The organism is Rhodoferax potami (assembly GCF_032193765.1).
Lineage (GTDB): Bacteria > Pseudomonadota > Gammaproteobacteria > Burkholderiales > Burkholderiaceae_C > Allorhodoferax > Allorhodoferax potami.
In genome coordinates this window covers 510,603-969,741 of sequence record NZ_JAVBIJ010000001.1, presented here as the reverse complement: position 1 = coordinate 969,741, position 459,139 = coordinate 510,603, and the positions used below count along the sequence as shown (strand labels likewise).

Here is a 459,139-nt window from a genome sequence, read left to right as displayed (position 1 = left end):
CTGCTCACAATCTTCTCGGTAGTCCCGGGCCTCGACAGATCAACAACCTCTGGCAGGATGCGCATTTGGGACTTGGTTGAGTAGAAAACCTTCACGCAAGGGGTTGTCAACGATTTGGCTGTTTGCTCGACCACCACCCCTAAGCGCCCGGAGCTAAGCCTTACCAGGGAGCCGATCGGATAGATACCAAGGCTCTTCACAAACGCTTGAAACACTTTGCCGTCAAAGTGCCCACTCGCCCACTCCGCCATTTTTCGAAGTGACTCAGCGGGATCCCACCCCGCTTTGTAGGGACGGTTGGAAGTAATGGCGTCGTACACATCACACACGGCTCCCATTTTTGCAAAAAGGCTGATTTCATCGCCTTTGAGACCATGCGGATAACCAGATCCATCCATTTTTTCGTGATGGTGAAGACATACATCCATCACCACCGGATCGGCCCCGCCACCATTTTGCAGTAAGCGATAGCCCTCTTCGGGATGCGTTTTGATGATAGAAAACTCTGCCTCAGTCAGCTTGCCCGGCTTGTTCAACACGCTCATGGGCATGGCTGCCTTGCCAAGGTCGTGCATCAGGCCGGCAAGGCCAGCGGAGCGGGTTTCCTCTTCATTCAAGCCGAGCTGTTTGGCCAAAGCCACCATCATTGCGCAAACCGCCACCGAGTGCATGTAGGTGTAGTCATCGGCGGTCTTAAGGCGAGCCAAGCTGATCAAGGCACCCGGATTGCGCGACACCGAATCAGCAATCTCTTGTACGAGCTGCTTTGCACCGCCACTGTCCACCGTCTTGCCCATGCGGGCTTCTTCGAACATCGACAGGACAGCAGCGCGCGACTGGTTGCATATCTTCGCGGCCCGGGCTAGCTCCTGTTGAGCAGACACCGGTGCAATGTCCCTGTGCACGGCGACTTCCTCTTGGAGCTCAGCATCTACTGCTTCTTCAGTCTCGACTTCAGAGACGACCGACTCTCCGGCCGGAACATCCAGTCCTTTGCTGCAGTCAATCCATACTTCCCGGATGGCACTCGCGCGGATCGTGGCCAAGTCCTTGGGATCGGTAATAACAAACCCGGTGCGCCAAAAGGGATGATCCATCCAAGAGCCGCAAAACTCTTTCAGATGCATGCCAATAACCAACTGATCGACTGTAATTTTTTTTAGCATAGGAACCCATAGCCTACCGCTTTCCAGCGAATTCAGTTGGGGAATTTAGGTACCAAATACAGTCTCACTGCTGTGTGGATGTACCGCACCCAGAGCCTGTAGCGTGGCCTGTTAATGCAGGTGCCGTGGTTTTCTGCCGCCACCATGACCAGAGGACGAGCCTCCCGAGCCGCGGGGCGGTTTCCCGATTTCCAAAGAATTCACGAGGTCATCGAACCGCTGGGCAAACAACTTGTCGATTTCAGAAACGACACCGCCCAATTCAGCGCCATCAAAATGACGCTCCATCAAATTGACCATGTCCTGCACGAGAATGTCACGCTGAACTTGCATGATGGCCGCAGGGTCCGGCCCCACAAATAGCATCACAAAATCATCTCTCGACTCGGAGCCGGGCGCGCCCTCTTCCTCGTCGAACTCCGCATCATAAAAAGTAACCTCGATGGCCGCGCCGGCCGAGGCGAGGTCATTCAGATTCATGCACACCTCGTCCAGCGTCTGCCGAAAATCATCCTCGCCAGGGACCGTCCAGCACATTTGCAAAATATGTTCGTGCGGATTGAGATGAATGCCGGGCTCGTCCTCGTAGCTGCTCTTCGCAGCATCGGCGAGTGACTTCGAACCCGCGTAACGCCAAAGTGGCTTGAGAGCATCTTGGAGTTGGAGGTAGGTGACCTCCGGCCGCAACACGACTTGGCCGTGGACGTGAATTTCGAACGAGGCGTTGAATCGTGACATAAGACTTGAATGAAATGGTGCCTGAGACCGGAATCGAACCGGTACGCCCGTTATTCACGAAGCGGCGGATTTTAAGTCCGATGTGTCTACCTATTTCACCACTCAGGCACGGGTGTCTATTGTCAAACAAAAATGCCCTACCAACCGGGGCTGACAGGGCATTTTGACCAGATAAATCTGGAGGCGCGGTCCGGAGTCGAACCGGACTAACCGGATTTGCAATCCGGGGCATAACCGCTTTGCTACCGCGCCACTAACCGAATCTGCTGGCTAGCAACAGAATAAAAAAGGGAAGCTTGTGCTTCCCTTTTTCGGAATTGGAGCGGGAAAAGAGTCTCGAACTCTCGACCTCAACCTTGGCAAGGTTGCGCTCTACCAACTGAGCTATTCCCGCGTTTCAAGCCTCAAATTATAGCGTGATTTTTTACGCCAAGTTCAAAACTGAAAACTTTTTAAAGACGAATTGCCTTCAATGCTTCACCGGAGTTGCCAGGACATCCTTTGACACTTCCGCAACCGCAGGGGGCACAGGCTCTTCATCCGGAAGTGGCACCGGTTGAGACACCAAGGCCAACTCAAGGACCTTATCAATCCACCGCACGGGCACGATCTCCAAACCGTCTTTGACATTCGCGGGAATATCCTGCAAATCTTTGGCGTTCTGCTCTGGAATCAGGACGGTCTTGATGCCGCCGCGCAGTGCAGCGAGCAGCTTTTCTTTTAAGCCGCCGATCTCCGTCACCTCGCCGCGAAGCGTGATCTCGCCTGTCATGGCAACATCACCGCGGACGGGAATACCGGTCAACGCAGAAACAAAGGCAGTCGCCATGGCAGCTCCGGCGCTCGGCCCGTCCTTGGGGGTTGCTCCATCCGGCACATGAATGTGAATGTCTTTTTTCTCAAACGTTTCATCCTTGATGCCCAACCTGCGCGCCCGGCTGCGAACCACCGTGCGAGCGGCTTCCACAGACTCCTTCATAACGTCACCCAGTGAACCTGTCCTGGTGATGATGCCCTTCCCAGGTGTCAGTGCAGCCTCGATCGTCAACAAATCGCCACCGACCTCCGTCCAGGCAAGACCGACCACTTGACCCACTTGGTCTTGCTCTTCGGCTCGACCGTAGGTGTAACGTCGGACACCTAGAAAATCGTTCAAGTTGTCAGCGGTTACGACGACTTGTGCTTCCATCTTCTTCAGCAGAAGACCCTTTACCACCTTGCGGCAAATCTTGGAGAGTTCGCGTTCCAAAGAGCGCACCCCGGCTTCACGGGTGTAATACCGGACGATGTCGCGTACCGCACTCTCGGCCACCGAAAGCTCGGCGTCTTTGACACCATTGTTCTTCATCTGCTTTGGCAGCAGATAAGTGATGGCAATGTTGGTCTTTTCGTCTTCGGTATAGCCCGACAGTCGGATAACTTCCATTCGGTCCAGCAGAGCCGGAGGAATGTTCATGGAGTTTGACGTCGCGACAAACATCACGTCACTCAAGTCGTAGTCCACTTCGACATAGTGATCGCCAAATTTGCTGTTTTGCTCAGGATCCAGCACCTCCAGCAACGCGCTACTCGGGTCACCGCGGAAGTCCGTGCCCAACTTGTCAATCTCGTCCAGCAAGAACAAGGGATTGCGGGTTCCGACTTTGGACAGGCTTTGCAGGACTTTCCCGGGCATCGCACCGATATATGTCCGACGGTGACCGCGGATTTCAGCTTCGTCACGCATGCCACCCAAGGCCATACGAACGTACTTACGCCCTGTTGCTTTCGCAATACTCTGCCCCAGCGAGGTTTTACCGACGCCGGGAGGGCCTACCAAGCACAAAATGGGCGCCTTGACCTTGTCGACCCGTTGCTGAACTGCGAGATATTCCAGAATGCGGTCCTTGACCTTGTCGAGACCATAGTGGTCTTCGTTCAGCACATTCTCTGCATTGAGCAGGTTGTGCTTGATCTTTGTCTTTGCAGACCAAGGCAAACCTGTCAAGACCTCGATGTAGTTCCGGACTACCGTGGCCTCTGCAGACATAGGCGACATCAGCTTGAGCTTTTTGAGCTCAGCCTCTGCTTTCTTCAGGGCTTCTTTCGGCATCTTTGCCGATTTGATCTTCTTCTCGATCTCTTCGATATCCGCACCGTCTTCGCCTTCTCCCAGCTCCTTTTGGATGGCTTTGACCTGCTCGTTCAGGTAGAAATCCCGCTGGTTTTTCTCCATTTGCCGCTTGACCCGGCCGCGGATCTTCTTGTCCACATTCAAGATGTCGACCTCATGCTCGATTTGCTCGAACAAACTCTCCAAACGATCCTTGACCTCCGGCAAACCCAAAATGGCTTGCTTGCTATCGAGCTTTAACGGGAGATGAGCCGCAATCGTGTCAGCCAGACGCCCCGGGTCATCGATGCTGGAAATCGACGTGAGTATTTCGGGCGGAATTTTTTTGTTGAGCTTGACGTATTGGTCAAACTGCTGCATCACCGCGCGGCGCAGTGCCTCTACCTCACTGCCGGCTTTGCGGCTGGCGTCTGTCACTGCCGCAGGCATCTCTATGGGGGTGATGTTGGCGGTGAAGTGGGACTCACCTTCGGCAATGCTGTTTACCGTAGCGCGTTGATGGCCTTCCACCAGCACTTTGACGGTGCCGTCGGGCAGCTTCAGCATCTGCAAAATAGTGGACACACAGCCCACATCGAACATATCCGACACTAACGGATCGTCTTTGGCAGCCGCTTTCTGGGCCACCAGCATGATGCGGCGCTCTGCCTCCATCGCAGCCTCGAGTGCTTTGATGCTTTTCGGGCGCCCTACAAACAAAGGGATCACCATGTGCGGGAACACCACGACATCCCGCAAAGGCAGCAGGGGAAGTTCTAGGGGGGTAGCAGGCAAGGGAATATGGCCAGACATAGGAAAACCTTTACGTTACCTGTTGAATATGGACCGGATTGCCCGGATTACAAGTACGAGCCCATTATGAAAACGCATTGCTCACACCGAGCGGTCTTGAATGCCCCCAAACACCTCGCTTATCGGATGAATGGGGACAGATTCCGGTTTATGCCTTTTTGGCAGTTTCGCGGTAGACCATCAGCGGAGGTTTATTCTCTTCAATGGTCGATTCATCGACTACGACGCGCTCTACGTTACCGGCATTAGGCAGTTCGTACATGGTGTTGATCAACGATTGCTCCAGAATAGAGCGCAGACCACGGGCACCGGTTTTACGCACCAATGCACGCTTGGCAATCGCTTTCAATGCCGCAGGACGGATTTCCAACTCAGCACCTTCCATGGCTAGGAGCTTGGCATATTGCTTGACCAGCGCATTTTTAGGCTCAGTCAAAATCTGAACCAAGGCATCTTCCGTCAGTTCCGCGAGCGTCGCCACCACGGGCATGCGCCCCACCAACTCTGGAATCAAACCAAACTTGATCAGATCTTCAGGCTCAACTTCCTTGAACACCTCAGTCAAAGAACGCTGCTGCTTGCTCTTCACTGATGCTCCGAAGCCGATACCCGAAGACTCTGTCCGGTTACCGATCACTTTTTCCAGCCCTGCAAACGCGCCGCCACAAATGAACAGGATGTTGGTCGTGTCAATTTGCACAAAATCCTGGTTCGGATGCTTGCGCCCGCCCTGAGGAGGGACACTCGCCATGGTGCCTTCAATCAGCTTCAGCAGCGCTTGCTGGACGCCTTCACCCGACACATCTCGCGTAATCGAAGGGTTGTCCGACTTGCGGGAAATCTTGTCGATTTCATCGATGTATACGATGCCACGCTGTGCCCGTTCGACGTCGTAATTGCAGCTTTGCAGCAACTTCAACACGATGTTTTCAACGTCCTCACCGACATAGCCGGCTTCGGTGAGCGTGGTAGCGTCAGCCATTACAAAAGGCACATCCAACATACGAGCGAGCGTTTGCGCCAGCAACGTCTTGCCTGACCCCGTAGGTCCAATCAACAAGATATTGCTTTTGGCAAGTTCGACGTCGTCTTTCTTTGCCTTCTCTTTGTGCTTCAGACGTTTGTAGTGGTTGTAAACCGCCACTGCCAAGGTGCGCTTTGCCGGCTCTTGACCAATGACATAGTTGTCGAGGTTGGCTTTGATATCTGCTGGAGTGGGCAGATCAGACTTCGACTCTTTGTTCTCGGTCGTAGCTGGCAACTCATCACGGATGATTTCATTGCAAAGGTCAATGCATTCGTCGCACACAAAGACAGACGGTCCAGCAATGAGTTTCTTCACCTCATGCTGACTCTTCCCGCAAAAAGAGCAGTACAGGGTTTTTTCGCTGGTTGAGCCTTTTTTCTCGGCCATGGATGTGTGCCTTTTTTCGCTAAGTTAAGCAATGATAACCAAATGAAAACGGTGCATCTCCGCAGGAGAGGCACCGTCTTGGAGGGAACTGCGCCGGCCGTATCAGGGGCGCTTGGCGATCACTTGATCGACCAGGCCGTATTCCTTGGCCTCGTCTGCCGACAGGTAGTAGTCACGCTCTGTATCACGCTCAATCTTCTCCAAGGGCTGACCGGTACGCTCGGCCAAAATCTTGTTCAACTGCTCGCGGGTCTTCAAAATCTCGCGGGCGTGAATCTCGATTTCAGTGGCTTGGCCCTGGGTTCCACCCAAAGGCTGATGGATCATGACCTTGGAATTGGGCAAAGAGAAGCGCTTGCCTTTGGCACCAGCGGCCAACAGGAAGGCACCCATGCTCGCCGCCATGCCGGTGCACAAGGTGGACACGTCAGGCTTGATGAAATTCATGGTGTCATAGATCGCCATACCGGCGCTCACCGAGCCGCCCGGGGAGTTGATGTAGAAAGAAATATCCTTGTCTGGATTCTCGCTTTCCAGGAACAGCAACTGCGCCACTACCAAGTTGGCAGTCTGGTCATTGACCGGTCCGACCAGAAAAATAACGCGCTCTTTGAGCAGACGGGAATAGATGTCGTATGAACGCTCGCCACGTCCCGATTGCTCGATGACCATGGGCACCATACCCAAAGCCTGGGTTTCCATTGCGCCGGACATTCCGTATTTGACGTTCATAAGCTCTCCAAAATATAGGGGGTAACTGTACCGAAAAAGACAAGCCCAAAAAGCAAATGGGGCTTAGCCGCAGGACTGCAAGTCCCGCGCAAGCCCCATTTCGCTGCGACGCACAGAATGCGCCTGCGCCTGACCTTAGTTCTGGCCCATCAATTCGTCGAAGGACACAGCCTTGTCAGTCACTTTGGCCTTGGCCAAGATGTACTCAGTCACGTTGTTTTCAATCACAACTGCCTCGACTTCTGCCATGCGACGGTTGTCGCCGTAGTACCAACGGATCACGTCGGCTGGCTTCTCGTAGCTGGCTGCCAGTTCTTCGACGTGGGCCTTGATTTGCTCAGGCTTGGCGGCCAGGTCATTGGAGCGAACCAATTCAGCGACTACCAGACCCAAACGCACGCGACGCTCGGCTTGGGGACGGAAGATCTCGTCAGGAATTGGAGCCTTGTCCGCATCCTTGATACCACGCTGCTTGAGGTCTGCACGGGCACTTTCGACCATGCGGTCCAACTCGGCTTGCACGCTGGACTTGGGCAAATCGAGCTCGGCCTTGGCGACCAATGCGTCCATCGCAGCTTGCTTGTTACGAGCCAGCAAGCGGTGCTTGACTTCACGCTCCAGGTTCTTGCGGATGTCAGCGCGCAGCGCCTCCACGGTGCCTTCTGCGATACCCAAGGACTTGGCCAAGTCTGCATTGACTTCAGGCAGATTGGCGGCTTCGAGCTTCTTCAGGGTGACCAGGAAGTCGGCTGTCTTGCCAGCCACGTCTTTACCGTGGTAGTCCGCAGGGAAAGCCAAGGGGAAAGTCTTGCTTTCGCCGGACTTCATGCCACGGGTTGCGTCTTCAAATTCCTTCAGCATCTGGCCATCGCCCAGAATGAACTGGAAGTCAGAAGCCTTGCCGCCGGCGAAAGGTTCGCCGTCGATCTTGCCTTCAAAATCCACCGTCACGCGGTCTGTGTCTTGAGCTGCGGTGTCCTGTGCGCGCTGCGCAAAGGTACGACGCTGCTTGCGCAAAATTTCGATGGTCTTGTCGATGGCTTCGTCGGTCACATCGGCAGTCAGCTTTTCAACTTCGGCACCCGCCAAGTCAGCAATTTTGACTTCTGGAAAAACTTCGAAAATCGCATCAAAAGCCATTTGGCCTTCGGGCGAAGTTTCGCTTTCAGAAATCTTGGGCTGGCCAGCAACGCGCAGCTTGGCTTCGTTAGCGGCAGTGGCAAATGCCTCGCCCACTTTGTCGTTCATCACTTCGTAGTGAACCGAGTAGCCGTAACGCTGAGAAACCACGTTCATCGGCACCTTGCCTGGACGGAAACCGTCCATCTTGACGGTGCGCGCCAACTTGCGCAGACGGCTGTCAACTTCGGTCTGGATCACGCCCACAGGCAGTGTCAGCGTGATCTTGCGCTCCAGCTTCTCCAGAGTCTCTACAGTAACGGCCATCGTCTACTCCTAATGTTTGATTGGCAGGACTTTCACCTGCGGGCATCGCATCGATGCATTTCTAAGTTGGTGCGCGGGGGGACTCGAACCCCCACAGTGTTGCCACCGTCAGGACCTAAACCTGGTGCGTCTACCAATTTCGCCACCCGCGCAAAAAACAAAACTCGGGAGCCGGACTCATTTGTGAACATTGCTCACAACACCCCGGCCACCCGTTTGAAATCGGTAAGCCCGCTATTTTAACCTGCAAGCGGGCCCCACTTTCAGGTCAGCGCAGGATTCTCGCGTTTTACCCGGAACCACGCGGCATACATGGCGGGCAAAGCCAGCAATGTCAGGACCGTAGCCACGATAAGGCCGCCCATGATCGCCACGGCCATCGGCCCCCAGAAAACCGAGCGAGACAGCGGAATCATGGCCAGCACAGCCGCCGCAGCGGTGAGCACAATGGGACGTAACCGTCGCACTGCAGACTCGACAATCGCATCCCACGCCGGAATGCCCGCCGCCCTGTCCTGCTCAATCTGGTCGATCAGGATCACCGAGTTGCGCTGGATCATTCCCATCAGGGCAATCACGCCCAGCAACGCAACAAAACCAAAGGGCCGCCCCATAACAATGAGGGCGCCGGCCACACCGGCAATACCCAAGGGACCGGTAATGAACACCAGCAACGACCGGCTAAAGCTCTGCAATTGCAGCATCAACAAGGTGAACGTCAAGAACAACATCACAGGCACACCGGCCACGATGGACGCCGAACCTTTGGAACTCTCCTCAACAGCACCAGCCACTTCAATACGATAGCCATTGATGCCCTTGGCGGCCCATTGCGCTTCCAGCTCTTTCATCTTGGGCTGCAGTTCGGCAGTCACAGTGGCGCCTTGCAGGCCTTCGACCATATCGCTTTGCACGGTGATGGCGTAGTCGCGGTTTTCGCGCCACATCACGCCGGGCTCCCAAGTGAATACCGGCTTGGCAATTTGGGTAATCGGGATCGACTTGCCGCTGCTCGTCGGCAGATACGCGTTGGCAATATCGGTGATGGCATTGCGCTCGTCCAAAGGCTGGCGCAACACAATGTCTATCAGCTTGTCGCCTTCGCGGTACTGCCCGACTGTGGTGCCCGTGGACAGGGTTTTGGCTGCTTGCGCAATGCTCTGGCTGCTAACGCCCAAGGCGCGTGCTTTGTCCTGATCCACCTCCAGGCGGAGCACTTTGACCGACTCATTCCAGTTGTCGTTCACACCGCGGGTATTGCTGCTTTGGCGCATGACGGCCTTTACTTCGTCTGCGCGATCGCGCAAAACCAAAGGATCCGAGCCCACCACGCGGAATTGCACCGGGTAAGGCACCGGTGGCCCGTTCGGCAGAAGCTTGACGCGGCCCCGCACCTCGGGAAACTCTGCTGCCAGCAAGGCCGGAAGCTTCACACGCAAAGACTCACGCACCTTCAAGTCCACCGGCATGATGATGAGCTGAGACACGTTGGTCTGCGGAAACACCTGGTCCAGTGGCAAGTAGAACCGGGGCACGCCGGACCCGATCCAGGTGCTTACCGCCGACACGCCGGGCTCTTGCATCAGGCGGGCTTCCACCCGTTGGGTCACAGCCTGGTTATTGGCAAAGGAGGTCCCTTCCGGGAACCAGATATCCACCAAGACCTCGGGACGGCTTGAATCCGGGAAGAACTGCTGCTGCACCTTGCCCATGCCCACAATACCGAGTGCGAACACCAGAATCGTCCCGCCAATCGTCATCCACCGGTGCTGTACACACCCGTTCACCGTGCGGCGGAAGGTGTTGTAGAACGGCGTGTCAAAGTGCTCTTGGTGTGCCGATTCACCACCGTGTTGGTCGTGACTCTTGAGTAGCAGGGTTCCCAGATAGGGCACAAAGTACACCGACACAAACCAGCTCAAAATCAAGGCCAGCACTGTCACCGCAAAAATCGCGTAGGTGTACTCGCCGGTCACTGACTTGGCCATACCGATAGGCAGAAAGCCCACGGCGGTGATCAGCGTACCGGTCAGCATCGGCATGGCGGTGACTTCGTAGGCAAAGGTCGCGGCCCGCACCTTGTCGTAGCCCTCTTCCATCTTGCGGACCATCATTTCCACCGCAATGATCGCGTCATCTACCAGCAGGCCCAGCGCAATGATGAGCGAGCCCAGCGAAATCTTGTGCAAGCCGATGCCCCAGTAGTACATGCCCAAAAAGGTCACGGCCAAGACGAGTGGAATGGTGATGCCCACCACCAGGCCGGGGCGCACATCCAGCGTCCAGCGCTTCCAGAAAGGCTGTCCGGCCTTGGTGTGCAGACCCAGCGCAATAAAGCTCACCGCCAGCACAATCACCACCGCTTCGATCAGCACCTTGACGAACTCGTTCACCGAGCTCGATACCGATTTAGGCTGGTCTTGCAACTGCACCAGCTTGATACCCGCCGGGAGCGTTTTCTCGATACCGACAAACGTCTTCTCCAGCGCATGGCCCAGCGCAATGATGTCGCCGCCCTTGGCCATGGACACCCCGAGCGCAATCACCTCTTTGCCCTGGTGGTGCACTTTCACGGACGGCGGATCCACATAGCCTTTGCCGATCGTGGCAATGTCTTTGAGGCGGAACTGGTTGCCGCTGGCGCCGCGAATCGGCATGTCTGCCAATTGCTGCACCGCATTGAACTGGCCACCCACCCGCACTTGCACCACATCCAAGGGGGTTTGCACCGCACCTGCAGACTCCACCGCGTTCTGCTGGCCGAGCTGGGCCAGCACCTGGTTGAAGTCCAGGCCTAACTGGGCCAAGCGCTTTTGCGAGATCTCGATGTACAGCTTTTCGTCTTGCGCGCCGAACAACTCCACTTTGGCCACGTCCGGCACCCGCAACAGGCGCTGGCGCACATCGTCGGCCAGCGTTTTGAGTTCCGCGTAGTTAAAGCCTTCGCCTTCCAGCGCGTAGATCACGCCATACACATCGCCGAAGTCGTCGTTAAAGAATGGGCCCACCACGCCTTGGGGCAGGGTGCCACGCATGTCGCCGATCTTTTTGCGCACGCTGTACCAGACGTTGGGCACCTCGCTGCCCTTGCTGGAGTCTTTGATCTGGAAAATGATCTGCGACTCGCCGGGCTTGGAGTAGCTGCGGATTTTGTCGGCGTACTGCACCTCTTGCAGGGTGCGCTCCAGCTTATCGGTGACCTGCTCGGCCACCTGCTGGGCCGTTGCCCCCGGCCAATAGGTGCGGACCACCATGGCGCGGAAAGTAAAGGGCGGGTCTTCATCCTGCCCGAGCTGAAAGTAGGCCGCAGCCCCCAAGAGCATGAGCACGATCATGAGGTAGCGGGTCAGCGCCGAATGCTCCAGCGCCCATTTGGAGAGGTTAAACCCCTTGCTAGGTTCTTGCATCATGGACGCCTCACTTGGCCACAGCTGCACTGGCGGCAGCAGCAGCGGGCGCTACAGAATCCATAGCTGCTGGCGTAGACACTACGGGCGCTACAGCACCTTTTGGCTGATAAATAGTGACCTTCTGGCCGGGCGACAGCACATGCACACCTGCAACCACCACTTGCATGCCCGGGGTCAGGCCCTGGGTAATGACCGCATCGTTCCCGTCGGCCGTGGCTACCACCACCGGCTGGGACTTCACCGTCATGCTGGCGGTATCCAGCACCCAAACACTGCTGCCTGAACCGGACTTCAGCAAGGCGGTGGTTGGCAGCTTGATGACCTGCACCGCGCCACGATCGAGCGACTTGGGCACGACCGACACCGTAGTCCCCAGGGGCAAAGCGTCTTTTCCATCCAGCGCCACCTTGACCGTGAAGGTGCGGGTCACCGGGTCGGCGCTGGCCGCGACTTCGCGCACCGTGCCCTCCACCACCGTTTTGCTGGCCCAGACACGGACCTCCACCTTGGAGCCGGTCTTGATCATGGCCACCTTGTCTTCCGGCACCGAGAACACCACATCGCGCGGGCCGTCTTGGGCAATCTGCACCACCGGCGTGCCGGCCGCCACCACCTGGCCGACCTCGGCAGTCACTGCGGTCACGACACCGGACACATCTGCCACCAGCGTGGTGTAGCCGGCTTGATTGCCCTGGCTATTGAGCTGGGCTTGCGCTTGTTCCAGCTGGGCTTGGGCTGCTTTGAGCGCGGTATCGCGGCGCTCTAGCTCCGCACCACTGATGAAGTTCTGGTCGCGCAACTCCTTGTAGCGCTTGTAGTCGGCAGCCGCGAGGTCGCGGTTGGTTTGTGCCGCAGCCACTTGCGCGCGGGCGGCATCCGCTGCGAGTTTGTAATCTTGGGGATCGAGCTGGGCGATCACTTGACCCGCTTTGACCGTTTGGCCGAGATCGACCGCACGGCGCACCACCTTGCCACCCACCCGGAAGCCCAGGCGCGATTCCACGCGGGCGCGCACATCGGCAGAAAACTCCAAGCTTGACTGAATGCTGCCCGCCCCTACCGTCATCAACTTGACGGCGCGAACGGGTTCCTCAGGAGGCGCAGGTTTGGAACACGCGGCCAGCAACAGGGCACTGAGCAAAACCGGCGTCGCTTTCAGGATGAATCGTGGAGACATGGTGACAGGGTGGGGTAAGGTTGAAACGGAGAGGCCCCAACCCCGCGCACGAAGTTAATGACCAGTTGGTTAGTAATTTAAGCGGCACATGGACCTTTGTCAAGCCGTTAGCGAAGAAGCCAGCACCGCCGCCGCGCCGTGCGGAAGGCACAATGCCGCCCATGTCTTCCCTGCCAGACCCCGCCACTGCACCGCCCGCGGCCGCCCAGCCCATCACCCACTACGAAAATTTCCCGGTGGCCTCGGTGCTGTGCCCCCCTCACCTGCGCCCGCCGATCGCGGCCATCTACCACTTTGCCCGGACCGCAGACGACATCGCCGATGAGGGCCATGCCACACCCGATGAGCGCCTGGCGGAGTTGGCGCTGTTTCGCACCGGCCTGAGCGAATCCCCGCAAGCCTCCGCCCGCTGGCCCCAGGTCTTCGGCCCCTTGCTTGTGCAGCGCCGGGCGCATGCCTTGCCCGATCCGCTCTTGCACGCGCTGTTAGACGCGTTTGTCCAAGACATCGAGAAAACCCGTGCAGGCACCGGCTACCGCAGCCACACCGAGCTGCTGAACTACTGCAGCCGCTCTGCCAACCCGGTAGGCCGCCTTTTGCTACACCTCTATGGCGTGCAAGACGCCCACTCGCTGGCCATGAGCGACGACATCTGCTCGGCCCTGCAACTGATCAACTTCTGGCAAGACCTGAGCACCGACATTCCGCGGGGCCGCTTTTACCTTCCCCACGACGAATGTGTGCGCTTCGGCGTCAAGCAAGCCGACATCTTGGCGCAAAAAGACAGCGAAAACACTCGCAAATTGATAGCAGCATGCGCAAGCACTGCAAGGGCTCATATGCAAAATGGCATGGAATTGGTGCACCGCCTGCCCGGACGTGCCGGCTGGGAGCTCAGGCTCGTAGTCCAAGGCGGACTCCGGATTCTGGACAAGATTGCTGCACTAGACCACGCCACCCTCCAGCGCCGCCCCAAACTCCATGCGTGGGACTATGGCGTCATGCTGTGGCGCGCGGTGTGGATGTAGCGACAATACCGCCCATGACACCAGAGCAATACGTCCAGGAAAAAGCCGCCGCCTCCGGCAGCAGCTTTTACTACGCCTTTCTTTTTCTGCCCGCCCCGCGCCGTGCCGCCATTACCGCCTTTTATGCCTTCTGCCGCGAGGTGGACGATGTGGTGGACGACATGGTCGATGCCGGTGTGGCTGCCACCAAACTCGCCTGGTGGCGCAATGAGGTGCAGCAATCCTTCAAGGGCAGCCCCACCCATCCGGTGATGAAGGCGCTGATGCCCCACGCCACCACCTACACCATCGAAGCCCGGCACCTGCTGGCGGTGATTGACGGCTGCCAGATGGACCTGGAGCAAACCCGCTACCTCGACTACCCCGGCCTGCAGCGCTACTGCCACTTGGTGGCCGGCGTGGTGGGCGAAGTGGCGGCCGGCATCTTCGGCCAGACCGATCCGCAAACCACCTCATATGCCCACAAGCTGGGCCAAGCCCTGCAGCTCACCAACATCCTGCGCGATGTGGGCGAAGACGCGATGCGCGGCCGCATCTACCTGCCGGTCAACGAACTGCAGCAGTTCGATGTGAAGGCGCACGAAATCCTGAAACGCACCTACTCCGACCGCTTTGTGGCGCTGATGAAGTTTCAAGCCCAGCGCGCCCAAGGCCTGTACGACGAGGCACTGGCCCTGCTGCCCGCTGCCGACCGCCGTGCCCAAAAGCCCGGCCTGATGATGGCCAGCATCTACCGCGCCCTGCTCACCGAGATTGAGCGTGACAACTTCCAGGTGCTGCACCAACGCGTCAGCCTCACCCCGCTGCGCAAGTTCTGGCTCGCTTGGAAGGTGCAGGCCCTCGGCCGCCTATGAGGGTAGCCATCGTCGGCGCCGGCTGGGCCGGGATGGCGGCTGCGGTCACGGCGATACGTGCCGGACACCATGCTATTGTTTTTGAAGCATCTCGCGCAGTCGGTGGGAGGGCTAGGGCACTCCAGGGCACCTTGCCAGACGGCACGCCGGTGGTGCTGGACAACGGCCAACACATCCTGATCGGCGCTTATACCCGCACACTGGAGTTGATGCGCTCCGTGGGCGCCGACCCCGCGACCTGCCTCAAGCGCCTGCCGCTAGACCTGCGCCATCCTGATGGTGCGGGCATCGCGCTGCCCCTGTGGCCCAGCCCCTGGGATGCAGTGGCCGGTATTGCCACCGCGCAGGGCTGGACCTGGGCGGATCGCTGGAGTCTGGTGCGGGCGTCCATCGGCTGGCAGATAAGTCGCTTTCGCTGCGCGCCCGGCACCACGGTGGCCGACTTGTGCCGCCAAGTCAGCCCCACCGTCCAGTCCACCTTGATTGACCCCTTGTGCGTCTCGGCGCTCAATACGCCTGCGGACCGAGCCTGCGGCCAAGTGTTCCTGACAGTACTGCGCGACTCCTTATTCGGCGGGCGCGGCAGTTCCAACCTGCTGCTGCCCACCACCGACATGGCGCGCCTGTTCCCGGCCACCGCATCCACTTGGCTGCAGGCCAACGGCGGAGAGGTCCGCACTGGCGTGCGCGTCACGCGCTTGGAGGCCACCGCCCCGGGTACTGCCGGCCGCTGGCAGCTCAACGGGGAAGTGTTTGACGCAGTGATCTGGGCCACTTCATCATCAAATGCGGCCTCAGCCCTCATGGAATCTGCGCAAGATGCTACCGAAACCATAGCAAACTATCTGCGCACCTGGGCGGCTACCGCGGGTGCACTGCAGTTTGAATCGATTGCCACCGTCTACGCCCATGGCGAAACAGCCCGCCTGGCGCGCCCCATGGTCGCTTTGCGCAGCGATGCCGCCTGCCCTGCCCAGTTTGTGTTTGACCGCGGCCAGCTCGACGGCACCCACGGCCTCTTGGCGTTTGTGGTCAGCGCCAGCAGCGGCGACAAAGACACCATCGAACAACAAGTGCTGGCCCAAGCCCGCGCCCAACTGGGCTTGGAATTGGTAGCGGTGCAAACCGTGATCGAAAAGCGCGCTACCTTTGCCTGCACCCCCGCGCTCAAGCGCCCGCCAGCGACGATTGCACCCGGCTTGTGGGCTTGCGGCGACTATGTGGCTGGGCCTTACCCGGCCACACTGGAAGGTGCGGTGCGTAGCGGCACAGAGGCCGCGGGCCTGCTGGCAGCGATAGACTGATATCCACGGTATTTGGAGACGAATTTGAAATTCATGGTCAAACTCATGGCGGGCCTGCTTGCTCTGGTTTTACTGGCGGTCGCCGGCGTGGGCGGCTGGTACCTGTACAAAAAGCAACCGGTCCGCAGCGGCGTGGTGGAGCTGCAAAATCTGCAAGGAAACGTCACCGTCCGGTATGACGAGCGCGGCGTTCCGCACATCACCGCAGACAACGAGGCTGACCTATACCGCGCCCTGGGCTATGTGCACGCGCAAGACCGGCTATTTCAACTGGAGATGGTGAGGCGCCTAGCCAACGGCGAGTTGGCCGAAGTGCTGGGCCCCAAACTGCTGGACGTCGACAAACTCTTCCGCACCCTGGGCCTGCGCGAACACGCCAAAAAAGTGGTGGCGGCCATGGACCGCAACGCGCCCGAAAGCCGGGCCCTGCTGAGCTACATCGACGGGATCAACCAGTGGCAAGACAGCCACCGCGCCCCGCTGGAGTTTGACATTCTGGGTATCCCGCAACAGCCATTCACCCCCGAAGACACTTATGCCGTGGGCGGGTACCTCGCCTACAGCTTTGCCGCCGCCTTCCGGACCGAACCGCTCATGACCTTCATCCGAGATAAGCTCGGGCCCGACTATTTGCGGGCATTTGATGTCGATTGGCACCCCGAGGGCGTATTGACCCCGATCGCCGGCATGACGCCCGACGCATGGAACAGCCTCCAACGCGTGGCCGGTGTGAGCCTGCAGGCCAGCGAGCTGGGCGGCATACCGCTGCTCGAAGGGAGTAACGCCTGGGCCGTCTCGGGCAGGCGCACCGCATCGGGCAGCCCGATGCTGGCCGGTGACCCGCACATCTCATTTTCTGCACCGTCCGTGTGGTACGAGGCGCACCTGAGCACGCCGGAGTTTGAGCTTTTCGGGCACTTTCAGGCCCTGAACCCGATGGCGCTACTGGGTCACAACCACGACTTCGGCTGGAGTTTGACGATGTTCCAGAACGACGACGTCGACTTCATTGCCGAGCAGGTCAACCCCGACAACCCCCAACAAGTGTGGCACCAGGGCAACTGGGTCGACATGGTGAGCCGGACCGAGCTGATCCAGGTCAAGGGCGCGCCACCGGAGCGCATGGTGGTGCGAACCACGCCACAGGGGCCGGTGATCAACGATGCGTTCAAAGAAAGCCTGGGAACACGACCCATCTCCATGTGGTGGGCGTTTTACGCCACCGAGAATCCGGCCATCCGGGGCTTTTACGAGCTCAACCGTGCAGACACCTTGGACAAGGCCCGAGAGGCCTCCAGCAAACTCCACGCGCCCGGCCTGAACATTGTGTGGGCCAACGCAGAGGGCGACATCGGGTGGTGGGCCGCGGCCAAGCTGCCCTTGCGCCCGCAAGGCGTGAACCCGACATTTATCCTGGATGCGGCCAAAGGCGAGGCGGACAAACCCGGTTTTTACGCCTTCCGCTTCAACCCGCAGGAAGAGAACCCGGCGCGCGGCTACATTGTTTCGGCCAACCACCAACCCCTGCCCAAAAGCGGTGTACCGGTGCCCGGCTACTACAACTTGCCGGACCGGGCGCAACGGCTCGATACCCTGCTCAACACCCCCAACATGAAGTGGACCAGTGTCGAGACGCGCAAGCTGATGCTGGATGTCAACAACAACTACGGCCCCCGCATTTTGCGCAACCTCCTGCCGGCCATGAATGCGGTCGTCACCGACCCCAACGAAAAAGCCTTTATGGAGCCCCTCACCAACTGGGACGGCACCTATGACGAGGGCAGTATTGCGGCCACTCTATTTACCCAAATGATGTACGAGTTGGCCAAAGCTGCATTTGCCGACGAACTGGGCCCCGTGCAGTTTGCGAACCTGCTGGAAACTCGCGCTCTGGACTTCGCCCTGCCACTATTGGTCGCGGACAACAATTCGCCCTGGTGGGACGATGTCAGCACGCCGGCCAAAGAAAGCCACTTTGAGACGACCCGTATCGCCTGGTCCAACACCCTCAAGCACCTGCAAGGTCTCTATGGCACCAGCCTCCTGGACTGGCGCTGGGGTGTGGCCCACACCTTGACCCACGGGCACCCGCTGGGCCGGCAAAAGCCACTGGACAAGATTTTTAACGTGGGGCCCTTTCAAGTACCTGGCGGCCGCGAAACGCCAAACAACCTGTCAGGCTCGCTGGGTCCCGCCCCTTGGGCAGTCACCTCCGGCCCGTCGACGCGACGGGTGATTGATTTTGCGGACGCAGGCAAAGCCGTGGGCATCAACCCGCTCGGCCAAAGCGGCGTGTGGCCCGACAAGCATTACGCCGATCAGGCTGAAAAATACGCCAAGGGCGAGTTCGTGCGCATGTGGCTGGACGAAGCCGACGTAATCGCCCGCACCGCAAGCACTCTTACGTTGAGGCCGGCCCGCTAAGCAAGTCTTGCAGCTCCCGCAGGCTGCCCACGGTGGCGTGCGGGTGTTGGGCGAAAGACCAAAGGTGCTCCTCCCGGTTCACCCACACGGTTTGCATGCCCACACCCAAAGCGCCCAAAACGTCCAGTGCTGCGTCATCCCCGATGTGTAATACCTCTTCGGCTTTGACGCCCACCGATGCGCAGGCCGCTGCAAAAATACGCGGGTCCGGCTTGCCCACGCCTGCATCCCGCGCGCTCACACTGGCCGCAAAGTAGCGGCCAATGCCCACGCGGTGCACATCCGCATTGCCATTGCTCACAGCAACGATCGGCCAACGGGCCGCCATGGCGTCGAGCAAAGGAATCGCATCCTCAAACAGCTCTACCTGCATGCGGGCATCAAAAAACACCTCAAACGCAGGCTCTGCCAAGGCCGGGTCATCGCCACTGCGTTGCAGGGCCAGCCGGATGGATTCACGCCGCAGCACGCTCAAGTCATGGGCCTGGTCTGCCCATTGCGCTTCGGTATCCGCGCGCAACAACTGACGCTGATGAGGATCGGCATACATGACGGCGGTGCGGGGCGCGTGTGCTGTGAGCCATTCGCGCAACAGGTCTTCGGCCCGGTGAATCGCGGGCCACACGGGCCACAAAGTGTCGTCCAGATCAAGGGTGATGGCGCGGATACGGCTCAAATTCAGCATGGGGCAGTGCGCGACTCGCGGGAGCCGCCAAAACAACGGAGGAAGCTGTGAGGGTACACACAAACGGCACCGCACCGGGCCGCACAGAGCGCTACCATCAAGCCTGTTGCTTTAACGACCCACTCACCCATGCCCGCCATCACGCTTGATATGCCCAGCCCGACGGGCGAACAACTCAAAGCCGCCCGCTTAGCAGCCGGCCTGAATCAGGCCCAGGCCGCTGAACTGCTGGGCTACTCCTTGCAAACCGGAAGCCGCGGCGGCCTGCAGTCCCGCACCTGGCAAGCACTGGAAAGCCCGACCGATGACCGCAACATGCAGGGCCCGGTATTTGCCATGTTTTTGCTGCTCACCGGGCAACACCCCACACTCCAATTGGTAGACAAAGAGCTCGGCGATACGCCCCCGCCCTCCAGCACCGAAGCCGACTGACACTCACCGCGACCGAATATTTCTCTCATGGCACTCCCCTCCCCCTTTGCTCCCGAGCCCTCGTACACCCACGGTCAACCCGCACGCAACGCCGTGCTGTTGTGTAACCTGGGTACGCCGGATGAACCCACCACCCCGGCTGTGCGCCGCTATCTCGCCGAGTTTTTGAGTGACCACCGCGTAGTCGAGATTCCACGGCTGCTGTGGCTGTTGATCCTGCACGGCATCATCCTGCGCTTCCGGCCGGCCAAGTCGGCCGCCAAGTACGCCAGCATTTGGACGCCTGAGGGCTCGCCGCTCAAGGTCTGGACCGAGCGGCAGGCCAAAATGCTGCAGGGCTGGCTGGGCCAGCGCAACCACCACGTCAAGGTGGCGTGGGCCATGCGCTACGGCAGTACCAATATTGCCTCCCAGCTAACCGCCCTCAAGGCAGACGGGGTCACCCGCGTCCTGATCGTGCCCGCCTACCCGCAATACAGTGCCACCACGACAGCCAGTGTGTTTGATGCGGTCTACGCCTGGGCCTCGAAAACCCGCTCGATTCCTGAGCTGCGTTTTGTCAACCACTACCACGACCACAGTGGCTATATCGCCGCGCTGGCTGCCAGCGTGCAGCGCTACTGGCGTGCCAATGGCCGGCCTGACAAGCTGGTGATGAGTTTTCATGGCGTGCCTGAGCGCACCCTGCACCTGGGCGACATCTACCACTGCGAGTGCTTCAAGACCGCACGGCTGCTGTCCGAAGCTTTGGGCCTGTCCAAAGACCAGTTCAAAGTGACTTTCCAGTCCCGGCTGGGCCGTGCCAAATGGCTGGAGCCCTACACCGAGCCTACCTTGATTGAAATGGGCAAGGCCGGTGTGGAGCGGGTAGATGTGATCTGCCCCGGGTTCACCAGCGATTGCCTGGAAACCCTCGAGGAAATCAACATGGAAGCCCGCGAAGCGTTTTTGCATGCAGGCGGCAAAGAGTTTCACTACATCCCCTGCCTGAACGACGACCCCGAGTGGATCACCGCACTCTGCCAGCTTACCGAAACCCACCTCAGCGGCTGGCGCACCCAAGAAGCCCCCGACACCGCGGCCCAACAGGTCTCGCGCGCCGCTGCGCTGGCATTGGGCGCCAAACAATGAGGGTTCAGCCGTGGTAAGCGACGCCGCATGGTGTCCAATACAGCAATGGAAATGAACGCCCTTAATGAACAACGCCTCCATGATCTGGAGATCAAGGCCAGCTACCTCGAAGACACGGTGGACCAGCTCGACAGCATCATCATCCGCCAACAAGCGCAAATTGAGCTGTTGATCCGGGAGGTGACCCATCTCAAGCAGCAGACGCCGGATGCCGGTGTTGCGCGGAATCTGCGTGACGATCTGCCCCCCCACTATTGACTCTGGAAACTGATATGTCGCTTCACACTTGGTGGTTGTTTGTCATGATGACGTTTGTGGTGTCGGGCACGCCCGGCCCAAATATGCTGTTGGTCATGAGCACCAGCGCCCGTGAAGGCATGCGCGCAGCCATTGTCAACATGGCAGGATGCATGACCTCTTTGATGTTGATGCTGGGGCTCTCTGCCGCAGGTTTAGGTGCGCTGTTGCAGGCATTCCCGGCCGTGTTTGACACGCTGCGTTTGGCAGGCGCGGCTTATCTGGCCTACCTGGGCGTGCAATGCTGGCGCTCGCCGGTAGAGGATGCGGAAGACACCGCAAATGACTCCAAAACCCCGGCAGTCAGCGCAGGCACCAGCCTCTGGAGCCATTACCGCCAGGGCGCCCTAGTGGCGGCCAGCAACCCCAAAGCCATTTTGTTTGCGGCTGCTTTCTTCCCCCAATTTCTGAACCCTGAAGCGGCGCAACTCACCCAGTTCGCGATTCTGTTGGGGACTTTTGCTGTCGTCGAAGTCGCGTGGTACTTTGTGTATGCAGCCAGTGGAAAGCAGCTCTCGACCTACCTGCGCCGCGCCACTGTGATGCGCGCTTTTAACCGCCTGACCGGCGGCGTTTTCGTGGGCTTCGCAGCACTGATGGCGGCGGCCAAAAGCTAGATCAACGCGCGCTGCCGCACCTCAAGCGAGGTCTTGGTAGCGCGAGTCTTTCTCCACATACATCTGCAGATCGCAGCGGTGGAGCCAACTGGCAAGGGTGTCTTGGCTATCGGCCAGTGCAAGCCCAGCGCTGGCTGAGACGCTCAGCCCCGGGTGCACACTGTGCCAGTCAAATTCGTTCACCGCTTTGTGGATACGCGCGACCACCGAGGTGGTGCTCTGCGCCTCCACGTGGCTGAAGAGGACCACGAACTCATCGCCCCCGAGCCGGACGGACACATCGCCTTCCCGCACAAAGCCACCCAGAATCCGCCCCACGGTCCTGAGCACTTCGTCACCTACCAAATGGGAAAAGCGATCGTTGATTTGCTTGAAGTGGTCGATATCGACAAACACCAAGGCTGGGGCACGCTGGCGCTCAGTGGCATCGCTGAGCAAAGCCGGCACGATTTGCTCTAAATACCGGCGGTTGTACAGGCCAGTCAGGGCATCTTGCATGGCCAGCCGCTCCAAATGGCGCGTTTTTTCTTCCAAGTGGCGGCTGGCTTGGCGGTCTGCCCGCACCCGCATTTGCCATTCCACACGCTCTTCGCGGCTGTGCAAGGCCTCTTTGCGAAGGTGCATTTCCTGCATTTTCCAGAGCCGTTGCTGCGCTTGTGCCTGGAGGTCTTTGCCCTGGGCAGAGTAGATCTGAATCAACAGCAAATACGCAGTGGCCCGCAGGTGCTCGTTTTCAGCCCGCGCCGCAGATTGCAGCAAGCGCTGGGCATGGGCCTCGGCCGACATCCAATCCTCGGCGGCCCATGCAATTTCGGTCCTCAGCCACATCTCAAGCAAGATCACCGCCGGTTGGCGCATGCCCTTGGCCACGCTGGCCGAAATCGTGTCAGCCCGGCGGCTGGCCTCGTCCAGATCGCCCTGCCAGCACAGCTCAAATGCATGTGTCAGGTCCAGCAGCGCGCGGGTTTTGCGATAGGGGCACAGCAAGGAACGCACACTCCCGGGTTGCGAGGTGACTTGTTCGGGCAGCGCGGCAATCTGCGTCAACCGGTCCAGCGACAAAAAAGTGCCGTGGTAATACCGGTCCAGAAAACAGCGGTGCATTTCGGCATACCGCTGGTGGTAGCGCGGCAAGCAGGATTCAGCCCACAGGCCCTGGGCTTCAAACATCCGGACCGAGCGCTCCAGCAAATCGGCCGCATTGTCAAAACTCTGGCTGCAGGCATAGGCAACGCCGAGGTAGTTGCAGGCCATAGCTTCTGCAAGCGGATGGCTGGCTGGGCTGGACTGGCTGAGCTTCAAGGCCAGCATGGCGGCCTCCAAGCCATCAGCGCTGTGGCCCATCAGGCTCAGCACATTGGCTAAAGTGGTCAGGGCCTCAGCCTCGCCAGCGGCGTCCCCGTGGGTTTGGAACATCTGGGCGGCGCGCTCCGCCGTCTCACGGGCACGGCGCAGGTGCGAGAGCTGACGGTCTCCCTGCGCAAGGTACAAAAGGGCGCGGGCCTGGCCCGCGGCGTCGTTCTGCCGCTGGGCGTGCAGCAGTGCGCTTTTGGAAAGCGTCTGGCTGAAGTCCACGTCGCCGCGCGTCAAGGCAGCCTGTGCTTGGAAAAGCAGGGTGACGTGGGTCGGCTCAGAGGACAAAAGCGGCGCGTCGGGCATGGGGGAGAGACAAGTAATCAACCCCACAGGTTAGGCGGACGCACCGGCGCTGTCATCACCCGAACGGGTGAAATTTGCAAGTATTTGCAACCCGTTTGCGTTACTGCGTGAGCGCCATGGCTTTCACTTGCGCCCAGACGTGCATGCCCGGCTGGAGTTGCAGCTGTTGCACTGCGCGCCGTGTCAGGCGGGCCCAAAGCGCTGTACCGCTCACATCCAAGCGCACCAGGGCCTGGGCGGGTTGCTGGTCCGGCAGAATTTGCGCCACGGTGCACGCCACGGTGTTTTGAATGCTGCTTCCCGATGGGGCTTGGGTTGCAATGCTGACATCGCGAGCCAGCACCCGCAAACGCACCAGCTGCCCAGTTTGCAGCTTGGCATCAGGCACCCAGAAGGTGCCGCCATCAAACGCAATTTCGCTCAAATGCCACTGTGGGTCGTGGGATATCACACGCCCCGTCACCAAGCTCGCCGTCTCTCCACCGAGGCGGATCACAGGCTCCACCTGAGACAGCACGGTATCTACTGGGCCTATGGCCATGACACGCCCTTGCTCCAGAACCACCAAGGTGTCGGCCAGACGGGTGACCTCCTCGGTCGCGTGCGACACATACACCATCGGAATTTGGAGCTCGCTGCCGAGTTGCTCCAGCCACGGCAAAACCTCGCGCCGGCGGGCCTCGTCCAGAGACGCAAGGGGCTCGTCCAAAAGCAAAATCTGCGGGTTGGTTGCCAGCGCCCGTGCGATCGCCACACGCTGTCGCTCGCCACCGGAGAGGTCGGTCGTCCGCCGGTGTAAAAGCTTGGACAAGCCCAAGGTCTGAATCGCGAACTCAAGCGTCAGCAAGGGGCTGCCATCCACTCTGGGCGTAGCGCGCCGACGGGCGAACTCCAAGTTACCCGCCACGTCCAAATGGGCGAAGAGGCTGGCCTCTTGAAACACATAACCCTGGGAGCGCCGGTAGGTCGGCAAAAAAACACCTGCGGACTCGTCTTGCCAGGTATGCCCGCCCACCTGCACCAGCGCTTGCGGCGAGCGCTCGAGACCAGCGATGCACCTCAGAACTGTCGTTTTGCCTGAGCCCGACGGCCCATACAAAACCGTGATGCCCTTTGACGGCAGCTCCATATCCACCACCAGGCTGAAGCCGGGTTTGGAGACATTCAATTGGATGCGGTTGACCATGGCGCTCAAGTCCGCAAACGGCTGCCACTCGGGTTGAGCCACCCCAGCGCTAGCAACACCACAAAAGAAAACAGCACCATGCCACCCGACAACCAGTGCGCCTGGGTGTATTCAAGTGCCTCCACATGGCCATAGATTTGGGTGGACACCACCCGGGTGCTCTCGGGGATATTGCCCCCCAGCATCAGCACCACACCAAACTCGCCGACCGTGTGGGCAAAGCTCAGCACAGCAGCACTCACCACACCGGGGCGGCACAGCGGCAGGACCACATGCCAGAAGGTATCCCAAGGAGAGGCCCGCAGTGTGGCGGCGACCTCCAGAGGGCGCGGCCCCAAGCTTTCAAACGCATTCTGCAATGGCTGCACCGCAAACGGCAGGGAGTAAATCACCGAGCCCAGCACCAGTCCCGCAAAAGTGAATGGCAGCAAACCGATACCCAACCACTGGGTGAACTGACCGCCCCACCCCTGTGGCCCCAAGCTCACCAACAGGTAAAAACCCAATACCGTCGGTGGCAACACCAAAGGCATGGCCACCAGGGCACCCACAGCGCGACTCCACCAAGAGCCGGACCGGGCCAGCCACCAGGCCAACGGGGTAGCCAAACACAGCAACACAAGCGTGGTGACACTGGCCAACTCCAAAGTGAGCCGGATGGCCGAAAAATCGTCCGAAGACAGCGGAAACGCAGCCACGGACAAGCTGCTACTCATAGCCCACCGCGCGCATCACCCGGCGGGCAGGCTCAGTGCGCAGATAGGCCAAAAAAGCCAGGGCCGCTACTTGGCCTTGCCCGGGATTGAGAAGCACCGCATCCTGCCGCAAAGCCTGGTGCAAGTGGGCGGGCACCTGCCACGCGGAGCCATCCACCAAACGCCCATCCCGCATCACTTGAGACAGCGCGACAAACCCCACGGGCGCGTTACCACTTGCGACAAATTGATAGGTCTGGGCGATGCTTTCACCCTGAATCAGCCGTCCTTGCAGGCCTTGCCACACACCCCGCTGCTGGATCACCTGCATGGCGGCAGCGCCATAGGGCGCAGTTTTGGGATCGGCCATGGCCACCCGCAAACCAGCAGCGCCCAGCACCGCGCCCTGCGCATCCACAACACCGGGCTGCGGACTCCATAAAACCAATCGGCCGGTGGCATAGGTGAATTGGCTCGCCGCTACTGCCGCACCCTCCTGCACCAGGCGCGAGGGTGTCTCGTCGTCGGCGGATAAAAGCACTTGGTACGGCGCACCGTTCTTGATCTGGGCGTATAGCTTGCCGGTGGCACCTGGCACCAGGGTCACAGTGTGCCCGCTCACCCGCTTGAAGTCGCTGGCAATGGTTTGCGCCGTTCCGGAAAAATTGGCGGCCACGGCCACCAACGCAGTGTCCGCCCGCACCGATGTGAGCACCCCGAGGCTTAGCAGACCCACGCCTAATCCCTGCCGCAGCACCCATGAAATCACTGAATTAGCCATACGAGAAGATTAGCATCCGCCGCAACAAAAAAGGGGCGCCGAAGCGCCCCTTTTTTGCTACTAAAGGTATAGCTACACCCGCAGACTAAATGGGGGCTAGCACCCTTTTTTATGCCGAAGCCAAGCGCTGCGCCTTGCCTTGAAAGTGCTTGAGCACCCGTGGCAAGACCAACACACTCAGCACCACCACCAGCAATGTCACCGACATGGGGCGCTGAAGGAAGATCATGGCACTGCCTTCACCAATGGACATGGCATTGCGCAGCTGTGCCTCTGCCAAAGGCCCGAGGATCATGCCCACAATCACCGGTGCCGTCGGGATATTGAACCGGCGCATCACCAAGCCCATGACCCCCACCACGTAAAGCAGCACTAGGTCAAAGGCGCTCTGGCGCATACCGTAAGTGCCCACGGTGGCAAAAATCAGAATACCGGCGTACAGCTGGGCCTTGGGCACCTTCAGCAGCTTGACCCACAAACCCACCATCGGCAAATTCAGCACCAGCAACATGACGTTGCCAATGAAAAGCGAGGCGATCAACGCCCACACCAGCGCAGACGAGGTGGTGAACAGTTGTGGCCCGGGTTGGATACCGTAGTTCTGGAAAGCGCCCAACAACACGGCCGTCGTGTTGGACACGGGAATGCCCAGCGTGAGCAACGGAATCAAGGCAGTGGTCACCGTCGCGTTATTGGCGGCTTCGGGGCCGGCCACCCCTTCGATGGCACCTTTGGTACCGAACTCCGCCAGGTCGTCGCCTTTGGCGAGTTTCTTTTCTGTGGCGTAACTCAAGAAAGTAGGAATCTCTGTGCCGCCGGCAGGAATGCAACCAAAAGGCGCACCAATTGCAGCGCCACGGATCCAGGCGGGGATCGAACGCTTCCAATCCCGCGCGGTCATGGTGACGCGGCTGAGCTTGTTTTCGGTCTCAACCACCTTGCCCTCAAAGAGTACAAAGTGCAGGGCCTCAGCCACCGCAAACAAACCAACCGCTACCAACACAATTTCAATACCGTCCAGCAGCTCGGGCATGTTGCCGGTGTAGCGGGTTTGGCCGGTGATCTGGTCCATGCCAATCAAGCCAATGGCTAAGCCCACAAACAGCGCGGTCAAACCGCGCAATGTGCTCTGCCCCAACACCGCACTGACGGTGGTGAACGCCAATAGCATCAAGCAAAAATATTCTGGCGGGCCGAGCTTGACGGCGTATTCCGCCACCAGCGGCGCAAACAGGGTCACGACCACCGTGGCGATACTGCCAGCCACAAACGAGCCGATAGCTGCTGTTGCCAGCGCAGCACCCGCACGGCCGCTCTTGGCCATCTTGTTGCCCTCCATGGCGGTCACCATACTGGAGGTCTCACCCGGCGTGTTGAGCAAAATGGATGTGGTGGAGCCACCATACATCGCGCCGTAGTAAATGCCGGCAAAAAAGATCATGGAGGCAGTGGCCTCCACTTGGGTGGTAATAGGCAGCAACATCGCCACCGCGGTAGCAGGCCCGATGCCGGGCAACACGCCAACGGCTGTGCCCAGCGCACACCCCACAAATGCCCACAACAGGTTGACGGGGGTACCCGCCGTCGCAAACCCTTGAAGAAGTTGATTCCAGATTTCCATTACAACCATCCGCTTTGCGTCAAACCTGGCAAGCTGATGGCCAGAAACTTGGTAAACATCCAGTACACGGGTGCCGAGATCAGCAGACCGACCACGATATCCGTGATCCAGGTACGGGCGCCGCCCAAGACCTGTCCTTGGGCCAAGCGCGCACCCCGCGATGCCAACACAAAACACAGGGCGCAACTAAAGATGAACCCTATGGTGGTGATCAACGCTGCATTCACCAGCAAGCCCACCGACATCCAGATAAATCCGGGCCAGAAGGCGGGCTCGCTGTCTTCGTCATCTTCCATGTCGAGAAAGCCGCCCTTACGGACTTCCCACAGCAAGAAACCACTGCACAGCAGCAAAGCCACGGATACCACCCACGGAAGAAAGTCAGGGCCGATACCGGCGTAACCCGCTTCTGAGGGAATGACCCATGCGCCAGCACCGAGCCCGAGGGCCAGGAGCAGCACGCCCACTGCTACGGCGGCTTCTTGCCGCGCTTTCACGACCTGGCTCATCACAGCATTCCGGAGAGGTGCATCACGCCGCGCAGGCTGGAAAACTCGTTGTCCACAAATTCGTCAAACGCTTTGCCGGTCAACACCGCAGGGGTCCACTGGTTTTTCTCCAGCGCGTCAGCCCAGCCCTTGGTCTTGGTGACTTTCACGATCAGGTCGGTCAGTGCAGCACGCTGCTCTGCGGTGATGCCAGGCGCGCCATACACACCGCGCCAGTTGCCCAACACCACGTCATAGCCTTGCTCGCGCATGGTCGGCACATTGATGCCGGGCAGGCGCTTCTCGGAAGTCACCCCGATGGCGCGCATCTTGCCCGCGGCAATGTACTCAGCGAACTCGCTGTAACCGCTGCCGCCAATCGTCACGTTACCGCCCAAAATCGCCGCAGTAGCTTCGCCGCCGCCACGGAACGCAACGTAGTTGACCTTTTTGGGGTCTACGTTGACCTTGGTCGCCAGCATGGAGGCACAAATGTGCTCAGTGGATCCACGCGAACCGCCGCCCCACTTGACACTGCCGGGGTCTTTTTGCATCTGGGTGACTACGTCTTTCATGGTCTTGAGCGGGGAGTCGGCCGGCACCACGAACACGTTGTATTCGCTGGTAATACGGGCGATCGGTGTTACCTTGTCCAGGCCAACAGCAGGCTTGCTGGTGATGATCCCACCCAGCATCACCGCACCCATCACCATCATGGCGTTGGGATCGCCCTTGGCGGAGTTCACAAACTGGGCCAGTCCGATCACACCGGCCGCGCCACCCTTGTTTTCATATTGCACAGTATCCACCAGCTTGGCGTCGATCAGTGCTTTGCCCAAGGCGCGGCCTGTGCCGTCCCAACCGCCGCCGGGGTTGGCGGGGAGCATCATTTTCAGATTGGTGGCTGCACGTGCCGACAAAGGCAGAGCACCGGCAGCAGCCATCACGGCCATGGATTTGAGGAAAGTATCGCGACGCATGGAAGTCTCCTGTGGTTATTGGTAGGGCCTATGATGCGGGCCGTGGCTGTCAAACGGCTGTCCAAATTCCCTAGGGGAAACCCGTAATTCGCACCCTGCTCTGGCCATGCATTTACTCTTGATCGAAGACGATCCCGCCCTGTTCACCACCCTGCAACGCAGCCTGGTACGTGCACAAATGCGGGTCGATGTCTGCAGCGATGGTGCACAAGCGCTCACCCACTGGAACACGCTCCAGCCCGATGTGGTGGTGCTCGACCTGAGCCTACCGGGAGTAGACGGGCTCGACGTACTCAAGCAGGCGCGCCGCAGCGGCCTGCGCACGCCGGTTCTGATATTGACCGCTCGCGGAACGGTCGGCGACAAAGTGCTGGGCCTGAATGCCGGTGCCGACGATTACCTGCCCAAGCCGTTTGATCTCGACGAGCTGGAAGCCCGCATACGCGCCCTGCATCGCCGCAATGCCGACAACCCGACACCGCAGAGCAGCGACCTGCTGGTCGGAGAGTTGCGGCTCGACCGCAACAGCGGCGCCATCTATCACCGCCACGAGGTCTTGGACTTGACCCCTCGGGAGCTCGCCCTGATGACGGCCCTGATGTTGCGCCCGGGCCATGCGGTCAGCAAAGAACGCTTATTTGAAGTGGTGTTTCCCGGCCAAGTGGATGTGCAGTTTGAAGCGATCGAGGTGGTGGTGTACCGCCTGCGCAAGAAGCTCACCGCCATGCGGGTCAGCCTGGTGACCCTGCGCGGGCTTGGCTATTTGCTCAAGGCCGACTGAGATGGCGAGCCGCCGCCCTGCGCCCTCATTACGCAAGAGCCTGTTACTGGGTATCTTGATTCCGATTTTGTTGTTTGTATTGGTAGACACCTACAGCCTTTACCAGCAGGCGCTGGCCGCGGTCAACACGGCCTATGACAGGACGCTGCTCGCCTCCGCCAAAGCCATTGGCGAACTATTGGACATTGAAGGGCGAGGTGCGGATGCTCGGCTCAGGGCGCAAGTACCCTACTCTGCCCTTGAAGCGTTTGAGGCAGACAACCGCAGCCGCATGAGCTACCGGGTGTCTGACGCCAAAGGCCAATGGGTCGATGGCGAGCAAGACATCAAGGTCTGGACGGGTCAGCTGCCCCAGCAGGGCCCCTATGCCGCGCTGGTAGATTTTTACGACGACACCTTCCGGGGCGATGCGGTGCGGGTAGCCGTACTGCTGCAGCCGGTGGCCAGTGGGCGGGAGCGCACCATGGCCATGGTGCAGGTGGCAGAAACGCTGGAGCTGCGCCACACCCTGGCGCGACAAATTTTGCTGGACACACTCCAGCGGCAGCTGATTCTGATCACCGTCATTACCGCGGTGGTGATGCTGGTGGTAGACCGTGCCACCCGCCCGGTGCGGCAGCTGAGCGAAGAGCTAGAGCAGCGCAGCGAGGACGACCTGACCGCCTTGCCTGCCGGCGAATTGCCGCTGGAAATTCAGCCGCTGGCGGTGGCCACCAACCATGTGATGCACAAGCTGCAACACCTGCTGGACCACCAGAAGCGCTTTGTACGTGATGCGGCACACCAACTCCGGACCCCATTGGCGGTGCTCAAGGTGCAGGTGCAATCGGCACTGCGGGGCGACATAGCCGCTCAGGACGGCCTGAAAGAAATTGCCTCCACGGTCGACCGGGCCACCCAACTGGCCAACCAAATGCTCTCACTGGCCAAAGTGGAACAAGTGCGCCAACAGCAAGACTTTGCGGCTATGGACTGGGCAGAGCCGGTCCGGACCATTGCGCTGGATCTGTCGGCCTTGGTGGGCGAAAAAGACCTCGACTTCGAACTCGTGACCGAGCCTTGTCCGGTGATGGCCCACGAATGGATGCTGCGGGAAACCATCCGTAACCTGCTGCACAACGCTGTGCGCCTATCACCGCAGGGCGGCGACTTGATGATCCGTTTGCAGCGAGATGGCGACTGGGCACAGCTCACAATTTCGGACAGCGGGCCCGGCATCAGTGATGCCTTGCGTATGCGGTTGTTTCAGCCATTTGCGGCCGGAAGCACCCACTCGGGGTCAGGCCTTGGGCTCACGATCACCCGGGAAATGGTGCTCGCACTGGGGGGAACCATCCAGCTGAACAACCGGTATTCAGGGGACGCCTGCACCGGACTGGATGCTTGTGTACGATTACCGCTCTATCTCAGCTGAAGTTTTCGCATGCAAAGCACCCGGATCGACAAGTGGCTGTGGGCCGCACGTTTTTTCAAAACCCGCTCGCTGGCCACGGATGAAGTCCAACTCGGCCGGGTGCAGTGGGAAGGCCGAGACGTCAAACCCGCCAAAGAGGTCAAGGCCGGAGACACCCTGACGATCTGGCAAGGCAAGGTCAAAAAGGTCGTACAAGTGCTGCTCATCAGTGAGCAACGCGGCCCGGCACCTGTGGCGCAACTGATGTACGCAGAAACCCCGGACAGCGTGCGCGACCGTCTAGCGGCCGCCGAGCAACAACGCCTAAGCCCGGAGCCCGCCCACACAATTGCGGGTGGTCGACCTACCAAACGCGACCGGCGCGCCCTGCAAACCGGCTGGAACGAGCGCTGGAGCGCCTCGCTGGACTGAAGCCCCTACTGTGCTCAGCCCCTGCGCCTGACCCGCAACCATCCGTTCGAAAGCGGCGATAATCGGGGGTTACTACTGAGGCACCGAGCATCCGGCAGGAGCGCCGCACCCCTCAGGGCCCCCGCCATAGAACGACATTTGGAAAGCCCTTCTGCATGACCGCCCTCACCCCCGTATCCATTTCCCCCGTTGAAGACATCGTGGCCGACATGCGCGCCGGCCGCATCGTGATTCTGGTGGACGAAGAGGACCGTGAAAACGAAGGCGATCTGGTTCTCGCCTCGGACCACGTCACGCCCGAAGCGATCAACTTCATGGCCCGTTTTGGCCGTGGGCTGATCTGCCTGACCCTGACCCGCGAACGCTGCGAGCACCTGAAGCTGCCCCCGATGGCAGCACGCAACGGCACCGTGTACAGCACCGCGTTTACCGTCTCTATTGAAGCCGCCGAAGGCGTGACCACCGGCATTTCTGCCGCAGACCGCGCAACAACCGTGCAAGCCGCGGTGGCGAAAAACGCGGTGGCGACCGATCTGGTGCAACCCGGCCACATTTTCCCACTGCAGGCAGTGGACGGTGGCGTGCTCATGCGCGCAGGCCACACCGAAGCCGGTTGCGATCTGGCGGCCATGGCCGGCTGCAGCCCCTCGGCCGTGATCTGCGAGATCATGAAAGACGACGGCACTATGGCCCGTCTGCCCGACTTGCAGCTGTTCGCAGCCGAACACGGCCTGAAAATCGGCACGATCGCCGACCTGATTGAACACCGCAGCCGTGTCGAATCCCTGATCGAGCCCGTGGGCAGCCGTACCATGAAAACGGCGTACGGTGAATTCACCGCCCACGCCTTCAAAGACAGCACCGGACAAGGCGTGCACCTAGCGCTCGTCAAGGGCGAGTGGGACGCCGGCACTGTGGTCCCTGCGCGTGTGCATGAGCCGCTCTCGGTGCTGGACGCATTGGAAGTCAACCGCAGCATGCACTCCTGGAGCCTGGATGCTGCTCTGGCTTATATCGCCGCTGAAGGCAAAGGCGTGGTGGTGCTCCTCAATTGCGGCGAAAGCGGCGAGCAGTTGCTGTGCCAGTTTGAAGGCACCGCGCGCGCGTCGCAAGCGCCTGAGCGGGGCCGCATGGACCTGCGCACTTACGGCATCGGCGCCCAGATTCTGCTCAAGTGCGGTGTGCAGAAAATGCAACTCATGGGAAGCCCGCGCCGCATGCCGAGCATGACCGGTTACGGCCTCGAAATCACCGGCTACATCAGCAAATAACTCGAATAAAGGAATCACCCATGTTTGGCGCAGACAAAGGCACCGCAGCCTCCGACCGTTTGAACGGCAAGAAACTCAACATCGGCATCGTGCAGGCCCGCTTCAATGCGGACATCACCAATGCACTCGCCAACGCCTGTAAGACCGAATTGCTGGCTCTGGGCGTATCTGAAAAAGACATTGACCATGTCACCGTACCGGGTGCCCTGGAAGTGCCGGTAGCGCTGCAAGCCATGGCGGAAAAAGGCACATACGATGCGCTGATCGCGCTGGGCTGCATCATCCGCGGCGAAACCTACCACTTTGAGCTGGTGGCGAACGAATCCGGTTCTGCCGTGACCCGCGTATCTCTGGACTACCAGATTCCCGTGGCCAATGCGATTCTCACCACTGAGAACCTCGAACAAGCCGTAGCCCGCCAGACCGACAAGGGGCGCGATGCTGCCCAAGTCGCCGTCGAAATGGCCAACCTGTTGGAGAGCATCTAATGAGCGATACCCCCAGCACCTCCGCGGCCAAGCGCCCTCCCCGTCAGAGCCGCACCGGCCTTACCACCACCGGCGCCCGCAAAGCAGGCAGCAAATCCAACCGCACCCGCGCCCGCGAATTCGCGCTGCAAGGCCTTTACCAAAGCCTGGTGGGCCGCAATGCGGTGGACGACATTGACCCGTTCACCCGTGACCTGGCCGGTTTTGCCAAAGCGGACGCCGTGCATTTCGATGCCTTGCTGCACGGCTGCGTTGCCCAAGCGGAAGAGCTTGACGCCCTGATCATTCCGGCATTGGACCGTCCGATGGCCGAGATTTCGCCGGTCGAACACGCCATCATGTGGATCGGTGCTTACGAGTTGAAGCACTGCCTCGATGTGCCATGGCGCGTGGTGCTCAATGAGTGCATCGAACTCGCCAAAGAATTCGGCGGCACCGATGGCCACAAATACGTCAATGGCGTGCTCAACGGCATTGCCCCTCAGCTGCGCGCCGTAGAAATCGACGCCGAACGCAACAAAAAACCCGCTGCCTGACCCCACGACCGCCACGATGCACATTTCCTCACGCGCACAGAACATTGAGCCGTTTTATGTGATGGAGGTTGCCAAGGCAGCTTCTGCCCTTGCTGCACAAGTGGCGCACAGCGATGCGCCTATGGTGTTCCTCAATATCGGGGAACCCGATTTCACTGCACCTCCCCTGGTGCAAGCGGCCGCCGAACAGGCGATTCGCGATGGTGTCACCCAATACACCGCGGCCACCGGTCTGCCTGCGCTACGCGAACGCATCAGCGCCTGGTACGCCAGCCGCTTTGGCGTGCAAGTGGCGCCGGAGCGCATCGTGGTCACGGCAGGAGCCTCCGCAGCGCTGCACCTGGCCTGTCTGGCCCTGATTGAGCCGGGCGACGAAGTCTTGATGCCGGACCCCAGCTACCCGTGCAACCGCCATTTTGTGAGCGCCGCCGAGGGCAAGGCTGTGCTGCTGGAAACCTCAGCAGACGAGCGCTACCAGCTCAGCGCCGCCAAAGTGGAGGCTGCTTGGGGCCCGCGCACACGCGGTGTACTGCTGGCTTCGCCATCGAACCCCACAGGCACCTCGATTCACCCTGACGAACTGCGCCGCATCCATGCAGTGGTGCAGGCCAAGGGTGGTATCACTTTGATTGACGAGATCTATCTGGCACTCAGCCACGACGACCAGTTCGGTCACACTGCGCTGGCGCTGGATGACCAGGTGATCAGCATCAACAGCTTCAGCAAGTACTTCAACATGACGGGTTGGCGCTTGGGCTGGATGGTGGTTCCGCAAGACCTGGTGCCGGTGATTGAGCGCCTAGCCCAAAACCTGTTCATTTGCCCCAGCACCATCGCCCAGCATGCGGCACTGGCCTGCTTCGAGCCGGAGAGCATTGCGCTCTACGAGGCCCGTCGCGCCGAGTTCAAAGCGCGTCGCGACTATTTCATTCCGGCCCTGCGTGATCTGGGTTTCAGCATTCCGGTGGAGCCCGACGGAGCCTTTTATGTGTGGGCTGATTGCTCGGAACTTTGCGCGCGACTCGGGCTCCAAAGTAGCTGGGAGTTTGCCTTTGAAGTCATGAACCGTGCCCATGTAGCGATCACGCCCGGTCGGGACTTCGGCACCGCGCAGACGGCCCAGTTTGTCCGCTTTTCGACCGCAAGCTCGATGCAACAATTAGAAACAGCCATCCAGCGTTTGCGTGCGATGCTCACATCCGTTTAAGCCCTCACACCATGAACCAAGACCTTTCCATCCTGCACCTGATCCTGAACGCGAGCATCGTGGTCCAGGCCGTCATGGCCTTGTTGATGCTGGTATCGATTGCCAGCTGGGCCGCCATCTTCCGCAAGCTGTTTTCGCTCAAACGCATCAAAACCCAAAACGAAGCTTTTGAACGCGATTTTTGGTCAGGCTCCAGCCTCAATGATCTGTTCAACGCAGCGAGTCGCAATGCCCAGACTTGTGGCCCGATGGAGCGTATTTTTGCCAGCGGCATGCGCGAATTTCAAAAGCTGCGCGAGCGCCGTGTGAGCGACGTGGGCACCTTGATGGACGGCGCGCGCCGTGCGATGCGCGCCAGCTTCCAGCGTGAGATGGACGAGGTCGAGAGCAACCTGTCCTTTCTGGCATCAGTCGGGTCGGTGTCGCCGTATGTGGGTCTGTTCGGCACCGTCTGGGGCATCATGCACGCCTTCACCGGCTTGGCCTCTTTGCAACAAGTGACCTTGTCGACCGTGGCGCCGGGTATTGCAGAGGCCTTGGTGGCGACCGCCATCGGCCTGTTTGCAGCGATTCCGGCGGTGGTGGCGTACAACCGCTTCGCACGCGACCTGGACCGCATCGCCATCCAGCAAGAAACCTTCATTGAAGAGTTTTCGAACATCCTGCAACGCAACGTGAGCGCCCAGCCTGCGCCGGCAGCCCGCTAAGCCGCACAAGGAATCAACATGCCTGCTGTCGCCGGACGTGGCCGTGGTCGCCGCACCATCAACGAGATCAACATGGTGCCCTTCATCGATGTGATGTTGGTGCTCTTGATCATCTTCATGGTGACCGCACCCTTGATTACCCCCAGCGTGATTGACTTGCCCAGCGTGGGCAAAGCATCGCGTCAGCCTGACCAGATCATCCAGGTGACTCTGACCAAGACCGAGTCGCTCGAGGTCAAAGTAAAAGAGAAAACCTCGTCTGTGGCACTCAAAGACCTGGCCGCCACCGTCAAGCAGGCACAAGGCACGGGCGACGGGGCTGCGCCAGCCAACTCGGCAGTGGTGATCAGTGCCGACAAGAACGTGAAATACGAGAGCGTGGTCAAAGTCATGGACACCTTGCAGCGTGCCGGCATTCAGCGGGTCGGCTTGTCCGTCCAGCTGGCCAACTGAGTCTCCGATTTGCACCATGCCCGCTGCTGATACCCGACAGGAATTTGCGCCGCCCCACACACCGGGCATGTTGCGCGCGCTGGTCATGGCCTTGGTGGCGCATGCGGCGCTGGTGGCGGTGCTGGCAATTGGCGTGGCCTGGAAACGCGAACTCCCGCCCGCCACGGTAGAGGCTGAGCTGTGGTCTGCGATTCCGCAAGAGGCGGCGCCCCCGCCGCCGCCTGAAGAGCCGCCAGAGCCTGAAGTCGAGCCTGAGCCAGCCCCCAAGCCAACGCCGACTCCCCCGCCCCCCGTGGTCAAGCCCGCAGAGCCGGAAGCCCCGAGTAAGGCAGACATCGCGTTGGCCAAAGAAAAAGAGCGCCGTATCGCCGAAGAAAAGCAAAAGGAATTGCAAGCGCAAAAGGCAGAAGCGCGCAAGGCCCAAGAAAAACGTGAGCTCGAAAAGCAGGCTCAGGAAAAAGCGGCCAAAGACAAGCAAGACAAAGCCCGTGCCCAGTTGCGCGAAAAAGAACAGCTGGAAAAAGAAAAGCTCGCCAAAGAGAAAGCGGCACGCGAGGCGAAAGAGAAAGCAGACAAAGCCAAACTGGCCGACGCCGCCAAACTCAAGGCGCAAAAAGCGGCCAAAGAAGATGCCAAGCGCACAGAAGAGCTGCGCCAGCAGCAAATCGCCCGCATGACTGGTCTGGCGGGAGCCAGCGGCAGTGGTGCGCCAGGCTCCACCGGTACCGCCGCGAAGAGCTCAGGCCCTGGGGCGAACTACAGTGGGCGCATCCAGGCGGCGGTCAAACCCAACATCACGTTCACCGACACGATTGTCGGCAACCCCAAAACTGAGATTGAAGTGAGCCTGAGCGCAAGCGGCGAAATCTTGAGCAAGCGCGTTATCAAACGCAGCGGTAACAAGGCCTGGGATGACGCGGCCGAAAATGCGATCGACAAAACCCGCAAGTTGCCGCTGGACGATGGCAAGGTTTGGTCGCCGATGATCATCGTGATCTCGCCGCAGACCTTGGTCGGCCCCTAATCCGCTCAGTTCTGCTCTGTTTTTGATAGCTACTGGCGCAGATATCTAGAGCGCCAGCAGCCTTTTTTATCAAAAATCAGTCGTAGGCAATCGCGGCCACTCCCCCATTGGCCTGTGCACGCCAGCTCGCAAGGGCTGCGTCGGTGGGGTAAAACTTGGCGGCTTCGCCCAGATGCAAATCAGCCGCTGCCTGCTCTACCGGATGGGCGCCTGCCGCACTACACACCAACTGCAGACGGACTGACAGGCCGCGCACCGTTTCCCCATGTTCGGTTGCTTCGCGCACGGCAGGAAATTCGCGCACCAGGGCCGCCACATCGGGCGCACGCCCCTGGGCATCGAGCTTCACCGGTACACGCAGGTACTTGCCAAACTTGCAGCGTGCCTGCTCCAGGCTCCAGATGTGCTGCACCGTCAATTGCATACCGCCCGAGAAGCGGTCCGGCATGGCCTTGCCTTCCACGATGATGAGCTCATCGTCCTTCAACAAGTCTTTGTAGGTATTGAGCAGTGCCTCGCTGGCGCGCGCCTCGATCATGGCGGACTTGTCGTCGAGCTTGAACAGGGCCAGTTTGCCGCGCTGCCCGTTGATCACCCGCAACTCGGTCACGATGCCGGCCAGCAACTGGGGCTCGCGGGAGTCTTTGAGCTCTTCAATCGGTCGACGGGCGAATTTGCGGACCTCGGTGGCGACTTCGTCAAACAAGTGGCCGGACAAGTAGAAACCGACTGCCGTTTTCTCTTGGGTCAGGCGCTCTTTCACCCCCCAAGGCGTGACCTCCACCAGGTCGGGCTCTTGCGTGCTGGACCCATGGTCGTCGTCACCGCCCATGTCAAACAGCCCCACCTGGTTGGCGTTGGCGGCCGACGCAGCGGCAAACTCAAACGCCCGGTCCATGGAAGCCACCAACTCTGCCCGGTTCAGGTGCAGCGAGTCAAACGCTCCGGCCTTGATCAGCGCTTCCACGCATCGCTTGTTCATGCGGCTGCGGTCGACGCGGCGGGCAAAGTCAAACAGGCTCTTGAACGGGCCAGCTTCTTCCGTCGGGCCCCTGCCCTCGCGGGCAGCCACGATGGCCAGAATCGCCTGCTCGCCGGTGCCCTTGATGGCACCCAGCCCGTAGCGAATCTCTTTGTTCGAAATCGGCTCGAAGCGATAAAAGCCGCGGTTGATGTTGGGCGGCTCAAAGCTCAGGCCCATCTTCTCGGCGTCTTCAAACAACACCTTGAGCTTGTCGGTGTCGTCCATTTCGACTGTCATGTTGGCGCAGAAGAACTCGGCGGTGTAGTGCACCTTGATCCAGCCGGTGTGGTACGCCAGCAAAGAGTAGGCAGCCGCGTGTGACTTGTTGAAGCCGTAGCCTGCGAACTTCTCCATCAAGTCAAAAACCTCATCGGCCTTCGCTTCAGGGATGCCGTGGGTCTTGAACGCACCGGCCCGGAAAATACCCCGGTGCTCGTCCATCTCTTCTTTCTTCTTCTTGCCCATGGCGCGGCGCAGCAAGTCGGCGCCGCCGAGTGAGTAGCCGCCCAGAATCTGGGCGGTCTGCATCACCTGCTCCTGGTACACCATGATGCCGTAGGTCTCGGAGAGCATCTCGGCCACGGCCGGGTGCGGATACTCCACCACTTCGCGCCCGTGCTTGCGCGCCACGAAACTCGGAATCAGGTCCATAGGCCCCGGGCGGTACAGCGCGTTCAGGGCAATCAGGTCTTCCAGGCGGCTGGGCTTGGCGTCGCGCAACATGCCCTGCATGCCGCGGCTTTCAAACTGGAACACCGCCTCCGTTTTACCTTCGCTGAACAGCTTATAGACCTTGGCATCGTCGAGCGGCAGGTTCTCGTAGGCGAACTTTTCCTGACCCGGATGCCGCTTGCGGATGAACTCGGCCGCAATTTCCAGAATGGTGAGCGTGGCCAAGCCCAAAAAGTCGAACTTCACGAGGCCGATGGCTTCCACATCGTCCTTGTCGTACTGGCTCACTGCGGATTCGCTGCCGGGCTGCTGGTAGAGCGGGCAGAAGTCGGTGAGCTTGCCCGGGGCGATCAACACGCCCCCGGCGTGCATGCCGATGTTACGGGTCATGCCCTCCAGCTTGCGGGCCATCTCCAGCAGGGTTTTGACGTCTTCTTCTTTGGCCTCGCGCTCCGCCAGAATCGGCTCTGCCTCGGTGGCGTAGACGTATTTGTCGCTCTTCTTGCCATCGGTCGGCGGCAACTGCAGCGTGACGTTGGTGCCCGGCTTGTTCGGGATGAGCTTGCTGATGCCATCGCAAAAGGTGTAGCTCATGTCCAGCACCCGGCCTACATCGCGCACCACGCCGCGGGCGGCCATGGTACCGAAGGTGGCAATCTGGCTCACGGCGTCTTTGCCGTATTTGTCCTTCACATAGTCGATCACCAGGTTGCGGTTGGTCTGGCAAAAGTCGATGTCGAAGTCGGGCATGGAGACCCGCTCCGGGTTCAAAAACCGCTCAAACAGCAGGTTGTAGCGCAGAGGGTCCAAGTCGGTAATCTTGAGCGCATACGCCACCAGCGAGCCGGCACCGGAGCCGCGCCCCGGGCCTACCGGGCAGCCGTTGTTCTTGGCCCAGTTGATGAAGTCGCCCACGATCAAAAAATAACCCGGGAAACCCATTTTCAAAATGGTGCCCAGCTCAAACTCCAAGCGCTCCACATAGCGTGGCATCTCTGCGGCCCGCTCTTGTTCGTTGGGGTAGAGATGCACCATGCGCTCGTTCAACCCTTCAAACGAGGCGTAGCGGAAATACTCTTCGGGCGTCATGCGCTGCCCGTTGACTTCGGGGGTTGGGAAGGCGGGCAACTGCGGCTTGCCCAGCACCAGCGTCAGGCTGCAGCGTTTGGCAATTTCAATCGTGTTGGCGATTGCCGAGGGAATATCGGCAAACAGCTCCTCCATCTGGGCTGCGCTTTTGAAATACTGCTCGCGGGTGAAGCGGCGCACGCGCTTGGGGTTGCTCAGGATCTCGCCATCGGCAATACAGATGCGGGCTTCATGCGCCTCAAAGTCGTCCTGCTCCGCAAACTGGATGGGGTGGGTCGCCACCACCGGCAGCTTCATGCGGGCAGCCAACTTCACCGCAGCGACCACATGCGCCTCATCGTCGGCGCGGCCTGCGCGCTGCAGCTCAATGTAAAAGCGGTGGGGAAAAACACCCGCCAACTGCAGCGCCACATCGTGCGCACGGGCAGTGTCGCCCTGCACCAGCGCTTGGCCCACCGGCCCGGCTTGTGCGCCTGAAAGCGCAATCAGGCCTTCGTTGAGCTCTTTGAGCCAAGCCATCTTGATGACGGCCTGGTTCTTCACCACGTTTTGCGTGAATGCGCGGGCAATCAGCTCCGAGATGTTCAGGTAGCCCTGCTTGTTTTGCACCAGCAGGATGATGCGTGTGACGGCTGTGGCGTCGCCACCCAGGCCTTCGAGAATGATTTCTGCGCCTATGACCGGCTTCACACCTTTGCCACGGCCACCTTTGTAAAACTTGATCGCTCCGAACAGATTGTTCAGGTCGGTGATGGCCAGCGCCGGCTGCCCGTCTTTGGCCGCCATTTTGATGACATCGTCGATACGGGTGGTTCCGTCGACGACAGAAAACTCAGTGTGAAGGCGCAGGTGTACAAACATCCGGTCATTGTAGTTTTCGATTGGCGGCAGACCTTGGAGAAGGGTTTGCATCTGCGCCACAATGCGGGCTACGCATTGCCAACCCGGAAAAAGTCCCTCAAACCCCGTGACCCGCCGTTTATTCAGTCCCCATGGATCCGCTTTGGTGGAGATCGCCCCTGGCATGCTGATTGCCCACATGCACGGCGACTGGAACGCCGAAATGCGGGCCCTGATAGCTGCCCAAATGAAGGCGCAAGTCCCCACGCTGAACGCGGCGGGCCCTTGGGGCATCATCAATCACATGCATGACACACTGGTCTACGGGCCGGACATCTATGCCCAAACCCGCGCGGACTACGCCAACCGCCCGGCAGGCTCCCGTCTCCAAGCGGTGGCCTTTGTGATTGCTCCGCACGTGGAAGGCGCCTCATTGCTGCGCAGCCGGTTTGAAAGCTTGCTGGACGGTGTGATCGCCTCCCGCGTTTTTGCCGACAGCCAGAGCGCCAAAGAGTGGATCAAAGCCCAGCTCCAACTGCCGGATGCGTCTGGCCTGAACCCGGGCAATTAAAATCAACCGGTGAACACCGTACTGAACATCTCCACCTACAAATTCGTCCCGCTGCCCGACGCAGCCGCTTTACGCGAGGTATTGCTAGGCCGCGCCCAGGCCCTGCAGCTCAAAGGCACCATTCTCTTGGCCGAAGAAGGCATCAATATGTTCCTCGCCGGTCCGGCAGACGATGTGCGCAGTTTTGTCACCCAGCTCCAACAAGACCCGCGGTTTGCAGATATTGCGCCCAAGGAAAGTTGGTCGGACACCCAGCCGTTCAAGAAAATGCTGGTGAAGGTGAAGGGCGAAATCATCCGCATGAACCACCCCACCATCAAGCCCGCTGACGGGCGCGCGCCCGCGGTGGCACCTGCTACTGTCAAGCGCTGGCTGGATCAAGGCCATGACGACAACGGCCGCCCGGTGGTCACCCTGGATACGCGCAACGACTTTGAAGTCGATGAAGGCACTTTTGAGGGTGCGATCGACTGGCGTATCACCAAGTTCACCGAATTTCCGGACGCCTTCCGCGCCCATCTGGACGAACTCAAGGACAAAACCGTGGTGAGCTTTTGCACCGGGGGCATACGCTGCGAAAAGGCGGCCATCCTGATGCGCGAAGAAGGTCTGGAACACGTCTACCAGCTCGAAGGCGGCATCCTCAAGTACTTTGAAGAGACCGACGGCAGCCACTACCACGGCGGCTGCTTTGTGTTTGACGAGCGCCGAGCCCTTAGCGCAGATCTGCAGGCCACCGGCCTGCAAAGCAGCAGCGAAGCCTGAGCAGTTAGCGCTGCACCTGGGGGGCGCCAGCAGACAGATTGGCGCGCTTGAGCCACGTAAACACCGAGTCCACCGTGATGGTTTCGATGCGGTCGGCGTAGCGCTTCTCATCCGGATGATCGTCAAACGCCACATTGGCTTTCGTCATGCGGGCTCCAAGCCGAACCAGCGGCGTGATGGTCAGGGTCGTCGGCTGATAGGCGGTGCGCTGCAGCCAAGTCTGCGCCTGCGTGCGACTGGTCACCGGCTCAGTGCTAGCCGCCGTCATCGCAAAGGCCAGTGTTTCAATGGCCCACTGGTTGCTCTGCTGGTACTTCTGAGACCACGGGTAGCTGACCATGTTGTAGCGCGGCTCGTGCAGCACCAAGGACCGCGGCCCGTCCAGCAACACTTTCAGCAACGCCGCCTCTGCTTGCGGATTGAGCGCGACCCAGGCTGCTTCGTATTGCCAGAGGTCGTCCAGGAAGAATTCCCCGAGCCCTTGCCGGTAAATGGCCGACTCCGCCGTCCCGCACACATTGAGTTTGTGCAGCACCCGCCACACATGCCCGCCATCGGGGGTGTCTTGCCGGTACACAAACCCGAGGTGCGAGTAGCGCACACCGTATTTGCTCAGGTCCTGCCCGGCTCGCGCCATGACCACCACCTTGGCACCGCTGGCATCCAGCGCCTGCAGCGTTTTCCAGGCCAAGGTCATCGACTTGTCCACCTTGGCGGGCGTCAGGTCCTGGGGCTCATCACAAGTCCGGCCTGCCTGCGCTTGGCCGGCACACGCCAGGGCGACCACTCCTGCCGCCATCCATCGCTGCAGGTAAATAATGCGGCTCACTGGCTCACGCGTTCGTTGTGCAACAAAGCTTTACCGATTTCGTTAGGCACAAACGCAATCACCTTACCCGCCACCGACAACACCACGCCGGTGCTGATCACGCTGACAAAGACCACGGTGCCTAAAGCCGCAGAGGCACCGGAGGCAGCTTTGCCCGACACCTCCACGCTGGCGCGTGCGCCGTCCGACATGCGCTCCAGCAGATAGACCGTGCCTTTGGCCGAGGCCTCTACGCCCTTCACCACCAACACCGCGCCTGCGGTGGAAAAAGCCACAGGAATGGCGATCACCGCACCCGCGCTCGCACCGACGACCGAGGCCACTGGCATGGCGCTGATGGCGCTGAACGCGGAAGCGTCAGTCTGCGAATAAGCATGAAAAGGCGCCATAGCTCCCGCGGATATTGCGCAAGCAGCTATGAATTTAGTAGCAAAACGGATCGTCAAAATAGAACTCCGATAGTCTGAGAGCCCACAGCTTACGCATTATTCAAGCGTGCACAAAAAAGCCCGCCGAAGCGGGCTCAAGCATTTCAGACCGAAGAGGCCTGAAGAAAGCTTATGCCTTCAGTTTGGCGGCAATGGATGCCACGCGTGCGCCATAGGCTTTGGCGGTGTCCAGGTCGCCTTGGGGGATGTCTTCCGCCGGGCTGGTGGGGCCGACTTGGGCCATCACGCCGGAGTTGGAACCGATGCGGTTGATGGTGCCGTCGTTCATGGCAGGCTGGCCCACCCAGATCATGCCGTGCTGCTGAGACAGGGTGATGAAGTACTGGATAGTGGACAGCTTGTCGCCGCTAGGGCTGGCAGAAATCGTGAAGCCGCCAGCCACCTTGTCTTTCCAGGCGGTGGTGAACCAACGCTTGCTAGATGCATCGGCAAACTTCTTGAACTGCCAGGAGGCCATACCCATGTAAGTGGGGGAACCGAAGATCACCGCGTCTGCCGCATCCAGAGTGGCCCACTGGGCATCGGTGATGTCGCCATTGGCGTCGATGGTGATCAGCTCGGCGCTCGCGCCTTCAGCCACGAATTGCGCTACGCGCTGGGTGTGACCGTAACCGGAATGGAATACAACTGCTACTTTTGCCATTTTGTTAACTCCTAGGTAAAAAGACTCAAAGAAAGGCATCCGCACCCTGCGGACACCCGAAAAAATCAGGCTTCCAGATCGAAAACTAGCACTTCTGCATCCTGCGCCGCATCCAGCACCAAGGTGCTTTCAGCACTCAGCAAGGCGGCATCACCCGTCTGCAAGGGCGTGCCATTCACCGACACCGAACCGCGCAGCACCTGCACATAGCCTTTGCGGGCAGGGTCCAGCGCCAAGGTTGCAGTTTCTGCCCCGTCCAGCAAACCGCTATACAACTTGGCGTCCGCATGGATCAGCACACTGCCTTCTGCGCCGTCAGGCGAGGCCACCAACTTGAGCAGGCCTTGCTTGTCCGCTGCAGCAAAGGTTTTTTGCTCGTAGCTCGGGGGAATACCGGTCACATTGGGCTCGATCCAGATCTGGAAGAAATGGGTGGTGTCATTCGGCGCGTGGTTGAACTCGCTGTGCGTCACACCGGTACCGGCACTCATGCGCTGCACATCACCGGGCGGAATGCCCTTGATGTTGCCCATGCTGTCTTTGTGCGCCAGGTTGCCCGACATGACATAGCTGATGATCTCCATATCACGGTGACCATGAGTGCCGAAGCCGGTGCCGGGTGCGATGCGGTCTTCATTGATCACCCGCAGATTGCCCCACCCCATGTGCGCGGGGTCGTAGTACCCGGCGAACGAAAAGCTGTGGAAAGACTTGAGCCAGCCGTGGTCAGCGTAGCCTCTGTCCTGCGATTTGCGTACGGTCAACATGTGAAGTGCCTCTGGTTTCGTATGGGTTGAACTTTAGGCCTCGACCAGGCCTTTTCCATCCATACCGTTTGATGGCATCATTCAAAAAAACTCAACTTAAGGGTATCGATCATGCAAACGGCACGCGACTTCCTCACCCCTGATGCCCTCTCCATGCTGCAGACCATTGCCGAGGCCGGCAGCTTCGCCGCCGCCGCGCGGGACATGGGCATGGTGCCCAGCGCCTTGACCTACCGGGTGCGCCAAATCGAGGACGCGTTGGACGTGCTGCTATACGACCGCAGCTCCCGCCAAGCCAAGCTCACCGCTGCCGGAGCGGAGTTGTTGCGGGAAGGTGCACGCCTACTGGAAGAAATTGACGCCGTGGCCAACCGTGTCAAACGCGTGGCCACCGGCTGGGAGCCGCAACTCACGATTGCGATCGACACCGTGATCTCCAAGCCGGTCATGATGGAGATGTGCGACAACTTTTTCAGCCAATCCCCGCCCACCCGTATCCGCCTGCGGGAAGAGACCCTCTCCGGCACGCTGGAGGCCCTCACTACCGGCCAGGCAGACCTGGCCATCGGCGTCGGGGCGGACTCGGCGCGCACCGCCGGTGTGCACAGCAAGCCCATGGGGTCGATCAGCTTTGTCTACGCCGTCGCCCCGCACCACCCGCTCGCACAAGCCCCGGAGCCGCTGAGTGACGAGCTGATTCAAAAACACCGGGCGGTCGCCGTAGCCGACTCGGTGCAACGCGGCGCGGGCCAAACCTTTGGCCTGCTTAGCGGGCAGGATGTGTTCACCGTACCCACCATGCACGCCAAGCTCGACGCCCAATTGCGCGGTCTGGGTGGCGGCAACCTGCCCCGCTGCATGGCAGACGCCTACATACAAACCGGCCGCTTGGTCGTGAAGAAAACCGAGCGCCCCCAACGCAACGTGCCGCTGCACTACGCCTGGCGGCAAACCAAAACCATCAACCAAGGCAGGGCCTTGCAATGGTGGCTCAGCCAACTCGAAAGTGAGACCACCCGCAGTGCCTTGCTGGACGAGCATCGCAGCAGCTAAACGATTTACGCCCCGTGGCCAGCGTGTATAAAGAGGCTATTACAACCAACGGAGACTGTGCCCATGACAACATCCCGACACATTGCCATCGTGGGGGGCGGCATGGCCGCCATCACCTGCGCACGCACCCTGGTACAGGCCGGCCACAAGGTCACCGTTTTTGAAAAAAGCCGCGGGCCCGGTGGCCGCATGTCCACCCGCGAAAGCGCCTTCGGCACGTTTGACCACGGGGCTCAGTACTTCACGGTGCGCGACCCCCGTTTCACCCAGGCCCTGCAGACCACGCCCGGCCTGTGCCGCCCCTGGAGCGCGAACGCAGTCCGCGTGCTCGACTCCCATGGCCGTGTGGCCGCCGCCGCCCTGCCCGGGCGCGATGCGCACTGGGTGCCCGTCCCCGGCATGAACGCGCTGGTGCGCGCTTGGGCACAGCCCCTGGCGGATGCCGGGCAGTTGCTCGTCAACACCCGCGTGACCGCGCTCGAACAAGACGCCCTGCACAAAAAGAAATGGCAGCTGCGCACCTCGGGTGACGCGGGCAGCAGCCACGTCTATGGCGGGTTTGACGAGGTAGTGCTCGCCATCCCCCATCCCCAAGCCCAAGAACTGCTGGCCACCACCCCCAAGGGCGCAGCGCTGGCCAAGAAAACCTCCAAAGTCTCTGTGGCGCCTTGCTGGACCCTGATGCTGGCCTACCCCCAAGCGGTGCAACCCGGCCTCACCACCCTGGGCCCGCAGTGGAACGCCGCCCGCAGCACCCACCACCGTGTGGCCTGGTTGTCGCGCGAATCGAGCAAACCCGGCCGCGGCAAGGTCGAACGCTGGACAGTGCAAGCCAGTGCAGCCTGGTCGCAGGAGCATTTGAACGACACGCCTGACCGTATTCAGGCCAAATTGATCAAGGCTTTTGCCGAGATCACCGGCATTCGCGCAGAGCCGGCCCACGCCCAAGTACACCGCTGGCTGTATGCCAAAACCGAGGCCCCATTGGGCGAACACTTTTTGTGGGACAGCAAAGCGGGCATCGGCCTGTGCGGCGACTGGTGCATCGGCCACCGCGTGGAAGATGCCTTTGTCTCCGGCCTGGAACTCGCGCTGAAAGTTGCTTAACTCCCGCACATTGAATTTGAATTACAGGGGCCGCTTTGCCCCCTCCCCCACGGGCCCGCTGCATGCGGGCTCTTTGCTTGCTGCGCTGGCCAGCTGGCTGGACGCCCGTGCCCACGGCGGGCAGTGGTTGGTGCGGATTGAAGACGTCGACACCCCGCGCTGCGTAGCAGGAGGTGGTGAGTTTATCCTGCATCAACTCGCCAGCGTGGGCCTGGTGCCCGACGAGCCTCCGGTCTGGCAAAGCCAACGAAGCGCCCTCTACCGGCAGGCGCTCGACACACTGATCGCTGCCGGAAGTGCCTACCCCTGCGCCTGCTCCCGCAAAGACACTGCACAAGCACTGGCGCAAATGGGCGCGGGCAAGGCGCGTAACGGCGAGCTGATCTACCCCGGCACCTGCCGCCACGGATTACAAGGGCGCGAGGGCCGTGCGTGGCGCCTGCGCACCGACGCTCATAGTTGTGAGCCAAAAAGCCCTCTAGCGCTCATATCAACTGCGCCACTAGCTCCTGATTTCATAGCAAATGTGAATGATGACGGTATATGGACATGGCATGACCGACGCCTCGGTGTGCAGCAGCAAGACCTTGCCCGCGAGGTGGGCGACTTCGTGCTGTTACGGGCAGACGGTTTGTGGGCCTACCAATTGGCGGTGGTGGTTGACGATGCCGACCAGGGCATCACCCACATCGTGCGGGGCGAAGACCTGGCGGACAACACCGTGCGCCAGATCGCACTGCAAATGGCCTTAGGGCTGCCTGCGGTGCGCTACCTGCACACCCCCTTGGTGCTAGGCCCCAATGGGGAAAAACTCAGCAAACAAAACGGCGCTGCAGCCCTAGACCTGAGCGACCCGGATACGACCTTGGCCAGTGCCGCTGCTGCGCTGGGCTTGTCTGCGGCAGTGGGTGACAGAGCCAGTGCGCTCAGCGCCTGGACCGCTGAGTGGCGCAGCCGTTACAACACGTGACACTGGTTTGCAGCAACCCGGGCTGCACAGGCCGTCAGCTCAGGCGCGGTACCTCGTGCCCGCCTTCTACCGTGAACTGCGACATCTGCCGCACCAGCTCTGCCGCCTGGACCTTGAGGCTGCTGGCAGCTGCGGCAATTTCTTCCACCAGCGCAGCGTTTTGTTGGGTGACTTGGTCCATCTGACTGACGGCTTCCCCGATTTGCGAGATCCCGCTGGACTGCTCGCGGCTCGCCGCGCTGATTTCTGTCAGCAAGGTGCTGACCTGTTGGGTCGAACGCAACATTTCGTCCATCGTGGCACCGGCTTGGTCGGCCAGTGTGGAGCCATGGGACACACGGTCTACGCTGGCATCGATCAGGGCCTTGATTTCTTTGGCCGCTACTGCACTGCGGCCCGCCAGCGATCGCACCTCAGAAGCCACCACTGCAAAGCCGCGGCCTTGCTCGCCGGCCCGGGCCGCTTCGACGGCGGCATTCAAGGCCAAGATATTGGTTTGAAACGCGATGGCTTCAATCACGCTCACAATGCCTGCGATTTCGCGGGACGAGTCGTTGATGCCCTTCATGGTCTCCACCACCTGCCCCACGGCGGCACCGCCGCGTTCGGCAACCTCGGCGGCTTGCTGGGCGAGCCGCTCAGCCTGCTGGGCCGCTTGGGCATTTTGGTTCACCACGGACGTCAGCTCTTCCATGGAGGCGGCGGTCTCCTCCAAGGCACTGGCCTGGCTCTCAGTCCGGGCGGACAAGTCGTGGTTGCCTTGCGCAATTTCAGCGCTGGCATTGGACACGTTGTCTGCCACCAAACGCACCGACGATACGGTGCTGTTGAGGCCTTCGCGCATGGTTTGCAGCGCCTCTTGCAGCGCTCCCAAGCTGTCTGTGCGCCCCGGGTCCAAGGCCACATGGGTGGCCAAATCGCCCGCAGCGATCAACTTGGCTGCCTGGGTGCTGCCGCGCACCGGTTTTTGGATACTGGCCAGCACCAACCGGTACACCACAAACACCACCGCCGCAGCCACCAGTGCGGTCACCACCATGGCGGTCACGCTGAAGGCGTGCGTGGCGTCAAACTCTTGCATGGAGCTGGCTGCGAACGCATTGGCGTCGACCACCGTGGCGTCCACACCGGCCCGATGCTGCTGGTACAACGTATGGACTGCGGGCAAATTAGTGCGGGCCACATCGGCTTTGCCTGCGGCGAAAGGCTCAACCACTTGGCTGCGGGCGGCCGCCAAGAAAGCCTGCGCCGCTCTGTGTTGCTCACCCAAGAGTTTGGTCTCCAGGCCGAAGGGCGGGTTCTTTTTCCAGAACTCCACCCGCTGGTCGTATTCGGTGGTCAGCTCGTCAAAGCGCTTCTTACCGTCTGCTGCGGACACGCTTCCGTCCAGCATGAGCGACAAAACCAGCCGGGTCTCGATCAGGTACATCGGGGGTGGCAGGATGTCGGCCACCACATCTTTCCCCGCATAGACCTTCAGCGCAGAGGCATCCAGCTTCTGAATGAAGAAGTAACCCTGTGCGGCAACCGCTATCGCGGCGGCAACGCCGATAGCCCCCAAAAGCGACATTACCCAGCGCAAAGACTTGAACATCTCGTTTCCCTCTTGAGTACCACGCCGCGCGGACAGCCCGCGACTGAGCGGAGATGGTGACTTTCGTCAGATCATTTGTTTAATTATATGTATATTTATCAAATTTGTTTAAAAAGATTTTTACAATGAATTTGATATTGCGCAAATTACCGATGTCGCGCCTGACTGCCTACAATGCAGGCCCTGCTTACGTGCTCTTGCCGCCATGACGAACCCTCAATCCCACCAGCCCGAATCGGCCGAAACCCTTACCCGCACTGACGACGCTGCCAAGCCCTTCATGCGCACCATCAAGAGCTTTGTAAAGCGCGCAGGCCGCATGGGCAGCGGGCAAGAGCGCGCCATGGCGGAACTGGGCCCGCAGTTTCTGGTTCCCTACCAGCCTTCTGCTCTCAATTTCGGAGCAACTTTTGAAGGTGCAGCGGGCGCTGGAGCCCCATCAGACGCCCAACGCCCGGTCGTGCTGGAAATTGGCTTCGGCATGGGCGAGGCCACCGCACAAATTGCACTCACCCTGCCGGGTACCAACTTCTTGTGCTGCGAAGTGCATGAGCCCGGGGTCGGCGCTTTGCTCAAGCGCATCGGTGAAAACAACATCCCCAACATCCGCATCTGCAACCACGATGCGGTGGAGGTGATTGACCATATGCTGCCGCTGGCCTGCCTCGATGGCGTGCACATCTTCTTCCCCGACCCTTGGCACAAAACCAAGCACAACAAGCGCCGCTTGATCCAAAGCCCACTGATCGCCAAGCTGGCGGCCCGCCTGAAGCCCGGCGGTTACCTGCACGCGGCCACCGACTGGGAGCCCTATGCCCAGCAGATTCTGGAAGTGTTGAGCGCTGAGCCCAAACTCAAAAACCGCGCCCTGCCCGCGCACCCTGAGTTGGCGGGCTACTCGCCCAAGCCGCACTACCGCCCCCTCACCAAGTTTGAGAACCGCGGCATCAAGCTCGGCCACGGCGTGTGGGACGTCGTGTTCGAGCGTATCTAAGCCCGATCCGCCCCATGGCCCGCGCACGGCCTTTGGCTCCTGCGGCCCGGCATGGTGTTCGGCCGAGCAGCGTGGTGGTGCCTGGTGGCCCCTGGCCCAGCCTACTGGCTTTCTTGACCCACCGCCTTCCGGCTGTGCCGGAAGCGGTGTGGCGTCAGCGACTGGATGCGGGCGATATCACCGACGGAGACGGTCGCACCGCCTCTGCCAGCGATGCCGCCACCCCGGGCCGCCGCCTTTACTACTACCGCGAGGTGCCGGACGAGCGCGTCATCCCGTTTCAGGAAGAGGTGATCTGGCAGGACGCGCATTTGCTGGTGGTCGACAAGCCGCACTTTCTCCCGGTGGTCCCCAGCGGCAAACATGTGCGTGAAACCCTGTTGGCCCGTTTGCAGCAACGTCTAGACCTGCCCGAACTCTCACCCATCCACCGGATCGACAAAGACACGGCCGGGCTGGTGATGTTTTCGGTCCAGGCGGCCAGCCGCAATGCCTACCAGGCCCTGTTCCGCGACCGGCTGGTGCACAAGACCTACGAATGCGTCGCCCCCTGGAACCCTGACCTGCCCTGGCCGCTGCACCGCGAAAGCCGTATCGGTGACGCCGTTCACTTCATGCAGCAGGCCGAGGTGCTGGGGGAAGTTAACGCCATCACCGACATTGCGCCGCTGGAAGTGGCAGGTGCCTGGGCCCGTTACCAATTGCAGCCGCTGACCGGGCAGCGCCACCAGCTGCGGGTGCATATGCACGCCTTGGGTTTGCCCCTGCTATTTGATGGCATCTACCCCGTCCTCACGCCCGAGGGCGCCAACGATTTCCGGCGCCCCTTGCAGTTACTGGCCCGTACCCTGGAGTTCACAGATCCGCTGAGCGGCGCAAAGCGCACATTTGACAGCCGGCGCACCCTGATGCCTTTGGCAGAAGCGCCTCCAGCGCATTGAGATTTAACGTGTCTCGCTGGGGGGCACTGTAGCCGGCAGCTCCGGCTTGTTGCCCTGGCGCAGGGCATCGACCTGCTTCTGGGCCTGGGAGGCTTTTTGGGCGGCATAGGCCTGCAAATTGGCCAGCGTAGCGGCTGAGGGCGCGGCACTCTCTGGGGATGCGCGCATCAAATCTTCAAAGCTTTGGCGATAGGGTTGCACCACTTCCGCATCCATCCGTCCGGCGATGGACTCAAACGACGCGCTGTTTTTCTGCACATCATTCAATATCGAATTCCAATGCTCATGGATGCGTTCATCGTCAGACATGAAGCGTTGAATGCTCTGGCGCGCTTTGACCTCTTCACCAAAACGGTAGGCAGGCTCTGGCAACACCAAGCCCAACAAGACGACCGCAACCACGAGCAGTGTGGCCGAAAGCCCCGGGCGCAATCCGGCTGCGGGACTACTCGCCGTCCACGGCCGCAGCAACAGCCCTGCCCACAACATGCCCGCCAGCAGGCCGCCACCATGCGCCGCGTTGTCGATGCCCGGCATGAACCAACCCAAGCCCAGCATCAGCGCCGAGAAGCCCAGCGCCCCGCCGAAAAGCCAGCGGAATTCCCCGGCCTCCACTTGTTTTCGCTCCACCCACAAAAAAACCAGCAAGGCGCCATACAGGCCGAACACGGCACCCGATGCCCCACCAGACACCGCCCGGTTGCCCTGCACCACCAAAGACACCAGATTCCCGCAGACCCCAGCCCCGAGGTAGAGCAAGGCAAACCGCCAGCGCCCGAGCAAACCCTCCAACAAGCGGCCGATATCCCACAAGGCCCACATGTTGAGCAACAGATGCCAAATGCCAAAGTGAATAAACATGGCGCTGCCCAGTCGCCACCACTGGCCGTCTTGGGTGGCCGGGGCGAAGTTGGCCCCCCAATCGAGCTGCACGCCCCGCCCCGCATGCCACCAACCGCCGCCGGCGGCGGCCAATGCCACAAACACCAGCAGGTTCAACACGATCAGCCCCACGGTGACCGGAACCTGTGCCGCAGGCGCACGCATCAACTCGGTCAGTGCCGGAGGCTGTAGGCCAGTGGTTTTGGCAGAAGGTTGTGCGGGTGTATGCATTAGGTTTATCGACCGAACGGTGCGGCCAAAGGTTCCCCGACAAACACACCTTGGGCGGGCCATGCCACGCTGCGCCAATAGGCCTCTAGCGCGGTCGCACCTTGCACATAGTGCAGCAAGAGCACCTGCGGGTGCGGGAACTTCTGCCAATGGTTGCAGGGTTCACTCACACTGCCGTAGCTCGCGGTGGCGCCGGCCTCCAGCCATTCGAGCGCGGTCATTTGGCCGCTGGTGTTGAGCAATTGCCCGCCATACGAGGTCAGATGGTCCGCCAGCGCACCGGGCACCCAGTCAATAGCCGCCGGGTTGTCAACCCGGACTGCACCGGTCTGGAGCAGCACCACGCGCTCGGGGCTTTCTGCTGTGCTGTCTTGCACCCGGAGCTGCGCGCCCAGGGGCACCAGCGGATCGGGCTGGCCCATCGCCGGCATCGGCGGGTACCAAGCGGCACGCACGTTGCGCGCCGCATCCGTAGTCCGCAGCAGTACCACGCTGGCGGGCGCTACCCCTCGTTTGCCCAACTGGCGATCGGCGGCCACACCGCGATCAATCAGCGCGGTGGCCTGGGCCACAGTGCGCCCGGCCAGCAACATACTGGGGCGCACCCCGAGGTCCGTATAGGGCCGGACCGTGGGATGGTTGAACAGCACTGAGGGGCGGCTCGTGGCACATGTCTGGCTGCACAACTCGGGCTGGTACCCCACAGTCAGGGCAGCCGTGATCGCGTTGCACTCCACCGCATAGGGTTGGGCCCATGCCAAGGCCAAGGCTTGCACCTGAGACCCCATAGTGGCTTTTATCTGAGCATTGAACGACTCGAACTCTGCCGCAGTCAGGGTCGGGCGAACCGGCAGCGCCACACGCAGCACTTGCTCGGGTGGGATGCCGCGCTGCCGGGCGTAATACTCGCCCACCGCGACTGAATTCGGGTCGTTGCTATTGATCACCAGCCCCACATCGGCTGCTACCAAATGCCCCTGAATCCGTGGCACGTTGACCCAGGCCGGTTTGGCAGGTGCCATCACCGCCGCACCGGGCTGCGCTGCTGCGTATCCAGCCCATAAACAAACAAACCCAGCTAGCGCAGCACCGCTGCGCCTGAGCCAGCTGCCAGGGAACCGCAAAGGGCTAGACCAGCTCGGCATCCAGCCAGCCTCGCAGGCTGTTGATGAAAGCCACGCCCTGGGCCTCTGCGAGTTGGGCGGTGTGCACCACTTGCTCCACCAAGCGGCCCTCAGCCAGCCAGACCTGCCGGCCGATGCCGGGCAGCAAACCGCAGGCCAGCGGCGGGGTGACCCAACGGCCGCCCAGCTTGATGGCGATGTTGCCCCGGGTGCACTCGGTCACCTCGCCGGCGCTGTTGAACAACACCGTGTCGAACACGGACGGGTCTGCGGGAGTGAACACGTCATAGTGCGCGCGGCGCGTCGTTTTGAAACGCACAAACTCGCCTTGCGCATCGGCCATGGGCCTATCGGCCAGTTGCAAGCGGACCGGCTGTGGGGAATCAGGCAGCGCAAACGCCTCGGCAGTGCACCGCCCACTGGGCTGCAGCAGCAAGCGCACCCGCCAAGCACCGGCCGGGCGGGTTTGCGCCAATGCGGCCAGGGCCTCCCGGGCCAGGGCCTCGTCCCACAAATAGCCGAAATGCGCAGCCGCCTGCGCCATGCGCTGCAAATGCAAGGGCAAGTGCTGGAAAACGCCATCCCGCAGGGCCAAGGTCTCCAACACCTCGAAGGGCTGGCTGGCGCGCTCCAAAAACATGCGCTTGCTGCGCCACTCCTGCCACTCGCCCTCGGCTTGCGCATCGAAAGTAATACCGCTACCGATGCCACAGCGCGCAGTCCCGCCACGCAGCGTGACGGTGCGGATAGGCACATTGAAAGTGGCATGTCCACCCGGCCGCACCACCCCGACAGCGCCGCAATACACGCCGCGGGCATCCGGCTCAAGCGCCTTGATCTGGCGCATGGCCTGCACTTTGGGTGCACCGGTGACCGAGCCGCAGGGGAATAAGGCCTCAAACACATCCCACAAGCGCGTGCCTTGCCGGGTGGTGGCCACCACGTCTGAAGTCATTTGCCACACGGTGGGCAGTGCCTCCAGATGAAACAGCCGCGGCACTTTGACGCTGAATGGCTCTGCCACGCGAGAGAGGTCGTTGCGGATCAAATCCACAATCATCACATTCTCGGCCTGCTCTTTCGGGGTGCTGCGCAAGCGCTCGGCATTGGCTGCGTCTTCTTGCGGGTTAGCGCCCCGGGCGGCTGTACCCTTCATCGGGCGACCCAAGATTCGGGTGCCGTCCCAGTCAAAAAACAGCTCTGGCGAGACCGAGAGCACTTGCTCTTCACCGGCGTCAATGAACGCGCCGTAGCCCCGCGGTTGCGAGCGGCGCAGGGCGGCAAAATACGCCAAAGCACTGCCCTCTAAGGACGCAAATGGCGCTTCGAGCTGAGCCGTGTAGTTCAGCTGGTAGAAGTCCCCGGCGGCAATGGCTGCGTGGATGTGCGTCATGTTGGCATCAAAGACCTCACGGCTGATACGCGGAGTCCATTGCACGTGCGGCTCGGGCGCGGTGGGCAGCGCCACCTCAGCGTCAGCCAAGGGCTGCGCATGGACACCAAACCACACCAAAGGCCCCTCGGCTGCGTGCACCTGCAGCGCCACATCAAAAGCCGGCGCGGCCTCATAACGCACATAGCCCACACACCACTGGCCCTCACGGCTCAGCGCATCCACCTGTTCCAGCACCGGCCGCACATCATCCAGGGTGTGGGCCACCAGCACCTGCTGCGGCTCGCCAAAAGCCAATCTGGTGGCGGGCTGGCCACTGTGATGCGGATCACCGAACTCCAACAGTGCGCGGGGTATGGTCATAGGCAATGCTGCGAAACGAGAGGGTCAAGGTACCTGTTACGCCGCCAACTCTTTGGCGCTGATCTGGTACTGAAAGTCGTCCGGCGCGTACGAGTCGAGGCGGCCGGCTGCAGTTTCGGCAGTGGGGTACATCAAAAAGCCCAGCTTAGAGCCGCTGGACTGGGGCAACGCCACGTCATGGGCCATGTTGTAGGCCATCCAGTTGCCTTCCCAGCCGCCGAACAAGCCCTTGTTGACGGGCGCGACCAGCGGGTTGCTGGCGGACTTGATCCACTCCGGGGTTTCCTGGCGCATGACCTTGGCCACGTCGGCCGGGTCCATGCCCACCCAGCCGTAGCCTTTGAGGTAGACCTCGGCACGGCAGTGCTGCGCACCCTTGAGGCTGGCAGAGTTGCCACCCAACTCGCGGTAGCCGAACGCACTGGGCGCCAGGCGCAGGCCATACACATCGCGTGCAGGCACGCCGGCAGCGCGGCACAAGCCCACAAACAAGGCATTCAGATCAGCGCACTTGCCGCCCAGGTTGTTGGTTTCCAGCATGGTTTTGATGTCGCCTTCACCACAGCCGCGCACCTTGGGTTCGCGGTAGGTGTTAGTGACGATCCAGTCGTAAATCTTTTGCACCTTTTCCACATCGGTTTTGGCGCCGCGGGTGGCTTCTTGTGCGGTGGTGCGCACGATGCCGTCCAAGGGCAACAAATCGGTGGGCTGGGTCCAGTACTTCAGGGTGGCGGTGTCTTCTGCCACGGCGGTTTTCTGGCCCCAGTCTTGGGCGCGGCTGCGGGTGCGGATGCGGCTGGTCAGCTCCACAAAGGGCTTTGCTTGGTCGGCCGCAAAGTCCACAAACAGCATGCGGGCGCCGGTGGCGTTGTCGTCTTCCATGCGGGCGCTACCGTTGCTGGAGTAGCTGCTCTCCAGGGACTGCTGCCACTCGCTATTGATAGAGGGCACTGGCAACCACAAACGGGTAGCGCCTTGGGGCTTGGCAATGTCGACGCGGGTAGTCACCTCAAAGGTGCGCCAAGCAGCGGGCTTGGGGCTGAATTGGCGCTCGGCCACCGCAGCCGTTTGTGCAAAATTGATAGCAGGCAGCGCAGCGGTGGCGAGGGCTACCGCCGAATTCTTCATAAATTGGCGGCGTGCAGCCTGGGGCTTTTTGCCGTCGGCAAGGGTGCTTTGATCGGACATGTTGAATTCTCCCGTTGGATGATCGGGCCGCATTCTTGGCACAACAGCGGTGGCTGTGCGGCGGCAAGCGGTCGATTATCCCCTGCTGCCTGTATATTCAGCCCTCCTCTGCCGCAACGGCCCCACGCCTCTATCCCCTTGAGCTCCGATTTCTCTTCCCTGCCCCCTGCCAGCGCCGCCCTGGCCCAGCACGCCCTGCGCGCATTTGAGCAAGTAGTGGGCAGCACCAGCGGATTCAGGAGCCGCCCCGGCCAGCACCAGATGGCCGAAACCGTGGCCGCCACGCTGGCGCAAGCCGACATCGGCGAGCACCCCAACCCCACAAAAGCAATCGCGGTCATCCAGGCCGGTACCGGCGTGGGCAAGAGCGCGGCCTATGCCAGCACCGCGATTGCTATGGCGCTGGAGCGCAAAACTCGCGTCATCATCAGCACCGCCACCGTGGCCTTGCAAGAGCAGCTGATGACCAAGGACCTGCCGGCCCTGGCCCGCAGCATGGACCAGCCTTTTGCCTACGCCCTGGCCAAGGGCCGTGGGCGCTATGCCTGCAAGGTCAAGCTGGAGCGACTGGTGGGCAGTGGCGCGAGTGAGGACGATTTGTTTGACGACGACCTGCCGCAGCCCAAGGTGAGCGCCCTGTCGCAAGAGGCGATTGAAGAACGCCGCCAAGCCCTGTTTGAGGCCATGGCCCACAAGCTGGCCGTGGCCAGCTGGGATGGCGACCGCGACAACCTGGCCGACACCCCCGACCCGCGCGACTGGTCAGCCGTGGCCGCAGAGCGCCACACCTGTACCGCGCGCCATTGCCCGCGCTACAAAGAGTGCAGCTACTACAACGCGCGCACCAAACTGGCGGAGGCCAATGTCATCGTGGCCAACCACGACCTGGTGTTGGCGTCTTTAGGCATGAAGACCCTGCCCGACCTGGACAACTGCCTGGTGGTGTTTGACGAAGGCCACCACCTGCCGGCCGTCGCGCTCGACCAGTTCTCGAACAGCATGGACCTGTCCAACCTGCGTTGGCTCGACAAGCTGCCCAAAACCATGACCGAAGTGGCCGGCAAACTGGCCCTGCACTTGGGCGAAGACGTGCAGACAGTAACCAGCCAGCTCAAGGGCGCCCTCACCTCGGTAGCCCGCATGGCTATGGACTTGGTGTGGGCCCATACCGGCCAGGACGCCCACGGTGGCGGCAAAGACGGCACCTTGCGCTTCGCCCATGGGGTGCTGCCCGAAGCACTGCATGAGCCGGTGCGCCAGATTCAATCGCAGGCCACAGGCCTTTCCAAAGCGCTGGAAGCACTGGGCGTGGACGTGAAAGCCATCGCCAAAGACGACCCCAGCCAGGCGGTACTGTGCGCGCAGCTCTATGCCCAGTTGGGCGGCATTGCGCCGCGCTTGGGCAGCCTGGTGAGCACCGCCAATTTGCTGCTCGAGCATGGCGACCAGCCCTTGGCTAAGTGGTTGCAGGCTGAGAGCGCCAACGGCTACCTGACCATGACCGCGCACGCCTGCCCCATCGTGCCGGGCGATTTGTTACGCCAGTTTTTGTGGAGCCAGGTGCGAGGCGCGATCGTCACCAGCGCCTCGCTCACCAGCTGTGGCAGCTTTGACTACTTTTTGAAAGAAGCGGGTCTGGCCAACAAGCCCTATGTGACTGCGCTGGAAGTGGCCAGCCCCTTCAACTACGCCAAGCAAGGCAGCCTCACGGTGGTGCACACCCAGGCAGACCCCAAGCACGCAGACGCCTACACCGCCGAGGTGGTGCGCGCGCTGATGGAAGACATGGAGCAGGTCAAGCGCGGCGCGCTGGTGCTCTTCACCAGCCGGGCCCAGATGCGCACCGCTTCTGAGGCTGTGCCCGGTCACATGATGGACATGGTGCTGGTGCAAGGCACCCAGTCCCGCACCCGCCTGCTGGCCGCCCACGCCGAACGGGTGGAGAGCGGGTTGCCCTCGGTGCTGTTTGGCCTGCAGAGCTTTGGCGAAGGCTTGGACTTGCCCGGTGCCTTGTGCGAAACCGTGTTCATCGCCAAGCTGCCTTTCGCACCGCCCAGTGACCCGGTGGACGAAGCCCGGGCTGAATGGCTGCGCAGCGTGGGCCGCGACCCATTCAACGAACTGGTGATCCCCGCCACCGGGGTGAAACTGCTCCAATGGACCGGCCGCGCCATACGCACCGAAGAAGACCGCGCGCAGGTCATCTGCTACGACAAACGGCTTACCCAAACCAGCTACGGCAAGCGGATGCTGGCCGGATTACCGGCGTACAAGCTGGCAACGAGGGCGCTGGGCTAAGGAGCCCAAACCGGGAAGGCGCTTCACGCCCACCCATCACTTACCAACCGTTGCTGCCGGGTTCTCCTTTGAAGGGCCCGGTCAACTCTGGCGTGATCCACCCGCCATAAAAACCGCCCGGCTGCGCCAGCACCTTGGCGCCACCCACGGTGCAGCTGAGGTCGTGCGCGTAAAAGGCGATGCACTCAGCCAAGGGCTCGGCACCCTCCAGGGGCTGCGGGTAGCTCCACGCGACCCGCTCCAGGCGGCGCGCACCATCGACCAGGTCCCAATACTGCGCTGGCCCCTTCCACTCGCAGAACGAGCCACCGCCTGCCGGACGCAACAACGACCGCTGCACATCCGCCAGTGGCAGGTAAAAAGTCGGCGGGTGGGCGGTCTCTCTGACGGCCCATGCGGCGCGGGTTCGAGCGACCTCCAGACCACCCCAAACCACCAGAACCTCGCGCGTTTTACGCACCAGCTCCGGTGGCCGAGGAAAGTCCCATACCGAGGTTTGCCCCTGTGAAGGAATGTCGGCAAACGGTGGTCGGTCTGCGCCTCGCCAGCGCCATTGCGCGCGGGCTCGCGCGAGGGTGTCGAGTTCTTTGTCGGTCATCGGGGAATCTTAAATGGCATGGTGCACCTCAGCAGTAGGGCATCGCAAAGCCCTGCCCCCTAGCACGCCCCCGAATTGACCTTTGTCACCGTTATTGAATAGCCATGTGCTCTACTCGCCCGCACCATGATCACTGTTGTTATCGCCTCTTTCAGGTACGGCCACCTTGCAGCGCACTGCATTGAGTCGCTGTTGTCCCAAACCCGCGCTCCGGCGCGGATTTTGTTTGTCGATGATGGCGCGATGGACTGCGACCATCTCCCTGCGCTCTACCCCAGTGTCGAATATGTCTTGCGGCCGGCCAACCTCGGTACGGTCGACAACTTCCAGGACATGCTGTCGCGTGTGACAACAGAATATGTGCTGTTCATAGGCGCTGACAACTGGCTTCGTTCGGATGCGATTGAACTGCTCTCTGACGCCACGACCGATATCGTGACCTATGACATCGTGGTGACCGGCGAGCTCAAACACGAAATCCTGACCCGGGTGCCCGGTCAGACGACCCCACATTGGGGCGACTTGTATTGGGATCGCCAGGCACAACACCACGGCTCCATGCTGTATCGCACTGCGTTTGGCCAGCGGATTGGCTACCAAAGAAGGTTCGAGGACGGTGAACACCCGCAGGAAGACTGGAATCTGTGGGACAAGATGCTGGAGCAACAAGCCACGGTGGCCAGCCTCAAAGAAGGCTTATTGTTTTACCGGCGACACCGGGAAAACCATCTGAAATACCCCTGCAGCGAACGGCCTGGCCAAAAAACCAGCCACGCGCAGCAGGATGCCCAGAGCGCCATGCTGGTTTGAGTTTGGATCCACAGACACCAAAGACCCCATGGGCCGTATCAGGCGCCTTCTCCAGCAAGAGCATGTTCGGGTTCTGCCCGCGGACCTGGTATGCCCGCTGTGTGAGCGCAAAATTCCACCCAGTCAGCGCGATGCACATCATTTGGTTCCCAAGTCCAAAGGGGGCAGGCACACGGAATACCTGCACCGGATATGCCATCGACAGATTCACGCTCTTTTGACTGAGACCGAGTTGGCTCGGCAGTTCAACTCGGTAGACGCGTTACTGACGCACCCCGATGTGGCCTTGTTTGTAGCCTGGGTGAAAACCAAGCCCGACGACTTCATGGAGCGAACCCGCAAGAGTCAGCGCATTCGCCCGAAGTGATCCGCATCCATCGGGTACCGCGGGTATTACCGCGCGTCTTTCCCCTGCTCTGCCAACGTTTGCTGCTTGCGTGCTGCGTGATAGGCCGTCAGCACCTGCGTGGCCACCATATCGAGCGCAGGGCGGGTGTTGCCTTGCTTGTCGGTCCATACCTTGGGGGTGAGCGCACCGGCCAGGGCAATGGCATCGCCATCGTCCAGGGCCATCAGGGCGGCGCTGGCCTCGGTGGCAAAAGCAATCACGTTGACGATCAGGCTCTCGCCGTCGCCTGAAGTGGCTTTGACCTTGGCCAATGCAAAGCGGGTGCCGTTTTTCCCCTCACGGGTCTCTGCCAGGCCTACGAGGTGGCCGGCAATCAGTCCGTCAATCATGCTCACTCCTGGGGGCTCAGTTCCAAACGTTTCAGATCAAACCCCTGCTGACCCAACCGGGTCAGCAAGGCCTGGTATGCCGCCGACTCTACCTTGGGGCTGCGGGACAGCACCCACAAGTATTCGCGCTTGGGCTCGCTCACGGCCACCAACTGATACTGCGGATCCAGATCAATCACCCAGTAGTCACCCCAGACCATGGGCAGGAAAGACAACCACGCCGGCGCAAAGCGCACTTGCAGCTTGGGCGAGTTGGAAGGGCCCACTTGGCGGGCGGCCCCCAAAGCCTCGGTCGTCTGGCCATCCGCGGTAACACATCGGTTCAGCACCTGCACAGAGCCGTCCGGCTGGGCTTGGTAGTCGGCGCGGGTATTGCGCACGCACTTTTTCTGAAAGCTGTTGGGGTACTTGGCAATCTCGTACCAAGTGCCCATGTAGCGAGGCACATCGAGCGACGCAATCGGCTGCAAGGCCGTTGGCTGGGCGTGGGCCATGGCAGTCCCCATGGCCAGGATTGCAGCACCACACCAATTAAGCAATAGGTTTTTCATGGGGGCAGTATGCACGGGTGCGCGGCCCGCATCTGGGCTGCAGCGAACAGTTTTACAAGGCGTATTCCCGAAGTTGCTCCAGACTGACCCGCTCCAGCGCTTTGGCGTGGGTCGCCTCGAGGTGCACGGGTGGCGCTACTCCGGCCTGGAGCGCTTCCAGCCAGCGGTTCACGCACAAGCACCAGCGGTCCCCGGGGCGCAGCCCCACGAAGCGGTATTCCGGGCGCGGCGTGCTCAGGTCATTGCCGCGCTGCAGCGAATAGGCCAAAAAGTCTGCAGTGACCTTGGCACACACCACATGGGTGCCATGGTCGTGCGCATCCGTATTACAGCAGCCATCGCGGAAGAAACCGGTCAGCGGGTCAAACGAGCAGGCTTGCAGGGCAGTACCCAAAACATTCAGGGCGGACATTCTCGACTCGCTTTCAGACAACAAACAATGGCCCCCGAGGACACGGGGGGGCGCCGATTCCCACAAAATACAGGGCATCGAATGCTGCCACAGTGGCAAGCAACTTTTGTACTCACGGCTATTCAGGACGCGACCATGGACAACGACGACGAACGCTGCTGCGGAACCGGCACCTGCATCATCAATGACGAGGGCCTCTGCTGGTGCGGCCAGCAATGGAATGGCACCGTAATGTGCCGCCCCGGGTCTGCAGAACAGGCAACCCCTGCCAGCCAACCGATCGAACCAGACGCAGAGGACGGCGGACCATGACAGTGGCAACCCCCTTGGCTCCCCTGCCCTTGCCACGGTGGGCCGCCCGCTTGGGCTATGCCGGTGCATTGCCTTTTGTAGCGCTCGCCGCTGCGACATGGCTGGCGCCCACCGCCTACCGCGGCCACGCCGCTTCAGCCTTGCTAGCCTACGGCGCCACCATCGCGAGTTTCATGGGGGCCATCCATTGGGGGTTGGCCATGCGCGGGGCGCTGACGCCTCAACCGGGCCCGTTTGTGTGGGGGGTGTTCCCCAGCCTGGTGGCATGGGTAGCCCTGCTGCTGCCGGCAGCGCAGGGCTTGGTCACACTGGCTCTGTTGTTGGGCATGTGTTTGGCAGTGGACCGCCGCAGCTACCCTACCTATGGCTTGTCACCCTGGCTACCGATGCGCCTCCACTTGACCTTGGCTGCGGCTTTTAGCCTGCTGGCAGGGAGCTTGGCGGTATGAGCCGGGTCCAAGTGGCTTTGAGCGAGTCTGACATTTCACGCATCGTGGAAATGGCGTGGGAGGACCGCACCGCGTTCGAGGCGATTGAAGCGCAGTTTGGCCTGAATGAGTCGGCGGTGGTGGACCTGATGCGCAAGCACATGAAAGCCAGCTCTTTCCGGATGTGGCGCAAGCGCATGGCAGGCCGCACCACCAAACACCTGGCTTTGCGATCACCGGCTGTGCAACGGCATCGCGCCAGCCACACCCGGCAGGCATAAAAAAAGGCCTGCAAGCAGGCCTTTTTTACTAGAGCGGGGGTCTTTGAGTCACCTGCGCTTATTGCTCGACGAACGCGCGCTCCACCACATAGTCGCCTGGGGTGGTGGTGTTGCCTTCCTTGAAGCCTTTGGCATCCAGAATCTCGCGCATGTCTTTGTTCAAGCCGGGGCTGCCGCAGATCATGATGCGGTCTGTCGCGGGGTCCAGCGGTGGCAAGCCCAGGTCGGCCGGCAACTGATTGGATTCGATCAGCGTGGTGATACGGCCCTGGTGCTCAAAGGCCTCACGGGTCACCGTGGGGTAATAGAGCATTTGCTTGCTGACCATTTCACCCAAGAACTCGTGCTTGGGCAGCTCGTTCTTGAAATAGTCGTAATAGGCCAACTCTTTGACTTCGCGCACGCCATGCACCACGATCACTTTTTCAAACTTTTCGTAGGTCTCAGGGTCACGGGCCACGCTCAAAAATGGAGCAAGTCCGGTACCGCTGCCCAGCAGGTAAAGGTTTTTGCCGGGCAAGAGGTAATCAATCAACAAAGTACCGGTGGGCTTGCGGCCGATCACGATCTTGTCGCCGACCTTGATGTGCTGGAGCTTGGAGGTCAGCGGGCCATCTTGCACCTTGATGCTCAGAAACTCGAGGTGCTCTTCATAGTTGGCACTCACGATGGAATACGCGCGCAGCAGCGGTTTGCCGTTGTCTTGCATCAGCCCGATCATGGTGAAATGACCATTCGAGAAGCGCAGCGCAGGGTCACGCGTGGTGGTAAAGCTGAACAGGCGGTCTGTCCAGTGGTGTACGCTTAAAACTGTTTCTTCCAGAAATGCACTCATGGGGGCCTTGCTTCAGGGTCGGAATGGGGAACACCGGTTCGGCCACAATGGCCTAGGGCGAAACCCTATATTGTAAAACTTCATACCCCTGCAGCCTGTTATATCGATATTGATTTGAGTCATTAGCCAGCGCATGTCATTTCCCACCGATCTCCCTACCCCCGACCTGCTGGTCGTTTGCCTGTGCGCCCAGTGGTGCGGCACCTGTACTGAATACCAACCGCTGTTCACCGCCTTGCAGTCCGAGTTTGCCGGGGCCCGGTTTGTGTGGGTGGATGTCGAAGACCAGTCCGACTTGGTCGACCCGATCGAGGTCGAAAACTTCCCGACGCTTTTGGTGGCCCAGGGACAGAGCGCCCGCTTTTTCGGAACCGTGACGCCCCACCTCGACACCTTGCGCAGACTCATCAGCTCGAGTGCCAGCGTCGATGCTGCCGCGGTGAAGGACGCTGAAGTGCAGGCTTTGGTTCAGCGTTTGCGCGCTGGCTGAAGCAAGGGGCGCCAGAGCGCCTCGCCCTCTGCACCTGACCAGTCCAGGGCTCCACGCACCGTGGCACGCGGGACACCATCACGGTCGATCAGCACGGTTGAAGGATAGATGCGCACGCCCCAGGCGCGGGCCGTATCGCCTTGTGGGTCGCGCAACACAGGCAAGCTCAAACCACTGATTTGCACGAAGCGTGCAATCGCCTCCGGGCTCTCTTTGAGATTGATCGTCAACACCGCGAGCTGCGCCTGTTCACGCGCCGCAAGCGCTTGCAAAGCCGGCATTTCGGCGCGGCATGGCTCACACCAACTGGCCCAGAAATTCAGCAACACGGCTTTGCCGCGCAGTGGCGGCAGGCTCCAGAGCTGCCCTGTCTGATCAGCCGCGGGGATGGCTGGCACACCACTTTTTGCGGGCCAGGCCTGCACATCGAACCCGGGGCCTGTACCCGGCGCACCGGCCGCCCAAGCCGGTGAGACACAAACACTCGCCCCCAGAATGAACAGTTGACGACGACGCATCGGTGTTTTCATAGAAAAGAGCTGCTAGCGCCCATAAAGTGTGCGCGAGCAGCTCTTATTTTGATAGCGTTTTAAACTGTGCTAGCCCAAAGTCGTTATAGCTTGGCGCTCACCCAGGCTTGCACGCTGGCCAGCGCGCCGGCCAGCTTGGCCGGCTCGGTACCACCCGCCATGGCCATGTCGGCCTTGCCACCACCCTTGCCACCCACTTGGCCAGCCACAAAGTTCGCCAGTTCACCGGCCTTAACTTTGCCTGTGGTGTCGTTGGTCACGCCGGCTGCGATCTGCACCTTGTCGCCATCCACCGCGCCGAGCACGATGACCGCGGTCTTGAGCTTGTCCTTGAGCTTGTCCATGGTGTCGCGCAAGGTCTTGGCGTCAGCGCCTTCGAGCTTGGCTGCCAGCACCTTGACGCCGTTCACCTCTACCGCACTGCTCACCAGCTCGTCGCCCTGAGCGGAAGCCAGCTTGCCCTTGAGGGCGGCGATTTCTTTTTCCAGCGCCTTGACCTGGTCCACCATCTGGCCCAAGCGGTTGCCCAACTCAGCCACCGGCGTTTTGAGCGTCGCAGCGGCAGCGCTCACGGTGTCTTCCAAGTCCTGCAAGTAGTTCAGCGCGTTGGTGCCGGTCACCGCTTCGATACGGCGAACACCAGCGGCCACGCCGCTCTCGCCTACCACCTTGAACAGGCCGATATCACCAGTGGCATGGACGTGCGTGCCACCGCAGAGTTCGCGGCTGGAGCCGATGTCCAGCACCCGCACGGTCTCACCGTACTTTTCGCCGAACAGCATCATGGCGCCGGTTTTCTGGGCCGACTCGATATCCATCACGCGCGCTTGGGCAGCAGCGTTGGCAAGCACTTCCGCGTTCACGATAGCTTCAATCTGGCGGACCTGTTCGTCAGTGACTGCCGCGTTGTGCGCGAAGTCAAAACGGGTGCGCTCGGCATTCACCAGCGAGCCCTTTTGCTGCACATGCTCGCCCAGCACTTCGCGCAGGGCTTTGTGCATCAAGTGGGTCGCGCTGTGGTTGCGCACCGTGGCGGCGCGCTTGGCGGCGTCGACATGGGCCGTCACGGCATCGCCCACGCGCAAAACGCCGGTTTTGAGCGTGCCGTGGTGGCCGAATACATCGGCCTTGATCTTCTGGGTGTCGCCCACTTCAAACAGACCGGCATCCGAGAACACTGCGCCCTCGTCTCCCACCTGGCCACCGCTCTCGGCGTAGAACGGGGTGGTGTCCAGCACCAGCACGCCGTCTTGACCTGCCTTTAGCTCGCTAACCGGCGTGCCGTCTGCGTAGAGTGCTACGATTTTTGCAGCTTGAGTCAGGTGCTCATAGCCCACGAAGGTGTTGCCGGCGCCGGTGTACTCTAGCGCCTTGTCCATCTTGAACTTACCCGCTGCACGGCCCTTGGCCTTTTGCGCTTCCATGGCGGCGGTAAAACCGGCGCTGTCCACTTCCACGCCGTTTTCGCGGCACACGTCGGCCGACAAATCGAGCGGAAAGCCGTAGGTGTCGTGCAACTTGAAGGCCACTTCGCCGGGCAGCACTTTAACGCCGCCAGCCAAGGCTTCGTCCAGGATCTGCATGCCGGTGGCCAGGGTTTCGAAGAATCGCTCTTCCTCGACGCGCAGCACTTCGGTGATGCGGGCCTCTTGCGACGCCATGTGGGGGTAGGCCGCGCCCATGACCTGCACCAAGTCCTTGACCAACTTGTGGAAAAACGGCGTCTTCTGGCCCAGCTTGTAGCCGTGGCGGATGGCGCGGCGCACGATGCGGCGCTGCACATAGCCGCGGCCTTCGTTGCTCGGGATCACGCCGTCGCTCACCAGGAAGGCGGTCGCGCGGATGTGGTCGGCAATGACGCGCAAGCTCTTGTTGTTCAGGTCGGTGCAGCCGGTTTCGCGGGATGCTGCCTTGATCAATGCGTCGAACAGGTCGATCTCGTAGTTGCTGTGCACGTGCTGCAGGATGGCAGCCAGGCGCTCCAAGCCCATGCCGGTGTCCACGCAAGGTGCGGGCAGCGGGGTCACGGCACCGGTCTCGTCCATGTTGAACTGCATGAACACGTTGTTCCAGATTTCGATGAAGCGGTCGCCGTCTTCATCAGGGCTGCCGGGCGGGCCGCCGGGAATGTGGGCGCCGTGGTCGTAGAAGATCTCCGAGCAAGGGCCGCAGGGGCCGGTGTCTGCCATCATCCAGAAGTTGTCGCTCTTGTAGCGGCCACCCTTGTTGTCGCCAATGCGGATGATCCGTCCCTCTTGCTTTACGCGCTCTGGCGTCCAGCCGGCCTTGACGAAAATGTCTTCCCAAATGGCGTGGGCCTCGTCGTCTTCCTGATAGACCGTTGCGTACAGCTTGTCGGCAGGCAGCTTGTAGACCTGCGTCAGCAGCTCCCACGCCCACTGCAAAGATTCGCGCTTGAAGTAGTCGCCAAAGCTCCAGTTGCCCAGCATCTCGAAGAAGGTGTGGTGACGGGCGGTGTAGCCCACGTTCTCCAGATCGTTGTGTTTGCCGCCGGCGCGCAGGCAGGCTTGCACCGAGGCCGCACGCACGTAACTGCGCTTGTCGGAGCCCAAAAACACATCCTTAAACTGCACCATGCCCGAGTTGGTGAACATCAGGGTGGGGTCGTTACCCGGTACCAGCGGGCTGGACGCCACGACGGTGTGCCCCTTGGAGGCAAAGAAGTCGAGGAAGGTTTTGCGAATGTCGGCAACACTCATTACGGGCTGGGTCATGACGGAATTTCTTCGAGTGGTGGATCAATAGAACTCACTATTATCGCCGCCCGCGATGCGCTTAGGCGCGCCGGAATCCGCCCTCAGGCGTGTTCGGCGCTTTGCCCCACCAGAATCCGCTGGTCCAGAAAGCGCCACAAACGCTCGTCCGCACAAAACGCCACATTAAAGCGCAGCCAGCCGGTGGGCCGGGGCTCCACCAGAAACAACTGGCCGGGCCCCAACATGATGCCTTCCTGGGTCGCTGACTGCGACAGCACGGCGCTGTCCGCGATATCGGGGTGCCGGGCCCACAGGTACATGCCGGCCTCGGGCTCATGGAATATTTCAAAGCCCAGGCCCAGCAGCCTGCGGCTGACCTGGCGATGCGCTTCACCTAAGCGGTCCCGCAGCGACTTCAGGTGCTTGCGCCAACGGCCATCGGTAATTGCGCCAAAGGTGATGCGCTCGGCAATGTCGGAAGACGTAAGCCCTGCAATCATCTTGAGCTGCACAAACTGGGCGGACAAATCCGGCCGGGCCAACAAGTAGCCCACGCGAAGATTAGGCGAAATGGTTTTGGAATAGCTGCCCACGTACACCACGCGCCGTAGCTGGTCCAAACTGGCCAGTGTGGTGCGCGAGGTGGCATCCATGTCTGCATAAATGTCGTTTTCGACCAGCACGAAATCGTGCATCTCAGCCAGTTGCAACAGACGGTGCAGCTGGGCAACTGAAGCCACCGAGCAGGTGGGGCTCTGTAAACGCGGCTGTGTGAAAAAAGCCTTGGGCTTGCGCGTGGTCAGGATGGACTCCAGCGCGGCGAGGTCGTAACCCGTGCCGGTACGCGGAACCCCCACCACGTCCACGCCCCAGACACGCAGCATGAACAAAAGATTGGGGTAACCGGGGTCATCCACCAACACGGTGTCACCGGGCTTGAGCAGGCAGCGCGCCACCAGATCCAGCCCCTGGCTGGAGCCATGCGTCAGCAGCACCTGGCCGGCGTCTGCCGAGATTTGGTGTTCGGCCAACGACTCCGCAATGATCATGCGCAAGGCCATGTGGCCATAAGGCAAGCCATAACCATCCATTTCGGAGCCATCGCTGGAGAGCTGGCGCATGCTGCGGCGCACCGCATCGCCAAACAACCAGTCGTGCGGTAACCAGCCGCAACCAGGTTTGAGCGGCAGATTGCGGTTCTCGAAAATCTGCTTGAGGTACCAGCTTGCATCAAAACGGGGCGTTTCTGCCTCGCGAGCCGGTACACCCATGCTACCGCCCTCTTCCCGGCGCTTCACAAAAAAGCCGGAGTGTGCCCGCGAAACCAGCCACCCTTGGGCGACCAAACGGTCATAGGCCTCGACCACGGTGAACACACTGACGTTGTGAGCGACCGCGAATGCGCGAATAGAGGGAAGCTTGCTCCCGGGCTTGAGCACTTGGCCCGCAATCAGCCCACGCAGTCCGTCCACGATCTGGCTAACCAGGGGGGTTGCAATGTCGGGGCTGAGTGTAAGCATGGCGCGATCGTAAGGCAGGCGAGAGGGGCAGTAGAAATGCACCAATCTAGGGAAACTCTGTACAGGATTTTAGACCTGCACAGTGTCTCGAAACTTTCATCATTGTGTACATGGTTGTTTGTGTGAACGGTTCCTATAGTTCTGCCACCCGTTCAACTACACCGGACCCCATTTATGCAAGCTGATCGCCAAGTTCTCAATGCCGCCCTTTATGCCCGCCGTCAATCTGCCGTTGCACGCGGCGTCGGTCAGGCCCACGAGATTTTCATCAAGAACGCCCGCAACTCCGAGTTCTGGGATGTGGAAGGTCGCCGCTTCATCGACTTCGCAGGTGGTATTGCGGTGCTCAACACGGGCCACCTGCACCCCCAGGTGATTGAGGCCGTCAAGGCCCAGCTCGACCTGTACACCCACACCTGCTTTCAGGTGATTGCCTACGAACCCTATGTGGAAGTGTGCGAGCGCTTGAACGCCATGGCCCCCGGCAACTTTGCCAAGAAGAGCCTGCTGCTGACCACCGGCGCCGAGGCCGTAGAAAACGCCATCAAAATTGCCCGCGCTTACACCAAACGCCCCGGCGTGATCGCATTCACCGGCGGCTACCACGGCCGCACCAACTTCACGCTGGGTCTGACCGGCAAAGTGGCGCCCTACAAGCTGGGCTTCGGCCCCTTCCCCGGTGAAGTGTTCCATGCCCTGTTCCCCAACGAACTGCATGGCGTGAGCGTGGCGGATGCCCTGCACTCGGTGGAGCTGATCTTTAAGAATGACATCGAAGCAGAACGCGTCGCGGCCTTCATCGTCGAACCCGTGCAAGGCGAAGGCGGCTTCTACGTGGCGCCTCCCGAGTTCATTTCCGGGCTCAAGGCGCTCGCTGACAAGTACGGCATTTTGTTGATTGCCGACGAAGTGCAAACTGGCGCGGGTCGCACCGGCACCTGGTTTGCCTGCGAGCAGTGGCCTGTGGCTCCTGATTTGATTACCACTGCCAAATCGTTGGCGGGTGGATTCCCCTTGTCCGGCGTGGTTGGCCGTGCAGATGTGATCGATGCACCGGCCGCAGGCGGCTTGGGCGGCACCTATGCCGGCAGCCCGGTGGCCTGCGCCGCCGCTCTGGCGGTGATGAAGGCCTTTGAAGAAGAAAAACTCCTGCAGCGCAGCCAAGACATGGGCGCTTTCCTGGTCGAAAAGCTCAAGGCCATTGCCACCAAGGTACCAGCCATCGGTGATGTGCGCGGCATGGGCGCCATGGTCGCCATCGAGTTGTTTGAAGGTGGCGATGTGCATCGCCCAGACGCGGTGTTGACCAAGAAGGTGGTGACCGAGGCTGCACGCCGCGGACTCATCCTCTTGTCTTGCGGTACCTACGGCAACGTCATCCGCATCTTGGTGCCCTTGACCGCTCCCGACGCGCTGCTCGAAGAAGGCTTGGCCATTCTGGCCGACAGCTTTGCTGCCGTGGCCTGATCGCCTCTTTTGAATCTGCTTCTCGAAGAACACATGTCCTCTACTGAACCCTTGGTGCGCTTTAGCGGCGTACAAAAAACGTACGACGGCGAACAGCTGGTGGTGCGGGAGCTGAACCTCGATATCCAGCGCGGTGAATTCCTGAGCCTGCTCGGACCCTCGGGCTCGGGCAAAACCACCACTCTGATGATGCTGGCCGGGTTCGAGTCCCCCACCGCAGGTGACATCCTGCTCGACGGCAAGCTGATCACCCGCACCCCGCCGCACAAGCGCAACTTCGGCATGGTGTTCCAGAACTACGCGCTGTTCCCTCACATGACCGTGGCACAGAACGTGGCCTACCCGCTCACCGTGCGCAAAGTACCCAAAGACGAGCAAGAAAAGCGCGTACAAAAGGCCTTGGACATGGTGCGCCTGACCGGCATGGGCGAGCGGCTGCCCACCCGCCTCTCGGGCGGCCAGCAACAGCGCGTAGCGTTGGCGCGCGCGCTGGTGTTCGAGCCCCAACTGGTGCTGATGGACGAGCCCTTGGGCGCGCTGGACAAGCAGTTGCGCGAACATATGCAGCTAGAACTCAAAGAGTTGCACCGCCAGCTGGGTGTGACCTTTGTGTACGTGACCCACGACCAGGGCGAAGCCCTCACCATGAGCGACCGTGTGGCGGTGTTCAACGAAGGCGTGATTCAGCAACTGGCCGATGCCCAAAGCCTCTACGAGGCCCCCAGCAACCGTTTTGTGGCCGGCTTTGTGGGCGACAGCACAGTGCTGCGCGGCACATTGGGTGGTAATGCGGATGCACCTTGCATTGAACTCGGCCAAGGCCAAAAGCTGGCGGGCATCAATGTCAACAATGCAGCTACCGGCGCCATGGTCGAGGCCTGTGTGCGGCCCGAGCGGATTGCGCTGCACTTACAGACGCAGGCCGGACTGAACACGGTATCCGCCCAAGTGGCCGGCATTGTGTATTACGGTGACCATGTGCGCCTGCAATGCGCACTGGGTGCCGGCCAGGCGCAAGCCACGGTGAAACTGCCGCTCACCCACGCGTGTGCCCTCACGCCGCCCGCCATGGGCAGCACGGTGCACCTCGAGTTTCCAACCCCGTTTACGCGCATTTACGCGCTCTGAAGTTTTCCCCCTGTCCCTTCCTCAACTTATCTAGGAAATTTCTCCATGAAAAAAAGCCTGATCGCTGCTGCCTCTGTGGCTGCCTGCTTCGCGATGAATGTTCAAGCCCAAGACGCCATCACCGTGGTGAACTTCGGCGGCGCCAACGCCAATGCCCAAAAGGCCGCTTACTACGAGCCGGTTGCCAAAGAAGGCATCAAGGTCACTGCTGTTGAGTACAACGGCGAGCAAGCCAAGATCAAGGCCATGGTGGAAACCAAAAACGTGACCTGGGACTTGGTGGAAGTAGAGTCTCCTGACGTGGCCCGCGGCTGCGACGAAGGTCTGTTTGAAAAGCTCGACTACAGCAAAATCGCGCCCAAGGCCGACCTGTTGCCTTCTGCAGTCACTGAGTGCGGTGTCGGCCTGTTTGTGTGGTCTACCGTGATGGCCTACAACGGCGACAAGCTCAAAAAAGCCCCCACCAGCTGGGCCGACTTCTTTGACACCACCAAGATCCCCGGCAAGCGCGGCATGCGCAAAGGCGCCCGCTACAACCTCGAATTCGCCTTGCTGGCCGATGGCGTAAAGCCCGCTGACATCTACAAGGTACTGGCTACCAAAGACGGCGCAGAGCGCGCCTTCAAGAAGCTGACCGCTCTCAAGCCCAACATCCAGTGGTGGGAAGCCGGTGCCCAGGCGCCCCAGTTCCTGGTGGCTGGCGATGTGGTCTTGTCCACCGTGTACAACGGCCGTATTGATGCCGCCAACCGCGAAGGCCGCAACCTGCAGATCTACTGGCCCGGTGGCATTTATGACCTGGACTACTGGGTCATCCCCAAGGGCACTGCCAAGAAGGACGCTGTCTACAAGTTCTTGAACTTCGCCATGAAGCCCGAGAACCAAGCGGTTTACGCCCAAAACATCGCATACGGCCCGACCAACAAGAAGGCTCTGGCCAAGCTGAACGCCAAGGTACTCGCCGACTTGCCCACCTCGGACAAAAACGCCAAGGAAGCCTTGCAGTTCAACACCACCTTCTGGGCTGACCAGGGCGAAGCTCTGGAAAAGCGTTTTGCTGCCTGGGCCACCCAGTAATCTGTAGACCGTCAGGAGCCTGAACCCATGACCATGCAAGCCAGTGCCATCCAGCCCCCGGGCGATCTCCGTGCGGCACTCTCCCGTGCGGAGTCCCGCCGCAAATGGCGGGCCTTCAGCCTGACACTGCCCTTGCTGGTGTTTTTGCTCCTGACCCTGCTGGTTCCTATCGCCGCGCTCTTGATGCGCGCGGTGGAGAACCCCGAAGTCGCCAAGGCCCTGCCCACGACAGTGGAGGCCTTGGCCGACTGGGACCGCGTGTCCCAACCCCAAGCGGCTGCATACGCGGCCTTGGTCAAAGATTTATCGCAACTGCCCGACACGGCAGATGCCGGCGCCTTGGCACGCCGATTGAACTCTGAGGTGCCCGGCGCCCGCTCGCTGATCATGGGCGCCTACAAGGCCCTGCCCATCGAGGGTGATGCCGATACCGTGCGCCAACAACTGCTCGATAAAGACGCACGCTGGGCCGAACCTGAGTTCTGGCAGGCCATTGCCAAAAACGGCTCCCGCTGGACGCCGGACTACCTGCTGGCGTCGGTGGACCTGAAACGCGATGCGAAGGGGCACATCGAGCGCATGCCCGAAGACCAGCGCGCCTATGGCGGCATACTGGCGCGCACCTTCCAGATCAGTTTTGTGGTCACCTTGCTGTGCCTGCTGCTGGCCTACCCGCTGGCCTATTGGCTCTCCACCCTGCCGGAGCGCAAAGCCAACGTGCTGATGATTCTGGTGCTGGTGCCTTTCTGGACTTCCATCCTGGTGCGGGTGGCAGCGTGGATCGTGTTGCTGCAGTCCGAAGGCCTGGTCAACGGTGCGCTGCTGGGCATCGGTGTCATCAGTGAGCCATTGGCGCTGCTGTTCAACCGCACCGGCGTGATCATCTCCATGGTGCACATCCTGCTGCCCTTCATGATCCTGCCGCTGTACAGCGTGATGAAGAGCGTTCCACCCACCTATGTGCGTGCGGCCGTGTCGTTGGGCAGCGCACCGCTGGCTGCCTTCATGCGGGTCTATGTGCCGCAAACATTCCCTGGGGTGGGCGCTGGTGCTCTACTGGTGTTCATCTTGTCCATCGGCTACTACATCACCCCCGCCCTGCTGGGTGGCGCGGATGACCAGATGCTGAGCTACTACATCGCCCGCTACACCAACGTTGAAGTCAACTGGGGCATGGCCTGCGCTTTGGGTGCTCTGCTACTGGCCACCACGCTGGTGCTCTATGGCGTGTACCGCCGCATCGGCAAAGCCGACCTGGCCTTGGCATAAGAAAGACATCCATGTTCAAACTGCCTGAATTCCCCCTCTACTTCACGCTAGCCGACAAGGCCGGTTGGTGGCTGCTGCGTATCGCGTGTGTGCTGGTGCTGGGCTATTTGCTCGCGCCCATCCTGGCGATCATTCCGCTGTCGTTTTCCAGCAGCTCGTTTTTGACATACCCGATCCCCGGTTGGTCGACCAAGTGGTACAGCCACCTGTTTACCGCGCCTGAATGGTCTAACGCCATGCGCAACAGCTTCATCGTGGCGCCTGCCGCCACCGTGATTGCCACCGTGCTGGGCACGCTGGCCGCCGTGGGCTTGAGCCGCACCGAGTTCCGCTTCAAGGGCCTGCTCATGGCCTTCTTGATCGCGCCGATGGTGGTGCCGGTGATCGTGATCGGCGTAGCTACCTACCTGTATTTCGCGCCCCTGGGTCTGAGCGACAGTTATGTAGGCCTGATTGCGGTGCACGCCGCCATGGGTGCGCCTTTTGTGCTGACCACCGTGCTGGCCACACTGGCCAACTTCAACCACAACCTGGTGCGTGCCTCTCTCAGCTTGGGTGAAACACCATTCAACACCTTCATGCGCGTCACCCTGCCGGTGATTGCCCCGGGCGTGATTTCGGGCGCGCTGTTCGCCTTTGCGACCTCGTTTGACGAAGTGGTGGTCACTCTGTTCCTGGCCGGCGCCGAGCAAACCACCCTGCCGCGCCAGATGTTCACCGGCATCCGCGAAAACATCTCGCCCACGATTGCAGCGGTGGCCACCTTGCTGATCCTGTTCACAACCGCCATGCTGCTGGTGCTCGAATGGCTGCGCGGCCGCAAAGCCTAACCCTGAGCCCTGCCCCTATGGAACTGAACCAACCTCTTTCCGGCAACGCCATGCCGCGCTTCGGCGGCATTGCCAGCATGATGCGCCTGCCGGTCGCCACGTCCGCCCAAGGGCTGAATGCTGCGTTCATCGGTGTGCCGCTGGACATCGGCACCAGCCACCGGCCGGGGGCACGTTTCGGCCCGCGCCAAATCCGCGCGGAATCCTGCCTGCTGCGCCCCTACAACATGGCCACCGGTGCTGCGCCGTTTGATGCCCTGCAAGTGGCGGATCTGGGCGATGTGCCCATCAACACCTACTCGTTGTTGAAGTCTGTCGACATCATCACCGCCTACTACGCCGAGGTGCTGGGCCACGGCTGCATACCGCTCACGCTGGGCGGTGACCACACCATTGCGCTACCCATTCTGCGGGCTATGGCCGCCCAACACGGCCCGGTGGCGATGGTGCATGTGGATGCGCATGCCGATGTGAATGAAGACATGTTCGGCGAGCGGATTGCGCACGGTACCCCCTTCCGCCGCGCAGTGGAAGAAGGCCTGCTGGACTGCAACAAGGTCACCCAGATAGGCTTGCGCGGCACCGGCTATGCAGCCGATGATTTCGATTGGCCGCGCAGGCAAGGCTTTACGCTGGTACCCGCCCACGAGGTGTGGCACCAGTCCCTGGCCCCCGTGATGGAGCAGGTGCGCCAGCGCGTGGGCAACACCCCCTGCTACCTGAGCTTTGACATTGACGGTATTGACCCTGCCTACGCCGGCGGCACCGGAACGCCTGAAATCGGTGGGCTCACAGTGCCCCAGGCACTCGAGATCATCCGGGGTTGCCGTGGGCTTAATATCGTTGGGGCAGACTTGGTGGAGGTATCTCCACCCTACGATACGACGGGCAACACGGCCCTGCTGGGGGCCAACCTGTTGTACGAGATGCTGTGTGTGCTGCCCGGGGTGCCGGTGCGCTGACCGCCGGCTACACACCTGAATTTGCTACGTTTTTCATAGCTACTCGCGCAGGTTTTATGTGCGCTAGCAGCCCATTTTTTTAAATTTTGAGGAGACACCATGTCCACATCGCCGCTTTCCCTGCTGAAAGACCCCAGCCTGCTCAAAACCAATGCGCTGATCAACGGCCAATGGGTCACGGGAGCCAGTCGCTTTGCGGTGACTGATCCGTCCAACGGCCAGCACTTGGCCGATGTGGCCAACCTCGGTGCCGCAGACGCGGAAGCCGCCATCGCCGCCGCCAACGCCGCCTGGCCCGCCTGGAAAAGCAAGACTGCCAAAGAGCGCAGCATCATCCTGCGCAAGTGGTTTGATTTGCTGATGGCCAACCAGGAAGACTTGGCCCGCATCATGACCGCCGAGCAAGGCAAGCCCTTTGCCGAGGCCAAGGGCGAGATTGCCTATGGCGCCAGCTTTGTGGAATGGTTCGCCGAAGAAGCCAAGCGCGTCAACGGCGAGACCCTGCCCCAGTTCGACAACAACCGCCGCCTCATGGTCATCAAGCAGCCCATCGGCGTGTGCGCAGCCATCACTCCGTGGAACTTCCCGCTGGCCATGATCACCCGCAAGGTGGCGCCTGCCTTGGCTGCCGGTTGCCCGGTCATCATCAAGCCCGCGGAACTCACCCCGCTGACTGCGCTGGCAGCTGCCGAGCTGGCCATCCGCGCCGGCATTCCGGCCGGTGTGCTCAACATGATCACCGCCGACAGCGATCAGTCCATTGCCGTGGGTAAGGTCATTTGCGCCAGCGATGTGGTGCGCCACTTGAGCTTCACCGGCTCCACCGAAGTGGGCCGCATTCTGATGGCGCAAAGCGCGCCAACGGTTAAAAAGTTGTCGCTCGAACTGGGTGGCAATGCCCCCTTCATCGTGTTTGACGACGCCGACATCGACTCCGCTGTGGAAGGCGCTCTGGCCAGCAAATACCGCAACGCCGGCCAGACCTGCGTGTGCGCCAACCGCTTCTATGTGCAGGCCGGCGTGTACGACCAGTTCGTGGCCAAGTTCAGCGCCAAAGTAAAGGCGATGAAGGTCGGCAACGGCTTTGAAGACGGCGTGGTGCAAGGCCCGCTGATCGAAGATGCCGCCATTGAAAAGGTCAAACGCCACGTGGCAGACGCAGTTGCCAAGGGCGGCAAAGTGGAAACCGGCGGCAACGCGCTGCAAGGCCAGTTCTTCGAGCCGACCGTGGTCTCCGGCGCTACTGCTGACATGCTGTGCGCCCGCGAAGAAACCTTCGGCCCCTTTGCCCCAGTGTTCAAGTTCACCTCCGAGCAAGAAGCCATTGACGCGGCCAACAACACCGAATTCGGCCTCGCCAGCTATTTCTACAGCCGCGACATCGGCCGCATCTACCGCGTGGGCGAAGCACTGGAGTACGGCATGGTGGGCGTGAACGTGGGCATTCTGGCCACCGAACACGTGCCTTTCGGCGGCGTCAAGCAATCCGGCCTCGGCCGCGAGGGCTCGCACTTCGGCATGGACGACTACATCGAGGTCAAGTACCTCTGCCTGGGCGACATCCTCAAATAAGCCTGCACCCCCATGCTTAAAAAGCCGGCATCTGCCGGCTTTTTTTCGCCCATTCCATTGCCCATGCAATATCAGCCTTGACAATATTTGCTTAGGCAAATAATATTTGGGCCATGCATCACATCGCCCCTTCGTTTTACAGCCCCGAAAGCTATCGGCCGGAAGACAGCATCGGTTACCTGATGCGCAGCATCCTTTCGCACGTGGCCCAGTCGGTCGAGCACCAGCTCGCCCACACCGACCTGACCAACGCGCAGTGGATTCCGCTCTTCAAGCTCTACAACAAGCAGGCCTCCACCGTGGCCGAGCTGGCCCGCGCCTGCGAGCTCGACAACGGCGCCACCACCCGCCTGCTGGACCGTATGGAGGCCAAAGGCCTGGTTCAGCGGGTGCGCTCCGAGCAAGATCGCCGGGTGGTCAACATCCAGCTCACCCCTGCCGGCACGCAAGCCGCCGCCGACATTCCGCAGGTACTGTGCGAAGTGCAAAACACCCACCTCGAGGGGTTCAGCGCTGAAGAGTTCGAGAACCTCAAGGGCTACCTGCGCCGCATTCTGGACAACGCCCAACGCATCAAGGCAGCCAACGCCGCTGCCGACACCCCCTCTACCGACCGCTAAGCACCCCATGCAAGACACCATCTTCTCCACTTCACAAGCACTGCGCTGGAGCCGGTTTGCGCTTAGCGCGGTGGCCATTGCGTCTTTGAGCGCGTGTGCCAACTTCTCGGGTATCTTTTCGCAGGCCAAGCCGGTTGCTGCGCAGCAAGCCGGCTTGTCTGCCCAAACCATTCCGGCGGACAGCGTCGCGCTGGACAGCCAGTGGTGGAAAGCCTACGGCGATGAGCAACTCAACCAGCTGGTCGCCCAAGCCCTGGCCAACAACCCCAACCTGCGCGTGGCCCAGGCCCGTGTGCAGCGCGTGCAAGCAGGAATCGATAACGCAAATGCCGCCAGCGCACCGCAATTGAACGCAGGGCTGGATGCCACACGCCAGCTCTACACCCGCAACGGCTTGGTGCCCGCACCGATTGCTGGCAGCGAGCGCGAAATTGCCACCCTGCAGTTGAGCGGCAGTTGGGAGCTGGACTTGTTTGGCAAAAATCGGGCTGCGCTAGACGCCGCCATCGGCCAAAGCCGCGCCGCCCAAGCGGACGCCCAGGCCGCCCGCATGCTGCTGGCCAGCAATGTGGCACGCAGCTACTTCCAGTGGATGCGGGTGCAAGGTCAACTCGAAGTGGCCCAGCGCACCCTGGCCCAGCGCCAGCAAACCCAACAACTCGTGAAAGACCGCCTGCAAGCCGGCCTGGACACCCAGCTCGAACTCCAGCAAAGCGAAAGCGGACTGCCTGATGCCCGCTTCCAGATCGAGACCCTGAAAGAGCAGGAAGCCCTGCTCCTCAATGCCCTCGCTGCCTTAACTGGGCAACAAAATACGCCTCTAGCGCTCACCAAATATGCGCCAGCAGCTATCAATTCCATAGCATCCGCACAAACCAAAGTGCAATCGGTGCCGATGGACCTGCTGGGCCGGCGCGCCGATGTGGTCGCCGCTCGCTGGCGGGTAGAGGCTGCCACCCGCGATGTGGATAACGCCAAAACCCTGTTCTACCCCAACATCAACCTGACCGCGTTTGCCGGCTTCTCGAGCATCGGTTTTGACAAGCTGGTGCAAAGCAGCAGCGCCCAATGGGGTGTGGGCCCAGCGATACGCCTGCCCCTGTTTGAGGGCGGCCGCCTGCGCGCCAACCTCAAAGGAAAAGCAGCCGACCTTGACGCCGCCATTGAGACCTATAACGCCGCAGTCGTCGACGCAGTGCACGATGTGGCCGACCAGCTCACCTCCACCAAAGCCATTGAGCGCCAGCAGGCCGAGCAACAAGCCGCCCAGCGATCTGCCGAAGCCGCCTACGCCATTGCCGTGCAACGGTACGAAGCGGGCTTGGGCAACTACCTGAACGTGCTCAACGCCGAAACCGGCGTGCTGGCCCAGCGCAAGCTGGCCGTGGACCTGGCCGCCCGCAGCGTGGACACACAGATCCAGCTGATCCGCGCACTGGGTGGCGGCTTCACCGACACCGACAACACCTCAGCCACCGCACTGACAAGCGAGACCGTAGTCCGCTAAGCACTGACCACGGCCCCACCCAACACGCACTGAACCTGATTGAAAGAGACACCATGAGCACTTCTTCCACCCCCACCGTCGCACCGGCCGCCACTCCCGCCGGCAACCCTGCACGCAAAAAAGCGCTGACCGCCCTCAGCATCGTGGTGCTGCTGGGTCTGGCCTATGGCGGCTTCGGCTACTTTGGTGCGCGTCACTCCGAAGAAACCGACAACGCCTATGTGCAAGGCAACGTGATCCAAATCACCCCCCAGGTGGGCGGCACCGTCACCGCCATCATGGCGGACGACACCGACTTCGTGAAAGCCGGCCAGGCCCTGGTGAAGCTGGACCCGGCCGATGCCAAAGTGGCACTTGACCACGCCGAGGCCAACCTGGCCCAAGCGGCGCGCCAGGTGCGCACCCTGTACGCCAACAACGGCACCTTGTCCGCCCAGGTGACGCTGCGTGAGTCCGACATTGCCCGCGCGCAAACCGACATTGCCCGCGCCACCGACGACCTGAACCGCCGCCAGGCACTGGCCGGCAACGGCGCGGTGTCCAAAGAAGAACTCAACCACGCCAAGTCGCAACTCACTACCGCCCAGAACGCCCTGTCCGCTGCCCAAGCTGGCGTGGCCGCTGCGCGTGAGCAGCTCTCCAGCAACCAGACCCTGACCGAAGGCACCAATGTGGAAAGCCACCCCAGCGTGGTGGCTGCATCCGCCAAAGTGCGCGAGGCCTTCTTGGCGCTGCACCGCGCTGAGCTGCCCGCGCCCGTGGACGGCTATGTGGCCAAGCGCACCGTGCAGCTAGGCCAGCGCGTGGCGGCCGGTGCTCCTTTGATGGCCATCATCCCGCTGAATCAGTTGTGGGTGGATGCCAACTTCAAGGAAGTGCAGTTGCGAAACATCCGCATCGGCCAGCCAGTCAAGCTCACCGCCGACCTGTATGGCAAGAAGATGGAATACAAAGGCACGGTCGCCGGTTTGGGTGCCGGCACCGGTGCCGCCTTCTCGCTGCTGCCTGCACAAAACGCCACCGGCAACTGGATCAAGGTGGTGCAGCGCGTGCCAGTACGGGTGGCGCTGGATGCTGAGCAACTCGCCCAGAACCCGCTGCGCGTAGGCCTCTCCATGGAAGCCACGGTGGACGTGACCGACCAAAGCGGCAAGTCCTTGGCCGATGCGCCCCGCGCCGCATCGGTGACCCAAACCGATGTGTACACCGTGCTGGACCAGCAAGCCAACGACGAAGTGCGCAAAGTGATTGCCGCCAACCTCGGCCGTGGTGCCAAGGCCAACGTCCATGCCGTCGCCAAGGCCGGCCAAGGCGTGTGAGTCATCCATGAGCTCACCCGCCGCTTACTCAGCGCCACCACCCCTGGAAGGGTCGGCGCGCCTGTGGGGCACGATTGCGCTGTCGGCCGCCACGTTCATGAACGTGCTGGACTCGTCCATTGCCAACGTGTCTTTGCCGGCCATTGCCGGTGACCTCGGGGTCAGCTCCAGCCAGGGCACTTGGGTCATCACCAGCTTTGGCGTGGCCAACGCGATTGCCTTGCCACTGACCGGCTGGTTGTCCCAGCGATTCGGGCAAGTGAGGCTGTTTATCACCAGCGTGTTGTTGTTTGTGCTGTCCAGCTGGCTGTGCGGCATTGCGCCCAACATGCCCTTCCTGATTGGTGCCCGCGCCCTGCAAGGCTTTGTGGCCGGCCCGATGATGCCGCTGGCGCAAACGCTGTTGCTCTCCAGCTATCCACCGGCCCTTGCGGGCTTGGCGATGGCGCTCTGGGCCATGACCACGCTGGTCGCCCCCGTGATGGGCCCGCTCCTGGGCGGCTGGATTACCGACAACGCGCACTGGGGATGGATCTTCTTCATCAACGTGCCGATCGGCATCGTGGCGGGGTTCATCACTTGGAGCATCTTCCACAAGCGCGAAACGCAAACGCGCAAGCTGCCTATCGACACCGTGGGCCTGGCCTTGCTGGTGATTGCGGTTACTGCGATTCAGATGATGTTGGACCTGGGCAAAGAGCTCGATTGGTTCCACTCCAACGAGATCATTGCGCTGACCGTGCTATCGGTGGTGGCCTTCGCGTTTTTGATCGTGTGGGAGCTGACCGATGACCATCCGGTGGTCGACTTGAAGCTTTTCAAGGTCCGCAACTTCTTGACCGGCACCATCGCCATGTCGATTGCCTACGGCCTCTTCATGGGCAACATCGTGCTGCTGCCGCTGTGGCTGCAAAGCTTTATGGGGTACACCGCCACCCAGGCCGGCATGTTGATGGCACCGGTGGGCTTGTTTGCGATCATCCTGTCGCCCATCATCGGCAAGAACATCACCAAGTTCGACACACGCCGCTTGGCGACGCTGGCTTTCCTGGTGTTTGCGCTGGTGCTCTGGATGCGTTCGCACTTCAGCACCCTGTCGGACTTCAACACCATGATGATCCCGACGCTGATTCAGGGCATTGCGCTCGCGCTGTTTTTTATCCCGCTAACCAGCATCATTCTGGGTGGTTTGCCGGGCGACAAGATTGCGTCTGCCTCGGGCCTGAGCAGCTTCTGCCGGGTGCTGTTCGGCTCGTTTGGCACCTCGATCTCGGTCACGGTGTGGCAAGACCGCACCACCCTGCACCACGCCCAGCTCACCGAGATGATCAACCGTGGCAGCACGGCCTCCAACAGCGCCTTGGCGGGATTGAACGCATCCGGCTTGAGCACCGAGCAGGCCCTGAGCCAGATCAACCGCATGATCGACCAGCAAGCCGCCACCCTGGCGGCCAATGATGTGTTCTACGCCTCGGCCGTCATCTTTGTGCTGTTAATTCCGCTGGTGTGGCTGTCCCGACCGGCCAAGGGGGGCGCAGGCGCCTCGGAAGCAGCGGCCGGTGCACACTGAACACGCGCAATCTGCAGACGAAAAAAACGGGGCCTTGGCCCCGTTTTTATTGCAGCGCTCTGATCAGCTCAGCTCGGGCCCTTGCGGGTTGGTGGCGCGTGAATTGCGGTTCACACCGTTGTTCACCGACCAGGGAATAGACGCAGCCCGGTCCAGGGGCGCCACTTTAGTCAGCAAAGCCTGCCAAAAGAAACCGCTCTGGATCGCGATCACCGCAAACAGCATGTAGCTTTGTGAGCTGGAAGCCAACCACAGGTTGTACACCGGCATAAACACAAAAGGCGACACCAGCAAGGGCAGGCCAATGCGCAAGGCCTGCATCGACTCCAGCCCCTTGCCGAGGTTGAAGAGGTCCCAGTAGTAATTGGTAAACATGCCCAGCACCATCCAGCAGCCCAAGTGCCATGCGTACACGATGGCGTGGTTACGCGCCAGCATCAGCACCCAGGGCTGGGAGCCCTCGTCGGCATTCATAACGAACACAATCAACACCCCGGTCGCAGCAAAGACCACGGCGTAAATGAACATCATCAACTTGAGCGCTCTGGACATAGTTTCCCTAGGGTGAAATGGTGCGCGCCATCTTACCCGCAGGCCCTCCCGCCTTAGAGCAGGGTCACGCCGGTTTTGGCCTGCACTGCCTCACGGGTGACGCCCGGAGCCAACTCCACCAGCTTCAGGCCTTCGGGGGTGACGTCCATCACCGCCAGGTCGGTGATGATGCGGTCCACCACGCCCACGCCGGTCAATGGCAAGGTGCAGCTGGGCAGGATCTTCAGGTCTTCGGTGCCGTCTTTCTTCTTGGCCACATGCTCCATGAGCACGATCACGCGCTTCACGCCGGCCACCAAGTCCATGGCGCCGCCCATACCCTTGACCATCTTGCCGGGGATCATCCAGTTGGCCAGATCGCCTTTCTCGGACACTTGCATGGCACCCAGGATGGACAGGTTGATCTTGCCGCCGCGGATCATGGCAAAGCTCTGGTCCGAGCCGAAAATGCTGCTGCCCTTGATGGTGGTCACGGTTTGTTTGCCGGCGTTGATCAGGTCGGCATCCACCTCATCTTCAGTCGGAAAGGGGCCGATGCCCAGCATACCGTTCTCGCTTTGCAGCCACACCTCTTTGTCGGCGGGCACGTGGTTGGCCACCAGGGTGGGAATGCCGATCCCCAGGTTCACATAAAAACCGTCTTCGAGTTCGTGGGCTGCACGGGCAGCCATTTGGTCTTGGTTCCAGCTCATGGTCAGACTCCTGCTTTTTCAGTGATGGTGCGTTTTTCGATCCGTTTTTCGGGCCGGGTGTTCAGCACGATGCGGTGCACATAAATACCGGGCAAGTGGACCTGATCGGGAGCGATGTCGCCGGTCTCCACAATCTCTTCCACTTCCACCACCGTGATCTTGCCGGCCATGGCCACAGCCGGGTTGAAGTTGCGGGCAGTAAAGCGGAACTGCAAGTTGCCCGACTTGTCGGCGCGGTGGGCTTTGACCAAAGACACATCTGGCACCAACGAGCGCTCCATCACATAGGTCTCGCCATCAAACTCGCGCAGCTCTTTGCCCTCGGCCACCATGGTGCCCACACCGGTTTTGGTGAAGAAGGCAGGAATACCGGCGCCACCGGCGCGCAGCTTCTCGGCCAGGGTGCCTTGGGGGGTGAACTCCAGCTCCAGCTCGCCGGCCAGGTATTGGCGCTCGAACTCTTTGTTTTCGCCCACATAGGAGCTGATCATTTTTTTGATCTGACGCGTCTCGAGCAACTTGCCGAGGCCAAAGCCGTCCACGCCCGCGTTGTTGGAGATAGCGGTCAGGTTTTTGGCACCCGAATCGCGCAAGGCATCAATCAGCGCCTCGGGGATGCCGCACAAACCAAAGCCACCAACGGCCAGTAACTGTCCGTCCTGAATAATGCCTTCAAGCGCCTGCGCGGCGCTGGGGTAAATCTTGTTCACTGCGCGTATCTCCTATGTAGATAGAAACAACATGGCCGCTACGATACTACGTAACCACATACGTAGTTCCCCGTAAAGCCTTTCCCTCACCGCAATCCGCATGGACATTGACTACCGCCAAGCTTTTGACCTTGCGCCCGTCGGGCTGGCGCTTTCGCGCAACCGCACCATGATCGATTGCAACCAGCAACTGTGCGACATGTTCGGGGCCACCAAAGACCAACTGGTGGGCCAGTCCTTCCAAGTGCTGTACCCCAGCGCCGATGAGTTTGAACGCCTCGGCGCGCGCATGGCCCCCTTGCTCAACCGCAATGGAACCTATGCAGATGACCGCATCATGAAACGACTGGACGGCCGCTTCAAAGGCGAAACCTTCTGGTGCCATGTGAGCGGCCGCGCCCTGAACCCCAGCGCCCCGCACGAGGCCGGCATCTGGACCTTTGAAGACCTGAGCGCCCTGCGCCCGGTGCGCGCAGAACTCACCCCGCGCGAGCGCGAGGTCGCGGCCTACCTGATGCAGGGCCAGACCTCCAAACAGATCGGCAAAACGCTGGAGATCAGCCACCGCACTGTCGAAATCTACCGCGCACGCCTGATGCGCAAGTACAAGGCATCGACCACCGCCGACCTGGTGCACAAGTTGATGGCCGGCTAAAAACCTGAAAAGACCCTAAATTTGTATCGGTTTGGTGCACTTTTCATATCAATGCACCAAAATGCAGCACACATGCAGCTCATAGACCACCAAGGCGGAGCTGTACACCTATTGCTGACGGGAGGCGGCGACCGGCGGACATCCGTTGGACCATCGGGCGCGCCACTCCTTTGTTTGTAGGGAGAACGTGCGTATGAAAGCCTGGAAGATCTCAACCCGCCTGCAGTGGATCATCGGCCTCTTGGGCGCCCTGTTGGTCGGCATCGGTGCCTTGGGCCTGCAAGGCCTGGCGGCATCCAATGCCTCTTTAAAAACCGTCTACGAAGACCGCGTGATTGCCTTGGGCCAACTCGGCGAGGTGTCCCGTCTGCTCCAGCGCAACCGCATTGTTTTACAAGACAGCCTGATCAACCGGGACGCCCATCACGTGCGGCAAATGGTCGAAGAATTCGACCGGAATTCGGACCAAATCACCAAGACCTGGCAAGCCTACGAGGCGACCTACCTCACCCCGGAAGAGTCTTTGCTGGCCAAAGGTTTTGCGACGGCTTACCGCGATTTGTCGACCATGGGCCTGAAACCCTTGCGCGAAGCCTGCGCACGTGGCGACATGGAACAAGCCGCGAAGATTTACAACGACCAGGTGGTGGGACTCATGCGCCCCGCCATGGACACCTTGGAACGTTTGGACCAGATTCAATATGACGTTTCCAAGACCGAATACACCACCGGCGTGGCGTATTTCGAATGGATCCGTGCGATTTGCATCTCCGCCATCGTTGCCGGCCTGGTCGTCGCCATCGCACTGGGCTTTTTCATGATCCGGTCTCTGTACCGGCAACTGGGCGGCGAACCGGCAGAGGTGCTGGCCATCACCAACTCGATCGCACAGGGTGACCTCACCACTGCCATCCAGGTACCGCACTTTGCGCCGCAGAGTGTGATGGCGGGCATGGCCCATATGCAGCGCGCCTTGCAAGTGATGGTGGGCATGGTGCGAGACGGCTCTGAGAGCGTCGCCAGCGGCAGCACACAAATTGCCAGTGGCAGCGGCGACCTGTCGTCGCGCACCGAGCGCCAGGCCAGCGCCCTGGAGCAAACAGCCGCCTCGATGGAGCAACTCAGCGCAACCGTACGGCAGAACGCGGACAGTGCGCGTGAGGCCTATCGGCTGGCTCATGTGGCCTCCGGCGTGGCCCGCAAAGGTGGCGACGTGGTGGCACAAGTGGTGCAAACCATGCAAGGCATCGATCAATCCTCTAAGCGCATCGCCGACATCATCGGGGTGATTGACGGTATCGCCTTCCAGACCAACATACTCGCCCTGAATGCCGCCGTAGAAGCCGCACGCGCCGGCGAACAGGGGCGCGGCTTTGCCGTGGTCGCCAGCGAAGTCCGCTCCTTGGCGGGGCGCAGCGCGGAGGCGGCCAAAGAAATCAAATCCCTGATTTCGGCCAGCGTAGAGCGGGTCGCCCTCGGAAGCGACCAAGTGTCCGAGGCGGGCGGCACCATGCAAGAGGTCGTAGAGGCGATTCAGCAGGTCGCAGACCTGATGGACTCGATCAGCGCCGCCAGCTCAGAACAAGCGTCAGGAGTGTCCCAGATCGGTGAGGCGGTAGGCCACATGGACCAGACCACCCAACAAAACGCGGCATTGGTGGAAGAAATGTCAGCGGCGGCCGCCAGCCTGCGGGCCCGGGCGCATGAGCTCGTTCAATGCGTTGCCGCATTCCGGCTGCAAAAAACCTCGGGGTCAAGCATCGGGCAGGCGCGGCTGGAAAACGCTGCGTGAGCTGAGCGCCCTTACTGGGGCAACGCGGCGAGTGGCAGGCGCTTTGCGAGCTCACCCTCCAACGCCGCAATCCGCTGCTCGGCCAGCCCCAGGCTTAGCAGCGCCGCCTGCAGCTCGGCCTCCAGGCGGGCTACTTCCTCCGTCAGGGTGTCCGCCACTGCGGTCACTTTTTCGCGGGTGGCATCGCGTGTGATGGTCAGGCCGGCAGTCACCGTGTCAAGCCACGCGAGGATCTGCACCCGGGTGGTGTCTTTGTGCAGCGGGGTTTGCAGAGTCGCTTTTTTCACATCGGCCCGACGGCACAACTCGGATTGGGTCACCCGCCCGTGGTTAAAGGGGTAGACCCCGTGGTGCGCTGCAATGTCTGCTTCGATCTCCGCCATGGCTTTGCGCAGGCGCGCCAGTGCGGCTTCAGTACGAGGGTTGGCGTTTTCAGTGACAGGAAGGATAGGACGTTCGGACATGAAAGGATCTCTCGAGAGGCAGCCGGCGCAGTGTACTGAAGCTAGACTCACCATCCTCCCAAAGGACAACCATGACAACCCCATTCACCCCCGCCCCCCATGAAATCGAAGCCTGGGCTGCCCTCAAACAACTGGGCGATACCGCGGTATCTACCGGCGGCTTGCAGGCTCTGCTGCACATGTTCATCAGCGTGGTGACCTCGGCTGAAGAGGTGGCACGGGTGAGCGAAGAAGCCGGCCACCCGGACTCCATGACCACCCAAGTCATTTCCGAATGGGTCAGCACCCAGTACGTGCCTGACATGCAGGCCCAGTTGCAAGGAACAGGCGAGGCTTAAGGGCGAGGCCTAAATCAGGTTGCGCATGGCGCGTGCGGTTTCCTGCAACACCGGCAGCACGCGGCGCACTGCATCATCGGTGCTCTCGTTGCCCATGGGCATGGTGACGTTGAGCGCGCCCATCAGCGCCCCGTGGCGATCAATCAGGGGCACCGCAACGCCGCGGTAGTTCATTTCCAACTGCTGCTCCGAGACGGCCCAGCCTTGCTGGCGAATGCGGGCCAGCTCGACCCGCATCCGGTCTTTGCTGGCAATCGTATGCGAGGTATAGGCCTTGAAGGTTTGCTGCTGCAGCCAGTCTTCGAGCCACGCAGGGTCGCGCATAGCCAAGATCAACATGCCCGCTGACGTCACCTGCGCCTGCACCCGCGAGCCCAGCACATAGCCGGTACTCATGGGCCGGTTGCTGCCATTGCGGGCGATGTAGACGATCTCGTCGCCGTCCAACACACTCACATAGGCAATCTCTTGGGTGCCGGCAGTCACCCGCTGCAAAAACGGCTGCACCACCCGGGGCAAGCGCGCTGACTCGAGGTACGACTGCCCGATGCGCAGCACACGCGGCGTGAGCCAAAACAGCTTGCCATCGCTCGCCACATAGCCCAGGTACTGCAAGGTCAGCAGGTAGCGGCGGGCGGCGGTGCGCGTCATGCCACAACGCTCGCCCGCCTGGCTGGCCGTCATGCGCTGGTGCGCGTCGTCAAAAGCCTCGATCAGCCCCAAGCCCTTTTCCAGACCGGCAATCCAGTCTTTCTTTTCCAGAGCGGGCGCGTCAATGCCGGCAATGGGCGGGCGCATGGCAAGTTCAGTAGTCATGGGCGCTGATTTTGGCGGGCCGGAAAACCGGGAAAGCCTAGTGCTTACCCGCAATATGAACGATCATCGATCATTCAAGTTCAATAAACGCTCTTTTTAACCAATATTCACTTTCATTCACACAAGTGAGTCGCTAAAGTTCGCACCGAACCGTGCCATTCGTACGACTAACGAACACACGGTCACACCCCACCCGAACGCCACACCAGGAGACAAACAATATGCAAAAACGGAACACTCTCAAATTGATAGCGGCTTGCGCAATGTTGATGGGCGCTAGCAGCGCTTTTAGCCAGGAAGTTATCAAGATCGCCAATATTGTGGAGCTCTCCGGTGGTGGCGCCTCGGCCGGTACCAACTTCAAAAACGGGGTGGAATTGGCAGTCAAGGAAATCAACGCCGCAGGCGGTGTGCTGGGCAAAAAGATCCAGACCATCACCTCCGACACTCAGTCCAACCCCGGCGTGGCCAAGGGTCTGACCCAAAAAGCGGTAGACGACGAGGTGTTTGCCATCTTCGGCCCGGTGTTTTCGGGTTCCATCATGGTGTCGATGGCCGAGAGCCGCAAAGCCGAGATCCCCAACTTCACCGGCGGTGAGGCAGCCAGCATCACCATGCAGGGTAACCCCTACATCTTCCGCACCAGCTTTACCCAAGCGACCGCTATGCCCAAAGTGGCCCGCTACATGAGCGAGCAGGCAAAGCTCAAGAACATCGCCATCATTTACGTGAACAACGATTTCGGCAAAGGCGGCCTGGACATGATCAAGAAGGCGCTGGCCACCTCCAGCACCAAGATCGCCGCTGAAATCTCGACCGATGCCGGCCAGGTGGACTTCTCCGCCGCCGTGCTCAAGGCCAAGCAAAGCAACGCCGACGGCGTGTTTGTCTACACCAACGAAGAAGAGTCCGCCCGCGCCCTGCGCGAACTGCGCAAGCAAGGCTGGAACAAGCCCATCGTCGGCGAGACCACCCTCACCGGCCAAAAGGTGATCGAGCTGGCTGGTGAAGCCGCCAACGGTGCTGTCGCCCACGTGGGCCTGACGGTGGATGCCCCCATCCCCGCCGTGCGCGCCTTCCGCGCCAAGTTCGAGCGTGAGTACAAATACATCTCCGACCACAACGGCATGAAGGGCTACTCCGGCATTTACACCCTGAAGGCCGCCATTGAAAAGGTGGGCAAGCTCGACCGCAAGGCAGTAGCCAACGCAATGCACAGCCTGGTGGTCACCACCGACAAAGAGCCCGGCATTCTGATGAACGTGGCCTTTGACAAAAATGGCGACCTGGACCGCGAAAGCTTCCTGGTCGAAGTGAAAAACGGCAAACAGGAAGTGGTGGCCACCCTGCCCCCGTTGAACCCTATCGCGGTCAACAAGCCGGCCGCAGCGCCGGCAGCCAAGCCTGCTGCACCCGCCAAGAAGTAATGGCGTGAGCCACTCCGGCCCGCGGCCAGGCGGCTGCGCCCGGAGTGGCATTGTTAGGCGCAGCCCCCAGCGGGCTCCGTGCCCCCGCATTCCGTAGTGCCCCCAAGGGACCCCCATGACCGATTTCCTCCAACTCTTTTTCAGCGGACTGGCCACCGGCGCCATCTACTCGCTGGCAGCCCTCGGCTTTACGCTGTTGTGGCAGGCCAGCGGCACCATCAACTTCGCCCAAGGCGAGTTTGTGATGCTGCCCGCCTTCATGATGCTGGGCTTCATGAGCATCGGTGCGCCGCTGGCGGTGAGCTTCACCATGACGGTGGTGTTGGCGGTGTTTGTGCTGGGTTGGGTATTCAAGCGGGGTCTGGTGGACCCCTTGTTCAAGTTCGGCATGATGCCCATCGTGGTGGCCACCATCGGCCTGTCGATTGCCATGCGCAACGGCTTGCGCGCCGGCTACAGCGCCGAAGCCCACCCCTTCCCCAGCTTGTTTGCAGACAAGCTTTTCAATATCGCGGGTGTGACCATCACGCTGGCGGATGTGGGTACCTTTGCGGTGGCGCTGATTCTGGTGTTTGTGGTGCAGGCTTTCATGACCAAAACCGTGACCGGCCGCGCCATGCAGGCGGTGGCGCAAAACACCGAGAGCGCCTCGGTGCTGGGCATCAATGTACCCCGCATGATCTTTTATGCATTCGCGATCAACGCGGTGCTGGCAGTGGCGGCTGCACTGCTGGTCACGCCCACCTATCTGGCCAAGTTCGACATGGGCGAGAGCTTGGGCACCAAGGCCTTTTTCGCGGCCATCATCGGTGGCTTCAACAACTCGCGCGGCGCACTCTTGGGCGGGCTGATTGTGGGTGTGTGCGAGAACCTGGCCGCCGCCTACATCTCCCCCGCTTACAAAGATGCGGTGGCACTGGTGATCTTCATGGTCGTGATTTTGTTCAAGCCGCAGGGGCTGCTGGGCAAAAAAGTGGAACGCAAAGTCTGAGTACCACCGGAACACCCTCATGAAAAAAATTACTCTCCTTTTGATAGCAGCTTGCGCAATCCTGCTGCTGGCTGCACCGCCTTTTCTTAAAAATTACGGCGTCTACCTGCTGTCTTACTGGCTGGTGTTTGTTATCGCCACCATGGGCCTGAACCTCACCGTGGGTTACGCCGGCCAAAAGTCTTTGGGGCACGCGGCCTTCTTCGGCATTGGTGCCTACACCGTTGCCATTTTGATGAAGGCCGGTTTCAGTTTCTGGCTGGGTTTGCCGGTGGCGGCACTGATTTGCTTTTTCATTGGCATTGCGCTCGGCTTTCCGGCCCTGCGGGTGCAAACCATCTACCTCGCATTTGCCACCCTGGGCTTCAATACCGCGGTCTGGCTGGTCATGCGCAATGAAGAGTGGCTGACCGGCGGCACCTTCGGCATCAACAACATCGCCCGCCCTTCCCTTTTCGGCTATTCGCTGGAAGGCAACCTGGCGTATTACTATTTTGTACTGGTGACCACCGTGCTGCTGGGCGCGCTGCAATGGGGCCTGTTGCGCAGCCCCTGGGGCAAGGCATTCACTGCCCTGCGCGACAACCCGATCCGGGCCGAAAGCCTGGGTATCGATACCCGCTCTTACACCCTGCTCAGCTTTGCCATCGGTGCCGCCTATGCCGGTGTGGCAGGTGCGCTGTTTGCATCTTTGGTGCAGTTCATTGAGCCGGCGCCCTTCACCGTGGGTGCCTCCATCATGATGTACCTGATGGTGGTGGTAGGTGGACCTGGCTACTTTTTGGGCCCGTTGCTGGGCTCTGCGGTCGGCGTGATCCTGCCGGAGTGGCTGCGCTTTGCGCAGGCCTGGTACCTGTTTGTCTTCGGGGCTGCGGTGGTCGTGCTGATGATCTGGCTGCCGGATGGGCTGCTGAGCATTCCTGACCGTATCAAGGCCAAACGCCAGGCCCGTGAAGCCAGCGCCGCCCGCGCGGCTGCCGCCCAACAACAGGGAGCCCAATGATGAGCCAGCCTGCTAAACAACAACCCGTTCTCAAAGTCACCAACATCAAAAAGGCCTACGGCGCCATTCAGGCCGTCGGCGGTGTTTCCTTCGAAGTCATGCCCGGAGAAATCTTCGGCGTCATCGGGCCCAACGGCTCGGGTAAGACCACCCTGTTCAACAGCATGCTGGGCCAGATCACCCCCGATGAGGGCAAGATCGAACTCAACGGCCAGGACGTCACGCAAGCCGGTCCGCTGGAGTTGAGCCGCCGCGGTGTGGGCCGCACGTTTCAGACGCTGCAGGTCTTCGGCAAGATGACGGTGCGCGACAACCTGATCGTCGCCGCCCAGGAGCACCAAGGCTCCATGCTGAGCCGCATGTTCGCCCCGTCCGACTCCGGTTTGGGAGCCAAGGCCGATGCGCTGATCGACCAGTTCCGCATCCGCCATGTGGCCGACAAAAAGGCGGGCGAACTGTCCTACGGCCAGCAGAAGCTAGTGGACATTGCCATGGCCTTCATGAGCGAGCCCGATCTGGTGCTGCTCGACGAACCCTGCGCCGGGGTGAACCCCAGCCTGGTCGGTGGCATCAGCACCTTGCTGAAAGAGCTCAACCAGAACCCCAAGTTCGGCAAGAAGAGCTCTTTTGTAGTGATCGAGCACAACATGGATTTTGTGATGGACCTGTGCCACCGCATCATGGTGATGGTGGAGGGCCAGGTGCTGGCCATCGGCACCCCCGAAGAAATCCGCAACAACAAACAAGTCCTTGACGCTTACCTCGGGAGCTGACGCATGACCACAGACACCTGCATTGAATTCAAAGACGTGGTGGCCGGCTACAAGGATTTCATGATCCTGAACAACCTGTCGTTCAAGGCCAAGCGCGGCACCATCACTCTGCTACTCGGGCCCAATGGCGCGGGCAAATCCACGGTACTCAAGGCGCTGTTTGGCTTGCTCAAGCCGCGCCAGGGCGACATCCTGCTCGACGGCGTGAGCGTGGCGGGCTCCACCCAAAAAGCACTGTTGGCCCAAGGCATTGCCTTTGTGCCCCAGGGCCGCAACCTGTTCGGCCAGCTCAGCGTGTTTGAGAACCTGGAGCTGGGCGGCATCACCCTGGGCATGAAGACGACCCACGAGCGCATTCCGGAAGTGCTTGAGTTCTTCCCCCGCGTGAGCCAGCGATTGCACTCGCCAGCGTCTGCTCTCTCAGGCGGGGAGCAAAAGCAGCTGGAAATCGGCCGCGCCCTGCTCTTGCGGCCCAAGGTGATTTTGATTGACGAGCCCTCCATCGGCCTTTCGCCCATCGTGGTGGCAGACGTGTTCAAACTTTTGCGCAAGCTCGCCGACCAGGGCACCACAGTGCTGATGGTGGAGCAAAACGTGAAGAGCGCGCTAAAGATTTCGGACGAAGCCATTGCCCTCGAATCCGGCCGCCTGGTGCTGCAAAAGCCAGCATCGGAGTTGCTGGCGGACCCGAACATTGAGCGCCTGTTTTTGGGTGGTGCGCACACTGGCGCAGCCCCTGCAGCTGCGACAGCCACCACCGCGTGACCCTCTTTTTTACTGTTTGACGACCCGGAGAATCCATGGCCAATACCCCACGCCCGAGCGGTGCAGACCGCGAACACATTGACGAAGGCCCCAACCCCTTGGGCCTGGAAGGCATTGAGTTCATCGAGTACGCCACCTCCAAGCCACAGGCCCTGGGCCAGGTGCTGGAAGCCATGGGCTTTCGCCCCATCGCCCGCCACCGCTCGCGCGAAGTGCTGCTCTACCGCCAGGGAGATATCAACGTCATCGTCAACGCCCACGGCCGGGGCGCCGCGCTGACCGAAAAGCCGGTGATCGCCGCCATCGCCCTGCGGGTGCAGGACGCCTCTGCCGCCTACAAGCGCGCGTTGGCCCGCGGCGCTTGGGCTGTGCCGGTGCAGGTCGAAGTGATGGAGCTGCACATTCCCGCCGTGCATGGCGTGGGCAACAGCCGCATCTACTTTGTAGACCGCCACCGCGAGTTCTCGATTTACGACGTGGACTTCACGCCCGTACCCGCGGTCAACAAGAACCCGCCGGCCATCACCGGCCTGCACTTCTTTGGTGTGGTGCAGTACATCGGCAACGACCGCAGCGACGACTGGACCGAGTTTTACAGCGCCCTCTTCGGCTTTACCGCCCTGGAGCCGGAGACCCGCTTCGGCATCCTGCCCAAGGGGCGCATTTTGCAAAGCCCGTGCAAAACCTTTTACCTGCAACTCATCGAGCCCGAGCCCGGTGTGTTGGATGTGGAAGACGACGAATGCTTCCAGCGCGTGGGCCTGGGTACCCCGGATGTGCAAGCCACCGTGGCGGCCTTGCGCCAGCGCGGTGTGGACTTTGTGCCCAGCAAAGACCCGGCGCAAGACAGCAAGGGCGCGCTCACCCGCCCCACCATGGGTAACGCCATGTTTGAGCTGGTTCACCACGTCCGGGGCTGAACACCATGAGCCAATTTGAAGGCAAATTCGACGACTTCGGGATGGACACCATCACGCTGGCCGGCCCCCTGAAGGCCAAGCTGGATGCCATGAAGGCGGCCGGCTTCACCCAGGTGATGCTGCTGGCCCGTGATCTGGTGAGCCACCCCGAGGGCTGGCGCGCCGCGGTGCAAGAGGTCAAAGACAGTGGCCTGCGCGTGACCGGCTTTCAGGTGCTGCGTGATTTTGAAGGCCTGTCCGGCCACCTGCACGACTACAAGGTCGACATCGCCAAAAGCATGATGGAGATGTGCGCGGCCCTCGACTGCCGCGTCATGCTGGCCTGCTCCAGCACCTCGACGCATGCCACCGGCGATACCGACAAGCTGGTGCAGGACCTGCGCAAGCTGGCCATGCTGGCAATTCCGATGAACATCAAAATCGCGTTCGAGGCCCTGTCCTGGGGCCGCAACGTGAACGAGTTCCCCCAAGCGTGGGACCTGATCACCCAAGCCGACATGCCCAATTTGGGCCTGGGCTTTGACTCCTTCCACCTGTTTGCCACCAAGACCCCGTTGGACGAGCTGGAGATCCTGGACCCCAGCAAAATCTTTCTGGTGCAGCTGGCCGACTTCATGTGGAACGAAATCAAAACCGTTGAGGAGCGCATCACCACGGCGCGCACCTTCCGCGTGTTTCCCGGTGAAGGCGTGCACAGCGAGGCACTGGCCGAGCTGGTGCTCAAGCTGCACCAACTGGGATACCGCGGTGACTACAGCTTTGAGGTGTTCAACGACGATTACCAGCAAATGCCGCTGGAAACCGTGGCTGCCCGCGCGCGCCGCGCTGCGCTCTGGCTGGGTGAAGACGTGCTGCGCCGCTCGGTGCCGCTGCCCAACCAGATGCGCCTGCGCCAGGCGCTGGCCTGACCCACCCGACCTGACCTCAACCAAACAATTGCCATGAGCAGTGTGCTGGACGATTTTTTGTATGCGCCCGAGGTGCTGGAGTCCTTCGGGGCCCAGCGTTTTGTGGCCGCCATGCTGCGGGTGGAAGCCGCACTCGCGCAAGCCCAAGCCGAGCACGGCGTGATACCTGCGGATGCGGCGGTATCCATCGTCGACACCTGCAAGGTCGAGCTGTTTGACGCCGCCCGCATCGTGCGCGACAGCGCCAGCTGCGGCAGTTTGGCGGTTCCTTTGATCAAAAGCCTGCGCGATACGGTGGGGCTCTTCAACCCGGCAGCGGTTCCGTTTGTGCACTACGGGTGCACCAAGCAAGACCTGATTGACACCACCATGGCGCTGATCACACAGCAGGTGTTGGCAGTCACCCGTGGCTATGTGGAAACCTGCATGGCGGCGCTGGCGCAACAGCCCGAACTGGCCGTCACAGTAGCGCCCTTGCGCCGCGCACTCCAACGCCTAGATGCCAGCTCAGCCGCGGCGCTGGCGGTACAGCTGGGCGGCACCCTGAGCGCCCGGCCCGCGCACGGCCCCACGGTACAAGCGGCATTGGCCCGGCACCTCAAATTGTCTATCCCCGATGCACCGTGGGATACCCAGCGTGACGCCTGGGTAGCGTTGGGGTGCGATGTGGCCCTGCTGATCGGCAGCTTGGGCACCTTGGCCAGCGCCCTGGTGCAGCGCGCGCCCGGCACAGAGCCCTGCGCCGGAAGCTTGACCGCTCTGGCCATGGCGCGCCGCAGCCCGCAGCGGGTGGCGGGCTTGCTGAGCTCCATGCCCCATGCGTTCGAGCGCACTCTGGGTTTCTGGCAATCCGATCAGAGCGACTGGACCCAGTTGCTGATGTCAGCGCACGCCAGCGCCTGGGGCTTGGCCAAATCGCTACAAAAAACATAGCATCCTGCGCAAATGGATCGTGGGCAAACGACCCACCCAGCAACAAAAGACCTCCAGGCACTCACGGTGCATGAAAGCCCTTGTTGTGTGAATGAGTGTGTTCTGCTGAGGCCGCTGCCTTCTTACAGTCGCGGCTCACAGTTTTTCACTACGCGCACAAGGTTCTCGGAATGGCATACACCCGCTGGGTTTTGAAGGGTACTTTGGTCGACGCTTACGGAAAAGCACTTCCCCCGGTTCTGCGAGCCGCTTATGGCTCGGTGGTCGGGCGCAGCCTCTATGGGATCACCCTTTTTTCTAATGGCCATGTAATGCAGCTGCTCGAGGGCGAAGTTGCTGCCTTGCAATCTGCCGTGCGCAACTTGCAAGACCAAAGCAAAATTTTTGGTATCGAGCGCTTGTTGCAAGAGCCCACGGATGGGCCGAGTCTCGAGAGCGTATCGGTCGGACTGCACCGCTTCAAGGACGAAATTGCCAAACACCTGCCCGGCCATGTGCAAGTGTTCAGCTTGTGTGCCGACGAGATTTGCCAACGCACGCCCCCCGGCAAAGCGCGCGATCTTTTGCTTGGATTTGCTTAGACCACACCACCCGGCGCGTCAGCGCACAGACCCGCCCGCCAAAGGCCCGCAGCATCGGATTTTTGGGGGCTCACGCTCAATTCCATGCCACGCAGCACGCGCTCAACAGCTTGTACGAATGAATGTGTTTTAAAAAAAACACATTCGCCGGACACTGCGCCGGTGGAAATGAACAAGATCAATTACAAACAAATCGTCGGGAAGCGCGTCAGGGGATTACGGCAAAACGCCGAACTGTCTCAGGAAGTTTTGTCGGAACGATGCGGAATATTCCGCACCTACCTGAGCCGGATCGAGTCCGGCTCTGCCAATCCCACCTTGCTGGTATTGGTCGCCCTCGCAGACTCTTTGGGTGTACCGCCCTCAGAGCTGTTAACCAAAGATTGAACAGGGCTCAGGCCCTAGCAGGCGGAGCCCGAAGCAGCCGGCAGTGGCGGCATCGCGGCACAAGCGGTGGCCACAAACTCCCTTAACAATCGCAAACCCGGGGTGAGCTGACGCCGGTCGGGCAGCACCATGTAGACCGGCACCGGCTCGGTGTCCCATTCGGTGCACAGCATCACCAAACGGCCTTCGGTCACATCATGGGCCACATCCAGCCAGGCTTTGTAGGCCACGCCCCGGCCGGCCACCGCCCAGCGGCGCACCACATCCCCATCGTTGCCGACATGCCCACCTTGCACCCGCACGGTCAGTGCCTCACCCGCCCGGCGAAAAGTCCAACGGTCATTCACATCCTCCCCCAACATGAAACACAGGCAGTCGTGCCCGGCCAGGTCGTGCGGCGTAAGGGGCGTGGGGTGCTGCGCCAGATACGCAGGGGAAGCCACCAGCACCCGCCGGTTGTGGGGCGCCACAGGCAGGGCCACCAGATTCGAGTCTTGCGGCTTGCCGTAGCGGAAAGCGGCGTCCACCGGCTCGCTGAACATATTGGCCATGCGGTCTGACAGAGTGAGCCGGTAGCGCAGCTGGGGGTGCAGCGACTGAAAGTCATCCAGCCACGGCAGCAGCAGGTTGCGCCCCATGTCGGACGAAGCCGCCAGGCGCAAAACGCCTTGCACCTCGTGGCGGCCGGTGCCCAGTGCGCGCACCCCTTCGCTCAGGGTGCTGAGGGCCAGCCGCGCATGTTCAAGAAAAGCCGCGCCCTCCGGGGTCAGCCGCAGGCTGCGGGTCGAGCGCACCAAGAGCGGCACCTGCAGCTCGGCCTCCAGCCGCTTGAGGGCGGCACTGGCTGCCGCCGGGGTCATGTCCAGCGCCCGGGCGGCGGCAGAGAGGCTGCCGGCATCTACCGTGCGCACAAAGATTGCTAGGTCTTGCAGGGCTTTCATTTTCAAATTTTATTTGAAGCTGAATTCAATCCAAGGCCTATTTTTCTTTTCAAGCAATAGAAAGATGATGCAGGCCTTGCAGCTATTTCTTTGAGAGCCCGCCATGAAAGCCATCGGTTACACCCAGCCCCACCCTATTGCCGCCACCCCGGGGCTACAAGACATCACCCTGCCGGACCCGGTTGCACTGGGCCACGACCTGCTGGTGGAGGTGCAGGCGGTGTCCGTCAACCCGGTCGACACCAAGCTGCGCAAAAGCGCCCGCCCTGCTGAGGGAGACACCTACAAAGTGTTGGGTTTTGATGCCAGTGGCATCGTGCGTGCGGTGGGCCCGGAGGTGAGCCTGTTCAAACCAGGTGACCGGGTGTTTTACGCAGGCGCCATCCAGCGGCCCGGCACCAACAGTGCGCTCCACCTAGTGGATGAGCGCATCGTGGGCCACATGCCCACAAGCCTGAACTTTGGCCAGGCCGCCGCACTGCCACTCACCAGCATTACCGCCTGGGAGCTGTTGTTCGACCGCATTGGTGTGCAGCCCGGCAAAAAGCCCACCGGCAAAACCCTGCTGGTGATCGGCGCGGCCGGCGGGGTGGGCTCGGTGCTGGTGCAGCTGGCACGCCGCTTGACCAGCCTGACCATCATCGGCACCGCATCGCGCCCTGCAACTCGCGAGTGGGTGCAGTCTTTGGGCGCCCACCATGTGATCGACCACAGCCAGCCGATCGCACCGCAGTTGGCAGCCATCGGGCTGCCGCAAGTAGATATTGTGCTGAGCCTGACCCACACCGAGCAGCATTTGCCAGAGATTTTGGAGGTCATCGCACCCCAGGGTCAGTTCGGCCTGATTGACGATTTGCCGGTTCTGGACGTGATGCCTTTCAAGCGCAAAGCCATCTCCGTGCACTGGGAGCTGATGTTCACCCGCCCCTTGTTTGCCACGCCCGATATGGTGGCCCAGCACCACTTGCTCAATGAAGTGGCCCAATTGGTCGATGCCGGCTTGCTGCGCACCACCTTAGCCGAGCACTACGGCACTATCAACGCCGCCAACCTGCAGCGCGCACATGCATTCGTAGAGTCGGGCACCGCCCGGGGTAAAGTGGTGCTCGAAGGCTGGGCCTGATCACCCTGCTGATTGCTATTAAATGAAGAGCAGCTAGCCACATTGAAATAGGGGCTAGCTGCTTTTTTGACGTTCAATCGCGGCTGCTGACTACCTCATCGGCACTGCGAAACGCCTCCACCGCGGTGGGCACCCCGCAGTACACCGCGGCGTGCAACAGTACCTCCTGGATTTCTTCGGCAGTCGCGCCATTGTTCAGGGCGCCCCGCACATGGCCTTTGAGTTCGTTTTGCTTGCCCAAGGCGGTGAGCATGGCCACCGTGATCAAACTGCGGGTTTTCAAATCAAGGCCCGGGCGCTGCCACACATCGCCCCACGCTGCACGGCTGATGTGTGCCTGCATCGGCGCGGTAAACGGCGTGGTTTTGGTCAGCGCCGCGTCCACAAATGCATCTCCCATCACCTGACGGCGGGTCGCCAAGCCTTGGGTATAGGCATCCGGGTCCGGACGGGCGGGCAAGGGGGGCTTGGAGTCTGTCATCAGAGGCCTTCAGGGCAAAACCGCCATGTTAGCCCGCGTGCCATTGCCCGAGCTGGGACAACAAGGCCACCAGACCCATGCCATTGATGACGATGCCGAGGGTGGTTTTGATTTCTTTCATGGTGCAAGTCTCCGGGTAATGGGCTGCGACGGGGTTCGCAGTAGGATGAATACTAAAAAGCACCGACGTTTATGTAAATTCAATTAACTGAATCACATCGATAGTTTTTAAAAATACCCCAATAAGCGACCCGACGGAGACCCCATGAACCACACCCCGCGCTACCCCCTGCCCGACCTCAACACCCTGCCCGATGACCTGAAGGCCAAGATCCTCGAGGTCCAGGAAAAGTCCGGCTTTGTGCCGAATGTGTTTCTGGCCTTCGCCCGCCGGCCTGCCGAATGGCGCGCTTTTTTCGCCTACCACGATGCACTCATGCTGCGCGAGGGCTCCAGCCTGACCAAGGGCGAGCGCGAGATGATCATCACCACCACCAGTGCCGCCAACCAGTGCCTGTACTGCGTGGTGGCCCACGGCGCCATTCTGCGGATTTACGAGAAAAAGTCGCTGGTGGCAGACCAGGTAGCCGTCAACTACCGCAAGGCCGACATCACACCGCGCCAGCGCGCCATGCTCGACTTTGCGATGCAGGTCTGCCTGCAGAGCCACACCGTAGAAGACGCCGACTTTGCCACCCTGCACGCCCACGGTTTTGACGACGAAGACATCTGGGACATTGCCGGCATTACCGCTTTCTTCGGCCTCTCCAACCGCATGGCCAATGTGACCGGCATGCTGCCCAACCCCGAGTTCTACCTGCTGGGCCGGATCCCCAAAACCAAATAGCCACTCGCCACACCCGCCATGACATTCCACCCCCACCGCACTCTCAGCCTTGCCGTGACGGCGCTTTGTGCAGCGCTGCTGTCGGCGTGTGCCGTGTCGCCACCACCACCGGCACCGTCCGCGCCACCACCTCAGCCCGAAGCTGCAAGCGGCAGCACCGCCAAACCCGGTTGGGCGACCCGCCGCTATGCGGTGGCCGCGGCCAACCCGCTAGCCACCGATGCCGGGCGCCAGGTGTTGGCGGCGGGCGGTAGCGCCGTCGATGCAGCGATTGCGGTGCAAATGGTGCTGAGCCTGGTAGAGCCGCAGAGCAGCGGCATTGGCGGGGGTGCTTTTCTGTTGCACTTCAATGGCACGACCACGCAAGCGTTTGACGGCCGCGAAACCGCGCCCGCCGCTGCCACGCCGGCCCTGTTTCTGGATGCATCAGGCCAAGCCATGAAGTTTGCCGATGCGGTAGTGGGCGGCCGCTCGGTGGGTGTGCCAGGCGCGGTCGCCATGTTGGCGCAGGCACATGCCTTGCACGGCAAACTGCCGTGGGCTCAGTTGTTTCAACCGGCGATTACCCTTGCCAACCAGGGTTTTACCATCAGCCCGCGCATGGCCGCACTGCTGGCGGCAGACCCGCACCTGAAAAAAGACCCGGTAGCCGCAGCTTACTTTTACGACGCTGCAGGCAAGCCATGGCCAGCCGGCCATGTGCTGCGCAACCCCGAATTGGCAGCGGTGTTGCAAGGCATAGCCACCCGCGGTCCCTCTGCCCTGCTGCGGGGGGAGGTCGGTGAAGCCATCGCCCGCAAAGTGCAAGGCCACCCCACCAACCCGGGCAGCCTGAGCACCCGCGACCTAGCAACTTACCGCCCGCTGGTGCGCGAACCGCTGTGTTTTGACTACGACACGGCACCCCGCCCGGTGCGCATTTGCGGCATGCCGCCGCCAAGCTCAGGGGCGATTGCCATTGGTCAAATTCTGCGCATGCTGGACCACACCCCCGCCCGCAGCCTGCCCCTGGTGCAAGGCCAACCCGGTGCCGACTGGTTGCATCTGTATACCGAGGCTTCGCGCCTGGCGTTTGCCGACCGGGGCCAGTACCTCGGTGATCCGGCTTTTGTGCAAGCTCCAGCGGGCAACTGGGCCAGCTTGTTGGCACCGGGCTACTTGCGCAGCCGCGCCGCGCAGATCGACAGTAGCCCCACCGGGCAGAGCATTCAGTTTGCCTTGCCGGGGCAGCCCGGCGGCACGCCACTGAGCTACGCGCCCATGCCTGACCAGTTGGAGTACGGCACCTCGCACATCTCGGTGGTCGATCCCTATGGCAATGCGGTTGCCATGACCACCACGATTGAAGATGCCTGGGGCTCACGCCAGATGGTGAACCGGGGGGCCGGTCTCGCTGGCGGCTTTTTGCTCAATAACCAGCTCACCGATTTCAGCTTCAGCCCCACGGGGGGCGACGGCAGGCCGGTGGCCAACCGCGTAGAGCCGGGCAAGCGACCGCGCTCCAGCATGTCGCCCACGCTAGTCTTTGACAAGGCTACCGGCCAGCTGCTCATCAGTGGCGGCAGCCCGGGCGGCGCGCTCATCATTCACTTCACCGCCAAAACCCTCTACGGCATGTTGCACTGGGGCCTGAACGCACAGCAAGCGATCGACCTGCCCAACTTCGGCTCCCTGAATGGCCCTACCCTGTTGGAGGCGGGGCGCTTCAGCCCAGCGGTGGTGCAGTCACTGAAAAGCAGGGGCCACACCGTCGTGGAGGTTCCGATGGCGAGCGGCCTGCAAGCCATCGCGCGCACCCCCACAGGTTTCTTCGGGGGTGCGGATCCGCGGCGAGAAGGTGTGGTGCTGGGTGATTGAATTTTTATTCAGGCATCAAATCGGCCTCCAGCCCTCTTAGAACCTGCGCATGCAGCTCCTTATTTGATAGCAAATACCTTGCGCTAGCACAGCCGGGCTGCTCCGGCGATCGGTGCAGGCTGCCTACAATCGACCCATGGCCATCCCCCAAAGCTTCATCCAGGAACTCATCGCGCGCACAGATGTGGTGGAGATCGTGGGCCGCTATGTGCAGCTCAAAAAGGGTGGCGCCAACTTCATGGGCTTGTGCCCGTTTCACGGGGAAAAGTCGCCCTCGTTCTCGGTGAGCCCCGCCAAACAGTTCTACCACTGCTTCGGCTGCGGCAAAAACGGCAATGCCATCAGCTTCTTGATGGACCACGCCGGCATGACATTCATCGAGGCCGTCAAAGACCTCGCCGGCCAATATGGCATGGTCATCCCCGAGGAGGAAGGCAGCCCCCAGGACAAAGCGCGCGCCCAAGCCCAGCGCGAGAAGCAAAACACCCTCACCAGCGTGCTGGAAAAAGCCGGCGAGGCTTACAAGCGCGGACTCAAGGAGTCGCAACGCGCCATTCAGTATTTCAAAGGCCGCGGTCTGTCGGGCGAGATTGCCAAGCAATTCGGCCTGGGCTATGCCCCGGAGGGTTGGCGGAGTCTCGCCAGCATCTTCCCGCAGTACGACGACCCTTTGCTCGTCGAGAGCGGCTTGGTCATCCTGCACGAGGCCGAAAACGGGGGCGAAGAAAAGCGCTACGACCGGTTCCGCGACCGGGTGATGTTTCCGATTCGCAATATCAAGGGCGAGTGCATCGGCTTTGGCGGGCGGGTGCTGGGCGATGAAAAGCCCAAATACCTCAACTCGCCGGAAACCCCGGTATTCAGCAAGGGGCGTGAGCTCTATGGCCTGTTTGAAGCCCGCAGCTCCCTGCGTGAGCATGGCTATGCGCTGGTCACCGAGGGCTATATGGACGTGGTGGCGCTGGCCCAGTTGGGCTTCCCCAACGCGGTAGCCACGCTGGGCACGGCCTGCACCAACGAGCATGTGCAAAAGCTGTTCCGCTTTACCGATGCGGTGGTCTTCAGCTTTGATGGCGATGCCGCCGGCCGCCGCGCCGCCCGCAAGGCGCTGGATGGCGCCCTGCCCTTTGCCACCGACGTACGCAGCATCAAGTTTTTGTTCCTGCCCGCTGAGCACGACCCCGACAGCTTTATCCGCGCCTATGGCAAAGACGCCTTTGCCGATTACGTCAGCAAGGCCACACCACTCAGTCGTTTTTTGATCGAAGCGGCGCAAGACGGCTGCGACCTCAGCTCCGCCGAGGGTCGGGCCCGCATGTCCAGCCAAGCCAAGCCCTTGTGGAGCCAGTTGCCTGACGGTGCGCTCAAGCTGCAACTGCTGAGCGAAATCGCCCAGCTGGTGCAGCTCCCCTCAGCGGAACTCGGCAGCCTGTGGTCAGGCGCCGGCACCAAACCGGCTGCCGAAGCACCGCGCCGCAAGCGCGAGTCGGCGCCGGCCTCTGCGCCGAGCTTCGACGATGGCATGGGCGACATTCCTTACTTTGATGACGACGAGCCTGCCGGATTCTCGGAGCCGTGGTTGCCGCAAGAAGAGTGGAAAAAGAAGACCGAATGGAAGAAAGAGGGCTGGACGCCGCGCGGCAAAGGCGACGGCAAATGGGAGGGTAAATGGCCGGGCAAAGGCGGCAAGTTCGGCAACCGTGAGGCTCGCCCCAGCGGCCCGCTGGCCAAACTCGATAGCCGTCCGGACCTTGCCGCCCGCATTTTGCTCAACCACAGTGAGCTCTGGGACATCCTTTCCAGCGAAGACCACGGCTTGCTGTGCGAACTGCCTGCCCCCCACGGCGAGCTGTTTACCTGGCTGGAAAGCCAGTTGCATGAGCACGGCCCGGTCTCCCGGGGCACCTTGAAAGAAGAAATTGTGGGCCACCCGGCAGAGGACTTGGTGCAGCGACTGACCGCCGGCCCGGTGCTGGCGAGCGAGCCATTGCGTGAATCCGGCCCCGAGTTGCGCGATTTGCTCAACCGGATGCTGCTGGACCGTATCGACGCGCAGATGCGCGTGCTGGCGACCGACTCTGCCAACCTGGCCGAACTGCGGGTGCTGATGGACCGCAAAAAAGAACTGGGCAAACTGCTGGCGGCCAGCTCCATTGACGCCTGAAGCCTGCCCCCGGACCGCGGTGGCACGCCGGCCTGCGCAACCCCCTGCTGTTTTCAGGCTAAGTTCATCCGACAACTCTTGGGCTTGTCAATAGCAACTATAATGTCCGATCAGTTCGGCAAGAGCGACAGCAGCACCTCCGGGTCAGGCCACCGTGAATAGTTCATCACAACAGGCCACCTTACCGCAAGGACTGCATTCCAAATGATCGCCCTCCCATCTTGCCAATGGGGAATCTGATTCCCTGCCTAGCCACTACATGGCGTTTTGAGCGCAGCGTAGCCGGCATCTGTTCTGTCGTTTGTTAGTTTTTTGTTGTCCCGAGGTTTCTGCATGCCCGCTTCAAAATCCGCCAAGCCTGTTCAGCCTGCCAGCAAGGCCGTCGCCAAAACCGAAAAGAAAGCACCCTCCGTGTCCGCACCCAAATCCAAAGCCACCCTGTTGAAAGAAGCCGCTGACGCGCTTTTGGCCGCTGCTGAAGCTCCTGCGAAAAAGAAAGCGGGTCGCCCCGCCAAGGCCGCAGCTGACGAATCTGCTGCTCCCGCCAAAGCCACCACCGGCGCCAAGCGCGGTCGCAAGCCCAAGGCTGCAGCTGCCGAGTCCAGCGGTGATGACATGGACATGTCGGATATTGAAGCGGACTTGGTTGGCGAGCCCGAAGCCGCGGCCACCACGACGGCTACCGGTGAAAAGGTCAAGCCCCTGCGCATGAAGATCAGCAAGGCGAAAGAACGCGCCTTGATGAAAGAGTTCGGCCTCGACGAAACTGTCCTGTCCGAAGAAGACATGGCCAAGCGCCGCGCGCGCCTCAAGGCCCTGATCACCCTGGGCAAGACCCGCGGCTACCTGACCCACGGCGAAATTTCCGACCACTTGCCCGACAAGCTGGTCGACGCGGAAACGCTGGAAGTCGTGATCTCCATGTTGAACGACATGGGCGTAGCGGTTTACGAGCAAACCCCTGACGCGGAAACCCTGCTGCTGAACAACAACGTGTCCACTGCGGCCACCGTTGAAGAAGCAGAAGAAGAAGCCGAAGCTGCTTTGTCCACCGTGGACTCGGAATTCGGCCGCACCACCGACCCGGTCCGCATGTACATGCGCGAAATGGGCACGGTCGAGTTGCTGACCCGTGAAGGCGAAATCGAAATTGCCAAGCGCATCGAAGGCGGCTTGATGGACATGATGGAGGCGATCTCTGCATCGCCCGCCACCATCGCCGAAATTCTGCGCCTGGGTGAAGATATCCGCGAAGGCAAAGTCGTCATCACCACCATCGTGGACGGCTTTTCCAACCCCAACGAGGCCGACGACTATGTGGCCGAAGAAGACTTCGACGAATTCGACGAAGCCGACGATGACGACGGCAAAGGCGGCTCCAAGGCGCTGACCAAGAAGCTGGAAGAACTCAAGAAGCAAGCACTCGAGCGCTTCGACAAAATGCGCGAGCTGTTCGAGAAGGTGCACAAGGTCTACGACAAGGAAGGCTACGGCACTCCCGCGTATGTGAAAGCACAGAAGGCCCTCAGCGACGAGCTGATGACCATCCGCTTCACCGCCAAGGCGATTGAAAAGCTGTGCGACATGGTGCGCGCCCAGGTGGATGACGTGCGCAAGAAGGAACGCGAACTGCGCCGCATCATCGTGGACAAGTGCGGCTACCCGCAAGAACAATTCATCGCGGAATTCAGCGGTCGCGACAAGGCCGGCAACAAGGCGGTCTCTAACCTGCTGAACCTGAAGTGGATTGAAAAGCAAGCCGCCTCCGGCAAGAGCTGGGCCGCTGTCATGGGCCGCAACATTCCGCCGGTGCAGGATTTGCAGCAAAAGCTGATCGACCTGCAAGCACAGGTGGTGGTGCCTTTGGAGCAACTCAAAGACATCAACAAGCGCATGAATGCCGGCGAGTACGCCTCCCGCGCCGCCAAGAAAGAAATGATCGAGGCCAACTTGCGCCTGGTGATTTCGATCGCCAAGAAGTACACCAACCGCGGCCTGCAGTTCCTGGACCTGATCCAGGAAGGCAACATCGGTTTGATGAAAGCGGTGGACAAGTTTGAATACCGCCGCGGCTACAAGTTCTCGACCTACGCCACCTGGTGGATCCGTCAGGCGATTACCCGCTCGATCGCGGACCAGGCCCGCACCATCCGTATCCCGGTGCACATGATCGAAACCATCAACAAGATGAACCGTATCAGCCGCCAACACTTGCAAGAGTTTGGTTTTGAGCCTGATGCGTCTGTCTTGGCTGAGAAGATGGAGATCCCGGAAGACAAGATCCGCAAGATCATGAAGATCGCGAAAGAGCCGATCTCCATGGAAACACCGATCGGCGACGACGACGACAGCCACTTGGGCGACTTCATCGAAGACGGCGCCAACACTGCCCCGATGGAAGCGGCGATGCAAGCCGGTCTGCGCGATGTGGTCAAGGACATCCTCGACAGCCTCACCCCGCGCGAAGCCAAGGTGCTGCGTATGCGTTTCGGTATCGAAATGACATCCGACCACACCCTGGAAGAAGTGGGCAAGCAGTTCGACGTGACCCGCGAGCGCATCCGCCAGATCGAAGCCAAGGCCCTGCGCAAGCTCAAGCACCCCAGCCGCTCGGACAAACTGCGCAGCTTCACCGACACGCTGTAAAGCCCGCCGGCTTCACTTCAAGCCATTTAGCGCCCCAGCCCACATGCAATGTGCGCAGGGCGCTATTTTTTTGATAACACCCATTCCCACCAACCGATCGAAAAGATCGCTTTGTCATTCGTATGGCTCACGACACTCCTTACCAACTCGCCGGCGTGATGGGCTGGCCCGTCGCGCACTCGCGCTCCCCGGTCATCCACAACCACTGGATTGCCGAACATGGCCTGCGCGGCGCCTATGTGTTGCTGCCGGTGCAGCCAGTACGCCTGGAGCAAGCGTTGCGCGCCCTGCCCGTTCTCGGAATTGCCGGCTGCAATCTGACCATTCCTCACAAAGTCGATGCGATGTCCATCGTGGACCATGTGGATGCACTCGGTCAGCGTATCGGTGCGGTGAACACGATTGTGGTGAATGCCGATGGCACCTTAAGCGGTCGCAACACCGATGCCTTCGGCTTTATCCAGAGTCTTTACGAAGCGGGCAGCCAGTGGATACCTGCTAACGGGCCGGTTTGCGTGGTCGGGGCAGGCGGTGCGGCGCGCGCCGTTGTGGTGGGCCTGCTGGATGCAGGAGTACCGGAAATACGACTCACCAACCGCAGCGATGGCAAAGCCATCGAGATGGCCGGTGAATTCGGTGACAAGGTCAAGGCAGTCGCCTGGTCAGAAAGGCACCCCTGCCTGGAGGGCTGTGCGCTACTGGTCAACACCACCAACCAAGGCATGCACGGCCAGCCGGCACTCGACCTGCGGCTGGACGCACTCCCCGTCACAGCACTGGTGTCGGACATTGTGTATGTCCCGATGGAAACGCCCTTGCTGACCGCCGCGGCGGCACGGGGGAACCCCACCGTCAATGGGCTCGGCATGCTGCTGCATCAGGCCCGCCCGGCGTTTGAGGCATGGTTTGGAACCATGCCCTCCATCAATCCGGAACTGCTGCAAAAGATCAAAGCGACCTTCTGAAGGTTGCAGGCGTCCGAACGAAGGGCGGCTTTTAGCCGCCTGCCTTGGCGCTACGTTCGCCCACGAAACGGAACGCAAACAGCAAGGCCTCTTCAAGAGACAAGTCAATCGCCTGGCGCTCTTGTTCCGTCAAATAAAACATCAAATCCACGTCGTGGCGGACATAGCGCGCCGGCAAGCGGTTCAGCGCGACACACGCCACATCGCCCAACATATCGTTGTTGAAAGCCGGAAACTCGGCAGCCCGGCGGACGACCTCCTCAAAAACCAGGCGCTCGTAGTAGTTGTGGACCAGCTCAAAGTTGAAAGCCATGTGAAAAAACCTCCGGATCATGAATCACCGCACCTTAGCATCGCGGGCACGCAGTGGCAAGCCGGACACATAGGTATGCGTTTGTAAGTCTGGCGCCCTGTTTACCTGCGCCAACAGCTATGAAACTTGTAGCAAGCAGAAAACTGCGCTATAGTTTCCGCTCGTTTTAGGAATCCGGCCGCATGGCCGGCCCACCATCAAGATACATAAAAAGGGCAAGGTAATGAGTGCAAAAGAAACGGTCGCAGTGGGCCAATTGTTGGAACTCTTGGAATCCCGTTATGCGATACGCGTTTTGTGGGCCCTTCGCGACGGCCACGCACAAACCTTCCGCTTGCTGCAAGACAGCGTCGGTGGAATTACCCCCAACACCCTGAATACCCGGATCAAAGAATTGCGCGAAGCCGGCCTCCTGACCCACGGTACCGACGGCTATGTAGTGACATCCGCAGGTGCAGATTTGCTCAAGCGCTTGGGTGACTTGCAGGCGTTTGCCGTGAAGTGGTCTACCGCTCAGGCAAAAAAGGCGAAGTAAATCGCTGCCGGCCGTTTATCGGCTTGAACCCTGCAGACAGGCCTTGGCCTGTCTTTTTTTTGGGTGGGGCATAATTTATGGTTTTTCCGGCCGCCAACACCCAGTGCGTTTGCGCGACCCGCTCCTGTTTTTATAGCAAAAGGATTTGAATATGCCTACTACCGCCAGCGGACTCCAGTTTGAAGACACGATTGAAGGCACCGGCGACGAAGCCAAAAAAGGCCAAAGCGTCACCGTGCATTACACAGGCTGGCTCTACAACGATGGCGTGCAAGGCGCCAAGTTCGACTCCAGCAAAGACCGCAACGATCCGTTTGTGTTCCATCTGGGTGCCGGCATGGTGATCCGCGGTTGGGACGAAGGTGTGGCCGGCATGAAGGTCGGCGGTGCCCGCACCCTGATCATCCCTGCAGCGCTGGGCTACGGCTCCCGCGGTGCGGGTGGCGTGATCCCCCCCAATGCGACCCTGAAGTTCGACGTGGAATTGCTGGGTGTGCGCGGCTAATTCCGCAGCCTCTGCGTGACACAACTTCCGGATGACCGCACGGCATCCGGAAACTCCCTCTTGAAACAAGGTTATGCGTCGCCATGTAAGGCGCAATCGCATTCAACCGGATAGAACAGCATGTCTGATACCCCAAGCCCATCCAGCCCCAACCCGGCCGCTGACGCGGCACAAAGCCCCGAAGAAATTCTCGCAGCGGCAGCTGCGAACGAGGGCGACGCCTTGGCCCAAGCCCAAGCAGAGCTTGCCACGCTGAAAGCCAAAAGCAGTGAATTGGCTGACCAGTTCTTGCGCGCCAAAGCCGAAGCCGAAAACGCCCGCCGCCGCGCGGAGGACGACGTCTCCAAAGCGCGCAAGTTCGCCGTAGAAAGCTTTGCCGAGAGCATGTTGCCCGTGGCAGACAGCCTGGAAGCCGGTCTGGTGATCAAAGACGCCACCCCCGAACAAATCCGCGAAGGCGCCCAAGCCACCCTGCGCCAATTGACAGCTGCACTGGAGCGCAACAAGGTCATCGCCATCGCACCGGCTGCCGGCACCAAATTCGATCCGCACCATCACCAAGCCATCAGCGTGGTGCCTTCCGAGCAGGAAGCCAACACCGTGGTCAATGTGCTGCAAAAGGGCTACTCCATTGCTGATCGCGTGCTGCGCCCGGCCTTGGTCACCGTGTCAGCCCCCAAGTAAGTGCGACAGCGCACAACCAGCCGAACGGATTAATCGTATTTTTTGAGCGGTTGGGCACTTGAAACGTTTTGAGTAGCCCACACCTTATCCACATCTGAATTTTTAGAGTTTTAGGAGTACACCATGGGAAGAATCATTGGCATTGACTTGGGAACCACCAACAGCTGCGTTGCTGTGATGGAAGGCAACACGCCCAAAGTGATCGAAAACGCAGAAGGCGCGCGCACTACCCCGTCCATCATTGCGTACCAGGAAGATGGCGAAGTGTTGGTGGGCGCATCCGCCAAGCGCCAATCGGTGACCAACCCCAAGAACACGCTGTACGCGGTGAAGCGCCTGATCGGCCGCAAGTTCACTGAAAAAGAAGTCCAGAAAGACATCGACCTGATGCCCTACACCATTGCTGCTGCCGACAACGGCGACGCTTGGGTGGAAGTGCGTGGTAACCGCATGGCTCCGCAGCAGGTCAGCGCCGACATTCTGCGCAAGATGAAGAAGACCGCCGAAGACTACCTCGGCGAAGAAGTAACCGAGGCCGTGATCACCGTGCCCGCCTACTTCAACGACGCACAGCGCCAAGCCACCAAAGACGCTGGCCGCATTGCCGGTCTGGATGTCAAGCGCATCATCAACGAACCGACCGCGGCTGCTCTGGCATTCGGTATGGACAAGAACGAAAAGGGCGACCGCAAGATTGCCGTGTACGACTTGGGTGGCGGCACCTTTGATGTGTCCATCATCGAAATCGCTGACGTCGACGGCGAAAAGCAATTCGAAGTGTTGTCCACCAACGGCGACACTTTCTTGGGCGGTGAAGACTTCGACCAACGCGTAATAGATTTCATCATCACCGAGTTCAAGAAAGAACAAGGCGTCGACCTGTCCAAGGACGTGCTGGCGCTGCAACGCTTGAAGGAAGCTGCTGAAAAGGCCAAGATCGAACTCTCCAGCAGCTCGCAAACCGACATCAACCTGCCTTACATCACCGCAGATGCGTCCGGCCCCAAGCACTTGAACATCAAGTTGACCCGCGCCAAGCTGGAGTCGCTGGTGGATGAGTTGATTGAGCGCACCATTGCGCCTATCCGCACCGCCCTGAAAGATGCCGGCGTGTCGGCCTCCGACATCCATGACGTGATTCTGGTTGGCGGTATGACCCGCATGCCCAAGGTGCAAGAGAAGGTCAAGGAATTGTTCGGCAAGGAGCCACGCAAGGACGTGAACCCTGACGAAGCCGTGGCCGTGGGCGCAGCGATTCAAGGTCAAGTGTTGTCGGGCGACCGCAAAGACGTGTTGCTGTTGGACGTGACCCCCTTGTCCCTGGGTATTGAAACCCTGGGTGGCGTCATGACCAAGATGATCACCAAGAACACCACCATCCCAACCAAGTTCGCGCAGACCTTCTCGACCGCAGAAGACAACCAGCCTGCCGTGACCATCAAGGTGTTCCAAGGTGAACGCGAAATCGCAGCCGTAAACAAGATGCTGGGCGAATTCAACCTCGAAGGCATCCCACCCGCAGCGCGCGGCACACCCCAGATCGAAGTGTCTTTTGACATTGACGCCAACGGCATCTTGCATGTGGGCGCAAAAGACAAGGGCACCGGCAAGGAAAACAAGATCACCATCAAGGCCAACTCCGGCTTGTCGGAAGACGAAATCCAGCAAATGGTGAAAGACGCCGAGCTGAACGCCGCTGACGACAAGAAGAAGCTGGAACTGGTGCAGGCCCGCAACGAAGCTGAAGCTAACGCCCACAGCGTCAAGAAGAGCCTCACCGAGTACGGCGATAAGCTGGACGCTGGCGAGAAGGAAAAGATCGAAGCGGCCATCAAGGACGTGGAAGACAGCCTGAAGTCTGACGACAAAGACGCGATCAAGGCCAAGAGCGAAGCACTGATGGCTGCCAGCCAGAAGCTGGGTGAGAAGATGTACGCTGACATGCAAGCCAAGCAAGCCGCTGAAGGCGGCGAGCAGCCTGCTGGTGCAGAGCAAAGCGCACAGGGCACCAAGCCAGCGGACGATGACAACATCGTGGACGCTGAAGTCAAAGAAGTCAAAAAAGGCTAAGCTGGCACACTAGCGCAGCACAAAGATGCCGCGTTGAACGCCACTTGGGGTTCAACGCGGCTTTTCTGTTGTTTACAGGCAAAAGAGACACATGGCCAAACGCGACTATTACGAAGTTCTGGGCGTCAGCAAGACCGCTACGGAAGAAGAGATCAAAAAGGCCTATCGCAAATTGGCGATGAAGCACCACCCTGACCGCAATCAGGGTGATGCCGCCAAAGCGGCAGAAGAAAAGTTCAAAGAAGGCAAAGAAGCCTACGAGATGCTTTCCGATGCCCAGAAGCGTGCGGCCTATGACCAGTACGGTCACGCCGGCGTGGACCCCAACCGGGGTGGCGGCGGTGGCGAGGGCTATGGCGGCTTTGCCGAAGCCTTCGGCGATATCTTTGGCGACATGTTCGGCCAGCAGCGCGGCGGTGCACGGGGTGGACGTCAGGTCTACCGCGGCAGCGATTTGAGCTACGCCATGGAAGTCACCCTGGAAGAAGCGGCACGCGGCAAAGACGCGCAGATCCGCATCCCCAGCTGGGACAACTGCGACACCTGCAAAGGCAGCGGCGCCAAACCCGGCACCCAAGTCAAAACCTGCGGCACCTGTAATGGAGCGGGTACGGTGCAGATGCGCCAGGGCTTCTTCAGCGTCCAGCAGACCTGCCCCACCTGCCGCGGCAATGGCAAGGTCATCCCCGACCCCTGCAATGCCTGCAGCGGCCAAGGCAAGATCAAGCGCCAGAAAACCCTGGAAGTCAAAATCCCGGCGGGGATCGACGGCGGCATGCGCATTCGCAGCGCAGGTAACGGCGAGCCCGGCACCAATGGCGGCCCACCCGGCGACCTGTACATCGAAATCCGCCTCAAGAAGCACGACATCTTTGAGCGTGATGGCGATGACATCCATTGCTCGGTACCCATCAGCTTCATCACTGCGGCACTGGGTGGCGAGATTGATGTTCCTACGCTGGCTGGCAAAGCGGCGATCGACATTCCCGAAGGTACCCAGACCGGCAAGCAATTCCGCCTGCGCGGCAAGGGCATCAAGGGCGTGCGCTCCAGCTACCCCGGCGACTTGTATTGCCACATCACGGTGGAAACACCGGTCAAGCTCACCGAGCACCAGCGCAAGCTGCTCAAGGAGCTGGATGAGTCGTTCAAAAAAGGCGGCAGCAAACATTCGCCGACTGGCGACAGTTGGACAGATCGCTTGAAGAGCTTCTTTAGCTGATCGGCCACGCCCTAAGGGGCTGCCACCAGCCCGACCAAGCCGCCACGATTGCCCCGCGATCCGGCGGCTTTTTTACGCATGTTGGTGCCATGCCGGCACCGCCGTATCCTGCCAAACCGCCGACAACCGCGGCTGAGCAGGCACAATCGGGGGATGTCGAATCCTGTATATCTGACCGCTGCTTTTTACAAGTTTGTTGAACTGCCCGACTACGCCGAGCGTAAGGCCCCTCTGCTGGCATTTTGCGAAAGTCGCCGGGTCAAAGGCATGATCTTGCTGGCCGAAGAAGGCATCAACAGCACGATTGCCGGCTTGCCGGATGATGTGCATGCGGTACTGGCCTATTTGCGTGCGGACCCTTTGCTGGCGGACTTGCAGCACAAAGAATCTTTCTCGGAAAAAGCCCCCTTCTATCGCATGAAGGTGCGCCTGAAAAAAGAGATCGTGACCATGCAAGTGCCGGGCATCAGCCCCACCAAAATGGCGGGAACCTACGTCAAACCGCAAGACTGGAACGCCCTGATTTCCGACCCTGATGTGGTGGTTGTCGATACCCGCAACGACTACGAAGTGGAAATCGGCACCTTCGCCGGTGCCATCGACCCGCGCATCAAAAGTTTTGCCGAGTTGCCCGCATGGGTCGCGCAAGCCCCAGTGTTGGCAGGATCGGGGAAAAAGCCCAAAGTCGCCATGTTCTGTACCGGTGGCATCCGGTGCGAAAAGTCGACGGCTTATATGCGTGAGCAAGGCTTTGATGAGGTCTACCACCTCGAAGGCGGCATTCTCAAGTACCTCGAAACGGTCCCCCCCGAAGAAAGCCTGTGGCAAGGCGAATGCTTTGTCTTTGATGAGCGCGTCTCCGTGGGCCATGGCCTGAAGCCGGGGAATCACGGGCTGTGCCGTGCCTGCCGTCACCCTTTGGAGGCAGGCGCCACCGAGTCGCCGCTCTTTGAAGCGGGCGTGAGCTGCCCCCGCTGCCACGCACACACCAGCGATACCCAAAAAGCCAGCGCTCGCGAACGCCAGCGCCAATGGGAGCTGGCCAAACAGCGCCAGCAGGTGCACATAGGGGCCACCCTGCCCAAGCCCGAACACCTCTGAAGAACCCTGCTTTTTGCGCCATGAGCCTGCCTATCCTGTACTCCTTCCGCCGGTGCCCCTATGCCATGCGCGCCCGCATGGCGATTGGGGCCAGTGGGATGCGGGTGCAATTGCGGGAAGTCGTGCTGCGCTGCAAGCCGGTAGCCCTGTTGGAGGCATCGCCCAAAGGGACTGTTCCGGTTTTGGTGCTGCCGGATGGCCTTGTGATCGAGCAAAGCCTGGACATCATGCAATGGGCGCTGCAACAGCACGACCCCATGGGCTGGCTGCCCACCTCCGGTAGCGCGGAATCAGAAGCAAAGGCGCTGGTTCACCGGTGTGATGAGGAGTTCAAACCGCATCTTGATCGCTACAAATACCCCAACCGCTACCACCTGGCTGACGGGCAAGCCAACCGCGCAGAGGGGGCCACCTTTCTGAGAGCGCTTGACCACCGCTTGCAAGCTCAACCCTTCTTGCAGGGGCCTGCCTGGGGTTGGGCTGATGCGGCGATTGCACCGTTTGTCCGGCAGTTTGCCCACACAGACCCCACCTGGTTCGCAGCGCAAGACTGGCAGGCCCTAGTGCACTGGCTGACGTCTTTTGAGGGGTCGGATTTCTTCAAGGTTTGCATGGCCGTTTTCCCGCCCTGGCAGCCGGGGGACACTGCGGTTTTTTACCCCGACGTCTGAGCGTTTTCCGCCTGATGGCACGGGGTTACAACTCCTTACCAGAAACCCGCTGATCCCAAGCGTTCAGAGGGGCAAAGTGCCCTTTACCCCCTGCAACAAGTCGCCCGTCCGTGCGATCATTCCGCCTTGGTTACAACCTTATAAAAGTGCATGCGGGCAAACTGCCAGCCCCGTGCCACCGTTGGCTCATGAGCGCTTTTCAGTCATTAACTGCCGGCAACAGCACGCCTGAATCACGGGCCAGGGCTCAGCGCCTGGTGCGTGCCATGGTGGGAAGAACCTTAGGGTTTTTCGAAGAGCGCGATACCGCCAACCTGAAGCACCTGCGCGGCCATCTGCTGGACCTCGCAGATGGAAAGCTACCGGTGATACAAGGGCAGAACCTGCGGGCCGCCTCGGTCTTGCTGGACCGGCAGCCAGAGCGATTCTTGAAGTCTTACCGACACCAACTCCAGTTGGCACTGCAGGAAGAAGTAGCTGCCGTGTGGCCCGCCATGACCCAGCTGTCCGCCCCGTTAAAGCCCGCAGCAGACACCCTCGAAGGCATGTCGTTCAGCCTGATTGACCTGGATGAGGTGCACCGCATCTTGTTGCTGGACCGGGTGGCTCAACGGTTCAATCTGCATTTCGAGCCTTTACTGACCACCTTGTCGACCCAACTGGCCGCCTTGATGGGGGACGAAACTGCGTCGTTGTCGCAAAACCCCTTCCGCCCGCTCGTGTTGCTCAAAGGTTTCATGCTGGGTTGGGAAAAAGGCGAACTTGACCCACAGGTCACGGAGCACCTGGTGGATGCGCTGGAGCCTGCGCACTTTGTGGATTTGGGCCCGCTGTACATCGAGCTGATTGCCACGCTCACGCAGGCGGGAGTGCATGCCACCACCGTGCATCGCATCCGGAAATCCCCCAATGGATCGTCGCAGTTTGCGCCGCTGACCGGCGCCGCCGACCTGGGTCCGCGCAGCGCCGGCGCACCACTTGCCGCAACTAACGAAAGCAGCAGCCTCACTCACCGGGACACGCCACCGGCGGCACCCGAGGCGGCCCCCTCTGTGTGGTCCCAGTGGGGGCCTGCGCGTCAGGAGTGGGTGCAACAGGCCCGTCACTTCTTGCGTCGCTTGGGTGTCGGACGCCCCTCTGTCGAGCAGGCCGGTGGCTTTGAACTCTCGGATGCCGACTCCGGCGGTACTCCGGGAGCGCACAACAGCCTGTCCATTCCCGCGGACCCCGCCTTGTTGCAGTACCTGAGTGCGATGCAAGCCGGCACCGGACGCGGCTCCCGCTACCAGTTCCTGGAGTCTGACGACGCCATGGAAACTGCCGGGTCCCCGCACAATGTGTTGCGCAGATTGGGGGATCAGCCGGCGTTCCAACAGGCCCAAGACCTGGACCGCGGCACGGTCAACGCACTGGCCGAAGTGTTCGACTACGTGTTCACCGATGGCGCGATCCCGGCCGAGCTGAAGGTGGTCATCGGGCGATTGCAAATTCCTGTTTTGCGCGCAGCCATGGTGGACCGCGATTTCTTCTTGAGTGCGGAGCATCCTGCCCGCAAACTGGTGGACACCCTGGCATCCGCCTCGGTCGCTTGGACGCCAGACAAAGGCGAACAAGACCCCCTGTACCAACGGATCGAATCCACCGTCCAGCGGGTGTTGCACGAGTTCAATGACGACCTCACGCTGTTTGCGGCGCTCCTGGCCGACTTTACCGAATTCTTGTTTGAGTCCGAGCGGCAGGCTGACCAACACATCGAGCCATTTGCCTCCCGGGAGAACGACGAGGAGCAGTTGGCGGCCGCGCTGGCACAGGCCGACGAGGCTGTGCACGCGCGCATCAGCGCGTTGCCCGAGCACCTGCCGCTGGCTCCGTTTCTCAAACCCTTCCTCACCACCCAATGGCGGCAGGTGATTGCGTTGGCCTGGATGACCGAAGACACCCATGCAGGCCATTGGAACCGCACACTGGGCACGATGGATCAGCTCATCTGGAGCACACAGCCCAAGACAAAGCCAGAAGAGCGCCAAGAATTGGTCGGCGTGCTGCCCGAGCTGGTTCGCACACTCAATGCCGAGCTCGACAGCATTGGCTGGGACGGCGAAGACAGGGCGAACTTCACCCGCCGGCTGATTGCCACCCATATGCTGGCGATACGGATGAAGGCCGCGCCCCCGCTCGACACCCAAGGTGCTGCCCTCGAGGCACATGCCGCCGATGAGGCGATGCAGGCACTAGACGAGCGTCGGGCCGGCAAACTGGCCGAGCAAGATGCTGGGCAGATGGATGACTTTGATGCCAGTGCGCAGTTGCTGACCCGCGGTGTCTGGTTTGAAAAGGTGTCACCGGAGACACCACCCTTCCGCTGCCGCCTGAGCTGGGTCAGCCCAATGCGCACCCGCTTTTTATTCACCAACCGCGAGGGCTTTGACGCCTTCGTGCTCTCTGAGCGGGAGGTTGCCGCCATGCTGCGCCGCCACGAGCTGCAAATGCTGGATCAGGCACCTATCGTGGAACGCGCCTTGAACCGCCTGATGGCTGACAACGCACCCGAGCTGCGCCTGCACGCCTGAGCTGTACGGGGTATTGGTAACGCCCCACCGCCTTTACTATCAAAAAAATAGCGCCTTGCGCAGAGAGCGCGGGCGCTAGCAGCCTAAATGCTTAAAAAATCAGGCGTAATTGCGCGCCAGTAGTTCGGCCTTAGCAGCGGCGTATTCCCGCTTGAGCTGGGCCACAAACTCGCCGGCGGGCTGAATCTTGTCGACAGCACCAATGCCCTGTCCGCAGCCCCAGATGTCTTTCCAGGCTTTGGCAGACGCGCCGCCAAAGTTCATCTTGCTCGGGTCGCTCTCCGGCAGGTTAGCCGGATCCAAGCCGGACGCGCGGATGCTGGGCGCCAGGTAGTTGCCGTGCACACCGGTGAAAAGGTTGCTGTAAACAATCTCGTCCGAGTTGTTGTCTACGATGGCCTGTTTGTATTCTTGCGCGGCGCGGGCTTCTTCGGTCGCAATAAAGGCCGAGCCGATGTAAGCGAAGTCTGCACCCATGGCCTGTGCCGCCAGCACCGAGGCACCCGTAGCAATGGAGCCAGACAAAGCCAATGGGCCATCGAACCACTGGCGGATTTCCTGCACCAAGGCAAACGGACTTTTCACGCCCGCGTGGCCGCCGGCACCTGCAGCCACAGCGATCAGGCCGTCCGCGCCTTTTTCAATGGCTTTGTGGGCGTGCTTGTTGTTGATGATGTCGTGCAACACCACACCGCCATACGAGTGAGCGGCAGCATTGATGTCTTCGCGCGCGCCCAGAGAGGTGATGATGATGGGCACCTTGTACTTCACGCACAACGCCATGTCGTGCTCCAAGCGGTCATTGCTTTTGTGCACGATCTGGTTGATCGCAAAAGGCGCGGCAGGCTTGTCGGGGTGCGCCGCGTTGTGAGCCGCCAAAGCCTCGGTGATCTCCTTCAGCCAGTCCTCCAGCAGCTCGGCCGGGCGGGCATTAAGCGCCGGCATAGAACCCACCACACCCGCAATGCACTGGGCAATCACCAGCTTCGGGTTGCTGATGATGAACAGCGGCGAGCCGATCACCGGAAATGGCAGCGTATCCAGGGGCGCAGGCAGTTTGGACATGGGGTCTCCTCGGGTACTTTTATGGAAGAAATCGACCGATAGCGCCCGCTGCATATGCGCGAGCAGCTACCAAATCTATAGCATCAACGTCACCAGCATCGCCGGCAAGCCCATCAGAATGCGTCGAGCGGCAAGGCGGTGACGCTGTCGGCACCTTCCACAATGCTGTCGCGCAGGCCACCGGCCTTGCTCAACAAGTGGTCGGCATAAAAGCGTGCGGTAGTGATCTTGGCCTGCATAAACGCTACATCGTCACCAGCAGCAATCGCCTTTTCGGCGACCAGCAGCGAGCGGGCCAGTTGCCAGCCGGCCATCAAGTTACCTGCAAGCATGAGGTACGGCACGCTGCCGGCGAACACGGCATTGGGGCTGGCCTTGGTGTTACCAGCCACGAATTCGACCACGTCGATGAACGCCAAACGCGCTGCCTTCAGGCGCTTGGCAACCGCCAACGCATGCGCCGAGCCACTGGCCAGCAAATCCGCTTCGGTCGCTTCCACCTGGCCGGCGATGCCTTTGGCAATCTGGCCACCATCGCGGGCAGTCTTGCGCCCCACGAGGTCATTGGCCTGGATGGCGGTGGTGCCCTCGTAAATGGTGAGGATCTTGGCATCGCGGTAGTACTGGGCCGCGCCGGTTTCTTCGATGAAACCCATGCCGCCGTGCACCTGCACGCCCAGCGAAGTGACTTCCAGACTCATTTCGGTGCTGTAGCCTTTGACCAGCGGCACCATGAACTCGTAGAAGGCCTGGTTCTGCTTGCGGGCCTCACTGTCTGTGTGGTGGTGCGCTGCGTCGTAGGCGCTGGCAGCTACGCTGGCCAACGCACGGCAACCTTCGGTGTAAGCGCGCATCGTCATCAACATGCGGCGCACATCGGGGTGATGAATGATGGGGGCGCTGCCGGGCATGGAGCCATCCACAGGGCGGCTTTGCACACGGTCTTTGGAGAACTGCACCGCCTTTTGGTACGCGCGCTCGGCAATCGCAATGCCCTGCACACCCACGCCATAGCGGGCCGCGTTCATCATGATGAACATGTACTCGAGGCCACGGTTTTCCTGGCCCACGAGGTAGCCAATCGCACCGCCCTTGTCACCGTACTGCAGCACCGCTGTCGGGCTGGCCTTGATGCCCATCTTGTGCTCGATGGACACGCAATGCACATCGTTGCGGGCGCCCAGAGAACCGTCTTTGTTCACCATAAATTTCGGCACCACAAACAAACTGATGCCCTTCACACCTTCAGGCGCGCCGCTCACGCGGGCCAGTACCAAATGGACGATGTTCTCGGCCATATCGTGCTCACCCCAAGTGATGTAAATCTTGGTACCGAACACCTTGTAAGTGCCGTCCGCCTGGGGCTCAGCGCGGCTGCGCACCAAGGCCAGGTCGGAGCCTGCCTGGGGCTCGGTCAGGTTCATGGTGCCGGTCCATTTGCCGCTCACCAGGTTCTCCAGGTAGGTGGCCCTGAGTTCGTCAGAGCCGGCGGTCAGCAGGGCCTCAATGGCACCGTCCGACAGCAAGGGGCACAGGGCAAAGCTCATGTTCGCACTGTTGACCATTTCGCCGCAGGCCGCGCCGATCGTCTTGGGCAGACCTTGGCCGCCGAAATCGGTGGGGTGCTGCAGACCTTGCCAGCCACCATCGGTGAACTGCTTGAACGCTTCTTTGAAACCGGGAGTGGCAGTAACCACGCCGTCTTTTAGGCTGGAGGGGTTTTTGTCGCCTTCCCAGTTGAGGGGGGCCAGAACGCCTTCGGTGAACTTGGCGGACTCTTCCAGCACCGCTTGGGCCGTATCGAGGCCGGCGTCTTCAAAGCCGGGCAGTTGGGCGATCTGTTCGATGTTGGCCAGGTGCTGAATATTGAACAGCATGTCCTTGAGGGGGGCGACGTAACTCATGGTGAGTCTCCAGTTATTGTGGGGTTACAGACAAGGTAGGTAACAGGCAAGACCAAAAAAAAGGGCACCGCAAGCGATGCCCCTTTTTCAGACCGGCATCAGAGTGCCGCGATCAGTTCCGGCACAGCGGCGAAGAGGTCGGCCTCCAAGCCGAAATCTGCCACGCTGAAAATGGGGGCTTCCGGATCCTTGTTGATGGCCACGATGACCTTGGAATCCTTCATGCCGGCCAAGTGCTGGATGGCGCCGCTGATGCCGCAAGCGACATACAGCTGGGGTGCCACGATCTTGCCGGTCTGGCCCACTTGCCAGTCATTGGGCGCGTAACCCGCGTCCACCGCAGCACGGGATGCACCCAATGCAGCGCCGAGCTTGTCGGCCAGCGGGGTCATGACTTCGGAGAACTTCTCGGAAGAACCCAGAGCGCGTCCGCCGGAAACGATGATCTTGGCAGCTGTCAGTTCAGGGCGGTCGTTTTTAGCAATCTCGGACCCCACAAAAGTCACGGCAGCGCTAGTGGCTGCGGCTGTCACGGTCTCTACGGCTGCACTGCCGCCCGTAGCCGCTGCAGGATCGAAACCGGTGGTGCGCACGGTCAGCACTTTCACGGCGTCCGTGGCTTGCACGGTAGCGATGGCATTGCCGGCATAAATGGGGCGCTCGAAGGTGTCAGCGCTCACCACTTTGGTGATGTCAGACACTTGGCCCACGTCCAGCTTGGCCGCCACACGGGGGGCGATGTTCTTGCCGGAGGCAGTCGCGGGGAAAACGATGTGGCTATAGGCACCGGCGATAGCCAACACTTGGGCTGCTACGTTTTCAGCCAAGCCATGCTCGAAAGCAGCGCTGTCGGCATGGATCACTTTGGACACACCGGCGATTTGCGCAGCAGCGGCAGCGGCGGCACCCGCATTGCTGCCGGCCACCAATACGTGCACATCGCCACCCGCTTGGGCGGCAGCAGTCACGGTGTTCAGGGTGGCACCCTTGATGGATGCGTTGTCGTGTTCGGCGATAACAAGAGCGGTCATGATCAGATTACCTTTGCAACGTTCTTCAGTTTGTCCACCAGGGTCGCCACATCGGGCACCTTGATACCGGCGCTGCGCTTGGCAGGTTCAGCCACGCTCAGGGTCTTGATGCGGGGAGCCACATTCACGCCGAGGTCTTCAGGCTTGAAAGTGTCGAGCTGCTTCTTCTTGGCCTTCATGATGTTGGGCAAGGTGACGTAGCGGGGCTCGTTCAGGCGCAAGTCGGTGGTGATGATGGCCGGCAGGGTGACCGCCAGAGTTTCCAGGCCGCCGTCCACCTCACGGGTCACGTGGGCTTTGCCGTCCACCACTTCCACCTTGGAAGCAAACGTCGCTTGAGGCAAGTCCGCCAAGGCTGCCAGCATTTGGCCGGTTTGGTTGCAATCATCGTCAATGGCTTGCTTGCCCAGAATCACGAGGCCGGGCTGCTCTTTGTCGACTAGCGCCTTGAGCAACTTGGCCACAGCCAAGGGTTGCAGCTCCTCAGACGTTTCCACCAGAATGCCGCGGTCGGCACCAATGGCCATGGCAGTACGCAGGGTTTCCTGGCACTGGGCCACGCCGCAGGACACCGCGATCACTTCAGTGACCACGCCCTTTTCCTTGAGGCGCACGGCTTCTTCCACGGCGATCTCGTCAAAGGGGTTCATGCTCATCTTGACGTTGGCGATGTCTACACCCGTGTTGTCCGACTTGACGCGAACCTTCACGTTGTAGTCCACCACACGTTTGACGGGTACCAGGACTTTCATTGCTGCGACTCCAGATAGTTAGAAATTTGGTCGTTTTAGTTGACGTGCACGTCAATCATCTGATTCTATGCCGTGCCAAGCTCCCCAAGAATTTTCTCAAGGATTCCAGACAGGTTATCACAAAATAGAACGATCGTGCTTTTTTGGAATTATAGCGGGGCTGAACTGGGGTGTACCCGCTCGATGCCCCCTCTTTTAGGGGGGTGTATCAGAAATGGCCGCCTAGCGGCTATGGACCACCCGCTGGGGGTACGGAATATCGATCCCGTTATCGCGCAAAGCTTTGAGGATCGCTAAGTTGATCTCCGACCGGAGATTGCCCTGGCCATTCTCAATGTCATTAATCCAATAGGTGAGCGTGAACTCGAGCCCGTCCGCCCCGAAGTTCGCCAACTGCGCCGCCGGGCCGGGCTCATGCAACACACGGGGCTGTGTGAGGGCGGCATTCGTCAAGAGTTGCATGACCTGATCGACATCGCTCTCGTAGCCCACAGACACCGTCAAGGTTTGGTTGACCCGGGGATCCGCCAGCGACAGGTTTTCAACCCGTTGGGTGATCAACATCTCGTTGGGAACAATCGACTCGCGCCCGGACAAACTCCGTACCACGGTGTAGCGGGCATTGATCTGGGTGATCAGCCCCTCAAAGCCATCCACCCGGACCACATCGCCAATCCGCATGCTGCGCTCGGTGAGGATCACAAACCCCGAGACGTAATTGGCCGCCAGTTTCTGCAAACCCAAGCCAATACCCACGCCCACCGCACCGCCCAACACCGACAGGGCCGTCAAATCAATGCCCACCGCCGACAAGGCCATCATCAAGCCGACAAACATCAACAAAGCACGCACGGCGTTGCTGGCCGCTTTGCGCAGAGACAACTCGCCTCCAGTTGCCGAGCGCAACAAGCGCGACTCAATGCCGGCAGAGATCCACAGCGTAATGATCAGCACGCCACCCGCCGTGACCATGCCTTCCAAGATGTTGCGGACCGATAGCGTGGTGCCACCGACTTTCCAGGTAATCTGGTCCAGCTCATTCAAGATGACCGGCAACAAGCCGCTCACCCACAACACCATGGCCATCCATGCCACCCAGGAGATGGTCTGCTCCAAGGGCTTGATCCAGCGCGCCTCGGCAAAAGTCGCCTGCAACACTTTGACTCCCACGCGGATCACCACCAAAGACATCAGCACCGGAATCACCAAGCGGAACACCGCAATGTTCACAAAATGACTCAGCAGCTCCAGCATGGCGTAACCCAGCACGAGCAGCGCCAGCGGAAAGAATACGCCGTCCACCACCTTTTTGCCAAACCAGATCGATTTGCCGCTGTCATCCCCCAAGGCCCGGCGCAATGCAGCCACCAAGCCCCACGCAAAGGCCACACTGAGGCCCAAGGCGGCCAGCTCCAGAAGCACTGTAGGCTGGGTGAATGCCTGGAGCCAGCCGGCAAAGTCATCAATAGGCTGGGGCGCTGGGGTCTGTTTCATAAAGTCGTCCATCCAAAAAAATACCGCGGCCCTCATCGGGCAGGGCTGTGGAGGATACAAAAGAATCGTTACGCGTCAGAAAGTGCCCGCAGATGGGCCTCGACGCTGCGGGCCAAAGCGCCCAGGTCGTAGCCCCCCTCGAGGCAGGAAACGATCCGGCCCTGCGCATATTGGTCCGCCACGGAACGAATTTTTCCGGTCAACCAGTGGTAGTCGTCTTCCAGCAAGCCCAACTGCCCGAGTTCATCGTCGCGGTGCGCATCAAAGCCGGCGCTGATAAACACCATCTCCGGCCGGTAGGCATGCAGCCTAGGCAACCAATGCTGCATCACCAATTCCCGGACCACGCCACCCCGGGTATGGGCCGGAACCGGCAGATTGAGCAAGTTACTGGCGCTGGAGCGGGCTCCGCCCTCGGGGTAAAAAGGGTGCTGGTAAAAGCCCAGCATGAGGATGCGTTGGTCCCCGTCGATGATGTCTTCAGTGCCGTTTCCGTGGTGCACATCGAAATCCACAATCGCCACCCTGCGCAAACCATGCCGCTCCAGCGCATGTCGGGCCGCCAGTGCCACGCTATTGAAAAAACAAAAGCCCATGCCTTCATTTTTGCCGGCATGGTGTCCGGGCGGGCGCACTGCGCAAAAAGCGTTGTCCATGTCACCGGCCATCACCGCATCCGTAGCCGCCAACGCGGCCCCGGCCGCACGCAGCGCGGCATTCCATGTGTGCGCATTGAGGGAAGTGTCGGGGTCCAGCCAGGCGTGCGTCGCACCAGCGCCTGCCGGTTTGCTGCGCAGACCGTCTGCCAAAGCTTGAAGCCGGGCAATGTAACGCGGGGTGTGTGCCAGGGTCAGGTCGCTGAGTTGGGCTTGCGGCGCCTCCCGCGCATCCAGGGTGCGGGCCAGTCCGGAGTGCAGCAACTGCTCATGGATGGCACTCAGCCTTTCGGGGCATTCCGGGTGCCCTGCACCCATCTCATGCAAGTGGCAATCTGGGTGGGTAAAGTATCCGGTCTTCTTCACCTGCGTTCTCGTCTCTTTGTATTTTCGGGTAACGTCTTGCCATGGACATCCAAGACAAACTCAGATCCCTGCTCAATCAGCTTAACACGGTGATTGTGGGCAAACCCGACCAGATCCGTGACTGCGTAGCCTGCCTTTTGGCTGGTGGCCACCTGCTGATTGATGATGTGCCCGGCGTCGGCAAAACCACCCTTGCGCACGCACTGTCACGCACTTTCGGCTTGCAGTTCTCCCGGGTGCAATTCACCTCGGACCTCATGCCCAGCGACCTGAGTGGCGTCTCGGTCTACGAGCGCGCCAAGGAGGCCTTTGTTTTTCATCCGGGCCCCTTGTTTGCCCAAGTGCTGTTGGCTGACGAAATCAACCGTGCCAGCCCCAAAACCCAAAGCGCCTTGCTCGAGGCCATGGAAGAAAAACAGGTCACGATCGAAGGAGAAACCCGGGCCCTGCCCCGCCCCTTCTTCGTAATCGCCACCCAAAACCCTTTGGATCAGCTGGGTACCTATGCCCTGCCCGAGTCACAGCTGGACCGGTTTTTGATGCGGATTTCCCTGGGCTACCCCGACAGGGCCGCCGAGCGCGCGCTGCTGGCGGGCTCAGACCGCCGCAACATGGTCGACCATTTGCCCAGCTTGCTGGCAGGCGATGAACTGGCCACGCTGCAACAAGCCGTGATGGCGGTGCACACCGCAGACCCGCTCCTGGACTATGTGCAAGACCTGATCACCGCCACCCGCAGCGGGCGTTGGTTTTTGCAAGGCCTGTCACCACGCGCAGGTATTGCCTTGCTGCGCGCAGCCAAAGCGCAGGCCCTCCTTAGTGGGCGCGACTATGTGGCGCCGGACGACGTGCAGGCCGTGCTGCCTCAAACCGTTGCACACCGCATGGTCCCGGTGGGCGATGCCGGCCGGGGCGCCGAAGAGCAGGTGCGCGCCATGATGCAAGCAGTGCCGCTGCCCTGATGACCCCCACCCGGAACCCGATAACGCGCCTGCGGCGGCGCTTTCAGGCGTGGTTCGAGTCGCGCATGCCGCGCCAAGACAGCGCAGTGCTGACGCAACGTAACGTCTACATCCTGCCCACCCGCCCGGGGCTGATGCTGGGGCTGACGCTGCTGGTGCTGCTCATTGCCAGCATCAACTACCAGCTCAATCTGGGCTATTTATTGACCTTCATGTTGACGGGGGCAGCCATCATCGGCATCCACGTGTGCCACGGGACGCTGACAGGTCTTACTATGCATTTGATAGCGCCAGACGCATGTTTTGCGGGGACTAGCGTGCCATTGGGCATTCAACTTAACAACCCGTCCAAGCGCACCCGCTATGGCATTGGCTTGGCGGCCTTGGGCAGCGGGCACTGGAGCTGGGCCGATGTCGGCCCCCAGGGCAGCAGCAAAGTGCACATCAGTTTTGTCGCCAACACCCGGGGTCTGCAGCCGATCCCGACACTCACGGCCGAAACCCGTTTTCCGCTGGGCACCTTCCGGGTCTGGACGGTTTGGCGCCCGGCCGCCCAAGTGCTGATTTACCCGGCGCCGGAGCCCCATCCGCCACCCCTGCCCCCCGGGGAGCCCCGCACCGGAGGCGCCCCCACCGCCCAGCGCCACACTACCGGCGAATTTGACGGGGTTCGCGCCTACCGCCGGGGCGACCCGCTGAAATTGATCGTCTGGAAAAAAGCCGCCAAAAGCGATGACTTGGTCAGCCGCGATGCTCAGCAGGCCCAGCGCCTCGAGCTGTGGCTGGACCTTGCCAGCGTTGAGCAAAGCTTGCGCAGCCGTGCAGCCGGCGCAGCCCGCGAACAAGCCCTGTCCCGCCTGTGTGCCTGGGTGCTGCAAGCAGAGAGCCGCGGTTTGCGCTACGGCATGCGCCTGGCCGGCCGCGAGCTGCAGCCTGACAGCGGCCCTGCCCACCAGAAAAACTGCCTGCAAGCGCTGGCACTCGCCTGAGCCCGACATGCTGCAACGTTTGAACCACCTGCCCCGCGACGCGCGCGACACCCTGTTTCTGTTGGGGGTGATTGCCTGGGTCATCCTGCCGCAAATCGATCGCCTGCCGCTTTGGTGCAGCCTGATGGCCGGCGCGGTGTTGCTGTGGCGCGGGGTGCTGGCGTGGGGGAGCCGCCCCCTGCCTTCGCGCTGGTGGCTGTTAGCGCTGTTGGCGCTGGCGACTGCCGGCACCTGGATGAGCTATCGCACCCTGCTGGGGCGGGATGCCGGGGTGACCTTTATCGTCGTGTTACTGGCCTTGAAAACTCTGGAAATGCGTGCCCGCAGAGATGCGTTTGTCATCTTCTTTCTGGGCTTTTTCACCATGCTCAGCAACTTCTTCTTTTCACAAAGCCTGTTGACAGCAGCAGCCATGGTCGTGGCACTCCTGGGCCTGCTCACTGCGCTTGTCAACAGCCACATGCCCGTGGGGCGGCCGCCCTTGATGCAAGCAGCGCGCACCGCAGCCTGGATGGCGCTCGCCGGCGCGCCCATCATGGCGACACTCTTCATGCTGTTTCCGCGGATTGCCCCGCTGTGGGGCTTGCCGGGCGATGCCATGAGCGGGCGCAGCGGCCTGTCGGGGCAGATGCAGGTCGGCACGATTGCCAGCCTCGCCCTGGACGACAGCATTGCCATGCGCATCCGCTTTGAGGGCGACACACCGCCCCAGCGCGACATGTATTTCCGCGGGCCGGTGTTCTCCAGCTTTGACGGCAAGGAGTGGCGCCCCCTTCGCTCGGCATTCCCCCAGCCCATGCAACTGCAGCCGGATTTGGCGGTGCAGGGCCCCGCCTACAGCTACCAAGTCACGCTGGCCGCCAACAACCGGCCCTGGCTGATGGTGCTGGACGCCACACCCCAAGCGCCGGAAATACGGGGCTACAGCGCAAGCATGGGCCCCGATCTGCAATGGCAGGCCAACCAGCCGATTGCCGACCTAGTGCGCTACCGCGCCACCAGCTACCTCGAGTACCGCCATGGGCCCAACCGCCTGGCGGTAGGCCTGCAGGACTACCTGGATCTGCCGCCCGGCTTCAATCCCCGCACCCTGCAGCTCGCCGCCGACCTGCGCCGCCAGCCAGGTCTGGCCACCGCAGGTGCCCAGACTTTGGTCGATACGGTGATGGACAAACTGCGAACCGGAGGCTATGAGTACACGCTGGAGCCCGGGGTCTATGGCACCCACACGGCTGATGAGTTCTGGTTTGACCGCAAGGCCGGCTTTTGCGAGCACATTGCGTCCAGCTTTGTATTGCTGATGCGCGCACTCGATGTACCGGCCCGCATCGTCACCGGCTACCAAGGCGGCCAGGTCAACAACGTCGACAGCTTCTGGACCGTGCGACAAAGCGATGCCCACGCATGGGCGGAGGTCTGGATGGCTGGCCGCGGCTGGGTGCGGGTGGACCCCACCTCTGCCGTATCGCCCGGCCGCACCGGGACCTTCCAGCGACTGGCACCCCAGCCCGGGGTATTGGCCCAAGCCTTGAACGCGGTGAGCCCCGGCTTTACCCTCAACCTCCGGGCCCTGTGGGAAGCCACCAATAACCGCTGGAACCAGTGGGTGCTCAACTACAGCCAAGCCAAGCAAATGGATTTGCTGCGCAACCTCGGCTTCAGCGCTCCGGACTGGCAAGACTTGAGCACCGTGTTGATCGGCCTGATCGTGGCGGCCAGTCTCACGGGCGCCGGCTGGAACTGGTGGAATCGCCTGCGCCGGGACCCGTGGTTGCAAGCGCTGGAGACCGCACGCCAGCAGATCAAGGCTACGGGCTTGCCGGTGGCGCCCGGGTGTACACCCCGCGCATTGGCCCTGTTGCTGCAAACGGACCCAAGGGCGAACCCGCTGGCCGTGCAGTGGTTGCTGCAACTCGAAGCGCTCCGCTATGGCAAAACCGATGCAGCGGGCGCGCTGCGCGCCGCACGCCTGCAATTGCGCACCATGCGCTGGCTCTCTCCCTGATGGCTAGACAGCGGGGGCCGGAATCGGCAACTCCGAGGGGGCGACCGCAGGCTCTTCCTCTTGCGGCAACTCCAGGTTCTGGCCCGAGAAAAATGCATTCAGCCACCTATCGAGGCGCTGCAGGCCCATGTTCAGTAGCGCGCTGTCCGCCGTCTTTTGGTTGAATTTGAGTACGCCGTCACGGTAGTCGAAGCCCGCTTTGACGCCATCGGGCAGTGCCGTCGCATAGCCCGAGGACACGGCAAACTCTTTCTGGTCCGGTGGCATCAGCCCACCCCGGATTTGAATACTCCCCCGGGAGGACAGCTGCTCAGTGAGCTGGAGTTCGCGGGCCTTGGCAGGCGCCACCGTGAGCGCTACATCAGCGTCCAGGCTGCCGTCCCGGGTGCGGGCTTGGAGCTTGGTGATACCGACACTGACGCCAGACACCAGCAAGGCTTGCACAGCATCCCGCATCTTTTCACGTTGACCGGGCGTCAGGCTGCGCAAGCCGCAGGTCGCAGACAACACTTCTCCGGCCGAATTGACACTCGGCGCATGCAAGTTCGTTACATCCGCTTGCAATACCACGTCTTCCACCGCCATGTCGGCGGCCTTCAGCTCTTTCACCGATTGGGTAAGCCGCATATCCAGGCGGTCTGCGCGCTGCCGGGTCTCGGTGCTGAGGTGCAAGCCCCGGGCGTTGAAGCTCCCGCCTTTGAGAGTCGCCACATCCAGCGCAAGCGCGCCCATACCGGTTGCGTGGTTCTGCACATCGAAATGCAAGTTCAGCTGCTCCGCCTGCAAGACCTCGCCGCTGCCACGCAAGACCATGCGCGGCATGCTCCACCCCAGCTTCACCGCAGAACCACCTACCACCAGCGTACCGCTGGAGGCTGCGGCCACCAGGCTTTGGCCTTTTCCTTTGAATTGCATTTCCGGCAAGCGCATATCCGAACGCAACACTCCGTCGTAACCCGCACTGCCGGTGCCACTCAACCGGCCCGCGCGCAAGCCTTCACCCGAGGGGCCGAGATCCGAGACGACGGCCGCCGACCAATCAATCCGCGTCAGGCTCGCGCGGTCCGGCACATGCCGGGCGGTGTACTCCACATGCACCACCGCGGGCTGGTCGGGGTCAGCTGCACAGTCGCTGCGCCACTCCAGATCCAGGCTACCCCGCGAATTCAACCAGCCGGCCTCGTGCTCCAGCCGCGCAACCCGGAAATTGCCCTCCGCATGGGCAGCCGCCAGGCTGCGCAATTCCGCGCGGAGGGTCAGGCCCGCATACCACGGCACGGCCAACGCAGCCGTTGCGGCCAACGCCACCGCGCCCACCCCCAATTGAACTTTAGAAAACGAACGCATCAGTCAAGCAGCTCCAAACCCCTGGTTTACCCGCAGCAGGGCCTCGGTGAGACCCGCAAAAGCATTTGATTGTCGCCGTGCCACGCAGGGCCTGCCTGCCACTCGCTACACTGACCCCAACCTCTTACCTCCAAGTTCCCACGTGTTCCTCCAAAAGTCTCTGTTTACTCTTGTTTTGATAGCGGCATGCGCAAGCGCCATGGCCGCATCCAACCCAAAACACACCAAAAGCAAGCCTGCTCGCAATGCCGTGAAGCCGGCTCTGCCCGAAGGCACCGCCTACGGTGATCGCGCCGACGTCATGCGGCTGGCCGATGACATTGCACAGCGCCGCAACCTGGATGCAGAGTGGGTCCGCAGCACCCTGTCCAAGGCGCGCATGTTGCCCTCGGTGGTCCGGGCTATTACCCCACCGGCCGTGGGCACTCCGAAAAACTGGGCGCTCTACCGCAGCCGCTTTGTCGAGCCGATCCGTATCCGTGCAGGCGTCAAGTTCTGGCTCGCTAACCAAGAAACATTGGCACGCGCTGAGGCGCAAACCGGTGTGCCCGCCAGCATCATCGTGGGCATCATCGGGGTGGAAACCATTTATGGTCAGCAGCTGGGCAACTACCGGGTGATCGATGCGCTCACTACCCTGGCACTGGACTTTCCAGACGCACACCCCCGCAAAACAGACCGGCAAGCGTATTTTTTGAGTGAGCTGGAGGCCTACCTCAGCCTCACCCAACGCACCGGCACTGACCCCACGGCCTTGCGTGGCAGCTATGCAGGCGCCATGGGCTGGCCCCAGTTCATGCCCTCGAGCTGGGTGAAATACGGTATCGACTTTGACAACGACAGCCGGGTCGACCTGTTTCACAGCCAGGCGGACGTCATAGGCTCGGTGGCCAATTATTTCCAGGCGTTCAAATGGAAGCCGGGAATGCCCACCCATTACCCCGTGCAATTTGAGGTGGCCCGCCTCGATATGCCCACCCTCATGGCGCCCGACATATTGCCCACCTTCAGCCCTGCCGCCATGCAGGAAAAAGGAGTCATCCTCCCGGCCGCAGCCCTCAGCCACCCTGGCCCTCTGGCGCTGGTCGAACTGCAAAATGGCGCAGACGCCCCCACCTATGTGGCCGGCACCGAAAACTTTTACGCCATCACCCGCTACAACTGGAGCAGCTATTACGCGATGGCGGTGATTGACCTCGGACAGGCCGTGGCCCAAGCCTTGCAGGCGCAGACAGGCGTGCCAAAATAAGCCATGGCCACTGCCCCGACCACTGAACTGGACAACACGGACGAACACTCGACCACTGCGCTGTTCCGCGCGGCCATCGGGGATATCAGCAATGGCTACTACCTGCCCCGCTTCACCCGCTATGAGGCAGCCGACCGACCTGGCCTGAGCTGGAACTGGGCCGCCGCGCTCAACACCCTGAACTGGCTTCTGTTCCGCCGACTGTGGCAAGCAGCCTTGGTCTACAGCGGCAGCATCGTCGCGCTGGCCTTGCTGCTGTTCGGTATCGGCAAGCTGGTGTTCCAGTTTTCTGAAGGCACGCAGTGGGGCCTGCTCGCCGCGTTGGGGGCCTTGGCCTTTGTGGTGCCCGGGCTCGGGGGCAATGCGCTCTATTACCTGGCAACGCGCCAGCGGGTGCAGGCCGCCCTCACCAAAAACCAGTCGGTATCCGAAGCTTGTGAGCAGCTCAGTAAGGAGGCCAGTACCCGCAAAGGGCTGATCATCATCGCAGCCTGCAACTTGGTAGTTGCCGCCATCGCAGCCCAGTCGTATGCCATGTTCACCGGGTTTGAGCCCCTGCCTGCCGGAACACCCGTAGCCGTAGGGGTGGTGTCTGAAGGCCGCAATTTCGTCAGCGGTCGGGCCATCGATGCCACGGCCGCGGACAGTGTCAAAGCTGCTGCCTCGGCACCCTTGGCGGCGTTTGCGGCATCTGCCCCATCGGCCCCCGCGTCTGCATTGGCATCTACATCAGCATCGACTGCTGCCGCAGCCTCGGCATCCTTGCCCGCATCTGCTCCAGCCCCTGCCCCGACCGTCAGCGCTGCTGCACTCGCAGCTCCGCCCCTTGTGACCGCAAGCGCTGCGGCCAGCAAGCCGGTTTCGACAAGCGCGAGCGCGCCGGTGCCGGCCGCATCGTCGCCCGCCAAACCGCCACTCGCCCCCGCATCAGCGCCACGGGTGTTACCTGCTGCGTCTGCTGCATTGCCGGCCATTGCCAAACCTGCTGCTGCCGCCAGTGCCGCCAGCCCTCCTAGGCCCGCCCCGGTGGCCTTGCGCTCGGCGGCTGCGGACTTGGCTGCGCGCGAAGTGGCCGCATCGCTAGGGCAGTCTGCGCCGGTACGGCCGCCAACTCAGGTCACTTCACGCCCTGCTGCCGATGCCGCTGCACCTGCAGAAGTACCCGAGGCCAACCGTTTCGTGGTGAATGTGGGTCTGTTCGCCGATGCGAACAACGCACGCAATGCGCTGGTCAAACTAATGGACGCTGAGCTGCCCGTGGTGAGCAAGGAAATCCGCTTCCCCAAAGGCAATCGCACCCGTGTGCAAGTCGGCCCCTTCGATACTCTGGCCGAAGCCGATGCCGCGGCCGACAAAGTCCGCGCCCTGGAACTCGAAGCCCGCGTCGCCCCCGTACCCTAGCCCGCCGGGCTGGGACGGGGTGGTTTAGAAGCCGGCCGGGCCGGTGAACTGCTCGTGCAGCGCGTCTTGCCAGTGCTCGATTTCTTCTTCGCTCACATGCAAATGGGCCAAGCATTCCGCGCCGTGTAAGTCCCACTCACGGTGCTGCTGCACTCCTTCATGCAAAGCCACCAGGTGTTCAGCCAACAAGGCCATGGCCACCAAAGTGCGCACCTTGGCGGGAATATTGTGGTCTTTGAGCACCGTGAAATCGTGGTGGAGGCGCACAGCGTGGGCCACATCGGGCGAGAGGCGCCAGGTTTTGGCAACGATGGCGCCCACTACCGCATGGTCGGTGCGGTGGGCTTCGTTCTCTACCTCCGTCACCGTTTTGTCCGTTTGGGCCAATGCGTGGGATAAGGTGGCCTCGTAGCCCTTGATGCCTTGCAACATGACAGGAATACCTACATTACAGAACAGCCCGCAGGTGTGCGCTATGTCCGCATTCACGCCATACATCTGCCGGGCGATATAGCCCATGGCATAGGCCCGGCGGGTGGAGGTTTCCCAAAAATGCTCCAAAAGTGGTGACTTGACCTGAATCGTCTCGCGCAACAAAAAGCCGGTGAGGATCGACACGGTTTGCGAAATGCCCAGCAAGGCAACAGCTTCTGCCACGGTGGCCGCCGGACGCGAGCGGGCGTAAATGGGGCTGTTGGCCACCTTGATGAGCGCCGCAGCCATGGCCACATCGCGTGAAGCAATGCGGGCAATGGTGGCGGGCTCCGGGTCTTCGCGATTCACCTCGACCCGCAGGTCGGACAACAGCGCCGGGCAAGGCTGAATGACGATGTCTTTCAGGGGCCCTTCGGCCCGCGCTGTCTCAATCTCGCGGTCAATATCGGCTACGCGCATAGGTGCTCCTTGTTCTGAACATTATGCTCAGCACACCCCACAAAAAACGGCCCTCGCGGGCCGTTTTTTGTGGGTTTGTACTAGTCCTTCAGGTCACTGGAACCAGAAATTCGCGACTGATATGCGCACCCAGATCATTCACCCGATCCAGGAACTGGGTCAGGTAGGCGTGCAGGCCGGTGGCCAGAATCTCGTCGATACGTCCGTATTGCAGCTCCGAGCGCAGCTTGCCAGCGCGGCGCAGGGTTTCGCTGTCGGGATTGCTGGCCACGAGAGCCAGGTTACCCACTACTTCGTTCAGGCTGGCGTGCAACGAGCGGGGCATGTCGGGCTTGAGAATCAACAGCTCGGCCACGCGTTCGGGCTTGATGACATCGCGGTACACCTTGCGGTAGATCTCAAATGCAGACACGCTACGCAAAATGGCGCTCCAGTGATAAAAGTCGTACTCCTGATCCTTCTCGCTCGCAGCACCGAAAAAGTCGCTCTCCACCGCGTGAAACTTCACGTCGACCAAACGCGCAGTGTTGTCAGCCCGCTCCAGGAAGGTGCCCAAGCGCATGAAGTGCAAGGACTCGTCCATCAGCATGGTGCCAACCGTCACTCCGCGAGAGAGGTGGGAGCGGAACTTCACCCACTCAAAAAACTGGGAAGGATCTTTCTCAAAGTCTCCGCTCTTGATCATGCGTTTGACTTCGAGCCAAGTGGTGTTTTGCGTTTCCCACACCTCGGTGGTCAGCGCCCCGCGCACCGCACGCGCGTTCTCGCGGGCAGCACTCAGGCAGGACATGATGGAGGACGGATTGCTCTCGTCCTTGACCATGAAGTCCATGACCTCGCGAGCCTGAATTTCGCCGTACTTTTCCTTGTAGGAATACAGCAGCTCACTGATGGACAGCAGCCCTTGCCAACCCATCTGGGCCACGGCTTGGGATTGGGGGAGCAGCGATGTCTGGTAGTTCACATCCAGCATGCGTGCGGTGTTTTCGGCCCGCTCGGTGTAGCGGGACATCCAGAACAGGTGGTCAGCGGTGCGTGACAACATAAAAAGGTTTCCTCGTCCTTAAGCTGACTGTGTTTGTGATTGGGATTGCGACTGGGTGGCGGCTGTTGCGGCAGGAGCCGCAGGCACGTCTTCTTCCAGAATCCAGGTATCTTTAGTACCGCCGCCCTGGCTGCTGTTGACGACCAGCGAGCCTTCTTTCAGGGCCACGCGGGTCAATCCGCCTGGCACCATCTGCACGGTCTTGCCAGACAGCACGTAAGGGCGCAGGTCGATATGGCGGGGTGCGATGCCGCTTTCCACAAACGTGGGGCAGCTCGACAAGCTCAATGTGGGCTGGGCGATATAGCCGGCGGGGTTGGCCAGCACCGCTTTGCGGAAGTCTTCAATCTCGGCCTTGGTGGCAGCCGGGCCCACCAGCATGCCGTAGCCGCCGGCACCGTGCACTTCTTTCACCACCAGGTCTTTCAAGTTGGCCAAGGTGTACGCCAGGTCATCCTTGTTACGGCACATATAGGTGGGCACGTTGTTCAAGATGGGTTTCTCACCGAGGTAAAACTCGATCATCTTGGGCACATAGGGGTAGATGGACTTGTCGTCCGCAATACCGGTACCCACCGCGTTGCAGATGGTCACATTGCCCGCGCGGTAGGCGTTGATGAGGCCGGCGCAACCCAGCGTGGACGTGGGGCGGAAGACGGTGGGGTCCAGGAAGTCGTCGTCCACACGGCGGTAGATCACATCTACGCGGCGTGGGCCGCGGGTGGTGCGCATGTAGACAAAGTTGTCTTTGACAAACAAGTCCTGCCCCTCAACCAGCTCCACACCCATTTGCTGGGCGAGGAAGGCGTGCTCAAAGTAGGCGCTGTTGTACATGCCGGGGGTGAGCACCACCACGGTGGGCTCGGCCGTCGTGGCGGGGCTGCTCTGGCGCAGGGTCTCGAGCAGCAAGTCGGGGTAATGGGCCACAGGCGCCACGCGGTGCGCGCTGAACAGATCTGGGAAGAGCCGCATCATCATCTTGCGGTCTTCCAGCATGTAGCTCACGCCGCTGGGTACGCGCAGGTTGTCTTCGAGCACGTAGTACTCGCCGTTGCCCTTGGCGTCGGGTGCCCGCACGATGTCGATGCCGGAAATATGGGAGTAAATCTGGTGCGGAACATCCACACCCACCATCTCGGGGCGGAACTGGGCGTTGCCCTCAATCTGGTCGCGCGGCACGATGCCGGCTTTCAAAATCTCTTGGTCGTGGTAGATGTCGTGGATAAAGCGGTTCAGCGCATTGACACGCTGCACCAAGCCTTTTTCCATGTTGGACCACTCGTGGGCCGGGATGATGCGGGGAATCAGGTCAAACGGGATCAGGCGCTCGGTGCCGGAGCCGTCCTCGTCTTTTTCGCCGTACACGGCGAAGGTAATGCCCACGCGGCGGAAGATCATTTCCGCTTCTTCACGGCGTTTGGCCATCATGTCGCCGGGCTGGCGAGCGAGCCATTCGTCGTAAATCTTGTAGTGGTCTCTTATCTGGCTGCCCTTGCTGAAAAATTCATAAGGGAGCTGGGTGTACATCTCATCAAATTTCTGCATGTAAAAGACCTCTCTGATTACCTCTTATGCAAACTTCGGGCCACAGCGCCGATGCACCACTATGGCACATCATGGGCCCAATAATGCCGCTCGTCTTCCCGCATACACGCCACATTTTGGGGCTCTGCAGAGTGCCAACGCGCCGCACCACAACGGGGCGATAACACCAAATGGGTGCCTAAGGCCTCATAGCGCGCGACGACGGGCGCAGCAGGGTGCCCGTAGCGGTTGCGGTAGCCTGCCTGCACCAGTGCATGGCGTGGCTGGACTGCTCGCAAAAACGCATCGGTGCTGGAAGTTTTGCTACCGTGGTGCGGCACCAAAAGCACATCCGCCCGCAGCAGCGGCCGCATGGCCGGATCGTCCACCAAGCGCTGCTCTTGCGCCGCCTCAATGTCGCCTGCGAGCAGCGCGGCTTGGCGCCCGTTGCTGATGCGCAGCACACACGACAGCGCGTTGGCTTTGGGGGCAGGCTCGGCCTCATAGTCCGCAGCGTCAGGGTGCAAGACCTCAAAGTCCACACCGTCCCATTGCCAACGCATACCCGACTCACAACGCTGAGACGCGCGCAGCTGTTGCAGCGTGTGCTGTGGCTCCAGCGAACTCAGCAAGGCGGCCTGCGGCTGCATCATGAGCACCGCAGGCGCTCCCCCGACATGGTCGATGTCACGGTGGCTGAGTAACACCGTGTCGAGCCGCACATCGAGCGCTTTAAGCAGAGGCAGCAAGACGCGGTTGCCCGCGTCACTTTCGAGGCTGTAGCGTGGGCCCGCATCAAACAGCAGGGCGTGCCGCGCGGTCTGCACCAGCACCGCATTGCCCTGCCCCACATCGGCGGCGAGCAAAGAAAACTCGCCGGGCTCCGGCACGGGCGGGCGCCACAGGAGCAGCGCCAACACCGGCACCAAGCCCACCATCCGCAAGGCACGGGGCAAGGGCATTAACAAAAGCGCAGCGCCCAAAGCCGCCAGAACGCCCGGCACCAGCGGCGGCAAGGGCAAGCTCAACGCGGCGTAGGGCACGGCGGCAAGCGCATCCATCGCCGCGTAAAGCAGTACGACCGCGCCGGTAGCCGCGGTCCAGAGCGCGGGCCAAACCACCCCTAACAAACCCAGCGGAGTCACCACCAGCGTGACCCACGGAATCGCCACCACGTTGGCCAGCAACCCTACCAACGACACTTGCCCGAACCACAGCAGCACCAGCGGCGCCAAGGCCAAGGTAATCAGCCACTGCTCCCGCCACATCGCCACCGCGCCTGCGCGGAGCCGGGCCCAGCCGCGCTCCAATGTGGAGCCTTTTAGCCCTCCAGCCCTTGTATCTCCTGCACTAGCAGCTCCTGAATTGGTAGCATCTCCTGCGGCAAACAGCAGCATGACGGCCACAAAGCTAAGCCAGAACCCCGGCTGCAACATGGCCCAAGGGTCCCACAGCAGCACGCCTACTGCAGCCCACAGTGCCACCCAGGGCCAAGGCCATCTGGCGCCCTGCAATCGCAAGAGCACCACCATCGCCAGCATCAGGCAGGTGCGCTGTGCCGGCACGCCCCAACCGGAAAACACCGCATATGCCGTAGCCAACAACAAGCCCATGCCCCACGCCGCGTGGGACGCGGGCACCCATTGGCACAAACGCGCCGATGTGCGCCAGCCCCGCCGGACCAGCCAGGTGGCCGCCCAGGCAAACATCGTGATATGCAGACCCGAAATGCTCACGAGGTGACTGATCCCTGTGGCGCGGAACACATCCCAATCCGAACGCTCAATAGCCCGTTGATCCCCCACCACCAGCGCGGTGAGCAAGCCGGCCGAGCGAGGGTCTGTGACCCGGGTTTGTATCCGGTCACGGACCCACTGGCGCAGTTGTGCCACAGGCGCGGCCGTGGTCTGCTCCATCAGCAGTGGCACCGGGCTGCTCACCGTGGCACGGACATAGCCGGTGGCCTGCACACCTTGGGTCCACAGGTACAGCTCGTAGTCAAAACCATGGGGATTGATGCCGCCGTGCGGCGCCTTCAGCCGCAAAGGCAACTGCCAGCGCTGGCCGGCTCTCAAAGCAGGCGGTGTGCGCTGCAGCTCCGGTGTTTGGGTCTGGAGGTTGAAGCCGGTGGTGTACCACCCCACGTCCAGCAAACGGGGCACAGACACCGGTGTGCCATCCAAGAGCGCAACCCCCGCCCCGCTCTCGCCCGCATCTACCCGTAGCCGGAAACGGAGCCCCGATTCGGTGGCTTGGGGCATATCTGCAACGACGCCGGTCACGAGAATGTCGCGCCCCTCCAGCGCTGGGGCTAGCGCTTGACTCATGAACAGCACAGCACGCAAGCCGGTCACCCCCCAAGCCAGCGCCACTGCGGACAAGCCTGCCACACCATGACGCCACAGCCCCACTATCTTTTTGCTAGCAACCCACGCATATCCCACGAGGGCTAGTAGCACAAACGCCGCATAAACCGCAGGCGCTGACAACGTGGCTTGCTGCAACTGCAACGCCATCCCCGCCATCAGCCCCAACCCCACAGCACCGCCAGTGCGGGGCCAGACGGCAAGGCGGAGTGCGGTGGCGTACATGTAACCATGCTAACCGCGCACAGTGCGCCGAAAAATCATCTACTGCGGCAGCACTGGCGCGGACCTTGCTTTAAAAGCCTGTCAAACCCGATTGTTAGTATGGGGCCTGTGCGGCAACCGCTGCACGGCGTCCCCTGTGAGATCTACCGAGACCGGCCCATGTCCATTCACGCAGCGCTGAACCACGTTACCCACTACTCGTACGACCGTCTGGTCAATCTCGGCCCCCAAGTGATCCGCCTGCGCCCTGCCCCGCACTGCCGCAGCAAAATCATTTCCTACTCGCTCAAGGTCGAGCCCAGCACCCATTTCGTCAACTGGCAGCAGGACCCGTATGCCAACTACCAGGCCCGCCTGGTGTTCCCCGAGAAAACCCAAGAGTTCAAAGTCACGGTCGATCTGGTGGTCGAAATGGCGGTGTACAACCCCTTTGACTTCTTCCTGGAACCCACAGCCGAGAACTTCCCCTTCAAGTACGACAAGCTACTGGGCGAGGAGCTGGCTCCCTACCTCGTGGCCGAGCCGCTGACCCCGGCATTCAAAAAATTCCTGGCGGCCATCGACCTCAAGGAACGCCGCACCATCGACTTTCTGGTCTACATCAACCAGCTGGTGCACAAGGCAGTCAGCTACACCATCCGCATGGAGCCCGGTGTGCAAACACCGGAAGAAACCCTGACGCTGGCCAGCGGCTCGTGTCGCGACTCTGGCTGGTTGTTGGTGCAATTGCTGCGCCACTGCGGGCTGGCAGCACGCTTTGTCTCGGGCTACCTGATTCAGCTGGCACCGGACGTCAAATCCCTGGACGGCCCCAGCGGCACGGAGGTGGACTTCACCGACCTGCACGCCTGGTGCGAGGTGTATTTGCCCGGCGCGGGCTGGGTCGGGCTGGACGCGACCAGCGGCCTGCTGGCCGGCGAAGGCCACATCCCGCTGGCCTGCACCCCGCAGCCCAGCGGCGCGGCCCCGATTGAAGGCGGCGTGGACAAGTGCGAGGTGGAATTTGCCCACCACATGCAGGTCACCCGCATGTACGAATCCCCCCGCGTCACCAAGCCTTACACCCCCGAGCAGTGGGCCGAGGTCATGAGCCTGGGCGACGCGGTGGACGCCGAACTCGTGGCCGGCGATGTGCGCCTGACCATGGGGGGCGAGCCCACCTTTGTGGCGGTGAACGACCGCGACGCGCCCGAGTGGAACACCGACGCTCTGGGCCCCACCAAACGTGGCTTTGCCACCGAACTGGTGCACAAACTGCGCGACGAATACGGCCAAGGCGGCTTTCTGCACTTCGGCCAGGGCAAGTGGTACCCCGGCGAGCAGCTGCCCCGCTGGGCGCTCAACATTTACTGGCGTGCGGACAAACAAAAGGTGTGGAACAACCCCGCCTTGTTCACCGACGAGCGCAAGCCCACCCACTACACCGCCGAAGACGCGGGCTATTTCATCCGCACCCTGGCCGGCAAGCTGGGCCTGACCGACAAGTACGTGCAGGCCGGCTATGAAGACACCTGGTACTACCTGTGGCGCGAGCGTCGCCTGCCGGTGAATGTGGACCCCTTCAACAGCAAGCTCGACGACGAGATGGAACGCGCCCGCCTGCGCCGCGTGTTCGAGCAAAAGCTGGACTCGGTGGTGGGCTATGTGCTGCCTCTGAAAGTGGGGGATGGCCCGCGCCTGAACGGCAAGGGCAGCAACCCAAGCCTCTCCGGCCCGTGGTGGACCACCGGCCCTTGGTTCTTCCGCGACGAGCGCATGTACCTCATGCCCGGCGACTCGCCCATGGGCCTGCGCCTGCCACTGGATTCCCTGCCCTGGGTCAGCGACGGTGACTACCCGTATCTGGTGGAACGCGACCCGACCGTGGACCGGGGCGCGCTGCCTGCGCACGCAGCCTTTGCACAGCGCTATGCAACAAACCCCACAAGCTCCGTTCGGGCGGAGCCGGAAGCAGCCCTTAGCCGCGCCCAAGGCGAACGGGGAACAATGGGCACCCCCGCTGGCAGCGTATCGCCCAACGGCACGCCCTATCTCGCCGGCAACCTCGCCGTGCCAGAAGCCGACCGCAAAATGCAAACCGCCAAGAGCACCGGCGACACCAGCGTGAGCACCAACGCCCAAAGCGCCAAGCAGCCTGAGCCGGCGATGTATGCCGAGGCACCGAACCGCTTTGAGTCCGCCCACTGGATCACGCGCACCGCGCTGTGCGTGGAAGTGCGCGACCCGCGCCGCGCCAGCGGCCCCAAGGCCGAGGCTGTAGGCTCCAAATCGGGCGTGATGTATATCTTCATGCCACCCCTGGAGCGACTGGAAGACTACCTGGACCTGCTGGCCGCCATCGAGGCGACGGCCACCGAGCTCAAGATGCAAGTCGTGCTAGAAGGCTACCCGCCCCCCCGCGACCCACGCTTGAAGCTTCTGCAAGTCACCCCGGACCCCGGCGTGATCGAGGTCAACGTGCACCCGGTCACCAACTGGAAAGAACTGGTCTACAACACCGAGTTTTTGTACAACGCAGCCTTCGAGTCGCGCCTGTCTGCCGAGAAGTTCATGACCGACGGCCGCCACACCGGCACCGGCGGCGGCAACCACTTTGTGATGGGTGGCGCTACCCCCGCAGACAGCCCGTTTTTGCGCAAACCCGAGCTGCTGGCCAGCCTGCTGCTGTACTGGCACAACCACCCGTCCTTGAGCTACCTGTTCAGCGGCATGTTTGTGGGCCCGACCAGCCAGGCCCCGCGCGTGGACGAAGCCCGCAACGACCAACTCTATGAGCTGGAAATCGCCATCGAGCAGATCTACAAGAACCGCGAGCTGTACGGCCAGAGCATGCCACCGTGGTTGGTGGACCGCACGCTGCGCAACATCCTGATTGACGTGACCGGCAACACCCACCGAAGCGAGTTTTCCATCGACAAGATGTACTCGCCGGATTCATCCACCGGCCGCCTGGGCTTGCTGGAATTGCGTGCGTTTGAGATGCCGCCCCACCCGCACATGAGCAGCGTGCAGCAGCTCCTGCTGCGGGCGCTGGTGGCCCGCTTCTGGAAGACGCCCTACAAGGCACCCGTCACCCGCTGGGGCACCGAGCTGCACGACCGCTACATGCTGCCCACCTTCATCAAAATGGACTTTGATGATGTGATTGCCGACATGAATGCCGCCGGCTATGCGTTCGACACCAGCTGGTTCGCCCCGCACTACGAGTTCCGCTTCCCGATGGTCGGCTCGGTCAAGAGCATGGGTGTGGAGATGACCCTGCGCAACGCGCTGGAGCCTTGGCATGTGATGGGCGAAGAAAGTTCCGCAAGCGGAACCGCCCGCTATGTGGACTCCAGCCTGGAGCGCCTGGAGGTGCGGGTGACTGGCCTCAACGAGAGCCGCTATGTGGTCACCTGCAACGGCGAAGCCCTGCCCATGACGAGCACCGGCACAGTGGGCGAATTTGTAGCCGCCGTGCGCTACAAGGCCTGGAACCCGCCGAGCAGCCTGCACCCCACTATCGGTGTGCATGCCCCGCTGACCTTTGACATTGTGGACACCTGGATGAAGCGCTCGCTGGGTGGTTGCCAGTACTTTGTGGCCCACCCCGGCGGGCGCAATTACGACACCTTCCCGGTCAACAGCTACGAGGCCGAAAGCCGCCGCCTCTCGCGCTTTAGTGGCTTGGGCCACACCCCCGGCACGCTGGTCATTCCCCCGGCCACCATTCATGTGCCGGGCAGCAAAGAGTTCCCGTTCACCAAAGACATGCGCAGGAACTGATCTGCAGCGTCACACGGTTCGCATCTAATCTGCTGATGCGAATGTCATTCCTCCGCCAGCAGCCCCGGCTGCACGGGCCGGCGTTGCTGCTGTGCAGCGCGCTGGCCAGTGCAGCTTTTCTGCTCATGGGTGTGCCAGCGGGCATGTTGCTGGGTTGCATGCTGGCCGGTGTCCTGCTTGCCACGCAGGACATGAATGTGCAGGTCCCCGCACCGCTGTTTGCCATTGGCCAGTCGGTGATCGCCTGCCTGATGGCGCACAGCCTGCATTTCGAGGTGCTGCAACGCGTGGCCGGCGAATGGCCGCTGTTTCTAGGGCTTGCTTTTGCGGTCATGGCGGCCAGCGCGCTGCTGGGTTACTGGCTGATGCGCAGCGGTTTGCTGCCGGGCAGCACAGCCATCTGGGGCCTGGCACCGGGCGCGGCCTCCGCCATGGTGCTCATGGCGGGCGATTTCGGTGCAGACACCCGCTTGGTGGCATTCATGCAGTACCTGCGAGTTGCCATGGTCACGGCGATTGCTTCGCTGGTGGCTCATCTTGCAACAGGCGTTGCGGCCTCCCCCGAACACGTCGTACCCGGTTGGGATGTCCAGCTGGCCCATTGGTTGCACATCCAGAACCCCTTGCATGCCGGGCTGACTCTTGTGCTGGTACTGCTTGCTGCCTGGCTGGGCCGCATCCTCACATTCCCCGGTGGCCCTTTGCTCATCCCCATGGTGCTGGCACTGGCGATGGACAACCTCAGCCCCTGGAAGCTGGAACTGCCGGGCCCACTGCTGGCCCTTGCATATGCCGCGCTGGGCTGGGGCATAGGGCTGCGCTTCAACCGCGAAATTCTGGAGCACGCTTGGCGTGTGTTGCCGCGGGTGCTAATCGCCATCTTTGCCCTGATCGTGCTCGGTTTGCTGATTGCCGGCGGCCTCATGTTTTTTGCGGGCGTTGCCCCACTCACCGCGTACCTGGCCACCAGCCCCGGCGGCGCGGACTCGGTGGCGGTGATTGCGGTGGGCAGCGCGGTTGATGCAGGTTTTGTCATGGCCATGCAAATGGTCCGTTTTTTCATGGTGTTGCTGCTGGGCCCGCGCCTCTCGCGCTGGCTGGTGCAACGACTCACAAGCCGCAGTGCGGCCTGACGCGTTTCTTTTTTCAACTCAACCAGGATTTTTATGCCCTCTATCAACTTCATCGGCGGCGAAAAAGGCGGCGTCGGCAAATCGGTGCTGGCGCGCGTTTTGGCCCAGTACTTTATTGACAAGGGCCGCGCCTTCACGGGTTTTGACACCGACCGCTCCCACACCTCCTTCACCCGGTTTTACAGCGACTTCGCGTCGCCGGTGGTGGTGGACACCTACGAGGGCTTAGACCTTGTAGCCGCGGTCTACGAGGAAGAGCCCACCGAAGGCCCGCCACCGAATGTGATCGTCGATCTGGCCGCGCAAACAGCCGCTCCGCTGGCCCGCTGGGTCAAAGACTCCGACCTGGTTTCGCTGATGGCTAGCATGGGCGTCACGGTGAATTTCTGGCATGTGGCGGATGCCGGCAGAGACTCTGTCGACCTGTTGGACCGCTTGGTTGCCACTTACGGCGCCGGGCCGAACTACATCGTGGTGAAAAACCTGGGCCGCGGCAGCGACTTCTCGCAACTCGAGGAGTCCGCAGCGCTCAAAAAAGCGGTGGCACTGGGCGGTCACATCACCACCTTGCCCCAGCTGCACGAGGCCAGCATGCGCAAGATCGACCGGCAAAACGCCAGCTTTTGGGCGGCAGTTCACCGCAAAGAGGGGGACGATGCGCTGGGCATGCTGGAGCGCCAGCGTGTGAAAACGTGGCTCAAAAACTGTTACAGCACCTTCGATGCCCTGCCGCTGGGTTGAAACACCCGCCAACACTGGAGTGCTTTAGCCGGGTATTGATGAAGATCAAGTGCTCGGGCTTGGGATTTCATAACAATCCAGGCATGCCCCGCTATCGTGCGGGCATGTCTTTCACCCTAGGAAACCAAGCCATGACACAACGTCGCGAATTTATCGTTCAAGTCGCGCTCGGCAGCACCGCGCTGCTGGCAAGCCAGGTTCAAGCAGCAGGCCCCATGTTGGCTGAGACCGACGCCCAGGCCGGTGCACTCGGCTACAAGGCAGACGCCACCAAGGTGGACAAAGCCAAGTTCCCCAAATACGCCGCCGGCCAACTGTGCAACAACTGCGCGCTCTACCAGGGCAAAGCTGCAGACGCCGCTGGTGGCTGCCCCTTGTTTGCAGGCAAGCAAGTCGCCGGCAAGGGCTGGTGCAGCGCGTGGGCCAAAAAGGCCTGATTGTTTTTGTAGCCTAAGGGCTGCGCCCATCGCGGCAGCCCTTGAGGCTGCAGCCGACAGCCACCGCAACTCGTGTTGCCGGTGGCTTTTTTATTGGGGCCGGAACATCTTGAAAAGTTGCTCAGGCCCCACGCTGAAGTAATCCGCCGGCCCGCCGCCGCGCAGCACATGCCCGGCCGCAGCGGTGTCGTAGACCCCGTCCACCAGCAAGCGCCGGTCCAGGTGCACCCCGACCACCTCGCCCAAGACCAACCAACTGGGCACCGCAGCACCAGCTGCCGTTTGTAGCTGAACGACTTGGGTGCAGCGGCACTCAAAGCTGACGGGGCACTCCAGCACTCGGGGCACTTGCACCAGGGTGGAGTTCACGGGCGTCAGGCCTGCCAAGGCAAATTCATCGACCTCCGGGCCGACGGGCGCACAGGTCTGGTTCATGGCTTCCGCCAGCGGCCGGGTGACCAAATTCCAGACAAACTCGCCGGTGGCCTCGATGTTGCGTACCGTGTCTTTGTAGCCAATGCTCGAAAACCCCACGATGGGCGGCACATAGTTGAACGCATTGAAAAAACTGTAGGGCGCAAGATTCAGCACACCATCCGCGCTACGGCTCGAAATCCAGCCGATGGGCCGGGGGCCCACGATGGCATTGAAGGGATCGTGGGGCAAACCATGCCCCAAGCGGGGCTCGTAAAAATGGAAGTCAACAGTCATGGGGTATATCCGGCGAGTGGGCTTGGCCGAAAGTATGACCGGCATAGTGATTGCTTGCAGACCGAAGAAATCAGCCCTTGCTGGCATACTTGGTCACAGTGACACATCCTGACGAATCCCGCCCCGACCCCAGCACCGAAAGCGCAGCCGACGTACTGCGCTTCGCGCGCGCCTGCCGCGCCCATGAAAGCCATTTTGACGAACTCCGTGGCGCTATCAATTCAGGAGCTACCGACGCACATTTGACGAGCGTGTGGCGGCAATTCTTTAACAATATGGAGGGCAGCAGCGAGGCTGCACTCGACCAGCATATTGCCAGCCTTCAGCGACAGATCCGTGACAACGGCGTCACCTACAACGTGTATGCCGACGCCGAAGGCCCCCAACGCCCCTGGTCGCTAGACTTGTTTCCGCTGATCGTTGATGCACCGGATTGGGCCCATATCGAGGCAGGCGTGCAACAGCGCATGCAACTGCTGGAAGCAGTCATGGCCGATGTCTACGGCCCGCAGCAGCTCTTGCAGCAGGGTCTTTTGCCGCCCGCTCTGGTGCACGGCCACCCCGGCTACTTGCGTCCCATGGCCGGCGTGCAGCCGGTGGGCGGGGTACACCTGCATGTGGCAGCCTTTGATCTCGCCCGCGGGCCGGACGGCAATTGGTGGGTAGTGAGCCAGCGGTGCCAGGCACCGAGCGGGCTTGGCTACTTACTGGAAAACCGGCTTGCCGTGTCCCGGCAGTTCCCGCAGGCGTTTCAGGCGCTCAAGGTACAGCGCTTGGCCAGCACTTACCGCGCCCTGATGGACAGCCTGAAAAACGCCAGCCCCGCTGGTGCCCAGGCCCATATCGCCCTGCTGACACCCGGCCCTTACAACGAAACCTATTTTGAGCACGCTTACCTGGCCCGCTACCTCGGCCTGAGTCTGGTCGAAGGCAGCGACCTCCTGGTGCGCGATGAGCGCCTTTACCTCAAGACCCTGCGTGGCCTGGTGCCGGTACACGGCCTGCTCAAGCGGGTGGACGACCAGTACCTCGACCCGCTGGAGCTGCGGCCCGACTCCACCCTGGGTGTGCCGGGCCTGTTGCAAGCGATACGCGCCGGCAACGTGCTGGTGGCCAACACCCCCGGTTCTGCGTTTTTAGAGTCGCCCGCGCTGCTGGGCTTTCTGCCGGCCATCGCCCAAGCCTTGCTGGGTGAGCGCTTGAGTCTCCCGGCCTTGCCTACCTGGTGGTGCGGCGAGCGCAGCGCCATGGAAGCCGCCCTGCCCTTGCTCGGCGAGCGCACCATCAAGCCGACCTACCCCGGCTCCAGCATCCACCCCAGCTTTGACGCGATGCTGGGCCACACCTTGCAGCAAAGCGCATTGGACCGCTTGGCCGGCCGCATCGTGCGCCAAAGCGAAGAGCATACGGTGCAGGCTTATATGCCCCTGTCGCAAATGCCGACTTGGCGTAACCCTGCCGACGGTAAAGGTGGATCAGCAGGCATGGAGGCTCGCTCCGTCATGCTTCGGGTGTTCGCCGTGTCTGCCGGCCGCAACGCCCAAGGCCAACCGGCCTGGCAGGTACTGCCCGGCGGCCTGGCCCGGGTGGCGGGCACGAGCACGGACATTGCCTCGATGCAACGCGGCGGCAGCAGCGCCGACGTCTGGGCGCTCACCCGTGGCGAGGTCGACACCACCACGCTGCTGCCCACCACCCTCACCCCTGCCGTGTTGGCCCAGCGCAAGCGTTTGGTCACCAGCCGCGCTGCAGAAAACCTGTATTGGTTGGGTCGCTATACCGAGCGGGCTGACAACACCATCCGCCTGGCCCGCCTGGCGCTGGAATACCTCGGCGGCGAAGAGCAGTCCAGCACGCCTTTGCTGCAATGGCTCACGCAGCTGGCGCAAATCAACACGCTGGTCCTCCCCGGGGTGCCGTCTGCGGTGCAAGCGCGGCGCGTTTTTGAGCGCTCCATCATCGCCAGCCTGGCCTCGCCCGATGGCGCGACCGGCGTGGGCTACAACATGCGCGCTTTGAAGATGGCAGCCGCCACGGTGCGCGAACGCTTGTCCCAGGAGCACTGGGCCACCATCGTACGGGCCGAGGAAGAGGTTTTCCAGCGTTGCGCCCAATTGGCCGCGCAAGGCGACTACGCACCCAACCAGGCCCTGCGGATTCTCAAAGACGCCAGTGACCACTTGGCCGCCATCACCGGCGCCCAAACCGACCGCATGACCCGGGACGATGGCTGGCGCCTGCTGAGCATCGGCCGGCATGTGGAACGGCTGAATTTTCTGGCCACTGCCCTGGACCAGTCACTGGAGACCGGCGCCGTCGACACTGATGGTGGGTTTGAGGCCTTGCTCGGCTTATTTGACAGCACCATCACGTTTCATGCCCAGTACCAGCAGAGCCGCGATGTAGCGGCGCTCATCGACCTGCTGGTGCTGGACCGCGACAACCCGCGCTCACTGGCGTGGGTCGCTCACACGCTGCGGGGCCGCCTGGCCAAACTCGCCCAGAGCCCCGCCCATGAACTCAGCGAAATGAGCTTGCAAGTGCCATCGCCTGACCGCTGGGACTTGGCCACTCTGTGTGAAAGCCCGGCCGATGGGCCGGTGATGGGCCCGCTGCGGAGGCTCCTCAAGTCCCTATGCCAAGCCGCTTACACGGTTTCTGAGGACATCAGCACCACCTATTTCACCCACTCGGGCGAAACCAAACAAAGCGTGGGTACCTGATGCTGCTGCAAGTCACCCACGAAACCCGCTACGACTACCAGCCCGCCGTCGAGACGGCGCAGCATGTGGCCTATCTGGAGCCGCGCGCCCATGGCAGCCAGCATGTGCTGAGCCACAGCCTGATCATCAACCCGCAGCCGGCCCAGCAGCGCAGCGCAGCGGATGTGTTCGGTAACCAGCGCTGTTTTTTCTCACTGCAGATACCCCATAGCGTCTTGCAGGTGCGGGCTTGCAGTCTGGTGTCTACCCGCGAGCACATCAGCCCGGAGAGCAGTTTGCCCTGGGAGACCCTGCGGGACCGGCTGCGCTTTCAGGCCGGTGCGGCTTACGAGGCTGCTGCAGAGTTTGTATTTGCCAGCCCGTTTGTGCCGCGGCAGCTGGAGTTCTCGGGCTATGCGCGCCCGAGCTTTGTCGCCGGCAGCAGCCTGATCGCAGTAGCCTGCGACCTGATGGAGCGGATCCATACCGACTTCACCTACGAGTCCCACAGCACCCAGATCAACACCCCGGCACTGCAAGCCCTAGAGCAGCGCAAAGGCGTCTGCCAGGACTTTGCCCACATCATGCTGGCCTGCTGGCGCAGCATGGGGCTGCCTGCCCGCTATGTCAGCGGCTATCTGTTGACCCAGCCTGCGCCCGGACAAGTCAAGCTCATCGGGAGCGACGCGTCCCACGCTTGGGTGAGCATCTATGTGCCGGACCTCCCTGAGGGTGAGCGCTGGGTGGATTTCGACCCGACCAACAACCGCTGGGGCTGGCACGCCCCCGGGGTCGACTATGTCACCGTGGCAACCGGGCGGGATTTTGGCGATGTGTCGCCGCTGCGGGGCGTCATCCATGGCGGGTCACGGCACACGCTGACGGTGGGTGTCACCGTCGAAGAGATCCGCACTGACCGCCCACCAGCTGCGGCCCCTGCGCATAATGAGGCGCCGCAGATCCAAACCCAAACGCAAGGCCCTGCGGCGGGCATGTCTCAATCGCAGTCGCAGTCGTAATAAACAAAGCGACTGCCATCCGGTGGAGACGTTTTGCCCGCTACGGAATTGCTATACTTTTGATAGCTATAGGCGCGCATTCTCTGAGCGCCAGATGCACTTTTTACTTGTAAACCTGAGAGATTTCCCATGAGCATTTACGACAAACTCGCCGCACTCCAGATCACCTTGCCACCTGTTGCCATTCCGGCAGCAGCCTACGTGCCGTTTGTGCAAACCGGCAAGCTCGTGTTCCTGAGCGGCCACATCGCCAAAAAAGACGGCAAGCCCTGGGTCGGCCAGTTGGGCAAAGACACCACCACCGAGCAAGGCAAAGCGGCAGCGCGTGCGATCGCGATCGACCTGATGGGTACCCTGCACGCTGCGGTGGGCGACCTGAACAAGGTCAAACGCATTGTCAAGGTCATGTCTTTGGTGAACTCCACCGGCGATTTCACCGAGCAACACTTGGTGACCAACGGCGCGAGCGAGCTCTTGGGTGAAGTCTTCGGCCCCGAAGTCGGCGCACATGCCCGCAGCGCCTTCGGTGTCGCCCAGATCCCGATGGGTGCGTGCGTGGAAATCGAGCTGATTGCCGAAATCGCCTGATTGGCCATCCCGGTGAACCCATAAAAAAACGCTGCCTCGGCAGCGTTTTTTTGGTCCCTAGCGCAGCCTCAAGTGATGCGCATGACCCGGCAATTGCGGAGCCAGCGGGCGATTGCTGCCAGCATACGCATCTACCTTGAACACGGCTACCGCCTGTGCTAACTGCGCCGCCTGGTCGCGCAGGCTCTCGGCAGCGGCGGCGCTTTCTTCGACCAATGCTGCGTTTTGCTGGGTCATCTGGTCGAGGTTCGAAATGGCGTGATTCACGTCTGCAATACCGCTGCTCTGCTCGCTCGAGGCGGCTGTGATCTCGCCAATCACATCCACCACCCGGCGCACGCTTTGCACAATCTCTTGCATCGTGGCACCGGCTGTCGTCACCAGCTGGGTGCCGTGCTCTACCTTGTCGACCGAGGTGCCGATCAAGGTTTTGATTTCTTTAGCGGCCTCAGCGCTGCGCCCGGCAAGCGAGCGCACTTCGGAGGCCACCACCGCAAAGCCTCGCCCTTGCTCGCCGGCCCGGGCCGCCTCGACCGCAGCATTCAGGGCAAGGATGTTGGTCTGAAAGGCGATCCCATCAATCACGCTGATGATGTCTGCAATTTTTTTGCTGCTGGCATCGATCTCTTGCATGGTCTGCACCACTTGGGTCACGACGTCGCCGCCGCGCTGCGCGACACTGGAGGCGTTGGCCGCCAGGGTACCGGCCTGCCGGGCGTTGTCGGAGCTCATGCGCACGGCTTGGGTCAAGCTGTCCATGCTGGACGCGGTAGACGCCAGATTGCTCGAGGTTTCTTCGGTGCGGTGGGCCAAATCGTTATTGCCCGTGGCAATTTCGCTGCTGGCAGTGGCGATACTGTCAGTGCTATGGCGCACCTGGGCCACCATGAGCGACAAGGCCCGGTTCATCGCAGCCAGAGAGCGCATCAGGTCGCCGAACTCATCCGCCCTTGACTCGTCGACCGCAGAGCTCAAATCGCCTTCCGCAATACGGGCTGCCAAGGCATTGGCCTGTGACAAGGGTTGCTTGATCGAGCGGATCAAGAACCCCGCCCCGAGCAAAATCCCAACGATCAGCACCACCAGCCCACCGGCAGACATGACGATCAGTTTGCGGCCTTCGGACTCAAAGTTCTCACGCAGGCCTTCGCTGGCTGCGTCTTGCATGGCTACAAATTCGGCATGGCCTTGCTGCAGCGCCATGACCGCAGGGCGGTATTGGGTCTCCACAAACGTTGGCATTTCCGCCGGTTTGGTGACCTTGAGCAAGGCCGTCTGGCTGGTCAAATCCTGTAACGTCTTGCGCAACGACGCTATTTTGGCGAGCTGTTGCCGGTCTTTTTCGCTGAGGTCACTGGCTTCAATGGTCTTTTGCAGCTCTTCAATGCGGCTGTTGCTCGCGCTGATTTCATCTTTGAAGGCTTTGGCGACACCCGGGTCGGTGGACACCACCACCGCGTACGCGCGGGTGGCATTGACATCTTCCAGCGCCGCCAGCTGGTTGGCGTGCTTGATTTGGGTGACCATGGTGGCATTCACCGCGCCATAGGCCTCGCGCGACTTGCGCGACTGCAAAGCGGTAAAGGCAATGATGAGCGCCAACGAAACGACCATGACGGCCATGGCCGACCACAGCTTGGTGGCCAGCCGCATCCGGTTGAACTGCATTCCAATCTCCTTTAATTATTCTGTAATTTAACCACGGGGTAACCGGTTACAGAATGGAGAAAAGACGGGGATTTACCCTGCCAGCCGCCAGATTCCTTGATCACTCACCGCGGCCAGCTGCGTGGCTGATACAAGGTCCGGCGCGATTTCGGCCAAGGGCATCAACACGAAGGCGCGCTCTGTCATGCGCGGGTGAGGCACCGTCAATACCGACCCGGCCATGCGGGCACTGCCGTAAAGCAGCACATCAAGGTCTAGGGTACGAGGGGCATTGCGGTACGGGCGCTCACGGCCGGCCTGGTTCTCTTGCGCCTGCAGGGCCGAAAGCAGCGCGGGCGCGGTCAAACGCGTGCGCACGCAGGCCACCGCATTCACATAATCAGGCCCACTGGAATCCACCGGCGTGCTGCCATACAGGCCGGACGCCCGAATCACCTCTGTGTGGGGCAGTTCTGCCAATCGACCCAAGGCCTGCCGCAAGGCCGCCATGGGATCACCCAAATTGGCGCCAAGGCCAATATAGGCCTCGACAGGCTCGCGCTGCATGGCCGGGTTTATTCGGCCGCAGGTCCGGCACTGCCGGCGCCACGGCTGGCATTGCTGCGACGACGACGCTTGCGCTTGCGCGGCGCATCACCACCAGTGTCAGCGGCTCCTTGCTGCGCATCTTCTGCGAGGCCGCTGGGCGCTGCATCAGCGGCGCGGGGTTCACGGGGCTGCTTGGCAACGCGTGGACCTTTGGGGGCTTGCTTGCGTTGCTGCTGTTGCTCGGCGCGGACCTGGTCCACCATGTCCTGGCGCACATCGTCGCTGGCCATGCTGAATTCTTGCCACCAGTCGGCCAGCACCTCGTCCACCTCGCCTGCGTCCGCACGCAGGCGCATGAAGTCGAAAGCGGCACGGAACCGGGGTTGTTCGGCCATGCCAAAAGGCGTACTACCTACGCGCTTGTCAAAGCGGGGCTGCATCAACCAGATTTCCCGCATGTCGCCAGCCAACTTGCCACGGCCGGAGACATCCCCGATGCGGGCGTTGAACACATCTTCAATCGCATCCTGCAAGGCCGGGTGGCTGTGTTCGCCGCGGGCCAAGCGCTGGTCCCAGCCCTTGCGAACATCGTCCCACAGCACACAGGCCAACAAAAAGCTGGGCGCCACCGGCTTGCCTTCGCCGACGCGGCGGTCGGTGTCTTTCAGGGCGGCTTCCACAAAGCTCTGGCCCGCGCGCTCTACTACTACATCCAGCAGGGGGTAAATGCCGGTCGCCAAGCCCAGTTCTTTGAGTTGCGCGATGGAGGCCAACGCGTGCCCGGTTTGCAGCAGCTTGAGCATTTCGTCAAACAGGCGGCTTTGGGGCACGTCGTGCAACAGTTTCTGGCTCTTGACCAAGGGGCCGGCGGTCTTGGGCTCGAGCTTGAAACCCAGGGGGCTGAGCTTGGCCGCAAAGCGCACCGCACGGATGATGCGGACCGGGTCTTCGCGATACCGGGTGGCCGCATCGCCGATCATGCGCAAGGTGCGGCTCTTGGAGTCCTTCAGGCCGTTGTGGTAGTCCACGACGATCTGGGTTTCAGGGTCGTAGTACATCGCGTTGATGGTGAAGTCGCGGCGCACCGCGTCTTCTTCCTGCGGGCCCCAGACGTTGTCGCGCAGCACCCGGCCGGTGCTGTCCACGGCATGCTTCAAGTTGGCCAGCTCGCTCTTGCTGGTGCGCTCGTTGCCGGCGACTTGTTCGGCAGCGGCGTTGTCCAGATAGGCGCGGAAGGTCGATACCTCGATCACCTCATGCTCACGCCCGCGGCCATACACCACGTGCACGATGCGGAAACGCCGCCCGATGATGAACGCACGACGGAACAATCCTTTGACCTGCTCCGGTGTGGCGTTGGTTGCCACATCGAAGTCTTTGGGCCGCAAGCCGACCAGCAGGTCGCGCACCGCACCGCCCACCACATACGCCTCAAAACCCGCTTGCTGCAGGGTACGCACCACGTTGATGGCACGGTCGTCCACCAAGCTGGGGTCGATGCCGTGCACCGACACCGGGATTTCCATCCGTTTGCCGAAGTTGGGCTTGCCGCCCGGTGCAGCGGGGGATTTGCCCAGCAATTTATCGATAAATTTTTTGATCAAGTTCTTGTTCCTAACAGTCCTGCCCGCGGGTCAGGAGAAGAGCTCGAGTATGCGCCATCCACGCTGCTCGGCCAGTGCGCGCAAGCGCGGATCGGGGTTGGTGGCCACGGCCACATCGGCCTTTTCCATCAGCGGCACGTCGTTGATGGAGTCTGAATAGAAGGTGGTGTGGACGGTGTCCCAGCCCCAACCGCGGTCTGCCAGCCACTGGTTCACCCGCGTGACCTTGCCTTCGCGGAAAGACGGCACACCGGCAATCTCGCCCGTGTACCAACCGGTGCCGCCGGGGGCATCGTCTTTCACGAGATCGACTGCGATCAACTCTTCAACGCCAAACGCAGTGGCAATCGGCCGTGTGACGAAAGCGTTGGTGGCGGTGACGATGATGACTGTATCGCCAGCGGCCTGATGATCCTGCACCAGCTTCAAGGCTTGGGGTTGAATGGCTTTTTGGATGATAGCCCTCATGAAATCTGCGTGAGCAGCTATCGATTTGCTAGCGCCTTGGCGGATCACCGCTGCAGTGGCAAACCGGATGTACGCGTGGATATCCAGCGTTCCGGCCTTGTAATGCTCGTAGAACTCCTGGTTCTTTTGCTTGAAGAGTTCGGCATCGGTCCATCCCAAAGCGGTGGTGAACTCGCCCCAGGCGTAGTCAGAGTCCAGCGGAATCAGGGTGTGGTCCAGGTCAAACAGGGCAATCTTTTTCACGGTCATGTGTTTTCCAGCATGGATTTGATCAACGGAATGGTGATGGCGCGCTGGGTCTGCAAGGCGTAGCCATCCATCAGGTCGAGGAGCTCCATCAGGCTGCCGAGGTCGCGGCTGAAGCGGTTGAGCATGAAGTCCATCACCTCATCGCTCAAAAACACGCCCCGGGCATCTGCCGCTTGGCGCAAGACACTGCGTCGCTCGGACTCACTCAGCAGCTGCAAGCTAAAGATGTGCCCCCAACCCAGCCGGGTGCGCAAGTCGTCGCGCAACTTGAGATCGATGGGGGCAAACTCGCCCGCCGCCAGCACCGGTTTGTGGTGGGTATGGGCGTTAACGAACCAGTTAAACGCGGTGTGCTGCTGCTCGGCGGTGAACAGGTGCACGTCATCCAGCACCACCGCAGCCCAACGCTCATCGAAATCAGCAGGCTCGTCATTGGCGCCCAACCAGCCCACGCGCGCACCCTGCTCGCGCAACCCTTCGCGGGCAGCCTTGAGCAAGTGCGTTTTGCCACTGCCCTCCGGCCCCCAGATGTACGTGGGCACCGGCGAGCGGGTTAAAGAGTGGCTCTCGTCGCCAATCCACAACTCCAGGTGTCGGAGGGCGGCCTCATTGGGGCCGGCAAAGAAGTTGGCCACCGTAGGGCCAGTAGACAAACCGATATCCAACGCAATCTGTTTCATACGAAGGGGTCACCCCAGATACAAACGGCTGCCGAGGTAGCCCGAGCGCGCGCGGCGTATCGCCACCAGCAGCACCGCGCTGGCAGGCAAGGCCACCAGTACCCCCACAAAACCGAACAGCTGACCGAACGCCAGCAAGGCAAAAATCACAGCCAGAGGGTGCAGGCCGATGCGCTCGCCCACCAGGCGCGGCGTCAGCACAAAACTCTCAATCACCTGACCCAAGCCATAGACCACCGCAACCATCACCAAGGGGTAGCCGATACCATGCTCGCCCGAAAACTCCAGCAGGCCTGCGAACAAGGCCAGCACCAACCCGACCCCGAAACCCAGATAAGGCACAAAAATCGCCAACCCGGTAAACACCCCGATCGGCAAAGCCAAGTCCAAGCCGAACATGGCCAAGCCCAAGGTGTAGGCGAAGGCCAGAATCACCATCACCAACAACTGGCCACGCAGGTACTGCCCCAGCACCTCATCTGCCTCACGCAAGAAACTATCGGTCGGGGCCCGTAGGCGTGGCGGCACCAATTGCCGCAACTGCCCCATGAAACGGGCCCAGTCCATGAGCAGGTAAAACAAGGCCACGGGAATCAAAATGGCGTTACCAATCAGGGCAAACGCCACACTCCCGCCCAACTTGACCGAAGCCAGCACCGAGCCAAAGGCATCTTCCACGTTGGCGTTGAGGTACTTCATGACAAAGTTCTTGATGCTGCCCACATCCAGGTTGAGCTTGATGCCCCATTGGGCAAACAGTGGCTTCAGCGACTCGTTCAAACTGTCGAGCAGCACGGGAAACTGCTCCCGCAGCAGCGGCATTTCTTTGGCAAGAATCGGAACAATCAGCAACAGCACACTCAGCACCACAATCAAAAACAAGACCTCCACCAGCACCACCGCCACGACGCGGGGGATGCGGCCCAGGCCGATGTCATCGATCCAATTGACCACCGGCGTGAGCGCATAGGCCAGTACCGCCGCCACGGCAAATGGCGCCAACACAGGCGCCAACAGCCATAAAACGAGGACGGCAAATACTGCAATGGCGACCCATGCAGCGAAACTTTTTTGGGTGGGGGTGAGGGGCATGAGAGAAAGAGAAGGGGCAAACCCTTAAAATCTAGGCAAATTCTATCGGGGTCTGCCTCCGCTTCACCCCAAACGTTACCTCCCATGACCCAATCTTCTGCCTCCACTCCCCTTTCTTACAAAGACGCCGGTGTCGATATCGTTGCCGGTGACGCCTTGGTCGAACGCATCAAGCCCTTGGCCAAGAAAACCATGCGCGAAGGCGTGTTGGCCGGTATCGGCGGTTTCGGGGCCTTGTTTGAAGTGCCCAAGCGCTACAAAGAACCCGTGCTGGTGAGCGGCACCGATGGCGTGGGCACCAAGCTCAAGCTGGCCTTTGAGTGGAACATGCACGACACCGTGGGTATCGACCTGGTCGGCATGAGTGTGAACGACGTGCTGGTGCAAGGCGCCGAGCCCCTGTTCTTCCTGGACTACTTTGCCTGCGGCAAGCTGGATGTGGACACCGCCGCCGCGGTGGTCGGCGGTATTGCTAAAGGTTGCGAGTTGAGCGGCTGCGCCCTCATCGGTGGTGAAACCGCCGAAATGCCCGGCATGTACCCCGCTGGCGAATACGACTTGGCAGGTTTTTGTGTGGGTGCAGTAGAAAAATCCAAAATTTTGACCGGCGCTGACGTCAAGCCCGGCGACGTGGTGTTGGGCCTGGCATCTGCCGGTGTGCACTCGAACGGTTTCAGCCTGGTCCGCAAATGCATCGAGCGTGCAGAGGCTGCCGGCACTGTGCCCGCCACTTTGGACGGCAAACCTTTTAAACAAGCCATCATGGAACCCACCCGCCTGTACGTGAAAAACGTGTTGGCTGCGCTGGCAGCCCACCCGATCAAGGCTCTGGCCCACATCACCGGTGGCGGCTTGCTGGAAAACATTCCCCGCGTGTTGCCTGAAGGCACCGCAGCCCATTTGGTCAAGGGCAGCTGGCCGCAGACCGAGCTGTTTGCCTGGCTGCAACAGACCGCTGGCATTGACGACATCGAGATGAACCGCACCTTCAACAACGGCATCGGCATGGTCGTGGTGGTGGACGCTGCCAACGCAGAAGCCACAGCCGCTACCTTGCGCGCCAGCGGCGAAACCGTCTACACCGTGGGCACGATCGCCGCCCAAGGTGACGGTGCGCAAGTGGTGGTTCGCTAAGACTTATGCCCCACCCGCCGGGCAAGCGCTTGCCCGGCGTTTAGATACCGGTTTGGATACGCAGAATTTTGACCTGCTCCACAATCTGCTCGGTGTCCACCATATGGCTGGCATGCTCCAGGTAGAGCTCCAAGTCGGACAGAGCCTGCCGTGAGTTGCCTAGCTCGGCATGCACCAAACCGCGGTCGCGGTACTCGGGCCATGACTCCGGCAACAGCACCACCAAACGCTCCTGCACCGCCAACAAGCGCGGCCAGTCCTGCTGGGAGCGATAAATCTCTTTCAAGTTGCGCAGCATGCGCGCCAGAATTTCGCGGGGCGATGCGGCTTGCAGGTACAGCCCGAGGGGCGCTTCGAAATCATCCACCAAGCCGCTGCGGCGGCGAAATGGTTCCAACATTTCAGACAGCTCTTCTTTGCTGAGGGAGCGGCCCGACATCGGGTCAATGACCGCCTGGCCCATCGGCAGATTCACCTTGACCATGAAATGCCCGGGGAAACTGACCCCTTGGGCATCCAACTTCAAGCCTTGGGCCAACTCCATCCAGAGCACGGCCAGCGAAATCGGGATGCCGCGCCGCGTGCGCAGCAGTTGCGACACAAAACTGTTGTCCGGGTCGTAATAGTTATTGACGTTACCGGCGAAGCCAAGGTCTGTGAAGAAAAACTGGTTCAACACCCGCACCCGCTGCAGGGCGGATGCGTCGTCGGCGAGGCGACGTTGCAGACGGGCCACCAGCTGATCCACTTCGGCCATGCTGGATTGCAGATCGAGCTCCGGGTATTCGTCCTGCCCCAGGCTGAGTGCGGCTTCAAACAGCGCCAAGTCCTGGTCACTGCCGACCAAACTGGCGAAATACTCCAACGCGGAGGGGACTGTCAGATCCAACTTCATACTCATCCTCCCGGTTTAGCGCCTTAAGAAGTGGCGCACATTCAAACCCGCCGCCCACAAGGCTCCAAAATATACCGCGGCAGAGCCTGCCATCAAAAGGACCAGCCAACCGATGCGCAACCAGGGCTGGGCGCGCATGGCCACCCAATCCACCAGACCGGCGGCCCAGAGAAGGTAAACCACCAAGACCGCGGAAGATGCCACTACCTGAAGCAAAAAGCGCCCCCAGCCCGACGAAGGCTGAAAACTGCCGCGGCGCAGCAAGCCGATCAAGAGCCATGTGGCATTGATCAGGGCACCCAGGCTGATAGACAAAGACAGGCCCGCGTGTTGAAACATCGGCACCAACGCCAGGTTCATCAACTGAGTAGCAATCAACACCACCACCGCAATCTTGACCGGCGTTTTGATGTCCTGGCTGGCGTAATAGCCCGGGGCCAGCACTTTGATGGCAACGATTCCTACCAAACCCGCACCCCAGCCCATCAGAGCCCAGGTGGTTTGCTGCACGTCAAGCGACGTAAATGCACCGTAGTGGTACAGCACAGCTACCAGGGGTTTAGAGAACGTCAACAAGCCCACCGCACAGGGCACTGCCAGCAAGACCACAATGCGCAGCCCCCAATCCAGCAAGGCGGAGTAGCCGGCACCATCATCTCTGGCGCGCGCACCGGCCAGCTGCGGCATCAGCACCACCCCCAAGGCCACACCCAGCATGGCGGTGGGAAACTCCATCAAGCGGTCGGCATAGGTCAGCCAGCTCACGCTGCCGGTCGGCAAGTGCGAAGCGATCTGGGTGTTGATCAACAGCGATATCTGGGCCACGCTCACACCCAGCAAGGCCGGCAACATCAACTTGCCGATTCGCCGCGTCTCAGGGTCGGCGCAGGCTTCCCGCAAGATGGCCCACTGCAGGCTGAAGCGCGGCAACATGCCTAAACGGCTCAAGGCCGGAATTTGCACCAAGAGTTGCAGCAGCCCGCCGACCATCACCCCGACTGCCATCGCGTAAATCGGCTCAATACCCTGCCCTTTGAACCAAGGCACCAGCAACCAAGCGGCCCCGATCATGCTCAGGTTCAAGAGAACGGGCGTAGCAGCCGGCACCGCAAAGCGTTTCCAAGTATTTAATATGCCGGACGACAGGGCCACCATCGACATAAAGCCGATGTAAGGAAACATGAAGCGGGTCATGAACACGGCCGCCTCGTAGCCCGCCGGGTCTTTCTGCAAGCCACTCGCCATGGCCCAAACCAGCAGTGGCGAAGCGATCACCCCCACGACACAGGTTAGCACCAAGGCACAGGCCAGCAAGGTGGCCACCCGATCCACCAGCAGCTTGGTCGCCACGTCGCCATTTTTGGCTTTGCTGGCGGCCAAGACCGGCACAAAGGCCTGGCTGAAGGCGCCTTCGGCAAACAAACGGCGAAACAGATTAGGGATGCGGAAAGCGACGTTGAAAGCGTCGGTCATTGCGCTGGCGCCAAACGCAGCCGCCACCAAAAGCTCGCGGGCCAGGCCGGTGACCCGGGAGGCCAATGTCCACAGGGACACGGTAGATACAGATTTGATAAGACTCACAGGGCAAGTGTAGCGGCGCGCGCAGAGTGGGGAATCAATGTCACCATTCCAGACAGCCCCATTTCGTGTTTGAATCAGCAGTCTCGAGCCATATCGTTGGATACTTTATGAAAACAAGTCTGCGCCACTCATTCAGGCCCGCGCGTGCAGCCACCATGCCACCGGGTAAAAGCTGCGTCTTGATCGTGGAAGACCAGAGAGCCCTCTCTGAAATGCTCACCAGCATGGTCAAAAAGGCGTGGCAATGCACGGTTCTCACCGCCTACTCACTCGCCGAGGCTAACGCCCTCCTGGAACAGCACGGCCACGAAATATTCGCCGCAGTCTGCGATGCCAACCTGCCCGATGCTCCCTATGGGGAAGTATTCGAGCTGATCGCTGCCAAACACATCCCGGCCATAGCCCTGACCGGCACGATCACCAAAGATATCCGCAACATGATGACGCAGGGTCTGATCGTCGACTACGTGCTGAAAAAAGGGCTGCCCTCCTTTGAATACGCGGTGCAATGGCTAAGCCGCCTGATCCGGAACGCAGGTCTCAAAGTTCTGGTGGCTGACGACTCCCCCTCTTCGCTGGAAGTCATTCGCCGCATGCTGTCCATGCAGGGCCTCAATGTGCAAATAGCGCACAACGGGCGCGAAGCCTTGGCGGTGCTTGCTGCACAACCCGACATCAAGCTGGCCCTGATCGACTACAACATGCCGGTGGTGGACGGTTTCGAATTCGTGACAGAAGCCCGCCGCACCATGGGCAAAGAGCGCCTCGCCATCATCGGCATTTCCGGGGAAGACCACTCCGACATTTCGGCACGCTTCCTGAAGCACGGGGCCAACGACTTCATGTCCAAGCCCTATTCGTTCGAGGAAATGACCTGCCGGGTCAACCAGAACCTCGAGATGCTGGAGCTAGTTGATCGCTTGCATCACCTGGCCAACGTGGACTCTCTGACCGGCCTCTACAACCGGCGACATTTTTTCGAGCAAGGCGGTGTGCGCCACGGTTTTGCCAAAAACGCGGCGCAGCCGGTGGTGGTTGCCATGCTGGATATTGACCACTTCAAATCGATCAACGACCGTTTCGGACACGCCAATGGCGACATCGTGATCCGTTTTGTTGCAGACTACCTGCGAAAACACTTCCCGGACGCCCTGATCGCCCGCATTGGCGGTGAAGAGTTTGCGCTGTTCAGCGAATCCCACACCGTCGAGCTCTTGCGGCCTAGGCTCGATGCGTTCCGGGAGCTGTTGCCCCTCAACGCTGCCGAAGGCATGCCGGAAGAAATCAAAGTGACGATCAGTATCGGTATCCACGGCGGGCACGATGACGACTTGAACGCCCTCCTCCATGTGGCCGACCAACGCTTGTACGAGGCAAAGGCCCAAGGGCGGAATCGCCTGGTGGGTTGATTCAGCTGGGCCGGTATATAATCATCGGCTTTGCTGACAACATCCTCCAACACAAGGAATATTAATCATGGCATCTGGTAAACCCAAGAAAAAGAACCCGCGCCTGGCGTCGGGCCGTAAACGCGTCCGTCAGGACATCAAAATCAATGCAGCAAACACTTCTTTGCGTTCCAAATACCGCACCGCGGTGAAGAACGTGGAAAAGGCAGTTGTGGCCGGTGACAAGACCAAAGCCGCAGAATTGTTTGCCAAGATGCAAGCCGTGGTGGACACCGTGGCTGACAAGGGCATCTTCCACAAGAACAAGGCAGCACGCGATAAGAGCCGTTTGGCTACCAAGGTGAAAGCCTTGGCACTCGCAGCCTAATCACTTAGGCAATCGCACGGACCTTGGCAACAAGGTTCGCCGTTTGTAAGGGTGCGCTGTCAGCAAAAACAAAAAAGTCGTTCATCTGAACGGCTTTTTTGTTTCTGTCGTCAGGACAAAAAAATTATTCGGAAGCTGCCGGACGAGCGGCGGGCGCAGCAGGCGCCTCGGGGCGGGTCTCGCTGACTTGCAACTCGTTGTCACGGGCAAAGTTCAGGCAAAAATCCCAAGCCATGACGTCGTAGTCCCGCAGGTCGGGGTGCACGATGACGCATTTCACCTGCCCGATCGAGGTGGGCACGCACCATGGCGAGTAGCCCAGATGGCTACCGCGGGTGGCGCCGCCGGGGCGGAATTGGCTCATCACGCCGGCCAGACGCTCCGCCCAGTCACTGGGGCGAAAGGTCTTGCCTTGCCGCGTGATTCCCAGGATGTAGAGTTCTTTTGGAGGAGTGGTAGCCATCAGTGCGTGAAAAATTTCAGGGGGTTCGCCCACCGGTTGATCACGGTGCTGCGACGCACAAGAATTCTACCCGCTCCGCTGTCATGGAGATGACAAACCAGCTATGCCGACGCGCATCAGTGTGATGTGGATTTGTCACGAAACCGCCATGCCCAGTGCGCCTAAAATCAGGCTTCAACGGCCCGACTGGCCTTTGCATCAGTCGGGCCGATCTGTTTTGTAGCCACCACCGGAGTTACCGCATGACCGCCGCCACTGTTACCACGCCGTCTTCACCCCACGTGATGAACACCTACGGCCGACTGCCCATCGCCCTGAGCCATGGACGAGGCTGCCGCGTGTGGGACGTGAACGGCAAGGAATACCTGGACGCCCTGGGCGGCATCGCGGTCAACACCCTGGGCCACAACCACCCCCAACTCGTGCCCGCTTTGCAAGACCAGCTGACCAAGCTGATCCACACCTCCAACTACTACCACATCCCCCTGCAGGAAGAGCTGGCCAAGCTGCTGGTAGAGCGCTCGGGCATGACGAATGTGTTTTTCTGCTCCACCGGCCTGGAGGCCAACGAAGCCGCCCTGAAGCTGGCCCGCAAGTTCGGCCACGACAAGGGCATTGAGCGCCCTGAAGTGGTGGTCTATGAAAAGGCTTTCCACGGCCGCTCTATTGCCACCCTGAGTGCTACAGGCAACCCCAAAGTGCAAGCCGGCTTCGGCCCGCTGGTGGAGGGGTTTATCCGCGTGCCGGTGAACAACATTGACGCCCTCAAAGCTGCGACCGAAGGCAACCCCAATGTGGTGGCGGTGTTCTTTGAAGCCATCCAGGGCGAAGGCGGCGTGAACCCGATGCACATGGACTACCTGCGCGAGGTGCGAGCCCTGTGCGACCAGCGCGACTGGCTCTTGATGATTGACGAAGTGCAGTGCGGCATGGGCCGCACCGGCAAGTGGTTTGCCCACCAGTGGGCCGGCATCCTGCCCGACGCTGATGCCGCTGGCCAAGGGCCTGGGCTCCGGCGTGCCGGTGGGCGCCGTGGTGGTGGGCCCCAAAGCGGCCACTATCTTCCAACCCGGCAACCACGGCTCCACCTTTGGCGGCAACCCGCTGTCCATGCGCGCAGGGGTCGAAACCATCCGCATCATGGAGGCCGATGGCCTGATTGCCAATGCCGAGAAGGTGGGCGCTCACCTGAAAGCCGGACTCGAAGCCGCCCTGAAAGCCGAGATTGCCAACGGCGGCGTGAAAGAAGTGCGCGGCCAGGGCCTGATGCTGGGTGTGGACCTGTCCAAGCCCTGCGGTGCCCTGGTGCAACGCGCGGCGGATGGTGGCCTGCTGATCAGCGTGACCGCTGACAGTGTGGTCCGCCTGGTGCCGCCCCTGGTTTTGAGCACCGCCGAGGCCGACGAGATCGTCGCCATCCTTGCACCCCTGATTTCCGCTTTCCTGAAGGAAACCGCATGAGCCCCCTGAACAACGGAATCCCCAGCACCCTGCCCCAAGGGGCGCCGCCAGTGCGGCACTACCTGCAGTTTGACGATTTCAGTGCCGACGAATACGCCTACCTGCTGGAGCGCACCGCCTTCATCAAGGCCAAGTTCAAGCGCTTTGAGCGGCACCACCCGCTGGTAGACCGCACGCTGGCCATGATCTTCGAGAAGGCGTCCACCCGCACCCGCGTGAGCTTTGAGGCCGGCATGTACCAGCTGGGCGGTAGCGTGGTGCACCTGACCACCGGCGACAGCCAGCTCGGCCGCTCCGAGCCTATTGAGGACAGCGCCAAGGTAATCAGCCGCATGACCGACATTGTGATGATTCGCACCTACGAGCAAAGCAAGCTGCAAGCCTTTGCCGCCAACTCGCGGGTGCCCGTCATCAACGGCCTGACCAATGAGTTTCACCCCTGCCAGATCCTGGCGGACATCTTTACCTACATCGAGCACCGCGGCCCCATCCAGGGCAAGACCGTGACCTGGGTGGGCGATGGTAACAACATGGCCAACACCTGGCTGCAGGCGGCTGCCAAGCTGGGTTTCCACTTGCGCGTGTCTACCCCCAGCGGCTATGAAGTTAATGAGAAATTGGCCGCTAGCGCAGGCGGAATGGGCGCGGGCAGCTATAAAACTTATAGCGATCCGATGGAGGCTTGCCAAGGCGCCGACCTGATCACCACCGATGTGTGGACCAGCATGGGCTACGAGGCTGAAAACGAAGTCCGCCGCAAAGCCTTTGCCGCTTGGTGCGTGGACCGCAAGATGATGGCCGTGGCCGCGCCCAACGCCATCTTCATGCACTGCCTGCCCGCCCACCGTGGCGAAGAGGTAGAAGCCGAGGTCATCGACGGCCCGCAAAGCGTGGTGTGGGATGAAGCCGAAAACCGCATGCACGTGCAGAAGGCGCTGATGGAGTACCTGCTGCTCGGCAAGCTCTAACCCCCCACGACGGCGTGCAACCTCGCAGGTGCATGCCGTCGCTGTGCGGCATTAACGCATCAGGTCTTCAATCGCATCCACCACGATGCTGGTGCCAATGGCGATCAGCAGAATATCGTTGGCCACCCGAACGTATTTGTAGCCGGCCGGCGGCAAGCCGATGCGCACAGATATGTCCCGTGGCAGCGGGTAGAAAACCACATCCCTCGGAAGCGCCTGGCCACGCGACCACTTCTTGGCCTGGCCGGGTGGCTGGCATCCATTGTTCTTTTTGGCCAAGCCGGGCGGGCATTTGCCCTTGGCCTGTTGGGCACCGTAGTAGTCCTGCGCGGCGCGGCGTTGGTCGTCGCCAAAGTAGCTGCCCACCCGGATCTCTATCGAGCCCCCTTGCTGATTTTGGGCATGGGATTCTTCTTCGTGCTTGCCCTTACCTTTGCCCGCCCACTCCGGTTTGGCGGCCCATGCGGCGCAACTCACAACAGAGAAAACCAAGCCCAGGGTTGTGGCCCGAGCCCATGCGCGTACCACAGGCGAACGATGTTTCATGACGAATCCTTTTGTGTTTGCAGTGGGTTTACTGTGAACGGAATGGTAAACCGGACCTAGTCCAAGGGAACCGGCAGATCCGCCATCTGGCCTTTGAATTCTTGTAACGAGAAGTGCGACTGCACTTGCCGCACGCCCGGCAAGCGGTGCAGCTTGCGTTGCAACAGCTCGGAATAGTGGTCCAGGTCACGCGCCACCAGTCCCACCAAAAAGTCGGCCTGACCCGAGATGGCGTGGAACTGCACCACCTCGGGAATCTCGGACACCGCCTGCACAAAGGCCTGTGACGAAGCTTCGTTTTGGTGGTCAATGCCGATCAACACAAACGCCAGCACGCTGTAGCCCAGCGCCCGCCGGTCCAGCGCGGCGTGGTAGCCCTTGATGGTGCCGGCATCCTCCAGCTGCTTGACGCGCCGCCAGGTGGGCGACTGCGACAAATGGGCCATCTGCGCCAACTCGCCGGAAGTGAGGCGCGCGTTGTCTTGCAAGGCCCGCAAGAGGAGCCGGTCGGCTTTGTCAGTCACTTGCTGCATGAATTTTCCAATTTCTTTAGTCAAAAGACTAACTTAGTCTAATTTTTTGAACTCAGTGATTAAAACTTATCACCCCAAGGATCTCAACACATAATTTCTCAAAACAACCCTCCTCGAGACACCATGAGCACTACGCCCTTGACCCTGAACGACTGCCGCGCCCGCGACGCCGCAGACACCTTGCACCCTTTGCGCGAGCTGTTTGATATTCCGGAGGGCGTGATCTACCTCGACGGCAACTCGCTGGGCGTGATGCCCAAGACTGCCGCTGCCCGCGCAGCTGAGGTCGTCACCCAGGAATGGGGCCAAGGCCTGATCCGTTCCTGGAACACTGCCGGCTGGTTCAACCTGCCCCAACGCTTGGGCAACCGCATTGCCCCGCTGATCGGGGCAGATGCGGATGAAGTGGTGGCCACCGACAGCACCTCCATCAACCTGTTCAAGGTCTTGTCTGCTGCCTTGTCGATCGCCGCGCAGGACGCGCCGGAGCGCAAGCTCATCGTGAGCGAGCGCAGCAACTTCCCTACCGACCTCTACATCGCCGAAGGCCTGTGCAAAGAGCGCGGCTACACCCTGAAGCTGGTGGAGCCTGAAGAGATTGCTGCCGCACTCACCGCCGACGTGGCCGTGCTGATGCTCACCCACGTGAACTACCGCACCGGCGCCATGCACGACATGCCCGCCGTGACCGCCGCTGCCCACGCCGCCGGCGCGCTGATGGTGTGGGACTTGGCTCACAGCGCGGGCGCGGTGCCGGTAACCCTCAAAGCCTCGGGCGCCGACTTCTCGGTGGGCTGCGGCTACAAATACCTGAACGGCGGCCCCGGCGCGCCAGCCTTTGTGTGGGTGAACCCCAAACACGCCGACCGCTTCTGGCAGCCCCTGGCTGGCTGGTGGGGCCACGCGGCACCTTTTGCCTTCACGCCCGATTACCAACCCGCCCCCGGCATCACCCGCTACCTGTGCGGCACCCAGCCCATCGTCAGCATGTCGCTCTTGGGTTGCGGTCTGGAGGGCTTTGAGGCGGCCGAGAAACTGGGCGGCATGACGGCCCTGCGCGCCAAATCATTGGCGCTGACCGACCTGTTTATCCAGCTGGTGGAAGAGCGCTGCCAAGGCTACGGCCTCGGTTTGGCCACCCCGCGTGAGCATGCCCAGCGCGGCTCGCAGGTGTGCCTGACCCGCGAGCACGCCGCCGGTGGTGCCTTGGGCTCCGGTGCCTTTGCCATCGTGCAAGCGCTGATTGCGCGTGGCGTGATTGGCGACTACCGCGCAGGCGATGGTGGCATCCACAAAGACATCCTGCGCTTTGGGTTTACGCCGCTGTACATCGGGTTTGAAGATGTGTGGAACGCGGTGGAGCATCTGCGCCAGGTCTTGGAAACTGGCGAGTGGCAAAAGCCCGAGTTCAACCAAAAGCACGCGGTGACCTGATATGAGCAACACCACCTCTGGCTGCCCGATGCACGGCGGGGGCGCCCCCACCGCGGGCGAATCGATCGTCGCTGAAGAAAAAGCCCAGCTCGACTTCAGCAACTCCATGAGCTATGGCGACTACCTGCAGATCGACACGATTTTGGGTGCGCAGAAACCACTGTCGCCCACGCACGACGAGCTGCTCTTCATCATCCAGCACCAGACCAGCGAGCTGTGGATGAAGCTCATGCTGCATGAGCTCACTGCCGCTATGGCGCACATTGCGCAGGACGACCTGCCACCCGCCTTCAAGATGCTGGCGCGCGTGAGCAAGATCATGGAGCAGCTGGTGCACGCCTGGGACGTGCTGGCTACGATGACGCCGCCTGAGTACACCGCCATGCGGCCCTACCTGGGCCAGAGCAGCGGATTCCAGAGCTTTCAGTACCGCTGCATCGAGTTCTCGCTGGGCAACAAAAACGCCGCCATGCTCAAGCCCCACGCCCATGCGCCCGAGCGGCTGGCGCTGGTGCAAGCGGCATATGAAGCGCCGTCTTTGTACGACGAGGCCCTCAAGCTCATGGCCCGCCGCGGCATTGCCGTGCCTGCTAGCCACCTGCAGCGCGACTGGACCCAACCCTACGCCGCCAGCCCTGAAGTCGAAGCCGCCTGGCTGCAGGTCTACCGCGACCCCAAGGCCCACTGGGACCTGTACCAACTGGCCGAAGAGCTGACTGACTTGGAAGACGCCTTCCGCCTCTGGCGCTTCCGCCACGTCACCACTGTGGAGAGGGTTATCGGCTTCAAGCGCGGCACCGGTGGCACCGGTGGCGTGAGCTACCTGCGCAAGATGCTGGACGTGGTGCTGTTCCCCGAGATCTGGACGCTGCGCACGGCGCTGTAGGCCAATTACAAGCCAAATAGGCCGCTAGCGCACGTGGAATATGCGCTAGCAGCTATCAAATAAATAGCAATCCACTGCTACTCAAGCGGACTGGCGCCGTGCCGGCTCGCGCTGGTGCAAGAACTTGGTGAGCAAGTCACGCGGCGGCGCCATGCCTATGCCCTTGAGCACCTGCCCCACATTGCCACGGTGGTACGAGCCGTGGGCCAACACGTGGAAGAGCATTTCCTCCCGCGTCATGCGGCCGCCATCCCCATCGGTGAACTGAAAACTCAGGCTCTCGGCCAGCGCAGCTTCACTCAGGCCCGCCACATAGGTTTCAAACCAGTGGTCTGTCTCGGCAGCGGCGAAATGCAAGTCGCCCAGTGCGGGAGTTTCGTCGGTGTTGGTCTGGGTGTAGCCATGCGCCTCGCCCAACAAATGGGCGCAGAAGATGCGGTCCACCACATAGATGTGGTTCAGCGTGCGGGTGGCCGTGTGCAGCGGCTCGGCATGCTGCACCGGGTTCACCAGATGCATGGCATCAAACAACTCGGCATTGGCCCACGTTTTCTGGGCGAACAGGGTTTTGAGGATGGCGAGGGACATGGCGGGCTCCGGTGTAAGGGGCTGTGGGGTGCTGGTAATTATGGGTTGTGTCGCCGTCTCATCGACGTCCCAAGCTACAGAGTGCTGGCCCCTGACGAATGACCATCTTCTGAAAGGGAAATTTCATGCAACTAAAATAGTTGCATGAAACAGAATAGCCAACTTTCAGACATCCTCCACGTGCTGCTGCACATGGCCGAGGGCGAAAGCCCCGCCACCTCCGAGGCGCTGGCCGCCGCCATGCAGACCAACCCCGTGGTGCTGCGCCGCCTGATGGGCGGCCTGCGCGACGCCGGGTTTGTGGTGTCGGCTAAGGGCCACGGCGGCGGCTGGGTGCTGTCGTGCGACATGGACCGCATCACCTTGGGCGATGTGTACCAGGCGCTGGGCGCGCCGCCGCTGGTGTCGCTGGGGTTTAGGGAAGACCGGCCCACCTGCCTGGTGGCCCAGGCGGTGAACGACGCACTGGCCGGCGCCGCCCAAGAGGCCGAGGCCCTGCTGCTCAAACGCTTTGGCGCCGTCACCCTTGCCACGCTGTCAGCCGACTTTCACCGCCGTATGGCGCAGCACAAGGCATCGGGCCACACAAGCCATACCAGCCACCACCACCATCTGAAGGAACACACCGCATGAAGCACATCGACTTTGCAGTCATCGGCGGCAGTTACGCCGGCCTGTCTGCCGCCCTGCAACTGGCCCGTGCGCGCCGCAACGTGCTGGTGGTAGACGCCGGCCAGCGCCGCAACCGTTTTGTAGACGCGGCGGGTGAAACATCCCACGGCTTCTTGACGCAAGACGGCCGCCCGCCCGCCGAGATTGCCGCCGACGCCCGCGAGCAGCTCATGAACTACCCCAATGTGGAATGGATGCACGGCACCGCAGAAGACGCCCGCGTGGCAACTGATGGGCGGCTGGAGTTCCGCGTGGGCACGAAGGCCATCAGCGCCCACCGGCTCATATTGGCCACCGGCGTCCGCGACGAGCTGCCCCCAGTGCCCGGCCTGGCCGAGCGCTGGGGCCGCAGCATCTTCCACTGCCCGTATTGCCACGGCTACGAGATGAATGCCGGCCCCATCGGCATCATCGCCGCGTCGCCCTTGGCGTTACACCATGCGTTGATGCTGCCGGACTGGGGTAGCCCCACCCTCTTCCTTAACGGCGCCTACACGCCAAGCGACGAAGACATGGCTACCATCGCCCGCCGTGGCACGCAGGTGGAGCCGGTTTTGATAAACCGCATAGACGGCCATGCCGATGTGATGCTGCGAGACGGCCGCACTCTAAGCATGAACGGCCTGTTCACCCAGCCGCGCACGCTGCTGGCCAGCCCCGTGGCCGAGCAACTGGGCTGCGCGCTGGAAGATGGCCCTATGGGCCTGTTCATCAAGGTGGATGACTTCAAGGCTACTAGCGTGCCGAATGTGTTTGCGTGTGGCGATGCGGCGCGGGCGGCGGGGAACGTGACGCTAGCCGTGGCGGATGGGGCGATGGCTGGGTTTGGGGCGCATCGGGCTTCGATGATCTGAGGTGCATACAAAACAGATCACCACACCTTTTACAAATCCGAATGAAGTAACTACTTTGTATCCGGTTTCGCAAAATGGGAAACCACAGTTAAGACTCTTGTGAATACCGCTTCGCCGCCTTCTCATATGCAATAAGAGCACTACGCTGAAGCGAGGACCAACGCTCACTCCCACCAGGTGTCGTATTGGCAAATGCTTCTGCAACCAATGGGTTCTTGCCCCAATGGTGAACTACCGCCGCGACATTCTCCTTTGCATGAAGATGAAGTGACTGGGCATCCTCAATGTAGCCGGCCTTCCACTCGGCGAGTCGCTTCAACCCTTCTGCACTGGCAGGTGAAGCGTTGTACATCTCAAGCTCTGCCTGCTTAATCTGGTTGTACAGCCCCGCCAAATATGACCATTGCGCAGAGAATCTTGCGTACAGCGCTGCATAGACTGCACCTGTAGCGGCTGCAAACCACGGTGCGATTTCTATCAGCTGAGTTCGAAAAGCCGTCCAGGACACTTGGTCAGTTAGATCCGGATCAATCAAGTTCCTCAACAAAAGCGAGATGCAGGTTAGTTCAATTGCGACGACAAGCGAACGAAGAAGAATCAAAGCTCCACCATTTGAACCATTCTGGACAAGTAGCCATTCTCCGGAACCGTAGTAAACAACAGTTTCCCATCCTCTCTTGAATAAACTAGATTCACCACTCATCTGAGATTTCCAGATAACTACTTGATGCCACTATCAACGGCTTGCGCATTAGCTTTCGCACCGTTCGCAGATACCGTCTTCAGGGCTTTGGATGCTAGTTCTCTAACCTGATCCGCAAATTCAGGCACAAGACTCATTGCATTTTTAACTATCGGCGATGATGCAAGTTCATGCCAAGGACTACCGTGCGCTTCCGTTTCAACAAGGCGCAAAGGAATTTCATCCAATCGCCCCAAAGCGGAAGACAAAAGTCGTGCTTCCATATCTTTGTCAACTCGAGCAGCTTCACGGCGAAATCCCTCGTATGCACGCGAGACTGACGCTTTGAATGCGTAGTCCTCTGCCAACCTAAAGCGCTGTCCAATCTGCTTAGTAGCAAGCCAACCGAACCAAACAGGTGCTCCCACAGACAACAACGAAAGCAAGAGGTTCAAAACAACTAGAGAAGTGGTCGCTGTCGGCTGTTTGGACAATTCAGAGAGAGCATGAAGTTGAGTAGATCCAAAATAGCTTCCCGCGCACAGCGACACCACCAAGCCTGCAACCCAGATCCACATAGACTTTGACAATACACCGGACCGTTCGGAAAACGCCGCAGCTAAGCCAACACTTGTCGCCGCAGAGTATGCGGTTTCACACCGCTCCAATACTGATTTCGCGTCGTCTGCGCTCTGTCGAAGTTTCTCGTCCAGAGTGTTCGCCTCACCACGAAGTCCCTCAATGTGGCCGTAATCTTTGGTTGCATCTCGGAGCAAGCTATCTAGCTTATCTCGGGCTTCTGCAAGAGATGCCAAATCGGTCGGCAATTGATCTGCGGCATCGTGCGCATTTTCAATTCGCGAAACCATATTTGCCAAAGTAATGGTGCGTGGCTCAAGCTCTTGCAGTCGAGCTTCCATGCTTCGTACTTGAGCCGTTAGCTTGCGAAGTTTGACCACTGTCGCTGCATGATCATTTGGCAAAAGTACAGTAGTTAACTCCTTTCGCAAACCTTGAAGAGTGAACATATAGGTGGGAACACCTGCAGCGGAGTTTCCCCAAATATTCGGAACTGTATTTCCGTGGAGAAATTTGATCCGACGAACGTAGTCCAGCAACACATCTTCGGCCTGGCCCAGGTTATCGCCACCACACTGATCAATTAGATCGATCAATGACTGGGCTTCAGCAGCCAAATCCTCACTCGTGAGACCGGGAAAACTCCAGTTCGCGTGAGCGATCCCAAAAGGTTGATCGGCTGGAATAGTGGCCTTGACTTGTGCAACAACCTGTTCGAGCTGCTTTTGAAGTGCCTCCAATGTTTCATGCATTTTTGTACCTCCCATATATTTTGATCGACACACTTTATCTCATCAACGACAGAAGGCATGAACATGAAACTCACGCTTCTTCTGAATAAGGAGTTAACTATTCACTAAATAGCGCCCCTCATTTCGTCCCTCACCAAAGCACTCCCCGTATTCGTCCTTGAAGCTCCTTCGCACCACCACGCAAAAAGAGTCCTCATGACGATCATCTGTTTCATCCGCTACGAAATCGCCTCCTTCCAGAAAGACCAGTTCACCAGCTACGCCAACGACTGGGCCCGTATCATCCCCCGCCTAGGTGGGCATTTGCTGGGCTACTTTGTGCCGCATGAGGGCAGCAACTACGAGGCGTAGGGGTTGATCTCTTTCTCCAGCATTGCGGCATATGAAGCCTACCGCCAGCGCCTGCGTACGGACGAAGAGGCACAGGCCAACGCATCATGGCTGGCTGCGCCGCCACGCGAGCGAACGCGCGCTGGAGGTCACACTGCTGGGGCGCAAGCACTTGGTGGAGCTACTGCCATCAGTCAACGCGTTATGAATGAAATTGACCTCTGGTGCTCACCGAATGTGCGCGAGCAGCTATTCATTTGATAGCATGTAGATTCTCTCCAAGCCCCCACAAGGACCCCACATGCAAGCCGTTATCTACGAAGCCTTCTCCGCCCCGCCCCGTCTGCAAACCGTGCCGGACCCGACGCCGGAGACGCATGGCGTGGTCGTGAAGGTGCAGGCCACGGGCGTGTGCCGCAGCGACTGGCATGGCTGGGTGGGGCATGACACTGACATCGTGCTGCCTCACGTGCCCGGCCACGAGTTGGCGGGCACAGTTGAGGCCGTGGGCAAAGACGTGACCCGCTGGAAGGTGGGCGACCGCGTGACCGTGCCCTTTGTGGGCGGCTGCGGCAGTTGCCCGGAGTGCCACTCGGGCAACCAGCAGGTGTGTGAAAAGCAGTTCCAGCCCGGCTTCACGCACTGGGGCTCGTTCGCGCAATACGTGTCCATCCACAAGGCAGACCTGAACCTCGTGGCTCTGCCCGAGACGCTGGACTTTGCCACCGCTGCCAGCCTAGGCTGCCGCTTTGTGACCTCATTCCGAGCGGTGGTCGATCAGGGCAAGACCTCTGCGGGCCAATGGGTGGCGGTGCACGGCTGTGGCGGCGTGGGCCTCTCGGCCATCATGATTGCCCACGCGGTGGGCGCCAATGTGGTGGCCATCGACATCTCGGAAGACAAGCTCGCCATGGCCCGTGCCATGGGCGCGGTAGCCACGGTCAATGCCACCCAGGTGCCCAACGTGGTCGAAGCGGTGATGGAGATCACGGGGGGCGGCGCGCATGTGTCGCTGGATGCGCTGGGCCACCCCACTACCTGCTTCAACTCCATCAGCAACCTGCGCCGGCGTGGCAAACATGTGCAGGTGGGGCTGATGCTGGCCGAAAACAGCACACCGGCCATCCCCATGGCCAAGGTTATCGCCCATGAGCTGGAGATTTTGGGCAGCCACGGCATGCAAGCCCACCGCTACGGCGCCATGCTCGACATGGTGCGCACCGGCAAGCTGGCGCCTGAAAAGCTGGTGGGCAAAAAGATCAACCTGCAGCAGTCCATAGATGCGCTGATGAACATGGACAAGTTCGAGGTAGCCGGCGTGACCGTGATTACGGAGTTCTGAAGCGGCAGCCCCCTGCGGGTGCGTCATCGCACAGACGCTAGCGCATAGCCCCTCGCACACTGGCGACACATAGTCACAGTCCTAAGGGGGGTTCCATGCCTATTGCAGTGGCAACCACTCCCACGCCCGCAGCGCCGCCAGATAGCGCTGCACCGCCAGACACCTCAGGCCGCGCAGCGGTTTTCACTGCCAAGACCTTGGCCAAAACCTATGACATGGGTGAGGTCAAGGTGCTGGCGCTCATCGATGTGGACCTGACGATTTACAAGGGTGAATTTATTGTGCTGCTGGGCGCCTCGGGCAGCGGCAAATCCACCCTGCTCAACATTCTTGGGGGGCTGGACCGCCCCACCAGCGGCACCGCCCAATTCGAGGCCCAAGACCTGACCCACGCCACCGACGACGAGCTCACCCAGTACCGGCGCGAGCATGTGGGCTTTGTATTCCAGTTTTACAACCTGATTCCCAGCCTGACGGTGCTCGAGAACGTGGAGCTGGTCACCGACATTGCCAAAAACGCGATGCCGGCCCTGGAGGCGCTAACCCTGGTGGGCCTGGCGGAGCGGGTGGATCACTTTCCCTCGCAACTCTCGGGGGGCGAGCAGCAGCGGGTAGCCATTGCCCGCGCGATTGTCAAAAAACCCGAGGTCTTGCTGTGCGACGAGCCCACCGGCGCGCTGGACTACCAAACCGGCAAGCTGGTGCTGGAGGTGATAGCCCGTATCAACCGCGAAATGGGGACCACCGCCATCGTGATCACCCACAACGCGGCCATTGCCGGCATGGCCGATAGGGTGCTCTACCTGGGTGGCGGGCGGATCGAGCGCATCGCGCAGAACGCGCACAAGGTGGCGCCGTCGGAGCTGGCATGGTGAGCCCCACCCCATGACCACCCTGGACCGCAAGCTGCTGCGCGACCTGCGCCTGATGTGGAGCCAGGCGCTCACCATTGCGCTGGTGGTGGCCAGCGGCGTGGGCGGGTTTATTACCAGCTTTAGCGCGTTTGATTCTTTGTCGTGGTCGCGCGATGTGTACTACGCAGAGTCGCGCTTTGCGGATGTGTTTGCCACCCTCAAAAGCGCCCCGCTGGCGCTGGTGCCCCAGCTGGCTGCTATCGAGGGGGCTGCGCACCTGCAAACCGCGCTGGCGCATGTGGTGCCCTTGGGTATTGCCGGGGTGACAGACCCGCTGGCAGGCCAGCTCATCGGGCTGGACCTGCTCGCGCCACAGGCCTTGAATGTGGTCGTGGTTAAAAGCGGGCGCATGGTGGCGGCACACACCAGCGGTGCCCTGGAGGCACTGGTGTCTGAGGCCTTTGCCGAGGCCCACCAGCTCAAGGCGGGAGACGAAGTTACCGCGCTGATTAACGGCACCCGTGAGCGCCTGCGCTTGGTGGGCATAGGGCTGTCGCCGGAATACGTGTTTGCCGGCTTAGGCGGCTCGCCAGACCAGCGGGGCTTTGGCGTTTTTTGGGTAGACCGCCGCGCGCTGGCCACGGCCTACAACATGGAGGGCGCCTTTAACCAGGTGTCGGTGCGGCTGAGCCCCGGTGCCAGCGAGGGTGCTGTGATTGCCCAGCTGGACCGCCTGCTGGCGCCGTACGGGGGCATCAGCGCGCACGGGCGCAACCAGCAAATGTCGGATGTGATTTTGAGCTCTGAGATCAAGCAGCAACAGGTACTGGGCACCGTGTTGCCCAGCATCTTTTTGGCAGTGGCTGCGTTTTTGCTCAATGTGGTGCTGGGCCGCCAGATTGCCACCCAGCGCGAGCAAGTGGCTGCGCTCAAAGCGCTGGGCTATGGCAACACGGCCATTGGTTGGCACTACCTTAAATTGGTGCTGGTCATTGTGTTGCTGGGCCTGGCCTTGGGTGTGGCACTCGGTGCGGTGCTGGGCCATGGCTTTGTGGGCTTGTATGCCAAGTCTTTCCGCTTCCCGACGCTGCACTACCGCATGGCGCCAGAGCTGGTGGTGGTGTCGGCGGCGGTGGCGATAGGGGCAGCCGTGTTGGCCACGCTCAGCGCCATTCGGGCCACGGTGCTGCTGGCACCGGCTGAGGCCATGCACCCGCCCGCGCCCGGCATTTACCGGCCGATGCTGCTGGAGCGCTGGGGCTTAAAAAACTGGTTTTCACCGCCCTTGCGCATGGTGCTGCGCACCATGGAGCGCCACCGTCCGCGCACCCTTTTCACCACACTAGGCGTGGCCATGGCCATGTCGACCGTGATCACCGGTGCCTTCATGCGCGATGCGGTGGTGGTGCTGATGGACACCCAGTTCAGCCAGGTGCTGCGGGGCGATGTGTCCATCAACTTGGTGGAAGCCACGCCCGCCCGGGCCTTGCAGGCTGCGGCCCACCTGCCCCATGTCACCGCGGTGGAGGGCGCGCGCAATGTGGCGGTGCGGCTGGTCAACGCCAATGCCCACCACCGGGGCGCCATTCAGGGCAAAGCCGAAATGCCTGAGCTGTTTCGCATTGTCAACATGGAAAAACAGGCACTGGCTGCGCCGCGCCATGGGCTGCTGTTGACCGACCGGTTGGCCGACAAGCTGAAGGTGCAAAGAGGCGACTTGCTGCGGGTCGAGCTGCAAGAGGGCCGCCGGGAGGTGGTGTATTTGCCGGTCACCGGCACGGTGCACGAGCTCTTGGGCATGAACGCCTATATGGAGCGCCGCGCACTCAATGCGCTGCTGCACGAGGGCGATATGGTCAACCAGCTTATGGTGAGCGTGGAGCGGGGCCATGAGCCCGCGTTTCTGGAGCGCCTGAAAGACCTGCCCCGTGTGGGTGTGGCCATCAGCAAGCGGGTCATGGCCCGCAATATCAACGACGTGACGGCCCGCAACATCCTGATGTTCAGTGTGGTGCTGACGGTGTTTGCCACCATCATTGCCGTGGGTGTGGTCTACAACAACGCCCGCATTGCGCTTGCAGAGCGCGCCTGGGAGCTGGCCAGCCTGCGGGTGCTGGGCTTTACCCGGACCGAGGTGTCGGCCATTTTGCTGGGCGAACTGGGCATTGAGATCGTGCTCGCCCTGCCGGTGGGCATGGTCTTGGGCTACCTGATGGCGCTGGGCATTGTCACCATGATCCGCAGCGACGAGTTTTCTTTCCCGTTTGCGATTCAACCCGCCACTTATGCGTTTGCCGTGGTGTGTGTGCTGGTAGCAGGCGGGGTGAGCGCATGGATCGTGCGCCGGCGCATTGACCAGCTGGATCTGGTTGGTGTGCTCAAAACCCGCGAATGAACGCACTCCCCCCAGCCCGGCTCGCTCCTTTGGAATCCCCATGAAAAACAAACTGATTTTTGCAGCACTGGCGCTGCTGCTTGTGGCCGGGCTGGCTTGGGCGTTTTGGCCCAGCCCGCCCGAGGTCGAGGTAGCCAGCGTGACCCGGGGGCGGTTTGAGCGGGCGGTGCAAGAAGACGGCAAAACCCGGGTGCGCGAACGCTACATCGTCTCGGGCACGGTGGCGGGCCACTTATCGCGCATTCAGCTGGTGCAGGGTGACAGCGTGGCACGGGGTGCAGCTGTGGCCACTATCTCGCCGCTGGCCCCTGCCCTGCTGGATGCCAGAAGCCAGGCCGAGCAGGCTGCACGGGTAGGCGCCGCCGAGGCAGGTGTGGCACAGGCGCAAGCCAGGGTTGCGGCGGCCAGCGTCGCACTGGCCCAGAGCCAGCAAGACGGGTTGCGCAACGCTGCCCTGGTGCGCCAAGGCTTTGTGTCGGCGGCCCAAGGCGACACAGTGCGCTTGGCCGAGCAACTGCGCACCACCGAGCTGCAGGCCGCCCAGCAGGCACAAACCGCCGCCCGCTTTGCCCTGGAGCAAACCCGTGTGCCGCTGCGCCCTCTTGGCACCGCGGGCCCGGCCGGCAGCAGGATGGGAGTCGTGGTGACTTCGCCCGTCGCGGGCAAGGTGTTGAAGGTTTTGCAGCAAAGCGAAGGGGTGGTGCTCGCCGGCACCGGCTTGCTAGAAGTGGGTGACCCTGCGGCGCTGGAAGCGGTGGTCGACATCCTGACCGAGGAAGCCGCCCAAGTGGTACCCGACACGCCGGTGCAGTTGCTGAATTGGGGCGGTGCTGGTGTGCTGCAAGGCAAGGTGCGCTATGTGGAGCCTGCAGCATTTACCAAAGTGTCTGCACTGGGGGTGGAGGAGCAGCGGGTGAATGTCATTGTGGACATCACCACGCCGGCCGCAACCTGGCGCGGGCTGGGAGATGGCTTCAAGATAGATGTGCGGGTGCTGGTGCAGGTGGTGGACGATGCCCTGATGGTGCCGGTGAGTGCACTGTTCCCCATTGGCTCGCGGTCGGGCGTGTTTGTGCTCGATGGCGACCATGTGCGCCTGAGAGAGGTGGTGGTGCAAGCCCGCAATGGCACCCACGCCTGGGTGCCCGAAGGCCTGCCCCTGGACACCCGCGTGGTGGTGTACCCCGATATCAAACTCCAAGACGGTGCCAAGGTGAAAACCCGGCGCCCGGGCTGAACGCTGATGAACTACGTCGACTACTACGCTGCTCTGGGTGTTCCGCGCGATGCGGACTTGGCTGCCATCAAAAAAGCCTACCGCGCCTTGGCGCGCCAGCACCATCCGGATGTCTCCAAAAAACCCGGCTCGGAAGAGAAATTCAAAAACGCCGCGCTGGCCTATGCCACCCTCAAAGACCCCGAAAAGCGCGCCCTCTATGACCAACTAGAGCGCCAGAACGACGGTGCCACCATGGCCCCACCAGCGCGCGGATTCAGCGGCTTTGACTTTGGCCGGGAAATGCCCGACTTTGCGGGCATGGACCTCTCAGACCTGCTCCATGCCATGGGCCGGGAACAACACGCCAAAGCCCCCCGCAGACCCCCCGGGCCCCAGCGCGGCCGGGACCGTGAAAGTGCGGTCACGCTCACGCTGGAGCAAGCCGCACAAGGCTGCACGCTCGCGCTCGTGATTCCCGCAACCGGGGGCACGCGCGAGATCGAGGTGCAAATTCCGCCCGGTGTGCACGCCGGCCAGCGGGTGCGGCTGCGTGGCCAGGCAGACCCCGGCACGGGTGGCGCAGCCGCCGGGGATTTGTACTTGCATGTGCAATGGGAGCCGCACCCCCGCTTTCGGGTGGATGGGGATGACCTGTACTTCGACCTGACTCTGGCCCCCTGGGAGGCAGCCTTGGGCGCGGAGGTCAGCGTTGAAACGCTATCGGGCGCGGTGCTGCTGACTGTGCCCGCCGGCACCAGCAGCGGCAAACACTTGCGGCTGCGTGGCCGGGGCATGGCCAGCGGCACCAAGGCCGCCAAGGCCCATGGCGATATGTATGCCGTGGTGCGCATTGCGGTGCCGCCCACCACGAGTGCCGCCGAGCGCCCACTCTGGGAGCAACTGGCGCGAGAAAGCCACTTTGACCCGCGCCCTGCCTAGGCTCAAAGAATTTTGAGTGCCTTGGCCTGCGCGGTCAGCTCGTCGCGGAACTTGGGGTGCGCAATGGCGATGAGCGCTTGCGTGCGCTGCTTCATGGACTTGCCGCGCAGCTGGGCCACGCCGTACTCGGTGACCACATAGTTGATATCGTTTTTGCTGGTGGTGACATGGGTGCATGGCGACAGCGAGGGCACGATGCGGGAGATGGTGTCGTCCCTGGCGGTGGACGGCAGCACGATGAAGGCCTTGCCCCCCTTGGACCGGTTGGCTGCGCGCACAAAGTCCGACTGCCCGCCGGTGCCCGAATAGGGCGCGTAGCCCAGGCTCTCAGAGCCGCATTGGCCCAAAAAGTCGATCTGCAAGGTGGCGTTGATGGCCACCAGGTTGTCGTTCAGACCGGCAATGGCCGGGTCGTTGGTAAACTCGACCGGGTGCATCTCCAGCCCCGGGTTGCGGTGCATAAAGCGGTAGAGCTTGGCCGAACCCAGACCGAAGGTGGCCACCATTTTGCCGGGCATGAAGTTCTTGCGCCGGTTGGTCACGGCGCCGGCCTCCACCAGCGTCATGATGCCGTCGCCGATCATCTCGGTGTGGATGCCCAGGTCTTTTTTGCCGGTGAGCTGCATCACCACCGCGTCGGGGATGCCGCCATAGCCGATCTGCAGGGTGGAGCCATCGTCAATCAAATCGGCCACGTATTTGCCGATGGCTTGCTGCACAGGCCCGATCTTGGGCAGGCCCACCTCAAGTACCGGGGCGTCGCTCTCCACCAAGGCCGCCACCTGCGAGATGTGCACATGGCAGTTACCAAAGGCGAAGGGCACGTGGGGGTTGACCTCCAGCACCACGGCGCGGGCTTTTTTGACAGCGGCCATGGTGTAGTCCGCACCCAGGCTTAACGCAAAGAAGCCGTGCTCATCCATAGGCGATGCCATGGCGAAAACCACATCCGCAGCGATCTGCCCCCGCTCGATTTGCGCTGGAATTTCGGAAAAGTAGTTGGGGATGAAATCAATCCACCCCTCTTGCCCGCCGGCCCGTGTGGCCCCGCCGAAAAAAAAGGCCACGTGGCGCACATGCTCGGTGGTGGCGGGGTCGATGTAGCCGTACTTGCGCATGGCCAGAATCTGGCACACCTTCACATCGCGAAAGCTCTGCCGCTGCTCCGACAGCGCGGTGAGCAAACTGGGGGGCTCACCCACACCGGTGGGGACGATGATGGTGTCGCCATCACGCACCTGACGGATGGCTTGGTCGGCGGATGTGCGCTTGTGTTCGTAAGACTGCTGGTGCGTCATGAGGGCCTGCCTGAAGGGGTAAAGATGATGAATCCATCGATTCTTCGCCCCGTAACTGACGCAGTGCTTGCCCCACGCCTTATGCACACCATTTACAAGCCGAATCGACCGCTAGCCCACATAAAAACTGCGCAACCAGCTATTTATTTGATAGCAATCAAGGGGAACAACGGATCGTCCATGACCGCGCCATCCTGCAGGCGGTCCGCCAAACCGGCAAAGGGCGGCGAGGTGCGCCAATTGCGCACGGCGTGGCGGGCATCGTCGCCCAGGTAGCGGGCAGAGAACACGCGGCGGCGCGTGCCCGGCCCAACCCCACGGCTGGCGTGCAGGGCCAGCATGTGGAAGGCCACCGCATCGCCCGGCTCCAGCGCCCAGGCAAGTTGCTCAAACTGCTCAGGCTTCGCATCGATGGCAGGCAGCTCGGCCAATGTGCCCTCAGGGAACCACTTCGCCTGCTGATCGCGGAAGGTGCGCGGCATGTACCAGGTGCCGGCGTGTGAGCCGGCCACAAAGCGCAGCGTGCTCGCCAGGGGCACGGGATCTACCGGAATCCAGAAGCTCACGTTCTGCCGGCCTGCCACGTTGTAGTAAGGCTGGTCTTGGTGCCAGGGGGTGGGCTGGCGGGTGCCCGGCTCTTTGACCAACAGGTGGTCGTGGTAGATGCGCACTATGTCGCTCTGCATCAGCTGCGCGGCGAAAAAGGGCAAGGCGCTGTGCTGCATGACAGCGGCGTAGTCGGGGTTGTGCTGCCAGGTGCAAAAGTCTTCGACAAAGCGGCCGGGGTCTTCGGGCTGGCTGGCCACCAAAGCGAGCGGACTCAGGTGAGCCAGGTTGTGCTCAATGCCGCGCTCCAGCTGCGCCACCTCAGGGGGCGTGAGCACCCCGCGCAGCACCACCGCGCCAAAGCGCGCGTAATCGTGAACAGTCTCGGGCGGCAAGGTGTAGCGCATGGCGTGCAAGCGAGTGGAAATTGCCAAACGGTTTATCTGTCGCTACCTGCGCCCGAACCTGGGAGCCGTCAGTTAGACTGGACCAAAGGAATCAACACTATGGCAGGCGTATTTGGTAAAGACCCCAACATGAAGCGAAAAGGTAGCCGGGAGGAGCTGGACCGCATCATGGGCGAGCGAGCCCGCAACAAAGAGGCTGCAGCAGCCCTGTTCCGGCTCAAGAAGCCGGCAGCTCCAGCCCCCCAAAAGACAGAGCCGCCCAAGTCCTGACCCTGCGCATCAAGCCGCCCCGAGCAACGCGCCCAGCTAATTTTGAAAGCACGGGTCGGCGGTCAGCGGTTCTCGGCCATTCACTGGCTGAAAAAGCAAGGTGAGTAAAAAAATAATGGATTGGGTACCAATCGTCTTTCTTGCGTTCAAGATGCTGGTGTTCGGCACGGCCATGTTCTTTGCCATCAAGTGGCATTACGACCAAGGCAAATCAAAAAAAGAGATGCGCGTGGTCGTGCGCACGAGTGCCGTGGTGGCCGTTGTGTTCGTGCTGTTAGCCGTTGGCTTTGTGTTCGCCACGTTCACCTTTGCCAAATGGCTCGGCATCGACTTGAACTTGCCTTAGGGCTGAAAAACGTGAAAGGCCTGGCTTGGGCTATGACGCTGGATTGCGGGGGCTGCTTTGGGCCAATTGCGGGTATTGAATAACGTCAGCGTATCGGAATCGCAGCATATAGGTCAAATCACCACGCTCACTTGCCCAGACTCCAAACTCAAGTGCAACTGGTAATTGGTGATGTGGAGAGAAGTAAAGCTACTTGTCGTACCAATGTAAGCAATCAATGTATTTTTTCAAGGCTTCATCGCCTTTAAACCAATACACGCATGTTGAGTCGCCTCCTTGGTGTATTTTGGTGACAACGCCTTCTGCCAAAATATCAACCGCACCATATTTGAACACCTTCAGATCCCCATCATCCGTTTCAGTCATGGGAATTGTGTTTAACCGCAAAGCACCTGTAACTTTATCTCTAAAAACATACTGATAAAAGTAATTGCCATAGCTTTTAAAATTTGCAGCAACTTTTACCGCAGATTCAAAATTAATTTTCTCAGTACTGTTTATATAGTCAACCTCAAAAGCTTTTCCCATGACTTGGGAGGCACATGGATAGTTGCCATTGCAATATAGAAAAACTGCTTTATTACTAGATTCTTCTGGTTCAAAAGGCTCTTCCTCACTTTCCTTCATAGGAAGCTTGTACCACCACCAAGGAGGGACTTCGTAGTCGTAGAGATTAAAGCTCCAAGTGAAAAAATTACTCTTAACAGTTATCGTGGGACTGAATGACATGAATGCGCCAAAGCCAGCATCTCCCTTTGGTGACATTTTTGAGGATTTCTTTGCGGTATCGATTTCATAAGCACCATCGGCTTTAAATCCAACTAATACTTCACCAATAGATGCACGAACTGTAGTTCTAAGCAACCATGCATTCACATACGCTTCTAATTCGAGACTGGCAGTTGGGCCTACCTCAAAGCCCATTCCTACTTCACCCTTGGTGGAATCACGGAGTTTTGTACCTTCAGCGATCCCTAAATGGTCTTTCGCAACGGTAGACTGCATTTGAAAATCAGATTTAAAACCTCCGTTCGCGTTGTATTTGAGACCAACTTTGCCCGGGGCACTTGTGTCTGTCGGAGAACCCAAATCATATCCTGGTAACGCTAGTACGATATCACCGGCACCATTTACACTAATATCAACAGCGAAAGCGATAGGAATTCCAAGCTGAACGGTTGCAAACAAAGGCACACCCCATTCAGCCGTCTTCATGGTGTAAAACTCAATCTCACAGCCCATTTTCACGCGACCATCGAGTAAAAACTTAACTTGCCCTCCTGATTTAATTTGAGGATTCAAATCAACCTCAAGATTTGGATGCCCACCATTCCAAGCAAAATCCCCGCCAATCGTTAATTTCGCTACACTTTTTAATGAAGTGATAGTGAAGTTAGCCAGATTTCCGGCAGTAACGGTTGCGCGACATTCCATCCCTCCCGAAGTGAGGCTTGAGCCGTCCGTGACGGGATGCATTTTGTATACGTATGATTTAATAGAGGATCGACTCGCACCAATTGCGTTTTGAATAGTGCTAGTTGATGCACTCACTCGACTTCCATCATTAAATATTGCACCTACCAATACCGCTTTGGCCGGATTATCAGCTGTAATTTCATGAGAAACAATATCGGTGACACCGAAATCCCTCAATGGGCTAGATGTCAGCCTCCCACCGAAGTCAATATATTTATTGAATTCTTCTTGCGTGGCGACGTAGTTAATTTCAAGTGCATTGAGGTTGGGCAATATGCCTTCCGAACTATTTCCATTCACGGGCATGCTGCTTATCTTTGAAATGCCGTCATTCATGACAAACAACGTGTCTATTTTTTCAAAATAGATAGCTCTTTTACCAAAGCTATCGGACCCATTGGTATTCAGAGCCCTTAGCTTCGCCAGCGAAGCATCATCAAACAAGATGAATTTCCTAGAGGGACGACCATTCTTCAAATAGTCATCCATAAAGAATTGATCTCCCACATGACCACGATCAAAAGTGGTCGCCGTAGCGGTGTAACAGGACAAAGGGTTGCTTCCGGCTGCCAATCCCTTGCACAACATTGGATGTATATCTGGATCACTCACGATTAATACATCCTCTTGGGGCTCCGCAGACAGCACCATAAACTTGGAGATAGCGTCACCACGCCCATCCAGTGCCGTGATAAAACTGTTGCCCTTCTTTCCTGTCAAGGTGACCATGGCCGCGTTGGTCTTCGGGTGAGTAACTACTGCCGACACGATGGATGGGTCGCTGATGATGAAGCTGCTGGGCACAGCATCAGACAGCGTTCCCTTGGAATCCTCGTGATACGCCACCTGAACTAGAGCATTCTTTCGGGGGTCTACCAGCAAGCTACCGCTGGAGAGTATGTAGGGGTGCGGTGCATCATTGGCCAAGAGCTTGCCATCTTTGAATCGCTGGTGCGTCACTCCGATTGGCAATGGTCTTCCGGAGCCATGCGTACTGTCGCGTTTGGCTTTGATGTGGCCAGATGTACCGATGACAACACGCTTCAGCTCAGGGGGGACACCTTTACCTCGGTCCCCACACGACGCCAAAAGAACCGCAATCCCGATCATCAAGAGTCGAAACCAAAGAGAATCTCTATTTCTTTTCATTAATGCAATTTGCCTTCTAATCTACAACGGGGGCTCTTGAAACATATTTGCATACGAATATTTAAATTATTGCGTATAAGTTATTAATCTCCCAAACTGGGGTTAGGAATATATTACCTAATTTCTACCCAGTTGATGACTCCAGCCCAAGATGCGAAGCACGACTAGTATCCAGAGCCACATGAACTAAAGTAGGCTGAACTTTGACAGGCTTTCGTCGGCTCTTTGCACGGTGACACAAAGCTGGTAACACTACATTCTCGACGAGCCACAGTTTGCTCATTAATTGTATATATCTTCGTTTTGTGGCTTTTGCAAAAGCTCGCCACAGGATTCTTCGCCTTGCAAATTTGATAATCGTTGATGTCTAGATTATGACTGGCCTCGCATTCCTGGGCCAAAACTTGATGCGATACCTGGCAAGATTATTTAACAACGTTATATTGGGAGACACAGGCCATACCAAACGTTTTGTCAGCGGTACCAAATCATTTTTGTACACCGTGCAAGACGCAACAATATTACTACCAAAAATGATTGGGAAAACCACATACAACATTTAATTGATGACATCAAGATTTAATCCTTCAAATTTAGATTATTGCTTGAGGATATTAAAGTCATTTGCTTAACTGCCAATAGTCCCTGCCCAAGTTCTTTGCCACATGAGTGGCTGCATTACTTGTTGCAACGAGGCTTTTATAACCTGCCAAATTGATGCAGTTTCACCATCTTGCAGAGAATATATTACTCCATTGCTTAGCAGTACCAAAAGAACTACAAAAATATATGCCATCGTGGAAAATAGACGCTCTCCCTTGCTAAATCGCGGCCACCAAGATTTCAATCCTTGCAATGGACCAATAAATAGTAGGAAAATCCATACAATCAATCCCATTCCCGCCAGCGCCCAAGCAAGATATCCTGAGCCAAAAGTATGTTTAATTCCAAAAACTAGCTCAGTGAGACCGGCGCTTAAGCCCTGAGATAACGCCAAATACTGACAAGTTGTTGCAACATTAAACCATGCGCGTTTTGACCCATACCAATTTCGATTTCCCGATTTGCATTGCTGACAATACATCAAGCTTGCAATTGAAAATATGGCCAACATCGATCCAACAATAATTGCTACCTCCAAGTATGCGAAAGTCTCTGAAAATGATCGAGTTGTTCGTGATTGAGCGTGTAACTGTAGCGCGAAAGATCCGCCAAAAAAAAGTGTAGCTAGGATGATGCCTGCGATTGTCAAGCGGTTCTGAATAATTGAATCAGGTGGACCATCTGGGCCATCTACGATAGAGATACTCATTGATTTTTCTAGATAAATTTAAAGAAACTTAAGAATCTTAATTTTCACACGTAGATTATTTTTCAAAATACTCATTCATCTTAATAAATTTTTTATATTGAATGGAGCGATAGACTAGTCCGGCACTATCGGTGATTTGATGGCCGTTTCTATATATTTGACAACCTGCTTGAGCTCCTAAAACTGCGAAAGTGGGAGATTTAGGTATGCTTCCAACTCAGCTAAATCTTTTTTTGCGCTTGGCTTATATAATTCAAGGTATAGATAGCTAGTCTCACGTTTAAATAGATTAAGGCTGATAACCACATAAATACCGTACAACAGAAATCCGAACTTCACCCAAGCGCTACTCCCACCTGTTGAGCCGTATCTGACCGTCTGCTAACAGTCTAGGTATTTGAGATGTCAGAAGACCGCTTTCGGTCGACAGCAGCTAAGGGCCATCTGCTGCCTCTCATGTACAACTGCCATCAAGCTGCCAAATTGAGTGTCATGCATTAGGTCTATTCAAGTTGACCGGCGTCGCATGTCGAGTTGGCATCTCATTGGGCCCTCTACCAACCCTGTAAGTAGTTGTCCCTGCAAAACCCCTGCAACCCGCATGAACGCTTGTGATCTGGGGTGATTCCGGATGGTCAGAACTCTCAAATAGATATTCAATGGAGTCTGTTTTCTGGGAGTTTTTGAAAGCAGCGCCATGACCGATGACTTTTTCCGCAACCGCCTGGATCAGATGATCGATTTGCGCCACCCTCTGGCGGTGCTTGCTAACCGCATGCCTTGGCAAGAGATCGAAGCCTCCCTCGTCCAGCGCTGGGCACGCCAGGTCAAGTCTGGCAAGAAGATAGAAGACTTGGACTTGTTTGGTCCGGTCTCGGCCGTTGCCGGTGGCGGCGTCTCCAATGCCGGCCGTCCCCGTCTGCCCACCCGGTTAATGGTTGCCTTGCTGTACCTCAAGCATGCGTTCAATGAGAGCGACGAGGACGTGATCCAGCGCTGGGGTGAGACCCCCACTTGGCAGTACTTTTCTGGCAACGAATACTTTGAACACCAGTGGCCGTGCGACCCGACACAACTGGGGCGCTTTCGTAAAGCTCTGGGCGAAGAAGGCGTGGAAGAACTGCTGGCCCGCACCATGGAAGTGGCGGTCACCCTCAAGCTGATTGCCAAGAAAGAATTGACCCGCATGATCGTGGACTCCACGGTGCAAGAAAAAGCTGTGGCACATCCCACCGACAGCAAGCTGCTGGAGACCGCCCGATCCAAGGTGGTCGAGTTGGCCAAAGCCAATGGCATCGAGCTCAAACAGACCTACGCCAAAGAAGGCCAACTGCTGGGCTACAAGGCTGGGCGCTATGCCCATGCCCGCCAGTTCAAGCGCATGCGCAAAGCCATCAAACGCCAGCGCACCATCGTTGGACGGCTGCAGCGCGAGGTGGCTCGCAAGATGACCACGCTCAGCCAAGCCATACAAGAGACCTTGGGCCAGACCTTGGACAAGGCCAAACGCTTGGTCACGCAGACCGGCAGTCGCAAGGCAGTGGACAACCGCGCCAAGCTCTACAGCTGGCATGCGCCCGAGGTGGAGTGCATCTCAAAAGGCAAGAGCCGCAATCCGTACGAGTTCGGCGTGAAGGTGGGTCTGGCCATGACGCTCAAGGGCAATTTGATCGTGGGAGCCAGGAGCTTTCCCGGTAACCCGTATGACGGGCACACCATGCACGAGCAGATCGAGCAAAGCGCTATCCTGATGCAAGGCTTGGGGGTCAAGCCCGAGGTGGTGTACGCAGACTTGGGCTACCGGGGTGTGGACAAAGACAACCCGGACATTGAGATCAAACACCGGGGCAAGGACAAGCGGTTGACCGATGAAGAGCGCAGACTGCTCAAACGGCGCCAAGCGATCGAGCCGATCATCGGGCACCTCAAAGCGGATCACCGCATGGACCGCTGCCACCTCAAAGGCTCAGCAGGCGATGCACTGCACGCGGTGCTGTGCGCGGCGGGCTACAACATCCGCTGGCTGCTGCGGATGATCGCCCGGAAAGGCCTGGGCCTTTTGTTGTGCCTGCTGCAGGTGAGCGGTTTGACGGGCTTGTTTGAGAAATTGGCCAAAATCATCGGCCTCAACCGACTGCAAGGCTCAGATCGGCGCTGGGGGGTGGCTTGAAGTGAATTTTGCAGGGACGACTAAGTAACCTGTGCTTCTGCACAGAGTTGCTCAAAAATTACCGCGGCCACTTTAGCGATTACGACCTTCGCAGCAGCGCTCTGGTCTGACACCGACCGCGCTGCTTTGGCAGGCTCAGAACTTTTTAAAGGTGTGCAGCTGGGATTTCTGTAAATAGTGCACCCCGAAAAACAGACCGCCCAACGTACCGGCTTTGGACACGTCCCCTGACATACGCACCACAACATGACTGGCAGCTTCTTCTAGCAGGTCGGCATCCTTGGACACCAACAGCGTGGGGAAAACCAAGCCTGCCGCCTTTCCACCCACCAAGTGCAAACTGCCCAGCTCGGCCGTCACCCCCCGTGACTCCAGCTCACCCCGCGCTATGCGCTCCATGGTCTGGCGCAATACCTTGGCACCTGTGACCAACTCCGCCCGCAAGGCAGCCAGAAGCTGGGGGGGTGGCGATTTAAACTCTGCTACGTTGTAGGGCGTAGGCAAGTGGTACATATACCGCCCGGTCCATCCGGATCCTTCCACTTGAAACACCATGGCAATCCGGTACTTGTCGTCCACGCATTCGGTAATGAAGGCAAATGGCTGCAATTGGAAGCCCCCGTCCGTCTCCTTAAAGAAGGGGCTGCCCCGCATTTCTGCAAGTGCAATGTTGTAAGGCGATACTTGCCCGTAACTGGATTCAAAGGACTCAGCCGTGCTGCGGTCAATCGCCGCGCCAATCGCACCGCTCACAAATGGGATCGGCATCAACATCCCGGCAGCACTCTCACCGGGGATCAGTACAAACTGGCTATGCGGTATGGGTGTCGACTTGTCAGGCAAGACTTCGGGCAGTGTGCGCTGCAAGCTCACCCCTTGCTGGGCTGCCAGCTTATTAATAGGGATACTTTTGGGCAACGGTGGTGCGGCGCACCCAGCCAGCAGCAACAGCGAGGCGCCGGCAGCCAAGGCCGCCATTCGGGAGAACAAGGTATGCATTGCCAATCCAGTACTCAGAATTTGGGTTTTGCGTTGGTATCGACCGCACTACAGTCACCCGAGAAGTCGCCGGCACCGCCTACGAGCGTAATTTTTCCGTTGATGCGATCAATCCGCATTTTGGGTTGACTGAGGAAATTGATATGCACCACGCCCGTGATCTCTTTCTCGCCCATATTCAACTCTTCTATGGGGTACCAGCCTTCGGTACCACCACTCATCAAGGCGGGCACCATGGCATCGGGTACACGCATGCGAGCCGTGCCTGTTTTGATTTCTACCGTCCCCGTGCCAGTGTAGGGCCGCCGTGTCTGGGTGGTTACCACACCCGTCTTATTGTGTCCGGGATTGCCCGGTTGAAATTGGTTCACCGTGGTGGTCTGGGTGGCCATGACCGCGCCTTGACCCTGGCAGGACAGCGTAAGGTCATTAGCTAGGGCTGCGATGGGCAGACTTGCAGCCAGAAGAAAAAGTAATGCTTTAGCCATGATGAAGAACTCCAGAGAGTTTTGATTGGACGAATGAAGATGTCATTGAGCGGGGCTTACCAGATGCGCAGCCGCTTCTCCGGCGCGCGCCACATAGCGTCGCCCGGGCGGGTACCGAAAGCCTGGTGGAACGCATCAAGGTGCAGCAGCGGTGCGATGGCGCGCACCGACGCGATAGCGTGGACATCTACAGACACCAGAAACCGCAATCGTTCCGAACGCCCCTTGTAGGCCCACATTTGCGACCAGGCTACAAAGCACCGTTGGTCAGCATTCAGCCCATCGACGTCTTGGGTGGGGTTCTTCGCCAGAAAGCGCTTCAAGGCTGCATGGGCGAGCGTGATGCCACCCAAGTCAGCGGTATTCTCTGTGACGGTCATGGCGCCGTTGTGCATCAGGCCCGGAAGAATTTCGTATTGGTTGTCCCTGCAAAACCCCTGCAACCCGCATGAACGCTTGTGATCTGGGGTGATTCCGGATGGTCAGAACTCTCAAATAGATATTCAATGGAGTCTGTTTTCTGGGAGTTTTTGAAAGCAGCGCCATGACCGATGACTTTTTCCGCAACCGCCTGGATCAGATGATCGATTTGCGCCACCCTCTGGCGGTGCTTGCTAACCGCATGCCTTGGCAAGAGATCGAAGCCTCCCTCGTCCAGCGCTGGGCACGCCAGGTCAAGTCTGGCAAGAAGATAGAAGACTTGGACTTGTTTGGTCCGGTCTCGGCCGTTGCCGGTGGCGGCGTCTCCAATGCCGGCCGTCCCCGTCTGCCCACCCGGTTAATGGTTGCCTTGCTGTACCTCAAGCATGCGTTCAATGAGAGCGACGAGGACGTGATCCAGCGCTGGGGTGAGACCCCCACTTGGCAGTACTTTTCTGGCAACGAATACTTTGAACACCAGTGGCCGTGCGACCCGACACAACTGGGGCGCTTTCGTAAAGCTCTGGGCGAAGAAGGCGTGGAAGAACTGCTGGCCCGCACCATGGAAGTGGCGGTCACCCTCAAGCTGATTGCCAAGAAAGAATTGACCCGCATGATCGTGGACTCCACGGTGCAAGAAAAAGCTGTGGCACATCCCACCGACAGCAAGCTGCTGGAGACCGCCCGATCCAAGGTGGTCGAGTTGGCCAAAGCCAATGGCATCGAGCTCAAACAGACCTACGCCAAAGAAGGCCAACTGCTGGGCTACAAGGCTGGGCGCTATGCCCATGCCCGCCAGTTCAAGCGCATGCGCAAAGCCATCAAACGCCAGCGCACCATCGTTGGACGGCTGCAGCGCGAGGTGGCTCGCAAGATGACCACGCTCAGCCAAGCCATACAAGAGACCTTGGGCCAGACCTTGGACAAGGCCAAACGCTTGGTCACGCAGACCGGCAGTCGCAAGGCAGTGGACAACCGCGCCAAGCTCTACAGCTGGCATGCGCCCGAGGTGGAGTGCATCTCAAAAGGCAAGAGCCGCAATCCGTACGAGTTCGGCGTGAAGGTGGGTCTGGCCATGACGCTCAAGGGCAATTTGATCGTGGGAGCCAGGAGCTTTCCCGGTAACCCGTATGACGGGCACACCATGCACGAGCAGATCGAGCAAAGCGCTATCCTGATGCAAGGCTTGGGGGTCAAGCCCGAGGTGGTGTACGCAGACTTGGGCTACCGGGGTGTGGACAAAGACAACCCGGACATTGAGATCAAACACCGGGGCAAGGACAAGCGGTTGACCGATGAAGAGCGCAGACTGCTCAAACGGCGCCAAGCGATCGAGCCGATCATCGGGCACCTCAAAGCGGATCACCGCATGGACCGCTGCCACCTCAAAGGCTCAGCAGGCGATGCACTGCACGCGGTGCTGTGCGCGGCGGGCTACAACATCCGCTGGCTGCTGCGGATGATCGCCCGGAAAGGCCTGGGCCTTTTGTTGTGCCTGCTGCAGGTGAGCGGTTTGACGGGCTTGTTTGAGAAATTGGCCAAAATCATCGGCCTCAACCGACTGCAAGGCTCAGATCGGCGCTGGGGGGTGGCTTGAAGTGAATTTTGCAGGGACGACGTATTGGCTGTACTGCTCAACCAGCACATCGGTGCGCTGCTTGAACTCTTTATCAGCCTTCGGCGTCCACCAGTTGCGCAGGTTTCCGCGCGGATCGTACTGGCGCCCCAGACTGTCAAAACCATGGGTGATCTCATGGCCGATCACCCCGCCTATGGCGCAGTAATTGGCGGCGACGTCGGCACCGGGCTTGTAGAACGGCGGCTGGAGGATGGCTGCCGTGATGTCGATGGTGTTGGTGGTGAAGTTGTAAGCCGAGTTCACCGCAATCGGGGTCGTCTTGGTCGCTACGGCAAAGCGATTCTTGAGAACGGGTTTGTCAACCCGCGCCATATCGCGCTGAAAAGCAAAGCGGTTGGCACGCTGCACGTTGCCAAAGTGGTCGTCAGGGCGAATGTCTAGCGAGCTGAAATCGACCCAACCACTGGGGTAGCCCACCTGAATGTCGATTTTCCCGAGCTTCTCAAGCGCTGCACGGCGGGTTGCGTCGTCCAGCCACGTGTTGCTGCGAAGGCGGGTGGCAAACTCGTCCTTGATATGCCCGACCATCTCGGTGATTTCGCGCCGGGTGGAGTCAGGAAAATAAGCCTGCACATACAACTGCGACAAAGGGTGGTACAGCTGCGCTCCGATCTGCTGCGTGACCACGCGCTCCTGCTCCGGGGAAGTTTTGAGGCCCCTGCGTGTCCGCGAAAATTCTTCTTCGACTAGCCGGTAGGGCCGCCCCAGCTCCGAAGCGCGGCTGGCCAACAAGAACCAACGAAGCAATTGCTTTACATCGCCGACCGGCAGCTCGGTCAGCATTCTCTGCAGCGCCTTCAAGGCGTTGATATCGACTACCTGCACCTTTTTGGGCGCGGCGATCCCTTGCACTTTCAGGAAGGCTCGGAGGTCGAGCGCCGGGATTAACGCCTGCGCTTGGTCCAGCGTCATCATGTTGTAGGTGTTGGCCGGATCCCGCATCTGCAGAGGCGACATCATGGACCCCGCAACCTTTGCCTCCATGGCCAGAATTTTGGATGCATTGCTTCGGGCTGTATCGACCGGATCACCGATCCCATTCAACATCGACACCACGTACTGGCGATAGGTTTCGCGCAGCTTCTGATGTTCGGGCTTGGAGTACTCATCCTGTTCGAGCAACTGCCCACCGGGTAGCAACACCATGACGGTGGTGTTGCTGTCCTTGGCATCCGGCATGGCGGCGATCATGATCAATGGGGACCCGCCAACCCCATCCTGCAAACGGCCGGCAAGACGGCCGTAGTCAGCCGGAGTTCCGCCCGCTGCTGCGATGCGCTGCAAGTCTGCCTCCAACGGTTTGACTCCAAGGGCGTCCCGACGGGCATCGTCCATGGCCGCCTTGTAAAAATCGCCGACTTGCTGACGCGCTGAGCCCTTGGGCGCGTTGGTTTCGGCAGCGGAAGCCTTGATGAGCGTCAGCAGTTGTTTGTCAAGGTTGCGCGCTAGCAGCGTAAAGCCGCCGACATCAGGGTCGCTGGGGGCAATTTCAGTATTTTTGAGCCAGTTGCCAGCGGCATAGCGGAAAAAGTCCTGACGCGGGTCGACCGTCTTGTCCATGTTCTGGGGCGAATAGCCCAGAGCGGGGACATCGGTGAGAACGCCTCCGGCGTGAACCGTCGAAGTGGCAAGCAATCCGGCCACGAGAAGGCCGGGAAGTGCAGAGGTAGCTTTGCTGAAGATATTGTTCATAGGTTTCAGGGTAGGCAAGATGAAAAAAGGGAGGCTCAAACGCTCAAATTTGTGCGGAAAACCTCGAAATCTCGATGGACCTGATCCGCATACGCGCTTGCGTGACGAGTCAGGGCGGTAACAAAGGCGTCACTCGTGCCCAGGTGTGACTGGCGATTGGTTTGCTTGCGCATTGCCCGCCCGGCGGCCAATTTTTCTGCCAACATCTCAATGTTTTTATGGCTCATCGCCGACCCTTTCTCACTGCATTCGCTGCTTAAACCTTGCCAGCCAAACCTGCGCCCAACACGCCCACGCCAAACAAGATCCAGTCATTGGTGATGTGAGCGCCGGTGGAGACCCAGAGGTTCTTGGTCATGATCCAGGGCAGTGTCAACACCATACGGGCACCGCCGATGACAACTATGCACTGCAGCCAATTCCAGTCATACGTAGGCAGGTGAAGCAGTCCGAACATGACCGAGGTAAGTACCCACACGGCCACGATAGCGGTTTTGCGCCCCCATTGCAGGCTTTGCGTGAGCCAATGAAGAAGAGCCAGGAACGGCAGGATCGTAATGAGTTCCTCGCCGAGCAGTTGCGGCAGCGTTTTGGCAAAAAAAGCGATGAGCTCTAAAGCGTCCAGCGAACCCAACTGCGAAGTGGCTGAATTGGAAGACGTATGGCCGAGCGCCAGCACGATGGCCCCCAGACCCATAGTGATAACGATGTTGAGCAGAGCAAAACCCAGCATCAGCCGCACCTCTCGTAAGCCCACCCGGCCGAAAAGGCAGGTCCAGTGCTCAGGTGCTACTCGCGCTAGAGCCAGAAGCGGGATAGCCGCCAGCCCAATGGCTGGAAGAAAAGGCCAGAAAAGTCCGGCCCCTGACAAGGTGGCGGTCAAGGCCAAAGCCATGAATGCCGCTGCTGTCGCAGCAACTACTAGCCACCACTGGCGGAAGGTGAGGGAACTGGGGGAGTCGCGGTAGAAAGGGAAGTCAGATCCCACATCTTCCCAATGGAAAAAATTCAACATAGGAAAGGTCGCAGTCTTAGTTGAGGCGTTTCACAATGGTATTGCTCAACGACTCAAAGTCATCGCCAGACAAAGCGCCCGCAAGTTTTGTACTGACCAAGCCGTTGATATCTTGGCTTTTGGTAATTTCGGTCAATGCTTGCCAGGGAGCTTTGCTACTTCTGGCGCAACCAGTTACTGCCAGCAACGCGATAACGAGCAATCCCAAGCCAAGAGTGCATGCGTGCTGCATGGAGGCTCTTTTATTCAACGTTGTTGATGAGTCTCAGACACTATGAGTCTTACTCAGATGCACTCAGAGCATCGTTGTCACGGGTCTTTTTCAAAGCAACGAGCTGCTGCCCTGCTGTCACGTCAAGTGCACGAATCACTTCTGTAGTGCTACACCCTACAAGCGGCGTGCAGGCTGCATTGGATAACCGCTTCTTCATATATCCGCTCCCTAGTTGCCGATTTGTCGGTCTGTAGCCGGATTTATAGCTTATTTCTAAAGTAGCCGTTTGACTTGAGGTGAGCGGATCGATCGGAGGACCCTCGCATTACAAACGCAAGGGCTAGACATTTCTTTTAAAAAAAAGAATGTGACACGCCCTAACGTTAAGTACCGTGATGCGGGAAGATGCCGCTCTGCGCCCGCCCAACATCCTGCAAAACTCGCGACAGTACAAATGCCCAACTGGACTGCTTAGAGTGCTCAGTTCTCGAAATTGCTGGTAGTAAATTTATCGATGCCAATGTCTGCTTTAGAGTGATTAGTTCGCAGAGGCTTAGGACTGCTTTGGGTCGCAAGGCGACCACTAACCAGTGGTTGTGACCTTGGTACCGAAGGTACTACGGCAAACTTTTTGCACACCTGAAGCCGATGTAAACAACCGCCGTGGAGGCCGGTTTCGTTTGCAGATGATCGCGATGCATCTGGGCGGCTCCGTACCACCGGGAGCCGCCGCGCGTTGGGCGATCGGTATCTGCCGCCGGAGGCTTACCGTCATCTGTCCACTCCCATGCATTGCCGCCCATGTCCCATAGGCCATTGACGCCTGTTCGCGTGGTTCCGGTCAACACATGGCCACCGCCTCTGGAGGTGACCAAGCCACCAGCATAAGCTGCAAGGGTCTTTGTGCTACCGCAATCTCCCAGGCAGTTGGCGCCTTCAGGGCTGATTCCAGTTGGATACGGGTAGCGCGTGTCTTTCACAAAACCAGCAGTGGGAGTAGCCCGTCGTTCAATGTAAGCCGCCTCCATCCATTCGGCGTCATTGGGAAGCCGCTTACCCGCCCATTGGCAATATGCTTTGGCCTCATTGAACGTGATGTGCACCGCGGGTTCTCTGTCGTTTGCAGGAACACCGTAAGGAGTGCGCCAAGTCCATCCTTTGCGTTGCACCCAACCACCCTCATAGGTGCTGCCGCCTCCTGCCCTTTCGGCAGTGGTGAAGATCCCTGTGGCCTGCACATAGCGCGCAAACTGCGCGATGCTCACTTCCGTGCGGTCAATGGCAAACCCTCTTATCGCCTGCATGTCATCGTTCGCCGCCTTCGCCATTGAGCCGGTAAACATCCAAAGCAGTGTCAGCATCCATAAATTTTTCATAGGGCAATTCTGACGTCAGTCCAATCACCCGTGTTCCCCTCCACCATCGGCAACAAGGAAGGGCTGATATTCTTTCGCACCTCGCCAGACACTGCCGCACGACTTAACGTGCCGGGCCCTCTCAAAATTTGGAGCTTTCAAATATCTATTCCATCGGTTGACTCCGCCCCTCCTTCTACCGATCGTGGCACTATTGAGCAAGAGTTGCTCCGCGTGCAGGCCCTCATGCAACTGGAGCAGAAAGAAGACCTGGCGCAATTCAAGCTCAAAAGCGCAAAGGTCAGCATCCAAGAGCGCCAAAAGCGTGGGCTCACCTGGTACCCCGTCACCATTACCAACGAAGACACCGGCTTTGGGGGCAAAGTGGTGCTGGAGTTGGAGCGCGCGCCTAGCCAGCAGGGCCTGCATTTGTTTCAAGTGGGAAGCAATGCGTCGCTGTTTGCCAATCTCCCGGGCCACTCGAAGGACGACCAGCCCACGCTCCCTGGTGTGATCACCAGCGTGCGGCGTAACAAGCTGTCGCTCACCACCAACAAGGCCGACTTGCCCGACTGGGTGCTTGATGGCTGCAAGCTGGGCATCGACCTCACCTTTGACGAAGTGAGTTACCGCGAGATGGAGCGCGCTTTGGCTGAGGTCACCCGCGCCCGTGGCGATCGGCTGGCCGAGCTACGCGATGTACTGCTGGGCGCGCAGCAACCGCGCTTTCGGGAGCCCAAGACCGACGACCTGCTCTACCCTAGCCCGCTGAACGAGTCGCAGCTGGCGGCGGTGCGCCATGTCGTCGCCGCGCAAGATGTGGCCATCATTCACGGCCCTCCCGGAACCGGCAAAACCACCACGCTGGTGCAAGCCATTCTGGAAACCACCCGGCGAGAGCGGCGGGTGTTGGTGTGCGCCCCCTCGAACACGGCGGTAGACCTGCTCACCGAAAAGCTGGCCGAGCGCGGCGTCAACGTGATCCGCCTGGGCAACCCCAGTCGCGTGTCAGAGCTGCTGTTAAAGCACACCCTCGATGCCCGGGTGATGGCCCATGGCAGCTACAGCAAGATGCGGGCGATGCGCCAAACTGCAGACCAGTACCGCGAAACCGCCAGCGAATACGTTCGCAACTTTGGCTTTGAGCAACGTCAGCAGCGCCGGCTGCTGAAAGAAGAGGCGCGCGCGCTGTATCAAGCGGCTGACGATTTGGAGCGCTTTATGACCGACGACGTGCTCGACTCGGTGCAGGTCATCACCTGCACCCTGGTGGGCGCGGCCAACCGCAGCATCAGGCACCTCACGTTTGAGACTGTTTTCATCGACGAAGCTGCTCAGGCCGTGGAGCCCGGATGCTGGATACCGATTGCCAAGGGCGAGCGGGTGATCCTGGCTGGCGACCACCACCAGTTGCCCCCCACTGTCAAGAGCGAAAAAGCCGCCCGCGAAGGGCTGCGCGAGACCCTGTTTGAGAAGTGCATCAAACGCCACCCGACCACGGCGCGCATGCTCACGGTGCAGTACCGCATGCATGAGCACATCATGGGTTTTAGCTCTGAGCACTTCTACAACGGCCAGTTAGAGGCGCACCCTAGCGTGCGCCACGCCGACCTGAGTGCGTTCGACATGAGTTTCGCGTCCGAACAGCCTGTGGAGTTTCTCGACACGGCCGGTTTTGGCTTTTCTGAAATCACCATTCCCGAAAGTCGCTCCACCGCCAACCCGGAAGAAGCCGACCTATTGCTGAAGCGACTCACCCAATTACTAGCGCTGCACACCCCAGCCGACGATGAGTCAAAACGCCTCTCTATCGGCGTGATTGCGCCCTACCGTGCCCAGATCAACTATTTGAAAGACACCATCGAGGAGAGCGAGGCGCTTAGCGGCTTGTTGCAAAACCGCATATTGAGCGTGGGCACGGTCGATTCGTTTCAGGGCCAGGAGCGCGACATCATTGCTATCTCACTGACGCGCAGCAATAACCACGGAGAAATTGGCTTTCTGGCGGACATTCGCCGCATGAACGTGGGCATGACCCGCTCTCGCCGAAAGCTGTTGCTGGTGGGGGATTCGTCTACGCTGAGTAGCCATCCCTTTTTCAAGGAGCTGCTGACCTACGTGAAGCGCATTGGCGGCTATCGCACCGCGTGGGAAATCGTGGATTAGCTGGGCGCAAGCGCTTGATTTACTTGGCTGAGCGCATGGCTTGCGCCAATTCCGCGTGACCTTGGCGGACCAACTCATCTGCTGCATGGAGCCGGTCGCGGTCTTCCCGGTTTTGGCTCAGTTTGGCTTTGCCCTCCATGCGGGTGATGGTGATCTCTATCCCCACAATCGCTTTGAGCATTCCGTCGATGAACTCGGGGGCGGAGTCCCCCATCTTCCAGGGCTTGGGCTCTGTGGCCTCGTGGGTACGTGTGAGCCGACCCACCACACCGCGTACGAATTTCTCTTGGTCCTGCACCGCCAGCCGCCCGTGAACATGCACCACCTCGTAATTCCAGGTCGGCACTAACCGGTGTGTTTCGTGTTTGCTGGGGTACCAGTTGGGGGAGATGTAGCCCTCATCCGCGCGAAAAATCACCAGTACGTCTGCACCGTCTTTGCATTGCTGCCAGACAGGATTGGCCCGCGCCACATGGGCGGTGAGCACACCGCGCTCGGCGTGGAGTTCAAACGGAATATGGTTCGCATCCAACCCTTCAGGCGTCATAGTGACCAGAACCCCGAGCGGGTGCGCTTGGATGATCTTGTGCATGACGTCAGCGCTTTTGATAGCAAAGTGATCGGGGATGTACATGGTGTGAACTCGACTCTCAGGAATGTGACGTTGGAATTTTCAGGCTAATCTGGTTTGGCATAAACCGCCATTTTTGACGGAATAAACCGGGCAAGGCACTCCCTCAGTTTCTTTCTGAGAATCGAAATTGCTTTCTCCATTCCGTCGGTGCAATTCCAAATTGACGGCGGAAGTGCAATCGCAGTGACTCGACGGACCCGAATCCCGCTCGCTCTGCAACAAACTCCATGGATCCGCCGGTGGACTCCAAAAGCCGCTGGGCATAAGCCAGCCGCTCAGACAGCAACCACGACAAAACACCCATGCCCGTAAGCTGCTTGAACTGCCGGGTAAAGGTTCGCCGGCTCATGAAGGTGCGCTCAGCGAGGGCGTCTACGGTGTGAGCGAGGTGAAGGTTCTCACGAATCCAGTCAAACAAATCAGAGAGGCGGGAATTTGCGGGAGTAATGGGAATGGGTTGCTCGATGAATTGAGCCTGTCCACCCTGCCGGTGCGGAGAAACTACCAAACGCCTGGCCACACTATTGGCCACTTGTGAGCCATGCATTTGACGCAGCAGGTACAGGCAACAGTCGAGCCCCGCTGCCGTGCCGGCAGAGGTGACCACTCCACGATCTTCCACATAGAGCACATCGGCATCCAATTGAACCGCGGGATACCGCGCACCAAAGTCTTTGGCATAGGCCCAATGGGTCGTTACCTTGCGCCCGTCCAGCAAACCCGCTTCAGCCAAGACAAATGCGCCCAAGCAAAGGCCCACAATCTTCGCGCCGCGCTCGTGCGCAACATTCAAGGCTTTGAGCAGTGACTTCGGAGGACTTTCTGCGACATCACGCCAACTGGGCACGATGATGGTCGCGGCATGTTGCAGTGCCGACAGCCCATAACGAACGTCGATATCAAAACCTGCAGACGTGCGCAGCCTGCCTGACTCAGCGGCACAGACTTTGAAGTCGATCGGCGGACAACCCGGGTGACTCTCGCCGAACACCACGCACGGTGTGGCCAAGTGAAAGGGGCTGATCCGATCGAATGCAACGACTGCGATCGAATCGGTAGTAGTTTCAGGTTTCGGCATATTGGCCCAATCTTACTGATCATTGTCAAACGAGCCACTTAGCAACAGCAGCTTCCCTCGACAAAATTCCGGCCAACACAGAAACTTGTTGAGGGCTCCATGAAATATGAAACCACGGTCTACCCGGCGCTACCTTTGGTTGAGCAAATTCTCCAACCGTGGCGAACCCGCATAGGCCCTGATTTCGACGGATACAAAAACCACGTGTATCGCATGCTGCACTGCTGCTTTGCGCTGGCGCCGTGCACTTGCGAAGATCGCGAGAAACTCATCATCGCCGCCTGTCACCATGACATCGGCATTTGGTCTGACCATACCGTCGACTACCTGCCGCCCTCGATCCGGGAAGCAGTTGCATACCTCCATGCCCATCATCTGGGTGAATGGGAGGAGGAGATCACCTTGCTCATTGACCTGCACCACAAGGTGCGCGCAATCAAGGGCGACCTGGCCGAAAAGTATCCACTGCTGGAGGTCTTCAGGCGAGCAGACTTGGCCGACTTTTCTCTCGGGCTGATCTTGGGTGGCGTGCCCAGGCGCTACTTTGCGAACGTAAAACGCCAGTTCCCCAATGCAGGCTTTCACAAGATGCTGATCAAAGCTGCCGGGGGTTGGTTCGCCAAGCATCCGCTGTCACCACCACCCTTCATGAGGTGGTGATTTGCAGAGACCTTTGGAGATGTCTATTGCAACTATCTGAAACTCTTCATCGCGTCCAGGGTGCGATTGCTCCAAGTTTGGATCTAAAGCACCCTAAATACTGGCCAATACGAACACCATGTTCCAAATAGGCCTGTAGCGTAGGTGGAATATGCGCGAGTAGCTACTTTTTTGATAGCATATCAGCCCGCGGTGCCCGGTCAATCGCGGTCGCGATCCCGCGACCAAATGGCGGCGAAGGCCTTCAGCTTGGTCCATGGGCCCACGCGCTCTTCGGACAGCACATCCAGAAAATCTGACAAGCGCTTGGACTTGGCCATGGTGTATACCGTGAGCGCGATGGTGACCACAAACACGATGGCAAACACCAGCACCTTGCGGGACACAGGGGCATCCGCCTCGGCCAACAGGTTCATGCCCAAAAAGCCCGTAGTGATGGTGCCTATCAAACCCAGGATGGTGACCACTGTCAGGCGCACCACGGTGTTGGCCTGGCGGCGCAGGCTGTCAGCCTCCAGGTAATTGTTCATGTCGGCAATGCGCTCTTTGACTTCGGCGTATAGCGGGTCCAGCCCGAGGTGCTGCGCACACTTGGCAAACAATGCGCGGGTCTGGGCTTGCTCCGAGATCTCGTGAAACCAATAGCGGTGGGTAAAGCGCAAAAAGCTGGCAAAGGTGCTGCGGATGCTGCGCTTGAAGGTGCGCACGCTGCCGGGGTCGCTGATGTTGAGGTTGCGCAGCGTCTCAGCCAGCCGGTCTGAAAACATCAAGAGCGCGGCTTTCTGAAAGTGCGCAATCAAAAACAGCAAGAAATGCTGGTGCCGGAACTGCGCCAACACACCCCGATCCCGGCACGAGAAGAACTGGCTCTTGGCATCGCCCACCACGACCAGCGAGTGGCCGGTGCAGAGGTAGCGGGTGTAGGGCGCGGCGCCACCAGCGGTCCAGAACCGGTCGTAGCAATAGCGCTCCTCAAAGTCCTGCAGGTGGTCGTTGGCAAACGGCAGCGCAGCTTCGCCATCCGCACTGCCCGCACCGGTGACCAAGCCGAGCCGCACAAAATCGCTGCGACTCAGCGTCTGCGGGTCGTCTACGGCCAAGTAGCCGAGCAGGGGCATGCGGTAGTACTCGATCTGCCGGTAGCGCAATGGGCCCACCTGGTCCGAGTGGTCGCTCACCAGCGGCTGCAGCAGCCAATCCCAGTGGGCAGCAATGCGGGGCGCGCGGTGGCGGGCCACATGCGACATAAACAGATCGGGCTGGCCCGCATCCGACTGCGCCAGCACCTGGCCCTGTGCACCCAACCACTCCGCCTGGTGAAGGCAATGCTGCGCCTGCCCCTGCGTATCCCAGCCCGAGGGGTAGCCGCGGCCAAAGCGGTAGAGCAACTCTTGCGCATGCGTGAGCGGCAGGTTGTCGCCCGCCACCTCCACATTGAGTAGCACCAGGTCCAGATCCAAAAAGAAATACAGGTCGACGTGCACCACGCTCAGGGTGATGGGCTCCGCCCCGGGCCGTAACACCACCCGGACGGCGCTGACGTCGTGCCTGCGGAACACTCGCATGGGCGAGCCGTGCACCTGTCCGCCACCTTTTGCATGGCCCTCGCCATACAAAAAGCGCTGCACATAAGGCAAGAAGGTCACGAACTCGTTGTAGTGCCGCTCGTGGAAGTTGCAGGCGTCGCCGGTGTACTCGTCCACCACCTCGCGCCACGGACTGGCGTCGCCCATGGCGGACAAGATTTCCCACGGTTTGGCGTGCCTGCCCTCGCCCCCCCGCACCGGCATCAGCCGCAAGGGCCACAACAAAATTTGACCGAAATGGCGAACGCGGTGGGGTGCTTCAGGCGTGTGCATGGCGGTCAGTATCGCACTGGCTACAGCCGTTTGAAACCCCACGAATAGGGTTTGCCACTAGGGCGCCACGGCACCTTGGGTCATGTGTGGCATTGGCAGACAAGTCTTTTGAGGGCGCCACTTTTACGCTCCAACCTACCGCACTTCACCACCCTTTCGAGTGAAGAAGGTACCTGTAGGAGACACAACAACATGAATTCAAACTCAGCACTGGCACGCGTTCCCACTTACTGTGGGGCTTGCCTCATCTCGCTAGCAGCAGGGCATGCAATCGCCCAAGCTCCCGCAGTCAACCAACCGGCCGGACTCAACCTCGGAGTCACAAGCTTTTACGACGGCTTTTCAGGGGGCCCGGGCTGGGCGTGGCAAACCACGCTGCGCCACTCCAATGCCAACAAAATCGCGGGTGCCAACGGCGACGCAAGTCCAGTTTTCAAAGATCCCAGCATCCAGAGCGATGTGGTGATCAACCAACTCTCGTACGCCTCCACGCAAACCTACGGCGGATGGCGCCCCGCCCTGATGCTGATCGCGCCGGTGGTCTCGCTCAAAACCAGCTTTGGGGCGGGCCCCTCGTTGAAGAGCGGCGGCAGCGCTTTGGGTGACATCACCCTCGACGCCTCGCTACAAGGGGAGCCAGTGACCAATGCAGACGGCAAACCGGTGTTCGTGCAGCGTTTCGCGGCTTCCGTCATTCTGCCCACCGGCGAATACAAAAAGGATCTTGATATCAACCAAGGTTCGGGCTACGCATCTTTCAATCCCTACTGGGCTGCGACCCTGTTCCCGGCGCCCCGCTGGGAGCTGAGCTGGCGGGCGCACTACCTGCACAACTTGAAAAACGATTCGCCTGCTGCGAGTCGCCCCCAACAGATCAATGGCCAAACGGTTACCAACACCCAGGCCGGGGACGCTGCATGGGTCAACTTCGCGGCCTCTTATGCCGTCACGCCCGAGGTCAGCCTGGGCATCAACGGTTACTACTTTGAGCAGCTCAGCAATCACCGGGCCAATGGTGTGGAGCTGGCGGATTCACGCGAACGCGTGTTGGGTATCGGCCCCGGGCTGATGTGGCGGATCGACCCCAAAAAAGCGTTGTGGATCAACGCGTACACCGAGAGCATGGCGCGCAACCGCGCGGCCTCCGCCTTGAGCTTGCAAGTCCGCACGGTGTTTGCGTTTTGAGCGCTTGCTACACGCCCACCCGCTCTGACCACAAAAGGCACCCATGACACAACCCGCACTGGCGGCAACGCCGCAAGACCGCACAGATGCCCCTCCCCAACGGGAATGGCAAACACTCACGCTGATGGCGTTTGGATTTGCATTGGTGAATCTGGATCGCTTCATCATGTACCCCTTGCTACCCGTCATGGCCAGCGAGCTGGGATTTGACTACCAAGACCTAGGCCTGATCTCGGGCGCCGTCGCGCTGACCTGGGGGCTCTCTTCCATGGTGTTCGGCAGACTTTCGGACCGGCTCGGCCGGCGCGCTATTCTGGTGATGGCGGTGCTGGCATTTTCTGTGCTGTGCGGGGCCACCGGCCTGGCCATGGGCCTTATCAGCCTGTTGCTGATCCGTGCGGTCATGGGCATTTTTGAAGGCGCCTTTGTACCAGTCAGCATTGCTGCTGTCGTTGAGGCCAGCCCGGCACGGCGCGTGGGCAGAAACACAGGCATCCAGCAGCTGATGGCGCCTTTGATCGGCAGTGCGCTTGCCCCGGTGTTGGCCATACAACTGTTGCAAGGCTTGCCCTCATGGCGCTGGGTGTTTGCCGTAACCGCATTGCCGGGTTTGGTGTGTGCGTGGCTGATTTACCGGTATTACAACGATGCGGCAAGAATCCGGCCCAACAGCCCGCCCCCGGCACCGGTTTCCATCCACACGGTGTTGCGCTTCCCCAATGTGGCTTTGTCCAGTGCAGGCTTTTGCTTCTGGTTGGCACCGGTGGTGGTCTTTAGTGCGCTGATGCCCAGCTACCTGACCGACTTTTTGCACCTAGAACTCCAGCACATGGGCCTGGTCATATCGATGATCGGCTTGGGTGGCGCGGCGGGCATGCTGGTACTCCCTACCCTTTCTGACCGCTTGGGCCGCAAAACCATGATGGTGATGTGTCTGGCCGCCTCCATGGTGCCTACCTGGCTTTTCATGCGCACAGGGGCTGAACCCCTGCAGCTCGCAGTATTGATGTTCGCAGCCACCTTCTTCTTCTCAGGAAGCTTGGCGATGGTGCATTCCATCACCGCAGACAACGTACCTGCGCCACACATCTCCACCGCCACGGGCTTCATCGTCGGCATTGGCGAAATTGTGGGTGGTGCATTGGCACCGGCCATCGCCGGCGGTCTGGCCAAAGCGTTCGGTATCCCCGTCATCCTTCCATTCACCCTCGGCTGCCTGGCACTTGGTTTGATCTTTGCCCTGTTGCTGCGCAGCCCCATTCAAAGCCTGAAATGACCCTTACCTCTCTATTCATTGATAACGAAAACGTTACCGCGCAAGACCAACGCACCTTTGAACGACGGAACCCCGTCTCCGGGCAACTTGCCTCCACCGGCGTGTGCGCTTCGCCAAAGGACGCTGTGCGCGCTGTGGAGGCCGCGAGCCGTGCCTTTGGCGCATGGTCGGCGACAGGGCCAGGCGAGCGCCGGGCACTCCTGAACAAAGCGGCGGATGCGCTGGAAGCTTTGCGCCCTGCGCTCGTCAAGGCGATGAAAGATGAAACTGGCGCCAGCACACTGTGGTGCCAGTTCAATGTCTCCACAGCAGTCGGCATCGTGCGGGAAGCCGCCGCCATCACGACCCAGATTTCCGGACAGGTCATTCCGTCAGACCTGCCGGGGAACATTTCTATGGCCATGCGCCAACCAGCGGGGGTGGTGCTGGGCATTGCACCGTGGAACGCACCGGGGATTTTGGGTGTGCGCGCGATTGCAACCCCATTGGCGTGCGGCAATACCGTCATCCTGAAGGGCTCCGAGATTTGTCCAGCCAGCCACCGCCTGCTCGTCGACGCATTCCACCATGCCGGTTTTGCGCCCGGGGTAGTGAACTTCATCATCCACGCCCCAGAAGATGCAGGCACCGTGGTGTCGGCGATGATTGCGCACAAGGCGGTACGTCGGGTCAACTTCACCGGATCCACCAAGGTGGGAAAAATCATCGGTTTGAAGTGTGCCGAACACCTGAAACCCGCACTGTTGGAATTGGGTGGCAAAGCGCCCTTTGTGGTGCTCGACGACGCGGACCTCGATCAAGCGGCGGAGGCGGCCGCTTTCGGCGCATTCATGCACTCCGGCCAGATCTGCATGTCCACAGAGCGGTTCGTAGTGGACGCCTCGGTGGCCGATGCGTTTTGCGAGCGCCTGACCGCCAAAGCCACCGCGTTGCGCCCAGACACGACGAGCTCTGCCATTGCATCTGTGGTGGATATGTCCACCGTGCTCCGGTGCAATGCCTTGATTGATGATGCGCTGGCAAAGGGCGCCACGCTGCTATGTGGTGGTCGAGCGAACTCCACCTTGATGCAGCCGACCTTGCTGGACCATGTAACGCCTGAGATGCGGATTTACCAGGAGGAGTCGTTTGGCCCGGTCAAAGGCATTGTCCGGGTACAGGGCGAAGACGAAGCCGTTCGCTGTGCCAACGACAACGAGTATGGCTTGTCTGCTGCGGTTTTCGGACGGGATGCGGCCCGCGCCTTGCGCGTCGCGCGTCGCGCAGCGCATTGAATCCGGCATTTGCCACGTCAACGGACCCACTTTGCATGACGAACCGCAGATGCATTTCGGAGGGGTGAAGAACAGCGGCATCGGCCACTTCGGCGGCCAGTCGGGGATAGACGCCTTTACCGAGCTGCGCTGGGTCACGCTACAGACCACACCACGCCACTATCCGTTTTGACACTTTCTCTCTGAAGAACGAATCCGATTTACCAACTTATTTGTACAAAAAAACAAGCCATGTGGTCTACCCCCAACCCGTTTTTAAATGGCCCCTTTGAGCCCTTACGCAATGCCTATGTAGTCTCCGATCTGCATGTGGAAGGCCACATTCCACCGGAGCTCAGCGGATCGCTTTACCGCACTGGCTCGAACCAGCATTTCCGCCCTGTGGATGTAGACCATTTCCATTGGTTCGATGGAGATGGCATGGTGCATGCCTTCCACCTGAAGGATGGCCGGGCCAGCTACTGCAACCGCCTGGTCGAAACCGATGGCCTGAAGGTCGAGCGCGCAGCAGGACGCGCACTCTACAACGGCATCAGCGGACACTCGGACAAACCCCAAGAGGCGTTGCCGGAGGGCGCGCCGCGCATCAAGTCAGTGGCAGGAATCAATGTGATCTCGCTGGGCGGCAAGGTTCTTACCATGCATGAGATTGACCCCTACTACTGGGATCTGGATCCGCGCACCCTAGAGACCCGCGGCAAGTTTGATTTCGGTGGCTCCTTTGAAACCATGCTGACCGCCCACCCCCATACCGATCATCACACAGGCGAGATGTTGTTCTATGCCCATGACAACGAAGCCCAAACACTGGATTGCTTCGCCACTGATATGGCAGGGCAGGTCCTGTCCCGCCATCGGGTGGCCTTACCTTTCAAGCCGTGGATTCATGACTTTGCGTTCACAGAGAACTTTTACGTTTTTATGTTCGGTCCAATACGGACTCAGCCCTATGCCGAGCATCTGATACCGATGGGCCGAAGTGCACTGAGCTTTGAGTCCGGAGCACATACCCGCTTTTTGCTGGTGCATAGGGAAACCGGCGTGAGCCGCTGGCTGGAGAGTGACCTGTTCATCACTCTGGGGCACTACCTGAACGCGCATGAGGTGGAGGGCCAAATTGTGATCGATGCATCTGTCACCCGGACGTTGGACCCCGCCTTCGCAGGCCGGGTTGAAGACTTCTACCCCTTCCCCCTTGTAGACGCGCCCTCGCCTTTCTCAGGCCCGGAGTTACATCGCATGGTGCTGGACATTGTGACCGGCTCAGTCAGCACCACGCGGATCGGCGAATTCAACGCAGAGTTTGTCCGACCCAACGAAAAGGTCATGGGTCGCCCCCATCGCTATGGCTACATGACAGGCATTCATCAACCCGGCTCCCAGACCCGCGGGTTCAACTGCATCATCAAGCACGACTACCTGACCGGGGTCAGCCACTTCCAACATTTGAGCGGCGGTTACGACATGACCCCGGGCGAGGTCATCTTCGTGGCCAAACAGGGCGCAAAGGCTGAAGATGAGGGCTGGGTGATGGTGGTCTGGTGGGATCCGGTGCGCAACGCGAGCGAGCTGGTCATCCACGATGCGCAGGACTTTGAGGGCGCGCCTATCGCCCGAATCCGGCTGGACCACCACATTCCATTGGGTTTCCACGGGAACTGGATTCCCGGCTGAGCCTCACGGTTGGGATCGATAGAGCTTGGGCGACACGCCCACGCTCTTTTTAAACATCCGGCTGAAATGGGAGGAGCTGGAAAAGCCCCATGCCAAGGCAATCTCGGTGATGGACAGGCTGTCGTTGCCGGGGTTGCGCAAAGCACTTGCGCACTCCGCTATCCGTCGATGCCAGATGAAATCCATGGCCGACCCTACTGGCTCTTCTGAAAAGGCGCGATAGATGCTGCGCACGGAGCAAGCGCATCCCTGTGCAATCGTGCCGGGCGAGAGCTCGGGGTCCGCCAAATGGTTTTCGATAAACGCTTTGATACGCAGCAGATGTGCCCCTTGGTGCTGTTCGCGTGCAAGGTCATCTTTGAACTCTTGCAGCGCATTCCACGCCATGCCGGAGATGGCATCCAGCAGCGTGATGGTCGCGTGTGAAGGGACACGATCAAATTGCCGATAAGCTTCGCCGAGTATGGTCTGGACCAATCGCGAGGTGCCACTGCGACCATCGCAGCGCCTTGCACTGCCCCGGGCAATCAAGTCAACCAACGTTGCATCGTCCGGTCTGGGGAGCGTGAGCACAAGCTGGTCACAACCCGAGGGGTTGTGGAGCGCGAAGGGCCGTCCGGTATCCAGTAGACACCAGTCCCCCGGTTCGAGTTGTCCGGTTCTCCCGTTTTGCTCAAAAAACGAGACTGCCTTCTGCTGCATTACCAGCATCAAGGGACCGGCCTGAACCTCGCCGCGCCGCACTACTGGCCTGACAAAACGGTGGGGGGCAGCCACAAGACGGCACAAATGGGCACCACCCATGGCGCCGTACTCAAGTGTCCCAGTGAAAGGTGAGCCGCCCTCCGGCTCCCAGTGGCCGGGGTCGTGATCCAATTCTTCACCCAAGTTTTGCCCCAGGTGTTTGCTGACCAAATGGCGCCATTGGGGCAGCCGTTCGGCCGGGTTCAAGGTGTTAACGGAGATATAGGCACGGCTGGGCATGTCTGAGCCTTTCCAAGTAAACCGGGGCGTCTTGACGACGAACTCGCTGGGATTGTGGCCGAACGAGTCCGCCGCACCTTCAACTGCGTGCCCGCAGAATGTTGGCGAAATATGCGCTCAACCCATCCCGGGCATCGAGGGGAAGGATATGGCCTACGTATTGATCGGGGCGAACAATGACGATGCAGCCATTTGCCCTGTCAATCTGCCGCATGTCAAAAATGTCTCCGGCCCGGGTAGCGTCGGCACAAAAGACTTTTTCATAGTCGCACAGTCCCAAGCGGCCCACGTGGGGGCGCAGCAGTGCGGGCATGGCGGTGTAGTCCAATGCGCGGAAACCCTGTTGGAACACCGCGCGCACATCAATCACGGCATCGATATCTTCACCGGTCGCCGTAAAGCGGCATATGGGCGACGCCGCGTCATTTTGCAGCCAGCTGCACAGAGCATCGACCGCGCCTCCGTGGGTGCCGGTATCGTTGGCGGGTGCGAAGATGAATAGCCGGAACCGCGCATCCGCATCCACGCAATGGCCCAGGTGCATGGGTTTGGCATCCGCCAGACGGACCACGGGGGCAGAGTGAAAACGTTTGCCGATTTCAAAGCCTTTGGCAAGGTGCTGATGTAACTGCGCTCCGGTGAGCAGACCGGGTTCATATTGCACGGTCAGGCCACAAGTAAACGGGAGGTTGTTCACAAACTCACGCGCCACACGAGGCAAACCGTCAGTGACGGTATCTGGCGCTTTAGAGCCCACGACACGTGCCCACTTGTGGTCAAACTCCACCAAGCCTTGCGCCGCCGCGCGCCGCTCCCCCGAGTAGCTGTGGAGCAAGGCCGGGTCTGCACGCCCGGTGAGTACCGAAATCAGTTTCCACCCGAGATTAAAGGTATCGCCCATAGAGACGTTCATCCCCTGGCCTGCTTTGGGACTATGGGTGTGGCAGGCATCGCCCGCCAGCATGACGCGAGGGGTACGGGTCGCCAACTGGTCAGCCGGTACGTCATCAAATTTGTCGGTCAACCGGTGTCCGATTTCATAGATGGACCACCAGACGACGTCTTTCACATCCAGTTTGAAAGGCTGAAAAATACGCTGTGCTTTGGCAATGATGTCGTCCGCGCCCATACCGCGGTCCGCAACGCGCTCATGTTCCCCCAAGGCGTCCAGCTCCACGTACAGGCGAACCAAATGGCCGCCTTCGCGCGGCAACACCATCAGGATGCCCGCATCTTGGGAGCGCACAAACGACTTCATGCGCCAATCCGGAAAATTGGTTGTGGCCAAAAGATCCATCACCCCCCACGCATGGTGCGCCGCATCGCCGTGCAAGGTGCCACCAATGGCTTTGCGCACACTGGAGCGTGCACCATCGCAACCAATGACATAGTTGGCTCTCAGCTGGGTGGTCTGCCCTAGGCGTGCCAGGTCGGTGTGCTCCAGGGTCACGGTGACAGGGTAGTCTTTGGCATTGGGGTCGATCTCCAGATCCACGACCTTTAAGCCATAGTCGGGCTCCAGCTTCGTCGGGCCATCGCGCATGAGGTCCAGAAACATGTCGTGCACCCTAGCCTGGTTGAGCAACACGTGTGGCATTTCCGAAATGCCATCAGGCACGTCTTGGACCCGTGCGACGCGCTCAAGCAAGCTTTCAGCTCCGGCGGCCCAGAAGGTCGTTTCATTGATCCACACCGACTCCCGCATGACTTTCTCGGCGAATCCAAAGGCTTGGAACATTTCCATCGAACGTACGCTGATGCCATCTGCCTGGCCCTTCTCCATGGGTCCAAATTTAGGCTCCACGAGCATGGTCCGGATGCTGGGCTCGCGCGCTAATTGCGCTGCAAGGCACAGGCCGGCCGGTCCGGAACCGGCGATTAACACGTCAATGGTCTCGGGTAGCGGATCACCGGCTCGCCGATGACCGGGCGCTGCTGCAAAGACGTTAGGGTCGCCGGGATTGAATCCGTGGGTGTGGTACTGCATGTTGTCTCCTCGTAAGCAAATGCCATCCATAAAAATGATATGCATGCATATGATATTTATACATATTATTTTTGTCAACGGACGTGGCAAGAGCGCTTAAGCTCAACACAACGAAAGAAAACGGAGAAATACATGGATGTGAGCAAAGTCGCCGGCCATTTGATCCGGCGGTTGCATCAGCAGTCTGTTCAGGTCTTCCAAGCGCAGACTCAGGCAGCAGGCTTTGACCTGACCTCGGTGCAATTTGCAGCGCTCAATGCCATCGCTGAACAGCCAGACATTGACCAGGCCAGTTTGGCCACTGCCATCAGTTTCGACCGCGCCACGATTGGGGGTGTGATTGAGCGCTTGGAGCGCAAAGAGCTTGTGCAGCGCGTGGTGTGCACCCAAGACCGCCGCGCGCGGCGGCTACGCCTAACGCCACAGGGAGAACAGCTTCTTACCGCCTGCCGCCCTGTGGTGGATGCCCTTCAAGCCGATATCCTCGCGCCACTTGCGCCCGATGAACGCGAGGTATTTCTCCGCCTTGCCAGCAAAGCCCTGGGATTGAGCTGATATCCCTAGCGGGATCACTGGCTCGGCAAAGGGCAACGACTTAAGCCGTAGTCCACAACTTTGGCAGTCCGGTGAGCGGCGCCAACAAGCGCGCTACGTGGCCACCACGCACCAGTTGCATCGCATGCTCCATATCGGGCGCTAGATACCGGTCCACATGGTGGGCAGCGATGTCTTTGCGCAGCAGTGCGTGCACCTCTTCCAGAATGGGCGAGCTGGTCAGCGGGCGCAAAAATTCGATGCCTTGTGCGGCCGCCAGCAACTCAATGCCGAGGATGTGCGCTGTGTTGTGGATCATGTTTTGCAAACGGCGTGCCGCAAACGTGGCCATGGACACATGGTCTTCCTGGTTAGCGCTGGTGGGCAGGCTGTCCACACTGGCGGGATGAGCCAGCGATTTGTTTTCAGACGCCAGTGCCGCGGCCGTCACGTGCGCAATCATGAAGCCACTGTTCAGGCCTGCATCGGCCGTCAGGAAAGGCGGCAGGCGCGACACGCTGCTGTCGATCAACATGGCAATGCGGCGCTCGGCAATCGCGCCCACTTCGGCAATGGCCAGAGCCATGCCATCGGCCGCCAGAGCTACGGGTTCGGCATGGAAGTTGCCACCTGAAATCATCGCCCCGTCTTCGGGGAAGACGAGGGGGTTGTCGGTGACGGCGTTCGCTTCAATCAGCAGCACGCGGGCCGCGTGGCGCAATTGGTCCACGCAGGCGCCCACCACCTGTGGCTGGCAGCGCAGGCAATACGGGTCTTGCACGCGGTCATCGCCCTCGGCGTGGCTGGCGCGGATGGCGCTGCCCTTGAGGAGTTCACGGTAGTACTGGGCCACATCGATCTGGCCGGGCTGACCGCGCACCGCATGGATGCGCGGGTCAAATGGGCCATCGCTGCCACGGGCAGCGTCCAGCGTGAGTGCGCCAATGACCAGTGCAGCCTCCAACACCGGCTCAAAAGCCAGCAAGCCGTGCAAGGCCAGCGCGGTGGACGTTTGTGAGCCGTTGATCAGGGCCAGACCTTCTTTGGCTTCCAGCGTCAACGGCGCAATGCCAGCGGCTTGCAGGGCCTGCAGTGCGGGCACACGCTTGCCGTCCACCAGCATGTCGCCCTCGCCCATCAATGCGAGCGTCATGTGCGATAGCGGCGCCAAATCGCCCGAAGCGCCCACCGAGCCTTGCGAGGGCACGCAAGGCACCAGGCCTGCGTTGTGCACCGCCAGGATGGTGTCCACCACCACCTCGCGGCAGCCAGAGTAGCCGCGCGCCAGACTGGCGGCCTTGGTGGCCATCATCAGCCGCATGATGGGGGCCGCCAGCGGCTCGCCCACGCCCACGCTGTGGCTGCGGATCAGGTTGCGCTGCAGGGTGTCCAACTGGTCTTTGTCGATGCGCTTGTTCGCCAACTTGCCAAAGCCGGTGTTCACGCCATAGACCGGCGCGTCGCCATCAGCGGCGGCCTTGACCAGTGCATGGGCGGCGCGGATGTTGACGCGGGCGGATTCGGGGAGGCTCAGCTGGCACACGCCGGCGTGGATCAGGCCGAGTTCGTCCAGCGTGATCTTGCCGGGGTTAAGAACGAGAGAGGTCATTGGTATGTCCAGAGTAAGTGTCTTTGTTCAGGGACACCGCAGAACCGGCTTTGCCGGGCTGCTGGTGTCGTCCCCTTGAGGAGAAGCGCCAAAGGCGCTCAGGGGTGTTTCTTAACCTTTCAACATGGGCAGGTTCATACCTTGCTCGCGTGCGCATTGCTTTGCAATCTCATACCCGGCATCTGCATGGCGCATCACGCCGGTGCCGGGGTCGTTCCAAAGCACGCGCTCCAGGCGTTTGGCAGCTGCGTCTGTGCCGTCGGCCACAATGACCACGCCGCTATGTTGGCTGTAGCCCATGCCCACGCCACCGCCATGGTGCAAGCTGACCCAGGTGGCGCCGCCGGCGGTGTTGAGCAAAGCATTCAACAAAGGCCAGTCGCTCACTGCGTCCGAGCCGTCTTGCATGCTTTCGGTCTCGCGGTTGGGTGATGCGACCGAGCCGCTATCCAGGTGGTCGCGGCCGATGACGATGGGGGCTTTGAGTTCACCGTTTTTCACCATCTCGTTAAAGGCCAAGCCGGCGCGGTGGCGCTCGCCCAAGCCGATCCAGCAGATGCGTGCAGGCAGGCCCTGGAAGGCAATGCGCTCGCCCGCCATGTCCAGCCAACGGTGCAGGTGCGCGTCTTCGGGGAACAACTCTTTCATCTTCGCGTCCGTTTTGCGGATGTCTTCCGGGTCGCCACTCAAGGCCACCCAGCGGAACGGGCCCTTGCCGCGGCAGAACAAGGGGCGCACATAGGCAGGCACAAAGCCGGGGAAGTCAAAGGCGTTCTTAACGCCCTGGTCCAGCGCCACCTGGCGGATGTTGTTGCCGTAGTCCACGGTGGGAATGCCCATGGCCTGGAAGTCCAGCATGGCCTGCACGTGCACCGCGCAGCCCTGTGCAGCCGCTTGACGCAATGCGGCGTGTTGGGTGTCGTCCGCCTGCGCGGCGCGCCACTGCTCTACAGACCAACCGGGTGGCAGGTAGCCGTGCACCAGGTCGTGTGCGGAGGTCTGATCGGTGACCATATCGGGGCGCGTGCCGCCGGCGCGTGCGCGGCGCACCATCTCGGGCAGCAGCTCGGCGGCATTGCCCAGCAGGGCTACCGACACGGCCTTGCCTTCAGCCGCATAGCGGGCCATGCGTTGCAGCGCGTCGTCCAGATCGGTGGCTTGCTCGTCCACATAGCGGGTCTTGAGGCGGAAGTCGATGCGGCTTTGCTGGCACTCGATGTTGAGGGACGAGGCCCCGGCAAAGCTGGCCGCCAGCGGCTGCGCACCGCCCATGCCGCCCAGACCGGCCGTCAAAATCCATTTGCCCTGCAGATTGCCACCAAAGTGCTGCTTGCCGGCTTCCACAAACGTCTCATAAGTGCCTTGCACGATGCCCTGACTGCCGATGTAAATCCAGCTGCCGGCTGTCATCTGGCCGTACATCATCAGGCCCTTTTTATCCAGTTCGTGAAAGTGCTCCCAGGTCGCCCACTTGGGCACCAGGTTGGAGTTGGCAATCAACACACGCGGCGCATCCGCATGACTGCGGAACACGCCCACCGGCTTGCCGCTTTGCACCAGCAGGGTTTCGTCTTCATTCAAGTTGCGCAGGCTCTCCAGGATGGCATCAAAGCATTCCCAGTTACGTGCCGCTTTTCCGATACCGCCGTAGACCACCAGCGCATCCGGGTCTTCTGCCACCTCAGGATCCAGGTTGTTTTGCAGCATGCGGTAGGCGGCTTCGGTGAGCCAGTTCTTGCAATGCAGGGTGGTGCCGTGGGGCGCGCGCACAGGCCGGGCTTGGGAGGGTGCAGACATGGTCGAACTCGCTTTCAACAAAAATTCAATGTCGCGGAGTCTACTTGTCTAGACATGCCTATGCAACTACAATTTGCTGATGGTTTCTACCAACTCCACTCCTTCAGGCGCCTCAGCGCCCTACACCCACGTCAAAAACTATTTGATGGAAGGCCTGTCTCAAGGCCGCTGGACGCCGGGCAGCCAGATGCCCTCCGAGTCCGAGCTGGTGCAGCAGTTCAAGGTCAGCCGCATGACGGTGGGCCGCGCCATCCGCGAGTTGCAAGCCGAAGGCTTTGTGACCCGGGTACAAGGCGTGGGCACCTTTGCGGCGCACCTGGCGCGGGTGTCGTCCACCCTCACCATCAAAGACTTGCATGAAGAAATTGCCGCCCGTGGCCACCAGCACCAGGCACGGGTCGTGCTGTCACGCGAGGAGCTGGCGGTGGAGGGCTTGGCCCAGCAACTGGGCCTGCCGCTGGGGGGGCCGGTGTTCCACACCCTGATCGTGCACTCTGAGAACGGCGTGCCGCTGCAGTGCGAAGACCGCTATGTGAACCCCGCCTGCGCGCCCGACTATTTGGGTGTGGACTTCAGCCAGACCACGCCCACCCACTACTTGCTGGAAGTCGCCCCCTTGTGGGAGGCGCAGTACTCCATTGAGGCCGGCCCACCCAGCCCGCAAGAAGCGGAGTTGCTGGGCATCACCCCGCAGGACCCCTGCCTCATCATCGTTCGTCGCACCATGAACCGCGATGTACCCATCACCTTGGCGCGCCTGGTGCACCCAGGCACCCGCTACCAGATTCAAGGCCAGTTCAAGCCATGACGCTGCGCCTCATCCACGCACAGGAATGCGCACCCCAACCCTGGCGCAACGGTGGCGGCCAGACCCGCGAGCTGCTGGTGTGGCCGCCCGAGGCCGACTGGCAACTGCGTATCAGCCGTGCCGACATTGCAGCTGATGGCCCTTTCTCTCCCTTCCCCGGTGTGCAACGCTGGTTCGCCGTTTTGGAGGGCCCAGGAGTTGCGTTGGCGCTACCCGTGCCGCAGACTTTGCGTGCCGGCGATGCGCCGCTGGAATTTGACGGTGCCGCTGCACCCGACTGCCGCCTGCTGGACGGCCCCACCCAAGACCTGAACCTGATGACGCGGCAAGGCCGAGGCTACATGCAGGGAGTCATTGAGGGGCAACCTTGGCATAGCCTGCTAGCTATGCGCGGCCTGTACAGCACCGGCGCCGGCACATGGAGCAACGGCGCACGCCAAGTGCAAATTAGCGCCCACACCCTGCTGTGGGACGAGTCGCCCGACACCGCCCCGTGGACGTTTACGCCAGACGCCAGCACAAAGTCCACGCACGGCGCACCGGCCTACTGGCTGGGCTTTACCCCACACATATCGGATGGAGCCACACCATGAGCCTTACCCACACCGGCACCACACTTTGGCACCACGCCCGCATCGCCAGCCTGCATGGCCGCGCACCCTGGGGGTGGCAGGAAGACGGCGCACTGCTGACCCGTGGGGAACACATCGTCTGGTGCGGCCCGCAATCTGACTTGCCTGCCGAACACAAGCAAAGCATCACGCAAGAGGTAGATTTGGATGGTGCCTTGGTCACTCCTGGCCTGGTGGACTGCCACACCCACTTGGTTTACGGCGGCGACCGCGCAGCCGAGTTCGAGATGCGCTTGCAAGGCGCCAGCTACGAGCAGATTGCGCAGGCCGGCGGCGGCATACGCTCCAGCGTGGCCGCCACCCGTGCCGCCAGCGAGGCCACCTTGCTGGCAAACGCCACCCGCCGCGCGCGCAGCCTGATGGCCGAGGGGGTCACCACGATTGAGATCAAGTCCGGCTACGGCCTGAGTCTGGAGGACGAAGCCCGCTGCCTGCGCGTTGCGCGCACCTTGGGCGAGCGCCTGCCCTTGAGCGTGCGCACCACCTACCTGGGCGCCCACGCTGTGCCCTCCGAATTTGCCGGCCGCAGCGACGACTATGTGGATGCCGTTTGCGCCTGGATGCCCGAGCTGTATTCCCGAGGGCTGGTCGATGCGGTGGACGCGTTTTGCGAAACCATAGGCTTCACCCCCGCCCAAACGCGCCGCGTGTTTGAGGCGGCTCGCGCCTTGGGCCTGCCCGTCAAACTGCATGCCGAGCAGCTCAGTGACCAGGGCGGCGCGGCACTGGCGGCCGAGTTCGGTGCCCTGTCCTGCGACCACCTGGAGCACCTCAGCGTTGACGGCATACGCGCCATGCAAGCGGCCGGCACGGTGGGTGTGCTTCTGCCCGGCGCCTATTACTTTTTGCGTGAAACCAAGCTCCCGCCGATGGACGCCCTGCGCGCCCACGGCGTGCCCATGGCGATTGCCACCGACCACAACCCCGGCACCTCGCCCGGCTTGTCGATGCTGCTCATGCTCAATATGGCCTGCACCTTGTTCCGCCTGACGCCCGAAGAAGCTCTGCGTGGCGCTACGGTGAACGGTGCGCGAGCTCTGGGCCTGCACGACCGGGGCACCCTGGCCGCCGGCCAGCGGGCCGACTTCTGTGTGTGGAACCTGGACCACCCCCGCGAACTGGCCTACTGGTTCGGCCACAACCCTTGCCGCCGCACCATCGTGGGCGGACTGGAGCGCACCCTGTGACACAAGCTAACCCCCAACCTATCCACCACCCCACCTTTACTCTCACGCCCGGCAGCAGCCCGCTGCTGGTGAGTTTTCCACATGTGGGTACCGAGATTCCCGACGCCATTCGCAGCCGCCTGGTGCCCCGCGCTCATGCGGTAGAAGACACCGACTGGCACCTCGAGGCCCTTTACGCCTTTGTGCGGGACATGGGTGCTGGCACCCTCGTCCCGCGCCATGCACGCTATGTGGTGGACCTGAACCGTCCGCCCGAAAACGCGCCCATGTACCTCGGCGTGAATAACACCGAGCTGTGCCCCACCCGCTTCTTTAATGGAGAGCCGCTGTACCTGTCGGGTCAAGAGCCCACCGAATCCGAAGTCGCCCAGCGCGTGACGGACTATTGGAGCCCTTATCACGACGCGCTAAGCGGCGAGCTGCAGCGCCTACGCACGCTGCATGGCCATGCGGTGCTGTTTGATGCGCACAGCATTTGCTCAGTGCTGCCCTGGCTGTTTGAAGGCCGCCTGCCGGACCTGAACCTTGGCACCGTGAATGGCAGTAGCGCCTCACCAGATTTGCGCGAGCTGCTATCAAAAGTATTGCAAGGCCAATCAGAGTTCACGCAGGTGGTGGATGGCCGCTTCAAAGGCGGCTACATCACCCGCAACTACGGCCGCCCCGCAGAACAGGTGCACGCCATCCAGCTGGAAATGTGCTGGCGCTGCTACATGGCTGAGGAGCCGCCCTACACCCTGGTACCTGATCGCGCCGCCCGGGTACTACCCGTTTTGAAAGCGCTGGTGCGCACCATGACCGACTGGAGGCCCGCATGAGCGAGCACGTATTTTGGGCGCCGCAGGCTTGGGTGAATGGCCGCTGGGAAAACGAAGTTTGCCTGGAAGTTGATGCACGCGGCCACTGGGCAGCCATCACCGCCGGCATCACTCCGCCACCGGCCCACGCCACCGTGCTCAGGGGCCCGGTGTTGCCGGGTATGGTCAATGCACACAGCCACGCTTTCCAGCGCGCATTTGCCGGGCTCGCCGAGCGGCGCGAATCCGCGGCGGATGACTTCTGGTCCTGGCGTGACCGCATGTACGGTGTGGCCCTGCGCATCACCCCGGCCCAGCTGCGCGCCGTGGCGGCTCAGCTCTATGTAGAGCTGCTGCAAGGCGGCTACACGCAGGTGTGTGAGTTTCATTACCTGCACCACCAAGAAAACGGCCAACCCTATGCCGACGAGGCCACTATGGCGTGGGCGGTGGCCGATGCAGCCCACGATGCGGGCATGGGCCTCACCGTATTGCCCGTGCTGTACGAACGCGCCGGCTTTGCACAACCCGCACTACGGCCTGACCAGCGCCGCTTTGCCGGCACCCCCGAGTTCATCGCACGCCTTCATCGCAAAGTGCAGGCGGCGGGGCGCCCGCTGGTGAATGCAGGGGTTTCCATTCACTCGCTGCGCGCGGCATCGGCCGAATCCATCGCGGCACTGTTGGCCCAGGTCGGTGATGCAGATGTGCCCATCCACATCCATGTTGCGGAGCAAATGCAAGAGGTGCGCGACTGTGTGTCGGCCACCGGTTTGCGCCCCATCGCCTGGCTGGCGGAGCACCAAAAAATGGATGCCCGCTGGCAACTGGTACACGCCACCCACACCGAGCAAGCCGAAATCGATGCGGTAGCCCGCACTGGCGCAGGCATTGTGATTTGCCCCAGCACCGAGGGCAACCTCGGCGATGGCTTTGCCGATCTGCCCGCGTGGCTCTCAGCCGGGGTGCCCATGGCAGTGGGCTCAGACAGCCATGTGAGCCGCCAATGGGCGGAGGAATTGCGCTGGCTCGAATACGGCCAACGCCTGCGCCTGCAACAGCGCAACGTAGCCGCCCTCCCCGGGCATCAGCCCTCCACAGCCGCACGCTTGTTGAACCAGGCGATCAGCAGCGGCGCAGCAGCAGCAGGCTTCAAGCAATGGGGCCTGCAGCCAGGTGCAAGAGCAGACATGGTCGTGCTTAATATGAAAACCCCGGGCTTGCTGGGTATTCCGCACACACACACGCTGGATGCCTTGGTGTTTGCCTGCAATCACGCGGCAATCGATGAGGTCTATGTGGCGGGTAAGCGGCAGGTCAGCCGTGGCGTGCACCATGAACAATCAGTGATTGCAGAAAACTTCAAATCCACTATGCTGGAGCTGTTGAGATAACAATAATCAGTGACTTCGTTGGGTCGGGAGCTTCAGCAAATCTAACGTAGGAGTCAACATGGGTTTTTTGAACCGGTGGAGCGTCAAAGCGCGGCTAAGTTTCGGTTACGCGGTCATGACCCTCATCGTGGTCTTGATTGCAGTAGAGGGCCTGATTGCCCTCTCCAATGCCAAGTCAGACTTCGAGCGACAGGTATTCCAGCTCAACAAGCTCACCCAGCTCAGCAACCAAACCCTCGATGCGACCAATGCCCGCGCAGTAGGTGCGCGCAACCTGGTGATCAGCACGCCGCAAGCCGGTATTGAGCGTGACAAGGCGGCGATTGAGAAGGCGCATGCAGACGTCCAAAAGCATATTGCGGACATTGACAGCATGCTCGCCCAAGACAACTTCAAGGGCAGTGAACTCGCCCGTACCTTTGAAGCCGTGAAGAAAACCGAGGCGGTATACGGCCCAGTCGCGCTGGAGATCACCGCATTGGGCGTGGCCGGCAAACGTGAAGAGGCGATTGCAGGCATCAACGCCAAATGCCGTCCCTTGCTAGACCAGCTGCTGGCTGACCTCCACGCATTCGGCAAACTCACCGAGGCTGCGGGCCAGGCCAATGTGGTCGAGGCGGCCCATGATTTTGTAGTGCTGCGCAACACCTTGATCGTGCTCACTCTTCTGGGCTTGACCATCGCCATCACGATGGGTGTGAGCACCACCCGCTCTATCACACGCCCCCTGCTCACTGCCCGTACGGCAGCTAAATCCTTTGCCCATGGCGACCTGAGCACCGCACTCGTAGCAGAGGGCAAAGACGAAATCGCACAACTCGTACAGGCGCTGGAAGCGATGCGGCTGGAGCTGTCCGGCATCGTGGCTGCAGTGCGTCACAGTGCCGAAACCGTCTCCAACGCGAGTGCGGAGATCGCCACTGGTAACCACGACTTGTCTGGCCGCACCGAGAACCAGGCCAGCGCCTTGGAGCAAACATCGGCAAGCATGGAAGAGGTGAATTCCTCCATCCGCCAGAACGCCGATAACTCCCAACAAGCCAGACAACTGGTGGCAGATGCCTCTCAAATTGCCTCGCAGGGCGGCAGCACGGTGACCGATGTGGTCAGCACCATGCGCGGCATCAGTGACAGCTCCAAGCGGATTTCAGACATCACCAGCATCATTGACGGCATTGCCTTCCAGACCAACATCCTCGCGCTCAATGCTGCGGTTGAAGCGGCCCGGGCGGGCGAACAAGGTCGGGGCTTTGCGGTGGTGGCCAGCGAGGTGCGCACCTTGGCCAGCAGGTCAGCAGAAGCGGCCAAAGAAATCAAAAAGCTCATTGGCGACAACGTGCAGCGTATCGAGCAAGGCGGGGTTCAGGCCGAGCGCGCGGGCACCATCATGTCTGAGGTGGTCAGCAGCATCAGTGGCCTCAACACCGTGATTACCGAGATTTCGATGGCCAGCCGCGAGCAAAGTGACGGAGTTGCCCAAATTGATGTGGCGATTCAGCAAATGGACCAGGTCACGCAACAGAATGCCGCCTTGGTTGAAGAAATGGCCGCCGCTGCCAGCAGCCTGAGCAGCCAATCCCGCGATTTGGTGCAAGTCGTCGCCCGCTTCAAGCTCAACCCGCTCGACGCACGGAGCCTGTCCATCGGCCATGCCGCAAGCCCCGGCATGCTGGCACTGCAGTACTAGCCCAGGAAACGCAGCATCCCATAGAGGGACAAAGCGCCGCACACCGCGAGCATGCCCGTTTTAACAGCGCGGCTGCTCGACAGTGCGCCGGCAATGCTCAGCACCAGAATGGCGATAAAGATAAAGCTCGTTTTCATGGCCGGGATGCTAACGTGTAGCCGTACAGCCACGGCAAATCCAGGAGTTTTTCACCCAACAAACCCATCGCCGCATCGCGCGCCATGCGCATAGGCCCCGTGAGGTGAAAAACCTGCCCATTGCGTATGGCCCGCGCTTGCACCCGCGCGTTACGCTGCCAGCGCGCCGCAGCATAGTGCGCCAGTGCACCCGGTGTATCACCCAGCAGAGCTTGTAACGATGCGGCGAGCTGCTGGGCGTCTTCAATCGCCATTCCGGCGCCTTGGGCGAGGTAGGGGCGCATCGGATGGGCTGCATCCCCCAGCAAAGCACAGCGGCCGAGCGCCATCTCACGGGCACTGCGCATCGGAAGGCGGTCACTGAGCGCCCACAAGCGCCAGTCATCAATCGCGTGCACCAGATCCAGCAGCGGGCCACCTGCGTTGGCCAAACGCACCCGCAGTTCGCCGGCATTGGCGGTGTGATCCCATGCCGTGGGGTCGCCAGCCAACGCACCGTGCACGATCACCACCACATTCAGCCACTCACCCCCACGGACCGGATATTGGACGGCGTGGAATTGCGGCCCCATCCACGCGGTAACAACCTGGGAGCGGATCGCCGGGGGCAGCGAACTTTGCAACACCATCGCCCGGAACGCCAAATGCCCCGTGACACGCGGTGCACCATCCCCCATCAGTTGGCGGCGCAGCGCGCTCCACACACCATCGGCCCCCACCACACAACCGGCCTCCAGCTCCTGACCCTCCTGAGTAATCAAGCGCACCTGCTCTTCATGGCGAGCCAGGCTGGCAACCCGGGTGTTGAGCGCAATATCAACCGCACCGGTGCGCACAACCGCCTCGCGCAACAAACCATGCAAATCCTGCCGGGCGATGGTGGCATAAGGGGCGCCATAACGTGCCAACGCCTGAGTCCCCAGCGGCAGGGTACCCAACAAGCGGGCGCTCATGGCGCTACGCACCTCCAGCCGCTCCGGGAAAACAGCCACCTGAGACAGCTCTTGTTGCAAGCCCCAGCCATGCAACACGCGGGTGACATTCGGCCCCAGCTGCACACCAGCCCCGACTTCGCCAAACGCTGGGGCCTGCTCAAGCAGCCGCAGCCCTCCCTGCCCCTGCCCTGAGAAAACGCCTTGCCGGCTGCACGCCAATGCCACAGCCAAGCCGCCTATGCCTCCCCCCACGATCACCATGTTGTGCTTCATAGGCCTGAATTCTGCCGTGCGGCCCATGCACCAAGACTGCGCCAGCGCAAATTACCCCTCACTTCGCGCCGGCACCTTGCGATGGGTGCCATGCAGATGCCCCGAGGGTGGAGCGCCTGCCGACTGCACCGCGAGCCCTTCCAAAATCCCACAGTGCGCAGTGTCCAGAACCCCGATGCACTGGGCCCGCAACGCCTTGAGCTGCTTTTCCAGCGCCCGCAGTTCGCGGATACGCTGGGCCACATGGCCGATGTGGGCGTCCAGCAAGGCGTTGACGCTGGCGCAGTTATCGCCCGGCGCATCTTGAAAAGCCAGCAGCGCGCGGATCTCGTCGAGGCTCATGTCCAAGCTTCGGCAGTGGCGCACAAACTGCAGCCGCTGGGTGTGGGCGTCGGAGTAATGGCGGTAGTTGGCATCGGTGCGGGCAGCAGCGGGCAGCAAACCCTCGCGCTCGTAGTAGCGGATGGTTTCCACCGGGGTGGAGGTGGCCTTGGCCAGATCGCCGATTTTCATGGTGCGCCTCGTAATAACTTTGTTGCAGTGTAGCGCTTGACCCTGAAGTGGCTACAGGGTTTCCAATAACAACATTGAAAGGAAACACCATGTCTCACGCTTGCGAACACCACACCCCTGCTGCCGGCAGCATTCTCAACCTGCCCCGCTACCGCCGGGTCTTGTGGGTGGCCTTGTGGATCAACGCCGCCATGTTCGGCGTGGAGCTGTTCAGCGGCTGGCACTCAGGCTCGCTGTCCCTTTTGGCAGACTCGATTGACTTTGCGGGCGACGCGCTGAACTACGGCGTATCACTCGCAGTGCTGTCTGCCGCCCTAGCCTGGCGTGCACGCGCGGCCGTGGTCAAGGCGCTGTGCATGATGGGCTTTGGCGCCCTGATATTGGGCCGCGCAATCTGGAGCCTGTACACCGGCACCGTGCCCGATGCCACCACCATGGGGGTGATCGGCCTGCTGGCACTGGTGGCCAACGTAGCGGTGGCCTGGATGCTCTATGCCTTTCGCGAAGGCGACGCCAATATGCGCAGCGTGTGGCTGTGCTCCCGCAATGACGCCATCGGCAATGTGCTGGTCATGCTGGCTGCGGCAGGGGTACTCGGTACCGGCAGCGGCTGGCCGGACTTAATCGTGGCCTCCGGCATGGCTGCGCTGGCCCTGCACGGTGGCTGGCAGGTGATGCGCCAGGCCCGGCAAGAACTTACGGGTCAACCGGCGGCTGCCGCAACGAGCTGTGGCGACAACCACCACGGTCACTCGCACTGAATATCAAGGGCGGCCTTGCGCGGCAAATGTGCCGCCCTTGCATCGCCTTAGTTGGCGACCGTAAAACGCTTTTGAATGTGCTTAGGCGTTTCGAGCTCGTCCACGATGGCCACCGCCAGGTCGTCCACGGAAATGCTGCCGGGCGCTCCGCCTTCAGCCCACAGGGGCTCATCGGCACCCACGCGGTATTGGCCAGTGCGCACGCCGGGGTTCAGCAAGATGGGGGGCGACACGAAAGACCAATCCAGCGCAGATTCCTGTTGGATCAGATTCAACGCGTCGCGGGCGGCAGAGGCCGCCACTTTGATCTCGGCGGGGAACTCAGGGGTATCCACCAGCTGCACGCCGGGCGCCACATACAGGCTACCCGCGCCGCCCACCATCAAAAAGCGCTTCACGCTGGACTGCTTGACGCCATCAAAAATGGCGCGGGTGGCTTGCAAAAAGATTTCGCCGATGCGCGGCTCGGTCCAGCCGGGGTTGTAAGCGCTGACCACCGCGTCATGGCCGGCAGCGGCCTGGGCGACTTGGGCAGCATCCAATGCGTCGGCAGCCACCACAGTCAAACCGGGTTGGGCCGGCAACTTGCCGGGATTGCGGGCCAGCACGGTGACGTGGTGACCACGACTCAGCAACTCGGCCAACAAAGGGGTGCCAACAAAACCCGTGGCGCCAATCAATGCAATCTTCATAAAAACTCCTGTTTCAAGGTGGTTAAGCAATGGCGTGAGTGTGATTGCTTCACGAAAACCTGAATAGACGGTAAATTTCGCTTTTACCGTGAAGTAAAACTTAATAATTAGATATGGACCAACTCAAACGCATGGCCGTATTTGCCGAAGTGGTCGCTGCCGGCAGCCTCAGCGGCGCAGCCCGCCAGCTGGGCATGACGCCCTCGGCCGTAAGCCAGCACCTGCGCCAGCTGGAAGACGCGTTGGGCCTGGCGCTGCTCCATCGATCCACCCGCAAGCTGACGCTGACAGAGGCCGGAGCCCGCTATGTAGAGGGCTGCACCGCCATGGTGGCTGCGGCCCGCGCTGCAGACCAGGCGCTGGTGCTGCACCGGGACGAACCTGAGGGTGAGCTGCGCATCACCGCCCCCATCGGCATGGGGGCCCTGCTGGCGCAAGTCTTGTTGCCGCTGAAGGACCATGCCAAGTTGCACATCAGCCTCTTGCTGGACGATGCAGTGCTGGACCTGATTGAAGACCGGGTGGACATTGCGCTGCGCACCGGCAGCCTGCCGGACTCCAGCATGATCTCGCGCCGGCTGGGGGTGATGGAAGCCCAGATGTGCGCATCACCCGCCTACCTGGCCCAGCACGGCTGGCCCCAACACCCGCGTGACCTTGCACACCATGCCTGGCTGGGCGGGCGCCCGTCAGGCAATGGCGAAGAAACCTTGGTGCTGCATGGACCGGGTGGAGAGACAGAGCGCGTGCAAGTAACGGGCCGCGTACGCGCCTCGCAAGTGACCGTGCTGCACTCCTTGTGCGTGGCGGGCTGGGGCATCAGCGTCACGGTGACCGAGGACGACCGCCGTGCCATGGCCGACGGACGCCTGGTGCAGGTGCTGCCCGACTGGAAGTTGCCCGAATTCGTGATCTATGCCGTCACCCCGCGGCGGGGCGAGCAGCCTGCCAAAGTGCGGCATGCGCTCACCCTGCTAGCGGATTACTTCGGCAAGCTCACCGGCTGAGGGCCCAGCAACTGCCGCAACACAAACGGCAGGATGCCACCGGCGCGGTAGTAGTCCACCTCCACCGGGGTGTCTATGCGCAGCAGCAAGGTGTGGCGGGTTTGGGTGCCGTCTGCTCGCGTAACCAGCAGCTGCGCCTCGCTTTGTGGGGTGAGGTCGGCATCCGGAACGATGCTGATGGTCTCGTTACCCGTCAGCCCCAGGCTCTTCCAGCTCTCGCCGGCCTTGAACTGCAGCGGCAGCACGCCCATGCCCACGAGGTTGGAGCGGTGAATGCGCTCAAAGCTCTGCGCCACCACCGCCTTGATGCCCAGCAACTGCGTGCCCTTGGCCGCCCAGTCCCGGCTGGAGCCGGTGCCGTATTCCTCGCCTGCGAACACCAAGGTGGGGATGCCGGCGGTTTGGTAGCGGGTGGCGGCATCAAAGATGGAGAGCTTTTCCACTTCACCTGAAGGCCCCTGATACACGGTGACACCGCCCTCTTCCCTCGAGCCATCTTCTTTGGGCGGCACCATCAGGTTCTTGATGCGCACATTGGCGAAGGTGCCACGCACCATCACCTCGTGGTTGCCACGGCGCGCACCGTAGGAGTTGAAGTCTGCTTTCTGCACCCCATTGGCCACCAGCCACTGGCCGGCGGGCGAGCTCTCTTTGATATTGCCCGCAGGCGAAATGTGGTCGGTGGTGATCGAATCCCCGAACAGCGCCATGATGCGGGCGCCCTGTACCGCCTCTGCGGATACTTTGGAACCTTTTGAGGCCTTGGCGCCCGTGGAATCTGCGCGAGCAGCTCCTTTTTCCATAGCAAACGTATCAAAGAACGGCGGCTTGGCGATATAGGTGCTGGCCGGCCAGGTGTAGGTCTGGCCGCTCACGCCCTTGATTTTTTCCCACAGCTTGCCGGGTTCTGACTTCACCTTGGCGTAGTTGGCGCGGAAGGCTTTGCCGTTCATGGCAAATTTGAGCAACTTGTAGATTTCGTCGCTGCTGGGCCAGATGTCGCCGAGGTACACGTCCTTACCGCCTTTGCCTTGCCCCACCGGCTGGGTCATCAGGTCGCGGGTCACGTTGCCGGCAATCGCATAGGCCACCACCAGCGGCGGGCTGGCCAGGAAGTTGGCCTTGAGGTTGGGGTGAATGCGCGCCTCGAAGTTGCGGTTGCCCGACAGCACCGCAGCGCAGACGAGGTCGTTCTCAGTAATCACCGCATTAAGCTCGGGCGCTAGGTCGCCGGCATTGCCGATGCAAGTGGTACAGCCGTAGCCCGCCAGCGAAAAACCCAGCTTCTCCAAGTAAGGCAAGAGGCCAGTTTCCTGCAGATATTCGGTCACGATGCGCGAGCCGGGAGCCAGGCTGGTTTTGATGTGCGGCGCCACCGTCAGCCCTGCCTTGACCGCCTTTTTGGCGAGCAGGCCAGCGGCCAGCAAGACGCTGGGGTTGCTGGTGTTGGTGCAGCTGGTGATGGCGGCAATCAGCACATCACCGTTTTGCACCAGCAGCGGCGTGGGCTCCGCCTTGCCATTTTTGGCGGGTTTGTCTGCAGCCACAGCCAAAGGCGCGGGGTACAGCGTGTGCAGGGTGGCGGCGTCTTTGTTGAAGCCGTTGGCCGTGCCCGGCAGGCTGAACAACTCGGTGAACTTGTCCGCCACATGGCCCAGCTCGATCCGGTCTTGCGGACGCTTGGGGCCGGCCAGGCTGGGCGTCACGTCCCGCAGGTCCAGCTTGACCACACGGGTGTAAGCGATGTCTTTCATCTCCGAAGACGCGCTCTTGCCGCCCGGCAAGCCAAAGAGCCCTTGGGCGCGGAAGTAGGCTTCAAACGCCTCAATCTCTGCTTTGGTGCGGCCCGTGCCCTTGAAATAGTCCAAGGTGCGCTCATCGACAGGGAAGAAGCCCATGGTGGCGCCATACTCGGGCGCCATGTTGGCGATGGTGGCGCGGTCCGGCAGGGCCAGGTTTTCGGTGCCTTCGCCAAAAAACTCCACAAAGCTGCCCACCACTTTTTCAGCGCGCAGCATCTCGGTCACCCGCAACACCAGGTCAGTGGCGGTCACGCCTTCGCACAGCGCGCCGGTGAGCTCAAAGCCCACTACATCCGGCGTCAAAAAGTACACGGGCTGGCCCAGCATGGCGGCCTCGGCTTCGATGCCGCCCACGCCCCAGCCCACCACACCGATGCCGTTGATCATGGTGGTGTGGCTGTCGGTACCCACTAGGGTGTCGGGGTAGTAGATGGCGGCTTGCTTGCTGCCGTCCGCTGCGCGAGGCTGCTTGGCCTTGTGCACGCCGCGCGCCAGAAACTCCAGGTTCACCTGGTGTACGATGCCGAAGCCCGGCGGCACCACACCAAAGGTGTCAAAGGCCTGCATGCCCCACTTCATGAATTCGTAGCGCTCGCGGTTGCGCTGGAATTCCAGCTTCATGTTCAGGTCCAGCGAGTTCTTGTGACCGTATTCGTCCACCATGATGGAGTGGTCCACCACCAAGTCCACCGGCACCAGCGGCTCAATCCGAGCCGGGTCCGCGCCCAGCGCGGCGGCAGTGCTGCGCATGGCGGCCAGGTCGGCCAGCAGGGGCACGCCGGTAAAGTCCTGCAGCACCACGCGGCTCACCACAAACGGAATTTCTGCGGTGCGCTCGGCCTGGGGCTGCCAGTTGGCCAACTGGGCCACGTGCGAGGGTGTGAGCTTGCGGCCATCGCAGTTGCGCAGCACGCTCTCCAGCACGATACGCAAGGACAGTGGCAGGCGGCGTATGTTGGGAAACTGCCGCGCCAGATGCGGCAAGGAGTAAAGCTGCCCGGCTTTGCCGGAAGCCGTTTCAAAAGGCCGGAGGGTGGATGCGAATGCGTGTGGCACTAAGGGCTCCCCATGGACATGAAAAGTCCATTCTGGCAGTAGCCCAATGACTCTTCAATGACAAGTGGCTTTGACTACGCCGCGTCAAGGTCCACCGGCCAGTCTGCGGGCTTGCCGTGCGCATTCACTGGCAATGCGGGTCCGAAGGCCCAATGCACCGGCCGCGCAGCAGGAGCCAGATGCTGGCGGCACCAAACTGCAAGCGCTTCCCGCAAGGCAGCATCTGCCGAGGCCGGGTCCGCCGGAACCACAAAGGCTTTGATACGCGGTGTGCCCGCAAACGGGCGCAAACGCAGCGCCACCGCCTGCACCGCCGGGTGCCCCTGCAGCTTAATTTGCAGCTGCGCCAAATCCACATTCACCCCGCCCACTTGCACCGTGGCATCGAGCCGCGGGCCGGGAACAAAGCAGCCATCCGCCTGCCAGGTCAATGCGTCCTGCAGGGCGACTCGGGCGGTGCTGCCATCGGCATGGGTGCGCTGCAGGTGGTGCGGTGCGTCCGCCACACGCTGCCAGAACCCGTGGAGCTGAAACGCGGCCATGCCAGCACCCGAGGCCCGCCAGCCTATGCCCGCTGTCTCGCTGCTACCGTAAATCTGCAAAAACTCTTGCAGGCCGGCCGCCAGCGCAGCCTGCTCTACGTCTTCGGGGCACGGTGCGGTGGAGCTGACCCCCACCACGCCCTCAGGAAAGCGAACCGACGACCGCAGCGCAGCGCGCCACCAGTCGGGGAAAGCCACTACCAGATCCCCCGGCTGCAACGACCTCTCCAGCCCCAGCGGTGCGCGCCCCTGCATGCTCAATACTGGCACCAGCTGCGGTTGCACGATGCGCGGCAACAGCACCGTGAATAAAAAACCGTAAATGTGGTGGCTGCGCACCGCAGAGACCACGCGCTGAATCGGCAGCTGCAACTTCGCCAGCACTGCGGCCATGGCCTGCATTTCCTGCACCAAGTCACTGAGCGCATGCACACAACTCTTGGGGGTGCCGGTGCTCCCCGAGGTACGAAAGCGCACGGGCATGCGGGCACCGCTGTGGGCATATGCAGCATCCATGGCGCTGGCGAGCACCTGTGCCCAGCCGTGCCAGGTGGTGTGCTCGTGCAGGGTGTCGACCATGTCGGGCGTTTGCGCGGGCAAGGCATCGGCAAACGCGGCAAAGAGCGACATCATTTCCAGCGAATCCGCCTGCAGGTCGCGCACCAGATGGATATCGCCTTGTGCGGCGGCTGGCCATGCCCAGCCAGAGGGGCGGAGCAACGCCATTTCGGACTGCAGCAGGTCAGCCACAAAGCGCTGAACCACCGCAGGCTCACGCCACCATAAGAGTGCGTCGCCGGGGGCCATGGGTTCTAGCGGATCCAGGCGGCTTGCAAGCGCTTGAGCCGCCAGGCGCCGGAGGCGTCGGTGATCACCACCATCAAGGTATCCGGGTCGGCCGGCAGCCGCATGACGGTGACGCCGAGGGCAATCGGGGCGTCTTTGGCGGCCTTGTTTTCAGGCAGCAGCATCTGGAAGTCTTCACACAGGATGACGTCTTTGGAGTCCGGAAACTCCTGCACCAGCATGCGCAGGTCTTTGGACACCTTGTCGAAGATGTCAAAGATGTTGAACTCCACATCATGCATGCCGATGGCATTCAGCAGCTGCGAAGCCATGGGGTTCATCAAGACAATTTCGCCTGAAAAGCGGGCCCGCACCAGGCCGATCGGTGCGAGGTGCAAAAACTGCAGCAGCGCGCTGTATTCAAGCTGCAGTTGGGCGGCGTCCAAGCCGCTGTCGGGGTCTTGGCCGAGTTCCATGGCTCAGGCCTTGGCAGGTGCCGGCGTGCGCAACACCAAAATAAACCGCAAACCCTGGTCCGGCTGCGCCAATAGACGGATCTGCACCCGTGTAGGCCGCATCCGGAAGGTCAGCACATAGGGCATGGTTTCGTCGAGGGCCTCACTGGCGGCGGCAGCATCCTCGAAGCGGGTGGCGACCAGGTAGTTGTTGAAGCAGGGAGCAAGTTCCACGAACACATGCTGGCCGATGACGGTCTTGGGGTCGAACATGGCCGCCTTGGATTCATAGGCGTTGTAGCGCTGGATATGTCCGCTGGCGTCGAAGCCGATCACACCGAAGGGCAAGGCGTCGAGGTCCTCCGCCGGCACATCGCTCAACAGGGCGCAGAGTCCGGGAGTATCAAAAGCCAATAACTCGTTATTCATACTTTTCCCCAAGAAACACAAAAACTGTTTAAGCAGCGTATCGCATCCTAGCACTCCCGCCTTGTAGGGCACCTGACTGTTGCCACCCCACGAGGGCACGCCTCCTGTCGCGTGGGTTCTGGACAAGCAGGCGCAGTGCAGCAATAAAGCTTCATTCGCAACCGAAAGCACCAGAACCATGAGCGAGACAAGCCAACCCGTGCACACCCATCACCGTATCTGCCCCCTGTGCGAGGCCTGCTGCGGGCTGGAAATCAAGGTCCAGGACCAGAAGGTCATCAGCATCCGCGGGCATGAGGCCGATGTGCTGAGCCGCGGCTACATCTGCCCCAAGGCGATTGCACTCAAAGACCTGCACGAAGACCCGGACCGCCTGCGCACCCCGCTGATCAAGCGCAACGGCAAACACGAACCCGCGACTTGGGACGAGGCCTTTGCCGAGATTGAGAAGCGCCTGCCGCCGCTCATGGCCGCTCACGGCAAGCACGCGGTCGCCATGGCCGTGGGCAACCCGTCGGCCCACAAGATCGGCCTGCTCACCTATTTCGGAAAGCTGGCGCGCGCCATCGGCAGCCGCAATGTGTTTTCCGCCTCTACCCTGGACCAGATGCCCAAGCAGCTAGCCAGCGGCCTGATGTTCGGCCACTGGCTCTCCACCGCCCTGCCCGACATCAGCCGCACCGATTTGCTGGTGGTGATTGGCGCCAACCCGCTGGCCAGCAATGGCAGCATGTGGACCGTGCCCGACTTCAAGGGCAAGGCCAAAGCGCTGCAGGCCCGGGGTGGCCAGCTCATCGTGATCGACCCGCGCCGCACAGAAACAGCCGCCGTGGCCGACGCGCACCACTTCATCCGCCCGGGGGCCGACGTGTTTTTGCTGGCGGCCATGGTGCAGGTGCTGTTTGCGGAAAATCGAGTGAACCTGGGTCGGGTGGCGCCATGGGTGCAGGGCGCTGAGGAAGTGCGCGCAGCGGTAGCCGGTTTCACGCCTGAAGCCGCAGCCGCCCGTTGCGGCATGCCGGCCGACACCATTCGCAGCCTGGCGCGCCAGATTGCCAGCACGCCCAAAGCGGCGGTGTATGCCCGCATCGGCACTTGCACCCAGCAATACGGCACGCTGGCAAGCTGGTTGGTGGATGTGCTCAACACCCTGACCGGCCACTTGGACATGGAAGGCGGCATGCTGTTTGCCAAATCTGCCGCCTTTGCCAGCAACACCGTGGGCAAGCCCGGTATTGGTAAAGGCGTGAGCACCGGCCGCCACCATGCCCGCGTGAGCGGCGCGCCCGAGGTGTATGGCGAACTGCCCATTACCTGCATGGCAGAAGAAATCGAAACACCCGGCGAAGGCCAGGTGCGTGCGCTAATCACCGTGGCCACCAACCCGGTGCTCTCCAGCCCGGATGGCCCGCGCCTTGCCAAAGCGCTGGACTCGCTGGACTTCATGGTCAGCCTGGACATCTACCTGAATGAAACCACCCGCCATGCAGATGTGATCCTGCCAGGCCTCTCGCCGCTCGAAGACTTGCACTACGACGTGGCCTTCCCCCAGCTCTCGTGGCGCAACCATGCGCGCTACAGCGCGCCGGTGCTACCCCGCCCCGATGGCCAGCCTGAAGAGTGGCAAACCCTGCTCAAGCTGACCGCCATCGTGCAAGGCCAAGGTGCACAGCAGGACGCCAACCTGCTCGACGACCAGCAGTTTGCCGACGACGCCAACCGCTTGTTTGGCCCCCATGCCACTGCCGTCATCGCAGCGACCGGCAGCTTGCGCGGCCCTCAGCGCGGGCTGGATGTGGCGCTGCGCAGTGGCCCCTACGGCGACAACTTTGGTCTGAAACCTGAAGGTTTGAATCTGCAAAAGGTGATGGCCGCCAGCGACAGCGGCGGCATTGACCTGGGCGAACTGCAGCCCCGCATTCCCGAAATGCTGCGCACCCCCAGCGGCAAGGTGGAGCTTGCACCCCCGCTTTTGCTACAAGATTTAGAGCGTGCTGCGCGGGATCTGTCTGGGCTAGCGCCCGATTTAGTCATTATTGGCCGGCGCGATGTGCGCACCAACAACAGCTGGATGCACAACCTGCCCACGCTGGCCAAGGGCCCTTTCCGCTGCACCGCGCTGGTCCACCCAGACGATGCTGCACGCCATGGAGTGCAAGACGGCGGCATGGCCACACTGCGCAACGGTCACCGCAGTGTGCAAGCGCAAGTGCAGTTCAGCACCGACATGATGCCCGGCGTGGTGAGCCTGCCGCACGGCTGGGGCCACAACCTGCCGGGCGCAAAGCTGCGGGTGGCGGCGGAGCGCCCGGGCGCCAACCTCAATGCCTTGCTGGACGACCAGTTGCGCGACCCGCTCTCGGGCAACGCGGTGCTAGGCGGCGTGGCCATCACCATGGAAGCGGCGTAAACACACGCCCCCACTATCCAGCGCAGGCAGGCGCTAGAGCAGCGCCTCCCCTGCCGCAGCCACCACACTGCGAGTGAGGCGCTCCAGCTCGGGCAGGGGTTGCTGGGCTACCTGCCAATACAAGGGCACATCCAGCGCGCGGCCAGGCACCAGCTCCACCAAACGGCGCTTGTCCAGGTGCTCTTGCACCGAGAGCAGCGGGTTCATGCCCCAGCCCACATCGGCCAGCGCGGCATCCACAAAGGCCTGCGAGGACGGCAGCCGGTGGGCCGGAAGCATCACATCACGGCGCAGCTGGCGGCGCACCCAGCGCTCCTGCAGACGGTCATTGCGGTCAAACACGATGCTGGGTGCGCGGGCCAGGGTGTCTGCGTTCACCCCACTAGCAAAGTGCTGCTGCATGAAGGCCGGCGAGGCGGTGGCGCAATAGCGCAAGGTACCCAGCTTGCGCACCTTGCAGCCCTGCACCGCCTTGGCGTGCGAGGTCACCGCGGCCAACACATGGCCACGGCGCAGCCATTCGTTGGTCTGGTCTTGGTCGTCCACAGCCACATCGAGCAGCACCCGGCTCTGCGCGCAGAAGTCGCGCATGGCGGTCACGAACCAGGTGCTCAGGCTGTCGGCGTTGATGGCAATGCGGATGGTGGTGTGCACCGCCTGCGCGTCCTCCGGGGCCAAGGCCGGCAGGTCGCGTCGCAAATCGTGCTCCAGCATGGCCACCGAATCCGCATGGCGGCAGATGCGGGCACCTGCCTCGGTGGCGGTGCACGGCTGGCCCCGCACGATCAGCACCGCCCCCACCCGCTCTTCCATCTGGCGGATGCGCTGCGACACGGCCGAGGGCGTGATATGCAGCACCCGTGCAGCGCGCTCAAAGCTGCCTTCGCGCACGACGGCAGCTACTGTGGCAAGGAGTGTGGATTCCAACATGGTCAAGCTCGATGAAGTTTGGCTAATTCCAGCGTAGCAGATTTCATGCAAACGACACTCTGTTCACTTGCATACTGCCCGGCATGCAAGACACGACCTCTTTTTTATCCACGCTCCAAGCGGCCCTGCCCACCATCACCACCGGGCTGACTTTGAGCCTGTCACTCATCGTGGCTATTGGCGCGCAAAACACCTATGTGCTGCGCCAGGGGCTGCGACGCGAACATGTGCTGGCGGTGGTCATGGTGTGCGCCCTGCTCGACATGGCGCTGATGACCCTCGGGGTCAGCGGGCTGGCGGCAACGCTGGGCCAACACCCGCGCGCGCTGAACGCGTTGGCCCTGGCCGGTGCAGCGGTGGTGGCCTGGTACGGCGCCATGGCCCTGCGCCGGGCGCTGGCCCCGCAGGCACTGCAAGCGCAATTGCAAGGTGAACCCCAGAGCCTGCGCACCACGGTGTTGCAAGTGCTGGGGATCAGCCTCCTGAATCCCCATGTCTACTTGGACACCGTAATTCTGGTGGGCGCCGTAGGGGCCAAGCAGGCACCTGATTTGCAGGGCTGGTTTTTGGTAGGCGCCGGCGGCGCGAGTGCGCTGTGGTTTGTCACGCTGGGGTTTGGCGCACGGCTGCTCAGCCCCCTCTTTGCGCGCCCAGTGGCGTGGCGGGTGCTGGACCTGCTGGTGGCCGCGATGATGGGCCACATTGCCTACGGTTTATGGACGCAAGTGACACTGGGGTAAGGTAGGCTCTGCTCTTTTTACTAGGGAGATTGCCATGGTGTGGTTGCATGTGGTCACGGTGCTGGTGGTTGCGCAGTACATGGGCTTCGGGATGCTGGTCGGCTGGGCGCGGGGCCGCTACGAGGTACACGCACCCGCAGTCACCGGGCACCCGATGTTTGAGCGCCTGTACCGGGTGCACATGAACTCGCTGGAGCAAATGGTGACCCTGCTGCCGGCCATGTACTTGAGCGCCCAGTTCTGGTCGCCAATGTGGAGTGCAGCCGCGGGTGTGGCGTATATCGTCGGGCGCTTTGTTTACCTAAAGGCGTATGCGAACGACCCCAAGAGCCGCACACTGGGTTTTGTGATGGGCTTTTTCCCGATCATGGGCTTGCTGGCGGCGACCCTCGTGGGCGCCGTGATGGCCGGCTGATTGAGAGGCTAAAGGCGGGGCTTCAGGCAGCGGCGGGCACTTCGGTCGCGTCCAGCCACTCCAGTTGCCCGCCACCGGCTTCATTCAGGCGGGTCATCAAGCCCGACACCGCGCCTGCGGGCACCGTGAAAGCCATGGTGACTCGCACGCTGTGCTGCACTGCGCCGAGCACCGCGCCTGCGGCCTCCAGTTCCCGGCGCACCCGCCCCTCCAGGGGGTAAGGCAAGGCACACAGCAAGGCGTGTTGTTTCACGATCGGCACTTTTTCAGCCTTGAGCAGCGCTTGCGCTACCGCGTCGGTATAGGCACGCACCAAACCGCCCGCCCCGAGATTCACCCCGCCGTAGTACCGCACCACGGTGGCCAGCACCCCCTCCAGGTCATGGTGGCGCAGCACATCGAGCATGGGCCGACCGGCGGTGCCGCTGGGCTCGCCGTCATCCACCGCGGCCGAGTGGCCACCCGCCATCAGCGCCCAACACACATGAGTGGCCGTAGGGTGCTCGGCCCACAAGCCGGCCACTACCTTTTGCGCAGTCGCGCGGTCGGCCACGGGTTGCACACAACCGATGAAACGGCTCTTTTTGATCGTGAGTTCGCTGTGTGCCGCTGCGGCTAGTGTGTGTGGCATGTGAATGAAATCAGGCCCTGGCGCTCACAGAATGTGCGCGAGCAGCTATCAAATCAGTAGCAATCAGGCAACCGGCGAGGCTTTCAAGCCGGCCAGGTACGCATCAATCGTGGCGAGGCCAACAGCTTCGAGGTCGAAGGCCTGCGGATCCAGCAACCAGTTGAACTTGAGCCCGCCGATCAACGCAAACAGCCCCAGCGTCGCGGTGCGGATATCCATCTCCCGGCGCATCTGGCCCTTCTCTTGCGCCAGCTGCATCAGGTGGTGCATATCGTCCATGCAGTCATTGCGCCCGGCAATGTGCCGCTCGCGCACGCTCTGCAACTCGTCCACGTACTCCACCTTCTGGGTCGCAATCTCGAACACGCGGCGCACCTGCGGGTTGTGGGCAATCTCCTGGAGGGCGGCGGCCGTATTGCGCCGAATTTTGTCGAGCGGGCGGGCTTCGTCCTCCGGGGTGATCTCGGTCATGCGCGCCATCATGGGCAGGGTCACGCGCTCCATCATGGCGTGAAAGAGCTCGCCTTTGTTTTCAAAGTGCCAGTAAATCGCGCCCCGGGTCAGACCGGCCTCTTTGGCGATTTCCTGCAGGGACGTGCGCGACACCCCGCGCTGGTGAAACACACGTTCAGCAGCGTCAAGTATCAATTCGCGGGTAACTAAAGCTTCTTCTTTGGTGCGGCGGGCCATGGATTGACCTCATAGAAATCTGCGGGTATTGTAGTTTTTTAGAAACATACATTCGTGCATGTATGTATACTAACCTTCATTGCTGCGGTCTGCTAGGCTATTCCTTGAGGGTTTGCCCTAGATCAAACTACCGGCAAGCCACTCCCCCGATTACCGCCCCAACTACTTCTGTCACAAGGGAAATCTGTATGTCGCTGTTCCGTCAGACCCTGGGTCATGCACCCTCATCATCCACCGGTCGTCTCGCTTTGATGGCCATTCCCTTTGCAGTGGCCCTGGCCGCCTGCGGCGCCAAGGACAGCGCCCAGGGCGGTGGTGCCCCCGGTGGCGGCATGCCGCCCGCGCAGGTGGGTGTGATCACTGTTGCGCCCCAATCGGTTGCACTGCAATCCGAGTTGCCCGGCCGGGTGAGCGCATTGCGCGTAGCCCAGGTGCGCGCCCGTGTGAGCGGTGTGGTGCTGCAACGCATGTTCCGCGAAGGCAGCGAGGTCAAAGCCGGCCAGGTGCTGTACCAGTTGGACTCCGGCCCCTATCGCGCGGCGTTTGAAAGCGCCCAAGCCACCGTGGTGAAAGCACAGGCTACTTTGGCCCAAGCTACTGCACAAGTGGAGCGCAACAAGGCCTTGGTAGAAGCCAACGCCATCAGCAAACAAGAATTCACCACCCTGCAAACCACGCAGCGCCAGGCCGAAGCCGACCTGGGCGTGGCCAAGGCCGCTGCAGAGACCGCACGTATCAACCTGGCCTACGCCACTATCACTGCCCCGATTTCCGGCCGTATCGGCCAGTCCTCGGTGACCGAAGGTGCCCTGGTGGGTGCTGCTGACGCCACCGCACTGGCCACCATCCAGCAAACCGGCTCGGTGTATGTGAACTTCACCCAGTCCAGCACCGATGTGCTGCGCCTGCGCAAAGCGATTGCCTCCAAGCAGTTGCGCGCCTCGGGCGATGGCTCGGTACCGGTGCGCATCGTGCTGGAAGACGGCAGCGAGCTGCCCAAAGCCGGCAAATTGCTGTTCAGCGACCTGACGGTGGACGCCACCAGCGGCCAGATCACCCTGCGCGCCGAAGTGCCCAATGGCGATGGCCTGCTCTTGCCCGGCCAATATGTGCGTGTGCGCCTATCGCAAGCTGAGCTGCCTTCCGGCATTCTGCTGCCGCAGCAAGCAGTGACCCGCACCAACCAGGGCGACACTGTGCTGGTGGTGGGTGAAGACGGCAAACCCGGCCCACGCCCGGTCAAGGTGGGCAATGCCCAAAACAGCCAATGGGTGATTCTGGACGGCCTGAAAGAAGGCGACCAGGTCATCGTCGATGGATTCCAGAAAATGATGGTGCCCGGTGCCCCCGTGAAGGCGGTGCCATGGACCGGCTCTGCCCCGGCTGCTGCCGGTGCGCCTGCAGCCGCTGCATCCGCCCCTGCCGCTGCCGCATCGGCCGCGGGCAAATAAGTACACACGAGGCACTTTCCCATGGCCCAGTTTTTTATCAACCGCCCCATCTTTGCATGGGTGCTATCGCTGTTCATCATGGTGATGGGCGGCGTTGCCATTACCCAGCTGCCGATTTCGCAGTACCCGCCCGTGGCGCCTCCGGCCATCGTGGTCAACGTAGCCTACCCCGGCGCCTCTGCCCAGACGCTGGAAGACAGTGTGCTGAGCGTCATCGAGCGCGAAATGAACGGCGCCTCCGGCCTGATCTACATGGAATCGGTGTCACAAGCCAATGGCTCCGGCACCCTGACCCTGACGTTTGAGACCGGCACCGACGCCGACATGGCCCAGGTCGATGTGCAAAACCGCCTTGCGCGGGCCACACCGCGCCTGCCTGCCTCGGTAACGCAGCAAGGCGTGCGGGTGGACAAGTCGCGCTCGAACTTCCTGCTGTTCACCATGCTGGCCACCGACAACCCGGACACCAGCACCATCGAACTGGGTGACTACGCCTCGCGCAACATCGTGCCCGAACTGCAGCGCCTGCCCGGCATCGGCCAGGCCCAGCTGTTTGGTACCGAGCGCGCTATGCGTATCTGGCTGGACCCGGCCAAGCTGGCCTCGTTCAACCTGTCCACCTCCGAGGTAAATGCCGCCATCAGCGCGCAAAACGCGCAGGTATCCGCCGGCGCTATCGGCGACTTGCCCAACATCACCGGCCAGGGCATTGCTGCCACGGTGGTGGTCAGCGGCCAGTTGGGCAGCGTGGCGCAATTCGGCAACATCACCCTGCGCTCCAATGCAGACGGCTCTGCGGTGCGCCTCAAAGACGTGGCCCGCATTGAGCTGGGTGCACAGGCTTACAGCACCTCCGCCCGCCTGAACGGCAAGCCTGCTATCGGTATCGGCGTGCAGCTGTCACCCAGTGGCAACGCCATGGCGGCCGCCAAAGCCGTGCGCGCTCGCATGACCGAGCTGGAAACCTATTTCCCGCAAGGCATGAAGTGGAGCATTCCTTACGACAGCTCGCGCTTCGTCAATATCTCCATCAAACAAGTGGCCCAGACCCTGGTCGAAGCCGTGGTGCTGGTGTTCCTGGTGATGTTCTTGTTCTTGCAGAACTGGCGCTACACCGTGATCCCGACCATCGTGGTGCCAATCGCCCTGTTGGGTACCTTTGCCACGCTGCTGGCGCTGGGCATGTCGATCAACGTGCTGACCATGTTCGGCATGGTGCTGGTGATCGGTATCGTGGTGGACGACGCCATCGTGGTGGTGGAAAACGTCGAGCGCATCATGAGCGAAGAAGGCCTGCCACCGCTGCAAGCCACCCAAAAGGCGATGGGCCAGATCTCGGGCGCCATCATCGGCGTGACCGTGGTGCTGATTGCCGTGTTTGTGCCCCTGGCGTTTTTCTCGGGCTCGGTGGGCAACATCTACCGCCAGTTCTCGACCGTGATGGTGGCATCGATCGCGTTCTCGGCCTTCCTGGCGCTGTCGCTCACACCCGCACTCTGCGCCACCCTGCTTAAGCCCGTGGTGGCCGGCCATGCACACGCCAGCACAGGCTTCTTCGGCTGGTTTAACCGCCGCTTCACCAGCACTGCCAAGGGCTATGAAAGCGTGGTGCAGCGCCTGCTGAAAAAAGCAGGCCGTTACTTGGTGATTTACGTTGCCATCATCGGCGCTGTAGCAGTGGTTTACATGCGCTTGCCCACCTCGTTTTTGCCGGCTGAAGACCAGGGCAACATCATCGTGAACGTGCAATTACCGCCGGGTGCGACCCAGCAGCGCACGACCAGCGTGATGGAGCAGGTCGAAGGCTTCATGCTCAAGCAACCCGAGGTGGAGAGCATGGTGGGTGTGATCGGCTTTAGCTTCTCCGGCCAAGGCCAGAACGCTGCGCTGGGTTTTGTGACCCTGAAAGACTGGTCCGAGCGCCAAGGTCCCGGCCAATCGGCACAGGCATTGGCCGGCCGTTCGTTCGGCGCGCTGATGGGCATTCGCGATGCTTTCATCTTCCCCTTGAGCCCGCCCCCCATCCCTGAGCTGGGCAATGCATCGGGCTTTACCTTCCGCTTGCAAGACCGTGCAGGCAAGGGCCGCGAAGCCTTGATCGCTGCACGCAACCAGTTGCTGGGTATGGCCTCCAAGAGCAAAGTGATCACCCAGGTCCGCCCTGATGGCCTGGAAGACGCGCCCCAACTGCAGATCGATATCGACCGTGACAAAGCCAGCGCCTTGGGCGTGAGCTTCAGCGCCATCAACAGCACGATCTCTACGGCCCTGGGCTCCAGCTATGTGAACGACTTCCCGAACGCAGGCCGCCTGCAGCGGGTCGTGGTGCAAGCCGATGCGACAGCCCGTATGCAGCCGGACGACCTGTTGAAGTTCAACGTCATCAACAGCAGCGGCAAGGCCGTGCCCTTGTCGGCATTTGCCACTACCCGCTGGGTAAACGGCGCCATGCAAACAGTGCGCTACAACGGCTACTCGGCCATCCGCATCGGCGGCAGTGCAGCCCCCGGCTACAGCACCGGCGAGGCCATGGCTGAAATGGAAAAACTGGCCAGCCAGTTGCCCGCAGGCTTTGGCTTTGAGTGGACCGGCCAGTCCCGCGAAGAAAAGCTGGCCGGCTCGCAAGCCACCATCCTGTATGCGTTTGCGATCCTGGCCGTGTTCTTGTGCCTGGCTGCGTTGTACGAGAGCTGGTCGATCCCGCTGTCGGTGATTCTGGTGGTGCCTTTGGGCGTGCTGGGTGTGGTGTTGGCCACGCTGTTCCGGGGGTATGCGAACGACGTGTACTTCCAGGTGGGCCTGATCACCATCATCGGCTTGTCGGCCAAGAACGCGATTTTGATTATCGAGTTCGCCAAAGACCTGCAAGCCCAGGGCAAGACAGCCATCCAGGCTGCCTTGATGGCCGCGCACCTGCGCTTCCGCCCCATCATCATGACTTCGCTGGCCTTCATTCTGGGCGTGCTGCCTCTGGCCCTCGCCAGCGGCGCGGGCTCTGCCAGCCAACGTGCTATCGGCACCGGCGTGATCGGCGGTATGGTGGCGGGCACCATCCTGGCGGTGTTCTTTGTACCTATCTTCTTTGTGGTGGTACGTAGCATCTTCAAGGGCAGCGAACGCCAGCGCCAATTCGACGCACAACACGGACACCAGATCGGAGCTGAATCCCATGAGTAAGCACACTTTTGCGCGCCCTGCCCTGCGCTTGGCCACCCTGTCGGCGGCCCTGTGGCTGGCTGGCTGCAGCTTTATCCCCACCTTCAGCCGCCCGGCGGCGCCGGTGGCGCCCGCCTTCCCGCACGTGGCCGCAACCAGCACACCCGCTGCGAGCGCCAAGGCCGCGGCAGACATTGAGTGGCAAAGCTTTTTCAAAGACGCGCGCCTCAAGCGCCTGATTGAGCTATCTTTGGAGAACAACCGCGACCTGCGCGTAGCGGCCCTCAACATTGACGCCACCCGCGCCAAGCTGCAAGTGGCGCGCGCCGACCAGCTGCCCACGGTGAATGCCGGCATCAACGGCAGCCGCGGCCCAGTTGCCAGCGGCGCCATCAGCAGCAGCTACACCGCGGGCCTGAGCGTGACCGCCTATGAGCTGGACTTTTTTGGCCGGGTGCGCGCCCTGAGCCAAGCGGCCCAGTCGCAACTGCTGGCCACCGAAGAAGCCCGCAAGACGGTGCAGATCAGCCTGATTGCGTCGGTAGCCAACACCTATCTCACGCTCTTGGCCAACGACGAGCTGCTGCGCGTGACCCGCGAGACGCTCAAGACGCGGCAAGAGAGCCTGCGCCTGATGCAGCTGAAATACGACAACGAAGCCGCCTCCAAGCTGGACCTGAGCACCGCGCAGAGCCTGCTGGAAGCTGCCAAAGTGTCGCTGGCCCAGCAAACCCGCCAGCGCGCCACCGACGAGAGCGCCCTGGTCTTGCTGGTGGGCCAGCCCTTGCCGGCCGACCTGCCTGCAGGCTTGGGCTTGGCGGAGCAAGGCTTCTTGAGCGACCTGCCAGCCGGTGTGCCGTCGGAGTTGCTGGTGCGCCGCCCCGATGTGCGACAGGCCGAGCAAAACCTGCTCGCGCTGAACGCCAACATCGGTGCTGCCCGCGCAGCGTTCTTTCCGCGCATCACGCTCACTGCCAGCGCCGGCGTGGCCAGCAGCGACCTGGACACCTTGTTCAGCAACGGCACCAGCGCCTGGACCTTTGTGCCCCAGCTGCTGATGCCCATCTTTGATGCGGGCCGCAACAGGGCCAACCTCGAGACCGCTAAAGTGAACAAGGACATCGCCATCGCCCAGTACGAAAAAGCCATTCAGAGTGGCTTCAAGGAAGTGGCCGATGCATTGGCCGGCCGCGCCACCCTGGGCGAGCAACTGCAAGCCCAGACCGCGCAGCTCAACGCCACCCAGACCACCATGCAACTGACCGACCTGCGCTTCAAAGCCGGTGCGGCAAGTTCGTTTGAGGTGCTGGAGGCGCAGCGCTCGCTATTCGCAGCCCAACAGGCACAAGTGCAGGTGCAAACTCAGCAACTGCAGAACCTGGTGACCTTGTACAAGGTGCTGGGTGGTGGATGGACTGAAGCTGCCGACACTCAAAAAGCAGCCCAGCCTTAAAGCAAAAATTGGCGCTAGCGCCCGTGGAATATGCGCGAGTAGCTCCTAAATCAGGAGCACTTGTGAGCAAGCGTAAATCACCCGTTTGGGGGATAGGCACCCAAGCCCGCAGTCCATAAACTGCGGGCTTTCTTTTTGCCGGAAGCCCTTGCACGCATGACACACATTGCCCCCACCGCCCTTGCCCTGCTCCTGCTAAGCACCCTTGCCCAAGCCGGCGACAACATTCGCCCCGACCCCGGCATGTGGGTGGGTGTCACCAAGCTGTCAGTGGATCGCACCAACTGGCGCACCATGAGCGACAAACGTGGCTGCCTGACCAAGGAAGACGCGACCGACTGGGAAAGCAACGCACGCCGCCAGATTGCAGCGGCGCAATGCTCGGTACAGAGCCTGACCGTGAGCATGGGCAAGATCAGCGGCACCATCAGCTGCGCCACCGAAACCCAAGTGCAGATGAAAGTGGACGGCCGCTACGACAACCGCAGTTACGACATCGACCTGGTCTCCACCAGCACCATCATGATGCCGCCCGCCGCCGGCGGCCAGGCAGTCCCCGTCAAGCTTTACGGCAAGTGGACGGGGCGGATGGTGGGGGTCTGCTCTTAATGAAATTGGTCTCTAGCGCAGGTGGAATGTGCGCTAGTAGCTATTGATTTGGGAGCAAGTTGTGGGAGGCAAGGATGTCGGGTTTAGGCTGATTCCGGTCATTGAACTTTGCCGATTCCTGTCGTTGCAGACTATCAATTCGGTGCCTCGGTCTCCTCGCTCAGCATTGCAAATGCGCTGTCACTGCTGCTTACCGAACTTCAGCGAGGAGTCGAACGGACCGACTATCTGACACATAGCTCATGATTGCCTTTTGAACTGGCAGTAGTAGTTCCTTCTGCTGGTAGCCCACAAAGCCCGAATAGCTAAGTGGGTCGAACGCCAGTTCACGCCCGATTGAAAACGGTGGCGTGGGCATTAACCTTGGGTAGCCCATGTGAGCAAGATGCTCTTCGCTTAGAGACCAAGCTACGTCTTCAACTCCGGTTGGCCAAGAGTCGGTTATGACGATGTCGATTTCTGTCGGAAAAGAAGCTACAAAAAGTACGTTCGCCGTAGGCTCATGGAATTGAGCGTCGCAGACGTGGATCACAGTGAAGCCAAGTACCCCTGCAAGTTCGTGCCAAGAACGTAAAACATTGGTCGGCGGACCCCAGAGGCATACTCGTGCCCCCTCCAGAGGTCGCAACTTTGTTTCAACATAGTACGCATCGGTTAGCACCTCGCAAGGGTGCGCTTCACTTGACATCGCATTGATCAAAGGCCGCCGTGTCGAGGCAGCGAACTCCGCTAGGCGTGCGTGATTAGACTCGCGGATCACGTACATCTCATAGAACGGATCAAGGTATCCGGTGAGGTCACATGTACGCTCACCCGTTTTTAGCAGGTTTGGAAGCTCAGTAAACGTGAGGCCAAGATCACGAAAAGCCTGAATGAACGTTGTCCGGGTGCGAATGCCGTTGCCTTCGAAAGACCACGCGACAGTGCCAGTCATTTGCATTTCTGGATTGGCGACAAGTTCCCAAATTGCGCGCACATCTGCGCAACTGAGGTCTGAAATGCGGAGGAGTTTCATTTAGAAGTCAACCGAAAAAGCAATAGGTAGGCACTGGTCACTATAGCCTGTCAGGCCTTACTCTTGTCTGACCGCTTTCGCTGCAAAGCAGCCGGCCTTCCCGGCTACTTCCCTCATCACTCCACCCGCGTAATCCGGTTTGGCTTGAAACCCAAGTCCGCCGCTTTGCCCTTGCGCCCACGGGCTGCGCGGGCGTTGTTGAGGCTGCGGATTTCAAGGGTTTCGTCGCGCTCTTTTCCGCCGCGGCCTATGCCGTCGATGCGGATGCTGCGTGTGTAGGCGGCAGCGCCGGCCAGGGTGTCTTTGTCTTCCAGGTCGATCAGCATCAAGCCGCGACCACCGTTGGTCATGGTCTTGAGTTCGGTGATCTCAAAGGTCAGGATGCGCCCGCCGGTGGACGCGCAGGCCACGTGGGTAGCAGGCGCAACCACCGTCGCGGGGGTGCCCGCCACGGTGACCTTGCCTTGCGCACCCGACACCACAGACGGCGCACACAGGGTCTCGCCCTCGCCCACGCCCACAAAGGCCTTGCCGGCCTTTTGGCGGGAGGTCATGTTCTCGACGCTGGCAATAAAGCCGTAGCCGCCGCTGCCAGACAGCAGCAACTGTGCGCTGGCCGGGCCGGCGAAGTAATACAAAATTTGTGTGCCGCTTTCCAGCTCCAGCAGCGTGGTGACCGGCTGGCCATCGCCCCGCCCGCCGGGCAGCGCTGACACTGGCACGGTGTAGATGCGACCGTTGGAGCCGAACACCAGCAGCGTATCCACCGTGCGGCACTCGAAGGTGCCGTACAGGCCGTCACCCGCCTTAAAGGCGAAGGTAGACGCCTCGTGCCCATGGCCGGTGCGGGCGCGCACCCAGCCTTTTTCAGACACCACCACCGTTACCGGCTCGTCCACTACCTTCACCTCAGCCACAGCCTTTTTCTCGGCCTGGATGAGCGTGCGGCGCGCGTCGGCAAACACTTTGGCGTCCGCCTCAATCTCTTTGATCATCAGGCGTCGCAGCGCAGCGGGGCTACCCAGAATTTCTTCCAGCTTGCCTTGCTCGGTGCGGAGCTCGGAGAGCTCTTGCTCGATCTTGATGGCCTCCAGCCGCGCCAATTGGCGCAGGCGGATTTCAAGAATGTCTTCAGCCTGGCGGTCGCTCAAGTTGAAGCGGGCAATCAGCGCGGCCTTGGGCTCGTCGCTGTTGCGGATGATGGCAATCACCTCATCGATGTTGAGCAACACCGTCTGACGACCCTCAAGGATGTGGATGCGGTCCAGCACCTTGCCCAAGCGGTGGCGGCTGCGCTTTTCAATCGTGGTCTGGCGGAAGCTGATCCACTCGTTGAGCATTTGGCGCAGTGACTTTTGAACCGGCTTGCCATCCAGCCCCACCATGGTGAGGTTGATAGGCGACGAGGTTTCCAGGCTGGTGTGGGCCAGCAGTGCGGTGATCAGCTCCTGCTGCTCGACTGTGCGACTCTTGGGCTCGAACACCAGGCGCACCATCGCATCTTTGTTGGATTCATCGCGCACCACATCCAACACGCTCAAGATGCTGGCCTTGAGCTGGGTTTGGTCTTGGCTCAGGGCTTTTTTGCCGGCCTTGACCTTGGGGTTAGTGAGTTCTTCAATCTCTTCCAACACACGCTGGCTGCTCACACCGGGCGGCAGCTCGGTGACCACCAGCTGCCATTGGCCGCGGGCCAGGTCTTCAATCTTCCAGCGGGCGCGCACCTTGAGGCTGCCGCGGCCGCTGCGGTAGGCATCGGCAATGTCGCTGGCGCTGCTGATGATCTGGCCACCACCGGGGAAATCCGGGCCGGGGATCAGGGTGAACAGCTCATCGTCGGAGAGCTTGTCGTTCTTGATGAGCGCGACGCATGCGTCGGCCACTTCGCGCAGGTTGTGGCTTGGGATTTCGGTGGCCAGGCCCACGGCAATGCCGCTAGCGCCATTGAGCAGGCTGAACGGCAGGCGCGCAGGCAGCTGGCGGGGCTCTTCGGTCGAGCCGTCGTAGTTGGGCTGAAAGTCCACTGTGCCCTGGTCGATTTCGTCGAGCAGCAGCGTGGTGATTTTGGCCAAACGGGCTTCGGTGTAGCGCATGGCAGCGGCACCGTCGCCGTCCCGGGAGCCGAAGTTGCCTTGGCCATCTACCAGCGGGTAGCGCTGCGAAAAGTCTTGCGCCATGCGCACCAAGGCGTCGTAGGCCGACTGGTCGCCGTGCGGGTGAAAGCGGCCCAGCACATCACCCACCACACGGGCGCTCTTGACCGGTTTGGCACCGGCATTGCCGTTGGCACCGCCAAAGCCCAGGCCCATGCGGCCCATGCTGTACAAAATGCGGCGCTGCACCGGCTTGAGGCCATCGCACACGTCGGGCAAAGCGCGGCCCTTGACGACCGAGAGCGCGTACTCGAGGTAAGCGCGCTGGGCGTAAGTGGCGAGGTTCAGTTCGCCATCTTCACCGGGAGGCACGGGGCCTGCCGGTTCAAGGGGTTCGGGGATCAAATCGAGCGTGGTTTGGTCAGTCATGTTTCTTCAGTTCAGTCCACTGCAATCCGGGATTCTTCAAGGGCCGCGGGCAAGGCCGGGGTCATCATGTTGCCGCGCCCGACGGCGCCACCGGGCATGGTGCCGGGCGTCAGCACATAGGCGGTGCGGGAGCCCGACAGAACATAGCCGTCGCCATAGGGGTTGAGCACCGGCTTACCGCCCGCCGCTTGCGGCGTGGGCGCTTTGGCGGGGGCCGGGGGCTTGAGCGCGGCGTAGAGCTCCGTCACGGTGGCGACGTAGTTCTGGGTTTCTTTGTAATTGGGCACTTTGTTGCCGGCACGCTGGACCGCGCCCTCCCCTGCGTTGTACGAGGCGAGGGCCAAATCGGTGCGGCCGGGGAACATGTCGAGCAACAGGCGCAAATAGCGCGCCCCGATGCCGACGTTGATTTTGGGGTCGGCCAGCTTGGCCTCCACCGACATCCAGCGGTCGCTATCCACCCCGAAGCGGCGCGCCGTATCCGGCATTACCTGCATGAGCCCGATAGCGCCTTTGGGTGACACCGCAGTGGGCTCAAAGCCGGACTCAGTGGTGACCAGCGCCTTGAGCAGCTCGTAGTCCAGCCGGTACTTGCGCGCGGCCTCTTGCAGCAAGGGCTGGGCTTTGCGGTAGCGCGGGGAGTTGTCAAAAAAAGCCGCCAACTTGGGCGACAGCTCGGGCGAAACCTCGGGTGTCTGGGGTACTGCCGCCTGCGGTGCGGTGGCGTCGGCCCCTGCCTTCAGGCCACGGATAGAGGCACGGAAAAACAGGGTGTAGCGCTCGTCTGTTTGCTCGGCTGAAAAGTGCGACTGCCCCTGCGGGTCTACATAGACCCACACGTCGGCTTTGGCATCAAAAGCGGCTGTAGCGCACATAAATAATGCGCAAGCAGCTACATTTTTCATAGCAAAACGGGACACAGCGGCACGCAAATGCATCAGACGTCGATCTCTACCGAGTCGCCATGCAGCTCCATCAGCTCGCGGCGGGAGGCCGCTTCGCCTTTACCCATGAGCTTGGTGATCAGCGACTCGGTGTCACCGAAATTGACAGCGCCCAGCATCACCGGCAACAGGCGGCGTGTGTCGGGGTTGAGCGTGGTGTCCCACAGCTGCTCGGCATTCATTTCGCCCAAGCCTTTGAAGCGGCTGATGGACCAAGCGCCTTCACGCACACCCTCTTTGCGCAGCTTGTCGAGGATGGCAGTGAGTTCGCCTTCATCCAGCGCGTAGGCCTTGCTGGCGGGCTTTTTGCCGCGGGCCGGCGCATCCACCCGGAACAGCGGGGGGCGAGCCACATACACATGGCCGGTCTCGATCAGCTTGGGGAAATGGCGGAAAAACAGCGTGAGCAGCAGCACCTGGATGTGCGAGCCGTCCACGTCCGCATCGCTCAAGATGCAAACCTTGCCGTAACGCAGGCCGCTCAGGTCTGGCGTGTCGTTGGGGCCGTGCGGGTCTACGCCGATGGCGACCGAAATGTCGTGGATTTCGGTGTTGGCAAACAGGCGATCGCGGTCCACCTCCCAGGTGTTGAGCACTTTGCCGCGCAGGGGCAGGATGGCCTGGTTTTCTTTGTCGCGTCCCATCTTGGCGCTGCCGCCGGCGGAGTCGCCCTCGACCAGAAACACTTCGTTATAGGCAATGTCGCGGCTCTCGCAGTCGGTGAGTTTGCCGGGCAGCACGGCCACGCCGCTGCTCTTGCGCTTTTCGACCTTCTGGCCGGCCTTCTGGCGGGTTTGGGCGGCTTTGATAGCCAGCTCTGCCAGCTTTTTGCCGTAATCCACATGCTGGTTCAGCCACAGCTCTAACGCGGGGCGTACGAAGCTGCTCACCAGGCGCACCGCGTCACGCGAGTTGAGCCGCTCCTTGATCTGGCCTTGGAACTGCGGGTCCAGCACCTTGGCGCTCAGCACATAGCTGGCGCGGGCAAACACGTCTTCGGGCATGAGCTTCACGCCCTTGGGCAGCAGGCTGTGGAATTCGATAAAGCTTTTGACGGCCTGGAACAAACCATCGCGCAAGCCGCTCTCGTGGGTGCCGCCTGCGCTGGTGGGGATCAGGTTCACATAGCTCTCGCGCACTGGGGCGCCGTCTTCGGTAAACGCCACACACCAGCTCGCGCCCTCGCCTTCGGCAAAGGTGTCGTTGTTGCCATCGGCAAAGCCTTCACCGTCAAACATGGGGATGACGGGGTCGGCGCTCAGGGTCTGGCCCAAGTAGTCTTTCAGGCCGCCCTTGTAGAGCCAGTTCTGGCTTTCCTTGGTTTTTTCGTTCACCAGCGTGACGCTCACGCCGGGCATCAACACCGCTTTGCTGCGCAACAGGTGGGTCAGCTCGCCCATGGGCAGAACGGCGGATTCAAAGTACTTGGCGTCGGGCCACACGCGCACGCTGGTGCCCTGCTTGCGGTCGCCTTCGCCGGCCTTGCGCACCTGCAGGGCCTCGGTCACGTCGCCACCTTCAAACACCAGGTGAGCGACGGAGCCTTCACGGTAGCTGGTGGCCTCCAGGCGCTTGCCCAGCGCATTGGTCACCGACACACCCACGCCGTGCAAGCCACCGGAGAAGCTGTAAGCGCCGCCCTTTCCCTTGTCGAACTTGCCGCCCGCGTGCAGGCGGGTGAACACCAGCTCGATCACCGGCGCTTTTTCTTCGGGGTGCATGCCGAACGGAATACCGCGGCCATCGTCTTCCACGCTAACGGAGCCGTCGGCGTGCAGGGTGACTTTGATTTTTTTGCCGTGGCCGGCCAAGGCTTCGTCCGCAGCGTTGTCCAGCACTTCCTGGATGATGTGCAGCGGGTTATCGGTGCGGGTGTACATGCCCGGGCGCTGTTTGACGGGCTCCAGGCCCTTGAGCACGCGGATCGACGATTCGGAATATTCGGGGGTGGGTTTGACAGCCATAGCGGCGGATTGTAGGGGAACTGCGGCAATCCACTGTATATGCATACATGCAAATACCCATCACCAACCCTGACGCCGCCCCAACCACTGTCCCGCCCGCTGTAAACCTTGGGCTCGAAACTGGCTACATTTGCAGGATGAGTTCGACCTCCCAACCTCTCTCGATCACCCAGGTGCTGGTGTGTGGCGCCACCATCGTGACCCTGTCCATGGGGATACGCCACGGTTTCGGCCTTTGGCTCCAGCCGATTACCCAAGCCCAGGGATGGACGCGCGAAACCTTTGCCTTTGCGATCGCAATTCAAAACCTGGTCTGGGGCGTCAGCGGAATATTTGCGGGCATGGCTGCTGACCGGTTCGGGGCGTTTCGCGTCATCATCATCGGGGCCTTGTTGTATGCGTTGGGCCTGTGTGGCATGGCGCTGACCACGACGCCGCTGACCTTCACCCTGGCAACAGGGGCATTGATCGGCATGGCGCAGGCGGGCACCACCTATGCGGTGATCTACGGCGTGATTGGCCGCAACGTGCCTGCGGAAAAGCGCTCTTGGGCGATGGGCGTGGCAGCAGCAGCAGGGTCATTCGGGCAGTTTTTGATGGTGCCCACCGAAGGCTTTTTGATCAGCCACCTCGGTTGGCAAGAGGCCCTGCTGGCATTGGCTGCGGCCACTCTGCTGATGATCCCACTGGCCCGTGGACTGCGTGAGCCAGCGTTTGGCGGCGCGGCAGCCCCGGCTCGCCAGCAAAGCATAGGGCAGGCGCTGCGCGAGGCCTTCAAGTACCCCAGCTTTCAGTTGCTGATGGCAGGTTACTTTGTGTGCGGCTTTCAGGTGGTGTTTATCGGCGTGCACATGCCGAGTTACCTGAAAGACCAAGGGCTTTCGCCCCAAGTGGCCAGCTACGCCTTGGCCTTGATTGGCCTCTTTAACGTGTTCGGCACCTACGCAGCGGGCGTGCTGGGCCAGAAGATGCCCAAGAAGTACATCCTGGCGTTCATTTACTTTGCGCGGGCAATAGCCATCAGCGTGTTTTTGCTGGTGCCTTTGTCTCCCATGAGCGTGTATGTGTTCTCTGCGGTCATGGGGGTACTGTGGCTGTCGACCATTCCCCCCACGAATGCCACCATTGCCCAGATTTTTGGTGTGGCCCACCTGTCCATGCTGGGCGGATTCGTGTTCTTCAGCCACCAGATCGGCTCTTTTCTGGGTGTGTGGCTGGGCGGCTATCTGTATGACAAAACGGGTAGCTACGACATCGTTTGGTATATCGCAATTGGACTGGGCGTGTTCGCCGCACTGGTGAATTTGCCGGTGCGCGAGGCGCCGATTGGACGCACACCCCAAACCGCGTGAGAACAGCCGCCATGCTCAAAAAAACTGCGATCACACTGGCCCTGTGCCTGCTGCTGACCGCCGTTTTCTCCATGTACACCCAACCTGAATTCATGATGCAGATGGCCAATCAGGTGTGGGCTTGCTTTTGATCCGCTTTTTACATGACCAGCAACACCACCGTCACCATCATCACCGGCGCGTCTGAGGGCATAGGCGCCGAACTCGCGCGGCAGCTGGCCACACGTTATGGCACAGGACTGCGCCTGGTGCTGGCCGCCCGCAAGCGCGAGGCGCTGGACGCGGTGGCAGACATTTGCCGCGCCAAGGGCAGCCAGGTTTTGGTGGTGCCGACCGATGTGTCCGTGGAAGCCCAATGCCGCGCCCTGATTCAGACCACTATTGACGCCTTCGGGCGGATTGACACCCTGGTCAACAACGCCGGCGTCTCTGCCCAAGCGCTGTTTCAGGACGTGGATGCCCAAGACCTGCATTGGTACGAGGACCTGATGCGCGTCAACCTGTGGGGCAGTGTGTGGTGCACCCATGCAGCGTTGCCGCACATCAAGCAAGCCCAAGGTCGCATCGTGGCGGTGTCGTCGCTGGCAGGCCTGATTGGTGTGCCCGGACGCACGGCCTACAGCGCCTCCAAGTTTGCGATGACCGGATTTTTTGAGGCGCTGCGTGCCGAGCTCAAGCCGTCAGGCGTGAGTGTGACCACCGCCTTCCCCGGCGTGGTGTTGACCGACATCCGCGCGCACGGCCTGAACGCCAAGGGCGAGGTCGCTGGCTCCAGCGGCCTCAAGGAAGACAAGGCCATGACCGTCTCCGAGTGCGCCTACCTGATTGCTACCGGCATGCAAAAACGCCAGCGCGAAGTAGTGATGACCGCCCAAGGCAAGCTCGGGCGCTTTCTCAAACTCTTGTTGCCGGGCGTTGTGGAGAACATGGCAATGGCGGCGCTCAAAGATGAAGTGAAGCCCAAGTGATGCACACACCGCACCGGCAGTTGTCTGCACCGTCACCCTGGATTCAGCGCTGGAGCCACCTCATCAGCCCGGGGGCCTCCGTTTTGGACGTGGCTTGCGGCAGTGGGCGCCACCTTCATTGGTTTGCCGGGCGCGGCTGCAAGGTGACCGGCGTCGACCAGGATATTGAAAGCGCACAGCCGTTACTGCCAAATGCCAGACTCATACAAGCCGACATCGAAAACGGGCCATGGCCTTTGGTGAACGAGGCCAACGCCGAGCCTGAGTTGTTTGACGCGATTGTGGTGACCCACTACCTTTGGCGGCCACTCATGGACACGCTATTGGCCAGTCTGGCGCCGGGCGGCGTCCTGCTCTATGAAACTTTTGCCGCAGGCAACGAGACCGTGGGGCGCCCTGCCCGGCCTGATTTTTTGCTGCAAAACGGTGAATTGCTGCAGATTTGTAGCGTTTTGCACATCGTGGCCTATGAAAACGGTTTTTTAGAACAACCCGACCGTTTCGTTCAGCGTATTGCGGCCACACGTATCTTTACCCCAAGTGCACGCAACGGCGCTCCGGCGCGCTATGCACTCTAGTTAAAATGTTTGTTTACAGATTCAACACTCGACATGAACGCTTCTAAAGGTCCAATCCGGGGCAGCATCGTAGCCCTTATCACTCCGATGCTTGACGACGGCTCCGTGGATTACCCCGCGCTGCGCAAACTCATCGATTGGCATATCGCCGAAGGCACCGATTGCATTGGCGTCGTGGGTACCACCGGTGAGTCCCCCACCGTCAGTGTTGAAGAACATTGCGAAATCATCCGCGTGTCGGTCGAGCAATCTGCCGGGCGCGTGCCGATCATGGCCGGATGTGGTGGCAACTCCACCCGTGAGGCGATTGCCTTGGCCCGCTTTGCCAAGCAAGTCGGCGCCGACTGCCAATTGCAAGTCGTGCCCTACTACAACAAGCCAACCCAAGAAGGCCAGTTCCAGCACTTCAAGGCCATTGCAGAAGCTACTGGCGACCTGCCTATCGTGCTCTACAACGTGCCCGGTCGCTCGGTGGCTGATATGGCACACGACACCGTGTTGCGCCTGACACAGGTGCCCGGAATCGTGGGTATCAAAGAGGCAACCGGCAACATTGAGCGCGCCCAATGGCTCATCAAAGATGCACCGAAAGAGTTTTCGATATACAGCGGCGACGACCCGACTGCGGTAGCACTGATGTTGTGTGGCGGCCACGGTAACGTGAGCGTGACTGCCAACGTGGCACCGCGTCTGATGCATGAGCTGTGCAAGGCAGCTATTGCCGGAGATGTAGCGCGCGCCATGGAAATCCAGATGAAACTTTTGCCCGTCCACAAGACTCTATTCATCGAATCCAACCCGATTCCTGTGAAGTGGGCGGTTTCGCGCATGGGGCTGAGCAAGCCTGCCCTGCGCTTGCCTTTGACACCGCTGACAGAAGCCAGCCAACCCGCCCTTGAAAAGGCCATGCAAACCGCTGGTCTGATCTAAGCGCGCTGCCATTTTGAGGATTTTTGTGAATTCCATTTCTAAAGTTATTTTGCTCAGCGCGACGATTGGCTTGGGAGCCTGCACCGCGCTGGAAACAGACAAAGTGGACTACCGCTCTGCAGCAAAAGCCCCTCGCTTGGACGTTCCGCCCGATCTCACCCAGTTGAACAAAGACACCCCCTACACCGTGGTGGGTGGCGCAGTCTCTGCGAACGCCACCAAGACAACCCAGGCGGTGACGGAAAAATCCGACGTAGCGGCATTGGCGGTGGGTGACGTAAGAATCGAGCGCGCAGGCAACCAGCGTTGGCTGGTGGTAAACCGCCCGGCTGAAAAGCTTTGGGAGCCGGTGAAAGACTTCTGGCAAGAAAACGGTTTCTTGTTGGCGCTCGACCAAGACAAACTGGGCATCATGGAAACCGATTGGGCGGAAAACCGCGCCAAGCTTCCACAAGACTTCCTGCGCGCCTCCTTAGGCAGGTTGCTGGACTCGTTCTATTCGACCCCTGAGCGAGACAAGTTCCGCACCCGCTTGGAGCGGGATAGCAATGGGAATACCGAGATTTTCATCAGCCACCGGGGCATGGTGGAGGTCTATACGGCAGACCGTTCCAACGAAACCGTGTGGCAACCGCGAGCAGCAGATCCTGAGCTTGAAGCTGAATTTTTGCGTCGCTTGATGGTCAAGCTGGGAGTGTCGCAAGAGCAATCCAAGGCACTGGTGGCCAATAGCGTTACCAAACAAGTGGCCACCGTTACCAGCCTGAATGGACAGCCGGTTGTTCAACTGGACGAGGGCTTTGACCGGGCATGGCGCCGCACGGGACTCGCCTTGGACAGAACCGGCTTCACGGTGGAAGATCGTGACCGCAAACAAGGTGTTTACTTTGTTCGCTACCAAGAACTGACCTCCGACAAGGCCGAGCCCGGCTTTTTCAGCAAGATGTTCAGTGGCACCAAAGCCAACGTCGCGCTCAAATACCAAATTGCGGTGCGCAGCGCAGGTGAGAAATCAACGATCAGCGTGCTGGATGCCAATGGCAACCCCGAGACCACCGCAGTTGCTCAAAAAATTGTGAAAGTCATCGCTGACGACATCAAATAAGCGGAGTCGCATCGCCACGAGGCGATGTACCGGCAAAAAAAAACCACCGAAAGGTGGTTTTTTTTCGTCTGCAAGCAGATTATTGCTTGGCTGGCTCGGAAGCAGCAGCTGCAGGAGCAGTGGCTTCGGAAGCAGCAGCTGCAGGAGCAGCAGCTTCAGGAGCGGATGCAGCAGCAGCAGGAGCTTCAACAGCAGCGGGAGCAGCAGCAGGAGCTTCTTCTTTCTTACCGCAAGCAGCCAGAGCAGCAGCAGCGATCAATGCTGCCAAAACGAGAGACTTGTTCATTTTTAAAGACTTCAGTGAGTTAACGAAACAATTTCCGGAAATTGTCTGGATAGCGAACCACCCAGCCCTGACGTAAAGCATTCGGTCTCTTTCCATCAGAGCTTGAAATTATACAAGACCCAAAACAGTGCATACGGGTAAACCCTCTTGAACCTTAAAGTCCCAAAACGGAGGCCGGAAAACCGGGGGAGCTTTGACGGAAACACTCGTCTACCGATTCTTTCAAATTCAGTTTCGAGCGGGCCTCACGAGACCACACACCGACCGAACGCTCGGCATCCCGGCGGTGCAAGAACCATGCGGGCCCCAACAATGCACTGGGCATTTCAGAGTCGTCAAGATGCTTAACCACCCTGCAATCCAAAAGGTGACCCCAAGTCACGCGCCACTGAACAAAGCGGGGGTGCAGCAGCGTGACCTGGTTGTAACGCTTCGCAATCATGGTCAGCCGTCGCCCGGGCTTGACCCATCGCTGGAGAGATTCGATAACCGCTTTTTCGCGCAACGGCCAATCCGCAAAATCAACATCGACCCATACCATCTGGCTCCAGCCTTCCAGGCCAGCAAGGTCGATGCCTTGCCGGACGGCCTCTGCGAACTCAGAGGGGCCTAGAAACGCCCCCTCACCTGACCATGATGCCTCATCGGTCGACATGCAACCATCCGGCATCGCACCAGTCCTGCACCAGGCTGATAGCCCCCTCACTCAAACGACGTACTTCTTTCGCGTCCAACTGGCGCATATCGGCCAACTGCCGCATCAATTGCGCGTCGCGACCTGCGGCATTAAAACTTTCACCATTGATAAAAACATGATGCGCGTCGTAGAGCATACGGGTGCGGCGATCCAAGCGGATGGCACCCGCGACGTCTTGGCCCTCGCCATCGAACCATACGTTGGCCTTCGGTTCACTCAAATATTCGCCCAGTGCACGGGCGATGGCTTTAGGGTCCTTCAGCGCTGACTGCACTGCAGCCTGAGCGAACTCCAGCATGGCGGATGGCAACTCAGCGTGTGCTTCAACGGCCGCTTGTTTGGGGTCGGTGTAAAGGGTTGCCGGCAAGTCATCCATCGCTTGCTCAGCAATGCGTTGCAAAACCTCTTGCGCCAACTCTGCCTGAGAAGGAGAACGGAAGCCGATCGAATAGGTCATGCATTCCCCCTCTGCAACACCATCGTGGGCGTATCTGGGCGGGAGGTACAACATATCGCCGGGTTCGAGCACGAATTCTTCTTCCGGCTCGAAATTGGCTAGGATTTTGAGCGGCATGTCAGGCACCAACGACAAGTCTTTCTGCCGCCCTATGCGCCAACGACGACGACCATGCGCCTGCAACAGAAAAACGTCATAGCTATCAAAATGGGGGCCCACGCCGCCTTGGTCTGTGGCGTAGCTGATCATCAAATCGTCAAGGCGCGCATCCGGCACAAAACGGAACTGATTAATCAAGCCATGCACCCGCTCATCATGCGAATCTACCCCCTGCACTAGCAAGGTCCAACCCGCTTGCTTGAGCGGCGGCAGGGACTTGCGGGCAAAAGGCCCGTGCTTGAATTTCCATGCATCCCCATTGCCGGGGGCCCCCTGCACCACCAAACGCGACTCCACGTCTTCTTGCGCGGCCAGCTCCAATAGCTCGATGCGCTCCAGTAAGGGAGAAAATCCGGGAATGGCTTGACGGATCACCAGCGGCTTCTTTTGCCAGTAGCGCTGCATGAAGGTTTCCGGGCTGATGCCGCCGAGCAGCTGGAGTGGAGTTTCAATGTTCATGGGAGAATTCTGCCTTATGGAAATCACCACACAATGCGTCGTTGCCCTCACATGGACGCTGAAAGACACACTGGGCGAAGAACTGGACGTTTTGGACGAGCCGGTTGAGTTTTTATTGGGCGGCAACGACTTGTTGCCCCCCATCGAAGCTGCGCTGCAAGGCCACGTAGCCGGAGATAAAGTGCAATTGCAAATTGAGCCGGAAGAGGCTTTCGGCGATTTCAATGACCAGCTGATTTTCTTGGAGCCGCGCGGCCTGTTTCCCGCAGAGTTGCAAGAAGGCCTGACCATGGAGGGTTATGCATTACCCGCAGGCTGTAACCCGGACGCCCCCAAGGACGCGCTCTACACCATCACAGATATTTACCCGGAACACGTGGTGCTGGATGGCAACCACCCGCTGGCGGGCATCGCCATCCGTATTCAACTCAAAGTAGAGTCAGTCCGGGAAGCCACTGAAGACGAAATCGGCTCTGGTACCTTGGGTACCGGGTTCTTCCGGGTCCAGCCTTTGCACGAGCAAGCCCCCGGAAGCGATCACCTGCACTAAGCCGATCAGGCCTTTCCGGTGGAGCCGTAGCCGCCCTCCCCGCGCTGTGACGCGGGGAATTCGGTCACCACATTGAACTGGGCTTGCACCACCGGCACGATCATCAACTGCGCAATGCGCTCCATCGGCTCGATGGTGAACGGCACTTCGCTGCGGTTCCAAGCGCTCACCATGAGTTGGCCTTGGTAATCGCTGTCAATCAAACCCACCAGATTGCCCAGCACGATGCCGTGTTTGTGCCCCAGCCCGGAGCGGGGCAGAATCAACGCCGCGTACGCAGGGTCTTCGAGATAAATTGCCATGCCGGTAGGTACCAGTTGCCATGCATTGGGAGCCAGGGTTAGCGGGGCGTCCAGGCAAGCGCGCAAATCCAAGCCAGCACTGCCCGGGGTGGCATAGGTCGGCAAATTGTTTTGCAAGCGAGGATCGATGATCTTGACGTCGATTTTCATGATGTTCCGTGTGAAAGATTAAGAGGTAGCGTGCAGGCGTTTGGCGATTTCGGCAACGAGTTGCCGGGCCAAATGCAGCTTGGAGTTGCGAGGCAGTTCGGTAGAACCGGCGGCATCGATGAGCAGAAGTGCATTGTCGTCCTGACCGAAGGTCGCGGGACCGATGTTGCCCACCAGCAGCGGCACCTTTTTTCGCAGTCGCTTTGCCGTCGCGTGGGCCAATAAATCATGGCTTTCCGCAGCAAAGCCCACGCAATAGAGATCGCCACGCACCGCACGTTCGGTTTGGGCCACATCGGCCAGTATGTCGGGATTCTCTACAAACTCGAGTTTCGGCGTTGCACCGCTGCCGTCTTTTTTAAGCTTATGGTTGGCCGCAGTCGCAGGGCGCCAATCCGCCACAGCAGCCGTTGCTATAAAAACAGTAGCGTTTTGCGCATGTTCTGTGCTGGCTAGGTGCATATCGAGTGCCGATTTCACATCGACCCGCTTAACGCCGCGAGGCGTTGCCAAAGCCACCGGGCCTGCGATCAAGGTCACCTCAGCGCCAGCTTCCCGCGCGGCACGGGCAATAGCAAACCCCATTTTCCCGCTAGAGAGGTTGGTAATGCCACGCACCGGGTCAATCGCCTCGAAGGTGGGCCCGGCAGTGACCACGACATGCTGCCCCGCCAGACGCTGAGGCTGAAAGAACGCAACAACCTCCTGCAGCAACTCGTCCGGCTCCAGCATGCGCCCGTCGCCCGTCTCACCGCAGGCCTGGTCTCCATTTCCCACGCCCAGCACATGGGTGCCATCTGCACGCAGTTGCGCGAGATTGCGCTGGGTGGCAGGGTGCGCCCACATCTCCCGGTTCATGGCGGGGGCAATGATCAGCGGCACGCTCTCAATCGGCCGCGCAAGGCACATCAGGCTCAGCAAATCATCGGCACGACCATGCAACAGTTTGGCCATGAAGTCGGCGCTGCAGGGCGCAATCAGAATGGCGTCGGCCTCGCGACTCAGGTTGATATGCGGCATGTTGTTGTGCTCGCGAGCATCCCACTGCGAATCAAATACCGGGCGATTGCTCAGCGCTTGCATGGTCACCGGCGTGATGAATTGCGCGGCGGCCTCGGTCATCACGACCTGCACGGTAGCCCCCTGCTTGATCAACGCACGGCACAGCTCAGCCGCCTTGTAGCAGGCAATGCCGCCTGTCAAACCCAGAACAATATGTTTACCGGAAAGGTCCATGTCGTACTCATTTCATGATGGCGAACAGCACGATGGCGCTGCCGCAGACCGCCGCAATGTAGCAGACGCCTATAATCTCGCTTTACCACCTCATCGAACCCTCAAGTTCGCCCCTGACATGACCAAATTTGTCTTCGTCACCGGCGGTGTGGTGTCTTCCCTTGGAAAGGGAATCGCCTCAGCCTCCCTTGCTGCGATCCTCGAATCGCGGGGCCTGACAGTCACCCTCATCAAGCTGGACCCCTACCTCAACGTTGATCCCGGGACCATGTCTCCCCTGCAGCACGGCGAGGTGTTCGTCACCGACGACGGCGCAGAAACTGACTTGGATCTTGGCCACTATGAGCGTTTCATTGAAACGCGCATGCGCAAGACCAACAACTTCACCACTGGTCAAATTTACAAAAGCGTGCTCGACAAAGAGCGCCGCGGTGACTACCTGGGCAAAACAGTCCAGGTCATTCCCCATGTGACCAACGAAATCCAAGAGTTCGTCAAACGCGGTGCGCGGTTCGGCGAGCCGGATGCGGTGGACGTGGCGATCGTCGAAATCGGTGGAACCGTGGGCGACATCGAGTCGCTGCCCTTCCTTGAAGCCGTTCGCCAAATGAGCCTCAAGCTCGGCCCTAACAACAGCGCGTTTGTCCACCTGAGCTACCTCCCCTGGATTGCAGCGGCCGGCGAACTAAAGACCAAGCCGACCCAGCACACTGCCAAGCAGTTGCGCGAAATCGGTATCCAAGCGGATGTTCTTTTGTGCCGCGCGGATCGCCCGATTCCTGATGAAGAGCGCGCCAAAATTTCGCTGTTCTCCAACGTGCCTGAATGGGGCGTGATCTCCATGTGGGATGTGGACACCATCTACAAAGTGCCGCGCATGTTGCACGAGCAAGGCCTGGATGGCCTGATTTGCGACAAGCTGCGCCTGAACACACCACCTGCAAGCCTTAAGCGCTGGGATGATCTGGTGTATGCGACCGAACACCCCCAAGGCGAAGTCACTATCGCCATGGTCGGCAAGTATGTGGACCTGACTGACAGCTACAAATCAGTCAACGAAGCCTTGCGCCATGCCGGCATGAAGAACCATGTACGCGTCAAAATCGAACACGTGGATTCCGAGACCATTGAAGCCAGCACGGCCAACCAACTGGCGAAATACGACGCCATTCTGGTGCCCGGCGGTTTCGGCAAGAGGGGTATTGAAGGGAAGATCAGCACCGCCCGTTTTGCCCGCGAGAACAAAGTGCCCTATTTGGGAATTTGCTTGGGGATGCAAGTTGCCACCATCGAATTCGCGCGCCATGTGGCCGGCTTGACAGATGCCAACAGCACCGAATTTGATCCCGAAAGCCCGAACCCCGTGATCGCCCTGATCACCGAGTGGAAGGATGCGGACGGCACGATCAAAACCCGTGATGTCAATTCGGATCTTGGCGGCACCATGCGCTTGGGCGCACAAAGCTCTGATGTAGCCAAAAACACGCTGGCCCACAAGATCTATGGGGATGTCGTCACCGAGCGCCACCGCCACCGCTACGAGGCGAACGTGAATTACCTCGACACCCTTCGGGCATCTGGTCTCGTCATTTCTGCGCTGACCCAGCGCGAGCAACTGACCGAGATCGTGGAACTACCGGAAAGTGTTCACCCTTGGTATGTGGGTGTGCAGTTCCACCCGGAGTTCAAGTCCACTCCGTGGAACGGCCATCCATTGTTCAATGCATTTATCAAAGCGGCCGTTGAGCACCAGAACGGTGGAAAAAGTTTGAAAGCGGTTGCCTGATGAAGCTTTGCGATTTTGAGATCGGCCTCGATCGTCCCTTTTTCCTGATCGCCGGAACCTGCTCCATCGAGGGCTTGGAAATGTCCATCGAAGTGGCAGGGCAGCTCAAAGAGGCATGCACCAGCTTGGGCATCCCCTTGATTTACAAGGGCTCGTTCGACAAGGCCAACCGCTCCTCCGGGACCAGCAAGCGTGGTGTCGGCTTGGATGCCGGACTGAAAATTCTGGACGAAGTACGCCGCCAACTGCAATTGCCCATCCTGACCGATGTGCATGACGAGTCGCATATCGCCGAAGTCGCCAGCGTGGTGGATGTGTTGCAAACACCCGCGTTCTTATGCCGCCAAACTGACTTCATCCGTGCCGTTGCCCAATGTGGCAAGCCGGTGAACATCAAAAAGGGGCAATTCCTTGCCCCTTGGGACATGAAGAATGTGATCGACAAAGCCCGTGCTGCTGCGGAAGAAGTCGGCCTCTCTCCTGACCGCTTCTTGGCTTGCGAGCGCGGTGTGAGCTTTGGCTACAACAACCTGGTGGCGGACATGACCAGCTTGGCCGAGATGCGGAAGTCGGGCGCCCCAGTGGTATTCGACGTAACCCACTCTGTGCAAAAGCCTGGCGGCTTGGGCGGCAGCAGTGGTGGCGCGCGTGACATGGTGCCTGTGTTGGCCCGCGCCGGTGTGGCTGCCGGCGTGGCAGGACTCTTTATGGAGACTCATCCACGCCCCGCAGAAGCTTGGTCTGACGGCCCCAATGCCGTTCCACTGCGCCATATGAAAGCGTTGTTGGAAACTTTGGTCGCGCTGGATTCCGTAACCAAAAAAACCCCGTTGCTGGAAGACAACTTCCAGTAATCGGCGGCAAGATGGGATTTGACGTTTTTTGTTTGTGTGTTTTTGAACTGGAAAGAAACTAATGAGCGCAATTGTTGACATCGTCGGCCGAGAGATTCTTGACTCTCGCGGCAACCCTACCGTTGAATGCGACGTGCTGCTGGAGTCCGGCACCATGGGCCGTGCGGCTGTGCCCTCCGGCGCATCCACTGGTTCCCGCGAAGCCATTGAGCTGCGTGATGGCGACAAGAAGCGCTACCTCGGCAAGGGCGTGTTGAAAGCGGTTGAGCACATCAACACTGAAATCTCCGAAGCCGTATTGGGCCTCGACGCTTCCGAACAAGCCTTTCTGGACAAGACATTGATTGACTTGGACGGCACCGAAAACAAATCCCGCTTGGGCGCCAACGCGATGTTGGCTGTCTCCATGGCAGTAGCCCGCGCTGCCGCTGAAGAGGCAGGCTTGCCTTTGTACCGTTACTTCGGCGGCATGGGCAGCGTGCAAATGCCCGTTCCCATGATGAACGTCATGAACGGTGGCGAACACGCCAACAACAACCTTGATCTGCAAGAGTTGATGATCATCCCCGTGGGCGCACCCAGCTTCCGCGAAGCCCTGCGCTGGGGTGCCGAAGTGTTCCACGCGCTCAAGAAAATCCTGCACGACCAGGGCATCAGCACGGCAGTGGGCGACGAAGGCGGTTTTGCCCCCAACGTGGCAAACCATGAAGCCGCGATCCAGATGATTCTGCAAGCCATCGACAAGGCTGGCTACGTCGCAGGCGAGCAAATCGCTCTCGGCTTGGATTGCGCCGCTTCTGAGTTCTACAAAGACGGCAAATACGAACTCGAAGGTGAAGGCCTGAGCCTGACCGCCCAAGAGTGGACCGACATGTTGGCCACCTGGGTCGACAAGTACCCCATCATCAGCATCGAAGACGGCATGGCTGAAGGCGACTGGGACGGCTGGAAAGTATTGACCGACCGTTTGGGTGCCAAGGTGCAAATCGTGGGTGACGACTTGTTCGTGACCAACACCAAGATCCTGAAAGAAGGCATCGACAAAGGCATAGCCAACTCGATCCTGATCAAGATCAACCAGATCGGCACTTTGTCTGAAACTTTCGCCGCCATCGAAATGGCCAAGCGTGCCGGCTACACCGCCGTCATCAGCCACCGCTCGGGCGAAACTGAAGATTCCACCATCTCTGATATCGCGGTGGGCACCAACGCCGGCCAGATCAAGACCGGTTCCCTGAGCCGTTCCGACCGTATGGCCAAGTACAACCAGTTGCTCCGCATCGAAGAGGACTTGGGTGATGTGGCCGTGTACCCCGGCCGCGCGGCGTTCTACAACCTGCGTTAAGCCTCTCCATCGACCGAACCACTGCCATGGGTAACCGCTGGGTCCCTGTCATGTTGATTGCACTGCTGCTGATCCTGCATGGTCAGCTGTGGTTCGGTCGTGGAAGCATCCCGGACGTCGCCCGACTGTCCAAACAACTAGAAGAACAAAAACAGCTCAACGCGCAGGCACTCCAAGCCAATGAGCGTCTCGAAGCTGAAATCCACGACCTGAAAGAAGGCCTGGAAATTGTCGAAGAAAAAGCACGCTCTGAATTGGGCATGGTGAAGGCGAACGAGATTTACGTTCAGATTGCCCGCTGAGCTTGATAGCTATGGGCTTGAAAATAGCGATTCTCGGCGCGGAATCGACCGGCAAAAGTACCCTCGCGCACGATTTGACGCTCGCGCTACAAGCTGCCGGAACCCAGGCAGTTACTGTCTCTGAATATTTGCGCGAATGGTGCGATCTGCACCAAAGAACTCCCCGCCCCGACGAACAAGCCGGCATTGCCATGGAGCAAACACGCCGTGTTGCCGCGCCCCACGGCATGACCGTGGTTTGTGACACCACGGCCATGATGACGGCCATTTATAGCGATGTGCTTTTCCAAGACATGAGCCTTTACACCGAAGCTCTCGCGGACCTGCGCACCTGCTCGCATGTTCTGGTCACGGGTTTAGATTTGCCTTGGGTGGAAGATGGCTACCAACGCGACAGCCCTGCAGGGCAACAGCGGGTCCATCAGCGCTTGCAAACGGTATTGCAGGAACACGACATTGCCTATTCCATGGTGTGGGGCAAAGGCTCCTTGCGACTCAAGGCTGCCTTGCGTATCGTGTTACCCGACCAGGTGGAAGACGATCGCCAAGCCGCCGAACAATACGCACGTTGGCTTGGCCAATGTGAGAAGTGTTCGGACGCGGCCTGTGAACACAGCCTCTTCAGGTCTTTGCTAGCCCGTTAGTGGGTGCCGGAAGGCCCCTGCTGCAGTTGGACCGCATCAGTGAACAGCTGAGCAGCATCCACCGGGTCAAACCGGTACTGCACACCGCAGAACTCGCAAGCGACTTCGATATCGCTACGTTCCGCCAAAATGCTGGCAGCCTCTTCGCGCCCAAGGCCAACGATCATTTTGCCCACGCGCTCGCGACTGCAATTGCAGCTAAAACGCGGCGCAGTCTCACCCACCAAAGGTTCAAACCGGGTTAAGGGCTCTTCCCAAAAAAGGCGTCGAAGAATCGTGTCGACATCCAGCTCCAGCAACTCTTCACTTTTCAGGCTCTTGGCCAAGATGGAAATGCGGTTGTAGTGCTCGTTCAGACCGATTTCATCCTCGTTCTCTTTGGACACCATGCTGCCCGAGAGATTCCCCTCCCCTTGCATCGGCAAGCGCTGGATCAGCAGACCCGCCGCCACCTTGTCGTTGGCGGCCAATACCAGCGTGGTATCTAACTGCTCGCTTTGCAGCATGTAGTGCTCCAACACCTCGCTGATGCGCTCCAGCGGCTTGCCACTGTCATCAAACAAGGGCACGACACCCTGGTAAGGCTGTTGACCAGGGAACTTGGTGGTCGGGTCCAGGGTAATCGCGCAACGCCCTTCATTTTGCGCATTCACCATCTGGCTCAACAGCATGTCAGGCGCAATGTCTCCCGCAATAGTGGCGGTCGAGCGAACCTTGAAATCGGGCTGGATCTCGGTGACCGCCAGCTTGACCGGGCCATCACCAAAAATTTGCAGGACGAGCGCACCGTCAAACTTGATGTTGGACTGCATCAAGGTCGCCGCTGCCGTAATCTCACCTAACAGGCTTTGCACGGGCTCCGGGTAGGCGCCATGCTCCGTGCTGGAAGCGCGTCGCCGCAAAATCTCTTGCCAGGTGTCCGTCAGACGCACGATGGCACCCCGAACCGGTAAACCATCAAACAAAAACTTGTGCAGTTCAGACATGCACCTTCTCCAAAAAAAACAGGCCCCTTGCGGGGCGGACAAACTAAGCGATTTTCTTCAGGCTGGACCTGAAACGTCGCGCGTTTTCGACGTAATGCTTGGCACTGGCCACCAACGCTTGTTGCTGTACTTCGGTCAACTCCCGCACGGCTTTGGCAGGACTGCCGATGATCATGCTGCCGTCAGGGAATTCCTTTCCTTCGGTCACCAAAGCACCTGCCCCCACCAAACAGCCTTTGCCGATACGAGCACCGTTAAGAACTACCGCACCGATACCGATCAAAGAGCCATCACCGATGGTGCAACCATGCAACATGACTTGATGCCCCACCGTGACGTTGTCGCCAATGGTCAAAGGCTTACCCATGTCTGCGTGTAGCACGCTGGCGTCCTGGATATTGGTTCCTGCACCGATGCGGATCGTTTCCGTGTCTCCGCGCACTACGGCTCCGAACCATATATTGGCATCTGCGCCAATTTCAACAGCGCCCATGACTTCGGCGCTGTCTGCGATCCAAACACCCTCAGAAAGCTGAGGCGCGATGCCATCAAGTTCATAAACCGCCATCAGAGTCCCCACAGCGCAAAACTAGAATTGTAAGGATGGAACTTAGAGAACACGCCCTCAAGGCCTTTCAAGCCAGTGTGCCGGAGCACAAAGCGCAACTGGCGTTGGAGTTGCTGTCTGGTGATCCGGCATTCGTCGTGGATGCAAAGCGCTACTTCGCGCCACCTGACGCACCGGGGCAACCGCCTCGTCCGGAACTCGTGGTTCCCAAAGACGTTCCCCGCCGCTCGCCCTTCACACCTGCAGGGCATGCAGCGTTGATGCACTCGATCACGCACATTGAATTCAATGCCATCAACCTCGCTTTGGATTGCATTTGGCGTTACGACCACATGCCAGAAGCGTTCTATCGGGACTGGGCGACTGTGGCCGCTGAAGAAGCCAAGCACTTCACCCTACTGTCCGGACACCTGAAGGCACTGGGCTATGCGTATGGCGACTTTCCCGCACATACCGGGCTGTGGACGATCTGCCACAACACCGCCCCTGACATCGCTGCCCGGATGGCACTGGTGCCGCGCACCATGGAAGCGCGCGGACTGGATGCGACGCCACTGATTCAATCCAAACTCGCCAAGGTCGGCACTGCAGCGGCTCTGGAGGCGCGCGCTATTCTGGACATCATCTTGGCAGAGGAAGTGGGCCACGTCGCCACCGGAAACCGCTGGTACCACTGGCTCTGCGCCCAACACAATTTGGATGCAGATGCGTTTTATGCGCAAGCAGCGGTGCGGTATGCGGCACCGCGGCCCAAACCACCATTCAATTACGCAGCCCGCAAAGCAGCAGGCTTTACCCCTGCAGAAATGCAAAAGCTAGACCTCGATGCAGGGATCGAACCTGGGCGCGATATAGCCTCGTCCGACGCAGCACACACCACCTAGAATCGAATCAACTATTTTCTGTGCCGGCTCTCCGGCTGCTTGATGTACCCCACCGAAAATGCCTTTGCCAACCCCGGCGCTGCCTCTATCTCGATTGCCCGGCAAGCCATCGTCGACAAGAACCAAGCCGTGGTTGGGTATGAACTTTTCAATCGCAGCGTCCAAAAAGGCGCGCACACGGCATCATCCGATGCCCAAATGCTGTTCAACTTGCTGTCGATGGCCGAGAGTGAAACGCTCGTTGGCAATGCCCTCCTGTTTGTCAATTGCACACTCGACAGCCTCGCGGCAGGCCATGTCGACTTGATTGCGCCGGAGCATTATGTTTTGCAAATTCCGGCAGTGCCGCTGTCCCAAGTAGATCAAATCCAGCTGCGACTCCCGACCTTGCGAGCCCTGCACGCGCGCGGTTTTCGGCTGGCGTTCGACTACTCCGTGTTGACGCAGCCTTACGAAGACTGGCTCCCTTTGGCCGCCTACATCAAGTTCGACACGGTCGTTTTGAAATCCGCGACCATGAACTCCTTCATCCGCTTGGCGCAAGCGAAAACCCAAGCCCATCTCGTTGCAGAAAAAGTATCGACCCAAGCGCAGTACCTTCAACTCAAAGAGCTGGGAGTCGGCTTGTTTCAGGGCGACTGGTTCTCCCAAGCCACCCTGGTTGAAGGGCATAGCATGCGCCCCGGTCAGGCCACAATCCTGCAACTGATCAACCTAGTTCGCAAGCAGGCCAGTACCGCAGAGATTGAAGAAGTCTTGAAGCGTGACCCAACCCTGTCTTTTAACCTCCTGCGATTTATCAACTCTGCAGGGTTCGGCCTCCGGACCGAGGTTTCTTCTTTCAAGCACGCAGTCATGCTGCTGGGATTGCAACGACTCTTCAAATGGGCTGCCTTGTTGCTGACCACATCGACGCTGAGCGGCGCTGCGCCTGCTATCGGAACCACCGCGGTGGTTCGCGGCCGCTTGATGGAATTGCTAGCGGCAGAGGCCCTCCCCGCCGATGACTGCGACCACGCATTTGTTGTGGGTATCTTCTCCTTACTCGACAGCATGCTGGGTATGCCGCTCGAGACCGCATTGGCCAACCTCACCCTGCCAGACAGTGTGACGCAGGCTTTGCTCCACCGGAGCGGGCCCCTTGCGCACTACCTCACGCTCACCCTCGCTTGCGAATCAGGCGATGACGAGGCCTTTGCCCAGAGTGCCCAAGCCTTGCAGCTGACTGAAAAGCAAATCAACTGGGCGCATTTGCAAGCCTTGGCGTGGGCGGAGACATTGGGCGAGACCTGAGCGGGACCACGCCCACCCAAAGCTCCCCGTGCCACTACCCGCGAGGGTGGTGCTGGGCGTGCAGCGCAGCCAACCGATCCCGGGCCACGTGGGTGTAAATGGTCGTGGTGGAGATGTCGGCATGGCCCAGAAGCATCTGCACGGCGCGTAGATCCGCCCCATGGTTGAGCAAATGGGTGGCAAATGCATGCCGCAAGGTGTGAGGTGACATCGGGCTGCGGATACCTGCCATCAGCGCATAACGCTTCACGAGACCCCAAAACATGATGCGTGACATCGCGCTGCCCGCCTTGACACCGCGCACGGTCACAAACACATCTTCGCTTTGTCGTCCGGCCAAAAGCTCTGCGCGCGGCCCTTTCAGGTAGCGCTGCAACCAGAGCCCCGCCACCTCACCAAAAGGCACCAAACGCTCTTTGGAGCCCTTGCCCACGACCCGCAGGACACCTTCATTGAGCCCCAGCTGCGTCATGCGCAGAGCCACCAGCTCGCTCACGCGCAGACCGCTGGCGTACATCAGCTCCAACATGGTCTTGTCCCGGATGCCGAGTGCCTCACCGGTGTCCGGCGCATTCAAAAGCGCTTCCACTTGCGCTTCGCTCAGGGTTTTGGGAACCCGCAAAGCCTGCTTGGCAGCCTGCAGCTTGAGGGTCGGGTCTTGGGCAATATGCTTTTCGCGTAAAGCCCAGCGAAAGTAGCGCTTGAAAACAGTCAACCGCCGGTTGGCCGTAGTCGCTTTGGTTTCAGCATGCCGGGCCGCAAAATAGGCCTGCACATCATGCTCTTGGGTTTGCACTAACGGCCGCCCCTTGAGCGAGGCCGCAAACAAGCGGAGATCTCGCCGGTAGGCCTCCAAGGTGTTCTTGGAGAGGCCCTCTTCGAGCCACAACGCATCGATGAATGCATCCACCGATGCGGTGTCCTCCATGATCAATCCAGACGCAGCTTGGCAGAGTCCACGACCTTTTTGTAGACCTCAAACTCCGCTTTGATTTGTTCTGCAAACTGCTCGGGTGAATTGCCCACCACCAGGGAGCCGGTGTCCTCAATGCGTTTGCGCACCACCGGGTCCTCTAGCACTTTTTTCACGCCAGCATTGATTTTGTCGATCACGTCTTTGGGCAGGCCTTTGGGGCCGTAGATGCCATAAAACGCCATGCGGTTCACAGGCTCCAGCCCCACCTCTTTGAAGGTGGGCACGTTGGGCAACTGGCTCAAGCGCTGGGGCGCAGCCACCACAATGGGGACCAACTTGTTGGAATTGATAAACGGCAATGCGGATGGCAGATTGTCGAAAATCAGGGGCACTTGCCCTCCCACGGTGTCATTCAGTGCCGGGCCTGCTCCGCGGTAGGGAATGTGGGTGATGAAAGCGCCGGTCAAGCTCTTGAACAACTCCGTCTGCATGTGGCCAATGCCACCGGTGCCCGAGGATGCATAGGAATATTTGCCCGGATTTTTCTTGATCTCAGCCAAAAACGCTTTGTAGTCTTTGGCTGGGAACGTGGGGTGCACCGCGATCACATTGGGCGTTGCCGCAATGTTGATGATGGGCGAGAAATCGGTGAGCGGGTTGTAGGGGTTTTTCGGGTTAATGGCAGGGTTTGCAGCCACGGTAGACACGGTGGCAATACCCAGCGAATAACCATCGGGTGTTGATTTGGCGGTTTCGTTGGCTCCCACTACACCGCCGCCACCGGCCTTGTTTTCCACAATGACACTCTGGCCGAGTACTTTGCCCAGCGGGTCGGCGATGATGCGGGCAATGATGTCGGTTGTGCCGCCGGGAGCAAACGGCACCTGCAACTTGATCAATTTATTGGGGTAGGTCTGGGCCATGCTCACACCAGAGGCAGCGACCAGGCTGCAGGCCAGAATCAAACGACGTTTCAACATGTAGTCTCCATAAAAAGAAGCCAAGCAAACCCGGCGAGTTTGCTCTGCCACGATGGTACTGCGACACAAGGGCGCGGGTCTATGCGGTGGAACCATTAGGCTGCTGATATGCTCACCCGCGTGAATTACGCCCAGCTACTTTTCCCCGACTTTTCGCTCATTCTCCTCGGCTACCTGGTCTGCCGCTACACCCAGCTCAACCGCCCTCTGTGGGAGAAGGTCGAGGCCTTGGTGTACTACCTGCTGTTTCCGGTTCTGTTGTTTCACTCCATCGTCAAAAGCCCGCTAGATCTGCAAGTCGCCTCGCGGCTGATGGGCGCAGGCTGGGCACTCGGGATCGCGGCTATCGGCCTGGCTTATGTGTTGCCCCACTTGCCCGGGTTGCGACGCCATATCAGCGGCCCGGACCACGCCGCGAGTGCGCAAATCGCCTTCCGCTTCAACTCCTTTATCGGCCTGGCAATTGCTGAGCGCTTGGCGGGCCCACAGGGTCTGCAGCTGATTGCGGTGTTGATCGGGGTCTGTGTGCCTTTGTTCAATGTGGCGGCTGTGTGGCCGATGGCGCGGCATGCCCAACGGAGTTTTCTCAGTGAGCTGGTCCGCAACCCGCTCATCATTGCGACGGTCGGAGGGCTGATCAGTAACCTGCTGGGCTTTCAAATGCCGGTGTGGCTGGAGCCCACGGTGACCCGTTTAGGCGCAGCCTCTCTGGCGATGGGCCTGATGGCGGCCGGTGCGGGCATGCAATTCGGCGCCTTGGCACGGGCCAAGACTTTGGCAGTGGCGGTGCTGGCCATCCGCCATGTCATTACGCCCGCCATGGCGTGGGGAGTGTCCAAGCTCTTCGGCCTGGACCCAACGCAGACTACGATTTTGCTGGCGTTTTCCGCCTTGCCCACCGCCTCTAGCTGCTATGTGTTGGCAGCACGCATGGGCTATGACGGTGCCTATGTGGCGGGCCTGGTGACGCTCTCCACCCTGCTGGGTGTAGTGAGTTTGCCGTTTGCGCTAGGTGTGTTGCGCGGGCTGTAACCTTACTCGTACCAGCGCTGCAAGGCCTCGGCGTGCATCGCATGCCGGTAGCTGCCTTGGGGCAACCAGCTCGGCGCGCTGCAGGCGGCCCGCGAGACGAAATCCAGCAGCGCCATATGGCGCCGTAACACCCGCTCCTGGCGGTGTCCGATCAAAGGATTAAAAATCCCATAGCGGCTGAATAGTTGCCGGGGATTCTTTTTAATCCAAAGCCAAGAACCCATCTCGAGTGTCAGCGGCAGGAACACCTGCCGGGCGGGATCTTCCAGCCGGGTGTGCAAGTGGTCCCACAAATCGCCGTGGGTCAGGTACTGCAGGCTTTGCGGCTCAAACACATAGGGGTGATGGCTGTAACTCTGCCGGTACATGCGCTGCAGCACATACATTTCTGCCAGATGCGTGATGGGCTGGCGCGTGTGCGCATAGGGAAACCACAGGCGGTCCCGCACTCCGAAGCCGGAATGGCAGTCGATGGAGATGCTGAATGCGCGGTGCGTCAGCTCCGACTCCACGACATCGCACAGCGCCTGGGCTTCGGGCTGCATGGGCGCTGAGAGTGCACCGCGGTACCACGGCAGCTTGGCACTGACACGCTGGCCACCAACCCAGGCGGGCACCGGCTCTAGGGCGTCGATCGGGGCATTGCGCATCAGATCTACACCTGCGGGGTTGGCCCGCGTGCCACGCAACATGCCCCCCGGATTGACCAAGGGCATGAACACCATACGCATGGTTTGCAATTGCTGGTGCAAGGTATGGTCCCACGCCATGCGCTGGACCAAACTGGCCAGAAAGGCGAGCACCACCTCGGTACCAATACGCTCCAGCCCATGCACCCCGCCAAAAAAACCGATGGCGGGCACCTCGGGGGACGGGTTCCCCATAGCAATCGCATAGACCGGCAAGGCCCCACTCTCGGATGCGACTTGGTGCATCACACGCACCTCCACGCGGTCACCTGCAAGCTGCAATATCCGGTCGAGTTCTGCCAGCGCGGGCAAGTTGGTGGATGGCACAAAGTCTCCTGTTATTCACGAGCTTAGCGGCCCAAGTCACGCTTTCAAAGCCCTGCGGCGCGTCCACCACACTGCCATCAAAGCGTCACACAAAAGACCTAAATTCATTTCAGCAAAACGTAACCGGGAGCTGTCATGATCCTCAAACTGCTGGGCTTGCAACGACTGTTGGATGAATTGTTCGACGATGAGTGGTTAGCCCCCATCGCGTTGATCGAGGTATGACGCGGCGCGGTACCCCGGCGATGCGTCGCCGGGCCCTCCAAGGGTTAGCGCTGACGATGGCTGTTTTACAAGGCGCGTTGGAATGGTGGGCTTTGCAGCGCAACACCCGATAGCCGGACCCGCGCGTAGCGCCTAGACTGGGCGTATGCGTATCAAATGGATCCTCGGCACCTTGTTGCTGTGCTTGGTAATCGGAGCCGGCACACTGGCTTGGCTGCTGAGCCACCCACCTGGCATGGAAGGCCTGCAGTCTTTACGTTGGCCCACCGCCCCCGCACCGCTTGCGCCACTCAAAGTCCGGTTTTTGGGCGTTGCCACCGTGTTGCTGGACGACGGCGAGACGGCTCTGTTGACGGACGGATTTTTCTCGCGCCCCGACAAACTCACTGTTTTCTTGCGCAAGGTGGAGCCCGACGTGCAGGCCATCACCGAGGGCTTGCAACGCGCCGGCATTACCGGGAGTGCGAGTCGCTTGGCCGCTGTGATTCCCCTGCACTCGCACTACGACCATGCCATGGACGCGCCCGAAGTGGCGCGCCAAACCGGCGCCCTATTGATGGGTTCAGGCTCTACCCTCATGGTGGGCCAAGGCTGGGGGCTGCCACCTGATCGCATGAAGCTGGTACAGCTCGGCACACCTTACCGCTTCGGCCGGTTCACGGTCACGCTCTACCCTGCGTTGCACACCCCCACCGGCTTTACCGGGGGCGTGATTGAGCAGCCCTTAAAGCCTCCGGTGCGGGCCACCGACTACCTGGAAGGCCAAAGTTACGCCATGCACATAGCGCACGATGGCCGCACTTTGCTGATCACAGGCACCGCAGGCTTTGTACCCGGCGCGCTACAAGGTGTGCGCGCCGATGTGGTGCTGCTCGGAATTGGTGCCATGGGCCCGCGCAGTGCCGAGCACAAACTCGCCTATTGGAATGAAACCGTGCGCACCGTGGGTGCCCGCCGGGTCATCCCCATCCATTGGGACGATTTCTGGATTCCCTCCACACAACCCATGCAGCCCATGCCCCGCCCTCTGGACGACTTTGAGGCGTCCATGGCGTTCCTTGAGCAACGAGGCGCAGCGGAAGGCGTCAACATTCGCTTGCCAGCCGCTTGGACACCCATGGACGTATTTGACGGCCTGCCGCGCTGAGTCAAGCCAAGGCGCTGAGCGTCGTTGCCTGCAGGCCTGCCGCGGTGGCGCGGGCTAAAAAATCTTGCGCTGCCGCCTCAAAGCCGGCCACCGGGCTCATGCAATCGGTCAACAGCACCAACTCCGCCAAACGCTCAACGGGCAGGACCGCCATCAAGTCGGACACCGATGCGGCAACACAGTGGCTCATGGCTTCACCCGCTATCAAAAGCGTAGCGCCCTGCGCAGACAGTGACTGGACCAAAGGCCGATTCAGCAAGGTGCATGCGTCATCTGCCCGCGGAACCTCTGCCTTGAAGGCGCTGTACTGCTCGGTCAGCGGGTTCTGGCCCTTGAGCACCTTGTGCACCATCTGGCCGGTCGCCAGCTCCCAAGCGGCCAAAGCTTCGCTCAAGCCGGCGTGAATGTTGTGGCCCCAGGTACCCAGCACGCAGTGCACCGGCCAGACCACCAGCTGGCGTTGACCGGTGGCCTCCAGGGCGTGCAGATAGGCCTGCACCTCGGCCTGCAGCGCCGGATTGCGCGGCTTGAATTGGCCGCGGGCCAGGTCTGCGGCGGTGATTACCGTGAACGGCGCGACCGGCTCGCCGTTGGACTGCAGCCAAAACGTAGTGCGCTCAACGCCCACGCTGGCGTGAGAGTCCAAGGTGACGGTGATGCTGCGTACCCGGGCGGCGTGAGCCACCAACCAATCGGCCAGGCGCTGCATGTCCGCGCCAGCACCCGGCACCGGCAAAGCGGCTCCAGCAATGTCTAGAAAGTCGTTTTGCGGATCGATGATGAGCAGGTCGTAGGTAGTCATGACAAGGCTTAGGAGGGTGTTGGGGTTAAGGCCGGTAACTGAAGCGCCCAGAGGACATGTTCTTGCACCAGAGGGTCTGGGTGGCTGATGCGGCGCTGTAAGGACTGGACCAGCACCGCGCGCTCAGGTGTCGAAAGCGCACTGCCCTGCAAGGCATTGCCCATGGCCACGGCCACATTGCGCAGCCAGCGCACATGGCCGATGCGCCGAATCGGGCTGCCCTCGGTGTTGCGCAAAAAGGTGTCTTCGGTCCAGTCCATCAGCGTGGCTAGTGCACTGCCGGTGAGGCCGTGCCGGGCATCAAAGTCGGGCAAAGTGCTGCGCTTGGCAAACTTGTTCCAGGGGCACACCACCTGGCAGTCGTCACAACCGTAAATGCGGTTGCCAATAAGGGGGCGCATCTCGAGCGGAATCGGGCCATCGTGTTCGATGGTCAGGTAAGACACACAGCGCCGCGCATCCAAACGGTGGGGAGCCACGATGGCCTGCGTCGGGCAGGCACTGATACAGGCGCTGCAACTGCCACAGTGCGCCTCGACCGGCGCACTTGGCGGGAGCGCCACATCCAAATACACCTCGCCTAGAAAAAACATAGAGCCCGCTTCGCGGTTGAGCAGCAAGGTGTGCTTGCCGCGCCAGCCCTGCCCGCTGCGGCTGGCAAGCTCAGCTTCCAGCACCGGCGCGCTGTCGGTGAACACCCGGTAACCCAAGGGGCCCATATGGGCCGCCATGCGGTCGGCCAATTGTTGGAGGCGGTTGCGCAAAACCTTGTGATAGTCACGGCCGCGCGCGTAGACCGACACAATGCCCTCACCCGGGCGTTGCAAGCGGGCCAGCTCGGCGTCGGCCCAGCCGTCTTCTGTGCCGCGCGGCAGGTAGTCCATGCGCGCAGTAATCACACTCACCGTGCCGGGCACCAATTCGGCAGGACGGGCGCGTTTCAGCCCGTGGTGCGCCATGTAGCCCATGCCACCGTGGAAACCGTGCGACAACCATGCTAATAATCCGGCCTCCGCAGAGGACAAATCCACACCGGCCACGCCAATTTGGGAGAATCCGAGTTCCCGGGCCCAGCCCTGTATCTGAGCGACCATTTCGTCGCCATCGAATTGAGCCTTGATTTGAGTGCTGTTGATCGTCACCACCCGATTGTAGAAAGCGCGGCCCCGAGCATCGTCTTGGAATGGGCTGATGAAGCCGACACCGTCGCCTTTGCGCAGCAGTGGGTCCGCGCGCCATCCCTCGCCAACGCATTTATTGCACTGCACGGTGACTTGGGTGCCGGTAAAACCACCCTGGTGCGCCACCTGCTGCAAGCACTGGGGGTGACTGGCCGCATCAAAAGCCCGACCTATGCGGTAGTGGAGCCCTACGAGTTGCCTGAGCTGAACATCTGGCACTTTGACTTTTACCGATTCAATGACCCGCGGGAGTGGGAGGAAGCCGGTTTCCGCGATATTTTTGCCAGCCCCGGCCTCAAACTTGCCGAGTGGCCAAACAAGGCGGCCAGCATGCTGCCGGTGGCTGATGTCACCCTGCATTTGCACACCTTGGATGACAGCCGCCGCGAGGTGCGCCTGACTGCAGGCACCCCTGCGGGCCTGCTACTCATCCAAGCAGCCCAAGGAGCCCGAGCTTGAGGCGCCGCACCCTGCTGCAAGCCGGCAGTCTGGTCTTGACACTGGGCACCGCCGAGCTCGCCAAGGGTGCCGCCATCATGACCGTGCGGGTATGGCCTGCACCGGAGTATTCGCGCGTCACCATCGAGTCCGACTCTGCACTCAGCGCCAAGCAGCTATTTGTGCCCAACCCGCCACGGCTGGCGGTGGATATCCAGGGCATCAGTTTGAACCCGGCGCTCAAAGAGCTGGTCGCCAAGGTGAAGGCGGATGACCCGAACATCGCGGGCATCCGCGTCGGGCAGTTCACCCCGGACATCGTGCGCCTGGTGGTCGACTTGAAGCACCCGATACGGCCGCAAGTGTTCAGCCTGGCGCCTGTGGCGGCTTACCAGCACCGCTTGGTGCTGGACCTGTACCCGCTGGCCGAGGTCGATCCGCTCGATGCCCTGATCACCGACCGTGCCAACGAGGCCAAGGCCGTTCAGCAGACCAAGGCAGCAGCGCAAGACCCCTTGGATGCCCTGATTGCCCAGCACACCCAGCGCCCGCCTGTGCCGGCTACTGCTGCCAGCGGCACCCTGCGACCGGTAGACGCTATCAAAACAGGAGCTGCCCGCGCAGACTCCACGAGCGCTGGAGGCACAAAAGACCCCCAAACTGCGGAAAAGGCCAGCACCCCGACCGACCGGCTGATCATCATTGCCCTGGACCCCGGGCATGGTGGCGAAGACCCTGGCGCCATCGGCCCCGGCGGTACCCGGGAAAAAGATGTCGTGCTCAAACTCGCGCACCTGCTGCGCGAACGGATCAACGCCGCCAGCGTCAACGGCAACGCAATGCGCGCGTTTCTGACCCGCGATGCCGACTTCTTTGTGCCCCTGAGCACCCGGGTGCAAAAAGCCCGGCGGGTGCAGGCAGACTTGTTCATCAGCATCCATGCCGATGCGTTTTTCACCCCGGACCCGCAGGGAGCCAGCGTGTTCGCTTTGAGCCAGGGCGGCGCGTCGAGCAGCGCTGCGCGGTGGATGGCTGCCAAAGAAAACAAGGCGGATTTGATTGGCGGCCTCAACGTCAAAGCCAAAGACGCCACGGTGCAGCGCGCCTTGCTCGACATGAGCACCACTGCACAAATCAATGACAGCTTGAAACTCGGTGGCAACCTGTTGGGCGAGATCAAACGGGTCGGCAAGCTGCACAAACCCAAAGTTGAACAGGCCGCGTTTGCGGTGCTCAAGGCGCCAGACATTCCGAGTGTGCTGGTCGAGGCTGCGTTCATCAGCAACCCCAGCGAAGAGATCAAGCTCAATAGCGACGAATACCAAAACCGCCTGGCTGACGCCTTGATGCGCGGCATTGAAGGCTACTTCGCCAAAAACCCGCCCCTCGCACGCAACCGCACTACCAGCTAAAACACAAAAATCACCATTTAATTTAATGGTTTATGTGTTTTTGGCGCGGAGATAGCGGGCTAAACCCTGCTTCATTCACCGGATGGAACTAGGTAGCAACCCTAGACTGAACCTTTCAGTCACTCATTGGAAGGAGGTTGTTATGGCTCTGGTAGAGAGAATTCAAGCAGCGGTTGCACGAACCGAATTGTTGCCCTTCAAGGTAGAAATTGCCACCGAGGCGCAGCTGGATGGCGTCATCCAACTGCGCGCAGCCTCCTACGGCAAACACCTGCCCGAATTGGGCGCCAAACTGCGAGAGCCTGAAGCCGCCGACTTTGCCTACGGGTGCGAAGTGTTTGTGGCCACCTCCAAACTCGATGGCTCCGTTCTGGGTACTTTGCGGACGCACTCCAATGTGATGGAGCCGTTGCCGTTGCAAATGTCTTTGCGTTTGTCTGCTGATTTCCGCGGCCAGCGAATGGTTGAGTCCACACGACTTTGCATCAAGGGGACCGCAGGATCATCCTTGGTCCGGGCTGCGCTGTTTAAGGCCTTCCACCGATACTGCCTCGCTCAAAAAGTAGATTTAATGATGGCAACGGGGCGGCGGCCGGTCAACCGCATTTACGAAAGCCTACTCTTTACAGACGTGGGGCAAACAGGTGTGTTTTACCCCATGACTTTCACTGGTGGGGTACCGCATCGAGTGATGTACCTCGCGCCAGAGCGGGCCCGCGAAATCTACGTAGCGGCGCAGCAGCCACACACGGACTTTTTCTTTGAGCAAATCCATCCTGATATTGATATCACCGGCGCCAAAGATTTATCAGACAAGCTGTGGATGTGCCCGGACCCGCAAGTGATCCCACCCTCCCACAGATCGCATGTCGCGACCGTTGCAGGCACTGCAAACAGCCTCAGTCAATGAAGATTAAAAGCCGTCAACTGGCCGCGTGAGTATTCAGCCAAGGGGCAGTGACAGGCTTTTGATCAGTCACGGCGCGAATCGCGAAACAAAGGCATCGAAGCTGATTCGTTGTCTTGAATCGACTCAAAGAAGGCCCGGATTGCTTCGTCTTGAATGAAATCTGCGCCACTGGAAGCTGCGAGGATTTCCTCTGGCGACACGGGCCTACTGATCCCGTAACCTTGTGCATAGTCGATTCCAGCATCAAAAAGAACTTTGATGGTGGGGAGATCCTCCGCGAACTCTCCGACCGATTTCATACCTAGATTCCGAACCAATCCACCAATCGCCACAATGATGGCCTGACCGGCATGGATGCGCACTGCATCACGCACTAAGGAGCCATCGAGCTTTAAAGAGTCTACGGACAACTCCTTCAAATAGCCGAAGGACGAATACCCCGCTCCAAAATCATCGAGGGCTACTTTGCCACCCATAGCCCGGACGCGATCGATGAAATGTTGCATCTTCCTCATGTCGGTAATCGCCACCGTTTCAGTGATCTCGATACAGAGCTTTTCGAGCGCCACAGGATGTTGCTCAAACAAGGCAAAAAGCTCTTGCGTAAAAGCTTCGTCGTTCAGTGAGCCACCCGACAGATTCACACCGACAAAACGCGTGGTCAACAATTGATGCGCATGCGCCTCGATCCATCGCACGGTCGTTCCCACGACCCATCGATCAATGATGGCGGTCTTGCCATGGGCCTCCGCCGCTTCGATGATCGTGCCGGCCGGGACTACATCGCCGTTGGATTTACGCAGACGAACAAGCACTTCGAAATTCAAGGAATCAAAAGGCCGACTGAGAGAAATTTCCGGCTGCATCACCAGAAATAGACCCTCGGGGGTTTCTCCACGCTCCAGGCAATTGATCAAATCCAATTCATCTTGATGCTGTTGCAAGAAGCGGTCATCCGACTTCATCACCACCATGTGCTGCCGGGGGCGCTTCTTCGCCATACGACACAACATGTCAGCTGCAGAAACCAATCCTTTCAAATCAGTCGACTTGAACTGGTCTGTGCCCACCAATCCCGCAGAAATATCCAGTTCAAAGCTCTGCGTTTCGATCTGAAAGGGAGACGCTGCTATCAACGTTGCGATCGTGTTGCATTTCGCCTCGCATGTATTGATCGTGCCTTCAAAAAAGACAATCACAAACTCATCCCCGCCAATACGGGCCAGCACATCTGTGTGATGTAGAACGCCGCGCATGCGCTCAGTCACTTGGGTGAGCACTTGATCTCCGGCGCTGTGCCCGTACAAATCGTTGATCAGCTTAAATCGATCCAAGTCAAAGTAAGCCAAACCACATGGGCGCTGAGTAATGCGCTCCGTCTCTTGAATCAGTCCCCGCAGATTCAAACAACCGGTCAAGGGGTCGTGTCCAGCCAGATACTCAAGGCGCTCGGTAGCTGAGACTTGGGTCGTTATATCTTGCAAAGAGCATTCGACAATGGCTCCGTCTGCCGTGGATGCTCTCAATGAGAACCACTTGCTGTCGGCGAGGTCCTTGGACTTAATGCAGGTTTGCAACTCCAGCACCCCGCCTCCACTCGCGCATCGCAAAGATGCGATACGTGTCTGCACTTCGCGATCAAACAAGTCTGAAAGATCTGCTTTGCGTACCGCTCCCAGAGCAGCAACCATCGACTCAAACGCAGGATTGGTTTTCGAAATATGCGTCCCATGGGTTACCGAAAACAACCCAATCGGAGAGTCTTGGTACGCCGCCTCAAGCAACCGTTGGGCGCGCAAATTTTGTAGCCGATGGGTCCGCATATGCTCGGCTACAGCGGCAGACGCAAGGAGCGCAGACCCTATCGCTGCGGTCACGCTGTTGAGGCCGTACTCAAAAATGCGCTGCCCGGTGGCGGCAATAAAGACCTCGTTCAGTGTTGCGATCAAGGTCAAGAAAATGGATGCGCCATACCAGGCAGCCACTCTTGAATGCGTCTTGCGCAATATCAGGAAAACATAGGCCGATATCACCACGATCCCGGCAAAGGTCGCAGCCCATAGTGGCGGCAGCAAACTCTCGTAGGGCACCACCGGCGCCAATATTAAAAAGGCGAGCGACTGAAGATAGAGCAATGTCAGAGGCCACTTTACTTTGACCGTTTTGAGCTCTTGCTTGAACAACACGTAGAACAAACCCACCGTGTTGGCGAAGTACAAGCAAAGCGTCCATTGCCGCATGGGGATCAAGTACTCAATCGGAACCTCCATACCCAGGAAGTAGAAATCGGTCCCCACGGAAAGCGATGCCATCCTCATGTTGAGGACCAATCCGCCAACAAATGCAAGATAGAGGGCGCTGGAATTAACGAATGCGGTGAGGAGCATGAAAACGGCCAACACACCGATCGCCGCCTCGATCATTACCCCCGTGTTGCGATGCGAGAGCTGAGCGCGGCTCAGAGCATCGGCACTCCACGATCGAGCAGAGATTTTTGCAGGACCTCTGAAGCTCGATCGGCATAGCACAACCGCGCGAAGCATTACTGGCGCTATTTCGAGTGAAAACCCAGCGCGGCTGCCCGCAATGGAGCCCTGCGCCTCCCGGTGATCGCTACTGCCAAGCTGCTGGCCGGTCGCAGTATCCCAACATGTCACTCCCATGGAGTGTCGTGAAGGAAAGTCAATCAGGGTCCCTTGATCGCGACTGCCTTCAGGAATCACGAATTCGAACCAAAAAGGCGCGGTGGAACGTCGTGTGTCTATGGAGGTTGACTCCCCCCTGAAGACCAAGCGGTCCATCTGGAGAACAGGACTTTCTATCGGGACTGCGTCCGTCTGCTCCCAGACCTTGATATTGAGAAGCCGCCCTTCCTCTACAGAGCTTCCATCTTTCCCCCAAACAAACAAACCAAGCGTGAGCGTCAGCGCGATGGCCGGAAACACATAGGTCGTCAGCCGCTCCAGCAAAGTTGCAACAATTTTTTGCACAGGGGTCAATGATTAAGCTGGCCGTTTGGTTCGGCTCTTGAGTGCTCCCACAATCACGATCAATCCGGGGATCAATATCATCGCCCAAATAATCTTGTCCAAATTCATTTTCACCCACGGAATGCTGCCCAAGAAGTAACCTGCGGTGCAAATTCCCACCACCCACAGCACCGCGCCCACGATATTGAAGAAGGTGAATTTGGCGCGGTTCATTTCTGCCACTCCGCCCACAAAGGGCACGAAGGTGCGCAAAAACGGCATGAAGCGTGCGGCGATGATGGTGAAACCACCGTAGGTCTCGTAGAAGTTGTGCGCTTTGTCAAAAGCCGCTTTGTTGAAAAACCGGCTCTGCTCCCACTGAAAGACCTTGGGCCCGAAATAGCGCCCGATGCTGTAGTTGCACTGATCGCCCAAAACGGCCGCGACCAGCAGCAGTCCAACGGCCAACGGGTAGCTCATCAAGCCTGCACCGCACATGGCGCCCACTACAAAGAGCAAAGAGTCACCCGGTAAAAACGGCATGACCACTACGCCAGTTTCCACAAAAATGATCATGAATAGCAGGGCATACACCCAAGCCCCGTAGGTCTGGACAAACACCTCAAGGTGCTTGTCGACATGAAGAATGAAGTCGATGAGTACAGCAATAAGTTCCATAGGTGGGATTATGCTGCCCGCCTAAAATACAAATGTGAACGCACCTCTGACTCCCGCACCCCGCCGCCCCATCCGCGAACTCCCGGACGAACTTATCAGCCAGATTGCGGCGGGTGAAGTCGTAGAGCGACCCGCCAGCGTGGTGCGTGAATTGGTGGACAACGCGCTGGACGCCGGCGCCACCCAAGTCACCCTGCGGCTGCTGGCCGGTGGTGTGCGCCTGATCAGCGTGGAAGACGACGGCCAGGGCATATTGCGCGACGAGTTGCCCATCGCCTTCAAGCGCCACGCCACCAGCAAGATCGGCAACCTGCACGACCTGGAGAGCGTGGCGACCATGGGCTTCCGCGGCGAGGCACTGGCCGCTATCAACTCCATAGCTGATTGCGCAATATTGTCGAGGGCTAGCGGCCTGAATGATGCCTATTTGCTCGACGGCCGCACCGGGGAGTTGCGCCCAGTCGCGCGGGGCCAGGGCACCACCGTCGAAGTCAAAGAGCTGTTTTACAGCACGCCCGCGCGCCGTAAGTTCCTGAAAACCGACGCCACCGAACTCGCGCACTGCATAGAGTCCGTGCGCCGCCACGCCCTGGCCCGCCCCGATGTGGGCTTTGCCATTTGGCATGAAGGCAAGCTGGTCGAGCAATGGCGCCGCTGCCTGGATGTGCCGCTGGCGGATGCCGCCCTAGACGCCGCACTCGCCGCCCTGGACCAACGCCTCTCTGACGTGCTAGGCCCCGAGTTTTTGGCGCAGAGCGTGCGCGTCGATTGGCACAGCAAGCAAACCAACGAAGCCGGCCAACCCGCCCTGCGCGTGTGGGGCCGTGCCGGTGTGCCCGACGCCGCCCGCTCGCGCGGTGACCAGCAGTTCTGCTACGTGAATGGCCGCTTTGTGCGAGACAAAGTCCTCACCCACGCTGCCCGCAGTGCGTATGAAGACGTGCTGCACGGCAACCGCCAGCCGGTGTACGCCCTGTATGTCGCCATGGACCCGACGCGCGTGGATGTGAACGTACACCCCACCAAGATCGAAGTGCGCTTCCGCGACAGCCGCGAAGTCCACCAAGCCGTGCGCCACGCCGTAGAAGACACCCTCGCCGCCCCACGCGCTGCGGCAGCTGCTGGCACGGTAGCCGGCCAGCCCCAACCGCCCAGCCTGTTTGGCATCACCAGCGAGGCCAGCACCCTGCCCGCGCCGGGAACTTATGTGCCCAACAGGCCTGTAGCGCCCATGTACAGCGCGCAGCCAGCTATCAAATTCGAAGCAGAAGAAGGCCTGATTGGTCACCGCGTCAACGACATCAGCCTGCTTTGGCAACGTAACCCAGCCACCCAAGATGGCTGGGTGGCTGGGGGCTCTGCGCAGGTCCAGGAGGAGCCCGCACCGCGGGCGGGGCAAAACTTGGAGTATGGGGAGCAAAGCACTCAGCCATCCCGCCTTCCAGCGAGCAAAGAAGCCTGGCCCCAGAACCGCGACGGCAACCAAGAAGCTTGGCCTTTGGGCCGTGCGATTGCCCAACTCCAAGGCGTCTACATCCTCGCTGAAAACAACCAAGGCTTGGTCATCGTCGACATGCACGCCGCCCACGAACGCATCGTCTACGAACGGCTGAAAACACAAATCAGCCTCACCGCCCCCGACGGCAGCGTGCACCCGTTGGCCAGCCAACCCCTGCTCATCCCCGCCACCTTCGCCGCCACCCCCGACGAAGTAGCCACGGCAGAGGCCCACGTAGCCACGCTCAACACCCTCGGCCTGGAGATCAGCCCCTTCTCCCCCAAAACACTGGCCGTGCGCGCCGTGCCCACCACCTTGGCGCAAGGCGACGCCGTTGAGCTGGCGCGCAGCGTGCTGGCCGAATTGGCCCAGCACGACGCCAGCACCGTCATCCAACGCGCACAAAACGAAATTCTGGGCACCATGGCCTGCCACGGCGCAGTGCGCGCCAACCGCAAGCTCACACTCGAAGAAATGAACGCCCTGCTGCGCGACATGGAAGCCACTGAGCGCAGCGACCAGTGCAACCACGGCCGCCCCACCTGGCGCCAGCTCACGCTCAAAGAGCTGGACTCGCTGTTTTTGCGCGGTCGCTAGACGGGTTCCGCACCAAAGGAGCCGAGTGCGTTTGGATAGGCGGCGGAGTTGGCGAGCGCTATTCCTCTCCACATTGACTTGCGTCAAGCCCAAAACCTGTACGAAATAGCCGCTAGCCCTTATCGTCGGTGAACTGCATCGAGGCATGGTTGCCTCCGGCTCCAGGAGATTGCCTTTGAACGCTGTTGCTACCCACCCACGCTTATGGGGGGAATTGCGCAAAATGCGCGGCCAGTTGCTGGCACTGGCGGCAATCATGCTGTTTTTGTTATGGGTCGAAGTGCCCGAGAGTCTGCGCGGCATCGCAGGCTACGAGCCCTTGCACTCCTTGCTTGAGATCTTCGCCATTGTGGTCTCAGGCCTCATTTTTGCGACCGCATGGAATGCGCAGGCCCACAAAGCATCGGGCAGCCTCTTGCTGCTGGCGTACACCTTTCTGGGTGTCGCCCTGCTGGACTTCTCACACCTGATGTCTTTCAAGGGCATGCCCGACTATGTCACGCCCAGCGACCCGGAAAAGGCCATCAATTTCTGGCTGGCAGCCCGCCTGCTGGCAGCAGTGAGTCTGCTGCTGGTCGCCGCCCTGCCCTGGAAACCGTTGCGGCGGCCCACGCACCGCTACCTTCTATTACTCGGGGTGATGTCCTTCGTGGGGTTGGCCCACGGGCTCTTCTTGTTCTACCCCACCGCAATACCGCGCACTTTCATTGCAGGCACCGGGCTGACGGCCCTCAAAGTGCACATGGAATACGGCTTGATCGGGCTGCACCTGTTGGCTGCCGGATTCTTGATATGGCGCCAACAGAGCGCGCTCGGCCCCCACGCCACCGGGCTGCTAGGTGCGGTGCTGACGATGGCCATGAGCGAGCTGTTTTTCACGATGTACGCCAACGTGGCCGACCTGTTCAACCTGGCGGGCCATGTGTACAAGGTCATCGCGTATCTGTTCCTGTACCAAAGCATTTTCGTGGCGACGGTACAGCGCCCCTACCAAGCGCTAGATGCGGTGCAAAACAGCCTCAAAGCCACGCTCGACGCCATACCCGACATGGTTTTTGAGATGGAGCTCAACGGCACCTACTACAGCTACCACACCCCCCAAATTGACCAGTTGGGCATACCCGTCAGCACGCTAATTGGTAAGAACGTCCGGGACGTCATGCCCGAAGCGTCTACCAACACGGTGCTGGCCGCACTGCAAGAGGCCATGGACAAGGGCCGCTCCAGCGGTTACCTGGTCAAACTGCGCCTGCGTGATGGATGGCGATGGTTTGAACTCTCTGCCGCCCGCAAAGCGGTTGAGGGCGACGCAGAGCCGCGAATCATTGTGCTGACACGGGACATCACCGAACGCATGGAGTCAGAACAGCAGCTCAAACTGCTGGGCACCGCCATGGCAGACCTCAATGACATTGTGCTCATTACAGAAGCTGAACCACAGCAGGATGAGGGGCCGCGCATTGTGTTTGTGAACGATGCGTTTGAACGCAGGACCGGCTACACCCGCGAGGAGGTCTTGGGCAAAACACCACGCATTTTGCAGGGCCCCCATACCGACCGCGAAGTGTTAAACCAGATCCGGCAGCGCCTGAAGCAATGGAAGCCGATCCATGCCGAGCTGATCAACTACAGCAAGAGCGGCGAGGAGTTTTGGGTAGAACTCACCATTGCGCCCATCGCCGACAGTACCGGCTGGTTCACGCACTGGGTGTCAGTGCAGCGCGACGTGACAGAGCGGGTTCTCGCCAAAAATGCCTTGCAGGCGTCGCTGCAACACACGCAAGCCATTCTTGACAACATGGCAGACGGCGTGGTCACCATCGGCCCGGACGGTTTGGTCAGAACCTTCAACAAGGCGGCGAGCGCCATGTTTGGCTACACCGCCGAAGAAGTAGTGGGACACAACGTGTCCCTCTTGATGCCCGAGCCCCACCGCAGCCAGCATGACAGCTACCTGGAACACTACCGCAGCACCGGTGAAGAAAGGATTTTGGGCAAGCCCCGCGAGCTAGAGGGCAAGCGCAAAGACGGCAGCACCTTCCCCTTGAGCCTGTCGGTCTCTCAAACCACCCACCTCGGGCAAGCCACGTTCATCGGATTGGTGCGAGACATTACCCAGCGACGCTCCGATGAAGAAGAAATCCGCAGACTCGCGTTTTACGATGGTCTAACCGGCCTACCCAACCGCCGCCTGCTCGCCGATCACCTGCGCCACGCGCTCGCGGCATCCAGCCGCAGCGGGCTTTACGGCGCCGTGATGTTTCTCGACTTGGACCATTTCAAACAGGTCAACGACACCCGGGGCCATCCGGTGGGCGATGACCTGCTCCGGCAAGTGGCCGCACGTCTGCAAATGGCCGTGCGCGAGGGCGATACCGTAGCGCGCCTGGGCGGTGATGAATTTGTGCTGGTGCTGGAAAACCTCAGTGCACACCACCACGAGGCCGCAGCCCGCGCGGAAGTGGTGGCCAACAAGGTCTTGCAACTGTTGGCCGAGCCCTGCAGGCTCCAAGACAAGCCCCACGTGGCCACCACCAGCGTGGGCATCGCCTTGTTTATTGAAAACAGCAAGAGCTATGACGACTTGCTCAAGGAAGCCGATGCCGCGCTGTACCAGGCCAAGGCCGCTGGACGCAACACCTTTTGCTTTTTCGACCCCGCCATGCAGGCCAAAGCGGTGGAGCGCAGCCAGATGGAAGAAGAGATTCGCGGTGGGCTCTCAAGACATGAGTTTGTGCTGTTCTACCAACTGCAGGTGGACCGACAAGGCAACAGTCTGGGGGTGGAGGCACTGATCCGGTGGCAGCACCCGCAACGCGGTTTGGTGTCGCCTGCGCACTTCATTCCATTGGCGGAGGAGACCGGCTTGATATTGCCTTTGGGCCAATGGGTGCTGGAGACCGCATGCCAGCAACTGGCCCACTGGGCAAACGACCCCGAGGCAGCCCACCTCACCATCGCAGTCAATGTGAGCGCTGCCCAGTTTGCACAAACAGACTTTGTAGCCAAGGTAGAGCAGGCGTTGACCCTTTCCAAGGCACCGCCGGAGCGGCTGAAGCTGGAATTAACCGAAAGCACCTTGGCCGCCAATGTGGAAGACCTGGTGCTGAAAATGACCGCCTTGCGCCAGCGCGGAGTGAGCTTTTCACTGGACGACTTCGGCACCGGCTATTCGTCCCTCGCCTACCTGAAACGCCTGCCACTGCAGCAACTCAAAATTGACCAAGGCTTTGTGCGCGACCTTTTGACCGATCCCAACGATGCCACCATCGCCAGCACCATCGTCTCTTTGGGCCATAGCCTGGGATTGAAGGTGATTGCCGAGGGGGTGGAGAACGAAGGCCAGCGCCAAGCTCTGGCGGGCATGGGTTGCGACGCGTACCAGGGCTACTACTTCGGCAAACCCGTGCCCGCGAAAGACCTCCGGGCGGGGTTGCTTCACACACGAGTGCCCGCTTAAAACCATGTGGGTACCAAATCGGCACTTCAGGCCGTCGATATTGCGGAAGTTGCTATTTTTTTGATAGCATTTTTGGGCAACCGAGGTGCGTGGTCAGCTGGGCGCTCTGCTCCGTGTCCCCCGCCCGCTGTGCGGGCTCCTCCTTGACCTGCGCAGAACACCCATCTGCCCCCACACCTCTAGGCCATGTCAAACACGGTGGTGGAAGGGGCTGCGACCGGTTCGTCTGCCAGGTAGCGCGCCACAAACGCGCCCACTGCGGCCTCCGGCAAATCTACCCACACGGTGTGTCCACTGCCAGGAGCCACGTCCATAGAGGTGCCGTCGGCGTTTTCCATGCGGGTCAGCATGGCATCCACGTTGCCCGCAGGGTGGATGATTTCCAGCCGGTCACCCACCGCAAATTTGTTGCGCACATTCACCTGCGCAAGCCCCCGCTTCGTATCAAAAGCCAGCACATCGCCCACGTACAGACTGCGCCCGCTCTCGGAGTAGCCACGCAGGTAGTTTTGGGTGGCCTCTGGCGTGTGGCGCTGGAAGAAACCGCTGGTGTAGCCCCGGTTGGCCAGGCCTTCAAGCTGGCCCAGCAGTTCGGGGTTGAGCGCGCGGCCGGCCACGGCGTCGTCAATGGCCGCGCGGTAGGCCTGCGCAGTGCGAGCCACGTAATACGGGCTCTTGGTGCGGCCTTCAATCTTGAGTGAGTCCACCCCGATTTCCACCAGGCGCTGCACATGCTCGATGGCGCGCAGGTCTTTGGAGTTCATCACATAGGTGCCGTGCTCGTCCTCCTCGATGGGCATGTACTGGCCGGGGCGTTGGCTTTCTTCGAGCAAGTAAGCAATGCTTTGTTGCGCCTCGGCAGGGACCGTGCTGCCCTGTCCGTAGTCATGGCCGCTGCGCTGAGGGCTCAGCACATCGCCACTCACATCCACCTGCGCCGCATGCGTCTTGTAGTCCCAGCGGCAGGAGTTGGTGCAGCTGCCCTGGTTGGCATCGCGGTGGTTGAAGTAACCCGAGAGCAGGCAGCGGCCCGAGTAGGCAATGCACAGCGCACCGTGCACAAACACTTCCAGCTCGGTGTCCGGGCAGTCCTGCCGGATCTGCGCCACCTGGTCCAACGACAACTCGCGCGACAAGATCACGCGGCTGATACCGACTTTGCTCCAGAACTTCACCGCCGCAGCATTCACCGTGTTGGCTTGCACCGAGAGGTGAATCTCCATCTCCGGCCAGGCCTCGCGCGCCAGCATGATGAGGCCGGGGTCGGACATGATCATCGCGTCCGGCTTCAGGGCTATCACCGGCTGCATGTTCTTCACATAGCTCTGCGTCTTGTTGCCATGCGGGAAGATGTTGGACACCAAGTAGAACTTCTTGCCCTGCGCGTGCGTGTGCTCAATGCCGGCGCGCAACACATCCAAGCTGCCGAAATCGTTATTGCGCACCCGCAAGCTGTAGCGCGGCTGACCGGCGTACACCGCAGTTGCACCGAAGGCGAGCGCGGTTTGCAGCATGGCGAGCGAGCCCGCAGGGGCCAGCAATTCAGGGGTGCGATGATGGGGGGATACAGGGGCAGCAAGCGTCATGCAGAAATTATCTCGGCGGTAGGCGAGGTGTCACAGACAGCGCATTTGACCCACATCAACCAATCCACAATCCTTGCACCCATGCGAGCCACTTATTTCATTCAACTGGTCGGACTCTCCGCTTTGTGGGGCGCGTCCTTTTTGTTCATCCGCATTGCCAGTCCGGTGTTCGGGCCCAACGTGCTGGCCTTTTTGCGGGTGACCCTCGCGACCCTGACTTTGACCCTGTTGATGCGTGTCTTGGGCCAAAGCTGGGCATGGCGCCAGTGGCGCACCCTGGTGGTCATCGGGGCCCTGTCAGTAGCCATGCCATTTTTGTTGTTCGCGTGGGCCGGCCTGCAGTTGCCTGCGGGTTACAGCGCGCTGCTCAACTCGACCGCCGTGATCTTTGGCATGTTTGCGTCGGCCCGCATGGGGGAAGACACCATCACCTTCAAAAAGCTGCTGGGCTGTGCATGCGGGTTTGCCGGGGTGGCCCTTATTGTGAGCCTGGGGCCGGTGGAGCCCTCTTTCAAGGTGGTGATAGCGGTTTTGGCCTGCGTGGCGGCCTCGGCCTGTTATGGCTTGTCGGCACCCATCACCAAGCGGGCGGTGGGCCAGTTGCAACCGGTGCAAATTGCCGCCGGCATCCACGCGATGTCGCTCTTGATGGTGCTGCCGGGGGCGGCTTACAGCATGCCCTCGGCACATTTCACCTGGGGGGCGCTCGCAGCCGTGGCCGCCATGGGCATCGTGACCTCGGGCTTGGCCTATTGGGCGCATTTGCGCATCTTGCGGCATGTGACACCGGTAGCAGCCATGAGCCCCATCTTCATGGTGCCGGTGTTCGGGGTGCTGTGGGGGCATCTGTTCCTGGGCGAACAGTTGGGTCATGGACTGCTGGTGGGGGGCAGCCTGGTGCTGCTGGCCAGTGCGCTCATCACCGGATTCAACCCGCTGCAACGGTGGCTGGACCTGGCCAACGCCAAACCCTGAGTTTTGTCACGCAACAGTCATCCGGGCGCACCATGATCACGGGTTGCTTATTTTCACAATGAGGGACCCCATGAAAACCATGCGTTTTGCATCCACGGCAGTCGCCGTTTCGATCGCTACTTTGTTGGCTGCTTGCAGCACTCTCGGCACACCAAGCTCCGCCTACCCCACCTTGAATGGCGCCAAGCCTTTGGTTATCGGCCACCGCGGCGCCAGCGGCTATTTGCCCGAGCACACCTTGGCCGCCTACAAAAAGGCCGTCGACATGGGTGCCGATTTCATTGAGCCCGATTTGGTGGTCACCAAAGACGGCGAGTTGATTGCCCGCCACGAACCCAACATCACCGCCACCACCGATGTGTCGGCACGCCCCGAGTTCGCCAGCCGCAAGACCACCCGCAAGGTGGACGGTGTGAACGAGACCGGCTGGTTTGCCACCGACTTCACCTTGGCCGAGCTACGCACCCTGCGCGCCAAACAGCCCAACGCTGCGCGCGACAAGTCGTTTGACGGCCAATTCCAGATCCCCACTTTCCGCGAAATCCTGGAGCTCGCCAAGTCGGAGTCTGCCCGCACCGGCCGCACCATCGGCGTGTACCCCGAAACCAAGCACCCCACTTACCACGTGGATGCCGGCCTGCCTATCGAGCCACGCTTGCTGGCCCTGCTGGCCGAGTACGGTTACACCAAAAAAGACTCCCCGGTCATCATTCAATCGTTTGAAGTCTCCAACCTCAAAGCCCTGCGCAAACTCACCCAGGTCCGCCTCGTGCAGTTGGTGGATGCCGACGATGTGGACTCCAAAGGCAATGTGACCCTGGTCGCTCCGTTCGACAAGCCGTATGACTTTGCTGTGGCCAAAGACAGCCGCACCTTCCCCGACCTGCTGACACCCAAGGGCTTGGCGGAGGTCAAAACCTACGCCGACGGCATCGGCCCCTGGAAGCCCTACCTGGCCAGCGCCGCCCATGTGCTGGGTGCTGACGGCAAGCCGCGTGACCTGAACGGCGATGGCAAGATCACCGACAACGACCGCGTGGCCCTGCCCCCGACCGACGTGGTGAAAAACGCCCACGCCGCCGGCCTGTTTGTGCACGCCTACACCTTCCGCAGCGAAGCCCCCGGCCTGCTGTCCGACTACAAGGGCGACCCCAAGGCCGAATACAAGCGCTTCTACGCCCTGGGTGTGGATGGCTTGTTTAGCGACTTCCCTGACACCGCCGTTACCGCCCGCGACAGCAAATAAAGGGCCCCGACCCTTATACAAACAGCGCTTCGGCGCTGTTTTTTTTGGCGGTGCCGCACGCGGGTCGAGCGTACTGCAGGGCCACTCTTGCAGGTCACCGATCAATAGGGGGTGCCCCGTAAAATGGGCGCCACATGACCGCTCCCGCTGCAAGCCCCCTTCCGCCACCTTCGGCCCTTCCCCGCACCAACACCCGCACTGAACTGGCCGCCCTGTGGGCGTTGGCATGGCCCATCCTGATCGGCCAACTGGCCAACGTGGGCATGTCGGTGGTCGATGTGGCCATGGCCGGTCACGCCTCGGCGCACGACCTGGCGGGCATTTCGCTCGGGGTGTCGATCTGGAACATCATCATCATCACCCTCATGGGGTTGATGATGTCGGTAGCCCCAATGGTCGCCCACCATGTAGGCGCCCGCGAGTTCACCCAAGTGCCCCACCTAGTACGCCAAGGCATGTGGAAGGCATTGGGCGTGGGCTTGGTGGCCATGGTGCTCGCCCAGTTGTCTACCAAGGTGTTTGACCACATGGACATCGAGCCCCATGTGCACGAAGTCGCCACCGGCTTCGTGATGATCATTAGCTTTGCCCTGCCGGCCTTTGCCTGTTACCGGGTGCTGTACGGATACAGCGCCAGCCTGAACCAGACCAAACCGCTGATGGTGATGTCGGTGGCAGCGTTGCTGCTCAACATCGTGGTGAATTGGCTGCTGGTGTTTGGCGTGGGCCCCTTCCCGCGGCTGGGCGGCCTGGGGTGTGCCTGGGCGACCTTGCTGTGCGTGTGGTTCAACTTCGGCGGGCTATTGCTGTGGATGCGCCTCGCACCGGCCTACCGCAGCACCTGGCCGTTTGCCGAATGGGAAGGTCCGCACCCCGCCAAGCTGTGGGCGCTGTGGAAGCTGGGCTTTCCGATAGGGGTGACCTATTTCGCAGAAACCAGTGCCTTCGGGCTGATTGCTCTGTTGATTGCAGGCTTTGGCAGCCGCGAAGTGGCCGCACACCAGATTGCACTCAACTTCACCTCGCTGGTGTTCATGATTCCCCTGAGCATGGGCATTGCCCTGCTCACCCGGGTGGGCCAGAGCCTCGGGGCCGGCGACCCGGTGGCCGCGCGCTTCAGGGCTTGGGTGGGTGTGAAAGCCGGGTTTGCTTTCGGCGTGGTCTCTGCCATCGGCATGGCCGCCGGGGCGCACCAGATTGCTTGGCTTTACACCAACGATGCCGCCGTGGCGGCAGTGGCTGCACAGCTGCTGTTTCTGGCGGCGGTGTTCCAGTTGTCGGACTCGGCCCAAGTGGTCATCAGCAGCGCCATCCGTGGCTACAAGGTCACCCGCAGCCCCATGGTGATTCACCTCACGGCGTTTTGGGGCTTTTCGCTGCCGCTGGGTTGCGTGCTGGGCCTGGCCCCGGAGTGGCTGCCATGGCGGCCAGCCCAGGGCATGGGTGCGCAGGGTTTCTGGATTGCACTGGTAGTGGGCTTGACGGTGGCCGCCGTCGGGCTGCTGATCCTGCTGCGCCAGGTCACCCGTGCGCGCCTGCTGACTGGAGGCCAAGCATGAGCAACCCTTTGCCCTTCTACCTGTGCCTAGCCGGCCCCACCGCGGCCGGCAAAACAGCTGCCGCGCTGGCGATTGCTGCAGAGCATCCGGCCGAGATCATCAGCGTGGATTCGGCCTTGGTCTATCAGGGAATGGACATCGGCACCGCCAAACCCGAGGCCCATGAGCTGGCCGCGGTGCCGCACCACCTGATCAACATCCGCGACCCGTTGCACACCTACAGCGCGGCCGAGTTCGTGAAAGACGCCAAGACGCTGATCACCGACATCAGCGCCCGCGGCAAGCTGCCGCTGCTGGTGGGCGGCACCATGCTGTACTTCAAGGCCTTGTTTGACGGGCTCGATGACATGCCTGCTGCCAGCCCCGAGATCCGTGCCGCGCTAGAGGCCGAAGCCGCTGCCTTGGGCTGGCCGGCCATGCACGCCCAACTGGCCGCCGTGGACCCGATAACCGCTGCCCGGCTCGCACCGGCCGACAGCCAGCGCATCCAGCGTGCGCTGGAGGTCTACCGGGTATCGGGGCACCCCTTGTCGTACTTTCACGCCCAGCAAGACGCTATCAAAAAAGAAGCAGCTCGCGCAGACAATACGGGCACTAACACCCTTTTTTCCTTAGAACCCACCGACCGCACCTGGTTGCATGGCCGCATTGCCCAGCGGTTTGACCTGATGCTGCAAGGCGGCTTTCTGGACGAGGTCAAAACCCTCATGGCGCGCGGCGACCTGCACCCCGACCTGCCCAGCATGCGCTGTGTAGGCTACCGCCAGGCTTGGGAGGCACTGACCGGCGTCTCCCCCATGGCGGAGCTGCGTGACAAAGGCATATTCGCCACCCGCCAACTCGCCAAGCGGCAAATGACGTGGCTGCGCTCCATGCCGCGCCGCCACGTCATCGCCTGCGACCAAGCCGGCGCCCAAGACGCCTTGCTGCACGCCGTGCGCACCACCCTTCAACAGCGGGCCGCTCTATGACTTTGCAACTGCGTGATGTCGGCAAACACTACGGCAGCACCCCGGTGTTTGCCCATGTGAACCTGGATGTCGCACCCGGCGAGTTTGTGGCCATTGTGGGCGAGTCCGGGGTTGGCAAATCCACCCTGCTGAACTGCATGGCCGGGCTCGACAGCTGGGACCAAGGCACCGTGCACCTGGCCGGGCAAGACCTGGGGCGCCTGAATGACGACCAACGGGCCCTGCTCCGGCGGGACAAGGTGGGCTTTGTGTTCCAGGCCTTCCACGTGCTGCCGCATCTGGATGTCACGCAAAACGTGGCTTTGCCGCTGATGCTGCTCGGTCGCCAGGAGCCCGAACGGGTGCAGGCCTTGCTTGACGCGGTCGGGCTGGGCGAGCTGGGTGCGCGTTTGCCCCAACAGCTCAGCGGCGGGCAGTTGCAACGGGTGGCCATCGCTCGCGCGCTGGTGCACCAGCCCGCATTAATTCTGGCCGATGAGCCCACCGGCAACCTGGATCCCGTTACCGCTGCCAAAGTCATGCAGGCCCTGGTCACCCAGTGCCGCCAACACGGCAGCGCTTTGGTGCTGGTCACGCACTCATTGGCGGCCACCGAACATGCAGACCGGGTTTTGCACCTGCACCACGACGGGATTCGCCACCCCCACGGCTGACAAACCTGAGCGCCTGCGCTAAACTGTTTGTTACAAATTGCCCTACGTCGCCAGACGCACCTCTGTGAACTTGCCCACCCCCAGGATTCGTAGCTCGCTGATGGTTGCCCTCGGCTTCATGGCAAGCACCGTGGCCTTGGCCGCATGCGAGCGCAAGCTGCAAGTCCCCGTGTCCCCGACCGGGCAGAGCCTGACGGTCAACGGCGAAAAGGTCGGGGGAATTTACAAAGACCTGCTCGACGCGATTTCCAGCAAAAGCAAATGCACTTTTGTATTCAGCCCCGTACCACGGGCCCGACAGGAGCGCTTGTTTGAGGTGGGCCAAGCGGATGTGATGCTCGCTGTCACACAGTCGCCGGAGCGCGATGCCGCCGGTATCTTCATCCCCATGGTGCGCAACCGCGCCACTATCATTTCTTTCGGCAGCGCGGAAAGAAAGGCGTTCACCAACAGCCCTGAATTGCTCAAGCAAAGCAACGTCAAATTAGTGGCCGTGCGGGGGTTTAACTTTGGCCCCCACTATTCGGGATTGCTCGACGCTATGCAGGCAGAAGGCCGGCTGGTGCTGGAGCCGGACCCGATAGGGGTGGCCCGTTGGCTCCGCAGTAATCCGAACGACGTCACCCTCATGGCCCCGATCACCATGTATGGCGCGCTGATGGATGACGAGCGCATGAAAGACATGCTCGACACGATGCGCGTCGAGCCCATGGACGATATGCCCTGGGGGGAAAGCGGCATCTACCTCTCCCGCACCTCAATGCCGGCTGGAACCTTGAAATACCTGAGGACCGCCATTCAGCGGGAAACCCGCAGCGATTACCTGTACAAAAAGTTCAGCGCAATTTATCCCCCGTTCGTACTCAAAGGCAGTGTGATGCCCCTGGTCCGTTAATCGTCAAAGAAGGGACCGCTAGGGTCAGCACCCCACGGCTTCCCCAAGTACAGACCAAAAAAAACCACCGCAAGCGGTGGTTTTTTGTTGGCCGAAGCGAATCAGGAGGATTTCTTGCGACGCGCTGCTGCGCCAATCGCGAGCAAACCGGCCAGCAACATCGCATAGGTTTCCGGCTCGGGAACCGCAGCGGTGATGCTCAAGAGAGTGTAGTCCGACTGGTTAGTACCCTTGCCGTCGCCGCGGGCACCCAGTGCTGCGCCGAATGTCACCTGACTTACCAGCTTGTTGCCAAACGGATTGGCCACCGACCAAGCGCCACCTTTATTCAGAGTAGCCGGGCTCAAATTGGTCACTTGCGTGCTGGAGCCATTCCACAGTGCCACGGTGTTGCCGGTGGCAATCAAGCTGAAATTGGCGGTGGTGTGATCGGCATACAAGACCGAGACAATGGCTTTCTCTTGCACATCGTGATATTCGGGGCCGTTAAACAACAGGCCAACACTGAAGTTTTTGACCAGCACACCGCGGGAGAAAGAACCGGTAATGGTTTCACCAATATCGATTTCGCCAGGGGTACGGCCGTTTCCGTGGCTCGGAGACACCCCGACGCCCAAGAAGCCGTCTTGTCCCGGTTTGAAGCTGAAACGCGCGTTTGCGCCGTCGTTTTTAGCCGCAAAGCTGGCCACTGTGCCACCCAAGAAAGTGGTGCTGTAGCTGCTGCTCAAATTGGTGAAATTGGCGCCGTAAATGGTGTTGAACGTATTCGCTGGCGACACGGTTGCTTGCGCTGACAAAGCAGCCACGGCAAGACCGGTAACTACCGCGACACGCTTCAGGTAGGGAGTGAACATGGTAAGGACCTTTTCAAATATGACGCGAGGATACCGGCTCTACGCTATTTTTTCGATGAGCCGAATGGACTGTTGCCCGGACTTTTTTCACCAAATCGGGCAAAAAACACCATCTTGCAGCCGGTAACCCCGCACCGCCATCGCACGGGCCTCGGCTTCATCGTGGGTCACCCAAAGCGTGGCCATGCGGTGCTCGGCAATATGGGCCTTGAATTCGGCGCGCAATTGCAGGCGCAGGTCGGCGTCCAAAGCGGAAAAAGGCTCATCGAGCAACAAGGCACGCGGCCGCGTGATCAAGGCCCGGGCCAGCGCCACCCGCTGCTGCTCCCCGCCCGAGAGTTGCCAGACCTTGGAATGGGTGTATGCCGACAAACCGAACCTAGCCAACATCGCCACCGCCTGGTCCCGGGCCGCTTTGCGGGGCACCCGCTGCTCCACCAGGCCGAAGGCCACGTTGTCTTGCACATTCAGGTGGGGGAACAGCGCAAAGTCCTGGAACATCAGGGCAAAGCCCCGGCGCTCCGGTGGCAGCGCGGTGATGTCTTGGCCGTCCATGCGGACGCTGCCGACATCCGCCGCCTCCAGGCCCGCCGCAATCCGCAGCAGGGTGCTCTTGCCACTGCCGCTGGAGCCGAGCAAGGCGACCGTCTCGCCCGCAGCCACGCTGACAGAAACCCCGCGCAGCAAAGGCCGGGCCACTCCTTGAGGGGGCTGCCACTCCTTCACGATCGATTGCAACTCAAGCACGCGCGTCACCTTCCTTATCGGGCCATTCAATCAACACAAACGCCAGCAGTGCCAGCCCCATGAGCACACAGGCGAGCACCTGCGCAGCACCCAGGTTCACCGCACCGGGCTTGCCGAGGTGCTGATAAATCAAGGTGGTGAGTGTGGCCCACTCGGGGCGCGACAAAAACAAGCTCACTGCAAACTCGCCCACGGCGGTGGCAGCCGCAAAGGCCATGCCCCGGCGCAAAGCCGGTGCCAACAAGGGCAGCGTGACCCGCCAGAAACAGCGCCACGGGCTGGCGCCCAGGCTGCGGGCGGCCTCCATATAGTGGGCGGGCAAGCTATCCAAGCGCGAGGCCACACTTTTGGCCACGAAGGGATACGCCAGCAAGGCATAGGCCGCCACCAACACGCCGAAACTGCCGCTGGCCTCGGGGTACAACAACAACAGGCCAAACGCCACCATGGCCGGTGACACAATAAACGGCAAAAACACCAAAGTGCGCAGCCACAGCACCCGGCGGGCCGCCAAGGCGTGGGCAACACCCAGCACAGTCGCCAGCACCAGTGCCAACAGCGAGAACTGCACCGTGTTGTAGAGGGCCAGCAAGGTGTCGTCCTCCCGCAGCACACCCCATGCATCCGCTCCTGAAAACATAGCGCCGTGCGCAATGGCTATAAGGGGTGCAGCACAAACAAGCATCCAAACACTGACAGTGACCATGACCGCACTCCACTGCGCAACGCCCCGGGCGGGCCGGCGCGATACCCCATCCGCCCGGGCAGGGGTAGCCAAACGGCGCTCTACCGCGGCGTAACCCAGGGCAACCGCGCCTGTCAGCAACAACATCCAGACCGACAACACACTGGCCTGCCCCAGTTGCAGTTCATGGGCCACCAGGGTGTAAATCTCGACCTCCGCCGTGGCGTAGGCCTGCCCGCCCAAGACCAGCGCCAGTCCGAAACCTGAAAAGCAATACAAGAACACCAGGCACAAGGCCGAGGCCAACCAGGGTGCAATCGCCGGCCACTCCACGCGCCAGAAGGCGCGCCATGGCGTAGCCCCCAAGCTGCGGGCTGCAGCCACCCGGGCGGCGCTTACCTGCGAGAGCGCATCCACCGCAGCGCGCACCAGCACACAGAGGTTAAAAAACAAATTGCCAAATAGCAGCAGCCACGGCGTTCCCTGCAAGTCCGGCCCGCCCCACTGCGCCAGCAAACCACGCGGCCCCATCAAGGCCAACACACCCATGGCCGCAACCAGGGTAGGAACCACAAAGGGCATCATCAACCCGCGCAACAACAAGCCGCGCCCGGGGAAATCCAGTCGCGCCAGTACCCAACCCATGGGCAGGCCAATCAGCAACACCAGGCCGCAGGTCATCGCCGCTTGCGCCAGCGACCACAACAGCCGCCCGCGCAGATACGAGTCTTGCCACGGGGCCCACAGGTCGGCGCTGCCGCCCTCCAGCATCAGGCGCACGGCGGGTGCTACCAGCACGACCGCCAAAAACAGCAGCGGCACCGCAGCCAGCGCCCAACGGTGCCACGCCCAGGGGCGGGGCTGTTTCAGGCGCGGAGTCTCAAACGCCACAGCGGACGCTGCAGGCTTACTTCAACACCACCTTGGTCCAGCGGGCGACCCAGTCGCTGCCCTTGGCGGCAATATCAGCGTCAGATGGTGCGTTGAACGCGGTGGGCTCAGGCGCGAAGCGGAAGGCGTCGGCCTTGGCGACACCGGCTTCGGCGGGGTACATCCACATGTCGGTCTGCATCGCGGTCTGTACGGCGGGGGACCGCATGAACTCGACAAACTTTTCGGCCGCAGCGCGCTGTTTGCCGCCCTTGACCAAGGCAACACCCTCCACTTGGCGGAACACAGCGCCCGGCAAGCTCAGGGAGGCTGTCGGCGGCTCGCTCAACTTGGTCTTGCTGTAGAACACTTCAGCCGCCGGGCTGGTGGCGTAGCTCACCACGATGGGGTGTTTGCCACCATTCTGGCTGAACTCGGTGTAGTAAGCCTCGGTCCAGCCCTTGGCCACTTTCAGGCCGTTAGCGCGCAACTTGGCCCAGAAATCAAACGCTTTGTCCTCGCCCATGGCGCCGATGGTGGAGAGCAAAAATGCATAGCCGGGGCTGCTGGTGGCCGGGTTTTGCACCACCAACAATTTGGCGTAGGCGGGTTGGGTCAGGTCATCCAACGTTTTGGGCACGGCCACGCCGTTTTTGGCGAACCAGGCTTTGTCGTAGTTCAGGGTCACGTAACCGTAGTCCACAGGCACCAGCGGGGCCGGCAACTCGGCGGCGGGTTTGCGCCCGGCGGCGGCAGCTGTGCTGGTGTCCAGCACGCCGGCAGCCAGGGCCTTGGGGGCAAACGCATTGTCAATGCCGTAGACCACATCAGCAATCGGGTTGGCCTTGGTCAGGATCAGCTTGTTGAGCATTTCACCGGCGTCGCCGCCTTTGGTGATGCGCAGCTTGACGCCGTTGTCTTTTTCAAACTGGGCCAGCAAAGGCTTGGGCACGGTGAAGGAGCTGTGGGTCAGAACCCGCAGGTCAGCGGCGTTGGCGGCAGTGAGGCCCGCCGTCAGCAATGCGGCGCCCAAAGTAGTCTTCAGAAACGAAAAAATCCCGTGTGGCATGGTGTGCTCTCTTTTCAATGCGCCGGCGGGGGTCGCATTCAAAAACCGGCACCCGCAAAGGGGGATCAGGCTTCGCACGCTTCCTACGCTGGCATAACCCAGATCAGGTACATGGGGTATTTCTCAGTCCTGTGAAGGACACCCCCGGTGGAAGCCGTGATTGTAGGGCGCGCCGGCGAACCGCGAGGCACAGACGCACAATCGCCCTATGCAACTGACCCACCGGACCCCACTTTGGCCCTTGCTTCGCACTTTCTCGTGGCAAGAGCTGCGCCACCACCCGTGGCGCAATGCAGCGGCGGTGATGTCGGTGATGCTGGGGGTGGCGCTGGCGTTTTCGGTGCACCTGATCAATGCCTCCGCGCTGGATGAGTTCTCGCAAGCGGTGCGCTCAGTGGGCGGGCAGCCCGACCTGGAGCTGCGCCCGGCCAACCCCCAGCAAGGTGTGCCGCTGGATCTGTGGGGCCGCTTACAACAGGACCCGGATATTGCGCTGGCCTCCCCGGTCCTGGAGCTCAGCACCTACGCCCTGCCCGCCGATGCCGGCGGTAAACGGGTGTTGCTGCGGGTGGTGGGCATCGACACCCTGCAAGTGGCAGCGGTGGCCCCGGATTTGCTGCCCCGGCCACTGACGCCACTGCCAAGTGACGACACAACCAATGCGGACGGCGCTGCCCCGGATCGGCTCGCTTTTTTTGCGCCCGACACCGTGTTTTTGAACCCAATGGCACGCCAACAGTTGCAGGGCAACACATTGCGCTTGCAAGTGGGCCTGCAACTACGCACCGTGCGGGTGGCCGGCAGTGTGGCTGCCGGGGGCGGCCCCTTGGCGGTGATGGACATTGCCGCGGTGCAAGACTTGTTTGGGGTGGGTGAGCGCATCAGCCGCCTCGACCTGAGGCTGCGCGCCGGAGCCAACCGCCAGGCGGTGCAACAGCGCCTGCAAAGCGCTGCAGATTGGCCGCAGGGCCTGAGCCTGCGCGAGCCAGGCGACGCGGTGAGCCGCATCAGCAACCTGTCGCGCGCCTACCGGGTGAACCTGACGGTGCTGGCCCTGGTGGCGCTGTTCACCGGTGGCTTTTTGGTCTATTCGGTGTTGGCTCTCAGCGTGAGCCGGCGCTCACAGCAATTTGCCCTGCTGGCGGTGCTGGGCCTCACGGGCGCACAGCGGCTGCGCTTGGTGGTGCTGGAGGCTGCCGCAATGGGAATATTGGGTAGCGCCTTGGGTCTGGCACTGGGCACTGGCTTGGCGGCTTTGGCCTTGCGGCTGCTGGGGGGCGACCTGGGTGGCGGTTACTTCAGCGGTGCAGCACCTGCGCTGCAGTGGAGCCCGGTGGCCGCGGTGATTTTTGGCGCCCTCTGTACCGCTGCGGCACTCCTGGGGGCTTGGGGCCCGGCCCGGTTGGCCCAACAACTCCCCCCCGCCCAAACCCTTAAGGGCCTGGGCCATGCGCACACCCGTAGCCACGCCACCCGCTGGGGCCTGGCCCTCATGGGCGCAGGCGGCGTATTGGCGCTGCTGCCTCCGGTGTGGGACATGCCGCTGGCCGCTTACCTGAGTGTGGCAGCCCTGCTGCTGGGCGGCATCTTGAGCCTGCCGGCCGCCGTGGGCTTGGTGCTGGACCGCATCGCGCCCCTGTTTGCGCGCCACTTGCTGCCCTTGCTGGCGGTCGAGCGCGCCCGGCGGGTGCGGGAGAGTGCAGCGGTCGCCGTGAGTGGCGTGGTCGCCGCGCTGAGCCTGGCGGTGGCGCTCACGGTGATGGTGGCGAGCTTTCGCGGCTCGGTGACGGATTGGCTGGACCAGGTACTGCCCGCCGACCTATACGTGCGCACCGCCGGCAGCGGCAGCGCCACAGAAACCGCTTTTCTGGACCCGGCCTTTGTGGCACAAGCCACCGCCCTGCCCGGCGTGGCCCGCGCCACCACCCAACGCACGCTAAACGTGTCGCTCAGTGCCACACAGCCACCTGTCGCCCTGATCTCGCGCCCTTTGCGGGACCCGCAAAGCGGCAACCTGAATCTGCCGCTGGTGGGCGATGTGCGTGCAGTGCCGGCCGGTCACATTGCGATCTATGTGAGTGAGGCCATGGTGGACCTGTATGGCGCGCAGTTGGGGCAACCGTTTCCGGTCCTGCAGCCCGCCTTCGTATCAAGTAAGGCTGTAGCCCAAGCAGAAACTGCGGGAGTAGCTCCTTTTTTTGTAGCAGGCATTTGGCGGGACTATGCCCGCCAAACCGGGGCGATCACCCTCGATCAGGCAGACTTTGCCCGCCTGAGCCAAGACACACGGGTCAACGACATGGCGTTCTGGCTCGACGATGGCACCGATGCCGGCGCACTGCAGGCCCGCATGCGTGCGCTGGCCGACCAGCTGGCCGGCACGCCGGCTGGCGAGGCCGGTGAATTGCTGGAGTTCAGCTCCGCCCGCGAGATACGGACCATCAGTTTGAAGATTTTTGACCGCAGTTTTGCGGTGACTTATTGGCTGCAGGCCGTGGCCATCGGCATCGGTTTGTTCGGGGTGGCTGCCAGCTTCAGTGCGCAGGTGCTGGCGCGGCGCAAGGAGTTCGGGCTGCTGGTGCACCTGGGGCTGACACGGCAGCAAATATTGCGGGTGGTGGCCTTGGAGGGCGCCGCCTGGACCAGCATGGGAGCGCTGGCGGGGGTGACGCTGGGCCTGGCAGTCGCGGTAGTGTTGGTGCACGTGGTCAACCCGCAGAGCTTTCACTGGACCATGGAGCTGGCCCTGCCTTGGGCGCGGCTGGCGGCCCTGGCTGGGGCCGTCGTGCTGGCCGGCACCGCCACCGCCTGGCTGGCCGGGCGGGCGGCGGCGGGGCGGGATGCCGTGATGGCCGTCAAAGAGGACTGGTAAGTCAGGGCCTTTGCAAGCGCGTCCCTCCAGCGGCCCCAATATCGCCGCAGTGCTTATTTTTTGCCGCGGATTTTGGCCAGCTCGGCCTGGGCTTCGTTCCACAAGTCCATGCCGATATCAGCACCGATGGTGGCGTACACCCGGGTCAGCTTGTCGCGCATGCGTGCGGCCTCTGCGGGGGGCAACTCGTTGATCTGCATACCCTTGGCTTTAAGGTCGGCGACTGCCTTGGCGGCTTCTTCGCGGGTGTCTTTGCGCTCAAAGTCTCGGCTCAGTTTGGCGGCGTCGCTCAGGATTTTTTGCTCGTCCTTGGAGAGCTGGTCCCACCATTTTTTGCTCACCAACACAATCCACGGCGCATAGACGTGGTTGGTTACGGTGACATATTTCTGCACTTCGTAAAACTTGCTCGACAGAATGGTGTTGAAGGGGTTCTCCTGGCCGTCTACTGTGTTGGTTTCCAGCGCGCTGAACAACTCTGAAAACGCCATGGGAACGGCGTTCGCGCCCAGGGTCTTGAAGCTATTCAGGTACACATTGTTTTGCATCACGCGCAGCTTGATGCCCTCCAAGTCTTCGACTTTGTTGATCGCGCGCTTGCTATTGGTCAGGTTGCGGAAACCGTTTTCCCAATACACCAGCCCGACCAGGCCTTTGTCTTGCAATTTGTTGCGGATTTTGTCGCCCACAGGGCCATCCAACATGGCGTCAGCCTCTTTGGTGTTGCTGATCAAAAAGGGCGCATCCCACAGTGCCATTTCTTTGGTGATGCCGACCAGGGTGGCGGTGGAGCCGACCATCATTTCCTGCGCGCCGCCGATCAACGACTGCTGCATTTGGGTATCGGGGCCGAGTGCTGCGGCACCGATGGCGCGCACTTTCATTTTGCCGCCCGAGGCTTTTTCGACCGCCTCGGCAAACACCTTGGCAGCGCGGCCCTGGTTGCTTTGCTCGTTGAGCCCGTAGCCGAAGCGGATCAGGCGGGGCTTGATGTCTTGCGCAAGCGCAGGCAGCGCTGCGCTGAACACGGCGGCGCCAGCCAGTGCCAGAACGGCACGACGGATGAGGGTTGTGGATGTTTTCATGGTGTGTCTCCAGGGTGGGTGTTGTTGTTACAAGAAAAAAAGGGGGGACTCAGCGCATCCACGCGACCGGTGCGGTCACGATCTGCGGGAACAGCACGAAGAGCAGCAGAATCAGCACATAGGTGATCAAAAAGGGATTCACCCCTTGGATCACCCGGTGCAGCGGCAAGCGCCCGACGCCGGCCACCACATTGAGCACCGTGCCCACCGGCGGCGTGATCAGGCCGATGGCGCCATTGAGCACAAACATCAGGCCGAAATAGACCGGGTCAATGCCGGCTTTCACCGCAATCGGCAGCATCACCGGCGCAAAAATCAGGATGGTCGGTGTCAGGTCCAGGGCAGTGCCCACCAGCACCAGGACCAGCATCATGACCAGCATCAGCAAGCGCGGGCTCTCCACCAGCGGCCCCAGCCATCCGGTCAGCACGCTGGGCAAATCGGCCAGCGTGATCATGTAGCTGGCCACTTGGGCACCGGCGCACAAGAACATGACGATGGCGGTGGTTTTGGCAGCACGCACCAACACGCCGTACACCGCTGACACCTGCATTTCGCGGTGAACAAACAGCGCTACCACCAGGGCGTAAAACGCGGCCACCACAGCCGCTTCGGTGGGCGTGAAAACGCCGGTTTTCATGCCTCCGATGATGATGATCGGCATCAACAGCGCCCAGAACGCCTTGAGGGTGGCCTGCAAGCGCTCACGCAGGGGCAGCGGCTGCCCCTCGGGCAGGTCCAGATTGCGCAGCACCAGCTTCCAGGCGACGATCAATCCGGCCCCCATGATCAGCCCCGGAACGATGCCCGAAAGGAACAAGGACGATATCGAGGTGTTGGTCGTCACGCCGTAAATCACAAACGGCATGCTCGGCGGAATGATGGGCGCGATGATGCCGCCCGAGGCGATCAAGCCGGCCGAGGTGTGCATCGGGTAGCCCTGCTGGCGCATCATGGGCATCAAAATAGTGGCCAAAGCGGCGGTGTCTGCCAACGCCGACCCGCTCATGCTCGCCATGAGCACCGCAGCACCGATGGCCACAAAGCCCAGCCCACCGCGAATGTGCCCCACCCATGCTTGCGCCATGGTGATGATGCGGCGGCTGATGCCCCCGCTGTTCATCAGCTCACCGGCCAGAATGAAAAACGGCACCGCCAGCAGCGGAAAGCTGTCCACCCCTGCCACCAGGTTCTGGGCGAGCAACTGGGTGTCCCAGAAGTCCAGCACCCAGGCCATGCCGGCGCCGGTCAGGACCAGTGCCAAGCCCATGTTCATGCCAATGCCCATCAGGGTCAGCATACCGACCGAGAACACCACAAACGCCAATGCTTCGTTGCTCATGGCCTTACTCCACCTCTGCCGCATGACCGAGGTCGAGCGGTGTGCGTTGAATCAATTCCCACAATGCCATCGCACCGATCGACAAGGAACACAAAAATGCGGGCATCGGCAGCAAAGCCGTCGGGTAGCCCAAGACCACCGAGTAGCTGTCCAACCCCACCACGATCTGCTGCCAGGCTCCGTGCGCCAACATGCCGCACGCCAACAAAACCAACACGCGAATGAAAGCAGTGGCCAAGGCCAGGCGCACCGGATGCGCCTTCAGCATGGCCACCAGGCTGGTGAATGCCATGTGCTCCCCTGCCGGGTAAGCGGCTGCCGCGCCGATGAACACCATCCAGACAAACAACAAGCGGGAAAGCTCTTCGCTGGCGGCCACTCCGCTACCAAAGCCATAGCGGAGCACCACATTCACAAACACCGAGAGCGCCATCACGCCAAGGCACGTGGCCATCAGCACTTGGGTGATGCGCGCAAAGGCGCTCGGGCGCGGTGCAGACAGGGTGGACTCGGGGGCCGCAGTTTCGGAGTGCTGACTCATGCAAGCTCCTTGGCAGGCAAGAGCCACGTGCAGATTTCGGTTTGCAAGGCATCCAGCGAGCGGGTGGCGTCCAGCGTCAAGACCCCGGCTTCGCCCTCAGGCGACTCCAGCGTGGCGAACTGGTTGTCCACGAGTGCGGTGTTGAAAAAATGTTGGGCCGCACGGGCGGTGACCCGGGCCTGGGCCTCCGTTTGTGAAATCTGCAAAAAGGCGAAGCGCAAGCCCGGGCTCGCCTGCCGCAGGCGCTCGCGGTAGCTGCGCTTGAGGGCGCTACAGGTCACCACCACGCCCCAGGGCTGCAAGGTGATCTGCGTAGCCAAGGTCGCGAGCCAGCCCTGGCGGTCGGCATCCGTCAGCGCAATGCCGGACTGCATTTTGTGGCGGTTGGCTTCGCTGTGGTGGTCATCGCCCTCCACCAGCGGCCAAGCCATGGCCTGGGCCACCCGGGCCCCTACGCTGGATTTGCCGCAACCGGCGACTCCCATGATGACAATCGAATTCATATCACTCTGTATTTTTTGGATAGCGCTATCCAATTCGAATCAAAAAAATGCCGCATCTAATGTGCAAAGCAATGCACCCAGCGGCTCTGGACGATACGGGTAACTACCTTCACCCCGTGTCGTCGGATAGCGCTATCCTATGAGAAGATTTTAAAAACCCATTCAGTAGTTTCCCTAGCCCATGAACTCCCCCCTCCGCCCGCGGGCCACTGGTCGTGTGACCCTGTCCGATGTTGCCCAACTGGCAGGCGTCAGCCCGATCACCGTGTCGCGGGCGCTGCGGGGTGAGCGTGCGGTTGCGCCGGATCTGGTGGCGAAAGTGCGTGCAGCGGCCGATACGCTGGGGTATGTGCCCAACCCTGCAGCGCGGGCGCTCGCTTCCGGGCAGAGCAGCCATGTGGCGGTGCTGATCCCGATGTTGTCAAACGCCTTGTTTGTGGACCTGCTGGAGGCGCTGCAACACACCTTGCGGCAAGCGGGGTTTCAAACTTTGATCGGCATCACCCACTACGACCCCAGCGAAGAGGAAACCCTGCTGCGCGAGCAGCTGCTCCACCGCCCAGCGGGCCTGGTGGTGACCGGCTTGGAGCGCACCGAGGCCACCAGGCTCCTGATTGCGCAAAGCGGTGTCCCGTGTGTGCACTTGATGACCACTGATGCGCCCGCCGGCTCCCACTGTGTGGGCTTTTCGCAGCGGGATGCGGGGCGGGACATGGCGCGCCACCTGATCGCGCAGGGTTACCGGCGGATTGCGTTTGCCGCTGCGCAACTCGACCCGCGCACCCTGCAGCGTTTGGCGGGCTGGCGCAGTGCGCTGGTGGATGCGGGGCTGTATGACGAGGTTTTGGAGTGGCTTAACCCGGCGCCCTCGTCACTGGCCCTGGGGGCCCGCATGTTCGAGCAGATCATGGGGCAGACACCACCGGTGGATGCCATCTTTTTTTGCAACGACGACTTGGCCCAAGGCGCACTGCTGGCAGCAATGCGAACCGGTGTCCCGGTGCCGCAGCGGGTTGCGATTGCCGGCTTCAACGACCTGACAGGCAGCGACCAGATGGTGCCCCCGCTCACCACGGTGCGCACCCCGCGCGCCGAGATCGGCCATGCCGCAGCCCGCATGTTGATGGGGCTGATGCAGGGCGAGCCATCTGACAGCAGCGCTATCGACCTGGGCTACACCCTGCAGATACGCCACAGCACCTGAGCCGCTGTGGGCCCGATGCCTCAGGGCGCGTTGGACTCCAAGCCCCGCAGCACCCGGCCACGGCCGGCCACCAAGTAGTCGCCAAAACCCGCCAAACCGGCGAGTAGGCGCAACATGGAGCGAGCCACCAGTGCCAGCCCATCGCCGATGTCGCGGGCTGGCTCCACCACCGTGGCTTGCCAGCGGCTGGCCGCGCCGCTCTCGGGCAAAGGCACCCATTTCAGGCGGACGCTGTCTTGCCCGTGGTAGGGCCACGCCTCCACCACCACCCGCTGCCCGGCGCGCAGCGGCAGATCGTGCCCCAAGGCAACGAAATGGTCCCCCGCGTCCGCCAGCGGTGTGTGGCGCGCCACATCCAGCGTTGCCCACGCCCGCCCGCTGACCACCTGCAACACACCGGCGGTGCGCGGCTTCAGGGTGACCGCATGGCCGTGCGGCAACTTCAAGGATTGCAAGGCGGGCGATGAAGACAAGGACTCGCGGGATGGCATAAAAAACTCCTTAAGGGGTGAACAGGCACTTGAATGATCCGCCCGGCCTGCTGTACCGTCCAATGATTTCGGGCTATGCTATTCATTCCGATACCGCATGAATCAATCCCGCCATGAGGCTGCCCCATGTCTGATGCCATCGCCCCAAATACTGAAATACGCTTGCGCACCCGCCCGATCTCCATGGGCCATTTGCGTGCCTTGGAGGCGGTAGCGCGGCACCTCAATTTTCGGGCGGCCGCCGAGGAGCTGGCATTGACCCAAAGCGCCGTCAGCCGGCAGATCCAGTCGCTGGAAGAAGAAGTCGGCGTGCCCCTGTTTTTGCGGCACACCCGTGCAGTCGAGCTCACCGGCGCTGGAGGGCAACTGCTGCGTGCGGCCATGCCCTCGCTGGAGCGGATTGATGCGGCAGTGCGCCAGATTCGCCGCACGGCGGGGCGCAAGAGTGTGGCGATTTCGACCTGGGCGTCGTTTGCCTCGATGTGGCTGATTCCGCGGCTGGAGGCCTTTCAGGCCGAGTACCCCGATATCGATATCCGGATTGATGCGACCGACAACCCGGTCGACCTCGACACCAGCGATGTGGACCTGGCCATCCGCTACACCCAGCCCGGCAGTGTGCGGGCCGATGCGGTGCGCCTGTTCGGCGAACAGCTCACCCCCGTGGCAAGCCCCTGGTTGCTCAAAAGTGGCGCGCCCCTGCGCAAGCCCGCGGACCTGGCCCGATTCGCCTTGCTGGAAGCCAGCGATACCCACCGGGTGCAGCACATAGAGTGGCTAACCTGGCGGCGGTGGTTGGAGTTGAACCAACAACCGAGACTGGAACCCAAGCGTTGGATGTACTTCAACTACGCCCACCAAATTGCTCAGGCCGCACTCACCGGCCAGGGTATTGCGCTGGCCCGCATGCCGCTAGTGGCCGACAGCCTGGCCAGCGGCGACCTGGTAGAGGTGTTGCCCGGCGGGCGCATCGATACCCCCATGGTGTATTGGCTGCTGGTGGGCGCCCGCAATAGCAGCCGGCCGGAGATCCAGGCGTTTTGCGACTGGCTGTTGGCCCAGGCCGCCATCACCCGGCAAGCCACCGGCGAAGATCCACACACCGCCTCGCAAACCCTTGCACGCTAAACCTCTACCCTCCCCCACCGCATGTCCGCCCCGAACCGCTTTCCCCTCTCTGCGCCCGGCCGCTTCAGCCCTCTCAGGCGACAGCTGTTACTGGCGCCGATGTTGGCGTCACTGCCGCCCGGTGCACAGGCATTGCCACCGGCGACCCTGCGCTTTCCGCGCGATGCGGGCTCGCACAACGCGTTCAAAACCGAGTGGTGGTATGTGACGGGTTATGCGCGGGTACCAAGCGACCGAGGTGAGGCCTCCCGCCTGCTGGGCTTTCAAGTGACTTTTTTTCGCAGCCGGGTGGAGGCCACACAGGGCATGCAATCCCGCCTGGCAGCGCGGCACCTGCTCTTTGCCCATGCAGCCGTCACCGATGTGCAGGGCCGCAAGCTCTGGCATGACCAGCGGATTGCCCGCTGGTCGGGCGAGCCCGCAGGCAGTAACCCGGCCGATGTGGCCCATGCCAGCACCAAAGACACAGCGGTAGTTATTCGCGACTGGTTTTTGCAGCGGTCGGGGCCGCATCTGCAGGCGCGTGTCCTTGCGACTGACTTTGTGCTGGACTTGGAGTTGCAGGCCAGCCAGCCGGTGCTGCTGCAGGGGGTGGACGGCCTCTCCCGCAAAGGCCCGCAGGCGCAGCAAGCCAGCTACTACTACAGCGTGCCCCAGTTGCAGGCGCGCGGCAGCGTGACGCTCAAGGATCAGAAGTACCGCTTGGCAACCGGCAGCACCGCTTGGCTGGACCACGAATGGAGCCAAGAGGTGCTGCACCCGAACGCCGTAGGCTGGGACTGGATCGGTATCAACATGCTGGATGGGGGTGCGCTGACAGCCTTTCGCCTGCGGACGGCCGAAGACACGGCCCTGTGGGACGGCGGCTCCTACCGCAGTGGCCAAGGCGTGCGCCAGGTGTTTGCACAGGGAGAGCTTGCATTCACCCCACAGCGCCGATGGACCAGCCCGGCCAGCCGCGCGAGCTACCCCGTGGAGTGGCTGGTGCGCACGCCTGCGGGCAGCTTTACGGTCAAAGCCCTGCTGGACGACCAGGAACTCGACAGTCGCAATTCGACCGGCGCGATCTACTGGGAAGGCCTGTGTGAAGTGTTTAACACCAGCGCAGAGCTGGTGGGCCGCGGCTATCTGGAGATGACGGGCTATGCCAGCCCGCTCAAGATCTGAAATGATTTGCTACAAAAATAGTAGCATCTAGCGCAATATTTACATGCGCCATGGCCCTATTTGGCTCTTAAAACCTGCAATTCCTGAACAGAGCGATGGCTCTTGCGCCGCTCACGGCCGGCCAGCCATCGCAGCACCAGGGCGTGAAAGGCCTCCGGTTGTTCAAGCATCACCCAATGCCCGCAGCGCAGCGCGTGGGCTGCGCCATCCTCTGAGGCGCGCAAGGTATGCAGCCAGCGCGGAGAATGGAACATGAAGGGTTTGCGCTCCCCGAACACATACAACACCGGACAGGTCAGCTTCACCGGGCGGGTGCGGAGCCCCCCCGCATGCCGAACCACTGCATCACATAGGGAAAGTTCATGGTCCAGCTGAGCTGTGGAGCCGGCACGGGGCAGCGCATCAGGCCTGCCATCCAGCGCGTCATCCGGTTACCAAGGCCGGGGTGCAAGTAGCGCCCCACCATCCAGGCTTTGGCCAGCCAGAGCTGGTAGGCTGCCACCGCCAATTTCTGTTTCAGCGACAAGGACTGGAGATACGCCCGCGCATTGTGGTCCCCAATGTCGATGGCGACTACGGCCTCCACCCGCTGGGGGTGTCGCATCGCCAGTTCGTAGCCAAAAATGCAACCCCAGTCATGGAGCATCAAGGTGACCGGTGCGCCGGGGCTCACGGTTTGAATCACCGCGACCAGGGCATCCACCACATCATCCAGCTTGGGCACCACCGGGGGCCGCTCCTGCACGTCACCGAAGCCGGGGAGCGTCAAACGCACACACCGGTAATTGTTTTGCAGGGCGCGAACAGTGCCGTCCCACACGGCCAGGGTGTCTGGCCATCCATGCAACATCAGGACCGTGCGCGGTCCGCTCCCCTCCACCTGTACCTCCATGCCTTGGATATGCATTTTTCGAGTCTCCATGGTTCCTCCTATTTTTTTCATGAGCTTACATCGACTGATGTGCAACAAAATGAAACAAACCGCAAAGTCCCGCTCAGGTGTCTCTCCGGCAGATTGCGCAATACTCAGTGGCTCACCGGCACACGCTTTAATTCTGCGAATCGCCTTGCAGCCCGGCCCATCACCCTTACCTGATTGCCCATGAGTACCTCTGAACGCCCCAAATCGACCAACCCCAAGTCTTTGAGTGGCTTGCTGCCGTTTTTGAGGCCGTATCGCGGGCGGATTGCCATGGCGCTGGTGTTTCTGGTGCTGGCAGCGGTGGCGACCCTGGCCTTTCCGGTGGCGCTGCGCAGCTTGATCGACGGGGGCCTGGTGCAAGCAGACAAAGGGACCCAGGTGATGGCGCTGCGCAATCACTTTGCAGCCCTTTTTGCGGTGGCTGTGGCCTTGGGGCTGTTTTCTGCAGCGCGCTTTTACATGGTGAGCTGGCTGGGTGAACGGGTCACCGCCGACCTGCGCAATGCGGTGTACAGCCATGTCCTTCGGCAGAGCCCGGAGTTTTTTGAAACCACCCAGACCGGTGAAGTCCTCTCGCGCCTATCGGCTGACACCACGCTGGTGCAAACCGTAGTGGGCTCTTCGCTGTCCATGGGCTTGCGCAACGCGGTCATGGGGGTGGGCGCGTTGGCTGTGCTGGTGTGGACCAACCCGGTCGTCATGCTGCAGGTGCTGGCTGTTTTGGTGCTGATTGTTTTACCCAGTTTGTGGTTCGGTCGGCGGGTGCGCAAGCTCTCACGAGCCTCCCAGGACCGGGTGGCCGACTCCAGCGCCATCGCAGCGGAGGTGCTCAATGCGATTCCGGTGGTGCAAAGCTACACGGCCGAAGACCGGGAGACCCAGCGCTTCATCAGCTCGACCGACAACGCCTTTGCCACGGCCGCCAAACGCAGCCTGATGCGCTCGGGCCTGGTGGCCTTCATCATCATTGCCACCAGTGCGGCTTTGTTGTGGGGCTTGTACCAAGGCACCCAAGCCGTGGCCGAGGGGCGCATTACCGCCGGGCACTTGGGCCAGACCGTGGTGTATGTGATCATTTTGGCCAGCGCATTTGCGGTGCTGGGTGAGGTGTATGGGGATCTACTGCGGGCCGCCGGCGCCACCGAGCGTTTGATGGAGTTGCTGGGCACCCAGTCGCCCATTAGTTCACCGGCTAAACCAGTGATTGCGCCCATGCCTATTGCGGGGAGTGCTATTCAATTTGAAGCAGTCAACTTTCATTACCCGTCACGCCCTCAACAGCAAGCCCTGAAAAACTTCCACTTGAACGTGCTGCCCGGGCAAACGGTCGCGATTGTCGGGCCCAGCGGAGCCGGCAAAAGCACCGTGTTTCAGCTGCTGCTGCGCTACTACGATCCGCAGAGCGGCAGCATTGTGCTGGACGGCTCAGAAACACGGCAGCTGGCACTCGATGCGCTGCGACAGCGCGTAGGCATCGTGCCGCAGGATGCGGTGATTTTCTCGAGCAGTGCTATCGAAAACATCCGCTACGGCAAACCTGGCGCGACCGATGCGGAGGTCAAAGCCGCAGCCCAGGCGGCCTTCGCCCATGAATTTATCGAAGCGCTGCCGGAGGGTTATGACACCTTCCTGGGCGAGCGGGGCGTGCGCTTGTCTGGCGGACAACGCCAACGGATTGCCATTGCACGCGCCATGCTCAAAAACCCGCCTCTGCTTTTGCTGGACGAGGCCACCAGTGCGCTGGATGCCGAGAGTGAACGCATGGTGCAGGCGGCCTTGGAGTCCGCGATGCGCGACCGCACCACATTAGTGATTGCCCACCGGTTAGCGACCGTCCAAAAAGCAGATTTGATCGTGGTGCTCGACCACGGCGAATTGGTCGAGCAAGGGACCCATGCGGAGTTGGTGGCCAAGGGCGGCGTCTATGCGGGGTTGGCCGCGTTGCAGTTCAACGCGTGAGCCCACACAGCCACCAGTGAATGCCTAGCCGATTTTCGGTAGTAGCTATCGTTTGATAAAGAGGCGGTAACTCCCTAAAATCAAGGCTTCACCATCGGAGGCCGCTATGGAAGTTACTCGCACCAAGGTACAGCAACCCGAGCAGACACAAGCGGCCAAACGAGCTGAAAACATCCAAAGCGAAGCCGTCAGGCAGGCTGCCGCGACCGAACTGAAGCCCCCCAAGGCGCAAGAAGCAGAGAAAAAGCCGGTCGTGAACGGGCAAGGCCAAACCATCGGCACCCGCCTCAACGTGAGTGCCTGAGCGTTCACAGGCAAGCCAGATGGCCATCAGTGCAACCAACAGCGCAACGCCGTCGATTCAGTCGACACTGAGTCGCGCCCGCTTGGAACAGGCCAAATGCGAGGCCGAGAACGCGGAAAACAAGGTCGAGTCGCTACAACAGCAGACCGATCGGGCCGAGCAAGAAGTCCAATCCAAGAAAAATGCAGTTCAGACATTAACTGCGCGCAATACTCTAGAAGACACCACTTACATCAGCCAACTCCGAGCTTCGACATCTTCAGTAGCGCCCGCCACGCAGGACTTTCTTCTGCGCATGTACAGCGCGACTTCCGCCAAATTTGCGGCCAGTGGTAATGCCCTCCGGGCTAGCTTGAATGCACGACCTTTCGTCAACACGCTCGGGCAACCGACGGGCCGGATCGTGGATCTGACGGCTTGATCATCTATTAATTTTTTGCATAGTTAGCATATCAAGTGGCCTTGGACAGGTCGGTAAGGGGAGCCTACATTGCGAGCCTTGACGACAACTACAAGGAGCATTCATGTCGCAGCAATCCGGCGTTCAACAGACGCCTAACGCCCACAACGCAGCCGTTACCCATGCGCTGCCGTCTTACCTGCAGGCCGATCATCTTGGCCCGTGGGGCATTTACCTTCAGCAAGTGGATCGTGTGACACCGTACCTCGGCCATTTGGCGCGCTGGGCTGAAACACTCAAGCGCCCCAAGCGCGCTCTGATCGTCGATGTGCCGATTCAATTGGACAACGGTACCGTGGCCCACTTTGAAGGCTACCGGGTTCAGCACAATACGTCCCGCGGTCCGGGTAAAGGCGGTGTGCGCTTTCACCAGGACGTGACTCTGTCAGAAGTGATGGCCTTGTCCGCGTGGATGTCGGTAAAGAATGCCGCGGTGAACGTGCCCTACGGTGGCGCAAAAGGCGGCATCCGCGTAGACCCCAAGACGCTGTCCATGGGTGAGTTGGAGCGATTGACGCGCCGCTACACCAGCGAGATCGGCATCATCATCGGCCCCTCCAAAGATATTCCCGCACCTGACGTCAACACCAACGAGCAGATCATGGCTTGGATGATGGACACCTACTCCATGAACGAAGGTGCTACCGCTACCGGCGTAGTCACAGGCAAGCCCATTGACCTCGGCGGCTCCTTGGGTCGCCGCGAAGCAACCGGCCGTGGTGTCTACACCGTGGGCGTTGAGGCCGCGCAGCACCTCGGACTCGATATCAGCAAGGCACGTGTGGCCGTGCAAGGCTTTGGCAATGTGGGCGGTATCGCTGCCAAGTTATTTGCCCAAGCCGGCGCCCGCATTGTGGCGGTGCAAGACCATGGGGGCACGATCTACCAGGAGTCCGGACTCGACGCCAATGCGTTGTCAGCCCATGTCGGCCGCCAAGGTAGCGTCGCCGGTTTTCCGGGCGCGGAAACCATCGATGCCAATGCTTTCTGGGATGTACCTTGCGACATTTTGATTCCTGCAGCGCTGGAGCAGCAGATCACCGCCGCCAATGCCCACCGCATTCAAGCAAAGCTCATCATTGAAGGAGCGAACGGCCCCACCACACCGGCGGCGGATGACATTTTGCAAAGCCGCAATATCCTGGTGGTTCCTGACGTGATTGCCAACGCGGGTGGCGTGACGGTGAGCTACTTTGAATGGGTACAGGATTTCTCCAGCTTCTTCTGGAGCGAGGACGAAATCAACGCACGGCTGGTACGCATCATGAAGGACGCGTTCGCAGCAGTCTGGGAAGTGGCCGCCGAGCACCGGGTGAGCCTGCGCACCGCAACATTCATCGTTGCTTGCAAGCGGATTTTGCACGCACGCGAATTGCGGGGCCTCTACCCCTAAGCAGGGTAGTGTGGAACCTCTGCAGTTTCTACTGCAGGGGATTCTTCAAATGCGCGGGAATGGGGATGGCCATAAGCTCTATCCCCTCCTCCTCCAGCTCCTTGGCCTCGTCGGCAGTAGTTTGACCGCGGATCGCACGCTCCTCTGTTTCGCCATAGTGAATGCGCCTGGCTTCTTCTGCAAAACGGTCACCGACGTCATCGGTGCTGGCCAACACATGTCGAACTACTTTTGCGAGTGCACTCTGCAATTCCGCCTGCATTTCTTCCGACATGGGAGGTGTCAGCGATGCGCCAGAAGGTGCGCCCTTCGCAGAGGATGGCGAATTAGCAGAAGCACTGTCATCCGGTGCTTTGGCGCGTGACAGGTTGAGACGTGGAGCACTCAGCTTTTTGTGAACGCTGGCCGAACCACACACAGGGCATTGCACCAAGCCACGCGTCAATTGGGATGAAAAGTCATCGTCAGAACCAAACCAGCCCTCAAAGACATGGCCGGACAGGCAAGACAAATCGAGTACTTTCATACCTAGAGAGCTATGGGGCAGACTCAGACAGCGGAGTGCCAGGCGGGCGACCAAGTCCCTGCCATATAGTGCTGTAACCAAAGTGCAGCGGCAACCGTCTTGGCGTCTGTAACTTGCCCTTCGAGGCATGCGGTGATCAATTCCACGGCAGGCGCGTCAAACACTTCGAGGAACTCCCCGGAGTCCAACTGGCTCGGGCCGGGGACCAGATCGCGCGCGAACCAGACCTCAATGAACTCGGTGGAGTAAGCAATCACCGGGTGGATCACGCCCGCTTTGGCCCACTGGCCAGCGCGGTAACCGGTCTCTTCAAATAACTCGCGCTGAGCACACTCCAAAGTGGTCTCACCCGAATCCAACTTTCCTGCAGGAAATTCGATCATCACCCGTTGAACCGGATAACGATATTGACGCTCTAGTACGACCCGTGTTGGTGCGTCAGCACCCTCCAGTAAAGGAATGACCATCACAGCGCCAGGGTGTACAACGTATTCTCTCGTGGCAGCCTTACCGTCGGGCAAACCAACTGAATCCCGCAAGATACGGAGAAAGCTACCCTGAAGAACTTCTGCACTCGAAACAAGTTCCTCGCGGAGGTGTGCATCCTCCCGGGAACTAATCATGGCGTTTCAGGAGATACCGAAACACGAACCCTGGAAAGGCCAGGGTGACAAAGAGCGTACCGGTGATGGCGTAAAACTCCCAGCCTTGCGGGAAGATTTGGCCTGCTGTCTGTTCCAGCAACAACCCTATGCCACCTACCAGAAAGTAAGCCACTACCAGTTCCCCTAAGCGGGCCCCAAGCGACTTTTCTTCGGTTCCGAAGAACCCGAAAACTCGCCGGGTGAGAAAAGGAGCATTTGCGAATGCAACCGCAGTAAGCAACAGCACGAACACACTGGAAGAACTATCCATTCAGCGAGGCCTCGGAATTCGTGGAGACGCTACTTACATCCCCAGCATCTGGCGAACGGAGGCAGCACACAAGGCCATCAAACCACCAGGCGCCAAGCCCAGTATCAGCACCAAAGCGCCATTGATAGACAGTACCACGCGAACGTCAGCAGGTGCATTGACGGTTGTTGCCGTAATTGGCTCGTCGAAATACATCACCTTGACCAAACGGAGGTAATAGAAGGCGCCAATCAAAGACATCAACACCGCGAACACAGCCATGCCTAAATAGATAGTCTCTCCAGAAACTACCAATGCCTGCAATACCGACAACTTGGCGTAGAAACCGACCATTGGCGGAATACCAGCCAACGAGAACGCGCAGATAGCCATCACTGCCGCGTACAAAGGGCTGCGCTGGTTCAAGCCGGCAAAATCGGAGATCTCTTCGCTCTCGAAACCTTCGCGAGACAGGAGCAAGATGACACCAAAAGTGGCAAGCGTTGTCAACACATAGGTCACCACATAGAACATGGCGGAGCTGTAGGCATTTGCCGCAAAAGTCACAGCATCGCCCTGTACCACCCCCGACATCAGTCCCAACAACACGAAACCCATCTGGGAAATCGTCGAGAAAGCCAGCATGCGCTTCAAATTGGTCTGGGCAATAGCCGCCAGGTTCCCGATCAGCAATGAGCCCACCGACAACACCATCAACATTTGCTGCCAATCACTTGCCAGCGGACGCAGGCCCTCCACCAACAAACGGATACAAATCGCAAAAGCTGCCAGCTTGGGAGCACCACCAATCATCAAGGTCACAGCAGTGGGCGCGCCCTGATACACATCTGGAATCCACATGTGGAAAGGCACGACGCCCAACTTAAAGGCCAAGCCCGCAACAATGAACACCAAGCCAAACACCAAAACGTCTGGGCGCACCTGGCCGCTCGAGATCGACTTAAACAACTGAGTGATATCGAGAGTACCGGTCGCACCGTACAACATGGACATCCCGTACAGCAAGAAGCCCGAAGCCATCGCACCCAGCACAAAGTACTTCATTGCAGCTTCTGTCGCTGCTACGTTATCCCGGCGCAATGCCACCAAGGCATAACTGGACAAGGTCAACAGCTCAAGCCCCATGTACGTCAGCAACAAGTTGTTGGACGAAATCATGACAAACATGCCCAGCAAAGCCAGCATATTCAAAGTGAACAACTCACCACCGCGAAGCATGTCACGATGGGCAGCATAGGGGCGCGCGTAAACCAGAGAAACCATGACAGCAATAGCCGCGAAGCACTTGAGCCAATTGCCCATGGCATCGCTAACCACCATATTGCCAAAGCCATAGTAGGTTTGACCAGCCACGGCGAGATGCGCCTCTGCCGCCGCCACAACGGCGAGTGTCAGCATGGTCAAGACATAGGTTAAGCCCCTGAGCGGGCTCTTGACGCCGAGGTCTATCAAGAGGATGGCACAAGCCATCACCATCAGGATAATTTCTGGATAGACCGTGATCCAACTGATTGTGTCAATCATCATTCTTCTCTCAATTCAGTTTGATCAGTTCAACTTGGAAATAGCGACGTGCTTCAGTAGCTCAGCAACGGAAACATCCATCACGTCGGTAAACGGCTTGGGGTACAAGCCCATGGCCAAGACCGCAATCGCCAACAGAGCGAGCATCAAAAACTCACGCGCATTGATATCGGTCAATCCCTTGACATCATCATTCACCACGGGGCCCAAGTAGACTCGCTTGAACATCCACAAGGTGTAGGCTGCGCCAAAAATCAGAGCGCTTGCGGACGCGAAGCCGACCCAGAAGTTGAACTTCACGGCGCCCAGGATAACCATCCATTCGCCGACGAATCCGGCCGTTCCCGGAAGACCACAGTTGGCCATCGCGAAAAACAAACCGAACGCTGCAAATTTCGGCATGGTGTTCACCACACCCCCATAACTAGAGATCTCGCGCGAGTGGACTCGGTCGTACAGAACCCCAATCGACAAGAACATGGCGCCAGAAACGAACCCGTGAGCAATCATTTGGACCAAGCCACCCGACACACCCAAATCGTTGAAGATGAAGAAACCCAAGGTTACGAACCCCATGTGGGCAACGGACGAGTAAGCCACCAGCTTTTTCATGTCCTGCTGAACCATAGCGACCAAGCCAACATAGACCACAGCCACCAAGGACAGACCCACCATCAAGCTACCCCATGTGTGCGCAGCATCTGGGGCAATGGGCATGGAAAAGCGCAAGAAACCGTAAGCGCCCAATTTCAGCATGATGGCCGCCAACACAGCAGAGCCACCAGTAGGTGCTTCGACGTGTACATCGGGGAGCCATGTGTGCACAGGCCACATAGGCACCTTCACAGCAAAGGCCGCAAAAAACGCAAAGAATAACAGGGTCTGCGCTGTTTCACCCAAGGGCAACGCATGCCATTTGGCCAAGTCGAAACTACCGCCGGATTGGGTGTAGAGATATATCAACGCAACCAGCATCAGCAGCGAACCGAGCAGGGTGTACAAGAAAAACTTGAATGCGGCGTAGATCTTGTTCGGTCCACCCCAGATGCCGATGATGAGATACATCGGGATCAAAGTTGCCTCGAAGAACACATAGAACAGCATGCCGTCTAAGGCGGAGAACACGCCGATCATGAGGCCACTCAGGATCAGGAACGCACCCATGTACTGATTGACGCGCTCGGCAATCACTTCCCAACCAGCAATCACCACGATCACCGTGATAAACGCGGTCAATGGAACGAACCAGAAAGAAATTCCGTCCAAACCGAGGTGGTAATTGACGTTAAAACGCTCAATCCAGGGAAGGTTCTCAACAAACTGCATGGCAGCAGTCGTGTTGTCAAACTGGCTGTACAGAGGAAGCGTCAACAAAAAACTGCACAGTGCACCAATCAGTGCAACCCACCGCACTGCAGTGGCCTGCTCGTCTCGTCCGAATGCAAGAAGAACAACGCCGAAAGCGATAGGCACCCAGATAGAAAGGCTCAACAAACCCATATTATTTTTCTCCTACTTGAGCCAAACGAAATAAGTCATCAGCACAAAAATCCCGAGGATCATGACCAATGCATAGTGGTAGAGATAGCCCGACTGTGCTTTGCGCACAAATCCAGAGAGCAAGCCCACCAACTTCCAGGAACCGTTGACCACAGCACCATCAATGATGGCTTGGTCGCCGACCTTCCATAAACCAGTTCCCAAGAGTCGCGCACCACGTGCCAATACGTTCTCGTTGAACCAGTCCAAGTAGTACTTGTTTTCGAGCAAGGTGTAGATTGGCTGGGCAACCCGCTTAATGGCAGCGGGTATCGCCGGGAACATCATGTAGAACACATAGGAAGACACCACACCTGCCACCGCGAGCCAAAGAGGCAACGTCGACAATGAATGAGACGCCATTGCAGCGGCACCGTGGAACTTGGAGGAAATCTCTTCCATCGCTGGGTGCAAGGTGTGATTGACGTAGATGACATCCTTGAAGAAGTCACCGTGGAGCATAGGCCCGATGGTGAAATATCCAATCAGTACGGAAGGGATCGCCAACAAAACCAATGGCACCCAGACCACCCACGGGGACTCATGGGGAACCGCATCATGGTGATGGTCGCCATGACCATGGTCGTCATGGTGGGCATCAGGGTTTTGGTCGAAGCGCTCTTTTCCGTGAAATACCAAGAAGTACATACGGAAAGAGTAGAAGGCCGTCACGAACACGCCTGCAAGCACCGCGAAATTGGCAAAGCCGGACGCAGGCAGGTTACTGGCGTGAACCGCCTCGATGATGCTGTCCTTTGAGTAAAAGCCAGAAAACAACGGGGTGCCAATCAGGGCCAACGAGCCAAGCAGCGAGGTAATCCAGGTAATCGGCATGTACTTCCGCAAACCGCCCATCCAACGAATGTCCTGGTTGTGATGGACCCCCATAATGACCGAGCCCGCACCAAGGAACAACAGTGCCTTGAAGAATGCGTGGGTCATCAAATGGAAGACTGCTACTGAATAAGCAGACACGCCCAAAGCGACCGTCATGTAGCCGAGCTGAGACAGAGTCGAATAAGCGACAACTCGCTTGATGTCATTCTGAATGATGCCCAAAAAGCCCATGAACAGCGCAGTAATAGAACCCACCACGAGAATCAAATTCAAAGCTGTGTCACTCAGCTCAAACAATGGAGACATACGCGAGACCATGAAGATACCTGCAGTCACCATCGTGGCAGCATGAATCAACGCGGAGATGGGCGTTGGGCCTTCCATAGAGTCGGGCAACCAAACGTGCAAAGGGAATTGCGCGGACTTGCCCATGGCGCCGATGAACAAACAGATGCAAATTACTGTGACCAACATCCAGTCAGTACCGGGGAAGACCAAGGCTGAAAGATCATTGGTTTTCGCAAAAATTTCGGTGTAATTCAAGCTACCGGTGTAAGCGCCGATGAGACCAATACCCAAAATGAAGCCGAAGTCGCCTACCCGGTTGACCAAAAATGCCTTCATGTTGGCAAAAATTGCCGTCGGCTTATTGAACCAAAACCCGATCAACAAGTAAGACACTAAGCCCACCGCCTCCCAGCCAAAGAACAACTGGAGCAAGTTGTTACTCATCACGAGCATCAGCATCGAGAAAGTAAACAAGGATATGTAAGCAAAGAAACGGTTGTAACCCTCGTCCTCTTCCATGTAACCCACCGTGTACAGGTGAACCATGAGAGAGACGAAGGTAACCACACACATCATCATGGCGGTCAGGGAGTCCACCAGGAAGCCAACTTCCATTTTCAAACCACCAACGACCATCCAGGTATAAATGGTTTCGTTGAATCGTGCTCCGTCATTCACGACCGACATCAACGTCATCGCAGATAAAACGAAGGAAATAAAGACGCCGAGAATAGTGAGGCTGTGGCTAAGCTTGCGACCAAACCAATTGCCACCAAATTTCGTACCAAATACACCTGCCAACACAGCACCGGCAAGTGGCGCTAAGGGTACGGCTAGCAATGTCGACGCAGAAAGGGTCTGGCTCATTAGATTAACCCTTCAAAGTATTGAGCTCATCCACGCTGATACTGGATTTATTGCGGAACAGCAAAACCAGAATCGCGAGTCCGATAGCAGCTTCAGCAGCGGCCACGGTCAGGATAAAGAAAACAAAAATTTGGCCGTGCATGTCATTCAAATAGTGGGAAAAGGCCACGAAATTTGTATTCACTGCCAGCAACATCAGCTCAATCGCCATCAACAAAACGATCAGGTTGCGACGGTTAAGAAATATCCCGACTACCGAGAGTGCGAACAACATCGCACCCAGTGATAGGAAGTGCCCCAGGGTCAAAGTCATGCTTTTTGCTCCGTATCAACTGTCTCAACCACTGGCGCAGACTTCGTAGCGTCCATCTTGAGTACTGTCATGCGATCTACCGACTTGACACGTACCTGCTCACCGGGAGACACATATTTGCTGTCCTTGCGAGCGCGCAAGGTCAGTGCGATTGCCGCAATCATGGCGACCAGAAGTATGGCTGCAGCCACTTCAAGCTGAACAATATATTGGTTGAAAAGCAACTTACCCAAAGCCTTTGCGTTACTTGGCTCAGCTGCAGTAGCAGCAGCAAAGGCGGCTGGGTCATCCACTACCCGGAACCCGCCCATCAACACAGCGGCCATTTCCAAAGCAATCACAACGCCCACAACGGCTGCAAGCGGGAAATGCTTCCAAAAACCAACACGCAGATTCTCCACGTTGATGTCCATCATCATCACAACGAAAAGGAACAACACCATGACAGCGCCGACATACACCAACACTAGTGTGATGGACAGGAATTCCGCTTTCAACAGCATCCAAATCATCGCTGCCTGAAAGAAGGTCAACACCAAATACAGCGCCGCGTGCACTGGATTGCGCGCAGTGATCACTCGAAACGCTGCGAACAAGAGCACCGCAGCGAAGACGTAAAAAAGTCCGGTCGTAACATTCATGATTCAAGGGCTTTCTTGCGGCTATTCATCGGTACTTCGCATCTGCCTGCTTGTTTGCGGCAATCTCGGTTTCGTAGCGATCTCCCACCGCCAGGAGCATGTCCTTGGTGAAGTACAGATCGCCACGCTTTTCCCCGTGGTACTCCAAAATGTGTGTTTCAACAATGGAATCAACGGGGCAGCTTTCTTCACAGAAGCCGCAAAAAATGCATTTGGTCAGGTCGATGTCGTAACGTGTCGTCCTGCGGGAACCATCGTCCCGGACATCGGACTCGATAGTGATCGCCATCGCAGGACACACCGCTTCGCACAATTTGCAGGCAATGCAACGTTCTTCCCCATTTTCATAGCGCCGCAACGCATGCAGACCACGGAAACGCGGTGAAAGAGGCGTCTTTTCCTCAGGAAATTGAACAGTAACTTTCTTGCGAAACAAGTAACGGCCTGTCAAAGCCATTCCCTTGAATAACTCCACCAGCAAAAAGCTGTAGAGAAAATCCTTGATGGAAAAGGCCGAAGCCGGGCGAGCCGTAGTTTGTGTAGACATTACTATGCCCCTCACTTCCAAATGTTCAGAGGCGTTTGCATCCACAAACCGACCACCAATAACCAAACCAACGTTACGGGAATGAATACCTTCCAACCCAAGCGCATGATCTGGTCATAACGAAAACGGGGGAAGGTAGCACGTACCCAAATGAACAAGCTGACAATCGCGAAAGTCTTAAGTCCCAACCAGATCCAGCCAGGTATCCAATTTACCAACGCGTGGTCAAAGGGGGACAACCAGCCGCCCAGAAACATAAGGGCTGCAAGAATAGAAATAAGCCACATATTGGCGTATTCAGCCAGGTAGAACATCGCGTATGACATGCCGGAATACTCGACCATGTGACCGGCAACGATCTCGGCTTCGCCTTCAACGACGTCAAACGGGTGACGGTTGGTTTCAGCAAGGCCGGAGATGATGTAGACCACAAAAATTGGGAGGAGTGGCAACCAATTCCAAGACAAGAAATTCAAGCCCGCGGCTGCGAACTGACCAGTCGCCTGTCCCGCCACGATATCTGAAAGATTCATGCTGGAGGACACCATGAGCACGATCACGAGGCAAAAGCCCATGGCAATTTCGTAGCTCACCATTTGTGCGGACGCGCGGAGCGCTCCTAGGAACGCATATTTCGAGTTTGAAGCCCAACCCGCGATCACGACGCCATAAACCTCCATGGAGGTAATGGCCATAACAAACAGCAATCCCGCATTGATATTGGCCAGCGCCACATCAGGCCCGAAAGGAATGACGGCCCAAGCCGCCATGGCCGGCATGATGGTCAAAATCGGGCCCACAAAGAACAAACCTCTGTTCGCAGCTGTAGGGACCAAAATTTCTTTGGTCAAAAGCTTCAACGCATCGGCGATTGGTTGCAAAAGACCCCATGGTCCTACACGGTTAGGCCCCACTCGCACTTGCATCCAACCCAGGAACTTCCGCTCCCAAAGAGTGAGATAGGCCACAGCGCCCATGAGAGGGAGGACCACAATGACAATTTTCAAGAGCGTCCAAATGACCGGCCACAACACGGATGCCCATACAGGCACACTGAACAAACCCAAGCCTGTGCTGTAAATAGTGTCAATCATGCTGCCACCTCATGTGCGGCACGCGCATCCGCTGTTAACTGCAAGGAACTCGAGCGACGTACCAAGCCATCCAATTGATAGATGCTGGCCACAACCGGACGCACTTCTGCCGGCGTCAAGTCAATAGCTCCACTCACGCTTAGGCCCAAACGGTCAGCGGCTACGCTGCCTGCTTGGATACCAAGCGATTCCAAAGAGGCCAAAACCTCTTGACTCGAATCAAACTCCATGCCTTGAACCGACATAAGGTTGCCCAATACGCGAAGTACCTTCCAGGCGGGGCGAGTTTCACCCAAGGGCTTCACCACCGCATGGAAACTTTGGACACGGCCCTCGGCGTTCACGAATGAACCGGACGTTTCAGTAAATGGCGCGATCGGCAGAAGCACATCGCTAAACGACATGTTGCATTTAAAAGGACTGAGGGTCACTAACATCTCGGCCCCCATCAAGCCCTGCTTGGACGCAGCTCCGACAGCGGTATCGAATTCAGGTTCAACATTCACCAGGATCGCCGCTTTCAGTGCGCCGGTCAGCATCTGACCTGCATGAAAACCATCACCTGTTGGCAACGCTCCCACCGCATATCCACCCACGGTGTTGGCTGCTTCTGTCAGGTATCCGATAGAGGAGCCAGTTTGAGCAGCAAGCCATGAGGCGATAGCGACCAAGCTGGAGGACTTCTCATGGTGGGCCGCCGCATTACCCAGCAAGATGGCTTTTCGCTCACCAGTGCTCAGGGATTTGGCCACTGACTTCGCAGCTTCGGTCGAAGTACCGGCCGCAGGTGCAGCAACACCATTCATCTCAGCCAAGGCAACGGCAATATCGGCCAAGGTTTGAACCCACATGGCAGATTCCACGACCTGGCTTGTAGACAAAGGCAGCGCCCAATCCGCGTTGGAATCGACGATGGCATGCACTTGTGCTCCAGCCTTGGTAGCCTGGCGGATGCGCTGTGCAAAAAGCGGATGGTCTTTACGCAGATTCGAGCCGACAACCAGTACCCGCTGCAAAGTGGACAAAGACGCGATCGACGTTCCCAAATAAGGGACCTTTTGCGTGCTGGAAAACTCTGCATGGCGAAGACGGAAGTCCACGCTTTCAGATCCGAGTCCCTGAATAAGCGTCTTGGTGAGAGCCATTTCCTCCAGCGTACTGTGAGGGCTTAGCAAGGCTCCAATGCGGTTTGCGCCGTGATTAGTTTTGATTTGCTTCAAACCGTTGGCAACATACTCTAGTGCAGTTTGCCAGTCCACAGCTTTCCACTCACCGCCCTGCTTGATCATTGGGGACGTCAAGCGGTCAGAACCATTAAGCGCTTCATAAGAGAAGCGATCACGATCGGCAATCCAGCACTCGTTCACGGCTTCGTTCTCCAAAGGAACGACGCGCATGACTTGATTGTTTTTGACTTGAACAACCAAGTTGGCACCGGTTGAGTCGTGAGGGCTCACTGATTTACGACGTGAAAGCTCCCAGGTGCGAGCGCTGTACCGGAATGGCTTGCTCGTGAGAGCACCCACCGGACAAATATCAATCATGTTGCCGGACAACTCAGAGTCAACGCTCTGGCCAATAAAGGTCTCAATCTCAGCATGTTCACCACGATGCGACATGCCAAGCTCCATCACACCGGCAACCTCTTGCCCGAAACGGACACAGCGGGTGCAGTGGATGCAACGGCTCATCTCTTCCATGGAAACGAGTGGGCCAACATCCTTGTGGAACACGACGCGCTTCTCTTCCTCATAACGTGAGGAGGAGCCGCCGTAACCCACTGCTAGATCCTGCAATTGGCATTCACCGCCTTGGTCGCAAATCGGGCAGTCCAAAGGATGGTTGATCAACAGAAACTCCATGACGGACTTCTGCGCTTTGATGGCTTTTTCGCTTTTGGTACGAACGATCATGCCGTTGGTGACCGGTGTAGCGCAGGCCGGCATCGGCTTGGGCATCTTTTCGACATCCACCAAGCACATGCGGCAGTTCGCAGCGATGCTCAGCTTCTTGTGATAGCAAAAATGCGGAATGTAAGTGCCGGCCTTATCAGCAGCATGCATCACCATGCTGCCTTCAGCAATTTCAACTTTTTTGCCGTCGAGTTCGATTTCAATCATCTTGTGGACTCGCTCAAACGTAGGCAGGGACCATGCAGGTCTTGTTTGCCACGTGGTACTCAAATTCGTGCCGGAAGTGTTTAATCATGGCGCGCACAGGCATAGCCGCCGCATCACCCAGAGCACAAATTGTGCGTCCTTGGATATTTTCGGCAACGTTGTCCAACAGATCCATATCGCTTGGCCGACCTTGCCCTCCCTCAATGCGATCCACCATACGGGACAACCAGCCCGTGCCTTCGCGGCATGGGGTGCACTGACCACAGGATTCATGCATGTAGAAATAGCTCAAGCGCTGCAGAGCCTTCACCATACAACGGCTGTCATCCATCACGATCACGGCACCGGACCCAAGCATCGACCCCGCCTTGGCAATCGAGTCGTAGTCCATCGTGCATTCCATGATGATGGAGGCCGGCAATACGGGCGATGAAGATCCGCCTGGAATGACTGCCTTCAACTGCCTGCCCGCGCGTACACCGCCCGCCAACTCGAGCAGCTTGGCAAAAGGTGTGCCCATCGGAACTTCGTAGTTGCCCGGACGCTCAACGTCTCCGCTTACAGAGTAGATCTTGGTGCCGCCATTGTTAGGCTTGCCGCAGTCAAGATAGGCCTGACCACCGTTGCGGATGATCCAAGGAACAGCCGCGAAAGTCTCTGTGTTGTTGATCGTAGTCGGCTTGCCGTAGAGGCCAAAGCTTGCAGGAAATGGCGGCTTGAAACGTGGCTGACCTTTTTTGCCCTCTAGGGACTCCAACAGTGCGGTTTCTTCACCGCAGATGTACGCACCGAACCCGTGTGCGGCATGCAATTGGAAGTTAAAGCTGCTGCCCATAATGCTGTCGCCAAGGAAACCTGCAGCGCGAGCTTCTTCGAGTGCAGCTTCAAAGCGATCGTAGGAAGCAAAAATTTCACCGTGAATATAGTTGTATCCAACCGAGATACCCATCGCATAGGCAGCGATGGCCATACCTTCGATGACGATATGTGGATTGAACTGCAAGATGTCGCGATCTTTGCAAGTGCCAGGCTCGCCTTCATCAGAATTGCAAACCAAATACTTCTGGCCTGGAAATTGACGTGGCATGAAGCTCCACTTCAACCCTGTCGGGAAGCCTGCGCCCCCGCGACCACGAAGGCCCGATTCTTTCACTGTGGCGATGACTTGGTCTTGGGTCAGTCCTTCGCCACCGTCTTTGCCCAAAATCTTGCGCAAAGCTTGGTATCCGCCACGAGCTACGTAGTCTTGGAGGCCCCAGTTTGAACCATTCAAACCTGCATAGATTTGAGGCTCGATGTGGCGATCATGAAAACAAGTTTCAGCGCCGGAAGCGCTGAATTTTGCGAGGATGCTGTCGGCACTCATGCTTGGCCTCCCGAGGCACGCAGTTCATCCACCAACTGATCAAGCCGGTCGTTCGTCATGAAGCTGCACATCGCGCGGTCATTCACCAACATCACCGGTGAGTCGGCGCAAGCGCCCAAACACTCACTCTGTTGGAGTGTAAAAAGGCCATCAGCAGTGGTTTCCCCCATGTGGATTCCGAGTTTGGACTCCAAATGATGGAGAGCCTTTTGACCGTCACGCAGCTGGCATGGCAGGTTGGTGCATACATTCAACTTGAACTTGCCAACCGGACGCTGGTTATACATGTTGTAGAACGTAGTGACCTCATGCACTGCCATGGGCGCCATGGACAAATGCTCAGCAATTACTTTTTCACTGTCGGTGCTCACGAAGCCCAGCTCTTGCTGAACTATCGCCAAGCAAGCCATGACTGCGGATTGCTTTTGCTCAGATGGGTACTTCGCAACTTCGCGAACAAAACGCGATTTCATTTCAGCGGAGATCATCGATCAATCTCTCCAAAAACAATATCCATGGTTCCAATAATGGAAACAGCATCGGCAATCATGTGACCCTTTGCCATCTCGTTCAAACTGGCCAAATGCACGAATCCCGGTGGTCGAATTTTCAAACGATAAGGTTTGTTAGCTCCATCACTGACGATGTAGATACCGAACTCTCCCTTCGGATGCTCCACTGCGGCATAAGCTTCACCTTCAGGCACACGGAAACCTTCTGTGAACAACTTGAAGTGGTGGATCAGCTCTTCCATGCTCGACTTCATCGCTTCGCGAGAAGGGGGTGCCACTTTGTGGTTGTCCGTAATCACGGGACCAGGGTTGGCTTTGAGCCAGTCCACGCACTGCTTGATGATGCGATTGGACTGCTTCATCTCTTCCATGCGAACGAGATAGCGGTCATAGACATCACCAGTCTTACCGACAGGGATATCGAACTCGACCTTGTCATATGCGTCATAGGGCTGCTTTTTGCGCAAATCCCAACCGATGCCAGATCCACGCAGCATAGGGCCTGAGAAACCCATATTCAACGCACGCTCAGGCGACACAATCCCGATATTGACCGTACGCTGCTTCCAAATCCGGTTCTCGGTCAGCAGAGTGTGGTACTCCTCCAAACAAGCCGGAAAGCGCTGTGCAAAGTCGTCGATAAAGTCCAGCAACGAACCCTTGCGATTGGCGTTCAGCTCCTCGATCCCCTTGGCATTCCGGACCTTGCTGGCCTTGAATTGGGGCATGGTATCCGGCAAGTCACGGTAGACACCACCTGGGCGGAAGTACGCAGCATGCATGCGGGCGCCACTGGCGGCCTCGTACATGTCAAAGAGATCTTCCCGTTCGCGGAAGGTGTAAATCAGAATCGTCGAGCTACCGCAATCGTTACCATGCGAGCCCAGCCACATCAAATGATTTAGCAGTCGCGTAATCTCCGAGTACATCACCCGGATGTACTGCGCACGAATCGGCACCTCGATGCCCAACAGCTTCTCGATAGCTAGGCAGTATGCATGCTCGTTACACATCATGGACACGTAGTCCAAACGATCCATGTACGGCAAGGATTGAATATATGTTTTGCTTTCGGCCAACTTTTCAGTCGCACGATGCAACAAACCAATGTGCGGATCCGCACGTTGGATCACCTCGCCATCCAATTCCAAAACGAGGCGCAAAACTCCGTGAGCCGCAGGATGCTGCGGACCGAAGTTCAAAGTGTAGTTTTTAATTTCAGCCATGCTTGTTCTGCTTACTGCAGGCCTCCGTAATTGTCTTCACGGATGATGCGTGGTGTGATTTCCCGAGCCTCAATCGTGACAGGCTGGTACACCACACGCGCTTGTTCCGCGTCGTAGCGCATTTCGACATGCCCACTGAGCGGAAAATCCTTCCGGAACGGGTGACCGATGAAGCCGTAATCTGTGAGGATGCGGCGGAGGTCATCATGGCCTTCAAAAAGAATACCGAACAAGTCAAAAGCTTCACGCTCAAACCAATTCGCAGAGTTCCAAATCGAATTTACCGAAGCAACTACCGGCATGTCATCGTTTGCGACCCACACTTTCAAACGCAAGCGCTGATTCAAGCTGATGGAGAGCAAATGCGAGACGACAGCGAAACGAGCCCCCTCGTACGCGCCATCTTTGTACTCTGAGTAGTCAACCCCACACAGGTCAATCAACTGCTCAAACTGGCAACCTGGCGCATCACGGAGAGCCAGTGCAGCATCCAAATAGTCTGCCGGGGCCACTTGCACAGTGACTTCGCCAAGCGCTATCGAAATTTGCTTTACCTTATCGCCAAGAACTGCTTGAACTGCGGCCTGTGTTGCCTCAGGACTCACTGAATAAATAGTCATATCTCTCAGGCCCGTGCGATGGTTTCGGTGCGACGGATTTTGTGCTGTAGCTGCAAAATTCCGTATACCAAGGCTTCAGCGGTTGGAGGGCAGCCCGGCACATAGACATCCACCGGGACGATGCGATCGCACCCCCGCACCACCGAATAGCTGTAGTGGTAATAACCACCGCCATTGGCGCACGAACCCATACTGATTACCCAACGTGGCTCAGACATCTGGTCGTAGACTTTGCGCAGCGCAGGAGCCATTTTGTTGCACAGAGTGCCTGCCACAATCATCAGATCTGACTGGCGAGGGCTTGCGCGAAACACTTCGGAACCGAAGCGGCTAATGTCATAACGCGCTGCCGCAGCGTGCATCATTTCCACCGCGCAACAGGCCAATCCGAATGTCATCGGCCAGATGGAACCGGTCTTTGCCCAGTTCACTACAGAGTCGTAACTCGTCGTGACGAAGCCTTCTTTCAAAACGCCTTCAATCATTGCGTTACTCCCAGTCCAATGCGCCTTTTTTCCACATGTAGACGAATCCGATGGTCAAAATGACCACGAACTCGACACCGAGCAAGAACCCGAACAGACCGAGTTCCTTGAGGGCTACCGCCCATGGAAACAGAAACGCTGTTTCCAAGTCAAACAAAATAAAGAGAATGGCAACGAGGTAGTACCGGACGTCGAACCTCATCCGAGCGTCTTCAAACGCTTCAAAACCGCATTCATAAGGGGAGTTTTTGGCAGCATCAGGCTTGTTGGGCCCAAGGATGTATCCCAAGATCTGGGGCACAACGCCTACGCCGATACCAACCAAGATGAACAGCAAAACGGGGAGATATTGGTCGAGGTTCATCTTGAGATTCTGATCACCATAAATGCCTGCCACAGGGGTAGAACCTGCGCAAGCTGATTTCTTTCTGGTGCCGTCGGCGAGACTCGAACTCGCACAGCTTTCGCCACTACCCCCTCAAGATAGCGTGTCTACCAATTTCACCACGACGGCGGCTCTCAGCCGATGAATTTGCGTGAGGAGCCTTGCGGCATTTGCTCGTTCATCAGCCCTAGAGTTTACCCTGAAATTCTCTGCCTTGCAGGCAGATACAGGGATTTCAGCGGGGTTTATTTTGCAGGAATTTGCGCAGCACCCGATGCAGGGGCCGCTGGCACTGTTTCAACGACTGGCGCTGCGGGAATCGCTTCAAGCACGGAGCCGGAAGTAGATGGACGAAGGTTCCCGAAGTAAGCCAACGCAAGGGTCGAAACAAAAAACACCGTAGCCAGAACTGCGGTTGTGCGAGAGAGGAAGTTGGCACTACCACTTGCACCGAACAAGCTGCCGGATCCGCCGCTACCAAAAGCAGCACCCATATCAGCACCCTTGCCGTGCTGAACCAAAATCAGTCCGATCATCGCGATCGCCGACAGCAACTGGATGCTCAAAATAATAGTAATCACAACGTTCATAAATTTCTCCTTGATTCAAATTCAAAAAATAGTTTAGGCGGCGGCTGCAATCGTCAGAAAGTCCGGCGCTTTCAAAGAAGCTCCACCCACCAAACCACCATCAATGTCCTTTTGCGCGAGCAGTTCCGCAGCATTCGATGCGTTCATGCTGCCACCGTACAAGATGTGCATGCGATCTGCATGCGGTGTTGCAGCCAGAAGCTGAGCCCGCAGCACTGCATGGACTTCTTGGGCTTGAGCGGGTGTGGCAGTTTTACCGGTGCCAATGGCCCAGACAGGCTCATAGGCAACCACGATTTCGCTGATGCAATGCCCGTTGGTGTGAATCACCGCTGCCAGCTGCCGCTTGACGACCTCTTCCGTCTTGCCGGCTTCACGCTCAGCCAAGGTTTCACCCACACATACGATGGGGGTCACACCAGCGGCCAAGGCCTTTTGGGTTTTCACTGCCACGGTAGCATCGGTTTCGCCGTGGTATTGACGCCGCTCAGAGTGACCCACGATCACATAGCGCACACCACATTCACGCAACATGGCCGCTGAGATTTCACCCGTGTAGGCACCAGAGTCATACGCGGACACATCCTGTGCACCCAAACCGATGTCCGAGTTTTGAACCAGCTGCGCCACTTGCGACAAATACACCGCTGGCACGCAGATCGCCATCTGGCAGGACGCTCCCGCGAGGCCTGCGCGCAAGGCCTCTACAAGAGCCGCATTGGCAGCTGCGCTGCCGTTCATCTTCCAATTGCCCGCAATCAGTTTCTTTTTCATGCAGATTCCCAATTCAACACAAGTTTCCCGATATGGGCGTTGCTTTCCATCACACTGTGTGCGGCGGCAGCTGCCGTGCCACCATCGGCCCCGGATACAGCAAATTGTCGAAACACCACAGGACGCACCTCTTTGCGCGACAACAAGGGCCACACCTCTTGGCGCAAGGCCTTGGCGATAGCAGCCTTGAATGCCACAGGGCGCGCGCGCAACGTAGAACCGGTGACCGTTAAGCGCTTGCGCAAGATGGCACCCGCATTGACCTCCGCATGAACACCGCCCTGAACGGCAATCAACACCAACCGGCCATCATCCGCCAAGCAGTTCACTTCTTTGCCGAGGTATGAACCCGCCACCATATCCAGGATCACATCTACGCCACGCCCTTGGGTCAAGCCCATGACCTGCGCCTCAAAATCGTCCGTCCGATAATTGATCGCATGGTCTGCGCCCAGAGCAATACAAGCTTGGCACTTTTCGTCCGTGCCCGCCGTGACGATTACAGTGGCACCGCGTGACTTAGCGAGTTGGATCGCAGTCACCCCGATACCACTACTGCCCCCTTGGATTAACAAGGTTTCTCCGGCCTTCAATGCGCCGCGGTCGAACACATTCGACCAGACGGTAAAAAATGTTTCCGGCAGGCTGGCGGCATCCACCAAGGTCCATCCATCGGGCACTGACAGGCACTGCGCAATCGGTGCGACGCAGAACTCTGCATAGCCGCCACCCGCCACGAGGGCGCACACGGGAGTCCCGATATCCAAACCGGCGAGCGCAAGCTCCGCACGATCCCCATCAACGATATATCCAGCGACCTCCAAGCCCGGAATGTCCGAGGCACCGGCGGGCGCAGGATATTTGCCCAATCGCTGCAACACGTCCGGACGATTGACGCCGCTGGCCGCTACACGAATCAGTAACTCCCCTGCCCCTGCAACAGGCGCAGGCCGATCCACCAGACGCAAAACGTCCGGCGCACCGGGAGAGGATATTTCAAATGCTCGCATATCGAATTGACCGGTAGCGCCCGCCAAGCTTGCGCAAGCTGCTACCAAATCAATAGCAGACCAACGATTACTCTTGCGCAGGACGCTCGATCAAGGCCTTCATGGATAGCTTGATGCGGCCCTTTTCGTCGGTCTCCAGAACCTTGACCTTGACGATCTGGCCTTCAGACAGGTAGTCAGTGACCTTTTCGACGCGCTCGTGAGCGATCTGGCTGATGTGCAACAAGCCGTCCTTGCCGGGCAGCAGGTTGACCAGCGCACCGAAGTCCAGAATCTTGGTGATCGGGCCTTCATACACCTTGCCGATTTCGACTTCAGCCGTGATCTGCTCGATGCGCTTCTTGGCCAGCTCTGCCTTCTCAGGATCGCTGGAAGCGATGGTGATCGTGCCGTCTTCCTCGATGTTGATCTGGGTGCCGGTCTCTTCGGTCAGTGCACGGATCACAGAACCGCCCTTGCCGATCACATCACGGATCTTTTCGGGGTTGATCTTGAAGCTGAACAGACGCGGTGCGAAGTTGGACACTTCGGTACGCGCTTCCGCCATGGACTTTTGCATTTCGCCCAGGATGTGTACGCGCGCTTCCTTGGCCTGAGCCAAAGCCACTTGCATGATTTCCTTGGTGATGCCTTGGATTTTGATGTCCATCTGCAGCGCAGTAATACCGTTGGTAGTACCAGCAACCTTGAAGTCCATATCGCCCAGGTGATCTTCGTCACCCAAGATGTCGGTCAACACGGCGAAGCGGTTTTCTTCCTTGATCAGGCCCATGGCGATACCGGCCACGTGTGCCTTCAAAGGCACGCCAGCGTCCATCAAGGACAAGCAGCCGCCGCACACGGAAGCCATGGAAGACGAGCCGTTGGACTCGGTAATTTCCGACACCACGCGCAGAGAGTAAGGGAACTCTTCTTTGGTAGGCAACACAGCGACCAGAGCGCGCTTGGCCAAACGGCCGTGACCGATTTCGCGGCGCTTGGGCGTACCCACGCGGCCGGTTTCGCCAGTGGCGAAGGGAGGCATGTTGTAGTGCAGCATGAAGCGGTCTTCGTACTCACCGCTCAAAGCGTCGATACGCTGCGCATCGCGCTCGGTACCCAAGGTGGCGATCACCAACGCCTGGGTTTCACCACGTGTGAACAAGGAAGAGCCGTGGGTGCGGGGCAGCACGCCGTTGCGGATTTCGATAGCGCGCACTGTGCGTGTATCGCGACCGTCGATACGGGGCTCGCCTGCCAGAATCTGGCCGCGCACGATCTTGGCTTCGATGTCAAACAGCATGCCTTCGACCTTGACGCTGTCGAACTCAACGCCGTCGGCCTTCAAACCGGCGAACACGTCTGCGTAGGCAGCGCGGCAGGCTTGGGTACGGGCTTGCTTGTTACGGATTTGATAAGCGGCAACCAGCTTGTCTTTGCCGTGGGCATCGACCTTCGCGATCAAGGCTTCATCACGGGCAGGAGCCTTCCAGTCCCACACGGGCTTGCCGGCGTCACGCACCAGTTCATGGATGGCGTTGATGGCGGCCTTGCTCTGCTCGTGGCCGTAAACCACAGCACCCAACATCACTTCTTCGGACAGCTGTTGTGCTTCGGATTCGACCATCAACACAGCGGCTTCGGTACCGGCAACTACCAAGTCCATGATGGAGTCTTTGCGTGCAGTCTGTCCGGGGTTCAACACGTATTCGCCGTTGACGTAACCCACGCGGGCTGCGCCGATCGGGCCGTTGAACGGGATGCCAGACACGGACAGAGCCGCGCTCACTGCGATCATGGCAGCGATGTCAGCGTCCACTTCGGGGTTCAGGGACACGGTGTGCACCACAACGTGCACTTCGTTGAAGAAGCCTTCGGGGAACAGGGGGCGGATGGGTCGGTCGATCAGACGGCTGGTCAGCGTTTCAAACTCGCTGGGGCGGCCTTCGCGTTTGAAGAAGCTGCCCGGGATCTTGCCTGCGGCGTACGACTTTTCCAGGTAGTCAACAGTCAAGGGGAAGAAGTCTTGGCCGGGCTTGCCTTCGGTCTTGCCGACCACAGTGGCCAACACGACGGTGCCGTCCATATCCAACAGCACAGCGCCGGTGGACTGGCGTGCGATTTCGCCGGTTTCCATGGTGACGGTGTGTTGGCCCCATTGGAAAGTCTTAGTAACTTTATTGAAAATGCTCATGGTGGTTCTCCTGTGAGTATCGAGTTTTATCGGGGGGTGCAGGCCACCCCGCCACAGCCCGGATTCCACAACACAGTCCACGATGCCATTCCAGAAACACTGCCCGATTGAGGGCAACGGCTTTGGAATGACACAGCTTCGTTCTGTTTTTGCGGTCTCCGAAGTAAAAAACGCCTGAGCTAGTGACCTAACTCAGGCGTTCGTCATTCAGTCAGTCGCTTACTTACGCAGACCCAACTTGGCGATCAGGGCCACATAGCGGTCGTGGTCCTTGGAGTTCAAGTAGTCCAACAGCTTACGGCGACGGCTCACCATACGCAGCAAACCGCGGCGACCGTGGTGGTCTTTGGCGTGGGTCTTGAAGTGGGGTGTCAGCTCGTTGATACGGGCTGTCAACAGTGCCACTTGCACTTCTGGGCTACCTGTGTCGGTAGCGGAACGGGCGTTGTCTTTGACAACAGCAGCTTTGATGCTGGAAGCGATCATGTATTTTCCTTTTGTGTTCTGACTTGCGCCAGGTGCTGGAATGGCTCTTGGCGTGCGCCTTGCCCAATGCAAAGCCATTCGATTATAGCCCGAAGCACACCCTCCGCGAAGCAGGGCTTCAGCCAACGCGCTCCGGATTGCGCTTACCCTTGCGCAGCAAACGCCCTGCAAACCCGCACCACATAACGCCTTTGGCGCCATTTTCAAGAGGCATTTTTAGAGTTTAAATTCCTACAGATTGGCTTGAATTGCACCCCGCTGCGCTCAGTTAGGGAACAAGCGGCAATCACGGTGAGCGCCGCGCAAGATAAGGAATCCCATCATGTTCTTCGCCACTGCCCCCGCCGCCTTTCAAGCCTCTCTGCGCCGCCCTGCCCACTCCGGCAGTGCTCATGCGGTCGAGCGCTTTTTGAGCGACGCACTCCTCTCAGCCCGCCAAGCCGGCACCACCTACACCCAGGACGACACCAGTTTCACCTTGAGCCTGGACATGCCCGGTATCGCCAAGGAGCACCTGCGCATCGCGATTGACGGTGCGGTGGTCCGCATCCAAAGCAAGGACGACGCCCCCCGCCACTACCGCGCCGCTTACGAGTTGCCCCAAGAGGTGGACAGCGCCTTGAGCGAGGCCAAACTCGAAAACGGCGTGCTCACGCTCAAATTGGCCAAAAAGGTACCCGTGGATACCTCGGCAGAGCTCACGATCCAGTAAGTCACCCCACGCCCCAGCGCTGCACTCACGTGCACGCGCTATCAAAAAAAGAGCTTCCCGCGCTTGATTTGCGAGCGCCGGAGGCTCTTTTCACAAGGAATGCAGGGGCCAGCGCGGCTTGACGTCAAACGCGTAGTCGGTCACCGCGTTTTGCAAGCCACTTTGCAGCCGCATCGCAGCGGCCATGGCGATCATGGCACCGTTGTCGGTGCACAAATGCAGCTCAGGGTAATGCACCCGGACGCCGCGCTTGGCGCACTCGGCATTGAGCTGCTCCCGCAGTTTGCGGTTGGCCCCCACGCCACCGGCCACCACCAGGCGCTTGAGACCGGTTTGCTTCAAGGCCGTGACCGACTTCTTCAGCAAGACCTCCACAATCGCGGATTGGGTGGATGCCGCCAGATCCGCCTGCTGTTGCGCAGGCAAAGCCTGAAAACTGGTGACGCCGCCGGCAGCCAACATGCGCTGGCTTTGCACCAGCACCGCGGTTTTGAGGCCGGCAAAAGAAAAATCGAGGTTGCCGCTGTGCAACAAAGGGCGTGGCAAGGCATAAGCCCTCGGGTCACCCGACTCGGCCAACTTGGACAACAAGGGTCCGCCGGGATAGGCCAGCCCCATGAGCTTGGCAGATTTGTCAAAGGCCTCACCCGCCGCATCGTCGATGGTCTCGCCCAGCAGCTCGTAGTGGCCTACGCCGTCCACCCGCATCAGCTGGGTGTGCCCGCCGGATACCAGCAAGGCCACGAACGGGAACTCTGGCGGGTCTTCACTCAAAAAAGGCGACAGCAAGTGCCCTTCCAGGTGGTGCACGCCCAACACCGGTTTGCCCAGTGCCGCGCCCAATGCACACGCCACACCCGCCCCCACCAGCAACGCGCCGGCCAAACCGGGGCCACGGGTGTAAGCCACCACATCCACCTCTTGCAGGCTGCGGCCGCTCTCACTCAACACTTGTCGGGTCAAGGGCAGCACACGGCGTATATGGTCGCGGCTGGCCAGCTCCGGCACCACGCCACCAAAGGCTTGGTGCATCTCGATCTGGCTGTGCAGGGCGTGTGCCAGCAGCGTGGGCACGGCATCACCTTGTGACTGCACCATCGCCACCCCAGTTTCGTCACACGAAGACTCAATCCCCAACACCAGCATGCTTGATTCCTTTAGAGGGGCCGAGTGTAGAGGATGCCCCTCCAACCCGGCCAGACCCACCGGGATTCACAGACAATTGGCGCGAATCTTGCAACTCACTGACCCATGACAGAACCCCTGCGCATCGTTGTGATTACCTCAGACCTGGCGGTGCAAGACCCCGAGGACACCCATGCGCAAGACCAGGCCGACCGCTCGCGCAGCCTGCGCATTGGGCTGCTGGAAAGTGGCTTCAACCTGATTGCCTCTTTGCCGGCCGATGTGTTTTTGACCGAGCGGCTGGCGCAACTCCAGCCCGACATGGTCATTGTGGATGCCGAGAGCGACGCCCGCGACGCCCTCGAGCATGTGGTCATGGCCACCCGCGACGAGCGCCGTCCGATCGTGATGTTCACCAACGACCACGACAGCCGCACCGCCCGCGAGGCGGTGGCAGCCGGGGTGTCGGCCTACATCGTGGCAGGCTTGCAGCCGGAGCGGATCCGCCCCATTCTCGATGTCGCCATGGCCCGCTTTGAACAAGAGCAGGCCTTACGCCGCGAACTGGCCGACACCCGCAACGAGCTCCACGAGCTCTCCAGCGCACTGCAAGACCGCAAGGTGATCGACCGGGCCAAGGCCCTGTTGATGCAACGCCAGTCCCTCTCGGAAGAGACGGCTTACGCCAAACTGCGTAAAACCGCGATGGACAAGAACCTGAAGATCGTCGAGGTCGCCCAGCGCATGCTGGATGTCGCCGACCTGCTGGGCTAAACGACGGCACAAGGCCTGAAATGGTGCACTGCACACAAGCAGTGCATCCACACACCGTGAACCCGCCCACCCAGCGGTTATGAATAAAAAGTGCACCTAGCGCCCGAATATATTGCGCAGGTAGCTCTCTTTTTCATAGCAAATAGACACTCACAACAGTTGGCACAGACATTGCATTAGTCCATTCGAGACCGGCAACGGTCATGCAAACGCCCCGTCCAACGGCGGGCGGGGTGAATGCATAAGGACAAAGGCGTCCCCACAGCTTCGAGAGCGCACAGCGCATCGGGGCCTGTGTGGACGCCTTTTTTGTTTTCTGGTTTTGTTTTGTGTGTTTAACCCTTCTGGAGCGAGTTCTATGACAGATCTTCTGAAAGCCAAACTGAGCCGCCGCGCGGTTCTGCAAACTGCAGCCGTCGGTGCCGCGGGCATCAGCCCTGCCCTGCGTTCGGTGGTGTATGCCGCAGGGTCGGATGCGCCGGAGAAAACCGAAGTCAAGATCGGCTTTATCCCGCTGACCGATTGCGCCAGCGTGGTCATGGCCTCGGTGTTGGGCATTGACCAGAAATACGGCGTCAAGATCATCCCTAGCAAAGAAGCCTCCTGGGCGGGTGTGCGCGACAAATTGGTCAGCGGCGAGCTCGACTTTGCCCACGTGCTGTACGGCCTGGTCTATGGCGTGCACCTCGGCATCGGCGGCCCCAAGAAAGACATGGCCGTTTTGGCCACCCTCAACAACAACGGCCAGGCGATCACTCTGTCCAAGAAGCTGGCCGACAAGGGCGCTGTGGACGGCCCGGGCCTGGCCAAACTGATGGCCGCAGAAAAGCGCGAGTACACCTTTGCCCAGACCTTCCCCACCGGCACCCACGCCATGTGGCTGTACTACTGGATGGCGGCCAATGGCATCAACCCGATGAAGGACTCCAAGGTCATCACCGTGCCGCCACCCCAGATGGTGGCCAACATGCGTGTTGGCAATATGGATGGCTTCTGCGTGGGCGAGCCCTGGAACCACCGCGCCATCATTGATGGCATCGGCGTAACCGCCGCAACCACCCAGGACATCTGGAAAGACCACCCTGAAAAAGTGCTGGGCACCACCGGAGACTTTGTCAAAAAGTACCCCAACACCGCCCGCGCCGTGACCGCCGCCATCCTGGAAGCCGGCAGATGGATTGACGCCAGCTTGTCTAACAAAAACAAGATGGCCGAAACGATTGCCGACAAGAGCTATGTCAACACCAGCGTGGACGCGATCAACCAACGCATTCTGGGCCGCTACCAGAACGGCATGGGCAAGACCTGGGACGACCCGAACTTCATGAAGTTTTACAACGACGGTGCGGTCAACTTCCCCTACCTGTCGGACGGCATGTGGTTCCTGACCCAGCACAAGCGTTGGGGCTTGCTCAAAGACCACCCTGACTACCTGACCGTGGCCAAGCAGATCAACCAGATCGACATCTACAAGCAAGCCGCCACGGCCAGCAAGACCCCGCTGCCCAAGAGCGACATGCGCAGCAGCAAGTTGATGGACGGCGTGGTCTGGGATGGCAAAGATCCCAAGAAATACGCCGACGGTTTCAAGATCAAAGCATAAGGAAGCCCCACCATGGTCAGCGCCGTTTTTCATTCGCCGATAGCCACTGCCGACGACGGCACTGCTATCAAAACAGAAGCTGCCAGCGCAGATTTGACGGGCGCCAAGGCCCCAAAGTATGCCCCAACAAGCGCGCCGGCACCCGCCGCTGCGCCTGGCTTTGATTGGAGCGGCCTGATGCTCAAGGTGTTGCCACCCGTTTTCGGGCTGGCACTGCTGATCGGCATCTGGGCCATGGTGAGCATCGGCACGGCCAGCTCCATCCCCAGCCCGCTGGAGACCTGGAAGCAGGCGGTCGTGATCTTCAGCGACCCGTTTTACAGCAAGGGGCCGAACGACCAGGGCGTGGGCTGGAACATCTTGTACTCGCTGCAGCGCGTCGCTTTGGGCTTCGGCCTCGCGGCGGTGGTGGGCATTCCGGTGGGCTTTTTGATCGGGCGGTTTGAGTTCTTGAGCCGCATGTTCAACCCGCTCATCAGCCTGCTGCGCCCCGTATCGCCACTGGCCTGGTTGCCGATTGGTTTGCTGGTATTCAAGGGTGCGAACCCGGCCGCCATCTGGACCATCTTTATCTGCTCCATCTGGCCCATGATCATCAACACCGCCGTGGGCGTGCAGCGCGTGCCGCAGGACTACATGAACGTGGCCCGCGTGCTCAACCTGAGCGAGTGGAAGATTGTTACCAAGATCCTGTTCCCCTCGGTGCTGCCCTACATGTTGACCGGCGTGCGCTTGGCGGTGGGCACAGCCTGGCTAGTGATCGTGGCCGCGGAGATGCTGACCGGCGGCGTGGGCATCGGCTTCTGGGTGTGGGACGAGTGGAACAACCTCAACGTCAAGAACATCATCATCGCCATCTTCGTGATCGGCATCGTGGGCCTTTTGTTGGAGTTCGCCCTTATTAAGTTGGCAACTGCATTCACATTTGAAGAGGTGAAGTCATGAGCATCGAATCCATGAACGCCAAGTACATCGAAATCCAGGGCGTGGACCAAACCTTCAAGACCAAGAAGGGCTTGTTTCCCGCGCTGCGCAACATCAACCTCAACGTGGCCAAGGGCGAGTTTGTGGCGCTCATCGGTCACAGCGGTTGCGGCAAGTCCACCTTGCTCAACCTGATTGCCGGTTTGACCATGCCCACCCAAGGCTCGCTGATCTGCGCCAGCCGCGAAATTGCCGGCCCCGGTCCTGAGCGTGCCGTGGTGTTCCAGAACCACTCGCTGCTGCCCTGGCTGACCTGTTTCGAGAACATTTACCTTGGGGTGGAGCGCGTGTTCGGCACCCGCAACCCCGGCGCGCCGGCGGAGACCAAAGCGCAGCTCAAGGCCCGCACCGATGCTGCACTGGCTCTGGTGGGCCTGACGGCAGCCGCCCAAAAGCGCCCCGGTGAGATCAGCGGCGGTATGAAGCAGCGCGTAGGTATTGCCCGTGCGCTGGCCATGGAGCCCAAAGTGCTGCTGATGGACGAGCCCTTTGGCGCGCTCGATGCGCTGACCCGCGCCAAGCTGCAAGACGAGCTACTGGAAATCGTGGCCCGCACCGAGAGCACGGTGGTCATGGTGACCCACGATGTGGACGAAGCCGTGCTGCTGTCCGACAAGATTGTGATGATGACCAATGGCCCGGCCGCCACCATCGGCGAAGTGCTGAGCGTGAACCTGCCCCGCCCTAGATCCCGCGTGGCTTTGGCTGATAGCCCGGAGTACCTGGGTTACCGCAAGGCGGTGATTGACTTTTTGTACACCCGCCAAGCCCACGTCGAAAAAGCCGCTTGAGGAGCTACACCATGGACATGCGCGTTAAACCAAAACAAAAACTCGTGATGATCGGCAACGGCATGGCCGGTGTGCGGACCATTGAAGAGCTACTCAAGGTCGCACCGGACCTGTATGACATCACAGTCTTCGGTGCCGAGCCACACCCCAACTACAACCGCATTCTGCTGAGCCCCGTACTCGCCGGTGAGCAGACCTTGGACGAGATCGTGCTCAACTCCTTTGAGTGGTATGCAGAGAACGGCATCACCTTGCATGCCGGCAAAAAAGTGACCGAGGTGGACCGCGTCAAACACGTGGTGAAGGCGTCCGATGGCACCGAGGCCGAGTACGACCGCTTGCTGATTTGCACCGGCTCCAACCCTTTCATCCTGCCCGTGCCCGGCAAGGACCTGGATGGCGTAATCGCTTACCGCGACATTGCAGACACCAACGCCATGATCGAGGCGGCCACCAAATACAAACACGCCGTCGTCATCGGCGGTGGCCTGCTGGGTCTGGAAGCTGCCAACGGCCTGATGCTGCGCGGCATGCAAGTCACCGTGGTGCATGTGCAGCCCACGCTGATGGAGCGCCAGCTCGACACCGTGGCCGGTGGTTTGCTGCAGAAGTCGCTGGAAGAGCGCGGCCTGAAGTTCCTGATGGGGGCCCAAACCCAAGAGCTGGTCGGCGACGAGAGCGTGGACGGCAAGCCGGGCCGTGTGAAAGCCATCAAGTTCAAAGACGGCACCGAGGTACCTGCCGACCTCGTCGTCATGGCCGTGGGCATTCGCCCCAACACCGAGCTGGCGCAGAGCATGCGCCTGCATGTGGACCGCGGCATCGTGGTCACCGACACCATGCAGACCGTGACCGACGCGCGCATCTACAGCGTGGGTGAATGCGCCGCCCACCGCGGCATTGCTTATGGCCTGGTCGCGCCCCTGTTTGAGCAGGCCAAAGTGGCGGCCAACCACCTGGCCGAGTACGGCATTGGCCGCTACCAGGGCTCGCTCACCTCCACCAAACTCAAGGTCACCGGCATCGACCTGTTCTCTGCCGGCAACTTTACCGGGGGTGAAGGGTTTGAAGAGATCGTGATGAGCGACCCCTTCGGTGGCGTGTACAAAAAGCTCGTGATCAAGGACGACAAGCTCGTGGGTGCCTGCATGTACGGCGACACCGTGGACGGCAGCTGGTATTTCAAATTGTTGCGCGAAGGCCGCAATGTGGCAGACATTCGCGACAAGCTGATGTTCGGCGAAGGTGGCGCCAACATCGGCGACGTGGGCCACCAGGGCCAGAACAAAGCAGCCGCCATGGCCGACAGCGACGAGGTCTGCGGCTGCAACGGTGTCACCAAGGGCACCATCTGCAAGGCCATCAAGGAGAAAGGTCTGTTCACCCTGGACGAAGTGAAAAAGCACACCAAGGCCAGCGCGTCCTGTGGCTCTTGCACCGGCTTGGTGGAGCAAATCATCATGTTCACCGCCGGCGGCGACTACTCCGCCACGCCCAAGAAGAAGGCCATGTGTGGCTGCACCGACCATAGCCACCAGGAAGTGCGCGACGCCATCTTCGCCAACAAGTACCTCACGATTGCCGACGTGCAAAAGAACATGGGCTGGAAGACCCCCAACGGCTGCTCCAGCTGCCGCCCTGCGTTGAACTACTACTTAATCAGCAGCTGGCCCAAGCTCGCCAAGGATGACCCGCAAAGCCGCTTCATCAACGAGCGCAGCCACGCAAACATCCAGAAGGACGGCACCTACTCCGTCATTCCGCGCATGTGGGGTGGCGAGACCACGGCCGACGAGCTGCGCCGCATTGCGGACGCGGTGGACAAGTTCAAGATCCCCACCGTCAAGGTCACCGGCGGCCAGCGCATCGACTTGCTGGGCGTGAAGAAAGAAGACTTGCAAGCCGTGTGGCAAGACATCGGCATGCCCAGCGGCCACGCTTACGCCAAAGCATTGCGCACGGTGAAAACCTGCGTGGGCAGCGAGTGGTGCCGCATGGGCACCTAGGACAGCACCCAGATGGGCAAAGACCTGGAGCGCGCCCATTGGCGCATGTATGCCCCGCACAAGGTGAAGTACGCCGTCTCCGGCTGCCCGCGCAACTGTGCCGAGGCTGGCATCAAGGACGTGGGCATCATCGGCGTGGACAGCGGCTGGGAGATGTACATCGCCGGCAACGGCGGCATCAAAACCGAAGTGGCGCACTTCTTTGTGAAGCTCAAAACCGCAGAAGAAGTGCTGGAGTACACCGGTGCCTTCATGCAGCTCTACCGCAAAGAGGGCTGGTACCTCGAGCGCACGGTGCACTTTGTCAGCCGTGTGGGCCTGGACTATGTGAAGAAGCGCATCCTCGAAGATGCCGAAGGCCGCAAGGCCCTGAACGAAGAGCTGCTGTTCGCACTCGACGGTGAGCCCGACCCGTGGTTCGATTTTCAGGATGCACAGGTCGACACCCGCCAGTTCGCGCCGGTAGCCGTCGCCTGAGCAAGGGAGGAGCCGACATGCAACGCCGAAGCCTGATCACAGCCGCCGCTGCGAGTGCCCTAGCACTCGCCCTGCCCGCCGCAAACGCGCAGGTGGCGGACCTGAGCGACGCCATCAACAAAGCCGGCCGTCAGCGCATGCTGAGCCAGCGCATGGGCAAGGCCTGGCTGGCCATGCTGCTGAGCGTGGAGAAAACCAGCGCCCAGCTGGTGTTGGACAAGTCGATCACCCTGTTCGACCGGCAGCTACTAGAGCTCAAAGCCTTTGCGCCCAACCCCGAGGTGCTGGCCACGTACACCAAGCTCGATAGCGCCTGGAGCGATTACAAAACCCTATTGGTTGGCAAAGCACCAACCCGCGAGGCAGCGGCCGCCCTGCTGCAGCAAGACGCCAAGGTGCTGGCACTCGCCCACCAGGGCACCCAGCAGTACGAGGCGGCACTGGCCAAGCCGGTGGGCAAACTGGTGAACGTCGCAGGGCGCCAGCGCATGCTGAGCCAGCGCATGGCCAAGTACTACCTAGCCACCACCTTGCCGGTGGATGCCGCGACCGCAGGCATGGAGCTCAACAAAGCGCGCAGTGAATTCACTGCCGCGATGCAGCTGCTCAAAAGCGCACCGGAAGCTACCTCGCGCATCAAAGATGAGCTGGCCCTCGGAGACGCACAGTGGGTGTTTTTTGACAATGCCTTGCAGAACCTGCAAGAGGGCGCGCAACGCCCACGCCCGATGGCGGATGTGTACCTGGCCAGCGAAAACCTGCTCACCGTGATGGACCGGGTGACCGGCCTGTATGCGGCCATCAAAACCTCTTAAACACCAAATAAGCCTCTGGCGCTCACAAAACGTGCGCCTATAGCTATCAAAACAATAGCATTCAGGAGAAACCGCATGACCGAATGGACCCGCATTTGCACCCTTGAAGACATCCCCGTGCTGGGCTCCCGCCGCGTGGAACGCAGCACCGGACTCGATGTCGCCGTCTTCCGCAACAGCCAGGACGAAGTGTTTGCCCTGCTGGACCGTTGCCCGCACAAGGGCGGCCCGCTCTCGCAAGGCATTGTGTTCGGCACCAGCGTGGCCTGCCCGCTGCACAACTGGACCATCGGCCTGTGCGACGGCCAGGCCAGCGCGCCTGATGAAGGCTGCACACCCAAATTCAGCGTGAAGCTGGAAGAGGGCGTGGTGTACCTCAATGCAGCCGAGCTTCAGAATCACGGCACCGATTTGGTGCGCCCCATGGCGGGGCCGAAACCACGCCCCACCACCGCAGCTTGACGCACCATGGATTTGGTCAAGGAAACCAAAAGCACCTGCCCCTACTGCGGTGTGGGCTGTGGCGTCATCATCCAGAGTTCGGGCAATCAGATCACCGGCGTCAAGGGCGATCCGCAGCACCCGGCCAACTTCGGGCGGCTGTGCTCCAAGGGCAGCACGCTGCACTTGACCGCCACCGCCGAAGTCACGCTGCAAACCCGCTTGCTGCAGCCCCTGCAGCGCCTGCAACGGGGTGCCACGCCGGAGCCAGTGACGTGGGACAGCGCCCTGCACACCGCCACCACCAAGTTTGCCCAAGTGATCCGCGACCACGGGCCGGACGCTGTGGGCTTTTACGTGAGCGGCCAGTTGCTCACCGAGGACTACTACGTCTTCAACAAGCTGGCCAAGGGCCTGATCGGCACCAACAACATCGACACCAACTCCCGCCTGTGCATGAGCAGCGCGGTGGCTGGCTACAAAAAAACACTGGGCGCCGACTCGCCACCTGCCAGTTACGAAGACCTAGGCCTTGCCAGCACGCTGTTCATCGCCGGCTCGAATGTGGCCTATGCCCACCCCATCCTCTTCCGCCGCATTGAAGACGCCAAGGCCGCCAACCCCGAGCTGAAAATCGTGGTGCTCGATGTGCGCCGCACCGACACCGCCGAGTCCGCAGACCTGTTCCTGCAAATCCAACCCGGCACCGACGTGATGCTGTTCAACGGCATGCTGCATCTCATGCTGTGGGAAGGCTGGACGGACGCAGCCTATATTGCCGCCCACACCGAAGGCTTTGATGCGCTCAAGGCGCTGGTGCGTGACTGCACGCCTGACGCGGTGGCCGCCGTCTGCGGCATCCGTAAGGCAGAGCTGATGGAGGCTACGCGCCTGTTTGCGCAGTCCAGCGCCACCCTCAGCCTGTATTGCATGGGGCTGAACCAGTCCAGCGCCGGCACCGCTAAAAACACCGCCCTCATCAACCTGCACCTGGCCACCGGCCAGATCGGCAAGCCGGGCGCCGGGCCGTTCAGCCTGACCGGCCAGCCCAACGCCATGGGCGGGCGCGAGGTAGGTGGCTTGGCCAACCTGCTCTCCGCCCACCGCGACCTAGCCAACCCCACCCACCGCGCCGAAGTGGCCGCACTCTGGGGTGTGGCCAACGTGCCCGAGAAGCCCGGCAAAACCGCGATCGAAATGTTCCAAGCAGCTGCCGATGGCGAAATCAAAGCCCTGTGGATTGCCTGCACGAACCCGGCCCAAAGCCTGCCCGACCAAGCCACCGTGCGCCGCGCCTTGGAGCGCGCCGAATTCGTGGTGCTGCAAGAAGCCTTTGCCACCACGGCCACTGCCCGCTACGCCGACCTGCTGCTGCCCGCCACCACCTGGGGCGAGAAAGAGGGCACGGTCACCAACAGCGAACGCCGCATCTCCAGAGTACGCACCGCAGTCGCGGCACCCGGCCCGCAAGACAAGGGCCCGCGCCACGACTGGGCGATTGCCGTGGACTTTGCGCAGCGCTTGGAATCTGCATTGGGCCGCACACCTGCCTTGCCTACGCTATTCCCTTACCCCACGCCCGAGTCGGTCTGGAACGAGCACCGCGAAAGCACACGCGGCCGCGACCTGGACATCACCGGCATGAGCTATTCGCAACTGGAAGCAAGCCCGCTGCAATGGCCCATGCCCGAAGGCGCCACCAGTGGCAAAGTGCGCTTGTATGAAGACGGCATATTTCCCACCCCCAATGGCCGCGCCCGCTTTGTAGCCGCGCCCTACACCCCGGTGGCAGAGCAACGCGAAGCCCGCTACCCCTTCGCCCTGACCACCGGCCGCCTGCGTGACCAGTGGCACGGCATGAGCCGCACCGGCACCCTGGGCCGCTTGTTCGGCCACGTGCGCGAGCCTGCCTTGCACATGCACCCGCAAGACATGGCGCGGCGGTTGATCACCGAGGGCGACCTGGTGCACATCACCAGCAAGCGCGGCTCCATCCTCGCGCCGGTGCAGGCCAGCACCGAAGTGGGCTTGAGCCAGGTGTTTCTGCCCATGCACTGGGGCGACGAATTTTTGAGCGGCCAGAGCAACACCGGCGAGCGCTTGGGCGGCGTGAACGCACTGACCAGCCCCGTGTTTTGCCCCGACTCCAAACAACCCGAACTCAAACACGCTGCTGTCAAGGTGCTCAAAGCCGACATGCCCTGGGGCGTGACAGCTCTGGCCTGGTTGCCCGCCGACAAGGTGCTGGCCCGCCGCACCGAGCTGCAGGCCTTGATGGCGCGCTTTGAGTTCGCCAGCTGCGCGCTCTTCGGCAACGATGCCGCTTTGGGCCAAGCTGGGCGCACCGGCGTCATGTTCCGCGCGGCAGGCAGTGCCCCGCCGGATGAGGCGCTGCTGGCGCAGATCGAAGCCCTTTTGGACCTGCAAGGGCCAGACGCCGTGCGCTATGCCGACCCCAAGCGCGGCCAGCGCCGTGTGGTGCGGCTGCAGCGCAGCACAGTGAATGCCACGTTGGAAGGCTTTTTGCTCAGCGGCGACACCCAAGCCCGCGATTGGATGGCCGCCCTGCTGCGCGAAGAGCAACCTGCCCAGAACTACGGCCGCGCCCTGCTGGCCGGCGGCGCCCAACCACCTCTGCCGGTTCTCAGCAAAGGCAAAACTGTTTGCACCTGCTTGCAAGTGAGCGACATCGCCATCACCGACACACTGTCGCGCTGCACCGGCAACGACGCCGAGCGCCTGGGCCAACTGCAAAAGACGCTGCAATGCGGCACCAACTGCGGTTCCTGCATTCCGCAGTTGCAGCGCATGGTCAAGACGACGCCGATGGCGGCAGTGCCGGCCGGGGCATAAGGACATAGCCGAAAGTTATCAGGCTTCACCGACAATCGCGGCATGGCTATTGGCAACTACATCAAAGAAATCGGTCGCGGCAAAGACGGCGCACGTGCGCTCAACCGCACGCAGGCGGCCGACCTGCTGGGCCAAGTGCTGGACGGCACCGTCACCGACCTCGAAGTGGGCGCCTTTTGCCTGGCCATGCGCATCAAAGGCGAAACCGCGGAAGAAATGGCCGGTTTTCTGGACGCCGTGCGCAGCCGCATGGCCCTGCTGCCCGCCAGCGATGTGCCGGTCGTCGTTATCCCCAGCTACAACGGTGCGCGCAAGCTGCCCTTACTAACCCCGCTTTTGGCCCTGCTGCTGGCGCGCGAGGGCCTCCCGGTGCTGATCCACGGCACCGCCACCGAGGACAAGCGGGTTTTTGTGTCTGAAGTGCTCGCAGCGCTCGGAATACATGCGCAAGCAGATACCAAAAGAATAGCAACCGGCAGCGTGGCGTTTGTGCCTACCGGCACCCTACTGCCCGGCCTACAGCGCCTGCTGGATGTGCGCCGCGTGGTGAACCTGCGCAACCCGGCGCACAGCCTGGTCAAGCTCATGAACCCGGTGGACGGCCCCGCCCTGCTGGTGAGCAGCTACACCCACCCCGAATACGCAGTGTCTATGGCGGATACGTTTGCCCTGGTGCAAGCCAACGCCCTGCTGATCCGCGGCACTGAGGGCGAAGCGGTGGCCGACGCCCGCCGCACCCCCAAGATGCAAGCCTTCTTGGCCGGCAAGGCGACGGACCTGCGGGCCTACCAAGCCGGCTCGTTGACAACGCTGCCGGAGCTGCCCACCGCGATCGATGCAGCCAGCACCGCGACCTACATACAATCGGTATTGAACGGAGAGAGCCCGGTTCCTGCCCCGATTGCAGAGCAAGTGGCGCACATCTTGCAGTTGCACCAAGCACTATGACAAACACCCTGAACACGCCGGCCGCAGGCCATGTCACGCTAGTGGGCGCCGGCCCCGGCGACCCGGAGTTGCTCACCCTCAAGGCCTTGAAAGCCATCCAGCAAGCCACCGTACTGCTGGTGGATGACTTGGTGAACGACGCCATAGTGGCCCACGCCAACCCGGCGGCCCGCATCGTTCATGTGGGCAAGCGCGGCGGCTGCAAGTCGACCCCCCAGTCATTCATTGAACGCCTGATGATCACCGCAGCCCTTGAGGGCGAAAACGTGGTGCGACTCAAGGGCGGCGACCCCTTCATCTTCGGCCGTGGCGGCGAAGAGGTGGAACACCTCGAAGAAGCCGGCATCCGTGTATCGGTGGTCAATGGGGTGACCGCCGGACTGGCGGCTGTGACCTCCCTCAACGTGCCGCTAACCCACCGCGAACATGCCCACGGCGTGGTGTTTGTGACCGGCCACGCCAAACCCGGGGACAGCGGCACCGACTGGCCCGCACTGGCCACAGCCTCCCGCCAGGCCAAACTGACGCTGGTGATCTACATGGGCGTGAGCGGCGCAGCTGATATCCAGGCCGGACTGCTACTAGGCTTGGCATCCAGCACACCGGTAGCCGTCATTCAAAACGCCAGCCTGCCGCACCAGCGCCACGCGGTCTGCACATTGGGCGAGCTGCAGGACACCATCGTTCGCGAACATTTGGCCAGCCCGAGCGTGATCGTGGTGGGCGATGTGATGAGCGGCTTGTTGGCTGCTGCGCAAGCCGACACTACTACCGGCGCCTCTGCCGGCGCCCAACGCGCCCACTGAAACCGGCACGCAACTTGCGGCGTTGTGGGCACACTCACCACGCACAAGTTGCCCATGTCGCACCCCGCAACCACGCTTGCTCCTGCCGTTGCCCCCGCCCCGGGTGCCAATGCGCCATTGTCAGACCTCAACCTGGCAGCCCGCCAGCGCATGCTGTCACAGCGGGTCATCATGCAAGCCTTATTGGCGTCGCACGGCGACACCACCCAACTGCAGGCCGCCCAGAAAACATTTCAGCTGTTTTGCGACAGCGAGGCCAAACTACTTGCCACCCTCACCCACTACGAGCCGCTCAGTGCCCGCCAGTTGCGCGCGGTGTACGAAGGGCCGCAAGGCATTGGAGTGACGATAGAAACCTTCATCGACCGGATGCGCCGCACCCTCGAAACCATCAGCCGCAAGGGCGATGCCCGCACCCTCTTGGCCGACATGGTGGCCGACAACGACACGGTGCTGAATGCGCTCAACAAAGCCACCAGCACCTTTGACTCGATAGCCCAAGCCCAATCGGACAACCTGTTCAAAGAGCTCAGCGGGATCGTGTCGGACATCCACACCATTGCCCGGGAAGCCAAGATCGTGAGTTTCAATGCCCAAGTCATTGCAGCGCGTGCCGGCGACAAAGGGCGTGAGTTTGCGGTGGTGGCCAATGTGCTTTCGGGCATCAGCACCGAGGTCGACAGACTGACCCAAAAGGCCATCCATCTGGCGGATCGCAAGTCACAGCACGCCTAGCGCGAAGGTCGTATCTCCGGCCCCCCATAGACCCTTGCCGTCGCCTACACTGCGCGCCTATGCATAGTTTTGACGTGGTGATCGTGGGTGCCGGGGCTGCCGGTTTGTTTTGCGCCGGTGTGGCGGGTCAGCTCGGGCTGAAGGTGCTGGTGCTCGACCACAGCGAGAAAGTCGCCGAGAAAATTCGCATCTCGGGGGGTGGGCGCAGCAACTTCACGAACATGGACGTGAGTGCGGCCAACTTCATCAGCGAGAACCCGCGCTTCGCCAAATCCGCCCTTTCGCGCTACACCCCCGCAGACTTTGTGGCGCTTGTTAAAAAACACGGCATCGCCTTCCACGAGAAACACAAGGGCCAGCTCTTTTGCGACCGCTCTGCCGAAGACCTGATTGCCATGCTGCTGGCCGAGTGCGCCGCAGGTGGTGTAGAGCGCTGGCAACCCTGCAGCGTCAAAAACATACGCTTTTCGGCCTCTAGCCCTCATGGAAAATGCGCAAGCAGCTATGAAATTGATAGTGACCGCGGCACCATCCACTGCGCAGCGCTGGTAATTGCCACCGGCGGCTTGTCGATCCCCAAGATCGGCGCGACCGATTTCGGCTACCGGGTCGCCAAACAGTTCAACCTGCCGCTGATCACCCCGCGCCCGGCGCTGGTCCCGCTCACTTTCGACGAAACCTCGTGGGCCCCGTTCGCCGAGTTGTCAGGCTTGTCGCTGCCAGTCGATATTGCAACCGGCAGCAAGAAAAGCAGCATGTCGTTCCGCGAAGATTTGCTCTTCACCCACCGCGGCCTTTCCGGCCCCGGGGTGCTGCAAATCTCCAGTTACTGGGCCGAGGGCACGCCTATTCGCCTCAACCTGGCGCCCACTGTGGACTTGGCACAACACCTCTCGCAGGCTAAAAGCAGCTCGCGCAAACGGGTGGCCAATGAGCTGGCAGGCCTGGTGCCCAGCCGCCTTGCCGATACCTGGGTGAACCAGGGCCCGACCTGGGGGCATGATTGGCAACGCCCCGTGAATGAAGCCAGCGACAAGGCCTTGAACGCACTGGCCGAGCGCCTTTCTCGCTGGGAACTCACGCCCACCGGCACCGAGGGCTATCGCAAAGCCGAGGTCACCGCGGGCGGTGTAGACACCAAAGTCTTGTCCAGCCAGACTCTGGAGAGCCAACAACCGGGCCTGTTTTTCATCGGTGAAGTGACCGATCTCACCGGCTGGTTAGGCGGATACAACTTCCAATGGGCCTGGGCTAGCGGCTTTGCGTGTGCGCATGGCTTGGCAGCCCGCCTGAAGGCGCTATAATCGCAGGCTCTTCTGGCAGAACCCCCATCGGCCAATACTAGTTAAGCAATAACAGATGGGGACATTTCGCTGATTCAGACGTGCAGGGCCCGATCTTCCCTCATGCCAACGAACAGCATATTTTGGAATTCATTACGTAATGACAACGATCCGTGTAAAAGAAAACGAGCCCTTTGACGTAGCACTGCGTCGCTTCAAGCGCACCATCGAAAAATTGGGTTTGCTGACAGACCTGCGCGCCCGCGAGTTCTACGAGAAGCCCACTGCCGAGCGCAAGCGCAAGAAGGCAGCTGCAGTAAAGCGTAACTACAAGCGCATCCGCAGCATGCAACTCCCTAAGAAGATGTATTAATCTTCGCGGCTTGGTCGCTCTCACGAGCTACGCAGCCCACAAAAGCTCGCCCGGGGACGCTCAGGCGGGCTTTTTTTCATTTTGAATTCCCCCCTTTTGTTTCACTCTCAGGAAGCACCGCTATGTCCCTCAAAGACCAGATCACCGAAGACATGAAAACCGCCATGCGCGCCAAAGACAGCGAGCGCCTGGGCACTATCCGCCTGCTGCTGGCCGCCTTGAAACAAAAGGAAGTCGATGAGCGCGTGGAGCTGGACGACGCCATGGTGGTCGCCATCGTCGACAAACTGATCAAGCAACGCAAGGACTCGATTGAGGCCTTCGTGAAAGCGGAACGCCAAGAGCTGGCTGACAAAGAAGCGGCTGAAATGAAAGTGTTGCAAACCTATTTGCCACAGCGCATGAGCGCGGACGAGGTGCTGGCGGAAGTCAAGGCCATCGTGGCAGAACTGGGTGCCTCCGGCCCCGGCGACATGGGCAAGGTCATGGGTGCAGTCAAAACCAAATTGGCCGGCAAGGCCGAAATGGGCACCGTGTCCGCAGCCGTCAAGGCCGCACTGGCGGGCTAAGGCTTCACTTTGACAGTGGCCGTGACCGGCCCTGTCAACACTTGCTGGGGATTCAGGTTGTCGACGAAGTCCAGCTTGAGGGTGTAATCCCCGGCGGGCGGGGCCAACCATGCTTCGGTTTGTCCCTCCGCAAAGTCCATTTCAGCCACCGCGCCCGTCTTGCTGGTGACGGTGAGCTTGAAATGGCCCGTGTCTTTTTCCTGCTGTGCGGCATGGCCGACATTCAAGCCGGAAGCATGGAACTGCACCCGGAATGGCGGCTTTTGCTCCCCCTCAGACAGCATCAATGCCAACCCGGGCTTGACCAAAGATTTGGGGTCTACGGCGTTTTTCTTGGTGATCGTGACCTTCAGCGGCTTGCTGTACACGAAATGGGGTAGATGCTTGTCATCGGCCAACAGCATCCGCAAGGTGTAGGTTCCCGGGGCCAGCGTGAGCACGGTTTCCATTTGGCCTTTGCCAAAGTGGATGTACTGCTCGTTAAAGGGGAGCGCCGCCTTGAAATCCAGTGGCAAATCACGATTCACCAGCAAATGGTGGTGGCCGCTTTTGCCCCCCATGGGCTTGGAGATAGGCGCCAGACCCCAGCCACCGGACAAGCCGAACTTCAAGACATAAGGGGTTTCAATCCGGTCCCCGGACTTGAGGTTGGTGAAATACGCTTCTGCGTTGCCGGCAGGCATGGGCGCTTGCCACGGGTGCAAGGTGCGGGTGGTATTTGCTGGAGTTTGAGACCATGCCAGTTGCCCGGCAAATAGCGCCAGGGCCCCTACTCCGACTGCAAATCGCCGCATAAATACCCTTTCAGCTACCTGCCACTTTCATGCGATTCAGCAGCACAGAGCCCACAGTTTTGGCTCCGTAGTTGTAGGCGTCGGCGCCGACTGCCTCAATGCCTTTGAGCATGTCTTTCATATTGCCGGCGATGGTGATTTCATGGACCGGATAGGCAATGCGCCCGTTCTCGACCCAAAAACCGCTGGCGCCACGGCTGTAATCGCCCGTGACGTAGTTCACGCCTTGCCCCATCAACTCCGTGACAAACAGGCCGGTACCGAGCTTTTGCAGCATGGCATCGAGGTCATCGCCCGCCTTGGTCAAGCGGGAGGTAAAGGTCAAATTATGGGAGCCACCGGAGTTGCCAGTGGTGCGCATTCCCAGTTTGCGGGCGGAGTAGCTGCTTAAAAAGTAGCCCTGCACCCGGCCAGCTTCCACCACTTTACGGGGCTGCACACGCACACCCTCGTCGTCGAATGGGGAGCTGCCCTTGCCGCGCAACACAAACGGGTCTTCCTGAATGTCGATGTGCTTGGGCAGCACTTGCTTGCCCAACGAGTCGAGCAGAAAGGTACTCTTGCGGTAAAGGGCTCCACCACTGACAGCTTGGACAAAAGCGCCCAACAAACCGGCTGCCAACGGCGATTCAAACAGCACAGGGCACTCTACGGTGGCGATCTTGCGGGCCTTCAAGCGGCTCAATGCGCGCTCTGCCGCATAGCGACCCACCGCTTGGGGCGATGCCAATTCGTCCGCTGAGCGCATGGAGCTGAACCATGCGTCGCGCTGCATATCCTTGCCTTTGCCGGCAATCGGCGAGACCGAATACGAATGGCGGGAAGAAGCATAGCCACCCCGGAATCCGCGGGTGTGTGCACTGAAGAAATGCGACTGCTGCGCAGATACCGCCGCGCCTTCGCTATTGGTAATGCGCTTGCTCACACCCAGTGCGGCGGCTTCGCATTCCAGCGCGAGGGCAGCAGCCTGCTCACTGGTCACGGCCCATGGGAAAAACAAATCCAACTCGCGTTCGCGCTCGGAGACCGGCACGATATCGTCCGCATCGGGCAGGCTGGCAAACGGGTCTTCTGCCGTAAAACGGGCGATGTCATAGGCGGCACGCACCGTCTGCTCAATCGCCGCATCCGAAAAATCAGAGGTGCTGGCGTTACCCCGGCGGTTGCCGAGGTAGACCGTGACGCCCAAGGACTTATCCCGGTTGCGCTCCACATTTTCGAGTTCGCCATTGCGAACGGAAACGCTCAGGCCACAACCTTCCGACACCTCGGCCCCGGCATCGCTGGCACCCAGTTTTTTGGCGTGGGCCAACGCAGCATCCACGCGGGTTTCGAAAAAAGCGCGGGTGTAGGCGAAACCGCTGTCAGCGGGTTTTACGGAGGGTGTGGAGGGCTGGGGACGGGCGGAGGTGGGTTTCTTCATGGCGACGGATATGATACTTGGCTATGTCACGCAAACTAAAAAAGGGCTATTACGTCCGGGGCTTGTTCGTTGCCGAAGGCAGCGCACTCGATCTGGAGTACAAGCGCGAACTCAAGGGCACGGATGAACCGACCCGCACCGACCTCAAAAAAGAAAGCGACGCATTGCAAAAGCTGGGTGAAGACCTGCTGAACATGCGCGCCGAATTGATGATCAAACTAGAACTGCCCGACCGGTTGGTGGAAGGCGTGGCGGAAGCCAAACGCATCACCAACTTTGAGGGCAAACGCCGCCAGATGCAGTTCATCGGCAAGCTGATGCGCAAACTCGACCCGGCCAAATGGGACCAGATCCGCGCAGCGCTCGAAGAACAGCACATGCCGTCGGTCCAAGAAACCATGGTGCTCCACCAGGCCGAACAATGGCGCGACCGGCTGATTGCCGATGACGATGCCGTCGGCCAGTGGCTCAATCTGAGCCCAGACACCGACAGCCAGCAATTGCGGGCTCTGGTCCGCCAGGCTCGCAAAGACGCCAAACCCGAAAAACCCGGCGAAGCGATCCGCCACGGCCGCTCGTACCGCGAAATTTTTCAACTCGTGCGTGAGTCCCTGCTGGCCCACCAGGAAGCATCGAAGCAAGATGCGGCTGCCAAGGATGACGAAGGAGATGAGGATTGAACGGTCGCGCGATGGATGAGGTGCGCATCGGCTTGGTATCTATCAGCGACAGGGCCTCTGCTGGCGTCTATGAGGACAAGGGCATACCGGCGCTGCAAGACTGGATCAGCCGCGCGGTGCAGAACCCGGTGGTGTTTGAAACCCGCTTGATTGCCGACGACCAAAGCACGATCGAGGACACCTTGATCGCACTGGTGGACGCGCGCTGCGCCCTGGTGCTGACCACCGGCGGCACTGGCCCTGCACTGCGGGACGTTACGCCGGAAGCCACACTGGCAGTCGCACACAAGCAGATGCCGGGCTTTGGCGAGCAAATGCGCGCTATCAGCCTGAACTTTGTGCCCACGGCGATTTTGTCGCGCCAGGTCGCCGTCATCCGCGACCAGACACTCATCATCAACCTGCCCGGCCAACCCAAGGCGATTGCAGAAACCCTGGAAGGCGTGAAGGACGCCGAGGGCAAGCAAGTGGTACCCGGCATCTTTGCTGCCGTACCTTACTGCGTGGACTTGATCGGTGGCCCGTACATCGACACCGTAGATACCGTCTGCAAGGCCTTCCGCCCCAAAAGCGCCATCCGCCCGACGCAGGACTTAGGAAGCTCTTCGTTTCGGTAAGCGCCACCTATTCGGCGCGCGTGTCTTAACCCAAAAACACCGCAGGTCTGGCTCCGCCAGCCTGCTGGTGTTGCCCCCTGCAAGGGGGAGGCGGCAAAGCCGCTCGGGGGTGTTCCTTATTTCCCGATGAGCTCGTTGATTTTCGCGGCCTCAAAGCACTCTTTGCGGGCCGCGTCTTTGGGCACGCAGTCGCTGTCTGCCAGGCGCGCTGACAGTTGCTCGACGGCTTTCCACAACATCGCTATCTGGTGGTCTTGGCCAGAGGCGCTGTCCACCAGGCCGCGCAGAGCCTGGCTCACCGGGTCGTCGTCCTGGGTGATGCCATAGGCGGTGAACTTGCGGTCTTGGGTGGTCACATCCGCACTCATACCCTCTTTGCTGGGGATGATGCGCGCCGGAATGCCCACCGCTGTCGCCCCTGCCGGCACCGGTTTGATGACGACGGCGTTGCTGCCGATTTTGGCGCCGTCACCCACTTCAAAACCACCCAGCACTTTGGCACCGGCACTCACCACCACGTCTTTGCCCAGTGTGGGGTGGCGCTTGGCGCCCTTGTACAGGCTGGTGCCGCCCAAGGTCACGCCCTGATAAATCGTGCAACCGTCGCCGATCTCGGCCGTCTCCCCCACCACCGCGCCCATGGCGTGGTCAAAAAAGACGCGCTCACCCAGCTTGGCCCCGGGGTGAATTTCAATCCCGGTCAGAAAGCGGGCAATGTGGGAAGTAAAGCGCCCCAGCCACTTCAGGCCGTGGGTCCAGAACCAATGCGCAAGACGGTGCAACACCACCGCGTGCAGGCCGGGATAACAGGTGATGACCTCCCAGGTACTGCGGGCAGCGGGGTCACGGTCAAGGATGCACTGGATGTCGGATCGGATGCGGGCAAACATAGCGGCAGTCTATCCCTTCAAGACCGGCTTGCCGTCTATCGCCACCAAATCCGCACTGCGGGCAGGCAATTGCGGGTTTTGCTGCAGGATGGCCTTGGCAATGCCCCGCAGGATGTGGATTTCCTCTTGCGTGACCTGCGCCCGGTTGAACAGGGCATTGAGCCGGGGCATCAGTTTTTTGGGCGCCGCAGGATCGAGAAACCCCAGCTGCACGAGCGACTGCTCCAGATGCGTCAGCATGCCCGTTACCTGCGCTGCATCGGCCAGGTGTGACGGAGCGAAAGGAGACTGAACTCCAAAACCACCCAAGGCCAAGCGCCACTCATAGGCAATGACCTGCAGGGCCGCGCCGATATTGAGGGAGCCGAAGGACGGATTACTGGGAATGGACAGGCAGACGTGGCAGCGGTAGACGTCTTCATTGCGCATGCCGAAGCGCTCGGAGCCGAACAAAAAGCCGATGCCTTGTTGCCCCTGCACTGCAGGTTCAGATGCCAAATCATTGCCCGGCGCCGATGGCGTCTGCGCGAGCAGCTCTTTTTTTGATAGCGCTTCAAAGTGCTCTCGTGGCGTAGTGGTGGGCGGCCCGAAGTCCCGCGGGGTCATGGCCGTGGCGCACAAATGGGTGATGCCATCCAGCGCCTCGTCCAGAGTGTCAACGATGCGGCACTTGTCCAGCACATCCAAGGCGCCGCTGGCGCGCTGAATGGTTTCTTCCCGGCGCAACACATTGGGCCAGCGGGGCGCGACCAACACGAGATCGTCGAAACCCATCGTTTTGATGGCGCGGGCAGCGGCGCCCACATTGCCCGCGTGGCTGGTATTAATGAGGATAAATCGGGTGTGCATGCAGACTGAATGAGGCCAAATTGCTGCAACCGCACAAAGATAGGGTGCGCAACCAAAGCCGAACCGTTAAAATGCACCTATTGTCGCCGCCTGCATCGCCAAGCGGTCCTTCCAGTTCTTCCCCCACAATTTATGACGCTCAATCTGCACCCCATGGCCAACGTGGCCATCAAGGCCGCCCGCACCGCCGGTTCCATCATCAACCGCGCTGCGCTGGACATCGAATCCGTTCGCGTGTCACAGAAAAAAGCCAACGACTTTGTCACTGAAGTGGACAAGGCTGCAGAGCAAGCGATCATAGAAACCCTGCTGACGGCCTACCCCGGCCACGGCATCCTCGCCGAAGAATCGGGCAGCGAATTCGGCGCCCGCGACTCTGAATACGTCTGGATCATCGATCCGCTGGACGGCACCACCAACTTCATCCACGGCCTGCCGGTGTACTGCGTGAGCATTGCTCTGGCGGTGCGCGGCAAGGTCGAGCAAGCCGTGGTGTACGACCCCACCCGCAACGACCTGTTTACCGCCACCAAGGGCCGTGGCGCTTACCTGAACGACCGCCGCATCCGCGTCTCCAAGCGCACCCAGCTCAAAGAGTCGCTGATTTCCACCGGCTTCCCCTTCCGCCAGGGTGACAACTTCAACCAATACCTGCAAATGATGGGCGATGTGATGCAACGCACCGCTGGCCTGCGCCGCCCCGGCGCTGCTGCGCTCGATTTGGCCTATGTGGCCGCCGGCTATACCGAAGGCTTCTTTGAGCTCGGCCTGCAACCTTGGGATGTGGCAGCTGGCTCTTTGCTGGTTACCGAAGCCGGTGGACTGGTAGGCAACTTCACCGGTGAAGCTGATTTCCTGGAGCAGCACGAGTGCCTGGCCGGCAACCCGCGCGTCTACGGTCAGTTGGTCAGCCTTTTGGGCAAGTACAGCAAGTTCGCCCCTGCCGGCGAAAAAGCGGCGCTACGTCAGGCTGCCATCGAAGCCGACAACCCGGTCGCCCCTGAGCCAGCAGCACCCGCTGCAAGCGGCGAAGACGCCCCCTTTTAATTGAAGCGAAACTCGGCCACCGGCACCGGTCGGCCGAACAGATAACCCTGGAACAAGGTGCAGCCCTGATCTAGCAGGAACTGGCGCTGCCCCTCGGTTTCCACCCCCTCGGCCACCACATCAAAGCCGAGGCTTCGCCCCAAGGCGAGCACCGTGCGGGCAATGGCCGCATCGTTGTGGTCGGTGAGCACATCCCGCACAAATGACTGGTCGATTTTGAGCTGCTGCAAGGGCAGCATTTTCAAATACGACAGCGATGAATAGCCGGTTCCAAAATCATCCAGCGCAAAGCGCACGCCCAGACTCCTGAGGGCGGCCATTTTCATGATGGCATCCTGGGTGTCGGTGAGCAGCAGGCTCTCCGTCAGCTCGAGCTTGAGTAGTTTGGGGTCGGCTCCGGTTTGCTGGAGCGCACCCTGCACTTGAGACACAAACTCATCTTGGCGGAACTGACGGGCGCTCACATTCACCGCAACGGTCAGGTGGGCACTCAGAGGGTCTGAAGCCCATTGCGCCAGCTGCGCACACGCCGTCTGCAACACCCACACACCCACCGGAATGATCAAGCCGGTCTGCTCTGCCAGCGGCACAAACTCCAATGGCGACACCAGACCGCGCCCCGGATGGAGCCAGCGCAACAGCGCCTCAGCACCCACCACAGCTCTGTTTGCATCCACCACGGGCTGGTAATACAACATCAACTCACCGCGCTTCAGCCCGAGGCGGAGGTCCGACTCCAGCTCGGCGCGCTGGGCCACCATCAACTGCATGGCCGGATCGAAAAACCGCAGCGTATTACGACCCGCCGCTTTGGCCTCGTACATTGCCAAGTCGGCTTGCTTGAGCAGCTCATCCACCGACTGGCGCTGCCCATGAATCAGCACAATGCCCACACTGGGGGTGCTGTGGTGCGGGCCGCCGGGCAGGTCATACGGGGCATTCAACTGGAGCAGGATTTTTTGCCCCACCGCTTCGGCTTGGAGGCCAGCCTGGGCTGCGGTGCCATCGAGGTCCTGCAACAGAACAATGAACTCATCCCCACCCAGGCGGGCCACTGTGTCGGATTCACGGACGCAGGCTTGCAGGCGTCTGGCAACCAGGGTGAGCAGCCGGTCGCCGACATCGTGCCCCCGGGTGTCATTGAGGTCTTTGAAGTTGTCCAAGTCAATGAACAGCAATGCTCCGTGCAGGCGCCCGCGGGCGCAGGCCGCCACTGCGTACTGCAAGTGGTCTTGCAGCAACCTGCGGTTCGGCAGATCAGTGAGCACATCGTAAAAAGCGAGCCGCTCAATCTTGGCTTCGTCCGCCTTGCGCTCGGTAATGCTCCGTCCGATGCCCCGGTAGCCCTTGAACACGCCATGCGAGTCAAAAATGGGAGCGCCGCTGACAGAGATCCAAAACACGACGCCGTCCGCATCGTGGTCACACAGCTCCAGCTCATAGAAAGGCAACCTTGCATCCAGCAGGGCGCGATGGGCTTGCCAATCAGCGTCTGTCATGTTGATCGCACCGGCATCCCATCGGGTCAGCCCGATATTCCGCTCCCCTGTTTTGGTCTTGCCGGCCTGTAAGGCGCCGTCAAAACGAATGAAGCGGTGGTCAGCATCCTGCTCCCAGTACCAATCGGAGGAGAGCTCCGTCAGCGCTCGGAACCGGGCCTCGCTCTCCTGAAGCACCGCCAACGAGGCCTTGTGCTCAGTCACATCGGTCAGAGAGCCATACGCATTAAAGCGGCCCGTGGGCTCCAGAAAAACAATCGCTTTGCCGAACAGGCTGCGCACCGTGCCATCCCGCCGGCGGATACGGAACTCCTGGGCCCAAGTGGTCGCGTCCGATGCCGCGGCGTTCATGGACTTCAGCGTTTGGATGATGTCATCGCTATGCACCAATCGGAACACGCTGGCGGGGTTGGCACGCGCCTCCTCCGGAGTCACGCCAAAAATGTCACTGCACGCATCGCTCACAAACACAAAGCGACCACTGTCGCGGGTGAACATCTCGAACTGAAAGACCATCTCTGGCAAACGGCTGGTCAAGCGCTGAATCACATCCAAACGCTGCTGCAGCACCTGCTCGGCCAATGCCTCTTCGGTGAAGTCCTGGACGACACCGAAATCCACATAGCTTCCATCCTGACGGTGGTAACGGTGCATGCGGCTGCGCCACCAGCGCACATCGCCGTCGCGGCAAGTCCACCGGAACTCTGCCAACCGGCCATCCATGGCCTCACGCGCTGCGAGGTAGCTCGCCCGGTCATCTTTGTGCAGGCCAGTTTCCCAAACATCAGGGCCTATCTTTTCAGTCCATGGGATCCGTGCCATCTGAAACAGGCCCCGGGACCACCGCGGTATGGAATGGCCCTGGGGCACGATCCAATGGCCCGCTTGGGCCAGTTTTTCGGTTTCTTCGTACAACTCCACCTGTCCGCGCAAGTCGTCATTGGCCTCCTGCAAGGCATGCTCGCCCTCGACCACGGCCTCTTGGGCCACTCGCTGCGCGGTGATGTCGATCAAATACGCCAGCAAGAACGACTCGCCCGCAATCTGCATGACCGAGCCACGCCACTCCAGCAACATGTTTTCGCCGCGGGCGTTGGTGAAGTTGATTTCCACGCCCGAGAGGGAGGGGTCTTGCTCCAGCTCCGCCAGCGCGCGGTTTCTGGACTCGATATCCGGCCAGAACCCCAAGCTCAGTGAAGTACTTGAGGTCGCTTGCTCCCACGAGTAGCCCGTCAACCGCTGCCATTGGATATTGACATCCACAAACCGGCCATCTTCCACACTTTGCAAAGAAATGGCGGCCGGGCTGTGCAAAAAAAGCGCCTGCAACATATCGAACTGGCGGCGGTTCACCCGCTCCAGCGACGCATTGGCCGTGCGCAAGCCGTCCAGCTCAGTCAGGGGGACCGCATCACCGGAGGCGGCGTTTTCAGACATTACAAGGGCCTTAGTTGCAGTTGCTCAACAGGCACTGGCCGGCCGAAAAAGTAACCCTGAAACGCGTGGCACCCGGCCGCGAGCAAAAAGTCGCGCTGCCCCGCTGTTTCGACGCCCTCCGCCACCACCCCGAGGTCCATGCTTTTGGCAAGGCTCAAAATCGTGCGCGCGATGGCGGCATCGTTCGGGTCGGTCAACACATCGCGCACGAACGACTGATCGATTTTTAGTTGATCCAAGGGGAGCCGTTTCAAATACGCCAGGGACGAATAGCCCGTGCCAAAGTCATCAAGTGAAAAGCTCACCCCGATCGACCGGAGTTCGCTCATCTTCAAAACCGCTTCTTCAAAATCAGTCAAGAGCAGGCTTTCAGTGAGTTCAAGCTTCAGGCGGTAGGGATTTGCCCCGCTGGTCCGCAACAAATCGAGAATATGGGTCGAGAAATCGGGATGCCGGAACTGTCTGGCGCTCACGTTCACCGCCACGCTCAGGCGCTGCGTGTGCGGATCCGCACTCCACGCCACCAGCTGGGCACAGGCTGCCTCCAGCACCCATTGCCCCAAGGGGAGTATGAGCCCTGTCTGCTCTGCCAGCGGAATAAATTCACCCGGAGACACCATGCCTTTAGCGGGGTGCATCCACCGCACCAGGGCTTCTACGCCGGTAATGGCCCCATTCGCGGTCACCACCGGTTGGTAGTACAGCACCAACTGCTCTTCCTGCAAGGCCTTGCGCAGGTCGACTTCCATCTCTGCACGGGCAGAGGCTGCTAACTGCATAGCCGGATCGAAAAACCGCACGGTGTTGCGGCCTGCATTTTTGGCCTGGTACATGGCCAAATCAGCCCGCTTGAGCAGCTCCTCAATACCTTCTGCGTGCCCGCAAAACATGGCAACTCCAATGCTGGGCGAGCTGTGCATGTTGTGGTTGCCCAGCGCAAACTGTTTGTTCAGGGTGTGCAGCACTTTCTTGGCGACGGCTTCTGCCTCAGTGGCCGCCATCGCGGCATCGGCGTGCAGTTCTTCCAACATGACCACGAACTCGTCGCCGCCCAGGCGGGCCACGGTATCGACACTGCGCACACACTCTTGCAAACGCTGGGCCACTTGCTTGAGCAACAAATCGCCCATGTGGTGGCCAAGGGTGTCGTTGAGTACCTTGAAATTGTCGAGGTCGATAAACAGCAAGCCCCCGTGCTGGCCGCTGCGGTGGCTCGACGACAAGGCCAGCCCGAGCCGGTCCAAGAGCATCCGCCGGTTCGGCAGGCCTGTGAGCGCATCAAAAAAAGCGAGGCGCTCGATTTCAGACTCCGCGGCTTTTCTCGATGAGATGTCCCGCCCTGTGCCGCGATAGCCGCAAAACCGGCCCTGACTGTCAAAAACAGGGGCTCCGCTGATCGATATCCACATCAGCTGCCCGTTTGACAACTCCCGTTGCATCTCGAAATCTTGAAAAGTCTGGCGGGCTTCGAGCGCCTTCATATGGGCCCGCCATTGAGAAGGGCTGACCCCTTGCGCCCCGGAATCCCAGCGGGTATGACCGATGGACGACTGCGGCGCCAAACGGTCCGTATTGGCGCCATTTCCATCAATGCGGGTGAAGCGCAACTCGGCGTCCTGCTCCCAGTACCAGTCTGAAGACAAGCTGGAAAGGCTACGAAACCGCTCTTCGCTCTCCTGGAGCTTTTCGAGGGCCAGCTTTTGCGAAGTGATGTCGGTGATAGACCCGGTGAACAGCACAGCGCCGTCCGCCAGCTTTTCTGGAATCGAGGTCCCCAACAACCAGCGCAGCGGCGCGCCGGGCACCTGCGCCCTGAACTCGCATTGCCAAGGCTGCATGGTCTGTGTCGCATGCAGGGTGGTATTGATGACCTGATTCACATCCTGTGGGTGGATGCGCGACATCAAGCGCCGGGAATCTGCACGGGCTTGCTCTGCTGTGACACCGAAGAATTGCCGGACCGCATCGCTGACGAACGGAAAGCTGAACCGCCCGTTCGGCAAACGCTGGAACTCAAACAACATGCCGGGCGCGCGACTGGTGATTTTGTGAATGAAATCGAACTGTTTCTGGAGGCTGTCGCGCGCTTCGCGCTCATGCGTGAACTCTTGAACCACCCCGAAGTCAGCCAACACCCGTCCGTCCACCACTTGGCGGTGCATGCGGGAACGCGCCCACAGCGTCCGCCCTCCGGGGCCCGAAGAGCGGAACTCCACCACTTCGCCGTCCATCCGATGGCGCGCTTGGTGCAACGCGGGCAGATCCTCCGGAAACACCCGCCCCCACAACATATCCATGGTGACAACCGCCTCTTGCTCCAAGCCCGCAATCTGGGCCAAACCGGGGGAGAGGTAGACGGTCTTGTCTCCGGGGTAGTTCACCCAATGCCCCACTTGCGCCACTGACTCGGTGAGCTCATGCAGCTTGACCTGCCGGTTCATCGCCGTGTTGGCATGGGCCAGCGCCAGTTCACCCGACCTTAGCGCCTCATGGGCCAACAGGTCAGCGGTGACATCGCGCAGGTAAATCAGGATGTACGCCTCACCCGCTTCCATCAGCATGGTCGCATTCAGGCGCACTACGCGTGGGGAGCCGTCCTTCATGACCAGGGACACGTCGACGTCCATCACTCGGCCACCGGGCTTCAGATCACCAAAGATCGATGTGCGCTGCTCAGGGTGCAGCCAATGGCCCAAGGCCAGCGCGGTGCGCCCCACCACCTCCTCGCGGCGATACCCGGTCATGGACTCCCATTCGCGGTTCACCTGGACGATGGCACCATCGCGGACCCGTGTCAGCGCAATGGCCTCCGGGCTGGACTCGAAGATGATGTGAAACACACCCGCCCCCACACCGGCTGGCGGTGGATGGTCGGCAGCAGCCGAAGCATCGGGATCAAACGATGAAGATTCCGGAGGAGGTTGCACTGTAGGCGGTATCTTTGATGTGTGACCTCCTTATGATAGGGCCTGAAGCGGGCTTGCGCCAAGTGCAGCACGCCCTCGCCTGACTACCTTCTCCCCCTACTGTGACACGTCCCCCAGCCTCCGCTCCACTCGACCAGCACACCCCCATGATGCAGCAGTATCTGGGGCTCAAAGCCGACCATCCCGACACCCTGCTCTTCTACCGCATGGGTGACTTTTATGAGATGTTCTATGACGATGCCGAAAAGGCGGCCCGGATTCTGGACATCACCGTCACCACCCGTGGTCAGTCCGCCGGGCAACCGGTAGTCATGGCCGGTGTGCCATTCCACTCGATGGAAGGGTATCTGGCCAAACTGATCCGCCACGGCGAGTCGGTAGCCATTTGCGAGCAAACCGGCGAAGTGGGGGCCACCAAAGGCCCGGTGGAGCGCAAGGTCGTGCGCGTGGTCACGCCCGGCACGCTCACCGACGCCGAGCTGCTGTCCGAAAAAACAGAATCCATGCTGATGGCCGTACACCAAGGCCCGCGCAACCGCTGCGGCCTGGCATGGCTGTCCGTCACCCAGGGCGTGGTGTTTCTCGCCGAATGCACGCCTGACGAAGTGCCCGACTGGGTGAGCCGCATCGCCCCCAGCGAACTTGCTTACAGCGCGGGCTGCACCACCACCTTTGAAGACCGAATCAAACGCCTGCGCCACGGCACAGCCGTCTATTTGACTGCCCGCCCCGAATGGCAGTTCGACAGTGCCTTGGGTCAGCGCAAACTGCTGGACGCGCTGCAAGCCGCCAGCCTTAGCAGTTGGAACGCCCAAGAGCTGGCCTTGGCCCATGCTGCAGCGGGCGCTCTGATCGGCTATGCCGAACACACCCAAGGCCGCACGCTGACCCACATCCACAGCGTGCAGGTGCAGCGCGACGACGCGCTCATCGACCTGCCCGCCACCACCCGCCGCAACCTGGAACTGGTGCAGACCCTGCGCGGCGAGGACAGCCCCACCCTCTTTAGCTTGCTCGACACCTGCATGACCGGCATGGGCAGCCGCCTGCTCAAACGCTGGCTGCTGGAGCCTTTGCGCGACCGAACCGAGGCGCAGCACCGCCTGCTGGCCATTGGCACGCTGCGCCACAACATGTGGCAAACCCTGCGTGGTCAGCTCAAAGGGTGTGCTGATGTGGAACGCATCACTGCCCGCATTGCCCTGCGCCAAGTGCGCCCACGCGAGCTGGTGGCGCTGGTGCAAACGCTACAAAAAACAGAGCTTCTCGCGCACAACCTGCGGTCGCTAGAGGGCTATTTGGCACATATTTGCAGCCACCTGCAGCCACCTGCTGAGGCCATTGCCCTGCTGGGGCGCGCTATTGCCCCCGAACCTGCAGCGCTGGTGCGCGACGGTGGCGTGATTGCCGACGGCTTTGACGCCGAGCTGGACGAACTGCGTGCCATCCAAACCAACTGCGATGACTTTTTGCTGGACCTCGAAGTCCGCGAGAAATCCCGCACCGGCATTGCCAACCTGCGGGTGCAGTTCAACAAGGTGCACGGCTTCTACATCGAAGTCACCACCGGCCAGGTGGACAAAGTGCCCGAGGACTACCGCCGCCGCCAGACCCTGAAAAACGCCGAGCGCTTCATCACCCCCGAGCTCAAAGCCTTTGAAGACAAAGCCCTGAGCGCCCAGGAGCGCGCGCTGGCCCGCGAGAAATGGTTGTTTGAACAGGTGCTGGACCAGTTGCAGGCACACATCGCCGCGCTCACGGCCGTAGCCCAGTCGCTCGCCGCGCTGGACACCTTGTGCGCGCTGACCGAGCGCTCGCTCACGCTGGACTGGAATGCCCCGCAATTTGTGGCCGAGCCCTGCATCGACATTACCCAAGGCCGGCACCCCGTGGTGCAGGCGCGCTTGGCCGAGTTGAGCAGTGGCAACTTCATTGCCAATGACACCCGACTGGGTGTGAAGCAGCGCATGCAGATCATCACCGGGCCCAACATGGGCGGTAAATCCACTTACATGCGCCAGGTCGCCCTGATTGTGCTGCTGGCCAGCATCGGCAGCTACGTGCCTGCGCAGGCATGCCGATTGGGGCCGATTGACGCCATCCACACCCGCATCGGCGCGGCGGACGACTTGGCCAACGCCCAGTCCACCTTCATGCTCGAGATGACCGAGGCCGCGCAGATCCTGCACAGCGCTACACCCCATAGCCTGGTGCTGATGGACGAAATCGGCCGCGGCACCAGCACTTTTGACGGCCTAGCCTTGGCCTCGGCAATAGCCACCCAGCTTCACGACAAAACGCAGGCGTTCACCCTGTTTGCCACCCACTACTTCGAGCTCACCGAGTTCCCCGCCACCCACCACGCGGCGCTGAATGTGCATGTGAGCGCTGCCGAAGCGGGCCGCGACATTGTGTTCCTGCACGCCATTGAGCCCGGCCCGGCCAGCAAAAGCTACGGCGTGCAAGTGGCCCGCCTGGCCGGCATGCCCGCCGCCGTGCTCAACCACGCCCGCCATACTTTGGACGCGCTGGAAGCCCAGGCCAGCGAATCCCAAACCCAAGTAGACCTTTTCGCCGCGCCACCCGCTACAGAAGTAGTAGCGACTAGCGCACTGGAATCGGCGCTTTCGGCCATCAATCCTGATGCACTGAGCCCCAGGGAAGCGATGGACGCGCTGTATCAGCTAAAAGCTCTAGCGAGCAAAAACTAATAACAAGCAGGGATACAACATGACGCCGCAGCAATTCATCGCTAAATGGGGCCCCGGTGGCCCGTCATATGAACTGAACGAGCGCCAAGGCGCACAGCCACACTTTATGGACCTGTGCCAATTGCTGGGCGTGCCCACACCCGGCACCGATGGCGACTACCTGTTTGAGCAAGACACACTCATCCTGGGCGAAGCCCGTGGCTATGCCGACGTGTTCAAGCGCAACCACTTCGCTTGGGAAAACAAAGCACCTGGGCGCAACTTGGATGCCGCGCTCAAGCAACTGCTGACCTACAGCCTAGCGCTCAGCAACCCGCCACTGCTGGTGGTGTGCGACCGGCTCACCATCCGCATCCACACCCAATTCAACGGCCATCCGTCTGAGGTGCACACCGTGTTGCTGGCCGAGCTGGCCCAGCCCGAAAAACAAGCCTTGCTACGCCGCTTGTGGACCGACCCTGAGAGCTTTCGCCCCAAGAAAACCAGCCGTGACATCACCGAAGCCGCCGCCAAGAGCTTTGCCACCCTGGCCGAAGGCCTGCGCAAACGCGGCCCGGGCACCAGCGAGCACGCAGATGAAGTCGCCCACTTCCTTACCCAGTGCCTGTTTTGCTTCTTTGCGGAAGACGTGGGCCTGCTCCCCGGTCGCATGTTTGAAGGGCTGGTCAACAACAAACAACTCACCGCCGACCGACTCAGCCAGGGCCTTACCAACCTGTTCACGGTGATGCGCAAGGGCGGCCTGTATGGCAACGACGACATCCCGTGGTTCAACGGTGGGCTGTTCAAGAAGGTGAAAGTGCCGATGCTCACCATCATGGAAGTGACCGAGTTGCGCAACGCGGCCTCGCTGAACTGGTCGGCTATTGATGTGTCCATCTTCGGCACCCTGTTTGAACGGGGCCTGGACCCCGCCAAACGCAGCCAGCTCGGTGCCCACTACACCGACCCGGCCACTATCCTGCGCATCGTGGAGCCGGTGTTGACCCGCCCACTGCTACAAAAATGGGAGCTAGTAGCGCAGGAAATACGGACGCTAATGGCTAAGAGTAAGCAAAAGCGACGAGCGGCCTATTCCGCGGGCGGCAGGCATTTCCGGGCTTCGGCAGGTGATGCCTCGTTTCAGGCAGCAGAGCGGCTTTTTCACGACTGGCTTGAGCAACTCAACGCCTACCGCGTGCTCGATCCGGCCTGCGGCAGCGGTAACTTTTTATTCCTTGGCCTCAAAGCCCTGAAAGATATAGAGCACAAAAGCCACCTCGATGCCGCCAACCTAGGGCTCGACCGGCAGGCCGACTTGGTCACTGGCCCGCACAACGTGTTGGGCATCGAGCTCAACGAATACGCCGCCGAACTAGCGCGGGTAACGGTGTGGATTGGCGAACTGCAGTGGCGCATTGAGCATGGCTACGACTTCAAGACCAACCCCGTGCTGGAGCCGCTGGATCATATTGAGTGCCGCGATGCGCTGCTGACCTTTGTGCCAATGGAGGACGATCCGGATGCACCGCCCGCAGTAGAAGAAGCCCAGTGGCCCAAAGCCAGCGTGGTGATTGGGAATCCGCCGTTTTTGGGCGACCGAAAAATGATCCGTGAGTTAGGCGAGGCCTACACACTCACCCTGCGCAAGGTCTATGCCGATCGCGTCCCCGGTGGTGCCGACTTGGTGTGCTATTGGTTTGAAAAGTCTCGCAAAGCTATCGAGAGCCATGGTTTGGGCGCAGCCGGCTTGGTGTCGACCAACTCCATACGTGGCGGAGCCAATCGCAAAGTTCTGGAAGCTATTTGCTCGACCACGCGCATTTACGAAGCTTGGGGTGACGAAGGCTGGGTGAATGAAGGCGCGGCAGTCCGAGTGTCCTTGGTGGCGTTTGGCCATGCTGACCAAGAAGCCTGTTTAAACAGTACTTCCGTTGCGCTGATTGCTGCCGACCTGAGCGCACAAGATGCCGCAGGTGGTGGCGACCTGACGACAGCTACCAAGTTGTCTGCCAATGCCGAAGCCTCATTCATCGGCACGCAGAAGAACGGCCCGTTTGACGTTCCCCGCGAAACAGCCGTAGCTTGGCTAGCGCAGCCTAATCCTCATGGTCAATCGAACGCGCAAGTGGTGCGGCCCTGGGCGAATGGCCTGAGCGTGACCCGCCGCCCGGAGAACTTGTGGGTTGTTGACTTCGACAAGATGTCCGAAGCAGATGCCAGCCTCTTCGAGTTGCCTTTTGCTCACGCTGCACAGCATGTCAAACCGACACGCCTAGAACTCCGACGCGACTGGCATCGCTTGCATTGGTGGAGTCATGGAGATCCACGCCCAGCGATGAAGCTGGCGCTTGCAGAGATACCGCGACAGATCATCTCGCCCAGAGTTTCTAAACATCGAGTATTCGCATGGTTCAACAGCGCAGTGCTTCCAGACAGCGCCGTCGTCGCAATAACCCGCGCCGATGACACCACCTTCGGCATCCTGCACAGCCGCTTCCACGAACTCTGGTCGCTGCGTATGGGCACATCGCTGGAAGATCGGCCTCGCTACACCCCCACCACCTGCTTCGAAACCTTCCCCTTCCCCGAGGGCCTGACGCCCGCCGACACTGCCCACCAGCGCACAGAGCTTGTAGCCGGTGGCGCGCTGATTCCGGCAGGGCTTTCCGAGTCAAATCAGCCTCTAGCGCACGCCTTATATGCGCAAGCAGCTACGAAAACTGTAGCAACCAGCATTGCCCAAGCCGCTAAGCGCCTCAACGACTTGCGGGAGAACTGGCTCAACCCGCCCGAGTGGACTGAACGGTTGCCTGAAGTCGTACCGCTAGGCATGACCACCAGCCCCTACCCCGACCGCATCGTGCCCAAGCTTGGATTTGAGAAAGACTTAGCCCAGCGCACTCTGACCAAGCTTTACAACCAGCGCCCGGCTTGGTTGCAGGCAGCCCATGAGGCACTGGACCAGGCCGTGGCCGCCGCATACGGCTGGTCCGACTACACCACCGCCATGCCCGACGAAGAGGTTTTGAAACGCCTACTGGCTCTCAACCTGGCACGCTCGAAGTCCTAAAAAAGGGTATCAAATCAATTTTGGTACAAATTTTCGTACGAAAAGTGATTTAATAGGGGCATGCTACATAGTTTTGCCTTCTCCAATTTCCAGTCTTTCCGTGAACGCACTGAGGTTTCTTGGCAAGTTGATCAGCGCAATGCGTCATCTGCTTGGTCCATGGACGCCGATACGGGCGAGCGACTGAGCACAGTCATGGCCGTCATTGGCCCCAATGCCAGTGGGAAGACGGGTTTGCTCAAGCCGGTGGTATTCGTGCACTGGTTTATGGCTCATTCCTTCCAAATGGAGCCATCTGCGCCTTTGCCTTTCAGCCCCCACCCAGCAGGCGCTGATGAAGCCACTGAGTTTGAGGCAGAAATCGACTTTGATGGGCAGCTCTGGCGGTACACCCTGCGTGCCACACAGCAACGCGTACTGCATGAGGCCCTTTATGTAAAACGTCAGCGCATGAGCTACGTGTTTGTCCGCAATTGGGATGAGGCACGGCAGACCTACACCGTGAAACAACAAGATTTTGGCTTTGCCCCCTCAGAGGCCGTGAAGGTGCGGCCCAACGCGTCACTGATTGCTACTGCCGCTCAGTACGGGGTGCCATTGGCCTTACGCATGGTTGCACCCTATGTGTGGAGCAATATTCATCAATACGGGCGGATAGTTCAGGACAGCAATCAACTGATTGCTGCCGCCAAGTTGTTTGCTAACCATGATGCGCACCGAGTCTCCATGACCCAACTGCTATCGCAATGGGATTTGGGGCTTAGTGATGTGCAATTGAAAGAATTTGAGGTCACTGGCCCCGACAACACGCAACAAAAGTTGTGGCGACCCTACGGCTTTCACAAAATGCACGATGGCTCCAGCTTTGCACTGGACTTTGCGCAAGAGTCCAGCGGCACCCAAGGTGCGTTCATTTTGCTTTCTCGGCTTCTACCCGTATTGGAGGCCGGTGGCTTGGCAGTCATTGATGAGTTCGAGAACGACTTGCACCCCCACATGCTGGAACCGATTTTGGATTTGTTTGCCAATCCGCGAACCAATCCGCACAAGGCACAACTGCTTTTCACTTGCCATGCCATGGAGGTGCTGAATTTGCTCCACAAATCGCAAGTGACGCTGGTTGAGAAAAACGAATTCAACGAGAGCAGTGCCTGGCGGCTTGACAGCGTAGAGGGCATCCGCGCAGACCATAACCACTATGCCAAGTACATGGCAGGTGCCTACGGGGCAGTGCCGCAGCTATGAGCAATCACAAACTTGCTCGACGAAGTGTTGTCAGAACAATTTTGGTGGTTGGGGAAGGCTATTCTGAAGAGTATTTTCTGAAGCACTTGGTAGGTCTCTATGTCCAGCGTGGTTGTGGCTTTCGATTCGACGTGAAAAATGCACGCGGCATGGGTGCATCGCATGTGGTGAATGTCGTGATTCGGCAATCGAGAAATGCTGATTTCGACCATCGTGTGGCGTTGCTGGATACAGACGTTGGCTGGGACCAGAGGACTGAAAGCATTGCCCGCAAAGAGCGAATTCAAGTATTGGCGTCCACTCCTTGTCTTGAGGGCCTGCTGCTACAAATCCACAAAAAGTCGATTCAAGACAGAACGACTGAACAATTGAAGCAAGCCTTCGAAGCAGCCTTTGGCGGCCCTGCCTCAGAGCCCAGAATTTATCCACGCTTTTTCACTAAAGCAGTTCTGGAGGATGCCCGAACTACGGTGGCGACCTTGCAGGCTCTTTTGACATTGCTCGAAACCGGTAAGTGATCTCGCCTCGATACACTCTAGGTTTCGCCCTCAACGACAATAAAAATGACCTACTGCGTCGCCATCAAACTCAACGCCGGCCTGGTGTTCCTCTCAGACTCCCGCACCAACGCCGGACTCGACCAGATCAGCACCTTCCGCAAAATGATCGTGTACGAGAAGCCCAATGACCGCTTCATGGTCCTGCTCTCGGCCGGCAACCTCAGCATCTCCCAATCAGTCCGCGAGATCTTGCAGATCGAAAAGCTCAAGGACCACGAAGACGACGAAGGCATCACCATCTGGAACGCCAAGAGCATGTTCGATGCTGCCCGCGTGCTGGGCTCGGCCATCCGCAAGGTACAAGAGCGCGACGGCGCTGCACTCAAGAATGCGGGCGTGGACTTCAACGTGTCGCTGATCTTCGGTGGTCAGATTCAGGGCGAAGGCATGCGCCTGTTCCAGGTCTACTCGGCCGGCAACTTCATCGAGGCCACCCCCGAGACGCCCTACTTCCAGGTGGGCGAATCCAAATACGGCAAGCCGGTGCTAGACCGCGTGATCACCCCCGACACCCCGCTGGACGAGGCCGCCAAATGCGCGCTGGTGTCCATGGACTCCACCCTCAAGTCCAACCTGTCGGTGGGCCTGCCGCTGGACATGGTGGTGTACGAAGCGAACAGCTTCCAGACCGACAAGGTGGTATGCATCGACGAGAACAACCCGTACTTCAAGATGCTGCACAACAGCTGGGGCCAGAAGCTGCGCGAAGTGTTCGACAGCATTGAAGACCCGATGTGGAACGGCGGCCAGACCGATGTGCCGCTGTTGATACCCAGCACCCGCAGCCTGCCATTGAAGAAGATCACCACCCCTGACGAGAAATTGATTTAGTCTCGCCCGCATGTCGACCATCGTTTTCTCTCACGCCAACAGCTTTCCCGCCGCCACCTACAAAGTGCTTTTCAAAAGCCTGCGTGCCCGGGGCTACAGCGTCAAAGCCGTTGACAAATACGGCCATGATCCACGCTACCCGGTCAGCAACAACTGGCCGAACGTCGTACAACAGCTGGTGGACTTTGCAACCCCCATCGTCGAAAAAGCCGGCGAGCCTGTCTGGCTCGTGGGCCACTCGCTGGGGGGCTTCTTGAGTGTGATGGCGGCAGCGCGCCAGCCCGGTCTGGCCAAAGGTGTGGTGTTGATCGACTCCCCTTTGGTGGGCGGCTGGCGCTCGCGTATGGTGGGCTTAGCCAAAACCACCCAACTCGTGGGGTCGATATCGCCGGGCGCGGTGAGCCGCAAACGGCGTAACAGCTGGCCTGACGCCGATGCGGCCCTTGCGCATTTCCAGCACAAAAAGGCTTTTGCCCGCTGGGACCCGCAAGTCCTGCTGGATTACGTACACGATTTCCCTGAAGACAGCGAAGGCAAACGCGTGCTAGCCTTCGACCGTGATGTAGAAACCGCTTTCTACAACACCTTGCCCGACAACCTGGATCGCTTGTTGGCCCGTCATCCGCTGAAATGCCCTGTGGCTTTCATCGGGGGAGACCAGTCCGCAGAGATGAAGCAAGTCGGCATGGATCTGACCAACAAAATCACCAAGGGACGGAACATGATGCTCGATGGCACCCATCTTTTCCCCATGGAAAAGCCCCTCGCGACAGCGGCGGCGCTGGAAGCGGCCCTTCGCAACCTCGGGGGCTGAGCAGATGACCATTCCGGCCTCCAAGTTACTGGAATCGCTGGAAGCACAAATTGCCGCGCTGCGTGCGGAAAACGAATCCTTGCAACAGCAAGTGGTTGCCCAGCTAAGTGGGGCACGCCAGTGGATGATCCGGCGCACCACAGAGATGCAGCAGGACAACGAGAAGCAAAAGCGGGCTGAGACCATGCAGCGGGTGTTCTACCGGATTGCAGAGCGTGCAACCGCCGGCCTCTCGTTTCACGATTTCCTGCAAGTGGTGCACCAGCTGCTGCGCGAGTTGATGTTTGCCGACAACTTCTATGTGGCACTGCACAACCACGACCTTGGGGTGGTGGACTTTCCTTACTACGTGGACGAGCGGGATGGCGACGAAATGCAGCGCTACGGCGTGCCCTACAAAAAAGGCATGACGGAATACTTGCTAGAGCTTCAACAGCCCTTGCTGCTGGATGCAGCACGCTTTGCAGCGCTGCGTGAAGCGGGCCACATGGCAGATTCCAGCGGAGACTTGACCTTCGCCTCCTGGCTCGGCGTACCGATGCAGATTCACGGCCGGACCTTCGGTGTCTTGGTGGTGCAGGCTTACAGCGACGACGTCATTTACAACGACGAGGATGTGGAGATTCTCGGGTTTTTCGCGAACCACGTCAGTGCCGCCATCGAGCGCTACCAGACCATTGAAGAGCTGCGCAAATCAGAAGCGCGCTACCGCTCGGTGATTGAAAACGTCGGGGTGGGGGTGGTCGTCGTGCAAAACGGTCACATGGTGTTTGTGAACCCGAGCATGGAGCGGATCGTGGGTCACACCACCGAGGCCCTGATGGCCATGCCCTTCACCGGCAGCATCCACCCGGAAGACGTACCCACTGTCGTTGAGCGGCACCAGCGGCGCCTGCGCGGCGAACCGGTGGAAGAAAACTACAGCTTCCGGGTCATTACCGCCCGGGGCGAGGTGCGCACCCTCGATCTGTCCGCGGTGTTGATTCAGTGGGGGCAACGGGATGCAACCTTGCTATTTGTCGTTGATGTCACCGCACGGGTACGCGCAGAGGCCGACCAAAAGCGGGCTTTGCAGCAGCAAATTGAACTGAACGACCTCAAAAGCCGGTTCATTTCGGTGGCGTCGCACGAATTCCGCACACCGCTGGCCACCATCCACGGCTCGGTGGAGTTGCTGAGCCACTACGAAGCCCGCATGAGCACTGAGCAGAAGCGGCTCACCCTGCAGAAAATTGACGACGCGGTAGCACGCATGGCGCACATGCTGGAGAACGTCTTGGTCATCGGCCAGTCCGGAGCCGGGCGTTTGCAATTCAAGCCTCAGGCCTCCGCGATTGCCAGCTTTTGCAGGAGCCTCGTGGACGAACTCCGCAGCACCATGCCGGATGCCTTTCAGAACATCCAGATGACACTGGACCTGCCGGACGAGGGCTTGCGGTTTGAGATAGACGAAAGCCTGGTCCGCAATATCGTGGGCAACCTGTTGTCCAACGCGGTCAAGTACTCGCCCGATGGTGGTACAGTCGCCTTGCGGGTGAAGCCAGTGCAAGCCACCAAGCTGCTGATTGAGGTGTCCGACCAGGGGATCGGCATACCACCCGCGGACCAACCCAATTTGTTTGAAAGCTTTCACCGCGCCAGCAATGTCGGCAACATCGCCGGAACCGGCCTCGGTCTCTCGATTGTCAGGGACGCGGTGGAGTGCCACCGCGGTACCATCAGTCTGCACAGCGCGGCGGGGCAAGGCAGTTGCTTCACCGTGATGCTCGAAGCCCCACCAGCCGACACCGGGAATACGTGATGCACATCTTGATCGCGGAAGACGAACCCTCCCTGCGGGAAAACCTGCAGTGGATGCTCGAGCTGGAAGGCTACGAAGTCACCGCCGCAGCGGATGGCCGTGTGGCCTTGACGGCCGCCCTCGCCCATCGCCCCGACCTGGTGCTGACCGACGTCATGATGCCGGAGCTCGACGGTTTCGGGCTCATCAAAGCATTGCGCAGCCACCCGGCCACAGCCACCCTGCCGGTGATCATGCTCACGGCCCGCGCCGACCGCAGTGACACCCGCACCGGCATGAACCTCGGCGCAGACGATTACCTCACCAAGCCCTGCCGCCGCGAAGAGCTACTGGCCGCCATCAGCGCCCGCCTGGAGCGTAGCCGTATCCAGCAACTGGCTGCGCAACGTCTGCAAACCGAGGCCCAACAGGCCATGCAAATCGACACCCTGACAGGACTCCCCGGGCGGGACTTGTTTGAAGAGCAGCTCGACCACGCGGTCAGCACTTGCGAAACCGTAGCCTTGCTCTGCTTCGGGCTGGACGGTTTTTCAAAAATCAACGAATCCTTGGGCACCGGGGTCGGCGATCTCGTTTTGCGCGAGGTGGGCAAACGGCTGCAGCAGTGCATCCGCGGTTCGGTGTCCAGCCACCCGCATGATGTGGTCGGCCGGCTCGGCGGAGACCAGTTCGCAGTGTGCGTTACCGGCTTGCCGGATGCCTGCTCTTTGGCTGGCTTTGCCACGGTAGCCTTGACCGCCTTGGCGCAGCCCTACCGGGTATCCGGACACACCCTGTTTCTGACCGCCAGCGCCGGTGGCAGCACCTACCCGGCACAGGCCGACAGCGTGCACGCGCTGCTGCTCAACGCAGAGTCCGCGCTCCACCACGCCAAGCCGGACGGCCCGGGCATGTACGCCTACTTTGACAGCGCCATGAACCGGCGGGTCGCGCGCACCTTGCTGATCCACAACGAGCTCCACAGCGCCCTGCATGCCGGTGACCTGGAGCTGTACTACCAGCCCCAGATCCGCATTGCGACCGGCAAAGTCGTGGGCTTCGAGGCGCTGCTGCGTTGGCACCATGCCACCTTGGGTGCGATACCGCCGAGCGAATTCATCCCGATTGCGGAGCAAAGCGGAATCATTGTGCAGGTGGGTGAATGGGTGTTGCGCACCGCCGCGCAACAAGCCGCGCGCTGGATAGCCCAGGGGCACCAAGGCTTCCGGATTGCGGTCAACATCTCCGCGCGGCAGTTTGTCGGGCAAAACCTGCCGGAATTGGTGGGCCGGATTCTGAAAGAAACCGGCATTCCGCCCAGCGCGCTGGAGCTGGAGGTGACCGAAAGCCTGGCCTTGCACAACGTGGCCAACACCCTGGCTACCCTGCACGAGTGCAAAGCCCTGGGCGTGCACCTTGCGATGGACGACTTCGGCACCGGCTACTCGAGCCTGTCGTACCTGAAACGCTACCCGCTCGACACCCTCAAAATCGACCAATCCTTTGTGCGCAATATTCCCCACGACTTGGGCGATGTGGCGATCACCCGGGCCATCGTGGCCATGGCACAGAGCTTCGGCCTGTCACTGGTGGCGGAAGGGGTAGAGACCCCCGAGCAGCTCGCTTATCTGCGCGAGCTGGGGTGCGATGACGCCCAAGGCTATTTGTTCAGCCCTGCGGTACCCGCCCCGCAAGCCGAGCGCTTTTTTACCGAGCTGCAAAACACCGCGCTACCGGCGTAAAAAAGGCCACCACAGTGGCCTTTGGCAAACCGGGGCAAGGCACCCCGCAGATCACTCGGCCCAGACTACCAGCCCACTCCAGGAGGTGAGCAGCACCACGATGCCGAACACAATCCGGTAGTACGCGAAGCCGACAAAGCTGTGGGTAGAGATGAACTTGAGCAACCAGCGCACGCACAACCACGCGCTGATGAATGAGAACACTAGGCCGACGCTGAACATCGGCACATCCGCCACCGACAACAGGCCACGCTCTTTGTAAAGGCTGTAGGCACCCGCACCAATCAGGGTCGGAATCGCGAGGAAGAAAGAAAAATCGGTAGCTGCTTTGCGCGACAAGCCCAGCAACATGCCGCCAATGATGGTGGCGCCGCTGCGGCTGGTACCGGGCACCATGGCCAGACACTGCACCAGCCCCACTTTCAGGGCGTCCAGCGGGCTCATGTCGTCCACGTTGTGCACCCGCACTGCGGTGCCGCCTGCGCTCTGACGGCGCTCTGCCCACAGAATGATGAAGCCGCCCACAATGAAGGTAGTAGCCACCACCGCCGGCGTGAACAAATGTGCCTTGATGGCCTTGCCAAACAGCAGGCCGAGAATGACAGCGGGGAAGAAACCGATGAATACATTCAGCGCAAAACGCTGGGCCGAGCGCTCGGCCGGCAGGGCAACGATGGTGTCGCGGATCTTTTGCCAATAGACCAGAATCACGGCAAAAATTGCACCGGTCTGGATCGCAATATCAAACACCTTGGCTTTGGCATCCACAAAGCCCAAGAGCGAGCCCGCAAGAATCAGATGCCCGGTGCTCGAAATCGGCAAAAACTCGGTCAGCCCTTCCACCACGCCCATGATGGCGGCCTTGATCAACAACGTAATATCCAAAAAATCTCTCCCTGAAATACAAGCCAAATTGGCCTCTGGCGCTCATTTTATATGCGCGAGTAGCTCACATTTTGATAGCAACTACTCGTAGCGCAGGGCCTGGATCGGCAGCAGCTTGGCCGCGCGCCGCGCCGGGTAGTAGCCAAAAAAGACACCCACCACCGCCGAGAACCCCACCGCCAGCAGCACCGAGCCTGCACTCAACGCCACCTGCCACCCCGCGAAGTGTCCCACACCCCAGGTGGCCAGCGCCCCGAACGCGACCCCGATGGCGCCACCCAACAGGCTCAGCGTGACAGCTTCAATCAAGAACTGGGCCAGGATGTCCCGCCCCCGGGCCCCCACCGCCATGCGCAGCCCGATCTCGCGGGTGCGCTCGGTCACGTTGACCAGCATGATGTTCATGATGCCAATGCCACCAATCAGCAAGCTGATGCCCGCCACCGCCGCCAACAGCAGCGTCATCACACGGCTGCTTTCCTCCTGGGCCTGCAAAATCTCGGTCAGGTTGCGCACCACAAACGGGTCTTCAATCCCCTCTTGCACCTTAAAGCGCTGGCGCAACAGGTCTTTGATGCTGTCTTCCACCGCCCGCATGTCCTGCCCTTCACGCACCTTCACGCTGATGCTGCCCACCCGCTTGAGCCGGCTGGTCGCGTCGCCACCCCAGATGCGGTTGCGCAAAGTGCCCAGCGGCACCATGACCACATCGTCCTGGTCCTGCCCCATCGAGTTCTGGCCCTTGGGCGCCAAAACGCCGATCACCGTCATCGGGATATTGCGCACCCGCACCACCTGCTCAATCGGGTCCTGGTCCCCGAACAGCTCTCGGGCCACGGTGCTGCCGATCCAGGCCACTTTGGCCGAGCCCGCCAGTTCACCGGCATCAAACATGCGGCCGGCAGCCATGGGCCAGTCGCGCGCCTCGAGGTAGTCGTTGTTCACTCCAAAAACGGTCGAACTCCAGTTGGTATTGCCAAACACCAGCTGGGCACTGGTACGCGAGGTGGGGGCGGCCACCTGCACTTCGGGAATTTCAAGGCCAATGGCCGCAGCGTCCTCTTCGGTCAGGCGCTGGCGGGTCTGTGCGCCTAGGCGCACCCCGGCTTGCGACACACCGCCGGGCAGCACCAGCATGATGTTGGAGCCCAGGCCCTTCATCTGCTCCTGCACCCGGTCAGTCGCGCCCCGGCCGACCGCAATCATGGTGATCACTGCCGCCACCCCGATGATGATGCCCAGCATGGTCAAGATACTGCGCAAGGTGTTGGCCGCGAGCGACCGCCATGCGCTGCGCAATGCCGCAAAAAAATTCATAGCCCCCACGCTCCACCGCTTTGCGGGTCGCTGCCCCCCACGGGGGCCCTCACGCCTTGGGTCGGCCCGGCGGCGTTCGACTCTCCCTTGGCCCCCGCTTGCAAGGTGTCTTCCACCATGCGGCCGTCTTTGAAGACCAGTTTGCGGCGGGCCCAGGCGGCGATGTCGGGTTCATGGGTTACCAGGACCACCGTCATGCCCTGGCGGTTCAGGTCGGTGAGCAGGCGCATGATGTCTTCGCTCGTTTCTGAGTCCAGCGCGCCGGTAGGCTCATCGGCCAAGATGAGTTGCGGCCGGTTCACTAGCGCGCGCGCAATCGCCACCCGCTGCTGTTGTCCGCCCGACAGCTCGGCCGGCGTGTGATGGGCCCGCTCGCCCAAGCCCACGCGCTGCAGCGCCTCCAGGGCGCGGGCATGTCGCTCCGGCGCCTTGACGCCGGCGTACACCATGGGCAGCTCCACGTTTTCCAGCGCACTGGTGCGGGCCAGCAGGTTGAACTGCTGAAACACAAAGCCGATGCGCCGGTTGCGGATCGAGGCCAGCGCGTCGGGCCTCATGTCTTGCACCGCCTCGCCCGCCAGCAGATAGCTGCCGCTGCCGGGCTGGTCCAGGCAACCCAAAATATTCATCAAGGTCGATTTGCCGGACCCCGAGGTGCCCATGATGGCCACCATCTCGCCCTCGGCAATGTCCAGCGACACGCCGCGCAGGGCGTGCACGGTCTGGTCGCCCATGGCGTAGGTCTTGGTCAGTTCGCGGGCCGATATCAGCATCGGGCGTCCCTCAAAACGGCGACCGGGGGCCGCTGCCACCGGCTTTGGCAGAGGATGTGTTTTTGAGACCCGTGATCACCTCAGCGCCCTCCGCCAGACCGGCAGATCCCTCGCCGCCTTCGAGCACCTCGGTGGCACTGCCGTCGCTCACCCCGATGCGCACCGCCACCGCCTGCGGCTTGCCGTCGGCGGCGAGTGTGTACACCCGGCCCCGGCCCTGCCCGCGCCCGCCTGCCGGGGCGTCCACGCCCTCGATACGCATGCGCAGTGCGGCATTGGGCACCTTGAGCGCTTTGTCGCGCTGGTCGGTGATGATGCGCACATTGGCCGTCATGCCGGGCAACAGTTTGCCGCCTTCGTTTTTGAAACCGACGATGGCCACATAGGTCACCACATTGGCCACATTGGTGGCGGCCTTGCGCACCTGGCGGATGCTGCCCTCAAAGGTCTGGCCGGGAAAGGCATCCACCGTAAAGCTGGCTTTCTGGCCGGTTTTGAGGCGGCCCACATCGCTCTCGTCAATCGCGGCTTCGACCTGCATGTCGGACAGGTTCTGGGCAATCACAAACAGCTCGGGCGCCTGCAGGCTGCTGGCCACCGTTTGGCCACGCTCGATGGTGCGCTTGATCACAATGCCGTTCACCGGCGAAGTAATGCGGGTGCGGGCCAGATCGATACGCGCCTGCGCCAGTGCCGCCTCGCGCTGGGCCACATTGGCCTGTGCAGTTTTGACCTGGGCTTGGGCCACGCCCACCTGGGCTTGCACGCTTTTCATGGCCTCCAGGCTGGTGTTCACCAAAGCGCGGGCCTTATCGGCCTCGCTGGCGGCAATGAACTGCTGGTCGGCCAAGCTCTTTTTACGGTCGGAGTCGCGTCGGGCCTCGTCCAAGTCCACCTGCGCGCGCGACACCTGGGTTTGTGCGGCCAGCGCGTTGGCCTGGGCGGTCAACACCGCGGCCCGAGCGGCATCCACATCCGCTTGGGCGCTGCGCACCCGGTATTCAAACGTCTCGGGATCTATCTGGGCAATCAGCTGGCCGGCTTTGACTTCGCTATTGAAATCCACCAGCACGTCGCGGATCTGGCCGCTCACCTGGGTGCCCACACTTACCTGCGCCACGGGGCTGACGGCGCCACTGGCCGCCACGGTGGCTTGCAGATTGCCGCGACTCACCGTCGCCGTGCGGTACTCGACTTTGCCGCCATTTTGTTGCTGCACCCACCACCAGCCGCCCGCTCCCAAGGCAGCCACCAGCGCCACGGCGGCGCCTATGCGTTTTGTATTCATGCCTTGATTTTAGAAAGCCGCCATGGCAAACCCATGTCAGCCACCCAAAGGCCCTTGACCGCTCCGGGGCGGGAACGTGCAACTTGCGCCGTGGTGCTGCATCTCGCGCCGCCGGGGCTGCATTCCGTCGCAAACCGGTGGGCAAGTGATGGCGCACGCGTCACAGTCACGCCATCGCCAGCCCACAACCCCGCCGCCATGCCACTTACACCCGTCATTGCTGTTCATTTGACCTCAGCACTCGCCGCCCTGGTGATCGGGCCGCTGGCCATCTGGGCCCGGCGCGGCAGCACACAGCGCACCCGCTTGCACCGCGCGGCCGGCTACGCCTGGGTCACGATGATGCTGGCTACCGCCATCAGCGCCATGTTTATCCGCGACTACCAGCTACCCAACTGGGCCGGCTACACCTGGATCCACTTGTTTGTGCCGGTCACGCTGGCGGGCCTGTTCGGTGCGTTCCGGGCGCTCGCGCTCCACGATATTGCGCGCCACCGCAAGATCATGCAGGGCCTTTATGTCGGTGCCTGCCTGGGTGCGGGCGCCTTCACGTTGCTGCCCGGGCGCTACCTCGGCCAGCTGGTCTGGGGCCAATGGTTCGGCCTTTTGTAATTCACCCCGCTTGGAGTCCATCGCTATGAACGCATTCACCACTCTCTCACCCGCCGACCTGGAGCGCCTGGCCCGCAAACGGGCGGGCGCCAAAATGGGGTGGTACATCCACGCCCTGGTGTTTGTTTTCGTTAACGCCGGGCTGATGCTGCTGGCAGCCTTGCAAGGCCTGCACTGGGCCGTGTTCCCTGCTGCGGGCTGGGCACTGGGCCTGGCGGTACACGGTGCGGTGGTGTTCATCCGCCTGCAACGGGTCGGCCTGTTTCACTCGCTGCTGGAGCGTGAGCGCCAAGCCCTGCAAGCCCAGCGCGACCCCTGGTAAGCGCGCCACGCTTGGCGGCATACTCAGAGCCCTATGCGCCCCCTGCCCCCTACTGCTTTAGCCCTGCGCGGCCTCAAGGTGCTGGTCCTCAACACCGTCATTGCGCTGGGCATCACGCTGTTTGACAACCACTCGTTCGGCCTCAACCTGGTGTATTCGAACTGCATAGGCATTTGCATCTGGTGCTACATCGAGTGTGCCAACTACTTCTTGGTGGACAACTGGCAAAAGCATGTGTCCCGGCTGATCTTCATCGTGCCGGTGTCGGTGGTGCTGGGCTATGTGAGCGGCCATCTGCTGACCGACCTGATCCTGGGCACCACCTCGTTTCAATACTGGAAACAGACGCCCCGCATGGCCTGGGGCATGTTGTTTGTGAGCCTGGTGGCCGGCGGCACGATTTGCTGGGTATTTGTGAGCCGGGAGCAACTCGCCGCTGAGCGGCAAAACCTCGAGATTGCCCGCCGCCAAGCCAGCGAGGCCCAGCTCAAGCTGCTCGAATCGCAGCTGGAGCCGCACATGCTGTTCAACACCCTGGCCAACCTGCGCGCCCTGATCAGCCTCGACCCGGCCCGGGCCCAAACCATGCTGGATCACATGATTGCCTACTTGCGGGCCACCCTCTCGGCCTCGCGCGCGCCGGCAGGCGGCACCCGCCACACCCTGGCCGATGAGTTTGCCCGCCTGCACGACTACCTCGAGCTCATGGCCATCCGCATGGGACCACGGCTGCAGTTCACCCTGGACCTGCCCGATGCATTGCGCGACCAGCCGGTGCCGCCCCTGCTGCTGCAACCCCTGGTAGAAAACAGCATCCAGCATGGCCTGGAGCCCAAGGTGGAGGGCGGCCGCATCCGCATCGCCGCCAGCGCAGACCACGGGCGCTTAACTTTGCAGGTGCAAGACACCGGCTTGGGCGCAGACCCGACCCGCCTGCAAGGCCAAGCCACGCCCTCACCCGGCCACGGCTTTGGCTTGCAACAGGTGCGCGAGCGACTGGCCACCACCTTCGGTAGCGAGGGCGCTATGCTTTTAGTAGCAGCCCCCGAAGGCGGAATAAGCGCCAGTGTCACTTTCCCCCTCAAGATCTGAGCCCTCATGACCGTTGCGACCGCACTGATAGCTGAAGACGAGCCCCTGTTGGCCATGGCCCTGCAGGCCGAGCTGGCCCGTGCCTGGCCCGGGCTGCAGGTGCTGCGAACCGTGGGCGATGGCGCATCCGCCGTTCGGGCTGCGCTGGAGCTGGCACCCCAGGTGCTGTTTTTTGACATCCGCATGCCCGGCCTGAGCGGGCTGGACGCCGCCCTCGAGCTGGCCGAACTCTGGCCCCCGGCCCACGCGCCGCACCAGCCCTTCCCTGCGCTGGTGTTTGTGACCGCCTACGACCAATACGCAGTGCAAGCCTTTGAAGCGCAGGCTATGGACTACCTGCTCAAGCCAGTGCAAGCCGCGCGCTTACAAAAAACTGTGTCAAAACTGCAGCAGGCCCTCATAAAACCTGCGCATACCGCTCCTGAAACAATAGCAAATCCAGTACCTGATGCCACCTTGGACGCCACGCTGCACCAACTGCGCGGCCTGCTGGAGCACAGCGCCCGGGTCACCGGCAGCGGCATGGGCGCGACGCCAGCTCTGCCCCGCCTGCAGGTGCTGCAAGCCAGCGTGGGGCAGCAGATTCACATGGTCTCGGTGAGCGAGGTGCTGGTGTTCGAGGCGGCCGACAAGTACCTGCGGGTCCTGACTGCCGACCGCGAATACCTGCTGCGCACCCCCCTGAAAGACCTGCTCAACCAGCTCGACCCGGACGAGTTCTGGCAGATCCACCGCGGCACTGTGGTGCGGGCCAGCGCAATTGCATTCGTGCACCGCGACGAGGCGGGCAAGCTCTCGCTCACCTTGCGCGAGCGCCATGACAAACTGCCGGTCAGCCGCCTTTACGCCCACCGCTTCAAAGCCATGTAGTGGGCGGCTTCTACTTGGGGTAAACGAGCCCTCTGTGGCATGGGTGTTGCTGGGTATAGCTCCCTACAATGCCCCATCGATTCCCTAGGACCCCTTCCATGCAATTGAAACTCTCGCGTCGCAGCACACTGCGCCTGCTTTCCGCGTCCGCTGTAGCCTCATCCGGGCTGTTGGCGGGCTGCGACTCCACGCCCGCGGTTATCAAAATCGGCGTCGCCCAGCCTTTGAGCGGCAACCTCGCGGCACTCGGCCAGGACTTGCTCAATGGTGTGAACCTCGCGGCAGAAGAAATCAACAAGGAAGGCTACAAAGTCAAGGGCAAGACCGTGACCTTTGAAATCGTGGCTGTCGACGACAAGGCCAACGCCGAAACCGGCAAGGCCGTCGCTCAGCAACTCGTAGACGCCGGTGTGGTGGCCGTCATCGGCCACCTGAACTCGGGGGTCAGCATCGCCGCAGCGCCCATTTATGCGGGCCGCAACATCGCCCAGTTGGCCATTTCCACCAATCCCAAATTCACCCAGCTCGGCCTGGACACCACCTTCCGCCTGGTGGCCAACGACACGCTGCAGGCCAAGGCGATTGGCAGCTACTCGGCATCGCAAATTTCAGGCACCCGCTACGCCTTGCAAGACGACAGCACCACCTACGGCAAAGAGCTGGCCGAGGGAGCCGAGGTCCAGCTCAAACTCGCCAAAAAAGAGATCGTGCTCAAACAAAGCTTTGACGACAAGACGGTCGATTTCGACGCCTTCGCCGCCAAGCTCAAGGCAGAAAACGTGCAGGTACTGGTCACCACCGTGAGCGACTTCCAGGTCGTGGCCCTGATTGAAGCTCTGAAAAAAATCGACTACACCAGCATCACCATCCTCGGTGCAGACACAGCCAAAACGCCAGACATGCTCAAGGGCGGCGGCGGCATGAAGGGCTTGTTTGTGACCTCGCCCATCCTGGAAGCCCGCGAATTCACCGCCGGGGCCGCCTTCCTCGACAAGTACCGCGCCAAGTTCAAAAAAGACCCCGCCTACGCCGGTCACTACACCTACGACGCAATGCACGTGCTGGCCGCAGCGATCCGGCGCGCCGAGTCGAGCAAGGCTGCGGACATTACTGCCATGCTCAAAAAGCTCGATGGCTATGCCCCGGTAACCGGCTCCATGAAATGGGATGACAAAGGCGAGCAGCGCTACGGCGTGATTGGGGTTTACAGTGGCAAAGGCGGGCTCTGGGAATCCCAGATGCGCTCTGACAGCTGGTAAGCCCCACCGCAAAGAACACTGAGGAGAACACCATGACTTTGCGCTACACCACCGTACCCAACACCTTGCCCGAGAGCAAGATGCGCATGTACCCCACCAAGGTCATCAACATCATTGGGGGGCCGGGTAGCGACAAGTCGCTGTTCTCAGCAGCCATCATTCTGTTTCTCAACCTCCACCACAAAACGGTGGAGACCATTCCCGACTACGCCAAGTCACTGGTCTGGCAACAAAACTTTGAAGTGCTGAAAAACCAGTACTTCATTGCCCAGCGCCAGTTCGAGATGCTCAACCTGCTCGACGGGCAGGTGCAGTTCCTGATCACCGAGTGCTCGCTCCCCCAGGTGCTGTACTACAACGAGCACTACCCCGAGAACATTTGCGACGTGGGCAAGACCCGCGCCCAGATTCTGGAGTGGTACCACCAGCACAACAACATCAACATCCTGGTGGAGCGCGGTGACAAAAAATACGTGCACACCGGCCGCTTCCAAGATGAAGACCAGGCACGCGAGGTGGACCGCGGCCTGCGCACCACGCTGCTGACCGAAGGCATTCACTTCACCGCACTGCCGGCCGATGTGGACGCCATCAACACCTTTGCCCGCACCCTGATCGACTAATCAGGCCCGGATGCCAAAACCGGTTCCGCCCCGGGGCTTTCCCTAACGCACAACTCGCACCAAAACTGTGCATTCGTTCATCCGGGGCACCAAAGGCAACCTCGCTTCAGAGGGAGAAGCCCTGTTTTGGGAGCAAATCAATTCATGCTCCATTAGAGATTTAAATACTAGTACCATATCAGTACAAGCCTGATGCTCACCTTTCAAGACTTGCGCTAATGTTCGCCCCGGTGAGAAATTTATTCACACTTTTTTAATTTGGAGTTTTTATGAAGTTGAAAATTGTTGCAGCCGCAGCCATCGCCTTGACCACCGGAATGGCTTTCGCACAAAACGCGGTTGTCACTATCGCTCACGTTGGCCCTACAAGCGGCGCGATCGCCCACTTGGGTAAGGACAACGAAAACGGCGCCAAATTGGCCGTTGAAGAACTCAACGCAGCTGGCGTGACCATCGGCGGTAAAAAAGTTACTCTGCGTTTGATGACAGAAGACGACGCAGCTGATCCCAAGCAAGGTACTGCTGTTGCCCAGAAGCTGGCTGATGCCAAGGTTTCCGGCGTGGTCGGTCACTTGAACTCCGGCACCACCATCCCTGCTTCCAGCATCTACTCTGACGCTGGCATCCCCCAAGTTTCTCCTTCCGCTACCAACCCCAAGTACACACGCCAAGGCTTCAAGACAGCTTTCCGTTTGGTGGCTGACGATGCACAACTGGGCGGCACACTGGGCCGTTACGCTGTGAAAGAACTGAAGGGCAAGTCCATCGCCGTGATCGACGACCGTACTGCTTACGGCCAAGGCGTTGCACAAGAGTTCAGCAAGGCTGTTGAAGCTGCTGGTGGCACCGTGGTTGCTAAAGAATTCACGACCGACAAGGCCACTGACTTCTCCGCTATCCTGACCACTATCAAGGGCAAGAAAGCCGACGTCGTGTTCTTCGGCGGTATGGACGCTGTTGCAGGCCCCATGCTGCGTCAAATGAAGTCCTTGGGCATCAACGCTAAGTTCATGGGCGGCGACGGCATCTGCTCCACCGAATTGGTGAAGTTGGGTGGCGACGCGATTGCTGACAACCAAGTCTACTGCGCGGAAGCCGGTGGCGTGGAAGGCCAGCAAAAGGTCGGCATGGACGCATTCAAGACCAAATTCAAGGCCAAGTTCGGTACAGACGTTCAGGTGTACGCACCCTACGTGTACGACGGCGTGAACCTGATGGTTGCCGCCATGGTCAAGGCCGGTTCTTCCGACCCAGCCAAGTACCTGCCCGTGTTGGCAGCTACCAAGGACTACAAGGGCGTGACAGGCAACATCTCCTTTGACAACAAGGGCGACATCCTGAACGGCGCTTTGACACTGAAGACCGTCAAGGGCGGCAAGCTGTCTGAAATCGCTGTGATCCGCTAATCACGGACCTGTCTCATGGCAACACAAGTTGCCATGCACAGCAAAAAGCGCACTGCCTGCAGTGCGCTTTTTTTATGCGTGCCCGCTAATCTGCCACTGCTACTGCCAGTGCCAGCGCGGCACACGTTCACTCAAGACCGGGGTTGCAAACCACGCGGCACAAAGGCGCTCAGCCGGGCGGCAATCGCAGCCTCGTTGCGCTGCCACCAAACGCCCAAGGCCACCAGCCCCAAGCCCAGCACCGTGAGTGCAAACGGAAACATAAAACTATCCTGAAACACCTTGTGCGACAGGTGCCCCAAATACAGCAGCACCCCAAAGGCGCCGTACACCGTGAACACGCGCCGCCCAATGGCCGCCCCCACCAGCACCAAGGCCACATTCAGCGCGCAATAACCCAGCTTGGCCAGCTCGGAGCCCGAGTCATTAAGGCTCAGGCCGCACCAGAACATGGTGGTGCCAAAAATATAGAGCCAAAACGCAAAGTCCTGCCGCCACTCGGCCGACTGCGAGAGCCGGGTCCGCACATCCACCCACAGGGCCACCGCCACCGTACCAATGCCAAACACCAGCGACATGTCGCGCATGAACTCCCACTCCCAGCGATGGTCCAGGAGCAGCATGTTGGCCACATCCATACTCAGGTACCACAGCGTGAGTGCCAACGGCATCACCATAAAGGGCAAGCGGTAGCGCCACAGCATCACCACACCAGCTGCCAGGGTGGCCAGCTCTAGGGTCAGCCAGCGCCAGTCAATCCGCGTGTGGTAGCTGGCCAGCGAGTCCGAGCCCCCAGGCGGCCACCAGCCCATCAGGTGCTGCCCGCTCCACACAATCAAGGGCACCAAAAACACTGCCAGCGTGGCCAGCAGGCCTGCCGGCACCATCAGGCCCCGGCCTTTGAAATGGTCTGCCACCTTGAGCGCCGCCCACAAGTAGGCCACGCCCAGCAACAGCAAGGCCATAGGCCCCATTTGCTGAAAGCCCAGGGTCATGAACAGCGACATCGCCCCGATGGCCAGCAAACCGCCAAAGTAATACAGCACATTCACAAAGCTGAACCCCGGCCCCGCAGCCACCGGCTGCAGCCCGTGCCCCGGCTCGCGCTGTGCAGCGCTGTGCGGCTGCACGCGATAGTGCCAGCGCTGCCACAAGGCCTGCGCCTGCGACTCGGTGATCACGCCGTCGCGGGCAGCCTCGGTCAAATCTTGCAAGCGCAGCGCAACCGGTAAATCTGCCGTGCCTGTGTCGTCTTTGATGTGCATTGCGCATCCCCCCTATGGTTGGCCTGCATATGTACCACAAGGCCACTCCTAGAATGAAACCATGCACACCCTCACCACCGCCCTGGCCCAAATCAACACCGAAGCCCGCGCCCTGTTTGGCCAAGGCAAGGTGGCCGACTACATTCCCGCGCTAGCCCAAGTGCCGCCACGGCAGTTTGGTATGGCGGTGGCGCTGGTAGACGGCAGCACGTTTCATGTGGGCGATGCGCACACCCCGTTCTCGCTGCAGAGCATTACCAAGCTGTTTACTTTTGTGCTGGCGCTCAAGGCCATCGGCGAAGACCTGTGGAAGCGCGTAGGCCGCGAGCCTTCGGGCGCGGCGTTTAACTCGATGGTGCAGCTGGAAACCGAACACGGCATTCCGCGCAACCCCTTTATCAATGCCGGCGCATTGGTAATTACCGACATCCTCACCACCCGCTACGCCCACCTCGACTACGCACTCTTGGGCGCTCTGCGCCGCCTGACCGACGACCCCGACCTGAGCTGGAACGCAGCTGTCGCCAAGAGCGAGCGCGACACCGCCCACCGCAACATGGCCATGGCCTACTTCATGAAAAGCCACGGCAACTTTGCCAACGCGCCCGAGCTGGTGCTCGACAACTACTGCCGCCAGTGCGCCACCGAGATGAACTGCGCCCAGCTCGCCCAAGCCACCATGTTTTTAGCCAACGCGGGCCGTGACCTCGGCCGCGACGGCCGCCCGGACGAGCAGTTTTTAAGCCCCGACGAGGCCCGCCGCGTCAACGCACTGCTGCTCACCTGCGGCGCCTATGACGCCGCTGGCGACTTTGCCTACCGCATCGGCTTGCCGGTCAAAACCGGCGTGGGCGGCGGCATTGTGGCCATTGCCCCTGGAGTGGGCACGGTGGCGGTATGGGCGCCCGAGCTGGACGCCAAAGGCAACTCGGTGCTGGGCGCTTTTGCACTGGAGCGCTTGGTGCAGCTCACCGGCTGGAACCACACCTGAAGAAAAAGGCTTTGGCCTAAGGCTCAGGCCCACATCAGCCGGTCACGGCCTGCGGCCTTGGCGGCGTAGAGCGCGCGGTCTGCATTGCGCATGTTTTCAATGCTGCTCAGGGCAGGGTCCAGCATGGTCAGGCCAGCAGAGCAGGTGTGGTGAAAGCGCGGCACCTCGGGCAAGGGCGACGACTCGCGCACCAGCTCCAGGATGGCTTGCACCTTGGCCTCCATTTCAGCAGGGGTGGCTTGGGGGAATAGCAGCAAAAACTCCTCGCCCCCGATACGGCCAAACCCGTCGTTGCGCCCTAGCGAGCTCACCACCAGGCGGGCAAAGCGCTGCAAGACCTCGTCCCCCGCGTTGTGGCCATAGGTGTCGTTGATTTTTTTAAAGTAATCCAGGTCCAGCAGCACCAAACCGCAAGGCTGCTGGTTGCCGCGCAACTGGTTGAGCCGCAAATCAAGCTGCTCGAGCACATGGGCACGGCTGCTCACGCCGGTGAGTGCGTCCACCTGGGCGGCCCGCAAAGCGCCATCGCGCGCCTGGCGCAACGAGCGGTCGTTGGTGCGCAGGGCCGTAATGTCAAAGCCCACGCTCAACATCCAGCCCTGCTCGTCCATGGTTTCGGTGATGTACATCCACTGGCCGCTGCGCAGGTCGGCCTCAAAACAGCGAAACGGCAGCTTGCCCCGCCGCGCCTTGGCAGAGATCAGCCACGCCTCGATGTCGTCGGTCTGGATAGCGGCGCCTACCTTGTTGGCATAGCTGTGGCGCATCATGTCGGACCACGAGATCGGCACATCCCGCGCCATGGCAAAGTCAATGCAGTGCGACGGGTTCGCGTAGCGCACCATGTCTTGCGGGTCGTACAACACCACATGCAGGGGCGACTGCTCGTACAGGCGAGCCAGGTCTTCCGCGAAATACGAGCTCACAGCAATGCCTTTGGAGTCAGCCATCAGATCCTATAAATTGTTAAAAATGTAACAAGCACATAGTAACGAACTCCGCTTACACAAGCCCGCCAGGCACCCCCGCGGGGCGAGACGCAAGATGCGGCGTCTAAAATCTGCGAATGAGCACCCCCACCCCCGCGAACACAGCTACCGACACCGTCAAGCCCAGCAACTTTTTGCGCCAGATCATCGAATCTGACCTCGAAAAAGGCACCTACGCCCAGCGCCGCTGGGCCGGCACCCCCGGCGACGCCGCGCACCACGCCGCTGGCGAGCCTGACCCCGCCAAAATCCGCACCCGCTTTCCCCCCGAGCCCAACGGCTACCTGCACGTAGGCCACGCCAAGAGCATCTGCATCAACTTCGGGCTGGCGCGCGACTACGGCGGCGTGTGCCACCTGCGCTTTGACGACACCAACCCCGAAAAAGAAGACACCGAATACGTCAACAGCATCATCGACGCGGTGAAGTGGCTGGGCTTTGACTGGAACGGCAGCCAGGGCGACTACAGCGTGGCCCCCTACCAGGCCAGCGACTACTTTGACTTTATGTACCGCGCCGCCGAGGCGCTGATCGAAGCCGGCCACGCCTATGTGGACGAGCAAACGCCTGAGCAAATGCGCGTGAACCGTGGCGACTTCGGCAAGCCCGGCGTGGACAGCCCTTTCCGCACCCGCACACCTGCGGAGAACCTGGCCCGCTTCCGCGAAATGCGCGATGGCAAACACGCCGATGGATCGATGGTGCTGCGCGCCAAGATCGACATGGCCAGCCCCAACATCAACATGCGCGACCCGGCCATCTACCGCATCCGCCGCGCCACGCACCACAACACGGGCGACACATGGTGCATTTACCCCATGTACACCTTTGCGCACCCGATTGAGGACGCACTGGAGCAAATCACCCACAGCATCTGCACGCTGGAGTTTGAAGACCAGCGCCCGTTTTACGACTGGCTGATGGACCGCCTCATTGATACCGGCCTGCTGGCAGCCCCCGCGCCCAAGCAATATGAATTTGCCCGCCTGAACCTCACCTATGTGATTACCAGCAAACGCAAGCTGGCCGCACTGGTGAATGAAGGCAAGGTCAGTGGCTGGGACGACCCGCGCATGCCTACCATCGTCGGCCTGCGCCGCCGTGGTTACACGCCTGCCGCCATCCAACTGTTTGCCGAGCGCATTGGCGTGACCAAGAGCGACAGCTGGATCGACTACAGCACCCTGGAAGGCTGCCTGCGCGAAGACCTGGAGAACACTGCCCACCGTGGCATGGCCGTGCTCAACCCCGTGAAGCTGGTACTGACCAACTGGGGCGAGGTGTTTGCAGAGCAAGGTGGCGACGCGTATCTGGACGCGTGCAGCATGCCCGCCCTGCCCCACCCGCCCGAGGGAACCGAATCACCGGTGCGCCACTTCACCATCGGCAAAGAGGTGTGGATCGAGCGCGAAGACTTTGAAGAAGTGCCCCCCAAGGGCTACAAGCGCCTGTTCCCCGGCAACAAGGTGCGCCTGAAGGGCGGACACGTGATCGAGTGCACCGGCTGCACCAAAGATGCCAATGGCGTCATTACCGAAGTGCTGGCCACCGTGGTGCCCGACACCAAGAGCGGCACCCCCGGCGCCGACCTGGTGAAGGTGAAAGCTGCCATCACCTGGGTGGGCGTGGCCGACGGCGTGTCGGCGCAAGTGCGCATGTACGACCGCCTGTTCAGCGACGCCCAGCCCGACGCGGGCGGCAAAGACTTCCTGGAAAGCCTGAACCCCAACAGCCTGAAGGTGGTGACCGCCATCGTGGAGCCGTCACTGGCCAACGCGCAGCCCGACCAGAAGTTCCAGTTTGAACGCCACGGCTACTTTGTGGCCGACCGCATGGACCACAAGGCGGACAAGCCGGTGTTTAACTTGGCGGTGGGGTTGAAGGATAGTTGGGGGAAGTGAAAACGCAGAGTTCGGTTTTAGGCCTCATTCTGGAACACCTTATCTATACCTGATTGACCAGCAATTAATATGGCCGCGGATATTCAAACAATAGCAACGCGACTTAAGCAAATACGAAAAACGCTTGAGTACTCAATTGAGGATGTCTGCAAAACCATCGATCTGCCAATTGAACGATTGACTCAGATTGAGTTGGCCCAAACACGGCCAACTGGTGATGAAGTGCTGATTCTTGCAAGTCTCTACGAATGTGATTTCCGTTCCCTGATTGATGATTCAGTACCTCCGCCAGGTGAATTGACAGACATCCTATTCAGACGATACGGAAATACGTTTTCTGCAGTTGACCGCAGATCTATTCAGGAGTTTTTGCATATCTGCCAGATTGAATCCTCCCTGGAAGGATTACTGGGTATCAAAAAGACTCCATTTCCAGCGCCTAGGGTGGGCAATTTCTACAAAGGAGATGGACAAGCTACTGCGAAGAAGCTTCGATCTCACTTAAGTCACAAAGAAAATGAAGTACCCCACGACATATACGCGGACTTCCGAAGCATTGGTGTTCACATACTGCGCCAACGGCTAGTCAACAGCGATATCTCTGGTCTTTACATTCAAGATCCGTTAGCGGGTCATTGTGTACTTATCAATTACAACGAGGATATTTACCGACAGCGCTTTTCGGTCTGTCACGAAGTTGCACATTCGATATTCGATTCGTCTGAGCGCGTGATGCTTACCTACGAAACTCACAGCTCAAAATACAACAAAGCGGAGTTGATCGAAATACGGGCAAACAGTTTTGCGTCGAACTACTTGATGCCAGTACACCTTCTGCAACGAATCGGGACACTCGACGAATCCAACATCGCCCCTTGGGCACAGAAGTTTCGAGTTAGCGTTTCTGCACTCCTTAAAGCATTGAAGGATGCGAAATTGATTAATCAGGGAACTGCATCAAAGCTTCGGACAATTCGTGTGCCGACCTCTGCCAAGATAGATCCTGAGGCGCCAGAAAACCTGACTGATAGCCAACGGGCACGACGTCTATCTTTGCTTGAGAGGGGTCTATCGGACTACTTCGTAAATTTATGTTTTGAGGCGCATTACAAGGAACTGATCAGCACTGGGCGACTAATTGAAGCACTACGAATAAGTCAGTCAGACCTTCCGGAAATTGCTGTCTTGTTCGGAAGGACTGTCAATCATGGCTTTTGATCCGAGCAACTTCAGCTTTATGGTCATCACAGACACTTGCTCTGTTTGGAATGTTCTTTCAGCAAACGCGATATTTCGTGCTGCAAATTCAGCTCGGGTTAATTTTTATGTGACTCCGATGGTTCTTTATGAATGCCTAAACAAGCCTAGGAAGACAACAACACCCGAGTCAGTTGAACTAATCCGCAGGCTCAGGGTATTGAGAGCACAAGGCAAATTTAGCGAGCAGCCTTGCGATCTAGACGACCTACTGGCAGTTTCACGCCGAGCGCCAGCAGCGCTTAGCAGTGGGGAGTTGTCTTGTATCGCTACAGCTTACAAGACAACGTCCTTCGCGTTTATGACGGATGAACGCAAGGCTCGCCAATATGCAGAGCAAAGACTCCACCTCAAGGTCGAGACAACTCCAAAACTCTATGGTTGGCTCCATTTTCATCGTCACTTAGTGGATGCAGACCATAGCGTCGTCATTGAGGAACACGAAAAGCATGAGCGCAGGCCATTGACTAAATTTTTTCAAGAGGCCTATGAGACTGCATTGCAATATCGCTTAATGAGTCGATAGCCCACAGAGCTGCGCAATATGTATCCCCAACCCATCCTCCACTTCTGGTTCACCGAGCTAACTCCCAAGCAGCACTTCGCCAAAGACGCTGCCTTGGACGAAGCCATCGGCACCCGCTTCGGCGCCACGCTGGAGGCTGCTGCGCGGTGTGAGCTGTTTGCCTGGCGCGCTACGCCCGAGGGGCGGCTGGCGGAGGTGTTGGTGCTGGACCAGTTCTCGCGCAATGTGTACCGCGATACCGCCCGCGCCTTTGCGCAGGACGCGCTGGCCCTGGTGCTGGCGCAAGAGCTGGTGGCCAGTGGGCAGGACCGTAGCCTGCCCCTGGCGCAGCGCAGCTTTGCCTACATGCCCTACATGCACAGCGAGTCCGCGCTAGTGCACACGCAAGCCGTGGCCTTGTTTTCGCAGCCGGGCATGGAAGACACCCTGCACTTTGATCTGCGCCACAAAGAGATCATCGACCGCTTCGGCCGCTACCCCCACCGCAATGCCATATTGGGCCGCACCTCCACTGCAGAAGAGCTGGCTTTCTTGAACGAACCGGGGTCTTCGTTCTAGATTTTTGGCTGCAGGCTTGCTACGTTTTTAGTAGCTACTCGCGCATATTCCACGTGGGCTAGTGGCCTATTTTCCTTATTTGTCCCTTGTACCATGGCAGAATAGACTGGTCACACATCAGATATGAACCATGGCTATTTTTCCGCAAGGACTCACCAACATCGATAAGCGCTGCGCGAACGCCGGTGAACGCAACACACTACATCAGCTGAAACGGTGCCTGTCAGACGAATATATGGTGTGGCACGATGTTCCCATCGGGCCAAAGGCGAGGCAACCTGATTTTGTGCTCCTCAGTCCACGCCGTGGATTGCTAATTTTGGAAGTTAAACACTGGTCTTGGGGCACGGTTGAGAACCAGCGCATCACGAAAGACAGCGTGGAGCTACTCACCAACAACGGGTTGGTCACTTCTCCGCATCCGTTGCGTCAGGCTCGTGACTACGCCACTGAGCTCAACAACGTACTCCAGCAAGACCCAGCGTTGTTAGAAACAGAAGACCCTTTCAAAGGGAAGTGCCGTGTTCCCTATGGTTGGGGCTGTGTACTAAGCAACATTCGACAAAAGCAAGTCGAATCCACTGATTTTGAGCAGCTATTCCCGAGTCATAAGACCTTGTTACGAGAGGACTTGGACGATGGGGTGGATGCCTATGAGTTTGAAAAACGCTTATGGGGCATGTTCACCCTTACTTTCCCCTACGCGCTGAGCCTGCCGCAGCGTGATCGCGTGCGCTGGCATCTGTTCCCCGAAATTCGCATGCAGTCGACCCAAGTGGCGCTGGACTTGCAATCGGATGGGAAGCCGATGGCGTTGCCGAGTCTGATGCAGGTCATGGATCTTACGCAGGAGCAAACTGCACGCACCCTTGGTGAGGGGCACCGTGTGATTCATGGCGCGGCTGGCTCTGGCAAAACCATGATTTTGATTTTTAGGGCACAGCAACTTGCAGCGGCAGCACGGGCCGACCAACCAATTTTGGTGCTCTGCTACAACCGCGCGTTGTCTCAGCGCATAGACGCCATGTTGCGCGAGCGCGGCGTGGATGAGCGGGTGGTGGTACGAACCTTCCACGCTTGGTGTCAGGACATGGTGCGGGCTTATCAGCTCGACCGTCCCCAGACACGTCCCAACACGGATGCGTATTACGAAGAACTCGCTGCCACCGTTCAACGGGCACTAGACACTGGCTTGGTTCCCAGCGGCCAATACACCGCACTGCTGATAGACGAAGCCCACGACTTTCAAGATGCCTGGCTGCAAATGTCGGCCAAGCTGGTGACGCCAGCCACCAATTCACTTCTGGTTCTTTACGACGATGCCCAATCCATTTACCAGCAAAAGCGACGCAAGTTCAACTTCGCAAAGCTTGGAATCAAAGCGGTGGGGACGACCAGCATTTTCCGACTGAACTACCGCAATACTGCCGAAGTGCTGGCGTTGGCAATGCAATGCGCGCAGGGAATAGTGAATGAAAAAGCCGGCACCGATGACGACATGCAAACGGTGCAGCCCACTACTGCTGGACGACGCGGCCCACTGCCAACATTAATTACCGCTGCCCATGGTCGCCAAGAGGCGCTACTGATTGCAGAACGAATTGCAGCTGCAATCGCCGATGGCACATCGCCGGGCGACATCGCCGTGCTGTGCCGAATCAAAAAACACATGGACTTGATTGAGCAAGCAATACTGCATCACCAGATCGGCTGCCAATCTATGAACAACCCAGCCTTCAAGGCATTTGACTGGACGGCTCCCAGCGTCAAGCTGGTGACGCTACACAGCGCCAAAGGTTTGGAATTTCCATTGGTATTCATCTCTGGACTGGACTGCATGCCTTGGATGGGCGAGCCATTGGAAGAAGAGTTACGCCTGCTCTATGTGGGCATGACACGAGCCACAGAAAAGCTGGTATTGACTGCCGCAGGGAGTTCCCTTGTAGTTGACCGTGTGAAGAACTCTCTAGAGGTAGTAGCAGCGCAGTTTGAAGCTGCTTTGTAAGTTCTCTTGCCGATGGTTCTGCTCATTAATTTTTTTGAGCATTCAGTACTAGACGTATGGCCTCCTGTATCCCAAGACACCCTGCGCTTTGAGCTACGCCACAAAGAGATCGTTGACCGCTCAAACCGCTACCCCCACCGCAACGCCCTCCTGGGCCGCACCACCACGCCCGAGGAGCTGGCTTATCTGAGCGAACTAGGGTCTTCGTTCAAGGTTTTTAGGCGGCGGTTTTGCTACGTTTTTAGTAGCTACTCGCGCATATTCCAAGTGGGCTAGTGGCCAATTTCATTCTAAATTGCACCCCACGCGTACACTGCTCCGCCATGGGCTCTCTGTTCAATCTGTCTCTGCTGGCGCTTGCCATGCTGGCCTTTGCGGGCAACTCTCTGTTGTGCCGCGTGGCGCTCAAGGGCGGCGCCATGGATGCGGCCAGTTTCACCACCGTGCGTTTGGTGTCTGGCGCAATCACGCTGGCCGCCTTGGTGTGGCTGCAGCGCAAACCAAGCGCGCAGGGCGCGCGCACCGCAGCGCTGCCGGGTGATGGCTGGTCGGCGCTGGCGCTATTTGTGTATGCGGCGGGGTTCTCGTTTGCCTACCTCAGCATGTCGGCGGCCACAGGGGCGCTGTTGCTGTTTGGTGCGGTGCAGGCCACAATGATCGCCTGGGGCCTGTACCGCGGGGAGCGCTTGAGCCCGCAACAGATGGGCGGCTTTGTGCTGGCGGTTGCAGGGCTTGTGGTGCTGATGTTGCCGGGCGTAGCGGCGCCGGGCTTGGTGGGCTCTGCGGCCATGCTGGGTGCCGGGGTGGCCTGGGGCGCTTATTCGCTGCTGGGCCGGCGCCAGCCCGCCCACGGTGGCGCTGACCCTACGGCGGTAACGGCAGGCAACTTCATTCGCACCGTGCCCATGGCGCTGGTGCTCAGTGCGGTGGCGCTGCCGCAGCTCCACATCACCAGCAGCGGCTTGGTGTTTGCGTTTGCCTCGGGCGCGTTGACATCGGGCGTGGGCTATGCCGTGTGGTACCGGGTGTTGCCCACCCTGCAAGCGACCCACGCCGCCACGATGCAACTCAGCGTGCCGGTGATTGCGGCTGTGGGTGGCGTGGTGCTGTTGGGCGAGGCCGCTACCTGGCCGATGGCGCTGTCGGGCTGCGCCATCTTGGGCGGCATTGGCCTTGTGATTTGGAAGAAGGCCTAAGCGCTGCGCGGTGCTGCGCCGCGGCTTGTAAGAATGTGCCGCGTAGGCAGACAAACCACTTTCAACCGCATTGCCCGCCCCCCATGAAAACCTTGCTTATCCGCTGCGCCGCATTGCTGCTGGCCGCCCTCGCCACCATAGGCCATGCCGCCGAGCCAGTGAGCACTGGCTGGATGAATGGTGCCGCCATAGGTGGCAAAGATACGGTGTCGTATTACGCACCCGAGGCCAAAACCAACCACCAGGTGGTGGAAGGCAGCAGCACGTTTACCGTGCAGTACCTGGGCGTGCCGTGGCGCTTTGCATCCAAGGCCAGCGCCGACAAGTTTGCAGCCAACCCCGCGGCCTATGCGCCGCAGTACAACGGGCATTGCTCTAACGGGCTGTCGCTAGGCGAGGGCTTGATCCCCACCAGCGGCTCGGTGTGGGAGTTTTTTGACAACAAGCTGCACTTGTTTTACGCCGAGCGCGGCCGCCAGCGCTGGCTCAATGGCGACTGGAAAGCCTATCGCCAACAAGCCGACAAGGCGTGGCAGGAAATACTGGCCGCTAAGCGGTAAAGGTGTAGGCGTGCGGAGCTCTGGTCTGCTTTGATAAAGGCAATTTTGCTACGCTTTTAGTAGCTGCTCGCGCATATTCCACCTGCGCAAGACGCCTATTTGGCGCATAGAAGACTGCTCCGGTAAACTCCAGCTCATGAGCCCCTCCCAAGCCCTCCGCCAACACCGTGATGCCGTCTGCCTTACCGCAGCGCGTTACCACGTGGTTAATCCACGGGTGTTTGGTTCGGCCCTGCACGGCGATGACCGCGAAGGCAGCGACTTGGATTTGTTGGTGGACCCACTACCGGGAACCACCTTATTCGATCTCGGTGGCCTGCAAGACGAACTGCAAGAGCTGCTGGGCGTATCGGTAGATGTGCTCACGCTCAAGGACCTGCCCATCAAATTCCGCGACATAGTGGCCCGGGAAGCGCGCCTCTTATAACTACGCAATTGCAACCGCATCGCGCACGGCTACTTCGACATCAACCTTGAAGTGGTTTGGGATACCGTCAAATCTGCACTGCCTGCCTTGAAAAGCCAGCTGGACGTTTTACGGGCTACCTAAAACCCTGATTTCTTGACTGCTACTTGCTACGCTTTTAGTAGCTAATCACGCATATTCCACGTGGGCTAGTGGCCTATTTCGCTTAACTCCGGCAACCGTGCGCTCTATACTGCCGCATGCCCCAAGCCCACCCTACCCTTACCCCACAGCTGCTGCGCCAGCTGACGCTCAACCCCGCTGACCACCCCCGTGGTGTCGCGCATTTGAGTGCGGCCAGCGGCTTGGTGCGCGTGGGCGAGCGCCTGTATGTGGTGGCCGACGACGAGGTGCACCTGGGCGTGTTTGACAGTAGCGCCATGCACGCACCCGGCGCGCTGCTGCGCTTGCTGGAAGACGACTTGCCGCACGACAAGGGCGCGCGCAAAAAAGCCAAGCCCGACCTCGAAACCTTGGCCCTATTGCCGCTCCTCCCCGGCCACGCCCACGGGGCCTTGCTGGCCTTGGGGTCTGGCTCCAAGCCACAGCGTAAAACCGCTGTGCTGCTGCCGCTGGATGCGCAGGGAACTCCGCTTGGGCAAGTGGACACCGTCGATCTGGCGCCGCTGTATGCGCCGCTACGAGAGCGGTTTGCAGACCTGAACATCGAAGGCGCTTTCCTGCTGGGCAACAAGTTGCTCTTGCTGCAGCGGGGCAACAAGGGCAACGCCTTGAGCGCCTGCATTCGCTACGAGTGGAGCCACATTGCCCCCTGGCTGGCAGGCCTGCAGCCCCAGCCGCCCGCCCCCCACGACGTGCAGACCATGGACTTGGGCGAGGTGGACGGTGTGCCTCTGAGCCTGACCGATGGCACGCCCCTGGACGGCGGCGCCTGGGCCTTTTGCGCCGTAGCCGAAAGCACCGACGACAGCTACCACGACGGCGCCTGCGTGGGCTCCGCCATTGGTATCGTCACCCCCGACGGGCAGGTGAAGCTGCAGCTGCTGGCCGGCGCCCCCAAGGTCGAAGGCATTGCCGCCCAAGCCGCAGACGGTGGCTGGCAGATCACCCTGGTGACCGACCCCGACGAGCCCTGCACCCCCGCCCAAATGCTGCAAACGCACTGGGCGCTGTAACCGCGCTAAGGCAACCCGCCCCATGGCCCGCCGCAAGCACCACCACGTGTATGTGATTGAGTTGCACAAAGACGTGCTGCTGGAGCCCCGCTTTCGCAAAAACAATCCGGGCTATGTGGACGGCAAGCCCTGCGTGTACGTGGGCATGACCGGGCTGGACCCGGATGTGCGCTTCGACAAACACAAAGCCGGCATTCAGGCCAACCGCTTCGCCCAGCAATACGGCCTGCGCCTGCTGCCCGACCTGTTTGAAGGCTTCAACCCCATGAGCTACGACGACGCGGTAGACAAAGAAATCGAAGTCGCCATAGACCTGCAATCCGCCGGGTTCGGGGTTTGGCAGGCCTGAGGCTCCATCGTTCACTTGCTACGTTTTTAGTAGCTACTCGCGCATATTTAACGGGCGCTAGAGGCCGATTTGAGGCCTATCCGCACCCTCCCCGCTACACTGCAAGCCATGCAACCCAACTGGTATGAGCGGCACATCTTGCCCACGGCGCTGGACATGGCCTGTGGCATGCCCATGATCGGGCGCATGCGGCAGCATGTGGTGCAGCGCGCGCAAGGGCGGGTGCTGGAGGTGGGCATTGGCACGGGGCTGAACATGCGCTACTACGACAAGGCCCGCGTCACCCACATCACCGGCCTGGACCCGGCCCTGCAGATGCACCCGCTGGCGCGGGAGCGCATAGAGCGCGCGGGCTTGCAGGTGGACTTGATCGGCCTCTCCACTGAGCAGATTCCGCTGCCCGATGCCAGCTTTGACACCGTGCTCATCACCTACACGCTGTGCACCATTCCCGACCCGCACGCCGCCCTGCTGGAGATGCGCCGCGTGCTGGCACCCACGGGGAAGCTGCTGTTTTGCGAGCATGGGCGCGCGCCCGATGCCTCGGTGCAGCGCTGGCAAGAGCGTTTGCAGCCGCTGTGGGGCAAGGTGGCAGGTGGCTGCCATTTGGGGCGCGATGTACCCGCCCTGCTGCGTGCCGCAGGCTTTGCCCTGCCCGACCTGCAAACCCGCTACCTCACCGGCCCACGGCCCTTCACTTTTCATTACTGGGGCGAGGCGCTGCCGGCCTAGCCACAAGGGCTGCGCGTTTTGCGATACAAACAGCGCCATGCCCCACACGCCCACACTGCCGCCCGATTTCACGCCCACCTTTACCCTGGTGCCGCCGGGCCCTCTTGCCAGCCCCCTGCAGTTGCTGCCGGTGAACGCCGATGTGCTGGCCGTCCACACGGCCGATGGCGCGCATGTGGGGTCGCTCAAAAAGATTGGCGCGGTCTGGAAGTTCAAGGCCATGGGCTACGACGAAGCTGGTGCCATGGAGCCCGGTGGTGGCCCGCTCACTGACCAGCACAACATGCAGTTCCAAACACCCGATGCCGCCGAGGTGAGCGCGCGCTTACTGGCTGGCTAACGGCCGGCGGCAACCGGGCCTTAGCTCTGGACCTGGTTTCGCCCGCTTCGTTTGGCCATGTACAAGGCTGCATCCGCAGCGGCCATGAGTGCATCAACAGTTTGCCCGGCCTTGTAGGTGGCGGCGCCAATAGACACCGTTATAGCCAGAGTCGGGGTGGTGGGCAGCGGTTCGGCCTCTACAGCGAGGCGCAGGCGCTCGGCCACTTCCAACGCAGTCTGCAAGGGGGTCAGGGGCAGCACGATCAAAAACTCTTCCCCCCGTAGCGGGTGCACACATCGCCTTGGCGCAGGCCCTCGCGGACACGCTGTGCAAAGGAGCGCAGCGCTTCGTCGCCGACCAAGTGGCCGTGGACGTCGTTGATTTTTTTGAAGAAATCGATGTCCAGCATCAAGATAGAAAAAGGCTGGCCGGTACTGACCGAGAACTCCAATTGTTGTTTGAGCAATGCGTCGAGCGCGCGGCGGTTACCCTGCCCGGTGAGCGCGTCGGTGGCGGCATCGATGCGCACTTTGGTGAGCAAGCCGCGCAGTTGTTGGGCCAGCGCCGCATTGGACAGTTGCAAGGCAATGCCCTCCCGCACACGGTTAGAAATGCGGCTGGAGTGATAAAACATGAGTACCTGAAACACGCTGAACGCCACGATCAGGTCCACGCTGTATTGCTGGTTGGCGTAGCGCGCCAGCCCCAGCACCGAGATGCTCCACATCAGCCCGCTTTGCAGGTAGTAGCCGCGGATGTAAGACACATACACCTGCGCGTTGACGGCACTCACCCCGCACAACAGCGCGACCATGATCGCGTCCAACAGCACATCGTGCCCCGCCAGCAACCAGCCCAGCAAGCCCCACGCAATGCCGTCCAGCCCCGCCATGACCCGCAGGCGTGGACCGTGGGTCTGCTGGTCGCATCCGTCTTTGAGGGCGCGGTCGATCGAGAGCAAGCCCATCATCCACACCACAAAGAAAAGCACTAGCCAGAGGAGCAGGTTTTTGTCGGGCACACGCCCCCATGCCATCCAGGCAGCCACAAACCAGCCGGCTGGCGTGGTGTGCAGGGTTTGGCGGAACGACGCCACCCACAAGGCAAAGCCGGTTTGGTTGACCACCAAACGGTCGCTGACCGATAGATCGGGAAGGGGCTGCATGGGCTGGGTGGGTGTGGGTTTGCGGCTATTCGGGGTGCAGCTTCTGGATTCCATTCTACGGAGGCGTTTGCAAAACAACCATCCTTTTTGGATGTAACCGATTACGGCTAGGGCCTGTTGGGCCAAACTGGGCCGGGCTCGTAAAATAGCGCGCTTTGTCGTCCGGAACCCCTAAAAATCATGCCCCAAAAATCCAATAACAAACCATTCGTGATCGGCGTTGCCGGGGGCAGTGGCAGCGGCAAATCTACCGTGACACGCGAGGTGCTGGCCTCTATCGGGCCGGGCATGGCGTCTGTGGTCTACCAGGACGACTATTACTGCGACCAGACCCACCTGGCGCCTGAAGAGCGCGTCAAAACCAATTACGACCACCCCGACGCCTTCGATTGGCCCCTGATGGTGCAGCACATGCAGGCACTGCGCCGCGGTGAGGCCATCGACATGCCGACCTACGATTTTGTGACCCACAACCGCGCACCCAGCACCGTGGTGGTGAACCCGGCACCGGTGATCGTGATTGAGGGGCTGTTTGCGCTGTTTGACCCCGAGCTGCGCAAGATGATGTCGCTGAAGATATTTGTGGACACGGCGGCCGATGTGCGCTTTATTCGCCGCCTGCAGCGCGACATTACCGAGCGCGGCCGCAGCACCGAGAGCGTGATCGCCCAGTACTTGGAAACCGTGCGCCCGATGCACAAGCAGTTCATCGAGCCCACCAAGCGGCACGCCCACGTCATCCTGCCCCACGGCGCCAACGACCCGGCGGTCGACATCATCACCACCAAGGTGAAGACGCTGATCAAAGAGCTAGACCGCGGCTAAGCGCCCCGATATGGCCGAGCCGCTGGTTGCCCAATATGGCCCCGATGTGCCGCAGGCCATTGCGCGCATGATCCGGGCGGTGCACCCGCGGTTTGACGCTGATGCCTTTTTACACGACGCGCTGAGCGGCTACGAGGCCCTAGCCTTGATGCCGCGTGGCAAGCACATTGCCAGAGCACTGCAGCAGCACTTGCCGCAGGACTATGCGCAGGCGCTGCCGATTTTGCTGGCATCTGCTGAGCAGCCGCACGGGCGCAACCCGGGCCTTTCGCTGGCATCGTTCTTGTACCTGCCCCACACGGCGTTTGTGGCGGAATTCGGGCTGGGGCATTTTGAGTTGTCGATGCAGGCGCAGCACGCGCTCACACAGCGCTTTACGGCAGAGTTCAGCATCCGCCCCTATTTGCAACACCACCAAGAGGCCACCCTCGAGCGGCTGATGGAGTGGACGCGCGACCCCTCCGAGCATGTGCGCCGCCTGGTGTCGGAGGGCACACGGCCGCGGCTGCCCTGGGCCTCGCGCTTGCCGGCGTTTCAACGTGACCCTGCCCCGGTGCTGGCCCTGCTGGAGCCATTGAAAGACGACCCTGCCCTGTACGTGCGGCGCTCGGTGGCCAACAACCTCAACGACATTGGCAAAGACCACCCGGCCCTGTTAGCGGACACAGCCCGCTCTTGGCTGCAAGGCGCCACACCCGAGCGGAGCTGGACCGTGCAGCACGCGCTGCGATCAGCAGTGAAACGCGGCGAGGCCGGTGCGCTGGCGGCACTGGGCTTTGGAGAGACGGCCAACGCAGTGGTGAGCCAGCCCGCCATCACGCCGCCGCAGGCAGTGATGGGCGGTTCGCTGAACGTGACCTTTGACGTGACCAACACCACCGGGCAAGCCCAGCAGGTGCTGGTGGACTTTGCGGTGCACTACGTCAAGGCCAATGGCCAGGCACGCGCCAAAGTGTTCAAGCTCAAAACGCTGGACCTGGCCCCGCACGAGACCCAAAAGGTGGGCAAAAAGATATCGCTGGCCGACATGACCACCCGCAAACACTACCCCGGCCACCACCGGGTAGACGCCATCCTCAACGGCCGCGCCCAGCCGCTGGGGGCATTTGAGCTAACCAGAGGCTGAATGCGCAGACGCTGGGGCGCGATGCCCCGGCCCGGTTAGCTTGACGCGATCACAAAATCCAACGCCGCCCCCACCGCCGCCACTTGCGCGGCAATGCACTGCTCGGGGTTGGCGCGTGGGCTGTCGGGGTAGACCTCGGTGATGCTGGTGTAGCGCGCCCCGGTGATGCCGGTGCACAGGCCCCAGCCTTTCACGTCATAAGCAATGACGCCGGGCGCTTCCAGCGGGGTGCCGATCAGGCCGCCCTCGGCGTCGGCAGGCGCAATGTGCGTGACCTGCTCCACAGCGCGCAGGATGGCCTGCTGGAATGCGGGCTGTGGGTTGGCGGTGTCGTCCACTAAGTAAAACCCATCGGGAATCACGCACGGCTCAAAGGCTTTGCCATCCCGCGCGGCCACGGCGGGGCGGTACTCGCTCTCGTCGGTGTCGGTGGTTTCGTGCAGGTCGATATGGGCGGCAAACTGCCCCAGCAGCGGCGCCACCAGGCGCATCAGGGCCGCGCTCTCTTGGGCGGGGCTGTCGGCACGGAAGCTGCGGTTGGGGTCCAGCGCATCAAAGTTCCAGCGCTGGATGCGCTCATAGGCCCAAGGGCTCACGCAGGGCGCCACCAGCAGGTTCACCCGGCCGGCAAAGGCCGCAGCGTGGTCTGCTGCAAAGCGCAACGCACCATGCACACCACTGGTCTCGTAACCGTGCACCCCGCCAGTGACGAGCACGGTGGGCAGAGCACTGCTCCAACTAAGGCTGCGCAGGGCCATGAGGGGGAACCGCTCTTCACCCAGCGCGGCGTCGGCATACACCACTTCGCCATAGCACTCCACATCCCACTGGTTGCGCAGCAGCTCTATCGCAGCCAACACGTCGTCGGCATAGCTGCGCTGGCGCACCTGGCGGGCGCGCCACTGTTGCACCTCGGCAGGGCCCCAAGGCTGGCCGGGGGTACCCAAGGGATAGAAACGGGAGAGGGTCATGTCAATGCTTTGGCTGTAAAACTTGTTTGCTACGATTTTAATAGCTACTAGCACAGGTTATTAGAGCGCTAGAGGGCTTTTTGATGCCCTAACCGAAGGTGGCAGTGCCACCTGCATAGAATGCCCCGTGCGCTGCACTGCCACTGTGCAGCCCCCTAATTTTTACCCCCTACTAGGACAACACCATGCCCCAACTGAAACTCAGCTACTTCGATATGCACGGTGGCCGCGCCGAACCTGTGCGCCTGGCCCTGCACATCGGTGGTGTGGCGTTTGATGACCATCGCTTTACCTTCCCTGAGTTTGCAGAGGTCCGCAAAGCCACCCCGTTCGGCCAGGTGCCCACTTTGGATGTGGATGGCACTCTGTTCACCCAGAGCGATGCGCTCTTGCGCTTTGCGGGCAAGCTGGCCGGCCTATACCCCACCGACCCCTTGCAAGCCTTGTACTGCGATGAAGTGACCTATGTGGTGGAAGAAGCCGGCGTCAAGATGGGCCCCACGTTCCGCATGAGCGGTGAAGAGCAAAAGGCAGCCCGCCTGGCGTTGGTCAACGGCTCCATGCCGGTGTACCTGGGCTGGTTGCAGCAGCGCCTGCAAGCCCAAGGCGGCGAGTTTTTTGCCGACGGCCGCCTGACTGTGGCAGACCTGAAGGTGTGGGTGGATGTGCGCGCCCTCAACTCCGGCCGCTTTGACCATGTGCCCACCGATTTGGTGGAGCGCGTGGCCCCGGCGCTGAACGCACACATGCAGCGCATTGGCGAGACACCGGCCATCAAGGCCTATTACGCACAGTTTGCAGCCAAGTAAGCGTCGGATGCAGTTGATGGAGCGGCTCATGCCGCACTACCAGTTCAGCGAGAAACACCGCTTGCTCACCCAGGCCAGCCCTGCTGCCCTGATGGATGCGGTGCTGCAGCCCGGCGTGAGCGAAGACCCGTGGGCACGCCGATTCATCCAGCTACGCGAGCTGCCCGACCGGCTGCGGGGCGCCCTGGGCGGCAGTAGCCGCTTGAAAGACCAGCCCCCTTTCGGGATCGACAACTTCACGCTGCTCGGGCGTGATGGCGATACTGAGGTCGCGCTGGGCCTGACAGGCCGGTTTTGGCAGGCAGACTACGGCCAGTTGCCAGTGGCGGGTGCCGACGGGTTTGCGGCATTTGCCAAGCCGGGATGTGCCAAGCTGCTGCTGAACTTCAGCACCCAACCCGATGCCGGCGGCGGCACCTGGCTGCTGACCGAAACGCGGGTGTGGTGCACCGACCGTGCGGCCCTGCTGCGGTTCACCCCCTATTGGTACGTGATACGGCCGGTAAGCGGCTTGATCCGGCACCGGCTGCTGGCCCGCGTGCGCGATGCGGCTCTGGCCGCTGGCTGAACCGATGCCCCTCACCGTGCCCCGGCTGGCCCTGGTGTTTGTGCTGGCGTGCTGGGGCGCTATCGGTAGCCCGGCCCACAGCGAGGCGCCTTTGCCGGAAATATTTGTCGCGGGGCCGGTGGAAGCTGCAGACACCCACTCCGGCGGGTTTGCCACCACAGCGGGTGGCAACATCCCCGGCGCCCGGCGGCGCAGCGCAGCCACGCTGGAAGACATGATCCAAGAAGTGGCCGCCGCCAAAGCGGCAGGCAAGCCGCTGGTGCTGACCTACACGGGCAATGAAGATGCGCAGATTGCCCGGATCACTCAAGACCACACGGCGGATGCTTATCAAAACTGCCCCCGCCCGCACTGGCACGCCCCCTACCGCGAGCTGCAAATCAAAGAGTTTTCGCACGGGCTGACGATTCTGGGGGCCAACGGCTCTTCGGCCAACTTTGGCATCACCCTGATCCGCAGCGACAACGTGGTGGTACGCAACATGAAGATAGGCGCACTGGCCGGTGCCGCCCACGATGCCGACATGCTGCGGATTGACTCGTCTTCCAACATCTGGATTGACCACAACGAGTTATTTGCGGTCAACAACGAGTGCAAGGGCTCACCGGACGGGGACCTGACATTTGAGAGCGCCATCGACATCAAAAAAGACTCGCACCGCATCACGGTGTCTTACAACGACATCCACGACAGCAAAAAGGTGGGGCTCGATGGCTCGTCCAGCAGCGACATTGCCGGTGGCCGCGAAATCACCTACCACCACAACCTGTACCGCAATGTGCATGCCCGCCTCCCAATGCAGCGCGGTGGCTGGACGCACCTGTACAACAACCTGTACAGCGGCATTACTGACTCCGGCATCAACGTGCGCCAAGCGGGCTATGCGCTCATAGAAAACAACTGGTTCGAAAACGCCAAAAACCCGGTGACCTGCCGCTACGACGCCGGCAACTGCGGCTGGTGGGAACTGCGTGGCAACAACACCCAGAGCGCTGCCGACAACGCCACCTACAACATCACCTGGACCGGTGGCCCCGGCTATCTCAATGCAGATACCTGGGACAGCACCCGAGCATTCCCGCTGACCTTGACCTACACCTACACGGCGCACGCACCTGAGTGCGTTAAAGCCCACCTGGCTGTGGTGGTGGGCGTGGGTAAAAACCTGGCCACCCTGCGCTGCCCCTGAAGGCCCGCGGGCGCGGGGCTACCCCGAAACCGAGTAACCCCACCGCATCGGGCTTATTGCCCCGGTGCCACACTCGCGCCCCTTGTTGTTACGTTTACAGGTTTTTGAACATGCTTTTCTCCCCCCTCCAAGTCGGCGCGCTGACACTGCCCAACCGTTTCGTCCTCGCGCCACTGACCCGCACCCGCGCGGGCATGGAGCACCTGCCCAATGATTTGATGGCCGAGTACTACGCCCAGCGCGCCAGCGGCGGCCTGCTCATCACCGAGTGCACCATGGTGACTGAGGGCACCTCTGCCTTTGTGGCCGAGCCCGGTGTGTACTCCGCCGAACAAATCGCCGGCTGGAAGAAGACCACCGACGCAGTGCACGCCAAAGGCGGCCGCATCTTCATGCAAATCTGGCACGCAGGTCGCGCCGCCCACCCCGGCATCAATGGCGGTGCGCGCACCGTCTCCAGCAGCGCGCTGGCCATTGAAGGCGAGATCCACACCCCTGAAGGCAAAGTGCCCCACGTGGCGCCCCACGCACTGACTGTGGAAGAAATCAAAGAAATCGTGGCAGCGTTTGCCCAAGGCGCCAAAAACGCAATGGCCGCCGGTTTTGACGGTGTGGAAGTGCACGGCGCCAACGGCTACCTGATCGACCAGTTCTTGCGCGACGGCTGCAACCAGCGCACCGACGCGTATGGCGGCTCGGTAGAAAACCGTGCACGTTTCTTGTTTGAAGTGCTGACTGCGGTGAGCGATGCCATCGGCTCCGACCGCGTGGGTGTGCGCCTGTCGCCCCTGAACAGCTTCAACAGCATGATCGACAGCGACCCTGTGGGCCTGACTACCTTCTTGGCGGACAAGCTCAACAGCTTCAAGCTGGCCTACCTGCACATGATGCGTGCGGATTTCTTCGGCGTGCAAAAGGCCGACGTCATGTCAGTGGCGCGCGCGAACTACAAGGGTGTGTTGATCGGCAATATGGGCTACAGCGCGGAAGAGGCTGAGCAAGCGATCAAAGACGGGAAGCTGGATGCGGTGGCTTTCGGCAATGCCTACATTGCCAACCCGGACCTGCCGGAACGCGTGAAAGCCGGTGCGGCGTTGAACACGCCTGACAGCAGCACCTACTACACGCCCGGTGCCAAGGGCTACACCGATTACCCCACGATGTAAGGGGAACCCTGCGCGCCACCCGGCCAGCACAGCCGGGGTGGGCGCGTGGGCCGCGAAGGCTTACAGGCCTTCGTGGCGGTCTGCGGCAGCAAACAGGTCCAGCGCAAAGTCGGGGTCCGACTTCTGGATGCTGGCCGCAAAAGTGCGCAGCTCTTCCGCCTGCTCCAGGCGGGTCTGGCCGGCACCGGATGCGCGGCCAAAAGCGGCTTGGCTCAAAGCCACCACCAGGTTTTTGCCGGCTACCCACAGCGCCTGCAAGGAGGCGCCCACAGTGGGTTGTGCGTCGCGGGGCAGAGAAATGCTGTGAAGAGTCGTGCTGGCCATGGTGGGCTCCTTTAAGTAAAAACAAGTGATGTTGCACTGCAGTATAGGGTTAACCCTAGACTTGATGCAAGGGTTAACCCTAGTATTCGTTGTTTCTTAGGGTGAAACGCCTAAGCCCTGCGCCCCGGACGCTTGAGTTTCAGCCGGGCGCCGCCAGCTAGCCTGCATGACCGAAGCACTCCATATCGTTTGCCCCCACTGCCACACCACCAACCGGGTGAAGGCAGACCACATGTCCAGTGCGCCCGACTGCGGCAGCTGCAAGGCCCCGTTGTTCACCGGCAAGCCGGTCGGCTTGAGCACCGCCTCTTTTGACAAGCATTTGCACCGCAGCCATATCCCACTGCTAGTGGACTTTTGGGCGCCGTGGTGCGGGCCCTGCCGGCAGATGGCGCCCGCCTATGCCGCTGCTGCCCGCCAGCTGGAGCCGCACATCCGGGTGGCCAAAGTGGATACCGAGGCCGAGCAGGCGCTGGGCGCCCGATTCCAGATCCGCAGCATTCCCACCCTTGCGCTGTTTGTGAACGGCCGCGAAGTCGCCCGTCAACCCGGGGCCATGGGGCAGGCCGATATCGTGCGTTGGGTTCAAATGCACTTGCCGGTGAAATAGGCCGCCACGCCGGCAAGGCTGTGTATAGTGGCCGATATGGGCTCTACACTTTTTCCCGGCGGAAGAACCTGTTGGCTGCGCATGGCAGTGAGCGCAGCTTTGATCCTGGGTGCAAGCCTGAGCCACGCGGTGTGCTCGCGGGCCATCGTGGTGCCGGCGGCACCGACGGGCTTCAATGTCAAGGTGACTGATGAAGGGGTCTCCGGCGTCTACCCCGACTGGCTGCGCGAGGTCAGTCGCAAAGCGGGTTGCCAGCTTCAGTTTCCGGTAGTGCCGCGCGCTCGGGCGGATTCGATGACCTTTGTCTCCCACCAGGCCGACATTTTGATTCCGGCCTCACAAAACCAGGAGCGGGACCAAAAGGCGCAATTTGTACACCTAGTCAACCTCACGCCCACCCTGATCACGCTCAGTACTGCGCCCTTGCCTCCCAAAGACCTCCGCTCGCTGGTGGAGCGGTCCAAACTACGCGGCGCCTTGGTGCGCAGCTATAGCTGGGGTGATGAATACGATGCGCTGGTACAAAAGCTGAATGACGACAACCGGGTGGACTTTGTCAATGATTTGGGCACCGTGGGCCGCATGCTGCGTGCTGGGCGGGTGGACTTCACGATATTGCCACCCACGCTGCTGCACTCGGCACTGCAAACTACAGCCGACGTGGCGCAGAGTGGCGAATTTCGTTTCAGCCCGGTCATCGGACTGCCCAAATCCCGCGTGGGGGCCTACCTTTCGCGCCAGACGCTGAGCCAGACCGATATGGATCTGCTCAGCAACGCGATGGTGAAAAGCGCGCGCGACGGCAGCTTGCGCGCTGTTTTTGAAAAGTACTACCCGATGGAAGTGGTCGCCGCGGACATTGTGAACAATTAATTAATAAAAAAACTTACCCCAAGCGCCTGTGGGCTGTTGTGTGGATAAGCGTGTTCACAAGCCGCGAAATCCGCGCCAGCATTGGCTTTGACAAGCCTGCCCAAAAATAAGGCAGCGCGTAGAGCATTGTTTTTAAAGGCAAAAAGCTGTGGTATGGGGGAACCGGCTGTCCGGTCCCCTGGGACCCGCAACCCCTGATGAGGTAACCTCGCCGCCTCACTGAACGACAAACACAAGGACTTTTCCATGAAAAAACTCAACGTCACCATCAAGCTGGAAATGTCGGTACCCGATGACTGGGCACTGGTAGAAACTTCTGAAGGCACCCCGGTGCTTAGCCTGCCCAACGGCCAGTTCCTGGACATCGCCATCGAGCCTCTGTTCGCAGCGGACCCTGAAGACACCTGGAGCAGCACCGAGAGCGAAGACGAACTCAACGACATTCTCGACATGGTCGAGAGCGAAGAAGTCAGCTACGAGTTTGTGACCCACTAAGCCACGCTCTATGGCGCAACCCGACCACAGCCCTTCTGCCGAACGCAACAAGCACCCGATTCTGGAAGTGCTGCAAGCCCTGCTGCCTGCCAGCGGCCGGGCGCTGGAGATTGCCTCGGGCACCGGGCAGCATGTGGTGTGGTTTGCGCAGCACCTGCCGCAGTGGGCCTGGCAGCCCACCGAGGTGCACCGCGGCGCGCTCTACAACATCGAGGTGCGCGCCACCGAGGCGGACTTGGCCAATATCGAAGTGGCCCAGCAGCTCGATGTCTGCCGCGAACCTTGGTTTACCGAGGGCGCCACATGGGCGGGACCGTATGACCTGGTGTTGTGCATCAACATGCTGCACATTGCGCCGTGGGCCTCGTGCGCGGCCCTGATGCGGGGTGCCGCCGCCTGCCTGGCGCCCGGCGGGGTGCTGGTGACCTACGGGCCTTACTTTGAGGCCGGCGTGCCGCCCACCCAGAGCAATCTCGAATTCGATGCCAGCCTGCGAGCGCATGACCCGAGTTTCGGCATACGCCAACTGGCCGATGTGGCAGCCGTTGCGGCACAAGCCGGCCTGCAGCTGCAAGCCCGCCACGCCCTGCCCGCCAACAACCTGTTGCTGGTGTGGGGCCGCCCAGCAAACCCTGCGGCCTAAAGCCCGAGCGCGTTAAACACCCGGATGGCGGCGTAGGCGTCATTGGCCGCGTAGACCAGTTGCGACTCGGTGAGCCGCGGTGCCGCCCAGTTGCTGGTGGCAGCCTTTTTGCTCTTGATGAAGCGCTGCCCAAACAACACTGCCACGGCACCTTTGACCCCCATGTCTTTGCGGTAGCCGCGTTCGCGGAACACCACATTGAGCTCCAACACGCCCACCGGCTCTACACCCAGTTTATGAAGAATGCGCTTGCGGTCATCACCCAGGCCAAAACCGGCCTTGGCGATACCGGGCAGCGCCATGAGCTCGGCAGCCACCGCGCGGCACTCGGGGTCGTGTAGCTGAAACACCCAGGCCCGCTCAGGCGTGGAGAGTTGCAGCACATGAGGCCCGTCGGAGACCTCGCCCACTTTGAAGGTGGGTTTGGACTCGGTATCAAAGCCCCAGGCGCGGGCTTGGCGCAGAGTGGCCAAGGCAGCATGGGCTTGAGCGCCCTCGTTCACCAGGGTGATGCTGTCCAGGCCCAGACGGGCAAATTCAGGCAGCAAGGCAATGGCATCTTTGTGGGGGGTGGCATGCTGTTCGCGGGGGTTTTGTTGCATGGGGCGTATCATCGCCCACCTGCCACTGGTTGGCCTCACAGTTTTGCCCGTAGCCCACAGAGCGGCGCGGCGCACAAGGATTCCCCATGAAAAAGACATTCCCCCTCCACGTTGAAGGCAAGCACCCCGATCGCCTGTTGGACGCCACCAAACACGAAATCCGCAAATACATGAAGCGCGAACGCAACCGGGCGCTGCCCGTGGGCGTGGATTTTTGGGACTTTGATTGCCGCTTCGGCGCTACCGAGCAAACCGCCGTAGTGGCCCACCCGGCCGAGTTGATCGGTCTGATCGACGCTGCTGCCAAAGAGGGCGGCACCCAGTTTTATATCGAAATTCTGGCCAAGCACGGGGTGCGCAAGCCTCGCGACCCGTCGGCAGGCGCCACGATTGCCAACTTTTTGGAAGAGTAAGGTCGGGCTAGCACACTCAGCGAGCCCATTCACCGCGCGCGGGGCAAATAAAGTTGAAAAAAACTTACCCCTGTCGCCTGTGGGTTGCTGTGTGGATAAGCGTGTTCACAAGCCACGAAATCCGCGCCAGGCTTAGCTTTCAACACGACGCCTAAAAAATAGGCACTCTGACAACCCCGTTTTTTACGGGGTTTTTTTATGCTAAGGCGCTACTGTGGCTTAGCGGTGTGCGTTTGCCCCTTGCCCGCAGACTTGGCAGCGTACATGGCGCTGTCCGCCGCCAGCATGAGAGATTTCAAATCCGAACCGTGATGCGGGTACAAGGCAAGGCCAATGCTCACACCCAAGGGCACACTCACCCCGTAATACGGCTGGCACAGGGCATGCACCAAGCGGTCGGCCGTCTGCAGGGCATCGGCTTGGCTCACCCCGTCGAGCAGCACAATGAACTCATCCCCACCGATGCGGGCCGCGACATCTGACGCCCGGATGGTGTAGCCCATGCGCTGCGCCACGGTTTTGAGCACCTCGTCGCCAATCGAATGACCCAGGGTGTCGTTTACCTTTTTGAAACCATCGAGGTCCATGGCCAAAAGTGCCAACTCGCCGTGGTGCCGCATGGCGCTCAAGATGCTGCGCTGCGCCAGCTCGTCAAACAGCAAGCGGTTGGGCAGCTCGGTCAGTGCATCGTGCTGGGCGAAAAACTTGACTTTGCGCATGGCATCCGCCGCCTGCAGCATGGCGGTGCCCACGGCTTGGGCCTCTTGCAACTCCAGGCTGGGCGGGCTCACATCTTCCCCGCGCCCGAGTGCGAGCGCCGTGTCATTGAGCTGCTGAACCGATGACATGACCTTGGCCCCTGCCCGCCGCGCCAGCCAAAACCCCAGCCCCAAGGCCAGCACCAAGCCAAGCAACACTTGGGCGAGCTGGGCAAACAGGTCGTCATACAGGCTGCGCTGCGGTGCTGCAGCCACCACCGTCCAGCCCCAGCGGTCTGAGGTGCTGAACCCGGTGAATGCCGGCACATTGTCTTTGGTCACCGACTCCAAAAAGCCAGATGAATTGCCGTCCATAGCCTGCTGCACCTTCAAGCTGACCGACTGGCCAATGAACTTCAAAGGGTCGCGCGATCGGCCCACGATCGTGCGGCTCCGGTCCAGCACCGCGATGAGCCAGCCCTCCGGCAAAGGGCGCTGGGCAATGAGACGGTTGATGTAATCGGGCGTCAGGCCCATGTTCAGGCTGTAAACGACTTTGTCATTGGCCACGACCGGCACCCCGATCGCCATGATGTGCGCTTGCGTCGTTACGCCCTTGAAAAGATCGGTGAGCACTGTCTCGCGCTGGGCAAACACCTGCTGGAGCTGAGCGGGAGTGCCGGTTTTGGGCAAGGCTGCACCGAAGGGGAACAAGGTGTTGAGCACTTGCAGACCCTTGGCGTCCGTCAACACATAGTTGAGCGCCATGTCGGGTGCCACGATGTTGTTAGTAGCGAACTGATGAAAGCCCTTGAGATCGCCACGCGCCAACTCAGGGGCTGTAGCCATGACCTTGAGGCCGGACTCGATGGCAGCGAGCTCCCGCTCGATCTCCGCCTGGATCGCACGCGCCAAGAGCACGGTCTGTTGCTCAAAGCCCTCCCGTTGCAATCGGTAGTTACTGTAAGCCAACCAGGCGCAAATCAGTACCGTCGGCAGCACACTGAAGATGACCAGCATCCGCAGCGCGCGCCGCAATGACACACTGCGCCGCACACGTATCCGGTTTGGCATGTGATGCCCGTCCCGCGTTGTAGTTAATCGTTTTCCTCTGTCTGCACTATGGCAGAGGACGCTTATCAGAACAACTACCAGGAAAAAACTTACCCCATTCCCGTGTGGGCCACGCTGTGGATAACCCTAGGCACAAGCCGCCAAATCCGCGCCAGCATTGGGCTGCAACACGACGCCTATTTTTTAGGCAATTTCAATTTTCTCGAAGAAGAAAAAACGGCGTTTTGTCAATGAGGGAAAGTTTTGTGTTAGCACTTGCTGTGAATCGGTGTAGACGTGAAAAGCAACGCCCCTGAGGCCCGAATTACCCCTCAAAACTGTGCGCCACTCTGTGGATAACTTTGTTTACAACCGACAAAACCCGCACAAACAGGGGCTTTGGCACCGTTGCCTGTAAAGTAGTCACTGCGGGAACCAATGCCGCTTTTCACGACTCTACCCGCGCTAAAACTTTTACACGCTGCAACAACATGACCATCAAGTCCCCCTCGTCTTCCGCCTTCGCTTCGCCCTCACTGCCCCAGCGCAGCCGCCTGCACTTGCTGGCACTGCCGGCCTTGTTGGGCTTGGGCGGTCTGGCCGGTTGTGGCGACAAGAAAGACGAGACGGCAGCGCCCGCTGCCAAATCCACGGCGCTGAGCCCTGCACAGGCCTACGACAAGATTGCTGCCGAGGGCAAAGGCTTTACCGTGGGCGCACTCATGGCAGCCAACCCGGCTTATGTGCTGTTTGACCCCCAGTGCCCGCATTGCGGCCATTTGTGGACAGCGTCGCAGGCGTTGCTGCCCAAGGCCAAGTTTGTCTGGATTCCGGTGTCGTTTATCAACGGCAAGAGCGCTCCGCAGGGCGCTGCGATATTGACCGCCGCAAACCCCGCCGAGTTCATGGCTGCGCATGAGGCCTCGCTGCTCGCCGGCAGTGGTGGCACCCCGTTGCCAGCGTCAGTACCGCCGGAAGTGGAAGCCATCATCAAGGCCAACACGGTGTTGTTCAATGACCTGGCTGCCGAATCGGTGCCCTACATGGTGGCCAAGAATGTCAAAACCGGCCAAGTGGTGGCCAATGCGGGTGCCATGCAAACGGCAGCATTGGCTGAGTTTTTGGGCGTGAACTAAGCGCTACAGCACCGCGTAGCGGCCCGGGCGGTGGTTGACCGCGATAAACAGGTTCATCACCACCGCGGCCAACACCGAATAGGCGACCCGCACCGGGTCGACCACAGTGAGTGCCAGTAGCACGATGGTGCAGTCCATGCCCATTTGAACCATGCCGGCCCGCCAACCGCGTGAACGCTGCAGGTACAGCGACACAATGGTGGCGCCTCCCAAACTGGCCCGGTGCCGCGCCAGAAACAAGCACCCCGAGCCCAGAAGCAGGCCACCCAGCACGGCCGCATAGGCCGGGTGCAGCCGCTCGATGGCAAACAAGCGCGGAGACCACTCAGCCATGGCAGACAAGAAGCTGATGGCCACAAAGGTTTTGATGGTGAACTCGCGGCCCATGCGCTGCCAGGCAAACCAGTAAAACGGCAAGTTGATCAAAAAGAAAAGCTTGCCCAGGCTGACGCCGGTCGCGTAGTGCAGCACAAATGCCGCCCCCGCAGTGCCGCCGGTCAGCAGTCCTGCCTGGCCGAACAAAATCAGCGCAAGGCTCACGAACAAGGTGCCGGTAAAGATGGCCTGCGCATCCTCAAACCAGGTGTGCTGCTGCACCGCCCCCTGCAATGCGGAGGGCAGCTCAACCGGCCCGCGCAGGGGCTTTTCTGGGGCGTTGGGGGGTGTGGAGGTCGACATAGGCCTTACGGAGCAAGCATTGTGCCGTGCCAGCCCGTGGCATGTTGACACGCTGCTTACCAGGCCACCCGCTCACCAGGTGGAAGGGTCGACCTTGAAGTAGCCCTGCAATTCGCGGTAGAGCGCGGCGTCGTAGCTGCGCAAGGCCGCACCTTGCTCAAAAAAAGCTTCGGTGGCGACCGAGAAAAACTCCGCAGGGTCTTGCGCGCCATAGTGGTCCAGCAGCACCTGCTGGTGCATGAAGGCCTCGCCTTGCAGGCGCTCGTAGGCGGCGGTGAACACCGCCTTCCAGCGGGCGGGGTGGTGATCCGCATCACCGGGCAGTGGCAATGGTGCGCCGATCGCCTGGCCGTTTTCCTGGTCCAGCTGGTGGGCGAATTCATGGATGACGACGTTGCGGCCATCGTGCGCATCGGCAGCGCCTTGGAGCACGTCTTGCCACGACAGTATGACCTGCCCTTCCGACCAGCTCTCACCGGCCAAAGAGCGCTGCTCGGCGTGCTGCACACCCGCCGCATCGGTGTGCTTGCGCTGCACGACAAAAGCAGCGGGGTACATCAGTATCTGGCGCACTCCGGCAAAGTAGTCCGCCGGCAGCCCGCGGGTGCGGTTGAGCAGCAGCAGGCAGGCGTTGGCGGCGACCACGACCCGCATTTCTTCAGTCACCTGCAAACCATCGCAACCGATAAAGGTTTTTTCGGCCACAAAAACCTGGATGTGCTTTTTGAGCTGCAGCTGCAGGTCTGCCGGCAAACGGGCAAACAAGGGAACGCGCTTGCGCAGGTGTTTGCGCCAGCCGGGCGGGAACGGTTGCTGTTGCAAGCGCTCGCGCCGCCAGCGCATCCAGCGCGGATACCCCAGCAGCCCGATCAGCAGCAACAACGCTGCAAGGCAAAAAATCAAAAAGGCCACAAGCTCTCCATCAGCGGCGTTGCACTAGCCGGTTAACTGGAGCCCCCGCGGCCTTTTTCAAGCACGCCCGTCCATGCGGGGGTGCCGTGGGGTCAGGGTTAGCGCGCTACCAGTACCGGCACCGAACTCTGGGCGACCACTTTGGCTGCCACACTGCCGAGCACCAGGCGTTCAATGCCCGAGCGCCCGTTGGAGCCGATCACGATCAGGTCGACGCCCAGCGTCTCTGCCGTTTGCACGATTCCGCTCACGGCGGTGACATCTTCCACAAAGCGGACATCCAGCGCCACCACAGACCCCTCACGGCACAGGGCATCCACATGCGCATGGGCTTGGGCGGCGAGCTGCTGACCGGCCGCCGCATAGGCCTGTAAACCAGCTGGATTGAGCTCGCCAATGCCAATATAGGGGTACGGGTCCGCCACATACAAAGCGGTGAGCTTGGCGCCGTGGGTGCGGGCCAAATCCACCGCCAAGCGGGATGCATGCTCTGAAGACGCAGAGCCGTCGGTTGCCAAAAGAATGTGTTTGAACATGGGAGCCTCCTGTAAATCGATGCCCTCACTGTGCGGGAAGGCGGCGCAGCCGGTCTTGACCTGCGTCACACAGAGGTGCCGACCCGGCCCACACGGGCTGTCACATGAGCGCGCTACACTGTTCTGAAAATACAAGGAGCGTAGAGATGCTGCGACTCTTCAAAGCACTAGCCGTCGTTGGCATATCAATCACCGTGTGGCTGCAGCCTGCAGCTGGGGCGACATCGCCCATGCAATACACCTATCCGCCCCCCGAGAGCGGCTCGGATGTGCGCATGCAGTTTTACTGGGATGTATTGCAGCTCGCCCTGGAAGAAACACGCCCCAAGTGGGGGCCCTTCCAAATGCAGCCAGCCCCCAAAGTCATGACGCCTGCGCGCGCAGAAATGCAGCTGAGCAACAGCCAAGACATTTCCGTCATGGCGCGCACCACCAGCCAGGACCGTGAGCGCAAGCTCTTGCCCATCCGCTTGCCCCTGGACAAGGGCCTGACCGGTTACCGCCTGTTTTTGATCAAGGAGGTGAACCAGCCCGCCTTCAGCGGCATTCGCAGCACCAGCGAGTTGCGGCAGTTCACCATCGGGCAGGCTGCGAACTGGATCGATGTGGACATCTTGCGCAACGCCGGCCTGGAGGTGGTCACCGCCCCGACGTATGAGAGCCTGTTCCCCATGTTGAGCGCGGGGCGGTATGACCTGTTTTCGCGCGGTGTGAACGAAATCAGCGCAGAGTTGGCTTCCAACATCGGCAGCTACCCCGACCTCGCGGTGGAAAGAAAACTGCTGCTCTACTATCCCCTGCCCCGCTACTTTTTCTTCACCCGCTCGCCCGAAGGTGAAAAGCTGGCTCAGCGGGTCGAGGAAGGCTTGAAGCTATTGATGCGCAATGGCAAGTTCCAAAAGCGCTATCTGGTCTTCAAGAAAAGCATCCTCGCGGACCTGAGTCTCTCAGGCCGGCGGGTGATCCGCATCGCCAACCCCATGCTCTCTCCCGAGACGCCCTTGGCTGACAAAGAGTTGTGGGACACGTTAGAGACCGAGCTCCGCTGAGTCCGGCCAAAGCTACCACCGCCTAAAACAACGACAAGTTTTCTGGCGGAGGGGTCTGGGGCTTGGCGTTGCGCGCAGCCGCAGGCGCCGCACGCGGCACCGGGGCGGGCTCAGCGTGCATTTGCTCGGCGGGAAAGCGCGTCATAAACGCCATCGCCTGCTGCGGGCTGGCATGCAGCCAATCGGCGTAATGCGCAGCGGGCACGATCACCGGCATGCGCTTTTCATCCCCGGGTCGGTGCATCCGCCCCATCACCGGGTGGCCATCGGCATTGACTGTGAGCAAGGTAAAGCTGTCGGCTTGCTCGCCACTGGCTTTGTCGGTCCAACGCTCCCAAAGGCCGGCTACCGCAAACGGCTCTTTGTCGTGCATGGCCATCCGCCAGCGGGTTGCCCGGCCGCCTTGGGTGGCGGCATCTTCCCAGCAGGGTTCAAAAAAGCACTCCATCGGCACCAGCGCCCACTGGCGAGCCGCCCAGGCATGGCGAAAACTGGGCTTGATAGCCACTGTCTCACTGCGGGCGTTGTAAGTGCCGCGGGCCAACTCACGGGCGTGGCGGGCGTCTTTGCTCCAAGGCGGCACTAGCCCGAACTGCGCCAGCTGCACCGCTGCCCCACCGGAGCTGCGCACCACCATCGGGGCGGCGTAGCCGGGGTAGGTTTCTGCCGGCCAGCCGGGTGCTGCCGTGGCCACCGTGCCCAGGCGCTTGTCTAAAAAATCAGTCCGGGCCGAGGGAATGAAGTTGGTGCACATCAGGAAATTGCTATAAAAATCATAGCTACTAGCGCAGGTATATCGTGCGCTACATGCTGATTTGACTCTTATTCGACCTCAGGCTCTGGTGAAGCTCCTTGGCCGGCAGCTGCCTCCCGCTCGTCGCTATGGCGGGGCTGTGCCGGGCGCTTGACCTTTTTGAGGCGGATAAGGCGCGCCATTTCGATGGCGTCTTTCTTCATCTGGCGCTCGGCGTCGATCTGCTTGCCCTCGGCCAGCAACTGGGCAAACTGCTCCGGGGTCTCCAGGGTGATGCGGCCCAGCACCGCGCTGCGGAAGTCGTGGATCACGATCTCGGCGGCTTTGTTGAGATTGATGCGCCCGCCCGACTGCAAAGCACCACGCTTGCGGCCGATGGCGTCCAGCAACTGCTCGTCGGTTTGCCCGGCCACACCGGTGAGCTTGTAGCGCGCTTCCAGTGTGGCGGGATAGTGCTGGCGCAGGTAGTCCAGCAGTTCGAGGGCGACTTCTTCTTCGTCGAAGGCATTTTTGCCGATGGCACCGCTGGCCGCCAGGTTGTAGCCACTCTTGGCCACGATGATGCGGGGCCACAGAACGCCGGGGGTGTCATAGAGGTAAAAGTCGTCCGCAATCGTGATGCGCTGCTCGATCTTGGTGACGCCGGCCTCGTCGCCAGTTTTGGCGGCGCGCTTGCCCTTAAGAGTGTTGATCAGAGTGGACTTGCCCACGTTGGGAATGCCGCAAATCAGCACTCGCATCGGCTTGGCCATGCCGCCCCGATTAGGGGCCAGCTCGTGGCAGGCAGCCACCAGCGCTTTGGCGGGGGTGGTCATGCTCGCATCGAGCGGGAGGGCGCGCACGCCAGGCATGGCGTTGTAATGCGCCAGCCAGAGTGCGGTGCGCTCGGGGTCGGCCAGGTCTTGTTTGTTGAGCACTTTGAGCGCGGGCTTGCCTGCGGTGAGCTCGGCGAGCATGGGATTGGCGCTGGAGCCGGGCAAGCGGGAGTCCAGCAGTTCAATCACCACATCGATCTCTTTGATGCGCTCTTGAATCGCCTTGCGGGTCAGGTGCATATGCCCCGGGAACCACTGAATTGCCATGCCGTGTGTCTTTCTGCCTGTCGCTAAACCCTGCATTGTCCCGTATGTGGCCGCCACGCGCCGCTTAGACAGCCGCCCCTAGGAAACAGGCGGTATTTAAGGTGCCTTCACTAGGGGGGATCTTGAGAATCCATGTATTCCCTCACGATTTCACTTTGCAGGAGCTGCACATGCGCACGACCACCCTTACCCTCGCCACCAACGACCTGATCACCACCTACGGCAACACCGCCAAAAACGTGATCAATGCCTACCGCGTCGGCAATGCCCGCGCCGCCAGCTACGTTGAAAAAACCTGGTCAGCCGCTGTGCAAAAAGCCGGCAAGCGCATCAGCGGCGAAGTTCGCCGCAACGCCCTCAACGCCCAGAAAAAGCTCACCGGCTACTACGTGCAAGGCGTGACCTTTACCACCGACGGTGCAGACGCTGCCGTCGACAAAGCCGTCGAGCTGGCGGGCAAGAGCCTGGAACAAGTGGCAGTGAACGCCACCCGTTTTGAGCAAACCACCGGCCTGAGCACACTGGGCACAGTGGCCAACGCCGCAGTGCCTGCCGTAGTGGCTGTGAATAAAGTGGCCGCCAAGCTGGAAGCCAAGAGCAGCGACCTGGCGATCCGCTTGGCTGGCTCGAAAGTCAAAGCCAAGGCTGCAGGCGCCAAGCGTGTGGTGAAAAAGGCAGTGCGCAAGGCCGCCCCCCGCGTGCGCAAAGCCGCTGCTGCTGTAGAAGCGGCAGTCGCAGTTTAAGCAGCTGCTGTGCTGCGGCGCCCTGCCAACAAGCGGTGGGGTGCCAAAAACTCTTTGAGGTAGACATCAAACGGCATGGTGTCTGCCGCCTCGATGGCGCGCTGGTCGCTCCACGACACCGCGGACTCTTGCTCAAAGAGGGCCTGCTGCTCGGCAGGCAAGGCCTGCGCCAGCATGGCATCCCGCGTGCGGTTGCTCTGGGCTAACACGAAGGCCGCGAACGAACCCCCGTGGTCTTTTTGCATCGCCTGCAGCACCCGGGCGGATGGCAAGGTATCCGGCTGATCCAACCCCACCTTAGCCGCTTGCAAGGCAGAGGTGTACAGCGTGTTGCCATGGGCCGCATCGAGCGCCTGTGCAAAAGGCTGCATCTGGGCCAAGAGATCGCGCCCCCAATCGACCAGCGTCACCGGCTGCCCGTCGCGCTGCAATAGCAAACCGGGTTGGCGGCCTCGCTCAGCCACGTCTTGTTGGTTGCGCGCCAGCGCTGTGATCTCGGCGGGCGAATCGTCCGGGCTGGCGGTGCCCAAGCTGTGCAGCAAAAACACATCAATAAAACGCATGGTGCTGCTGTTGATACCCACCAGCTCAAACGGATCAAGGTCCATCAGCCGCACTTCCACATATTCGACGCCGCGCTCGCGCAGCGCGTGCAGCGGCCGCTCGCCCGGGAACGTGACCCGCTTGGGGCGGATGGTGCCGTAAAACTCGTTCTCGATTTGCAGCAGGCTGGTCCCCAGCTGGCGGTAGGCCCCGTCAGGGCCTTGCACGCCAATGGCCTCGTAGGCCGGGTAAGCCTGGGTCAGCGCGCCTTGCAAAGAGTGGCCGTAGCCCTCCAGGCTGTTGTAGCTCACCGCGAGCGACGATTGCGCGTCGCTCTGGTAGCCCAGCCGCCCCATGCGCAGCGAAGTGGCATAGGGCAAATACATGGTGCCTTCGCTCAAGGGCTGCAGCTGGTGCTGGCGGCCCGCCACAAAGGTGGAACACACCGCCGGCGAGGCGCCAAACAAATACAACAACAAAAACGCATGGCGCCGGAAATTGCGGATCAACCCGAAATACGCTTCGCTGGACACATCCGGCATCGACCAGTTGTAGTGAATGCCCGAGATGGTTTGCATGCGCCGGCCATAGCGATTGCCCAAGCCCATGCGGTACACGGTTTTGGAGCGGCCCACATTCGAGCTGCCGTATTGGCCCAGCGGAATCGCGTCGTCATCAGGCAAACAACACGGCATGCTCGACACCCACAGCCGCTCTTCGCCCATGCTCTGCAGGGTAAAGCGCTGCACATCGGTGAGCTCTTGCAGGCAGTCTTCAGGCTGGGCATGCACACCAGTGATCAACTCCACCTGCGACTCACTGAAGTCGGTGGTGATGTGCGGATGCGTCAGGGCCGAGCCCATGGCCTGGGGGTGCGGCGTCATCGCCAAGCTGCCGCTGGAGAGCGCGCGCAGGCTTTCTTTTTCCAGCCCGCGGCGGATCCCGCGGAGCCGTTCGGGAGTCAGGGCGCTGAAGGCCTCTTGTGTGTTATCCATGACCAAAGGCCCTTCAGAAATCAAACGGGGGGCAAAGGTACCACAGGCGCATGAAACGTGCAGAGCAGCGGTTTCCCCCGGGCATGAGGGCCTAGATAGCGTTGTTTCCCGCTATTTCAAGGCTTTGCGCTTTGGCGCAAACATGAATAATGGCGCCATGGGTGTCACCGAAATCATCATCTGGTCATGCTTGCTCGGGGGCCTGCTGACCCTGAGCTGCGGGGCCGTGGGTGAAATTTTGAGCGACAACAACCCGGGCGCCTGGCGCGCCTTGTCTTATGTGCTCGTTCTCGGCGGCTCCGGCGTGGTCGGCAGCGGGCTGCCTTTGGCCTTGTTTCCCGACCTCTCCCCCCAGACACTGCAAACAGTGCAGAGCATCATCAGCCCCCTCAGTGGTGCGCTGGTGCTGTGGTACTTGGGTGTCTGGCTGGGCGTGGCGCTGGTCGACCGGATGCTCTACGTCACTATCAATTGGGGCGCTGCAGCCATGGTGAGCGTGGCCGCCCTGCAGGCGCTCATTGGCCTGGGGCTTATCAGCACCGGCAGCCTCAACCCCTTGTGGATTTCTGCGGTGGTGTGCACCACCGGTGTCTTGTTTGCACTGCATGCCAGTGTGCGGGCCTACCGGCTGGGCGACGACTTGGCCCGCTGGATGGCGGTGGCGTGCGGCTTTCTGGCGGTGATGGTGGTCGGGCTCTACACCTGCGCGCTGTGGCCTACGGCCATCCCGGTCGGTGGCAAAGCCGTGATTGCACTGTGCGCGCTGGTGCACTTTTTGATGGGCATCCGCTTGTCCATGCGGCGCAACCAGGCCAACAGCCGGCTCAAGCGGCGTGCCAGCGACACCGTGGGTTTTGACCGGGCCACAGGCCTGCCCACCGGCTCGGTGTTGCTCACCAAGGTGGACGATGCCCTATGGCGGGCTGAGCGCGCGGGAGTGGGCTGTGCGGTGGTGGCGCTTCATTTGCGGAATTTGTATTCCATGAGCGAGTCGGCCGGGCACGCCATTGACCAACAAATACTGACCGCTGTGGCAGCCCGCGTGCGCAGGGCGGTGGGCTTCCGTTATGTGGTCGGCCTGTACCACCCGCGCTGCTTTGTGATGGTGATTACCCATGCAAATCGGCCCCAAGAGGTAGACCGCATGATGTTCAGGCTGAAGGCACTGGTTTCAAGCCGCCTGCTCCTGAGCGATCCGCAAGCGGGCGGGCACCACTTTCAGCCGGTGTTTGGCTTGGGTGTATCGCATTGGATGCCCGGCAGCTCGTCCGCACAGCAAGTGCTCGACGACACTGAGCAGCGCGCCTTGGCCCAGGTGCAAGCAGAGTCGCCGCGCGAGGCAGCATCCACCGGCTCTGCAACCTTGACCGCCGCTAGCCCGCTCAGCTAAGGCCAGCGGACCGGCCTGCTGTTAACCGGCCAGGTGAGACAAGGCGCGGGTCACCTCTTGGCTGCCCTGCGCAGCGCCACTCTCCGGCACCATGTCGCCCGCGCGGGCCAGCACCTGCCGCAGGTTCGCGGCTAGGGTTTCAGTCGCTTGCGCATCCAGCCCGATCCACGCGCCTTGTGTGAGGGTGATGTGCGCTGCTTCCACACTACCAGCACCGGCGCACAGCGTGGTGCGGGTGGGCGCGTCTTCAGACACCAGCACCAGCATGGCGGGCACCACGGCTTCGGGCTTGAGGGCGGCCAGCACTTGGGGCGGCATCAGGCCTTCGGTCATACGGGTGGCGGCCGTGGGCGCCAGGCTGTTGACGTGGATGTTGTTTTTGGCGCCTTCCAAGGCCAGCGTTTGCATCAAGCCCACCAGCGCCAGCTTGGCAGCGCCATAGTTGCTCTGGCCGAAGTTGCCATACAGCCCGGAGCTGGACGTCGTCATGAGAATGCGGCCGTATTTCTGCTCGTTCATGTGCGGCCACACGGCCTTGCAGCAGTGCACCGCGCCCATCAAGTGCACATCCACCACGGTGCGGAAGTCGGCAATATCCATCTTGGCAAAACTCTTGTCGCGCAGGATGCCAGCGTTGTTGACCAAAATGTCTACGCGGCCCCAGGCATCAATGGCCTGCTGCACCATGGCCTGCACGGCCTCAAAGTCTGTGACCGATGCGCCGTTGGCGATAGCCTCGCCACCCGCCGCGCGGATCTCAGCCACGACCGACTCAGCCGCAGAGAGCGAGCCACCGGAGCCGTCGCGCGCGCCGCCCAGGTCGTTCACCACCACTTTGGCGCCGCGTGCGGCCAGGGCCAGCGCATGTTGGCGACCTAAGCCGCCGCCTGCGCCCGTTACGATGGCCACGCGGCCTGTGAAATCTAATGCCATGCTGTGTCTCCTCAAATGGTTGGATCAGGCTAAGGGCAAGTCCGTAGGCCCGTAGTCAGCTGCTGGTACTTTAATTCAAGCAGTTGCTCACTAAAAAACAAAAGAGAAAAGACAGTCCCATGCAAGACATGCTCGAACCCACCTCCGGCGCTGCGCGCGACGCATCCACCGTGGTGCTGCTGCGCGACACGCCTGAAGGCCTTGAGGTTTTTTTGATGAAGCGCAGCGGCCTCTCGGACACCTTTGGCGAGGCCTATGTGTTTCCCGGCGGCAAGCTGGACGCGCACGACAGCAGCCCCGCCGCCCTTGCCGCCCTGAATGAACCCGCCACCGCACTTGCCCACCGCTTGGGCGAACCCGAGTTGCACCACGACACTGCCGCCGCCTTGTATGTGGCCGCCCTGCGCGAGTTGTTTGAAGAAGCCGGCGTGCTCTTGAGCGCAGCCGCCCACCGGCCAGCCGGCGTGTCGCCCGCCGATTGGCAGGCATGGCTGGCCGCCCCCGCAGCCAGCCTGGATGCCACCGCCCTGGTGCCCTGGAGCCGCTGGATCACCCCCCGCATGGCCGCACTGAGCAAAAAGCGCTTCGACACCCGCTTCTTTTTGGCCATGGCACCCAGCGACCAGATCGCCAGCCATGACAACCACGAAACCACCGCCAGCATTTGGCTGAAGCCAGTAGAAGCACTGCAACGCTACTACCGCCAGGAGATTGAAATGGCTCCGCCCCAGATCATGAGCCTGGGGCACCTGGCCCGCTACGCCACTGCGGCCGACGCCATCCGGGCGGCGCAGGCCCAACTACCGCCCTGCGTGCTCCCCGAGAATTTTGAAGAAAACGGCACCACCGTGCTGAGCTACCCCGGCGACCCACGCCACTCGGTGCCCGCGCGCGCCCTGCCCGGCCCTACCCGTATGTTGGTGCGCAACAAGCGCTTTGTACCGGAAGGCCCGCTGGAGAGTTTGTGGAGTTGAGTACCGCGCAGAGCGCTACAAAATCAGTAGCTGCTTGCGCATATTCCACGAGCGCTAGAGGCCTATTTCCTTTATAAAAAGCTGCTCGGTCACTTCTTTGCCCCACTGTGACCCCGGCTGGCTTTGGACTAGTTCAAAGCCATGTTTCTCATACAAATGCCGCGCGGCCAGCAGTCCTTCAAACGTCCATAGGTGCACCTGCCGGTAGCCCCGTGCCGCGCAGAACTCCAGCGCCGCCGTGAGCAATTGCGTGCCTATGCCCTGGCCGCGTGACGCGTCTGAGTTAATGAACCAGCGCAGATGCGCACCCGCTGTCTCGTGGTGCGACCCATCTATGGCGATGGAGCCGTGAATCACCCCGTCTTGCTCGGCCAGCCAGAGGCCGTCGCGGCCCTCTTGATAGTCCACGCAAAACCCCGCCAAGCCAGAGGCCACCTTGGCTTCAAAGGAAACACCAAAGCCTGCGGTGCGGGCGTAGTAACTGGCGTGCAATTCAACGATGCGGCCGATACAACCGGGGCGGTAACCGAGATGAATATTCATGTCTGCGGGACTCTACTGCGTATCCAGGCATCCACATCGCTGGGTTTGACCAGGGTGCGCATTTCATCAAACGCGAGCTGCGCTTCAGGGTAGTGGCGGCGCAGCAGGTTGAGCCACTGCTTCACGCGGCCAGCCTGCTGTTTTTGCTCCAGGCGAGTGCTGGCCACTTGCCAGAAAGCGTGCATCAGCGGGCCCAGGTCTTGCCACGTCCAGTCATCGCCCGGCTGGGCAATGCTGTCAGGCGCGGTGCCCATGGCCGCCAAAATACTGCGGGCCAGCGCCGGGCGGGCCACAATGCCGCGACCCAGCATCAGCGTTTGGCAGCCGCTTTGCGCCACCGCAGCTTGGGCATCTTGCACGTTCCAGATTTCGCCATTCACCACCACCGGTACCTGCACCGCACCCCGCACATCGGCCACGCGGTCCCAGTAGGCGGGCGGGCGGTAGCCCTGGGCTTTGGTGCGGGCGTGCACCACGATCTCGGCAGCACCGCCAGCCTCCAGCGCACGGGCGCAATCGAGGGCCAGGCTATCGTCGTTGTAGCCCAGCCGCATCTTGGCGGTCACGGGAATGTGGGCCGGTACCGCCGCGCGCACGGCGGCCACGATGGTGTGAAGAATCTCGGGGTCTTGCAGCAGCGTGGCACCACCGCCATGGCGGTTCACCACCTTGGCCGGGCAACCGAAGTTCAGGTCAATACCGGGCGAGCCCATCTCGGCCAGGCGTGCTGCGTTCTCGGCCATGCAGGTTGGGTCTGAGCCCAGCAGCTGCGGCCACACCGGCACACCCGCATAGGTGCGCGCGCCGAACTCCAGCTCGGGCACGGTGCGAAGGAGCGCCTTCTCGGACATCAGCGAGTGCGTGATGCGGATGAACTCCGACACGCACTTCTCCACCCCGCCCACACGGGTCAGGATGTCGCGCAACACAAAGTCGAGAAGCCCCTCCATCGGGGCGAGGTAGATACGTACGGGCACAGGAATGGGGAGATGCGGCTCTGGGGGAATCAGGGGCGCATTGTCACCGCATTCCAATTTCGGGCCTGCGCGTGGCGTTAGTCGCCATTCACGGGTACAGCGCCGTCAATCAGGTTCCAGTGCGCGGTCACGCCCTTGCCGCAGGCCAGTTGGGTGACCTGCCCCGTGCGCTCTTGAATGACACGAACGCCCACCGCGCTGGGGGGCTTGGCACCCTGCTCGTATTCGTCAAACAGCTCATAGGTGAAATCGCCCGAGGTGAACCGCAGTTGCGTGCGGTCCGTCTGGGCGCGAGAGTAATGCGAGTGCACAAACTTGGCGGGCGAGCCCGCCTTGTCTTTGGGAAATTCCAGCTCCACGGCCCCGGGTTTGCCAAAGCGGTAGACCAGATAGCCCGTGCTTGGGCTGGCCAGCAACCGCGGCGACGCACACACCGACACCACCTTGGCCGTGCGCTGCAGCGGGCAGCTGAACACCACCTCTTCGGCGGGTGTGCAGTGGGTCGGTGCTGCGATGCTGAGGACCGGCAACAGCATGAGCAATGCACTGCCAAAAAGTCGAGTCATGAACATTGGAAGTGAGAGGCTCGACCCGGCTTGCCGGGGCGAGTCATCTAGATGGAGGGGTTAGGCGGCCGCATCACTTGGCAGCCAAAACTCTTTACTAGCACTGTTGAGCTGCTCATCCAACATGTCCCAAGCAAACCCCGCATTCCGAATCAGCATGCCGAGGGCTTCAACCAGCTCCTGCATTTCATCGATGGCTCGCTTGACATCCGACCACTTCAGACCGAGGTCTTTTATGTCGATAGGCTGATACTTGTCAGCGACATGTCGAACTTCCGTATGCGCTGTGACTTTGTCGCGTATGGTGAGAAAGCCATTGATGTAGGGAGCAGTGGTGAGCTCATTCCATCTACGGACAGCGCCCGTAAGAATATTGTCGAACTGCAGTCTCCGGGCCTTCTGCTCGCCTAGTTCTATTCGTTCCAGCGCCGCAATGATTTCTGGATCGGTTTCGACCTCAATCGAAGGCAAGACCCAGACTGCGAATCTGTCCCTCAGTTCATCCGCTGTCGACTGAACTTGGACGCTTTCTATTAAGTTGCGGATGCTCGGTGTTCGAGGATCTTTGTCCAGCGCAAGCTTGGCGATGTCCTGTGCGCAAGAGAGGAAGAGCGAATGCCGAAGGGTGATGAATCCTCTCGCTTGACGGCCGGATCCCCTGCGATTTGCGACCTCTTCGCTGAAGAGCATGGGATCAAGAAATGCGTACCGCTCTCTAAGGCGCAGGAAGCCGTCGAGCAAGTGACTGGCATGCGCTTCGAGCTTCTCGAACTGGGAAGGCATTTCGGTTGCCTAAAGTGTTATGGACATCAAACGAGTCTTATGTACAACTTTGCAACTTACCATGACCGCCTCCCAGCATCTTGTTTAAGTGTTTGATTTATAACTGACCTTGAGAAGTCTGCGGCGAATGCCCTCCTTCGAATACGCCAACAAATTCGGCAAAGGCTTCACCGCCACATCATCAGCCCCTGCGCGCTAACCGCCTGCTTGACCAAGTGCGTGAGCGGTTGCGGTACATGCACTACGGCCTGCGCACCGAGCAAACCTATGTCTACTGGATACGCTGGTTTATCCGCTACAGCGGTCTTCGCCATCCCAAAGACATGGAGCGCCCAGAAGTTGAGGCGTTTCTGACCATGTTGGCAACGGAGCGCAAGGTTGCTGCATCTACCCGTCGGCAGGCACTTGGCGCATTGCTCTATTTGTACAAAAAACAACTTGGGCTACAGGGGCTCGAGGACTAGCCAAGTACTATCAAATTTATAGCTGCTCGCGCAACAAAAAAGAGGGCCGCAGCCCTCTTTTTCTTGTAAACCGCAGCGCACAAGGCTCAGTGCCGGATCAAGTGGTCAAACGCACTCAGCGCGGCCTTGGAGCCTTCGCTGGCTGCAATCACGATTTGCTTGTAGGGCACGGTGGTGCAGTCGCCTGCGGCAAACACGCCGGGCACGTTGGTGTGGCCTTTGGCGTCCACCACGATTTCGCCGAACTTGCTCAGGTCGACCACGCCCTTCAGGAACTCGGTGTTGGGCACCAGGCCAATTTGCACGAACACGCCTTCCAGCGCCACGTGGTGCTCCACGCCGGTGGCGCGGTCTTTGTATTTCAGGCCGTTGACCTTGCCGTCAGCACCCGTGATCTCGGTGGTTTGGGCGTTGGTGTGCACGGTCACGTTGGGCAGGCTGTGCAGCTTTTTAACCAGCACGGCGTCGGCCTTCAGTTGGTCGGCAAACTCAATCACGGTCACATACTTCACCACGCCAGCCAGGTCGATAGCGGCTTCGATGCCGGAGTTGCCGCCGCCGATCACCGCCACGTCTTTGCCTTTGAACAAGGGGCCGTCGCAATGCGGGCAGTAGGCCACGCCTTTGTTTTTGTACTCGGCCTCGCCGGGTACGTTCACATTGCGCCAGCGGGCGCCGGTGGACAAGATCACGGTTTTGGCCTTGAGCGAGCCGCCATTGGCCAGCACCACTTCGGTCAAGCCACCGGCTTCTGCGGCGGGCACGATTTTGTCGGCGCGCTGCAGGTTCATGATGTCCACGCCGTACGAGCGGGTCTGCGCTTCCAGGGCGGCGGCGAACTTGGGGCCATCGGTTTCTTGCACCGAGGGGTAGTTCTCAATGGCCATGGTGTCGTTGGTCTGGCCGCCAAAGCGCTCGGCCGCCACACCCACACGGATGCCTTTGCGGGCGGCGTACACCGCAGCTGCAGCACCTGCGGGGCCACCGCCAACGATGAGCACGTCAAACGCTTCTTTAGCACTCAACTTGGCAGCGTCTTTGTCGGCCGCGCCGGTGTCGAGCTTGGCCACAATTTCTTCGACCAGCATGCGGCCGTTGCCAAACAGCGCGCCGTTCAGGTAGACGCTGGGCACCGCCATGATTTCGCGGGCATTGATTTCGTCTTGGAACGCGCCGCCTTCGATCACGGTGGTTTTGACCTTGGGGTTCAAGATGGCCATGAGGCTCAGAGCCTGCACCACGTCCGGGCAGTTGTGGCAGGTGAGGCTCATGTAGACCTCGAAGTTGAAGTCGCCGTCCAGGCCTTTGATCTGGTCGATCACGTCTTGCTCGACCTTGGGTGGGTGGCCGCCGGTCCACAGCAGGGCCAGCACCAGCGAGGTGAATTCGTGGCCCAAGGGCAAGCCGGCAAAGCGCAGGCTGGTGTCAGTGCCAGCGCGCTTGAGGCTGAAAGATGGCTTGCGGGCATCGGTGCCATCGAATGCCACAGTGATCTTGTCGCTGCGCAAACTCTGGATGGTTTGCAGCAGGTCGCGCATTTGCGCGGAGTTGTCGTCATCACCCAGGGACGCCACCATCTCGATCGGCAGCGTGACGCGCTCTAGGTAAGCGCCGAGTTGGGATTTGAGGGTGTCGTCTAACATGGTGATTCCTTGTTTGCTATCTATTTAGTAGCTATCAGCGCACATTGTGTGTGGGCTACAGCCATATTTCGGGTAAAAAAAAGCCGGACGGCCTGCTGCACATGCCGCAGGACGCTGTCCGGCTGGTGAGCGGCTTGCGCCGCTCTACCGACGGGTGCCGGTGATTTAGATCTTGCCGACCAGGTCGATGGAAGGAGCGATGGTCTTGGAGCCTTCGTTCCACTTGGCTGGGCACACTTGGCCTGGGTTGGCGGCGGTGTACTGGGCAGCCTTCAACTTGCGCACGGTTTCCTTGACGTCGCGAGCGATTTCGTTGGAGTGCACTTCAGCAGTCTTGATGACGCCTTCGGGGTTGATGATGAAGGTGCCGCGCAGTGCCAGGCCTTCTTCGTCAATATGCACGTCAAAAGCGCGTGTCAGGGCGTGTGTAGGGTCGCCGATCAGGGGGAACTTGGCCTTGCCCACTGCGGGGGAAGTCTCGTGCCACACCTTGTGTGCGAAGTGGGTGTCGGTGGTCACGATGAACACTTCAGCGCCGGCCTTCTGGAATTCAGCGTAGTTGTCAGCTGCGTCTTCCACTTCGGTGGGGCAGTTGAAGGTGAATGCTGCGGGCATGAAAATGAACACATTCCACTTGCCCTTGATGGACTCGTTGGACACGGTCACGAACTTGCCGTTGTGGAACGCTTCGTTCTTGAAGGGAGCGATGGTGGTGTTAATCAAAGACATGGTGATTTCCTCTTGAATTGGTTGTTCGATAAGTGAACGGGTTGAATCTTAGGGCCTGTTTGCGATGTTTAGGGTTGATTGATCCAATCAAGCAGATTGGCAAAACCTATAACGGGGCATTCAAGCCCCACCCGTTATCGCCAAAAGACATGACGCTGATGTGAATGGCCAGCGGCCAAGCTGGCCGGGGCTTTACACGAAGGTGCCCTGCTCGCCCTGTATGTGGCAACCGCTGATCAGCCACTCTTTGTTTTTCTGGAGCTCCAGGGTGTAGGCCACCATCCAGCTCACGCCGTTTTCGTCGGTCAGGCGCACTTTCACCAGCGCTTCTTTGCCGATGATGGTGGGCTTCAGGAACGCAGCACTGGCATGGCGGTAGACCACCCCGTATTGCACCTTGACCAGCACCATGAAGTTCTGCGCATTGCCCGACATCGCTTTGATGCCTGGGGAGGCGAGTCGAAAAGCCTGCTCAGCGTCGTCAGCTGCGAAAGCATCGAATTGCTTTTGGATCACGGCAATTACAGCAGCTTCACTTTTGGCGCTCTGCGCCTGAGCCGGGCCGGCAGCGTACGCGGCAAAAAACCCCATCAGGGCCGCAACGCGAAACACAGACTGAAAGAACCGGGTAGCGCTGGAGACCATAGAACCCCCTGACAGTAAGGAAGCCGGAAGCCGGTGCAACCAGTCTATGACAACGCCCGGTAGCCATGCGGCTACCCCAACCGCTTACCCCAGTGAAACGTTAAGGATCTCGCCGTGCCAAACACGGCCACACCGAATCACCCCCATGAAAAAAGGCACCCGGAGGTGCCTTTTGCTGGATAGGGCTGCAGCAGGAAATCAATCGTCCACAAACGCCTCTTCCCGCTTAGCCTTGATGGAAGGCAGCATCACCACGACAAGCAAAGCCAAAGCCGCCAGCAGCAGGGATGCAGACAGAGGCCGTGTCACAAACACACTCCAGTCGCCACGGGAGAGCAAGAGTGCCCGGCGCAAATACTCCTCCATCATCGGCCCCAGAATAAATCCCAAGAGCAGCGGTGCAGGCTCAGTACCCAGCTTGATGAACAAATAACCAATGATCCCGAAGATCGCCACCATCCAGATATCGAAGGTGTTGTTGTTGGTCGAATACACACCGATCGCACAGAACAGCACGATAGAAGGGAACAACCAGCGGTAAGGCACGGACAAGAGCTTGATCCAGATACCGATCAAAGGCAGGTTCAGGATCACCAGCATCAGGTTACCGATCCACATCGAAGCAATCAGACCCCAGAAGAGTTCCGGATTGGCTGTCATCACCTGCGGTCCGGGCTGGATGTTGTGGATCGTCATCGCACCCACCATCAACGCCATCACCGCATTGGGTGGGATACCCAGCGTCAGCAGAGGAATGAAAGAGGTTTGGCTGCCAGCGTTGTTCGCCGCTTCAGGAGCTGCTACACCACGGATGTTGCCCTTGCCGAAAGGTACTTCACCGGGCTGGAGCTTGGTCTTCTTCTCAATCGTGTAAGCCGCAAAGGCTGCCATCACTGCACCACCACCGGGCAAGATACCCAACAGTGAGCCCAAGGCAGTACCACGCAGAACAGCAGGCACCATGCGCTGGAAGTCTTGTTTGGTCGGCAAGAGGCCGGAGACAGAAGCGGTAAAGATCTCCCGCTCACCCGCACTCTTGGACAGGTTGCTGATGATCTCGCCGTAGCCGAAGACGCCCATGGCGATCACGATGAAGCCGATACCGTCAGTCAGCTCAGGGATATCAAAGCTGTAACGGGCCACACCGGAGTTCACATCGGTGCCTACCATCCCCAGCAAGAGACCCAAGAGAATCATGGCAATCGCCTTGAGCAAAGAGCCCGAGGCCAGCACCACCGCACCAATCAAGCCCAGAATCATCAGGCTGAAGTATTCGGCAGGGCCGAACTTGAAGGCCAGCTCGGTCAAGGGGCCTGCAAAGGCCGCAAGAATCAAAGTGCCCACACAACCGGCAAAGAAAGAACCCAGACCCGCTGCAGCGAGTGCAGGGCCTGCGCGTCCATTACGAGCCATCTGGTAACCGTCAATCACGGTCACCACCGACGAAGACTCGCCGGGCAGGTTCACCAAGATGGCTGTCGTTGAGCCACCGTACTGGGCGCCGTAGTAAATACCGGCCAGCATGATCAAGGCAGCTACCGGCGGGAGCGCATAGGTAGCTGGCAAAAGCATGGCGATAGTCGCCAAGGGTCCGATGCCGGGCAAAACGCCGATCAAAGTACCAAGCAAACAGCCGATGAAGGCATAAATCAGGTTTTGGCCGGTGAAGGCCACGCCAAAGCCGAGGGCGAGGTTGTCAAAGAGTTCCATGGTGTGCAGTTCCTGTCGATGGTTCAGTCGTGGCTTAGGCGGTGAAGTAAGCAGGCCAGACCGGGAACTGCAGTTTGAGGAGAACGATGAAGGCGACGTAGCTCAGGAGCGCCAGGATGGTGGCCAACACAGCGACTTCCTTGAACTTGTGTTCATCACCGGCGTGGCTGGCGATGTAGGTGAGTAGGTAGATGCCCACGATCAGGCCCAGAGGTTTCAAGCCAATGACTGGCAGTCCGCCGATGCAGGCTCCAAACACGAGGTTGGCGCTGATGATGAAGAACAGCGGCTTCCAGGCGAATTTGCCGACCTTGTCGCCGTCTTCGGTTTCTACTACCAGCGAGGTGAAGGTGACTGCGATGCCAATGATGGCAAGGAGCACTCCGAGCACGAGGGGGAAGTAGCCGGGACCCATGCGGGCGCCGGTACCAATGCTATAGGTGCTGGCGCCTAAGGCAAACGCCGCGCCCACCACGATGAACATAAGTCCTGAGAAAAAGTCTTTTTGACTTTTGATATTCACTGTCTCTCTCCTAGTTATAAGTTGTAACTATTTTGCATCAAAATCGGCAAGATTAGCCGGTGAGCGGTGGGGTGGCAGACATCACCTCCTCCATGACGGTGACGCCCTCCGACACACGCAGAGCCCCTGCCAAACGCAGTGGCCGCATGCCATCCACAATGGCTTGTCGGCGCAGAGCATCAATGCCCGGTTCGCCGCTGACCCGCGATTTGAACCCTTCTGTGACCACAAGCAATTCGTACAAACCCATGCGTCCCATGTAGCCCGTCATCCGGCAGTCCACACAGCCCACGGCTTTATAAGGCTTGTAGCCCCCGTTGATTTGCCACGGCTTGACCATTTCGCCCAAGGCTTCGCGCGTGGCTTCTTCATCACGCACCTTGCATTGCTTGCACAAAATGCGAACCAGGCGCTGGGCCAAAACTCCGAGCAAAGTGGCGTTGATCAGGTAGGCCGGTATGCCCAGCTCCATCAGCCGCGTGACCGCGGAGGGCGCATCGTTGGTGTGCAGGGTGGAAAACACCAAGTGGCCGGTGAGTGCTGCTTGCACCGCCATTTCGGCGGTCTCCAAGTCGCGGATTTCGCCCACCATGATGATGTCCGGGTCCTGCCGCATCAGGGCGCGCAGGCCCTGCGGAAAGCCGAAGTCCAGCTGTGGCTGCACCTGGGTTTGGTTGAAAGACGGCTCGATCATTTCGATCGGGTCTTCCACCGTGCTCACATTTACCTCTTCAGTCGCCACCCGCTTGAGGGTGGAGTACAGCGTGGTGGTTTTGCCTGAACCCGTAGGGCCGGTCACCAGAATGATGCCGTGCGGGCGCTTGACCAACTGCTCCCAGCGCGTGGCGTCGTGGCTGCTGAAACCCAAGGCATCGAGGTCTTTGACCGCGTTATCGGGGTCAAAAATCCGCATCACCATCTTCTCGCCAAACGCGGTGGGCAAGGTGGAGATACGCATTTCAATTTCATCACCGCGCGGGTTGCGGGTTTTGATGCGGCCATCTTGCGGGCGGCGCTTTTCAATCACGTCCATGCGGCCCAGCAGCTTGATGCGGGCAGTCATGGCGTTAAGCACGCCCATGGGCATCTGGTAGACCGGGTGCAACACGCCATCGATGCGAAAGCGGATCACGCCCTGCTCGCGCCGTGGCTCGAGGTGGATGTCGCTGGCGCGCTGGTCGAAGGCGTATTGCCACAGCCAATCGACCACCTGCACCACGCCCTGGTCGTTGGCGTCGAGTTGCTTGTTGCTCTTGCCCAGCTCCACCAGCTGCTCGAAACTGGCGCCGTTGTTGGAGCCGGTTTTGTTCGCCGCCCGCACACTTTTGGCCAATGCATAAAACTCGGCGGTGTAGCGGGTAATTTCCTGTGGGCTGGCCACCACGCGCTTGACGCTGCGGCGGCTCTGGCGCTCCACTTCAGCCACCCAATCGGTAATGAATGGCTCCGACGTGGCCACCGTGATCTCGCTGGGGGTGACCACAACAGGCAAAATTTTGTGTCGCTCGGCATAGGCGGCACCCATGGCATCGGCCACCTTGCCCACATCGACCTTGAGCGGGTCAATGCGCAGGTAATCCAGTGCCGCGCGCAGTGACAACCATTGGGTGAGCATCTCAATGTCGAGCGGCTTTTGGTCTGCCGCCCGGCGCATCGATACGGCAGCGAGCCGGACCAGCGGATGCTGCGAACTCTCGGCCTGCGAGCAGCGGGCAATGGTGCGCACGGCCTCTTCTTCTGCGATCACTTTGTCTTGCTTGAGCCACTCCACCAGCAAGCGCCAGTCCAAGGGGCCGTTGTAAGAAACCGCGGAGGAACTGGCTTTTTTGGGGCTAGGGCTCATGTCTTCACCGGCTTGAACACGCGGACCCACTTGTCAGCAGGCAGGCCCCACTCGCTTTGGATGAACTCAGCGCGCTCTTGCATCAGGGCGCGCTTGGGGCGGCTGGGGGTGCGCTGGGCCATCACCACGGTGTTGCCCTCGCGGGTGGACTTGAAGGCCCAGATGGCGTCTTCGCCAAAGGCCTCCGCAATTTTGTCGACGCTGTTGTCAAAGCTCGATGAGCGGCCGAACAGGTTGACCGTCATGCAACCCTCTTCGGTGAGCGTGGCGCGGCAGTCGGCATAAAACGCGGCGCTGTCGAGCACCGGGGCGGCTGCCTCCTCGTCATACAAATCGACCTGCAGCGCATCGACCGCGCCCAGCCATTTTTCTTGTTTGATTTCTTCGGCGGCGTCAGCCAGCACGACTTGCATGCGGCTGTTGTCTGCGGGCAGCTTGAACCAGCCACGGCAGGCGTGCAGCACCTGCGGATTGAGCTCAATGGCGGTGGTCTTCATCTTGAGTTCTTTATGGCAGAACTTGGTGAGCGAGCCGGCACCCAGTCCCAGCTGCAGTGCCTGGCGCTTTTTAACGGTCTGGGGGTCCACAAAGAGCAGCCACGCCATCATGCGCTGGATGTACTCGTGCACCAATACGGTGGGTGCGTCTACCAGCATGGAGCCTTGTATCCATTCGCTGCCCAGGTGCAGGTGGCGGATGGGGCCTTCTTCGGAGAAATTAACTTCGGGGAATGTGATCGGTGCTTTTCGTGCCATGGGGATTTATACCAGCAGCGCCCCCAGCTTCGGCAGGGCCATCAGACTGTTACTTAACGCGGCCTGCGCCAGTGTTTCAAGGGGAATGCCACGCAGCTCGGCAATGCACTGCGCAATGCGCGGCAACTCGGCGGGAGCATTGCGCCCCTGCGGCACGCCGGCTGCGCGCTGATCGGCGGTGGTGTAGAGCCAGTGCGGCTGGATGTCGGGGGCATCGGTCTCGAGCACCAGCGCATCCAGGGGTAAGGTGCGAGCCAGGTGGCGTAGCTGCAAAGCCCGCTCATAGGTGACCGCGCCCCCAAACCCGAGCTTGAAACCCAACTTGATGAACTCCGCCGCCTGCACCTCGCTGCCATTGAACGCATGGGCAATGCCCTGCCACCGCCCTTGCGGGCCGGCCGCCTCGCGCAAATGCTTGAGTAACCGGTCCGAGGACTTGCGCACATGCAGCACCACCGGCAAACCGTGTTTGCGGGCCAGCTTGAGCTGCTGGCGGTAGGCCACCTCTTGCCGCTCGCGCAAAGGGCTTTTGCACAGGGCGGGGACAAAATAGTCGAGCCCGATTTCACCAACAGCTACCAGTCGCGGGTCGGCAGCGTTGGCGCTGAGCGCTTCGTCCAGGGCTACCAGATCGGTATCGCTAGCGCCCGCGACATACAAGGGGTGGATACCCAAACAATAGCTATCGCCACCGTTGTGCGCCAGCAGGCGCACCGTGTCAAAGTTGCTGCGTTCTACCGCCGGAATCACACAATGCGCGACACCCGCTTGGCGGGCACTCTCGCGAACGGCGCTGCGGTCCGCATCGAACTCGGGCGCATCGAGGTGGACATGGGTGTCTACCCAGCGCATGGTGGTGTCGAACGGCTCATTGCTTGCGTTGTACAAAAAGGTTGCGGGTGCGGTCTTCAGGGTAAGCGAAAGTGACCGCCCCATTTTTGACCAGCCCCATGACCAGCATATTGCTGGTGATGGCGTCTTTGTCGTCTTTGCTGAAGGGGCGCTCGTGGGTCGCTGTCACCCCGTAGTAGACCCGGGGCAGATTTTCCAGCGCGTTTTTCACCGAGGGGCCCGACAGATCACCATTGCGGATCGAGAGGATGGCGTAGGTCAGCAAATACACCGTGTCATAGGCCTGCGCCGCGGCCATAGGCACGGCGATCTTGCGGGTGCCGTATTTGCGGTTGTAGGCGGTCAAAAAAGAGATGCGACGCTCGTTGCTGGGCTCGGCAATAAAGGTCTGGGCCATGAGTGCGCCTTCGGCAGCGTCTTTTGCGCCGTCCAAAAAGAACGGGAAAGACAACGGCCATGCACCCACCTGCGGCACATTCCACTTGAGAGCCTGGCGGCCTTTGGCGATGACTGCGTTTTCGGGGCCGACCGTGTAGCTAAACACCACATTGGCACCGGCGGCCTGGGCGGCCTTGAGCTCGGGTTGCAGGTCTTTCACACCGGTGTCAAAGCGCCCCACATACACCGGCTGCAGTTGTTTGGCGGCAAGCGCCTTGGTGACGTCTGCGAGACCGCCCTCGCCGTAAGCGGTTTTGTCTGCCAAGATGGCCACCTTGGTCCAGCCCCGCGCCACGATGTCGTTCACCACAAACGGGGCCTGGATGGCATCCCGCGCGGAGGTGCGGAAGATGTAGCTCTCCGCTGCGGGGTACTTGGCCGTAATCGGGGTGCCTGTCGCACAGGGCACGATCAGCGGGGAGCGGGCTTGTTGAAACACGTCCAGCGACTTCATGGCCACACCGGTATTGCAAAAGCCGATGGTGCCGACCACACCGTCTTGCACCAGCTCCTGCGAGTGCTGCAAGCCCACATCGGGGTTGGCGGTGTCGTCTTTGATCACAAACTCAATCGGTCGCCCGAGGTAGCCACCGGCGGCATTGATTTCATCCAGCGCCAGCTTGGCCCCGTTGAGCATCGGGTTTCCAAAATCTGAGGACGGCCCGCTGAAGGGGCCAATCAAGCCGATGCGCAAAGGCTTGGGCGTTTGCGCGTGGGCGCCAGGCAAGCAGGCAAGCGCGATCACGCCAAGGCAGATCAGTGCCTGCAGTTTCCAACGTTGTTTCATAGTGTTCCCCGACTAAGGTGGCGGCAGCTTAGGGGGCGGGCCGGCAAACGCCAATCGGCGTCTACCCTTGGCACCGCCACACAGCGCCCCATCCGTCAGGAAACTGCAAGTGTGGGGGTCAGTCGACCAAGCGGCCCGATACCAAACGCAACTGGCGGCTGCAGCGCGCGGCCAGCGTAGCGTCGTGGGTGACCAGCACAAAGGCGGTACCTTGCTCCCGCGCGAGCTGGAGCATCAGCTCAAACACGCCGTCAGCGGTGCTGCGGTCGAGGTTGCCGGTGGGCTCGTCGGCCAGCACGCAATCGGGCCGGGTGACCAGGGCACGCGCAATCGCCACCCGCTGCCGCTCGCCGCCCGAGAGCTCGGCAGGCCGGTGACTCAAGCGGTGCTCCAAACCCACAAGCGCTAGCATTTTGGTAGCGGCTTGCGCAGCTTCTGCGGGCGCTACACGCCGAATTGTTAAAGGCATAGCCACGTTATCCAGCGCGCTGAATTCGGGCAAGAGGTGGTGAAACTGGTACACAAACCCGAGGTGCCGATTGCGCAAGCGGCCCTGCGCGGCCGCAGTGAGCTCGGCCAGGCTTTGCCCCAGCAAATGGACGCTGCCACTGGTGGGCGCATCGAGCCCGCCCATGAGGTGCAGCAAGGTGCTCTTGCCGGAGCCGGAGGCCCCCACAATCGCCAGCGTCTCGCCCCGGTGCACCTGCAGGTCAACCCCGTGCAACACGGTGACATCCAGCCGGCCTTCCTGAAACCGCTTGGTCAGGCCGCGTGCTTGCAGCACCAGCTCGCCCAATGGAGCGGCTGGCATAGGCGAGCCTGCCAAGTCGGCCACCTGCTGGTATTGCGCGGCGGCGAGCGCCTGTTCTACGGATGACATCGGGTTACTCATAGCGCAAGGCCTCCGCAGGGTTCACCCGGCTGGCGCGCCAGCTCGGATAGAGGGTGGCCACAAACGCCATCAGGAGCGAGATGACCGTAATCGGCAGAATGTCGCTCTGCTGCGGCTCGCTCGGCATGCGGCTGATCAGGTAAATATCTTTGGGCAAAAAGCTGGCTCCCAGCGCCTGCTCCAGCGCGGGAACGATCACATCAATATTGAACGCCACGCCCAGCCCCAGCAGCAAGCCAGCCAGGGTGCCTATAACCCCCACCATCGCGCCCTGCACCACAAAAATGCCCATGATGCTGCCCGGGCTGGCGCCCAAGGTGCGCAAGATGGCAATGTCAGCGCGCTTGTCGGTCACCGTCATCACCAGGGTGGACACCAGATTGAAAGCCGCCACCGCCACGATGAGGGTCAGGATGATGAACATCATCCGCTTCTCGACTTGTACCGCCGCAAACCAGCTGCGGTTCTGGCGGGTCCAGTCGCGCAGCACCAGGTCGCCGCTCAGGCTGCGGGCGAGCTGGTCAGCCACCTCGCGCGCCTGGTGCAAGTCTTTGAGTTTGAGGCGCACACCGCTCGGGCCTTCAAGACGGAAGATGCGGGCCGCGTCTTCCCAATGCACCAACACCAGTGCGGAGTCGTATTCATAGTGGCCGGAATCAAAGGTGCCCACCACGTTCATTTGCTTGAGGCGCGGCACTACGCCGGCCGGGGTCACCTGGCCGCTAGGCGCAACCAGCGTGACCTTGTCGCCTACCCGCACACCCAAGCTGCGGGCCAACTCGCCGCCCAACACCACGCCGAATTCGCCCGGCACCAGCTGGTTTAAGGCCTGCTGCTGCGCGCCAGCGGCAAAGTCGCTCACCTCGGGCTCCAGGGCGGGGTCGATCCCGCGCACGATGGCGCCCTTCATGTCTTCACCCCGCGCAATCAGGGCCTGCGCCGCAATGAAGGGGGCGGCGCCAATAACCTGCGGGTTCTCTTTGGCCTGGGCCAGGGTGGTCGCCACATTGGGCAAAGCCTGGCCGTCCGCGGCATACACCTCGATGTGGGACACCACACCGAGCATGCGGTCGCGCACTTCTTTCTGAAAGCCGTTCATCACGCTCAGCACGATGATGAGCGCGGCCACGCCCAGCGCAATGCCCAGCATGGACACGCCCGAGATAAAGGAGATAAAGCCGTTGCGCCGGGTGGCGCGACCGGCACGGGTATAGCGCCAGCCGATCGTCAGCTCAAAGGGGAGTTGCATGGAAGGTTACAAAGTGCTTCAACCGGCGGATTGTGGCATCCATGCGGGACAATCCTGCCCATGCACACCCTTATCCCTTTTGCAGCACCGGCAGGACCCCAATGCCAAGACGCAATGCCCCGGCTCGAACTTCCCTATCTGGCAGAACTGTTGGGGCTGTTGACCCCCACGCCCCCGGTGCTGGGCAACGACGACTCGCTGTCGCCACTGCATGAACGGGTGCACGCCAAAAGCCTGAATTTGCCGGGGGTAGACGGCTTGCTGCCGTGGGCTGCGCTGGATGCCCGCCAACTCGGCCTGACCCGCAACCATGGCGACACCGGCTGGGCCTGGATCACCCCGTGCCACTGGCAAATCAACGCGGACCATGTGGCCATGGACCACCCCGATACGCTGGCCCTGGATGCCCACGAAATCGATGCGCTGCGTGAAGCCATGCAGCCCTACTTTGCCGAAGACGGCATCACCCTGCACTCGCTGAACCACAGCACCTGGCTGGCCCATGGCGAAATCTTGTGCGACCTGCCCACCGCCTCGCTGGCGCGGGCTTGTGGCGCCAAAGTAGACCGCTGGATGCCCCGCGTGGCCCAGGCCCGCAGCCTGCGCCGCCTCCAAAACGAGATGCAGATGCTGCTGTACCGCCACCCGGTGAACGACGCACGGGCCGCGCAGCGCCGGCTCACCGTCAACTCCTTCTGGATCAGCGGGACCGGAACCCTGCCCTCGGGCGCGGTCGACAAATCAGACACTATGTCGGTGCAACACAGCCTGGAGGCGGCCGCGCTGCGCGACGACGCCCACGCCTGGGTGCAGGCGTGGCAACAGCTCGACAGCAGCCTGATCGCCCTGCTGCTGCGCCAAGCCAAAGCGGGCCAGCCCCTGGAACTGACGCTGTGCGGCGAGCGCATGGCAGCAGGCTTTGAGTTGCAAAATACTGCCTGGTGGAACCGCATCCAACGCCGCTTCACCACCCCTTCACCTGCTGAATTGCTGCGGACCCTGTAAGCCCATGAAAATTGTTCCCCGAGACATCCCCCCCCGCGCGGCGTGGGCGCTGGAGCAGGCCGGACTGCACCCGCTGCTGGCCCGCCTCTATGCTGCTCGCGGTGTCACCGGCAAAGACGAGCTCGATGACGCCTTGGGCAAGCTGCTGCCCCCCTCGGGCATGTTGGGCGTTGACCGGGCCGCCACCTTGCTGGCGGATGCGTTTGCCAACAACCTGAAACTCTGTGTGGTCGCCGACTACGACTGCGATGGCGCCACCGCCTGTGCGGTAGCCGTGCGCGGCCTGCGGCTCTTGGGCGGACGCCATGTCGACTATTTGGTGCCCGACCGTGTGGTCGATGGCTATGGCCTGACTGCGCCGATCAGCGAGCGGGTCAAGCAATCCGGCGCCGATGTGCTGATCACCGTGGACAACGGCATCGCCAGCGTAGACGGTGTCGCCCGTGCCAAGGCGTTGGGCCTACAAGTGCTGGTCACCGACCACCATTTGCCCGGCAGCCAGCTGCCCGATGCTGATGTGATCGTCAACCCCAACCAGCCGGGCTGTACGTTTGAGAGCAAGTCCATGGCTGGCGTAGGCGTGATATTTTACACCCTGCTGGCCCTGCGCTCGGAGTTGCGCAAGCGCGGTGTGTTTGATGCCGCTACCCAACCCAAGCTCGACACTCTGCTGCCATTGGTAGCGCTGGGCACCGTGGCCGATGTGGTCAAGCTCGACGCCAACAACCGTCGCCTCGTAGCCCAAGGCTTAAAACGGGTGCGCGCCCACGCCATGCCTGCAGGATTAGCTAGCCTTTTTATAGCAGCAGGCCGCAAAGCGGAGGTGGCTACCACCTTCGATTTCGGTTTTGCCTTGGGGCCACGCATCAACGCCGCCGGCCGTTTGAGCGACATGACCCTGGGCATCGAATGCCTGCTGACAGACGACCCCGCCCGTGGCGACGAGCTGGCCAAAATGCTGGATGGCATCAACCGCGAGCGACGCGAAATTGAGGGCGACATGCGCGAGCAGGCCTTTGCGATTGCCGAGAGCCTGTTTGACGAAGGCGACGAGCCGCCCCCGGCGATTTGCGTTTTTGACCCCGACTTTCACGAAGGCGTGGTCGGTATCGTGGCTAGCCGCATCAAAGACAAGCTACACCGCCCCACCTTTGTGTTTGCGGCCAGCGCTGCCGAAGGCAAAGAGCACGAGCTCAAAGGCTCGGGCCGCAGCATTCCCGGCTTTCACTTGCGCGACGCGCTGGACCTGGTGGCCAAGCGCTACCCCGGCGTGATCTTGAAGTTCGGCGGTCACGCGATGGCGGCCGGCTGCACCGTGGCCGAAGAGTTTTTTGACGACTTCGAGAACGGCATGAATGAGGTCGCCCAGGAATGGCTGGACGCCGCCACACTGACCCGCCGCCTGGAAACCGACGGCCCGCTGGCCGCCGAATACCGCCGTGTAGACCTGGTAGACGCGCTGCACAAAGAGGTGTGGGGCCAAGGCTTTGCCGCCCCCACCTTTAGCGAAGAGGTCGAGGTCGTGTCCCAACGCTTGGTGGGTGAAAAACACCTCTCGCTCAAGCTCAAACACCAGGGCCAACCGGTGGACGGCATTTGGTTCGGCCACACCGAGCCCCTGCCGCCCAAGGTCACGCTGGCCTTCCGCCTCGATGCCGACGAGTGGAACGGCGTGCGCCGTGTACGCTTTCTGGTGGAAGGCGCTCAGGTGTGAGCCTGCCCGGCGCGCGCGCTTTTGGTGCTGCATTTGCCGCCGCCCTAACACCGGTGCAAAGCCGCTACTTAGCAGACGCAGCCGGCCGCGCCAGCGCTGCGCCACCGCCTGACCTGCAGACCTTTTGGCTCAGTGAACCTGGCCATACAGAGCCCTTGCAACTCGGCCGCATGGAACCTGAACGCGCCGCGCTTTTGGCCACACTGCTGCCGGACTGTTACTTCCAGACTGATGGGGATACTGCCGGCTTGCACTGGCCCGCGCTGACCTTACCCGCCCCTGAGCGCAGCGCCCGATTACAGGCCGCACTGGCGCAGTGCCATGTGCGCGGCCTGGTGCACGGCTGGCGCAACGAGGCCTTTGCCTTCTGGCACCACGACTGCCTGATACCACCAGACGATGGGCAGCCCCCGCTGCTGGCAGTGGAGCGCGCTGGCTTTCGCTTTTTGGGCATGCGCAGCCATGCGGTGCACATCAATGGTTTCACCCCGGATGGGCGCCTGTGGTGCGGGCGGCGCTCGCTAACCAAAGCCACTGACCCCGGCCTGCTCGACAACGTGACCGCGGGCGGTTTGCCTGCCGGCGAGTCGCCCATAGGCTGCGCCCTGCGCGAGTTGCAAGAAGAGGCCGGCGCCATATTGGAAGACACCCGAACCCTGCAAGAAGCCGGGCTGGTGCGCACGGCCCGCTTGGACACCGGTGGCTGGCACGACGAAACCCTGCTGGTCTACAACCTAGCCTGTGCGGACGGCTGGGCGCCCGCCAACCAGGACGGCGAGGTCGCGGGCTTTGTGTGTCTGACTGCAGCGCAAACCCTGGAGCAAATCCAGGCCGGAGCTTTCACACAAGACGCCGTCGCCTCGCTGGTGCAAGGCCTGGGCCTGTTGTGACACATACACGCGCTACCATGTGCGCTCGCCCCGAGCAGCCTCTACGCCCCGCCCACCGATGACCCCACCCGCCCAGAATTACGGTGCAGACCCCAGCGGCCTGATCTACGGATTTGTGTTTGATGCAGATGGCTCCGGCCGCCCCATCGGCACCAGCGAAGCCTTGCAGTGGTTGCGCCAGACGCCCCCGCAAGATGGTGGCTTTGTGTGGCTGCACTTCAACCTCTCGCACACCGCCTGCGCCAAGTGGATCAAAGAGCAACTGCAGCTCTCGGACCTGTTTCATGAGTCTCTGACCGACGGCTCGCGCTCCACCCGCGTGGAGCTCGATGACGACACCTTGGTCGCTGTGGTGAACGATGTGCACTACGACTTTGCGTTTGAGCCCAGCGACATTGCTACTTTGTGGCTCTCGGTCGGCCCGCAGTTGGTGGTCACAGCCCGCTTGCAGCCCCTGCGCTCGATCGACCGCTTGCGCGATGCCGTGCGCCGGGGCGAGAAGCTGATGTCGTCAGTGGCACTGCTGGTGCACCTGATGCATGACCAAGGCGATGTGCTGATCCAGATTGTGCGCAACACCACGGCCCGGGTGGACGACATCGAAGACAAGTTGCTCGCCGGGCGGCTGGAGACCAAGCGCGCCAATCTGGGTGCCCTGCGGCGTTTGCTAGTGCGCTTGCAGCGCCTGCTGGCACCGGAGCCGGCTGCCCTGTTCCGCCTGTTGCGCAAGCCACCGGGTTGGATCAGCGAAGACGATCTGGGCGACCTGCGCCAGAGCACCGAAGAATTCAACGTGGCCCTGAGCGACATGGCTGCGCTGCAAGAACGCATCAAGCTGCTGCAGGAAGAAATTGCCGGCCGCGTGGCTGAGGCCAACAACCGCAGCCTGTTTGTGCTGACCATCGTGACGGTGCTGGCCCTGCCCATCAACATCATCACCGGCTTGCTGGGCATGAATGTGGGCGGCATCCCGCTGGCCGAACACCCCCACGGCTTCTGGTGGGTGGTGGCGATTGTGGTGACCTTCACCGTGATAGCCGGCTACATCGCGATCCGCAGACACCGCGACTAGCGAACGCCGCTCATTGCGGACATACATCCGCATTTACCCCGAGTGGTAATCCGGTCAATTCATCTATTATTCCTACACACTTTTAACTCATGTTGCGTGGATGGAAATACAACGACCACGCCACACTTACAACGCAGCAGCCGATCCCCATCCACTGCCGTTGTCGCCCCAATTTCCTTAGAAAGCAACTCTGTGAACAACGATCCACTCCAAGTCCGTTACGGCATCATCGGCTGCGGCATGATGGGCCAGGAACATTTGCGCAATATTGCATTGCTTCCGGGTGCCCGGGTCACACGAATTTTCGAGCCTGATGAAGCCATGGCGCAGTCCAGCCTGGCACTCGCCCCCGGCGCGCAGCGTGCTTGCAGTCTCGAAGAGGTCGTGACCTCGCCCGATGTCGATTGTTTGCTGATTGCCAGTCCTAACTTTTGCCACGCCGGGCAGTTGCGAGCCATTGCCTCGTTGCGCCCCTTGCCGGTTCTTCTGGAAAAACCGGCATGCACCCAACTGTCCGACGTTCGCGAATTAGCCGCGTTAGGCGCCAGTTACTCGGCGCCCATCTGGGTCGCCATGGAATATCGGTATATGCCACCGGTCACCCGCCTTACAGAGGAGGTGCACAAGGCAGTGACATTAGGCCCTCTTGCGATGCTGAGCATCCGTGAGCACAGGTTCCCATTCCTCGTGAAAGTAGGTGACTGGAACCGGTTCAACCGCTACACAGGTGGCACTTTGGTTGAAAAATGTTGCCACTTCTTCGACTTGATGCGCCATGTGGTGCGCAGCGAACCTATCAGGGTCTACGCATCGGCCGGGGTTGATCACAACCACCTGGACGAACGCTATTCGGAGGGAACCCCCGACATTCTGGACAACGCCTACGTCATCGTAGATTTTGCAGGCGGCCAACGGGCGATGCTCGAACTGTGCATGTTTGCGGAGGGATCCCGTTATCAGGAGGAGATCTCCGTGGTTGGCCCCCACGGAAAAGTGGAGTGTTTTGTACCCGGTCCGGGCCGATTCTGGCCGGAAAACTTGGGTGAAGCGCCCGTTCCCAAAGTCGTGATCAGCCCACGGAACCCCAAGGGTCCGCGGGAATTGGATGTGCCGGTAGATCCAGTGGCATTGGCAGCGGGCGACCACAACGGCTCGACACTCTATCAACACCAACGGTTCAATGCAGTCGTCCGTGGCCAGGGACACGTGGAGGTCGGACTCGATGACGGCTTGGCCGCGGTACTCATGGGACTTGCAGCGCAAGAATCTGCGCGGACGGGGCAAGCAATCAGTCTGGTGGACGGTGATTTTTCGCTCAAGGGGCTACCTTCTAAGCATTAACCCCAAGACGGCAGAGACAACAAGTCCTCTATTATTCCTACACACATCTTCTAACGCGCTCTTTGATCCACATCAGAGGCGACACCAGTCTTCCCATGGCCTCAGTCCAGCTACACAACGTTCAGAAAAACTACGACGGTAAAACGACAGTCATTCATGGAATGGATCTGGAAATTCGCCATGGCGAGTTCGTGGTTTTTGTTGGCCCCTCAGGCTGCGGCAAGTCTACGTTGCTCCGCATGATCGCGGGCCTGGAAGACATCAGCGGCGGCGATGTGTTGATTGACGGTGTACGCGTCAACGATGCACCACCCCGCCACCGGGATATTGCGATGGTCTTTCAAGACTACGCCCTATACCCCCATAAAACCCTGTATGACAACATGGCCTTCGGCCTGCGATTGCGCAAAACACCGGAGGATGAAATCAAACGCCGCGTGATGGATGCTGCGCGTTTGCTACGCATAGACCACATGCTGGACCGCAGACCCGCTGCACTTTCAGGAGGGCAGCGACAGCGGGTGGCCATCGGGCGCGCCATTGTCAGGCAACCCAAAGTTTTCTTGTTTGACGAACCGCTTTCGAATTTGGATGCACAACTGCGTAACGAAATGCGCAGCGAAATCAAAAAGCTGCACCAGCGCTTGGGCGCAACCATCATTTATGTGACACACGACCAAGTGGAAGCCATGACCTTGGCCGACAGGATTGTGGTCATGAGTGGTGGCCACAAAATGCAATACGCCACGCCGGATGAAATCTACAACCAGCCGGCTGCTCAGTTCGTTGCAGGCTTCACCGGTAGCCCACCGATGAACTTGGTTCCGTGCGCACTTTCTGAAGGGACGGTCGATCTCGGCGGGGCCCGTGTGCAACTGCCTCCGACTCTGGCAGCACGAGCCGAAATCGCAAGGAAGCATGTATTCGGCATTCGCCCGGAAAACATTTCTCCTTTGCCAAGAAACGTGACAGGCGAGCTGAGTGTGCCGTCTACCGTTGTGATCAGTGAGCCGCTGGGTGCAGAGACGTTGGTTACCTTTCAAGTCGGACAGGTGGAACTCGTCGCACGATGCGCTGCAAGTTACAAAATGCCTGCGGGATCGCAGCAAACGCTGTATCTAGATCCGCAAGCGATGCATTTGTTTGATGGTGACTCAGGGAAAGCACTCTGAGTCTTTTGCGACCGCTCAAACTGCTTGAGTGATTTTCAATCGTGCTAGGAGACAACGATGAATAAAAATTGGGTTCTAAAACTCGGCGCCGCCGCTCTGACTGCCCCTCTGCTCGCCGGGGCGAGTTGGGCTCAACAAACCACACTAAGGGTTTTTGTTGGACCCAACCAGCGGCCCGACCTGCAAGCCAAGTTGTTTGAGCAGTACACCAAGGCCAATCCAAACGTCAAAGTGGAAATCGAAACCGGCGGTGCAACCTCTGAACTGCAGCGACAGTATCTGAGCACCGTCCTCAACGCCAAAGACTCGGCGATTGATCTTTTCATGATCGATATCGTGAACCCTGCGCAGTACGCAAGCAAAGGCTGGATTGAGCCATTGGACAAATATGTCGGTGGAGCTGCCAGCCTGCGCAACGACTACCTGCCGGTGTACCAGCAGGCCAACATTGTGGATGGAAAGGTCATGGCGTTACCCAGCCAAGGCGACTCCATGTTCATGTACTACCGCAAGGACTTGCTCGCTAAGCACGGTATTGCCGAACCCAAGACCTGGGATGAGCTGAGCGCCGCTGCCAAAAAAATTACTGCCGCCGAAAATAACCCGAATCTCCAAGGCCTGTCCTTGCAGGGTGCGCCGATTGAAGGTGCTGTGTGTACCTTTTTATTGCCGTACTGGGGGCAAGGCAAGCAGTTCAATGATGCGGCTGGCAAGCTCACCCTGGACAAGTCCGCCGCGGTCAACGGTCTAAAGATGTGGCTGAAGATGATGGATGACGGCGTGGTCAAAAAGAACATTGCCGAAGTCACCACACCAGTGACCGTGAATGAGTTCAAGGCGGGTAACGTGGTGTTTGCCATCAACTGGGGATTTGCGTTTGACCGCTTCAAAGACGATGCGGACTCCAAAGTGAAAAACAATGTCGGCGTCATTCCTCTGCCCGCCATGAATGGCGGTAAGTCAGCAACCTGTATGGGTGGCTGGCAATGGGCGATGAATGCCTTCGGCAAGAACAAAGATGCTGCAGGCAACTTGATCAAATTCTTGTCGTCCAAGGAGGCCAGCGCATTCGTAGCCCGTGAAGGCTCCATCCTTCCGGTGTACCAAAGCCTCTACAGCGATCCAGCAGTCATCAAGGCAGTGCCGTGGTTTAAAGACGCACTCCCCGTAGTGCTGGGCGCCCAAAGCCGCCCCATGGTGGAAGATTATGGGCAGGTGTCTGACATCATCCGGACGACAACCAGCGCAGTACTTGCCCGTACTAAAACGCCGGAAGCCGGAGTGGACGAAATTGCCGCCCGTGTAAGTCGATTGATGCGCTGAAACGCGCAACGCAAAACGATCTCAAATCGAGAGCGCCGCCCCAGCCCCGGGTCATGCAATATGACCCGGGGCTCTCCAGAGAAAAAGACTCTCCTGCAATCTCACCCGAAGCGCACGCCATGCTCTCCAAACTCAAGGACCCGAGCGAAAAAACGCTGGCGATCCTGCTCTTGACACCCGCCTTTTTATTGCTGGCCATGATCGTGGTCTACCCAATCGGCAAGCTCGTTTACAACAGTTTTTTCGACATCGACAAGACCGGCGCGTATATCGGCTTTGTTCACTACGTTGACGTATGGCAAGACCCTCAATTCTGGAATGCCACCAAAAACACTTTGCTAATTACCCTGATCACAGTTCCCGGCGCACTTATCGCAGGGCTTGCACTCGCATTGCTGGCAAACCTGCCCTTTAAACGCAAATGGCCTGTGCGTTTGTCGCTGCTGCTGCCTTGGGCGCTCCCGCTGTCATTTGCGGGTTTGATATTCGCTTGGTTTTTCAACACAGATTACGGCGTTGTCAATGACGTGTTCCAGCGAGTCGGGCTGATCGACGAATCTGTGAGCTGGTTGTTAAAGCCCAATTGGGCGTTCGCTGCTATTTGCCTCACAGTCATTTGGAAAACTTCGTCATTTATGGCATTGATTCTGCTGGCTGGTTTGCAGATGATCCCGCGCTCACTTTACGAAGCCGCGGAGGTGGATGGTGCGAGCCGCTGGCAACAGTTCTGGCAAATCACGATACCTATGCTGATGCCCAGCATCATCGTCGCACTCATTTTCCGCACCATCACTGCACTCCAAACATTCGACATTCCGTACACCATGACACGCGGCGGCCCGGGCGAGTCCACAGAAACCCTGGCCATGCTGATTCACAAGTACACCATTGACTACTCTGACATCGGCTATGGATCGACTCTGGCGGTCTTTATGTTTTTGATTTCGCTGGCTGTGACCGGCTTTTATTTGCACCACATTGGAAAGAACGCGTCATGAGTAAAGCGATACCAGTTGTTTGGAGCTCCGCTGCGCTGCGCTGGGTCGCGGCAGGCATTGTGGTGTTTAACGGATTTTTCCCGGCCGTGTGGATCCTTTTCACGTCGCTGAAAACAGAAACAGAACTGGTACAAAAACCCATCACTTGGTGGCCGGAGGCTGCCACCTTGGAGAACTATGTCAAGGCATTCCATGACCAACCCCTGCTGCACTACCTGAAAAACAGTGTCATTGTGGCCACAGGCGCTACCGTACTCTCGCTGCTCGTGTCTGCATTTGCGGCTTACGCAATTGCTCGTCTGAATCTGAAGCACCGGCAGCTCATCCTGACCTGCATCGTGGCCTCCAGCATGTTTCCACTGGTCACCTTGCTGGTACCCATATTCGAGACCATGCGAGCACTAAGTTGGCTCAATACCTACGCCGCACTTATTCTTCCTTATGTAGTGCTGAATTTACCCGTCTGCACCCTAGTGTTGGTGAGTTTTTTTCAAAGCATTCCGCGAGATCTGGAAAACGCCGCCATGATCGACGGTTGCACCCGCATGGGTGCACTTTGGAGAGTCGTCGTCCCCTTGGCTGCACCCGGAGTGTTCACTGCGGGTATCCTGGCATTTGTCAATGCATGGGATGAATTTTTGTTGGCGCTGTCCCTGAACTCCAGCCCCGCCGTGCGGACTTTGCCTGTCGGGATTTCTCTGTATCAAGGTGAATTTACCTTCCCTTGGCCCATCATTTCCGCGGCTCTTATTGTGGCTATCGTGCCGATCGCGCTGTTGATTGCGGCGTTCCAGGAGCGTGTCGTTGGTGGATTGACACAAGGTGGTTTGAAGGGCTGAAACAGTCTCTCCGCCGGCCGAGCACAAGCTGTGAAGCTCAGCGCATTTAGAAAAACAGCATGTGTGCTGCAACCAGCGCCAGGAAGCCGGCAAATGCCTGCTGCAGGCGCCGTTTGTCCATGCGCTGAGATATGCGGGCACCCCAGTTCGCAAAAAACATACTCACGAGGCTGATGCCGACAAAAGCCGGGCCGTGTACAAAGCCCCAGGAAACAGGTGTGTTGATACCGGTTACGCCCATGCCAATCGCTCCAATTGTCGCAATCGGAATCGCCAACGCGGAGCTAATGACCACCGCTTTGCGGACATCCGTCCCCCGAAGAACGAAGTAAGGCACGGTCAACGCTCCGCCGCTTACGCCGAGCAAGGTAGAGACATTTCCAATTAAGGCCGCTACCCCCAATAACTCTGCGGACGACGGACGGGACCCTTGTGCAGGCTGCGCAGACTGCTTCCACATGATGCAGCACGTCGCCAACGCAAACAGCCCGAACGCCATCTTGAGCCACTCAGTGGGCATCCATCGGGCCAGTACGACTGCGGAAACAGCTCCGGCACTAACCGCCCCCAGTAGCCAAGGCGCGCGGTCAAACTGCATACGGCCTGCACGCCAGTGGGTCCAACTGCTGGTCACCGAAGTCACTACGATGCAGGCCAGCGAGGTGGCAACGGCAAAATGCATCACATGCGATCCCAGCAGCGGATCCTCTCGCCACAGCCAATACAGGGTGGGCACTATGACAAGACCACCACCCACGCCGAATAGGCCCGCAGTGAAGCCTCCTGCTGCGCCCACCAGCAGGAAAAGCAACCAAAGCGGAATCATGGGGTGTTGGTCTGAAACTGACCGAATTGGCTGCGCCAGAAGCCGAGGGCTGCGGTATCGCGCCACCCGAATTCCCGTACTTGCCCAATGAGAATGTGGTGATCCCCGGCGTCCACCAGCTGGTGGAGCGAGCAATCAAACCAAGCCATGGCGTCTGTAAGGCACAGGCGCTCGCTGCTTTGGCGCTCTACAGGAACACCCGCAAAACGGGAGTTCATATCTCCGGTTGCAAACTGTCGGGCCGTTGCTTCTTGCTCATGTGAAAGAACGTTCACGGTAAAGCCGCCCGAGCGGGTGAACGCCTCCAAACTGCTGGCCGCCTTTCGGATACTCCATAGCACCAACCGCGGCTCCAAAGACACCGAAGCGAAGGAGTTGCAGGTCATTCCCCAATCACCGCTTTTCCAACGCGCAGTCACAACGGTAACGCCGGTCGCAAAGCACGATAGCGCCTTCCGGAAGTCAGCCGGGTCTGAGAGAGGCACGGCCTTGGAGCACGCGGGCATGGATTCTGGAAGGTGGCGCATAGGATGTTTTCTCTGGTGATTTGCTCAGGGCACCTCATGCCCGTTGGCCAACTCATACAGTTCGTACCAGGTTTGACGATCCATAGGAACGGAAAACGCCTGATCAAATGACTTGATACGCACAAGCTGGTTGCTGCCCATGACCGGCATAACCCCCACAGGGTGATGCATTAACCACGCCATGGCGACCGCCGTGGTGTCCGTTCCGCTGGCCTTCGCCAGTTGCTCCAATCGAGGAGCCAAACGGGCTGCAGCTGACCCTGCCTGATGCGCTTGCGAATGAAGACGACCACCGCCCAAAGGGGACCACGCCATTACGGGCAGTCGATGTTGTTGTGCGTGGGCTATCTGTCCGTTTATGAAAGGAGTGGTGGCAAGCAGGCTCACTTCAACCTGGTTAGTTTGCAGCCGGTGCTTCATCCGTGACTGCAACAAGTCAAGATCCCAGGGCATGTAATTGGACACACCGATACCCCGAACTTTGCCGCAATCGACCAGGCCATCCAAGCAGGCGCCCAGTGCATCTGCGTCGCACAAGGGATCTGGGCGGTGAATCAAAAGGAGATCAATCACATCCACTCCGATTCGTTGCAACGACCGGTCAACACTCGCCAACACATGGGCAGATGACGTGTCGTAGTGCTTCACTCGGGTGCTTGGCCACTGCTCAGAGAGCAACATGATGTCGGTCTTGGTGACTACCTCAATCTGGTCACGCAGGGAAGGACGGGCTTTCACCGCCTCACCGAACAAGGCCTCGCAGCGGTAGTCGCCGTAAATGTCTGCATGATCAAAAGTCGTGATGCCCTGCTCCAGGCATGCGTCAATGCGCTCCAGATTGGCACTGATGCTGGTGTCTTCGGCCTCAGAGAGGCGCCACACGCCGTAAGCCATCTGGCTAAGGGTGCGGGAGTTTTGCAAAGTAATACGGTTCATGGAAACAAGAAATCAGTCGTTGAAAAAAGCTGGGAAATTCAGGTCAACGGCGTACGCCGTTGCCCAAGGGCGTCGCAGGTGTCTGCGCCGGCACACGACCGTACTCCTGTGCCAGCGACACAGTGCGTAAATGAGGCAGCACTTTGGTGCCGAACATTTCGCACTCTTGCAAATGGGGATAGCCCGAGAAAATGAACGCGCGGATGCCCATCTTCATGTAATCATGGATCTCGCTCAGCACCTGGTCTACGCTGCCCACCAGAGCCGCGCCACAGCCACTACGGGCACGGCCCACCCCTGTCCAGAGGTGAGGTTCGATGTAGCCTTCTTCGTCGGCAATCTCGCGGTTGGCACTTTGCAAAGAGACGCCCAGACTTTTCGCATCCAGAGCGCGCTGGCGGATCTCGCGCCCCTTATCGTCGTCGAGCTGCGACACCAGCTCTCGCGCATATTCGCGGGCTTCAGCTTCGGTGTCGCGCACGATCATGTGTACGCGTAGGCCGTAGTCGAGCAAACGCCCATGCTGGGCCGCTTGAGCATGCACGTCCCGCATGCGTTGAGCCAACACCTCTTTGGGTTCAGGCCACATTAAATAAGTGTCACAGTGGGCACCGCACAGGGCCAAGGCATCAGGGCTATAGCCACCGAAATACAGCAAAGGGCCGCCTGTTTGATAAGGACGCACCGGGTCTGTGGATAGCCCTTTGATGTTGTAAATTTGGCCTTCGTAATTGATGGTGTCCTGCGTCCACGCCTGCTTGAGAATCTCCACGACCTCCCAGCTACGGCGGTAGCGATAAGCACTGTCAGCGGTTTCGCCTGGAAAGTCGGAGGAAATCACATTCAGGGTCAGGCGCCCTTCCAGCATGTGATCAAGTGTTGCCACCGTGCGTGCCAGCATGGCAGGCTGCATTTCGCCGCAACGAATGGCTCCCAACATATTCATGTTCTTGATATGCGGCGCCATCGCTGCGACAAAGCTCAGGGTGTCTTGTCCTACCTGGTATGACGACGGGCACAAGATGTTGCGAAAGCCCAGTTGGTCAGCTCGCAACGCGATATCACGGGTGTTGCTCCAGCTGCTTCGCAACTGACCGTCTGGAACGCCCAATACCCGGAAGTCGTCCGAGCACAGTGGCGCAAACCATGCTACCTCTGCGCCCTCGATGTCTGCGCCTTTGACGGGAACAACGCTCATGAATCACCTCGCTTTAAACATGAATGAATAGTATATGACTTGAACAAATTACCAATGAGGGTTTCCACCGACGCAAGCCGCATTTGTCATACTGCGCGGCATGCCCGAATCCATACCTGCCAAGCCGCTACCTATCTATCTGCAAATCGCTGAGCTTTTGGCCCGCCAGATCAAAGCGGGCTATTGGCGCGAGGGCGAACGCTTACCCACCGAGGCAGAGCTGTCAGAGACCTTGAATGTGGCTGTCGGCACCCTGCGCAAATCGTTGGCGCTACTGTCAGATCAAGGCGTGCTGGAACGCAAACAAGGCTCAGGCACCTATGTCAAGCAGGTGGCGGGCACCCAACAAATTTATGAACTCTTCCGGCTGGAATTGCACACGGGCCCAGGCCTGCCGACGGCACACATTCTGGATGTCTGCAAATTAGCCCGCCCAACCTACGTCCCCGTATTCGGGAGCAACCCGACAAGCAAAGTGTGGCGCGTGCGTCGTTTGCGATTTTTGAGTCAGGTGCCTGCAGCTCTTGAAGAAATTTGGTTCGATGCAAGCGACTGCCCGGTGCTTACCGCGGCAGATTTAGGGGACTCAATGTATCTGTTCTACCAAGAACGCTTTGGCACATGGATATCCCGTGTTGAAGACCACGTGAGTGCCGCACCGTCGCCAACATGGTCCCTCCCTCCTTACGGCCGCCTAGCTGACGAGTACGCTGGCTTTATCGAACGTACTTCTTGGACGGCTGCCAATACCATTGCGGAGTTTTCACAAACTTGGTTTGACCCTTCGGTGTGCCGCTACTCCTCACGTCTGAGCCAATAAGCTGCTGAAATATTTCAATCGTTAAATAGTGCTCTAGTCCCTTTATTTATTGGACCAAGCGCTACCAATTAGATAGCAAATCCAAAACTGATGTCGACCCCAGTGCAACACCTCTACATCCTGACCGGCGCCTCCCGTGGCATGGGTTTGGCCATGGCGCAGCTGCTGCTGCAGCCGGGTCACAATTTGCTGTGCCTGTCGCGTAACACCCAGCCCACCTTGCAGGCCGCAGCCGTGCAAGCCGGTGCGGCACTGACCCAATGGCCGGTAGATCTGGCGGATGGCGCAGTGGCTGCGCGGCAGCTGCAAGACTGGCTGGGCAGCCAAGACCCGGTGCTATTTGCCAGCGCCACTCTGATCAACAACGCAGGTGTCATCCCCGCGCTGGTGCCGCTGCGGGACAGCAGCCCTGCAGACCTGGCCCATGCGTTGCGGGTGGGTCTGGAAGCGCCGATGCAGCTGTGCGCGGCATTCCTCGGGGCCACCCGAAACTGGGAGGGGGCTCGCAAGGTCCTGAATGTTTCGTCCGGCCTCGGCCGCCGGGCCATGGCCTCGCAAGCCGGCTACTGCGCGGCCAAAGCCGGCATGGACCATTTCACCCGCTGCCTAGCCATGGACGAAGCCTTGATGACCAACGGCGCAAAAGTCTGCTCGCTCGCGCCGGGGGTGATAGACACCGACATGCAAGTCCAGCTGCGCGGCGCGGATGCGGCGAACTTTCCCGACCGGGGCAGCTTTGAAGGCCTGAAAACCAATGGCCAGCTCACCAGCCCCGAAGAGGCCGCAGGCCGCGTGCTGGCCTACCTGGCCCGCCCGGATTTCGGCGAACAACCGGTGGCGGATGTGCGAGGTTAGTAAATCGCCGGCACGTACATCTCGGCGGGTACCGGGTGGCGCTCGTAATCCTGGTGGCGGATCCGCTCTGGCAGCTCCACCGGAGGGTGAGGGATTTCTTCGTAGGGCATCTGGCTCAGCAGATGGTGAATGCAGTTCAAGCGGGCCTTCTTTTTATCGACGGCCTGCACCACCCACCAGGGCGCCTCAGGAATGTGGGTGCGCTCCAGCATGGCTTCTTTGGCATGGGTGTAGGCCTCCCAGCGCACGCGGGATTGCAGGTCCATGGGGCTCAACTTCCACTGCTTGAGCGGGTCGTGAATGCGGCCCAAAAAGCGGGTGTGCTGCTCTTCATCCGAAATGGAGAACCAGTATTTGATGACCTGGATGCCTGAGCGCACCAGCATCTTTTCAAACTCGGGCACGGTGCGGAAGAACTCTTCGAGCTGCTCGTCATTACAAAAACCCATGACGCGCTCGACACCCGCGCGGTTGTACCAGCTGCGGTCAAACAACACGATTTCGCCGGCAGCCGGCAAGTGGCTCACATAGC

424 protein-coding genes, 5 tRNA genes, 6 pseudogenes and 1 riboswitch (2 of these 436 only partly in view) are annotated in these 459,139 nt (G+C 60.4%); of the genes and pseudogenes, 234 read left to right on the top strand and 201 right to left on the bottom strand.

Translation table 11 applies throughout. The features are described from left to right. From RAE21_RS04630 to RAE21_RS04575, 12 genes are all read right to left on the bottom strand, one after another. Positions 1-1,166 carry the 5' portion of an HD-GYP domain-containing protein gene (locus RAE21_RS04630; RefSeq protein WP_313880349.1) on the bottom strand. Its footprint begins 70 nt before the window's first position, so 1,166 of the gene's 1,236 nt are visible here — the first part of the coding sequence; it begins with the start codon at positions 1,164-1,166; its stop codon lies beyond the left edge, outside the window. Positions 1,167-1,277: 111 nt separating this feature from the next. Beyond that, positions 1,278-1,904: a DUF6806 family protein gene (locus RAE21_RS04625; RefSeq protein WP_313873330.1), complete on the bottom strand. Its 627-nt coding sequence runs from the start codon at positions 1,902-1,904 to the stop codon at positions 1,278-1,280. A gap of 15 nt (positions 1,905-1,919) precedes the next feature. After that, a tRNA-Leu gene (locus tag RAE21_RS04620) sits at positions 1,920-2,012 on the bottom strand. A gap of 70 nt (positions 2,013-2,082) precedes the next feature. Continuing rightward, positions 2,083-2,156: transfer RNA gene (locus RAE21_RS04615), tRNA-Cys, on the bottom strand. Positions 2,157-2,222: 66 nt separating this feature from the next. Then, positions 2,223-2,298, bottom strand: a tRNA-Gly gene (locus RAE21_RS04610). Positions 2,299-2,373: 75 nt separating this feature from the next. Beyond that, complete coding sequence (gene lon, locus RAE21_RS04605) at positions 2,374-4,809, bottom strand: endopeptidase La (protein WP_313880348.1); 2,436 nt, start codon at positions 4,807-4,809, stop codon at positions 2,374-2,376. Between the two features lie 148 nt (positions 4,810-4,957). Beyond that, entirely contained in the window at positions 4,958-6,223 is a 1,266-nt protein-coding gene (gene clpX, locus RAE21_RS04600) for an ATP-dependent Clp protease ATP-binding subunit ClpX (RefSeq protein WP_313880347.1), read from the bottom strand. A 102-nt stretch (positions 6,224-6,325) separates the two neighbouring features. After that, complete coding sequence (clpP, locus tag RAE21_RS04595) at positions 6,326-6,955, bottom strand: ATP-dependent Clp endopeptidase proteolytic subunit ClpP (RefSeq protein ID WP_255413700.1); 630 nt, start codon at positions 6,953-6,955, stop codon at positions 6,326-6,328. Positions 6,956-7,090: 135 nt separating this feature from the next. Continuing rightward, positions 7,091-8,401, bottom strand: coding sequence for a trigger factor (gene tig / locus RAE21_RS04590; RefSeq protein ID WP_313880346.1), 1,311 nt, complete (start codon positions 8,399-8,401; stop codon positions 7,091-7,093). A 67-nt stretch (positions 8,402-8,468) separates the two neighbouring features. After that, a tRNA-Leu gene (locus RAE21_RS04585) sits at positions 8,469-8,553 on the bottom strand. A gap of 111 nt (positions 8,554-8,664) precedes the next feature. Next, positions 8,665-11,811 carry an efflux RND transporter permease subunit gene (locus RAE21_RS04580; protein WP_313880345.1) on the bottom strand — a complete coding sequence of 1,049 codons (3,147 nt, stop codon included), beginning with the start codon at positions 11,809-11,811 and terminating at the stop codon, positions 8,665-8,667. 7 nt (positions 11,812-11,818) lie between these two features. Continuing rightward, positions 11,819-12,988, bottom strand: coding sequence for an efflux RND transporter periplasmic adaptor subunit (locus RAE21_RS04575; RefSeq protein ID WP_313880344.1), 1,170 nt, complete (start codon positions 12,986-12,988; stop codon positions 11,819-11,821). A gap of 152 nt (positions 12,989-13,140) precedes the next feature. On the opposite strand from RAE21_RS04575, the gene hpnC reads away from it, so the two are divergent. From hpnC to RAE21_RS04555, 4 genes are read left to right on the top strand one after another with little or no spacing between them, the layout of a single operon-like run. Then, positions 13,141-14,016: a squalene synthase HpnC gene (gene hpnC / locus RAE21_RS04570; RefSeq protein ID WP_428983972.1), complete on the top strand. Its 876-nt coding sequence runs from the start codon at positions 13,141-13,143 to the stop codon at positions 14,014-14,016. Positions 14,017-14,030: 14 nt separating this feature from the next. Then, positions 14,031-14,870: a presqualene diphosphate synthase HpnD gene (hpnD, locus tag RAE21_RS04565; RefSeq protein ID WP_313880342.1), complete on the top strand. Its 840-nt coding sequence runs from the start codon at positions 14,031-14,033 to the stop codon at positions 14,868-14,870. Beyond that, positions 14,867-16,174 (top strand): hydroxysqualene dehydroxylase HpnE, encoded by a 1,308-nt coding sequence (gene hpnE, locus RAE21_RS04560; protein WP_313880341.1) that lies wholly within the window; start codon positions 14,867-14,869, stop codon positions 16,172-16,174. The genes hpnD and hpnE overlap by 4 nt, the downstream gene beginning before the upstream one ends. A 33-nt stretch (positions 16,175-16,207) precedes the next feature. Next, positions 16,208-18,598: a penicillin acylase family protein gene (locus RAE21_RS04555; protein WP_313880340.1), complete on the top strand. Its 2,391-nt coding sequence runs from the start codon at positions 16,208-16,210 to the stop codon at positions 18,596-18,598. Here RAE21_RS04555 and RAE21_RS04550 read toward each other — a convergent pair. Continuing rightward, a complete protein-coding gene (locus RAE21_RS04550; RefSeq protein WP_313880339.1) occupies positions 18,576-19,283 on the bottom strand; it encodes an HAD family hydrolase in 708 nt (235 codons plus the stop codon). The genes RAE21_RS04555 and RAE21_RS04550 overlap by 23 nt on opposite strands. A gap of 129 nt (positions 19,284-19,412) precedes the next feature. Between RAE21_RS04550 and RAE21_RS04545 the strand changes: the two genes are divergently transcribed. The 4 genes from RAE21_RS04545 to RAE21_RS04530 are packed head-to-tail and all read left to right on the top strand — an operon-like array spanning position 19,413 to position 21,760. After that, positions 19,413-19,715 carry a helix-turn-helix domain-containing protein gene (locus RAE21_RS04545; protein ID WP_313880338.1) on the top strand — a complete coding sequence of 101 codons (303 nt, stop codon included), beginning with the start codon at positions 19,413-19,415 and terminating at the stop codon, positions 19,713-19,715. A gap of 27 nt (positions 19,716-19,742) precedes the next feature. Next, positions 19,743-20,846 carry a ferrochelatase gene (hemH, locus tag RAE21_RS04540; protein WP_313880337.1) on the top strand — a complete coding sequence of 368 codons (1,104 nt, stop codon included), beginning with the start codon at positions 19,743-19,745 and terminating at the stop codon, positions 20,844-20,846. A 51-nt stretch (positions 20,847-20,897) separates the two neighbouring features. Next, positions 20,898-21,104, top strand: coding sequence for a SlyX family protein (locus tag RAE21_RS04535; RefSeq protein WP_428983971.1), 207 nt, complete (start codon positions 20,898-20,900; stop codon positions 21,102-21,104). Between the two features lie 14 nt (positions 21,105-21,118). Continuing rightward, positions 21,119-21,760: a LysE family translocator gene (locus RAE21_RS04530; RefSeq protein WP_313880336.1), complete on the top strand. Its 642-nt coding sequence runs from the start codon at positions 21,119-21,121 to the stop codon at positions 21,758-21,760. Between the two features lie 21 nt (positions 21,761-21,781). Here the strand turns inward: RAE21_RS04530 and RAE21_RS04525 are convergent, their stop codons facing one another. From RAE21_RS04525 to RAE21_RS04495, 7 genes are all read right to left on the bottom strand, one after another. Further along, on the bottom strand, positions 21,782-23,419 hold the full coding sequence (locus RAE21_RS04525; RefSeq protein WP_313880335.1) for a diguanylate cyclase: 1,638 nt from the start codon (positions 23,417-23,419) through the stop codon (positions 21,782-21,784). Between the two features lie 100 nt (positions 23,420-23,519). Further along, entirely contained in the window at positions 23,520-24,647 is a 1,128-nt protein-coding gene (modC, locus tag RAE21_RS04520; RefSeq protein WP_313880334.1) for a molybdenum ABC transporter ATP-binding protein, read from the bottom strand. Then, complete coding sequence (gene modB, locus RAE21_RS04515; RefSeq protein WP_313880333.1) at positions 24,611-25,321, bottom strand: molybdate ABC transporter permease subunit; 711 nt, start codon at positions 25,319-25,321, stop codon at positions 24,611-24,613. The genes modC and modB overlap by 37 nt, the downstream gene beginning before the upstream one ends. Beyond that, the gene (gene modA / locus RAE21_RS04510; protein ID WP_313880332.1) at positions 25,314-26,081 is read right to left on the bottom strand and encodes a molybdate ABC transporter substrate-binding protein; all 768 of its coding nucleotides are present in this window, start codon (positions 26,079-26,081) and stop codon (positions 25,314-25,316) included. Before modA ends, modB begins: the two co-directional genes overlap by 8 nt. 109 nt (positions 26,082-26,190) lie before the next feature. Next, positions 26,191-27,702, bottom strand: a complete 1,512-nt coding sequence (locus tag RAE21_RS04505) for a tripartite tricarboxylate transporter permease (RefSeq protein WP_313880331.1) — start codon at positions 27,700-27,702, stop codon at positions 26,191-26,193. Then, the gene (locus RAE21_RS04500; RefSeq protein ID WP_313880330.1) at positions 27,702-28,211 is read right to left on the bottom strand and encodes a tripartite tricarboxylate transporter TctB family protein; all 510 of its coding nucleotides are present in this window, start codon (positions 28,209-28,211) and stop codon (positions 27,702-27,704) included. Before RAE21_RS04500 ends, RAE21_RS04505 begins: the two co-directional genes overlap by 1 nt. After that, positions 28,211-29,170 carry a Bug family tripartite tricarboxylate transporter substrate binding protein gene (locus RAE21_RS04495; RefSeq protein ID WP_313873350.1) on the bottom strand — a complete coding sequence of 320 codons (960 nt, stop codon included), beginning with the start codon at positions 29,168-29,170 and terminating at the stop codon, positions 28,211-28,213. Before RAE21_RS04495 ends, RAE21_RS04500 begins: the two co-directional genes overlap by 1 nt. 106 nt (positions 29,171-29,276) lie before the next feature. Between RAE21_RS04495 and RAE21_RS04490 the strand changes: the two genes are divergently transcribed. The 10 genes from RAE21_RS04490 (at position 29,277) to tolA (ending at position 37,462) form a co-directional block, all read left to right on the top strand. After that, positions 29,277-29,951: a response regulator gene (locus tag RAE21_RS04490; RefSeq protein ID WP_313880329.1), complete on the top strand. Its 675-nt coding sequence runs from the start codon at positions 29,277-29,279 to the stop codon at positions 29,949-29,951. Between the two features lies 1 nt (position 29,952). Continuing rightward, on the top strand, positions 29,953-31,365 hold the full coding sequence (locus tag RAE21_RS04485) for a sensor histidine kinase (RefSeq protein ID WP_313880327.1): 1,413 nt from the start codon (positions 29,953-29,955) through the stop codon (positions 31,363-31,365). A 9-nt stretch (positions 31,366-31,374) separates the two neighbouring features. Continuing rightward, the gene (locus tag RAE21_RS04480; protein ID WP_313880326.1) at positions 31,375-31,776 is read left to right on the top strand and encodes an RNA-binding S4 domain-containing protein; all 402 of its coding nucleotides are present in this window, start codon (positions 31,375-31,377) and stop codon (positions 31,774-31,776) included. A 155-nt stretch (positions 31,777-31,931) separates the two neighbouring features. Next, the gene (ribBA, locus tag RAE21_RS04475; RefSeq protein WP_313873354.1) at positions 31,932-33,047 is read left to right on the top strand and encodes a bifunctional 3,4-dihydroxy-2-butanone-4-phosphate synthase/GTP cyclohydrolase II; all 1,116 of its coding nucleotides are present in this window, start codon (positions 31,932-31,934) and stop codon (positions 33,045-33,047) included. A gap of 20 nt (positions 33,048-33,067) precedes the next feature. Continuing rightward, the gene (gene ribH, locus RAE21_RS04470; protein WP_313873355.1) at positions 33,068-33,535 is read left to right on the top strand and encodes a 6,7-dimethyl-8-ribityllumazine synthase; all 468 of its coding nucleotides are present in this window, start codon (positions 33,068-33,070) and stop codon (positions 33,533-33,535) included. Then, complete coding sequence (gene nusB / locus RAE21_RS04465) at positions 33,535-34,071, top strand: transcription antitermination factor NusB (protein ID WP_313873356.1); 537 nt, start codon at positions 33,535-33,537, stop codon at positions 34,069-34,071. The genes ribH and nusB overlap by 1 nt, the downstream gene beginning before the upstream one ends. Positions 34,072-34,087: 16 nt before the next feature. Then, positions 34,088-35,278 carry a pyridoxal phosphate-dependent aminotransferase gene (locus RAE21_RS04460; protein ID WP_313880325.1) on the top strand — a complete coding sequence of 397 codons (1,191 nt, stop codon included), beginning with the start codon at positions 34,088-34,090 and terminating at the stop codon, positions 35,276-35,278. An 11-nt stretch (positions 35,279-35,289) separates the two neighbouring features. Continuing rightward, positions 35,290-35,985 (top strand): protein TolQ, encoded by a 696-nt coding sequence (gene tolQ, locus RAE21_RS04455; protein ID WP_313873358.1) that lies wholly within the window; start codon positions 35,290-35,292, stop codon positions 35,983-35,985. An 18-nt stretch (positions 35,986-36,003) separates the two neighbouring features. Next, the gene (locus RAE21_RS04450) at positions 36,004-36,438 is read left to right on the top strand and encodes an ExbD/TolR family protein (protein WP_313873359.1); all 435 of its coding nucleotides are present in this window, start codon (positions 36,004-36,006) and stop codon (positions 36,436-36,438) included. A 16-nt stretch (positions 36,439-36,454) separates the two neighbouring features. Continuing rightward, entirely contained in the window at positions 36,455-37,462 is a 1,008-nt protein-coding gene (gene tolA, locus RAE21_RS04445; protein ID WP_313880324.1) for a cell envelope integrity protein TolA, read from the top strand. A 76-nt stretch (positions 37,463-37,538) separates the two neighbouring features. Here tolA and dnaE read toward each other — a convergent pair whose 3' ends face one another. Next, complete coding sequence (gene dnaE / locus RAE21_RS04440; protein ID WP_313882651.1) at positions 37,539-41,108, bottom strand: DNA polymerase III subunit alpha; 3,570 nt, start codon at positions 41,106-41,108, stop codon at positions 37,539-37,541. Between the two features lie 106 nt (positions 41,109-41,214). Between dnaE and RAE21_RS04435 the strand changes: the two genes are divergently transcribed. Next, positions 41,215-41,658: a hypothetical protein gene (locus tag RAE21_RS04435; protein WP_313880323.1), complete on the top strand. Its 444-nt coding sequence runs from the start codon at positions 41,215-41,217 to the stop codon at positions 41,656-41,658. A 9-nt stretch (positions 41,659-41,667) separates the two neighbouring features. Continuing rightward, positions 41,668-42,423: a sulfurtransferase gene (locus RAE21_RS04430; RefSeq protein WP_313880322.1), complete on the top strand. Its 756-nt coding sequence runs from the start codon at positions 41,668-41,670 to the stop codon at positions 42,421-42,423. Between the two features lie 4 nt (positions 42,424-42,427). Here the strand turns inward: RAE21_RS04430 and RAE21_RS04425 are convergent, their stop codons facing one another. The 4 genes from RAE21_RS04425 to RAE21_RS04410 all read right to left on the bottom strand — a co-directional run bounded on the left by RAE21_RS04425 (position 42,428) and on the right by RAE21_RS04410 (position 45,111). After that, a complete protein-coding gene (locus RAE21_RS04425) occupies positions 42,428-43,222 on the bottom strand; it encodes a DUF2145 domain-containing protein (protein ID WP_313882650.1) in 795 nt (264 codons plus the stop codon). A gap of 26 nt (positions 43,223-43,248) precedes the next feature. Next, positions 43,249-43,641 (bottom strand): hypothetical protein, encoded by a 393-nt coding sequence (locus RAE21_RS04420; RefSeq protein ID WP_313880321.1) that lies wholly within the window; start codon positions 43,639-43,641, stop codon positions 43,249-43,251. A gap of 169 nt (positions 43,642-43,810) precedes the next feature. After that, positions 43,811-44,344 (bottom strand): flavodoxin family protein, encoded by a 534-nt coding sequence (locus tag RAE21_RS04415; protein ID WP_087494300.1) that lies wholly within the window; start codon positions 44,342-44,344, stop codon positions 43,811-43,813. 65 nt (positions 44,345-44,409) lie between these two features. Then, entirely contained in the window at positions 44,410-45,111 is a 702-nt protein-coding gene (locus RAE21_RS04410) for a pirin family protein (RefSeq protein WP_313880320.1), read from the bottom strand. A gap of 111 nt (positions 45,112-45,222) precedes the next feature. Between RAE21_RS04410 and RAE21_RS04405 the strand changes: the two genes are divergently transcribed. The 3 genes from RAE21_RS04405 (at position 45,223) to gluQRS (ending at position 48,241) form a co-directional block, all read left to right on the top strand. Next, on the top strand, positions 45,223-46,164 hold the full coding sequence (locus tag RAE21_RS04405) for a LysR substrate-binding domain-containing protein (protein WP_313873366.1): 942 nt from the start codon (positions 45,223-45,225) through the stop codon (positions 46,162-46,164). Positions 46,165-46,227: 63 nt separating this feature from the next. Further along, entirely contained in the window at positions 46,228-47,271 is a 1,044-nt protein-coding gene (locus RAE21_RS04400) for an NAD(P)/FAD-dependent oxidoreductase (RefSeq protein WP_313880319.1), read from the top strand. Positions 47,272-47,281: 10 nt separating this feature from the next. Then, positions 47,282-48,241, top strand: a complete 960-nt coding sequence (gene gluQRS / locus RAE21_RS04395) for a tRNA glutamyl-Q(34) synthetase GluQRS (protein ID WP_313880318.1) — start codon at positions 47,282-47,284, stop codon at positions 48,239-48,241. A gap of 34 nt (positions 48,242-48,275) precedes the next feature. On the opposite strand, the gene RAE21_RS04390 is transcribed toward gluQRS, so the two are convergent. Then, positions 48,276-49,835, bottom strand: coding sequence for a methyl-accepting chemotaxis protein (locus RAE21_RS04390; protein WP_313880317.1), 1,560 nt, complete (start codon positions 49,833-49,835; stop codon positions 48,276-48,278). Positions 49,836-50,040: 205 nt separating this feature from the next. Between RAE21_RS04390 and trmB the strand changes: the two genes are divergently transcribed. Together trmB and RAE21_RS04380 are read left to right on the top strand one after the other, a co-directional pair. Further along, entirely contained in the window at positions 50,041-50,829 is a 789-nt protein-coding gene (trmB, locus tag RAE21_RS04385) for a tRNA (guanosine(46)-N7)-methyltransferase TrmB (RefSeq protein WP_428983970.1), read from the top strand. Between the two features lie 14 nt (positions 50,830-50,843). Then, complete coding sequence (locus RAE21_RS04380) at positions 50,844-51,770, top strand: pseudouridine synthase (protein ID WP_313880316.1); 927 nt, start codon at positions 50,844-50,846, stop codon at positions 51,768-51,770. A 3-nt stretch (positions 51,771-51,773) separates the two neighbouring features. Here the strand turns inward: RAE21_RS04380 and RAE21_RS04375 are convergent, their stop codons facing one another. The 4 genes from RAE21_RS04375 to RAE21_RS04360 form a co-directional block, all read right to left on the bottom strand. Continuing rightward, positions 51,774-52,883: a rhomboid family intramembrane serine protease gene (locus tag RAE21_RS04375; protein WP_313880315.1), complete on the bottom strand. Its 1,110-nt coding sequence runs from the start codon at positions 52,881-52,883 to the stop codon at positions 51,774-51,776. Between the two features lie 5 nt (positions 52,884-52,888). Then, the gene (locus RAE21_RS04370) at positions 52,889-53,905 is read right to left on the bottom strand and encodes a TIGR03790 family protein (protein ID WP_313880314.1); all 1,017 of its coding nucleotides are present in this window, start codon (positions 53,903-53,905) and stop codon (positions 52,889-52,891) included. Positions 53,906-54,011: 106 nt separating this feature from the next. Continuing rightward, positions 54,012-55,763, bottom strand: a complete 1,752-nt coding sequence (gene pabB / locus RAE21_RS04365; protein ID WP_313880313.1) for an aminodeoxychorismate synthase component I — start codon at positions 55,761-55,763, stop codon at positions 54,012-54,014. Between the two features lie 36 nt (positions 55,764-55,799). Continuing rightward, positions 55,800-56,951, bottom strand: coding sequence for a transglutaminase-like domain-containing protein (locus RAE21_RS04360; RefSeq protein WP_313880312.1), 1,152 nt, complete (start codon positions 56,949-56,951; stop codon positions 55,800-55,802). Positions 56,952-57,089: 138 nt separating this feature from the next. On the opposite strand from RAE21_RS04360, the gene dinG reads away from it, so the two are divergent. After that, entirely contained in the window at positions 57,090-59,249 is a 2,160-nt protein-coding gene (gene dinG / locus RAE21_RS04355; protein ID WP_313880311.1) for an ATP-dependent DNA helicase DinG, read from the top strand. Between the two features lie 40 nt (positions 59,250-59,289). On the opposite strand, the gene RAE21_RS04350 is transcribed toward dinG, so the two are convergent. Next, positions 59,290-59,847, bottom strand: a complete 558-nt coding sequence (locus RAE21_RS04350; protein ID WP_313880310.1) for a DUF427 domain-containing protein — start codon at positions 59,845-59,847, stop codon at positions 59,290-59,292. A 126-nt stretch (positions 59,848-59,973) separates the two neighbouring features. Between RAE21_RS04350 and RAE21_RS04345 the strand changes: the two genes are divergently transcribed. Then, positions 59,974-60,657 (top strand): glycosyltransferase family 2 protein, encoded by a 684-nt coding sequence (locus RAE21_RS04345; RefSeq protein ID WP_313880309.1) that lies wholly within the window; start codon positions 59,974-59,976, stop codon positions 60,655-60,657. A gap of 217 nt (positions 60,658-60,874) precedes the next feature. Further along, positions 60,875-61,024: a hypothetical protein gene (locus tag RAE21_RS04340; protein ID WP_313880308.1), complete on the top strand. Its 150-nt coding sequence runs from the start codon at positions 60,875-60,877 to the stop codon at positions 61,022-61,024. Between the two features lie 26 nt (positions 61,025-61,050). Here the strand turns inward: RAE21_RS04340 and RAE21_RS04335 are convergent, their stop codons facing one another. From RAE21_RS04335 to RAE21_RS04325, 3 genes are read right to left on the bottom strand one after another with little or no spacing between them, the layout of a single operon-like run. After that, the gene (locus RAE21_RS04335; protein WP_313880307.1) at positions 61,051-61,395 is read right to left on the bottom strand and encodes a single-stranded DNA-binding protein; all 345 of its coding nucleotides are present in this window, start codon (positions 61,393-61,395) and stop codon (positions 61,051-61,053) included. Positions 61,396-61,397: 2 nt separating this feature from the next. Then, a complete protein-coding gene (locus RAE21_RS04330; protein ID WP_428983968.1) occupies positions 61,398-61,946 on the bottom strand; it encodes a lipocalin family protein in 549 nt (182 codons plus the stop codon). Between the two features lie 52 nt (positions 61,947-61,998). After that, entirely contained in the window at positions 61,999-62,358 is a 360-nt protein-coding gene (locus RAE21_RS04325; protein WP_313873380.1) for a DUF2237 family protein, read from the bottom strand. 81 nt (positions 62,359-62,439) lie between these two features. Here RAE21_RS04325 and RAE21_RS04320 point away from each other — a divergent pair, with 81 nt between their 5' ends. Genes RAE21_RS04320 through RAE21_RS04310 form a run of 3 tightly spaced genes read left to right on the top strand, consistent with a single transcriptional unit; the run spans position 62,440 to position 63,379 of the window. After that, on the top strand, positions 62,440-62,670 hold the full coding sequence (locus tag RAE21_RS04320; protein WP_313880306.1) for a hypothetical protein: 231 nt from the start codon (positions 62,440-62,442) through the stop codon (positions 62,668-62,670). Then, positions 62,667-63,119, top strand: coding sequence for a DUF3429 domain-containing protein (locus RAE21_RS04315; RefSeq protein WP_313880305.1), 453 nt, complete (start codon positions 62,667-62,669; stop codon positions 63,117-63,119). The genes RAE21_RS04320 and RAE21_RS04315 overlap by 4 nt, the downstream gene beginning before the upstream one ends. Next, the gene (locus tag RAE21_RS04310) at positions 63,116-63,379 is read left to right on the top strand and encodes a TIGR03643 family protein (protein WP_313880304.1); all 264 of its coding nucleotides are present in this window, start codon (positions 63,116-63,118) and stop codon (positions 63,377-63,379) included. The genes RAE21_RS04315 and RAE21_RS04310 overlap by 4 nt, the downstream gene beginning before the upstream one ends. Positions 63,380-63,437: 58 nt before the next feature. On the opposite strand, the gene RAE21_RS04305 is transcribed toward RAE21_RS04310, so the two are convergent. Beyond that, positions 63,438-64,214 carry a ferredoxin--NADP reductase gene (locus RAE21_RS04305; RefSeq protein ID WP_296507721.1) on the bottom strand — a complete coding sequence of 259 codons (777 nt, stop codon included), beginning with the start codon at positions 64,212-64,214 and terminating at the stop codon, positions 63,438-63,440. 133 nt (positions 64,215-64,347) lie between these two features. Here RAE21_RS04305 and RAE21_RS04300 point away from each other — a divergent pair, with 133 nt between their 5' ends. Beyond that, the gene (locus tag RAE21_RS04300) at positions 64,348-64,704 is read left to right on the top strand and encodes a thioredoxin family protein (RefSeq protein ID WP_313880303.1); all 357 of its coding nucleotides are present in this window, start codon (positions 64,348-64,350) and stop codon (positions 64,702-64,704) included. Here RAE21_RS04300 and RAE21_RS04295 read toward each other — a convergent pair. The 3 genes from RAE21_RS04295 to RAE21_RS04285 form a co-directional block, all read right to left on the bottom strand. Beyond that, positions 64,683-65,234: a TlpA family protein disulfide reductase gene (locus RAE21_RS04295; protein ID WP_313880302.1), complete on the bottom strand. Its 552-nt coding sequence runs from the start codon at positions 65,232-65,234 to the stop codon at positions 64,683-64,685. The two genes, RAE21_RS04300 and RAE21_RS04295, sit on opposite strands and share 22 nt — an antisense overlap. 83 nt (positions 65,235-65,317) lie before the next feature. Further along, positions 65,318-67,969: an alanine--tRNA ligase gene (gene alaS / locus RAE21_RS04290; protein WP_313880301.1), complete on the bottom strand. Its 2,652-nt coding sequence runs from the start codon at positions 67,967-67,969 to the stop codon at positions 65,318-65,320. A gap of 83 nt (positions 67,970-68,052) precedes the next feature. Beyond that, positions 68,053-69,471 (bottom strand): aminotransferase-like domain-containing protein, encoded by a 1,419-nt coding sequence (locus RAE21_RS04285; RefSeq protein WP_313880300.1) that lies wholly within the window; start codon positions 69,469-69,471, stop codon positions 68,053-68,055. Between the two features lie 174 nt (positions 69,472-69,645). On the opposite strand from RAE21_RS04285, the gene gabT reads away from it, so the two are divergent. The 11 genes from gabT (at position 69,646) to RAE21_RS04230 (ending at position 82,792) form a co-directional block, all read left to right on the top strand. Next, on the top strand, positions 69,646-70,938 hold the full coding sequence (gabT, locus tag RAE21_RS04280) for a 4-aminobutyrate--2-oxoglutarate transaminase (RefSeq protein WP_313873389.1): 1,293 nt from the start codon (positions 69,646-69,648) through the stop codon (positions 70,936-70,938). A gap of 33 nt (positions 70,939-70,971) precedes the next feature. Beyond that, positions 70,972-72,066 carry an ABC transporter ATP-binding protein gene (locus tag RAE21_RS04275; protein WP_313880299.1) on the top strand — a complete coding sequence of 365 codons (1,095 nt, stop codon included), beginning with the start codon at positions 70,972-70,974 and terminating at the stop codon, positions 72,064-72,066. A 45-nt stretch (positions 72,067-72,111) separates the two neighbouring features. Then, a complete protein-coding gene (locus RAE21_RS04270; RefSeq protein WP_313873391.1) occupies positions 72,112-73,143 on the top strand; it encodes an ABC transporter substrate-binding protein in 1,032 nt (343 codons plus the stop codon). A 33-nt stretch (positions 73,144-73,176) separates the two neighbouring features. Further along, on the top strand, positions 73,177-74,412 hold the full coding sequence (locus tag RAE21_RS04265) for an ABC transporter permease (RefSeq protein ID WP_313882647.1): 1,236 nt from the start codon (positions 73,177-73,179) through the stop codon (positions 74,410-74,412). A gap of 11 nt (positions 74,413-74,423) precedes the next feature. Continuing rightward, positions 74,424-75,242: an ABC transporter permease gene (locus RAE21_RS04260; RefSeq protein ID WP_313880298.1), complete on the top strand. Its 819-nt coding sequence runs from the start codon at positions 74,424-74,426 to the stop codon at positions 75,240-75,242. A gap of 17 nt (positions 75,243-75,259) precedes the next feature. Then, positions 75,260-76,204 carry an agmatinase gene (gene speB / locus RAE21_RS04255; RefSeq protein WP_313880297.1) on the top strand — a complete coding sequence of 315 codons (945 nt, stop codon included), beginning with the start codon at positions 75,260-75,262 and terminating at the stop codon, positions 76,202-76,204. 99 nt (positions 76,205-76,303) lie between these two features. Further along, entirely contained in the window at positions 76,304-77,776 is a 1,473-nt protein-coding gene (locus tag RAE21_RS04250) for an NAD-dependent succinate-semialdehyde dehydrogenase (protein WP_313880296.1), read from the top strand. 113 nt (positions 77,777-77,889) lie between these two features. After that, positions 77,890-78,396, top strand: a complete 507-nt coding sequence (locus tag RAE21_RS04245) for a MarR family winged helix-turn-helix transcriptional regulator (RefSeq protein ID WP_313880295.1) — start codon at positions 77,890-77,892, stop codon at positions 78,394-78,396. Positions 78,397-78,403: 7 nt separating this feature from the next. Beyond that, positions 78,404-79,903: an efflux transporter outer membrane subunit gene (locus RAE21_RS04240; RefSeq protein ID WP_313880294.1), complete on the top strand. Its 1,500-nt coding sequence runs from the start codon at positions 78,404-78,406 to the stop codon at positions 79,901-79,903. 53 nt (positions 79,904-79,956) lie between these two features. Next, positions 79,957-81,222 carry an HlyD family secretion protein gene (locus RAE21_RS04235; protein ID WP_313880293.1) on the top strand — a complete coding sequence of 422 codons (1,266 nt, stop codon included), beginning with the start codon at positions 79,957-79,959 and terminating at the stop codon, positions 81,220-81,222. 7 nt (positions 81,223-81,229) lie between these two features. After that, positions 81,230-82,792 (top strand): DHA2 family efflux MFS transporter permease subunit, encoded by a 1,563-nt coding sequence (locus RAE21_RS04230; RefSeq protein ID WP_313880292.1) that lies wholly within the window; start codon positions 81,230-81,232, stop codon positions 82,790-82,792. A gap of 63 nt (positions 82,793-82,855) precedes the next feature. On the opposite strand, the gene RAE21_RS04225 is transcribed toward RAE21_RS04230, so the two are convergent. Genes RAE21_RS04225 through RAE21_RS04215 form a run of 3 tightly spaced genes read right to left on the bottom strand, consistent with a single transcriptional unit; the run spans position 82,856 to position 84,746 of the window. Then, the gene (locus RAE21_RS04225) at positions 82,856-83,344 is read right to left on the bottom strand and encodes a hypothetical protein (RefSeq protein WP_313880291.1); all 489 of its coding nucleotides are present in this window, start codon (positions 83,342-83,344) and stop codon (positions 82,856-82,858) included. 53 nt (positions 83,345-83,397) lie between these two features. Continuing rightward, entirely contained in the window at positions 83,398-84,036 is a 639-nt protein-coding gene (locus tag RAE21_RS04220; RefSeq protein ID WP_313873400.1) for a CoA transferase subunit B, read from the bottom strand. A 2-nt stretch (positions 84,037-84,038) separates the two neighbouring features. After that, entirely contained in the window at positions 84,039-84,746 is a 708-nt protein-coding gene (locus RAE21_RS04215) for a CoA transferase subunit A (RefSeq protein ID WP_313873401.1), read from the bottom strand. 100 nt (positions 84,747-84,846) lie between these two features. On the opposite strand from RAE21_RS04215, the gene RAE21_RS04210 reads away from it, so the two are divergent. Together RAE21_RS04210 and RAE21_RS04205 are read left to right on the top strand one after the other, a co-directional pair. Next, the gene (locus tag RAE21_RS04210) at positions 84,847-85,401 is read left to right on the top strand and encodes a LuxR C-terminal-related transcriptional regulator (RefSeq protein ID WP_313866994.1); all 555 of its coding nucleotides are present in this window, start codon (positions 84,847-84,849) and stop codon (positions 85,399-85,401) included. Between the two features lie 193 nt (positions 85,402-85,594). Continuing rightward, the gene (locus RAE21_RS04205; RefSeq protein WP_313880290.1) at positions 85,595-87,193 is read left to right on the top strand and encodes a methyl-accepting chemotaxis protein; all 1,599 of its coding nucleotides are present in this window, start codon (positions 85,595-85,597) and stop codon (positions 87,191-87,193) included. Between the two features lie 11 nt (positions 87,194-87,204). Here the strand turns inward: RAE21_RS04205 and RAE21_RS04200 are convergent, their stop codons facing one another. Next, positions 87,205-87,657: a hypothetical protein gene (locus tag RAE21_RS04200; RefSeq protein ID WP_313880289.1), complete on the bottom strand. Its 453-nt coding sequence runs from the start codon at positions 87,655-87,657 to the stop codon at positions 87,205-87,207. A gap of 71 nt (positions 87,658-87,728) precedes the next feature. On the opposite strand from RAE21_RS04200, the gene RAE21_RS04195 reads away from it, so the two are divergent. Continuing rightward, complete coding sequence (locus RAE21_RS04195) at positions 87,729-87,995, top strand: hypothetical protein (protein WP_313880288.1); 267 nt, start codon at positions 87,729-87,731, stop codon at positions 87,993-87,995. A gap of 9 nt (positions 87,996-88,004) precedes the next feature. Here RAE21_RS04195 and RAE21_RS04190 read toward each other — a convergent pair whose 3' ends face one another. Then, positions 88,005-88,811 carry an IclR family transcriptional regulator domain-containing protein gene (locus RAE21_RS04190; protein ID WP_313880287.1) on the bottom strand — a complete coding sequence of 269 codons (807 nt, stop codon included), beginning with the start codon at positions 88,809-88,811 and terminating at the stop codon, positions 88,005-88,007. 221 nt (positions 88,812-89,032) lie between these two features. Between RAE21_RS04190 and RAE21_RS04185 the strand changes: the two genes are divergently transcribed. The 10 genes from RAE21_RS04185 to RAE21_RS04140 all read left to right on the top strand — a co-directional run bounded on the left by RAE21_RS04185 (position 89,033) and on the right by RAE21_RS04140 (position 97,499). Continuing rightward, a complete protein-coding gene (locus RAE21_RS04185; protein WP_313880286.1) occupies positions 89,033-90,238 on the top strand; it encodes an ABC transporter substrate-binding protein in 1,206 nt (401 codons plus the stop codon). A 115-nt stretch (positions 90,239-90,353) separates the two neighbouring features. Next, a complete protein-coding gene (locus RAE21_RS04180; RefSeq protein ID WP_313880285.1) occupies positions 90,354-91,229 on the top strand; it encodes a branched-chain amino acid ABC transporter permease in 876 nt (291 codons plus the stop codon). A 19-nt stretch (positions 91,230-91,248) separates the two neighbouring features. Beyond that, positions 91,249-92,232, top strand: a complete 984-nt coding sequence (locus RAE21_RS04175; RefSeq protein ID WP_313880284.1) for a branched-chain amino acid ABC transporter permease — start codon at positions 91,249-91,251, stop codon at positions 92,230-92,232. After that, positions 92,232-93,005, top strand: coding sequence for an ABC transporter ATP-binding protein (locus tag RAE21_RS04170; RefSeq protein WP_313880283.1), 774 nt, complete (start codon positions 92,232-92,234; stop codon positions 93,003-93,005). Before RAE21_RS04175 ends, RAE21_RS04170 begins: the two co-directional genes overlap by 1 nt. Positions 93,006-93,008: 3 nt before the next feature. Further along, entirely contained in the window at positions 93,009-93,770 is a 762-nt protein-coding gene (locus RAE21_RS04165; protein ID WP_313880282.1) for an ABC transporter ATP-binding protein, read from the top strand. Between the two features lie 35 nt (positions 93,771-93,805). Then, positions 93,806-94,690: a 4-hydroxyphenylpyruvate dioxygenase gene (locus tag RAE21_RS04160; RefSeq protein ID WP_313880281.1), complete on the top strand. Its 885-nt coding sequence runs from the start codon at positions 93,806-93,808 to the stop codon at positions 94,688-94,690. A gap of 5 nt (positions 94,691-94,695) precedes the next feature. Beyond that, positions 94,696-95,598: a sugar phosphate isomerase/epimerase family protein gene (locus RAE21_RS04155; RefSeq protein WP_313880280.1), complete on the top strand. Its 903-nt coding sequence runs from the start codon at positions 94,696-94,698 to the stop codon at positions 95,596-95,598. Between the two features lie 33 nt (positions 95,599-95,631). Beyond that, entirely contained in the window at positions 95,632-96,531 is a 900-nt protein-coding gene (locus RAE21_RS04150) for a lyase family protein (protein ID WP_313880279.1), read from the top strand. Between the two features lie 170 nt (positions 96,532-96,701). Beyond that, complete coding sequence (locus RAE21_RS04145) at positions 96,702-97,112, top strand: BLUF domain-containing protein (RefSeq protein WP_313880278.1); 411 nt, start codon at positions 96,702-96,704, stop codon at positions 97,110-97,112. A gap of 168 nt (positions 97,113-97,280) precedes the next feature. Beyond that, positions 97,281-97,499, top strand: coding sequence for a helix-turn-helix domain-containing protein (locus RAE21_RS04140; RefSeq protein ID WP_313880277.1), 219 nt, complete (start codon positions 97,281-97,283; stop codon positions 97,497-97,499). A 14-nt stretch (positions 97,500-97,513) separates the two neighbouring features. Here RAE21_RS04140 and RAE21_RS04135 read toward each other — a convergent pair whose 3' ends face one another. Further along, a complete protein-coding gene (locus RAE21_RS04135) occupies positions 97,514-98,440 on the bottom strand; it encodes a LysR family transcriptional regulator (RefSeq protein WP_313880276.1) in 927 nt (308 codons plus the stop codon). A gap of 103 nt (positions 98,441-98,543) precedes the next feature. Between RAE21_RS04135 and RAE21_RS04130 the strand changes: the two genes are divergently transcribed. Continuing rightward, positions 98,544-99,563 carry a zinc-binding alcohol dehydrogenase family protein gene (locus RAE21_RS04130; protein WP_313880275.1) on the top strand — a complete coding sequence of 340 codons (1,020 nt, stop codon included), beginning with the start codon at positions 98,544-98,546 and terminating at the stop codon, positions 99,561-99,563. A gap of 73 nt (positions 99,564-99,636) precedes the next feature. On the opposite strand, the gene pcaC is transcribed toward RAE21_RS04130, so the two are convergent. After that, positions 99,637-100,044: a 4-carboxymuconolactone decarboxylase gene (pcaC, locus tag RAE21_RS04125; RefSeq protein WP_313880274.1), complete on the bottom strand. Its 408-nt coding sequence runs from the start codon at positions 100,042-100,044 to the stop codon at positions 99,637-99,639. Between the two features lie 265 nt (positions 100,045-100,309). Here pcaC and RAE21_RS04120 point away from each other — a divergent pair, with 265 nt between their 5' ends. The 5 genes from RAE21_RS04120 to RAE21_RS04100 all read left to right on the top strand — a co-directional run bounded on the left by RAE21_RS04120 (position 100,310) and on the right by RAE21_RS04100 (position 108,523). Next, on the top strand, positions 100,310-100,891 hold the full coding sequence (locus RAE21_RS04120) for a peroxidase-related enzyme (RefSeq protein ID WP_313880273.1): 582 nt from the start codon (positions 100,310-100,312) through the stop codon (positions 100,889-100,891). Positions 100,892-100,909: 18 nt separating this feature from the next. After that, the gene (locus tag RAE21_RS04115; RefSeq protein WP_313880272.1) at positions 100,910-102,748 is read left to right on the top strand and encodes a gamma-glutamyltransferase family protein; all 1,839 of its coding nucleotides are present in this window, start codon (positions 100,910-100,912) and stop codon (positions 102,746-102,748) included. 136 nt (positions 102,749-102,884) lie between these two features. Further along, on the top strand, positions 102,885-104,912 hold the full coding sequence (gene dnaG / locus RAE21_RS04110) for a DNA primase (protein ID WP_313880271.1): 2,028 nt from the start codon (positions 102,885-102,887) through the stop codon (positions 104,910-104,912). A gap of 333 nt (positions 104,913-105,245) precedes the next feature. Continuing rightward, the gene (gene rpoD / locus RAE21_RS04105; RefSeq protein WP_313880270.1) at positions 105,246-107,558 is read left to right on the top strand and encodes an RNA polymerase sigma factor RpoD; all 2,313 of its coding nucleotides are present in this window, start codon (positions 105,246-105,248) and stop codon (positions 107,556-107,558) included. Positions 107,559-107,680: 122 nt separating this feature from the next. Beyond that, entirely contained in the window at positions 107,681-108,523 is an 843-nt protein-coding gene (locus RAE21_RS04100) for a shikimate dehydrogenase (RefSeq protein ID WP_313880269.1), read from the top strand. A 31-nt stretch (positions 108,524-108,554) separates the two neighbouring features. Here the strand turns inward: RAE21_RS04100 and RAE21_RS04095 are convergent, their stop codons facing one another. Next, positions 108,555-108,836, bottom strand: a complete 282-nt coding sequence (locus RAE21_RS04095) for a late competence development ComFB family protein (protein WP_313880268.1) — start codon at positions 108,834-108,836, stop codon at positions 108,555-108,557. 223 nt (positions 108,837-109,059) lie between these two features. On the opposite strand from RAE21_RS04095, the gene RAE21_RS04090 reads away from it, so the two are divergent. From RAE21_RS04090 to RAE21_RS04055, 8 genes are all read left to right on the top strand, one after another. After that, the gene (locus RAE21_RS04090; RefSeq protein ID WP_313873421.1) at positions 109,060-109,371 is read left to right on the top strand and encodes a winged helix-turn-helix transcriptional regulator; all 312 of its coding nucleotides are present in this window, start codon (positions 109,060-109,062) and stop codon (positions 109,369-109,371) included. Between the two features lie 151 nt (positions 109,372-109,522). Next, the gene (locus RAE21_RS04085; protein ID WP_416221313.1) at positions 109,523-109,876 is read left to right on the top strand and encodes an FKBP-type peptidyl-prolyl cis-trans isomerase; all 354 of its coding nucleotides are present in this window, start codon (positions 109,523-109,525) and stop codon (positions 109,874-109,876) included. Between the two features lie 120 nt (positions 109,877-109,996). Further along, positions 109,997-110,560 carry a nucleotide exchange factor GrpE gene (gene grpE / locus RAE21_RS04080; protein WP_313880266.1) on the top strand — a complete coding sequence of 188 codons (564 nt, stop codon included), beginning with the start codon at positions 109,997-109,999 and terminating at the stop codon, positions 110,558-110,560. Between the two features lie 123 nt (positions 110,561-110,683). Next, positions 110,684-112,630 carry a molecular chaperone DnaK gene (dnaK, locus tag RAE21_RS04075; protein WP_313880265.1) on the top strand — a complete coding sequence of 649 codons (1,947 nt, stop codon included), beginning with the start codon at positions 110,684-110,686 and terminating at the stop codon, positions 112,628-112,630. A 91-nt stretch (positions 112,631-112,721) separates the two neighbouring features. Continuing rightward, positions 112,722-113,852: a molecular chaperone DnaJ gene (dnaJ, locus tag RAE21_RS04070; RefSeq protein ID WP_313880264.1), complete on the top strand. Its 1,131-nt coding sequence runs from the start codon at positions 112,722-112,724 to the stop codon at positions 113,850-113,852. Between the two features lie 153 nt (positions 113,853-114,005). Next, a complete protein-coding gene (gene trhO / locus RAE21_RS04065) occupies positions 114,006-114,953 on the top strand; it encodes an oxygen-dependent tRNA uridine(34) hydroxylase TrhO (protein ID WP_313880263.1) in 948 nt (315 codons plus the stop codon). Positions 114,954-114,973: 20 nt separating this feature from the next. Next, the gene (locus RAE21_RS04060; RefSeq protein ID WP_313880262.1) at positions 114,974-115,624 is read left to right on the top strand and encodes a glutathione S-transferase; all 651 of its coding nucleotides are present in this window, start codon (positions 114,974-114,976) and stop codon (positions 115,622-115,624) included. Positions 115,625-115,812: 188 nt separating this feature from the next. Beyond that, the gene (locus tag RAE21_RS04055; RefSeq protein ID WP_313880261.1) at positions 115,813-118,194 is read left to right on the top strand and encodes a DUF1631 family protein; all 2,382 of its coding nucleotides are present in this window, start codon (positions 115,813-115,815) and stop codon (positions 118,192-118,194) included. A 99-nt stretch (positions 118,195-118,293) separates the two neighbouring features. Here RAE21_RS04055 and RAE21_RS04050 read toward each other — a convergent pair whose 3' ends face one another. From RAE21_RS04050 to RAE21_RS04025, 6 genes are all read right to left on the bottom strand, one after another. Further along, a complete protein-coding gene (locus RAE21_RS04050) occupies positions 118,294-119,259 on the bottom strand; it encodes an NAD(P)H-dependent flavin oxidoreductase (protein WP_313880260.1) in 966 nt (321 codons plus the stop codon). Positions 119,260-119,372: 113 nt separating this feature from the next. Further along, positions 119,373-121,163 (bottom strand): acyl-CoA dehydrogenase, encoded by a 1,791-nt coding sequence (locus RAE21_RS04045; protein ID WP_313880259.1) that lies wholly within the window; start codon positions 121,161-121,163, stop codon positions 119,373-119,375. Between the two features lie 98 nt (positions 121,164-121,261). After that, complete coding sequence (locus RAE21_RS04040) at positions 121,262-122,194, bottom strand: electron transfer flavoprotein subunit alpha/FixB family protein (RefSeq protein ID WP_313880258.1); 933 nt, start codon at positions 122,192-122,194, stop codon at positions 121,262-121,264. A gap of 2 nt (positions 122,195-122,196) precedes the next feature. Continuing rightward, positions 122,197-122,946, bottom strand: coding sequence for an electron transfer flavoprotein subunit beta/FixA family protein (locus RAE21_RS04035; RefSeq protein ID WP_313873432.1), 750 nt, complete (start codon positions 122,944-122,946; stop codon positions 122,197-122,199). A gap of 222 nt (positions 122,947-123,168) precedes the next feature. Further along, positions 123,169-124,440, bottom strand: coding sequence for a mechanosensitive ion channel family protein (locus RAE21_RS04030; RefSeq protein ID WP_313880257.1), 1,272 nt, complete (start codon positions 124,438-124,440; stop codon positions 123,169-123,171). A gap of 68 nt (positions 124,441-124,508) precedes the next feature. After that, a complete protein-coding gene (locus RAE21_RS04025) occupies positions 124,509-125,462 on the bottom strand; it encodes a histone deacetylase family protein (protein WP_313880256.1) in 954 nt (317 codons plus the stop codon). A 41-nt stretch (positions 125,463-125,503) separates the two neighbouring features. Here RAE21_RS04025 and RAE21_RS04020 point away from each other — a divergent pair, with 41 nt between their 5' ends. From RAE21_RS04020 to RAE21_RS04010, 3 genes are read left to right on the top strand one after another with little or no spacing between them, the layout of a single operon-like run. Next, the gene (locus tag RAE21_RS04020) at positions 125,504-126,424 is read left to right on the top strand and encodes an AAA family ATPase (RefSeq protein ID WP_313880255.1); all 921 of its coding nucleotides are present in this window, start codon (positions 125,504-125,506) and stop codon (positions 126,422-126,424) included. Further along, the gene (locus RAE21_RS04015; protein WP_313880254.1) at positions 126,424-127,413 is read left to right on the top strand and encodes a DUF58 domain-containing protein; all 990 of its coding nucleotides are present in this window, start codon (positions 126,424-126,426) and stop codon (positions 127,411-127,413) included. The genes RAE21_RS04020 and RAE21_RS04015 overlap by 1 nt, the downstream gene beginning before the upstream one ends. Before the next feature lie 7 nt (positions 127,414-127,420). Then, the gene (locus RAE21_RS04010) at positions 127,421-129,418 is read left to right on the top strand and encodes a transglutaminase TgpA family protein (RefSeq protein ID WP_313880253.1); all 1,998 of its coding nucleotides are present in this window, start codon (positions 127,421-127,423) and stop codon (positions 129,416-129,418) included. Between the two features lie 3 nt (positions 129,419-129,421). Here the strand turns inward: RAE21_RS04010 and RAE21_RS04005 are convergent, their stop codons facing one another. Further along, positions 129,422-130,765 carry a DUF945 family protein gene (locus RAE21_RS04005; RefSeq protein ID WP_313880252.1) on the bottom strand — a complete coding sequence of 448 codons (1,344 nt, stop codon included), beginning with the start codon at positions 130,763-130,765 and terminating at the stop codon, positions 129,422-129,424. Positions 130,766-130,964: 199 nt separating this feature from the next. Between RAE21_RS04005 and mltB the strand changes: the two genes are divergently transcribed. Beyond that, complete coding sequence (gene mltB, locus RAE21_RS04000) at positions 130,965-132,014, top strand: lytic murein transglycosylase B (protein ID WP_313880251.1); 1,050 nt, start codon at positions 130,965-130,967, stop codon at positions 132,012-132,014. 3 nt (positions 132,015-132,017) lie between these two features. Continuing rightward, the gene (locus tag RAE21_RS03995; RefSeq protein ID WP_313880250.1) at positions 132,018-133,415 is read left to right on the top strand and encodes an SPOR domain-containing protein; all 1,398 of its coding nucleotides are present in this window, start codon (positions 132,018-132,020) and stop codon (positions 133,413-133,415) included. Between the two features lie 24 nt (positions 133,416-133,439). Here RAE21_RS03995 and RAE21_RS03990 read toward each other — a convergent pair whose 3' ends face one another. The 4 genes from RAE21_RS03990 to RAE21_RS03975 all read right to left on the bottom strand — a co-directional run bounded on the left by RAE21_RS03990 (position 133,440) and on the right by RAE21_RS03975 (position 139,469). Further along, positions 133,440-134,309: an HDOD domain-containing protein gene (locus RAE21_RS03990; RefSeq protein WP_313873441.1), complete on the bottom strand. Its 870-nt coding sequence runs from the start codon at positions 134,307-134,309 to the stop codon at positions 133,440-133,442. A gap of 88 nt (positions 134,310-134,397) precedes the next feature. Then, entirely contained in the window at positions 134,398-135,354 is a 957-nt protein-coding gene (locus RAE21_RS03985) for an alpha-E domain-containing protein (protein WP_313873442.1), read from the bottom strand. An 18-nt stretch (positions 135,355-135,372) separates the two neighbouring features. After that, positions 135,373-136,899 (bottom strand): circularly permuted type 2 ATP-grasp protein, encoded by a 1,527-nt coding sequence (locus RAE21_RS03980; protein WP_313880249.1) that lies wholly within the window; start codon positions 136,897-136,899, stop codon positions 135,373-135,375. A 59-nt stretch (positions 136,900-136,958) separates the two neighbouring features. After that, positions 136,959-139,469 carry a DNA internalization-related competence protein ComEC/Rec2 gene (locus RAE21_RS03975; protein ID WP_313880248.1) on the bottom strand — a complete coding sequence of 837 codons (2,511 nt, stop codon included), beginning with the start codon at positions 139,467-139,469 and terminating at the stop codon, positions 136,959-136,961. A gap of 159 nt (positions 139,470-139,628) precedes the next feature. Here RAE21_RS03975 and RAE21_RS03970 point away from each other — a divergent pair, with 159 nt between their 5' ends. From RAE21_RS03970 to RAE21_RS03955, 4 genes are all read left to right on the top strand, one after another. Beyond that, positions 139,629-143,234 carry a transglutaminase family protein gene (locus RAE21_RS03970; protein ID WP_313880247.1) on the top strand — a complete coding sequence of 1,202 codons (3,606 nt, stop codon included), beginning with the start codon at positions 139,629-139,631 and terminating at the stop codon, positions 143,232-143,234. A gap of 41 nt (positions 143,235-143,275) precedes the next feature. Further along, positions 143,276-144,367 carry an AbrB family transcriptional regulator gene (locus RAE21_RS03965; protein WP_313880246.1) on the top strand — a complete coding sequence of 364 codons (1,092 nt, stop codon included), beginning with the start codon at positions 143,276-143,278 and terminating at the stop codon, positions 144,365-144,367. A gap of 33 nt (positions 144,368-144,400) precedes the next feature. Continuing rightward, complete coding sequence (locus RAE21_RS03960; protein ID WP_313880245.1) at positions 144,401-145,108, top strand: P-loop NTPase family protein; 708 nt, start codon at positions 144,401-144,403, stop codon at positions 145,106-145,108. Positions 145,109-145,239: 131 nt separating this feature from the next. Further along, entirely contained in the window at positions 145,240-145,545 is a 306-nt protein-coding gene (locus RAE21_RS03955) for a high-potential iron-sulfur protein (RefSeq protein ID WP_313880244.1), read from the top strand. A gap of 90 nt (positions 145,546-145,635) precedes the next feature. Here RAE21_RS03955 and RAE21_RS03950 read toward each other — a convergent pair whose 3' ends face one another. Further along, positions 145,636-146,256 carry a flavin reductase family protein gene (locus RAE21_RS03950; protein WP_313880243.1) on the bottom strand — a complete coding sequence of 207 codons (621 nt, stop codon included), beginning with the start codon at positions 146,254-146,256 and terminating at the stop codon, positions 145,636-145,638. A gap of 77 nt (positions 146,257-146,333) precedes the next feature. Here RAE21_RS03950 and RAE21_RS03945 point away from each other — a divergent pair, with 77 nt between their 5' ends. The 3 genes from RAE21_RS03945 to RAE21_RS03935 all read left to right on the top strand — a co-directional run bounded on the left by RAE21_RS03945 (position 146,334) and on the right by RAE21_RS03935 (position 150,565). Continuing rightward, positions 146,334-148,979 (top strand): circularly permuted type 2 ATP-grasp protein, encoded by a 2,646-nt coding sequence (locus RAE21_RS03945; protein ID WP_313880242.1) that lies wholly within the window; start codon positions 146,334-146,336, stop codon positions 148,977-148,979. Continuing rightward, on the top strand, positions 148,979-149,977 hold the full coding sequence (locus tag RAE21_RS03940) for a transglutaminase family protein (RefSeq protein ID WP_313880241.1): 999 nt from the start codon (positions 148,979-148,981) through the stop codon (positions 149,975-149,977). Before RAE21_RS03945 ends, RAE21_RS03940 begins: the two co-directional genes overlap by 1 nt. A gap of 129 nt (positions 149,978-150,106) precedes the next feature. Continuing rightward, positions 150,107-150,565, top strand: a complete 459-nt coding sequence (locus RAE21_RS03935; protein ID WP_313880240.1) for a RidA family protein — start codon at positions 150,107-150,109, stop codon at positions 150,563-150,565. Positions 150,566-150,622: 57 nt separating this feature from the next. Here RAE21_RS03935 and RAE21_RS03930 read toward each other — a convergent pair whose 3' ends face one another. From RAE21_RS03930 to RAE21_RS03905, 6 genes are all read right to left on the bottom strand, one after another. Beyond that, entirely contained in the window at positions 150,623-152,233 is a 1,611-nt protein-coding gene (locus tag RAE21_RS03930; protein WP_313880239.1) for a methyl-accepting chemotaxis protein, read from the bottom strand. 72 nt (positions 152,234-152,305) lie between these two features. Then, positions 152,306-152,779 (bottom strand): 2-amino-4-hydroxy-6-hydroxymethyldihydropteridine diphosphokinase, encoded by a 474-nt coding sequence (folK, locus tag RAE21_RS03925; protein ID WP_313880238.1) that lies wholly within the window; start codon positions 152,777-152,779, stop codon positions 152,306-152,308. A gap of 8 nt (positions 152,780-152,787) precedes the next feature. Beyond that, the gene (gene pcnB, locus RAE21_RS03920) at positions 152,788-154,365 is read right to left on the bottom strand and encodes a polynucleotide adenylyltransferase PcnB (RefSeq protein WP_313880237.1); all 1,578 of its coding nucleotides are present in this window, start codon (positions 154,363-154,365) and stop codon (positions 152,788-152,790) included. Positions 154,366-154,395: 30 nt separating this feature from the next. Continuing rightward, positions 154,396-155,082 carry a histidinol-phosphatase gene (locus RAE21_RS03915; protein ID WP_313880236.1) on the bottom strand — a complete coding sequence of 229 codons (687 nt, stop codon included), beginning with the start codon at positions 155,080-155,082 and terminating at the stop codon, positions 154,396-154,398. Beyond that, a complete protein-coding gene (gene hda / locus RAE21_RS03910; protein WP_313880235.1) occupies positions 155,079-155,762 on the bottom strand; it encodes a DnaA regulatory inactivator Hda in 684 nt (227 codons plus the stop codon). Before hda ends, RAE21_RS03915 begins: the two co-directional genes overlap by 4 nt. Before the next feature lie 9 nt (positions 155,763-155,771). Continuing rightward, on the bottom strand, positions 155,772-156,854 hold the full coding sequence (locus tag RAE21_RS03905) for an AI-2E family transporter (protein ID WP_313880234.1): 1,083 nt from the start codon (positions 156,852-156,854) through the stop codon (positions 155,772-155,774). Positions 156,855-156,938: 84 nt separating this feature from the next. On the opposite strand from RAE21_RS03905, the gene purM reads away from it, so the two are divergent. Then, complete coding sequence (gene purM, locus RAE21_RS03900) at positions 156,939-157,988, top strand: phosphoribosylformylglycinamidine cyclo-ligase (RefSeq protein WP_313873458.1); 1,050 nt, start codon at positions 156,939-156,941, stop codon at positions 157,986-157,988. A 40-nt stretch (positions 157,989-158,028) separates the two neighbouring features. Here purM and RAE21_RS03895 read toward each other — a convergent pair whose 3' ends face one another. Both RAE21_RS03895 and murJ read right to left on the bottom strand, forming a co-directional pair. Continuing rightward, the gene (locus tag RAE21_RS03895; protein WP_313880233.1) at positions 158,029-158,883 is read right to left on the bottom strand and encodes a SirB1 family protein; all 855 of its coding nucleotides are present in this window, start codon (positions 158,881-158,883) and stop codon (positions 158,029-158,031) included. Positions 158,884-158,898: 15 nt separating this feature from the next. Beyond that, positions 158,899-160,464 carry a murein biosynthesis integral membrane protein MurJ gene (murJ, locus tag RAE21_RS03890; protein ID WP_313880232.1) on the bottom strand — a complete coding sequence of 522 codons (1,566 nt, stop codon included), beginning with the start codon at positions 160,462-160,464 and terminating at the stop codon, positions 158,899-158,901. Between the two features lie 107 nt (positions 160,465-160,571). Between murJ and RAE21_RS03885 the strand changes: the two genes are divergently transcribed. Both RAE21_RS03885 and rpsT read left to right on the top strand, forming a co-directional pair. Continuing rightward, the gene (locus RAE21_RS03885; protein WP_313880231.1) at positions 160,572-161,873 is read left to right on the top strand and encodes a GGDEF domain-containing response regulator; all 1,302 of its coding nucleotides are present in this window, start codon (positions 160,572-160,574) and stop codon (positions 161,871-161,873) included. Between the two features lie 67 nt (positions 161,874-161,940). Then, complete coding sequence (rpsT, locus tag RAE21_RS03880) at positions 161,941-162,240, top strand: 30S ribosomal protein S20 (protein WP_094478292.1); 300 nt, start codon at positions 161,941-161,943, stop codon at positions 162,238-162,240. 124 nt (positions 162,241-162,364) lie between these two features. On the opposite strand, the gene RAE21_RS03875 is transcribed toward rpsT, so the two are convergent. Further along, a complete protein-coding gene (locus RAE21_RS03875; RefSeq protein WP_087494413.1) occupies positions 162,365-162,703 on the bottom strand; it encodes a DUF3579 domain-containing protein in 339 nt (112 codons plus the stop codon). A 242-nt stretch (positions 162,704-162,945) separates the two neighbouring features. On the opposite strand from RAE21_RS03875, the pseudogene RAE21_RS03870 reads away from it, so the two are divergent. Both RAE21_RS03870 and argF read left to right on the top strand, forming a co-directional pair. After that, positions 162,946-164,164, top strand: a pseudogene (locus tag RAE21_RS03870) (acetylornithine/succinylornithine family transaminase). Further along, positions 164,161-165,132 carry an ornithine carbamoyltransferase gene (argF, locus tag RAE21_RS03865; RefSeq protein WP_313880230.1) on the top strand — a complete coding sequence of 324 codons (972 nt, stop codon included), beginning with the start codon at positions 164,161-164,163 and terminating at the stop codon, positions 165,130-165,132. The pseudogene RAE21_RS03870 and the gene argF overlap by 4 nt, the downstream one beginning before the upstream one ends. Positions 165,133-165,183: 51 nt before the next feature. Here the strand turns inward: argF and RAE21_RS03860 are convergent, their stop codons facing one another. Together RAE21_RS03860 and RAE21_RS03855 are read right to left on the bottom strand one after the other, a co-directional pair. Then, complete coding sequence (locus tag RAE21_RS03860) at positions 165,184-165,678, bottom strand: hypothetical protein (protein ID WP_313880229.1); 495 nt, start codon at positions 165,676-165,678, stop codon at positions 165,184-165,186. Between the two features lie 56 nt (positions 165,679-165,734). Further along, a complete protein-coding gene (locus tag RAE21_RS03855) occupies positions 165,735-166,211 on the bottom strand; it encodes an Lrp/AsnC family transcriptional regulator (RefSeq protein ID WP_313880228.1) in 477 nt (158 codons plus the stop codon). A gap of 123 nt (positions 166,212-166,334) precedes the next feature. Here RAE21_RS03855 and kynU point away from each other — a divergent pair, with 123 nt between their 5' ends. Together kynU and kynA are read left to right on the top strand one after the other, a co-directional pair. After that, positions 166,335-167,645, top strand: a complete 1,311-nt coding sequence (kynU, locus tag RAE21_RS03850) for a kynureninase (RefSeq protein WP_313880227.1) — start codon at positions 166,335-166,337, stop codon at positions 167,643-167,645. A gap of 1 nt (position 167,646) precedes the next feature. Continuing rightward, positions 167,647-168,531: a tryptophan 2,3-dioxygenase gene (kynA, locus tag RAE21_RS03845; protein ID WP_313880226.1), complete on the top strand. Its 885-nt coding sequence runs from the start codon at positions 167,647-167,649 to the stop codon at positions 168,529-168,531. Positions 168,532-168,612: 81 nt separating this feature from the next. Here kynA and RAE21_RS03840 read toward each other — a convergent pair whose 3' ends face one another. Beyond that, entirely contained in the window at positions 168,613-169,119 is a 507-nt protein-coding gene (locus RAE21_RS03840; protein ID WP_313880225.1) for a DinB family protein, read from the bottom strand. Positions 169,120-169,263: 144 nt separating this feature from the next. On the opposite strand from RAE21_RS03840, the gene RAE21_RS03835 reads away from it, so the two are divergent. Beyond that, entirely contained in the window at positions 169,264-169,752 is a 489-nt protein-coding gene (locus RAE21_RS03835; RefSeq protein ID WP_313880224.1) for an Rrf2 family transcriptional regulator, read from the top strand. After that, a complete protein-coding gene (locus RAE21_RS03830) occupies positions 169,749-170,645 on the top strand; it encodes an NAD(P)/FAD-dependent oxidoreductase (RefSeq protein ID WP_313880223.1) in 897 nt (298 codons plus the stop codon). Before RAE21_RS03835 ends, RAE21_RS03830 begins: the two co-directional genes overlap by 4 nt. Positions 170,646-170,733: 88 nt before the next feature. Here the strand turns inward: RAE21_RS03830 and RAE21_RS03825 are convergent, their stop codons facing one another. Then, positions 170,734-171,348 (bottom strand): hypothetical protein, encoded by a 615-nt coding sequence (locus tag RAE21_RS03825; protein WP_313880222.1) that lies wholly within the window; start codon positions 171,346-171,348, stop codon positions 170,734-170,736. Between the two features lie 17 nt (positions 171,349-171,365). Beyond that, the gene (locus tag RAE21_RS03820; RefSeq protein ID WP_313880221.1) at positions 171,366-172,658 is read right to left on the bottom strand and encodes a hypothetical protein; all 1,293 of its coding nucleotides are present in this window, start codon (positions 172,656-172,658) and stop codon (positions 171,366-171,368) included. Between the two features lie 195 nt (positions 172,659-172,853). Between RAE21_RS03820 and RAE21_RS03815 the strand changes: the two are divergent. The 6 genes and pseudogenes from RAE21_RS03815 to RAE21_RS03790 all read left to right on the top strand — a co-directional run. Beyond that, positions 172,854-173,090: pseudogene (locus RAE21_RS03815) on the top strand (NIPSNAP family protein); the annotation flags it as partial. Between the two features lie 199 nt (positions 173,091-173,289). After that, a complete protein-coding gene (locus RAE21_RS03810) occupies positions 173,290-174,330 on the top strand; it encodes a zinc-dependent alcohol dehydrogenase family protein (protein WP_313880220.1) in 1,041 nt (346 codons plus the stop codon). A 95-nt stretch (positions 174,331-174,425) separates the two neighbouring features. Beyond that, entirely contained in the window at positions 174,426-175,205 is a 780-nt protein-coding gene (locus RAE21_RS03805) for an ABC transporter ATP-binding protein (RefSeq protein WP_428983965.1), read from the top strand. A gap of 10 nt (positions 175,206-175,215) precedes the next feature. Beyond that, positions 175,216-177,579 carry an ABC transporter permease gene (locus RAE21_RS03800; protein ID WP_313880219.1) on the top strand — a complete coding sequence of 788 codons (2,364 nt, stop codon included), beginning with the start codon at positions 175,216-175,218 and terminating at the stop codon, positions 177,577-177,579. Between the two features lie 40 nt (positions 177,580-177,619). Next, positions 177,620-178,816: an efflux RND transporter periplasmic adaptor subunit gene (locus RAE21_RS03795; protein WP_313880218.1), complete on the top strand. Its 1,197-nt coding sequence runs from the start codon at positions 177,620-177,622 to the stop codon at positions 178,814-178,816. 6 nt (positions 178,817-178,822) lie between these two features. Further along, positions 178,823-179,737, top strand: a complete 915-nt coding sequence (locus tag RAE21_RS03790; protein WP_313880217.1) for a DnaJ C-terminal domain-containing protein — start codon at positions 178,823-178,825, stop codon at positions 179,735-179,737. Positions 179,738-179,739: 2 nt separating this feature from the next. Here the strand turns inward: RAE21_RS03790 and RAE21_RS03785 are convergent, their stop codons facing one another. Both RAE21_RS03785 and RAE21_RS03780 read right to left on the bottom strand, forming a co-directional pair. Then, a complete protein-coding gene (locus tag RAE21_RS03785; RefSeq protein WP_313880216.1) occupies positions 179,740-181,035 on the bottom strand; it encodes an acetyl-CoA hydrolase/transferase family protein in 1,296 nt (431 codons plus the stop codon). Between the two features lie 143 nt (positions 181,036-181,178). Next, complete coding sequence (locus RAE21_RS03780) at positions 181,179-181,988, bottom strand: phytanoyl-CoA dioxygenase family protein (RefSeq protein ID WP_313882645.1); 810 nt, start codon at positions 181,986-181,988, stop codon at positions 181,179-181,181. A gap of 99 nt (positions 181,989-182,087) precedes the next feature. Here RAE21_RS03780 and RAE21_RS03775 point away from each other — a divergent pair, with 99 nt between their 5' ends. Further along, positions 182,088-182,258 (top strand): hypothetical protein, encoded by a 171-nt coding sequence (locus RAE21_RS03775; protein WP_313880215.1) that lies wholly within the window; start codon positions 182,088-182,090, stop codon positions 182,256-182,258. Between the two features lie 115 nt (positions 182,259-182,373). Beyond that, positions 182,374-182,604: a hypothetical protein gene (locus RAE21_RS03770; RefSeq protein ID WP_428983964.1), complete on the top strand. Its 231-nt coding sequence runs from the start codon at positions 182,374-182,376 to the stop codon at positions 182,602-182,604. A 189-nt stretch (positions 182,605-182,793) separates the two neighbouring features. Here RAE21_RS03770 and RAE21_RS03765 read toward each other — a convergent pair whose 3' ends face one another. Both RAE21_RS03765 and RAE21_RS03760 read right to left on the bottom strand, forming a co-directional pair. Then, entirely contained in the window at positions 182,794-185,193 is a 2,400-nt protein-coding gene (locus RAE21_RS03765) for a hypothetical protein (protein ID WP_313880214.1), read from the bottom strand. Positions 185,194-185,857: 664 nt separating this feature from the next. Further along, positions 185,858-186,541 carry a hypothetical protein gene (locus tag RAE21_RS03760; protein ID WP_313880213.1) on the bottom strand — a complete coding sequence of 228 codons (684 nt, stop codon included), beginning with the start codon at positions 186,539-186,541 and terminating at the stop codon, positions 185,858-185,860. 697 nt (positions 186,542-187,238) lie between these two features. On the opposite strand from RAE21_RS03760, the gene RAE21_RS03755 reads away from it, so the two are divergent. Continuing rightward, the gene (locus RAE21_RS03755) at positions 187,239-188,711 is read left to right on the top strand and encodes an IS5 family transposase (protein WP_313880209.1); all 1,473 of its coding nucleotides are present in this window, start codon (positions 187,239-187,241) and stop codon (positions 188,709-188,711) included. Positions 188,712-188,846: 135 nt separating this feature from the next. Here the strand turns inward: RAE21_RS03755 and RAE21_RS03750 are convergent, their stop codons facing one another. The 3 genes from RAE21_RS03750 to RAE21_RS03740 are packed head-to-tail and all read right to left on the bottom strand — an operon-like array spanning position 188,847 to position 190,593. Then, entirely contained in the window at positions 188,847-189,710 is an 864-nt protein-coding gene (locus tag RAE21_RS03750) for a hypothetical protein (protein ID WP_313880212.1), read from the bottom strand. Between the two features lie 14 nt (positions 189,711-189,724). Further along, positions 189,725-190,198 carry a hypothetical protein gene (locus RAE21_RS03745; RefSeq protein WP_313880211.1) on the bottom strand — a complete coding sequence of 158 codons (474 nt, stop codon included), beginning with the start codon at positions 190,196-190,198 and terminating at the stop codon, positions 189,725-189,727. Positions 190,199-190,254: 56 nt separating this feature from the next. Further along, on the bottom strand, positions 190,255-190,593 hold the full coding sequence (locus RAE21_RS03740) for a M13-type metalloendopeptidase (protein ID WP_313880210.1): 339 nt from the start codon (positions 190,591-190,593) through the stop codon (positions 190,255-190,257). Between the two features lie 149 nt (positions 190,594-190,742). Between RAE21_RS03740 and RAE21_RS03735 the strand changes: the two genes are divergently transcribed. Then, positions 190,743-192,215, top strand: a complete 1,473-nt coding sequence (locus tag RAE21_RS03735; protein WP_313880209.1) for an IS5 family transposase — start codon at positions 190,743-190,745, stop codon at positions 192,213-192,215. Here RAE21_RS03735 and RAE21_RS03730 read toward each other — a convergent pair. The 5 genes from RAE21_RS03730 to RAE21_RS03710 form a co-directional block, all read right to left on the bottom strand. Next, on the bottom strand, positions 192,189-193,949 hold the full coding sequence (locus tag RAE21_RS03730; RefSeq protein ID WP_313880208.1) for a M13-type metalloendopeptidase: 1,761 nt from the start codon (positions 193,947-193,949) through the stop codon (positions 192,189-192,191). The two genes, RAE21_RS03735 and RAE21_RS03730, sit on opposite strands and share 27 nt — an antisense overlap. A gap of 35 nt (positions 193,950-193,984) precedes the next feature. Next, positions 193,985-194,176, bottom strand: coding sequence for a DUF2252 family protein (locus RAE21_RS03725; protein ID WP_313880207.1), 192 nt, complete (start codon positions 194,174-194,176; stop codon positions 193,985-193,987). Between the two features lie 29 nt (positions 194,177-194,205). Further along, on the bottom strand, positions 194,206-194,964 hold the full coding sequence (locus tag RAE21_RS03720; protein WP_313880206.1) for a CPBP family glutamic-type intramembrane protease: 759 nt from the start codon (positions 194,962-194,964) through the stop codon (positions 194,206-194,208). Between the two features lie 16 nt (positions 194,965-194,980). Next, entirely contained in the window at positions 194,981-195,196 is a 216-nt protein-coding gene (locus RAE21_RS03715) for a hypothetical protein (RefSeq protein ID WP_313880205.1), read from the bottom strand. Positions 195,197-195,795: 599 nt separating this feature from the next. Next, entirely contained in the window at positions 195,796-196,554 is a 759-nt protein-coding gene (locus tag RAE21_RS03710; RefSeq protein WP_313880204.1) for a formylglycine-generating enzyme family protein, read from the bottom strand. A gap of 30 nt (positions 196,555-196,584) precedes the next feature. On the opposite strand from RAE21_RS03710, the gene RAE21_RS03705 reads away from it, so the two are divergent. Next, the gene (locus RAE21_RS03705) at positions 196,585-198,699 is read left to right on the top strand and encodes an AAA domain-containing protein (protein ID WP_313880203.1); all 2,115 of its coding nucleotides are present in this window, start codon (positions 196,585-196,587) and stop codon (positions 198,697-198,699) included. Between the two features lie 19 nt (positions 198,700-198,718). Here RAE21_RS03705 and RAE21_RS03700 read toward each other — a convergent pair whose 3' ends face one another. Both RAE21_RS03700 and RAE21_RS03695 read right to left on the bottom strand, forming a co-directional pair. After that, positions 198,719-199,333: an FMN-binding negative transcriptional regulator gene (locus RAE21_RS03700; protein ID WP_313880202.1), complete on the bottom strand. Its 615-nt coding sequence runs from the start codon at positions 199,331-199,333 to the stop codon at positions 198,719-198,721. Positions 199,334-199,436: 103 nt separating this feature from the next. Then, positions 199,437-200,411, bottom strand: coding sequence for a helix-turn-helix domain-containing protein (locus RAE21_RS03695; RefSeq protein WP_313880201.1), 975 nt, complete (start codon positions 200,409-200,411; stop codon positions 199,437-199,439). 99 nt (positions 200,412-200,510) lie between these two features. Between RAE21_RS03695 and RAE21_RS03690 the strand changes: the two genes are divergently transcribed. Then, the gene (locus RAE21_RS03690; protein WP_313880200.1) at positions 200,511-201,071 is read left to right on the top strand and encodes a hypothetical protein; all 561 of its coding nucleotides are present in this window, start codon (positions 200,511-200,513) and stop codon (positions 201,069-201,071) included. 200 nt (positions 201,072-201,271) lie between these two features. Here RAE21_RS03690 and RAE21_RS03685 read toward each other — a convergent pair whose 3' ends face one another. Then, complete coding sequence (locus tag RAE21_RS03685) at positions 201,272-202,930, bottom strand: magnesium transporter CorA family protein (RefSeq protein WP_313880199.1); 1,659 nt, start codon at positions 202,928-202,930, stop codon at positions 201,272-201,274. 192 nt (positions 202,931-203,122) lie between these two features. On the opposite strand from RAE21_RS03685, the gene RAE21_RS03680 reads away from it, so the two are divergent. The 4 genes and pseudogenes from RAE21_RS03680 to RAE21_RS03665 all read left to right on the top strand — a co-directional run bounded on the left by RAE21_RS03680 (position 203,123) and on the right by RAE21_RS03665 (position 208,339). After that, positions 203,123-204,115, top strand: coding sequence for a SphA family protein (locus RAE21_RS03680; RefSeq protein ID WP_313880198.1), 993 nt, complete (start codon positions 203,123-203,125; stop codon positions 204,113-204,115). Between the two features lie 43 nt (positions 204,116-204,158). Next, on the top strand, positions 204,159-205,391 hold the full coding sequence (locus RAE21_RS03675; RefSeq protein ID WP_313880197.1) for an MFS transporter: 1,233 nt from the start codon (positions 204,159-204,161) through the stop codon (positions 205,389-205,391). Then, positions 205,388-206,837, top strand: a pseudogene (locus RAE21_RS03670) (aldehyde dehydrogenase). The gene RAE21_RS03675 and the pseudogene RAE21_RS03670 overlap by 4 nt, the downstream one beginning before the upstream one ends. Before the next feature lie 59 nt (positions 206,838-206,896). Next, positions 206,897-208,339 (top strand): carotenoid oxygenase family protein, encoded by a 1,443-nt coding sequence (locus RAE21_RS03665; protein WP_313880196.1) that lies wholly within the window; start codon positions 206,897-206,899, stop codon positions 208,337-208,339. Positions 208,340-208,342: 3 nt separating this feature from the next. Here RAE21_RS03665 and RAE21_RS03660 read toward each other — a convergent pair whose 3' ends face one another. Next, positions 208,343-209,323 (bottom strand): helix-turn-helix domain-containing protein, encoded by a 981-nt coding sequence (locus RAE21_RS03660; RefSeq protein ID WP_313880195.1) that lies wholly within the window; start codon positions 209,321-209,323, stop codon positions 208,343-208,345. A gap of 79 nt (positions 209,324-209,402) precedes the next feature. Continuing rightward, positions 209,403-211,310, bottom strand: a complete 1,908-nt coding sequence (locus tag RAE21_RS03655; RefSeq protein WP_313880194.1) for an FAD-dependent monooxygenase — start codon at positions 211,308-211,310, stop codon at positions 209,403-209,405. Positions 211,311-211,442: 132 nt separating this feature from the next. Here RAE21_RS03655 and RAE21_RS03650 point away from each other — a divergent pair, with 132 nt between their 5' ends. Then, a complete protein-coding gene (locus RAE21_RS03650; RefSeq protein WP_313880193.1) occupies positions 211,443-211,865 on the top strand; it encodes a MarR family winged helix-turn-helix transcriptional regulator in 423 nt (140 codons plus the stop codon). Between the two features lie 40 nt (positions 211,866-211,905). Here the strand turns inward: RAE21_RS03650 and hutH are convergent, their stop codons facing one another. Beyond that, the gene (gene hutH / locus RAE21_RS03645) at positions 211,906-213,453 is read right to left on the bottom strand and encodes a histidine ammonia-lyase (protein ID WP_313880192.1); all 1,548 of its coding nucleotides are present in this window, start codon (positions 213,451-213,453) and stop codon (positions 211,906-211,908) included. A 111-nt stretch (positions 213,454-213,564) separates the two neighbouring features. After that, positions 213,565-215,250 carry a urocanate hydratase gene (gene hutU / locus RAE21_RS03640; RefSeq protein ID WP_313880191.1) on the bottom strand — a complete coding sequence of 562 codons (1,686 nt, stop codon included), beginning with the start codon at positions 215,248-215,250 and terminating at the stop codon, positions 213,565-213,567. A gap of 79 nt (positions 215,251-215,329) precedes the next feature. Between hutU and hutC the strand changes: the two genes are divergently transcribed. Genes hutC through RAE21_RS03610 form a run of 6 tightly spaced genes read left to right on the top strand, consistent with a single transcriptional unit; the run spans position 215,330 to position 221,755 of the window. Continuing rightward, positions 215,330-216,058: a histidine utilization transcriptional repressor HutC gene (gene hutC / locus RAE21_RS03635; protein ID WP_313880190.1), complete on the top strand. Its 729-nt coding sequence runs from the start codon at positions 215,330-215,332 to the stop codon at positions 216,056-216,058. After that, positions 216,055-216,651, top strand: a complete 597-nt coding sequence (locus RAE21_RS03630) for a HutD/Ves family protein (RefSeq protein ID WP_313880189.1) — start codon at positions 216,055-216,057, stop codon at positions 216,649-216,651. Before hutC ends, RAE21_RS03630 begins: the two co-directional genes overlap by 4 nt. Then, positions 216,648-217,877, top strand: a complete 1,230-nt coding sequence (gene hutI, locus RAE21_RS03625) for an imidazolonepropionase (protein ID WP_313880188.1) — start codon at positions 216,648-216,650, stop codon at positions 217,875-217,877. Before RAE21_RS03630 ends, hutI begins: the two co-directional genes overlap by 4 nt. Next, positions 217,874-218,695, top strand: a complete 822-nt coding sequence (gene hutG / locus RAE21_RS03620; protein WP_313880187.1) for an N-formylglutamate deformylase — start codon at positions 217,874-217,876, stop codon at positions 218,693-218,695. Before hutI ends, hutG begins: the two co-directional genes overlap by 4 nt. Continuing rightward, complete coding sequence (locus tag RAE21_RS03615) at positions 218,692-220,068, top strand: formimidoylglutamate deiminase (protein ID WP_313880186.1); 1,377 nt, start codon at positions 218,692-218,694, stop codon at positions 220,066-220,068. The genes hutG and RAE21_RS03615 overlap by 4 nt, the downstream gene beginning before the upstream one ends. A 58-nt stretch (positions 220,069-220,126) precedes the next feature. Further along, on the top strand, positions 220,127-221,755 hold the full coding sequence (locus RAE21_RS03610; RefSeq protein ID WP_313880185.1) for a methyl-accepting chemotaxis protein: 1,629 nt from the start codon (positions 220,127-220,129) through the stop codon (positions 221,753-221,755). Here the strand turns inward: RAE21_RS03610 and RAE21_RS03605 are convergent. The 3 genes from RAE21_RS03605 to cadR are packed head-to-tail and all read right to left on the bottom strand — an operon-like array spanning position 221,752 to position 223,613. Beyond that, positions 221,752-221,892, bottom strand: coding sequence for a hypothetical protein (locus RAE21_RS03605; protein ID WP_313880184.1), 141 nt, complete (start codon positions 221,890-221,892; stop codon positions 221,752-221,754). The two genes, RAE21_RS03610 and RAE21_RS03605, sit on opposite strands and share 4 nt — an antisense overlap. Next, positions 221,889-223,100 carry an FAD-dependent monooxygenase gene (locus RAE21_RS03600; RefSeq protein WP_313880183.1) on the bottom strand — a complete coding sequence of 404 codons (1,212 nt, stop codon included), beginning with the start codon at positions 223,098-223,100 and terminating at the stop codon, positions 221,889-221,891. The genes RAE21_RS03605 and RAE21_RS03600 overlap by 4 nt, the downstream gene beginning before the upstream one ends. Positions 223,101-223,151: 51 nt before the next feature. Then, the gene (gene cadR / locus RAE21_RS03595) at positions 223,152-223,613 is read right to left on the bottom strand and encodes a Cd(II)/Pb(II)-responsive transcriptional regulator (protein ID WP_313880182.1); all 462 of its coding nucleotides are present in this window, start codon (positions 223,611-223,613) and stop codon (positions 223,152-223,154) included. A gap of 89 nt (positions 223,614-223,702) precedes the next feature. On the opposite strand from cadR, the gene RAE21_RS03590 reads away from it, so the two are divergent. Continuing rightward, a complete protein-coding gene (locus RAE21_RS03590; protein ID WP_313880181.1) occupies positions 223,703-224,374 on the top strand; it encodes a cation efflux transmembrane domain-containing protein in 672 nt (223 codons plus the stop codon). Between the two features lie 47 nt (positions 224,375-224,421). On the opposite strand, the gene RAE21_RS03585 is transcribed toward RAE21_RS03590, so the two are convergent. After that, positions 224,422-225,066, bottom strand: a complete 645-nt coding sequence (locus RAE21_RS03585; RefSeq protein WP_313880180.1) for an NAD(P)-dependent oxidoreductase — start codon at positions 225,064-225,066, stop codon at positions 224,422-224,424. A gap of 113 nt (positions 225,067-225,179) precedes the next feature. Here RAE21_RS03585 and RAE21_RS03580 point away from each other — a divergent pair, with 113 nt between their 5' ends. Further along, positions 225,180-226,073, top strand: a complete 894-nt coding sequence (locus tag RAE21_RS03580) for a LysR substrate-binding domain-containing protein (protein ID WP_313880179.1) — start codon at positions 225,180-225,182, stop codon at positions 226,071-226,073. Here RAE21_RS03580 and acnA read toward each other — a convergent pair. The 4 genes from acnA to RAE21_RS03560 form a co-directional block, all read right to left on the bottom strand. Beyond that, complete coding sequence (acnA, locus tag RAE21_RS03575) at positions 226,049-228,931, bottom strand: aconitate hydratase AcnA (RefSeq protein WP_313880178.1); 2,883 nt, start codon at positions 228,929-228,931, stop codon at positions 226,049-226,051. The two genes, RAE21_RS03580 and acnA, sit on opposite strands and share 25 nt — an antisense overlap. A gap of 74 nt (positions 228,932-229,005) precedes the next feature. Further along, the gene (locus tag RAE21_RS03570; RefSeq protein WP_313880177.1) at positions 229,006-230,280 is read right to left on the bottom strand and encodes an AMP-binding protein; all 1,275 of its coding nucleotides are present in this window, start codon (positions 230,278-230,280) and stop codon (positions 229,006-229,008) included. A gap of 5 nt (positions 230,281-230,285) precedes the next feature. Then, positions 230,286-230,735: a hypothetical protein gene (locus RAE21_RS03565; RefSeq protein ID WP_313873509.1), complete on the bottom strand. Its 450-nt coding sequence runs from the start codon at positions 230,733-230,735 to the stop codon at positions 230,286-230,288. Between the two features lie 3 nt (positions 230,736-230,738). Beyond that, positions 230,739-231,143, bottom strand: coding sequence for a PAS domain-containing protein (locus RAE21_RS03560; RefSeq protein ID WP_313880176.1), 405 nt, complete (start codon positions 231,141-231,143; stop codon positions 230,739-230,741). Between the two features lie 178 nt (positions 231,144-231,321). On the opposite strand from RAE21_RS03560, the gene RAE21_RS03555 reads away from it, so the two are divergent. Next, positions 231,322-233,553 carry a molybdopterin-dependent oxidoreductase gene (locus tag RAE21_RS03555; RefSeq protein WP_313880175.1) on the top strand — a complete coding sequence of 744 codons (2,232 nt, stop codon included), beginning with the start codon at positions 231,322-231,324 and terminating at the stop codon, positions 233,551-233,553. A gap of 33 nt (positions 233,554-233,586) precedes the next feature. On the opposite strand, the gene RAE21_RS03550 is transcribed toward RAE21_RS03555, so the two are convergent. Continuing rightward, positions 233,587-234,483, bottom strand: a complete 897-nt coding sequence (locus RAE21_RS03550) for a LysR family transcriptional regulator ArgP (protein WP_313880173.1) — start codon at positions 234,481-234,483, stop codon at positions 233,587-233,589. An 83-nt stretch (positions 234,484-234,566) separates the two neighbouring features. Here RAE21_RS03550 and RAE21_RS03545 point away from each other — a divergent pair, with 83 nt between their 5' ends. Both RAE21_RS03545 and RAE21_RS03540 read left to right on the top strand, forming a co-directional pair. Further along, a complete protein-coding gene (locus RAE21_RS03545) occupies positions 234,567-235,223 on the top strand; it encodes a LysE/ArgO family amino acid transporter (RefSeq protein ID WP_313880172.1) in 657 nt (218 codons plus the stop codon). Positions 235,224-235,257: 34 nt separating this feature from the next. Then, entirely contained in the window at positions 235,258-235,638 is a 381-nt protein-coding gene (locus tag RAE21_RS03540) for an MAPEG family protein (RefSeq protein WP_313880171.1), read from the top strand. A gap of 22 nt (positions 235,639-235,660) precedes the next feature. Here RAE21_RS03540 and RAE21_RS03535 read toward each other — a convergent pair whose 3' ends face one another. Then, positions 235,661-236,269, bottom strand: coding sequence for an IMPACT family protein (locus RAE21_RS03535; protein WP_313880170.1), 609 nt, complete (start codon positions 236,267-236,269; stop codon positions 235,661-235,663). Positions 236,270-236,332: 63 nt separating this feature from the next. Continuing rightward, positions 236,333-236,959 (bottom strand): TetR family transcriptional regulator, encoded by a 627-nt coding sequence (locus tag RAE21_RS03530; protein WP_313880169.1) that lies wholly within the window; start codon positions 236,957-236,959, stop codon positions 236,333-236,335. A gap of 188 nt (positions 236,960-237,147) precedes the next feature. On the opposite strand from RAE21_RS03530, the gene RAE21_RS03525 reads away from it, so the two are divergent. The 4 genes from RAE21_RS03525 to RAE21_RS03510 all read left to right on the top strand — a co-directional run bounded on the left by RAE21_RS03525 (position 237,148) and on the right by RAE21_RS03510 (position 243,628). After that, positions 237,148-238,410, top strand: coding sequence for an efflux RND transporter periplasmic adaptor subunit (locus RAE21_RS03525; RefSeq protein ID WP_313880168.1), 1,263 nt, complete (start codon positions 237,148-237,150; stop codon positions 238,408-238,410). A gap of 21 nt (positions 238,411-238,431) precedes the next feature. Continuing rightward, entirely contained in the window at positions 238,432-241,587 is a 3,156-nt protein-coding gene (locus RAE21_RS03520) for an efflux RND transporter permease subunit (protein WP_313880167.1), read from the top strand. Continuing rightward, entirely contained in the window at positions 241,580-243,019 is a 1,440-nt protein-coding gene (locus RAE21_RS03515) for an efflux transporter outer membrane subunit (RefSeq protein WP_313880166.1), read from the top strand. The genes RAE21_RS03520 and RAE21_RS03515 overlap by 8 nt, the downstream gene beginning before the upstream one ends. A gap of 156 nt (positions 243,020-243,175) precedes the next feature. Further along, positions 243,176-243,628, top strand: a complete 453-nt coding sequence (locus tag RAE21_RS03510) for a DUF3617 domain-containing protein (RefSeq protein WP_313880165.1) — start codon at positions 243,176-243,178, stop codon at positions 243,626-243,628. Positions 243,629-243,818: 190 nt separating this feature from the next. On the opposite strand, the gene RAE21_RS03505 is transcribed toward RAE21_RS03510, so the two are convergent. From RAE21_RS03505 to RAE21_RS03490, 4 genes are all read right to left on the bottom strand, one after another. Next, a complete protein-coding gene (locus RAE21_RS03505) occupies positions 243,819-244,643 on the bottom strand; it encodes an ornithine carbamoyltransferase (RefSeq protein ID WP_313880164.1) in 825 nt (274 codons plus the stop codon). A gap of 116 nt (positions 244,644-244,759) precedes the next feature. Then, complete coding sequence (gene parC / locus RAE21_RS03500) at positions 244,760-247,165, bottom strand: DNA topoisomerase IV subunit A (RefSeq protein WP_313880163.1); 2,406 nt, start codon at positions 247,163-247,165, stop codon at positions 244,760-244,762. 11 nt (positions 247,166-247,176) lie between these two features. After that, on the bottom strand, positions 247,177-248,040 hold the full coding sequence (locus RAE21_RS03495; RefSeq protein WP_313880162.1) for a lytic transglycosylase domain-containing protein: 864 nt from the start codon (positions 248,038-248,040) through the stop codon (positions 247,177-247,179). A 62-nt stretch (positions 248,041-248,102) separates the two neighbouring features. Next, positions 248,103-250,073, bottom strand: coding sequence for a DNA topoisomerase IV subunit B (locus tag RAE21_RS03490; RefSeq protein WP_313880161.1), 1,971 nt, complete (start codon positions 250,071-250,073; stop codon positions 248,103-248,105). 137 nt (positions 250,074-250,210) lie between these two features. Between RAE21_RS03490 and RAE21_RS03485 the strand changes: the two genes are divergently transcribed. From RAE21_RS03485 to bamC, 5 genes are all read left to right on the top strand, one after another. Further along, on the top strand, positions 250,211-251,425 hold the full coding sequence (locus tag RAE21_RS03485) for an MFS transporter (RefSeq protein WP_313880160.1): 1,215 nt from the start codon (positions 250,211-250,213) through the stop codon (positions 251,423-251,425). A gap of 143 nt (positions 251,426-251,568) precedes the next feature. After that, the gene (locus RAE21_RS03480) at positions 251,569-252,393 is read left to right on the top strand and encodes an SDR family oxidoreductase (protein ID WP_313880159.1); all 825 of its coding nucleotides are present in this window, start codon (positions 251,569-251,571) and stop codon (positions 252,391-252,393) included. Beyond that, positions 252,393-252,971, top strand: a complete 579-nt coding sequence (locus RAE21_RS03475) for a class I SAM-dependent methyltransferase (protein WP_313880158.1) — start codon at positions 252,393-252,395, stop codon at positions 252,969-252,971. The genes RAE21_RS03480 and RAE21_RS03475 overlap by 1 nt, the downstream gene beginning before the upstream one ends. A gap of 33 nt (positions 252,972-253,004) precedes the next feature. Beyond that, a complete protein-coding gene (gene dapA, locus RAE21_RS03470; RefSeq protein WP_313880157.1) occupies positions 253,005-253,901 on the top strand; it encodes a 4-hydroxy-tetrahydrodipicolinate synthase in 897 nt (298 codons plus the stop codon). A gap of 25 nt (positions 253,902-253,926) precedes the next feature. After that, on the top strand, positions 253,927-255,006 hold the full coding sequence (gene bamC / locus RAE21_RS03465; RefSeq protein ID WP_313880156.1) for an NlpB/DapX family lipoprotein: 1,080 nt from the start codon (positions 253,927-253,929) through the stop codon (positions 255,004-255,006). A gap of 79 nt (positions 255,007-255,085) precedes the next feature. On the opposite strand, the gene RAE21_RS03460 is transcribed toward bamC, so the two are convergent. The 3 genes from RAE21_RS03460 to RAE21_RS03450 all read right to left on the bottom strand — a co-directional run bounded on the left by RAE21_RS03460 (position 255,086) and on the right by RAE21_RS03450 (position 257,064). After that, positions 255,086-255,292, bottom strand: a complete 207-nt coding sequence (locus tag RAE21_RS03460) for a hypothetical protein (RefSeq protein WP_313880155.1) — start codon at positions 255,290-255,292, stop codon at positions 255,086-255,088. Between the two features lie 154 nt (positions 255,293-255,446). Beyond that, positions 255,447-255,947, bottom strand: a complete 501-nt coding sequence (locus RAE21_RS03455; protein WP_313880154.1) for a hypothetical protein — start codon at positions 255,945-255,947, stop codon at positions 255,447-255,449. Next, positions 255,934-257,064 carry a JmjC domain-containing protein gene (locus RAE21_RS03450; RefSeq protein WP_313880153.1) on the bottom strand — a complete coding sequence of 377 codons (1,131 nt, stop codon included), beginning with the start codon at positions 257,062-257,064 and terminating at the stop codon, positions 255,934-255,936. Before RAE21_RS03450 ends, RAE21_RS03455 begins: the two co-directional genes overlap by 14 nt. Before the next feature lie 16 nt (positions 257,065-257,080). On the opposite strand from RAE21_RS03450, the gene RAE21_RS03445 reads away from it, so the two are divergent. Continuing rightward, positions 257,081-257,614, top strand: a complete 534-nt coding sequence (locus tag RAE21_RS03445; RefSeq protein ID WP_313880152.1) for an FKBP-type peptidyl-prolyl cis-trans isomerase — start codon at positions 257,081-257,083, stop codon at positions 257,612-257,614. 5 nt (positions 257,615-257,619) lie between these two features. Here the strand turns inward: RAE21_RS03445 and dut are convergent, their stop codons facing one another. Beyond that, positions 257,620-258,066 (bottom strand): dUTP diphosphatase, encoded by a 447-nt coding sequence (dut, locus tag RAE21_RS03440; protein ID WP_313873531.1) that lies wholly within the window; start codon positions 258,064-258,066, stop codon positions 257,620-257,622. 18 nt (positions 258,067-258,084) lie between these two features. Then, positions 258,085-259,302: a bifunctional phosphopantothenoylcysteine decarboxylase/phosphopantothenate--cysteine ligase CoaBC gene (gene coaBC / locus RAE21_RS03435; RefSeq protein ID WP_313880151.1), complete on the bottom strand. Its 1,218-nt coding sequence runs from the start codon at positions 259,300-259,302 to the stop codon at positions 258,085-258,087. 118 nt (positions 259,303-259,420) lie between these two features. Between coaBC and pyrG the strand changes: the two genes are divergently transcribed. The 5 genes from pyrG (at position 259,421) to RAE21_RS03410 (ending at position 264,233) form a co-directional block, all read left to right on the top strand. Continuing rightward, a complete protein-coding gene (gene pyrG / locus RAE21_RS03430) occupies positions 259,421-261,088 on the top strand; it encodes a CTP synthase (protein ID WP_313876163.1) in 1,668 nt (555 codons plus the stop codon). Beyond that, entirely contained in the window at positions 261,088-261,942 is an 855-nt protein-coding gene (gene kdsA, locus RAE21_RS03425; RefSeq protein ID WP_313880150.1) for a 3-deoxy-8-phosphooctulonate synthase, read from the top strand. The genes pyrG and kdsA overlap by 1 nt, the downstream gene beginning before the upstream one ends. 61 nt (positions 261,943-262,003) lie before the next feature. Continuing rightward, a complete protein-coding gene (gene eno, locus RAE21_RS03420) occupies positions 262,004-263,287 on the top strand; it encodes a phosphopyruvate hydratase (RefSeq protein ID WP_296507956.1) in 1,284 nt (427 codons plus the stop codon). A gap of 26 nt (positions 263,288-263,313) precedes the next feature. Beyond that, positions 263,314-263,589, top strand: coding sequence for a septum formation initiator family protein (locus RAE21_RS03415; protein ID WP_313873534.1), 276 nt, complete (start codon positions 263,314-263,316; stop codon positions 263,587-263,589). Between the two features lie 11 nt (positions 263,590-263,600). Beyond that, complete coding sequence (locus tag RAE21_RS03410) at positions 263,601-264,233, top strand: ATP-binding protein (RefSeq protein ID WP_313880149.1); 633 nt, start codon at positions 263,601-263,603, stop codon at positions 264,231-264,233. Here the strand turns inward: RAE21_RS03410 and hslO are convergent. Further along, complete coding sequence (gene hslO / locus RAE21_RS03405) at positions 264,230-265,219, bottom strand: Hsp33 family molecular chaperone HslO (RefSeq protein WP_313873536.1); 990 nt, start codon at positions 265,217-265,219, stop codon at positions 264,230-264,232. The genes RAE21_RS03410 and hslO overlap by 4 nt on opposite strands. A 43-nt stretch (positions 265,220-265,262) precedes the next feature. Further along, a complete protein-coding gene (locus RAE21_RS03400) occupies positions 265,263-265,787 on the bottom strand; it encodes a gamma carbonic anhydrase family protein (protein WP_313880148.1) in 525 nt (174 codons plus the stop codon). A gap of 35 nt (positions 265,788-265,822) precedes the next feature. On the opposite strand from RAE21_RS03400, the gene RAE21_RS03395 reads away from it, so the two are divergent. Both RAE21_RS03395 and RAE21_RS03390 read left to right on the top strand, forming a co-directional pair. Next, positions 265,823-266,671, top strand: coding sequence for a ferritin-like domain-containing protein (locus tag RAE21_RS03395; RefSeq protein WP_313880147.1), 849 nt, complete (start codon positions 265,823-265,825; stop codon positions 266,669-266,671). Positions 266,672-266,713: 42 nt separating this feature from the next. Then, positions 266,714-267,964: an EAL and HDOD domain-containing protein gene (locus RAE21_RS03390; protein WP_313880146.1), complete on the top strand. Its 1,251-nt coding sequence runs from the start codon at positions 266,714-266,716 to the stop codon at positions 267,962-267,964. A 34-nt stretch (positions 267,965-267,998) separates the two neighbouring features. On the opposite strand, the gene xerD is transcribed toward RAE21_RS03390, so the two are convergent. Continuing rightward, complete coding sequence (gene xerD / locus RAE21_RS03385; protein ID WP_313880145.1) at positions 267,999-268,892, bottom strand: site-specific tyrosine recombinase XerD; 894 nt, start codon at positions 268,890-268,892, stop codon at positions 267,999-268,001. A 2-nt stretch (positions 268,893-268,894) separates the two neighbouring features. Further along, positions 268,895-269,860: a tripartite tricarboxylate transporter substrate binding protein BugE gene (locus tag RAE21_RS03380; protein WP_313880144.1), complete on the bottom strand. Its 966-nt coding sequence runs from the start codon at positions 269,858-269,860 to the stop codon at positions 268,895-268,897. A 108-nt stretch (positions 269,861-269,968) separates the two neighbouring features. Between RAE21_RS03380 and RAE21_RS03375 the strand changes: the two genes are divergently transcribed. Beyond that, the gene (locus tag RAE21_RS03375; RefSeq protein ID WP_313880143.1) at positions 269,969-270,892 is read left to right on the top strand and encodes an AEC family transporter; all 924 of its coding nucleotides are present in this window, start codon (positions 269,969-269,971) and stop codon (positions 270,890-270,892) included. A 2-nt stretch (positions 270,893-270,894) separates the two neighbouring features. Here RAE21_RS03375 and RAE21_RS03370 read toward each other — a convergent pair whose 3' ends face one another. After that, complete coding sequence (locus tag RAE21_RS03370) at positions 270,895-271,908, bottom strand: M14 family zinc carboxypeptidase (protein ID WP_313880142.1); 1,014 nt, start codon at positions 271,906-271,908, stop codon at positions 270,895-270,897. A 370-nt stretch (positions 271,909-272,278) separates the two neighbouring features. On the opposite strand from RAE21_RS03370, the gene RAE21_RS03365 reads away from it, so the two are divergent. Next, complete coding sequence (locus RAE21_RS03365; protein WP_313880141.1) at positions 272,279-273,280, top strand: MBL fold metallo-hydrolase; 1,002 nt, start codon at positions 272,279-272,281, stop codon at positions 273,278-273,280. Between the two features lies 1 nt (position 273,281). Here RAE21_RS03365 and RAE21_RS03360 read toward each other — a convergent pair whose 3' ends face one another. Both RAE21_RS03360 and queG read right to left on the bottom strand, forming a co-directional pair. Next, positions 273,282-274,082, bottom strand: coding sequence for a cysteine hydrolase family protein (locus tag RAE21_RS03360; protein ID WP_313880140.1), 801 nt, complete (start codon positions 274,080-274,082; stop codon positions 273,282-273,284). 8 nt (positions 274,083-274,090) lie between these two features. After that, positions 274,091-275,176: a tRNA epoxyqueuosine(34) reductase QueG gene (gene queG, locus RAE21_RS03355; RefSeq protein ID WP_313882643.1), complete on the bottom strand. Its 1,086-nt coding sequence runs from the start codon at positions 275,174-275,176 to the stop codon at positions 274,091-274,093. A gap of 27 nt (positions 275,177-275,203) precedes the next feature. On the opposite strand from queG, the gene tsaE reads away from it, so the two are divergent. The 3 genes from tsaE to RAE21_RS03340 all read left to right on the top strand — a co-directional run bounded on the left by tsaE (position 275,204) and on the right by RAE21_RS03340 (position 278,023). After that, positions 275,204-275,722, top strand: coding sequence for a tRNA (adenosine(37)-N6)-threonylcarbamoyltransferase complex ATPase subunit type 1 TsaE (gene tsaE / locus RAE21_RS03350; RefSeq protein ID WP_428983962.1), 519 nt, complete (start codon positions 275,204-275,206; stop codon positions 275,720-275,722). After that, positions 275,719-277,113, top strand: coding sequence for an N-acetylmuramoyl-L-alanine amidase (locus RAE21_RS03345; RefSeq protein ID WP_313880139.1), 1,395 nt, complete (start codon positions 275,719-275,721; stop codon positions 277,111-277,113). The genes tsaE and RAE21_RS03345 overlap by 4 nt, the downstream gene beginning before the upstream one ends. Positions 277,114-277,195: 82 nt before the next feature. Then, positions 277,196-278,023, top strand: a complete 828-nt coding sequence (locus RAE21_RS03340; protein ID WP_313880138.1) for an N-acyl amino acid synthase FeeM domain-containing protein — start codon at positions 277,196-277,198, stop codon at positions 278,021-278,023. A gap of 62 nt (positions 278,024-278,085) precedes the next feature. Here the strand turns inward: RAE21_RS03340 and RAE21_RS03335 are convergent, their stop codons facing one another. Together RAE21_RS03335 and RAE21_RS03330 are read right to left on the bottom strand one after the other, a co-directional pair. Beyond that, positions 278,086-281,013 (bottom strand): putative bifunctional diguanylate cyclase/phosphodiesterase, encoded by a 2,928-nt coding sequence (locus RAE21_RS03335; protein WP_313880137.1) that lies wholly within the window; start codon positions 281,011-281,013, stop codon positions 278,086-278,088. 12 nt (positions 281,014-281,025) lie between these two features. Then, positions 281,026-281,670 (bottom strand): VTT domain-containing protein, encoded by a 645-nt coding sequence (locus tag RAE21_RS03330; protein WP_313880136.1) that lies wholly within the window; start codon positions 281,668-281,670, stop codon positions 281,026-281,028. Positions 281,671-281,704: 34 nt separating this feature from the next. On the opposite strand from RAE21_RS03330, the gene mutL reads away from it, so the two are divergent. Together mutL and RAE21_RS03320 are read left to right on the top strand one after the other, a co-directional pair. Further along, the gene (gene mutL / locus RAE21_RS03325) at positions 281,705-283,765 is read left to right on the top strand and encodes a DNA mismatch repair endonuclease MutL (protein ID WP_313880135.1); all 2,061 of its coding nucleotides are present in this window, start codon (positions 281,705-281,707) and stop codon (positions 283,763-283,765) included. 175 nt (positions 283,766-283,940) lie between these two features. Further along, positions 283,941-287,225, top strand: coding sequence for an EAL domain-containing protein (locus RAE21_RS03320; RefSeq protein ID WP_313880134.1), 3,285 nt, complete (start codon positions 283,941-283,943; stop codon positions 287,223-287,225). A gap of 179 nt (positions 287,226-287,404) precedes the next feature. Here the strand turns inward: RAE21_RS03320 and trhP are convergent, their stop codons facing one another. Beyond that, the gene (gene trhP, locus RAE21_RS03315; RefSeq protein ID WP_313880133.1) at positions 287,405-288,811 is read right to left on the bottom strand and encodes a prephenate-dependent tRNA uridine(34) hydroxylase TrhP; all 1,407 of its coding nucleotides are present in this window, start codon (positions 288,809-288,811) and stop codon (positions 287,405-287,407) included. Between the two features lie 81 nt (positions 288,812-288,892). Here trhP and RAE21_RS03310 point away from each other — a divergent pair, with 81 nt between their 5' ends. The 6 genes from RAE21_RS03310 to RAE21_RS03285 all read left to right on the top strand — a co-directional run bounded on the left by RAE21_RS03310 (position 288,893) and on the right by RAE21_RS03285 (position 295,110). Further along, entirely contained in the window at positions 288,893-289,786 is an 894-nt protein-coding gene (locus RAE21_RS03310; protein ID WP_313880132.1) for a DMT family transporter, read from the top strand. Positions 289,787-289,856: 70 nt separating this feature from the next. Further along, on the top strand, positions 289,857-291,032 hold the full coding sequence (locus tag RAE21_RS03305; RefSeq protein WP_313880131.1) for a glycerophosphodiester phosphodiesterase: 1,176 nt from the start codon (positions 289,857-289,859) through the stop codon (positions 291,030-291,032). 134 nt (positions 291,033-291,166) lie between these two features. After that, positions 291,167-292,591: an MATE family efflux transporter gene (locus RAE21_RS03300; RefSeq protein ID WP_313880130.1), complete on the top strand. Its 1,425-nt coding sequence runs from the start codon at positions 291,167-291,169 to the stop codon at positions 292,589-292,591. Beyond that, positions 292,588-293,562: a tRNA (adenosine(37)-N6)-dimethylallyltransferase MiaA gene (gene miaA / locus RAE21_RS03295; protein ID WP_313880129.1), complete on the top strand. Its 975-nt coding sequence runs from the start codon at positions 292,588-292,590 to the stop codon at positions 293,560-293,562. The genes RAE21_RS03300 and miaA overlap by 4 nt, the downstream gene beginning before the upstream one ends. Beyond that, positions 293,559-294,215 carry an ABC transporter ATP-binding protein gene (locus RAE21_RS03290; RefSeq protein WP_313880128.1) on the top strand — a complete coding sequence of 219 codons (657 nt, stop codon included), beginning with the start codon at positions 293,559-293,561 and terminating at the stop codon, positions 294,213-294,215. Before miaA ends, RAE21_RS03290 begins: the two co-directional genes overlap by 4 nt. Positions 294,216-294,279: 64 nt before the next feature. Then, positions 294,280-295,110: a hypothetical protein gene (locus RAE21_RS03285; protein WP_313880127.1), complete on the top strand. Its 831-nt coding sequence runs from the start codon at positions 294,280-294,282 to the stop codon at positions 295,108-295,110. 101 nt (positions 295,111-295,211) lie between these two features. On the opposite strand, the gene RAE21_RS03280 is transcribed toward RAE21_RS03285, so the two are convergent. The 4 genes from RAE21_RS03280 to RAE21_RS03265 all read right to left on the bottom strand — a co-directional run bounded on the left by RAE21_RS03280 (position 295,212) and on the right by RAE21_RS03265 (position 299,335). Then, positions 295,212-295,964, bottom strand: a complete 753-nt coding sequence (locus RAE21_RS03280) for a PEP-CTERM sorting domain-containing protein (RefSeq protein WP_313880126.1) — start codon at positions 295,962-295,964, stop codon at positions 295,212-295,214. 87 nt (positions 295,965-296,051) lie between these two features. After that, positions 296,052-296,711: an ABC transporter ATP-binding protein gene (locus RAE21_RS03275; protein ID WP_313880125.1), complete on the bottom strand. Its 660-nt coding sequence runs from the start codon at positions 296,709-296,711 to the stop codon at positions 296,052-296,054. Next, a complete protein-coding gene (locus RAE21_RS03270) occupies positions 296,704-298,287 on the bottom strand; it encodes an ABC transporter permease (protein ID WP_313880124.1) in 1,584 nt (527 codons plus the stop codon). Before RAE21_RS03270 ends, RAE21_RS03275 begins: the two co-directional genes overlap by 8 nt. Before the next feature lie 16 nt (positions 298,288-298,303). Beyond that, positions 298,304-299,335, bottom strand: coding sequence for a thiamine ABC transporter substrate-binding protein (locus RAE21_RS03265; protein WP_313880123.1), 1,032 nt, complete (start codon positions 299,333-299,335; stop codon positions 298,304-298,306). 62 nt (positions 299,336-299,397) lie between these two features. After that, positions 299,398-299,491, bottom strand: a riboswitch (TPP riboswitch). Between the two features lie 52 nt (positions 299,492-299,543). On the opposite strand from RAE21_RS03265, the gene RAE21_RS03260 reads away from it, so the two are divergent. Next, the gene (locus tag RAE21_RS03260) at positions 299,544-302,207 is read left to right on the top strand and encodes an ABC transporter permease (protein ID WP_313880122.1); all 2,664 of its coding nucleotides are present in this window, start codon (positions 299,544-299,546) and stop codon (positions 302,205-302,207) included. Positions 302,208-302,260: 53 nt separating this feature from the next. On the opposite strand, the gene RAE21_RS03255 is transcribed toward RAE21_RS03260, so the two are convergent. From RAE21_RS03255 to RAE21_RS03240, 4 genes are read right to left on the bottom strand one after another with little or no spacing between them, the layout of a single operon-like run. After that, on the bottom strand, positions 302,261-303,292 hold the full coding sequence (locus tag RAE21_RS03255) for a TRAP transporter substrate-binding protein (protein ID WP_313880121.1): 1,032 nt from the start codon (positions 303,290-303,292) through the stop codon (positions 302,261-302,263). A 49-nt stretch (positions 303,293-303,341) separates the two neighbouring features. Next, positions 303,342-304,634: a TRAP transporter large permease gene (locus tag RAE21_RS03250; RefSeq protein WP_313880120.1), complete on the bottom strand. Its 1,293-nt coding sequence runs from the start codon at positions 304,632-304,634 to the stop codon at positions 303,342-303,344. Between the two features lie 4 nt (positions 304,635-304,638). Beyond that, a complete protein-coding gene (locus tag RAE21_RS03245) occupies positions 304,639-305,175 on the bottom strand; it encodes a TRAP transporter small permease subunit (protein ID WP_313880119.1) in 537 nt (178 codons plus the stop codon). Next, entirely contained in the window at positions 305,172-305,678 is a 507-nt protein-coding gene (locus RAE21_RS03240; protein WP_313880118.1) for a gluconokinase, read from the bottom strand. Before RAE21_RS03240 ends, RAE21_RS03245 begins: the two co-directional genes overlap by 4 nt. 181 nt (positions 305,679-305,859) lie before the next feature. Between RAE21_RS03240 and gntR the strand changes: the two genes are divergently transcribed. Continuing rightward, complete coding sequence (gene gntR / locus RAE21_RS03235; RefSeq protein ID WP_313880117.1) at positions 305,860-306,882, top strand: HTH-type transcriptional regulator GntR; 1,023 nt, start codon at positions 305,860-305,862, stop codon at positions 306,880-306,882. A 20-nt stretch (positions 306,883-306,902) separates the two neighbouring features. On the opposite strand, the gene RAE21_RS03230 is transcribed toward gntR, so the two are convergent. Next, positions 306,903-307,373: a DUF2917 domain-containing protein gene (locus RAE21_RS03230; protein ID WP_313880116.1), complete on the bottom strand. Its 471-nt coding sequence runs from the start codon at positions 307,371-307,373 to the stop codon at positions 306,903-306,905. Between the two features lie 126 nt (positions 307,374-307,499). Here RAE21_RS03230 and RAE21_RS03225 point away from each other — a divergent pair, with 126 nt between their 5' ends. Together RAE21_RS03225 and RAE21_RS03220 are read left to right on the top strand one after the other, a co-directional pair. Then, entirely contained in the window at positions 307,500-308,501 is a 1,002-nt protein-coding gene (locus tag RAE21_RS03225) for a LysR substrate-binding domain-containing protein (protein WP_313880115.1), read from the top strand. Between the two features lie 21 nt (positions 308,502-308,522). Continuing rightward, a complete protein-coding gene (locus RAE21_RS03220) occupies positions 308,523-309,668 on the top strand; it encodes a lipocalin-like domain-containing protein (protein WP_313880114.1) in 1,146 nt (381 codons plus the stop codon). 56 nt (positions 309,669-309,724) lie between these two features. On the opposite strand, the gene RAE21_RS03215 is transcribed toward RAE21_RS03220, so the two are convergent. Then, positions 309,725-309,922, bottom strand: a complete 198-nt coding sequence (locus tag RAE21_RS03215; RefSeq protein WP_313880113.1) for a hypothetical protein — start codon at positions 309,920-309,922, stop codon at positions 309,725-309,727. Positions 309,923-309,969: 47 nt separating this feature from the next. Beyond that, positions 309,970-310,590 (bottom strand): alpha/beta fold hydrolase, encoded by a 621-nt coding sequence (locus RAE21_RS03210; RefSeq protein WP_313880112.1) that lies wholly within the window; start codon positions 310,588-310,590, stop codon positions 309,970-309,972. Positions 310,591-310,770: 180 nt separating this feature from the next. Between RAE21_RS03210 and RAE21_RS03205 the strand changes: the two genes are divergently transcribed. The 4 genes from RAE21_RS03205 (at position 310,771) to RAE21_RS03190 (ending at position 314,706) form a co-directional block, all read left to right on the top strand. Continuing rightward, complete coding sequence (locus tag RAE21_RS03205; protein WP_313880111.1) at positions 310,771-312,549, top strand: ABC transporter transmembrane domain-containing protein; 1,779 nt, start codon at positions 310,771-310,773, stop codon at positions 312,547-312,549. Between the two features lie 106 nt (positions 312,550-312,655). Further along, positions 312,656-312,853 carry a hypothetical protein gene (locus RAE21_RS03200; RefSeq protein ID WP_313880110.1) on the top strand — a complete coding sequence of 66 codons (198 nt, stop codon included), beginning with the start codon at positions 312,656-312,658 and terminating at the stop codon, positions 312,851-312,853. Positions 312,854-312,872: 19 nt separating this feature from the next. After that, the gene (locus RAE21_RS03195; protein ID WP_313880109.1) at positions 312,873-313,274 is read left to right on the top strand and encodes a tropomyosin; all 402 of its coding nucleotides are present in this window, start codon (positions 312,873-312,875) and stop codon (positions 313,272-313,274) included. 103 nt (positions 313,275-313,377) lie between these two features. Then, a complete protein-coding gene (locus RAE21_RS03190; protein ID WP_313880108.1) occupies positions 313,378-314,706 on the top strand; it encodes a Glu/Leu/Phe/Val family dehydrogenase in 1,329 nt (442 codons plus the stop codon). 28 nt (positions 314,707-314,734) lie between these two features. On the opposite strand, the gene RAE21_RS03185 is transcribed toward RAE21_RS03190, so the two are convergent. The 24 genes and pseudogenes from RAE21_RS03185 to rpsO all read right to left on the bottom strand — a co-directional run bounded on the left by RAE21_RS03185 (position 314,735) and on the right by rpsO (position 335,544). Continuing rightward, on the bottom strand, positions 314,735-315,232 hold the full coding sequence (locus RAE21_RS03185; protein ID WP_313880107.1) for a DUF1178 family protein: 498 nt from the start codon (positions 315,230-315,232) through the stop codon (positions 314,735-314,737). A gap of 23 nt (positions 315,233-315,255) precedes the next feature. After that, the gene (locus RAE21_RS03180; RefSeq protein WP_313880106.1) at positions 315,256-315,699 is read right to left on the bottom strand and encodes an NUDIX hydrolase; all 444 of its coding nucleotides are present in this window, start codon (positions 315,697-315,699) and stop codon (positions 315,256-315,258) included. Between the two features lie 30 nt (positions 315,700-315,729). Continuing rightward, positions 315,730-315,855: pseudogene (locus RAE21_RS19405) on the bottom strand (ADP-ribose pyrophosphatase); the annotation flags it as partial. Then, entirely contained in the window at positions 315,848-316,147 is a 300-nt protein-coding gene (locus RAE21_RS03175) for a DUF2818 family protein (RefSeq protein ID WP_313880105.1), read from the bottom strand. The pseudogene RAE21_RS19405 and the gene RAE21_RS03175, both read right to left, overlap by 8 nt. Positions 316,148-316,180: 33 nt before the next feature. Beyond that, complete coding sequence (gene nuoN / locus RAE21_RS03170; RefSeq protein ID WP_313880104.1) at positions 316,181-317,671, bottom strand: NADH-quinone oxidoreductase subunit NuoN; 1,491 nt, start codon at positions 317,669-317,671, stop codon at positions 316,181-316,183. A gap of 24 nt (positions 317,672-317,695) precedes the next feature. Continuing rightward, complete coding sequence (locus tag RAE21_RS03165) at positions 317,696-319,171, bottom strand: NADH-quinone oxidoreductase subunit M (RefSeq protein ID WP_313880103.1); 1,476 nt, start codon at positions 319,169-319,171, stop codon at positions 317,696-317,698. Positions 319,172-319,183: 12 nt separating this feature from the next. Then, a complete protein-coding gene (nuoL, locus tag RAE21_RS03160; protein WP_313880102.1) occupies positions 319,184-321,202 on the bottom strand; it encodes an NADH-quinone oxidoreductase subunit L in 2,019 nt (672 codons plus the stop codon). A gap of 4 nt (positions 321,203-321,206) precedes the next feature. Beyond that, the gene (gene nuoK / locus RAE21_RS03155) at positions 321,207-321,515 is read right to left on the bottom strand and encodes an NADH-quinone oxidoreductase subunit NuoK (RefSeq protein ID WP_296508048.1); all 309 of its coding nucleotides are present in this window, start codon (positions 321,513-321,515) and stop codon (positions 321,207-321,209) included. Beyond that, a complete protein-coding gene (locus RAE21_RS03150) occupies positions 321,512-322,156 on the bottom strand; it encodes an NADH-quinone oxidoreductase subunit J (RefSeq protein WP_313880101.1) in 645 nt (214 codons plus the stop codon). Before RAE21_RS03150 ends, nuoK begins: the two co-directional genes overlap by 4 nt. 25 nt (positions 322,157-322,181) lie before the next feature. Beyond that, positions 322,182-322,703: an NADH-quinone oxidoreductase subunit NuoI gene (gene nuoI / locus RAE21_RS03145; protein WP_313873587.1), complete on the bottom strand. Its 522-nt coding sequence runs from the start codon at positions 322,701-322,703 to the stop codon at positions 322,182-322,184. An 11-nt stretch (positions 322,704-322,714) separates the two neighbouring features. Continuing rightward, positions 322,715-323,797: an NADH-quinone oxidoreductase subunit NuoH gene (gene nuoH / locus RAE21_RS03140; protein WP_313873588.1), complete on the bottom strand. Its 1,083-nt coding sequence runs from the start codon at positions 323,795-323,797 to the stop codon at positions 322,715-322,717. After that, the gene (gene nuoG / locus RAE21_RS03135; RefSeq protein WP_313880100.1) at positions 323,794-325,917 is read right to left on the bottom strand and encodes an NADH-quinone oxidoreductase subunit NuoG; all 2,124 of its coding nucleotides are present in this window, start codon (positions 325,915-325,917) and stop codon (positions 323,794-323,796) included. The genes nuoH and nuoG overlap by 4 nt, the downstream gene beginning before the upstream one ends. 13 nt (positions 325,918-325,930) lie before the next feature. Further along, positions 325,931-327,283: an NADH-quinone oxidoreductase subunit NuoF gene (gene nuoF / locus RAE21_RS03130; RefSeq protein ID WP_313880099.1), complete on the bottom strand. Its 1,353-nt coding sequence runs from the start codon at positions 327,281-327,283 to the stop codon at positions 325,931-325,933. Further along, positions 327,280-327,771 (bottom strand): NADH-quinone oxidoreductase subunit NuoE, encoded by a 492-nt coding sequence (gene nuoE / locus RAE21_RS03125; RefSeq protein ID WP_313880098.1) that lies wholly within the window; start codon positions 327,769-327,771, stop codon positions 327,280-327,282. Before nuoE ends, nuoF begins: the two co-directional genes overlap by 4 nt. Next, the gene (locus RAE21_RS03120) at positions 327,768-329,021 is read right to left on the bottom strand and encodes an NADH-quinone oxidoreductase subunit D (RefSeq protein ID WP_313880097.1); all 1,254 of its coding nucleotides are present in this window, start codon (positions 329,019-329,021) and stop codon (positions 327,768-327,770) included. The genes nuoE and RAE21_RS03120 overlap by 4 nt, the downstream gene beginning before the upstream one ends. Positions 329,022-329,032: 11 nt before the next feature. Further along, positions 329,033-329,641, bottom strand: coding sequence for an NADH-quinone oxidoreductase subunit C (locus RAE21_RS03115; RefSeq protein WP_313880096.1), 609 nt, complete (start codon positions 329,639-329,641; stop codon positions 329,033-329,035). Between the two features lie 5 nt (positions 329,642-329,646). Further along, positions 329,647-330,126 (bottom strand): NuoB/complex I 20 kDa subunit family protein, encoded by a 480-nt coding sequence (locus RAE21_RS03110; RefSeq protein WP_296508066.1) that lies wholly within the window; start codon positions 330,124-330,126, stop codon positions 329,647-329,649. A 4-nt stretch (positions 330,127-330,130) separates the two neighbouring features. Next, positions 330,131-330,490, bottom strand: coding sequence for an NADH-quinone oxidoreductase subunit A (locus tag RAE21_RS03105; protein ID WP_313880095.1), 360 nt, complete (start codon positions 330,488-330,490; stop codon positions 330,131-330,133). A 65-nt stretch (positions 330,491-330,555) separates the two neighbouring features. Further along, positions 330,556-330,640, bottom strand: a tRNA-Leu gene (locus RAE21_RS03100). Between the two features lie 116 nt (positions 330,641-330,756). Then, a complete protein-coding gene (gene secG, locus RAE21_RS03095; protein WP_313880094.1) occupies positions 330,757-331,101 on the bottom strand; it encodes a preprotein translocase subunit SecG in 345 nt (114 codons plus the stop codon). A 33-nt stretch (positions 331,102-331,134) separates the two neighbouring features. Then, positions 331,135-331,875, bottom strand: a complete 741-nt coding sequence (gene tpiA, locus RAE21_RS03090; protein ID WP_313880093.1) for a triose-phosphate isomerase — start codon at positions 331,873-331,875, stop codon at positions 331,135-331,137. After that, on the bottom strand, positions 331,872-332,885 hold the full coding sequence (locus RAE21_RS03085) for an NAD(P)H-quinone oxidoreductase (protein WP_313880092.1): 1,014 nt from the start codon (positions 332,883-332,885) through the stop codon (positions 331,872-331,874). The genes tpiA and RAE21_RS03085 overlap by 4 nt, the downstream gene beginning before the upstream one ends. A gap of 67 nt (positions 332,886-332,952) precedes the next feature. After that, positions 332,953-335,058 (bottom strand): polyribonucleotide nucleotidyltransferase, encoded by a 2,106-nt coding sequence (gene pnp / locus RAE21_RS03080; protein WP_313880091.1) that lies wholly within the window; start codon positions 335,056-335,058, stop codon positions 332,953-332,955. 219 nt (positions 335,059-335,277) lie between these two features. Next, a complete protein-coding gene (gene rpsO / locus RAE21_RS03075) occupies positions 335,278-335,544 on the bottom strand; it encodes a 30S ribosomal protein S15 (RefSeq protein WP_293659965.1) in 267 nt (88 codons plus the stop codon). Positions 335,545-335,866: 322 nt separating this feature from the next. Here rpsO and RAE21_RS03070 point away from each other — a divergent pair, with 322 nt between their 5' ends. Next, the gene (locus RAE21_RS03070) at positions 335,867-336,256 is read left to right on the top strand and encodes an Hsp20/alpha crystallin family protein (protein ID WP_313880090.1); all 390 of its coding nucleotides are present in this window, start codon (positions 335,867-335,869) and stop codon (positions 336,254-336,256) included. Between the two features lie 90 nt (positions 336,257-336,346). On the opposite strand, the gene tsaD is transcribed toward RAE21_RS03070, so the two are convergent. Then, positions 336,347-337,402, bottom strand: a complete 1,056-nt coding sequence (gene tsaD, locus RAE21_RS03065) for a tRNA (adenosine(37)-N6)-threonylcarbamoyltransferase complex transferase subunit TsaD (protein ID WP_313880089.1) — start codon at positions 337,400-337,402, stop codon at positions 336,347-336,349. 105 nt (positions 337,403-337,507) lie between these two features. Between tsaD and RAE21_RS03060 the strand changes: the two genes are divergently transcribed. The 14 genes and pseudogenes from RAE21_RS03060 to RAE21_RS02995 all read left to right on the top strand — a co-directional run bounded on the left by RAE21_RS03060 (position 337,508) and on the right by RAE21_RS02995 (position 352,839). Further along, the gene (locus RAE21_RS03060; protein ID WP_313880088.1) at positions 337,508-338,155 is read left to right on the top strand and encodes an ANTAR domain-containing response regulator; all 648 of its coding nucleotides are present in this window, start codon (positions 337,508-337,510) and stop codon (positions 338,153-338,155) included. A gap of 358 nt (positions 338,156-338,513) precedes the next feature. Further along, positions 338,514-339,758: a CmpA/NrtA family ABC transporter substrate-binding protein gene (locus tag RAE21_RS03055; RefSeq protein WP_313880087.1), complete on the top strand. Its 1,245-nt coding sequence runs from the start codon at positions 338,514-338,516 to the stop codon at positions 339,756-339,758. 12 nt (positions 339,759-339,770) lie between these two features. Next, positions 339,771-340,703 carry a nitrate ABC transporter permease gene (gene ntrB / locus RAE21_RS03050; RefSeq protein WP_313880086.1) on the top strand — a complete coding sequence of 311 codons (933 nt, stop codon included), beginning with the start codon at positions 339,771-339,773 and terminating at the stop codon, positions 340,701-340,703. After that, positions 340,700-341,533, top strand: coding sequence for an ABC transporter ATP-binding protein (locus RAE21_RS03045; RefSeq protein WP_428983960.1), 834 nt, complete (start codon positions 340,700-340,702; stop codon positions 341,531-341,533). The genes ntrB and RAE21_RS03045 overlap by 4 nt, the downstream gene beginning before the upstream one ends. 11 nt (positions 341,534-341,544) lie before the next feature. Further along, positions 341,545-344,016, top strand: a pseudogene (gene nirB / locus RAE21_RS03040) (nitrite reductase large subunit NirB). Positions 344,017-344,033: 17 nt separating this feature from the next. After that, positions 344,034-344,831: a type IV pili methyl-accepting chemotaxis transducer N-terminal domain-containing protein gene (locus RAE21_RS03035; RefSeq protein ID WP_313880085.1), complete on the top strand. Its 798-nt coding sequence runs from the start codon at positions 344,034-344,036 to the stop codon at positions 344,829-344,831. A gap of 75 nt (positions 344,832-344,906) precedes the next feature. After that, positions 344,907-345,293 (top strand): nitrite reductase small subunit NirD, encoded by a 387-nt coding sequence (gene nirD, locus RAE21_RS03030; RefSeq protein ID WP_313880084.1) that lies wholly within the window; start codon positions 344,907-344,909, stop codon positions 345,291-345,293. Between the two features lie 6 nt (positions 345,294-345,299). After that, the gene (locus RAE21_RS03025) at positions 345,300-348,125 is read left to right on the top strand and encodes a nitrate reductase (protein ID WP_313880083.1); all 2,826 of its coding nucleotides are present in this window, start codon (positions 345,300-345,302) and stop codon (positions 348,123-348,125) included. A gap of 42 nt (positions 348,126-348,167) precedes the next feature. Further along, positions 348,168-349,073, top strand: coding sequence for a DNA-binding protein YbiB (gene ybiB, locus RAE21_RS03020; protein WP_313880082.1), 906 nt, complete (start codon positions 348,168-348,170; stop codon positions 349,071-349,073). Further along, positions 349,070-349,879: a uroporphyrinogen-III C-methyltransferase gene (gene cobA, locus RAE21_RS03015; RefSeq protein ID WP_313880081.1), complete on the top strand. Its 810-nt coding sequence runs from the start codon at positions 349,070-349,072 to the stop codon at positions 349,877-349,879. Before ybiB ends, cobA begins: the two co-directional genes overlap by 4 nt. A gap of 54 nt (positions 349,880-349,933) precedes the next feature. After that, entirely contained in the window at positions 349,934-350,614 is a 681-nt protein-coding gene (locus tag RAE21_RS03010; protein ID WP_313880080.1) for a methyl-accepting chemotaxis protein, read from the top strand. Between the two features lie 59 nt (positions 350,615-350,673). After that, a complete protein-coding gene (locus RAE21_RS03005) occupies positions 350,674-351,918 on the top strand; it encodes a BaiN/RdsA family NAD(P)/FAD-dependent oxidoreductase (RefSeq protein WP_313880079.1) in 1,245 nt (414 codons plus the stop codon). 139 nt (positions 351,919-352,057) lie between these two features. Then, the gene (gene rpsU / locus RAE21_RS03000; RefSeq protein WP_094477962.1) at positions 352,058-352,270 is read left to right on the top strand and encodes a 30S ribosomal protein S21; all 213 of its coding nucleotides are present in this window, start codon (positions 352,058-352,060) and stop codon (positions 352,268-352,270) included. A gap of 122 nt (positions 352,271-352,392) precedes the next feature. Beyond that, on the top strand, positions 352,393-352,839 hold the full coding sequence (locus tag RAE21_RS02995; protein ID WP_313880078.1) for a GatB/YqeY domain-containing protein: 447 nt from the start codon (positions 352,393-352,395) through the stop codon (positions 352,837-352,839). Here the strand turns inward: RAE21_RS02995 and RAE21_RS02990 are convergent. Further along, on the bottom strand, positions 352,836-353,633 hold the full coding sequence (locus RAE21_RS02990) for a DUF4399 domain-containing protein (protein ID WP_313880077.1): 798 nt from the start codon (positions 353,631-353,633) through the stop codon (positions 352,836-352,838). The two genes, RAE21_RS02995 and RAE21_RS02990, sit on opposite strands and share 4 nt — an antisense overlap. A gap of 10 nt (positions 353,634-353,643) precedes the next feature. After that, positions 353,644-355,056 (bottom strand): metalloprotease PmbA, encoded by a 1,413-nt coding sequence (gene pmbA, locus RAE21_RS02985; protein WP_313880076.1) that lies wholly within the window; start codon positions 355,054-355,056, stop codon positions 353,644-353,646. Between the two features lie 23 nt (positions 355,057-355,079). Here pmbA and yjgA point away from each other — a divergent pair, with 23 nt between their 5' ends. Together yjgA and mog are read left to right on the top strand one after the other, a co-directional pair. Beyond that, on the top strand, positions 355,080-355,736 hold the full coding sequence (gene yjgA, locus RAE21_RS02980) for a ribosome biogenesis factor YjgA (protein ID WP_313873616.1): 657 nt from the start codon (positions 355,080-355,082) through the stop codon (positions 355,734-355,736). Positions 355,737-355,747: 11 nt separating this feature from the next. Next, positions 355,748-356,353 carry a molybdopterin adenylyltransferase gene (gene mog / locus RAE21_RS02975; protein ID WP_313882641.1) on the top strand — a complete coding sequence of 202 codons (606 nt, stop codon included), beginning with the start codon at positions 355,748-355,750 and terminating at the stop codon, positions 356,351-356,353. A 116-nt stretch (positions 356,354-356,469) separates the two neighbouring features. Here mog and cysE read toward each other — a convergent pair whose 3' ends face one another. Together cysE and RAE21_RS02965 are read right to left on the bottom strand one after the other, a co-directional pair. Beyond that, positions 356,470-357,243, bottom strand: coding sequence for a serine O-acetyltransferase (gene cysE, locus RAE21_RS02970; RefSeq protein WP_313873617.1), 774 nt, complete (start codon positions 357,241-357,243; stop codon positions 356,470-356,472). A 9-nt stretch (positions 357,244-357,252) separates the two neighbouring features. Then, positions 357,253-358,092, bottom strand: coding sequence for an RNA methyltransferase (locus RAE21_RS02965; RefSeq protein ID WP_313880075.1), 840 nt, complete (start codon positions 358,090-358,092; stop codon positions 357,253-357,255). Positions 358,093-358,224: 132 nt separating this feature from the next. Between RAE21_RS02965 and RAE21_RS02960 the strand changes: the two genes are divergently transcribed. Beyond that, positions 358,225-359,139: an inositol monophosphatase family protein gene (locus tag RAE21_RS02960; RefSeq protein WP_313880074.1), complete on the top strand. Its 915-nt coding sequence runs from the start codon at positions 358,225-358,227 to the stop codon at positions 359,137-359,139. Here RAE21_RS02960 and RAE21_RS02955 read toward each other — a convergent pair. Then, complete coding sequence (locus tag RAE21_RS02955) at positions 359,136-362,075, bottom strand: sensor domain-containing protein (protein ID WP_313880073.1); 2,940 nt, start codon at positions 362,073-362,075, stop codon at positions 359,136-359,138. The two genes, RAE21_RS02960 and RAE21_RS02955, sit on opposite strands and share 4 nt — an antisense overlap. Then, a complete protein-coding gene (locus RAE21_RS02950) occupies positions 362,075-365,002 on the bottom strand; it encodes a sensor domain-containing protein (protein WP_313880072.1) in 2,928 nt (975 codons plus the stop codon). The genes RAE21_RS02955 and RAE21_RS02950 overlap by 1 nt, the downstream gene beginning before the upstream one ends. Before the next feature lie 146 nt (positions 365,003-365,148). Between RAE21_RS02950 and mutS the strand changes: the two genes are divergently transcribed. From mutS to RAE21_RS02910, 8 genes are all read left to right on the top strand, one after another. Next, entirely contained in the window at positions 365,149-367,713 is a 2,565-nt protein-coding gene (gene mutS / locus RAE21_RS02945) for a DNA mismatch repair protein MutS (RefSeq protein WP_313880071.1), read from the top strand. A gap of 19 nt (positions 367,714-367,732) precedes the next feature. After that, positions 367,733-370,765, top strand: coding sequence for a class I SAM-dependent DNA methyltransferase (locus RAE21_RS02940; protein ID WP_313880070.1), 3,033 nt, complete (start codon positions 367,733-367,735; stop codon positions 370,763-370,765). 159 nt (positions 370,766-370,924) lie between these two features. After that, positions 370,925-372,010, top strand: coding sequence for an AAA family ATPase (locus RAE21_RS02935; RefSeq protein WP_313880069.1), 1,086 nt, complete (start codon positions 370,925-370,927; stop codon positions 372,008-372,010). Continuing rightward, entirely contained in the window at positions 372,007-372,528 is a 522-nt protein-coding gene (locus RAE21_RS02930; protein WP_313880068.1) for a hypothetical protein, read from the top strand. Before RAE21_RS02935 ends, RAE21_RS02930 begins: the two co-directional genes overlap by 4 nt. 45 nt (positions 372,529-372,573) lie before the next feature. Further along, on the top strand, positions 372,574-373,401 hold the full coding sequence (locus RAE21_RS02925) for a proteasome-type protease (protein ID WP_313880067.1): 828 nt from the start codon (positions 372,574-372,576) through the stop codon (positions 373,399-373,401). 10 nt (positions 373,402-373,411) lie between these two features. Then, positions 373,412-374,215 carry an alpha/beta hydrolase gene (locus RAE21_RS02920; protein ID WP_313880066.1) on the top strand — a complete coding sequence of 268 codons (804 nt, stop codon included), beginning with the start codon at positions 373,412-373,414 and terminating at the stop codon, positions 374,213-374,215. Between the two features lie 4 nt (positions 374,216-374,219). After that, positions 374,220-376,016 (top strand): sensor histidine kinase, encoded by a 1,797-nt coding sequence (locus RAE21_RS02915; protein ID WP_313880065.1) that lies wholly within the window; start codon positions 374,220-374,222, stop codon positions 376,014-376,016. Beyond that, positions 376,016-377,737 (top strand): putative bifunctional diguanylate cyclase/phosphodiesterase, encoded by a 1,722-nt coding sequence (locus tag RAE21_RS02910; protein WP_313880064.1) that lies wholly within the window; start codon positions 376,016-376,018, stop codon positions 377,735-377,737. The genes RAE21_RS02915 and RAE21_RS02910 overlap by 1 nt, the downstream gene beginning before the upstream one ends. A 51-nt stretch (positions 377,738-377,788) precedes the next feature. On the opposite strand, the gene RAE21_RS02905 is transcribed toward RAE21_RS02910, so the two are convergent. The 4 genes from RAE21_RS02905 to RAE21_RS02890 form a co-directional block, all read right to left on the bottom strand. After that, complete coding sequence (locus RAE21_RS02905) at positions 377,789-378,622, bottom strand: undecaprenyl-diphosphate phosphatase (RefSeq protein WP_313880063.1); 834 nt, start codon at positions 378,620-378,622, stop codon at positions 377,789-377,791. Positions 378,623-378,703: 81 nt separating this feature from the next. Next, positions 378,704-379,939, bottom strand: coding sequence for an ABC transporter permease (locus RAE21_RS02900; RefSeq protein WP_313880062.1), 1,236 nt, complete (start codon positions 379,937-379,939; stop codon positions 378,704-378,706). Continuing rightward, the gene (locus tag RAE21_RS02895) at positions 379,936-380,712 is read right to left on the bottom strand and encodes an ABC transporter ATP-binding protein (RefSeq protein WP_313880061.1); all 777 of its coding nucleotides are present in this window, start codon (positions 380,710-380,712) and stop codon (positions 379,936-379,938) included. The genes RAE21_RS02900 and RAE21_RS02895 overlap by 4 nt, the downstream gene beginning before the upstream one ends. A 10-nt stretch (positions 380,713-380,722) precedes the next feature. Continuing rightward, the gene (locus RAE21_RS02890; RefSeq protein ID WP_313880060.1) at positions 380,723-382,000 is read right to left on the bottom strand and encodes an efflux RND transporter periplasmic adaptor subunit; all 1,278 of its coding nucleotides are present in this window, start codon (positions 381,998-382,000) and stop codon (positions 380,723-380,725) included. A 198-nt stretch (positions 382,001-382,198) separates the two neighbouring features. Here RAE21_RS02890 and RAE21_RS02885 point away from each other — a divergent pair, with 198 nt between their 5' ends. The 7 genes from RAE21_RS02885 (at position 382,199) to RAE21_RS02855 (ending at position 388,184) form a co-directional block, all read left to right on the top strand. Then, on the top strand, positions 382,199-382,612 hold the full coding sequence (locus RAE21_RS02885; protein WP_313880059.1) for a DUF2306 domain-containing protein: 414 nt from the start codon (positions 382,199-382,201) through the stop codon (positions 382,610-382,612). 25 nt (positions 382,613-382,637) lie between these two features. After that, positions 382,638-382,934: a 2TM domain-containing protein gene (locus RAE21_RS02880; RefSeq protein ID WP_313880058.1), complete on the top strand. Its 297-nt coding sequence runs from the start codon at positions 382,638-382,640 to the stop codon at positions 382,932-382,934. A 33-nt stretch (positions 382,935-382,967) separates the two neighbouring features. Next, the gene (locus RAE21_RS02875) at positions 382,968-384,026 is read left to right on the top strand and encodes a sensor histidine kinase (protein ID WP_313880057.1); all 1,059 of its coding nucleotides are present in this window, start codon (positions 382,968-382,970) and stop codon (positions 384,024-384,026) included. Between the two features lie 6 nt (positions 384,027-384,032). After that, positions 384,033-384,896, top strand: coding sequence for a LytR/AlgR family response regulator transcription factor (locus tag RAE21_RS02870; protein ID WP_313880056.1), 864 nt, complete (start codon positions 384,033-384,035; stop codon positions 384,894-384,896). A 98-nt stretch (positions 384,897-384,994) separates the two neighbouring features. After that, positions 384,995-386,155, top strand: coding sequence for a branched-chain amino acid ABC transporter substrate-binding protein (locus RAE21_RS02865; protein ID WP_313880055.1), 1,161 nt, complete (start codon positions 384,995-384,997; stop codon positions 386,153-386,155). A gap of 32 nt (positions 386,156-386,187) precedes the next feature. Beyond that, on the top strand, positions 386,188-386,778 hold the full coding sequence (locus tag RAE21_RS02860) for a hypothetical protein (RefSeq protein WP_313873636.1): 591 nt from the start codon (positions 386,188-386,190) through the stop codon (positions 386,776-386,778). A gap of 269 nt (positions 386,779-387,047) precedes the next feature. Next, positions 387,048-388,184: a branched-chain amino acid ABC transporter substrate-binding protein gene (locus tag RAE21_RS02855; protein ID WP_313880054.1), complete on the top strand. Its 1,137-nt coding sequence runs from the start codon at positions 387,048-387,050 to the stop codon at positions 388,182-388,184. A 131-nt stretch (positions 388,185-388,315) separates the two neighbouring features. On the opposite strand, the gene RAE21_RS02850 is transcribed toward RAE21_RS02855, so the two are convergent. Next, on the bottom strand, positions 388,316-389,449 hold the full coding sequence (locus RAE21_RS02850; protein ID WP_313880053.1) for a DUF2157 domain-containing protein: 1,134 nt from the start codon (positions 389,447-389,449) through the stop codon (positions 388,316-388,318). Between the two features lie 61 nt (positions 389,450-389,510). Here RAE21_RS02850 and RAE21_RS02845 point away from each other — a divergent pair, with 61 nt between their 5' ends. Next, on the top strand, positions 389,511-390,440 hold the full coding sequence (locus tag RAE21_RS02845) for a glutaminase (RefSeq protein WP_313880052.1): 930 nt from the start codon (positions 389,511-389,513) through the stop codon (positions 390,438-390,440). 23 nt (positions 390,441-390,463) lie between these two features. Here RAE21_RS02845 and RAE21_RS02840 read toward each other — a convergent pair whose 3' ends face one another. Beyond that, on the bottom strand, positions 390,464-391,390 hold the full coding sequence (locus RAE21_RS02840) for a sensor domain-containing diguanylate cyclase (protein WP_313880051.1): 927 nt from the start codon (positions 391,388-391,390) through the stop codon (positions 390,464-390,466). Between the two features lie 116 nt (positions 391,391-391,506). Here RAE21_RS02840 and RAE21_RS02835 point away from each other — a divergent pair, with 116 nt between their 5' ends. The 14 genes from RAE21_RS02835 (at position 391,507) to RAE21_RS02770 (ending at position 402,455) form a co-directional block, all read left to right on the top strand. Further along, positions 391,507-393,330 carry a glutamine--tRNA ligase/YqeY domain fusion protein gene (locus RAE21_RS02835; protein WP_313880050.1) on the top strand — a complete coding sequence of 608 codons (1,824 nt, stop codon included), beginning with the start codon at positions 391,507-391,509 and terminating at the stop codon, positions 393,328-393,330. A gap of 69 nt (positions 393,331-393,399) precedes the next feature. Continuing rightward, a complete protein-coding gene (locus RAE21_RS02830) occupies positions 393,400-394,548 on the top strand; it encodes a helix-turn-helix domain-containing protein (protein ID WP_313880049.1) in 1,149 nt (382 codons plus the stop codon). Continuing rightward, positions 394,538-395,113, top strand: coding sequence for a PIN domain-containing protein (locus tag RAE21_RS02825; RefSeq protein WP_313880048.1), 576 nt, complete (start codon positions 394,538-394,540; stop codon positions 395,111-395,113). The genes RAE21_RS02830 and RAE21_RS02825 overlap by 11 nt, the downstream gene beginning before the upstream one ends. A gap of 18 nt (positions 395,114-395,131) precedes the next feature. Continuing rightward, a complete protein-coding gene (locus RAE21_RS02820) occupies positions 395,132-395,671 on the top strand; it encodes a DUF924 family protein (protein ID WP_313880047.1) in 540 nt (179 codons plus the stop codon). Positions 395,672-395,801: 130 nt separating this feature from the next. Further along, positions 395,802-397,676, top strand: a complete 1,875-nt coding sequence (locus RAE21_RS02815; protein WP_313880046.1) for a 3'-5' exonuclease — start codon at positions 395,802-395,804, stop codon at positions 397,674-397,676. 12 nt (positions 397,677-397,688) lie between these two features. Next, positions 397,689-397,952 carry a DUF924 family protein gene (locus tag RAE21_RS02810; protein WP_313880045.1) on the top strand — a complete coding sequence of 88 codons (264 nt, stop codon included), beginning with the start codon at positions 397,689-397,691 and terminating at the stop codon, positions 397,950-397,952. A 47-nt stretch (positions 397,953-397,999) separates the two neighbouring features. Beyond that, a complete protein-coding gene (locus RAE21_RS02805) occupies positions 398,000-398,872 on the top strand; it encodes a DMT family transporter (RefSeq protein ID WP_313880044.1) in 873 nt (290 codons plus the stop codon). 83 nt (positions 398,873-398,955) lie between these two features. Next, on the top strand, positions 398,956-399,432 hold the full coding sequence (locus RAE21_RS02800; RefSeq protein ID WP_313880043.1) for a YHS domain-containing (seleno)protein: 477 nt from the start codon (positions 398,956-398,958) through the stop codon (positions 399,430-399,432). Between the two features lie 136 nt (positions 399,433-399,568). After that, a complete protein-coding gene (locus tag RAE21_RS02795; RefSeq protein ID WP_313880042.1) occupies positions 399,569-399,859 on the top strand; it encodes a nucleotidyltransferase family protein in 291 nt (96 codons plus the stop codon). 18 nt (positions 399,860-399,877) lie between these two features. After that, entirely contained in the window at positions 399,878-399,982 is a 105-nt protein-coding gene (locus RAE21_RS02790; RefSeq protein WP_428984054.1) for a HepT-like ribonuclease domain-containing protein, read from the top strand. Between the two features lie 116 nt (positions 399,983-400,098). Beyond that, positions 400,099-401,034, top strand: coding sequence for a DUF6929 family protein (locus RAE21_RS02785; protein WP_313880041.1), 936 nt, complete (start codon positions 400,099-400,101; stop codon positions 401,032-401,034). A 22-nt stretch (positions 401,035-401,056) separates the two neighbouring features. Further along, positions 401,057-401,383: a hypothetical protein gene (locus tag RAE21_RS02780; RefSeq protein ID WP_313877524.1), complete on the top strand. Its 327-nt coding sequence runs from the start codon at positions 401,057-401,059 to the stop codon at positions 401,381-401,383. A 108-nt stretch (positions 401,384-401,491) separates the two neighbouring features. After that, positions 401,492-402,115: a class I SAM-dependent methyltransferase gene (locus RAE21_RS02775; protein ID WP_313880040.1), complete on the top strand. Its 624-nt coding sequence runs from the start codon at positions 401,492-401,494 to the stop codon at positions 402,113-402,115. 37 nt (positions 402,116-402,152) lie between these two features. After that, a complete protein-coding gene (locus RAE21_RS02770; protein WP_313880039.1) occupies positions 402,153-402,455 on the top strand; it encodes a hypothetical protein in 303 nt (100 codons plus the stop codon). A 20-nt stretch (positions 402,456-402,475) separates the two neighbouring features. Here the strand turns inward: RAE21_RS02770 and RAE21_RS02765 are convergent. Continuing rightward, positions 402,476-403,071 (bottom strand): annotated as a pseudogene (locus RAE21_RS02765) (GGDEF domain-containing protein). 711 nt (positions 403,072-403,782) lie between these two features. Between RAE21_RS02765 and udk the strand changes: the two are divergent. Beyond that, entirely contained in the window at positions 403,783-404,427 is a 645-nt protein-coding gene (gene udk, locus RAE21_RS02760) for a uridine kinase (RefSeq protein WP_313880038.1), read from the top strand. 10 nt (positions 404,428-404,437) lie between these two features. Beyond that, positions 404,438-405,553, top strand: a complete 1,116-nt coding sequence (locus RAE21_RS02755; RefSeq protein ID WP_313880037.1) for a DNA alkylation repair protein — start codon at positions 404,438-404,440, stop codon at positions 405,551-405,553. Positions 405,554-405,588: 35 nt separating this feature from the next. Here RAE21_RS02755 and RAE21_RS02750 read toward each other — a convergent pair whose 3' ends face one another. Then, entirely contained in the window at positions 405,589-406,524 is a 936-nt protein-coding gene (locus RAE21_RS02750; protein ID WP_313880036.1) for a M14 family metallopeptidase, read from the bottom strand. Positions 406,525-406,709: 185 nt separating this feature from the next. Here RAE21_RS02750 and RAE21_RS02745 point away from each other — a divergent pair, with 185 nt between their 5' ends. The 4 genes from RAE21_RS02745 to RAE21_RS02730 all read left to right on the top strand — a co-directional run bounded on the left by RAE21_RS02745 (position 406,710) and on the right by RAE21_RS02730 (position 410,256). Continuing rightward, positions 406,710-407,333, top strand: a complete 624-nt coding sequence (locus RAE21_RS02745) for a glutathione S-transferase (protein ID WP_313880035.1) — start codon at positions 406,710-406,712, stop codon at positions 407,331-407,333. 28 nt (positions 407,334-407,361) lie between these two features. Further along, the gene (locus RAE21_RS02740; RefSeq protein WP_313880034.1) at positions 407,362-407,901 is read left to right on the top strand and encodes a hypothetical protein; all 540 of its coding nucleotides are present in this window, start codon (positions 407,362-407,364) and stop codon (positions 407,899-407,901) included. Positions 407,902-407,917: 16 nt separating this feature from the next. After that, complete coding sequence (locus tag RAE21_RS02735; RefSeq protein ID WP_313880033.1) at positions 407,918-409,090, top strand: pectate lyase family protein; 1,173 nt, start codon at positions 407,918-407,920, stop codon at positions 409,088-409,090. A 110-nt stretch (positions 409,091-409,200) separates the two neighbouring features. After that, the gene (locus RAE21_RS02730; protein WP_313880032.1) at positions 409,201-410,256 is read left to right on the top strand and encodes an alkene reductase; all 1,056 of its coding nucleotides are present in this window, start codon (positions 409,201-409,203) and stop codon (positions 410,254-410,256) included. Between the two features lie 60 nt (positions 410,257-410,316). On the opposite strand, the gene RAE21_RS02725 is transcribed toward RAE21_RS02730, so the two are convergent. Continuing rightward, positions 410,317-410,580 (bottom strand): hypothetical protein, encoded by a 264-nt coding sequence (locus tag RAE21_RS02725; RefSeq protein ID WP_313873663.1) that lies wholly within the window; start codon positions 410,578-410,580, stop codon positions 410,317-410,319. Positions 410,581-410,746: 166 nt separating this feature from the next. On the opposite strand from RAE21_RS02725, the gene trxC reads away from it, so the two are divergent. The 4 genes from trxC (at position 410,747) to RAE21_RS02705 (ending at position 413,201) form a co-directional block, all read left to right on the top strand. Next, entirely contained in the window at positions 410,747-411,190 is a 444-nt protein-coding gene (trxC, locus tag RAE21_RS02720; protein ID WP_313880031.1) for a thioredoxin TrxC, read from the top strand. A gap of 81 nt (positions 411,191-411,271) precedes the next feature. After that, entirely contained in the window at positions 411,272-412,063 is a 792-nt protein-coding gene (locus RAE21_RS02715; RefSeq protein ID WP_313880030.1) for a substrate-binding periplasmic protein, read from the top strand. A gap of 246 nt (positions 412,064-412,309) precedes the next feature. Beyond that, on the top strand, positions 412,310-412,558 hold the full coding sequence (locus RAE21_RS02710) for a hypothetical protein (protein WP_313873666.1): 249 nt from the start codon (positions 412,310-412,312) through the stop codon (positions 412,556-412,558). A gap of 10 nt (positions 412,559-412,568) precedes the next feature. Next, complete coding sequence (locus RAE21_RS02705; RefSeq protein WP_313880029.1) at positions 412,569-413,201, top strand: DUF938 domain-containing protein; 633 nt, start codon at positions 412,569-412,571, stop codon at positions 413,199-413,201. Here RAE21_RS02705 and RAE21_RS02700 read toward each other — a convergent pair. Continuing rightward, positions 413,198-413,803 (bottom strand): 3'-5' exonuclease, encoded by a 606-nt coding sequence (locus tag RAE21_RS02700; RefSeq protein ID WP_313880028.1) that lies wholly within the window; start codon positions 413,801-413,803, stop codon positions 413,198-413,200. The two genes, RAE21_RS02705 and RAE21_RS02700, sit on opposite strands and share 4 nt — an antisense overlap. An 86-nt stretch (positions 413,804-413,889) precedes the next feature. Here RAE21_RS02700 and RAE21_RS02695 point away from each other — a divergent pair, with 86 nt between their 5' ends. Beyond that, positions 413,890-414,216 (top strand): DUF6172 family protein, encoded by a 327-nt coding sequence (locus tag RAE21_RS02695; protein ID WP_313873669.1) that lies wholly within the window; start codon positions 413,890-413,892, stop codon positions 414,214-414,216. Positions 414,217-414,425: 209 nt separating this feature from the next. Here the strand turns inward: RAE21_RS02695 and RAE21_RS02690 are convergent, their stop codons facing one another. Beyond that, positions 414,426-415,988: a GGDEF domain-containing protein gene (locus RAE21_RS02690; RefSeq protein WP_313880027.1), complete on the bottom strand. Its 1,563-nt coding sequence runs from the start codon at positions 415,986-415,988 to the stop codon at positions 414,426-414,428. 48 nt (positions 415,989-416,036) lie between these two features. On the opposite strand from RAE21_RS02690, the gene RAE21_RS02685 reads away from it, so the two are divergent. Both RAE21_RS02685 and RAE21_RS02680 read left to right on the top strand, forming a co-directional pair. Next, on the top strand, positions 416,037-416,222 hold the full coding sequence (locus tag RAE21_RS02685) for a hypothetical protein (protein ID WP_313880026.1): 186 nt from the start codon (positions 416,037-416,039) through the stop codon (positions 416,220-416,222). Positions 416,223-416,458: 236 nt separating this feature from the next. Then, positions 416,459-417,103 (top strand): DsbC family protein, encoded by a 645-nt coding sequence (locus tag RAE21_RS02680; RefSeq protein WP_313880025.1) that lies wholly within the window; start codon positions 416,459-416,461, stop codon positions 417,101-417,103. A 3-nt stretch (positions 417,104-417,106) separates the two neighbouring features. Here the strand turns inward: RAE21_RS02680 and RAE21_RS02675 are convergent, their stop codons facing one another. The 3 genes from RAE21_RS02675 to RAE21_RS02665 form a co-directional block, all read right to left on the bottom strand. After that, entirely contained in the window at positions 417,107-417,781 is a 675-nt protein-coding gene (locus tag RAE21_RS02675; RefSeq protein ID WP_313880024.1) for a YitT family protein, read from the bottom strand. Between the two features lie 72 nt (positions 417,782-417,853). After that, positions 417,854-418,693 (bottom strand): M90 family metallopeptidase, encoded by an 840-nt coding sequence (locus tag RAE21_RS02670; protein ID WP_313880023.1) that lies wholly within the window; start codon positions 418,691-418,693, stop codon positions 417,854-417,856. A gap of 98 nt (positions 418,694-418,791) precedes the next feature. Further along, a complete protein-coding gene (locus RAE21_RS02665) occupies positions 418,792-419,229 on the bottom strand; it encodes a universal stress protein (protein ID WP_313880022.1) in 438 nt (145 codons plus the stop codon). 146 nt (positions 419,230-419,375) lie between these two features. Here RAE21_RS02665 and RAE21_RS02660 point away from each other — a divergent pair, with 146 nt between their 5' ends. Continuing rightward, a complete protein-coding gene (locus RAE21_RS02660; protein ID WP_313880021.1) occupies positions 419,376-420,278 on the top strand; it encodes a hypothetical protein in 903 nt (300 codons plus the stop codon). A gap of 22 nt (positions 420,279-420,300) precedes the next feature. On the opposite strand, the gene RAE21_RS02655 is transcribed toward RAE21_RS02660, so the two are convergent. Then, positions 420,301-421,032: an SOS response-associated peptidase gene (locus RAE21_RS02655; protein ID WP_313880020.1), complete on the bottom strand. Its 732-nt coding sequence runs from the start codon at positions 421,030-421,032 to the stop codon at positions 420,301-420,303. 68 nt (positions 421,033-421,100) lie between these two features. After that, on the bottom strand, positions 421,101-422,114 hold the full coding sequence (gene ylqF / locus RAE21_RS02650; RefSeq protein WP_313880019.1) for a ribosome biogenesis GTPase YlqF: 1,014 nt from the start codon (positions 422,112-422,114) through the stop codon (positions 421,101-421,103). A gap of 170 nt (positions 422,115-422,284) precedes the next feature. Between ylqF and RAE21_RS02645 the strand changes: the two genes are divergently transcribed. Beyond that, positions 422,285-422,857, top strand: a complete 573-nt coding sequence (locus RAE21_RS02645; RefSeq protein WP_313880018.1) for a hypothetical protein — start codon at positions 422,285-422,287, stop codon at positions 422,855-422,857. On the opposite strand, the gene gshA is transcribed toward RAE21_RS02645, so the two are convergent. Beyond that, a complete protein-coding gene (gene gshA / locus RAE21_RS02640) occupies positions 422,854-424,395 on the bottom strand; it encodes a glutamate--cysteine ligase (protein WP_313880017.1) in 1,542 nt (513 codons plus the stop codon). The genes RAE21_RS02645 and gshA overlap by 4 nt on opposite strands. Positions 424,396-424,537: 142 nt before the next feature. Here gshA and RAE21_RS02635 point away from each other — a divergent pair, with 142 nt between their 5' ends. Then, a complete protein-coding gene (locus RAE21_RS02635; protein ID WP_313880016.1) occupies positions 424,538-425,785 on the top strand; it encodes a diguanylate cyclase domain-containing protein in 1,248 nt (415 codons plus the stop codon). Between the two features lie 21 nt (positions 425,786-425,806). Here the strand turns inward: RAE21_RS02635 and RAE21_RS02630 are convergent, their stop codons facing one another. Continuing rightward, the gene (locus tag RAE21_RS02630) at positions 425,807-426,718 is read right to left on the bottom strand and encodes an SDR family oxidoreductase (RefSeq protein WP_313880015.1); all 912 of its coding nucleotides are present in this window, start codon (positions 426,716-426,718) and stop codon (positions 425,807-425,809) included. Positions 426,719-426,837: 119 nt separating this feature from the next. Between RAE21_RS02630 and RAE21_RS02625 the strand changes: the two genes are divergently transcribed. Continuing rightward, the gene (locus RAE21_RS02625) at positions 426,838-427,692 is read left to right on the top strand and encodes an NUDIX hydrolase (RefSeq protein WP_313880014.1); all 855 of its coding nucleotides are present in this window, start codon (positions 426,838-426,840) and stop codon (positions 427,690-427,692) included. Positions 427,693-427,746: 54 nt separating this feature from the next. On the opposite strand, the gene RAE21_RS02620 is transcribed toward RAE21_RS02625, so the two are convergent. From RAE21_RS02620 to RAE21_RS02605, 4 genes are all read right to left on the bottom strand, one after another. Further along, positions 427,747-428,235, bottom strand: a complete 489-nt coding sequence (locus RAE21_RS02620; RefSeq protein ID WP_313880013.1) for a GNAT family N-acetyltransferase — start codon at positions 428,233-428,235, stop codon at positions 427,747-427,749. Then, a complete protein-coding gene (locus RAE21_RS02615) occupies positions 428,232-429,185 on the bottom strand; it encodes a tRNA dihydrouridine synthase (RefSeq protein WP_313882640.1) in 954 nt (317 codons plus the stop codon). Before RAE21_RS02615 ends, RAE21_RS02620 begins: the two co-directional genes overlap by 4 nt. 104 nt (positions 429,186-429,289) lie before the next feature. After that, positions 429,290-429,778, bottom strand: a complete 489-nt coding sequence (locus RAE21_RS02610) for a hypothetical protein (RefSeq protein WP_313880012.1) — start codon at positions 429,776-429,778, stop codon at positions 429,290-429,292. Positions 429,779-429,838: 60 nt separating this feature from the next. Then, on the bottom strand, positions 429,839-430,561 hold the full coding sequence (locus RAE21_RS02605) for an AbiU2 domain-containing protein (RefSeq protein ID WP_313880011.1): 723 nt from the start codon (positions 430,559-430,561) through the stop codon (positions 429,839-429,841). A 215-nt stretch (positions 430,562-430,776) separates the two neighbouring features. Between RAE21_RS02605 and RAE21_RS02600 the strand changes: the two genes are divergently transcribed. After that, entirely contained in the window at positions 430,777-431,025 is a 249-nt protein-coding gene (locus RAE21_RS02600) for a phage integrase N-terminal SAM-like domain-containing protein (protein WP_428983958.1), read from the top strand. An 86-nt stretch (positions 431,026-431,111) separates the two neighbouring features. On the opposite strand, the gene ahpF is transcribed toward RAE21_RS02600, so the two are convergent. The 11 genes from ahpF to RAE21_RS02545 all read right to left on the bottom strand — a co-directional run bounded on the left by ahpF (position 431,112) and on the right by RAE21_RS02545 (position 443,091). After that, positions 431,112-432,668 (bottom strand): alkyl hydroperoxide reductase subunit F, encoded by a 1,557-nt coding sequence (gene ahpF / locus RAE21_RS02595; protein WP_313880010.1) that lies wholly within the window; start codon positions 432,666-432,668, stop codon positions 431,112-431,114. A gap of 165 nt (positions 432,669-432,833) precedes the next feature. After that, positions 432,834-433,397, bottom strand: coding sequence for an alkyl hydroperoxide reductase subunit C (ahpC, locus tag RAE21_RS02590; RefSeq protein WP_313880009.1), 564 nt, complete (start codon positions 433,395-433,397; stop codon positions 432,834-432,836). A gap of 192 nt (positions 433,398-433,589) precedes the next feature. Beyond that, positions 433,590-434,042: a DUF4864 domain-containing protein gene (locus tag RAE21_RS02585; RefSeq protein ID WP_313880007.1), complete on the bottom strand. Its 453-nt coding sequence runs from the start codon at positions 434,040-434,042 to the stop codon at positions 433,590-433,592. 198 nt (positions 434,043-434,240) lie between these two features. Further along, positions 434,241-435,752 (bottom strand): tripartite tricarboxylate transporter permease, encoded by a 1,512-nt coding sequence (locus tag RAE21_RS02580; RefSeq protein WP_313880006.1) that lies wholly within the window; start codon positions 435,750-435,752, stop codon positions 434,241-434,243. A gap of 34 nt (positions 435,753-435,786) precedes the next feature. Continuing rightward, positions 435,787-436,275, bottom strand: a complete 489-nt coding sequence (locus RAE21_RS02575; RefSeq protein WP_313880005.1) for a tripartite tricarboxylate transporter TctB family protein — start codon at positions 436,273-436,275, stop codon at positions 435,787-435,789. A gap of 52 nt (positions 436,276-436,327) precedes the next feature. Further along, positions 436,328-438,118 (bottom strand): type IV pilus assembly ATPase TfpB, encoded by a 1,791-nt coding sequence (gene tfpB, locus RAE21_RS02570; RefSeq protein WP_313880004.1) that lies wholly within the window; start codon positions 438,116-438,118, stop codon positions 436,328-436,330. Further along, a complete protein-coding gene (locus RAE21_RS02565) occupies positions 438,115-438,873 on the bottom strand; it encodes a class I SAM-dependent methyltransferase (protein WP_313880003.1) in 759 nt (252 codons plus the stop codon). The genes tfpB and RAE21_RS02565 overlap by 4 nt, the downstream gene beginning before the upstream one ends. A gap of 6 nt (positions 438,874-438,879) precedes the next feature. Then, positions 438,880-439,725 (bottom strand): TatD family hydrolase, encoded by an 846-nt coding sequence (locus RAE21_RS02560; RefSeq protein ID WP_313882639.1) that lies wholly within the window; start codon positions 439,723-439,725, stop codon positions 438,880-438,882. Positions 439,726-439,741: 16 nt separating this feature from the next. Then, on the bottom strand, positions 439,742-440,950 hold the full coding sequence (locus tag RAE21_RS02555) for an ABC transporter substrate-binding protein (RefSeq protein ID WP_313880002.1): 1,209 nt from the start codon (positions 440,948-440,950) through the stop codon (positions 439,742-439,744). A 118-nt stretch (positions 440,951-441,068) separates the two neighbouring features. Then, positions 441,069-441,761: a lipoprotein-releasing ABC transporter ATP-binding protein LolD gene (gene lolD / locus RAE21_RS02550; protein WP_313882638.1), complete on the bottom strand. Its 693-nt coding sequence runs from the start codon at positions 441,759-441,761 to the stop codon at positions 441,069-441,071. A gap of 73 nt (positions 441,762-441,834) precedes the next feature. Then, positions 441,835-443,091 carry a lipoprotein-releasing ABC transporter permease subunit gene (locus RAE21_RS02545; protein ID WP_313880001.1) on the bottom strand — a complete coding sequence of 419 codons (1,257 nt, stop codon included), beginning with the start codon at positions 443,089-443,091 and terminating at the stop codon, positions 441,835-441,837. Positions 443,092-443,151: 60 nt separating this feature from the next. On the opposite strand from RAE21_RS02545, the gene RAE21_RS02540 reads away from it, so the two are divergent. The 9 genes from RAE21_RS02540 to RAE21_RS02500 all read left to right on the top strand — a co-directional run bounded on the left by RAE21_RS02540 (position 443,152) and on the right by RAE21_RS02500 (position 453,445). Beyond that, the gene (locus RAE21_RS02540) at positions 443,152-444,096 is read left to right on the top strand and encodes a phosphoglycerate mutase (protein ID WP_313880000.1); all 945 of its coding nucleotides are present in this window, start codon (positions 443,152-443,154) and stop codon (positions 444,094-444,096) included. A 4-nt stretch (positions 444,097-444,100) separates the two neighbouring features. Continuing rightward, on the top strand, positions 444,101-445,810 hold the full coding sequence (gene recJ / locus RAE21_RS02535; RefSeq protein ID WP_313879999.1) for a single-stranded-DNA-specific exonuclease RecJ: 1,710 nt from the start codon (positions 444,101-444,103) through the stop codon (positions 445,808-445,810). Next, on the top strand, positions 445,807-446,700 hold the full coding sequence (locus RAE21_RS02530; RefSeq protein WP_313879998.1) for an NUDIX hydrolase: 894 nt from the start codon (positions 445,807-445,809) through the stop codon (positions 446,698-446,700). The genes recJ and RAE21_RS02530 overlap by 4 nt, the downstream gene beginning before the upstream one ends. A gap of 58 nt (positions 446,701-446,758) precedes the next feature. Continuing rightward, entirely contained in the window at positions 446,759-447,772 is a 1,014-nt protein-coding gene (locus RAE21_RS02525; RefSeq protein WP_313879997.1) for a transporter, read from the top strand. 192 nt (positions 447,773-447,964) lie between these two features. Continuing rightward, positions 447,965-449,113, top strand: a complete 1,149-nt coding sequence (locus tag RAE21_RS02520) for a Gfo/Idh/MocA family protein (RefSeq protein ID WP_313879996.1) — start codon at positions 447,965-447,967, stop codon at positions 449,111-449,113. A gap of 95 nt (positions 449,114-449,208) precedes the next feature. Next, entirely contained in the window at positions 449,209-450,285 is a 1,077-nt protein-coding gene (locus RAE21_RS02515) for an ABC transporter ATP-binding protein (protein ID WP_313879995.1), read from the top strand. A 57-nt stretch (positions 450,286-450,342) separates the two neighbouring features. Then, complete coding sequence (locus tag RAE21_RS02510; RefSeq protein ID WP_313879994.1) at positions 450,343-451,608, top strand: ABC transporter substrate-binding protein; 1,266 nt, start codon at positions 450,343-450,345, stop codon at positions 451,606-451,608. A 197-nt stretch (positions 451,609-451,805) separates the two neighbouring features. Next, on the top strand, positions 451,806-452,606 hold the full coding sequence (locus tag RAE21_RS02505) for a carbohydrate ABC transporter permease (RefSeq protein ID WP_313882637.1): 801 nt from the start codon (positions 451,806-451,808) through the stop codon (positions 452,604-452,606). After that, complete coding sequence (locus RAE21_RS02500; protein WP_313879993.1) at positions 452,603-453,445, top strand: carbohydrate ABC transporter permease; 843 nt, start codon at positions 452,603-452,605, stop codon at positions 453,443-453,445. The genes RAE21_RS02505 and RAE21_RS02500 overlap by 4 nt, the downstream gene beginning before the upstream one ends. 46 nt (positions 453,446-453,491) lie before the next feature. Here the strand turns inward: RAE21_RS02500 and RAE21_RS02495 are convergent, their stop codons facing one another. Genes RAE21_RS02495 through RAE21_RS02480 form a run of 4 tightly spaced genes read right to left on the bottom strand, consistent with a single transcriptional unit; the run spans position 453,492 to position 456,932 of the window. Further along, a complete protein-coding gene (locus tag RAE21_RS02495; protein WP_313879992.1) occupies positions 453,492-454,271 on the bottom strand; it encodes a sulfite exporter TauE/SafE family protein in 780 nt (259 codons plus the stop codon). Then, on the bottom strand, positions 454,268-454,798 hold the full coding sequence (locus RAE21_RS02490) for a flavin reductase family protein (protein WP_313879991.1): 531 nt from the start codon (positions 454,796-454,798) through the stop codon (positions 454,268-454,270). The genes RAE21_RS02495 and RAE21_RS02490 overlap by 4 nt, the downstream gene beginning before the upstream one ends. Before the next feature lie 24 nt (positions 454,799-454,822). Continuing rightward, positions 454,823-455,734, bottom strand: coding sequence for an aldo/keto reductase (locus RAE21_RS02485; RefSeq protein ID WP_313879990.1), 912 nt, complete (start codon positions 455,732-455,734; stop codon positions 454,823-454,825). A 43-nt stretch (positions 455,735-455,777) separates the two neighbouring features. After that, the gene (locus tag RAE21_RS02480) at positions 455,778-456,932 is read right to left on the bottom strand and encodes an LLM class flavin-dependent oxidoreductase (protein WP_313879989.1); all 1,155 of its coding nucleotides are present in this window, start codon (positions 456,930-456,932) and stop codon (positions 455,778-455,780) included. A 100-nt stretch (positions 456,933-457,032) separates the two neighbouring features. Between RAE21_RS02480 and RAE21_RS02475 the strand changes: the two genes are divergently transcribed. Both RAE21_RS02475 and RAE21_RS02470 read left to right on the top strand, forming a co-directional pair. Beyond that, on the top strand, positions 457,033-457,752 hold the full coding sequence (locus RAE21_RS02475) for a GntR family transcriptional regulator (RefSeq protein WP_313879988.1): 720 nt from the start codon (positions 457,033-457,035) through the stop codon (positions 457,750-457,752). A gap of 90 nt (positions 457,753-457,842) precedes the next feature. Continuing rightward, positions 457,843-458,607: an SDR family NAD(P)-dependent oxidoreductase gene (locus tag RAE21_RS02470; protein ID WP_313879987.1), complete on the top strand. Its 765-nt coding sequence runs from the start codon at positions 457,843-457,845 to the stop codon at positions 458,605-458,607. Here RAE21_RS02470 and ppk2 read toward each other — a convergent pair. Beyond that, positions 458,604-459,139, bottom strand: partial view of a polyphosphate kinase 2 gene (gene ppk2, locus RAE21_RS02465; RefSeq protein WP_313882636.1) — the 3' portion only. Its footprint extends 361 nt past the window's final position; only the last 536 of its 897 coding nucleotides appear in the window; its start codon lies off the right edge, out of view; its stop codon occupies positions 458,604-458,606. The genes RAE21_RS02470 and ppk2 overlap by 4 nt on opposite strands.

Coding starts and splice junctions, on each gene's coding strand:
- RAE21_RS04625 (WP_313873330.1), bottom strand. CDS start 1,904: ATGTCACGATTCAACGCCTCGTTCGAAATTCACGTCCACGGCCAAGTC.
- lon (WP_313880348.1), bottom strand. CDS start 4,809: ATGTCTGGCCATATTCCCTTGCCTGCTACCCCCCTAGAACTTCCCCTG.
- clpX (WP_313880347.1), bottom strand. CDS start 6,223: ATGGCCGAGAAAAAAGGCTCAACCAGCGAAAAAACCCTGTACTGCTCT.
- clpP (WP_255413700.1), bottom strand. CDS start 6,955: ATGAACGTCAAATACGGAATGTCCGGCGCAATGGAAACCCAGGCTTTG.
- tig (WP_313880346.1), bottom strand. CDS start 8,401: ATGGCCGTTACTGTAGAGACTCTGGAGAAGCTGGAGCGCAAGATCACG.
- RAE21_RS04580 (WP_313880345.1), bottom strand. CDS start 11,811: ATGATGCAAGAACCTAGCAAGGGGTTTAACCTCTCCAAATGGGCGCTG.
- RAE21_RS04575 (WP_313880344.1), bottom strand. CDS start 12,988: ATGTCTCCACGATTCATCCTGAAAGCGACGCCGGTTTTGCTCAGTGCC.
- hpnC (WP_428983972.1), top strand. CDS start 13,141: ATGCCGCCCATGTCTTCCCTGCCAGACCCCGCCACTGCACCGCCCGCG.
- hpnD (WP_313880342.1), top strand. CDS start 14,031: ATGACACCAGAGCAATACGTCCAGGAAAAAGCCGCCGCCTCCGGCAGC.
- hpnE (WP_313880341.1), top strand. CDS start 14,867: ATGAGGGTAGCCATCGTCGGCGCCGGCTGGGCCGGGATGGCGGCTGCG.
- RAE21_RS04555 (WP_313880340.1), top strand. CDS start 16,208: ATGGTCAAACTCATGGCGGGCCTGCTTGCTCTGGTTTTACTGGCGGTC.
- RAE21_RS04550 (WP_313880339.1), bottom strand. CDS start 19,283: ATGCTGAATTTGAGCCGTATCCGCGCCATCACCCTTGATCTGGACGAC.
- RAE21_RS04545 (WP_313880338.1), top strand. CDS start 19,413: ATGCCCGCCATCACGCTTGATATGCCCAGCCCGACGGGCGAACAACTC.
- hemH (WP_313880337.1), top strand. CDS start 19,743: ATGGCACTCCCCTCCCCCTTTGCTCCCGAGCCCTCGTACACCCACGGT.
- RAE21_RS04535 (WP_428983971.1), top strand. CDS start 20,898: ATGAACGCCCTTAATGAACAACGCCTCCATGATCTGGAGATCAAGGCC.
- RAE21_RS04530 (WP_313880336.1), top strand. CDS start 21,119: ATGTCGCTTCACACTTGGTGGTTGTTTGTCATGATGACGTTTGTGGTG.
- RAE21_RS04525 (WP_313880335.1), bottom strand. CDS start 23,419: ATGCCCGACGCGCCGCTTTTGTCCTCTGAGCCGACCCACGTCACCCTG.
- modB (WP_313880333.1), bottom strand. CDS start 25,321: ATGAGTAGCAGCTTGTCCGTGGCTGCGTTTCCGCTGTCTTCGGACGAT.
- modA (WP_313880332.1), bottom strand. CDS start 26,081: ATGGCTAATTCAGTGATTTCATGGGTGCTGCGGCAGGGATTAGGCGTG.
- RAE21_RS04505 (WP_313880331.1), bottom strand. CDS start 27,702: ATGGAAATCTGGAATCAACTTCTTCAAGGGTTTGCGACGGCGGGTACC.
- RAE21_RS04500 (WP_313880330.1), bottom strand. CDS start 28,211: ATGAGCCAGGTCGTGAAAGCGCGGCAAGAAGCCGCCGTAGCAGTGGGC.
- RAE21_RS04495 (WP_313873350.1), bottom strand. CDS start 29,170: ATGCGTCGCGATACTTTCCTCAAATCCATGGCCGTGATGGCTGCTGCC.
- RAE21_RS04490 (WP_313880329.1), top strand. CDS start 29,277: ATGCATTTACTCTTGATCGAAGACGATCCCGCCCTGTTCACCACCCTG.
- RAE21_RS04485 (WP_313880327.1), top strand. CDS start 29,953: ATGGCGAGCCGCCGCCCTGCGCCCTCATTACGCAAGAGCCTGTTACTG.
- RAE21_RS04480 (WP_313880326.1), top strand. CDS start 31,375: ATGCAAAGCACCCGGATCGACAAGTGGCTGTGGGCCGCACGTTTTTTC.
- ribBA (WP_313873354.1), top strand. CDS start 31,932: ATGACCGCCCTCACCCCCGTATCCATTTCCCCCGTTGAAGACATCGTG.
- ribH (WP_313873355.1), top strand. CDS start 33,068: ATGTTTGGCGCAGACAAAGGCACCGCAGCCTCCGACCGTTTGAACGGC.
- nusB (WP_313873356.1), top strand. CDS start 33,535: ATGAGCGATACCCCCAGCACCTCCGCGGCCAAGCGCCCTCCCCGTCAG.
- RAE21_RS04460 (WP_313880325.1), top strand. CDS start 34,088: ATGCACATTTCCTCACGCGCACAGAACATTGAGCCGTTTTATGTGATG.
- tolQ (WP_313873358.1), top strand. CDS start 35,290: ATGAACCAAGACCTTTCCATCCTGCACCTGATCCTGAACGCGAGCATC.
- RAE21_RS04450 (WP_313873359.1), top strand. CDS start 36,004: ATGCCTGCTGTCGCCGGACGTGGCCGTGGTCGCCGCACCATCAACGAG.
- tolA (WP_313880324.1), top strand. CDS start 36,455: ATGCCCGCTGCTGATACCCGACAGGAATTTGCGCCGCCCCACACACCG.
- dnaE (WP_313882651.1), bottom strand. CDS start 41,108: ATGTTTGTACACCTGCGCCTTCACACTGAGTTTTCTGTCGTCGACGGA.
- RAE21_RS04425 (WP_313882650.1), bottom strand. CDS start 43,222: ATGGCGGCAGGAGTGGTCGCCCTGGCGTGTGCCGGCCAAGCGCAGGCA.
- RAE21_RS04420 (WP_313880321.1), bottom strand. CDS start 43,641: ATGGCGCCTTTTCATGCTTATTCGCAGACTGACGCTTCCGCGTTCAGC.
- RAE21_RS04415 (WP_087494300.1), bottom strand. CDS start 44,344: ATGGCAAAAGTAGCAGTTGTATTCCATTCCGGTTACGGTCACACCCAG.
- RAE21_RS04410 (WP_313880320.1), bottom strand. CDS start 45,111: ATGTTGACCGTACGCAAATCGCAGGACAGAGGCTACGCTGACCACGGC.
- RAE21_RS04405 (WP_313873366.1), top strand. CDS start 45,223: ATGCAAACGGCACGCGACTTCCTCACCCCTGATGCCCTCTCCATGCTG.
- RAE21_RS04400 (WP_313880319.1), top strand. CDS start 46,228: ATGACAACATCCCGACACATTGCCATCGTGGGGGGCGGCATGGCCGCC.
- RAE21_RS04390 (WP_313880317.1), bottom strand. CDS start 49,835: ATGTTCAAGTCTTTGCGCTGGGTAATGTCGCTTTTGGGGGCTATCGGC.
- trmB (WP_428983970.1), top strand. CDS start 50,041: ATGACGAACCCTCAATCCCACCAGCCCGAATCGGCCGAAACCCTTACC.
- RAE21_RS04380 (WP_313880316.1), top strand. CDS start 50,844: ATGGCCCGCGCACGGCCTTTGGCTCCTGCGGCCCGGCATGGTGTTCGG.
- RAE21_RS04375 (WP_313880315.1), bottom strand. CDS start 52,883: ATGCATACACCCGCACAACCTTCTGCCAAAACCACTGGCCTACAGCCT.
- RAE21_RS04370 (WP_313880314.1), bottom strand. CDS start 53,905: ATGGCACCTGCCAAACCGGCCTGGGTCAACGTGCCACGGATTCAGGGG.
- pabB (WP_313880313.1), bottom strand. CDS start 55,763: ATGACCATACCCCGCGCACTGTTGGAGTTCGGTGATCCGCATCACAGT.
- RAE21_RS04360 (WP_313880312.1), bottom strand. CDS start 56,951: ATGTCCGATCAAAGCACCCTTGCCGACGGCAAAAAGCCCCAGGCTGCA.
- RAE21_RS04350 (WP_313880310.1), bottom strand. CDS start 59,847: ATGACCGACAAAGAACTCGACACCCTCGCGCGAGCCCGCGCGCAATGG.
- RAE21_RS04345 (WP_313880309.1), top strand. CDS start 59,974: ATGATCACTGTTGTTATCGCCTCTTTCAGGTACGGCCACCTTGCAGCG.
- RAE21_RS04335 (WP_313880307.1), bottom strand. CDS start 61,395: ATGATTGACGGACTGATTGCCGGCCACCTCGTAGGCCTGGCAGAGACC.
- RAE21_RS04330 (WP_428983968.1), bottom strand. CDS start 61,946: ATGAAAAACCTATTGCTTAATTGGTGTGGTGCTGCAATCCTGGCCATG.
- RAE21_RS04325 (WP_313873380.1), bottom strand. CDS start 62,358: ATGTCCGCCCTGAATGTTTTGGGTACTGCCCTGCAAGCCTGCTCGTTT.
- RAE21_RS04320 (WP_313880306.1), top strand. CDS start 62,440: ATGCTGCCACAGTGGCAAGCAACTTTTGTACTCACGGCTATTCAGGAC.
- RAE21_RS04315 (WP_313880305.1), top strand. CDS start 62,667: ATGACAGTGGCAACCCCCTTGGCTCCCCTGCCCTTGCCACGGTGGGCC.
- RAE21_RS04310 (WP_313880304.1), top strand. CDS start 63,116: ATGAGCCGGGTCCAAGTGGCTTTGAGCGAGTCTGACATTTCACGCATC.
- RAE21_RS04305 (WP_296507721.1), bottom strand. CDS start 64,214: ATGAGTGCATTTCTGGAAGAAACAGTTTTAAGCGTACACCACTGGACA.
- RAE21_RS04300 (WP_313880303.1), top strand. CDS start 64,348: ATGTCATTTCCCACCGATCTCCCTACCCCCGACCTGCTGGTCGTTTGC.
- RAE21_RS04295 (WP_313880302.1), bottom strand. CDS start 65,234: ATGAAAACACCGATGCGTCGTCGTCAACTGTTCATTCTGGGGGCGAGT.
- alaS (WP_313880301.1), bottom strand. CDS start 67,969: ATGACCCAGCCCGTAATGAGTGTTGCCGACATTCGCAAAACCTTCCTC.
- RAE21_RS04285 (WP_313880300.1), bottom strand. CDS start 69,471: ATGCTTACACTCAGCCCCGACATTGCAACCCCCCTGGTTAGCCAGATC.
- gabT (WP_313873389.1), top strand. CDS start 69,646: ATGCAAGCTGATCGCCAAGTTCTCAATGCCGCCCTTTATGCCCGCCGT.
- RAE21_RS04275 (WP_313880299.1), top strand. CDS start 70,972: ATGTCCTCTACTGAACCCTTGGTGCGCTTTAGCGGCGTACAAAAAACG.
- RAE21_RS04270 (WP_313873391.1), top strand. CDS start 72,112: ATGAAAAAAAGCCTGATCGCTGCTGCCTCTGTGGCTGCCTGCTTCGCG.
- RAE21_RS04265 (WP_313882647.1), top strand. CDS start 73,177: ATGCAAGCCAGTGCCATCCAGCCCCCGGGCGATCTCCGTGCGGCACTC.
- RAE21_RS04260 (WP_313880298.1), top strand. CDS start 74,424: ATGTTCAAACTGCCTGAATTCCCCCTCTACTTCACGCTAGCCGACAAG.
- speB (WP_313880297.1), top strand. CDS start 75,260: ATGGAACTGAACCAACCTCTTTCCGGCAACGCCATGCCGCGCTTCGGC.
- RAE21_RS04250 (WP_313880296.1), top strand. CDS start 76,304: ATGTCCACATCGCCGCTTTCCCTGCTGAAAGACCCCAGCCTGCTCAAA.
- RAE21_RS04245 (WP_313880295.1), top strand. CDS start 77,890: ATGCATCACATCGCCCCTTCGTTTTACAGCCCCGAAAGCTATCGGCCG.
- RAE21_RS04240 (WP_313880294.1), top strand. CDS start 78,404: ATGCAAGACACCATCTTCTCCACTTCACAAGCACTGCGCTGGAGCCGG.
- RAE21_RS04235 (WP_313880293.1), top strand. CDS start 79,957: ATGAGCACTTCTTCCACCCCCACCGTCGCACCGGCCGCCACTCCCGCC.
- RAE21_RS04230 (WP_313880292.1), top strand. CDS start 81,230: ATGAGCTCACCCGCCGCTTACTCAGCGCCACCACCCCTGGAAGGGTCG.
- RAE21_RS04225 (WP_313880291.1), bottom strand. CDS start 83,344: ATGTCCAGAGCGCTCAAGTTGATGATGTTCATTTACGCCGTGGTCTTT.
- RAE21_RS04220 (WP_313873400.1), bottom strand. CDS start 84,036: ATGAGCTGGAACCAAGACCAAATGGCTGCCCGTGCAGCCCACGAACTC.
- RAE21_RS04210 (WP_313866994.1), top strand. CDS start 84,847: ATGGACATTGACTACCGCCAAGCTTTTGACCTTGCGCCCGTCGGGCTG.
- RAE21_RS04205 (WP_313880290.1), top strand. CDS start 85,595: ATGAAAGCCTGGAAGATCTCAACCCGCCTGCAGTGGATCATCGGCCTC.
- RAE21_RS04200 (WP_313880289.1), bottom strand. CDS start 87,657: ATGTCCGAACGTCCTATCCTTCCTGTCACTGAAAACGCCAACCCTCGT.
- RAE21_RS04195 (WP_313880288.1), top strand. CDS start 87,729: ATGACAACCCCATTCACCCCCGCCCCCCATGAAATCGAAGCCTGGGCT.
- RAE21_RS04190 (WP_313880287.1), bottom strand. CDS start 88,811: ATGACTACTGAACTTGCCATGCGCCCGCCCATTGCCGGCATTGACGCG.
- RAE21_RS04185 (WP_313880286.1), top strand. CDS start 89,033: ATGCAAAAACGGAACACTCTCAAATTGATAGCGGCTTGCGCAATGTTG.
- RAE21_RS04180 (WP_313880285.1), top strand. CDS start 90,354: ATGACCGATTTCCTCCAACTCTTTTTCAGCGGACTGGCCACCGGCGCC.
- RAE21_RS04175 (WP_313880284.1), top strand. CDS start 91,249: ATGAAAAAAATTACTCTCCTTTTGATAGCAGCTTGCGCAATCCTGCTG.
- RAE21_RS04170 (WP_313880283.1), top strand. CDS start 92,232: ATGAGCCAGCCTGCTAAACAACAACCCGTTCTCAAAGTCACCAACATC.
- RAE21_RS04165 (WP_313880282.1), top strand. CDS start 93,009: ATGACCACAGACACCTGCATTGAATTCAAAGACGTGGTGGCCGGCTAC.
- RAE21_RS04160 (WP_313880281.1), top strand. CDS start 93,806: ATGGCCAATACCCCACGCCCGAGCGGTGCAGACCGCGAACACATTGAC.
- RAE21_RS04155 (WP_313880280.1), top strand. CDS start 94,696: ATGAGCCAATTTGAAGGCAAATTCGACGACTTCGGGATGGACACCATC.
- RAE21_RS04150 (WP_313880279.1), top strand. CDS start 95,632: ATGAGCAGTGTGCTGGACGATTTTTTGTATGCGCCCGAGGTGCTGGAG.
- RAE21_RS04145 (WP_313880278.1), top strand. CDS start 96,702: ATGGCATACACCCGCTGGGTTTTGAAGGGTACTTTGGTCGACGCTTAC.
- RAE21_RS04140 (WP_313880277.1), top strand. CDS start 97,281: ATGAACAAGATCAATTACAAACAAATCGTCGGGAAGCGCGTCAGGGGA.
- RAE21_RS04135 (WP_313880276.1), bottom strand. CDS start 98,440: ATGAAAGCCCTGCAAGACCTAGCAATCTTTGTGCGCACGGTAGATGCC.
- RAE21_RS04130 (WP_313880275.1), top strand. CDS start 98,544: ATGAAAGCCATCGGTTACACCCAGCCCCACCCTATTGCCGCCACCCCG.
- pcaC (WP_313880274.1), bottom strand. CDS start 100,044: ATGACAGACTCCAAGCCCCCCTTGCCCGCCCGTCCGGACCCGGATGCC.
- RAE21_RS04120 (WP_313880273.1), top strand. CDS start 100,310: ATGAACCACACCCCGCGCTACCCCCTGCCCGACCTCAACACCCTGCCC.
- RAE21_RS04115 (WP_313880272.1), top strand. CDS start 100,910: ATGACATTCCACCCCCACCGCACTCTCAGCCTTGCCGTGACGGCGCTT.
- dnaG (WP_313880271.1), top strand. CDS start 102,885: ATGGCCATCCCCCAAAGCTTCATCCAGGAACTCATCGCGCGCACAGAT.
- rpoD (WP_313880270.1), top strand. CDS start 105,246: ATGCCCGCTTCAAAATCCGCCAAGCCTGTTCAGCCTGCCAGCAAGGCC.
- RAE21_RS04100 (WP_313880269.1), top strand. CDS start 107,681: ATGGCTCACGACACTCCTTACCAACTCGCCGGCGTGATGGGCTGGCCC.
- RAE21_RS04095 (WP_313880268.1), bottom strand. CDS start 108,836: ATGGCTTTCAACTTTGAGCTGGTCCACAACTACTACGAGCGCCTGGTT.
- RAE21_RS04090 (WP_313873421.1), top strand. CDS start 109,060: ATGAGTGCAAAAGAAACGGTCGCAGTGGGCCAATTGTTGGAACTCTTG.
- RAE21_RS04085 (WP_416221313.1), top strand. CDS start 109,523: ATGCCTACTACCGCCAGCGGACTCCAGTTTGAAGACACGATTGAAGGC.
- grpE (WP_313880266.1), top strand. CDS start 109,997: ATGTCTGATACCCCAAGCCCATCCAGCCCCAACCCGGCCGCTGACGCG.
- dnaK (WP_313880265.1), top strand. CDS start 110,684: ATGGGAAGAATCATTGGCATTGACTTGGGAACCACCAACAGCTGCGTT.
- dnaJ (WP_313880264.1), top strand. CDS start 112,722: ATGGCCAAACGCGACTATTACGAAGTTCTGGGCGTCAGCAAGACCGCT.
- trhO (WP_313880263.1), top strand. CDS start 114,006: ATGTCGAATCCTGTATATCTGACCGCTGCTTTTTACAAGTTTGTTGAA.
- RAE21_RS04060 (WP_313880262.1), top strand. CDS start 114,974: ATGAGCCTGCCTATCCTGTACTCCTTCCGCCGGTGCCCCTATGCCATG.
- RAE21_RS04055 (WP_313880261.1), top strand. CDS start 115,813: ATGAGCGCTTTTCAGTCATTAACTGCCGGCAACAGCACGCCTGAATCA.
- RAE21_RS04050 (WP_313880260.1), bottom strand. CDS start 119,259: ATGTCCAAACTGCCTGCGCCCCTGGATACGCTGCCATTTCCGGTGATC.
- RAE21_RS04045 (WP_313880259.1), bottom strand. CDS start 121,163: ATGAGTTACGTCGCCCCCCTCAAGGACATGCTGTTCAATATTCAGCAC.
- RAE21_RS04040 (WP_313880258.1), bottom strand. CDS start 122,194: ATGACCGCTCTTGTTATCGCCGAACACGACAACGCATCCATCAAGGGT.
- RAE21_RS04035 (WP_313873432.1), bottom strand. CDS start 122,946: ATGAAAGTCCTGGTACCCGTCAAACGTGTGGTGGACTACAACGTGAAG.
- RAE21_RS04030 (WP_313880257.1), bottom strand. CDS start 124,440: ATGAAACAGACCCCAGCGCCCCAGCCTATTGATGACTTTGCCGGCTGG.
- RAE21_RS04020 (WP_313880255.1), top strand. CDS start 125,504: ATGGACATCCAAGACAAACTCAGATCCCTGCTCAATCAGCTTAACACG.
- RAE21_RS04015 (WP_313880254.1), top strand. CDS start 126,424: ATGACCCCCACCCGGAACCCGATAACGCGCCTGCGGCGGCGCTTTCAG.
- RAE21_RS04010 (WP_313880253.1), top strand. CDS start 127,421: ATGCTGCAACGTTTGAACCACCTGCCCCGCGACGCGCGCGACACCCTG.
- RAE21_RS04005 (WP_313880252.1), bottom strand. CDS start 130,765: ATGCGTTCGTTTTCTAAAGTTCAATTGGGGGTGGGCGCGGTGGCGTTG.
- mltB (WP_313880251.1), top strand. CDS start 130,965: ATGGCCGCATCCAACCCAAAACACACCAAAAGCAAGCCTGCTCGCAAT.
- RAE21_RS03995 (WP_313880250.1), top strand. CDS start 132,018: ATGGCCACTGCCCCGACCACTGAACTGGACAACACGGACGAACACTCG.
- RAE21_RS03990 (WP_313873441.1), bottom strand. CDS start 134,309: ATGCGCGTAGCCGATATTGACCGCGAGATTGAGACAGCGCGGGCCGAA.
- RAE21_RS03985 (WP_313873442.1), bottom strand. CDS start 135,354: ATGTTGTCACGCACCGCTGACCACCTGTTCTGGATGTCCCGCTACACC.
- RAE21_RS03980 (WP_313880249.1), bottom strand. CDS start 136,899: ATGCAGAAATTTGATGAGATGTACACCCAGCTCCCTTATGAATTTTTC.
- RAE21_RS03975 (WP_313880248.1), bottom strand. CDS start 139,469: ATGTACGCCACCGCACTCCGCCTTGCCGTCTGGCCCCGCACTGGCGGT.
- RAE21_RS03970 (WP_313880247.1), top strand. CDS start 139,629: ATGTCCATTCACGCAGCGCTGAACCACGTTACCCACTACTCGTACGAC.
- RAE21_RS03965 (WP_313880246.1), top strand. CDS start 143,276: ATGTCATTCCTCCGCCAGCAGCCCCGGCTGCACGGGCCGGCGTTGCTG.
- RAE21_RS03960 (WP_313880245.1), top strand. CDS start 144,401: ATGCCCTCTATCAACTTCATCGGCGGCGAAAAAGGCGGCGTCGGCAAA.
- RAE21_RS03955 (WP_313880244.1), top strand. CDS start 145,240: ATGACACAACGTCGCGAATTTATCGTTCAAGTCGCGCTCGGCAGCACC.
- RAE21_RS03950 (WP_313880243.1), bottom strand. CDS start 146,256: ATGACTGTTGACTTCCATTTTTACGAGCCCCGCTTGGGGCATGGTTTG.
- RAE21_RS03940 (WP_313880241.1), top strand. CDS start 148,979: ATGCTGCTGCAAGTCACCCACGAAACCCGCTACGACTACCAGCCCGCC.
- RAE21_RS03935 (WP_313880240.1), top strand. CDS start 150,107: ATGAGCATTTACGACAAACTCGCCGCACTCCAGATCACCTTGCCACCT.
- RAE21_RS03930 (WP_313880239.1), bottom strand. CDS start 152,233: ATGCAGTTCAACCGGATGCGGCTGGCCACCAAGCTGTGGTCGGCCATG.
- folK (WP_313880238.1), bottom strand. CDS start 152,779: ATGCAGCGCGAGCCTGTCGAGGCCTATATTGGCCTTGGCGCCAATTTG.
- RAE21_RS03915 (WP_313880236.1), bottom strand. CDS start 155,082: ATGACCGTGAAAAAGATTGCCCTGTTTGACCTGGACCACACCCTGATT.
- hda (WP_313880235.1), bottom strand. CDS start 155,762: ATGAAACAGATTGCGTTGGATATCGGTTTGTCTACTGGCCCTACGGTG.
- RAE21_RS03905 (WP_313880234.1), bottom strand. CDS start 156,854: ATGCCCCTCACCCCCACCCAAAAAAGTTTCGCTGCATGGGTCGCCATT.
- purM (WP_313873458.1), top strand. CDS start 156,939: ATGACCCAATCTTCTGCCTCCACTCCCCTTTCTTACAAAGACGCCGGT.
- RAE21_RS03895 (WP_313880233.1), bottom strand. CDS start 158,883: ATGAAGTTGGATCTGACAGTCCCCTCCGCGTTGGAGTATTTCGCCAGT.
- RAE21_RS03885 (WP_313880231.1), top strand. CDS start 160,572: ATGAAAACAAGTCTGCGCCACTCATTCAGGCCCGCGCGTGCAGCCACC.
- rpsT (WP_094478292.1), top strand. CDS start 161,941: ATGGCATCTGGTAAACCCAAGAAAAAGAACCCGCGCCTGGCGTCGGGC.
- RAE21_RS03875 (WP_087494413.1), bottom strand. CDS start 162,703: ATGGCTACCACTCCTCCAAAAGAACTCTACATCCTGGGAATCACGCGG.
- argF (WP_313880230.1), top strand. CDS start 164,161: ATGAGCCCCCTGAACAACGGAATCCCCAGCACCCTGCCCCAAGGGGCG.
- RAE21_RS03860 (WP_313880229.1), bottom strand. CDS start 165,678: ATGAAACATCGTTCGCCTGTGGTACGCGCATGGGCTCGGGCCACAACC.
- RAE21_RS03855 (WP_313880228.1), bottom strand. CDS start 166,211: ATGCAGCAAGTGACTGACAAAGCCGACCGGCTCCTCTTGCGGGCCTTG.
- kynU (WP_313880227.1), top strand. CDS start 166,335: ATGAGCACTACGCCCTTGACCCTGAACGACTGCCGCGCCCGCGACGCC.
- kynA (WP_313880226.1), top strand. CDS start 167,647: ATGAGCAACACCACCTCTGGCTGCCCGATGCACGGCGGGGGCGCCCCC.
- RAE21_RS03840 (WP_313880225.1), bottom strand. CDS start 169,119: ATGTCCCTCGCCATCCTCAAAACCCTGTTCGCCCAGAAAACGTGGGCC.
- RAE21_RS03835 (WP_313880224.1), top strand. CDS start 169,264: ATGAAACAGAATAGCCAACTTTCAGACATCCTCCACGTGCTGCTGCAC.
- RAE21_RS03830 (WP_313880223.1), top strand. CDS start 169,749: ATGAAGCACATCGACTTTGCAGTCATCGGCGGCAGTTACGCCGGCCTG.
- RAE21_RS03825 (WP_313880222.1), bottom strand. CDS start 171,348: ATGAGTGGTGAATCTAGTTTATTCAAGAGAGGATGGGAAACTGTTGTT.
- RAE21_RS03820 (WP_313880221.1), bottom strand. CDS start 172,658: ATGCATGAAACATTGGAGGCACTTCAAAAGCAGCTCGAACAGGTTGTT.
- RAE21_RS03810 (WP_313880220.1), top strand. CDS start 173,290: ATGCAAGCCGTTATCTACGAAGCCTTCTCCGCCCCGCCCCGTCTGCAA.
- RAE21_RS03805 (WP_428983965.1), top strand. CDS start 174,426: ATGCCTATTGCAGTGGCAACCACTCCCACGCCCGCAGCGCCGCCAGAT.
- RAE21_RS03800 (WP_313880219.1), top strand. CDS start 175,216: ATGACCACCCTGGACCGCAAGCTGCTGCGCGACCTGCGCCTGATGTGG.
- RAE21_RS03795 (WP_313880218.1), top strand. CDS start 177,620: ATGAAAAACAAACTGATTTTTGCAGCACTGGCGCTGCTGCTTGTGGCC.
- RAE21_RS03790 (WP_313880217.1), top strand. CDS start 178,823: ATGAACTACGTCGACTACTACGCTGCTCTGGGTGTTCCGCGCGATGCG.
- RAE21_RS03785 (WP_313880216.1), bottom strand. CDS start 181,035: ATGACGCACCAGCAGTCTTACGAACACAAGCGCACATCCGCCGACCAA.
- RAE21_RS03780 (WP_313882645.1), bottom strand. CDS start 181,988: ATGCGCTACACCTTGCCGCCCGAGACTGTTCACGATTACGCGCGCTTT.
- RAE21_RS03775 (WP_313880215.1), top strand. CDS start 182,088: ATGGCAGGCGTATTTGGTAAAGACCCCAACATGAAGCGAAAAGGTAGC.
- RAE21_RS03770 (WP_428983964.1), top strand. CDS start 182,374: ATGGATTGGGTACCAATCGTCTTTCTTGCGTTCAAGATGCTGGTGTTC.
- RAE21_RS03760 (WP_313880213.1), bottom strand. CDS start 186,541: ATGAGTATCTCTATCGTAGATGGCCCAGATGGTCCACCTGATTCAATT.
- RAE21_RS03755 (WP_313880209.1), top strand. CDS start 187,239: ATGACCGATGACTTTTTCCGCAACCGCCTGGATCAGATGATCGATTTG.
- RAE21_RS03750 (WP_313880212.1), bottom strand. CDS start 189,710: ATGCATACCTTGTTCTCCCGAATGGCGGCCTTGGCTGCCGGCGCCTCG.
- RAE21_RS03745 (WP_313880211.1), bottom strand. CDS start 190,198: ATGGCTAAAGCATTACTTTTTCTTCTGGCTGCAAGTCTGCCCATCGCA.
- RAE21_RS03740 (WP_313880210.1), bottom strand. CDS start 190,593: ATGCACAACGGCGCCATGACCGTCACAGAGAATACCGCTGACTTGGGT.
- RAE21_RS03735 (WP_313880209.1), top strand. CDS start 190,743: ATGACCGATGACTTTTTCCGCAACCGCCTGGATCAGATGATCGATTTG.
- RAE21_RS03730 (WP_313880208.1), bottom strand. CDS start 193,949: ATGAACAATATCTTCAGCAAAGCTACCTCTGCACTTCCCGGCCTTCTC.
- RAE21_RS03725 (WP_313880207.1), bottom strand. CDS start 194,176: ATGAGCCATAAAAACATTGAGATGTTGGCAGAAAAATTGGCCGCCGGG.
- RAE21_RS03720 (WP_313880206.1), bottom strand. CDS start 194,964: ATGTTGAATTTTTTCCATTGGGAAGATGTGGGATCTGACTTCCCTTTC.
- RAE21_RS03715 (WP_313880205.1), bottom strand. CDS start 195,196: ATGCAGCACGCATGCACTCTTGGCTTGGGATTGCTCGTTATCGCGTTG.
- RAE21_RS03710 (WP_313880204.1), bottom strand. CDS start 196,554: ATGAAAAATTTATGGATGCTGACACTGCTTTGGATGTTTACCGGCTCA.
- RAE21_RS03700 (WP_313880202.1), bottom strand. CDS start 199,333: ATGTACATCCCCGATCACTTTGCTATCAAAAGCGCTGACGTCATGCAC.
- RAE21_RS03695 (WP_313880201.1), bottom strand. CDS start 200,411: ATGCCGAAACCTGAAACTACTACCGATTCGATCGCAGTCGTTGCATTC.
- RAE21_RS03690 (WP_313880200.1), top strand. CDS start 200,511: ATGAAATATGAAACCACGGTCTACCCGGCGCTACCTTTGGTTGAGCAA.
- RAE21_RS03685 (WP_313880199.1), bottom strand. CDS start 202,930: ATGCACACGCCTGAAGCACCCCACCGCGTTCGCCATTTCGGTCAAATT.
- RAE21_RS03680 (WP_313880198.1), top strand. CDS start 203,123: ATGAATTCAAACTCAGCACTGGCACGCGTTCCCACTTACTGTGGGGCT.
- RAE21_RS03675 (WP_313880197.1), top strand. CDS start 204,159: ATGACACAACCCGCACTGGCGGCAACGCCGCAAGACCGCACAGATGCC.
- RAE21_RS03665 (WP_313880196.1), top strand. CDS start 206,897: ATGTGGTCTACCCCCAACCCGTTTTTAAATGGCCCCTTTGAGCCCTTA.
- RAE21_RS03660 (WP_313880195.1), bottom strand. CDS start 209,323: ATGCCCAGCCGTGCCTATATCTCCGTTAACACCTTGAACCCGGCCGAA.
- RAE21_RS03655 (WP_313880194.1), bottom strand. CDS start 211,310: ATGCAGTACCACACCCACGGATTCAATCCCGGCGACCCTAACGTCTTT.
- RAE21_RS03650 (WP_313880193.1), top strand. CDS start 211,443: ATGGATGTGAGCAAAGTCGCCGGCCATTTGATCCGGCGGTTGCATCAG.
- hutH (WP_313880192.1), bottom strand. CDS start 213,453: ATGACCTCTCTCGTTCTTAACCCCGGCAAGATCACGCTGGACGAACTC.
- hutU (WP_313880191.1), bottom strand. CDS start 215,250: ATGTCTGCACCCTCCCAAGCCCGGCCTGTGCGCGCGCCCCACGGCACC.
- hutC (WP_313880190.1), top strand. CDS start 215,330: ATGGTTTCTACCAACTCCACTCCTTCAGGCGCCTCAGCGCCCTACACC.
- RAE21_RS03630 (WP_313880189.1), top strand. CDS start 216,055: ATGACGCTGCGCCTCATCCACGCACAGGAATGCGCACCCCAACCCTGG.
- hutI (WP_313880188.1), top strand. CDS start 216,648: ATGAGCCTTACCCACACCGGCACCACACTTTGGCACCACGCCCGCATC.
- RAE21_RS03615 (WP_313880186.1), top strand. CDS start 218,692: ATGAGCGAGCACGTATTTTGGGCGCCGCAGGCTTGGGTGAATGGCCGC.
- RAE21_RS03610 (WP_313880185.1), top strand. CDS start 220,127: ATGGGTTTTTTGAACCGGTGGAGCGTCAAAGCGCGGCTAAGTTTCGGT.
- RAE21_RS03605 (WP_313880184.1), bottom strand. CDS start 221,892: ATGAAAACGAGCTTTATCTTTATCGCCATTCTGGTGCTGAGCATTGCC.
- RAE21_RS03600 (WP_313880183.1), bottom strand. CDS start 223,100: ATGAAGCACAACATGGTGATCGTGGGGGGAGGCATAGGCGGCTTGGCT.
- cadR (WP_313880182.1), bottom strand. CDS start 223,613: ATGAAAATCGGCGATCTGGCCAAGGCCACCTCCACCCCGGTGGAAACC.
- RAE21_RS03590 (WP_313880181.1), top strand. CDS start 223,703: ATGTCTCACGCTTGCGAACACCACACCCCTGCTGCCGGCAGCATTCTC.
- RAE21_RS03585 (WP_313880180.1), bottom strand. CDS start 225,066: ATGAAGATTGCATTGATTGGCGCCACGGGTTTTGTTGGCACCCCTTTG.
- RAE21_RS03580 (WP_313880179.1), top strand. CDS start 225,180: ATGGACCAACTCAAACGCATGGCCGTATTTGCCGAAGTGGTCGCTGCC.
- RAE21_RS03570 (WP_313880177.1), bottom strand. CDS start 230,280: ATGGCCCCCGGCGACGCACTCTTATGGTGGCGTGAGCCTGCGGTGGTT.
- RAE21_RS03565 (WP_313873509.1), bottom strand. CDS start 230,735: ATGGAACTCGGCCAAGACCCCGACAGCGGCTTGGACGCCGCCCAACTG.
- RAE21_RS03560 (WP_313880176.1), bottom strand. CDS start 231,143: ATGAATAACGAGTTATTGGCTTTTGATACTCCCGGACTCTGCGCCCTG.
- RAE21_RS03555 (WP_313880175.1), top strand. CDS start 231,322: ATGAGCGAGACAAGCCAACCCGTGCACACCCATCACCGTATCTGCCCC.
- RAE21_RS03550 (WP_313880173.1), bottom strand. CDS start 234,483: ATGTTGGAATCCACACTCCTTGCCACAGTAGCTGCCGTCGTGCGCGAA.
- RAE21_RS03545 (WP_313880172.1), top strand. CDS start 234,567: ATGCAAGACACGACCTCTTTTTTATCCACGCTCCAAGCGGCCCTGCCC.
- RAE21_RS03540 (WP_313880171.1), top strand. CDS start 235,258: ATGGTGTGGTTGCATGTGGTCACGGTGCTGGTGGTTGCGCAGTACATG.
- RAE21_RS03535 (WP_313880170.1), bottom strand. CDS start 236,269: ATGCCACACACACTAGCCGCAGCGGCACACAGCGAACTCACGATCAAA.
- RAE21_RS03530 (WP_313880169.1), bottom strand. CDS start 236,959: ATGGCCCGCCGCACCAAAGAAGAAGCTTTAGTTACCCGCGAATTGATA.
- RAE21_RS03525 (WP_313880168.1), top strand. CDS start 237,148: ATGTCGCTGTTCCGTCAGACCCTGGGTCATGCACCCTCATCATCCACC.
- RAE21_RS03520 (WP_313880167.1), top strand. CDS start 238,432: ATGGCCCAGTTTTTTATCAACCGCCCCATCTTTGCATGGGTGCTATCG.
- RAE21_RS03515 (WP_313880166.1), top strand. CDS start 241,580: ATGAGTAAGCACACTTTTGCGCGCCCTGCCCTGCGCTTGGCCACCCTG.
- RAE21_RS03510 (WP_313880165.1), top strand. CDS start 243,176: ATGACACACATTGCCCCCACCGCCCTTGCCCTGCTCCTGCTAAGCACC.
- RAE21_RS03505 (WP_313880164.1), bottom strand. CDS start 244,643: ATGAAACTCCTCCGCATTTCAGACCTCAGTTGCGCAGATGTGCGCGCA.
- parC (WP_313880163.1), bottom strand. CDS start 247,165: ATGACTGACCAAACCACGCTCGATTTGATCCCCGAACCCCTTGAACCG.
- RAE21_RS03495 (WP_313880162.1), bottom strand. CDS start 248,040: ATGTGCGCTACAGCCGCTTTTGATGCCAAAGCCGACGTGTGGGTCTAT.
- RAE21_RS03490 (WP_313880161.1), bottom strand. CDS start 250,073: ATGGCTGTCAAACCCACCCCCGAATATTCCGAATCGTCGATCCGCGTG.
- RAE21_RS03485 (WP_313880160.1), top strand. CDS start 250,211: ATGAGTTCGACCTCCCAACCTCTCTCGATCACCCAGGTGCTGGTGTGT.
- RAE21_RS03480 (WP_313880159.1), top strand. CDS start 251,569: ATGACCAGCAACACCACCGTCACCATCATCACCGGCGCGTCTGAGGGC.
- RAE21_RS03475 (WP_313880158.1), top strand. CDS start 252,393: ATGCACACACCGCACCGGCAGTTGTCTGCACCGTCACCCTGGATTCAG.
- dapA (WP_313880157.1), top strand. CDS start 253,005: ATGAACGCTTCTAAAGGTCCAATCCGGGGCAGCATCGTAGCCCTTATC.
- RAE21_RS03460 (WP_313880155.1), bottom strand. CDS start 255,292: ATGAACAAGTCTCTCGTTTTGGCAGCATTGATCGCTGCTGCTGCTCTG.
- RAE21_RS03455 (WP_313880154.1), bottom strand. CDS start 255,947: ATGTCGACCGATGAGGCATCATGGTCAGGTGAGGGGGCGTTTCTAGGC.
- RAE21_RS03450 (WP_313880153.1), bottom strand. CDS start 257,064: ATGAACATTGAAACTCCACTCCAGCTGCTCGGCGGCATCAGCCCGGAA.
- RAE21_RS03445 (WP_313880152.1), top strand. CDS start 257,081: ATGGAAATCACCACACAATGCGTCGTTGCCCTCACATGGACGCTGAAA.
- dut (WP_313873531.1), bottom strand. CDS start 258,066: ATGAAAATCGACGTCAAGATCATCGATCCTCGCTTGCAAAACAATTTG.
- coaBC (WP_313880151.1), bottom strand. CDS start 259,302: ATGGACCTTTCCGGTAAACATATTGTTCTGGGTTTGACAGGCGGCATT.
- pyrG (WP_313876163.1), top strand. CDS start 259,421: ATGACCAAATTTGTCTTCGTCACCGGCGGTGTGGTGTCTTCCCTTGGA.
- kdsA (WP_313880150.1), top strand. CDS start 261,088: ATGAAGCTTTGCGATTTTGAGATCGGCCTCGATCGTCCCTTTTTCCTG.
- eno (WP_296507956.1), top strand. CDS start 262,004: ATGAGCGCAATTGTTGACATCGTCGGCCGAGAGATTCTTGACTCTCGC.
- RAE21_RS03415 (WP_313873534.1), top strand. CDS start 263,314: ATGGGTAACCGCTGGGTCCCTGTCATGTTGATTGCACTGCTGCTGATC.
- RAE21_RS03410 (WP_313880149.1), top strand. CDS start 263,601: ATGGGCTTGAAAATAGCGATTCTCGGCGCGGAATCGACCGGCAAAAGT.
- hslO (WP_313873536.1), bottom strand. CDS start 265,219: ATGTCTGAACTGCACAAGTTTTTGTTTGATGGTTTACCGGTTCGGGGT.
- RAE21_RS03400 (WP_313880148.1), bottom strand. CDS start 265,787: ATGGCGGTTTATGAACTTGATGGCATCGCGCCTCAGCTTTCTGAGGGT.
- RAE21_RS03395 (WP_313880147.1), top strand. CDS start 265,823: ATGGAACTTAGAGAACACGCCCTCAAGGCCTTTCAAGCCAGTGTGCCG.
- RAE21_RS03390 (WP_313880146.1), top strand. CDS start 266,714: ATGTACCCCACCGAAAATGCCTTTGCCAACCCCGGCGCTGCCTCTATC.
- xerD (WP_313880145.1), bottom strand. CDS start 268,892: ATGGAGGACACCGCATCGGTGGATGCATTCATCGATGCGTTGTGGCTC.
- RAE21_RS03380 (WP_313880144.1), bottom strand. CDS start 269,860: ATGTTGAAACGTCGTTTGATTCTGGCCTGCAGCCTGGTCGCTGCCTCT.
- RAE21_RS03375 (WP_313880143.1), top strand. CDS start 269,969: ATGCTCACCCGCGTGAATTACGCCCAGCTACTTTTCCCCGACTTTTCG.
- RAE21_RS03365 (WP_313880141.1), top strand. CDS start 272,279: ATGCGTATCAAATGGATCCTCGGCACCTTGTTGCTGTGCTTGGTAATC.
- RAE21_RS03360 (WP_313880140.1), bottom strand. CDS start 274,082: ATGACTACCTACGACCTGCTCATCATCGATCCGCAAAACGACTTTCTA.
- queG (WP_313882643.1), bottom strand. CDS start 275,176: ATGGTCGCTCAGATACAGGGCTGGGCCCGGGAACTCGGATTCTCCCAA.
- RAE21_RS03340 (WP_313880138.1), top strand. CDS start 277,196: ATGGAACTAGGTAGCAACCCTAGACTGAACCTTTCAGTCACTCATTGG.
- RAE21_RS03330 (WP_313880136.1), bottom strand. CDS start 281,670: ATGGAACTTATTGCTGTACTCATCGACTTCATTCTTCATGTCGACAAG.
- trhP (WP_313880133.1), bottom strand. CDS start 288,811: ATGACGCTTGCTGCCCCTGTATCCCCCCATCATCGCACCCCTGAATTG.
- RAE21_RS03310 (WP_313880132.1), top strand. CDS start 288,893: ATGCGAGCCACTTATTTCATTCAACTGGTCGGACTCTCCGCTTTGTGG.
- RAE21_RS03305 (WP_313880131.1), top strand. CDS start 289,857: ATGAAAACCATGCGTTTTGCATCCACGGCAGTCGCCGTTTCGATCGCT.
- RAE21_RS03300 (WP_313880130.1), top strand. CDS start 291,167: ATGACCGCTCCCGCTGCAAGCCCCCTTCCGCCACCTTCGGCCCTTCCC.
- miaA (WP_313880129.1), top strand. CDS start 292,588: ATGAGCAACCCTTTGCCCTTCTACCTGTGCCTAGCCGGCCCCACCGCG.
- RAE21_RS03290 (WP_313880128.1), top strand. CDS start 293,559: ATGACTTTGCAACTGCGTGATGTCGGCAAACACTACGGCAGCACCCCG.
- RAE21_RS03280 (WP_313880126.1), bottom strand. CDS start 295,964: ATGTTCACTCCCTACCTGAAGCGTGTCGCGGTAGTTACCGGTCTTGCC.
- RAE21_RS03265 (WP_313880123.1), bottom strand. CDS start 299,335: ATGCCACACGGGATTTTTTCGTTTCTGAAGACTACTTTGGGCGCCGCA.
- RAE21_RS03260 (WP_313880122.1), top strand. CDS start 299,544: ATGCAACTGACCCACCGGACCCCACTTTGGCCCTTGCTTCGCACTTTC.
- RAE21_RS03255 (WP_313880121.1), bottom strand. CDS start 303,292: ATGAAAACATCCACAACCCTCATCCGTCGTGCCGTTCTGGCACTGGCT.
- RAE21_RS03250 (WP_313880120.1), bottom strand. CDS start 304,634: ATGAGCAACGAAGCATTGGCGTTTGTGGTGTTCTCGGTCGGTATGCTG.
- RAE21_RS03245 (WP_313880119.1), bottom strand. CDS start 305,175: ATGAGTCAGCACTCCGAAACTGCGGCCCCCGAGTCCACCCTGTCTGCA.
- RAE21_RS03240 (WP_313880118.1), bottom strand. CDS start 305,678: ATGAATTCGATTGTCATCATGGGAGTCGCCGGTTGCGGCAAATCCAGC.
- gntR (WP_313880117.1), top strand. CDS start 305,860: ATGAACTCCCCCCTCCGCCCGCGGGCCACTGGTCGTGTGACCCTGTCC.
- RAE21_RS03230 (WP_313880116.1), bottom strand. CDS start 307,373: ATGCCATCCCGCGAGTCCTTGTCTTCATCGCCCGCCTTGCAATCCTTG.
- RAE21_RS03225 (WP_313880115.1), top strand. CDS start 307,500: ATGTCTGATGCCATCGCCCCAAATACTGAAATACGCTTGCGCACCCGC.
- RAE21_RS03220 (WP_313880114.1), top strand. CDS start 308,523: ATGTCCGCCCCGAACCGCTTTCCCCTCTCTGCGCCCGGCCGCTTCAGC.
- RAE21_RS03215 (WP_313880113.1), bottom strand. CDS start 309,922: ATGTTCCATTCTCCGCGCTGGCTGCATACCTTGCGCGCCTCAGAGGAT.
- RAE21_RS03210 (WP_313880112.1), bottom strand. CDS start 310,590: ATGGAGACTCGAAAAATGCATATCCAAGGCATGGAGGTACAGGTGGAG.
- RAE21_RS03205 (WP_313880111.1), top strand. CDS start 310,771: ATGAGTACCTCTGAACGCCCCAAATCGACCAACCCCAAGTCTTTGAGT.
- RAE21_RS03200 (WP_313880110.1), top strand. CDS start 312,656: ATGGAAGTTACTCGCACCAAGGTACAGCAACCCGAGCAGACACAAGCG.
- RAE21_RS03195 (WP_313880109.1), top strand. CDS start 312,873: ATGGCCATCAGTGCAACCAACAGCGCAACGCCGTCGATTCAGTCGACA.
- RAE21_RS03190 (WP_313880108.1), top strand. CDS start 313,378: ATGTCGCAGCAATCCGGCGTTCAACAGACGCCTAACGCCCACAACGCA.
- RAE21_RS03185 (WP_313880107.1), bottom strand. CDS start 315,232: ATGAAAGTACTCGATTTGTCTTGCCTGTCCGGCCATGTCTTTGAGGGC.
- RAE21_RS03180 (WP_313880106.1), bottom strand. CDS start 315,699: ATGGTCATTCCTTTACTGGAGGGTGCTGACGCACCAACACGGGTCGTA.
- RAE21_RS03175 (WP_313880105.1), bottom strand. CDS start 316,147: ATGGATAGTTCTTCCAGTGTGTTCGTGCTGTTGCTTACTGCGGTTGCA.
- nuoN (WP_313880104.1), bottom strand. CDS start 317,671: ATGATTGACACAATCAGTTGGATCACGGTCTATCCAGAAATTATCCTG.
- RAE21_RS03165 (WP_313880103.1), bottom strand. CDS start 319,171: ATGGGTTTGTTGAGCCTTTCTATCTGGGTGCCTATCGCTTTCGGCGTT.
- nuoL (WP_313880102.1), bottom strand. CDS start 321,202: ATGAGCCAGACCCTTTCTGCGTCGACATTGCTAGCCGTACCCTTAGCG.
- nuoK (WP_296508048.1), bottom strand. CDS start 321,515: ATGACTTTGACCCTGGGGCACTTCCTATCACTGGGTGCGATGTTGTTC.
- RAE21_RS03150 (WP_313880101.1), bottom strand. CDS start 322,156: ATGAATGTTACGACCGGACTTTTTTACGTCTTCGCTGCGGTGCTCTTG.
- nuoI (WP_313873587.1), bottom strand. CDS start 322,703: ATGTCTACACAAACTACGGCTCGCCCGGCTTCGGCCTTTTCCATCAAG.
- nuoH (WP_313873588.1), bottom strand. CDS start 323,797: ATGATTGACACTATTTACAGCACAGGCTTGGGTTTGTTCAGTGTGCCT.
- nuoG (WP_313880100.1), bottom strand. CDS start 325,917: ATGATTGAAATCGAACTCGACGGCAAAAAAGTTGAAATTGCTGAAGGC.
- nuoF (WP_313880099.1), bottom strand. CDS start 327,283: ATGAGTGCCGACAGCATCCTCGCAAAATTCAGCGCTTCCGGCGCTGAA.
- nuoE (WP_313880098.1), bottom strand. CDS start 327,771: ATGATCTCCGCTGAAATGAAATCGCGTTTTGTTCGCGAAGTTGCGAAG.
- RAE21_RS03120 (WP_313880097.1), bottom strand. CDS start 329,021: ATGGCTGAAATTAAAAACTACACTTTGAACTTCGGTCCGCAGCATCCT.
- RAE21_RS03115 (WP_313880096.1), bottom strand. CDS start 329,641: ATGACTATTTATTCAGTGAGTCCTGAGGCAACACAGGCCGCAGTTCAA.
- RAE21_RS03110 (WP_296508066.1), bottom strand. CDS start 330,126: ATGATTGAAGGCGTTTTGAAAGAAGGCTTCGTCACGACGAGTTACGAC.
- RAE21_RS03105 (WP_313880095.1), bottom strand. CDS start 330,490: ATGAACCTCGACCAATATCTCCCCGTTTTGCTGTTCATCTTGGTTGGT.
- secG (WP_313880094.1), bottom strand. CDS start 331,101: ATGAACGTTGTGATTACTATTATTTTGAGCATCCAGTTGCTGTCGGCG.
- tpiA (WP_313880093.1), bottom strand. CDS start 331,875: ATGAAAAAGAAACTGATTGCGGGCAATTGGAAGATGAACGGCAGCGCA.
- RAE21_RS03085 (WP_313880092.1), bottom strand. CDS start 332,885: ATGCGAGCATTTGAAATATCCTCTCCCGGTGCGCCGGACGTTTTGCGT.
- pnp (WP_313880091.1), bottom strand. CDS start 335,058: ATGAGCATTTTCAATAAAGTTACTAAGACTTTCCAATGGGGCCAACAC.
- rpsO (WP_293659965.1), bottom strand. CDS start 335,544: ATGATCGCTTCCAGCATCAAAGCTGCTGTTGTCAAAGACAACGCCCGT.
- RAE21_RS03070 (WP_313880090.1), top strand. CDS start 335,867: ATGTTCTTCGCCACTGCCCCCGCCGCCTTTCAAGCCTCTCTGCGCCGC.
- tsaD (WP_313880089.1), bottom strand. CDS start 337,402: ATGCTGGTGTTGGGGATTGAGTCTTCGTGTGACGAAACTGGGGTGGCG.
- RAE21_RS03060 (WP_313880088.1), top strand. CDS start 337,508: ATGACAGAACCCCTGCGCATCGTTGTGATTACCTCAGACCTGGCGGTG.
- RAE21_RS03055 (WP_313880087.1), top strand. CDS start 338,514: ATGACAGATCTTCTGAAAGCCAAACTGAGCCGCCGCGCGGTTCTGCAA.
- ntrB (WP_313880086.1), top strand. CDS start 339,771: ATGGTCAGCGCCGTTTTTCATTCGCCGATAGCCACTGCCGACGACGGC.
- RAE21_RS03045 (WP_428983960.1), top strand. CDS start 340,700: ATGAGCATCGAATCCATGAACGCCAAGTACATCGAAATCCAGGGCGTG.
- RAE21_RS03035 (WP_313880085.1), top strand. CDS start 344,034: ATGCAACGCCGAAGCCTGATCACAGCCGCCGCTGCGAGTGCCCTAGCA.
- nirD (WP_313880084.1), top strand. CDS start 344,907: ATGACCGAATGGACCCGCATTTGCACCCTTGAAGACATCCCCGTGCTG.
- RAE21_RS03025 (WP_313880083.1), top strand. CDS start 345,300: ATGGATTTGGTCAAGGAAACCAAAAGCACCTGCCCCTACTGCGGTGTG.
- ybiB (WP_313880082.1), top strand. CDS start 348,168: ATGGCTATTGGCAACTACATCAAAGAAATCGGTCGCGGCAAAGACGGC.
- cobA (WP_313880081.1), top strand. CDS start 349,070: ATGACAAACACCCTGAACACGCCGGCCGCAGGCCATGTCACGCTAGTG.
- RAE21_RS03010 (WP_313880080.1), top strand. CDS start 349,934: ATGTCGCACCCCGCAACCACGCTTGCTCCTGCCGTTGCCCCCGCCCCG.
- RAE21_RS03005 (WP_313880079.1), top strand. CDS start 350,674: ATGCATAGTTTTGACGTGGTGATCGTGGGTGCCGGGGCTGCCGGTTTG.
- rpsU (WP_094477962.1), top strand. CDS start 352,058: ATGACAACGATCCGTGTAAAAGAAAACGAGCCCTTTGACGTAGCACTG.
- RAE21_RS02995 (WP_313880078.1), top strand. CDS start 352,393: ATGTCCCTCAAAGACCAGATCACCGAAGACATGAAAACCGCCATGCGC.
- RAE21_RS02990 (WP_313880077.1), bottom strand. CDS start 353,633: ATGCGGCGATTTGCAGTCGGAGTAGGGGCCCTGGCGCTATTTGCCGGG.
- pmbA (WP_313880076.1), bottom strand. CDS start 355,056: ATGAAGAAACCCACCTCCGCCCGTCCCCAGCCCTCCACACCCTCCGTA.
- yjgA (WP_313873616.1), top strand. CDS start 355,080: ATGTCACGCAAACTAAAAAAGGGCTATTACGTCCGGGGCTTGTTCGTT.
- mog (WP_313882641.1), top strand. CDS start 355,748: ATGGATGAGGTGCGCATCGGCTTGGTATCTATCAGCGACAGGGCCTCT.
- cysE (WP_313873617.1), bottom strand. CDS start 357,243: ATGTTTGCCCGCATCCGATCCGACATCCAGTGCATCCTTGACCGTGAC.
- RAE21_RS02965 (WP_313880075.1), bottom strand. CDS start 358,092: ATGCACACCCGATTTATCCTCATTAATACCAGCCACGCGGGCAATGTG.
- RAE21_RS02960 (WP_313880074.1), top strand. CDS start 358,225: ATGACGCTCAATCTGCACCCCATGGCCAACGTGGCCATCAAGGCCGCC.
- RAE21_RS02955 (WP_313880073.1), bottom strand. CDS start 362,075: ATGTCTGAAAACGCCGCCTCCGGTGATGCGGTCCCCCTGACTGAGCTG.
- mutS (WP_313880071.1), top strand. CDS start 365,149: ATGATGCAGCAGTATCTGGGGCTCAAAGCCGACCATCCCGACACCCTG.
- RAE21_RS02940 (WP_313880070.1), top strand. CDS start 367,733: ATGACGCCGCAGCAATTCATCGCTAAATGGGGCCCCGGTGGCCCGTCA.
- RAE21_RS02935 (WP_313880069.1), top strand. CDS start 370,925: ATGGACGCCGATACGGGCGAGCGACTGAGCACAGTCATGGCCGTCATT.
- RAE21_RS02930 (WP_313880068.1), top strand. CDS start 372,007: ATGAGCAATCACAAACTTGCTCGACGAAGTGTTGTCAGAACAATTTTG.
- RAE21_RS02925 (WP_313880067.1), top strand. CDS start 372,574: ATGACCTACTGCGTCGCCATCAAACTCAACGCCGGCCTGGTGTTCCTC.
- RAE21_RS02920 (WP_313880066.1), top strand. CDS start 373,412: ATGTCGACCATCGTTTTCTCTCACGCCAACAGCTTTCCCGCCGCCACC.
- RAE21_RS02915 (WP_313880065.1), top strand. CDS start 374,220: ATGACCATTCCGGCCTCCAAGTTACTGGAATCGCTGGAAGCACAAATT.
- RAE21_RS02910 (WP_313880064.1), top strand. CDS start 376,016: ATGCACATCTTGATCGCGGAAGACGAACCCTCCCTGCGGGAAAACCTG.
- RAE21_RS02900 (WP_313880062.1), bottom strand. CDS start 379,939: ATGAATTTTTTTGCGGCATTGCGCAGCGCATGGCGGTCGCTCGCGGCC.
- RAE21_RS02895 (WP_313880061.1), bottom strand. CDS start 380,712: ATGCTGATATCGGCCCGCGAACTGACCAAGACCTACGCCATGGGCGAC.
- RAE21_RS02890 (WP_313880060.1), bottom strand. CDS start 382,000: ATGAATACAAAACGCATAGGCGCCGCCGTGGCGCTGGTGGCTGCCTTG.
- RAE21_RS02885 (WP_313880059.1), top strand. CDS start 382,199: ATGCCACTTACACCCGTCATTGCTGTTCATTTGACCTCAGCACTCGCC.
- RAE21_RS02880 (WP_313880058.1), top strand. CDS start 382,638: ATGAACGCATTCACCACTCTCTCACCCGCCGACCTGGAGCGCCTGGCC.
- RAE21_RS02875 (WP_313880057.1), top strand. CDS start 382,968: ATGCGCCCCCTGCCCCCTACTGCTTTAGCCCTGCGCGGCCTCAAGGTG.
- RAE21_RS02870 (WP_313880056.1), top strand. CDS start 384,033: ATGACCGTTGCGACCGCACTGATAGCTGAAGACGAGCCCCTGTTGGCC.
- RAE21_RS02865 (WP_313880055.1), top strand. CDS start 384,995: ATGCAATTGAAACTCTCGCGTCGCAGCACACTGCGCCTGCTTTCCGCG.
- RAE21_RS02860 (WP_313873636.1), top strand. CDS start 386,188: ATGACTTTGCGCTACACCACCGTACCCAACACCTTGCCCGAGAGCAAG.
- RAE21_RS02855 (WP_313880054.1), top strand. CDS start 387,048: ATGAAGTTGAAAATTGTTGCAGCCGCAGCCATCGCCTTGACCACCGGA.
- RAE21_RS02850 (WP_313880053.1), bottom strand. CDS start 389,449: ATGCACATCAAAGACGACACAGGCACGGCAGATTTACCGGTTGCGCTG.
- RAE21_RS02845 (WP_313880052.1), top strand. CDS start 389,511: ATGCACACCCTCACCACCGCCCTGGCCCAAATCAACACCGAAGCCCGC.
- RAE21_RS02840 (WP_313880051.1), bottom strand. CDS start 391,390: ATGGCTGACTCCAAAGGCATTGCTGTGAGCTCGTATTTCGCGGAAGAC.
- RAE21_RS02835 (WP_313880050.1), top strand. CDS start 391,507: ATGAGCACCCCCACCCCCGCGAACACAGCTACCGACACCGTCAAGCCC.
- RAE21_RS02830 (WP_313880049.1), top strand. CDS start 393,400: ATGGCCGCGGATATTCAAACAATAGCAACGCGACTTAAGCAAATACGA.
- RAE21_RS02825 (WP_313880048.1), top strand. CDS start 394,538: ATGGCTTTTGATCCGAGCAACTTCAGCTTTATGGTCATCACAGACACT.
- RAE21_RS02820 (WP_313880047.1), top strand. CDS start 395,132: ATGTATCCCCAACCCATCCTCCACTTCTGGTTCACCGAGCTAACTCCC.
- RAE21_RS02815 (WP_313880046.1), top strand. CDS start 395,802: ATGGCTATTTTTCCGCAAGGACTCACCAACATCGATAAGCGCTGCGCG.
- RAE21_RS02810 (WP_313880045.1), top strand. CDS start 397,689: ATGGTTCTGCTCATTAATTTTTTTGAGCATTCAGTACTAGACGTATGG.
- RAE21_RS02805 (WP_313880044.1), top strand. CDS start 398,000: ATGGGCTCTCTGTTCAATCTGTCTCTGCTGGCGCTTGCCATGCTGGCC.
- RAE21_RS02800 (WP_313880043.1), top strand. CDS start 398,956: ATGAAAACCTTGCTTATCCGCTGCGCCGCATTGCTGCTGGCCGCCCTC.
- RAE21_RS02795 (WP_313880042.1), top strand. CDS start 399,569: ATGAGCCCCTCCCAAGCCCTCCGCCAACACCGTGATGCCGTCTGCCTT.
- RAE21_RS02785 (WP_313880041.1), top strand. CDS start 400,099: ATGCCCCAAGCCCACCCTACCCTTACCCCACAGCTGCTGCGCCAGCTG.
- RAE21_RS02780 (WP_313877524.1), top strand. CDS start 401,057: ATGGCCCGCCGCAAGCACCACCACGTGTATGTGATTGAGTTGCACAAA.
- RAE21_RS02775 (WP_313880040.1), top strand. CDS start 401,492: ATGCAACCCAACTGGTATGAGCGGCACATCTTGCCCACGGCGCTGGAC.
- RAE21_RS02770 (WP_313880039.1), top strand. CDS start 402,153: ATGCCCCACACGCCCACACTGCCGCCCGATTTCACGCCCACCTTTACC.
- udk (WP_313880038.1), top strand. CDS start 403,783: ATGCCCCAAAAATCCAATAACAAACCATTCGTGATCGGCGTTGCCGGG.
- RAE21_RS02755 (WP_313880037.1), top strand. CDS start 404,438: ATGGCCGAGCCGCTGGTTGCCCAATATGGCCCCGATGTGCCGCAGGCC.
- RAE21_RS02750 (WP_313880036.1), bottom strand. CDS start 406,524: ATGACCCTCTCCCGTTTCTATCCCTTGGGTACCCCCGGCCAGCCTTGG.
- RAE21_RS02745 (WP_313880035.1), top strand. CDS start 406,710: ATGCCCCAACTGAAACTCAGCTACTTCGATATGCACGGTGGCCGCGCC.
- RAE21_RS02740 (WP_313880034.1), top strand. CDS start 407,362: ATGCCGCACTACCAGTTCAGCGAGAAACACCGCTTGCTCACCCAGGCC.
- RAE21_RS02730 (WP_313880032.1), top strand. CDS start 409,201: ATGCTTTTCTCCCCCCTCCAAGTCGGCGCGCTGACACTGCCCAACCGT.
- RAE21_RS02725 (WP_313873663.1), bottom strand. CDS start 410,580: ATGGCCAGCACGACTCTTCACAGCATTTCTCTGCCCCGCGACGCACAA.
- trxC (WP_313880031.1), top strand. CDS start 410,747: ATGACCGAAGCACTCCATATCGTTTGCCCCCACTGCCACACCACCAAC.
- RAE21_RS02715 (WP_313880030.1), top strand. CDS start 411,272: ATGGCAGTGAGCGCAGCTTTGATCCTGGGTGCAAGCCTGAGCCACGCG.
- RAE21_RS02710 (WP_313873666.1), top strand. CDS start 412,310: ATGAAAAAACTCAACGTCACCATCAAGCTGGAAATGTCGGTACCCGAT.
- RAE21_RS02705 (WP_313880029.1), top strand. CDS start 412,569: ATGGCGCAACCCGACCACAGCCCTTCTGCCGAACGCAACAAGCACCCG.
- RAE21_RS02700 (WP_313880028.1), bottom strand. CDS start 413,803: ATGCAACAAAACCCCCGCGAACAGCATGCCACCCCCCACAAAGATGCC.
- RAE21_RS02695 (WP_313873669.1), top strand. CDS start 413,890: ATGAAAAAGACATTCCCCCTCCACGTTGAAGGCAAGCACCCCGATCGC.
- RAE21_RS02690 (WP_313880027.1), bottom strand. CDS start 415,988: ATGCCAAACCGGATACGTGTGCGGCGCAGTGTGTCATTGCGGCGCGCG.
- RAE21_RS02685 (WP_313880026.1), top strand. CDS start 416,037: ATGGCAGAGGACGCTTATCAGAACAACTACCAGGAAAAAACTTACCCC.
- RAE21_RS02680 (WP_313880025.1), top strand. CDS start 416,459: ATGACCATCAAGTCCCCCTCGTCTTCCGCCTTCGCTTCGCCCTCACTG.
- RAE21_RS02675 (WP_313880024.1), bottom strand. CDS start 417,781: ATGTCGACCTCCACACCCCCCAACGCCCCAGAAAAGCCCCTGCGCGGG.
- RAE21_RS02665 (WP_313880022.1), bottom strand. CDS start 419,229: ATGTTCAAACACATTCTTTTGGCAACCGACGGCTCTGCGTCTTCAGAG.
- RAE21_RS02660 (WP_313880021.1), top strand. CDS start 419,376: ATGCTGCGACTCTTCAAAGCACTAGCCGTCGTTGGCATATCAATCACC.
- RAE21_RS02655 (WP_313880020.1), bottom strand. CDS start 421,032: ATGTGCACCAACTTCATTCCCTCGGCCCGGACTGATTTTTTAGACAAG.
- ylqF (WP_313880019.1), bottom strand. CDS start 422,114: ATGGCAATTCAGTGGTTCCCGGGGCATATGCACCTGACCCGCAAGGCG.
- RAE21_RS02645 (WP_313880018.1), top strand. CDS start 422,285: ATGCGCACGACCACCCTTACCCTCGCCACCAACGACCTGATCACCACC.
- gshA (WP_313880017.1), bottom strand. CDS start 424,395: ATGGATAACACACAAGAGGCCTTCAGCGCCCTGACTCCCGAACGGCTC.
- RAE21_RS02635 (WP_313880016.1), top strand. CDS start 424,538: ATGAATAATGGCGCCATGGGTGTCACCGAAATCATCATCTGGTCATGC.
- RAE21_RS02630 (WP_313880015.1), bottom strand. CDS start 426,718: ATGGCATTAGATTTCACAGGCCGCGTGGCCATCGTAACGGGCGCAGGC.
- RAE21_RS02625 (WP_313880014.1), top strand. CDS start 426,838: ATGCAAGACATGCTCGAACCCACCTCCGGCGCTGCGCGCGACGCATCC.
- RAE21_RS02620 (WP_313880013.1), bottom strand. CDS start 428,235: ATGAATATTCATCTCGGTTACCGCCCCGGTTGTATCGGCCGCATCGTT.
- RAE21_RS02615 (WP_313882640.1), bottom strand. CDS start 429,185: ATGGAGGGGCTTCTCGACTTTGTGTTGCGCGACATCCTGACCCGTGTG.
- RAE21_RS02610 (WP_313880012.1), bottom strand. CDS start 429,778: ATGACTCGACTTTTTGGCAGTGCATTGCTCATGCTGTTGCCGGTCCTC.
- RAE21_RS02605 (WP_313880011.1), bottom strand. CDS start 430,561: ATGCCTTCCCAGTTCGAGAAGCTCGAAGCGCATGCCAGTCACTTGCTC.
- ahpF (WP_313880010.1), bottom strand. CDS start 432,668: ATGTTAGACGACACCCTCAAATCCCAACTCGGCGCTTACCTAGAGCGC.
- ahpC (WP_313880009.1), bottom strand. CDS start 433,397: ATGTCTTTGATTAACACCACCATCGCTCCCTTCAAGAACGAAGCGTTC.
- RAE21_RS02585 (WP_313880007.1), bottom strand. CDS start 434,042: ATGGTCTCCAGCGCTACCCGGTTCTTTCAGTCTGTGTTTCGCGTTGCG.
- RAE21_RS02580 (WP_313880006.1), bottom strand. CDS start 435,752: ATGGAACTCTTTGACAACCTCGCCCTCGGCTTTGGCGTGGCCTTCACC.
- tfpB (WP_313880004.1), bottom strand. CDS start 438,118: ATGAGCCCTAGCCCCAAAAAAGCCAGTTCCTCCGCGGTTTCTTACAAC.
- RAE21_RS02565 (WP_313880003.1), bottom strand. CDS start 438,873: ATGGCACGAAAAGCACCGATCACATTCCCCGAAGTTAATTTCTCCGAA.
- RAE21_RS02560 (WP_313882639.1), bottom strand. CDS start 439,725: ATGCGCTGGGTAGACACCCATGTCCACCTCGATGCGCCCGAGTTCGAT.
- RAE21_RS02555 (WP_313880002.1), bottom strand. CDS start 440,950: ATGAAACAACGTTGGAAACTGCAGGCACTGATCTGCCTTGGCGTGATC.
- lolD (WP_313882638.1), bottom strand. CDS start 441,761: ATGCCAGCCGCTCCATTGGGCGAGCTGGTGCTGCAAGCACGCGGCCTG.
- RAE21_RS02545 (WP_313880001.1), bottom strand. CDS start 443,091: ATGCAACTCCCCTTTGAGCTGACGATCGGCTGGCGCTATACCCGTGCC.
- RAE21_RS02540 (WP_313880000.1), top strand. CDS start 443,152: ATGCACACCCTTATCCCTTTTGCAGCACCGGCAGGACCCCAATGCCAA.
- recJ (WP_313879999.1), top strand. CDS start 444,101: ATGAAAATTGTTCCCCGAGACATCCCCCCCCGCGCGGCGTGGGCGCTG.
- RAE21_RS02525 (WP_313879997.1), top strand. CDS start 446,759: ATGACCCCACCCGCCCAGAATTACGGTGCAGACCCCAGCGGCCTGATC.
- RAE21_RS02515 (WP_313879995.1), top strand. CDS start 449,209: ATGGCCTCAGTCCAGCTACACAACGTTCAGAAAAACTACGACGGTAAA.
- RAE21_RS02510 (WP_313879994.1), top strand. CDS start 450,343: ATGAATAAAAATTGGGTTCTAAAACTCGGCGCCGCCGCTCTGACTGCC.
- RAE21_RS02505 (WP_313882637.1), top strand. CDS start 451,806: ATGATCGTGGTCTACCCAATCGGCAAGCTCGTTTACAACAGTTTTTTC.
- RAE21_RS02500 (WP_313879993.1), top strand. CDS start 452,603: ATGAGTAAAGCGATACCAGTTGTTTGGAGCTCCGCTGCGCTGCGCTGG.
- RAE21_RS02495 (WP_313879992.1), bottom strand. CDS start 454,271: ATGATTCCGCTTTGGTTGCTTTTCCTGCTGGTGGGCGCAGCAGGAGGC.
- RAE21_RS02490 (WP_313879991.1), bottom strand. CDS start 454,798: ATGCGCCACCTTCCAGAATCCATGCCCGCGTGCTCCAAGGCCGTGCCT.
- RAE21_RS02485 (WP_313879990.1), bottom strand. CDS start 455,734: ATGAACCGTATTACTTTGCAAAACTCCCGCACCCTTAGCCAGATGGCT.
- RAE21_RS02480 (WP_313879989.1), bottom strand. CDS start 456,932: ATGAGCGTTGTTCCCGTCAAAGGCGCAGACATCGAGGGCGCAGAGGTA.
- RAE21_RS02475 (WP_313879988.1), top strand. CDS start 457,033: ATGCCCGAATCCATACCTGCCAAGCCGCTACCTATCTATCTGCAAATC.
- RAE21_RS02470 (WP_313879987.1), top strand. CDS start 457,843: ATGTCGACCCCAGTGCAACACCTCTACATCCTGACCGGCGCCTCCCGT.